This window comes from Actinokineospora baliensis (assembly GCF_016907695.1).
Lineage (GTDB): Bacteria > Actinomycetota > Actinomycetes > Mycobacteriales > Pseudonocardiaceae > Actinokineospora > Actinokineospora baliensis.
Window position 1 is genome coordinate 801599 of sequence record NZ_JAFBCK010000001.1, and the last position, 454603, is coordinate 1256201.

Sequence of the window (454603 nt, forward strand, 5' to 3'; positions counted from 1 at the left end):
AGGCGCGAGCTGAGTTCGCAGTGACCGGTCGACGTGCTCAGGCGCGAACCTGCGGATGTCGACTCCCCGAGCCCACCGGTGCACCCGCGGGATGCCGTGTCTGGTCAGGTCGGCGACAGCGGCCGTAGAGGGCGCCAGGGTTCGGTCCGCGCCGGAGTGCACCCGGCGGATCCAACGCCAGGCGGCACGCGCGCCTCTACTAAGGCCGTAAGAGGCAGCGAACCCGGCCACGTCGGTTTGGTAGACCGCCACAGTCGGCACGCCGAGCCTCTTGGCCGCCCACAACCCGCCCGCGCCCAACACGAACGGTGACGCCAGGTGGATGACGTCCGGGTCGAACTCGGCGAGGTCGGTCAGCATCTTCGGCGACGGCAGCCCGATGGGCAGGGAGGTGATGACGGGCAGGTCCACCGCGCGGACCCGGACGACGTCCACGCCGAGGTGGCGGTCCGGTCCGGCGCCCGGGGCGACCACCATCGCCCGGTGCCCGCGCTGGTCGAGGTGCTCCAGCACTCTGAGCACGGAGTTGGTGACGCCGTTCACCTGGGGGAGGAAGCTCTCGGTCACGATGGCGACGCGCACGGGTGCGACCGTCGCACCCCGCGCCGTCGTCGGGGTGGTCGACCGCGTGACGGCGCGGCGAACGACACCGGAACAGCCGGTGGGTACCGCCGGAACGACCAACCTTGGCCTGGCGCTACCCGGCTTTTCATGTTCCGGACGCACGGCGGTCACACGGTGTGGTCACTCTAGGTTGGCATGACGCTCTTGTCCTCCCGCTCGCGCAAGCCGGTGGAGCCTGGGCTGCTGTCACGGGCCTTGGAGATCGCGGGCCGCCTGGCCAACGACGCGACCGACGTGATCACCGCGACCGCGGGTCGAGGCGCCCGTCCGGTGGTCCTCGACACGCCGTTCGACTGGGTGACCGACACCGACCGGACGCTCGAGCGGCACACCCGCCGGGTGCTGACCGCCGAGTTCCCGGGCATCCCGGTGGTGGGTGAGGAGTTCGGTGCCGACGTCGGCTCGGACGAGTCCGAGTACCGCTGGGTGGTCGACCCGGTCGACGGCACCGCGAACTACATCGCCGGTGTCCCCTGGTGCGCCTACAGCCTGGCCCTGGTCGACGCCGAGGGCCCGGTGGTGGGCGTGGTCGCCGACCCGTACCGCGGGCAGATCTACGCCGCCGCGCGCGGCCGCGGGATGCGGGCGAACGGGGTGCGCGTGCAACTGCTGGACCGGGCGTCGGCGGCGGGCACGATCGTGTGCACCGAACTGGCCCGCACCGGTCCGTGGCCGGGGATGGGCGGCTTCATCGAGCGGGCTTCCGCCGCGCACGCCGGGGTCCGGGTGCTCGGTTCTGCGGCGCTGGCGGTCGCGCAGGTCGCCCTTGGTCACGCCGCCGCTGCGGTGCTGCACAGCTACCACGAGTGGGATGTCGCGGGCGCGGTCGCGTTGGCCTTGGAGTCCGGGGCCGTGGTGCTGGACCGGCGTGGTGACGATGCCCCGCTGCCTGTGGACGGACTGTTGGTCGCGGCCCCTGGTGTCGCCGAGGCAGTGCTGTCGTGGTGGCAAGACGCAGTGTGACTCCGTAGGCGGGGACTGCCGACTAGTAGGAGGATGCTGGCTGTCCTAACGCGTGGGGAGACCTAAGATGCAGACAGCTCGCTCATTGGACGGCACGGCCATCGCATACGAGGCTGTCGGTAGTGGAACGCCGGTGGTGTTGGTGGGCGGGGCTTCAACGACCGCAACTCCACCGCGGGCTTGGGTGCCTTGCTGGCGGAAGCCGGTTTGACTGCGGTCTCTTACGACCGTCGCGGCCGCGGCGACAGCGGAGACACAGCGCCTTACGCCGTCGAGCGTGAGACCGAAGACTTGTCAGCCGTACTCACAGCCACCGCCAGCACCGCCGTCTACGGCATGTCCTCTGGCGGCATCTTGGCTCTACTGGCCGCACACCACGGCCTCCCCATCACGCGAGTGGCTGTCTACGAGCCACCGTTCAATGAGGACTCCTCCGAGGCCTTCGCCGACGCCCAAGCCGACCGGGCCGCCACCGGCCGCCGAGAGCAGGCCGTCGAAGCGTTCCTCACCACCACCGGTATGCCACCCGAGGCCATTGACGCCATGCGCTCAGGCCCGGCTTGGCCCTACCTGGTCGGGCTGGCCCACACCCTCTCTTATGACGCTCGCGTCGTAGCCCGCGGTTCGATCCCCGCCCTCGTGGCTCTGCAAACGCCAACGCTGGTGGTGGACGGCGACGCCAGCCCCCCGTTCTTGCGAGGCGCGGCCGCTTCCCTCGCGGCGACCTTGCCCCACGCGACCGCGGTGTCGCTGCCCGACCAGACCCACAACGTGGACATCGCCGTGCTGGCACCGGAATTGGTCAGGTTCTTCTCTTAGTCCAAGACAAGGCGACGGGCGGCGGCTCGGGCTTCGGTGGGCGTGGTCGCTCGGCGGACGGCAGCGGCCAACTCTTGGCACTGCGCGAGGGTGTGCGCGGCGAGGATCGTGCGGACCGCGGGCAGGCTGGCGGGCGGCATCGAAAGCGAGTCGACCCCCAAGCCGGTGAGGACCAGAGCCAGCAACGGGTCCGCGGCGGCTTCACCGCAGACACCCACGTGGGTGGGAACGGCGGCGACGTGCGCGACGAGGTCCAAGAGGGCGGGCTGCCAGGGATCGAGCAGGTCAGCCAACTCGGCCCGGTGCCGGTCGGCGGCGAAGGTGTACTGGGCCAGGTCGTTGGTGCCGACGCTGAGGAAGTCCACTTCGGACGCGATGTCAGCCGCCCGGAGAGCGGCGGCCGGGAGCTCGACCATGGCGCCCGCGGTGGTGAGGCCGTGCTCGCGAACCGCGGTGGCGAAAGCGGCGGCCTCCGCGGGCGTGGCGATCATGGGCGCCATGACCCACGGCACGGCACCGGTGTCAGCCGCCGCCCTGGCGATGGCTTCGAGCTGGTCGCGGAGCAGATCGGGCCGGGCACGGGCGATCCGGATGCCCCGAACCCCCAACGCGGACCCGGTCGCGGCATACGGAATCGGCTCGTCCGCCCCGGCGTCGAGGGTGCGCACCACGACCTTGCGGCCCGTCAGCGGAGCCAAGACCTCGCGATAGGCGACGCGCTGCTCCTCGACGGTGGGCGGACGGGAGCGGCCGAGGAAGAGGAACTCGGTGCGCAACAACCCGACCCCCTCCACGCCGTGCACCGGATCAGGACCACCGATGGTGGCCAGCAACTCCACCCGATACCCATCGGCGGTCCGACCGGGCCCCACATCAAGCACGGGCCGGACGGCAGCGTGGCGAGCGGCTCCGCCCCGGGAGTTCCGGGCGGAGCCCACAACGGACGCAGAACCGGCAGCGAGGCGATGGCCGCCACCTTGGGGCAGGCCGGTCGGATGCCGCACCGAATGAGCGGTGGGCTCCGAGCCACCTGCGCCCGGCGCGGGGCGGGCTACTGGGCGGGCGCCAGGAACAGCACCGGCACTGCGGTCCGGTTCACTGTCCTCAGCGGGCCGCTCCACTCCGTCACCCAGTCGCCCGGTCCGCAGCCCGTGCGGTGGGCTGGACAGCGGCGTGGGCTTGGACAAGTTCGTCCAGGCCTGCCCCGATCCCGCGCAGCGTGCTCACCCGCCCAACCTACGCGTCGAAAACCACCCGGGACGACCCGCAGGCGGGCGATCTTTGACGGTCAGGCGTCGAAGTCGACGGTGACCGAGTCGGTGGCGGGCAGGCCCTGGCAGGTCAGCACGAACCCGGCGTCGATCTCGTGCTGCTCGAGCGCGTAGTTCCGGCGCATCCGCACATCCCCGGTGACCACCTTCGCCCGGCACGTCCCGCACACCCCGCCCCGGCAGGCGAACGGCAGGTCGGACCGGACCCGTTGCGCGGCGTCGAGGATGGGCTCGTCGAACGGCAGTGCCAGGGTGGTTTCCCGGCCGTCGAGGATCACGGTCACCGACGATGTCGGTCCGTCCACACCTTCCTCGACCCGCTTGGGCTCCGGCGGCGGCTCGTCGACGTAGAAGAGTTCACGGTGGAGGCGGTCCGAAGGGACACCGCGCGCGGTCAGCACCGCGTGCGCGTCTTGGACCAGACCGAACGGCCCGCACAACCACCAGTGGTCGATGTCGTCCGCGGGCACGACCCGGCTGAACAACTCCTCCAGCCGCGCGGTGTCGAGCCTGCCGGAGAACAGCTCTACGTCTCCCGGTTCGCGCGACAGGATGTGCACGAGTTGAAGCCGGTTCGGGTAGCGGTCTTTAAGGTCCGCGAGGTCCTCCGCGAACATGACCGTGTCACTTCGGCGGTTGCCATAGAGGAGCGTGACCCGCGTAGTGGGATCGGCGAGCACAGTGGCCGCGATCGAGAGAACCGGCGTAATGCCCGAACCGGCGGCGATGAAGCCGTGGTGACTACCCGGCTCGACCACGGGTGTAAAGCCACCTTGTGGCGGTAGGACTTCCAGCACGTCTCCCGGCTTCAGTGAATCCACCAGGTGTGAAGAGAACAGCCCGCCTTCAACCCGCCTAACGCCAATGCGCGGTGCGGCGCCGGCAGGGGCGCAGATCGAGTAAGAGCGTCGCTCCTCCCGGCCTTCGACGTCCTGCCTAAGAGTCAGGTATTGGCCCGCTTTGAAGACGAAGTGCTCGCCCAACTCGGCGGGCACGGCGAAGGTGATCGCGACCGCGTCGTCGCAGAGGCGGTCTACCCCGGCTACCGGGAGGGAGTGGAAGGCGCGCACGGTCACAGTTCCTTGATCTGCTCGAACGGTTCCCGGCAGTCCTCGCAGCGCCGCAGCGCCTTGCACGCGGTCGACCCGAACCGGGACAGCTCGGTGGTCCGCGCCGACCCGCACAGCGGGCACAGCACCCGGCGGCTCGGTGGTTCCAGGTTCAGCGGCACCGGACCGACGGCGCGCGGGCCGATCCGCTGGGGCGGGGCGATGCCGTGGTCGGCGAGCTTGCGCAGGCCGTCCTCGCTGATCCAGTCGGTCGTCCACGCCGGGTGCAGGACGGTCCGCACCTCGACCTCGGCGTACCCGGCCTCGGTCAGGCTGGCGACCAGGTCGGCGCGCATCTCGTCCACCGCGGGGCAGCCGGAGTAGGTGGGGGTGATCGTCACGGTCACCCGGCCGCCGTCCTCGTCGACCGCGCGCAGCACCCCGAGGTCGGCGAGGGTCAGCACCGGCAACTCGGGGTCGAGCACCTGCTCGGCGACCTGCCGCGCGGTCACCAGCGCGCCCCTGGCGTCGACCGGGCGATGTGCTGCAACTCGGCGAGCAGGAACCCCATCGCGGCGGTGTGCACGCCGTCGCGGCCCGCTTGGCCCGCCACTGCCGCGACCTGCTTGACCTGCGGCCGGTCCAGCCCGGCCGCGGTCAGCACGGTGTCGATGACCTGGTCGAACTCCTCGCGCGCGGCAGCCGGGTCGACGGCGATGCCGGGCAGCGCGGCCTCCACCGGGTGCGTGGCGAACAGTTCGTCGGTGAACGCCCACACACGGTCGAAGCCTGCCACGATGCGTTCGCGGGAGTACTCGGTGCCGCCCGCGAGCCGCAGTACCCACTGGGCGGCGTGGTCGCGGTGGTAGGCCAGTTCCTTGACGCCCTTGGCGGCGACGGCGGCCAGCACCGGGTCTGCCGAGGTGATCAGCCGCTGGAACACGGCGAGGCGCCAGGTCGCGAACACCAGCAGGCGGGCGATGGTGGTGCCGAAGTCGCCGCCAGGTCCGGGGCCGCAGTCGATCTCGGCGAGCCGGACGTTGCGGAACTCGCGCTCGTCGCGCAGGTAGGCCAGGGCGTCCTCGTCGCGGCCGAGCCCCTCGACCTCAGCCGCGCGCGAGAGCAGAAGCCGGGCTTGGCCGAGGAGGTCGAGCGCGATGTTGGCCAGCGCGACGTCTTCTTCCAGCTCCGGCGCGCGCGAGCACCACTCGGCCAGGCGCTGCGAGTAGATGAGCGCGTCGTCGCCGAGCATGAGGCAGTACGCGACGAGGCTCTCGCGGTCGACGTCCGGTACCGCGCGGTCGACCCCGGCGAGAGCAGCGGTGAAGCCGGTGCCGAACGCCCAGTGCTTCTCCTCACCCGCGTCGGTAAGGCCGTCGTAGGCGTTATCCATGGCGGGTTCCTTACAGGTGCGGGACGTCCTCGGGGATCGCGTAGAACGTGGGGTGCCGGTAGACCTTGTCGCCACTAGGCGCGAAGAACGGGTCCTTCTCGTCCGGGCTGGACGCTGTGATCGCCTCCGCCTTGACGACCCAAATGCTGACGCCTTCGTTGCGGCGCGTGTAGAGGTCTCGCGCGTTGCGTAGGGCCATTTCGTCGTCAGGGGCGTGCAGGGAACCGACGTGCACGTGGTTCAGACCGCGCTTGCCCCGGACGAACACCTCGTAGAGGGGCCAAGAGGACTTGGTCATGCCGCCTGCTCCTTCTTGCGCGCGTACGCCGCAGCAGCCTCGCGGACCCAGGCACCGTCGTCGTGGGCCTTGCGCCGGTGGGCGATGCGCTCAGCGTTGCACGGTCCTTCGCCCTTCACGACCTGCCAGAACTCGGTCCAGTCGATGTCGCCGAAGTCGTGGTGGTTGCGCTCGGCGTTCCACGCGAGAGCCGGATCGGGCAGCGTCACGCCGAGCTTCTCCGCCTGCGGCACGCTCATGTCGACGAAGCGCTGCCGCAGCTCGTCGTTGGTGTGCCGCTTGATCCGCCACACCATCGACTGCTCGGTGTTCGAGCTCTCCGCGTCCGACGGGCCGAACATCATCAGCGACGGCCACCACCAGCGGTTGACGGAGTCCTGCACCATGTCCCGCTGCTGCTGCGTGCCGCTCATCATGGTCATCAGCAGCTCGTAGCCCTGCCGCTGGTGGAACGACTCCTCCTTGCAGACCCGGATCATCGCGCGCGCGTACGGGCCGTAGGAGGTGCGGCACAGCGGCACCTGGTTGCAGATCGCGGCACCGTCGACGAGCCAGCCGATGACGCCGACGTCGGCGTAGGTCAGCGTGGGGTAGTTGAAGATCGAGGAGTACTTCTGCCGCCCCTCGATGAGCTTCTCGGTCAGCTCGGCCCGGTCGGCGCCGAGGGTCTCCGCGGCGGCGTAGAGGTAGAGGCCGTGCCCGGCCTCGTCCTGCACCTTGGCCAGCAGGATCGCCTTGCGGCGCAGCGAGGGCGCGCGGCTGATCCAGTTGCCCTCCGGCTGCATCCCGATGATCTCGGAGTGCGCGTGCTGGGCGATCTGGCGGATCAGCGTCGCCCGGTACCCGTCCGGCATCCAGTCCCGCGGCTCGACCCGGTGGTCGGCGGCGACGGTCTGCTCAAACTGGCGTTCCAGGTCCACCCCACCGATGTTACACCTGAAGGCCAGAATCGCGGAGAAGTGTCATAGCCGGATCCGCCGCCGGGGGCGCAGCCGCCGCACGTTCAGGGGACCCCGCCGTCGCAACCAGTAGAGGACCCCGCCCGCGACCACCCACACGGCCAACACCGCCGTGCTCACCGGCAGGATCGTCAGCGCCGCACCGCGGCCCGCGACCCGCACCAGGTCCGGGTTGCGCAGGTCGTACTCCACCCGCACCACCTGCCCCTCCTCCAGCGCCTCCGGGTAGAGCACGCCCACCGTCGGCAGGTGCTCGGCGCCGTCCGGGGTCTGGAAGCGGACCAGGGTCCTGGTGAACGAGACGCTGACCACCTCGGCGTTGGCGTTGCCGGTGTACTCCTCGATCGCGGCGTCCTCGGTGACCGCGGCCACCACCAGCAGCACGCCGAGCGCGGCGATCAACCCGGCCACGACGATGGCCACCAGCGCCGCGATCGCCCGCTGCCGCTCGGGGCGGGTGAGTTGCTCCTGCACGGGGTGGAGGGTATCCGGGCCGGTCACGGCCGTCAGGCGATCACGGCGGTGACCGAGGCGCGCAGCCTGGCGTGCAGGTCGCGCAGGCCCGCCCGGCTGGTCTGCACCTCGACCACGCGCAGGCCCGGTCCGGCGGCCAGCGCGGCGCGCAGGTCGGCGGAACTGGTGACCAGGGTGTGCGCGACGCCGTGAGCGCGGCACAGGTCGGCCAGGTCGACGCCGTGCGGGGTGCCGAAGACCCGCTCGAAGCTGGCCCTGTGCTCGGCGGCGCCCTGTTCGAGCAGCGAGAAGATGCCGCCGCCGTTGTCGTTGAGCACCACGGCGGTCAGGTCCGGCCTCGCCTCGTCCGGTCCGATCAGCAGGCCGTTCGCGTCGTGCAGGAAGGTCAGGTCGCCCATGAGCGCGTACGTCGGCGCGCCACCGCCGAGCGACACCCCGGCCGCGGTAGACAGGTTGCCGTCGATGCCCGCGACGCCCCGGTTGGCGTGCACGGTGACGTCGGCGCGGTGCGCGGCGATCAGGTCGACGTCGCGGACGGTGTTGGACGAGCCGAGGAACAGCGTCGCGGCGATCGGCAGGCCCGCGACCACCTCCTGGGCCACGTGCAGGCCCGTCGGCCACGGCTCGGCGGCCAGCAGGGTGGTCACCGCGTCCGCGGCGAGGTCCTCGGCGTCCTGCCAGCCCGCCAGCCATGCCTGGTCGTGCCCGGTGACGTGCGCCAGGTCGTCCTGGTCGAGCCAGCCGCGCACGTGCGTCGCGACGAACTGCGGATCGGTCCACTGTGGATGGTCGCCGATGCCGTACACCGGCACCCGGTCCATCAGCCCGCGCACCCCGCGCGAGAGCGTTGGCCGCCCCACCACGACCACCGCGTCCGGGCGCAGCGGATCGGGCAGCGCCCCCGTGCCCAGCAGCAGCGGCCCCCCGCGCACCACGTGCGCGCCGCCCGCGATCGCCGCGGCGGCCCCCACCGGCTCGGCGACCACGGGCCAGCCCGCCTTCGCCGCGACCCCGGCCGCCGAGGTGGCCCTGGCCGGGTCGCCGCTGCCGACGACCATCAGGGTGCGCGCGGGCAGCGGGAAGTCGACCCGGTTGCCCGGCACCGAGCGGGCGGCCGAGGACGTGGTCCAGCGCAGGCCGTCCGGGCGGCCGGTGAGCCGATCGGGCCAGTCGTCGCAGAAGGTCGGGACCAGGGGCTCGCGGAACGGGATGTTCAGCTGCACCGGGCGCCCGGTCTCCGCCCGCGCGACGCCGCGGCAGACCAGGCCGCGCCACACGGGGTTGAGCCCGGCGCGCCGCTCGGCGACCGGGAAGTCGACGGTCACCGCGGCGCTGCCGAAGATGCCGCGCTGGTCGATGGTCTGGTTCGCCCCGGTCCCGTGCAGCTCGGGCGGCCGGTCGGCGGTGATCAGCAGCAGCCCGACCCCCGAGTGGTGCGCCTCCAGCACCGCGGGGTGCAGGTTCGCCACGGCCGTACCGGAGGTGCAGACCACCGCGGCGGGCCGCCCGGACGCCCGGCCGAGCCCCAGCGCGAAGTACCCGGCCGAGCGCTCGTCGACCCGCACGTGCAGGGTCAGCTCACCCCGTTGCGCGGCCTCGAACAGCGCGAACGCCACCGGGGCGTTGCGCGACCCAGGGCACAGCACGACCTGCCGGACATCGTTGCGGACCAACTCGTCGACCACGACGGTGGCCATCGCGGTGGACGGATTCACAGCACCCCACTCCGCACGGTGACTTCCCCCTCGGTTCCCGGACCCGACCCCCGACCCTGCTCCTGGGGCGGCCCAACCGGCAACCGGCCCCCGGCATCTGGGCGAAGATCGGCCGGAACCCGTTGCGCCCGCAAGGGAACTGGGAGCGTACCCAGTCCCGCTGTAGACGCACCGGTGGCGTGATCGGACAGACGGCGCGTCAGGGCTTTCTGGACGGTGGCGGCCGAGCCCCGGGAAGGCGGTGCGCTCATGTGAGGGTCAGGTCCTCGGGGTGGCGGCGGAACAGGACGCGGGCGCGCAGGCTCCAGCGGGCTATGGCGCGGCCCGCGGGCGTTAGGCCGACCCGCCGCGCGGTCCAGTCGGCGTCCACGGCGTCCAACACGCGCAGGCGGCGCAGGAACCAGGCGCCCACCTCGGCGGCCCTGGTGGGGCCGAAGTCGGAGCCGGTGTCGCCGGACCAGCCCTCCTCGGCGAGCACGTAGGCGACTTTCTCGAAGACCCGGCTGGGGGCCATCCGGTCTTCCAGCAGCAGCGCGGCGAACACGACCTCTTGCACCGTGCCCAGCGCGGTGCGCTCGAGGGACACCATGCGCTCGCCGACGGTCATCAGCAGGGAGTCCGAATCGTCGACCAGGGCGGTGCCCGGTTCGGTGAGCCGCAGGCGGCTGCCGTCGCGGGTGGTGAGGCCGAAGTCGGTGGACAACTCGCGCAGCAGCTTCACCGGGGGCCACTGGGACTCGCTGCGACCGGCCGCGGTGACCTCCGCGCAGGTCGGCATCAGGTCGATCAGCTCACCGACCAGCGTGGTGGGCAAGTAGCCGCTGGTGGTCAACCGGGCGCCTTGGCCGCGGCACTGAGCGAGCAGGTACGTCAGCGCGGGCAGTTGGGCACCGTCGCTGTCGGGGGCGCGGCGGACCTCGGGTCTGAGCCGGACCATCAGCTCGCGGCGGGTCTGGCTGCCGTGGCCGAGGGTCCACTCGTCGAGGCGCTCGTCGAGCAGCCGGACGAACCAGGTCTCCTCGCCCTCGTTCTCCGGGCTGGTCAGCAGCCGCATCACCAGCCCGACCCGCATCGCGTCGCCGCCGTCGGCGGGCAGGGTGCCCGCCTCGACGGCCTCCTCCAGCAGCCTGCCCGCGGCGGCGTGCAGCGCCGTCTCGATCGGGCCGCCCTGCTCGGACCAGGTCATCAGCGGGGTGTCCGGCGGCCACACCCCCGACGCGCGCCACGCCGCGGCGACCAGCCGCCGGTAGGACTCCTCGTCCTCGGCCGCGTCGAGGATGGCGTGCGTGGTGGCACCCCGGCAGAGCCCGGCGTAGTCCGCGTGGCCGAGCAGCTCCAGCAGCTCGGCGAACGAGTCGCAGGTCTCGTGCAGGTCTTCGAACGCGCCGTGCCCGCCGGGGCTGCGGTGCGCCTGCGGCAGCGTGCCCCACACCATCTGCTGCACGTCGTAGCGGGTGACCTTGGTCGGGTGCGCCGCTGTGGCGCGCATGACGTGCCACAGCGCGTGCGCGTGCTTCGCCGCGGTGTCGTCCCGCGCGCGAATGACCTCCAGGGCCGAGTCCAGGTCGTGCACGTCCCCAGCTTGACACGGCGACGGGCAACCCCGCGAACGACTGTCCACAGCCGCGCCGGCATCCTCGACCGCGTGGCTGAGCGCGAGGTTTCCGAACTGTTCAACCCGGCGCGGTGGCGCGAGGTCGACGGGTTCGACTTCACCGACATCACCTACCACCGCGCGGTGGACACCGGGGCGGTCCGGATCGCCTTCGACCGCCCGGAGGTGCGCAACGCGTTCCGGCCGCACACCGTCGACGAGCTGTACCGGGCGCTCGACCACGCCAGGATGAGCTCGGACGTCGGGTGCGTGCTGCTGACCGGCAACGGCCCGTCCCCGCGTGACGGCGGATGGGCGTTCTGCTCCGGCGGTGACCAGCGCATCCGCGGCCGCACGGGCTACCAGTACGCGTCGGGCGAGACCGCGGCGACGGTGGACCCCGCGCGCGCGGGCAGGCTGCACATCCTGGAGGTGCAGCGGCTGATCCGGTTCATGCCGAAGGTGGTCATCGCGGTCGTGCCGGGGTGGGCCGCCGGTGGCGGGCACAGCCTGCACGTGACCTGCGACTTGACGCTGGCGAGCCTGGAGCACGCGCGGTTCAAGCAGACTGATGCCGATGTCGGCAGTTTCGACGGCGGTTTCGGGTCGGCGTACCTGGCCAGGCAGGTGGGGCAGAAGTTCGCGCGGGAGATCTTCTTCCTCGGGCGCTCTTACACCGCCGAGGACATGGTGCGGATGGGCGCGGTGAATCAGGCGGTGCCGCACGCCGAGTTGGAAGAGACCGCGCTGCAGTGGGCGCGCGAGATCAATGGCAAGTCGCCGACGGCGCAGCGGATGCTCAAGTTCGCCTTCAACGCCATTGACGACGGTCTTATCGGCCAGCAGGTGTTCGCCGGTGAGACGACCCGCTTGGCCTACATGACCGATGAAGCCGTCGAGGGTAGGGACTCCTTCCTCGAGAAGCGGGATCCTGACTGGTCCCGCTTCCCGTACTACTACTGAGACTTCAAGAACTGTTCGTGATCCGCGACGACCTTGCTATAGAGGGCCTGTTTGCGGCTCTTGTCCACATCGGACAACGGTAGGTGGAAGACGTCTGCCAGCGTGGCGAAGTACTCGGCTTCGCTGGCGATGTCCCGCTCGAATCCGCTGTCCACCCCGTGGTGGACGAGCCGCAGCCCGCGCAGGGTCGTCGCGCTGTCTCCGTCGCGGCGACACAAGGCTGCCACCCGGACGAACCCGGACTCGGGGCTGGTGGACTGCTCGTGGTGCTTGGCGGTGAAGTCTTCGACCGTCGCCTCGTAAGGCGCGAAATCCATGCCGGGGCACCGCGCCCACTTGTCGTGGTCAAACCGCCATCCACCGGGCACGACATCTGAGGGTCGTAGTGTGAAATCCATCGGCGCCTGGCTGTAGTCGCCTTCGCTAAGAGGCAGCGGCGCGTGCAAGGCGTCACCCATGCCGGTGTCGACGAGCCAGGTGCCCGAGGGTGAATCTTCGCTCGGCAGACCGTGCACCTCGATGGTGAGGTGGTTCGCGTTGGCGCCTACGGGCCCGTCGACCTGGGGCCCTTGTACTCCGCCGACTCGCCAATGGACGTCGAACCCGAGCCAGTCGAGCAAGCACGCCAAAGCGCCGTTCAGGTGGTAGCAGTACCCACCACGTCCCGCGACGATGTAGCGCACGGCGTCGAGAGGCTCGACTGTGCGCTCCTCGCCCAAGGCGATCCACACGACCTCGTAAGGCACCAGGGCTGTCTGCGCTTGGTGCAGCGCGATGAGCGTGTCCAACGTCGGCTCGGGAGGCGTAGTCCAGCCCAACCGGCGTAGGTAGCCGTCACGCAGCCCTACGTCCAGCGGTCTGCGCCAGAGCCGTTCCTCGCGGCGCGGGTCGGTCACATCGAGGAGATCAGACAAGGTTGAGCTGCCAAGAGACGCCGAACCGGTCGTTGACCCACCCGAACTTGGTGCTGAACCCGTAGTTGCCCAATGGCATCAGCGGTTGCCCGCCTTCGGACAGGGACGCGTAAAGGCGGTCGATCTCGGCCTCGGAGTCGCAGGTGACGTAGAGCGACATCGACGGGGTGAAGGTGAAGTCGTGCACGGGCGCGCTGTCGATGGCCCGGATGACCTGCCCACCCGCGTAGAAGCTGGCCAGGTGCACCGTCCCCTCGGCCTCGGGGCCACCAGGGCCGTCGGGTCCCGCGTGCTTGAGGTCCAGCACCTCGCCGTCGTCGAACAGCGAGACGTAGAACGTGATGGCCGCTTCGGCCTGCTTGCCCTGGAACATCAGGAAGGGCGTCACCTTCGGTTGCGCTGTGGACACAGTCGGCCACTCCTCTCGTCGACGTTGGTGTCGAGAGTAGGCACAAGTACCGACGGAACTGGGAGGATGGCCGCGTGCACCCTGTCGACCTCGATGGCACTGCGGCGGCGGTTCAGGCTCTAGCACGTGCCTTGCGCCCCCACTTGGACGGCGACACAGGGCCAGCAGTGGTGCCGTTGGGCCCTGGAGAGGCGCTAGACGTTCTTCGTCCCGAACTGCCGGTAGAGGCGGATACGGCGTTGATCGTGCGGACCTCGGGCTCCACAGGTTCAGCCAAAGGTGTGCTGCTGTCCGCAGCGGCGCTAAGAGCCTCCGCAACGGCGACCCATGCTCGGCTCGGCGGACCGGGCACGTGGCTCTTGACCATGCCCGCCCACCACATCGCGGGCGTGCAAGTTGTCGTGCGGTCCCTCCTGGTCGGTACCGCGTTGGCGGTCCTACCGGCAGGCGGTTTCCAAGGGCGGCGTTTCGTCGAGGCAGCCTCTGATGTGTTGATGGCCGAAGGACCGCGCTACACGGCTCTAGTCCCCACGCAGCTGACCCGGCTGCTGGCTGAAGGCGGAGACGCCTTGGCGGCAGTGCGCTCTTTCGACGCTGTGCTGGTCGGTGGCGCAGCGACAAGCCCGAGCACTCTTAGGCAAGCGCGCGAAGCGGGCATCAACGCCGTCACCACCTACGGCATGTCTGAAACCGCAGGCGGGTGTGTGTACGACGGTTCCCCACTCGATGGGACACGAGTGCGCCTAGTGGACGACGTGATCCACCTCAGCGGTCCGTCGCTCGCGCACGGCTACCGCCTCGACCCCGACAACCCGGCTTTCACCGACGGCTGGTTCCACACATCGGACCTGGGGCGCCTGGTCGACGGCCGGCTACAGGTGCTCGGCCGCACAGACGACCTCATCAACACCGGCGGCAAGAAGGTGGCCCCCACGGCGGTGGAGCGGGTGCTGACCGCGCAGCCGGGCGTGGTGGAAGCGTGCGTAGTGGGCCTGCCAGACCCTGAATGGGGTGAACGGGTCGCCGCCGCGATCGTCTCCAGCGGCGGGGTGGACACCGAGGAGCTGACGAGCGCCGTCAAGCGGGAACTCGGCCCGCACGCGGCCCCGAAGCAGATCCACATTGTCCCCGAGCTCCCGCTGCGCGGCCCCGGGAAGGTGGACCGCGCGGCGGTCGCCCGGCTCTTGTCGGCGGCGCGAATCTCGGTGGAGCAGAGCCCTGAGCACGGGTAACGTCCCCGGACTGTGGACCTCGTCATCACCTCCCTCGCACAACGACCCGACCTCGACGCGGTGCTCGACGACTTCCCGAACTCCTGGCCGGTGTTCATGCAGAAGGACCCCATGAGCGGGGTCTACTACGGGGTCTCGAGCCTGCACTACCCCGAGCACGTGCTGGTCGCCTACGACCGCGACCACCCGGAGCGGTTGGTCGCCAAGGCGCACAGCGTGCCGTTCCGGTGGACCGAGGAAGTGCTGCCTCCCGGCGGGTGGGACCGGGTGATCCAGCGCGCCTCGGTCGGCCACGCCAACGGCGAGGAACCGAACCTGGTGTCCGCGCTGGAGATCAACGTCCAGACCGACATGCGCGGCACCGGGCTCTCCGCCGTCATGCTCGGCGCCATGCGCGACAACACGCGCGCCCTGGGGTTCGACACGTTGGTGGCGCCCGTGCGCCCCAACGGCAAACCCGAGCACCCGGAGGTCCCGCTGGGCCAGTACGCGGGGTGGACCAGGGAGGACGGCCTCCCGGTCGACCCGTGGCTGCGGGTGCACGTCCGCGCGGGCGGGGTCATCGAGGCCATCGCCGTGCGGTCGATGACGATCACCGGGACGCTGGCGGAGTGGCGGTCGTGGACGGGGTTGCCGTTCGAGCGGTCCGGCGAGGTGCTGGTGCCGGGTGCGCTGGTCCCGGTGCACTGCGACGTTGACCACGACTACGCGGTGTACGTGGAGCCCAACGTGTGGGTGCGCCACAAGACGTGACGAGTCACTCACCGCCCGGCAAGCCCCGATCAGTGAAGATGGACCGATGGCGACAGTCGCGGAGTGGATCGAGGGTGCGCGCGTGCGCACACTGCCGAACTCGGTGGCCCCGGTCCTGGTCGGCTCAGGGGCCGCCGCCGCAGTAGGCACTTTCTCGTTGATCCGCGCGGCGTTGGCGCTCTTGGTGTCTTTGGCGTTGCAGGTCGGGGTGAACTACGCCAACGACTACTCGGACGGGGTAAGAGGCACCGACAGCGAGCGGGTCGGCCCGTTGCGATTGGTTGGCTCTGGAGTCGCCGCGCCGGGCACCGTGAAGGCTGCCGCGTTCTCTTGCTTCGCGCTGGGCGCTATCGCCGGTCTCGTGTTGGTGTCCATGTCGGGCCATTGGTGGTTGCTGGCGGTGGGTGCCGCGAGCATCGCGGGCGCGTGGTTCTACACCGGTGGCGAGAAACCCTACGGCTACTCGGGTTTGGGCGAGGTCGCCGTCTTCCTCTTCTTCGGTCTCATCGCCGTGTTGGGCACCGAGTACGTGCAGGCGGACCGGGTGAGCTGGTTCGGCGCCGCGGGCGCTGCGGCGATGGGGTCCTTCTCGGCGGCGGTACTGGTCGCGAACAACCTGCGCGACGTCCCCACAGACCGGGTAGCCGGTAAGAACACCCTCGCGGTGCGGCTGGGCGAGCCGCGCACCCGCGTGCTCTACCAGGTTCTCGTGGCCATCCCGTTCATCGTGACCGTGGCCGCAGCGTTCACGGCGCCTATAGCGCTCGTGGGCCTCGTTGCCGCTGCCTTTGTCGTGCCTTCTGTTCGCGTTGTCGCGCGGGGGGAGACAGGCATGAAGCTGATCCCCGTGTTGAAGCAGACCGGGCTAGCGATGTTGAGCTGGGCCATTGTCACGGCGACCGCGGTCGGGCTCTCTTAGCCGTTCCACTCGCCAGTCGCGAAGAACGTCTCCAGCACCTCGTCGTAAGGGGCGAGATCAATGCCCTGCGCGGTGAGCCAAGCGTCGTCGTAGTAGGTGTGCGAGTACCTTTCCCCGCCATCGCACAGGAGCGTGACGACGCTCCCGGTCACGCCCGCCGCCTTGAGCTCGGCGAGGATCTCGAACGCACCCCACAGGTTCGTCCCGGTGGACCCGCCGACCCGGCGGCCCAGCACCCGCTCCACCCGCCGGATCACCGCGACCGACGCGGCGTCCGGGACCTTGATCATGCGGTCGACCACCTGGCCGAGGAACGACGGTTCCACCCTCGGCCGCCCGATCCCCTCGATCCGCGACCCCCGGCAGCCGGTCAGCCCCGGCACCGCGTCCCGCCAGGCCTCGAAGAACACCGAGTTCTCCGGGTCGACCACGGCCAGCCGGGTGCTCAGCTTGCGGTAGCGGACGTAGCGGCCGATCGTCGCGCTGGTGCCGCCGGTCCCGGCGCCCACCACGATCCACGCGGGCTCGGCGTGCGGCTCCAGCGCCATCTGCTCGAACACCGACTCGGCGATGTTGTTGTTGCCGCGCCAGTCGGTGGCCCGCTCGGCGTGGGTGAACTGGTCCATGAAGTGCCCGCCGAGTTCGGCGGCCAGCCGGTTGGACTCGGTGTAGATCTGGCCCGGCTCGTCGACGAAGTGACATCGGCCACCCTGCCGCTCGATCAGGTGCACCTTCTCCGGGCTGGTCGTGCGCGGCATCACGGCGATGAACGGCAGGCCGAGCATGCGGGCGAAGTACGCCTCGGACACGGCGGTCGACCCCGAGGACGCCTCGATCACCGGGGTGCCCTCGACGATCCAGCCGTTGCACAACGCGTACAGGAACAGCGACCGGGCCAACCGGTGCTTGAGCGAACCAGTGGGATGGGTTGACTCGTCCTTGAGGTAGAGCCGCACGCCCCACTGCTCGGGCAGCGGGTACGGCAGCAGGTGGGTGTCGGCGCTGCGGTTGGCGTCGGCCTCGATCAGCCGCACCGCCTCGCACACCCACGCCCGGGTCTTGTCGCTGCACCTGTCCACCGCGGTCATGTACCAACATTAGCGCCTAGCAGCGGTTTTCCCAGCGCCCCAACGAGTGGCGGAGGCGTAGCGCAGAGTTAGGCGCCGTCGCGCAGCTGCGCACGAAGGCGCGCGCGCTCGGCGTTGCGACCCGCGTGGCGGGCGGCGAGCCCGGCGGTGACGCGCGTGTTGAGGCCGCGGAAGAGCAGGAGCCCGAGCGGGAAGCCGACGACGACGCCGACGGCCACCGCGACCAGCAGCGGGATGTCGAACAACACCAGCAGAGCCGCCACCGCCGCGACCAGGAGCACGCGCACGGCGGTGTAGAGGGCCAGGTCACGACCCAGGTTGCTGTCGGGCTTGTCCACGCCCCGAGGCTACCCCTCGGTCTCCTCGACGGTGTTCGGCCTGCCCTCGAAGCGGGTGGACAGCACCACCGTCGACCGGGTGCGGGCCACGCCCTTGATCCGCCGCAGCCTGCTCAGCGCGCGCTCCAGGTCGTCGACCGTGGCCACCCTGACCTTGACCACGAACGCCTCGTCACCGGCCACCCGGTAGCAGCTCTCGACCTCCACCAGCTCCGCGAGCGCGTCGGCGACCTCCTCGTCGTCGGCGGTATCGGTCGGGTGAATTCCCACGAGGGCGGTGACCCCGAGACCGACCGCGCGCGGGTCGACCTGCGCGTGGTAGCCGGTGATCACGCCGGACGACTCCAGCTTGGCCACCCGCTCGTGCACGGCCGAGGCGGAGAGCCCGACCTGTCGTCCCAGGTCGGCGTAGGTGACCCGGCCGTTGGTGCGCAGCGCGGCGATGATGCGGCGATCAACTGTGTCCACGGGGCGCAAGCGTACGGCGTGCGCACCCGGTGTCCGAACCGGTCGATTTGTCCCTTACTACCTCTTTACCATCAGCCAACCGTTCGAGTACCCAATGGTCGAAGTGCCACGATGCTCCTGGTTTACCCCGATCGACGGGTCCCCCCGATCGACTGAGCCAAGGAGACGGCGATGACTGTGGCGCACGTCGGAGAACGGCTGCTGACCCCGGGAGAGGTCGCCACGCTGTTCCGAGTCGACCCCAAGACGGTGACCAGGTGGGCGACCGCGGGTCGCATCGGCTCGATCCGCACCCCCGGTGGTCACCGGCGGTTCCGCGAGTCCGAGGTCAAGACCCTGCTGGCGGAGCTCACCACCGAGGCCTCCGAGCAGACCGGCTGACCGAGCAGCGCGCGGTGGGCCCGCCAACCCGCGGGCCCACCCCCGGCCCTTCCCCGCCAGGTTGCCCCCGGCGGGGCCCACGACCCGACAAAACCGGCTAACCTCGAACACCTGACCCGTTCGAAAGGTGGCCCCGCATGCTGTACCTGCTCGCCGCGGTCGGCGCTATCACCGTCGGCGTGCTGCTGTGGCGGGCCTTCGGGGCGCGCCCGGCCGAGGTGGCCCCCCGGCCGGGTCGGGTGGTCGCACCCGACGACGACCCGGAGTTCCTGCGCGGGCTCGACAAGTTCCGCAAGTCCGACGGCGAGGACCAGCCCCCGGCCTGAGCCTCAGGCCATCCGGGGGCGGGGCCCGCTGGCGAAGTCGTCGGCCACGGTCGCGGCCAGCTCCAGCAGCGCCAGCCGGGTTTCCGGCGCCAGCCGCTCCAACTCGATCTCCGCGCCCTCTTCCAGGTGCGGGTCGAACGGGATCCGGCAGACCGCCCTGCACCGGGCGCCGAAGTGCTGCGCCAGCTTGTCCAGGTCGACCGAACCGGACTTGGGCCGCACCGAGTTGATCACCGCGACCGACCGGGCGACCAGCGTCCGGTAGCCGTGCGCGTCCAACCAGTCCAGCGTCGCCGACGCGCTGCGGGCACCGTCGACCGAGCCGGACGACACGATCACCAGCGAATCGGCCAGGTCCAGCACGCCCTTCATCGCCGAGTGCATCAGACCGGTGCCGCAGTCGGTGAGCACGATGTTGTAGAAGTGCTCCAACAGCGCCACCGTGCGCCGGTAGTCGTCCTCGCTGAACGCCTCCGACACCGCCGGGTCCTGCTCGCTGGCCAACACCTCCAGCCGCGACGGCCCCTGCGAGGTGTACGCCCGGATGTCGCTGTAGCGGCGGATCCGGCCCGCGTCGCGCAGCAGGTGCCGCACCGTGGCCGTGGTCTCCAGCGGGATCTTCTGGCTCAGCGTGCCCCGGTCGGGGTTGGCGTCGACCGCGATCACCCGGTCACCGCGCAGCGACGAGAACGTCGAACCGAGCGTGGTGGTGGTCGTCGTCTTGCCCACCCCGCCCTTGAGGCTGAGCATCGCGATCTTGTAGCAGCCGCGCAGCGGCTGGTTCACCCGGCCGATGAGCTCGCGCCTGCGCACCTCCGCCGGGCTCTCCCCGACGTTGACGAGCCTGCCGGTGGCCACGTAGACCGCCCGGCGCCACCCGGATTGCGGCGCCCGCTTGGTCTGCTTGAGCAACCGCGCCGAGGACAGCTCCTCACCGTGCCCCGGCTGCGGGTCGCTGTAGTAGCCCTGGCCGACCTGGTGCGGGCCGGTGATGGCCGCGTTCTGCGCGTACGGGTTCTGCGGGCCGGGCGGCGGCTGCCCCGGACCGGGGAAGTGCTGCATGGGCGGCGGGAACTGCTGCATCGGCTGCGGCGGGCGCTGCTGCTGGACCGGCGGCCGCGGCGGCTGCGGGGGCTGGTGCTGCACCGGCGGCTGCTGGTGGACCGGCGCCTGCTGGACGGGCGGCTGCACCACCGGCGGCGGCTGCACGGGTGGCTGCGGCGCGGTCTGGTGGGCCGGGTTCGGGTGGCCGGGGTTGGCCACGATCTGGGTCTCGTTGGGGTTGGGCTGGGTCGGGATGGCCTGCGGCTGCTGGGCGGGGCCGCGCTGGGTCATCGGCTGCGTGCCCGCCTGCTGGGGGTCATGACCGGCGTTCGGCGGCGCGTAGAGCGCGGCTTGGTCGGCGGGCTCCGGCTGCGCGGCCGGGTCCGGCCCGGCCAGGTGCGCCTCGGCGAGCTCGGGATCCGGGCCGAAGTCTGGCGTCCCGGTGTCGGTTCCCCCGGTCACCACCGGCGGCCGCCACGCCGCCTCGGACTCGTCATGGCGTCCAGTCACCCCTGAGACCCCTCCCGCGAACCTCGACCCTGTGGGGGCGACGGTAGTCGCTCACCGCGCCACCCACCGAAGGGGGTAACGCGGTGTGCACAAGCAACCGCAGGTGGGAGGGGGTCAGGCAGCCGGGGTGGGCGGGCGGGGGTCAGGCATACGAGTGGAGACCGGCGATGACCAGGTTGATGAAGAACAGGTTGAACACGACCAGCGCGAAGGCGACCGAGTTGATCACAGCGGCCCTGGTGCCGCGCCAGCCCGCCGTCGCCCGCGAGTGCAGGTACCCGGCGTAGACGACCCAGGCGACGAACGCGACGGTCTCCTTGGGATCCCAGCCCCAGAACCGGCCCCAGGCCGCCTCGGCCCAGATGGCGCCGCAGATGATGCCGAAGGTGTAGATCGGGAAGGCGAAGATCGTGGTGCGGTAGGCGAGCCGGTCGAGGGACGCGGCCTCCGGCAGCTTCGGGCCGATCCGCGTGAAGCGGGTGGGGTCCGCGTCGTGCCGGACCTTGACCAGGTACAGCAGGCTGAACACCCCGGGCACCAGGAACAGGCCGCTGGACAGGATGGCCGCGGAGACGTGGATGACCAGCCAGTACGACTGCAGCGCGGGCATCACCGGTCCGGCGGCGGTGTAGAGCGCGGTGCCGCCGAGGAACATCAGGATGACGACCGGGGTGAGCACGAACGCGCCGAGCCTGCGCACGTCGAACTTGCGCAGCAGCACCAGCCAGGTGACCACGGCGACCAGCATCGTGGCGGCGCCGTACTCGTACATGTTGCCCCAGGGGGCGCGGCCGGTGGCGATCCCGCGCAGCACGATCGAGCTCAGGTGCAGCAGGGCGCCGAGCACGGTCAGCGCGACGGCCATCCGGCCGAACCGCTCGGGCTTGCCGACCGAGGTGGGTTCCTCGATGCGGCCGATGGCGGGGGCGGCCGGGGCGCCCGCGCCGACCAGTTCGCGGGCCCGCTCGGACTTCTTCGCCTTGCGCGTGAAGGCCTGCTCGGTGGTATAGAACACCATCGCGAACACGTAGACCAGGGCGGCGGCGCGGTAGAGCCAGTCGCTGTAGGTGGCCAGCGTCTCGTTGACCGGCATCCTTAGGTATCCCTCCTGGGAAGCAGCTGGGCTGCAAGCCTGTGGAACTCCTCGCCATAACCCGCCTGGTCGGTTCGCGCGAGGCCGCCGACGCGCACCACCGTACTTCCCGACTCCCCGGGGGTCGCGCGAACCCACAGCCTGCGCCTTCGCACGGTCAGCGACACCCCGAGCCCGAGGATCATCGCGACCGCGGCCACCAGCACCCACACCTGCGTCGGGTCGTGCGAGATCTGCAGCGACACCCACGGCACAACGCCGTCGAAGCTGACCTTCGTGCCGTCGTCGAGGGTGATCGCCTCACCGACCTTCAGGTTCTGCCGCGCGACCCTGGTGAGCCTGCCGCTGTCCACCAGGGACTGGTCGATCTGGAAGATGGACTGGCCGCGGCCGGAGTCGATGCCCAGGTCACCGCGCATGACGTCGACGGCGACCGCCGGGTCCGACAGCTGCGGGTGGCTGGAGGTGAGGATCTTGTCCTCGATCAGCGCGGTGGGGGCGAACAGGCCGGTCACCGCGATCTGCCGCGTGCGCCGCTCGGTCGCGTCGGTCACCCCTGGCGGGTCGAACTTGGTGGCGCCCTCCGACAGCAGGGTCAGGTTGTCCACCGGCCGCCACTGGATGGTCTGGGTGCGCCGCTGCCCGTCGGGGAAGGTGACGGTGAAGGTCGGGGCGTAGCCGTGGCCGAGCAGGTAGACGCGGTCGCCGACGACCCGCAGCGGGTCGTTGACGCGCAGGTCGTAGGGCCGCCAGGTGTCGGTCTCCAGGTCGTCGCCCGCCTGGTAGTCGACCTTGGCGGCGAACTGCTCGGCCTGGCCGTTGGGCAGGTAGGTGGCGTCGAAGCCGTTGACCCGCACGCAGAACGGGTTGAGGTCGGTGCCGTCGACCCGCAGTCCTGGCCGGAACGAGTCGTAGCCCAGGGTGCCGGAGTTGCAGAACTGGGAACCGTTGGCCAGCACGATGACCTGGCCCTCGTAGTTGGCCATCTTGCCGATCGCCAGCGCCACGATCAGCGCCAGCATGGCGAAGTGGAACACCAGGTTGCCCGCCTCGCGCAGGTAGCCGCGCTCGGCGCTGATGCTGCGCGCGCCGTCGTCTTCCTCGCGCTCGACCAGCCGCCAGCCCTTGAGCCGCGCCTTCGCGTCCGCCATGACCTGCTCCGGCGTCGCGGTCACGTCGGCGGTCTCGTGGTGCGGCAAGCGGGTCAGGTTGCGCGGGGTCAGGACTGGCTTGGCGCGCAGTGCTTTCGCGTACTCGACTGTGCGCGGGACGAGGCAGCCTACGAGGGAGATGAACAGCAGCAGGTAGATCGCGGAGAACCAGACGCTGGCATAGACGTCAAAGAACTGCAGCCGGTCCAGGAAGGTGCCCCACCAGCCGTGCGCCTCTATGTAGTCCAGCGCGCGCGGCAGGTTGAGCGACCGCTGCGGCAGAAGTGCCCCGGGCATCGCGGCGAGGGCCAACAGGAACAACAGGATCAGGGCCGTGCGCATCGACGTCAGGCCACGCCACGTGTTGCGCACGAACGCGCGAGCCCGGTTCACAGCGGCAACTCGAAGTCGGTCACGAGCGTGTTGCGCAGCCACGACACGACGTCCGCCCAAAGCCCGGTGACCAACAGGATCCCGACACCGAGCAGCAGCGCGCCCCCGAAGAGTTGGATGCCGCGCGTGTGCGCGCGCAGCCACGCCGTGGCCCGCACCGCCCACCGCGCCCCCAGCGCGATCACCAGGAACGGGATGCCGAGCCCCAGGCAGTAGACGACCACCAGCAGGTACCCGCGGACCGCGCTGCCCCCGGTCGAGGCGGCGATGCTCATGACCCCGGACAACGTGGGGCTCAGGCAGGGTGTCCACCCCAGCGCGAAGATCCCGCCGAGCACCGGCGCCCCGGCCAACCCGAACCTCGGCGTCTTGTGGATGCGGATGTCCTTCTGCAGCCCCGGGATCAGCCCGATGAAGACCAGCGCCATCGCGATCGTGACGACCCCGCCCACCCGCTGCAGGACGTCCTCGTTGATCAGCAACGCGTCCGCGAGCCACACCACGCTGCCCACGGTCGCGGCGAACACGACCGTGAAGCCCAGCACGAAGAGCCCCACCGCGCCGACGACCCGGAACCGGCCGCGCTTGCGCTCCTCCTGATCGCTCACCGCGGGCGCCTCGGCCCCCACGAGCGCCGCGAGGTAGGCGAGGTAACCCGGTACCAGGGGCACCACGCACGGTGACGCGAACGACAGGAACCCGGCCAGCAGCGACAGCCCGGCCGCCAGCAAGAGCGGCCCGGAAACGGCAACCTGCGTCGGGTCCACCCGATCAGCGTAGGGAAGCACCCCGCACGGCTGACCGGGGGTGGTCTCTGGGCAGGACCGGGGTCACATCCCCGGGACCGACAGGCCCCGCGTGCTTCCTTTGCGCGGCCCGCAGTGGGGCAGAGGGGGTTGGGGACGGTTCGGGACGCCGCTGGGGACGTGGCGAGCGACTCGTAACACGGGGATGGGCTGGGGCTACTTAACTCCCGTGACCGAGCCGATAGCCGATCCGGACCCGGACAGCAGCCCCGGCAGACCCGCCTCCGTGAGCCTCGCGGTGTGGGGGGCGGTCGTCAGCGCGGCGATGACCGGGGGGTTGTTGGTGTCCGGGGACCGACCACCGGGGTACCTGGGGGTCGGGGCGGCGCTGTCGGCGCTGGCCGCCGTGGTGCTGGCCTGGCCGGTGCGCGCGGGTCGGCCGTGGGCGCGGCTGGGGATGATGTTCACCGCGCTGGTCGGGGCGCTCGGCGCACCCGCGGCGGCCAACGCGCACGCGTCGTCACCGGTGGCGTTCCTGCTGTTCATGGCGATCGTCGGGATCTGGGTCACGGTGGTCACCCTGCTGCTGCGGGTCGACTCGCGGGCGTACTTCGGCGCGCTGCCCTTCGGTGGCTCGTGACCGGTCGCGACGTGAGAGGCTGATCGGGTGAGCACACCGCAGACCTCCGAGCCAGAGGCCGTCGGCCTGGGCTGGCCGGCGCCAACCGAGTCCGGCGGGCTCAACCAGCCGCGGCGCGGGTGGGTCGCCGCCGGTGAGCTCGTGCTGGTGGGGCTGCTGGTGTGGGCCTGCCTGTGGTGCTACGACCGGGGCACGGTGCCGCTGAGCCGGGTCGCCGAGCGGCCGGAACTGGACTTCCAGCACTACGCGGGCAACTGGATCGGCCTCGCCATCGCCGCGGCCACCGCGGCCGCGGTGCTGCTGCTCGACGCCGGTCGGCAGCTGGTGCTGGCGGTGCGCACCCGGGCGTGAGCGCGGCCACCCCGCCGAGTTTGCGAGACTGGTCGGGTGACACCTGAGGTGCAGGCACACGTGCGTGGCTCGGCGGCGTTGTTCGACCGGGCGAAGGCGGTCATCCCGGGCGGGGTCAACTCCCCGGTGCGGGCCTTCAACTCCGTCGGCGGCACACCGCGGTTCATGGTCAGCGGGCTCGGCGCCTACCTGTGGGACGCCGACGACAACCGCTACGTCGACCTGGTGGCGTCCTGGGGGCCGATGATCCTCGGGCACGCGCACCCGGCGGTGGTCGAGGCGGTCCGCTCGGCGGCGACCACCGGGTTGTCCTTCGGCACCCCGACGGCCGGGGAGATCGACCTGGCCGAGGAGATCGTCCGGCGGGTCGAGCCGGTCAGCCGGGTGCGGCTGGTCAACTCCGGCACCGAGGCCACCATGAGCGCGATCCGGTTGGCCCGCGGCTTCACCGGCCGCAAGCGGATCATCAAGTTCGCGGGCTGCTACCACGGCCACGTGGACGCGCTGCTGGCCGAGGCGGGCTCCGGGGTCGCCACGCTCGGCCTGCCCACCACGCCGGGGGTCACCGGGGCGCAGGCCGAGGACACCCTGGTGCTGCCCTACAACGACCTCGACGCGGTGCGCGCCGCCTTCGCCGAGCACGGCCCGTCGATCGCCGCGGTGATCACCGAGGCCGCCGCGGGCAACATGGGCGCGATCGCGCCGGTCGGCGGGTTCAACGCCGGGCTGCGCGAGATCACCGCGGAGCACGGCGCGCTGCTGATCATGGACGAGGTGATGACCGGCTTCCGCGTCTCGGCGTCGGGCTGGTTCGGCGTCGACGGGGTGGCAGGCGACCTGTACACCTTCGGCAAGGTCATGTCCGGCGGGCTGCCCGCCGCGGCCTTCGGCGGTCGCGCCGACATCATGGACCACCTGGCCCCCGCCGGTCCGGTCTACCAGGCGGGCACCCTCTCCGGTAACCCGGTCGCGGTCGCCGCGGGCCTGGCGACGCTGCGCGCGGCCGACGAGTCGGTGTACCGGGCGCTCGACGACAACGCCGCCCGGCTCGGTTCGCTGCTCGGCGGGGCGCTGTCGGCGGCGGGGGTGGCGCACCGGGTGCAGACCGCGGGCAACCTGCTCAGCGTCTTCTTCACCGAGGACCTGGTCACCGACTACGCCGCCGCGAAGGCCGCGCAGACCTGGCGGTTCCCGGCGTTCTTCCACGCGCTGCTCGACCACGGCGTCTACCCGCCGCCCAGCGCGTTCGAGGCGTGGTTCGTCAGCGCCGCGCTCGACGACGCCGCGTTCGAGCAGATCGCCGCCGCACTGCCCAAGGCCGCCGCCGCGGCGGCCGCCGCGAAGGAGCCCGCGTGACCCAGACCATCGTCCACGTGCTGCGCCACGGCGAGGTCCACAACCCCACCGGCATCCTCTACGGCAGGCTCCCCGGCTTCCACCTGTCCGACACCGGCAAGCGCCAGGCCCTCACCGTGGCCGAGCACCTCGCCGACCACGACATCGTGCACGTCGTCGCCTCGCCCCTGCAGCGCGCGCAGGAGACCGCGACGCCCATCGCCGCGTCGCACCGGTTGGAGTTGGCCACCGACGAGCGGCTGATCGAGTCGGCGAACGTCTTCGAGGGCAAGAAGGTCTCGGTCGGCGACGGCGCGCTGCGCTCGCCCGCGAACTGGCCGCACCTGCGCAACCCGTTCACCCCGTCCTGGGGGGAGCCGTACCTGGAGATCGCGCACCGGATGCTCGCCGCCGCGCACCGCGCCCGGGCGGCCGCGGTCGGGCACGAGGCGGTGTGCGTGTCGCACCAGTTGCCGGTGTGGACGCTGCGGCGCTACCTCGAGGGCAAGCGGCTGTGGCACGACCCGCGCAAGCGCCAGTGCTCCCTGGCTTCCCTGACCAGCCTCGTGTTCGACGACGAGCGGCTGGTCGGCATCCGCTACTCGGAGCCCGCGGGCAGCAGCGACCCGAAGAACACGGGCGCCTGATGCGGCCGCTGCTCGGTCTCCTCGGTGTGGCACTGCTCCTGGTGTCCGGCTGCTCCTCGGACAAGAACGCGGTGGCCAGCGGCACCGACTTCGTCTTCGTCTCCCCCGGCGGCAAGACCGACATCACCTACGACGGCGCCGACCGCAAGCTCCTGCCGGACATCACCGGACCGTCCCTGATGGACGAGTCGCGGATCTCGGTGTCGTCCTACCGGGGCAAGGTGGTCGTGCTCAACGTCTGGGGCCAGTGGTGCGGCCCGTGCCGCGCGGAGGCGCCGCAACTGCAGCAGGTGCAGGACAAGTACGCCGACGAGGTCCAGGTGGTCGGCGTCGACGTGCGGGACAACCAGAAGGACGCCGCGCAGGACTTCATCCGGGACCGGGGGCTGACCTACCCGTCGATCTACGACCCGCCCGGCAAGTCGCTGATCGTGCTGAAGGGGTACCCGCGCGCGGTGGTGCCCGCGACCTTCGTGATCGATAAGCAGGGCCGGGTGGCAGCGGCTTTCATGCGGGACCTGTTGGCGGAGGATTTGGTACCCGTGATCGATCGGCTCATCGCTGAAAGCTGATTTCGGCTCGGAAAACCGGTGAGCGGCGGCCGAATGGCCGCCGCTCTCGGGTTTCACGAAGTGGGGACTGGCACTACCGGGTGCGCGTCGTCTCGAAGTAGGCCTTCGAATCGGCGGTGAACATGAAATAGATCGCCGTGCCCACCAGGAGCACCTGGATCACGCCGACGACCAGGTTCGCCGGGGAATTGCCCTCGCTGACCAGGCCGAGCACGTTGACGATCAGGCCGATCGTGCCGAGGACGGCCAGGGTCATCCGGGCCCAGTTGCGGCCCGCGCGCATCTTGAACGCGAACAGCAGGTACAGCCCGAAGGACAGGGCCGCGATGACCCCGGCGAACACCAGACCGGCGGTCACGACGGTGTCGATCTCGCTGGCCGTGGCCGCCTTGCCCTGGCTGCGCAGCGCCGTCGCGGCGTTCTCGCGCAGCGCGTCGGTGCCGATCGCCACGGTGACGATGAAACCGATGACGCCCAGGATCGCGCTGACGACCCAGAGCTGGAAGGAGGTGGTCACGGACTTGGGCCTGACCGCCGCGGGCAGCTGTTCGTTGATCGGCGGCGCGGCGGGCATGGGCTGGTAGGGCTGGTTGGGATCGGGTCCACTTGTCGTCATGGGGAGAAGCTATTGCTTCCTGAGAGTCCGTGCACGCCTGTACCGGGGGTTGTTGCCGTGCTGTTCACCGGGGTGGACCAGCGGCGAGGTCACACGACCGGGGTTTCCGGCCGGAAGTAGGGCCTGGCCTGCTTGCTGTAGAGGCAGACGAGCGTGGTGATGAGCAGCGCGATGTGCAGCAGGAGGACGAACCCGCCGCCGTCGCCCGCGATGAGCTGGTAGACCCGTTCGGCGAGGTGGAGTCCGGCGAAGACGGTGATGACCACCCTGGCCCAGTTGTGGCCCGCGCGGACCGGGAAGCTGAGACCGGCGTAGACGATCCCGGGCAGCAGGGCGAGCAGCAGCGTCACGGTGAACGCCACCGTCGCGCCGAGGCTGATGTCGGTCGACGACGCCTCTTCGCCGTCGAGCGCGGCTTCGACCACGGGCTCGAACCCGGCCGGGCCGATGGCGATGACGATGACCGACAGGGCCAGGTTGAACACGGCGAGCGCGATCAGCAGCCGGAACGCGGTCTGGACCAGCGGCGGCCGTTCGGTCGGCCATTCCTGGTGCGGCAGCAGTTGGCGGACCGGTGGCGCGGCGGGCATCGGCTGCCACGTCTTGTCCGGATCGGGTTCGGGGTCGTTCGAGGTCATTGTGCGGAAATTAGAGCATTTCCCGATCGCGCGCATCCCGGTTGTGCGCAACCTCCGAAATGTTATTCGGCCACCAATCGCCGCACCGCATCGGCAAGCGCCACCGGATCGGCCGCCCACGCGAGAACAACCGTTCCGTCGTCGAGTTCCAGCGGTACTTCGGTGGTTTTCTTCGGCACCGTCCACCCACCGCCGAGCGGTCGGGCACCGGCCGGTGCGCCGACCCCGGTGACCGATTTGATCCTGGCCACCGGCAGCGATTCACGGCCCTGGTGCAGCGCCGCCGGGGTCAGCGCGACCCGGCAGATCTTGCGGCGGGCGCTGACCCACCCGGCGGCCATCGCGAACAGGGCCAGGCCGACCATCGCCCAGGCGAACCCGTGCACCCGCCCGCTGGCCGCCTCGACCCCGGCGCCCGCGGCGGCGAACAGCGGCCCCCACAGCACCGGCCACCACGTCGAGCCCGGTTCGGCGTAGAGGACCGGGCCCTCGTCGGGGTCAACCACGGCCGACGGGGAAGAACCGCCTGGCGCCCCTGGTGTAGAGCAGGCCGACGGCCACGACGATCACCAGCGCGCTGCCGAGGCCGTAGATGGTGACCCGGCCGACGGAGTACTGGAACAGCGCGGCGAACACCGCGAGCACCAGCAGCAGCGTCCGCGCCTTGCGGACGCCCCGGCGCGCTTGGTAGGCCAGCAGCAGGAAGAAGCCGAGGAACATGATCGAGCCGAGCAGCAGCCACCAGGACACCCCGACGGCGGTCTGCGCCACCTCGGCCGCGGTCTGGGTGGCCCGGCCCGCAGCGCGCGCCCGCTCGTACTCCCGCACCGCCCAGTCCTCGCGCAGGGTGAAGAACAGCGCCGCGCCCACCACGCCGAGGGTCCCGGCGAGCACCCACAGCCAGAACGAGACCCGGACCGCGATGGGCGGGTCGGTGCGGACCTCCGCCTCGTCGGCGGTGGGCATGACCGGGGGTTCCTCGGGCACCGTCACCGCGCGAACATACCGGTCAGCTCTGGTCGAGCCAGCCCGCGGCCTCGGTGGCCCAGTAGCTCAGGATCACGTCGGCCCCGGCGCGGCGGATCGCGAGCAGCGATTCCAGCACCGTGCGGCGCCGGTCGAGCCAGCCGTTGGCCGCGGCGGCCTCGACCATCGCGTACTCGCCGGACACCTGGTAGGCGGCGACCGGGACGTCGGCCATGTCCCGCACCGCGCGGATCACGTCCAGGTAGGCCAGCGCGGGCTTGACCATGACCAGGTCCGCGCCCTCGTTGAGGTCGAGCGCGGCCTCCCGCAGCGCCTCGCGGACGTTGGCCGGGTCCTGCTGGTAGCTCATCCGGTCGCCGGTGAGCTGGGACTCCACGGCGTCGCGGAACGGGCCGAAGAAGGCGGAGGCGAACTTCACCGAGTACGCGAGGATGCCGGTGTCGATGTGCCCCGCCGAGTCGAGGGCCTCGCGGATCACCCCGACCTGGCCGTCCATCATGCCGCTGGGACCGACGTACTGGGCGCCCGCGTCGGCCTGCGCCAGCGCCATGTCCGCGTAGAGGGCGAGGGTGGCGTCGTTGTCCACGGCGCCGTTGGCGTCCAGGACGCCGCAGTGGCCGTGGTCGGTGAACTCGTCCAGGCACAGGTCCGACATCAGCACGGTGTCGTCACCGAGCTCGGCCCGCAGGTCGCGCAGCGACACGTTGAGGACGCCGTCCGGGTCGATCCCGCCGGACCCGGTGGCGTCCCTGGTCGTCGGCACGCCGAAGAGCATGATCCCGCCGACCCCGGCCTGCACCGCCTCGACGGCCGCCTTGCGCAGCGTGTCCCGCGTGTGCTGGACGACGCCGGGCATGCTCGCGATCGGGATGGGCTCGGTGGCGCCCTCCTTCACGAACATCGGCAGCACCAACTGCCTCGGGCGCACCTCGGTCTCGCTGACCAGGCGCCGCAGGGCTGGCGTGCGGCGGAGTCGGCGCGGGCGGTGGTTCGGGAACATCCGGGTGGCCTTTCGAAAGCCGGTGTGAAAACAGGCAGGCGGTGTGCTGGTGCACACCGCCTGCTCGAAGTCCTATCGCCGTGCGCGCTTGGTTTTGCGCGGTGGGGGCAGTGCCCCTTCCGCGCGCAACCGGGCCGCGTGCTCGGCGAGCGCGTCCACCAGGGCGGGGACCGTCGCGTGCTCGGGTTGGACGTCGACCCGCAGGCCGAACTCCCGCGCCGTCTCGGCCGTCTTCGGGCCGATGCAGGCGACCAGGGTCCGCGCGTGCGGCTTGCCCGCGATGCCGACCAGGTTGCGCACGGTGGACGACGAGGTGAAGCACACCGCGTCGAACCCGCCGGTCTTGATCATCTCGCGGGTCTCGGCAGGCGGCGGCGCCGCCCGCACGGTCCGGTACGCGGTCACGTCGTCGATCTCCCAGCCGCGGTCGCGCAGACCGGCGGCGAGGGTCTCGGTGGCGATGTCCGCGCGCGGCAGCAGCACCCGCTCGACCGGGTCGAGGATGTCGTCGTAGGGCGGGAAGTCCGCCAGCAGGCCCTCGCTGGACTGCTCGCCGGAGGGCACCAGTTCGGGGTTGATGCCGAACGAGCGCACCTTCGCCGCGGTCGACTCGCCGACGCAGGCGATCTTCACGCCGGAGAACGCGCGCGCGTCGAGGCCGAACTCGGCGAACTTCTCCCAGACCGCGCGGACCGCGTTGGTCGAGGTGAAGATGACCCACTGGTAGCGGCCGTCGACCAGGCCCTTGACCGAGCGCTCCATCTGCGCCGGGCTGCGCGGCGGCTCGACCGAGATGGTCGGCACCTCGCTGGGGATCGCGCCGTGCAGGTGCAGCCGCTCGCTCATCTCGCCTGCCTGGTCCTTGGTGCGCGGCACCAGGACCCGCCAGCCGTAGAGCGCCCGCGACTCCCACCAGGACAGCTTCGAGCGCGCCGCCACCGCCTGGCCGACGGTGACCACCAGGTGCCCGGAGATCTCCCCGGCATCGGCGGCCAGCGAGGCCAGCGTGGTGTCGATGGTGCGCTGGCTGGTGTTGGTGCCGTCCGCGGTCACCGCGACCGGGGTCTGCGGCGCCAGGCCGTGCTCGACCAGCGAGGACGCGGCCTCGGCGAGGTGGCTGGCGCTGGCGTGCAGCACCAGCGGCCCCGGCACGCCTGCCAGGGCGGCCCAGTCGATGTCGCCGCGGACGTCGACCTCGGTGTGCGTGGAGCCGAGCGCGATCCCCGCGTAGGCGGGCACCGCGGTCGCCGCGGACACGCCGGGGATCACGTCGAACACCGCGCTGGTGCGGGCCACGGCCTGAGCCTCGGCCACCACCGCGGAGTGGGTCAGCGGGTCACCGGCGACGAGGCGGACCACGACCCGGCCCGCCTTGGCCTCGCCTGCCAGGTCTTTGGCCACGTCGGCCGGTTCGCCGACGGCTGGCCGGACCTCGGCGCCCGGCCTGGCGAGCGCGAGCACGCCAGAGGGGACGTCGGGGTCGGTCACCACGAGCTCCGCGCGTTCGAGCAGCTCTTTCGCGCGGACGGTGAGCAGTCCCGCGTCGCCGGGGCCGGAGCCGACGAAGGCGACGCGTCCGGGGGACTTTCGTGCACGGGTGGTCATGTCAGGCCACTTCCCATCAACTACGCCTCGGGACCGGAGAGCACCCCGGCCCCGAGTTCCAGCAGCTCGGCGGCCAGCGCACGACCGAGCTGCTCTCCTGCGGTCAGGTCACCGGTTGCCGATGCGCGCATGATGTCGACGGCCCCGGCCGGGTCGTCGGCGTCGTACGCGGCGGCGACCCCGCGCAACGACAGGCGGTACACGACCCTGTCGTCGGCGTCGAGATCCTCCACTACCTCGGCCAAAGCGCCAACCGGCGCGCTGCAGCCCGCTTCGAGCGCGGCGAGCATCGCCCGCTCGGCGGCCACCGCGGCGCGGGTGGCCTCGTCGTCCACTGTGGACTGGAGTAGGTGTTCGACGTCGACGTCGTCGACGCGGCACTCGACCGCCAGCGCGCCCTGCGCGGGGGCGGGCAGCATCTGGATCGGGTCGAGGGTCTCGGTGATCTCGGCGAGCCTGCCCAGCCGGGCCAGGCCCGCGCGGGCCAGCACGACCCCGTCGAGCTCGCCGTTGGTGACCATGGCGATGCGGGTGTCGACGTTGCCCCGGATCGGCACGATCACGTGGCCGAAGCCGAGCGCGCGCAGCTGCGCGGCGCGCCGGGGGGAGCCGGTGCCCAGGCGGGAGCCGGGGGGCAGCTCGCCGAGGGTGAGGCCGTCGCGGGCGATCAGCGCGTCGCGCGGGTCCTCGCGGGGCGGCACCGCGGCCAGCGACAGGCGCGGGTCGGGGGCGGTCGGCAGGTCCTTGTACGAGTGCACCGCGACGTCGACGGTGCCCTCGGCGAGCGCGTCGCGCAGCGCGGAGGTGAACACGCCGACGCCGATCTCGGCGATCGGGGCCGACGAGCGGTCACCGGGGGTGGAGATGGTGATGAGCTCGACCGTGGCCCCGGCGCGCTCGAGCACGTCGGCCACGATCCTGGTCTGGGTCAGCGCGAGCGCGCTACCGCGCGTCCCGATCCTGATCACTCGGTCCATGCCGAACCACCGTCCACAGCGGGCTCAAGGGGGGATGTCACGGCCGCGGGCCGCTGCGGGTCGAGCGCGAACAGCTCGCGCAGCGCCTCGGCGTAGCCGGTTCCGCTCGGTCCGGAGGCCAGTTCCTTGACCCGGACCGTCGGGGTGTGCAGCAGCTTGTCGACCACCCGGCGCACCGTGCGGGCGAGTTCTTCGCGCACCGGGGAGTCCAGGTCGGGCAACCGCGCGTCCAGCCGCAGCAGCTCCGCGTCGACCACCTCGGCGGCGCGGCGGCGCAGCGCGGTGACCGTGGGGGTCACCTCGGCCGAGCGCTGCGCGGCGAGGTAGCCGCGCACCTCCTCGGCGACGATCTCGACGGCCCGCTGGGTGTCGGTGCCGCTCGGCGACTCGGCCAGCCGCCGCTGCAGGCTGGCCAGGTCGACCACGCGCACGTCGTCGACCTCGGCGACGCCCTCGGCGACGTCGCGCGGCAGGCCGAGGTCGCAGATGACCAGCGGCCTGCCCGCGCGGGGGAGCACGGTGTCCTCGGTGATCACCGCGCCGACCGCGCCGGTGCAGGAGACCACCAGGTCCGCCTCGGCGACCCGCTCGGCCAGCTCGCCGAGGCCGGTGGCCGTCGCGGGCACGCCCTGCTCGACCAGCGACGCGGCCAGCCGCGCCCCGTTGGCCTCGGACCGGTTGGCGACGACGACCTCACCGATGCCCGCGCGGCGCAGCGCGGCGGCGGTGAGACCACCCATCGACCCGGCGCCCACGATCAGTGCGCGCCGCCCGGCGAGCCCCCCGAGCGCGGCGTCCGCGTCGGCCAGGGCTTCGGAGACGACCGAGCCGCCGACCTGGTCGAGGCCGGTGTCGGTGTGTACGCGCTTGCCGATGCGCAGCGCCTGCTGGACCAGCTCGTGCAGGGTGCGCCCGACGGTGCCCGCCGCACGGGCCGAGCTATAGGCCGCCCGCACCTGACCGAGGATCTGCGACTCGCCGACGACCATGGAGTCGAGACCCGCAGTGACGGTGAACAGGTGCTGGGCCGCTGCGGCGGCGTAGTGCACGTAGAGGTGGTCATAGAGGGCGGCGACATCGGTGCCGGAGTGCCGCGACAGCACGCCCGCGATGTCGGCCAGTCCCGCGTGGAACGCCTCGACGACGGCGTAGACCTCGACCCGGTTGCAGGTGGAGACCAGCACCGCCTCGGCGACGTTGTCGCAGGCCAGCAGGTCGGCGAGGACCTTGGGGACGTCGACGGCGGACACGGTGACCCGCTCCAGCAGCCGCACATCGGCGCTGCGGTGCGACATCCCGACCGCGATGACGCTCATGAGACGACCAACCCGTCCACGGCCCGCCCGTTGGCCTCGGCGAGCACGGCGGCGTTGTCGGCCCGGCGGGCCACGTGGAAGGACAGGACCTGCAGCTCGACGGCCAGGTCGACCTTGCGGACCTCGACGTGGTCGGGGACCTGCAGCACGACCGGGGCGAAGTTGAGGATGCACTGCACGCCCGCGGCGACCAACCGGTCGCACACGGCCTGCGCGGCTGGCGGCGGCGTGGCGATCACGCCGATGGAAACCTCCCGCTCGGCGCACACGCGCGGGATGTCGTCGATGTGCTCCACCGGCAACCCGCCGACGGGCACGCCGACCAGATCGGGATCGACGTCGAAGAGAGCGGTCACAGGAAACCCCCGTCCTGGGAACCCGCCGTAGTTGGCAAGGGCGTGTCCCAGGTTACCGATTCCGATGACCGCGACGCTGTGCTTGCGGGTCAGGCCGAGGATCCGCTCGATCTCCTCGATCAGCACCGCGACCTCGTAGCCGACACCCCTGGTGCCGTACGAGCCGATGTAGGAGAGGTCCTTGCGCAGCTTCGCCGAGTTCACCCCGGCGGCGACGGCGAGTTCCTCGCTGGAGACGGTGCCCGCGCCGTGCTCCTGCATCCCGGAGAGCACCCGCAGGTAGACGGCCAACCTGGCGACGGCGGCCTCGGGGATCGCCCGCGCCCGCTCCCGAGCGGCGGGCACCTCGGTGACCCTCGGGATCGGGGTGGTGATCTCGGCGGCGGTGGGGGCGGGCGGGGTGGCGCCGACCCCGTTCCGCTGGCCTCGCTGTGCCGCCACGCTGTAGCTCCTCGAGGGGTTTTCGTCTCCGGGTCGCCATTACGGTACCGCTTGTGAACGTGTGCACAAAGTCAGTGGCCAGCGGCTTGACCAAGCCCACAACGTGACCCGGACGACTCCCCCTCCCCGCGGCGGGTGGGCGGGCCGCACACCCGCCCACCTGCGCGCTTGGTCCGCTTAGGCCTTCGGCATCAGCACCGAGTCGATGACGAAGACCGTCGCGTTCTTCGTCGGGATGTTCCCGCAGAGCACCTTCGCGCCATTGATCGTGACGTCGTCGCCCGACCCCGCGATCGTGATGTCCCCGCCCGCCGCGTTGAGCGACTTCACCGTCTTGGCGGCGAGCAGCCCGTCCTTGTTGTAGCGCTTGGCGACCACGTGGAACTGCAGGATGGGGGCCAGCGCCGTCGGGTTCTGCGCCAACTCCTGGAACTTGGCCTCACCCAGCGCCGCGAAAGCCGGATCAGCCGGGGCGAACACGGTCAGGTTGTCGGTGGTGTTGAGGGTGTCCGCGAGCCCGGGAATCGCCTGGACCGCGGCCACCAACTTCGTCAACAGGGGATTGGTCCCGGCCGCGGTGGCGACCGGCTGAACCCCCATGGAGGTGAGCCCACCAGAGGCGTCCCCCTGCGGCAGGTCCTTGCAACTGGGCCCGAAGACATCGGCCGCCGTGGTCACCCCATCACCGGCGGCCGCGGCGGCACCCATCTTGGAGGCAGCGGTAGTGGTCGCCACAGGGGCGGCAGAGGAAGAGCTGCTCCCCGTCTCGCTGCTCCCGCACGCGGCCAGGGACAACGCGACCAGTGCGACACCGAGGACCGGCTTGAGTTTGCCCACCAGGATCTCCTTAGAACGTAGACAGTCCTAAGAGTTCGCCACGGCCGGACGTCCTGGTTGGCGCGCCGAGCCCGTGTCCCCGGAAGGGGTGAATCGCGCGATGCCCGAAAAGATCACTCCACAGTGAACAGTGAAGAGTGCCACCCCGTTGCCCCGTCGGGGATCGGCGGCACCCGCACATCCGTCTGCACCACCCCGTTGCGATCCGTCGCCCGTACCTCGGCCCGGTGACTCCCGGAGGTCAGCGAGAAGGTCGTCCGCCAGTGCCGCCAGGTCTGGTCGTTGACCTCGGCGGCCAGGTCCGCCGCCTGCCACGGTCCGCCGTCGACGCGGACCTCCACCTTGTCGACCCCCACGTTCTGCGCCCAGGCGATGCCCGCCACGGTCACCGGTCCGGCTGGCACGGTCGCGAACCCGCGCGGTACGTCGATCCGGGACTGGGTCTTGATCGGCGCCCGGGCAGCCCAGCCGCGGTCCTCCCAGTAGAACGTCTTCGTGCCGGAGCGGATCAGCTCCAAGTCCACGACCCACTTGGTGGCGGAGACGTACCCGTAGAGGCCGGGCACCACGAGGCGCGCGGGGAAGCCGTGCTCGACCGGCAGGGGCTCGCCGTTCATGCCGATCGCCAGCATGGCACCGCGGCGGGGGTCCATCACGTCGGCCAGCGGTGTTCCGGCAGTCCAGCCGTCCGTGCTGGTGGAGAAGAGCAGGTCCGCGTCGGCTCCAACGCCCGCTTCGAGCAAGAGGTCGCGCAGGAGCACGCCGGTGAAGTTGGTGGTGGAGATGTAGGGGCCGCCGACCTCGTTGGAAACGCAGGTCATGGTGATGGTGCGCTCGACGAGGGGACGGTCGCGGATGTCACCGAAGTCGAGGTTGAGCTCCGTGTCGACCATGCCGTGGATGCGCAGGTGCCAGTCCTCGGCGCGGAGGCGGGGCACGGTAAGAGCCGTGTCGATGCGGTAGAAATCCTTGTTGGGCGTGATGAACGTGGGCGTGCCGATGCTGGCGAAGTCCGCGCCGTTGGGGATGGCGGGGGCCGGAGTGGCCGGCTTGAGAGAGCCGACAGCGGCGCGAGAACCCTCTACGTCAACGCGACCGGCCAGGAACTGACCGAACCCGCCGAAGACGCCTGCGCCGACGGCAAGACCGCCAGACAGGCGCAAGAAGGTGCGGCGGGATTCGTCATCGGTGCGTCCCAGGGCGGTTCGGTGCAAGAAGCGGAAAGCGAGCACACCGGCCAAGAGCGCCGCTATAGGCGCAAGTACGGCGACAGCACCTAGGTCTGGCCGGTTGAGCACAGCGATGATCCCGAGCAGACCAAGGACCCCGGCCAACACCAACCCAGGCAGCGGCGACCGGCGCGACAGGAGTCCAGCCACCACGGCGAACCCGAGGATCGTTAGGCCCATCCCGCTGAGCAGGACGAGCTTGTCGTAGGTGCCGAAGGTGCGGACCGCGAAGTCCTTGAGCCAAGTCGGCGTGAGGTCGATCGCGGTGTTGCCCACGGCGAGGAACGGCGAGGCGTTGGGGCCCACGAAACCGGCGACGAGGTGACCAGCAGCCAGAGCGGCTGCCACGGCGAGTACGCCAATGAGTGCGGCAACCCTCTTGCGCAAAGTGTCCACAAGAACACTTCGTAGCCGAAAGCTCCGAGGTTCGCCGCCGAAGGCGCCGGGGTTCGCTCAGGCCAACGCCGCGCGCAGCCGGTCTTCCTCGACCTGCCAGTACCCGTGCTCGGCGTCGTCGACCAGGATCACCGGCACCCGGTCCCCGTACTCGGCGCGCAACTCCGGATCGCTGTCCACGTCGACCGCCGACCAGCGCACGTCCAGGTCCGCGCAGATGCGGGACACATCGGCCTCGGCCACCTCGCACGCGTGGCAGCCCTGCCTGGTCATGACGGTCACCCTGCTCATGGCTCGACGCTACCGCGCAGGCCCGCCCGCCGGATCTTGCCGGTGACCGAGTGCGGCAGGGACTCGGCGAACTCGACGACCGCGGGCACCTTGAACCGCGCGAGGTTCGCCCGGCAGTGCTCCAGCAACCGCTCCTTGGTCAGCTCGACGCCTTCCCTGGGCACGACGACCAGCCGGACGCGCTCCCCGGCGCGTTCGTCCGGCACCCCCACCGCGGCCACCTCGGCGACCTCCGGGAGCTCGCCGACGACCTGCTCGACCTCGTGCGGGTAGACGTTGAAGCCGTTGACGATGATCAGGTCGGTCGCCCGGTCGACCAGCCGCAGGTCCCCGTCGCCGTCGAAGTAGCCGACGTCGCCGGTGCGGAACCAGCCGTCGGCGTCGGGGCCACCGGCACCGTCGGGCCAGTACCCGCTGAACAGGTTCGCCCCGCGCGCGGCGACCAGGCCGGTGTCGGAGTCCTCGCCGAAGTCCGACGCGAGCGACTCGTCCGGGTCCGCGGACGCGGCCACGGGCCTGCCCTCGGCGTCGACCAGGCGCAACTCGACCCCGGGGATCGCCCCGCCGACGAACCCCGGCTTGGCCACGCCGCCGACCAGGGTGGACGTGAGCACCGGGCCGGTCTCGGTCAGCCCGTACCCCTCGAAGATCGATAGACCCGTCTCCTGGCGGAACAGGGCGAGCGTGCGCGGCTCGAGCGGCGCGGCGCCGGAGGTGAGCACGCGCGCGGTCGCCAGCGCCTCGCCGAGCCGGTCGCGGCCCGCGGTGGCCAGCGCCTGGTAGATCGCGGGCACCCCGACGAGCGTGGTCACCCGGTGCTCGCGGCACGCCTCCAGCGCGGTGTCGATGTCGAACTTGCCGGTCAGGACTCCGGTGGCCCCGGTCAGCGCGACCTGCCACAGGCCGGACAGGCCATAGGCGTGCGACAGCGGCACCGCGAGCAGGACGCGGTCGGCCTGGGTCACGGGGGCGGGTCGCAGCGCGGCGCACTGCGCGGCGTTGGCCAGCAGCGCGCGGTGCGACAGCATCACGCCGCGCGGGGTGCCCGCGGTGCCGGAGGTGTAGCAGAGCAGCGCGATGTCCTCGCCGCCCGCACGGCGCGGACCTGCGACTTCCGACTCCGAGGAGTCATCGAGCACCGGATCGGGGAGGGCGGTGACGACTCCCCCGGTGCGATCGGTAACCCTGGGTACGCCGAAAGCGAAACACACACCGCTGTGGTCGAGAACCCGCTCGACTTCACGGGCCACCGCGTCGGTACCGATCGGCACCGCCACCGCACCGGCCCGCAGCACCGCGAACAGCACGACACCCGCCTGGAGGCTGTTGGACATCACCACCGCGACCCGGTCACCGGGGGCGACCCCCAGCCCGGCCAGCGCGTTCGCGTAGCGGCCGACCACCGCGTCGAGCCGCTGCCAGCTCAGTGAGCGCGCGTTGGGCACGTCGACCAGCCCGGGGTGGGCGGGTACCTTCTCGCTCGCCGCGGTCAGCAGGTCGGCGACATTGCCGGTGGACTCTTCCGCCATCACCACGGCCCTCTCCTGACGTATCCAGCAGTTCGAACCCCGACCAGGAAGCGACGGGCGCCGCAGTGTGGCACGCATCACCCACGTCACGGTTAACTACCTACTCCGACCCCATCCTGGCCCACCCGCCGTTACCTACCGAAAAGTAACCACAGTCAGCTGCGATGCCCCGGCGGAGGCGCGACCGCCGGGTCCGAGGGAGTGTGCGGCCGTCCGATGACCCGCCAGACGCGATCCGACCCGACCCGACCTGGTGTGCCGTCGGCCCGGTCGGCCACCGACGGCGCCGGGCAGCCGGGCGCGGCGGTGCCGGAGGAGGCGCACAGCGAGTCGTGGGCGCTGGTGCACGCCGCCCAGCAGGGCGACACGGTGGCCTTCGGGCAGCTCTACGACCGGTACGTCGACGTGGTCTACCGGTACGTCCTGTTCCGCGTCGGCGACCGCGAACTGGCCGAGGACGTCACCAGCGAGACCTTCTTACGGGCCTTACGCCGGATCACCTCGGTCACCTACCAGGGCCGCGACGTGGGTGCCTGGTTCGTCACCATCGCCAGGAACCTGGTGCTCGACCACGTGAAGTCCAGCCGCTTCCGGCTCGAGGTCACCACCCCGGAGATCCGCGACTCCGAGCGGCTCGAAGCGGGCCCCGAGCAGCAGGTGATGTCCAAGGTCACCCGCGAGGCGCTGCTCGGCTGCGTCGACCAGCTCGGCGACGACCAGCGCGAGTGCATCGTGCTGCGCTTCCTGCAGGGCTTGTCCGTCGCCGAGACGGCGGAGATCATGAACCGGAACGAGGGGGCGGTCAAGGCGCTGCAGCACCGCGCGGTGCGCCGACTGGCCCAGTTGCTGCCCCCCGAACTGCGATGAACCGGCCCGTCAGCGCGGCCCCGGGTCGTCCGGCTGCCAGAGTGTGCGTTGCCCCTTTGGGGTCAATCGATATGTGCCACGTGGCCGGGCCGTAACCCGGGGACAGACGAGTCGTTTCATCCACAGCGAGACCCACAGGAGTCGGAGCGGGATGGTGGACAGCGGAGCCGGGTCGACCGGACCCCAGGGCGAGCGGTCGGACAGACCGCGCGCGGGCCGCGCGCACCCCGGTCTGGTCGACGAACTGGGTCCCGAGTTCACCGACGACGACCACGCCGTGGTCGAGCTGCTCGCCACCCTCAGCCGCGACACCGCCCCCAGCGCCGGGGCGCGGGAGCGGATGCGCGCCAAGATCACCGCCAGCCTGGTCGCCGACCCCCTGCACCCGGCCGAACCGGCCGCCCCGCCGGATCCCGCTGTGTCGGACCCCGCTGTGTCGTCGGATCCCACCCGCCCGGCCCAGGACGAGCAGCCGCGTGTCGAGCGCCCCTCGCCGTCCCCGCGCCGCCCAGGGGAGGCCCGCCAGGGTCGGCCGCAGCGGGCCGGGCGCGCCCCGCGCGGCCGCCGCGATCCGGACTCGGCGCCAGCGACGAGCCCCTCGCTCCGCGGTTCCACCCGGGCCAGGTTCACCGTGGCCGCCGTGGCCGTGTTGGCGCTGGTGTTCTCCCTCGCGGGCATGAGCCTGCTGCTCGCGCGCGACGCGCTGCCCGGTGATCCCCTCTACGGGGTGAAGCGGACCGGTGAGGCCGCCGCGCTCGGGCTGACCTTCGGCGAGGAGGAGAAGGCGTTCAAGCACTTGGAGTTCGCCACCGCCCGCGTCACCGAGATCGAGACGCTGGCCCTGCGCTACGCGAACCCCGACGACGCCCCGACCTCCGGTTACCTCGCCGCGCTCGGCGACTTCGACAACGACGCGATCTCGGGCAGCCGCGCGCTGACCGCCGTCGCGACCGGCGGCGACGGCAGCCAGCTGGCCACCCTCCGCGCCTGGGCCGACCAGCAGGGCGCCCGGCTAGCCGCCCTGCGGCCCAAGCTGCCGTCGGAGACCGACAGCAGGCTCTCGGCGTCGTTGGCGGTCCTGGACCGGGTCGAGGGCCGCGCGGCGGCGCTGCTCGCGCGGATGGTCTGCTACCAGGTGACCTCCGGCGACCTGGACGAGATCGGCGCGCTCCCGGCCACCGCGGCCTGCGAGGTGCGCCCCGACGCGCCCAGGATCCTGTCGACGCCGAGCTCGCAGGCGGGCAACACGCCGAGCCCGGGCAGCACCGGCACACCGCAACCGACCAGCCCGCAACCCGGCCAACCGAGCGTCACCACAACCCCCTCGGCACCCCGGTCCAGTTCGCCACCACCCCTGGTGGACCTGCCGCCGATCATCGGGTCCCCCAGTCCCGGCCCCGGCACCAGCACCCCGGTCGTCCCCGGCGTGTCGGTGCCGCTGCCGTTGCCGCTGCCCCCGATCGAGGTGCCGCAGCTGCTGCCGGGCATCGGGCCCATCCGGATCGGCTGAGGTCGCCACCGCGGTGTGCGCGGGATCGCTACCCTGGTGGGCACAGCGAAGAACCAGCGGGGAGGCGTGCGGTGTCCGTGCGGCGTGGGGGTAGGAAGAACCCCGAACTCGAACGCCTCGCCGCGCTCGCGGGGGAGGCGAGCGCCGAGGCGGCTTCCGTCGCGATCGAACAGTCCGACAGCCCGGCCCCCATCGACCTGACCGCCGCGGCGTTCTTCGACGTGGACAACACGATCATGATGGGCGCGTCGATCTTCCACTTCGCCAGGGGGCTGGCCGCGCGCAAGTTCTTCTCCAACTCCGACCTGGTCAAGTTCGCGCTGCAGCAGGTGATGTTCCGGGTCGGCGGCAAGGAGAGCGCCGAGGGGATCCGCAGCAGCAGGGAACAGGCGCTGTCCTTTGTGGCCGGTCACACGGTGGCCGAGCTGAGCGCGCTCGGCGAGGAGATCTACGACGAGCTGATGGCCGACAAGATCTGGCCGGGCACCAGGGCGCTGGCGCAGATGCACCTCGACGCAGGGCAGCGGGTCTGGCTGGTCACCGCGACCCCGGTGGAACTCGCCGCGATCATCGCCCGCAGACTCGGCCTGACCGGCGCCCTGGGCACGGTCGCCGAGAGCACCCCCGACGGCGTGTTCACCGGCAAACTCGTCGGCGAAATGCTCCACGGCCCGGCAAAGGCACACGCGGTCCGGTCCCTGGCCGCACGAGAGGGCCTGGACCTGCGCCGCTGCACCGCGTACTCCGACTCCTCCAACGACATCCCCATGCTGTCGGTGGCCGGGACGGCGGTGGCGGTCAACCCGGATTCCGGCCTGCGCGAGGTAGCCCGCAAACGCGGCTGGGAAATCCGCGACTTCCGCACCGGCCGCAAAGCCGCCAAAATCGGCGTCCCCTCCGTCATCGGCGCCGGAGCCCTCGCAGGCGCCGTCGCCGCAGGCCTCGCCTACCGCAAGCGCGCCATCTAGACACCCGCGCGACACCACTCAGCCAGCAGCCGCCAGTTCAGCCCGCCCACCGGCACCAGAGACCGCAGGCTTGCCCACCGCGCACGCGCCGTCCAACACCAGGCACCCCGCCGGTGGGCGGTGGCCGTCACAAGCGCCGCCCACACCTGCAGACTGCGGCCAACCCGACTGTGACACCCATCAGGGCCTGCGAGAGGTAGCCCGCAACGCGACCGGAAGATCAGCAACCCCCGCACTGGCGGCAAAGCCGCCAATCGGCGCCCCTCCGTCATCGACGCCGGAGTCCCAGCAAACGCCGTTGCCGCAGGCCTTCGTCTACCGCAAACGCGCCATCTAGACCCCGCACCGCCGACGGGGACATGCGCCTTGGACTGCGAGCGAACACGGCCGAGCCAGCCAGCAGCCACCGATTCAGCGCCTCCACCACCGGCGCCCCAGCGCGAGCGCCGTCCAGCCCGCGGCATCGCAGGCTGATCCACGTCCTCGACGTCGGGCGCACCCTTCTGTACCGTTGTGAACATGAGTGTTCCGCCGCGAACATCCAAGTCCGTCCTGGAGATCGCCGCTGAGGTGTTGGTGCGGGATGCGACGGCGTCGTTGGCGCAGGTTGCCGCGGCGGCGGGGATTGGGCGGACGACGCTGCACAAGCGGTATCCGACGAGGCAGCACTTGCTGGTCGCGGTGGCCGAGGAGTCCCTGGACATCCTCGACCGGGCCATCGAGGGGGCCATGAAGGACGACCTCGGCCAGGCCCTGCGCGACCTGGTCGACGTGCTCGTGCCGCTGGGGCCTCGGCTGGAGTTCTTGTTGCGGCAGCCTTCGCTCGACGCGGAGCCGGAACTGCAGGCGCGGTGGGTGCAGGTCGACCGGCCGTTGACGGAGTTCATGGGGCGGGTTGCCGAGGCAGGGCTACTGCGCCGTGGGGTCGCGCCGTGGTGGGCGGTGTCGTCGCTGTACGCGGTGGCCTACACCGCGTGGGAGGGCGTGGCACTGGGGAAGTTGGCGCCGTTGGATGCGCCGGGGTTGGCGTACGGCACGTTGATGGGGGGAATCGGGGCATGAGTTCGGTACTGGCGCTCGGTGCGCGGTTGGGTGTGCAGCGCGCGGCGTTGTGGGCGATGGCGGCGCGCGGCGATGACGTGGCGCGGTTGTTGTCGGCGCCGTGGCGGGGCAACCCGTATCCCGTCTACGGGCGGCTGCGCAACGGCCCGGGGGTGCACCGGAGCAAGACCGGTGTGACGGTGGTGGCCTCGCACGAGCTGTGCTCGAAGGTGTTGCGGGACCGGACCTTCGGCGTGCGCACCGCCGACGGGCTCCAGCCGCCGCCGTTCGTGGCGTCCGGGTTGTCCGGCGAGGTGCCGGTGATCCCGTCCTTCCTCGAGTTGGACCCGCCCGACCACACCCGGCTGCGCGCGCTGGCCAGGCCAGCGTTCAGCCCGGCCAAGATCGAGGGTTACCGCGGCTCTGTGGCGGTGACCGCCTCGAAGTTGCTGCTCCCGCTGGCGTTCGACGACCAGTTCGACCTCATGGCGGAGTTCGCCGGGCCGCTGCCGATCACGGTGATCAGCGCGCTGCTGGACATCCCGGACGTCGACGCGCAGGTGTTCGCCCGCTACGGCCGGGTGCTCGGCGCGTCGCTGGACGGGGTGCGGTCGGTGCGGCACGCGCTGGCCGTGCGCCGGGCGAACCGGGAGTTGCGGGCGCTGTTCACCCGGCTCATCACCGAGCGCAGGGCGGACCCGGGCGACGACGTGATCAGCGTGCTGGCCGCTTCCGACGAGCTCACCGACTTGGAACTGGCGACGACCTGCGAGTTGCTGCTGGTCGCGGGCTACGAGACGACGACCAACCTGATCGGCAACGCCGTGTGGGCCTTCGCCCGCCACCCGGACCAGTGGGAGCGGCTGCGCGCGGACGAGGCGCTGATCGGCCCCGCCGTCGACGAGGTGCTGCGGTACGAGGCGCCGGTGCAGGCGACCGCGCGGATCGCGCACGAGGACACCGAGATCGGCGGGGTGCCGGTCGCCAAGGACGGCATGGTCGTCGTGCTGATCGGGGCCGCGGGCCGGGACCCGGCGGCGTTCGACCGGCCGGACGAGTTCGACATCGGCCGCGGGCGCACCGACCACCTGGCCTTCTCCAGCGGCGCGCACTACTGCCTCGGTGCCCCGCTGGCCCGGTTGGAGGCCGAGGTCGCCCTGCGGAAGTTGGTCGAGTGGCTGCCCGAGCTCGTCGTCTCCGGGACGCCGCGGTGGCGGCCGACCACGGTGATCAGGGGGCTGCGGTCGCTGCGGCTCTACCAGTAGCCGCTAGCCGAGGAACGGGTTCCCGCGCTGGTTGAGCAGCTTGTAGAGGGTCTGCTGGATGGTCTCGCGGATCTGGTCGGTGAGGGTGAACAGCAGCATCGGGTCGTCGTCGGCGCCGTACTCGGCGGTGGGCACCGGTGGTCCGAAGTGGATGTGCCACTTGGACGGCAGCGGGATCGCCCCGAGTGGACCCAGCAGCGGGAACAGCGGTGTGATCGGGAAGTACGGCAGCCCGAGCAGGCGCGCGAGCGGCTTGAGGTCGCCGATCTTGGGGTAGATCTCCTCGGCGCCGACGATCGAGCACGGCACGATCGGGGCACCGGTGCGCAGCGCGGCGGAGACGAACCCGCCGCGGCCGAAGCGCTGGAGCTTGTACCGGTCGGCGAACGGTTTGCCGATCCCCTTGAAGCCCTCCGGCCAGACGCCGACGAGTTCGCCAGAGCGCAGCAGCTGCTCGGCGTCGGGGTTGCACGCCAGGGTCTGCCCGGACTTGCGGGCCAACGCGCCCAGCAGCGGCACCTGGAAGACCAGGTCGGCGCCCAGCATCCGCAGGTACCGGTCGCGGTTGTCCTTGACCGCGACGGCGGTCATCAACGCGTCCCACGGCAGCGTGCCCGAGTGGTTGGACACGACGAGGGCCCCGCCGGACGCGGGGAGGTTCTCGGCGCCGGTCACCTCCACCCGGAACCACGTGCGGTAGACGGCCCGCAGCGGGGGCAGCAGGAGGGTTTCGGTGAGGTCGGGGTCGAACCCGAACCGGTCGACGGTGTAGTCGCCGGTGAGCCGCCGCCGCGCGAACCCCAGGGCGTCCGCCACGGCCCCCCGCAGGCCCGTGGCGGGCTCGGCGGGCGGTGCCGGTCGCAACGGGGTGGGCTCGACCGGTGGGCCCTCCTGGGTGGGCTTGCGCTGCCGGTCGCCGCGATCCAGGGGGATGACCTGAGCCTGCTGCACGCGTGTCACCTTCACCGGGTACCCCCGACGGTGCGTTCGAGACGCTCGATCACCGAGGTGTCAACCACGGGGCGTAGGCCGCTGCCGTGGACGTAGTCGTCGAACGCCTGACGGGTAGTCCACCTCGGGGTGAACCCGAAGACTGTTCGCAGTCGGGTCGTGTCCACGACCCGGCCGTGGTTGAGGTAGCGGACGTGGTCGGCGGAGAAGTCGACCACCCGCGCCCCGCGCAGCAACCTGCCTGCGGTGGGCATCGCCGCGCGCGGCACCGGGAACGGGATCCGGCCGGCGCGGCGGATGGCCTGCGAGAGCAGCAGCACCCCGTCGCCGCCCGCGTTGAAGACACCGGGGACCGGGTTGGTCACGGCCCGCTCCAGGATCGCCAGGGCGTCCTCGGAGTGCAGCAGCTGCAGCCGCGGGTCGAAGCCGAGCACCGTCGGCACCACCGGCAGCGCGAAGTAGCGGGTGAGCACGGTGTCGACCTGGGGGCCGATGAGGTTGGTCAGCCGGATCACGGTCACGTCGACGTCGGGTCGGCGGCGGGCGAACCCGCGGACGTACCCCTCGACTTCGACGGCGTCCTTGGCGTACCCGCTGGAGGACAGCTCGCGCGGCGGGTCGTCCTCGGTGAGCACCGCGGGCAGCCGGGCGCCCGCGCCGTAGACGGCGGCGGTGGACTTGACGACGAGCCTGCGCACCGACGGCGCCCGCTGGCAGGCGGCGAGCAGCTGCATCGCGCCGATGACGTTCATCTCCTTGACCGCGCTGCGCCGGGCGGGCCCTGGCGGGATGGCGGTCAGCGAGGCGTGCACCACGGTGTCGACCTCGGCCGAGGTGATGACCTTGGCGATCAGCGGGTTGCGGATGTCGGCGCGGACGAACTCGGCGCGTCCGGCTCCCGCCGCGGCCTCGATGGAGCTGTGCGGGCCGACGGTGTCGACGCCGAGCACGCGTTCGACGGTCGGGTCGGCTGCCAGCCGGGCGGCCAGGTGGCCACCCAGGTGAGAGCCGACACCGGTGACCAGGACGATCCTGGGCGGCATGGGGACCCCCTGGGGGTGGGCGTTCAGCTGCCGAGCCTACTCGCGCCGAACGCGGTCCCCAGGATGGGCAACGCAGTGTTAACGCAGGTCACACGGGGTGTTACCCGGCGGCGTCCGCGCGCGCGGACGCCGCGGGTCGACACTACTTCTTGAGCTTGCGACGCTGGACGCGAGTCTTGCGGAGCAGCTTGCGGTGCTTCTTCTTCGACATGCGCTTGCGACGCTTCTTGATGACCGAGCCCATGTGTGTCCTTACGTGTTTCTAGGTCGTTCCAGGTGTCCGGCGCTCCGGTGCGGCGGTCACGTCACGGACGCGCGCCAAGACACCAGGCACAACGGCTGGCCAGCCTACCGGGCCCGGTCAGCGCGCTCGCGGGCGGGCGGCTCAGCCCGCGTCGAAGTAGGCGTTCTGCAGGTAGTCGTGCACCGCCTTCTCCGGAACCCGGAACGACTTGCCCACCCGCACCGCGGGCAGCTCACCGCTGTGCACCAGCCGGTACACCGTCATCTTCGAGACCCGCATCAGGGCCGCCACCTCGGCCACCGTCAGGAATTGCACCTGCGGGAGGCCGGGCGGATCGGAGTCGCGCTTGCTCGCAGGCATGATCCACCGCGTCCTTAACCACGCGCCGCGCCGCCGGCTTCCCCACCGACGGATTCGACACGCACGTGTACCGATCGAGAGTAGCGGGACACGTGTGACAAGTGCGACGTCACTTCGGGTTCAATCTGCCTCGTGCGCCCGACCGAGCTCGCGGGAGCGGTCGCGGGCCGCCTCGATGGCGGCCAACAACGCGGCGCGCACGCCGTGCCGCTCCAGTTCCCGGATGGCCATGATGGTGGTCCCCGCGGGCGAGGTGACGGCCTCACGCAGGGTCACCGGGTGCTCACCGGTCTCCGCCAGCATGGCCGCGGCGCCGACCGCGGACTGGATGATCAGCTTCTCGGCCACCGCGCGCGGCAGCCCGAGCAGGATGCCCGCGTCGATCATGGCCTCGACCAGGAAGAAGAAGTACGCCGGGCCGGAGCCCGACAGCGCGGTCACCGCGTCCTGCTGCGACTCGGGCACCCGCACGACCTTGCCGACGACCGAGAGCAGCTCCTCGACCACGGCCAGGTGCAGCGAGCTGGCGTGCTTGCCGGGCGAGATGGCGCTCATGGCCTCGCCGACGAGCATCGGGGTGTTGGGCATGACCCGCACGACCGGGACGCCTGCGGGCAGCCTGCGCTCGAACAGGGCCGTCGGCAGGCCCGCGCACAGCGAGACGATCAGCGTGTCCGGGCTGACCGAGGCGGCGAGGTCGTCGAGCAGCGGGTCGATGTCCTGCGGCTTGACCGCCACGACGAGCACGTCGGCGGTCTTGGCCGCGGTCGGCACGTCCACCGCGTCGATGCCGTAGGTGTCGGTCAGCTGCGCGCAGCGGCCCGCCGAGCGCTCGGTGAACAACAGCTCGTCGGCCTGCCTGCCGCCGTGCAGCAGCCCGGACAGCAGGGCCTCGCCGATCTTGCCTGCGCCGAGCACCGCGATCACCGGCCGTGCGTTCGCCTCAGTCATGGCGAACAGGCTAACGACTCGTTCCCGGTTTTCCCGGTCGCGGTCCCCGATCGGGTAGTCGGGATTTGCCGCACCCGGCGAAACTATGGTCTAGACCATCGCTCGCACATTGTGGAAAACAGTGAAAAAGTCCCCGACAACGGTGATGCACTAACCGATCGCCGATAGCGCCAACTGTCGCGCTTGGCAGACCAGCCTGCCGGTGGAATCTACCACGGTGGCGTCGGAGTCGAACCAGACCCCGTGCACCGCTTTGGACTCCACCTGGATCCGCAGCCACCCCGGCGCGGGCCGCGACCGCAGGTGCGCGGTGAGCTGCACCGTCGGCGACCACCCCAACCGGCCGAGGTTGAACGTCACCGGCATGGAGATGTCCCCGGCCACTAAGGCAAACAGCGGGTCGGCGTGCTCGCCCCTCGGCCTGGCCCACAACCGCAGCCGCAGCGGATCGCCGATGTGCCCGTGCAGGAACCCGGCCCCGTTGGGGTCGAGCCGCACGTCGCACACCTCGCTGAGCTTGAACACCGACGCCGAGGGCACGGTGGACAGGTCGATGGCGTTGCCGGGCGGTTCCGCGGCCTGGTTGGGCAGATCCGTCCAGGCCGCGCGCTCCCTGGGCAACCTGCCGGTGGTGACCACGCCCTCGACGCAGCTGTGCCCGCTCTGCTCCAGGTGCACCGCGACGACCGTGGTGCGGCGCCCGGACTTGCGGACGTCGGTGCGCAGCAGGACCGGGCCGACCCCGGGTGGGCGCAGGAATTGCGCGCTCACCGCGAGCGGGTCGACCAGCGGCGCGCCTGCCCCGCTGTGCGTGGCCACCGCCGCTTTGGCCAGCAACGCCATCAGGAATCCCCCGTGCGGGCGCCCGCCGACCGTCCAAGGGGCCGGGAGGTCGGCGGTGAACGTCCCGTCCCCCAGCGGGCGCACCCGGATGGCCGCGGCGAACGCCCCACCAGCCTGCGCGGGCCCGCCCGCCCGGACGTCGCCGTGCCCTGCAGCACTACTCATGGGCGATAGCCTGCCACGCCCGCGTCCGCGATTTTGCGCTGTGCCACGGATCGGGGTTCTGCTCAGCTCCGGGTGGCGAGTGCGCGGAGGAAGAAAGCGGTGTTCGCGGGTCGCTCGGCCATCCTGCGCATCAAGTAGCCATACCACTCCCCGCCGTAGGGTACGTACACCCGCACGGTGTGGCCCAACTGCGCCAACCGGAGCTGCTCATCGGGTCGGATACCGAAGAGCATCTGGTGCTCGAAGCTGCCCGGTTTGCGGCCGAGCGCCTCGGCGCGCTCGCCGATGATCCGCACCAGCCGCGGGTCGTGGGTGGCGAACTTGGGGTAGCCGTCGCCAGCGAGGAGCGCGTTCGCACAGCGGACGTAGCTCTTGTCGACCTCGATCGGGTCCTGGAAGGCGACCGTCTCCGGTTCCTTGTAGGCGCCCTTGCACAGCCGGACCCGCGAACCGGAGGTGGCCAGCGCGGTGACGTCGTCGAGCGTGCGGTGCAGGTAGGACTGCAGCACGGCGCCGACCCACGGCCAGGTGCGGCGCAGCTCGGCGAGGATGCGCAGCGTGGAGTCCGTGGTGGTGTGGTCCTCCATGTCCAGCGTCACCGTTGTGCCCGCCGCCTCGGCGGCCGCGCAGATCCGCTTGGCGTTGGCCAGCGCGAGGTCCTCGTCGAACATCTGCCCGACCGCGGAGAGCTTGACGCTGACCTCGGCCCGGTCCGCCAGGCCCTCGGCGTGCAGCTTGTCCAGCAGCTCCAGGTACGCCTGCACGGTGCCCTCGGCGAGGGTGGCGTCGGTGGTGTCCTCACCGAGGTGGTCGAGGGTGACGGTGAGACCGGAGTCGACCAGTCGCCGGGTGACGGCGACGGCGTCTGCTGTGGTCTCACCCGCCACGAAGCGGCGCACGACGTCCCGGCTCACGGGAGCGGTCGCCACCAGACGGCGGATGGTGCCGTTTCGCGCGGCAGCCAGAATCAACGAACGCAACGGGTTCACGCTGGGAACTGTACGGCCCGGTGTCCCGTCGAGCCATACAGCCATCCGGTCGTCCTACGTTTGCGCCGAACTGTCTACTATCCACCCAGGTGGGCTCTGGCGAACCGCAGCGCCTCGGCCAGATCCGCCTCCCGCTCGCCCGAGGTCTTGGCCCGCCGGGTGCTCACCTCGACCACCACCTGACCGGTGAATCCACTTCCGACCAAGCGCTCGCACAGCGCCGCGCACGGCTGGTCACCACGCCCGGGAACGAGGTGCTCGTCCTTGGGCAGCCCGGTCCCGTCGGCCAGGTGGACGTGCCGCAGCCCAGCGCCCATCCGGTCGGCCAGCGCCATCGCGTCCACATGCGCCGCCGACGTGTGCGACAGGTCCAACGTGTAGTTGCGGTGCCCCACGTCGGTCGGGTCGATCGATGGGCGGAACGCGCTGACCTCCACCCCGCCCTTGCGCACCGGGAACATGTTCTCCACGGCGACCGCGATCCCGCTGCCGTCCTCCAGTTCGGCCACCAGGTCGGCGAAGCCGTCGGCGTAGCGTCGCTGCCAGCGGAACGGCGGGTGCACCACCACAGTCGGGGCACCGAGGTCTTGGGCCGCCTCGACCGCGCGGCGCAGGCGGACGTCCGGGTCCGGCGACCAGATCCGCTGGGAGACCAGCAGGCACGGGGCGTGCACGGCGAGCACTGGCGCACGGCGGTGCGACTGGCGGGCGAGCGCGGGCACGTCCTGGCTCAGCGGGTCGGCCCAGACCATCACCTCGACGCCGTCGTAGCCCAGATCGGCGGCCAGGGTGAACGCCGTCGACGCGGTCCTCGGCCACACCGACGCGGTCGACAGACCGACCCGGATCACCGCCCGAGCAGCAGCAGCGCCGCGGGTGAGACGGTGACCAGCAGCCCGACCAGTACCGCGAGCACCGTGGTCTGCAGGTCCTCGGCCCGGCGCACCTTCCGCACGATCAGCACCAGCCCGACGATCACCGCGAGCGCGCCGACCAGCGCGGCGGCGGGCAGCACCCGCCACAGCCAGTTGAAGATCAGCCACACCACGGCACCGCCGACGACGCCGAGCGCGAGCTGACCGACCATGATCAGCCACTCGCGGCCCGCCGAGCGCGGCTCCTCGTCCGCCTCCGGCTCGTCGTCGTCCTCGAGCGCCCGGTCGTCGTCCTCGTCGAACTGGTCCTCGTCCTCGTCGAAGCGGTCGTCGAGGTCGTCCTCGTCCAGGTCCACCCCGCCGCGCTCGGGGCGGCGGGCGAACTCGTCGTGCGCGGAGTAGTCGGTGAACCTGGTCGCGGCCTTGTCGTCGAACCCGGCGAACTCGTCGCGGAACTCCGGCGGCGGCCCGTTCTGGTCCACCGCGGTCTGCGCCGAGTCACCGGGGAAGTCACCGCGGTAACCGGGCGGTCGAGGCGGCACCGGCAACGGCTGCGACACCTGCGGGACCGGCAGCGGCTGGGAAACCTGAGGCGGGACGGGCAGCGGCTGCGACACCTGGGGCGGCGGCACCGGGGTCTGCTGGGTCGGTTGCGGCCTGCGGCCACCCCCGGCGACCCGCCTGGGCAATGGGGCCCGGTTGGGCGCCAGACCGGCGGGCGGCTCGGCGGGGTCGGGCAACGGGTCGTCCGCTGGGACCCGGGGCAGCTGCTCGGTGTGCGGCTCACCCACGTCCGGCCTGCGCGCGGCCACCGGCTGGTGCTGCTCGCGGGGGTCGACCGGGCGGGGCGGCTCCGGGCGGGGCGGCTCGTGCCGCACGGGCTCCTGGCGGACCGGCGGCCTCGGGTCCTCACCGCGCACCGGCGGGCGCTGCTCGTCAGGCCTGGGCTGCTGCCTCGGGTCGACCGCGGGGCGGGCGAGCTGGCGCGGATCGGCCTGCGGCCCCGGCGGCGGCGCCACCGGGGGGTGCTGCTGGGTCGGCGGCTGCTGGTCGACGCGCGGCCGGGCCCTCGGGTCGACCGGGGGCGGCTCCGGACGGGCGCGCCTGGTCGGCAGCGGGAGCTGCTGCGAGACCTGCGAGCGGTCCTGCCGGTGCGAGACCCGCTCGTGCGGCGGCTGGTCCTCGCGGATCGGCAGCAGCTTGCCGCTGTCGGACATGACCCGGTCGATGATCGCCTGCGGCGCGGTCTCCGAGGCGTCGTCCGGTTTGCGGCGCCGCCTGCGGGGCGCGCCGTCGCCGGAGTTGCCGCCGTACTTGGCCAGCAACTCGGCCACGGTGCGCTGGGTGCGCTCCGAACCACCTTCTTGACTCATCCACTCCACCGTGCCCCGTGCGGGCTGATCCGTCCAGTGCCCGCGCGCGCCGCGGGCGGCGCCACCCCGTCTGGGGTGGCGGCCACCCGGATCTTGTCAATCCGCGAGAACAGTGTGGTCCTCACCATTCGTCTGGTCCAGCCGCCGCAGGATGACCCCTTCGCGCAGCGCCCACGGCCCGATCTCCACCTCGGGTAGTGACAACGCTCGCATAGTGGCCTGGGCCACCAGTGCACCGGCCACCAGTTGGTGCGCCCGGCTGGGGCTGACCCCCTCGAGTTGGGCCAGGTCGGCGGCCGACATGCGGGAGATGAACGCGATCAACTGGCTCAGCCCGGTGTCGGTCAGCACCCTGCGGACCCGCGGCCCGGCCGAGGACGGGGCGGCACCGGTCAGCCTGGCCAGCGTGCGGAAGGTCTTCGAGGTGGCCACCGCCCGGTCCGGGGTGCCGTACTTGGCGACCCGCTTGGCGATCGGGGCCAACTGCTCGTCGAGCCAGCCGACCGTGCGCTCGACCTGCTCGCGGGTCGGCGGGTCGCTGGTGAACCGGGTGCGGGTCAGCCGACCGGCGCCCAGCGGCAGCGACCAGGCGAAGTCCGGGTCCTCGTCGATGCCAGCGGCGATCTCCAGCGAGCCGCCGCCGATGTCGAGCACCAGCAGGTTGCCCGCCGACCAGCCGTACCAGCGGCGGGCGGCCAGGAAGGTCAGCCGGGCCTCGTCCTCGCCGGAGAGGACCCGCAGCTCCACCCCGGTCTCCTTGTGCACCCGGCGCAGCACCGCCGCCGAGTTGCCCGCCTCGCGCACCGCGGAGGTGGCGAAGGCCATCAGGTCGGCGCAGCCGAGCCGGACCGAGGACTCCCTGGCCGCGGCCACGGTGCGGACCAGTTCGTCCGCGCCCACCTTGGACAGTTGACCGGACGAGGTGATCCGCTCCGCCAGCCGCAGCACGGTCTTCTCCGACCGCGCGGGCGTGGGGTGGGCACCCCGACGAGCGTCCACCACGAGCAGGTGGACGGTGTTGGACCCGACGTCGAGCACACCTAGACGCACTGGGGCACCGTACCGGGGCCGGGGATCAGGACTCGAACTTGTAACCCAGACCACGCACCGTGACCAGGTGCCGCGGCGAGGCGGGGTCCGGCTCGATCTTCGAGCGCAGCCGCTTGACGTGCACGTCCAGGGTCTTGGTGTCGCCGACGTAGTCCGCGCCCCACACCCGGTCGATCAGCTGGCCGCGGGTGAGCACCCGGCCGACGTTGCGCAGCAGGTACTCGAGCAGGTCGAACTCCTTGAGCGGCAACGGGATGTCGGTACCGTCCACAGTGACCACGTGCCGCTCGACGTCCATCCGGACCGGTCCGGCCGCGAGCACCTGGGGCAGCAGCTCGCCGTCGCCACCGGCCTCGCCGCCGCGGCGCAGCACCGCGCGGACCCTGGCGATCAGCTCGCGCGCGGAGTACGGCTTGGTGACGTAGTCGTCCGCGCCCAGCTCGAGGCCGACCACCTTGTCGATCTCGCTGTCGCGGGCGGTGACCATGATCACGGGGACCGCGGAGCGCTGGCGCAGCGCCTTGCACACGTCGGTGCCGCTCATCCCGGGCAGCATCAGGTCCAGCAGCACGATGTCGGCACCGTTGCGGTCGAACTCCTCGAGCGCCTGCTGACCGGTCACGGCGACCGCGGCGGTGAAGCCCTCCTTGCGCAGCAGGAAGGCAAGCGGGTCGGCGAAGGACTCCTCGTCCTCCACGATCAGCACTCTCGTCATGCCATTCCTCCGTGATCGGTTGCGGTGCCGTCGGATTTCGACGGAAGCGTCGCGCGGCCGCCCACCAGGGTGGGCTCCGCACCGTTGGTGCCGTTCTCGCCCGCGGTGAGCGCGCGCTGCTCGTGCGCGGGGACCCGCAGGGTGAACGTCGAGCCGAGGCCGGGTTTGCTCCACAGCCGGACCTCGCCGCCGTGGTTGGCGGCGACGTGCTTGACGATGGCCAGGCCGAGGCCGGTGCCGCCGGTGGCCCGGGAGCGGGCCCGGTCGACCCGGTAGAACCGCTCGAACACCCGCTGCTGCTCGTCCTCGGGGATGCCGACGCCGCGGTCGGTGACGGCGATCTCCACGAACCCGTCGGCGACGCTGCGGCTGACCGACACCGGGCTACCGGCCGAGGAGTAGGCCAGCGCGTTCTGCAGGAGGTTGGACAGGGCGGTGACCAGCAGCGTGCGGTCGCCCTGGACCAGCAGGCCGCTGTCGTCGTCGGTGGTGACGTCGATGCCGGTGGACTCCATCACCAGCCGGGCGCGGCCCATGGCCTCGCGCAGCACCGCGTCGACCTCCACGGTGTGCATCTCGGGCAGCCGCTCGGCGCCCTGCAGCCGCGAGAGCGCGATCAGCTCGGTGACCAGCGTGCCGAGCCGGTTGCCCTCGTTGAGGATCTTGGTGGTGAACCGGCGCACCTCGACCGGGTCGTCCGCGGCGTCGAGCACGGCCTCGGCCAGCAGCGCCATCGCCCCGACCGGGGTCTTGAGCTCGTGGCTGACGTTGGCCACGAAGTCGCGCCTGGTGGCCTCCAGCCGGACCGCCTCGGACTGGTCGTCGGCGTCGACGGCGGTGAACCCGTCGCCGAGCGGGCGGACCTCGCCGAGCACCGCCTCGGGCGTGCGGCCCACCCGCGACTCCAGCGGGGACAGGTCGACCTCCATCGGGTCGCCGGTCTCCACCACGACCTCGGCCGCCTTGCGGGCGCGGTCGTCGACGCGGTTGTTGCGCACCAGGCCGAGCTCCTCGGCGCGCGGGTTGTGGATCACCACATCACCGAACCGGTTGAGCACGACCACACCGGTGTGGGTGGACTGGATGATCCGTTGGACCAGGTCGGCGACCGTGGGGCCGTCCGGGGCTCCGCCGGTGCCGCGCGAGCGGGCGCGACCGAGCAGGAAGCCGACGAACAGGCCGATCAGCAGGGTGCCGAACGACAGCGCGAGATAGACCGGGGCGGCCACACCGAGGATCGTAAGCAGGGGTCACAGGGGTTTGACCAGCCCGGGAACGGCATTGGTGACCGTGCCGACACCGTTGTGCCTGCTTGTTCCCCACTAGGCCAGACCCCGTTCACCCGATCGTGTCCTACTGGCCGGTAACCATCGAGCACTGTGCGCCGGGGCGACCCCACCACCCGACGGAAACCAGCCGTTAGGGGGATCACACCCGGCTCGATGATTCCGCGCCGTGTCGCGCCGTGCCGGACACAGCGGATGTCCACTGTGTCCGGTCCGTCAGTCCACTCGGGCCTAGCGGCCCTGGTTGGCCACGGCGCTGATCGCGGCGGCCGCGGCGGCCGGGTCCAGGTAGGTCCCGCCAGGGTTGGTCGGCGCGAGCGCGTCGTCGAGGTCGTAGCGCAGCGGGATGCCGGTGGGGATGTTCAGGCCTGCGATATCGCCGTCGGAGATCCCGTCGAGGTGCTTGACCAGCGCGCGCAGCGAGTTGCCGTGCGCGGCGACCAGGACGGTCTTGCCCGCCCGCAGGTCGGGGACGATCTCGGTCTCCCAGTAGGGGATCAGCCGGGTCACCACGTCCTTGAGGCACTCGGTGCGCGGCGCGGCGGTGCCGAGGTGGGCGTAGCGCGGGTCGCCGTCCTGGCTGTATTCGTCCCCGTCCTCGATCGGCGGCGGCGGGACGTCGTAGGAGCGGCGCCAGAGCATGAACTGCTCCTCGCCGAACTCCTCGAGGGTCTGCTTCTTGTTCTTGCCCTGCAGCGCGCCGTAGTGCCGCTCGTTGAGCCGCCAGTCGCGCTTGACCGGGATCCACACCCGGTCGGCGGAGTCGAGGGCGAGGTGCGCGGTGTTGATCGCCCGCCGCTGCAACGAGGTGTGCACGACGTCGGGGAGGATCCCCGCCTCGCGCAGCAGCTCGCCGCCCCGAGCCGCCTCGGCCACCCCCTTCTCCGACAGGGCGACGTCGACCCAGCCGGTGAACAGGTTCAGCGCGTTCCAGACGCTCTCGCCGTGGCGGAGCAACACCAGGGTTCCGATGGCCATGGCGAAAGCCTGCCAGACCCGGGCGGGTGGTCCCGGTGTGCCGGTGCTCACGAACGCCCCCAACACCCGCCCTGGCCCAGTTGATGGCGTCGACTACCCCATACGGCGATCTTCACGATCGAGGGACACCAATTTGGGCCAGCTTGTACCCCCAAATGCCCCCAAAGACACGGGTAGTTGCAGAATCACAGAGTTCCGTGATCGAATAGTTACTAACGGTCTGCGACATCCCCTAATGGCGTAGTGGTCGGCCTTGTGCTGGTGTCCGGCATCTGACAAGTTGACCTATAGGCGCCCCGGATCAGCTCCCACGCACTCCCTGACCCGGGCAGCGTCCCGCGCGGCTCGACTCCCCTGCCGAGCCGCCGCCCCGCGAGCTCCCGGGTGCCCCCCGCCACGGGACGCAGCGGGCAGGCGCGGGGCGGTTCGGGAACGCGACTCCCCCTCGCTCGAACCGCCCCGCGACTCACACCCAAGCCCCGCAAGCTCGGCTCCGCCGCCCACGCGCGCCACACAGCCCCCACCCTCACCGGGGGGCGGCCCCGAGGCCAGTCTACTGGGCCTGGCCTGGGGAAACCGGGGTCGGCGGGAATCTGTGGACAACTTGGGCGTTGTGGACAACTCAGCCGTTGTGGATGGCTCAGGCGTCCGCGGGTGCCGGTTGGGGGACCGCGGCGGGACGGCGGTTGCGGCGGCGGTGCCGCCAGATCAGGTAGGCCGGGATTCCGAGGATCACGGCGAACGGCAGCAGGGTTCCCACTACGCGCAGCACGAACGAACCAGCGTCCAGGAACGCGTGCCAGCCCGTCGCCAGCGCGGCCAGGAACGAGTCGTCTTCCGCGGCGGGGGCGGGCGGGGCGCCGTCCTGGCTGATGCGGATGGTCACGGCCGACAGGGCGACGCTGCCCGCGAGGGCTTCGCGGCGCTTGAGCAGCGACTCCAGTTCGGCCTCGCGCCGGGTGACCTCACCCTCCAGTTGCACGATCTCGGTGATCGACGTGGCCCGGTCGAGCAGGGCGCGGACGCGGGCGAGGCTGGTGCGCTGGGTCTGGATGCGGCTCTCCACGTCCACGACCTGCTCGGTGACGTCTTGTGCGGTCTGGCTGCGGCTGGTCACCGTGCCCGCCTCGGCGATGCGCGTGAGCGCCGCGTCGAGCTTGTCCGAGGGGACGTGCACGGTCAGCAGCGCGAACCGGTCGGTCACCTGTTCCTGCCCGGAGAACCCGCCCACCGCCACGGCTTCCGCGCGCACCCGGTCGGCCGCCTCGGGCACCTTCGCCGCGGACAGTTCGACCGTGGCGGTGCGGACGAGCTTGCGGTCCACCCCCGGCTGATCGATCCTGGCCTGCTCCGGTGTCTGCGGCGCCTCAGCCTTGGCGCCGGAACCGGAGTCGGGCTCCGACCCGGTGAGATCGCCCGCCGCCTGCCGGTCCAACGCCGGAGCCGGGGCGGCTGCTGCGCCCGACGAGCTCTCCGACGCCGTGCACCCCGCGGTGAAAGCCCCCGCCACCACCAGCACCAGCCCGGCCAACCGGACTCTGTTGAGCACCATCCCGCTCTCCCCTCACCCGCACGTCCTTCTGGCATGCAGACGGGTCGGGCGGGTCAGGTCGTTGCGGCGCGGGTGATCACGAGTCGGCCTCGTCTGCGACACGGCCCTGTTGCCCGGCGGGTTCGAGCAGGTGCGCGAAGGCCCGCAGGTTGGCAAGCGACTCGCCGCGCGAGGTCCGCCAGTCCCACTCGCGGCGGATGGCGGTGGCGAACCCGAGTTCGAGCAGGGTGTTGAAGTCGCCGTCGGCGGCCTCGAGGACCTGGCCGAGGAGGCGGTCGAGCTCGTCGGCGCTCACCGCGGCGTGGCTGACCCGACCCACCAGGTAGATGTCACCCAACCGGTCGATCGTGTAGTGCACCCCGTAGAGCCGGGCGTTGCGGCGCAGCAGGAAGCGGTAGACCTCCTCGTGCGCTTCGTCCGGTTTGCGGCAGACGAACGCCTCGATGGTCAGGGCGTGGTTGCCCAGGATGAGCCAGCAATTGGTGCGCTGCTTCTTGATGCCGGGGAGCGCGACGTGGAAGCGCCCCGGCTGGGGCCGCTCGTAGGTCAGCTCCCGTTCGGCGAGCGCGTCCGCGATGACCTGGTCGAGTGAATGCGCATCCGTCACACCGCAACCTCAGCACGCGCGGGGGCGTACCGCAGCGCGTGGTCGGCCTCGGCGTAGGCGGCGATGAGGGCGTCGGTGGTGCGGTCCCAGGAGAACGCCCTGGCGTGCAGGACGGCGCCTACGCCGAGTTCGGCGCGCAGTGCGGGCGAGGTGAGCAGACGACCGAGCGAGTCGGCCCAGTCGGTGGTGGCGTGACCGTCGACGAGCAGGCCGGAGACGCGGTCGGCGACGGCGACCGGCAGCCCGCCGACCGCGGCGGCGACCACCGGGGTGCCGCAGGCCTGGGCCTCCAGGGCGACCAGGCCGAAGCTCTCGTTGTGGCTGGGTACGGCGACGACGTCGGCGGCCAGGTAGACGGTGGCCAGCGCGGCGCCCGACTGCGGCGGCAGGAACCGCACCACGTCGGCGATCCCCAGCGCCACGGCGAGGTCCTGCAGCGCGGCCGGTTGGTCCAGCCCGCTGCCCGACGGGCCGCCCGCGACGAGGACGACCAGCTTGTCCCTGGCCACGGTGCCCCGGTCGACCAGCTCGGCGGCGGCGCGCAGCAGCACGTCCGGTGCCTTCAACGGCTGGATGCGACCAACGAAGGCCACCACGACGGCGTCCTGGGGCACCCGCAACCGGGCGCGCGCGGCGGCGCGGTCGCCGGGGCGGAACCGGTCGAGGTCCACCCCGGGCGCGATGGTCCTGACCTTCTCCGGCGCCGCGTCGTAGAGGTCGACCAGCTGCGCGGCCTCCACGGCGGTGTTGGCGATCAGCTGGTCCGCCTCGTCGACGACCTGCTGCTCGCCGAGCACCCGCACCAGCGGTTCAGGGGCGTCGCCGTCGGCGAGCGCGGCGTTCTTGACCTTGGCCAGGGTGTGCGCGGTGTGCACCAGCGGCACCCCCCAGCGCTCGCGGGCCAGCCAGCCGACCTGCCCGGACAGCCAGTAGTGCGAGTGCACCAGCTCGTAGTGCCCCGGCTCGTGCCTGGCTTCCGCGCGCAGCACACCCGCGGTGAACGGGCACAGCTGGTTGGGCAGCTCCGCGCGCTGCAGCCCTTCGAACGGCCCCGCGGACACGTGCCTGACCAGCACGCCGGGGGCGAGCTCGACGACCGGCGGCAGGTCCGAGGCGGTGGCCCTGGTGAACACCTCGACCGCGATGCCGCGCTGGGCCATCCGCGTAGTGGTCTCGGTGATGTAGACGTTCATGCCGCCCGCGTCCCCGGTCCCGGGTTGCTCCAACGGGGAGGTGTGCACCGACAGGACCGCGATCCGCCGAGGTCTGCGCAGCTGCGTGGGAGTCACCCCGGAATCACCCCTTCCGGTCCTCCGCGACACTCGCCGCTTCGCGGAGCACACCGTTGAACTCGTCGACCCGTTCGGAGAAGGGCGCGTGCCCGACCCCTGGGAACCAACGCGGCGTGGCACCGGGAATCTTCCCGGCCGCGTACTCGGATCCGGCAGGATCCACGACCACGTCCGCGTCGCCGTGCACCACCGTGGTCGGCACGGTGATCGAGGCCAGCACGTCCGCGCTGCCCACATCCCGCCTGAACAGGGCCGTGCGGACCGCGGGCGGCACCCGCAGCGTGTCCCCCACCCAGGCTTGGGTGAGCGTGCCCGCAACGGGCGCCGCGGTCATCGCGACTGTGAGGGACGTGACAGCGGGGATGGCCACCGCGGGGTCCTCGGCGAGCGCGGCGGGCAGTGCCGCGCGCATCGCGGGCCCTATCCGCCCGCCGGGGCGGCCCTTGCCGATCTCGGTGATCGCGCCGACGAGGACGATGCCCGCCAGGTCGGCGCAGCCGCGCTCACGCACGTGGTCGGTGATCACGAGGCCGCCGTAGGACCAGCCGACGACCAGGGCGGGGGCACCGGCGAAGGCCAGCACGGCGGCGAGGTCGGCCGCCCAGGTCGCCGCTTGGTCGTAGCCGTCGGCGGGGATGTCCGAGTCGCCGTGACCGCGCAGGTCGACGGCGATCAGGTGGTGGGCGGCCCGCAGCCCGGGATCGGCGAACTGGGCGGCCCAGCACCGGCTGGACTGGGCCCAGCCGTGCACGAACACGATCGGCGGCCGCGCCGGGTCCCCCGCGGTGCGGACGGCCAACGAGGTGCCGCCCGCTCCCGCGACGGTGTGGATCAACGCAGCGCCGACATCTTCTGCCACTGGCTCCACGGGATGAGCCAGTCGAACACGTCGGAGCTGGTGGGCATGTTCGCCTTGGAGCCGGTGATCTCCACCGGGTCGCCGATGAGCGCCGAGTCGAAGTAGGCCTTGGCGTCCGGTTCGAGCAGGTTCACGCACCCGTGCGAGGTGTTCGCCTTGCCGATGTTGGCCCGGTTCTCCTCGTTCTCGTGGATGAACTCGCCGTGGTTGGAGATCCGCACGGCCCACTTCTTCTTGACGTTGGTGTAGCCGTAGCGCGGGTTGGAGAAGTCGCCGATCGGGTCCTTCTGCATCACGATCAAGGTGCCGTTGGGGGTGTTGAGGTCCGGGTCGGCGTCCTTGCCGTTGCTCGACGGGTAGCTGGCGACGAGTTGGCCGTCGCGGTAGACGTTCATCTTGTGGTCGGGGGTGTTGACCTTGACCACCTGGTTGCGGCCGATGGTGAACGCGGTGCTCAGGTCGGCCTTGCCGTAGGCGCCGCCGCCGTAGGCCAGGCCGTAGAGCTTGGCGGTCACGGTGACCTTGGTGCCCGCGGGCCAGTACTCCTTGGGTCGCCAGTCCACCTGCTGGTCGTTGAGCCACGCCCAGGCGCCCTCGACCGGCTTGGAGGTCTCGACGCTGAGCGCCTTCTCCACGGCCGCCTTGTCGGTGACCTTGCCCTCGGGGAACTTCACGCTGATCGGCATGCCGACGCCGACGGTCGCGTTGTCGGCCGGGTTGATCGTCGCGCGCGGGGTCTTGGCGGGCTTGAGCGTGGTGAAACCGCCCTTGAGCTCGACCTTCTTGCCGTCGGACCCGGTCGCGGCCGCGGTGTAGGTGTACTTCTTGGCGTACCCGAACACCTCGGACGAGGCCCAGGACAGCTTGTCGGCGGCGAGCGCGCCCTTGACGGCCTTGCCGTCGGGGCTGAGCACCTCGACCGAGTCGATGGTCCCGTCGGTCACGCTGATCTTGAGCGGATCGCCCGGCGGCACCTCGGCGGCGTCGTTGGCCGGGCTCGCGGCCAGTTTCGCCTTGGGCGCCGCCTCCTGCTGGCCGCTGTCACCGCCGCCCCCGCCGCTGCCGCCCGGGGTGCCGGATTGCTCCGAGGTGCAGCCGGCGAGCAGCGCGAGAACCAGGACGAGGGCTCCCACGATCCCGCTGGTCCTGGTCGTCGAAGCCGGTCGTCTCACCGTGGAACCTCCCACTGTCGAGTCTCTCCCCACCGATGTAGGACGCCCGGGTGGCAACGGGGTGCGCCACCCGGGATGTGACTGTGCTCATACTCCCGCGCCCGGTTGGCCGCCTGGTCCCGGGGCAGGATCGACAACCGTGAACAAGCCAATCGCAGTAGTCACCGGGGCGAGCGCGGGCATCGGGGCGGCAACCGCCCGGCACCTGGCCGCGGCCGGTTTCCACGTCGTGCTCGGCGCCCGGCGGCTGGACCGGCTGGCCGAGGTGGCCGGGTCGGTCGGCGGCGAAGCGGTCGAACTGGATGTAACGGACCCGGCGTCGGTCGAGGCGTTCGCCGACCGGGTTCCAGGGTGCCACGTGCTGGTGAACAACGCCGGTGGCGCCAAGGGTCTTGACCGGGTCGACGCCGCGGACGAGGAGCGCTGGCGGTGGATGTTCGAGGCGAATGTGCTCGGCACGCTGCGCACCACCAAGGCCCTGCTGCCGAAGCTGCTCGCCTCGGGCAACGGCCACGTGGTGACCGTCACGTCCATCGCCGCCATCGAGATCTACGACGGCGGCGCCGGGTACACCGCCGCCAAGCACGCCCAGTCGGCGCTGCACCGGACGCTGCGCGGGGAGTTCCTCGGCGAGCCGCTGCGGTTCACCGAGATCCTGCCCGGCATGGTCGAGACCGAGTTCTCCGCCGTCCGCTTCGACGGCGACACCGACCGCGCCGAGAAGGTCTACCAGGGCATCGACCCGCTGACCGCCGACGACGTCGCCGAGGTGATCGCCTTCGCCGTCACCCGCCCACCGCACGTCAACCTGGACCAGATCGTGCTCAAGCCCCGCGCCCAGGCCTCGGCGACCAGGGCGCACCGGACCAGTTAGTCCAGCGCGCAGTTGACCAGGACCGGCTCGGCGTGCAGTTCGACGCCGAACGCGTCGCGGACCCCGTCGCGGACCTGCTTGGCCAGCCCGAGCAGGTCCGCCGTGGTCGCCTCGCCCCGGTTGGTGAGCGCGAGGGTGTGCTTGCCGGACAACCCGGCCCGCCCGTGGGTGAAGCCCTTCGAGAACCCCGCCCGCTCGATCAACCAGGCGGCCGATAGCTTCGCGGCCCCGGGCCCCGCCGGGTAGCGCGGCACCGTGACGTCGGCCCCCACCACGGCGACGATCCGCGCCAGCACCTCGTCGACGCCCTCGAGCGGGATGATCGGGTTGGTGAAGAACGACCCCGCACTCCACGTGTCGTGGTCGACCGGGTCGAGCACCATGCCCTTGCCCCGCCGCAGGTCCACCACCGCGACCCGCGCGTCGGCCACCGGCACCCGCTCGTCCTGCCGCACACCAAGCGCCCTGGCCAACTCGGTGTAGCGGATCGGCGCCGAGAGCCCGTCGTCGGACAGTTCGAACCGGGCCCGCAGCACGACGGCCCGGTCGGTGCCCTTGAGGATGCTGGTGCGGTAGTCCAGCCCCAGCTCGTCGGTGCGCAGCGTGCGCACCTCCCCGGTGCCCCGGTCGAGCAGGTCGACCGACACCAGCACCTGCGCGACCTCGACCCCGTAGGCCCCCACGTTCTGCACCGGCGTCGCCCCGACCAGCCCCGGGATCCCAGACAGGCATTCCAGCCCGCCCAGCCCCGCCTCGACCGTGCCCGCGACCACGGTGTCCCAGTCCTCACCGGCCTCGACGGTGAGCTGCACCCGCCCCGGCTCCACGCAGTCGATCTTGCTGCCGTGGTTGGCCACGAGCACGACGGTGCCGTCGAACCCGAGGTCCCCGATGACCAGGTTGGACCCACCACCGAGCACCAGCAGCGGCTCCCCGCTCCGATCGACGGCCTTGACGGCGTCGACCACCTCGGCGGCCGAGGACGCGGTCACGAACCTCGCCGCGGGCCCACCGAGGCGCAGCGTGGTGTAACCGGAGAGCGGGACACCGGAACGGACGTCGGCGCCGAGGGGAAGGCTGGTCACGGGCGCCAACGGTAACCTCCCGCACATGGCCAGCCGTATCGAGCACCGCGCGGGGTTCACCGCGCCAGCCGCGACCGTGCACGCCCGACTGGTGGACCGCGCCTTCCTCGAGGCCCGACTCCGCGCCATCGGCGGCAAGGACGCCACCCTGGTCGAGCACACCACCACCGGCGACACGACCCACTACCGCCTGCGCCAGGCCATCGACTCGGCCCACCTCCCCTCTGCTGTCCGTTCCCTGGTCAAGGGCGATCTGGTCGTCGAACGAACCGAGACCTGGCGCGCCGAGGGCTCCCGGTTCACCGGCACCACCTCAGCCACCGTCTCCGGCATCCCCGGCGACATCAAGGGCCACTACGCCCTCACCGACACCGCGACCGGCAGCGAACTGCGGACCACCGCGGAGGTCAAGGTCCGCATCCCGCTGATCGGCGGCAAGATCGAGTCAGTCATCGCCGACCGGGTCCGCGACCTCCTCACCGCCGAGGCCACCTTCGCCGAGTCCGCGTGACACGCACCCCCCTTCGCTATCCACCCCAAGCCACACCCGCTGGGTTCCCAGCACCGGCGTCCGAGTGGAGCTCCACGAACCCCACCGCCGACGAGCAAGCCCGGTGCACTCACCGCCCCGACCGGCGCCACGTACACCGCCATGCCCCTCCCGGCACCGGCGAACACAAGCCCAACACCCAGGCACGCCAGCCCGGTCGTGACCACCGCGGCCCAACCGGCAGCGGCGATCGCGCCCGTGTGAGCGCGGTGATCGTCCTCGGTGGGACGAGTGCGGCTCGAAGCGGACGCGGGGTGGGGTGATGGCGAAGGTGCCGCGGTTGGCCGCGGGGCGGGCGCGGGCGCTGGGGGTCGCGACCCGGGGGACCACGAACCCGAACCGGCTGCGGCGGATCGACCGCTGGATGTTGGGGACGGCCGCGGTCCAGTCTGTTGTGGACTGTCCGGACCCGCTCGTCGTCGATCTCGGGTACGGCGCGACTCCGGTGACCACGCTGGAGTTGGCGACTCGGTTGCGCGCGGTGTACCCCGGCGTGCGGGTGCTCGGCTTGGAGATCGATCCCGAGCGCGTGGCCGCCGCGAAGCCGATGGCCGACCCGCCGTGGCTCGACTTCCGCCGGGGTGGGTTCGAGTTGGCGGGTGCCCGGCCGGTGCTGTTGCGCGCGTTCAACGTGCTGCGGCAGTACACCGAACCCGAGTCGTGGCGGTCGTGGGAGACGATGCTCGCCAGGCTGGCGCCCGGCGGCTTGCTGGTGGAGGGCACCTGCGACGAGATCGGCAGGCGCTGCAGCTGGGTGCTGCTGGACGCCGACGGTCCGCGGACGTTCACCCTGGCCTGCCTGCCAGCGGATCTCGAACGGCCCTCCGACCTGGCCGAGCGGCTGCCGAAGGCGCTGATCCACCGGAATGTGCCTGGCGAGCCGGTGTTCGACCTGTTGCGGGCCCTGGACGCCTACTGGGCGACCGCGGCCCCGTTCGCCCCGTTCGGCCCGAGGGCCAGGTGGGTGGAGACCGTGCGGCTGCTGGCGGCCGACGGCTGGCCGGTTCTCGACAACCGGCGGCGCTGGCGGCTCGGTGAGGTCACGCTGACGTGGTCGGCGGTGGCGCCGAACTCGGCTTGACATTGACGCGGCGTCAACTCCTACCGTGGGTGTCGGGCCGGAGAGGCCCAGGTAGGAGAGGTTCTGATGGCGTGGTCGACAGCCCAGGTCGCCCGCATGTCGAAGGTGACGTCGCGGACGCTGCGGCACTACGACGAGATCGGTCTGCTGCCGCCCGCGTGGGTGGGTGACAACGGGTACCGGTACTACGAGCAGGAGCAGCTGCTGCGGTTGCAGCAGATCCTCGTGTTGCGCGAGTTGGGCCTCGGGCTCGAGGCCATCGGCGAGATCGTGCGCGACGGCGGGGACCGGGTGGCCGCGCTGCGGATGCACCACCGTTGGCTGCTCGCCGAACGCGACCGGTTCGACCGCCTGGCCAGAACCGTCTCCAGGACCATCACCGATGTCGAGGAGGGAACCACCATGACGAAGACCGACCACTGGTTCGACGGGTTCGACGCCGCGACCCAGGAGCAGCTGCGCCAGGAGGCGCGCGAGCGCTGGGGCCCGGAGGTCGTCGACGCGTCCGCGGAGTCGACCTGGCAGCAGGGCCACGGCAAGGAGTGGACGGCGATGCTGACCACCCTCGTCGCGCACCTCGACGCCGACCGCACCCCGCAGGACCCGGCCGTCCAGGCCACGATCGACGGCCACTACCGCTGGATCCAGGCGTTCTGGCAGCCCAACCGGCAGTCCTACGCGGGCCTGGCCGACGTCTACGCCGACGACCCGAGGTTCCGGGCCAACTTCGACAAGACCGACCCCCGCCTCGCCGACTACCTCCGCGCGGCGATGAAGGAATACGCCCAGACCGAGCTGTCCTAGCCAACCCTTGAGGCGGCTGGTGGCCGAACTCCCGGCCACCAGCCCGCCAGGGCGGCACCAGTCCCGTGCCGTTGGCGAGGCATCTGGGTGCCGCGGGCGACCTGGGTGACCTGACCGGTCGGAAAGGGCCACGCCACCAAGCACGCGCACCGCCCGGCCGAACCAGGCAGACCCCAGATCCGCACATCCGGCCGGGCCGGTTCTCTTCGCGTGGCCTGCCCCTCGCGCTCTCTGCGCACACGCAAGCGACCACAGGCGTTGACCAACAGGCCGGGCGAAGGATCGGCGGACGAAGCACCACAGGCCGTGCGCGAGTGACCACGCTGCGCGCAGCGGCCGTGTCGCCGCCAAGTGGACATGGGCTGCGAGGATTGGCCCGTGCCGAATGAGCGTCGCTATGTGATCAGGTTGGGGTGCCCGGACCGAACGGGCATCGTCGCGCGGATCGCCGGGTTCCTCGCGGACGCGGGTGGGTGGATCGTCGAGGCGTCGTACCACACCGATCCGGAGACCAACTGGTTCTTCACCCGCCAGGAAGTGCGGGCCGATTCCCTCCCGTTCGAGGTGGACGAGCTGCGGGAGCGGTTCGCCGCCGTGGCCGGGGAGCTGAGCCCGGCCGCGGACTGGAGCGTGGTGGACACCGGGGTGCGCCGCCGGGTGGTGATCCTGGTGTCGAAGGAGGGGCACTGCCTCTACGACCTGCTCGGCCGGGTGCACAGCGGCGAGTTGGACGTCGACGTGCGGGCGGTCGTCGGCAACCACGCCGACCTCGCGCCGATCACCCGGGCGCACGGCATCCCGTTCCACCACGTGCCGTTCCCCGCCGCGGACGCCGAGGGCAAGGCCGCCGCGTTCGCGCAGTTGCGGCAACTGGTGGACGCCAACTCCCCGGACGCGATCGTGCTGGCGCGGTTCATGCAGGTGGTCCCGCCGGAGCTGTGCGTGGACTGGGCCGGGCGGGCGCTCAACATCCACCACAGCTTCCTGCCGTCCTTCGTCGGCGCGCGCCCCTACCACCAGGCCCACAAGCGGGGGGTCAAGCTCATCGGCGCGACCTGCCACTACGTCACGGCCGAACTGGACCAGGGTCCGATCGTCGAGCAGAACGTGATCAGGGTCGACCACAAGGACTCGGTCGCGGACATGGTCCGCAAGGGGCGCGACATCGAGAAGGTCGTGCTGGCCCGTGGGCTGCGCGCGCACCTGGAGGGCCGAATCCTGCTGCACGGCAACAAGACGGTGGTGTTCTGATCGGTCTTGGACGGGGACGCTGCGGGGAAGGTACTGGCGCACAACGGTTTCCTCGGTGAGCTGGATTCGTTTCTCCTTCCAAGGTAGGCCGCGGTCACCGGGCTGTCATTGACACGATCCGGTGGGGATAGCCGTTTGACGAACGACCCAGGTTGCCGCTATGCGCGCTAATTCGGTTGCGACACAAGGCAAACACGCGGCACGATCTTCGTGTGACCACTGGGGAGGTTCGCACCATGCATGTCCGAGAGTTGTCCACCACCGACCTGAGACCCTGCCTCGCGCTCGCCGCCGACCGCGAGTGGCCTCACGAAGACCGCAAGTGGGAGTTCCTGCTCGACGTCGGGCAGGGCTACGGGATCGTCGACCAGTCAGGGGACCTGGTCGCGTCCACCATCCTGACCACGTCCGGGGACTTGGCCGCGATCAGCATGGTGCTGGTCGCGTCCAAGTACGCGCGACAGGGGCTCGGCACGCGCGTGGTTCGCCACGCGATGGCCCAGGCCGAAGGGACGACAGTGCACCTGCACGCGACCCCGACCGGCCGCCCCCTCTATGAACGACTCGGCTTCCGCTCACTGGCGAAAGTCGATGCCTGTACCGGCGCGTTGAACGCGGAACCCAGCGAGCGCACCAAGGTGGCGGCCCAGGACGACCTGGCCGCCATCTTGGCGTTCGACAAGGTGGTGTTCGGCGCGGACCGGTCCAATGTCCTGTCGGGACTGTTCACCTTCGCCAGCCGCGTTCGCCTAGTGGAACGGGGAGGCGAGCTGGTCGGCTACGCGGCCAGTTGGCGGCCCGGCACTACGATGGAATCGACCATCATCGGCCCTGTGGTCGCGGCTGACCCCGCAGACGCCCGTGCGCTCATCGCCGACTTGGCCATAGATGCCGCCGGGCCTGTCAGGGTCGACATCGATGACAAGCACCCGGAGTTGGGCCAATGGCTGACCGAGCGCGGCCTAACGCCGGTCTTCCGGTGCGATCTGATGACCCTTGGCGGCCGCCCACTACCGGGCGACCGCCATGCCATTCATGCGCCGTTCATGCAAGCGCTGGGCTAGAGGGCCGCAGCGAGGTTGGCCAGCAACTCGTCGTGGATGCGCTTGAGGCCCGCGGGCGCGAAGGTGCGCTCGAAGAACCCCTTGACCCCGTTGGCGCCCTCCCAGGTGGTGGCGATCCGCACGGTCGAGGTGGTGTCGTTGCCCTCGACCGTCCACGTGGTGACCAAGGTGGAGTTACGGTCCGCTTCGACCAGTGCACCGGGTGTGGGCTCACTGACCTCGAAGAGGCAGTCCCGCACCCGCTTCTTGGTGGCCTGCAGTCGCCAACGCACGACGGTTCCCGCGCCCGTGCCCCCGGACTGGACCTCGTAGTCGCTGAAGTGTCCGGTGAGGATCCGCGACCGGGTTCCCCGGTAGTCGGCCACGGCCGCGCGGACTCGGTCGACGGGGGCGGCGATCGTGCGTTCAGCGAGCGCCTGGACCTGGTTCATCATTCTCCGTACGTCGGCTTCCTGGCGTACGTAGGCTACCGCCGTGCGCACTGAGATCGTTGATTTGCCATGCCTGCGCGAGCACCGTGAGAACGGGTTGGACCTGCGCAATGCCGTCCTTGTCCGGTTGGACCTCACGGACCCGGGCGCCGATGCCCTGCTCCGTACCCCGCTCGACGGCGCCTTGTTCCTGGGCTGCACGTTGCGCCCAGAGACGCAGCGGCGAGCTCATGCCGCGGGCGCCCTCCTGTTCCCCGCAGTGCCAGGGCTGCCCTACGAGGTGTACCGAGCCAACCTCTATACGCCAGCGGAGCTCTTCGACGGCTTCGACCCAGACCGCCCTGAGACATACGCGAACACGCCTGACGCACGGATCTACCAGCACACCCGCGAGCAGGGCCACCCGCCAGACCCCCTGCATGCCTTAGCCGAGCGTCTTCACGACCACGGCATCACCGAGGCTCTAAGCGACATCCTCACCGGCATGCCTATCGCGGTGATGGGTGGTCACGCGCTCACCCGTGACTCTGACGGCTACCGCAACGCAGTAGAGCTCGGCGTGCTGTTGGGCAAAGCCGGGTTCACTGTGCTGACCGGCGGCGGCCCAGGTGCGATGGAGGCCGTGCCTCTTGGCGTTCGCCTAGCAGATATGTCCGGTGTGGACGACGTGCTGAAGGTCCTGTCCACCGCACCGAAGTTCGGTAGTGGCGCGACGGTGGACGCGGCGGAAATCGGCCGCTGGTTGGCCGCCGGACTAGCGGTTGAGCTACCGACCGGCAACAACCCCCGAACCATCGGGTTGCCGACTTGGTTTTACGGACATGAACCGCCCAACCCGTTCTGCGAGTTGCACGCGAAGTACTTCGAGAACTCGGTACGCGAAGAGGGTCTGCTGACCGTGGCTACGGGCGGCATCATCTACACCCCGGGTAGCGCGGGCACCGTGCAAGAGGTGTTCCAGGATTACACCCAGAACCACTACGGCTCGGTTGGCCCCGCCGCGCCCATGGTGTTCCTCGGCGAGCGGTTCTGGACCGAGGAGGTCCCCGCAGCGCCGTTGGTGCGCAAACTCGCCAAGGGGCGTCCGGCGGAGCAGTGGATCCTGGTCACCGACGACGCTGCCGAGGCTGTTGCGTTCCTTGAGTCCTACGCGTCAGTCCAATAGACCGGCGCGCTGGGCTAGAACGGCTGCTGTGACCCGGTTGGCGCAACCTGTGGCGGCGAGGATCTCAGAGACGTAGCCGCGCACGGTGGAGTCCGAGAGGCGTAGTTCCTCGGCGATCTCACCGTTGCTGCGGCCCATGCCGACCAGCCGCAGCACGTCGCGCAGCCGCGCGGAGAGCCGGGCGACCTCGGCAGCGGCGCCGATGCGGTCGAGGTGGTGGGTCGCCAGGTGGCCCATCAGGTCGTTCGTCAGCGTGGGGTCGAGCACGGCACCACCGTTGGCAGCGACCCGCACGGCGCGGACGAGCTCGGCGGGCTCTATGTGCTTGAGCAAGAACCCCTTGGCGCCGAGCCGCAGCGCAGTGGCGACGGCCTGGTCCGCGTGGAAGGTGGTCAGGACCACGACCGCGGGCACTCTGGGCTGTCTGCGCAGTTCGCGCAGGGCGTCCAGCCCGTCCATCCGCGGCATGCGGAGGTCGAGCAGCAGGACGTCCAGCTCGGTGGTCCGCACCAGCTCCAGCGCGTCGGCGCCGTCGGCCCCCTCGGCGACGACCGCCACGTCCGCGGCGGCACCCAGGATCTTGCTGACGAAGGCGCGCGCCATCGGTTCGTCGTCGACGATCCCCACCCGAATGGTGGCGCGTTCAACAACCGTGCCGTCGACTTCGGTCTGCGTAGTCACGTGATAGCCCCTCTCGACCCGCTCACGGGCCGTATGCAAGCACACCGAAAGCGTGGGCGAACAGGGAATGTGGCGTCATCCCGACGATCGTCGGGGCCAACGCCGCTCGTTCGGTCTATCGCGCGAGGTCGTCGACCACCTCTGCGCCGGGTAGCGCGGCCATGAAGTCGCCGGTCACGAACAGCTTGCTCCCACGGATACCGCTGCCTATGACGAGTTCCGGAGCAGCGGCGACAGCGGCGTCTATGTACAACGGCCACTCTTGCGGCAGTCCGACCGGCGTAATGCCGCCGTAGGCCATTCCGCTCTGCTCGACAGCGAGGTCCATCGGCGCGAAGGACGCCTTGCGGACGTTCAGCCGCCTACGCAGGACACCGTTGACGTCGGCGCGGGTCGTGGCCAGCACCAGGCACGCCGCCATGCGCTCCTCGCTGCCGCGCTTGCCGAGCACAACCACGCAGTTCGCCGAGGCGCTCAGCGGAGACCCGTAGTGCTCGCAGAACGCGGCGGTGTCGGCGAGCTCGGCATCGATCTCGGCGACACCGACCCGGTCGGCGGCGAGCGTGGCGAGGGCCTTGGCGACGGGGTCAGCGAGCAATTCGGGGTGCTCGGCGGCGGGGCGGACGGTGAGCGTCCCGGCGATGGTCCAGTTCACCCGGCAGAGGGTACGCCGAGGAAGTCCGACAACAGCGAACGCAACTCCCGGCGGTGGGTGGCCAGGGGTGCGGGCGAATCGAACTGGACCATGGTCGACTTCGGGAACGCGGACGCGGCCTCGCGCGCCACCTCCACGGGATGCAACAAATCACCCGTAGCCGCAACTATGAGCACTTCTGCGCTGACATGAGTAAGCGCCAGCGGATCAGGCACCGGAATCTGGGTCGCCACGGCGGCAAGAGCGGGGCCCAAGCGCAGCAATGCGTCAGTGCGCTCGTTGACGTAGTCGGTTAGATCGCCGGGAGCGTCAGCAGCGACAAGAGCATGAAGCCGGGCTCGATCACCCTGCAGCGCTGCCGTGGACATCTCGAGCACGTGCTGGGCTGAGGCCGTAGGACGAGGCTGGCTAAGAGCAGCGGGCAGCATCAACACCAACCGGTCGAGTACACCCGGTTCAGTAGACACAAGGTTGCTTAGAGCCGCGGCACCCAGGGATACGCCAATGGCCTGTCTGGTGCCGTCTAGGGCAGCGCGAACGTCGGCAGCGATCGTCGAGTAGTGCCAGTAGTCCAGCGGGGCGTCAGGCGCGTCAGCGTGCGAAGGAAGCGTCAACACGATCCGGGTGCCCGACAACCCTGATGCCGGGATGCGGGCCTCACCCGCCGTGGCACCCAGCCCCGGGACGATGAGCGTGCGCGGGTCTCCCGAGCCGTAGGCCCGGGCGATCACCACCGCTGGCCGCGCTGCACCTCGATCAGCCTCGGCCGCACGTCGACGATGTAGACGAGGGCCGCGACCAGGCCTGCCATCCAGAAGATCCAGCCGGTGCCCGCGAAGCTGAACAGCAGCAGGGCGGCGGTGGCGCCCGCGGTGATGCCGACCCAGGCGGGCTTGGTGAGGCGCTCGGCGGCCGAGTACGCGTCCGGCCGCTGCAACAGCGCGTGGATGAGCGCGAAGGCCGCGACCGGCACAGCAGCCCAGTCGATGACCTTCAGGATCAAGAGCGCGGAATCGGGCACCCCGTCAGCCTACGTGCGATCCGCCCGGGGACACCACAAGACCCCGCGCGCTCCCCCTTGGGGTGACGCACGAGGTCAAGGGCAGGACCGCCGTCAGTCGGTGGCGGGCTTGGCAGCGGGCTTGCGAGCGGCGGGCTTGCGGGCGGGCGGGGTGCGGTCGGCGACCCGGCGGGACGCGCTGCGGGCCTCCTCGGCCACCTCGTCACCGGCGTCCAGCACGGCCTCGGCGACATCGGCGGCGACCGTCTCAGCGGCCTCGGCCGCCTTCTCGCCCGCCTCGCGGGTCTTGCCGGTCACCTTGGCCAGCACGTCCTCGGCCAGCGTGCGCGCGTCGCCCGCGGCAACACCGACCCGGGTCTGGGCGGCCTCGATGGCCTCTTCGAGCTTCTTGACCTGCGGCTGCGAGCGCAGCTTGCCGAGGGCGTCCTCGCCGTGCTCGGCAAGGCCCTGGTAGAGCCGCAGCGCCGCGGCGGTGTACTCCTCGACGAGCTTGCGCAGCTCAGCCGGGTCGAACTTGCCCAGCAGGTCGTTCGGGGTGGCCTCCGCGCGCGCCTTGGCCTTGTTGACCGCCTCGACCACAGCCTTCGCGGCGAGGTCGCCTGCGCCGAGCGCGGCCAGGAGCGGGGTGCGGGCCTGCTCGATCGCGGTGTTCACGGCGGCCACGGCCTGCCCACCCGCCTTGCGCACGTCGTCAGTCTTGGGCAGCGTCATCTTCACTCCTCGGTTGGGCTTCCACAGTGGACTTGGCGGCGCGGTCGGCGTTCTCCCCGCGGAAGGACTCGTAGACGTCCAACAACACTTGCTTCTGCCGCTCTGTCAGGTCACGGTCGGCGCGCACTGCGTCGGTGACCGGGCCCCCGGCCGGGAGGTCGAGGATCCCGGCCTGCACGTACAGCGCCTCGGCGGAGATCCGCAGCCCCTTGGCGATCTGCTGCAGGATCTCGGCACTGGGTTTGCGCAGGCCACGTTCGATCTGGCTGAGGTAGGGGTTGGAGACGCCCGCCAGCCTCGAGAGCTGGCGCAGCGAGATCTTGGCGGTGTTGCGCTGGTGCTTGATGTACTCGCCGATCCCCCGCCCGAGGTCGGCGACCCGATCGATCGCACTGGCCTCGTTGTCGTCCACCAGAACCTCCTCCTCGTGCCGCCTTCGACGGTACGCCGCGGCGCTAACTCCTGCAAGCGGACTGCTTGCGCAGGTCGGTGCGGTCGATCACAGTCCCGCGTACGGTGACCAGGCGACCGGGGACATACCCGATCGGTGCGCCGATCACTGCTGGAAGCTTGGGGGCATGACTGACCGGATTGGCCCGCCACTGACAGGTGGCGAGCGGGAGACCCTTCGGGCGTACCTCGACTTCCACCGCGCGACGTTGGCGATGAAGTGTGCGGGGGTGTCGGAGGAGGACATGCGCCGCAGGGCGTCTCCGCCGTCGGAGTTGACGTTGTTGGGGTTGGTGCGGCACATGGCTGAGGTGGAGCGGACCTGGTTCGCCAGGGTCATCAACCACGAGGATGTGCCGTTCGTGTGGTCCGAGAGCGGCAACTACCAGCAGGCGTTCGACCTGGAGGGCGCCACGGTCGCCGAGGCGTTGGCCGCGTGGCGGCGGGAGGTCGCGCGGTCGCGCGAGATCGAGGAAGCAGCGGAGTCGCTCGACGTGACCGGGTACTTCCCGCGGTGGGAGGCGGATGTGTCGCTCAGGCTCGTGATCCTGCACCTCATCCACGAGTACGCCAGGCACAACGGTCACGCGGACTTCTTGCGTGAAGCGATCGACGGCACTACTGGGGCTTGAGGTGGCCTAGTACCCACTCGGCCGCGGCCTTGGTCGTCTCCTCCACAGTGGCATCCGTGGTGTCCAGCAGCCGCATGGGCGGGTCGGTCACGGTTGTCTTCATCCACGTGTTGAACGCGAGCATGTCCGCGATGCGCTGCTCGTCATCCCATCCGCGCCAGGCGGGGCGCGCGCGCAGCCGACTGGCCAAGACGTCGTCGTCGGCCACTAGGGCGAGGTAGTGGATTTCCGAGAAGAGGGCGCGTTCGGGCCTATGTTCGAGCTGGGGCGGCGCCACGGTGCCGCACAGCACCGTCGGGCGTCCGTTCTGGTTGACCATGGCGGCCATCCGCAGCCAGGTTTGCCGGAATGCCCCGAAGTCGTCCTCGGGGTCGCGCAAGGCACCGATCCACAGGACGTCTTGCTCTAAGACGACGGCTTGACCGCCTAGGAGCGCACCGAGCCCACGGCACACGGTGGACTTACCTGTGCCGCTGGGGCCGGTCAGGGCGAACATCGGGAGCCGCGTGAACGGCTCCCGATGTCCGCAGAACCCGCAGACCAGGACGTCGCCGTCGACCCGAGGCGCGTCGGCCCACTCACCGCAGGCCGCGCAGATCATCGGGTTCAACGGCGATCAGTCGAAGAGGTCTTCGAGGAAGCTCTTACGCCGCTTCTTGTGCCCGTAGTGGCCGCCGTGACCACCGTGGTGGCCGTATCCGGGAGGCGAGTCCCGGTACCCGGGGGGCGAGTCCCGGTAGCCGTGCCCGTAGTTCTGGGGCGGGTACTGCGCGGGGGCGGGGTAAGCGGCAGGAGGCGGCGGGGCGCCCTGGTACGGGGGCGGTGGTGCCGCCGCCGTGTAGTGGCGCTGCTCAGCTGCGGCAATCTGCTCGAGCTCACCACGGTCGAGGAAGATGCCCCGACACCCATCGCACTGGTCGATGTGCACGCCGAGGCGGTCGACGGTGCGCATCACGTTTTGGCACTTCGGACAAATCACTACGTCAGACTACGCAGATACTGGTGCGCATGTCGGCATGGCCACGATCAACATCCTCCGATGCCGGGTTGTAGGCGCCGCGCACATAGCTGATCGAGAGCGGGCTACCTACCGTCATCAACCATGACTAGTGGTCCGGATCACATCGGCGACCTCGCCGGACGCACCGCGCTGGTGACCGGTGGCGCGAGCGGGATCGGCCGGGCGTGCGTGCTCGCGTTGGCGGCGGCGGGGGCGAAGGTGCACGTCGTCGATCGCGCGGGCCCGGCGGCCGAGGCGGTCGCCACCGAGGTGGGCGGGGTCGCGCACGTCGTCGACCTCGCCGACGCCACCTCGGTCGAGGAGTTGCCCACCGAGGTCGATGTCCTGATCAACAACGCCGGGTTGCAGCACGTGGCGCCTCTGCACGAGTTCCCACCTGAACGGTTCGACCTGATCCAGCGGGTGATGGTCAGTGCGCCGTTCCTACTGGTGCGACGGTTCCTGCCACATATGTACGCGGGTGGCTGGGGGCGAGTCGTCAACATCTCCAGCGTCCATGGCCTGCGGGCAAGCGCCTATAAGTCCGCGTACGTCACCGCGAAGCACGCACTGGAGGGCCTGTCGAAGGTCGTTGCGGTAGAAGGCGCCCCGCACGGGGTGACGAGCAACTGCGTCAGCCCTGGCTACGTGCGCACGCCCCTGGTGACCGGCCAGATAGAGGCCCAGTCCCGAGCGCATGGGGTCGGTGCTGACGAGGTCGTTGAGCAGGTGCTCTTGGACCGGTCGCCGATCAAGCGGCTGGTCGAACCGGAAGACGTCGCCGCCACCGTCGTGTGGCTGTGCGGCCCGCACACCGCCAATGTCACCGGCGCCTCGATCCCGGTCGACGGCGGCTGGACAGCCAACTGATCCGATAGGAAGGAATCACCATGTCCAAGTCGTTTGTGCGGATCGTCGGCGCGAGCCTGATCGGCACCACCATCGAGTGGTACGACTTCTTCCTCTACACGTCCGCAGCGGCTCTTGTCTTCAACAAGCTGTTCTTCCCCACCGCGGACCCCCTTACCGGCACGTTGCTGGCGTTCTTGACCTACGCCGTCGGCTTCATAGCCAGGCCGATCGGGGGGCTCATCTTCGGGCACTACGGCGACAAGATAGGTCGCAAACGTTTGCTCGTCTTTAGCCTGTTACTGATGGGCGGCTCGACCTTCGCGATGGGCCTACTGCCTACTTACGCCGCTATAGGCGTCGCCGCGCCGGTCCTGCTCACAGTGCTGCGCTTGGTCCAGGGGTTCGCCTTGGGCGGCGAGTGGGGTGGAGCGGTGCTGATCGTGTCCGAACACGGGTCCGCGGAGCGCCGTGGCTTCTGGGCGTCGTGGCCGCAGTGCGGCGCACCGGGCGGGAACCTGCTGGCCACGGGCGTGTTGGCGCTGCTGGCGACGGTGCAGTCAGACGCGGCGTTCCTGGCGTGGGGGTGGCGGGTGCCGTTCCTGCTGTCCGGGGTCCTGGTGCTCATCGGGTTGTGGATCCGGCTGACGGTGACCGAGTCGCCGGTGTTCCTCGACGCCCAGGCCAAGGCGGCCGAGCACGCCGAGCCGCACGTGCCGGTGGTGGAGGTCTTCCGCAACAGTTGGCAGCGGGTCCTGGTCACGATCGGCGCGCGCATGGCGGAGAACGTCTCCTACTACATCATCACCGCGTTCATCCTGGTCTACGTCACGACCGGGCTGGGCATGGCGAAGACGGTGGGGCTCAACGCGGTGATGATCGGTTCCGCCGTGCACTTCATCAGCATCCCGCTGTGGGGCGCGCTGTCGGACCGGATCGGACGGCGGCCGGTCTACCTGTTCGGCGCGGTGACCATGGCTGTGTGGGCGTTCATCTTCTTCGCGCTCCTCAACACCCGCTCGCCCGGCATCATCATCGTGGCGGCCATGGTGGGCCTAACGCTCCACGGCGCGATGTATGGCCCGCAAGCGGCCTTCTTCTCCGAGCAGTTCCCCACGCGGGTCCGCTACACGGGTCTATCTGTGGGCGGCCAACTGTCTTCGATCGCCGCTGGGGCGCTAGCGCCGCTCATCGCGACGGCGCTGTTCCAGCGGTACGGCAGCACTCTGCCGGTGTCGCTCTACCTGGTCGGGATGTGCACGATCACCGTCATCGCGGTGCTGGCCGCACGTGAGACCCGTGGCCGCTCGCTGGCCGAGCCAGAGCCCGCGGCGGCTCGCGTGGCGGCGTGACCCGGCGCGAGGCCGCCCGCGATCCGGGCGGCCTCGTGCCGTACACGCGGTTGGTGCGCATTGGTGCGACCATGTCGTCCGTGAGGGCCCACGACGCCGTGCGTGAACTGCTCGGACTGCTCGCCACCGGGGCGAGTGGCGAGCAGTTGGCCCAGGTCGCGGTGGCTGCCCGAGCAGCGGGGCTGGCGGCCGACGAGTTGCTCGCGGTCGACCAGGCCGCCGAGTACGCCCTCCAGGTACGGCAAACACTGGTAGCTCACCGTAGGCGCGAGGTGGAGCTAACTGCCCTGTTCGACACAGCCAGCGACCTGGCTCGCCTACGCGATACGGACGCGGTGCTGCGGTCGATCGTGCGGCGAACCAGGACACTGCTGCGGGTCAACGTCTCGTACCTGACGCTCAACGATGAGCAGTCCGGTCGGACTTACATGCGAGTGACAGACGGATCCGCGTCCGCCCTGTTCCAGCAGGTGACGCTAGGCATGGGTGAGGGGCTAGGCGGCCTTGTAGCGCAGACAGCGAGGCCTTACGCCACTCGCGACTACTTCGCCGATCCGCGCTTCCGTCACACAACGCCCATCGACTCGTCTGTGCACGACGAAGGCATTACGGCGATCCTGGGTGTTCCCCTGGCCGTGGGCGGCAAGGTCATCGGGGTCCTGTTCGCCGCCGACCGCTCCGCCAGGGACTTCTCGCCGGATGAGGTGGCGTTGGCATCCTCCTTGGCCGACCACGCCGCCATAGCGATCGACAACGCGCGGCTGCTCGACGAAACCCACTTGGCGTTGGACGAACTCAACACGGCCAACAGCACGATCAGCGCCCACAACGAGGCCATGCGGCGCGCAGAGGACGCCCACGACAAGCTCACCGACCTGATCCTGCGCGGGGGCGACCTCCCGGACATCGCGGCTGCCGTCGCCGAGGTCCTGCACGGCGACATCGCGGTGTTCGACGCGACCGGAGTGGAGCTCGCGCACGTTGGGGACACCCCGACGACCGTGGCCGATGCGGCCGTCACCGCCGCTCGGGCCTCCGGGCGAGCTGTGTCCACCGAGGACGGCTGGGTCTGCGCGGTGCAGGCCGGGCAGGAGCTCCTGGGCAGTCTTCTGCTCACCGGTAGGCCTGCCCTGGCGGACGCGGACCGCAGGCTGTTCGAACGCGCGGGCGTCGTCACAGCACTGCTGCTCATGTTGCGCCGATCGGTCGCACAAGCCGAGGACGAGGTTCGCGGCGAGCTGTTGACGGACTTGCTCACCGCACCGGACCGCAATCCCGCCGCGCTCGTAGCACGTGCCCACCGCCTAGGGGTGGACCTCGCCGACGCCTACGCGGTTCTTGTGGTCACAGCGGACCAGGTATCCCGGCGGCGCCTTCTCTCTGCAGCCAACCGGTTCGCGGTTCTGATCGGAGTACACGCCGATCAGGTAGTGCTTCTCGCTCGCACCGACGACCCGAGCGCTCTTGCAGCAAGAGTCGCTGAATCCCTCACATCCGCTATGGCCTCACCGGTAACCGTTGGCGCTTCCGGACCTGCCTGCGGCGTTGAGGGGCTCGTGGCCGCACACACCGAAGCAACGCGTTGTGTCCGGTCGTTGCTGGCGTTGGGCCGCACAGGCGAAGGCGCCACCATGCGCGATCTGGGGTTCGTCGGCGTCCTACTCGGAGATGCCGACTTGGAAGGCTACGTGCACAACACCATTGGCCCTGTCCTGGAGTACGACGACCGCAGGGGAACTGAGCTCCTACGCACCATAGAGGCGTACTTCACCGCGGGGGCCAACCTGACCCGGGCCAAGGAGAACCTCCACGTGCACGTGAACACCGTCGTCCAACGGCTGGAGCGGATCGGCTCCCTGCTCGGCGCGGACTGGCAGGCTCCTGAGCGGGCGTTGGAGATCCAGCTCGCGCTGCGGTTGTTCCGCCTCACCTCCCGCGGCGAGCCGTCATGACGCACGCCAGAGGCCGACCCCCAGTGACGGCCTCTGGCGCTGACTCACTCCGTGCGCAGCGAGTCCAAACGGGTCGCGGAACGCAGGAACGGGAGGGTGAGCAGCGAGACGATGAGGACCAGAGCCGCCGCCGCACCCGCCATGGTCGTCACGCCTGCCCAGTCCATGAACAGGGGGTTGTGCATGACCAGCATCATCTGCGCCGCCAGAAGCGAGCCGAGCGACACCGCGACCACAACGCCAATGGCGATCGGTATCGCGATCTGCCACAGCAGCGACCGGGCAAGGACAGCGGTCGGCACGCCACCCGCCGCTAGGACGGCCAAGGGCCGCTTGCGCTCCCGGATGTGCTCTACCGCCAGCACGAGCAAGCTGAGCCCCGCCAGCAGCAGCGTGAAGATCGCACCGATCAGCAGGCCGCGGCGGATCGTCAGGAAGGTCTCTTGCTGGCTGTTGTAGGTCCTGTTCTCGGATGTCGAAACGCTCACCTGCCACGACAACAGGCCTATAGCGTCCCGAAGCCGGTCACTCGCATCTGGCACGGATCCGTCGAGCTGGACGGTGTAGCTCGCGGCGGCCTTGACGGGGGGAAGCTGCGGAATGGCGCCAGGCGTCACCAAGAGCATGGCCGAGACGTACGCGTCCGGCCCATCTCGGTAGGGCATGGCGACGATGCCGCCCGGCACCACCCACTCACCCGAGGCCACCATCCCGCTGGACGAGTCGAATGAGGGGACGTAGAGGGTGGTCTTGGCCCCGGTGGGGAACCCAGACAGGTCGATGTTGTCCTCGCGGTAGACCTTGCCGTCGACGCAGTCGGGAACCTTGCGCATCGTGGTGGCGAGCTCGCAGCTCATCACCTCGGCGATCATCGTGCGCTCACCGATGCGCATCTCCACGCTGCGGGTGAGACTCCACGCCGCCACAGCGGGCAGGGAGTCCAGCACGCGCTCGGTCTCGGCCATCGCGGGTTGCAGGGCGTAGACGTTGGCCCGCGCGGTGCTGGTCGCGTCCAGGTAGGTCAGTTCGAGGTCGTCGGCCTGGGAGGCGAAGGTCGCCTGCATGGCGATGGCACCGGCGAGCACCACCGCGACGCCGCTGACCACGCGCGACGACGTGCCGCTGTCGAGCTGCAGCCTGCGGACCGCCATCTGCCACGACGTCGGACCGCCGCGCAACCGGCTGACCGACCGCTCGACCAGCCACGGCAGCAGGGCGGGCACACCGAGCAGCACCAGCGCCACCCCGACCGCGATGCTGATCGCCCAGAAGCTGGTGTCGGGCGGACCGGTCGTCGCGTCCTGGTTGACCCGCCAGCCGAGGACCAACACCCCCGACACGACCACGGCCAGGCGCCACAGCACGCGCCTGCTGGTCGGCTTGCTGTGCCGGACCACCCCCAGCGGCTCGATGATCGTCCGGCGCAGCGCGAACTGCGCGGCGAACACCGCGAGCACGGGCGCGGCGAGCACCACGAGCGCGGCCATCCACCACACCGGGACGATGTCCTCGGGGTACACGCTCGCGCCGAACAGGGTGACCTGCGCCGCCAACTGCCGCCCGACCAAGAACAGGCCCGCGCCGAGCACCAGCCCGGACACCGAGCTGACCAGCGCCTCGGCTGCCGCGATCCGGCGGATCTGCCGGTTGTCGCTGCCGACCAGCCGCAGCGCCGAGAGCCTGCGGTCGCGCTCGACACCGGCGATGCGGGTGCTGGACACGAGGAAGATGAAGACCGGGATCAGCACCGCGATGGTGCCCAGCAGCAGCAACAGCAGCGCGTCTGGCTCCAGCGGCCTGCCGTCCCGCGGCGGGAAGCCGAACTTGTAGACCGAGTACACCCGCAGCGCCTGCGAGTCCCGCAGGTCGGCGCTGCCCAGGTAGGCGGTGAGTTGCTGCGGATCGCGCACGGTGTCGGGGGAGATCGTGCCGACGGTCCGCTGGGGGAAGCGCTCGCCGAGCGCGGACCCGGCCATCACCTCCGCCAAAGCCCCGGACACGAACATCTCGCCCGGCCCGGGCAACCGGGGGATCCCCGCGGGCACGGGCGAGTTGGGGCCCGTACCCCGCAGGTAGACCAGCTCGATCCGGCGCCCTTCGGACACCGACGACAGGCTCACCTGCAACGTCGGCGCGACACCGGCGATCGGGGCCATGTCCGGCGCGGTCGCCAGCTCGCGCGCCGCCCGCGCGTCCAGGATCGGCCCGACGGAGGCGGCCAGCAGCAGCACCGCCACCGCGAGACCGACCCCGATCGTGCTGAGCACGAACCGCGCCAGCGACGTCCGCCCACCCGAGACGGCCAACCGCACGCCGACCCCGAAGTCGTTCAACCAGGCCCTCACCGCAGACCGCCTCTCCCCTCAACACCTGCGCGGACCTAGTGGGCTAACGCGACCTGTCGGGTCTTGCCGTCGCGGACGACCACCTCGCGGTCGGAGTAGGCCGCGACCCTGGGTTCGTGGGTGACCAGCACGATCGACGCCCCGGTGTCGCGGGCGGTGTCCACCAGCAGCCGCATCACCTGCTCGCCGTTGAACGAGTCCAGCGCGCCGGTCGGCTCGTCCGCGAAGATCACCTTCGGGCCGGTGACCAGTGCCCTGGCGACCGCGACCCGCTGGCTCTGCCCGCCGGACACCTCACCGGGGCGCTTGTCGCGCAGGTTCCCGACCTCGATCCGGTCCATCCACTCGCTGGCCTTCGCCTCGGCCTCCTTGCGGCGCATGCCCCCGAGCCGCAACGGCAGCGCCACATTCTCCAGGCAGGACAGCTCGGGGACGAGCTGGCCGAACTGGAAGACGAAGCCGAACTCGGTGCGCCGCAGGGCACTGCGCTCCTTGTCGGTCAGCTGCCCGAGTTCCCGACCGCGGAAGGCGACCACGCCCGAGTCCGGCACCACGATCCCGGCCAGGCAGTGCAGCAGGGTCGACTTGCCCGACCCGGACGGGCCGAGGATGGCGACGATCTCGTTGTCGTGCACCAGCATCGACGCGCCGTCGAGGGCGGCGGTGGGGCCGAAGGCCTTGACCAGGTTCGTACCGCTGAGCAGGACCTCGCTCACCCGGCCACCTGCTTGGCCAGGTCGGCCAGGCGCGCCGCGGTCAGTTCGAGCCAGCGCAGGTCGGCCTCCAGGTGGAACAGCGCGTGATCGCAGATCAGCTGGTCGGTGAGGTCACCGGCGCGCTTGCGGGCGGTCAGCTCGCGCATCGAGGTCAGGTGCGCCGACCGCTGCGCGTCGAGCACCTCCTCGGCGTCGCGGTTGGACATCAGCGCTAAGACGACCTTGGTGTAGAGCGCGCTCTGCAGGTAGATCTGCGGGTTCTCCGGGGTCACGAGCCACTCCGAGACATCGGTGACCCCGGCGTCGGTGATCGCGTAGCGCTTGCGCTCGGGTCCCCCACCTGCTTCAACACCGCGCTCCTCCACGAGTCCGTTGCGGAGCAACCGGGACAGCGTCGAGTAGACCTGGCCGTAGGCGAGCGGCCGGTCGTGCCCGAACCGCTCGTCGTAGACCCGCTTGAGGTCGTACCCGTGCCGAGGTCCGGTCTCCAGCAGGCCGAGCAGCGCGTGTCCGATTGACATGGCGGACACTGTACCCCACATGTATACACGCGGGGAATAGCGCGATGATCAGCGAGAACGCGGCGGATCAGCAGGCGCAGAGGCAGAACGGGTGCCCGGCGGGGTCGGCGTAGACCCAGAACGAGGTGCTCGAGGAGTCCAGCAGCCGGGCACCGAGCGCGACGGCCCGCTCGTGCCCGGCGGCGAGGTCGCTCACCTCCAGGTCCAGGTGCAGCATCTGCTGCCGCTCGGGGTTCGGCCAGGTCGGCGGCTCGTAGCCGTCGATGCGCTGGAAGTCGATCCGGCCGTCCTCGCCCCGGATGGTGGACCAGGCGTTGTCCGGGTCGGGCTTGGCGTCCTTCGGCCAGTCCAGCAGTTCGGCGTAGAAGCCGGAGAGCGCGAGCGGGTCGGGGCAGTCGAGCACGACGGTGGACAGGCGCGGAACAGCGGTAGTCATGGATCCTCCCGGGGTGGACGTAACCAGCTAAGCGAGTATGAGAGTTAGCGTCCGCGGGAGCAACCAGTATTCGGCCTACAGTGGTGTCGTGAGTAGCGCTGAGGACAGCGGCGATGTGGGACTGGTCCTCGACTTCCTGAACACCGTCGACTTCGAGCGGCACACCGACGTGCTCGCCGATCCCGCGGCCTGGCGGGCCTGGCTGGTCGACCACGCCCTGGCCGATGACGCGGCGGCCCTGGTGAGCAGGGACGGTCTGCGCGCGGCGATCGGCGGCCACCCGGCCGCACCCCCACCGCCGGTCGCGGTCCGGGTCGAACTGGTCGACCGGACACCGACCCTGGTCGCGACCACCGTCACCGGCGCCGTGCTGGCCGCGGCCACCCGGCTCGCCGTGCTCGGCGAGTGGCACCGGATCAAGATCTGCCCGGCCGACGACTGCCGGTGGGCGTTCTTCGACCGCTCCCGCAACCGGTCCCGCACCTGGTGCTCGATGCGGGTGTGCGGCAACCGGGAGAAGGCCAGGGCTTGGCGCGAGCGGGCCAAGCTCGGCTGACCCCGGCGACCGGCTAGCCGATCAGCTGGGCGACCGCGTAGATCAGCAGACCGGCCAGCGCACCGACGACGGTGCCGTTGATCCGGATGAACTGCAGGTCGCGACCGACCTGCAGTTCGACCTTGCGCGCCGTCTCGTCGGCGTCCCAGCGCTGCACGGTGTCGGTGATCAGGGTGGTGATCTCGTCGCGGTAGTTGAGCACGATGTACGCGGCCGCGCCCTCCAGCCAGCCGTCGGCCTTGGTGCGCAGGCCGTCGTCGTCGGCCAGCCTGGTCCCGAGCGTGATCAGGCCCGCGCGGACCCGGGTGCGCAGTTCGCTCGACGGGTCCTCGGCGGCGTCGAGCAGCATCTTCTTGGCGGTGGACCAGGTGGAGCCGATGAGGTTCTGCACCTGGGGGTGCTCGAGCACCTGCTGCTTGACGGTTTCCGCCCTGGCCATCGCCTTGGGGTCGTGCTGCAGGTCGGCGGCGAACTCGCCGAGGAAGGTGTCCAGGGCGACCCGCATCGGGTGGTTGACGTCGGTCTTCACCGCCCAGGCGAAGTTCAGCACCTCGCCGTAGACCTTGTCGGCCACCAGCGAGTCGAAGAACTTCGGCGACCAGGACGGCGCCCGGTCCGACACCACGGTCATGACCTGGTCGTGGTTGCCCTTGACCCACTCGTAGGCGCGGTCGCACATCAGGTCGACCAGCTTGTGGTGCGATCCGTCGGCGAACACCCGCTCGAGCAGCGTGCCCAGCGGCGGCCCCCACGGCACCCCCACGATGCGGGACACGACGGCCTGCTCGACCACGGCCTGCACGTCGTCGTCGCGCAGCACCGTGACCGCCCCGCGCATCACCGTGGCCAGCTCCGAGGTCACCCGCTCGGCGTTGGCGGGCTTGGCCAGCCACTGCCCGAACCGGGCGGCGACCCCGACCCGGCGCAACCGCTCCCGCACGACCTGCTCGGACAGGAAGTTCGTGCCGACGAACTCACCGAGGCTGTCGCCGAGCGCGTCCTTGCGGGTCGGGATGATCGCCGTGTGCGGGATCGGCAACCCGAGCGGCCTGCGGAACAGCGCCGTGACGGCGAACCAGTCGGCCAGCGCACCGACCATCCCCGCCTCGGCGGCCGCCTTCAGGTACCCCACCCAGCCAGGTGCGCCAGCCGCCTGCCAGAGCGTCGCGACCAGGAAGATGACCGTCGCCGCGCCGAGGAAGGCCAGGGCCACGAGTTTCATCCGACGCAGCGCGAGCCGCTTCTCGACCTCGCCGGGGACCGGTGCCAGTTGCTCCACGCCCCCATTCTCCGTGAGGATTGGCTACCGTGCCCCGAACCAGCCTCGTGCCCCGCCTGCAGCCGTTCACCTCGACGATCTTCGCGGAGATGACCGCGTTGGCCGTGCGCGCGGGCGCGGTCAACCTCGGCCAGGGCTTCCCCGACACGGACGGCCCCGCGGGCATGCTCACAGCGGCCCAGGACGCCATCGCCTCCGGTGTCAACCAGTACCCGCCCGGCCCCGGTCGCCCGGAGCTGCGCGCGGCCATCGCCGAGCAGCGGGCCCGCTACGGCACCCAGTTCGACCCGGAGACCGAGATCCTGGTCACCGTCGGCGCCACCGAGGCCATCGCCGCCGCCTTGCTCGCCCTGGTCGACGCGGGCGACGAGGTGGTGCTGTTCGAGCCCTACTACGACTCGTACGCCGCCTCGGTCGCCCTCGCGGGCGGACAGCGCCGGGTCGTCTCACTGGTCGAGGAACCGTCCGGCCGGTTCGGCCTCGACGTGGACGCCCTGCGCGCCGCCGTCACCCCGCGGACCAAGGTGATCCTGGTCAACACCCCGCACAACCCGACCGGCACCGTGCTCACCCGGGCCGAGCTGACCGCGATCGCCGAGGTCTGCCAGGAGCACGACCTGCTGGCGATCACCGACGAGGTCTACGAGGACCTGATCTTCGACGGCCGCGAGCACGTCCCACTCGGGTCGCTGCCCGGGATGGCCGAGCGGACCCTGACGATCTCCAGCGCGGGCAAGAGCTTCAACTGCACCGGCTGGAAGATCGGGTGGGTGTGCGGCCCCGCCGAGGTGGTGGCGGCGGTGCGCGCGGCCAAGCAGTTCCTCACGTTCGTCGGTGGCGCGCCGTTCCAGCCCGCCGTGGCGCACGCCCTGCGGTCCGAATCGGCCTGGGTGGCCGACCTGCGGGCCGGGCTGGCGGACAAGCGGACCCGACTGTCGGCCGGGCTGGCCGAGGCCGGGTTCGGCGTCCGCACCGCCGAGGGCACCTACTTCGTGTGCGCCGATGTCCGCCCGCTGGGCTTCACCGACGGCCTGGAGTTCTGCCGAGCGCTGCCGGACAAGATCGGCGTCGCCGCCGTCCCCGTTCAGGTCTTCACCGACAACCCGGACCGCTGGCGCCACATCGTCCGGTTCGCCTTCTGCAAGCGCGACGAGGTACTCGACGAGGCCATCTCCCGATTGCACCGCCTTCGCTGAATGCGCATCACCTTCCTTTCTGCCGCTGTGTCCAGGAAGCCACAGCGGCAACCGGGCTGTCATCACTCGAAATGGTGATTGCCGGTTATCCACAACGGCCAAATTAATCCACAGGCTGAGAACCAGGAGCATTTCACACCTTCGAGGGGCAGCGGGAGCGGCGACCCGAGGGGTCCCGTCTGAAGCGGCATCGAGTCCACTTCAGAAGGGAGAGCAGCGTGAACGCACCGTCCACTCCAGACCTGCTGCACGCCGCGCTCGACGGGGACCAGACCGCGTGGCGGGCTCTGGTTACCCGCTACGCCCCGCTCGTATGGCAAGTGGCGCGGGCACATCGACTCACCCTCGCCGACGCGGCGGACGTCAGCCAGCACACCTGGATCACCCTCGCCGAGAAGGCTGGGTCCATCCGCGCCCCGGAGCGCTTGGCCGCCTGGCTGACCACTACCGCACGGCGCGAATGCCTAAGAGTGATCAGCGCACGCCCGCGTGAAATCTCGACAGACCGAATCGACTGGATAGTTACACGCGAAGACCACGGCCCAGAGGCATCCGTTCTGCGATCCGATCGAGATGACCTCTTGTGGCGCGCCTTCGAACAACTCACCCAGCGCTGCCGTCAACTGCTGGGCCTAATGGCGTTCGCGCCGGAGCTTAGTTACGCACAATTGGCTAGGGCGGCTGGTGTGGCCAACGCCAGCGTGAGCACTACTCGATCCCGGTGCCTAGATGTCATGCGTCGCAAGCTGGCCATCTTGGGCCTACCGGAGGGGGCGACGGGATGACCCCCGACGACGAACTGCTCACTGAGCTGCGCGCGGTGCTGGACCGCCTAGACCCGATGCCTGGCCGAGTTCGGGACGCGGCTATAGCCGCTGGCGCGCTCCTAGGCATCAACTGGGCGGAGCTGGACCTCATCGCGGCACCGTGCGTCCCCGTCCGCGGCGTGCGCGAGGCGTGGCGGGGCGATGGCCTAGTGGTCGAGCTAAGCAACCGGATCACCGGGCTCGTGACCCGCGACATGGGCATCACCCACGTCGAACTGCACTCCAGGGATGGCGCGGCGATCTTGCGCCTAGACGCGTTCGGGACGTTCTCCGCGGACCTGCCCGACGGCCGAGTCCGGCTTGTGTTGCACCGCAGCAACGCCGTACCGCTCGTATCGCCATGGCTGCGTTGACGTGGAAAGCCCTACAGGCATCTGCCGTAGCGCTGCACGAAACAGGTAAGACCCGCCAGGCAAGGGCTGTAGCCGAAGCCGCCCTAGCGGCGACCTCCTCCGAAGATGAGCGCACAGAGTCGCAGCTGGCCCTAGCCTGGATCTACCACCAGCTAGGGAGCAGCGAGTCGAGCGCGCGAGTCATCGAGCAAGTTCGCGATCCACGCGCAGACTGCCTAAGAGGACTCCTCTTGTGCCAAGACGGTCGCCACGCTGCGGCACTACCTGCTCTTGAAGCGTCCTCGATCAACTCGTCCCTAGAGCCACGATGGAGAGCCAACGCACTTGTTGGCCTTGGTGTCTCTGCGGCCTACCTGCAAAGGTTCACCCAGGCGAACCAGGCGCTCGAAGATGCCTACGCGCTCTACATCGGACTAGGCGAGCTTGAACGCGCTGCGACCTGCAGGCACAACCAGGGCTTCGTCGCGGCAGAAGCCGGAGACCTTCCGAAGGCGTTGGCGCTGTACGAATCAGCAGACATAGACCCCGCCAAGCGGCCAGAAGTGCTTGTCGACCGTGCAAGGGCCCTGATGGGTAGCGGCCTACTGCAGGAAGCCGAGGTAGCCCTGTCGCGAGCAGGCAGGCTGCTGGGAGCAGCGGGACGCGGACCTGCCTACAACGACGCCATGCTCACCTACAGCTGGTGTTGCCTACGCGCGGGTAGGCCAGCCGCTGCTCGAACCGCTGCCGAGTCGGTCGATACACGCGAGGGGCGGGCTCTAGCCGCCTACGCGCGCATGGCGGCAGGCGAGCAAGTCGACATCAGCCGAATCGTCGCCGATTGCGATCCGATCATGGCGGCCCGGTTGCGGTTGGCAGCCAATCAACCCGCACTGGTCGCCGGTGGGTGTTCCTCTCCAGTCCCTGCTCTCCGAGCCCTTGGCTGGCTGGCGCGAGCACAGTTGGCCACTACGGGCGCTGCTGCGCTCACTGCCTGCCGAAACGGCCTACGCGCCGACCCACGCTCGATCGAACTCGCGGCTGCAGGGCTGGCAGCTGCTACTCGCCCGCAGGCAGTCTTCACCTGGGTAGAGCGAGAACGCGCAGCTCTCGACGGACTTGAGAAGGTTCTTACCCCAGCTGAGATCGTCAACGCTCTTAGCGACAAGACCCTGCTGAACTTCTACAACCACAACGGATCAACGTCTGCAGTTTCCGTTGTCGATGGCCGGTTCCGGACACACACCCTCGGCCGGGTAGACCCCTCGGCTGTCCGAGCTGCGCTGACTCTCCTCGCCACTACCGGTCAAGGCGAAGATGCCGCCAATCGCGCTCTTAGCGAGTTGGACGAACAGATCTTCTCGACAGTCGACATACCTAGGCGACCGCTGGTGATCCTGACGAGGGAACTGCACCAGATCCCGTGGGGCGCGCTCCCGACGCTGCGCGGGTTGCCAGTCGTGACCGCCCCATCAGCTCATCACTGGCTACGAGCCGCAGGGCCTATCCCACCTGGCCACCTCTGGGTTGCAGGGCCACGGCTAAAGCACGCCGAATCCGAAGCTAGGCAGTTACACGAGGAGCACGGGGGCACGTTGCTCGTAGGTACTGATGCGACCGTAGACGCTGTGCTCGCCGCTATGGGCGACGTAGGCACTGCGCACATCGCCGCGCATTGTGCGCACCGCCCGGGCGCGCCTCTCTTCTCGTCGCTAGAACTGGCAGACGGACACCTATACGGCCACCACGTGGCGCGGGTCCCGCGACTACCCGCGCGGGTAGTGCTGTCCGCGTGTGAATCCGCCCTTGACCTGCCGAGGGTGTTCCTCGACCACGGCAGTCGCTCGGTCATAGCCAGCACGCTGCCCGTGGTGGACGCCAGTGCATCCGAACTAGTGGGCCGCTTGCACCGACGTCTAGCCGAAGGCGCTGATGCCGGGGTCGCGCTGGCTGGGCAGGCCACCCTCGGGTTTGTCGTGGTCGGCCGCTGAGCGGGCCAGCACGGCGGCCACCTGTGGGGCGGCGAACGAGGTCCCGCTCCACCGTGCGGCCCCGTAGACGCGTTGGCCACCGACCAGCCGCACATGTGCACTCACGACGTCGACACCGGGGGCGGTGTGGTCTACCCACTCACCGCGGTTGGAGAACGGCGCCAAGGTGCCATCTGGTCCTGATGCGGCCACCGCGGTCACAGCAGGCAAGGCAGCGGGCCAGAACGGCCGCGTAGTGCCGGTGTTGCCCGCGGCCGCGACCACCGTCGGCCAGAAGGCCAACTCGTCGGCGAGAACCGGCGGGCAGCGGTTGTCGGTCGTATGGCACCCCGCGCTGATCAGGAGGACGTCGATGCGCTCACCACGAGCGGCAGCCAGGTATCGCGCTCTACGTAGCGTTGACGCAACAGCCCGGTCATCTGCCAGCCCTTGCGCCGACAGAACCGGGTACTGGCGGATCGTCACACCCGGTGCATGTCGCAGGAGGACGCCCGCGACGAAGGTTCCGTGGCCCGCCTGCGGGTCAGCGGCGCCATCACCGTCACCGTCCAAGACCTCTAGGCCCCAGTCACCGAACCAAGGCCGGTCGACGAACCACGGGTGTGGATCGATGCCGGTGTCGAGGACGAGCACTGTCGCCTGTTTCGCCCACGTCTCCCGTGGGGGTTCCGGCGGTAGGTCGGCCGCGACGGGCTCTGCCCCGGTGCCATGCAGCACGGGCGCGCCCGTCAGGACCGTGTGGACATGGTTGACCGAGATCGGTACGCGATCCGCCATGTCAGCGGCGACCTGGACGCAGTCAACACCCGCGCGTAGGCGCACCACCGCGTGCTCGGCGGGGTCGACCGATTCGATCCAGCGGTCCAGAGCGCGCACGGTCTTCGGCAGCGCGGCGCGCGGCACGACCAGTTGTCCCGGGCGCAGCAGGCACTCGCCCGGCCCATCGGGATCGTGCAAGACCAAATCACGTTCGTGTTCGGCCAGTCGGGACAGTGCCGTCGCGGAGGCCGCGCTGCGGTCGGTGTGCACAACGGACACCGTGACGTCGCAACCACGCACTCGCTCGGAAGAGGCGGCACATTCACCCGGTCCGGTGGATTCCACGGTGGGTGATCAAGGCGATGGTGGGTTCCGCGCACCCGGCGCCCCGCACCGTCTTTCCGGGTGGAACACACGCGGTTAGGGTGCAGAAGGATGGCCCGGTGCTGGATAGTGACCTGGTCACACCGGTCTGTGGCGGATCGAAGAGGGAACCGGGATGGCGGTGATGCGCGTGGCACGGTCAGTCGTCGGGTCGCGACTGCTGTTCCGGCTCGCGGTCACCGGTGGGTTGGTGGTGGTCGCGTGGGTGATGGCGCTGCTCTTCGCGAGCACCGCGTCCGCGGACACCGGGATGGGCTTGCACGCGCCGCCGAACAACGGCGAGTCCGCCTACTCGGGGACCGTCGCCAGCACCAACCACGCCACGGGTCGCCCTAGCGCGCAGACCGCACAGACCGCCGTCTCCGGTGCCGTCACGAACGCTCCGTCAGAGACGACCGGCGGGACCGTGGTGAACAAGGTCCCCCCACCGCCACCCATCGTGGTCACGGTGCCCGCCGCTCCAGTCAGTGCCCCCACCCCCGTAGCCGCAGCAGCCCCTGCCGAGCCGCAGGCCGTGCCCGCGCGCAAGAGCGTCAAGGCGCACAAGCACACCTCTAAGGCTCATCGGGTCGCTACTACGAGCCACAGACCCAGCGCGGTGCCGCCGCCTCAGGCGGCGCCGCCCGCCAAGCCCAAGCCCTCGGCTGACGGGCCCCAGGCCGAGTCTGACAAGACACCACTGCTCCCCATGCCCCCCGCTCCGGTCTGCCCTGCGGCACCGGGCTCAGCAGCGGCACCGACCTGCGACAACAGCGGTCATGCCCGGGGCCAGCTCGGCGATCTCGGCGACCGCGCGCGGGTAGTGCCGCCGTACGCGACAGGCGTAACGTCGAGCAACGCGATGCAGCCACCGGGCGACGTCACCGGTCTGCTCAGCTCCTCGCCCGACTGACCCGGGCCGATCCAACAGGACCGGTCTGCCCACGACCGGTCGCTCCCCGCGGCACCACCCGCGCGGAGCCTTCTCCGAGCCATCCCCCTACCCGATCTGCCGACCGCGCCCGGTCAGATCGGGACCTGGCCCCGGCGCCGCGATGCCCCCGCGGCGCCGGGGCTCCCCCCTCGGCCACCCCTGGTGGTCGGCACAACGCGGGGCTGTGCCGACCACCGGGGTCCTGCCGAGGTCGAAGCGCACTGGTTGGCGAAAGGTCCAAACAACTACGCCATCCAGCGCACTGGTTTTGTACCGCTTCGGCCGCGCCAGGGCCAGCTAGGCGACCGGGATTAGACCGTCGGAACCGAGCGTTCCAGGCGATCCGGTGACGCCTGCGGCCACTGCGGCCAGCCTGCGCACCGCCTCGACCAGCGAGTGAGCCGGTAGGGTGTACGGTAGTCGCAGCCTGCGCTCCAAGCCACCGTGGACGCTGAACCGCGAGGCCGGGGCGACCCGGACCCCCACCGATTGCGCAGCCACAGCGACACGCGTGCCTATAGGGGCGGGCAGCTCACACCAGAGGCTCAGGCCGCCGCGCGGCACGACGAACGACCAGTCCGGGCAGTGCTCGGCAAGGGCGTTGACCAACACAGCCCGGTTCGCGGCCATCTCCGCCCGACGCTCTCGCAATAGGGGCTCCGGATCCGCGTAGAGGTGAGCCAGGACCAGCTGCTCGAAGACCGGTGACCCCAGGTCGAAGGCCCGCCTAGAGGACGCCAGCCTGCCGATCACCTCTTCGGATGCCCGGATCCACCCCAGCCGCAACCCACCCCAGTGCGACTTGCTCGCCGAACCGACGGTGATGACCAGGTCCTGCTCGAAACTGGCCATCGGAGGCGGCCCGTCGAGCGGATCCCCGTCCAGGTCCAACTCGACGAGGGTTTCGTCGACCACGGCAGGCGTGCGAGCACGGCGCAAGATCGCGGCCAGTTGCTCCCGCCCCTCGGCGTCCAACCGCCGACCGGTGGGGTTCTGGAAGTCGACGATCAAGTAGGCCAGACGTGGAGCGGCCTGGCGTAGGACGACCTCAACGCCCTCTAGGTCCCACCCCGCCTCAGGCATGGGTACGGGGACTGGCATCGCATAGCCGGAACGGATGGCCTCTAGCGCGTTGTTGTAGGTGGGCTGCTCTACAAGGACCCGATCACCTGGGCTCGTCATGGCGCGTAGGACCAACGCAAGGGCGTGATGGGCGCCGTTGGTGACCAGGATCTGGTCGGGGGTGGTCGGCAGCCCCCTAGCGGTGAAACGGTCGGCCAAACGTTCGCGCAAGGTGTCGATGCCATAGCCGAGGTAGCCGTGTTGGGACAGCTCGACCGCGAAGGCGCCGCGCACCGCGTCTACTGCCAACCCGATGCCAGGTAGGGCGCCGGGGGCGGCAGTGGCGAGATCCAGCGGTTGGAGGCGTTCAGGGAAGGGCGCGTTGGCAGTCGCTGCGGGCAGGGTTGTCCGTGAGCCAGAACCGCGCCTGCTGACGATGAGCCCCTCCTCGCGGAGTTGGTCCCACGCAGAGGCGACCAGAGTCCGGCTGACGCCCAAGGCGGCGGCCAGCTCGCGTTCTGCGGGCAGAGCCGTGCCGGGTGCGAGCTGGCCGTCGAACAGCAGCAGGCGGATCCCGGCGGCCAATCCGGTGGATCCCGATCTGTTGCCTTGGTCACGCCACTCACCCAGCATGCGAACCAATCGTGCAGCTGAGACCCGTCCTCCAGGGGGAAGCATGGGCCAATTATCGCAGATTGGCCCTCGATATGGAGCCAATCTTGAGCAACCATGAGCCCATGGCCCCCACCAACGTGTCTCCCGTCCCGCTGCGGATCAGCCCGGGAAGGCGGCTGCCCCAACTGTTCGCGGGCCTCGCGCTCTACGGCATCAGCACCGGCATGCAGATCGAGGCCGCGCTCGGCCTCGCGCCGTGGGACGTGCTGCACGAGGCACTGCACAAGATCACCGGGTTGAGCTTCGGCACCGTCACCGCGATGACAAGTGTCGTGGTGCTGCTGTGCTGGATCCCGATCAAGCAGCGACCGGGCGTTGGCACCATCGCGAACGTCCTACTCGTGTCGACCTCGATCGACCTCACGCTGTGGGTGATGCCGACGCCTGACGACATGGTCACGCGCGTAGTGCTCATGGTCTTGGCAGTAGCGCTCAACGGTCTTGCCACCGCGGCGTACATCGGCGTGCGACTCGGCCCAGGGCCGCGCGATGGTCTTATGACGGGGGTCTCGGCTCGGTCCGGCTACGCGATCCGCTGGGTGCGCACCGGGATCGAGGTGGTGGTTCTTGCATCGGGGTGGCTGCTTGGCGGAACCGTAGGGATCGGCACCCTGCTCTACGCGCTCGCGATCGGGCCATTGGCGCAAGCCTTCCTCCCTATCGTGACCTGGCGTCCGCAGGCCGAGGCCAAAATCGGACACTAGGGTCGGTGGCATGACCACTGCCCCGACGCTGCCCCGCTGGAGCTTGGCCGTCCCCCCGTCTGCTCTGCTCATCCTCCTCGTGTCTTACGGCCGCGACCTCGGCGCGGTTCTTATCGTGCTCGTGTGCATAGGCCTCGCGGCGGCGGTCACCGCCGCCGTGCACCACGCCGAGGTGGTGGCGCACCGCGTCGGGGAACCGTTCGGCACGCTCATCCTGGCCGTCGCGGTGACGGTGATCGAGGTCGCGCTGATCGTGACCCTGATGATCTCCGGCGGGGAGAAGGCAGCGGCCCTGGCCAGGGACACCGTGTTCGCGGCGATCATGATCACCACGAACGGCATCGTCGGGCTGGCGCTGCTGGTCGGCTCGCTGCGACACCGGGTGCAGGAGTTCCGCGCACACGCCTCTGGGGGCGCACTCGCGGTGCTCACAGCGATGGTGACGCTGAGCCTTGTACTGCCAACGTTCACGTTGAGCACGGCTGGGCCTACGTACTCCGGCTCACAGTTGGCGTTCGCGGGTGTCGCATCGCTGGTGCTATACGGGGTGTTCGTGTTCGTCCAGACCGTTCGGCACAGGGACTACTTCCTCCCTAAGACGAGCGTTTCCGAGGACGACCACGCCGAAGCGCCTACGAGCCGGACTGCGCTCTCTAGCCTCGTGCTGCTCTTGGCGTGCCTTGTAGCTGTGGTCGGTTTGGCTAAGACGGTTTCTCCGACGCTAGAGAAGGCAGTTGAGTCCGCAGGGGCACCTGTGTCATTTGTCGGCGTTGTTATCGCCCTGCTGGTACTGCTACCGGAAACTGTTGCCGCCGTCCGCGCCTCTTTGCGGAACCGACTTCAGGTAAGCCTCAACCTGGCTTTGGGGTCGGCCTTGGCGAGCATCGGCCTTACGATCCCGGCGATCGCCCTAGCGTCGATCTGGCTGGCCGGCCCGCTGACGCTTGGCTTGGGCCCCAAGGAGTTGGTGCTTCTGGTGCTCACACTGTTCGTGAGCATGTTGACCCTGGTGACCGGGCGGGCGACCCTGCTCCAGGGAACGGTGCACCTGACCCTGTTCAGCGCTTTCCTGTTCCTCGCGGTAACACCGTAATGGGGGAATCCGGAGAAAGTGGTGGCCGAATCCGGGAAAAGTGTGGAAACTCGGTGATGACCACCGATGAGGACATCGACGCGCACCCCGCCGCGGGGGCACCAGCGCGATCGGGTCAGGTGGTAGCGAGGTAGCTGCTGACCTTGTCGTGGGTGACCCCCAGCGAGGTCAACGCTTCCGCGGCGACACCGCCCACCTTGAGCAAGGCGAGGAGGAGGTGTTCGTCGCCGATGGACTTGTCGCCGCGGGCCAGGGCTTCGCGGAGGCTGAGTTCCAGGACGCGCTTGGCGTCACGGGAGAACGGGACCCGCCAGCGGGGGCCGGTCGAGCGTGGTCGCCGGGTCGCACCGGAGAGCGCACCCGCACCGTGGGTCTGCTCGACGGCGGCGACGACAGCGTCGACGTCGATGCCGAACTCGCCGAGTGCGGCCGCGTCGGCCTCGGACAGACCGCCCCGCCTGCGAATGGCGGCGACGGCCGTCCTGGCCGAGGCGGTGGTGACGGCGTGCTGGGCGAGGACGGCGGTGCCGCGCGTGCCGTCCTGCTTGAGGAGTCCGAAGAGCAGGTGCTCGGGTTCGATCAGGGCCACCTCGTCCTGTTCAGCGATGTGGACCCCGTCCCGGACGACGAGACGGGCCGACTTCGTGAAGCGCTCGAACATCTAGTTCCTCCCGTACTTCTTGTGCACGGCCTGCTTGCTCACACCGAGTTCGGCCGCGATCTCCTGCCATGACCACCCATTGAGCCGCGCGCTGCGCACCTGCACCGCTTCCAACTGCTCCAGCAGCTTCCGCAGTGCGGCAACGGCCCGGAGCCCCACTCGGGGATCCCGGTCACCCGCCGCGCTGGCCAACTGTGTTGCTTCTGCCATGCCGTCAACTTACGTTGACGACCGGCGGCTGTCAACCCAAGTTGACGATCCTCGTGGCCTAGACCAGTGCGCACGCAGTGGGCGGCATGATCGAGGTTCTGGGAGCATCGGGGCATGCCGAAGATCGCGGTGGCGGAAGCGGCTGGGGTGGGCTTGGGCGGCGAGGAACGGCCGAGCGAGGACGTTGTCCTCGTCGTGCCCGAGGCCGTGCTCCTGCTGGACGGGGCCACGTCCATGCGGGATGACCTGCCCAGCGGGGGTCACTACGCGGGTGAGCTGGCCGCCCAGTTGGCGGCGCGGCTGACAGCGGCGCCGGAGCTGGACCTGGCGGACCTGCTCGCCGGGGCCATCCGCTCGGTGGCGCGGGGCAACGGGTACACGCCGGGGGACAGTCCGAGTAGCACTGTGGCGATAGTGCGGTGGGACGCGGACGTCGTCGAGGCGTTGGTGTTGGCCGACAGTCCGATCGTGGCCTTCGTGCCAGAACCGGACGTCGTGGAAGACCGGCGGTTGCGCCATGTGCCGCGGGGCAGTTACCGGGATCGATTACGGGGAGGAGGTGGGTATTCAGCGGATCACGTGGCAGCGGTGCGGGCATCGGCGCGCAAGACCTCCGCGCTGCGCAACCAGGAGGGCGGGTACTGGGTGGCGGAAGCCGTCCCGGCCGCGGCACGCCAGGCGATCCGCCGGTCGTGGCCACGGGAAGCCGTCCGATCCGTCGTGATGGCCAGCGACGGGGTGTCGTGCGGGGTGGACGACTACGGCCTGTTCGGGTGGCCGGAGGTGCTCGACCTGATCAACGAAGCCGGGCCGATGTCGGTGCTGGACGCGGTGCGGGACGCGGAACTGGGAGACCCCCAGGGGACCCGCTGGCCCCGCCCCAAACTCCACGACGACCAAGCCCTGGTCGCGATCACCTTCTAGGGCCTGGCCGCAGCTTCCGGGTCGGGAAAAGCCGAACCGCCGAGGGGGGAGGTCTCGGCGGTTCGGGGGATCCGGGTGATCAGGGGGCTGGGGTGAGAGGCTTGCCCAGGCCGATCCACTCGAAGCCTGCGCGGCGGGCCACGGCCGGGTCGAGGAGGTTGCGGGTGTCCACGACGATCGGGCTGCGGACGCTTTCAGCCAGGCGTTGCCAGTCGAGGGAGCGGAACTCGGGCCACTCGGTGAGGACGATGACCGCTTCGGCGTCCTTGGCGGCCTGGTACGGGTCGTCGGAGACGGTGACGTGGGACAGGTCGGGGTGCTGGCTGTCGGGGCGCAGGGCCGGGTCGTAGCCGACCAGGTCGGCGCCCGCCTGGCGCAGCAGGGCGGCCACGGCCAGGGCCGGGGAGTCGCGGAGGTCGTCGGTCCCGGCCTTGAAGGTCAGGCCGAACAGGGCCAGGCGGCGGCGGGAGAGCGAGCCGTTGCGCTTGCCGGTGACGGCGAGGCGGACCTTCTCCACCATGCGCTGGCGCTGGCGGGTGTTGGTGTCGATGGTGGCGCGGATCAGCCGGAACTCGAAGTCGGCCGCGTCCGCCAGCTGCAGCATCGCCGAGGTGTCCTTCGGCAGGCAGGAACCGCCCCAGCCGGGGCCGGGCTGCAGGAACGCCTGGCCGATGCGCTTGTCGTAGCCCATGCCCTCGGTGACGTCCGAGATGTTCGCGCCGAGGCGGTCGCACAGCTCGGCGACGGCGTTGACGTAGGACAGCTTCATCGCCAGGAAGCAGTTGGCGGCGTACTTCACCAACTCGGCGCTGGGGGCGTCGGTCAGCACCGTCGGGGCGCCGAGCTTGGCGTACAGGGCGGCCACGCGCTCGGCCGCGTCCTGCTGGCGGCCGCCGACCACGATGCGGTCCGGGTTGAGGAAGTCGAACACGGCGCTGCCCTCGCGGAGGAACTCCGGGTTGGACACCACCGCGACGTCCTCGCGGTCGAGCAGCTCCTCGGTGCGGTCCGCGGTGCCGACCGGCACGGTGGACTTGTTGACCACCACGCAGCCCGGGGGCAGCAGGGCGCGGACCTCCTCGACCACCGACTCGACGATGCTCAGGTCGGCCACGCCGCCGACGCCCATCGGGGTCGGGACGCAGAGGAACATGACCTCCGGCTCGTGCCGCACGGCCGAGGCCGCGCCGAGCACGAAGGTGAGCCGACCGGCGGCGATGCCCTCGGCGACCAGGTCGGCAAGACCCGGCTCCAGGATGTCGACCTCGCCGCGGCCGAGCCGGGCGACCTTGTCGGCGTCCACGTCGGCGCAGATCACGTCGTGGCCGAGGGAGGCCAGGCAGGCCCCGGTGGTCAGCCCCACATACCCGGTGCCGATCACGGCGATCCGTCGTACGAACATCAGGTACCCCTGCTTCAGCTCTGGCCGCGGACCGGCTCGGACGGCGTCATGATGCGAGTCGCGGCGAACGCGCGCAACGCGGTCTCATCACGAAGATCGACAAGTTGGTTGCCCCACTGGTCGCGCAGCTCGTCGGTGGACCCGCCGGACCTGCGGTCCACGCTCGGGTAGCCGTCGGGGAACGGGCCCGCCGACGGGAAGCCGAGAAGTTCGTCATACACCCCGATGTAGGCCTGCGCCTGCGGGCGCCAGTCCAGCACCTGCTCGGCGCGGCGGCGACCGGCGTACCCGCGCTCGGAGCGCTCGATCGGGTCGTCGGCCAGCTCCAGCACCGCGTCGGCCAGGCCGTCGCTGTCGCCGGGTTCCACGTAGACCGCGCAGTCACCGCCGGAGACGACCGTCTCGGTGAGGCGGTAGGCGACGACCGGTAGGGCGTACGCCATGTACTCCATGGTCTTGTTCATCGTGGACACGTCGTTGAGCGGGCTGCGCGGGTCGGGCGAGAGCCCGATCGAGGCGGCCGACAGGTACGCGGCGATCTTGTCGGGGCCGACCCGGCCGGTGAACTCGACGTAGTCGTCGAGGCCGAGGTCGGAGCTCTGCTGCTTGAGCTCCTCGAGGCAGTCGCCGAACCCGAGCAGCACGAACCGGAAGTCGCGGCGGCCGTGGTGGTTGACGATCCGGTCGGCGGCCAGCAGCACACCGTCCACACCGTCCTGCGGGCCCATGATGCCCAGGTAGGCCACCAGGTGCTTGCCGCCGCGGCGCAGCGCCTGGTCGGCGTAGGCCGGGCGCATGACCGAGGTGTCCGGGCCGGAGCGCACCACGGTGGTGTGCTCGCGCTTGACACCGCCGCGGTGGACGGCAATGTCCTGGTAGGACGTGTTGGTGGAGATGACCCGGTCCGCGGTGCGGAAGGTGCGGCGCTCCAGCCACTTGAGGATGGCGAGCTGGACCTTCCCGGCGAGCTTCTTGGGCTCACCGAACCGGGAGCGGAACACCTCGGGATTGAGGTCGTGGTGGTCGAAGACGAACTTCACGCCGTCGAGCAGCTTCCACGGCAGCGCCAGCGCCCAGTAGGTGTCCGGCGGGTTGCACGCCTGCATCACGTGGAACCGGGCGCGGCGGCGGACCTTGAGGCTCAGCGCCGCGGTGCGCAGCCAGCAGTAGACGAACTCCCACGCGTAGCCGAGCACGCCGTCGGCCTGCTTGGGCGGTGCGTACTTGTAGAGGTGGACGCCGTCGAGCACGGCGTACGCGGGGTCACCTGGGCCCTTCGGGCAGATGACCGACACCTCGTATCCCGCCGCCCTGAGCGCCTTGCACTCCAGCCACACCCGCCGGTCGAGCGGGACGGGCAGGTTCTGCACGATGATCAGGACGTGCGGGGCCCTCTGACGGCTCACGGGGACCTCTTCCTGGGGTGGGCACTGCTGTGGTGTTCGCTCGATCGGGCACATCGGTTACCGGGGGTATGAGTTTCTCCGGCGAGTACCCACCAAAGATTCGGTCCAGTTCGGCACCTTGTTACACACCGTGGTCGTTTTCCGATACGCGGTTCGAGGCGCCGCGGCGATGCGGTCTAGCTGCGGAGGTGTTCGGGTGTACGTTGCGTCGACCAGGCGAACCAAGGGTTCGCCGACGGACGGGGGAATCCGCCCGAGCCGGGTGCCGACCACCGTTGTGCTCTTGGGCACGGTGAGCCTGCTCACAGACATCTCCTCCGAGATGGTCACCGCGTTCCTGCCGATCTACGTGATCTTCAACCTGCAGATGAGCTACCTGCAGCTCGGTCTGCTCGACGGCATCTACACCGGCGCGACCGCGGTGCTGCGCCTGGTCGGCGGGCACATCTCGGACAAGGTGCACCGGCACAAGGCGGTCGCGGTCGCCGGATACGGCCTGTCGGCGGCCACCAAGCTGATCTTCCCGGCGGTCGGCGCGTCCTCGGTCGGCCTCGGCGGCGTGCTCGCGGTCGACCGAGCGGGCAAGGGGTTGCGCACTGCCCCGCGCGACGCGCTGATCTCGCTGGTGACGCCGAAGGACAAGCTGGGCGAATCCTTCGGGGTACACCGCACGATGGACACCATCGGCGCGCTGCTCGGTCCACTCGCGACCTTCGCGCTGCTGACCTGGCTGACCACCCGCCCCGGCCCGATCTTCATGATCAGCTTCTGCTTCGCCGCGCTCGGCGTGATCGTGCTGGTCTTCTTCGTCCGCCAGCCCAGGCTGGAGCGGGTCCCCGGCAAGGTGGTCACGCTGCGCGCCACCGCCGACCTGCTGCGCAACAAGGGCATGCGCCGGACCACCATCGCCGCCGGTCTGCTCGGCCTGGCCACGATCTCCGACGCGTTCGTGTTCGTCCTGCTCCAGCAGGTCTCCGGGGTGTCGCCGACCTGGCTGGCGCTGATGCCGGTCGGCACCGCGCTGACCTTCCTGCTCGCCGCGACCCCGCTGGGCAAGCTCGCCGACCGCGCGGGCCGGTGGCGGATCTTCTTCGCCGGGCACGTCGCGCTGCTCGGGGTGTACCTGCTGCTGCTCGGCCCGTTCACCGGCATCGCCCTGGTGATCGTTACCGTCGCACTGCACGGGTTGTTCTACGCCGCGACCGACGGCGTGCTGATGGCGCACGGGGCGACCCTGGTGCCGGAGCACCTGCGCGCCAGCGGCCTGTCGATCGTGCAGACCGGCCAGGCCCTGGCGCGGTTCGCGTCCTCGGTGGCGGTCGGCCTGCTGCTGCAGAACCTGGCTTTCGGCACCTCGGTGCTCATCTCGATCAGCGCGATGACGATCGCCCTGGTCGGCGTGTTCCTGCTCATCCGCCCGGAGGTCTCGCGGTGAAGGACTGGTTCGTACGGAACCGGATCGTGGTCGGGGTGACCGCGATGGTCGTGGTGATCGCGCTGGCGGTCGTCTACGTGGTGGCGACGGTGCGCGACCAGCAGGCGGCGGCGACGCAACCCGGAGCGGCTGTGGCCAGCGGGCTGACCTTCGTCGACAACGGCGGCGGCCAGAACCTCGTGTCGACATTGGACGCTTCGGGTAAGAGGACGCCCGGGTCGCTGAAGTGTCTACGCGTGTACACGGCAGCCGGTACGACGGTCTGCCTGCGCATGAGCCTGCCGGGCGCCTACGAGGCCGCCGTGTTCGTAGACGGCAAGGAGGTCCGGTCGGTCCCCCTGCCCGGTACGCCGTCCCGGGCCCGCGTGTCGGCGTCCGGGAAGATCGTTTCCTGGACCGTGTTCGTCACCGGCGACTCCTACCTGGCGCCGGGCGGGTTCTCCACTCGCACCGGGATCCTGGACCTGCGCAGCGGCGAACTGGTGGAGTCGCTGGAGTCCTTCGCGATGACCATCGAGGGCGTGCCGGACAAGCGCGTCAACGAGAACTACTGGGGCGTGACGGTCGCCGAGGACGACAACGCGTTCTACGCGACGCTGGGCTCGGGCAACACCACCTGGCTGATCAAGGGCGACCTGAAGGCCCGCACGATGGCGACCGTCCGCCAGTCCGCCGAGTGCCCGTCCCTGTCCCCCGACCAGACCCGCGTCGCCTACAAGAAGCGCGGCGGCCGCCTCGGCACCTGGCAGCTCTACGTCCTGGACCTCGCCTCCGGCAAGGAAACCGAAATGCCCGGCTCCGACGGCGTCGACGACCAGGCGGCCTGGCTGAACAACACCACCCTCGCCTACGCCAAGGTCCAACAGGGCGGCGCCCCCACCATCTTCGAATCCGCCGCCGACGGCTCCGGCCAACCCCGAGAACTGGTCGCCGCCGCCTCCTCCCCCGGCCCCGTCGCCTGAGCTGCGGGCCCCGAGCCGCGCGCCTCCAGGTCGGGAGTGACGGAGATCCAGCAGCTCGTGCGGCAGCGAGATCACGAGCGTGCCCAGCGGCAGGCTGAACTCGACCACTGGTGGTCGATGCTCAACGCCAATGACGAGGATGTCGTGCTCGGTGTGGTCGGCAGCGCCTTCGACGACAACGAGGCCGCTGCCGCCCCGGTTGGGGTGGCGGGCGCCAAGCTCATCCTCGTGGTGCTTGTCCCCGATGCCGGGGCGGTGCCGGAGAAGTAGCCCTCGACGACAGCGGCGGGCAACCTCACGCTCAAGAAGCTGACGAAGTCGGAGCGCGGAAGCTTCCACACTCCTGGTGTCGTCCCACGTGCTGCTCACGGTTCGCGAGGCCCTCGCCGTAGCGCCGGGGATCGCAGCTGTCAGGGTGGTCGCCCTGCAGCACGCAGGCGAGCGCCATCGTCAGCGACGCCTCGTCGGAGCTCGTGATCAACCTCAAGCGCACTACCAACGAGCTGCTGCCCGTCGACCTGGCCAAGGAAGCCGACATCGCCGACCTGTTGTCCAAGGTCGAGGTGGATGAGCTCGTCGACCGCTAGGCCACACCGACATAGCAGAAGGCCGCCGTCACCCGGGGGAAAGTGACGGCGGCCTTCTGGGGTGCCCGGGGCTAGCTGGGCTTGTTGATCTGCTTGTTCGACGAGCTCACGTTGTTGGACCAGGCGGCTATGGTGGCGCCCTTGTCGATCAGGGCTTCACCCCAGCCGCCTGCTGTGGTGCCGAACTTGTTGTCGGTGATGATCGCGCCCCTGGCCGAGGCGCCGACCCGCATGATGTAGCCGCCGCCTGCGAGGTAGTTGCCGACGATCTGCAGGCCGGTGGTTTGGCCGGCGTCACCCTCCATGATGAACACCGCGGCGTTCTGGTGGGTGCCGTCGTAGGACTTGCCGTCGGCGCTGATGTCGATGCGGTTGTAGCGGATGACCGTGTTCGGGCCGCCGTACGACTGGATGCCGTCGTTGTGGGTGTTGTTGGGGTAGGTCCCGGCGCGGAGCAGGTCGTGGATGTAGTTCTGCTCGATGGTGCTGTTGCCGGGGCCGTTCTGGATGCCGTCGGGCGTGCCGGAGATGTCGCAGCGCACGACCGTGACGGTGGCGTCGCCGTGGATGGCGCCGTTGCCCCACTTGTCGCCGGGCCACTGGTCGTCCTTGTACGTGATCGTGGTGTCGCTCACGTTGATGTGGCCGCTGTTGCCCAGCAACGGGGACCAGCTGTTGTGGTTGCCCTCGATGACCGAGTTCTTGATGGTCAGCGTGCCGCCGCCGTTGTACTCGATGCCGCCCTTGACGTAGACGCCGTCGAGGGTGACGTTGCCGCGGAAGCGCAGGGCGCCGGAGTTCCACGTGGTGCCGGGCGGGGCGGAGCCGGGGCCGTCGACGACCTTGAGCTTGGCGCGGTCGCCGCGGTAGCCGACGGTGCCGGGGGCTGGCGCGGTGCCGTTGCCCGGTGGCGGGCCGCCCGGCTGGGTGGCCGTGGGCTTGGCGGTGGTGGGCTTGATGGTCGACGAGGCGGTGGGGGAAGCGCTCGACGCCGTCGTGGACGGTGGAGCACTGGTCGTCGTCGTCTCGGTCGACGTGGGCGCGGAGGTCGGCGCCGGGATGGTGGAGCTTGTCGGGAGGGTGGGAACGGGCGGAGCGGGCTTGCCGGCCACGGGTTTGCAGCCGGACGCCAGGACCAGCGCCCCCAGAGCGAGACCGGCCGTGAGTGCGATGTCGCGCACCCGTCTGAGCCTGCCGTGCCGCTTGCCTAACTCCGCAGACGTGTGATGTCGAGCGGACATGAGATCCTTCCGGTTGGCAACAAGTCGCCCCCGTTACAGGACAAGGGTTTCCGACTCGGGACATCGGGGCGTCCCGGAGCCGGAGGCACTTTAAGCACAGCGGCCGCCAGATCACAATGCAGTCACGAAGCGGCCGGCAATCTGGTCACTGAGCGTGGGATCCATCACTCGACCGAGCGAAACGACGCTGCGTAACAATTCCGCCCGCGACGCGATGCCTGCACCGAGCACATTCGCTCACCCATCACCAGGCAGCCGGGAGCTGGGATGCGCACGAGCGCCCGACCGACACCCGCCCCGGACCGGCCGCAGGCCGACCAGGGCCCACGCACGCGACCGCCCGTGTGGCTCACCGCCACGGCGGTGGCCTGCGTACTCGCCGTCATCCGGATCGCGGTGGTCGCGTTCTCGCCGTACTCGACGGCGGTCGGCCTGTTCGACGACGACGCTTTCTACTACTTCGGCGTAGCCGGACATATCGCCGCGGGTGACGGTTCGACGTTCAACGGACTCGACCCGACCAACGGTTATCACCCTCTGTGGCTATTGATCCTCGTTCCGGTGTTTTCGATCACGAACGGTAAGGCCGCGTTGGTTGCTGTGACGCTGGTCTCATCGGTGCTGGCGATTGCCTCCGGACGGCAGATTGACCGGATCGGCGTGCTCACCGGACGTCCGGTCGTCGTCACGCTCTGTGCTGCCCCCCTTCTGGTGGTCGGCGCCGCGGGTCCCTCGTTCTGGTACTCGGGCATGGAGACGGGCCTGCTGCTCTTCGCCCTCCTCTGGCTCGCCGCGACCTACCTGCGCACCGACGGGTTCACCGCCCCGACCTTCGGCACCACCGCGGCGCGCAACGCGGGCGTGCTGATGGCGGTCGCCGTGCTCGCCCGGCTCGACACCGTCTTCCCGATGGCCGTCCTCGGCGTGGTGACCGTGGTCACCTGGGTGCGGCTGGGCAGGCCGTGGCTGAAGCTGACCCTGTGGCTGGCCGCCCCGCCCGCGATCGCGCTGGCGGCGTACCTGGCGATCAACCAGGCGCTGTTCCACACGCCGCTGCCGGTGTCCGGCCAGGCGAAGGCGCTCGGCGGTGGCGGGTTCAACGCCGACACCATCGGCCAGTTCCTCACCTCGCCGGTCCTGTTCGGCCAGTCGACCTACCTCGGCGCGATCGGCATCGTGGTGGTGATCGGCGCGCTCGCGGCCAGGGCGACCGGCAGCTTGGGCCTCGCCGCGCGGTTCGGCACCATCGTGCTGACCGGCGGCGCGCTCACCGTCGGTTACTACGCGTTCACCTCTTCTTGGCAGTTGTGGCCCTGGTACTTCTCCTCCGCGCCACTGGCCATCGTGCTCGCCGGTCCGGCCCTTGTGGACAAATGGGCGAATTGGGTGCCGGTGCGCCGAATCGCCGCGCTCGGGCTGGTGCTGCTGGTCGTGGCCGCGGTGGGCGCCAACGCGGTCCGCTCCGGGAAGGGCGGTGTGGCGCGCAGCGCGTTCATCGAGGCGGGCCCGGCGGTCGCCGCGCAGATCGACGCCCTCGCCCCCGCGGGCGAGCCGATCGCGATGGGCGACCGGGCGGGCAGCGTGGGCTACCACCTGCACCGACCGGTGGTCCACTTGGAAGGGTTGGTCAACTCGGCCGACTACCTCGACGCGCTCAAGAACGGCACCGTGCACCAGTTCCTCGCCAGTCGAGGGGTCGCCCTCTACGCGCGCGGGGACAACGACCCCGGCACCCCGGACCCGGACAACCCCGGCTGCGTGCGGTTCACCGAGCCGCAGCAGGGCGGTGGCACGAAGGTGTTCATCGTGGTGTGCGATAAAGACCTGCTGCTTACAACCCCGGTGGCGGACGGTACGTCCTACCGGGTGTGGGCATACCGGGCGAACTTGAACCGCTAGACCGTTCAGCGCAGAGGGTCGCGCGTAGCATCACATGGAGTAACGACTTTCATCGCACCGCGATGAACCTACAAGTAGGCGACCGGACCGGTAGCTCGGTGTCACGTCGTGTGTTGGGGCGCAGATGATGGACTTCTTCAAAACACTGCTTCTGATGTTGAAGCGGTGGTACGTCGCGCTCCCCGTGTTCGCGGTCACCGTGGGCGCGGCCGGAGCGGCGTACGTGGCGTTGCCGCTGCACTACGAGTCGGTGGGCACCATGGTGCTGACGTCACCGGCCGGTGGCGCGACCCAGATCACCGACAAGGTCTCCGGGCAGACCAACCCGCTGCTCGCGTTCGACACCAGCCTCACCATCTCGGCCGCCATCGTGATCCAGAGCATCAACACCCCCGAGGTGGTCAAGTCCCTCGGCGGCGACTCGGCCGACCACAAGTTCGTGCTCACCGGCGGCGGTGACGGCGGTCCGTTCATCACGGTGAAGACCGAGAGCGCGTCCGAGCCGGGTGCGCGCGAGCTGGCCGTGAAGGTGCTCGACCGGGTGAAGCAGGAGCTGGCGAAGCGACAGCAGGCGCTCAACGCCCCGCCGACCACGTTCATCGGTGTCGACGACGTCGTCCCCCCGACCAAGCCGGAACCGCTGCGCGGCGGCAAGCTGCGCGGCGCCGCCGTGGCCTTGGTGCTCGGACTGGTCGCCAGCCTCGCGGCCGTGTACTTCCTCGAGACGTACAAGGAGCGCAAGCGCAAGAAGGACAACCCGGACGAGGACGAGGATTACGACGAGCTGGACGAGGAAGAGGAAGTCCGCCAGCCCGCCCGTCGTGAGCCCGAGGCCCCCCGGCAGGCGTTGCCGCCCGTGACCCGCACCCCGCAGACCCTCGGCCAGGGCACCGCCGAGCGCACCCAGCTCATGCGGCCCGCTCAGGTCGAGCCCGGGAACAAGAGCACGCCGAACGGCAGGCCCGCCACCACCACGAGCGCCCCGAGCGCCAAGAGCGGCCAGCTGCCCGCGGCGCCCGCGCCCGGTAGCGCCGCCAACCGCCGTCAGGGCCAGGGCAACCGCTCGCCCGAGGAGTACCGCGAGCCCCCGACCGTCCGCGTCAAGCCCGCCCAGGCGCCGCAAGAACCGCGTGGGTGACCGTGGCGGCCCCGCAGGTGCTGCCTGACTTCACCAAGACCGGCGGCAAGACCAGGTTCGACGGCGCCACGCTCGCCTGCGTCTACGCGCTGGCAATGACGGTCATCCCGGCGGCGCTGGTCATCAAGGGCCTGCCCATGTCGCTCACCCCCGGGGTGGCGATCGGTCTGGTCATGGGCGTCGTGTGGTTCCTGGCGCAGATGGTCACCACGCTCGGGGTGGCCAAGGGCCGCAACGCCGCGCGGACCGCGCTGTTCATCTTCACCTGCTCGCAGCTGGCCACCTACGGCTACGCCACCTACGGCTACCTGCCCGGTGACGAGCTCGCCGCCGCGGACCGGACCCTGATCACGGTGATGGCCGTGGTCGCGGTCGGCATCGCCGTCACCGATGGCGTGCGGGGCATGGCCAGGATCGACCGGCTGCTCAAGACCATGATCGTCGGCGCGACCTTCATGGCGTTCGTCGGCGTGCTGCAGTTCATGTTCGCCCTCGACCTGACCCAGTACCTGATGCTGCCCGGCCTGCGGGCCAACGGCGAGCTCTCGCACGTGCTGGAGCGGTCGAACTTCCGCAGGCCCGCTGGCACCTCCGGCCACCCGATCGAGTTCGGCGTGGTCTGCGCGATGACGGTGCCGCTGGCCCTGCACTACGCGCTGCGCGGGGTCGACCACGGCGGTCAGACGAAGCGGTGGTGGCTGTGCCTGGCGATCCTGGCGGTCGCCTCGATGCAGTCGCTGTCGCGCTCGGCGATCCTGGGCCTGGCTATCGCGGCGATCTTCATCATCCCGGCCATGGCGCCCAAGCGCCGGGTCAAGGCCCTGTGGGGGATGCTCGGCTTCCTGGTGGCCATGCGGTTGATGGTCCCCGGCCTGGTCGGCACCCTGCTCAGCCTGTTCACCAGCATCAGCGTCGACCCGAGCGCGGAGAGCCGCCGCCGGGCGGTGGAGCGGGCGGGCAAGGAGATCCCCGAGCACCTGTGGCTCGGCCGGGGGCTGGGGACCTACCTGCCGGAGAAGTACGGCTGGCTGGACAACCAGTACTTGGGCACGCTGGTGCAGAACGGCGTCATCGGCCTGACCCTGTTGATCTTCCTGTACCTGGCCGGGATGTACTGCGCCTTCCGCGCCAGGCTGGCCAGCAAGGACCCGCGGATCAAGGACCTGGGCGTCACGCTCGCGGCCTGCATCGCGGTGCCCGGCATCTCCTCGGCGACCTTCGACCTGATCGGGTTCGCCGTCGCCACCGGGTACACCTTCCTGCTCATCGGGGTCGCGGGCGCGCTGTGGCGGACCGTGCAGGAGCAGCCGGGCGGGATCCCGCCGCTGTTGCCCACACCGGCGCAACGCCCGAGGCGGTTGCAGCGAAGACAACACCGGGACGGACCGTCGGCGAAGGCCGAGCCGGACCGCCAACGCACCCGACGACCAGACAAGAGACCTGAGGTGTCCGCGTGAGCGCAGACGAGCCCCCACCCGCGGCACGGGCGGTGGCCACCGAGTTGGGGCCTGCCGCGCCACCGCTCAACAGCGAACCCGCGATGGAGGAGCCCAGCGTCGGCCGCAAGGTCGGCAGGGGCTTGGTGTGGAGCCTGCTCAACACGGTCGTGCTGCGGCTGGGCATCTTCATGGCGGGCATCGTCATGGCCCGGCTGCTCACCACCGCCGACTACGGCGTGTTCGCCATCGCGGTGACCGCACTGACCGTGCTGCAGGCGTTCAACGAGCTCGGAGTCAGCCTGGCCGTGGTGCGCTGGGAGCGCGACGTGCGCGAGTTCGCGCCGACCGCGATGACCATCGCCGTGCTCAACTCGCTGCTCATCTACGGGCTGCTGGTCGTGCTGGCGCCCTGGTACTGCGGGCTCATGGGCAACCCCGAGGCCGTGCCGGTGGTCACCGTGCTCTGCCTGGCGGTGGTGATCGACGGCATCGCGATCGTGCCCGCGACCATCCTCAACCGCGAGTTCCTGCAGCGCACCCGGTTCTTCTGCGACGCGGCGTCATTCGTCGTGGTCACCACGCTGACCATCACCCTGGGTGCCTCCGGCGCCGGTCCGATGAGCTTCTCGATCGGGCAGGTGGCGGGCGCGCTGGTGTCGATGACCTGCTACCTGGTGCTGTGCCCGGTGCGGGTGCGCCCGGGCTGGAACCCGGTGGTGGCCAAGGACCTCATCGCGTTCGGCCTGCCGCTGGCCGCGGCCAGTCTGCTGACGCTGTCGGTGACCCAGGTCGACAAGCTGGTGGTCGGCGGGATCATGGACGCGGCCGCGCTCGGGCTGTACCTGATGGTGTTCAACCAGTCGAGCCTGCCGCTGCAGATCTTCTCCGAGGCGGCGCGGCGGGTGTCGCTGGCCGGGTTCTCCCGGATGGCCGACGACAAGAAGCAGCTGGAACAGGCGCTGGCGCGCGGGGTCGGGCTGATGATGGCCGCCGCGATGCCGGTGTGCGCGCTGCTGGCCTGCTACGCGGCGCCGATGCTGAACGTGATCTACGGCGCCAAGTGGGTGCCCGGCTCAGTCGCGCTGCAGTTCCTGGCGATCCTCGGCCTGGCGCGGATCCTGCTGTTCATCGGCTACGACCTGATGGTGGCGCTGGACGGCAACCGGGTGCTGATCGGGCTGCAGGGCTTGTGGTTGGGCACGGTCATCCCGGCGTTGGTCATCGGCACCCTGGTCGACGGCATCCGCGGCGCGGCGATCGCCCAAGCGGCGGTGGCGGTGCTGATCGTGCTGCCCGCGTTCGCCATGATGGTGGCACGGCGCGGGATCCGGATCACCCCGTCGGTGCTGGCCTGCACGCGCCCGCTGATCGGCGGGGTGCTGGTGGTCGGCTCCGCGGTGCTGGTGCGGGAAGTCTTCGCCGGTTCCTTGGCCCAGTTGTTGATCGGCGGTCTGGTGGCCGCCGTCGTCTACTTCCCGGTGGTGTACCCGATGCGCAACCTGCTCCCCGGCCGTTCGGGGGTGGCGGCGTGACCGCCCCCCTCAAGGACCGCAACGGCGTCTCCGCCACGGTCCGCCGCGCCCTGCGGGATACGTTCGGGCTGTGGCCGATGCACGAGGCCAAGACGAAGGCGCAACTGGGGCGGCGGGTGCCCGCGCTGCGCCGGTTCGAGGACGAGAACGTCGCCAGGCTGCGCTCGGTGGTCGGTTCCCGGCCGGAAACCCTGGTGGCGACGGTGATGCCGACCTACAAGCGGCCGAAGCTGTTGCCGCTGGCGGTGGAATCGGCGTTGGCGCAGACGGTCGAGGACCAGGTCGTGATCGTCGTCGACGACGGCGCTGGCCTGCCGACGCTGCCGTCGGACCCCCGGCTGGTCGCGGTGTCGCTGTCGCGCAACTCCGCGGTGCTCGGGCTCGTCCGCAACGTCGGCATCCGGCTGACGTCCTCGAAGTACCTGGCCTTCCTCGACGACGACAACACCTGGCGCGAGGACCACCTGGAGAAGACGCTCGCCGCGCTGGGCCGCGGCGCGGACCTGGTGTACTCGGCGGTGGAGCGCCGCAAGGCCGACGGGACCGTCCTCGACGTGCTGTCCGAGGAGTTCAACCGCCGCACGATGGTCGACGACTCGCCGTACGTGGACTCGAACTCGATCGTGCTGCGCCGCGCGGACGACGTGCTGTTCAGCCGGATCCCGCGGGTGAAGGCCACGCTCCCCAAGGAGGACTGGGAGTTCGTGCACCGGATGTCGCGCACCCGCGTGGTGCAGCACGTGCCGGAGCCGACGGTTCGGTACCTGGTCAACGAGGACAGCTACTACACGGCCTGGAAGCCGGAGACCCCTGCCTAAGCGGGGAGCGTGATCCGCAACGCGTACACCCTGGTGGTCTGCTTCTCCCTGGTGTTGTTGTCGGAGACCAGGTACAGCAGGCGGCCATCCGGTCCCTCTGGCAGCACCGCCATGCCTTCGACGTTCTCCAGCAACGGGTTGGGTTGCCGCTGTTTGGCGGCGACCTGACCGGGGCTGCCCGCCGGGCAGTTGCCGAGGTCGAACAGCAGCGTGCGGCGGACGAAGGTGTCGGCGGGCAGATCGGCCAACGTGGGCTTGTCGGAGACGTTCGGCGCACCCCCGAGCTGGACGTCGTAAACGCGGACGGTGTTGCCGAGGCCGTCCACGTACTGGCGTTCGAGGGCGAGCAGCCGGTCCACGCCGACGACCACGAGTTCCACCAGGTACAGGCCCGAGTCGGTCTCGTAGGCGTACTGGTGGTCCGGCGTGTACGGACTACCCGAGTAGCGCTGGATGCGGACCCGGTTGCGCCCCTGGACATCCCCGTCGGCCCCGAGCGGCGCTTCCCACCCCGCGTAGAGGTACTCGCCCCCGGGTGTCGCAGCGAGGGCCTCGATGGTGCGACCGTGCTGCGCGTCACCCGCGGTCGGGTCCTGCAGCGTCTTGGGTATGGGCAGCTCCGGTTTGATCTCGCGGCCGGAGGCGATGTCGAAGCGGCGGATCGCGGTGGGCCGCTCCGTGCTCACCAGCATCGTCCGACCGTTGGGCTCGATCACCAGGCCTTCGCCGTCGAGCCCGGGGATCGGGTCGTCCGCTTGGTCGGTCAGGGTGTCGCCGACGTCGGCGGAGACGTTGAGCTGCGTGGGATTGTCCAGGGTCAGCGGGAAGACCCGCCCCGTGTTGTCCGCGAGCGCGAGCCCCTTGGTGTCCCCAGTCATCGCCAAGGCCGACAGCCCGGTCACCGGCTCGCCGCTGACATCGGTCCCGTTGAGCTGGTCCGAGTAGCTGAGCAGGGTGGCGTTGGGCGAGCACGGGCCGCCCGGGGGTACCGGGTTCTGCGCGCGGACCCAGTCGATGGTGGGCTGGACGGCGTACCCGGCGCCGAACGCCACCAGGGCCACTGCGGTGACCGCCAGCGCGCGCCTTCCCTTCCGCCTGGGGACAGCGGGTGCCGCGACCTCGACGGGCTTCGGCTTCTTGGCCACGTTGCGCACGAACGGCAGGTCACCGACCTGGTTCTGGTCCTGTTCCTGCGGTTCCGGCCGCCGGTCGCGGCGCAGCCTGGACCGGACCTCCCGGAAGACGACGCCGAGGCTGAGCACCGGGTCCGGTGTGTCGGGGATGCCCTCGCGCAGGACGTCCACCAATTCGCCGGTGAAGACCGTGCACTTGTCGGGACTCGGCGCGAGCGCCTTGCGGTTGGGCGCCGCGGAGCACATCAGGTACGAACCGCGGACGTCGTCGACACCCGCGTCGGCCCGGATGTCCTCGACCGCCTGGGCCATCGCACCGTCCATCGCGACACCGCTGTAGCAGCAGTCGAGGACGACGACCACGCGCTGCGCGTGGCGGCTCTGCGCAATCGCTTGCTTGAGCGCCTTGTAGCGCACCGAGGTCTCCGGCTGACCGGGCACCGAACCCGGTAACGCCAGGTAGAGCTCGTTCTCCTCGAGGTCTTTGAGGCCGTGACCGGCGTAGTAGACGATCAGCGTGTCGGTGGCCAGCTCCGACATCTCCCGGATCGGGCGGATGAGTTCCGCGGCCGAACGCGGGTTGTGCACCTTGCGGATGCGGCCGGGTTCGATGCCCCAGACGTCGTCGTCGGTCAGGACTTCGTGCAGCTGCTCGATGTTGTTGTACACCGCGCGCAGCGACGGCAGCTCGCCGTCGAGGTAGCTGTCCACGCCGATCAGCACGCAGGCGGAGTTCGCCGCCGAGATCCGGCCGTTCGGCTTGTCGACCTGTTCCTTGGCCGAGCCGCGCAACGCGTCGGTCACCGCCTTGGCCCGCTCGCGGTGTTCTTCCGGCACAACGAGTGTGACGGTGGTCGACCGGTTCAGGTCGTCCCGCCACGCGCGGACGGCGACGGCCAGTTGGCTCAGCCCGACCCCGGCGGACACCGCGGCGAGCACGACCTCCGCCGCACCCATCTCGCCCGGCCGCGCCGGTTCGCTCTGGACGAGCACCCTGGCGTGCGCGCGGAGCTGAAGGTCCCCGGTCAGGTGCAGGGCCAGTGTCCGCAGGTCCTGGGAACCGCCTTCGCCCGCTTCGAACCTGAACTCGATGACGTCCAAGCTTCACCCCAGAAAGGCCGCAGCGACACCGGTCACGCCCGCGCACTATGGCATGGACCAATCGAGCGGCAGCGGCGTTTCGCGGCCCGTTCACCTGCGCTACAACGCCACGACACCAACCGGCCCCGCACCCGGGGTGGGTGCGGGGCCGGTTGGGGCAATCGGGTCAGCGCAGGGTGAACCTGGGGTCGATCGCCAGCGCGGCCAACTGCTCGGGGGTGAACGGGTAGTCGGTCAGTGGCTTGAGCCCCGGGAAGGCCTGCTCCTGGGTGACGGTCACGACGATGCCGTCGGGGTGCAGGTAGGTGGCCCACTGGGTGTTGCCGCTGTCCGCGGTGTAAACGGTGACGCGCTTGCCGTCGACCTCCACGGTCGTGCACTCCTTGGCCCGCGAGTCGTCCTGCACGCGGACTCCGCAGCCGTACGCGCCCTGTCCGAAGTGGAGGGACGCCGCGGTCAACCGCCCCAAGTTGCCGCCCTTGCCGACCGCGACGGAGGCCATGTACTCCCACACCTTGGCCTCGTTGTCGGCCACCTGGGCCTGGTGGTCCTGCGCCGGGATGCCACCGGAGCCGCTGACCTTCTCCGGCGCGGTGTAGCCCTTGGGGATCGCGGTGAGCAGCTGCTTGAGCAACTGCTGGCCGCGGTCGGCCTCGGGGCCGCTGGTCTGGGTGCGGTCGGTCTGCCCGGGCGGCAAGACCGGCTTGGTGTCGGTCGGCTGACGGGTACCGGTCGGCCTGGTCACCGAGGTGTTCGTCGAGGTGCCCGTCGGGGCGGTGCCGACGGCGACGGAGTCGGCCACGCCGCCGCCGAGGACCGGGAGGGTGAAGGCACCCGCCGCGACGATGACCACGGCGACGGCCGACCCGACACCGGCCACCCTGGCCCGGTGCGCCCGCTTGGAGTGGCGCGCGGCCAGCAGCACCCGGTCACCGTCCATCGCGGGCGGCGTCGGGGTCGAGTGCATGACGTCGGTGAGCGCGGTGCGCAAGGAGTGCTCGTCCATGTGGTCCTTCTTCAGCGGGTCAGGGTGGGGACGAGGCCGCGCAGGTTGTCCAGGCCCCGGGCGGCTTGGCTCTTGACCGTGCCCTCCGAGCAGCCCATGACCCGCGCGGTCTCCTCCAGCGAGAGGTCTTCCCAGTACCGCAGGACCAGTGCGGCACGTTGCCGGGCGGGCACTCTGGCCAGTGCCCGCAACAGGACCATCCGGTCTTCCACGCTCCCGTGGTGCGGGGAGGCGTGGTCGCCCGGGTCCTCCGTCACCGTTTCCCGTTTGAAGAACCCGCGGCGGGTCTCGTCGAGAAACGTCCTGACCAGGATCTGCCTGGTGTAGCCGTCGAGCTTGCCCCGCTCGGCGACCCTGTCCCAGACCCGGTAGAGCTTGACGAACGCCGTCTGCACCAGGTCCTCCGCCCGGTGCCAGTCGCCGCACAACAGGTACGCCGTGCCGCGCATGCTCGTCGACCGCGCCGCGAAGTAGTCGGCGAAGTCGCGATCTCGATCGCTCATCGAACCCCCTGGCCAGCTGTAGCTACGCCAGTACTCACGCCAGCACCCGCCGGGATGGTTGCACCTAGTTCTCGATGTCCTGGACGTCCTGGTCCGGCGGGAGGTTGAGCAGGACGTGCACATCGCTGGTGGCGTTGACGGCCATCATCGCGACCCGGGAGATGTCGTCGACCCGAACGGAGAGGGTGGGCGTCTCCCCCGGCTTGCCGAATGTGAGCTCGATGTCGTGCGGGTTCCTCACGACGTAGTCCATCGAGTACGCGCCGGTGAAGGCGAACTTCGCGGTCTTCGTGATGTCCACGGGCAGCTCCTGGGTTGGTGGATGCCCCGCCTACAAAGGGTGACGACGCGGGGTGTAGACACAAGCATGCATCAGCGATACTGGTAACGCAACCCTGCATAGTTGAGGAGTGCGTTTGCTGGGTGAGGGAGGAGTGCGGAAAGATTGGACCCCGTGGCACAGCGCAAGACGACCCCCACGGTCCGACTCCGCCGCCTGGCCGCCGAACTCCGGCGACTGCGCGGCGAAGCCGGGATGACCCGCGAGGAGGTGTCGGAGCGGACCGGGATCAACAGCGTGACCCTGTACCGGATCGAGTCGGCCAAGGCCCGACCGCAGGGACGGACGCTGGCGGCGATGCTGAGCCTGTACGAGGTGGACGCGGACCTGCGGGCACAACTGGTGGCTCTGTCGAAGGACGCCTCCAAGCAGGGCTGGCACCAGCCGTTCTACTCGGAGCTGCCGGACGAGTACACGGCCTACATCAGCTTCGAAGCCGAAGCGCGATCCACGCGCAACTACGAGTCACTGTTCATTCCCGGCATGTTGCAGACCGAGGACTACGCGCGCGGAGTTGTTCGGGGCGTGCTTCCTCAGCACAGCCCGGAGGATCACGAGACCCGTGTCCGAGCGCGGATTGCCCGCCAGACACGGCTCACCGGGGACAAGCCGCTGAACTTCTGGGCGATCATCGATGAAGCGGCTCTCCACCGCGTGGTCGGCAGCCCGGAGGTGATGGCTGCCCAGTGCAAGCACCTTGCGGAGGTGGCCGTCCTGCCACACGTCACCTTGCAGGTGCTCCCCTACTCGATCGGGGCGCACCCAGGCATGCCGGGTTCGTTCGTGCTGCTGGACTTCCCCGATCCGATGGACACAGACCTGATCTACATCGAGACCATGGGTGGCGATCTCTTCCTGGAGAGCGATGAGGATGTCCACCGATTCAGCTACTTCTTCGACAACCTGCGGGCCCTTGCCCTGGGGCCAACCGATTCATTGGCGCTTGTCGCCGAACTGACCAGGAGGAACGCATGAACGACCACGGCTTCTCGGCAGCTGAATGGCGGAAGAGCTCCGCCAGCGGCGGCAACGGCCAGTGTGTTGAAGTTGCCTTCGGGGGCGACTTGGCTGCCCTGCGCGACTCCAAGAACTCCACCGGTCCGGCGGTCGTCGTGCCCGCCCACAGCCTGGCAGCGTTGGTGGCCTCCCTCTCCGACTAGGAGGCCCTCATGCACAACCTCATCTGGCGGAAGTCCTCCGCCAGCAGCGCCAACGGCGAGTGCGTGGAAGTCGCCCACATCTGGCGCAAGAGCTCCTACAGCGGCGGCAACGGCGAGTGTGTCGAGGTGGCCCATGCGTGGCGGAAGTCTTCGGCCAGCAGCGCCAACGGCCAGTGTGTCGAGGTTGCCGTCGCCGCTGGGCGGGTGGCGGTGCGGGATTCCAAGAATCCTCACGGGCCCGTTGTGCTGCTGCCTGTCGAGGGGCTGGCCGCTCTGGTGGCGTCCTTCAGCTGACGGCCTGCCTTTCTCGGTCTGATGAGCGAGGCGCCGTAGATCACCAGGGTCAGGGCCAGGGCGAGGAGCAGGGCCACCAGGCTGAGGTCGGTGGTCAGGGCGGCGCCCGGGAACGGGCTGTTGGGGGAGCGCACGGTGCAGGACCACGTCTTGCCGTCGGGGGTGCACTCGAGGACGTGCAGGTAGCCCGCGCGCGGGACCCAGGTGGGGTCTTTGAGGATGAGCTTGGTGCCGAACCAGAAGCCGACGAGGGGTGCTACCAGCAGGATCGCGGCCGCTGCGTATCTGAGGAGCAGGCGCACGGTCAGTGGGCCAAGATCGAACCGGCGTGAGCTGCCCCCGAATCAAGCCTACCGGGGTGGGGGCGCGGGGCGGGGTGGGCGAGGAATGGGGTGTGGACAACTTCGCCGACCAACGGACGCGTCCCAGTCCTAACGGGACGGTTGTCCACAGCCCCCACCGTCGAGCCCCCCACCTTGTCGCCCCCCACCACTAGGCTGGATTCGGGGGCTGCAAAATCCGACTAAATGCCCTCGCGCTGCCACTTCAGCACTCGGGCGTGCTGGCGGATCCGACGCGCCGGGGCGGTCAGCACCAACGGCGACAGGGCGCGGGCCCGGCGGGCTCCTAGGCGCTTGCGCAGCTGCAGGGTGTGCCACTCGGGCAACCCCTCAACCTCCCCAAACGCCTCGCGGGCGAAGTCGACGAGCTCCTCGACCGGGTCGATCTCGCTGCGGCCCTTGTCGAAGGCCCGCCCTGCCCGGCGGAGGGCATCTCGGGCCAGGACCCGGCGGACCTGGCGGTCCATGTCCAGGCGGTCCGGGAGTTGGTTGTCCGAGCGTTCGGTGATCGCCGTGTACGCGGCCAGCCGCTGGCGTAGGTCGTTGACGACCGAGGCGTAGTACGCGGCTGACATGTTCTGGCCGTGGACCCGGTAGTACGCCTGGTCCACGCCCTTCAGGTACCCCACATCGGCGTGCAGGGCGAAGCGCATCCACATCTCGATGTCGCCGGTGTGGCGCAGTTCCGGGTTGTACGCGCCCAGGCGGCGCTGCAACGAGGTCCTGACCACGACCTCCGGCGACGTAATGCACCCCTCGCCGAGGGCGAACCTGCGGCGCAACCAGGAGAGTCCGTTGTAGACGGTCCAGCCCTGGTCTTCGGTGCGGGCGGGCGGCAGCGGTGTGCTGCCGTCCCAGTGCAGGGGGCGGCCGTAGACGAAGCCGACCTCCGGGTGCGCGTCCAGCAGGCGCGTGGCCCGCTGGAGCGCACCCGGGGTCAGGGCATCGTCTGCGGACAGGAGAGCGCAGTAGTCCGCGCTCGCCCAGTCCATCAGGCCCTCGTTGTAGGTGGCGATGTGACCCTTGTTCTGCTCGTGCTCCAGAACAGTCACCCGGCTGTCCGCGGCGGACAGCGAGCGGGCCACATCGGCACTGCCGTCACCGGAGCAGTCGTCGATCACGAGCACCCGGACGTCGACGCCCGGCTGGTCGAGCACGCTGTTCACGGCGGTCGGCAGGACCTTCCCGTACTTGTAGCACGGAATCACCACATCAACGCTGGCCACTTGGCTAGCCCCCTCGTACTAGGACGGAGTAGTCGCGAACACTGCGTCGACCCAGTAGTTGGTTCCGTTACCGGAGCCGTTGGGGAACAGGCCTCCACTGCCGTAACGGTAGACGCCGTTGGGCGCCGCCTCCGTGCTCGCGGGCCCGGTGAGCGGCCCGTTCGTCCGGTCGGTGGTGAAGTACTGCGTGGTGTAGCCGTAGTTGCCAGCCGAACCCCAGTAGGAGACCACGTACGTGGTACCCGCCGTCACCTGGACCGGGGTGCTGAACAACAGGGTCTGCCAGCCGCTGCTGGTCTCACCGGTGAACGTGCCGGTGGCCAACTGCGCGCCCGCGTTCGTCCACAGGGTGCCGGTGTGCGTACCCGGGTCACCAGCGGGCTTGTAGAACCGGACACCGCGGATGTAGCCGTTCTGGCTCGGCGTGATCCGCATACCCAGCTCCACCGTCGAGTCCACCGCGGTGTTGGCCGGGGCGTCGGTCGGCCGGAACAGGCTGCACGGGCACTGGCCCGCCGCTCCGGTGGTGAACGACCAGGTGTACGGGGCCGCCATCTGGTTGCCCCACGCGTCGGTGGCCTGGACGCTGACCGTGTACTGCGTGTTGCCGGTCAGCACGTCGGTGCTGGCGAAGGTGACGCTGCGGTTGTCCGCGGCGATCTGCGTGACACCGGGGACGGCCGAACCGTTGCGGGTCACCGAGAACTGCAGGGTGGCCGGGTTGATCGGCTCCGAGAAGTTCGCCGTGACACCGGTTCCGGTGGACACCGAGGTGGCACCCGAGGTCGGGGTGGTCGAGCTGACCGACGGCGGGGTGTTGTCCGCGCCGAAGGTGTCCACGACCGGGTCGACCCAGTAGTTGTTGGCGTTGAAGGTGCTGTGCGGGAATCCACCGCCGTAGACGTACACGCCGTTGCCGCCCGAGGCCGGGGAGCTGGGGGCGGTGAGCACACCGCGTCCCGCGCCCTGCGCCGCGAAGTAGCCGGAGTCGACCGAGTAGTGCCCGCTTGGCGCCCGGTACGAGGCGATGTAGGTCTGCCCGGCCTGGATCTGCACCGGTTCGGCGAAGGTCAGCGTCTGCCAGCCGGTCGCGGTCTCGTTGGTGAACGTGCCGGTGGCCAGGCGCTGGCCGCTGGTCGTCCAGACCGAGCCGGTGTGCGTGCCGGTGTTGTTGAAGTTCTTGTAGAACCGGACGCCGGTGACCTTGGCGCTGGCACCCACGGTGAACTTCACGCCGAGCTCGACGTCGCTGGCGTCACCCGCGTCGGCAACCGCCGGGGTCCGCGACCCGAACAGGTTGCACGGGCACGGCTGAAGCGTGGTGCCGGTGGTGAAGCTCCACGTCTTGACCGCGGCGAGCGCGTTGCCGTAGCCGTCGGTGGCGTTGAGCGTCACGTTGTGCACCGTGCTGGCGGGCAGCAGGTCGGTCGGGCTGAAGGTGACCTTCTTGTCGTCCACGCTGACGGTGCCCGGGACCGGGTTGCCGTTGGCCTGGACGGTGAACTGCACGCTGCTCGGGTCGACGGCCTCGTTGAAGGTCGCCGAGACGCTGCCGTCGCGGTAGGCGCCGGTGGCACCCGAGGTCGGCGAGGTGGAGCTGACCACGGGCGGGGTGTTGTCCGCCGCGTCGGTCGTGATGACCACGTCGACCCAGTAGTTGCCGCCGTTGTACGAGCTGTTCGGGAAGCCGGAGCCGTACTTGAAGACGCCGTTGCCGCCGGGGGTGTTGCCGGTGGCGGGCGCCGTCAGCGGGACGATGCCCGCGCCCTTGGTGTTGAAGAAGCCCGGGTCGACCGAGTAGTGGCCGTTGGGCGCGCTGTAGGACACGACGTAGGTCTGCCCGGAGCGGATCTGCTGCGGGTTGGCGAAGGTCAGGGTCTGCCAGCCGGAGGCGGACTCACCGGTGAACGTGCCCGTGGCCAGCGGCTGGCCCGCGGAGGTCCACAGGGTGCCGGTGTGGGTGCCGGTGTTGGTGGTCGCCTTGTAGAAGCGGACACCGGTGACCGTGGCGTTGACCGAGGTCGTGAACTTGGTGCCGACCTCGATGGCCGCGGCGTCGCCGCCGTCGACGGTGGCCGGGGTCTGCGTGCCGAAGATGGTGCACGGGCACTGCTGGGCGCCGACGGTCACGTTGCGGGTGACCGTGGAGCCGAGGGTGGCACCGTCGTCGGAGGCGCGGACCTTGATCACCGCGGCGCCGAGGTTGCTCGGGGTCCAGGCGTAGGTCCAGTTGTCCAGACCGGTGGCGCGGTGATACGTGGCGCCGCCGTCGACGGAGACCTCGACCACGCCGACCTTGCCGCCGCCGGAGTCGACCGCGGTGCCGGAGATGGTCTTCGGGGTGCCCGCCGGGACGGTGGAACCCTCGGTGAGCGAGGTGATGGTGACGGTCGGGCCGACGGTGTCGGTCGACTTGGTCGCCAGGGCCAGGCCAGCCATCAGCGTCTTGGGCTGGGCGCCCATGTCGGCGAGCAGGTTGACCGTGGCCTGCTGCATCGGCAGGCTGACCGGCGCCGTGGGCGGCGCGCCAGCCGGGAAGGTGTGGTCGGCGTCGAGGCCCCACGACCACTGCACGGTGGCCGCGGAGAACACCAGGGCCTTGCTGACCTGGTCCCGGTAGAGGGTCATCTTGTGGTTGGCGGGGCCGCCGCCGTAGATGTGCCCGTAGTCGAGCAGCAACTGGCCGTTGTCGACGGTGACCGTGGTGTCCGACAGCGGGACCAGGCCTGCGGGCCGGTAGCCGTTGTCCGGGTCGCCGTCCCACTCGTAGCCGAGGGTGCCCTGCGGCAGCACGGTGGTGGTCGTCGCCGAGGCGATCGAGGTGCCGCGCCAGAAGCGGTTGCGGCCGTAGGAGGCCGGGACCTCGATCGAGTCGGCGCGGTAGCCGTTGACGTTGAACAGGGTGCCGATGAGCTCGTTCTCCGGGCGACCGGCGTCACTGGGCGGCGACTGGCGCGGGTCGCGCCAGGTGCCGGTCCACTGCGGGCTCGGGTCGATCTTCGCGCCGCCGGGAGCCTTGGTCTCCTTGTAGCAGACCATCGTGCGCAGCGCGGTGTTCGACGAGTCGATCGAGTTCTCGAACCGGGTCTTCCAGAACATGGTGTTGCCGGTGGAGAAGAACAGGTTCACGCCAGCGGCCTTGGCCGCCTCGATGCCCGCGCGCTGGGTCGCGTTGACGTACTCGTCGTGGCCCGAGGAGATGTAGACCTTGTGGTTCTTGAGCAGGTTCGGGTTGCGCGTGATGTCGACGCCGGTGAGGTAGCTGACGTCGTAGCCGTTGCGCTCGAGGAACCTGATCATCGGGTACTCGGCGTTGAGGTAGTTCGAGGTGCCCGCGTTGCGGTAGGGGCGGTTGTAGCTCACCTTGAACGCACGACCGTCCGGCGAACCGGAGAAGCCGCCCTCGTACAGGTTGTACTCGTTGATCCCCTCCTTGTCGCCGTACTTGTTGTAGGCCTGCCACGTCTGGTCGGAGGTCTGCACGACGATGTCGGAGGTCGAGGAGTCGTTGCGCACGACGAACGGGTACTGGCCTGCGCCAGCGCCGTCGTTGCGGATGAAGTTGGCGACGTAGAAGCCGGGCACGGCCGTGGTGGGCACGTACCAGGACGTCGACACGGCCCAGTTGCCGCAGTCGACCATGCCGGTGGTCGACTGGTAGAGGCAGGCGGGCTGGTTCTGCGGGAGCTGCGCGGTCGGGGCCAGCGTCTGCTGCAGGCGACCACCGGTACCGCCGTAGTACCCCAGGCGCACGATGTCGACCTGGTAGTTCGTGCTGGGCGTCTTGATCTTGAAGTCGAGCCGCTCGCCCGGCTGGATGCTCGGCGCGGTGGCGTAGCCCTCGATGTCGCCGTAGTGGCTCTCGATGAACCAGTCGGCGCGCGGGGTTCCCGGCTTCGAGTTCTCGCAGACGATGGGGTTGACCGGTGCGTCGCACGGACCGGCGGCTGCCGGTGACGCGACGAGCACGGGGAGTCCGACAATGACGACTGAAGCTGCTAGGACAGCGCGCAGGCCGCGCCCCGTCCGCCCCCGAGCGCGTGCGGCGAACATCGCACGGTCCATCCGAGCCTCCACGGTGAGTAACCGTTGATAAGGGAAATCTGAAGTTGGCACCGAATAGGTGACGCCTGACGGGCAGAGCGGTTCCTATTTCCCTGCACATCGTTACATACGTTGGCCCCGTTACCCCCAACAGGTGTAACGATGGGCAATCCACCCGGGGGAGCCGGACACTCACCGTCCCGAGTGGATCGGTGGCATTGGGTGAACACAGCCCGCTCCCAGCGGACTCCCAGTGTCCAATGGGGATCACTTGACCAAGTTCGGTGCGCTGTGCGGTCGATCACCAACCGGCGGCGCCCGACCGGTAATCACCTGATCGGCGCACAGCCGGGCGCTGGGCAACAACCCCGGGAAACCCGAATGGCCGCCGATCAACATCGGCGGCCATTGGGTCAAACGTGAAAACTCAGGCTCGGGTCAGCCCTTTGCCCTCCCCTGCCGTGACGAAGTCGAGTCCGCACTCGGCGCAATGCAGATCGTCATCGAGCCGGGCTGCGCATTCGCAAACCCAGCCTTTGCGCACCGCGGGGTTGCCCACCATGAACGCGTGCGGCTCGACGTCCTTGGTCACCACGGAGCCCGCGCCCGCGAAAGCGAAGGCGCCGATCTCGATCCCGCAGACCACCACGGTGCCCGCGCCCAGGGTCGCGTTGTGCCGCACCAGGGTGTCGACCAGCGCCTCAGGGCCCTTCTTGATGTGCGCGCGGGGGCGGAAGTCGTTGGTGAACAGCACGTTGGGGCCGAGGAAGACCTCGTCCTCGCAGGTGACCCCGCCGAAGACCAGCGTGCCGTTCTTGACCGTCACCCGGTCGCCGAGCACCGCGCCGGTCTCCACGAACGCCCCGTCGCAGATGTTGCAGTCGCGGCCGACCCTGGCCCCGGGCAGCACGTGCGCGAAGGCCCACACCCGGGTGCCGTCGCCGACCTCGGTGCTCTCGCACAGTCCACGCTCGTGGACGAACACGCCGGTCACCGCACGGCTTCGGCGAGCACCGACACGACCCGCTGCTGCTGGGCCTCGGTGATCTCCGGGAACAGCGGCAGGGACAGGATCTCGCCGCCGAGCAGCTCGCTGTTGGGGAACGCGCCCGCGCCCAGGCCCAGGTCGGCGAACGCGCCGGTGAGGTGGACCGGGGTGGGGTAGTGGATGCCCGCGCCGATGCCCTCGGCGTGCAGCTTGCCCAGCACGGCGTCGCGGTTGGCGACCCGGATCACGTACAGGTGCCAGACCGGCACGTTGCCCTCGGCCACGACCGGGGTGGTCACGGCGTCCAGTTCGGACAGCAACGCGGTGTAGCGGTCGGCGGCGACCCGGCGCGCGGCGTTCCAGTCGGCGAGGCGGCGCAGCTTGGCCGAGAGCACCACGGCCTGCAGCGTGTCGAGCCGGGAGTTGAAGCCCAGCACCGGGTGCTCGTACTTGCGCGGCGAACCGTGCGCGCCGAGCAGGCGGACCCGCTCGGCCAGGTCGGCGCGCGAGGTGGTGACCGCGCCCGCGTCGCCGTAGGCGCCCAGGTTCTTGCCCGGGTAGAAGCTGGTGGCCGCGATGTCACCGAAGGAGCCGGCGGTCTGCCCGCCCCGGGTGGCGCCCTGCGACTGGGCGGCGTCCTCGACGATGGCGACGTTGGTCGGCAGCACCGAGCGCAGCTTGTCGATCGGGGCGACCTGGCCGTAGAGGTCGACCGGCAGGACCGCGCGGGTGCGGGTGGTCACCGCGGCCGCGGCGGCGTCGACGTCGATCAGCGCGGTGTCGAGGTCGCAGTCGACCAGGACCGGGGTCGCGCCGGTGCGGGCGACGGCCTCCGCGGTGGCGATGAAGGTGTTGGCAGGCACGATGCACTCGTCGCCCGCGCCGATCGAGAGCGCGCGCAGGGCCAGCTCCAGCGCGTCGGTGCCGTTGCCGAGGCCCACGCAGTGCTCGACGCCCGCGAACGCGGCGTACTCGGCCTCGAACGCGGTGACCTGCGGGCCGCCGACGAACGCGGTCTTGGCCAGGACGGCGGCCCAGCCTTCCGCCACCTCGTCCGCCACGGCGGCGTGCTGGGCGGCCAGGTCGACCAGGGGAATGGGGCCGGTCATGGGTGGGCTCTCCTCAGGACTTGTTGAGCGGCTTGGCCGGTACCCCGACCCAGGTTTGGTCGTCCGGCACGTCGGACAGCACCACGGCGCCCATGCCGAGCACGGCGCGGGCCCCGATGCGGATGCCCTGGCGGACGAGCGAACCCGCCCCCAGGTAGGCCGACTCGGCGACGGTCACCGCGCCCGCGAGCGTGGCCCGCCCGGCGCAGGTGACGAAGTCGGCGACCGAGTCGTCGTGGGTGAACAGCACGTGCGGCATGGCCAGCACGTGCGCGCCGACCCGTTGCGGCGCGGTGATCACGGTCCCGGCCAGCAGCACGGTCCCCTCGCCGAGCTCGACGCCGGGGGCGACCGAGGCGGCGGGGTGCACGAGCGTGGCGTACCGCTCGGCGGGCAGGTCCAGCCTGCGGACCACGTTCGCCCGCCCGGCGGGCTTGCCGGGGGAGGCGACGCAGACCAGCACGAGCGCGTCGGTGTGCTCGTGCACCAGGTCCGAGGGCCCGAGCACCGGCACACCGTCCACATCGGAACCGTGCTGGGCCGGGTTGTCGTCGAGCATGCCGATGGTCTTGAACTCGCTGGGCAGCGCGCGCGCCGCGGCCAGAACCTCCCTGGCCAACCCACCCGCGCCGACGAGCAGCAGCGGCTGGGTCATGCCCCCACCCGCAGCGACTTCGCGAACTCGCGGTGCCAGACCTCCAGCGACAGCAGCGTCCACAGCCGGGGCTGCTCGTTGCGGGTACCGGCGTGGTGCTCGGCGAGCAGCTTGCGCACCGCGGCCGGGTCGAGCACCTCGGCGACGAACGACGAGGGGCCGGTCAGCAGGTCGTTGGCCATCTCGCGCAGGCCGTCGCGGAACCAGGCGTCCAGCGGCACCTTGAACCCGGACTTGGCCCGGTCGACCACGTCGTTGGGCAGGTGCGTGCGGGCCACCTCCTTGACGACCCACTTGGTCACGCCGTTGCGGACCTTGACCGAGCTGGGCAGCGAGAAGGCCAGCTCGACCAGGCGGTGGTCGAGGAACGGCGGGCGCAGCTCCAGCGAGGCGGCCATGGACATCCGGTCGCCGCGCTCCAGCAGGTTGTCGGCCAGCCAGGCGTGCGCGTCGGCGTAGAGCATCCGGCTCAGCGCGTCGCCACGGCCGCGCTGGTACGGGCCGATGGCGCTGCGCACCGCGGGACCGCCGAGCAGGCCGTCGCGCTCGCGCTCGGTGAACGGGGCGAACCAGCCGCGCATGCGCTCGGCGGAGCTGCCCTCGCCCATCGCCCGCACGGCGACACCCAGCCGCGACCGGGACGCGGGCAGCGCCCGCTCCAGCCGGGGCAGGATCCGACCGCGCAGCGGCGCGGGGATCAGGCCGGCCCAGCGGGTGGCCTGGGCGAAGCGGTACTTGGGGTACCCGCCGAAGAGCTCGTCGCTGCCCTCGCCGGAGAGCACCACCTTCACCTGCTGGCGGGCCAGCTCGGCCAGCTTGAACACGGCCACGTCGGCGGGCTCGGACAGCGGCGCGTCCCGGTGCCAGCTGAGCTTGTGCCAGTTCGCCTTGAAGTCCTCGGCGGTGACGATCACCTCGTGGTGCTCGCTGCCGACGATGCCCGCCACCTTGCGCGCCCAGTTCAGCTCGTCGACCCGGGGGTCGCCGAACCCGGCGGAGAAGGTGTGCAGGCCCTCGCCCTGCTTCGCCCTGGCGGTCAGCGCCGAGATGAGGCTGGAGTCGATGCCGCCGGACAGGTACGCCCCGACCGGCACGTCGGCCACCAGGGCGTCGGCGATGGAGGCGTCGAGGGCGTCGGCCACCAGGCGGACGGCCTCCTCCGGGGAGACGTCGCGGTGCGCGGCGTCGGCCGGGATCTGCCAGTAGGCGCGCAGCCGGACCTGCCCGTCGCGGCCCAGGGTCAACCGGTGGCCCTGCGGGACCTTCCGGACGCCCTCGACCAGCGTGTACGGGGCGGGCACCGAGCGGTGCGCCAGGTAGTCGTGCAGGCTCGCCACGTCGACGCGGCGGTCGGGGATCGCGGGCAGCAGCGCCTTGATCTCCGAGGCGAACGCGAAGACCTCGTTGTCGACGTAGTAGTACAGCGGCAGGATGCCGAGCCGGTCGCGCACCAGGTGCAGCTCACCGGTCTCGTCGTCGTTGAGCGCGTAGGCGAACTGGCCGCGCAGCTTGGTGACGCTCTCGACGCCGTGCTTGTCGTAGAGCGCCAGCAGGGTCTCGGTGTCGCCGCTGGTGCGGAACGGGTAGTCCAGCTGGTCGCGCAGCTGCCGGTAGTTGAGGATCTCGCCGTTGAAGGCGATCACCTTGCGGCCGTCCTGGGTGGCCATCGGCTGGACCGAGGCACCGAGGTCGATGATGGACAGCCGGGTGTGCGCGAAGCCGGTGGACCCCCCGATCCAGGTCCCCGCGTCGTCCGGGCCGCGGTGGTGCAGTCGTCTGGCCATCTCGACCAGCACGGCCGGGTCCACCGGCGCCCCGTCCAGCCTGCGCACTCCGGCGATTCCGCACATCGCTATCGCTGCCCTTCGGCCAGGTCGACCAGCTGGCGCGCCCGCGAGTCCCACGATGCGGGCAGCACAGCTTCTCTGCGGCCCTCCACTGTGGACAGGCCGCCGTCCTGCAGAGTCTGCCTGATCGCGTCGATGAACGCGTCGTGGCCCTTGGCGATCCTGATCAGCTCCGGGTACTGGTGCACCTCGGGGAAGTCGGTGCTGACCACAGCGAGGCCCAGCGCCAGGTACTCCTTCATCTTGATCGGGTTCGCGTGCTTGATCCAGTCGTTGTCCAGCCACGGCATGAGCGCCACGTCGAAGCCGGTGCCGTAGCCCGGGATCTCCGCGTAGGGCCGGAAGTCGAGCCAGTGCACGTTCGGGTACTTCTCGAACCGCTCCATCGACAGGGTCGCGTCGCCGATCAGCACCAGGGACGCCTCGGGGAACTCCTTGGCGACCCGCTCGAGCAGGTCGAAGTCGACCAGGTAGTCGTCGAGGCTGCCGAAGAAGCCGATCCGGGGGCCGGGGATCTTCGCCAGGTCCTCGGGCAGCTGCGCGCGGCGGCGGAAGTGCTGCAGGTCGACGCCGTGGTCGAGGAAGTGCGCCCGGTCCTGGGTGAGCGCGGACTCCTCGCCCTGGAGCTGGCGGCTGACGTAGAGGACGTGGTCGCTGCCGCTGAGCAGCTTGTCCTCCAGCGCGGCGATGGTGCCCTGGTCGGCCTCGGGGAACGCCGAGTGCCGGTCGGAGCGGTTGAACACCAGCTTGCGGTGCGGCATGCCCTGCACCACGTCCCACGCGGTCGGGATGGTGGCCACCACGATCGGGTTGGGCATCCGCAGCACCGCGCACACGGCCCGCACCTGCGCGCGGACCAGCTTGGCGCCCAGCGCGCGCACCCGCTCGCTGCCGTAGAAGGGCAGCGGCAACGGGGTCATCACGTAGTAGCCGGGCACGTCCGGCAGCGGGCGGCGGACCAGCTTGGCGACGCTGCCCGCCTTGCGCAGGATGCGGCGCAGGAACTGGGTGCTCTTGCCCGGGGTCGGCATGCGCAGGCCGATGCTGTTGACCAGCAGGACCTTGCGGTGCTCGGCGACCCGGCGCATCAGCTGGAAGTCCGAGTGCGCCTGGTTGTGGTACCACCAGTCCTGCGCGGAGAAGCAGACGTACGGCGGGGCGTCTTTCGGGGGCGCGGCCGGAGTGGACAGAGGCGCGGGCCAGGCGCGCTGGGTCAGCAGCGCCTTGACCGCGGCCTTGTGCGTGGCCGAACCGCGCGCGGCCCGGGGCAGGCTGTTGACCATCGTCGCGGCCCACATGCCCGCGGCGGCCACCTTGCCGTGGCGCTCGCGGTGCAACCGGACCTTGTTGGTGACCACCAGCGACCACAGCCGCGGCGAGGTGCCGGACTCGCCGCCGAGGTGCACGGCCTGCGCGGCGGGCTCGTAGTAGGTCTTGAAGCCCTTGGCGCCCGCGCGGAGCATGAACTCGGTCTCCTCCGAGTAGAGCAGGTAGCGCTCCTCGATCGGACCGATGGCCTCGATGCACTCGCGGGTGACCAACCAGGCCGCACCGGTCGCCCAGTCGACGAAGCCCGCGCGCTCGTAAGCGGCGGGCTTGGTGACGGTCTCGCCGAGCGGGCCGAACCTGCCCGCCCTGCGGCCGCCGAGCACGGCTTCACCCAGGGTCCGCAGGACGGTCGGGGTGCGCCGCAGCGAGTGCTGGATGCTGCCGTCGGGCTCGGTGAGCTTCGGCGCGACCACGCCGACGCCCGGCTTCACCGCGGCGCGCATGGCCTTGACCGCGCCGGGCGCCAACCGGATGTCGGCGTTGAGGACCAGCACGTCGCAGCCGTCGGCGTGGGCGAACCCGGTGTTGACGCCCGCGGCGAAACCGTCGTTGCCGGTCCGGTGCACGACCTTGACCTCGGAGTCGGTCAACGCGACCACGTCGGCGGTGCCGTCGTGCGAGGCGTTGTCGACCACGATCACCCGCGACTCCCCAGCGCCCTCGAGGGCGGCGGGCAGAGCGCGCAGGCAGTCCGCGATGACCTCGGCACTGTTGTAGGTGACGATGACGATCGCGACCGGGCGGGTGGTCATGACGCCACCAGGCCCAGGGCGTCGGCGAGGGCGCCGACGATGTGCTTCTGGTCGGCGTCGGTGATCTCGTGGTGCAGCGGCAGGATCAGCGACCGGGTCGCCAGCTCCTCGGTGCCGGGCAGCGGCGCGTGCGGGTGGCCCTCGTAGGCGGGCTCCATGTGCGCGGCCATGATGCCCCGGCGCGCGGACACGCCTGCCGCGGCGAGCTTGCCGAGCACGTCGAGCAGGCCGGGGGCGCCATCGGGCAGCGCCACCCAGAACGACTGGTAGTTGGTCGTGCCGTTGGCCGGGTCGGTCACCGCGCGCAGGCCGAGCGGGGTGAGCAGCTCGTGGTAGCGGGCGGCCAGCGCCCGGCGCTGGTCCACGATGCCGTCCAGCCGGTTGAGCTGCACCAGGCCCATGGCGGCCTGGATGTCGGTCATCCGGTAGTTGAACGCGGTCTCCACATAGGACTCGACGACCGCGCCGCCAGCGGCGTGCCGGTCGGCGGCCGACATGCTCATGCCGTGCTCGCGCAGCCTGCGCAGCCGGGTGGCCCACTCGGCGTCGTCGGTGGTGACCATGCCGCCCTCACCGGTGGTGAGCAGCTTGCGCGGGTGGAACGACCAGGCGGCCAGCAGCGCGCCGGTACCGACCGGGGCACCGTCGAGGGTGGACCCGGCGGCGCACGCGGCGTCCTCGACCACCGGCACGTCACCGGCGACCGCGCGGATCGCCTTGACGTCGGCGGGGACACCGCCCTGGTGCACCACCATGACCGCCTTGGTCGCCGGGGTGATGGCCGCGGCCACCGTCTCGGCGGTCAGGTTGCCGGTCAGCGGGTCGATGTCGGCGAACACCGGGGTCGCGCCGCAGTAGCGCACCGCGTTGGCGGTGGCGATGAACGACAGCGACGGCACCACGACCTCGTCACCGGGGCCGACACCGAGCAGGTGCAGGCACAGGTGCAGGCCGGTCGTGCAGTTGGACACCGCGATGCCGTGCGCGGCGCCGACCCGCTCGGCGAACGCCTTCTCGAAGGCGGCCACCCGAGGACCCTGGGCCACCCAGCCGGAGCGGACGGTCTCCGCGACGGCGAGCGCCTCCTCCTCGCCGAGCAGCGGCTTCATCACGGGGATGGCCATCAGGCAGCGCCCCCGGAAAGGGTCTTCTCGGCGCGCCACCACTGCACGAGCCCGCGCAGGCCGTCGTCCAGCTTGATCTCCGGGCGCCAGCCGAGCTCGCGCTCCGCGGCGCTGATGTCGGCCAGCCGCCGGGTCACGCCGTTGACCTTGCGCTCGGGGCCGTGCTCGACGCCGAGCTCGGAGTCCATCGCGCCGAGCAGCGCCTCGGCCAGGCCGAGCAGGCTGGTCTCCGAGGAGCTGGCGATGTTGTACACCGTGTCGGTGACGTCGGCGCGGGCGGCCAGCAGGTTGGCCCTGGCGATGTCGTGCACGTGCACGAAGTCCATCGTCTGCGCGCCGTCACCGAAGATCAGCGGCGGCTTGCCCTCGACGATGCGCTCCATCCAGCGGATGAGGACCTCGGTGTAGAGGCCGTGCACGTCCATACGCGGACCGTATACGTTGAAGTAACGCAGCGCGACATAGTCCAGGTCCTGCATGGCCTTGAAGCTGCGCAGCATGCCCTCGTTGAACGCCTTCGCGGCGCCGTAGAAGGTGTCGTTGTTGTACGGGTGGTGCCGCTCGTCGGTCGGGAACGACTCGGCCAGCCCGTAGATCGACGCCGAGCTGGACGCGATGACCTTCTTCACGCCCTCGGCCGCGGCCGCCTCGATGATGGTGAAGGTGCCGTCGACCAGGCTCTCCAGCGCCAGCCGGGGCTCCTCGGCGCACTGGGTGATGCGGATGGCGGCCAGGTGGAACACCAGGTCGGTGCCCTTGGTCAGCTCGCCGACCACCTTGCGGTCGTTGATGTCGCCGTCGACGACCTTGAGCCGGTCACCGCCAGCCGCGGCGGCGTCGGCCAGGTTCTCCCGGCGGCCGCGCACGAAGTTGTCCAGCACGGTCACCTGGGCGGCACCGGCGGCGATCAGCTGGTCGACCACCGAAGACCCGATGGTGCCCGCCCCGCCGGTGACCAGGATGCGCTGGCCCTCGATCGGCTGCGCGCTCATGCGTTGACTCCCTCTGTGCTGGCGTTGTCGGTCGAGCGGATGGGCAGGAAGACCCCGCCCTTGGCGAGGCTCGCGGACGCGGCCTCCAGGATCGAGAGCACGCGCAGGCCGGAGCGGCCGTCGGTCAGCGGCGGGCGGCTGTCGGTGATGGAGTCGCGGAACTCGGCCATCACCGCGCGCAGCGCCTCCTTCTCCGGCAGCGCGGGGGCGACCATGTCGCCGGTGCGGTAGGACACCATCGTCTGCGCGCGGGTCTGCGCGCCGACCTCGGTGGCGTCCTTGCGGTCGACGCCGCGGTCGTAGATGGCCAGCCGCTGCGCCGGGTTCAGGTCGTCCCACACCACGGTGCGCGACGAGCCGCCGATGATCATCGTGCGGACCTTGGTCGGCGACAACCAGTTCACGTGCACGTGGGCCATGGCCCCGCCGGTCAGCTCGATGGTCAGGTGCGCGACGCACGCGCGGCCCGCACCGATCGGGTCCGACCCGTGCGCGGCCACCGCGATCGGCTGCACGCCGTCGGGCAGGATCGACAGGAAGATCGACAGGTCGTGCGGGGCCAGGTCCCACAGCACGTCGACGTCCGGCTGCACCAGGCCCAGGTTGATGCGCACCGAGTCCAGGTACTGCACCGAGCCGATGCCGCCGCCGCGGACCAGGCCGCGCAGGTGCTCGACGACCGGGGTGTAGCAGTAGGTGTGGTCGAGCATGAGGGTCAGACCGCGCTTGTCGGCGGCCTCCACCAGCAGGCGGCCCTCGTCGTAGGTGGCCGCGAGCGGCTTCTCGACCAGGACGTGCTTGCCAGCCTCGAGCGCCTTCATCGCCACCGGCAGGTGCGTGGCGGCCGGGGTGGCGATGGCGACCGCGTCCACCGCGGGGTCGGCCAGCACCTCGTCGAGCGAGTCGGACACCGCGACGGTGGAGTACTCGCCGAGGACCTTGCGCGCCCGGTCGGCGTCGAGGTCGCACAGGTACTGCAGCCGCAGGCCGGGGGTGGCCTGCGCGTTGCGCACCAGGTTCGGCCCCCAGTAACCAGCGCCGATGACGGCTAGCCCGATGGTTCCCACGCTGAATCCCCTTAACAGTGCTGATGTGCTGCGGTGGCCAGCTCAGAGCTGATCACCACCCGGTCCGGCCCCTGCGCCGAACGGGTGTTTCTCGACTATCGCCCCAAGTGGGGTGGGGTGTTTCAGTAAGCGCCCTGGCCGGTGAACACGGCGCGGAACGTCTTCCACAGGATGACCGCGTCCAGCGCCAAGGACCAATCCTCGACGTAGCGCAGGTCCAGGCGCACGGCCTCTTCCCACGGCAGGTCGCTGCGGCCGCTGACCTGCCACAGGCCGGTGAGACCGGGCTTGACCAGCAGGCGGCGGCGCACGTCGGGGGCGTAGCGGGCGCTCTCCTCGGGCAGCGGCGGGCGCGGGCCGACCAGCGACATCGGGCCTGCGAGCACGTTGAACAGCTGCGGGAGCTCGTCGATGGAGTAGCGGCGCAGAATCGCACCCACCCGGGTGACGCGCGGGTCCTTGCGCATCTTGAACAGCAGGCCGTGGCCCTCGTTCTGGTCGGCCAGCTTGGCGACCAGCTTGTGCGCGTTGACCACCATGGTGCGGAACTTGATGATGGTGAACTCGCGGCCGTCCTTGCCGACCCGGCGCTGCTTGTAGAACACCGGCCCGCGGGTGTCGACCGCGATCGCGATGGACACGGCGATCATGACCGGGGCCAGCAGGGTCAGCAGGATCGCGGCGCCGACCTTGTCGAAGACGTCCTTGACCACGCGGCGCACGCCGGTGAACGAGGGCGAGGAGACGCGCAGCAGGGGCATGCCCAGCACGGCGTCGACGTGCAGCCGGGGACCGGCGACCTCCATCAGCACGGGGGCCACGACCATCTCGGCGCCGGAGCCCTCGAGCTTCCAGGCCAGCTGCTGCAGCCGCTTGGGGGTCCAGTAGGCGTCCGGGGTGACCGCCACGATGCGGTAGCCGCCGCGGCGGGCGTGGGTGGCGAGGTCGCGCAGCTGGCCGACCACGGGGACACCGTCGATCTCGGTGACGTCCTCACCCATGCCGTCGGTGGTGCACACCGCGGCGACCCGCCAGCCAAGGTGGGTGGCGCCGCGGGTGCGGTTGATGAGGTCGCGGATGGTCTCCACGTTGCCCGCGGCCATCACCGGCAGCAGGCAGCGGCCCTCGCGGCGGGCGCGGTGCAGGAACTGGCGCAGCACGTAGCGCATCGGGAACACCAGCAGCGCGGTCGCCGGGACCACGATGAACACCCACGGGCGGATCCGGGTGACGTCGAAGAGCAGCCCACCGAGGGCCAGCACCACGGAGGCGACCACGAAGGCGCGGCCGAGGCGGCGGAACTCCTCGGCACCCTGGCCCAGGATTGCGAGATTCCACACGCGGTTCACCATCAGGGACGCCACCAGGACGCCGAAGGTAACGATGCCGGTGGGGGTGAGCAGCGCGCTGGTGGGGTCCACCCGGTAGGTGACGAACCCACCGACGACCAGGACCCCGAACAGCACGGAGAAGAGGTCGGCCAGCAGCACTCCCGTGCGGTAGCGGGGCTCCCAGCCCGCCACCGGCGGGTAGGACGGCTCGCCCGCGGGCAGGTCGCGGCGCTGGTCGCGTCGAGCACCTGCCGGGGCGGGCCACAGGGAGGCCCTCCGGCGTGGGAGGCCAACTTGGTCACGCATCGTGTATCCCCCGTTGTGGGTGGACCGGGCATGCACGGGTGAGGGGCGTCCCGAAGCCCCTTGACCATGCTGGAAGTGGGTCGAGCCAACTCCCCGAGCTGCGACGATCGGGACCTGGCTGCGATAGCTCATTCGTTTGGTTACCCGGGGCCGTTACACGGAGGGTTAGTTCTTATGTAACCCGTTCGGCGTGCCCTTGCGTTTGTAGGCAACTGACTACACAGCGGGTAGCAATCGACGATGCACAGCCGTGACCTGTCCGACGGCTCCGCCGCAGGTCCGCTCACGTCCCGTGAGCACATGCGACAGTCCATCCCGGACAGCCAGGCAGGTGACAGAGCGTATATCCCACCCCGCCCAAGATCCGTGAATTCCCACCACCGTGGAAGATCACAGCCGTCCAGCGTGACACAGCGGAGACCCCCCAACCGCCGCCGTCCAGCCCCACCCGTACTGCACCAATCGCGAACGCGGATAACCCTCAATCGGCGATTTACCGCGTTTGACCAGGCCAACCCAGGTGCCGGGCGTTCCCAGTTAAAGATCACGCAACGTGCACGCGGGGAAGTGGTATGACCCACGTTCCATATCACTTCCCTTATGCCCATCAGCTATCTGTGTCCCGCCTCACACATCATCTTCGGCCGACCTGCGCAACCCCCATTGCCACATCCGGCCCGATCCCCCACCCATCAAGCCGACCCACCCCCAACGACCCGCCCCGCTCCCCGGTGACGCCACCTCACCCGGACGCCGCAGCCGCGCCCGGCGGTCGAACGGTGGAGAGGAGGAAGGTGCCGGTGCGAGACTGGACCCATGAGCGAGCAGTGGACCTTCACGGCCGCGGTGCACCAGGAGGAGGACTGGTACATCGCCCAGTGCCTCGAGGTGGACGTGGCGAGCCAAGGGCCGACCATCCCAGAGGCACTGGCCAACCTCCGCGAAGCCGTCGAGCTGTACCTGGCGGAGGTACCGGAAGCCGAGATCACCCCCACGCCCCTGGTGACGTCCTTCCAGGTCCCAGGAACAGCCGCGTGAGCCCAGCCCTGTCGGACCTCCCGGTCCGCAAGGTCACCCGCGTCCTGGAGTCGATCGGCTTCGAACACACCCGCACCAAGGCCAGCCACGCCGTCTACCGACACCCCGACGGCCGCACCGTGATCATCCCCATGCACGGCACGCTCAAGCGCGGAACCCTGGCATCCGTAGTCCGCCAAGCAGGCCTAACCGCCCCCGAGTTCCAAGCCCTCCTATAACAGAGCCCCCGAGGCCACGGGCCGAGCAACCGCACCGCAGGCGCAGCCCGCTTGCCACCCACCCCGATGCGACGGCCAGAAGGCCAAGCGAGCCACCCCGGTCCCGCCACCCGCCGCACCGTGGGGTCTGGGGGTCGCCCCCAGAAACGAAAAACGACCGACCCCGTTCGCGCTCTCCGCGAACATGGATCGGCCGTCGGCCGTGGCCAGGGGCGGGGTCGAACCGCCGACCTACCGCTTTTCAGGCGGTCGCTCGTACCAACTGAGCTACCTGGCCAAGAACACAACACCCCCACCAGCACAGGTACCGACCGAACCACGCTGGTTCCGCCGCATACCGCACCGTGGGGGCCTGGGGGGTCGCCCCCCAGAAGCTATGGCGAGCGCTCATGTCCACGCACTCCGTGGACATGAGCATGCCAAAGCTCGCGACCCTGACGGGACTCGAACCCGCGACCTTCGCCGTGACAGGGCGACGCGCTAACCAACTGCGCCACAGGGCCTTGCACTACTACCGTACTACGTGCTCCCAACGGGATTCGAACCCGCGCTGCCGCCTTGAAAGGGCGGAGTCCTAGGCCGCTAGACGATGGGAGCCCGACCAATTCCGGGCGAACCGATCGACCGCGCTTCCAGGTTCCCCGGGCCCGGCCCGGTTTCTCTGGGAGCACGCATAGCTTAGGGCACGCCTCCCGGTTGACCAAAACGGCCCCCCAAAACCAGCCCTGACCTGCATGAACACCGGACTGGACCTGCCGCGCGGACGATCAGCGGCGGGGGGGTACTCGACCCCCGGCCGCGGCACCGGTCGGGGGTCACGTTGGGTTACCTGGGTGGTCGAATGTCGCCGGTCTCGGGAATCGCGTGGAGCGGCGAGGTGGAAAATGATCTTCGGCGGCACCCGGAGGTCATTTCCCGACGGTCGGATCCGATCTTGAAAGGGTCTCGGGGTGATCAGCGGCGGACGGCGGGCACGCCGTCGTCGCCGTCGATCAGGCCGAGCATTTCCAGCAGCTCACGGCAGTCCTCGGCCGACTGGGCGCCCATCGCGACGGCCAGACGGGCGCGGCGGACCTGGTCCTCCGAGACGCGGGCGGATTCGCCTGAACGGGGGACGGGGACGCCGGTCGAGAACTGGGTGGACCCGCCGATGCTGTCTTGCTGGAGAAGGAAACTGCGCACTTCGAGTGACCCGCTCATGGTGCCTCCCCGGCTTTTGTTTGGCGTGAGGCTATGAGACAACTCGCCGCGTCCACAGCCCCCCGCAGAGTGAACCGCGATGCACCCTCGGTAGCCGTCCGTGACATGTTTTCGGACCGTGACGACGCCTGCGCCAGGAGTTGACCAGGGCGGACCACCCGGCCGGGGAGATCAACGCCACAGCCGCCCGCTCACCCCTACCCCCTATGGGTATCGTGGCGGCATGGAGCACGAGCACACGCACCGCCCCAGCGCCAAGAAGGACGCGCACCTGCGCAGGCTGCGCCGGGTGGAGGGGCAGGTACGCGGCCTGCAGCGGATGGTCGACGAGGACGCCTACTGCATAGATGTGCTCACCCAGGTCTCCGCCGCGACCAAGGCGCTGCAGGCCTTCGCCCTCGAACTGCTCGAGGAGCACATGGCCGGCTGCGTCGTCGACGCGGCGAGACAGGGCGACGAGGCGGCGGCCGCCAAGGTCAGGGAAGCCGCCGACGCCATCGCCCGGCTGGTCAAGTCCTGAGGGATCCAGGGAGGAACACCGAAGTGTCCGAGCAGACCGTCTACACCGTCGCCGGGATGACCTGCGGCCACTGCGCCGCGTCGGTCACCGAGGAGCTCACCGCCATCGGCGGGGTCTCCGGTGTCGAGGTGGACCTGGCCTCCGGCGCGGTCACCGTGACCAGCGCCGCCGAACTCGACCGCGGCACCGTCGCGGCCGCGGTGACCGAGGCCGGGTACCGGCTGACATGACCACCGTCGAGCGGCCGCCCCAGCGGGTCGAGCTCGCCATCGGCGGGATGACCTGCGCCGCGTGCGCGGGCCGGATCGAACGCAAGCTCAACAAGCTCGACGGGGTGCGCGCCTCGGTCAACTTCGCGACCGAGCGCGCCACCGTCGAGGTGCCGCCGGGTTTCCCGACCACGACGCTGGTCGACACCGTGACCGGCGCCGGCTACCAGGCCAGCCCGGTGCGCGACGAGCCGGACACCGACACCTCCGTCGACGACGCCAGGACCAGGTTCTGGCTCTCGGCCGCGTTGAGCGCGCCGGTGATCGCGGTGTCGATGGTCCCGGCGTGGCAGTTCCCGACCTGGCAGTGGTCCGCGCTCGCCCTGTCCTACGTCGTTGTGCTGGTCTGCGCGTGGCCGTTCCACCGGTCCGCGGCGGTCAACCTGCGCCACGGCGGGGCGACGATGGACACGCTGGTGTCGATGGGCGTGGGCGTGGCCTTCCTGTGGTCGGTGTACGCGCTGCTGTTCGGCGGCGCGGGCGCGGTGGGCATGCGGCACGAGTTCAGCCTGCTGCCCGCGGCCGACCACGGCCGGGCCGACATCTACTTCGAGGTGGCCGTCGGCGTCACCACCTTCTTGTTGCTCGGCCGCTGGCTCGAGGCCCGGTCGAAGCGGCGGGCGGGCGCGGCGTTGCGCGCGCTGCTGGCGCTGGGCGCCAAGGACGTGGCCGTGCTGCGCGACGGCGTCGAGGTGCGGGTGCCGATCGGGGCGCTGGGCGTCGGCGAGCTGTTCGTGGTCAGACCCGGCGAGAAGATCGCGACCGACGGCGTCGTCGAGGAGGGCTCGTCCGCGGTCGACCGGGCGCTGGTCACCGGTGAGTCCGTCCCCGAGGAGGTCGGCCCCGGCGCGACCGTGGTCGGCGGGACGGTCAACACCAGCGGCCGGTTAGTGGTGCGGGCAAGCCGGGTCGGTGCGGACACGCAGCTCGCGCAGATGGCCCGGCTGGTCGAGCGGGCGCAGACCGGCAAGGCCCAGGTGCAGCGGCTCGCCGACCGGATCTCCGCGGTGTTCGTGCCGGTGGTCCTGGTGATCTCGGCGATCACGTTGGCGGGCTGGCTGGTCTCGGGCGCCTCCGGGGACGCGGCGGTGACGGCGGCGGTCGCGGTGCTGGTGATCGCCTGCCCGTGCGCGTTGGGGTTGGCGACGCCGACCGCGCTGCTGGTCGGCACCGGGCGCGGCGCGCAGCTGGGGATCCTGGTGAAGGGCCCGGAGGTGCTGGAGTCGACCCGCCGGGTGACGACGGTGGTGCTGGACAAGACCGGCACGATCACCACCGGCCGGATGTCGGTGGTGGACGTGGTGCCCGCGCCGGGGGTCGACGCCGAGCACCTGCTGCGGTTGGCGGGGGCCGTCGAGTCGGCTTCGGAGCACCCGGTGGCGAAGGCGATCGCGGCGCGAGCGGCGAGCCCGGCCCAGGTGGCGGACTTTCGCAACGCCGAGGGGCTCGGGGTGACCGGGGTCGTCGACGGCGTGGCAGTGGTCGTCGGGCGGCCACGGTTGTTGGCACAGCACGGGATCGAGCTGCCCGCCGAGCTGTCGGCGGCGTTGGCCGAGTCCGAGGCGCTCGGCCGCACGGTGGTCGCGGCGGCGGCGGGCGGTGCCGCGCTGGGGGTGATCTCGGTGGCGGACACGGTGAAGCCGACCAGCGCCGAGGCGATCTCCCGGCTGCGCGCGCTCGGTCTGCGGCCGGTGCTGCTGACCGGCGACAACGAGCGGGTGGCGACCGCGATCGCGGCGCAGGTCGGGATCACCGACGTCATCGCCGAGGTGCTGCCGGAGGAGAAGGTGGCCGCGGTCGAGCGGTTGCGCGCCGCCGGTGCCGTGGTCGCGATGGTCGGCGACGGGGTGAACGACGCGCCCGCGCTGGCCGCCGCCGACCTCGGCCTGGCCATGGGGACCGGGGCGGACGCGGCGATCGAGGCCAGCGACCTGACGATCGTGCGCGGTGACCCCCGGCTGGCCGCCGACGCCATCGCGCTGTCCCGGCGGACCCTGGGGACGATCAAGGGGAACCTGTTCTGGGCCTTCGCCTACAACGTCGCTGGCATCCCGCTGGCGGCGTTCGGCCTGCTCAACCCCATGATCGCCGGGGCGGCGATGGCGCTGTCGAGCGTGTTCGTGGTGGCCAACAGCCTGCGGTTGCGCGGGTTCAGCCCTACGGGCGGGTAACCCGGGTGCGGCGTACGGCCGGGCGGCGGCGTTCGCGCAGGTCACCAGCGGTGAGAAGGCCACGAGGCAAGGCGAACACCAGGTGAACATTGACGGCAATTTTTCCCGGTCGAGCCCTCCCGCCCAAGCCGGTGCACGTGCAACAATCGAATCGCTGACACACCCCCGGTCAGCACCTGTGGAGATCCCCTCCGGCCCCCGCGTTCCTCCCCCTGGCGCGGGGGCCTCTCCATACCCGCAGGTGAACGCGCCGCACCGGCAGAGGTTGCTGTGTCACCGGTCACAGCGGCTGCGGGCTCGCAACCGGACCGTTATCGTGTCCCGGTGCCTTTTCCCTCTTTCGGACGCAGCCGCACCGATCTCAAGGCGGTCGGCACCAGCACTGGTCGCCACCGCACCGTCGGGCAGCAGCAGGCCGAGGAAACCCTCCCCGACCACGAGCTCGAGTCGTACCTCGCGGCGCTCTCGCCCGACACCGACGCCGAGACCACCGGTTCCGGCCGCCGCTTCGGCTCGGCCGAGGTCTACCAACTGCGCCTGTCGCTGATGGCGACCGAGCAGCTGCGCGAACTCGCCGCCTACCGGCAGACCTCGCCGATGGCGCTGGCCCAGGAGTGGGTCATGCAGCGGTTGGAGTGGGAAGCCCAGCAACTGCAGCGCCGCTGACCGCCCCACCACACACCGCCCCCGACTGTCGATGGGCCCCGAACCTCGCGGTTCGGGGCCCATCTGTTCACATCCGGAGCGGAAGAACTACAGCGGGATGACGTTGGTGGCCTGCGGACCCTTGGTGCCCTGTCCGACTTCGAACTCGACCCGCTGGTTCTCCTCGAGGGTGCGGAAGCCCTTGCTCTGGATCTCCGAGTAGTGCACGAAGACATCGGCGCCGCCGTTGTCCTGCGCGATGAAGCCGAAGCCCTTCTCGGAGTTGAACCACTTGACAGTGCCCTGTGCCATAAACCTGCCTCCATCGCAGGAGCATGGGGCTGCACCGTGCAACCCCGGGCCGCCCTCGGGCGATGCTCCCGCCCACTGCAGCGGAGAAGCAGCGCGCCCGCGTCGTCGTTCCGCGAGCGTGTATCGCACGAACACAGAAACCCACGGCCTGCAAGCGAAAGCGTATCGGCTCACCCCTGGCCGCACTACTGCCTGACGGGCGCTCAGCTAGCCCAAGCGGGTGATCTCCACCGGTACGCTCCGCAATGGCGAAATCGCTCTCCGAATTGCCCGCCAGCGCCAGAAAAAGTGATGCGGGTCACAAATAACGTGGCCAACTATCCCGGCCGCCACGGCGTCGTTAGTGGTGTCGGATGGCTTGTGGGGGAAGGGAAGTCGCGATGGGCGCGTGGAGCGGTCGGCGGGGGCTGGTGGTGGGTCTGGCCGGTACGGCGTTGGTCGCCGTGCTTGGGCTGAGCGGGTGCACCTCGGGGGAATCCATCGCGGCGACCGGGACGGGCGGCGAGCGGCAGAGCACCGAGGCCCCGGCGAAGCCGCCCGCCAAGGTGACCGCCACGCCTGCCGCCAACACCAAGGACGCGAGCCCGGCCGGTCCGATCACGGTGGTCGTCGCCGACGGCACACTGGACACCGTCTCGCTGACCAACGCCGAAGGCAAGCAGGTCAAGGGAGAACTGGCGGCGGACAAGAAGACGTGGACGGTCGCCGAGCACCTCGGGTACGGCAAGACCTACACCTGGGCGGGCAGCGCGCTGGGCACCGACGGCAAGACCGTGCCGGTGTCCGGGACGTTCACCACCGTCAAGCCCAAGCGGACCGCCAAGGCGAGCCTCAACACCGGTGACGGGCAGACCTACGGGATCGCCATGCCGGTCGCGGTCGTGTTCGACGCGCCGGTGAAGGACAAGGCGGCCGTGCAGAAGGCCATGACGGTCACCACCACCCCGGAGAACGTCGGCGAGTGGGCGTGGCTGGACGACAACACCGCGCACTGGCGGCCCAAGGAGTACTGGCAGCCCGGCACCAAGGTCGAGGTGAAGGTCGGCATCTACGGCGTCGACCTCGGCGGCGGCACCTACGGCCGCGACGACGTGACCTCCTCCTTCAGCATCGGCCGCGCCCAGGTCGTCAAGGCCGACACCCAGACCCACCGCATGGTCGTCTACCGCGACGGCGCCGTCATCCACGACTTCCCGGCCTCGATGGGCCTGGAGTCCGACCCGGGCCGGGTCACCAAGAGCGGCACGCACGTGGTGATGAGCAAGCACGCCAGCTACGGCATGACCAACCCCAAGTACGGCTACACCAACGTCGTCGTCCCCTGGGCGGTCCGCGTCTCCAACAACGGCGAGTTCGTCCACGGCTACGCCCCCTCCATCCCGGACCAGGGCAAGCGCAACGTCTCCCACGGTTGCGTGAACCTCGCCCCCGCCAACGCCAAGCTCTACTACGACTCGGCCCTGGTCGGCGACCCGGTCGAGATCACCGGCTCCAACCAGCAACTGAGCAGGGCCGACGGCGACTACTACGACTGGGCCCTGACCTGGGACAAGTGGACCGCCATGTCCGCCATCGCGAACTGATCCGGCTCCGCGGAGGGGGTGGTCACCACGGTGACCACCCCCTCTGCGCGTTCCAGACTAGGTTGTCCGCCATGGACGACCCGGTTGCCGCTGGCCAACTGGTGGTCCGCGCCTCCGGAGCCGCGGCCGCCCTCATGGCGATCGAAGGACGATCCCGCCCGGACCCGCCGCAGATCCAGATCCTCCTGCGCGCCAACGTCCCCCGGATCCCGGAACAAGGCGTCGCCCTCTCCTTCGGCGAGTGCTCGATCCGCGTCCGCGGCGGCGTGGTCCTGGTAGCGGTGGCGACGGGCAAGCTGTCGGTGGGGATCGCGGAACTGCGGCCGCTGCTGTTCCAACCGGTGCCGTTGGACCGCGGCCTGCAGGCGCTGGTCGGGTCGTCCGTGGCGCACCTGATCGGCCTGCCCGAGGTGGACCCGCACGGGGCACGCTCGTACGTGCTGGGGCTCGCGGAACTGGTGCTGCGCGGCGCTTTGCGGACGGAGCTCGACCGGGCGGACGCTCTCGCGACGCGACGGCGGGCCGCTGTGGAGTACATCCGGGAGCACTTGGCTGATCCGGAGTTGGGGGCTGACCGGATCGCGGAGGCGCTGTTCGTGTCGCGGCGGCGGTTGTACCAGTTGTTTGATGATGGGGAGGGGGTTTCGGGGCGGATTCGGGCTATGCGGATCGAGCGGGCGCGGGAGCTGTTGGGGGATCCGGCGTTGGGGGTGCGGGGGATCGGGGAGATTTCTCGGCAGTGCGGGTTCGCGAATGCGGCGCACTTTTCGCGGACGTTTCGGAAGGTGGTGGGGGAGGCGCCTTCGGATTATCGGGAGCGGGTGTTGGGGTGACTAGCGGTTGTCCACAACGTGCTTGGTTGTCCACAGGCTCGTCTTGCTGCTCCCGGTTTGTCGGCGCGCCTCGGTAGGATGGGAATCGGGGGCTGCTGGGGTAGATGATCTTCGGCTCGCCTTCGGCATTGCGACACGGACCCGTCGTGGAGCGGAGTGCTCGATGGGGCCAGTCGGCTCGCGACCTGGACCCGTGGTGGAGCGGTGTGCTTGATGGGGCGCGGTCGGCTCGCCTTCGGCATCGCGCTGGATCTGCGGTGGTGCGGTGTGCTCGATGGGGCGAACTTGGTTTGCGCGGGGCCCCTGCGCCACCCGTGGCAGGACCGCAAAAGCCGGGGCCGAAAAGCATGGCCCTGCAGCGAGGCAAGGCTACGGGCACCGCCACCCCACACAAACCAAGTCCGCCCCATCGAGCATTTAGGTGGGCGGCTTCCGAGTGTCCAGTGGCCGGGTTGGGTGGTCGGAGTCGGGTGGTTGGGGTGGCACCGGAAGTTCCGAGTGTCCAGCCAGCGAAACCGAGGGCTAGTCGAACTCTATTGTGGTGATCAATTGGCCTAGGAGGCTGGCCAGTTCCCACCAACCCCTGCCGGTTGGGGAGTGGAGGGTGAAGATGGCGGCTCGGCGGGTGGTGGGGTTGAGGACCACGGCTTGGAGTTGGCAGCCGGGGGTGGTGGTTATTCGTTCGGCTATTACTACGGGGTAGCCGGTTTCGGTGCGGGAGTGGGTGATGTCGGTGATGTCGCCCTGGGAGAGGTGGGTGTGGAGGTCTGCCGGGGTGTGTGGGGTGGTTGTCACCACGGCGGTGAGGAGGGCCGGGTCTGCCGAGGGGTGGGTTACGGCTGCCACCAGACCTGCGCCGCTGGCGTGGGCCAGGTCGGCGGCTTCTTGGGCGGAGTGGGCGAGGCCGGGGTCGTGGTGGGCGTCGGGGCCTCGGGTGGCTGTGATGAGCGCGAGCAGGTCGGCCGCGGTGTGGGTGGGGGAGTCGAGATTTACCGGGGTGATTCCCTCGACGGCCGCTAGCTTCACCGGGGGAGCTCGGGGATGGTGATCGTGGCGCCCGTTCTCGGCGGTGCGGCCAGGGCTGCGGTGAACGCGGCCATGGCCGACGGGCGGGGGGTGGGGGTGGTGGGGGCTGTGACCAGGGTGGCCATCGCCGCGGTGGTGGTGGACATGCGGTGGAGCAGGTCGGCGATGGTCTTCATGGGCACCGGGGCCTCGTTCGGGTTGCCACGCAGGGAATCCAGCTCGTCGGCGACGGTGTTGGCGGCGTGTTCGTGGTCGGTCGCCAGGGTGCGGGCCTCGCGCAGCACCGCCTCCAGCCTGTCCCGCAGGTCGGTCAGCGCCGCCTCCGCCGCCGCGTGTTGGGCTGCGGCGTGCGGTGAGCGGGTGAAGTCGACTTCGTCGCGCCAGCGGTCGACGTCGTCGGTGGTGTCGGCGATGCGGCGGCGCAGGGCGGTGGCGTCGCGGTCGAGGCGGTCGGCGGTGGACCGGTTGACGGCGATGGTGCGGGCCCATCCACTGAGGACAGTCGCGGCCCGGCGCAGCTCGACTTCTCGGCCGGGCGCCAAGCGCCGCAGGTGATCCGCGAACCCCTCGGCCGCTTCCCCAGTCCACCCGGAGACCAGTTCACGACTGCGCGACACCGCGAAGTCCGCTTCCACCAAGGCATCCGCGGCAGCGGTGTACCCACGCGCGAGGTCCGCCACGGCGTCCGCGTCCCCCGACGCCGGGTCGAACCCGAGCCCCGGGTAACTCACCCGAGCCGCCGGGCAGCGTCGGAATCCGCGTCCAGGTATCCGTCCCGAGCAGCCGTGACAGCAGCAGCCGCGCCCTCCAGACCAGCGTTGAGCGAGGTCAGCACCGCACGCGTGTCCGCGGTGAAAGCGGCCACAGCCGAGTTCACCCTGCCCGGACCCGCGTCGACCTCGGCCAACCCGAACTCTGCAACGGCTGATCGGAGAACCGTTGCCGCAGCGGCCAAATCGGCCGGGTCGACGGTGTAACCGGTCATGCGCCGAAGACGGGTGGGTACGCGGGTGGGAGGTCGTCGAACAGGTCCAGACCCTCGATGTACCGGCTCTTGTGCTCGGTGTCGTCCTCGCCGGGAGCGCCCGCACCACCCATGCCCGGGTACATGCCCCCGGCACCACCCGAGGCACCGGCGCGACCAGCGGCACCCTCGGCGAACCCGCCGCCCGCACGTCCAGCGATCCCGCCCGCCCCGGACAACGCTCCACCACGCGGCGTTGCCTCACTGCCGGTACGAGCCCCGAAGCCGGGACCGAAAGCACCGCCACCGCTCTGACCAGCCCCATAAGAACCGTGAGGACCGGAAGGGCCGTAGGTGGATGTCCCCCCAGCAGGCGGGTTCGTGACCCCGGTGGGATACGAGGCGACCTCGGTGCCGTTCTTGTTGCCCGGCGCAGGAGGCTCGGGCTCCGGCGTGGTCTTGGGCGGCACAGGCACAGGCACAGGCGGCTGAGCGGGCGGCCAGGTCTTGTGCTCCGGCATCGGTGTGTAGGTCACCGTCGGCACCTGGTCTGGACCTGCGGGCCGAGGCGCGGGCGCGGTGGCCGTGTAGTCGGGCAGCGCGGCGCGGACGTCGTGGCTCTCGGTGGCGAAGGTCTTCATCACCTGGACGGCTTTGGCCCGCGCCTCGGCGTGCGCCGCCGCGTTGGGCTGGTGGTCGTCGGTGAGGTTCTTGAGCAGGACGGCGTCGCTGGGGTCGCGGTCGACGCGGACGTCGTAGCCCGCCTCGAAATGCCGCTCGGCGTAGTAGAACACCGGCTCCGGCATGTGCTTCTGGGCGCCGACAACGGCTTCGGCGAAGTTGGACAGACCCTCACCGATGCGGTCGGTGGTGTGCGCGGCCTCGCCCGCCCACTGGGTGAGCCGCGTGTTGGACTCCCCCGCGCTCTTCGCGGCCGGACCGCGCCAGGTGCTCAGCAGCCCCTGCAGGATGTTCTGGACCTGCCCGGTGGTGCCCGCGATCTCCTTCGACAGCTCCGACCACTGCCGCGCCCGCTCGGCGAGCTTGCCGGGCTGCGCCTTCATGACCATGTCGTAGAGCGTCGCGTGGTCGTAGTGCTCCCAGTTGATCTGGCGCAGGTCGTCGAGTTCCTTGTTGTGCTTGCGGCCCCGCTTGTGCTCGGCCGCCTCGCGGCGCTGGGCCGCGGTCGGCTTGTGCACGTCGGAGTACGCGCGGTGACCGGACATCAGTGAGCACCCCCGGCGTGGCGGATCGCGGTTTCGGCGTGTTCGTCGACGCTGCGGTAGGCGACCAGGCTCGCCCGGATGGTGGCCCGCACCTCGGCCAACTCCTCGATGTAGTGCGACAGCACCGCGCGCACGCCGTCGGTGGTGTCGGCGCGGCCGAGGAACGAGCGCGACATCGCGGCGGCGACCGGACCGGCGCCCGCGGCGAGCGGGTCGCCCAACTCGTGTGCGGCGTCGCGCTGGCGGATCAGGTCGTCGTGCAGTTCGGCGAGCTCGCGCTCGGCCCGCTCGAGCGCGGCGTAGTCGACCTCGACCACGTCGCCACCGCCGGTGACGGTGAAGTCACCGCGCGGACCGGCGACCACGTCCGGCACCGACTCGACCAGCCCCACCAGCTTGCGCTCGGCGCGCAGCGCCTCGGCCTCGCGCGCGTTGTGCACCCACGTCATCTTCTCCACCCGCCCTTTCCCGAGCCCAGCGTGACCGATCGCGTTCCCGCGTTCCACCCCCACCCCTCCCGAGTGCACAACTGGGCACGTCCAGCGCGCACACGGGCAACCAGCGCAGGTGGAAAAGCGACGCTACCCTCCCCGGGTGAGTGAATTAGACACGAAACCGGTCCGGCGGGCGGTGGCCGCTTCGGCGATGGGCAACTGCATCGAGTGGTACGACTTCGGCGTCTTCGGGTTCATGCCCGCCGTGCTCGGCGCGGTGTTCTTCGACGCGGCGACGCCGACGGAGAACGTGCTGGGGACCTTCGCGGTGCTGGCGGTGGCCTTCGTGGCCCGGCCGTTCGGCGGGTTCGTGTTCGGTCCGCTCGGTGACCGCATCGGCCGCCAGCGGGTGCTGGCCACGACGATCGTGCTGATGTCCGGGTCGACGTTCGCGATCGGACTGTTCCCCTCGTACCAGAGCGCCGGTGTGCTGACCCCCATCCTGGTCTTGCTCGCCCGGCTCGTCCAGGGCTTCTCGGCGGGCGGTGAGTACGGCGGCGCGGCCACGTTCATCGCCGAATACGCCCCTGACCGGCGGCGGGGCTTCCTGGGCAGCTGGCTGGAGTTCGGCTCGCTCGGCGGATACCTGCTCGGCGCGGGCGTGGTCACCACGACCACGGTCGTCCTCGGCGAGGCCGCGATGGCGGACTGGGGCTGGCGCGTGCCGTTCCTGATCGCCGGTCCACTCGGGCTGGTCGGGCTGTACCTGCGCACCCGCCTGGAGGACACGCCGCTGTTCACCGAACTGGCCGCGGAGCAGAAGGTGGAGGCGTCCCCGCTCAAGACCGTCCTGCGCACCCAGTGGCGGCCGATCCTGCACCTCATCGGCTACATCGTCCTGCTCAACATCGCCGACTACACCGTGCTGACCTACATGGAGAGCCACCTGACGAACACCCTGGGGCTCACCGGCAGCACCCCGCTGCTGGTGATCATCGCGGTGATCGTCGGGATGATGGCGCTGGTGGGCCCGGTGGGCGCGCTGACCGACCGGGTCGGCCGCAAACCGTTCCTCTACGCGGCCTGCGCGGGTTTCCTCGTGCTGCCGATCCCGGCGTTCACGTTGATGGACCAGGGCAGCACGGTCGCACTGGTCTTCGGCCTGGCACTGGTCGCGCTGCCCCTGACGTTCCTGCTGGCCACCATCCCCTCGGTCCTGCCCGCGATGTTCCCCACCGAGGTCCGCTACGGCGCGTTCGCCATCGGCTACAACCTGTCGACCGCCCTGTTCGCCGGAACCGCGCCCTACATCGTCACGAAACTGGTCGACACCACCGGCGACGACCTGGTCCCGGCCTACTACCTGATGGGCGCCGCGCTCATCGCGGCCATCCCGATCCACCTCCTCCCGGAGACAGCGGGCAAGTCGTTGCGCGAGGTCAAAGCCCCAGTCGGCTGAGCGGGGGCGTGTGCGCGACCACAGTGGTGCCGGTGCTTACTCTTCGGTAATGAGCCGTACCGCTGAGGCCTGGCCGCCGGTTGAGACCGAGTTGCCGGGGCGCCACGAGGACACGCCCGCGCCGGGGACCGAGCTGCCGCCGCACTACGCGTACTGCTTCGGCTGCGGCGACCGGCAGGAGGACGGGCTGCACCTGCGGGCGCAGGTCGGGGAGGGGCACCACATCCGCTCCCGGTTCACCGTGACCGAGGCGCACCAGGGCGCGCCGGGGTTGGCGCACGGGGGCCTGCTGGCGTGCGCGTTCGACGAGGCGTTGGGCACGACGGTGGGGCACCTGTTGCGCAGGCCCGCGGTGACGGGACGGTTGGAGACCGACTTCGTGCGGCCGGTGCCGATCGGGACGACGCTGGTGATCGACGCGCACTTGGACGGCGTGGCCGGGCGGAAGGTGTACGTCAGCGCTGAGGGGCGCATCGACGCGGAGGACGGGCCGGTGGCGGTTCGGGCGCGGGCGCTGTTCGTGCTGGTGGAGATCAAGCACTTCATCGACAACGGGCGGGCGGAGGACCTGCGCGCGGTCGCGGCCGACCCCAGCCTCCTCGGCTCCCGCCCGGTGGAGCTCAATCCGTAGGCTTGGCCCATGTTCATGGCAGTGGTGGGTCTCGGCGTGCTCGCCCTGCACCTGTACCTGTGGAAGCGGCTGGTCCGGGACACGACGAGATCCCCGCGGGTCAGGCGGGTCGGCACGGTCGTGCTGGCGGTGTTGGCGGTGCTCGCGGTCGCGGCCCTGGTCTTACCCCGGTTCGTGGGGGTGCGGATCGCCGAGTGGTTCGCCTGGCCCGGGTACCTGTGGCTGGCGGTGTTCTTCTACCTGCTGCTGACCCTGGCCGTGCTGGAACTGCCCCGGATGGCGCTGCGGTACTGGACCCGCCCGTCCGGTGAGACCGACGAGAGCAGGCGGCTCTTCTTGGCGCGCGCGGCAGGCGTGGTCGCGGGGGCGACGGCGGCCAGCGTGGTCGGTGCCGGTGCGGTGTCGGCGCTCGGGCCCCCCGCGGTGAAGCGGGTGGCGGTGCCGATCGGCGGGTTGCCGTCGGGTCTGCGCGGTCTGCGGATCGCGGTGGTCAGCGACATCCACCTCGGACCGCTGCTCGGCCGCGCGCACACCGAGCGGATCGTGCGGATGCTCAACGAGACCCAGCCGGACCTGGTCGCCATGGTCGGCGACCTCGCGGACGGGACGGTCGCCGAACTCGGCCACGCCGCCGCGCCGCTGGGCGACCTGGTGGCGCCAACCTACTTCGTCACGACCAATTTACAGATGTCCATACCTTCTCACAACCGGCTTGACCTGCGGATACTCAATGGCAGCGGCCACATCCGCCCTCCGGCGCGCAGTCGGCAGGTGCACGTGCACACGCACGGGATCGCCGTAGCCACACGGCGCTACCCTGGTGGGGGAACGTCCACATCAAAGGTGGTGCAGCGCCATGACGACCGACCCCACCATGCACACAGGTGCCCGGATCAAGTACTTCCGCGAACGCGTAGGCATGAGCCGCGCGGTTCTCGGGGGCCTGGTCGACAAATCGGCCGAGTGGGTCAAGGCCGTGGAGACCGGACGTCTACACACGCCCAAAGTCTCACTGCTCTTTGACATCGCGCGCGCCCTGGGCGTCGAGGATCTAGCGGACCTAACGGGCAACGTCAATATCCCGATCGCGTCGTTTGGTGGCCCGGCGCATACAGCGCTCAGTGAGGTACGCACGGCGCTTACTAGCTACCACCTTCCCCTCTCTGGGACTGCCGCCGCCGACGTCGATCACCTCGCTATGCGGCTCCACCATGCTTGGCACGTTAGGCACACGTCGCCCGACCATCGGACCCAGCTCGGGGTGCTGCTGCCGGGCCTGATCCGGGATGCTCAACAGGCGGTCCGGCAAGCACAACCTGATCGTCGCCGTGGTGTACGGCGTGTCCTTGCCGAGGTGTATCAACTCGCCGACTTCTACGTGGCCTACCAGCCTGCGCCCGAGCTGCTTTGGATGGTCGCGGACCGCGCACTGAGTGAAGGCCAGGAAGCGGACGACCCGTACACCTTTGGAGGCGGAGCTTGGGCGATGGTCCAAGCTCTCCGAGATGGTGCCCGCTGGGATGAGGCCGTGGACGTGGCAACCACTGCTATCGAGCAGCTCACGCCACATCTTGAACACGGCCCCGCGGACTGGACAGGAATGGTCGGCGCGCTGGAGGCAGAGCTTGCCTACGTCTATGCCAGGCGCGGGCGCGCCGGGCTCGCCTTGAGGCATCTGGACCGAGCCCAAGAGGTCGCTCAACGGCTCGGAGGGGGTTATCGGCACACGCAGTCCTCGTTCTCGCAGCCTGTGATGGCTGCTCACGCCACTACTGTCGCCGTGGAGCTGCGCCGCGCAGGGGAAGCCATCCAGGCAGCCCGTCAAGTAGATCCTGACATGATCATCAGTGTTCCCCGCCGCGCACGGCACTTGATCGAGATCGCGAGGGCTCATCATCACACTGGCGATCTACACGCCGTGTACGCCTTGCTGGACAAGAGCTTCCGCACAGCACCGGAGACACTCCGCTACAACGGCTTCGGCCGGAGCATGTTGGTAGACCTGTTGAGTGGCCCTCCGGCGGGACTCAGGAGCGATGTTCAGCGTCTGGCGAGCGAGGTCGGGCTCGTAGCCGCTTAGCCCAATCGGGTGAGGGTACATTTTGTACCCCTTGCCTCGTGATCGGTACCTAGCGTCGGACCTGACCCGACCCGGAGGTACCGAGTGCAGGACCGATCACGAAAATCAGACACGACCAGCGACTGTCAACAGGGGACAATTGGTCACGCCGAGACGTTTCTAGGGCGCCCGTCGGCCCGCTGCCGCAACTGGCGAGCCTTGCCGAGTTCAACCCGGGAGCACTCGTGACCCCGGGCGTGACGCACTGGTGGGACTACCTAGGGGACAACCTCGGTTTTCTACTGGTCATCGGCGGTCTACCCGCGCTTTGCTTCGTAGTACGCCCTGCGCGTCGGTTTGAGCCAAAGATCAAGGGCGCGGAGACGCCCACCGTGGTTTTGCCTGCGGTCACGACTCGCCCGAAATCGACGGAGCAGGTCCCACCACGCGGAGGGTCGTACGGTGCGGCAGCTTGACCCCCAGTTTGCTTTCGACCGTGACGAGATCGAGGAAGTCGACTACCTACTCCGTTGGGCGTGGCTCTCGCGGGACTGGTGGTTCTACTTCATGGGGACGGCTCCCGATGCGATCGCATTGGTGCGGCGCTGGCCCATTGGTGTCGCCGATGTGTTGATCCTATGGTCGCACGCCAACGTATCGGCGTACCGAATGATCTATCGCAACGTTAACGGAGGTGAGGTAAACCCACTTCATCCAACCAAGTTGATCTCACGTTGGATATCTAACAAGCCTTGGGAACTGATCAGATTCATGGTCGAGCAGATTCCTCCAATCCAGGTTGAACTTGACTCGATTGAGGCCAGTGAAGGATTTCGATTGCCCAAGGATGCGGAGTTCTTCATCTATCCCCCGGGACAGCGGAAACTTATCCCATTCCCCAGGGCGACCGCCTTCTCCTCCGACCTGTGGACTTCCTCGAATGGATCATGTCAATGAGGGACCTGGGGGTTCGACAAGAGATCGACGTGCTTCTAGACGGACTACTGCAAGGTGAGTTGGACAACGTTCTGCGCTTTGTTCGTGCTCTACACGACACCAAGCCCACAACACCCGAAAGCCCAGCGCGACCTACCCCGCACAGGCCGCGCGAGGACAGCAACGTGGTGCCGTTGCGCGGGCGCCCGATTGACCTGTTCACACCGCAGACAGATACGGATTAGCCACCCTTCTGCCGTCTGCAATCACCAATGAGACCTGCGCAACCCGAACCTCCCCCTTGGGTTGCGGCAACCCCAGGAGAAAGGAGGAAAAACGACTGTCTAACCCTTCCGCTGAACATTCGACCGGGGTGTCGCCAATGCGGCGCCCCGGTCGCCTCGCACGGGGAGCTATTCATTGATTCGGACCCAACCGCCATTGGGAAGTGCGACCGCCGATCTCCAAAGAGAGCTAGAGAAGCGCGGGTGGGAGCACTGCGCCGACGGCGAGGAATGGATTCAGTTCTTATTCGCAGGCTCATTTGGCGGTGTTGACCGCGCCCGACGCATCGAGCTGTCCGAACTTGGTCTAGAGACTCTGGACTGCACTGTTCGCATCGAAGAATCGGCCCTGGTAGCGGACTACCATCTGGCAGGGGTTGAGGGCGGCTGCTACTGGCATCAACGAAAGCAGATAATCAAGCGAACCATACGGAGGGGCATTCCTTCCGATCTGATGTTCTATGAGGAGCAAGCCCGCGCAGCGGCTACGCCCGAACTTGCAATGTGTCTCCTCTTTGGCGCATGCAGTCGGCGGGAAATTGCCCCTGAGTGACAAGTAGTGGAGATAGGCATAAATGATCCCCGATGTCGCCCGTCGGTGGCGCCATATAAGGTGGCGCGGTGTCTATTGAAGATGAGGCGCATAAACTCGATGCCATCGCCGAGAGACTGGAGGCCCTGTCGCGCCAATTCGCCAGTCAGATGAATGCCTGGCTAAGCGAGACGGACGCGGCCCTCTTAGAGATCCTCGGCTACGGTCTACGCTACGCAGGTTTCGGCGGGCTGCTAGGGGCTGCGAGAGGCAGGACTGAGGAGTTATGCGAAGCCCTAAGAGAGTCCGCGGCGGCCACATCGCGCGCAGCCGCCTATCACGGCCGGAGGAACAGTGGCAATGGGGAGTCCTCGGCATCGGCAGGTCGGTCGGTGCCCGACACGCCTTCCTCGGCTCCAGGGTCGGGCTCGACGTCCAGCGAACCAGGCGGGAATCAAAACGGCGACGCTCCAGAGGCGGCGCCTACCAACACGGGACCTGCCACATTCGGTAGTTCAACCTCCACCAATTACCGAAAGACATTCTTTGATGAGCACCCCGGACTAAAGGGCCAGGTATGGGTGCACCATGCCGTTGAACGTCAGTCGGCAGACATCTACCCGAACGCAGGACTCACGGACGCCGAGATCCACTCTTTACAGAACTTGCGAGGCATCCCGAAGGGCGAAACGAACAATACCGTGCATCTCAGCAAGCTTCGGAAGGCGTGGAACCGCTTCTACGACGAGAATCCAAACGCCACCAAGCAAGACTTGCTCGACTTTGCGACGAAGATGGATGACAAGTATGGCGACCAATTCAAACCTCGGGTACGGTGACGACGTGAGCAGCTTCTATCTATTGGACCCCGAGGTCGCGGGTGAACTCGGCCCACACTCTGTGGTGGACCGAAGCGTACGGCCTGCCGTAGCAAGCAAGGTTGAGTACGCCTTTAGCGAGTGGGTGGGCGATGAGCTGATCACCGCCACACCCGCATTCCTGGTCACCGGAGATCTCGCGGATACACTTCTGCGGTCGAATCTGACCGGATTCGAGATCAGGGAAGCGACCATCACACTTTCCGAGGAGGGCGAGGAGATGATCGGCGACCTATCCAGTCTCCCGCCGTTCAAGTGGCTTGCCATCACTGGCGTAGGTGGTCAAGAAGATTTCGGCCTGGTGTATCCCACGCGCCTTGTCGTGTCGTCCGCCGCAATGGATCTTCTAAACACGCGCCAGTTGCCTCGTTGCGACGTTGCACCATATCGACCAGCGGTCGAGTGAGGCGGACCCAAGGTCACTGGATATGACGAAGGGACCCCGCCGTGTGGCGAGGTCCCCCGCGTCAAGGTCGGAACCGGCGTAGTAGTCCGTCCCCGCTCGACTGGGTTGGACGGTAGCACGGGGAACGTGGGCGGGATGATCTCGCGGGAGTGTTCACCTTGTGGTGTGCACTCCAAACGCCGGGGGTCGTAGGGCGGCACGGGCGGTAAACGGAAAAGGCCGGTCACCTGGTGGTGACCGGCCTGTTTGTTGTTGGTGGTTCAGCGGGCGCCGCGTGCGTACAGCTCGATCCAGACTCGGGAGCCCGCGACCATGTGGGGGCGCAGTTGGGCGAGCGCGGCGTTGAGCTCGGGGAGGCGCTCGGAGGCGGGGTGGCTGACGTAGACGTCCCCGATGCGGACGTCCGGGTGGTGCAGCTCGGCGAGGTTGTCGAGGCGGTAGGGGTGGGCGTGTTCCTGCCGGGGCCGGGTGCGGTGGGCGTCCTCGGTGTCGGTGACGAGCACGATCGAGGTGCCGGTGGGGTGCGGTGCGGGGACGGCGGTGTATCCGGCGGCGGTGAGGGTGCGGACGGCGTCGGCGACGGCCTCGACGGTCGGGCCGTGGTCGGTGGGGTGCGGGTGCATGGCGGTGGTTCCTGTCGGTCAGGTGCCGGTGCGGACCCATTCGGCGACGGCGACCAGGTCAACGTCTGGGCGGTCGAGCGCGGCGTGGGTGAGGGCGAGGGCGGTGGCGCGGTCGACCATGGGGGCGTAGGGCGTGGTGGCCGTGTCGGGGTCGTCGCGGGTGGTGTCGGCGGTGTCGGCGGCGGTGTCGAGGTGTTCGGCGAGTCGGCGGACGCCTGCGGTGGTGAACGCGATGGCGTGGCCATTCTCGGTGCCGTCCGTGTCCAAAACCGAGACGACGAAGTCGCCGCGTGCGCGGAGGAACGCCTCGACCCGGTGGCGGCTCTGGTAGTCGCCGTGGTCGGCGGCCTCGGCCTGCACGGTCCGCAGGGCGTTCGCGACGTCGCGGGCCTGCGTGGGGGTGAGGTCGAGTTCGACGCTGGATCGGCCGTTGGGTGAGGTGATGGTGACGACGAGCAGAACGAGGTGGCGGACGGTGCCGACGGCGAGGTGGTCGGTCGGGGTGTCCCGGCAGCGGTGGATGTGCACGCGGCCCCTTTCGGTCAGTGGGTGTGGTCGATGCCCAGCTCTGCGGCGGCGGCGCTGAGCTTGCGCAGTGCCGAGGAGTAGAGGCGGCGGACGTGTCGGGGGGAGATGCCGAGGTCCGCGGCTGCCTCGGCTTGGGTGCGGACGGGGCCGTCCTCGCCGGTCACGGCCGCGAGGACGTCGCGTTCGGGCCGGGTGAGGTCGGCGGCCCCGCGCAGGCGGGTGACGTCCTCGCGGACGGTCACGCGGGTGAGCGCCTCGGCGGCGGCCCGGTCCTCGGTGACCTCGTGCAAGGACACCTCGCCCGGTTCCTCGGCGTGCCACGGCACCGGGACCGCGAACATCGCCGCATGGATCTCCCAGAAGTAGCGCAGGGACCAACCGAAGCGGTTCTGTGCGTAGGTCACTGCGGCGAGGACGTCGTATTCGCTGTCGCGGTTCAAGGTCGCGGTGAGCGCTTCGCGCATCTGCCGTTTGCGTCGGCCGGGAATGCTGGGTGAACCGACTCGGTGGGTGTCGACCAGGTCGAGCAGAAAGCGCCGCACGTCGCGCCCCAGATAGGGACCCACTTCCCCGCCGAATCGGGCCGAGATCGCGCCGGACCGGGCGTCGGTGAGCAGCTTGACCGCGCCTTCCTGGTGGAGGTCGTCGCGCCCGTAGGCCGAGTCCGCGGGGAGTCGACCGGCGACCCGGTCCAGGTCTGCGGCCACCCGCACGTAGAGGGGTTCCTCGGCGCTGGGGTCGGCAACCTCGACGTCTTCGACCAGTTCCCGCGTGGTGCGCCGGTCGGCGAACGCCAGCGCGGCGGCGGAGCTGCCCGCCAGCCGGGCCAGGTGACCGGGCAGTGAGGTCGAGCGCAGATGAGGCGGACGACCCTCACCCACTCGGCCGCGCAGAACGTCCGCGAATGCTCCCGCGGACAGGTCGACAGACACGTGGAACCCCCAGGTTTCAGGCCGGGACCCCGAGAAGGGGAACCGGTCGGATGGCGACCCTAAGTGATGCTCAAGCTCGTGCAAATGCCGTTCTGCAGAACGGTCGCTGATCATGAAACGGCAGGTCAGAGACGTTCCGTAGCGGCGACGTGATCGGATTTCACGTCTGACCAGCCCGGTTGTTTACCGATCAACGAACGACGGACCGTGATCATCTGTGCGCTCGGTGACCGTTAGGGGGTCGGCGCGGCCGATGTTGTGACCACTCACACCATCGAACACGTGTTCGATCGCGATTGGTCTAGTCCTAGGGCCGGTTCGGGGTGGCGTCGAGGGTGTCGAGCGCGCCGTTGGCGGAGCGGACGGCGGTCTCGGCGTGCAGGGTGGCTTGGATGATCGCGGCCCGGGTGGTGGCGATGCCGGGGGTGACGCCGAGGTCCTCGCGGGCGAGGGCGATGTCCTCCACGGGGCGGCGGACCCCGCCCACGAGGAGGGGCGGGACACGCGTGGGGGTGGTGTCGGCGAGTTCGTCGACCATCGGGGCCAGCGCGGTCAACCGGTCCACGGCGGCGAGCAGCCGTCCCACGTTGTCGGTGCAGGATGCGGTGCGCATACTCATTCCCAGGGGTTCCTTTCGGAATCGGCTAATGCGATCAGCTCGTAAGAGCGCTGTAGGTAGGCAATGGCGGTATGGAACAGGTCGATGGACTCACGGAATTGCCCCAATCCGGAATTGCATTCGTTGCAGAGCAGCCCACGGACGATGTCTGCGGAGTGGCAGTGGTCGACCATCAGGCCGAGGGGGAGCCGGTCCTCGTGGCGGTTGCAGATCGCGCACCGGTAGCGCTGTTCGGCGCGCATCCGGTCGACCTGGTCGGCGGTGATGCCGTACCGGTGCAGGTAGCGGCGGTCCCGGGTGCGGTCGCGGTTGGCGCGGTGGCGGGCGGTGGAGGCCGCTCGGCAGCAGCTGCTGCACGCGGAGCGCCGACCGTCCCGGCTGTCGGGGCGGTGGTAGTACTCGGCGAGGGGCTTCTCCTCGGCGCACCGGGTGCAGGTCTTCACCTCCACGCTGCCCACCGTTCCCGCTGGCCGGTCCGCGTCTCGGTGTCGAGTTGCGCCAGGCGGGCGGGCAGCCAGCCGCCGAGGGTGCGTTTGCCCTTGGTCAGGTTGCACGTGCGGCAGGCCGGGGCGAGGTTCCACGGCGCGTCGTCGCCCCCGGCAGCCAGCGGCCACACGTGGTCGATGTGGTCGGCGCGGGCTCCGCAGTAGGCGCACCGGTCGCGGTAGAGCCTGCGCAGGAACGGCACGTCGTAGGCGAGCATGTACGCCCCGCGCGCGGCGGCCCGCACGGTGTTGCCCCGGCCGCGCTGCCGATCCCGGGCCGAGGGGAACGCCCGGTGCGCCTGGTCGAACTCGGCGAAGTAGCGCCCGGCCTGTCCGGCCAGCGCGGCGAGGCAGGCGAGCACGTCGGCCACGGTGTCGGTGTCGGTCGTCGGCGCGTCCGGGTCGGGTTGTGGTGTGCACCCCAACTCCAGTTCGGTGACCGCGCGCAGGGCGATGTGGTGCGCCTCGGCCCGCTGGGCCACCGGCCCGGTCGCGTCGTACTCGGCGGCCAGGCGGGCGAGTTCGTCGCGGCGGCGGCCCTTGAACGTCTCGGTGGCGTGGCGGCGGCACAGCCACGTCTTGCGTGGCCACGCCAGCAGGTACGGGCGGGCGCCACCCTCGCCACAGCGCACACAGGTTCTAGTCGGCATGGGCGTGCTCCGATTCCGTGAGGAAGGCGGCCACGGCGAGGACGGCGTCCACCCGGTCGCGCAGGGACGGGCCGGACTCGAACGCGCCCCGGCCGGTGCCGGTGGGGGTGGGTGAGAGGCGGGTGACGGTCTCCTCGGCGACCGCCAACGCATCTTGGCGGGTCATTGGGGCTCCACCGACCCGGCCGCGGATTCCGGCACCGGGCGGCGGTCGGCGGGCTCGGCCGGGAAGCGGTCGCGCAGGTGCGCGCACCAGTCGGCGAGGGCGTCCCAGTCGATGCGGGCGCGCGGCGGCGGCCCGGCCGGGACCCGGGAGCCCGGTGGGGTGAAGTGGCGTACGGCCATGGGAGGGCCTCCTCGGTGGGGTCAGGCGGCGCGGACGGCGGTTGAGGCGACGGTGCGGTGTTCGCCGTCGCGGTAGAGCGAGCCCCAGGACCGGCCCCCGAGGGTCAGTTCGGTGGCGAGCGGGACCCCGAAGAAGTCCGGGACGTGCATGGCGCGGGCGATGGCCCGGCCGATCTCCTCGGCGTCGGTCTCGGGCGCGACGAACACCACCTCGTCGTGCACGGGCAACCGGAGCCAGTCGGTGAGCCCGGCCTCGTCCAGCCGGAGCAGCGCCTCGGCGAGCACGTCGCGCGCGGACGACTGGACCACGTAGTTGGTCGCGGCGTAGAGCCTTCGGCGGTCCAGTGGCAGCCGCCGCCCGGCCGGGGTGATGACCTGGGTGGGTCCCCACTCCGCGCGCCGAATCAGTCGGGAGGAGTAGCGGCGAATCCCGGTGTACACGCGGTCGTACTCGCGGATCGCGTGTACCACTTGGGACAGTGGTGCGCCGGTGGTCCTCGACAGCGTGTCCGGTCCTCCTCCGTAGACCTTCCCGAACCCGATTCCCTTGCACACCTTGCGATGCGTCGCGGTGTAGCCGTCCCCGTAGATCAGTCGGGCGGTAAACCCGTGCAGGTCCTCACCCGCGTGGATCGCCTCCACCATCCGGTGGTCCTGGGCCAGTGCGGCCAGTACGCGCAGCTCCACCGCCTGGTAGTCCACGGCTCCGACCACGTGACCGGGTTCGGCGATGAGCGCTTCACGGATGGTCGAGTCCCCGGAGGGAAGCTGTTGCAGGGGCGGGGCGGAGATGGACATGCGCGCGGTGCGGGCCTTCAACGACGCGATGACCGGGTGGATGCGGTCGGTGCCGTCGCGGTGGGCGAGCATGGACTCCGCGTAGGTGGTGAACCACTTCCCGGCCCGTTTCGCTCGCAACACCGCGTCCGCCAACGGGTTCGGCGTGCGCGCGCCGATGCGTTCCCACTCCCTGTCCAAGTCCGCCAACGGTTTCAGGACTTCCTTGTCCACCTTGTAGGCGCCGCTGTCGGTGGTCTCCGTCAGCCGCTCCCCCATGCCCACGAGCGCGTCCGCCACCTGCGCGGTCGAGTTCACCGACCGGACCCCGTAGCGCGCGGCCACCCCGGACCACCGGTGGGCCTCGGTCCCCAACCGGTCGGCGAGGCGCTCGGTGTAGTCGACGTCAAGGAGGAATCCGCGGGCCTGCATTCGCGCGCACACCAGTGCCACCGCGTGCTCGAACTCGACCAACTGTTCCCAGCCGCCCGCCGCCACCGCAGGGGTGAGGACCTCCTCCAGGCGCGCGGTCAGGATCACGTCCATACCGGCGTAGAGCCGGTACTCCTCGTCCCACAGGTCGACCGTGCGGAAGACCTCGGCCTTGGTGACCCCGAGCCGGGCCGCCATCGCGGCCATGGACCCCTTGATCGTCGCGGCCACCTCGACGTCGATGTGCCGGGCGGTCAGCGCCTCCAGGCCGTGGCCGATGCCGCCCGGGTCGTCGGGGCCGCGAGGGTCGACCAGGTGGGCCAGGATTCGGGTGTCGGTCAGCCGTGGCCACAGCCGATCGAGGGCGATCCCGGGGACGTGGGTGGCGGCCACGGTCGCGTCGAACGTGGCCGAGTGCGCCACCAGCCGGGGAAGGTGCGTCAGCGCGCGGGCGCACGCGTCCAACGCCCCGCGGATTCCGCCCTGGGGATCGACCGGCAGCACCCACGCCTGCGAGCGGGTGCCGAACTGTGCCAGTCGCAGACGCGCGGTTGTGGTGTGCACATCAAGACCGGTGGTCTCGGTGTCGAACGCCACCGGCCCGGCCGCGTGGTCGCGACACCACCCGAGGAACTCGCCGATGTCGGCGCCGGTCTCGACGGTACGGATGTGCACGGGCTCCCCCGCGACGGTGTGGCGCTGGTGGCGCATCGCCTGTCCCCCTTCGGTGTTCGAGTACGCGAAAGGGCCGGACCCCGTGGTGGGGTCCGGCCGGTGACGCGGTGGTGGGCTACTCGCCCGGTCGGGCGCGGCGGATACCGAGCAACGTCTTGCCCTGCTTGGTGCGAGTGGCAGCGACGCGGCGGGATTCCAGGTGCCGCAACAAGGTCCGGTTCCCCCACTTGGCGACCTGCTCGACCTGCTCGGCGTCGCGCCAGTCCTCGAACGCGGCGAACGCGTCCTTGAGCAGGATGGACCCGGACGGGTCGGGAACCAGGACACCCGGGAGGTAGCCGTCCAACAGATCCGACTGTTGCCGGTACTCGGCGACCGCGCTCGACACCGTGTCCGGATCGGCCAGGCCCCCCGTGTACCACTCGGTCGCGCCGCGCACCGCCCACGCGGCGATGCCCGTTGCCTCCTCGGCGAGCTTGCGCGAGAGCAGCGGGTCCCGTTCCCCCGGACCGAACGAACGCCGGAACGGGATCAACCGAGTGCGGCGCCAGAACCCGTCATCCTGGCCACGAACGTCGGGCCGGTGGTTGGTGGCCATGAGGATCAACGCGGACGGGGAGAACGTGACGTGTCCTTTGTAGAGTTCCCGGGCGGTCACCGGGTCCCCGGCGGTCAACTGCTTGAGTAACGCCTCGTTGAGCCGCATACCCTCCGGCAGCTCCGAGAGCATCGCCAACCGCAGACCGCGCAGACCGGCGAGAGCGGGGTTCGCCGCGCCCGGGTCGAAACTACGTTGGTAGGCCACGGCCGACTGCGCGATGTGCCCGGTGATGCCCTCGAACACCTCGGCGATGGTGTTGACGAACACGCTCTTTCCGTTGGCGCCGTGGCCATGCAGCAGCCCGAAAGCGTGCTCCGCGGTTTCGCCCGTGATCCCGTAGCCGATCAGGCGCCGCAGGTAGGCGGGCATGTCCGGGTCGTCGGCGAACACCTCACCGAGGAACCGCTCCCAGCGGGGGGCGGGCGCGTCCGGCAGGTAGTCCAGGTCCACCAACTTGGTCAACCTCTGCTCCCGGTCGTGCGGGGTGAGCGCCCCGGTACGCAGGTCCACCGTGCCGTTGCGGAAGGTCAGCAGGTGTCGGTGCCGGTCGAACTCGCCGATCCGGCGGTGGGTGATGGTGCGCAGGTGATCCAGGGCGGCCCGGATGCCGTTGTCCATGTGCATCCGTGTCGCCGTGCGTTTGGCGGTGGTGTACTCCTGCGCCTGCCGTTGTTCGACCCGTGAGCCTTGCTTGTCGCCGCGCGGCATCGCTTCCAGTTCACGTTCCAGGACGATGGCGACCCGGTGCCCGATCGAGTTCTCCAGGGACCTGGGCATGGCCTCCCACACCTTGCCGGTCCAGCACAGAAAGCCGACTCCCTCAACGAAAGCGGTGTCCGCGCCGACGATCAGCAACGCCATCCGCGCGTTCTCCAGGTCGGTTCCCTGCATCGGCTTCACCGGGCCGCGCGCTCGTGGGCCGCTCGTGCCCTCCTCGGGCTCCCGCGGTTTCCACAGCTGCGCGTTGCCGACCGCCTCGTGCAGCGCCTGCGGGAACCCGGCCGGGTCGACACCGCGCCACACGGTCAAGTCCTTGTGCTCGGCCGGGAACCCGAGCACGCGGGGGGCACGACCGAGGGCGACCAGCTCCGCGCCGAGACCGTCGGTGAACTCGACCCCACCTCGGTCGTTGTCACCAGCGAGGATGATCTCCGCCGAATCCCCGGCCGCCTCGGCGATCTCCCGCGCCGTCCGGGCACTGCGCGCCAGCCCGGCGCCCCGCACGAACATCGCGGTGTACCCGGTCGACGCGGCGGACAGACCATCCCCGGGTCCCTCGGTGACGATCACCGTCTCGAAGCTGCTCGACGTGCGCAGCACCCCAACCGTGGCCCAGCGGGCGCCCGGCGGGTTGCCGAGGTTCACCCACCGTGACGGACACCGGTCGGTGACGTCCCGACCCTGCAACCCCCGCGCTACGCCATCCCGACCAAGGAAGGGGACGACCAGACGGGGGAACGACTTGAAGCCATTCGGGCGGAAGTCGCGCGCGGCGAACTCCAGCTGCCCCGCGTCGAACCCCAGGTGCAGGTCCCGCGCGAGGTCCTCGGTGACGCCGAAGCGTCGGTACGCGTAGTCAGCGGCCAGAGAGCCGGGGAAGCGCGCTGCGGCGGCCTCGACGTACACGGTCAGTGCCGCGATGGCGCCGGGGCCGAGGTCGGCGGCCGGGTCGGGGGCGGTCGCGGTGGGGGTGCCGGTGACCCGGTAGAGCTGGGCCTCGGTGAGCCCGGAGGCGGCCAGTACGGCGGCGGTCTTGCACCCGGCGCGGCAGTGCACCAGGGCCATGCCGTCAGCCTTGAGCGACACCAGGAGGGATGGGCGAGAGTCGGTGTGCGCGGGACAGCGCACGAGCGTGCCCCCGGTGGTCGGTTCGGTCGGGCCGCCGTTGCCGAGAGCGGCCAGCAGTGCATCAATGTGCATGACGCTCCCTTGTGGTCTTGTGGTGTGCACGCCAAGTGCGGTCAGGGGAACAAGGCGGTCATCAGTGCGACGAACGCGTGGGTGGCTTGCTGGGGAACAACTCCGTTGCCCAGCAGGGAAACCAGGTCCGGCCGCGAGAACCCGTCGAGGTCGCAGGCGAAGCCAGCGGGAAGGCCCATGAGCCATTCCATGAACGCGGGCGCGAGGACGTTGGTGTTGCGGGGGCCGGGGATCGTCGGCGGCGGAGCGGGGCGACCGGTCAGGTGTTCCCAGTGCCGCACGGCGGGGGTGAACTCGGCCCACTCGTCGTCTGGTGCTCGAACAGGTATCGTGCGGCGGCGGTCAGGCTCTTGCCGCTCTGCCTGCCGTTGCCCCACCGCCCGCCGCGCACGGCGTGCCCATTCGGCGACGTCCCGGTGTCCGGGGTCGGCAGCAAGGATGAAGACCCGTTCGCGTCGGTGGGGAGCGCCAGCGGCGGACGCTCGAACGCTTTCCCATCCGACACGCAGCCGCATCGCGGCCAGGTCCGCGAGAACGGCGCCGAGTCCGCGGGACCGGTGCCCGGAGACGTTCTCCAGGAACACGACTCCGGGTCGAAGTACGCGAACGGCTTGCGCGATGTGGGGCCACAGGTGACGGTCGTCTGACTCCCCTTTCATCAACCCTGCGGTGGAGAACGGTTGGCAGGGATACCCAGCCGTGAGGATCGAGACCGGCTCGACCGTGTCCCACCGCACGGTGCGGATGTCGCCGAGGTTCGGCAGGCCGGGCCAGTGACGGGCGTGCGCGGCGACGGCAGCCGGGGCGATGTCGGCGAACCAGCGCGGTGACAGGTCGAGCACGGCCGCGACACCGAGATCCAGACCGCCGTACCCGGAGCACAACGACCCCGACGCCACCGGGCCGGTCAGGGAGTCGACCACGTGAGACCTCCAGGGGAACGCGAGAACGCCCCCGGGTTCGACGTCCACAAGGGAGCGTCGCCCGGGGGCGTGGGGTGGTCGGCCGCGTCTAGCGGACGGTGATCTTGGGGCGGTGGTAGTCGACGTCCCGACCGCCCTTGGTGGTGTACTGCACGTGCTCCAGTTCGAGCACCGCGCGGAACGGCGGTTCGCCCTGCTCCAGCACGCGTTCGAGGGTCTCCAGGTCGTTGACCAGCGACCAGGAACCGGTCCGCATCAGGAACACGCCGAGGTCGGGAGCGTCCGCGAGTCGGAACCGCAGGGCGATGTCCGGGCTGGGGCCGGTGCGCGCCTTGCTCTTGTCCTTGCGGGACTGGAGATCGCGCGGGCAGCCGCAGGGCTGGCCGATCGCGTTGTCCTCCGGGTGCCCGGTGATGTGGTACGCCCCATCGCAGACGTGGATGGGGCCACCCTGTCCGAACAGCGCCATGCGGGAGCGGAGATCCTCGGCGCGTTCGATGACGATCTCCACCTGCTTGGTGGTGGTGAGGACCTCGAACGAGTCGGCCTTGTCGGTGTCCCAGGTGGACACCTCACCGCCGAACGTGGCGGCGATGCGGTCGGCTACGTCCTCGTCGTCGGTGGTGACGCGCCACTCGGCGAGTGCCTGCGGGCGGCGGCCGACGAGCATCCCGGACCGGAACCGGCCCACGAGATCATCGGCGAAGGTGTTGCGGGGCTTGGGCTTGGCGTCCGGGTCGGTCTCGAAGACGCGTAGCGCCATGGATCTCCTAGGCTCAGAGGAACCCCAAGGGCCGAGAGGCACTCAGGGGGAAGATCCCCGGTTCGAGCGCACGCGCCAGCCGCGCGGCGGCGGCGTTGACACCGGCGCGGGTGAGCTGTCGTTCGCGTTCGGCCCGCTCGGTCTTGGCGTCGTCGGCGGCCTTGACGAGCGCCTCGCCCAGTTCGCGGGCGGCCTTCTCGTCGAGACCGACCGTGCGGACCTCTCCGCGGGACGCCGAGTCGCGTGTCGGGGCGAGGCGCAGCTCCACCAGCGCAGGACGGCCCGCGTAGGAGGTCCGGCGGCGGGCGGTGAGCGTGCTACCGGGGGTGCTGATCTTCACCGGGAAGGCGTCGAGCAGCTCGACCGAAGCGCCTGCGGGCAGGCCCGTCGGGGGTTCGGTGGTGGTGTAGGTGATCTTGTGCGTGGCCATGTGGCCGTCTCCTCTCTCAGGGGGTGGAACTCAGGCCGGGCGGGAGGCGCGACGTTCGGCGCCGGTGGTCTCGCCCGACCGGTAGAGCGGTGCGCCCAGGACGGTCCCGGACACGTCGCGGACCCAGTCGAACACTTGGCGCAGGATCAGGAAGTAGGCGAAGACGTCGTCATCGACGCGCGCGGGGACCAGCTGCCACGCCTCGGGCCGCAGGTGCAGCACCGCGCCCGCGTCCACCGTCGGCAGCTCGGCGTGCGCGCCGTCCTGGGTGACGATGCGGTCCGCGTGGCTGTAGGCGGACAGCTGGAGAGCGACCTCGGGGTGCACGCCGGACCGGGTCGACTTCGCGTCGAGCATGACCGTCTCGCCCTCGATCCGGACGAGCGCGTCGAATGAACCGGCGTACTTGTGCTGGTCGGACCACACCGATTCCTCGATGAACAGGAACTCGGGCTGATACCGATCAAGGAACTCATTGATGTGCCGGACGTACGGCTCCATCTCGGGGTGCTGGCGCCCGACCCGCTGCCCTCGGGCGAGCTTCTCGAATAGGACGTGCACCTCGGTTCCGGTTTCCGCCGCCGCCCCGGTGGTGCGCCGGTGAGCGGCCTTCATCGTGTCCACCGCCGCCTGTCTCTGCCCGTTGAGCAGCAGCGACACCACCGCGCCGAGGTTGTCGGCCGCCCACTCGGCGGTCTCTTTCGCGGCCCAGAAGGTCAGGAAGTTCTTGGGAACCATGTCGATCACGGACGTGACTCCCGGGACCTTCTCCCGCGTTTCCGGGTCGACATAGAAACGGCTCTCACCGCGTTTGATCGTCTTGAGTGCTGCGCCCATGCATCCCCTGTCGCCGTGCTGATTGGCGTCTCGGGGGGATCAGTGGCAAATCGGCACGAATACCGGACACACATCAAACGTGATGCCCGTCACGGCACAGTTCAGGCATGGAAAAGCCCCTCCGGTTCGGTGACGCGGAGGGGCCAGGCGGGTGCGTGGAGTCAGGAGGTGGTGCAGCGTGCGGCGCGGGTGCACACCACAGAGGACAGTCGGTCAGGCGGTGTCGTCGGTGTCCGAAGTGGACTCGCTGGCGTAGTCCCACCGGACGTCGACCGGCCGCAGACCGCGCGCGTCGGTGGGGACGGGGACCACGCGGCGGTGGATCTCGGCGCCGACGATGAGCGACAGCACGGCCGCGAGGACGTCCTCCGCCGCGCCGAGGTCGAGGCCGGGGACCAGGCGCACCACGAGGGTGAGCACGGCGGAGAGCGCGGAGAGGGTCAGGGCCGGGTACCGGCGGATGTGGTCGAGCACGTGAGCTGCTCCTCCGTGAGGGTCTCGACGGCGGCGGACAAGTCCGCAAGGGTGCCGCCGTTGATCAGGTGGTGGTCGGTGGCGATGAGGTCCGATCCGGTCTCGGACACGTGGGTGTCGGTGCTGGGCAGGCCGGGCCTGCTCACCCGGATGAGGACGAACCCGAGGGAGCGCAGGTGTTCTGCCTCGTTGGGGAACCGGACGTCGGGCACCACGAGTGGGCCGGGGACGGTCTCGGCGTGCCGTGCCCACGCGTCGATCCACGCGTGCGGGTCGATCAGGTCCCGCACGCCGGTCCCCAGGGTTTGCAGCAGGTCCCGGGCACGGGGAAGGTCTTCCTTCACCTGGTCCCAGCCGTGGCGGTCGAGCACGGCACGCAGCCGCTCCCCGGGACGGCCGAGGAGATCCGCGGGGCCGACGATGATCGGGTTGACGGCCTCGGCGAGTGCCTTGACCGGGTCCCCGAACGCGACCCGGGTGTACCCGTGCGCGGCGACCAGCTGCGCGGCGACGGTGTCCTTCCCGGAGCGCTTGCGGCCGACGATGCCCACCGGCCGCATCGCGTGTCCCGCCGCCGGTTCTGCGGGGTTGGTGTGCACACCACAAGGGCGGACGTGGTTGTGGTGTGCACACCAGGAGGCGGTCACAGGTGCATCGCTGCCCATGTGCGCGGCCCCACGATGCCGTCGGCGGTCAGCGCGTGGGCCGCCTGGTAGCGGCGGACCTTCGCCTCTGTGGCCGGTCCGAAGACGCCGTCAACCGGCAGACCCAGCCAGCGTTGCAGGACGCGGACGTGGTCGCCGGTGGCTCCGCGTCGCAGGGTCGGACGCGGCGTGACCGGAGCCGGAGCAGTCCCGCCGCCACCAGCAGCGCCACCGCCCACACCAAGCCCGGCGAGGATTCGGCCCCAGGTCCCCGGTCCCACGATCCCGTCGGCCGTGAGGCCCTGGGATCGCTGGTAGGACAACACCTTCGCGCGGGTCGCGGGTCCGAAGACGCCGTCTGCGGGGAGTCCGAGGTAACGCTGTACCAACCGGACGTCCTCGCCGGTCGACCCCTGTCGGAGGGTGGCCCGCCCGCCGGGGTTTGCGGGGACGGGCTGGGGCTGTGGGGCCGGGTTCGTCCCGCCGAGGTTCCACGGGGTCGTGTCGTCGGCGGCCGGGCCTGCGACCACCGACAGGTGCAGGTGGTGGGTGTGGGCGTTAGCGCCGGTGTAGGCGCTCCACCCGCCCTTGGGGTACCAGATGTGGCCCGACCAGATCACGTACTTGATCCGGGGGTCCGCGTGGCCGGTCAGCGCCCCGGCGAGCCACCCGCAGTCCAGGCCCCCGTCCGGGTCGTGGGTGAAGTCGCGGGCGGTGACCACGGGTACGCCATCGAGGATGACCCACGGGTTGTGGTCACTGTCCCTTGTGGAGTGACTGGTGTCGCCGATGGCGCCGTCCGATGCCCGGTTGCGGCGGGGGGCGAGGGAATCGAGCTGGCCGAGGAGCGCGTCCAGGGATCGCGCGACACGCCATGACAAAAGGGCATCTCCTGTTCGAGGGCATGAGGAAGCCCCCGGGGCCGGTGCCGTCCGGGGGCCGTGGTGTTCAGTGGCAGAACGAGGACTTAGCCGCGTAGGGCGGTCCCGTCGCGGCGTTCGCGGGTCTCGGAGCGCAGCGCCCACGCGGGTGCGGGCAGGGTGGCGAGTCGGCCGCGTAGTTCGGCGACGTCCTCGCGGACCCGCACCAGCGCGGTTTCCACGGTGTCGAGGCGGTCGGCGAGGCGTTCGGTGGCGGCGGCGCTGGCGGTCAGCGCCGATTGCGTCGCGGCGCCCGCGTCGGCCACGGCGTCGGCGGCCTTGCGGCGGGAGCGGCGCGCGGTGAGGTAGGCCGGTCCCGCGGACACGATCACCCCGAGCAGAGTCCACATCTCCGGCGGAAGCCTCACCAACCGTCCCCTACCGGTTCGGTGGGGTAGCCGAACTCCCGGGGCGGCAGCGGCCACAAACCGGGCTGTATCTCGATCTCGGGAGGGTGAGGTGCGGACGCAATCTGCGGCCGGTCGGGGGTCGGAGGAGGAGGCACCTTTGGCGGCAGTTCTATAGTGGCAACTCCTAGCGGTCGCAGGAATACGAGTCGAGATGTCCGAAAACCTCTATGTAACAACTCGTGCGAAGTTTCCGATTCCTATAGGACGATTCGACCGAGTCAGGGGAGAGAGCATTGCTTAGCCGGTTGCTCGTTTCGGCATTCCGCGGATTGACATCGGCCTGGAAAGGCCTGCTGTCCCACCCGGTGGGTCAAGGGGTTGTGGCTCACGAAGCAGGACAGCTTCTCGACGCGGGCGTGGCCTATTTCCGTCACACCGACGAAGCGAAGCGACAGGGGACTCTCCTGCCAGCAGGGCGGGATGGTCACGCCCACATGCAGTCAGCGCTTCTGACCCCCCACCGCGAACATGTCGGAGCCCATCTCAACAATGCGTACACCGCTTACTCGGCACATGCGACGACGGCGGGTACGCTGAATTCATTCTACGCGCACAAATGGTGCGCATTCGTCATGGTTCACGACGGCCAATATGATCGCGCGCTCGACCACTTGCGTTCGGCATATGAGTGTGGCGCGCAATACCTCACCAATAGCCCTCAGTATCAGGAAGGTTCGCTGGAGCATCTTGTCAAGTACGAGGTTGCGGTCTTCCTCGACACTGTCCGTCCGTTTGTCGGCTACTAGAGGTCACACGTCGATACGCGAACCCGCCATGAGGGTGCCCTCGGTGGTCGCGGTGGGGAACACGTTCTGCGGGGCGAGGAACGCGTACTCCGGTTCGCGGATATAGGACTCGTAGACGTTGCGGGACTTGACGGTCCACGCGTCGAGGACGGCGGCCTGGTCCCCGCTGAACCCGTGCGCGGTGAGGTCGTCGCGGAAGGACGCGGCGCGGGTGTACCAGGGGTGGGAGTTGGTGACTTCCCAGCGGAGTTGGATGTTGCCGCGTCGGGTGGTCGAGAGGGTCTCGGTGTCGGCCCACTCGTCCACCGGCATCCCGTGCAACCACGCGATTTCGAGGGTGTGGAAGGTCCACGCGGGGCCGGGTTTGCCGGTGAGGGACCAGGTTTGGGAGGTGCGGACGGTGCCGTTCATGTCCGCGCGCAGCAGCACCCGCGCGGCCGAGTCGCCGAACAGTTGCACGTGGGTCCGCATGACCAGCACGGGATAGCGGGGGTTGACCAGGGCGGCGGAGTAGACATCGCGTTCGCCGTCCCCGGCGTACCCGCCCCGGCCCACTCCCGCGTCGTTGGTCGGGAGCCGGTCTCGGTAGGTCACCGACCGTTCGCCGCGTTCCAGGATGGCGAGCCGGTCGCGGATCTCCCGGAACTCGGCTGCCAGTGACGGGGGCAGGGTGGGGTCACTCATCGGTACCGAAGACCTCTCGTGGCGCGGCGGTCAGGGAAATGGACTCGGCGGAGTTCTCGTCCACCGACACGGCCACGTCGGTGATGCGGAACCGCCCGTCGATGGGCACCAGGCCGTAGCCGCCGATCACGGTGAGCGCGTCGCCGAGGTCGAACTCATCCAGGCCCACGCCACCGGGGTGCAGGTCGATCGTCGGCAGCAGGATCGGGGCACGGCCGAGTCGTACCCGCTGCTCGGCTTTCGCCAGCAGGGTCGGGAACTCCTTGACGTCGCCGTAGGTGTCCACGGCCTCCAGGCGCGGGAAGATCGGCGAGGGCGTCCCCGCGGACGCGGCCACTTGGTCCGCGCCGTCACCCGACCCGATGGCGTAGGCGTGGGTCACCACCGAGGTGCCCCCGACGGTGGCGGTGGGGATGTCGCAGCTGCGGCCCTGCTCCAGGGTGATGTCCCGTTCGCGGCCGGTGGCGGGGTAGTGGGTGCGAAACCACGTCCACAGCTCGCGACCGTCCCATTCGGACGTGAACGAGAAGTCGAAACCGTTGCTGACGGCCGCTAGTTGCTCGACCGCTTCCCCGATCGGCTTGCGCTCGGACTGCTTGTAGGTCCGATCCCTCGGGACGTCGTGGGTCTCGTCGCCGAACCGGATCATGCCCAGGTTCGACCCGGTGCCGTAGTTCGCGGCGTGGCGCAGCAACGACCGGGCGATCTCGGCCTGATCAACCCCGGAGAACCTTGTGGTGGCGTGGTAGTGGCGGCTGCGGTAGTAGGAAAGCCAGCCCTCGCAAGCGAGTTCGAGCGTTCCGGCCGCGTAGTCGGGCCGGGTGTTCCACAGCAGGCCCGACCACACCACCCGGTCGTCACGCTCGACGTAGAGCGCGGTGGCGCCCCCGGCGACCACGGTGTACGGGGTGACGTGGCGCAGGGTGGGCGACAGGTCGATGGTGAACGAGGCGGAGCCGGGGGCGTTCAAGGTGGTGGTGTAGGAGAACTTCTCAGCAGGCAGCTCACCGTGGATGACCCCGGAGAGCACGTCCCGGAAAAGCACGCGATACGTTGCTATTGCGGCCTTCTCGTGTCGTCAGAGCGGGGTCACGCCGGAGGGGAGCGACCGGACGAACTCCACGAGGAACCGGCAGCCGGCGAACTCCGTGATGCCCCACGCGCACGTCGACGCTGTCGTGGGGATCGCGCTCCCGTGCATCCGGACCTCGTCACCGCCCTTGAGCGGGACCTCGTCACTGGCGGTGGTGGTGTAGTCGTTGGAACCGCTCTTGTAGGTGGAGGTCCACAGCAGCTCCACATCGGCCACCCCGGCGCGGATGCGGTTGAGCCCGAACGCGGCACGCCAGCCCAGTTCGCCGGTCGCGTACCCGTGCACTGTGACCTTGTAGAGCCCGTCTCGCGGGAGCACGAGCCCGTTCGCGGTGGTCGTCATGCCGCCCTGTACGCGGGCGCCGGTGGTGCCGATGACCGTCGAGTTGTTGCCCAGGGTCTGAAACGCCCCCGTCCTCCACCGCTTGCCCTTGGGGACGGTGGCGGACAGTTCCTCCCACCCGGAGGAAGCTCCGGCGTAGCGCTTGAGCATCCCGGCGGAGCGGTCGTAGACGACCTGGTCTGTGTAGGGGGCGATGACCTCGCTTGTGGTGCTCACCACGGGAGTGCCGGTGAGCCGGACCCATCCGGCTCCGTTGTAGACCCAGCTTTCGCGGGTGGCGCGGTTGGTCCACACCTGTCCCGGCCGGTTGAACGCCGGTAGCTCGTTGCCGTACAGCGCCGGGCCGGAGATGTACTGCTGCCCTTGGGCGTAGCGGCGGTCCTCGCCGGTCGGGAGGGTTCCCGCGGACGCGGCCGGGATCAGGAACTCACGCAGCAGCAACGCGTTCGCCACGGCCGGGGCCGTGGGTGTTGCGGCGGGGTCGCCCTTGCGGATCTCCAGGAACCACCGGCCGGTGTCGGTCTCGGTGGCCGGGGGCGCCACGTAGGCCACGAGCACGTCGCGGCGCGCGCGGGTGGCGTCGGCCGGGTCGAGGGTCAGCGTGACGGCGGCGACGGACTCCACCAGGTACGTACCGGACTCGGTGGCCGGGGCCGGGACCGACGCGCGGCCGGGGGCGACGGTGACGGTGGAGCCGGACACGGTGACGTCGAAGTCGCCCGTGCCGAAGATGCCGTACGCGCCACCCGCGAGGCGTCCGAGCATCCGGCGCAGGAGCCCGGCCGGGTACTCGGTGTTGTCACAGAAGATCGGCGGACTGTCCATCTGCTGAACCAGCGCCAAGGGGAAACGTCCTCCAGTCGGGAGTCACACCCACGCGGAACGCCATTCGCATGTCAGCTCCGATCCGTCCCCGGCCGCGCCGGGATCGAGCCGGTAACCGGCGAACGCCAACCGGGTCAGACCCGGACCGCATTCCGGCCACGCGTTGTCGCGGCCGTGGACCACAAACCGCGGGGCAACGGAGTTGAGCAGGACCTCGTGGGTGTCGGTGTCGATGTCGAGCCACTCGCCCAGCAGGAGCGTGGTGGCGAAGGTGATCCGCTGCCCGGTGTCGAGGTTGGTCACCTGCGGGTCGGCGACCGGGCCGCGCACGCGCAGCAGGGGCCGCACGGGAAAGGTGCCCCCGTTGGCGACGGTGAACGTCCCGCGCGGCCCGGGGCGGCCGAACAGCAGCGGTGGGCGCAGCGGCGTGTGGATGCCGCCCCCGGGGGCGTCGGGGTCGGGGAGGGGCACCGACAACCGCGACACCGTGGTGTCGGTGATCCGGGGGTCGGCGGCGTAGAGCTGGACCGTCACCCGCGCCAGGTACCGGGAGAACGGCACGTCGACCGGCGCGGCCAGCCCGCGCACCCGGGCGGTGAGCATCCGGGTGCCGCCCCCGGCGACCCCGGGGAACCGGAAGGTCATCGGAGCGTCGGGGGCGGTGAGAGCGAACGCTCGGGTCAGGTCGTCGAGGGCGGCGGAGAACTCCGTGCCCGTCTCGCCGAGGACCTCCACGGTCAGCGTGACCACCCGGGCGGTGAGGGTGTCGGTGCCGGGGGTCTCGCCGTGCCGGGCGCGGGTGGCGCGGTCGGCGGTACGCACCCCCACGCCCCCGATGAGCCCGTCAACGGCGGCCAGGGAGTACGGGGACCCGGGGCCGCCGATGAGCAGGCCCCGGTACTGCATGGTCCAGTCGTCCAGGGGGACGGGTGTGGACACGGTGGCTACCTCCCGCCGGTGCGCAGGGACCAGGCGACGGCCGCGCCGATGGCGTGCGGGTCGGCGTCGGTCGAGACGTTGACAGTGACCGTCGGGGCCGCTCCCGGCGCTCCGTCACCTGGTGGTCCGGGTGGCCGCGTACCGCTGCCCCATCCGGCGGGGTCGGTGGGTGCGCGGTGCGGCAGCTGCTGGTGCGCGTCGGTCTGGTCTGTGGCCAGCGACAGCGACACGTCGGGCACGGCGTAGGCGGCCGACTCGGCGAGCGCGTCGGCGGCGCCCGCGACGGTGCCGGTCATGGCGAGGATGCCGCGCGCGAGGCCGAGACCGATCATGCGACCGGCCCAGATTCCTTGCTTCGCGGGACTTGCGATACCGAAGAAATCGAGCACCGCGTTCCACGCGTTGCGCGCCAGCTCCAACAGTTTGTCCTTGATCCACGATGCGGCGTTACCGAGTCCGCGCACGATCCCGCGCACGATGTCCATACCGACCGAGACCAGGTTCGAGCCGATATCGCCGATCGCCGATACCACGCGACCCGGCAACCCTTTCGCCCAGTCGATCAGTTCGACCAGCTTGCCCACCGCCGCGTCCTTCGCGTTCCGGAAGAACGCCCCGATTTTGCCCGGGAGTTCTCCGAGCCAATCGAACACGGCGATCACCTTGTGCAGGGCGGCCTGAAAGACGGCGACGATCGTGTCCCAATGTTTAATGATCAGACCGGGGAGGGTCCAGTTTAGGAACAGGTTCCAAATGAACTCGGCCGCGTTTTTGACGAACCCCCAGACCGCGTTCCAGGCATCGGCCGTCCACTGTTTCACCGTCTCCCAGTTGGCGACGATGAGCGCGACCAATCCGACAACGGCGGTGATGATCCACCCCACCGGGCCCATCGCGAGAACCCAGGCGGCGGCGACCTTCGCGGCCTGAATCAGCGACTGCGCGCCCATCCAAGTCATCTTGGCCACGAAAAGAACGATCTGCGCCGACTGCGCCAAGAGTGAACCAAGCGCGCTGGCCTTGGTGGTGGTCCAGAGGATGAGCGACTTCACGGCCGTGACCGTGGACTGAACACCCATGCTGACCAGGGCCGGGAGCAACATTGCGACGATGGCGCCCGCGACAAACTCGATCGGCCCGCGATTCGCCGAGATCCATTGCGCGGCCTTCTGAAACGCGGGGATGATCGCGGAGTTCAGCACGTTCCCCACGGCCGTGCACGCTGGTCCGAGAACGGTCGCGGCAACCGATGCCACGCGTTCGACAATGGGGATGACCTTGCCGCCGATAACGTTGATCGCACCGTCCTGCAGCGACCTCCAAAACGAGTCCAGACGCGTTTGCGCGTTGTCCCGGAACGTGGTCGCGGCTTCGTCTGCGGCTCCGGCGACAGTGCCTAGCGCGGACGCGGCGGTGGAGGGATCGAGCGCGTACAGGGCCTGTTGTAGGTCCTCGGCCTGCGTGCCGAACAATGCCACCGCGGTTTGGGACCGCCGAACCGGGTCGGGCATTGCCCGGAGGCGGTCCAGGGTGAGGTCCAGTGCGGCGGCGGCTTCCGGTCCGCCCTTGGCGAACTTCGCGGCCATGTCTGCTGCGGACAGTCCGATCGCGCGGAATCCGTCTGCGGTGACGGCCGATCCGTCTTTCGCGCGGATCGCGAACTCTTTGAGCGCGTCGGCGACCTTGTCCGCGTCGCGCGCACCGGCGGTGAGCCCTTGGGAAAGGAGACCGGTTGCGGTGGTCGCGTCCAATCCGAGGTCCCGGAACTGCGTTCCGTACTCATTCAGGGTGTCGAGGAAATCGCCGGACTTGTCCGCTCCGCGTTGGAATCCTCGGGTGATGACGTCGAACGCCTCGTCAGCGCTGGACACGAGTCCGACGCGCAGCAGCTGCCCCACGGCGCGGGTGACCCCGCCGAGGTCCTGATCCCAAATCTGGGCGGTGGTGGTGGCCTTGGCTGCGATCCGGTCGAGGTCCGCGGGAGCGGCAGAAGCGAGTCCGTCGATGTTCTGGACCACCGCGCGTACGGCCTCAGTGACCTGGTCCAGGCCGGTGCCGTAGCCCTTGGCGTAGAGGCGTCCGGCGGTGTCGCCGAGACGTTCGGCGTCGGGGCCGACGGCGCCGAGCTGGGCGGCGAGCTTGTCGCCGAGTGCCTCACTGTCGAGTGCGGCGGTGACCTGGTCGGCCACGCCCCCGGCGGCGGCACCGAGCGCGGCGAGCTTGCCGACCGCACCGGCCACGTTGGTGCCGATGCCGCCGAGTTCGACCCCGAAGCTCGCTATGCCCTTCTCGCCCTTGGCGAGTTGGTCGGTCAGGCCGGTGACGTCACCGAGGACGGTGACCTTGATGGGCTGGGCTATCGGGGGTCTCTCCTCACGTCATGACCGGAACCCGTTGTGTCCCAAGGGATGTGCCGCGCCGGTGCGCCCGGTTGCGGTCCTTGTGGTCGGCGTTCATCCGCTCGACCAGGGCGTTGAAGTCGCGCAGCTGTAGGGCGGCGGTGTCGGCCCAGGTCAGGCCGGGGAAGTGGCCGCAGAGTCGGGCGCGGGTGACGACGCGGCGGGCACGAAAGGGTCCGGTGCCCCCTGGCCGATCGCGGAGATCCGGACGTGGCCCGCGTCCTCGATCGTGAACCCGGGGTCGTTGCGGCGACCGGCTACGAAAGCGATGGCGCGCAACAGCTTTCCCTTGAGGGCGCCGGGCTTGCCGAGGGTGTCGATCGGGCCGCCGATGATCTCCTCCACCGCCTCGACCTCGGCGATGGTCAGGGAGTTGACGTCGATGGTCAACGCGTCCACAGGGCTCTCCTAGCGGGAATCGAGGTGGCGGCGGATCAGCGCGGTGATGCGCTCGCGGAACACGGCCGCGTAGCGGGGGTGTTCGCGTCCGGCCGCGCGGAAGAGGAAGGGGTTGGGTGGGATGCGTCGGCGGCGCCACCCGAAGTGGATGGCTCCGGCGTAGGGCACCGATCCCCGGCGCCCGGCCCGCACCACGGCGGCCGTGGTCGAGGGGGCCGGGGTCACCGAGCGGGCCAGGCGGCCGGAGCGGCGGGGGGCGTCGGCCTGTGCGGGGGTGGCGACGATGGCGGCGGTGTCGCGGTACACGCCCTTGAGCTCACGGGTCAGTTCCTTGTCGCGCACGGCCCTGATCTCGCGGCGCAGCTCCCGCAGGCCGGTGACCTCGACCCGGACGTGGTCGCCCACCTAGGCGGGCTCGGTGATGGTGACGGTGATCGCGTCGGCGCTACCGGGGTCGAGGACCTTGAACGGCAGCGCAATCGTGGTCACCTCGTCCACAGAGGACTCCGGGGACTCGCCGGTGAACTGGATCGCGGGCGCCGTGATCGTCAGGGCGGAGCGGGTGCCGTCGGTGTCGGCGGTGCGGCCGGTGTAGGTGATGCGCAACGACAGCAGGTTCCCGGCCGTGAACGCCTCGTACAGGGCCAGGGTGGCGCCGGTGAACTCGGCCTCGAACCCGCCCTCGTAGGTGGGGACCTCGGCGCGGACAGGCTTGTCCTTGAGCTGGTTGGCGCGGACGAACCGGCGGTCTGTCTTGAGGCCGAGTTCGGCGGACAGCTCCCACTTGGTGACCGGAAGCGTGGTCCAAGGACCGGCCGCGGATTTGACCTCGACCATGCCCACGGTCCAGTCGTAGGGGAACGACTCCTTCGGGTACTCGGCGACCGCAGGGGTGCCGCCGTGCTCGACGGTGCGGAAGTCGAACGACACCGTTAGGGCGAGCGGGGAGTCCACTTCCTGTGTCAGCTCGAACCCGGTCGCCACGCATCCCTTGTGCCGGAACGCGACCACGCCCCCGTCGGTCTTGGGGCGAACCATCTCGGCGGTGAAGCTGCGGCCGTTGGCGACGCTGGCGGTGTGGAAGTTGTGGACGGTCGACCCGGCATCGGTGCTTGTGGTGTGCACGTCAAACGCAGCGGCGAACAGCTCGCCCATGCCCGCGTCGAGCACGTCGCATTCGAGTTCGCCCTCACCGCCCATGTCCACGATGCGGCGCCGGTCCGCGCGGGCGGTCTGGAGACCGGCCCGGAATCCCACGGATTCGAGGAACTCCCGGGAGGTCTTCCAGGAGTCCGCTTTGCCCTCATAGCCGCGATACTCGGTGGCCGGTGTGCCGTAAGCGGATTCGGCGCCAAGTGCGATGGTGGCGTCAAGCGCCAAGCTGGTGTCTCCCTAGATGAGGGCGTGCGCACGCACGCGCAAGACGAGATCGGCGAGGGCGGCGGTGGCCCCGTCACCGGTTTCGCCGTGGGCAACGGAACTGCGGATCGGCCGCACGTCGATCAGGCCGGGGACGGTGCGCGGGTCGAACTCGGCCACGGCATCGGCTGCGGTGCCCATGAGTGCGTAGACGGCCGCCTCGGCGCGTTGCGGGTCGCCGCTGACGGTGGTAGCGACCAGGCGGAGCGTGACCTCGGCGGTGACCCGGGACGGCTTGCGTCGGCCGGGCGCCAGGGCCACCGGCTCGATATCCGGTTCGACCGTGTCCCCGAACCACACCGCCTGAGCGCGGGCGAGCTTGCCGGGATCGGCGTACGCGACTTGGGTCCCGGTGGTGTCGAACGCGGCCTTGAGGACGTCGAACAGAGCGGTTTTCGTGGTGTGCACGACAAGCACGGCGGGATCTCTCAGCCGAAGGGGGCGCGGGAGCGCCAGCGGTTGAGTACGGCGTTGACCTCGGGCAGGCTCGTCGGCCGCCAGGGGCCGCCCGCCTGCGCCAAGGTGGTCTGTCCGAACTCGGTGGTGACGGCGGTGGCGCGGTCAGGGATGCGGGAGTGCAGGTCCACGCACCACTGCCGGGCGATAGTCCTTACCGCCCAACGGATCGCTACCGGCGGCGGGGCCTGCGTGGTCCACGCGCCACCGGTGTAGTCCTCGACCGCCTCGACCGCGAACGCGCGCGCCTCGGCGAGGGTCTCGTCCGGGAAGAGATCCAGCTCGCCGAGTCCGTCCAGCCTGCGCAGCTCCGCCACGGTGGCGTACTGCTCCACTGTGGAGTCTCCTGTCTCAGGGCATGGCGAACACCCCGGCCCCGCCACCCACACGGGGACGGGGCCGGAAGGGTGCTCGGGACGGCTAGAGGACCTCGGGCAGCTTCAGCAGCGCGGTGCCGGTCGGGTCGACCAGTCCGCCGCCCTCGCGCAGCGCGAACTTGAAACCGATCTCGTCGCTAGTGAACTTCGCGTCGGTGGTCTTCTCGACCCGAAGCGTCCCGGCGCGGCGGACGACGTAACCGGTCAGGTCCGAGAACAGCAGGTCCGACCTGCTGTCCATGGCGACCTCGCGGACCAGCGGGCGACCGGCGAGGGTCAGACTCGACCCCTCGTCCAGCGAGCGCAGCAGGTAGCGGCCCTCACGGTCCTTGAGCTTGCGCAGCTTGCGGACCACCTTGCGGCCGGTCACCCACCGCGCGTTCGCCTCGGCGGAGGAGGGGATCGCCAGCGACAGGTCAATGACCCAGTCGGCGACCACGTCGTCCGGGGGCGCGGTCGCCGCCGACTCGTCCTCGACCAGCGTCGGGTCCACTTGGGACAGCAGGTTCGCCACGTGCACCCGGTTGTACATGTACGCAAGGTTCGGGCCTGCGGTGCGCACGAGGTAGCCGACCAGGTCGACCACGTCGTCATTGACCAGTTCCCAGCTGAGCCAGGAGATGTAGCCCCGCTTCGCGGCGCCGACCTCGACCTTGTCGGTGCTCGGGTAGGACTCGGTGAACGCGCCCGCCTCGGGTACCGGAGCCTCGGGGGCGTCGGCGGGCTTGACCCTCGGGAAGTCGATCGCCTCCGCGCCGGTCGTGGTCAGGGTCTCGGCGCCACCGGAGACGACGAACGAGCGCTCGCCCATGAGGTCGGTCAGTCGCCGGTACAGGGTCCTAGCGGGAGTCGCCTTGCCGGTCTGCTTGTTCGTCGCGTCCACGTTCACACCGAGCGTGGCGCGCAGCTCCAGCGGGCCACGCTCGCCCAGGCCCAGCGCGCGGAGTTCGGCGATCTCGTCCACGGCGGCGTCGGCGCGGTCGGGGGTGGCGCGGTGCTGGTCGAGCAGCGAGAGCAGCAGGTCCCGGGACTCGGTCTCGGCCTGCGCGGCGAGCTGCTCCGCGGAGCGACGCTCCACGAGGATGTCGAGCTTGTCGAGCGCGGCCAGAAGCCGGGCCTCGGCGTCCGGGCGCCCCTCATCGGCGGCGGACTGGAGCTGGTGCTCGACGCGGGCGCGGTCCTCGGCGGGCTCGACCACGGGGGCGGTGACAGTCAGGGCAGGGCCTCTTTCACTGGGCAGGGCGGGGGAGGGGAGAAGGGCCTCGGCACGCTCGCGGGCGCGCAGCGCGACGGTGGTGTCCGGGTAGGCCGGGGTCAGCACGGGGCCAAGCTCGGGGATGGCGCCGAAGCGGGTCACGGTGCGGATCAGGTCCCCGGTGGCCTCGTCGCGGGTCCACGTCTGGTCGGCCTGGTGGTCGGCGACGGTGAACACGAACGACGATCCGGACAGCACGCCGCGCCGGACAAGTTCGGCGACATCGCGGCCGGTGCTGGTGTCCGGGAGATCGACCTCGTACCAGCCACCGCGTTCGTCCTCGCCCACGCGCAGCCCGGCGCCGATGCGGCCGAGGGGCGCGTTGGGGTTGTGGTTGAACGTAGCGATCTGGTCCCCACTAGCCAACGCGTCACGGCCCGCGCCAGGGGCGATGCGCTCACGGAAACCGCCGAGGTCGAGGGACAGAGAATCAAATACATAAGCGTAACCGCGAATTGCGAGGGCGCCGCTGGGAGCCGACCGCAGTTCAACCGGGTGTGCGTAGTCGCGGCGCTCGGCGGAGGACGCCGGTTCTTGTTGGACGGGCAATGAAGCTGCCGCCGATCGTATGAGGGCACCTAAGACGACTCGCTGCGTCATATTTCGACCACAAAGAGCTACCCGCAGTGTCAGTGACGACTATCACATGGACGCGAACTCTTTGACTGACGGTAACAATCTGGCGTGAGCGCGGTCTCTCGATGTACCGAGGGTTAGCAACTAGGGTGGCTTGTCAACCAAAACGGGCAGGTCGAGCGCGGATGGCTACAGAAAGTTAAGCCTGACGAACAAGTGACGGATCCAACGCAGCGCAATCAATACCGGCGGACGGAGTTTCCGGCTTTGCGTCTGCGTCTGACTCTTTGGCAAGCTGACGGCGTGCAAACTTTCGCGGCCGTTGCTCCCTGGGCTTTCCTGGCACTGACGTTAATGACGATGTTGCTGTTAACGTATGGCATTCTCAAGCGTAAGAAGTCCGGTGAGACGTTCACCGTTATCGCCACCTTCATCCCACCAAGAATTGAGATCCGAGGTGGCAACTCGGCGCATTGCGCAGAAGAAGGCGGTCACGCTGAGACCGGGCTTGCGGCCAGCGACGTCACCCCGTCCGCACCTACCAACGCCAGACTCGACGGCAACAAGAAGTGATCTCCGTAGCCGGTCGTGTCCGGTGAGAGGTCTTCCAGGGCGCGGACCTCGTTGCGGGTCAACATGCCGTTGTTGAGCGCGACGCGGTACGCCTCGTACCGGTCCTTCACCGACGCGCGGGCCATCGCGTCCAGGCCGAACTTGACGAACGCGTTCGGCTGGCCGAGGTCTGCGGCGAGCAGCTCGGAGAGCGCTTCCTCGATCCGCTCGACCCACGGCCGGACGCTGTGCTTGGCGAACGCGAGGTCCTGTTCGGCCAGGCCGGAACCCCACGAGGTGGAGCCGGACGCGTCGGCGATCAGGTGCGGTGGGACGCCGAACAATCGCGCGATCTCGGGGACCTGAAAGGCCCTGGTCTCAAGGAATTGCGCCTCGTCCGGGGAGATGGAGATCTTGTTGAACGTGGCGCCCTCGGTCAACACCGCGAGACCGTGCCGGTTGCCGCGTCCACCGTGGATGGTGCGCCACGTCGCCCGTGCGGCCTTGAGTCCGGCGGCGGTCATGGTGCCGGGAACCGACACCACCGCGCCCGGAAGCGCCCCACCGCCGAAAAACTCGTAGCCGTAGTCCTGCGCGTTGAGGGCCAGGCCCACGGTCACGGCAGCGGCCCGGATCGGGGACACCCCGGTCAGCGACCCCGCCAACGGCAGGCCGCGCAGGTGCAGCACGTCTCGGGAACCCAGCACCCCCAACACCTGTGGGATGCCGTCCTCGTCGGTGGTCGACAGCTCGTAGACGATCACCCGTCGACCGGCCACCCGGGCGTAGCGGGGGTGGACCAGGTGCGTGGGGATGACGTCGAGCGCCACCACCCGCCCGGCGCGGTCGCGGCTCACGAGGATGTAGGCGTTGCCGGTCAACAGAAGGGAGGTCATGACCATGCCGAGGAAAGCGATCCGCCCCATGTCCGGGTTGGGCTTGCGCACCCACGCCGGTGGAGCGGCGATCTCCCTGCGGCGGGTCCCGACGCGGAGGAACGCGTCCAGGGGCAACGTGGCGATGGTGTCGGACAGCAGACGCACGCAGGCGTAGACCGCGCTGACCGCGAGGGCGTCCTCCGGGGTGAGGACCGGCTCCGGGTCGGCGTCGGTGCCGAACACCTCAGCCGCGCTGGTGGCCTCCCGCATCGGAGGAGGAGCAGCGGGTGCGGTGCGGCGTTCGGCCGCTCGGGACAACAGGCCCGTCACCGGCCACCGCCTGCCCGCGCTCGGTCCGTGGCGATGAGCCACGCGGCGCCCATGGCGAACAGTCCGCCCACACCCCATCCCGCGGACGGCGCCAGCAGCGCGGCCCCGGTGGTGACCGCCCCGGCCCCGCCAGCTGCGAGCAGCTCCGGTGCGGCGGTCACAGCCCTGGTTCGCCAAGTGCGCAGTCGCGCGGGGATTCCGTTGTCAGGCAAGGGCCTCCAGTCACCACGATTCGTCTTCCTCGTCGCCCCACGGGTCCGCGTTCACCAGGAACCCGTCCGAGGACGAGAGAACGTCCTCGCGCCAGAGCCGGGCGCGGTGCAGCGCCATCACGGCCGCCACCGCCAAGTCGATGTGTCGGCGGCTGGTGGGGGATTCCTTGGTGATCCGCTCGCCGCGCCCGTCGGCCTTGATCACGCAGTTGCCCAGGTGCCGGGCGAGCGCCGTGTCCGCGGGGGTGGCGTTGCCGTTGTGGGAGATCAGACCGTCCACGATCGCGGCGTACGCCTGCTGCGTCGCAGGCACCATGCGGGCAACGCTGTTGGGGAACTCCACCATCGGGAGGCCCTCATCGGTGAGGGTCTGGAGTTGCACGGAGAACCACGCGGGGTCGCACGCGACCTCACGCACGTGGTAGGTGCGGCAGACTTCTCGGATGCGGTCCATGACGGCGTGAACCGGCGTGCGCCAATGGGTATCGCCGTCGGGGGCCTCCCAGTGGGCGAGCACTTCCACGTGCAGGTCGGCCAGGCGCACGCCGAGGATCGCGGTGGAGTCGTTGCGCCACGCGGCATCCACGGCCACCACGATGTCGTCCCCGGGCCGGAACCTGCGCTCGGGGCGGGCGAGCGCGTCCCACGCGCCGTAGGGCAACCACGAGGTGCCGCCGCGCACGAACGCGTTCAACCGGTACATGCGGAACGCGGCCTCGGGGGTGCGCTTGCACGCGTCGGCGAAGTCGCCGTGTCGCATCAGCTCCCACGAGGGGTTGCAGCGCTGCCACACGGCCGGGTCGGTGTGATCCACCTGTTCGCCCGGCTGGACCCCGTACCACGCCAGGTACAGCGACGGGTCGTCGGTCTCGCCGGACATCACGCGGTGGCCGTGCTCGACCAGCCGCGCGAACGGCCCGTCCGGCAGCGGACCGGCCGTGCTGATCACCAGGAACAGCGGCTCGTTGCGTTGCGCCGACCCGAGGGTGAGCGCGTCGAACAGGTCACTGGACTTGGCCTGCGCGTACTCGTCCACGATCACGCACGACGGGTTGAGTCCCTGTTGGACTCCCGCGTCGGCGGACACCGCGATGAACCGGCCGCCGGTGGTGTGGCAGATGATCTGATCACGTTGGACGGTGCAGATGTCCGCCAGCAGCGGCGACGCGCGAACCATGCGCGCGGCCTCGCGGAACAGCAACTTCGCTTGCTCCCGAGTGTTCGCGGCACACACCACTTCCGGTGCGGCGTCTCGGGTGTCGGCGCACAGGTGATACAGGCCGATCGCGGCCGAGATCTGCGTCTTGCCGTTCTTCCGTGCCACACCGAGGATCACGGTCCGGTGCTTTCGGCGCCCGTCGGGCAGCAGCACGTACGCGGCGAGCAGGAACGACAGCTGCCAGGCGAGAAGCCGGAACGGACGGCCGAGGTAGGAACCGCCGAGGGTCAAGTGTCCGATGAACCGGGCGACCCGGTGTCCCTCGGTTGCGGGCGCGCGAGTACGCGAGCCGATCACCTCCCCGCGATAGTGCTTGCGGGGTAAGGGATCTGGCTAGATCACCCCGATATGACCGAGTTCGTCGATAACGGTCTCCACGGCGTTGGTCGCCTTCACCCACACCGACGTGGCCCCGGTCGGCAGGGCCACGGCCCCGGCGCCGACCAGCAGTCGGGCGGTGCGGGTGGACGGGTTCCACTCGGCCGCGTGCCACGTCGAGCCCGGCGCGGGCTCGGCGCGCGGGGTGAACCCGAACGACACGGTGAGGTCATCCAATGGAACCGCGGTTGTGGTGCGCACCACGAGGAACACGCACTCGCCTGCGGATTGGTACAGGTTCACCAGGGCACCACCTCGAATCGCCAGCCGGTCATCAGTCGTCCCCAGGTCAGGTTCAGGTCCTCGGCGCCCACGGTGTCCGCCAGGACCAGCGCGTTGTCCGCGCGCGCCCGGTTGTCCCGGGCCAGCGTCGGCGCGGTCGCCAACGTCACCGGCCCGTAGTGCCCGTCCGGCCCCCACCGGTTGCCGGTCAGCACGTAGTCGCCGGACACCGCGCCGGACACGAGCGTGTAGCCGCCGCCGTTGAGCCAGCAGCCCGTCACACGGACATCGCTGTTGCCGCCGTTGGCGTCCTCGAAGAACAGGGCCGCGTTGAGCACGTCCGCGCCCTCCACCAGGACCCACGGCCCCATGTCCACCGCGCACCGCCGGATCGTCAGACCGCGCACGCCGCGCACCTGCACACCATCGGCGTGTGCTCCCGCGATCGGACGCGGGTCCCGCAAGCACGAGTCGGTGACCGTGATGTTCGCGCACTGGCCGGTGTCGCTGGTGACGTGCAGCAGGTCCGTGCCGGACTCGTGCAGGTCGACCCGCGAGAGCACCGCGCCGGAGACCCCCGAGAGCGACAGGCCCCCGGCTACCCGGGTGCGCTCCACGGTGAGCCCGTCGCCACGCAGCACCACGCCGGTCTCGAACACGCAGTCCCGGAACACCAGCCCGGCCGCGCTCGACTCGTAGGCACCCTGCCCCAGAGCGGGGAAGCGCACCCCGGTGTAGACCCCGGGCGGCAGCGTCGTGGGACCGGTGTAGTCGGTCAGCACCGTCCCGGCCTGCGGCCCGGTGGTCGCGGGCGTCGGGTAGCCGGGCGGGATCGGCGACGTACCGCCGCCGGTCTCCGGCTGCCACACCACGTCCACCCCGAACCACGTGCCGGTCGAGTTGGTCGGATGGTTGGGCGCCACATCCGAGTAGTCATAGGTCGCGGTCGACGCGGTCAACTGCCCCACGGTCCGCGGGGACGCCAGCGCCCCGGCCGTGAACGCGTAGTCGGCCCCGGCCGTGCGACGCGGCAGCCAGACAGCGGCGGTGACCTCGGCCCCGGCCTCCACCGGCACCGGGTCGGCGAACGTGATCGTGACGAACGCCCCCGGCGTCGGCCCGGTCACCGTGGTCCGCGCCAGCAGCACACCGGCCGCCGAGTACAGCGACGCGTACACCGGAGACGCCGAACCGTCCCACCCGACCGGGCAGAACCACAGCACCCCGGCAGCCCGACCCGCGACAGCGGCGGTAAGCCTCGTCCCGAGACTGATCCCGCCCCGGTCGTTGCTCGCCACCGACACAGGCCCGGCAGGCGCGAACACGCTCACCTCAGCACCCCACGCCACCCTCGCCCCACCTAACTACTCGTCGTCAAGGAACTCGCTCAAGGACTGCTTACGCACCGCAGACGCGGCCAAGCCCAACCGCAACCGGGCCTCCAGATTCAGACCGAGGGTCGCCTCGATCGCCCGGAGCTCCCGCTCCGTCGACTCGACGTAGCGCAGCGCCCAGTGCGCCACCGGCTGCCCCTGCGACCCCTCCACCGACAACCCGTCCCGGTCGATCTCGGCAACCAACGCGGCCCGGCGCTCGTGCAGATCGCAGTACCTGGTGATCACCCACCGATCCGTCACCGGGTGATAGGCGCCGTCCCCGGCCGCCCAGACCTCACGCCACACCTCACGGCCGACACGCCCTAGCCCGGCCGGGACACGAGGAGCACGCCCCGTGTGCACAGTGGGGGCACCTGCCACCGCAGCCGGTTCACGTGCGTTTCCAGAGGGGATACCACTAATGCGGGACATGCGATACCTACACTCGGTAGATGTGAAGAACTGGCCACTATGCCATATGGGTGATTAAACCGGCACTTAGGGCGGCCCGATTGCCCCGATCTCACAACCGGCGAGGCCAACCGCAAGAAGGTTGGTCCGTACGGGTCGGCCATCGGCTGGCACTTGGGTACTTAATCGTTCTCGGAATCGATTCCGAGAACTTGCCAATGTTCAGTAGGAGTCAGAACGGCTATCCGACCGGTCTAATTGACGACATGCTCCTGCTCGTCCTGGAAGGCGTCACACGGTGCGCCACTCTTGCAATGGCCACCTACCAGATCACGATGGTCGTCATCACGAGACTCGTGCTGTGCCGCACTCAGAAGTCTGATCGTGTAAAGATTAATCTACGTCGGGGTGAGATCGAGATTGTGCCGACTGTTCAGTACGTATGCGTGAAGATCACTTGCGCAGAAAGGGGCTGCGACTGCACCCTGCCTAACGAGAATACCGACGACGTGCCCCTGACGCGTCCTGTGAAGCTGCTGCAACCCCCGACGTTTGCTGGTCGAGATTAGAGTTCAGCTCGCTAACCCGTTCCAAGTAGGTCAACAGGCGGCATTTCCCGCTTGTTGCACCACTGAACTATGAAACTGGGTCGCCTACTTTTCGGTTAAGCGCTCAAGCCGCCTCCATGCCGAGTAGGTCACGGAACGTTCCTCAATCTGATACGTGGGCCACTCCGCACGACCGCGTGCTACCGCCTCTCGGAACCGGCGCCGGTCGTGTGCCGCCCCGGACCGCGCGTGAGCCATCCGGGCGTAGTCGTCCCGGACAATGTACTCGCGCCCGTCCGCCAGCACGGCGACGACGCGGTACTCGGTGCGGACCTCGGCGGGTTCCGGGATCGGGGCGGGGTCCTCGACAGGCTCGGCGGTCGGGATCTCGGCAGCCGGGGATGCGGGCTCGGTCTTGCGGGTGCGCGGGGGCAACAACGCTCCGATCAGGTTGTGGTGTGCACGACAACTCCCAGCGCGAACGCTGGAACCCGGTCCGGACGGGGAGCACTCCGCGGGAGAGGAGGACCACGGGCTCAACCCGCCCGGACCGGGCAGCTTCGGGGTGCCCTACAGGGCGTTTACAGGGTCTTTCGGCTCCCGTTCGAAGGGCGGCAGCAGAAGGGGGCGGCGGTATCACCGCACGTCAGCGGCTACATACGCGCGAGTCGATCAAGGAAAAACGGCGCCGCACTCAGGAGGTGTACAGAAAGAGACCGGGGTGCTCCTGCGGGTCTACCCGGCCGAACTTTCCGACCGCCCTCCCTGGTACCACCTGGTGCACGATCGGGTGCATTCCCTCTCGATCACTCCACCCGCAAGCGCGCCACGGATAGGGTCGTGCGCGGTTGCGCCGGACAGCCAGGGACAGAGGCATCCCCGGCCGCAGATGCGGATTCGTTGAAGCCCTGCATAGGGTTTTTGCTTTCTCTCCGCGCGGTCGGACACGCCTCGACGTCCCAAGCGCAAGCATCCGGCACCCACCCCTCAACAGCCCGACGCGAGGACGCGCACCGCGTTCTCCTCGGCCGTCTTCACCGCGTGGCAGGGCCGACACAGCGCCCGCACGTTGTCGGGCACGTCCAGGCCCCCGTCACGCAGCGGCACGACGTGGTCGACGTCCACGGCAGCAGCTCCGCGCCAACGACCACAGAGCGCACACGCAGCACCCCCTGCCCGGTCCACCCACCGCCGCAGTGCACGGTGCGCACCGTCGCCAGCGCGGCGCCGGTAGTCCCCTCCACAGCGCGAGCACCGAGCAAGGCCGGGCTGGTCAACCACGCGGGGACAGGTCATGCACGCACGCGGCACCGACACCTCCACCGCTCACACCGCCTCCACCTAGTGCAGTGGCAAGAGGAGGACATCCCGCCCGAGGGACGAGTCTGCGAGCCCACTCACCTCATGCAGTGGCAAGAGGAGGACATACCCGGGAACCAGACGCCCGAGCAGAGCACCCGCAGGGTTCCGTCACCCGCACCGTGCCACGCGTTCACCCAGGTCAAGGCGCGGCTAGGGCGGCCTGCGGCACAACCTCGGGTGACGGACTAGAGCAGATCAGCCTTTCTCTATAGAGCCAAGCCAAAGAAGCTAAAGAAGTATCCGGAATCTCGACCGCTACGCCAACCCACGCACGCCAGAGGGCGCCCGCCCCGCGCCCACCTGCGTGAGCTGAGCTGCGGAAACGGGCGCCCTCAAGATCTACTCAAACCGGTGTCGGAACACCTTGGCGATCATCCGACCAGGTCAGGGGTACATACTGCGCATCCGGCATGTCCTCGGGGCGAGGCTCTCCCACGTACCACGGCACGAGCCGGTCGACCGTGGGCCTTGCTCCCTTGGTCGGGGACTTGTGGACCCAGATCTTGGTGACGGAGAGGTCCAGGAAGGACCGGCGCTCCGCCAAGCCCCAGGTTGCCCACGCGTCCAGCAGCAAGGGCAGGTGATCAATGAAGCCGACGTTTAGACGTTCAGACTCCGCGATCGCGCTCAACTCCGCTTCGTACCTGTCCAGCTTTGTTTGCGCTCGCCCATACTGGTTGTCGAATCTGCGCTCGCCACGAGCACCGGAGAACATGGTGCCTCTCAGCTTCTCCTCTTCCAGTCGCTCTAAGAAAGTCTCTTCCTCGGCAATGAGCTTGCGCAGACTCGCGCGCCGCATACCCCGGTCCGGATCTTGCTGCTCCAACCAGCGCGCACCGATCGAGACGACAGTAGGATCATTGGGCTCCAGCGCCGTGATACGCCCTAGAACCATGTCGGTCACCAACGCGTCAGCGCGAACGCCGTCAATGGTGACTCCCACGCATCGCCCGCCGCGCCTGCGCCGATCACACTGATACCGGGCGATCATCTTGATATCTCCCGAGGCCATCTTTTTCTTGACCTCATCCCAGATCATCCGACTGCCGCAGCCTGCACAGAACAGCTTGTCCATGAGCAGTGAGCGCACGGGACGCGAGGTGATCGTCGATAGATTCATCGCCGTTAGGGGGCTCCGGTCAACTTCGCGATACTTGCGAGCAAACCTTGCTTTCATGATCGCGTAGTCCTCGTCCGAGAGCAGTCTCTCACCGACGATAACCACTTCTCCGGTCACAGAGTGCCGGTAGGACTCACCCTTGTGCGGCAGATGGCCCACCATCAACGGTGTACTAACCACTTGAGCGATGCTCGGCCCTTGCCACGAGTTGCGAGAGGGCATCGGCTTGGCTGCCAACTTGGCCGCACGAAGCGGCTCTTGCTTGGCTTCGAGCTGGGCGATTCGTTGTTTGCGGGACGCCCAACTCGGGCAATCCCAGTCGCGCCTGTTGGCATAGAAGGCAACTTCCTCGCGAGACACCCCCAGTTTGAGCATCCGAACGAAGACCCGAACCCGGAAGCTTTCGACCGGGTGGAGCACTAGGTGCCGTTCAGGAGTAACCAGGAAGCCGTATGGCCGTTTCGCCATCCACCTTCCCTCGTCTCGCTCCTCAACACGACCGTCAAGCGTTCGCGTCGAGGTGTTCTCACTTTCCTTGCGCGCCTGGTATGCGGCGATCGCGAGTTGAAGCTCCCAACCCTCTTGAATCGAGTCGATGCCGTCCGCTATGGAGATGAATCGTCGCCCGTACTTGTTGACGATCGTGATGATCTCGCCAGCCGAGGGGATTCCCTGCCGTGTCGCGCGGTCGACCTTGTAAACGATCAGACAGTTGATAAACCCCGACCGGAGATCTCTTAGCGCTCGTTCCCAGTCCGGGCGCACGACACGCGGGTTGTACGCAGACTTGTCCTCGTCGCAGTAGACGTGACGGACATGGGCGTTGAGCAGGTCGGCCCGCGCCCGACCAGCCTTCTCTTGTCGAGGGATGGACGTCGATGTGTCAGTCAGATCCGAGATTCGCAGATACAAGCCCGCGAGTAAGTCAACATCAACAATGGTGCTCTGCACTTGACGCCTTCCCTTACCAACGATTGGAGTGTACGCAACAACCGCCGATAGGGGCTGCTTTTTGTGAGGCTCGCATCATTAGTCTTATGGGCGTCCGCATTGAGAAATCCGAGGAAACGATCACTGCCTTGACCGCTACTGGCCCGCGTTCTTTATCGCCAACCATGCAACCGGCCCCTGAGAAGGACAGGGTCAACAAGACCGCCACACAGGGGCCTAGACCAACCGACCCAACATCAACATGCACACCGCGCATCCGGCACCCTCCCCCCGCAACCAGCCGCAGAGGAGCGCAAGTACGCGTCCGCCTAGCCCGCCACGAGGTCTTCTAGCCCTCCTAGCCGCTCTGACCTGCGGAATTGCCGGTAGTGGACACAGGAGGTTCGTGACCGGCAACCACGAGTACTACTCCGGTTACCAGCCCTGGGTGACCGAACTGGAGCGGCTCGGCCTGCACTACCTGCACAACGAGAACACCAGGATCGCGCACGGCTCGGACACGTTCACCCTGGCGGGCGTCACCGACATCGCGGGCAAGGCCTTCGACGACGGACCGGACATGGAACGCGCGCTCTCCGGTCGTGTTGGCCCGACGGTTCTGCTTGCCCACCAACCGGTCCAGGCCGAGAAGGCCGCCACCCTCGGCGTGGACCTCCAGCTCTCCGGCCACACCCACGGCGGCCAGCTCTGGCCGTTCCACTACATGGTCCGCGCCGCCCAGCCCGCCGTCTCCGGACTGTCCAAGGTGGACAATACCTGGCTCTACGTCACCAACGGCGCCGGCACGTGGGGGCCGCCGGTGCGGGTGGGCGCCGCGCCCGACATCTCCGTGGTGGAACTGACCACCGGCTAGTGGCTCGACCCAGAGGGTTGGTGGGGTATCGGCCTGTCCACGGCGTTCCTGGCAAGGCGCCGGAACGGCCTCGTACTGGGCGTACTCGGTCGTTTCGGCAACGCAGCCAGGGACGTCGTGGGCAGGTCGAGATCCCGTCAACCTTCTGGGTCGGGCCACTAACCCCGGCAGTCGGTCGGCGGGGTTTTACCTGCCTTGAGCACGATCGAGCTCAGCTTGGCGTCCGTGCCGTCCTTGGCCGGGATGACGATGGTCGCCTTCTGCGTCCAGGACTGGCCGCCGATGTCCAACGTCCAGGTGCCGGTGACCTTCTTGACCAGGGCGGCGCGGGTGACCCAGCCGTACTCGCCCGGCTTGAGGGTGATCGTGACCGTGTCGGTGACCGCCTCCGAGCCGATCCAGCTGTGCGAGTAGTTGGCCTGGACCTGGGTGGTCACCTGGGCCTTGATGCCGAGGTCGACCCCGACCTGGACCGAGACGGTGACGCTGCCGCCGACGGTGTTCTGCCAGCCGACGGTCTGGTTCCAGGCGCGGGCGTAGGTGGCGTTGTTCGGGGTGCCGTTCTTGACCAGCTGGCTGACGCACTCGGCCGGGGCGAGGTAGGCCGGGTACTTGGTCTTGTCCTCCTTCCAGCCGCAGCTCTGCGGGTTCTTGTCGCACAGGGCCATGGCGTACTTGATCGCCAATGTCTTCGTCCCCGGCAGGGAGCTGTTGACGCCGAGCTTGAACGACTGCCGCGCGTTGCCCGCCTCGCAGTCGTCGACGTAGACGTACCCGTCGCCGTCGAGGGTCCAGCAGTAGCCGGTGTCCTCCTGCTTGAGGTAGAAGCTGGAGAAGTCGCCTGCGAAGGGCACCAGGTGCCAGCGCTGGCTGGACTGGCCGACGCACTCCCACTGGTCGAGGTAGCTGTTGGTGCGCCACACGTCCACGCAGTTGCCGCTGGCCAGGTTGCGGATCCGGAAGGTGAAGTCCGGGTTCTGCTCCAGCTTCCAGAACGCGCGGTCGCCGAGCGCGGAGGAGAACTGCAGGTACGCGTGCGGGTCGCCGGGGTCCTCGATGTCGAGTGCGCCGGGGAAGGCCGCGCTGGTGATCTGCAGGCAGTTGACCGAACCGGGGGACGCGCACCCCGCCGGGAGCGCCTGCGCGGCGCTGACCGACGTGGCCGCCGCTACCAGGGAAAGCACCGCTGTGATCGCCAGCTTCCGCATTACCGCCCGCTCTCGGTCGTCCGATGTGGAGACTCCCGATCCTCGAACGGGCGGCGGTGCGGCGACAATCCCCGGGACGGGTCGCTAAACCACCTCTTCTAGCGACACGCCCCGCCTTGCCGGGTGAATCAGGTGAGGGTTCGCGGCCGGATCGCGTTTGCCTTGTCCACCAAGGCATGCCGCTGCTCCGGCGAACTCGCCAGCCGCGCCAGGGCCCGGTAGCAGCGCTCCAGGCCGAACCGCAGCTCCCGTTCGGACAGTTCGCAGCCCAGGACCGTGCGCTGCGCGTTGGACGGGCTCGCCCCCGGCTTGCCCGCCTTCACCCAGCCGTACGCGGCCTCCAGGACCTCGGCGGAGAGCCGGGTGCGGCGCTCGGCGTCGAGCGCCAACCGCTCCAACCGCTTGGCCGCGTCGTGCAACTCGTGCTCGACCACGCGCTCCACCTCGTGGCCGCGCGCCTTCACCTTGATCGCGGCGACCTGGGCGGCGACGTGGTGGCTGGAGGTGTCCGGGACGGCTTCGAGCACCTCGATCGCCCCGGCCCGGCCGCCCTGCGCCAGGTACACCCTGGCCAGGCCGAACGCGGCGCTCACGAAGGAGTGGTCGGTGCGCCACACCAGCTCGTAGAACCGCGACGCACCGAAGTTGTCGCCCGCCAGTTCCGCGCTGACCGCCAGGGCCAACTTCGGCGCGATCTCGCCGGGCACCGCGTCGTACACCCGGCTGAACGCCTCGCGCGCCGCCTTCGGGGCGTTGTTGGCCAGAGCCAGCAGGCCATGGAACCAGTCCGGCCGCCAGTCGGCGGGATTGGTCGACATGCGCCGCGCGGTGTCGAGCTCGGCGGCCGCCGCGCGCAGATCGCCCTGGTCGAGGCGGGCCTTCACCATGCGCAGGCGGACCTCGATGGAATCGCGCGGGGCGCTGGCGAGCGCGGCGACCAGCTCGGCGGGCTCGGTCGCGGTGATGCTCGCCAACGCGGCGGCAGCGGGGTCGTCGGTGTCGACCAGCGGCAACGGCAGCACAGTGGCCACCTCGACCGGGTCCGGCACCGGCAGCGCGTCCGACGCGCCGAAGGTCCTGGTCTCCAGACCGAACACAGTGGACAGTCCAGGCCGCGGTTTCCCGCTGCCCAGCGCCATGACCTCGCGCAGCACCCCGGTCAACTGGTCGGCCATCTCCTCGGCGGAGGTGAACCGGCGGGCCGGGTCGGTGTGGGTGGCCCGCCGCAGGACCCGGTAGTAGCTGCCGAACAGCTTGAACAGCGGCTCGACGTCCGGGCCGGGCAGGGTGTGCTTGTAGCGGGTGGTGTAGCCGGCGAACTCGATGGACAGCACGGCCAACGTGCGGCCGACGGTGTAGATGTCGGAGGCGACCGTGGCGCCCTCCGAGGCCAGCTCCGGCGCGGAGTACCCGGCGGTGAAGAACAGCGGGCTCTCGTAGTCGTCGGTCTTGCGGACCGCGCCGAGGTCGATCAGCTTGAGCTGCTCACCAGCCTGGATCACGTTGTCCGGCTTGAGGTCGCAGTAGAGCATGTCGATGCTGTGCAGGTAACCGATGGCGGGCAGGATCTCCAGGCCGTAGGCGATCACCTGCCCGATCGGCAGCGGCTCCGCCCGCCCGGTCTGCCGGTGGTGCTCCAGGGCGAGCTGGCGCAGCGACTGGCCGCCGACGTACTCCATGACGATGTAGCCGACCATCGAGCCGGTCTTGGGGTCCGGGTGCTCGACGAAGTTGTAGATCTTGACGACGTTCGGGTGCTCGACCTCGGCCAGGAACCGGCGCTCGGCCACCACCGAGGCCATCGAGGTCTCGTCACCGGTGTCGATCATGCCCTTGAGCACGACCCAGCGGTCGCTGACGTTGTGGTCCTTGGCCAGGTAGATCCAGCCGAGACCGCCGTAGGCGATGCTGCCGAGCACCTCGTACTGGCCGCCGACCAGGTCACCGCGGAAGAGCCGGGGCCGGAAGTTGAAGTCTTGGCCACAGGTCGGGCAGGTGCCCTCAGCCTCCCCGGCCACCCCGTCGACACCCCGGCCGACCTCGGCGCCGCAGTTGGAGCAGAACCGCTTGTTCTCCGCGACGACCGGGTTCTCCAGCACCGCGCTCGCCGGGTCCTTCACCGGCACGACCGGCACCTCGACCAGCCCGGCACCCAGCCTGCCGCGCCCGGAGGCCCGCGACCCGGTCCGCCGACCGGTGCCGGGGAACGGGTGCGAGCCGCTGTCGGTGCGGGTGAGCAGCTCGGTCTTGGGCTGCTCGTCCTCGTCCTCCGGCTTCGGCGGCACGATGCTCTGCGTGAGCGTCGTCTCCGCCAACACACTGGTCAACGGCGTCTCATCCGGCGGCGCGAACGGACTCGGCTCACCCTCCGCCGGGATCGAGTGCCGATCGGTCACGTCGGCGGCACTGGTGTCGGGCACCGGCCGCCGGGGGAACTGTCCGGTGTGGACACCCGGGGGCACGGGGTGCGGACCGGAGCGCAGACCGGGCGGCACCGGGAGCGGGCCCGACCGCACACCGGGCTGCGGCGGGAAGGGGTGCGGCCCACTGGACTGGCGACCGTTGGGGGCGAACGGGTGCGGCCCGCTGGACTGCCCGGGAGCAGCGTGCCGCCCGGCCGGACGGCGCTGCGGCCCGGTGCCGGACTGAGCCGGGTACGGGCCGGGTTGAGGTGGCTGAGACCTCTGCGGCCCACGAGGCCGGGGAGCGGGCTGCGGACGCCACGGCTGCGAGTTCTCCGGCGGCGGCGCCCCTCTCCCCACCCGGCCACGCTCCAGAGGCGGCACCTGATCGGCGGGGCGTGCGAAACGCTGCGAAACCGACCCGCGCTGCTCCAGGGCGGGCGGCGGAACCTGCGGCGGGGTTTCCGGCTGGGCGTCGGGCTCGAGCCGCTGCGCCACGGAGTCATGCGGCTGTGGCGTGAACTGAGACCGCGGACTGGGCTCGGCCGGGCTCGGCGCGGCGGGCGGCACGGGATCTGGGTTCTGCGGCCCAGACTCGTGGCGCTGCGATGTGGACTCCAACTGGGGCGGCACGAGCGGTTGCAGTTGCATGGGCCCGTCGTGCGGCGGGGCAGCGGACTGCCCCTCAGCGGAGTGCGACCCGGCACCAGACTGCTGCGCCCCAGCCACCGGCCGCGACACCTCAGCCAATGGCGCAGGCTCGCCATGCTGCCGCTCGCCAGACTGCGAGCCCGGCTCCGACCGCTGCCCCACCGCCTCCGACGGGACAGGCTCGCGGTGCCCCCCAGCCAGCGGCGAAGGCTCACCATGCCGCGACACACCAAACTGCGAGCCCGGCTCCGACGGCACGGACTCGTGGTGCGCTGGGGCCAGCTGCTGCGACACCCCAGCCAACGGCGACGGCTCACCGTGCCGCCACTCGCCAGACTCCGACTCAGCCTCTTGCCGCGCCGCCGCCGACGGCACAGACGCGTGATGCGCCGACGGCTCGCCATGCCACCGGTCGCCAGGCTGCGAACTCGACTCCGACCGCTGCCGCGCAGGCGGGACAGGATCATCGTGCGCCCCAGCAGCCGGCGACGGCTCGCCATGCTCCGACTCACCAACCTGCGATCCGGGCTCCGCCCCTTGCTGCGCTGCCTCCGGGGGCGCGGGCTCATGGTGCTGCGGCACGTCGGTCTGCGAGCCGGGCTCCGGGTCCTGCGGCGCAGGCTCGTGATCCTCTGCAGGCGGGACGTCGGCGGACTGGGGGTCGGGTGTCTGTTGTTCAGGCAACGCCGGTGCCGCAGGCGACTCGGATCGAGCGGGCTCGGGGTCCTGCGGCACCACGGGCTGCTGCGGTTCAGCAGGTGTCGACTCGGTCAGCGGCACCGGGTCGCCGGTGGCGACCTGCTCCGCGGGTACCTGCCACACCGCGGTGGGCGGCGGCGACGGCCGCAGGACCTGGGTCGGGGGTGCGGGGTCGTCCAGGGGGGTGGGGTCGCTCGGGGGGTCGAAGTTCCAGCGGGCCGGTTTCGGGGTCGGCTCACCCGGCGGTGTCCTGTGCGTCATCGGGGGCACTCCCGCTCAGTCCCGGTACTTGACCACTGGCGGCGCGGCGCGCTCGCCTGCCTGCGCCAGCCACTTGTTGTAGCTGGCCACCCAGGAGCCGTTGGTGATCGAGCGCTCCAGCACGCCGTTCACGAACCGCACCATGTCCTCGTACTGCTTGGGGATGCCGATGCCGTAGGGCTCCTCGGTGAACCGGGGGCCGACCATCTTCACGTTCGGGTCCTGGGCGACCATCCCGGCCAGGATGGTGTCGTCCGTGGACACCGCGGCGACCTGGGCCTGCTGCAGCATCACCAGGCAGTCCGACCAGTTGTCGACCGCGACGATCTCCGGCGGTGCGGGCGATTCGCGCAGCCGGGCGATCGAGGTGGAGCCCTTGGTCGCGCAGACCCGTTTGCCGCCCAGCTGGTCGATGCCGGTGATCTGCGAGGCCCGGTCGACCAGCACCCGCTGCCCGGCCACGTAGTAGGTGGCGGAGAAGTTGATGTCGACCCAGCGCCCGCAGGTGGCGGTCATGGTCCGGACCACGATGTCGACCTCGCCGTTCTTGAGCGCGTCGATGCGCTCGGCCGAGGTGATCACCTTGTACTGCACCTTGTTCGGGTCGCCGAAGATGGCGGCGGCGACGTCGCGGACCCGGTCGATGTCGAAGCCCTCCAGCGCGTTGCTGGTGGGGTTGCGGAACCCGAACAGGAACGTGTTCTGGTCGACGCCCGCGATCAGCCGCCCGCGGTCGAGGATGGCGCGCATGGTCGACCCGGTGGGCATGTTGCCCGGCTGCGGCAGGTTGTTCGCCGGCCGCAGGCTCGCGGTCGGGTCGCACGGCGGGACCTGGGTGGCCGCACCGGTCGTGGTGGTCGGGTTCACCTCGACACCGACAGGTTGTGGACGGTCCACACTGGACACGATGGCCAGGTCGACTGGCCTGCCTGCCGACGAGCAGGCGGTGGCTGCGACGGCGAGCACCAGGGTGAGCAGCACACCCCGCACGGCAGGGCGTCTCATCGGTACTCCCGCAAGCGTTCCCGGATGCCGAGGGTGATCCCGGCCGCCGCGATGATCGCGAGCACGGCGATCCCGGGCACCAGGCCGGTCAGCGCGTTGCCCGCCTTGGTCGTCTGGGTGAAGAACTCGTCGCGCCCGGCGTTGAGCGCGGTGATCAGGTTCTTGTCGAGCTTGCCGAACGCGGCGGCGGCGCTGTCGGGCGCGTCGCCGATGGCCACCTTCACCGCCTCCTCGTACTGCCCGCCGTCGTCGAGCTCGCGGATCTTGCGGTGCGCGGCCGCCCACTCCTCGGCGTTCTGCACGGCGAGCTGCACCTCCCCGGCCATCGCGTCGCTCGAGGCGAGGTCCTTGGCCTGGCGCAGCAGGTTCGTGCCGCCGTCGCCGGTGATGGTGGCGGCCAACTGCTGCCACTCCTGCTCGTAGCCGGGGCCGTCGCCGCGCGCGACCAGGGTCAGCGTCTCGTCCGCACGGCACTTGAGCGAGTTGATCCTGGCCTGGACCAGCACGTCGACCTGCTGCGCGCCGTTGCGCTCGGCGTCGCCGACGTGGCTGGCGAGCACCAGCATCGCCACCACGCCCCAGATGAGCGCGACCACCACCGCGGCCGTCGCGGCGACCAGTCCGACGTTGAGCAGCCGGTTGGTCTTGCGGGTGAGGTAGCGCTGGGTGGCGACCAGGGCCACCAGCAGCAGCACGAGCAGCGCGACGGGCTCCCACGGCACCGACCTGGCCGACTCCTGCTCGCGCTGGAGCCGGTCGTAGTTGATCTCGTACAGCTTCTCCGCGGCGGGCAGCAGCTTCGAGCGCATCAGCCCGGACGCCTCGCGCAGGTACGCCGCGCCAGCCGGGTAGCCCTGGCGGTTGTTGGCGCGCGCGGTCTCGATCAGCCCCGCGTACACCGGCAACTGCTGCGAGAGCACCTCGACCTGCGCCGCGGCCAACGGGTCACCGCCGACGTCGGAGGACGCCTTGCCCAGCGCGGTCCCGGCCTGTGAGATGTCGAACTCGTAACGGGTGCGCAAGGACGCGGGCTCGACGCCGCCGGAGAGGAACGCGCTCGCCGCGGTCGCGTCGGCGTCCGAGAGGGACCGGAAGATCTGCTGCGCCGCGGTGGCCAGCGGCTCGCGGTGGGCGACGAGGTCGTCGAGGGTGTCGCGCTTGGCCTGGGCGGTCAGCGCGGCCACGATGCCGGTGATCGCCGTGAGCAGCAACAACGCCACCGCCACGACCGACAACCGGCCGGGCGTGGTGGTCGCCGACCGGGTCACCCGCCCGAGGGGGGACGGACCGGCAGGCCGCTGTGGCGCGGCCGTCACCACGGGGTACCACCCAACCGCACGTCCCGCCGCCTTCCGCTCCGGTCGTCGCTCGGACCTGAACTTAGTGGAGTGGTTTGCCCGCAGCCACCAAGTCCGCCGATGTCGGCGACCGGGGGCGCCGGGCCCGCGGACACAGCCGGTCACCGACGGGTCCCACTTGTGCGCGGCGTAGTCGCTCGGTTGCTGTCTGGATAGCCGCCCGCCCCGGTGGGACCGTGGCTGGTATGAACGGCGACACTGAGCACAGCATGAAGCACATCGCGACGTTCTGCGGGCAGTGCAACTGCGGCTGCCCCGAACTGTGGATCGACCCGGACGCGCCGGAGGAACGCCGCGTGGTGATCACCGACGACTTCGGCCAGCGCATCCAGATGAGCCTCGGCCAACTCAGCGACCTCGTCGACGACGTCAAGAACGGCGTGCTCGACCAGGTGCTGGTGGGCGGGTAGGCAGTCGGGCACGGTGGCGGCATGGGTCGGCTGGGTGCTCACCGCGGCGTTCCTCGCGATCGCCGGGTACAGCGTCGCCCGCCTCTGCGCCGCCGCGCGCTCGGGTTCGCCCGATTACACCGGCGGGCACCGCGCGGTGGACCTCGCGCACGCGGCCACCGCGACGGGTATGGCGGTGATGTGCTCGCCGGTCGGCGGGCCGCTGCCAGCCGCGGGGTGGGTGGCAGTGTTCACCCTGGTGACCGGGTGGTTCCTCGGTGCGGCGCTCGTGCGGGGTGGACGCCAGGCGATCGGGTGGCACGGCCCTGACTGGCAGCACGCGGCCGCCGGGCTGGGCATGCTCTACATGCTGTTGGCGGTCCCCCACACGGCGCACTCCATGTCGACGCCGTGGACCGGTCCGCACACCGGGGAGGCCGTGCTGCCCGTGCTGGGGTGGGCGTTCGTCGCCTTCTTCGCGCTCCAGACAGTCCGTTTCGGACCCCAGGTCGTGCGCGGCGCCCGGGGTTCGGGCCTACTCGCGGACAGCCGCCTCGCCGCCGCCTGCCAACTGGTCATGGCGGCCGGGACCGGGTACCTGATCTTCGTGATGCTGTAGCCGGGCCAGCCAGGCAGCAGCCAGGCCGAGCACCGCGAGGAGTCCGAAGGCGAGCAGGGGCGCCCCCAGCAACCACCCGACGGCGAGCGACACGACCAGCCCACCCGCGTTGCCCGCCAACCACACCAGCGACGTGACCGGCCCCGCCTTGTCCGGGTCCCGCCGCTCCACCATCGCCAGCGCGACGGGGAGCGCGGACAGCAACATGAACCCCAGCAGCGGACTGACCACGAACCCGGTCGCCGAGGGGAACAAGCCCAGCGCCAGGCACACGACCGCGATGACCAGCCCCGTCGACTGCAGCACGCGCGGCTCGACCCGCCTCCGCGCGGCCCACGGCGGCACGACCACACAACCACCCACCCCGGCGACCAGCATCGCCAGCAACAGCAACCCCGACGTGTCCGCGCCGATCCCCCGCGGTGCCAGCAGCGGCTCAAGCCACGTGGCGAGCGCGACGAAGATCCCCATCCCGAGGAAGACCACCGCCGAAAGCCTTACCACCCCCGGCTCCCGCCACACTCCCAACGGCGACACCGCCACCCCCCGCCCGTACCCCGGCGCCACCCCCACCGCGACCACCCCCGCAACGGCCGTCACCACCGAGATCCCCGCCCCGATCCCCACCACCACCGGCACATCCCCCGGCACAGCCGTCCCAATCCCAATAGCCAAAATCATCCCGACGTACGTACCCCCCGCCCCCACCGCAATCCCCAACGGCCGCTCCTCCGGCGCGAGATAAGCAGCCGCCACCCGCGTAATAGCCCCCGCAAGAACCGGCTGCGCCACCGCCGCCAACCCCTGCCCCGTGAACGCCCCCCAATACGAATCGGCCAATACCCGAACAATCCCACCAGCCGCGATCAACAACGCCCCCACCGCGAGCGTTGGCCGCAGAAACCGATCAAGCGCAACCCCAGCGGGCACAGCCAAGGCGACGAACAACAACGGGAACACATTGGCCAACCACCCAACAGCCCCCTCCCCCACCCCGAAATACCGGGCCGACTCGGTGGTGATCGCCGCATACCCCAACCAACTCACCTGGGTGGCAACCCCCAACCCCGCAAACGCCCCCACCACCCACCACCGAGACCTCATCCCCTCATCCTCATTCCCCTCCCTCCCTTCGTCAACGCCCCCCTTGACCAGCCAAAACCAGCAGCACCGCCGTCCGGGAGACCCCGAGCCGACCCACCCAACCCAGCCACCGCTCCCAGAAGCTCCGGTGCCACCCCACCGAGCTTCCCAACCCAGCCCCCCGAGTCAGCCCCGCCAACTCGACCACCGCTCCCAGAAGCAGGCGCGCCAACCCAACACCCCTACCCCGACCACCCAACCCAGCCACTGGACACTCGGAAGTCGCTGGCGCCAACCCAGCCCCCGAGCCAGCCCGCCCAACCCAACCCGCCGGGCCAGCCCACCCAGCCCGACCACCGCTCCCCGAAACCGCTGGTGCCACCCCAACCCACCGAGCCAACCCACCCAGCCCGACCACCGCTCCCGGAATCCGCTGGTGCCAACCCGGCCACCCGAGACAGCCCCGCCAACCCAGCCACCCCTCCCAGAAACCGCTGGTGCCAACCCGGCCACCCGAGACAGCCCCGCCAACCCAGCCACCCCTCCCAGAAACCGCTGGTGCCAACCCGGCCACCCGAGACAGCCCCGCCAACCCAGCCACCCCTCCCAGAAACCGCTGGTGCCAACCCGGCCACCCGAGACAGCCCCGCCAACCCAGCCACCCCTCCCAGAAACCGCTGGTGCCAACCCGGCCACCCGAGACAGCCCCGCCAACCCAGCCACCCCTCCCAGAAGCCACCGGTGCCAGCCCACTCAAACTCGGCCCGCCGAGCCAGCCCCGCCAGCCTGACCACCGCTCCCCGGAAGCCGCCGGTGCCACCTCAACCCACCGAGCCAGTCCACCCAAACCCAGCCCACCGAGTCAGCCCCGCCAACTCGACCACTGGACACTCGGAAGTCGCTGGTGCCAGGTCAGCCCCGCCGGGTCAGCCCCGCCAACTCAGCCACCCGACTCCGACGGCATTGCCGACCACTGGACACTCGGAAGCCGCTGGTGCCAACTGCTCGATGGGGTGGACCTGTTTTGTGTGGGGGAGCGGCAGTCGTAGCGTTCCTGCGCGGACAGGGCCACGCTTTTCGGCCCCAGCTTTGCGGTCCTGCCACGGCTGTCGTAGGGGCCCCACGCAAAACAGGTCCACCACATCGAGCAAAGCTCGAAAATCGCGGATCCAGCGCAATGCCGAAGGCGAGCCGAAGACCCGATGCAAGGCGCGAAGCGACGAGCCGAAGATCATCTAACCCAGCAGCCCCCGTCTTCCACCCTACCGAGGCGCGCAGACAGAGCGAGAGCGAAAGACGGCCCTGTGGACAACCGAGCACCTTGTGGACAACCCCCTTACACAACCCGAACCTCCCACCCCCACCCCCCTTTACCCACCCCCACCACACTCCTCCACATCACCCAAGGAGGACCAGTGCGAAAGATCATCACCGCCCTCACCATCACCCTCGCCGCAGCAACAGCAGGCGTAGCGACCGCAGGCGCAGCAGCCGCCCAGCCCAGTACGCCCGTCACCATCACCCTCTCCCCCGAACAAGTCACCAACATCTGCACCAAACGCATCCCCCGCATCGAGCAGCGCACCACCAAGCTCATCGACCGCATCAACGGCTCCGCCGACGTCAAGGGATCCGCTGCCTGGCTGCGGGCACGCGCCGACAAGGAGCAAGCAGCGGGTCGCGAGACCTCCGCCAACCTCCTGCGCGAGCGCGCCGACCGCCGCGCGGGCAAGATCGATCAGCTGACCAAGGCCAAGCAGCGGGCCGAGGACTTCAAGTCCAAGTACTGCGGTACCAAGTGATGCGCCGCGCCCTCGCGGCCGTCGCCCTCCTGCTCGCTTGTGCGGCGTGCCAGGACACCGGTAGTACGCCCGCTCCGAGCAACGGCGGTTCTGTCGAGCAGGAGCTGGGCAGCATCGAGTCCACACTGGACAACGTCGAGTCCGAGTTGGCCGGGGACTAGTACGGTGCGCCCATGACTCCCGATCCCGGCCGCGGGCTGGTGCTGGTCGTCGAGGACGACCGGGCCATCGCCGAGCTGGTCAGCCTGTACCTGCGCCGCGACGGGTTCGGGGTGCACGTGGAGACCGAGGGGGCGGGGGCGCTGGCGGCCACCCGGCGGCTCAAGCCGGTGGCCGTGGTGCTCGACATCGGGTTGCCGGGGATCGACGGGGTCGAGGTGTGCCGCCGGATGCGGGCGGGCGACGACTGGACGCCCGTGTTGTTCGTGACGGCTCGCGACGACGAGGTGGACCGGGTGCTCGGGCTGGAGTTGGGGGCCGACGACTACATCACCAAGCCGTTCAGCCCGCGCGAGCTGGTGGCGCGGGTGCGGACCGTGCTGCGGCGGGCGAACGGACCCGGCGGGGGCGAGGTGCTGCGGGCGGGCGGGACCCGGCTCGACACCGGGCAGCGGCGGGTGTGGAGCGGGGACGTGGAGGTCGTGCTGACCACCACCGAGTTCGACCTGCTCGCCCACCTCATGCGCAGGCCGGGGCAGGTGTTCGAGCGGGCGCAGCTGCTCAGCGCGGTGTGGGGGTACGCGGCCGCCGCCGGGACGCGGACGGTGGACGTGCACATCGCGCAGCTGCGGGCGAAGCTCGGGTCGGAGAGTCCGATCCGGACGGTGCGCGGGGTCGGCTACGCGGCGGACCGCGGGTGAGGGGCACGCTCGCGGTCCGCGTCACCGCGCTGTGCCTCGCGGTGGCGGGCGTGGTGGCGGTGGTCGGCGGCCTGATCTCGGCGCGGCTGGTGGTCTCCACGGCCACCGGGGTGACCCAGCAGACCCTGTCCGACCAGGCCGATGTGTTCGTCAGCCAGTTCGCCGACAACCGCATCGGCCTGCGCCGGATGGTCGAGGTGCTCAACGGCCAGGGCGTGGCCGTGGTGCAGGCGCGGCCGAACGGGACGGTCGTGACCGGGGACGCGACCGCCGAGAAGGCGGCGCGCGAGGCCGGGCTGCTCGGGGTGACCGAGCCGCAGCACAAGACCGTCGAGGTGGGCAGCAGGACACTGCTGGTGGAGTTGCGGCCCGCCGACGCGCGCGGGGCGATCGCGCTGGTGCGGGAGGCGGAGACGGCCAAGGGCACCGGGCGCAAGCTGATCCGCAACATCGTCGTCGCGCTCGGGATCGGTCTGCTGGTCGCCGCGGTCGCCGGGTTGTTCCTGGCCCGGCTGCTGGCCCGCCCGCTGACCAGGACCGCGGCCGTCGCCTACTCGATGACCCACGGCCGCCGTGACCTGCGGGCACCGGTCGAGGGGCCGCGCGAGGTCGCCGAGGTGGCGGCGGCGGTGAACGACCTGTCCGACGCCCTGCAGCGCAGCGAGTCGCGGCAGCGGGAGTTCCTGCTGTCGGTGTCGCACGAGCTGCGCACGCCGCTGACCGCGGTGAAGGGGTTCGCCGAGTCCCTGGCCGACGGGGTGGTGACCGGGGACGCGGTGGTGGGCGCGGGCCGCACCATCGAGCAGGAGGCCGACCGGCTGGACCGGCTGGTCAGCGACCTGCTCGACCTGGCCCGCCTCGGCGCCGACGACTTCCGGCTGGACCTGGTCCAGGTGGACCTGACCGCGCTGGTCGCCGAGTCCGCCCGGGTCTGGTTGGCGCGCTGCGCCGCGGCCGGGGTCCGCTTCACCGTCGAGTCCCCGCCCGGCCCGGTGCTGACCGCCGCCGACCCGCGGCGGCTACGGCAGGTGGTCGACGGGCTGGCCGAGAACGCGCTGCGGGTGACCCCGGCGGGGCGCCCGATCGTGCTGTCGCTCGGCGTCCTCCCAGGTCAGGCTGTGCTCCAGGTGCGCGACGGCGGTCCGGGGCTGGCGCAGGAGGAGTACGCGGTGGCCTTCGAGCGGGGGGTGCTCAACGCGCGCTACGCGGGCAGCCGCCCGGTCGGCACGGGGATCGGTCTCGCCCTGGTCCACGGGCTGGTGACCAGGATGAACGGCACGATCTCGGCGGGTCCGGCGGCTGAGGGCGGCGCCGCGTTCACCGTCCGGCTGCCGACGGGGTAGGTCAGCCGGCGATCCAGAAGAAGCCGCCGCGGCGGTCGTACTCCTGGATGCGGGCGCGGGCGCCGGTGCGCAGCGGGCGCTCGCCCGCCTGGCGGACCTGGACGATCACCGTGCGGCCGTCGGAGGTGGTCGCCTCGGCCGCGCCGAAATGGTCGTCGACCCGGCCGGTGCGCACCACGCAATCCGTTCCGACGAGGTCCAACCGCGCCGGTAGCAGTTTGTTCAGCAGCGGAATCGTGAATCGAGTTCCGATAAGCGAGATGACCACCGCGAAAACGAGCACGAGCGCACCCGGAACCAACCGCGACGGCGCCGTGGAACCGAGCAGCAAATCGCCCGCCATGCTCGCCGCCCACGCCAGGCAGGTCACCAGCGACAGCGCCAGGCTCAGCGGAACCCGCCCCAGGCCGAAGGCTTCCGGGTCGGCGGCCCCCACAGACTCCACAGTGGACACCCCGAGCGCGACGAGCACCCAGTACCCCGCGACGACGACCAACAGGAACGTGAAAACGACAGCAGGAAAACTGAAGGCCGCAAGCAGGAGTCGGTCCACAGGCGGATTCCCTTCGCCGAGCTTGGCACGGGAACCTACTGCAACCGCTCGGTGAACGGCGCCGTTGTCGAACAACCCGATACCCGGATGTGACCAAACGCGACACAGGCGCAACGCGAACTCACTCGGCGAGCGAGGTTTCCACCGCGTCCAGCAGCGGGGCGACCCGGAACGGGATCTGCTCGGTCATCGCGACCGCGGTGGTGCTGCGGATGACCCCCCGGCAGGACAGCACCGCGTTGATCACCTCGTGCAGGTGCCTGGTGTTGCGCGCGACCACCCGCACCAGCAGGTCACCGTCACCAGCGATGCCGTGCGCCTCCAGCACGTAGGGCACCGCCGTCAGGTCCTCGATCGCGGTGACGAGCCTGCCCTGGGCGACCTGGACGGTGACGAACGCGGTCACCTCGACGCCGAGCTGTGTGTAGTCCACCGCCCGGCCGCGCGGGCCGACCACGCCCTGGCGCTCCAGCCGACCCACCCTGGCGTGCGCGGTGTTGCGCGCGATGCCCAGCCGCTCGGCCAGCTCGGTGATGCCCACCCGCGGGTTCGCGACGAGCTCGCGGATGACCCGCAGGTCGAGCCGGTTGACCATGCCCACGATGCGCAACCTTCCACGGTCGAGGGAGTCGATTTTGAGCGATCCGCGCAATCCTGAACACTGAGTCTTGCACAGCGCTCATAGAGAGCCGTCTTCTAGTCAGAAGGCGCGCAGGGCGCACGGAAGAGGTGTGGACGCGATGACGGCTGTGGTACCGGAGCTGGCAGCCAACTACCGACCGGCTGACGTGGTCAGCCGCGACAGCGGCCGCGGCGCCCTCACCGGGGTCCAGGCGCTGGGCAAGCTGCTGCTCGACCAGCACCGGGCCGACCAGGCCCGCGGCTGGAAGACCGCCGGGCTGGTGTCGGGCTACCGCGGGTCACCGCTGGCCGGGCTGGACCTGGTGCTCGAGCGCAACGCCAAGCTGCTCGCCGCGCACGACATCGAGTTCATCCCCGGGGTCAACGAGGAGCTGGGCGCGACGGTCGTCTACGGCTCCCAACTGGCGCCGCAGCTGCCCGGGTCGCGCTTCGAGGGCGTCTTCGGCCTCTGGTACGGCAAGGCGCCCGGGGTGGACCGGTCGGTCGACGCGTTCAAGCACGGCACCTGGATGGGCACCACCCCCAAGGGCGGGGTGCTGGTGGTGGCCGGGGACGACCCGGCCAGCAAGTCGTCGTCGCTGCCGTCGAACTCGACCATGGCGCTGGCCGAGTCGTACATGCCGGTGCTGGCGCCGGTCGACGTGGCCGACGTGCTGCGGCTGGGCCGCTTCGGCATCGAGATGTCCCGGTTCAGCGGCGCCTGGACGGCGTTCACCGTGGTCACGGCCATCGGCGACGCCTACGAGGTGGTCGACCTCGGTGTGGTGCCCGAGATCGTCGTACCGGAGTTCGAGTGGGACGGGCGGCCGTGGAAGCCGACCTTCAAGGCGGGCGTCGGCATCCCGGAGGCGCTGGCGCTCGAGCGCGAGGTGCTGGAGGGCAGGCTCGCCGCCGCGGTCGCCTTCGGCACCGCGAACGGGCTGAACCGGATCGAGGGCGCGACCCGCGAGGCGCGGCTGGGGATCATCGCGTCCGGGCACACCTACGCCTGCCTGCGCGACGCGCTCGGCCGGATGGGGCTGACCGAGTCCGAACTGGACCGCCGCGGCGTCCGGCTGCTGCGGCTGGGCATGGCCTACCCGCTCGACCAGGAGCTGATCGGCCGGTTCGCCGACGGCCTCGACGAGGTCGTCGTGGTCGAGGACAAGCGCGCGTTCATCGAGACCCTGGTCAAGGAGGCCCTGTTCGACCGGGCCGTGCGGCCGCGGGTCTACGGCAAGCTCGGACCGGACGGGAAGTCACTCGTCCCGGTGACGGGCGCGCTGGAGGCCGACCGGCTGGTGACCGTCCTCGGGCCGCTGCTCGCCGAGCGGCTCGGCCGTGAACACGTCCGGCTGCCGGAGCGCCCCAGCAGGCCGCGGATCGCGTTGCCGATGGTCAACCGCACCCCGTTCTTCTGCTCGGGGTGCCCGCACAACCGGTCGACGGAGATCCCGGACGGCTCGCTGGCCGGGGCGGGCATCGGCTGCCACGCGCTGACCACGTTCATGGACCGCAGCGTCGGCTTCACCCAGATGGGCGGCGAGGGCGTCAGCTGGGTGGGGGCCGCGCGGTTCACCGACACCCCGCACTTCTTCCAGAACCTGGGCGACGGGACCTTCTTCCACTCCGGCAGCCTCGCCGTGCGCCAGGCGGTGGCCGCGGGCACCAACATCACGTTCAAGCTGCTCTACAACGCGGCCGTGGCGATGACCGGCGGCCAGCACGCGGACGGGTCGGTCGACCCGGCCTCGGTGACCCGGATGCTGCACGCCGAGGGCGTCGCCAAGGTCGTCGTGGTCACCGACCAGCCGGGCAAGTACCCGCGCGGCACCACCTGGGCGCCCGGCGTGCGGATCCGCCACCGCGACGACCTCGACGACGTCCAGCGGGAGCTGCGCGACACCGAGGGCGTGACGGTGATCCTCTACGACCAGGAGTGCGCGGCGGAGAAGCGGCGCAAGCGCAAGCGCGGCAAGGCGGTCGACCCGGTGACCCGGGTGCACATCAACGAGGCCGTCTGCGAGGGCTGCGGCGACTGCGGCCGCAAGTCCAACTGCCTCAGCGTCGAGCCGGTGGAGACCGAGTTCGGCCGCAAGACCCAGATCGACCAGACCTCGTGCAACAAGGACTACTCCTGCCTGCTCGGCGACTGCCCGTCGTTCATGACGGTCGTGCCCGGCTCCGGGAAGACGAAGAAGATCGACCGCACCGAGCTGCCCGCGGACCTGCCCGAGCCCGCCGCGAAGCCCACCGCGGCCGCACTGGTGATGGTCGGCATCGGCGGGACCGGCGTGGTCACCGCGAACCAGGTCCTCGCCACGGCCGCGCTGATCAGCGGGCTCGACGCACGGGCGCTGGACCAGACCGGGCTGAGCCAGAAGGCGGGCGCGGTCGTGTCGCACCTGCGGATCTCCCCGGAGCGCGACGAGCTCCCGGGCCTGGTGCCCGCCGGTGCCGCCGACGGGTACCTGGTGTTCGACCCGCTGGCCGCCACGACCGAGCCCAACCTGTCCCGCTGCGGCGAGGGCCGGACGGTGGCGGTGGTGTCGACCGCGCAGGTGCCGACCGGCCGGATGGTCGTCGACCACACGGTGGCCTTCCCCGGCGACCTCGTGCCCAAGATCGCCGCACGGACCAAGGAGCTGCGCGCGTTCGACGCCCTAGACCTGGCCGAGCGCCTGTTCGGCAGCACGGCGGCGACGAACTTCCTGGTGATCGGCGCGGCCTACCAGCTCGGCGTGCTGCCGCTGTCGGCCGAGGCGATCGAGAAGGCCATCGAGCTCAACGGCGTCGGCGTGGCGACCACGGTGCAGGCGTTCCGCGCGGGCCGCAAGGCGGTGCTCGACCCGACCTGGATCGACGGGACGACCGCCCCGGAGGTGGTGCCGTCGCCGCTGGCGGAGGGCTTCACCGGTGAGCTGCGCAGGCTCCTGGACATCCGGCTGCCGGAGCTCGTGGCCTACCAGAACGAGACCTACGCCCGCCGCTACCTCGCCGTCGTGCGGCAGGTCGCCGACGCGGAGCGGGCGGCGGGGCTGCCGGGCACGCTGTCGGAGGCGGTCGCGCGGAACCTGTTCAAGCTGATGGCCTACAAGGACGAGTACGAGGTCGCCCGGCTGCACCTGGCCGCGCGCGCCGAGGTCGAGGCCGAGTTCGGCGAGGGCACCCAGATCGGCTACGCCCTGCACCCGCCGGTGCTGCGGGCCATGGGCATGCGCCGCAAGATCACCTTGAAGCGCACGGCCGGTCCGGCGTTCGCGGTGCTGCGCGCGATGCGCGGCCTGCGCGGCACGGCGCTCGACCCGTTCGGCCGGGCGCACCTGCGCAAGGTCGAGCGGGACCTGGTCACCGAGTACGAGTCGCTCGTGCCCCGGCTGGTGTCCGCTGTGGACCAGTACGAGGTGGCGGTGCGGATCGCCGAACTGCCCGACGTGGTGCGCGGGTACGAGGAGATCAAATTGGCGAACGTGGAGCTTTATCGCGAAAAGCTCGCCGAATTGCTCCCCCGCCTGGGCGACGCGGTGTCAACCGGACGGCCCGCCGTCTCATAGCGCGGTAGCTGTTGCGCCGGGATTTCCACCGCCGGAATCTGGAGCCCCTCAACCACGGGAGCGAAGATGACGGTGGAAACCCGGCTCAACGACGTCAACATCGAAGCGGTCGGCGCCCTGGTCGCCGCGATCGGCCAGGACCGGGCGAAGGCCAAGACCACCTGGTCCGCCCACGTCCGCTGGCAGGGCGGCTTCCAGTCCACCGCCCGCATCCGCGCCTTCCCCGAAACCCACTCCGACGAACCCCCCGCCCTCGGCGGCACCGACACCGCCCCCAACCCGGTGGAACAACTCCTTGCCGCCCTGGGCAATTGCCTGGCCGTCGGCTACGCCGCCAACGCCACCGTCGCCGGAATCCCCCTCACCTCCCTGTCCATAGACCTCCGCGGCGACATCGACCTGCACGTGTTCCTAGGCCTCGCCGAGGGCCACGCGGGCTTCGACTCCATCACGGCCAAAGTCCACATCACCTCCCCCGCCCCGGCCGCCGACCTGGAGGCCCTGCACCACAAGGTCACCGCCTCCTCCCCGGTCGGCCACACCCTCGGCGCCGCCATCCCAGTGACCGTCGAACTCGCCTGACAAACGCAGTGGTGCGGCCGCCCCGGCAGTTCGGGGCGGCTGTATCATTGATCACCTTCCGCGCGAACCGAACCGAGCGTGTGCGCGCGTGCGCGCAGGCGACCCGGATGGGGGCTGAATGGCCCAAAGGAAGCAGGCACTCACCTGAGTGAATTTCGGCCAGTCAGTTCATACCGGGCGCCCTTCGTCACATTCTCAGCGCTAGGGTGAACATCACCTTGAATCCCCACCCGCTGTGATCAGCTGCAGTACGCTCGGGTGAAAGACCTGACAGCCGGCGGGGGGCTCGATGGGGCGGACGGGACCAGAGCAGCACCAGCCCACGGCGGCGGTGAACGAGAACACCATCGCAGGCCCGGTGAGCGGCCCCACCGTCCAAGCGGGACACATCCACGGCAATGTGTACTTCGGTGCCGCGCCCCCGGCACATCCGATCATTCCTCGGCAATTGCACCCACCGCCCCCGCACTTTGTCGAACGCCCCCGAGAATTGTCAGAACTCGACAACGCTGTGGATACCCACCCGCCGACAGCCCCGAAAGTCGTGGTGCTGCGCGGAGTCGGCGGTGTCGGCAAGACGGCGCTGGCGCTGTTCTGGCTGGCGAAGATCAGCGCCAGCCACCCGGACGGGCAACTGTTCGCCGAACTGACCCTCCCCACCGGCAAACCGGTGCCCGCGGAGGACGTGCTCGGCCGGTTCCTGCGCGCGCTGGGCGTGGCCAAGGAAGCGATCCCGACGAGCCTCGCCGAGCGCACCACGCTCTACCGCTCGCTGACCGCGAAAGCGCGACTGGCGGTACTGCTCGACAACGTGGCCTCCGCCGCTCAGGCCAAGGTGCTGATCCCGGCCTCGCCCGGCAGCGTCGTGGTGGCCACCAGCAGACGACAACTGCTCGGGCTGGTCGCCACCGGGGCGGTTCCTGTGCGGGTGGACCCCTTGCCGAAGGCGGGCGGGCTGCGACTGCTCGCGTCCTACACGGGCCAGGCACGGGTCGACGCCGAGCCGGAGAACGCGGCCCTGCTGACCCGCATGTGCGGCGGCCTGCCACTGGCGCTGTGCGTGGTGGCCGCCCTGGTGACAGCCCGACCACGGCGGTCCCTCGGTTGGTTGGTGGAGCGGCTGCGCGACGAGCACCGCAGGCTCGACGTGCTCTCTGTGGAGGAGGACTACTCGGTGCGCGCGACCTTCGACCTCGCTTATGAGGACCTGGCCGACGAGAGCAAGACCGCCTATCGCGCGATCGGCCTGAGCCCGGGGGCCCTCGTGGTGCCCGAACTGCTGGCGACAGGTCTGTCCGCCGATGTCGAAGACGCGGCCGAGGCCCTGGAGTCACTCGTCGACGCCGGTCTGGTCGAGGAGTTCGACGAGGGGTGGTACCGGGCGCACAGCCTCGTCCACGTGCACGCCAAGGCCCTGGCAACCCAGCACAACGGCGACGCGACCGCGGTGTTGCGGCGCATCGTCGACTGGTACGTGGCAACGATCCGCGAGGTGAGCCACACGCTGATGCCCGCGCGGCCGGTGCAGCCGTGGTCGAGCGAGGTCAGTGTCGAACTCCCGCCGCGGTTGGCGGGTGCGGCGGAGGCGCTCGACTGGCTGGAACGGGTGCACGGTGACGTCGTGCAGGTGATCCGGACGAGCCTCGACCAGGGCTGGCACGAACCGGCGTACCTGCTCGCGCACGCCCTGCAGCCGCTGTTCGTGCTGAACAAGCAGTTCATGGCCGCCATCGAGGTGTGCGAGCTCGGCAAACGCGCGGCGGCGGTGTCGGATCAGCCCGGTCGTGAAGCCTCGATGCGCAAGCACCTGGCGCGGCTGTTCATCGAGATCGGGCAGTACGAGAGCGCCGAGCGTGAGATCCGGGCAACCCTCGCGGACGCCGTCGAACGGCAGATCCCGGCCCAAGTCGCCAGCGCGCACAAGAGCCTTGGGCTGCTGCACCAAACCCGTGGCGCGCACGACGTGGCAGTCGCCGATTTCCGCACCGCGCTGGAACTACTGCCCGGCACCGCGCGACCATGGACTAGAGCGCTGCTGTTGCTCAGCCTTGGCACCAACGAGGTCGACGCCGGGAACGCGCAAGACGCGACGGAGCACATCGAGGCAGCTCGGGAGATCTTCCGGGAACAGCCCGACGAGTACAACATCGCACGCGCCGACCGCGAGCTCGGCAGAGCCCGGCTGGCGCTGGGGTCGCCCGCAGAAGCCGAGAATCTGATGCGAAAGGCACTCGCGGTGTTCGAACGACACAAGGCACACCACGAAGTGGCCAGAACCCATCGCGCACTGGCCGACTGGGCTCGGCACGGCGGTGATCAGGTGGTGGCGCAACGGCACGTCGACCGCGCGGCGGAGATCCTCGGTGGCCCGGGTCTGGCCCCGTCCTGATCAGAACGGGGCCAGACCTCATCACCGGAGTCTGCGCACCGCGGGTAGGCCGACCATCGCGACGAGCTCTTCCTGGACCACGGCATCCGGTGCCTGAACCGAACCCGGCTCAGCACCGACGGCCCACCCCGCGCTGAGCACCGCGGCGCGCACAGCGGCCACCGCGTCACCGGAGCTCGAGTAGTGGTGGGCGAAGGAACCGACGAGGGTGTCACCCGCGCCGCTCTGGTAGCGGACCCCGCGCGGGGTCACCGGTGCCACCTGCCAGACCCGCCGCTGCTCGCGGACACCGACCACAGCCCCGTCCGCGCCGCACCCGACGATGACGACCGGGGTGCGGTGCGCCTTCCACATCTCCTCGACCCAGGCCAGCGGCTCGACCGGCAGGGACTCGTGCGAGCACACCAGCACGTGCGCCGCGGCCATCCACTCCCGGTTGTACCGACTGTCCACAGTGTCCACCACGTGGAGGTCGGTGATGAACGGCACGCGCCGTTCGACCGCGATCGGGACCAGCGGCTTGGTGAAGGCGATGTTGCACAGCACCGCCAGGTCGCAGCGCGCGCCGAGCAGACCGGCGAACACCTCGGCCGGGTAGCTCAACCGCGGCGTGTCCTGCAGGTCGCTGGTGCTCGAGCGGGTGCCCGCCTCGTCGAACAGGACCATCGCCATCGGCTGCTCGGCGCACACCTGGACCCCGGGGCCGTAGAGGCCCTGGTCGCGCAGCCCCTGTGCGACGGCGAGACCGAGCAGGTCGGTGCCGACGTAGGTGGCGAACTCGACCTCGGAGCCGAGCGACGCCGCGGTCGTGGCGACGTTGTACCCGCTGCCGGAGACCTGGACGTGCAGCCCGTTGGGCAACCGCCTGCTGGAGATCAGCGGCACCGGGAAGGCCGGGACCAGGCAGGACGCGGCGATGTTGACCACGCCCGCGACGACTATTCGGGGTTTCACCCGCCCACCTCCGCGGCCAAGGAGCACAGCAACCGGACGGCGCCCGCGGCCGTGGCCTTGTCGACCGACCCGCGCAGGAACATCCACAAAGGGCGTCCGTTGTGGAGTTTCAGCGTCGACACGAGCCAACGCCCACCCGGGTCCCTGGTCGCCGCCACGGTGCACCCCGGGAACTCGCCGAGGGTCCGCGACACCCACCGCAGTCCCTCGGCCTGGTCGTCGTGCTCGGCGAGCAGGGCATCGGCGCTCTGCCGAGCACCCCGGTCCGCGTCCGCCCAGTGCACGAGCACGACGTCGTCGCAGCAGCTAGGCATGGCGCCTCCACTCGGCGGGGCGGTCTGGGACCTCGATCGGTTCCGGCTTGCGGTGCCTGCCCTCGATCCGCAGCTCGAGCAACTCGTAGAGCCGCTCACGCAGCACCCGGTGCGCGCCGCGCGGTCGGGAGGTGAGCCGCTCGGCGACCGCCGCTCCCAACTGCGGGTCCGCCTGGTGGAACTGGCTTTCCGCGCTTCGCGCGGCGTCCCACCGTGGCGCCGACCCGGCCAGCAGCGCCTGCGGAGAAGCCGGGTCGAGGCGCTCGGCGGGCGAACCGGTGGTGAGCACCGGTATGCCTGTCGCCGCCGCGTACACCCCGGTCGAGCCGTGGTCGGCGATCACCTGGTCCGCGGCGATCACCAGCGGACGCCAATCCCGTTCGGGTTCGACCAGCAGCAAACCGCGCGCGACCGAATGCCCAAGCCACGACCGCACTTGGCGCAGCCCGTGCCCGGACCACACGGCCGGGTGCACCGTCGCGGCGACCCGGTACCGCCTCGGGTCGAGTTCGCGCAGCAACCTGGCGTACAGCGAGAACTCCTTCTCCACCAACGACCCGGCGCCCCAGGTGGAGGCGACCAGGACCAACCGGCGGTCCCGGCGCACGCCCAGGGCCCGGCGGTACCGCTCGCGCAGGTGCGCGCTGGCGAGCATCCGGTCGTAGCACGGGTCTCCAGCGACCAACGCGGCCGACAGCGCCTCCGGGCACTGGTCGGCCAGCACTTCCCGTTGCCGCTCGTGCGACAACACCAACACCGACGGCAGAACCCGCCCGTCCTTGACCAACCGCGCCGCGTCGAGCCCGTAGACCGGCCCGCCCGCCGCCGACCGCTTCCCGTACGCGGCCCCGTGCGGCAACACGACCAGCGGTCCGTGCAGCCGCTCGAGACCGCCATGAGCAGCGGCAACAACTAGGTCGAACCGCTCGCGAACCGCCCGCACCCAAGGGATCTCGAACGCCCCCGCCTCGGCGAGCACCCGCTGGACCCCGGCACCGAACACGTCCGGCGCGCACGTGTAGAGCACCTGCACCCTCGGGTCGGATTCGACCAACCCCACCACGTCGAGCAACCGCTGCGCCGAGACCACGGTGTGCACCACGACCAACACCGTGCGACTGGTGCACACGGTCCGCCAGCGCTGCGCATCGATCCCCACCGGCACAGCAGCCCATTCAGCTGCGTCCATCCTTCCCCCCACCCCTTCGCGGACAAGGAACCTGCCCGACCACGGTGGAGCAGGCCGCGAACAGTTCACTTGCAGTCCGCCTGCAAACCACGGAACAGGCAGAGTAACGATTAGATAACGCCGCCACGGGGCGGTGCGACGCCGATCACATCCACGTCACACTCGACGTTCACCAGCCCTCCGACCGCCCAGGGGGAAACGCCGGTGGAAATCCGCATCCTCGGCCCCATCCGGCTGCACGGCCGACTCTGGACCGGCACCCACCGCAAGCCGCGCGGACTGCTCGAACTGTTGCTGGTCAACGCCAACAGGGTGGTCAGCCGCGAGGTCATGATCGAGTACCTGTGGGACGACGGCGGGCCGCCGAAACCGCACAAGACGCTGCAGGTATACCTCTCCCGCGTGAAGGGGATCGTCGAGCGGACCTTCGAAGATGTCAAACTAAGGACATCCCAGAACGGCTGCTCAATCGAGCTCGACCCCAACCGCGTCGACTACCACAGATTCCGCGCACTGGTCGAGAAAGGCAACCGGTCGACCGCTAAAGGCGATCACGCCCAGGCGGCCGAGCACCTCGAACAAGCGGTGACGCTGTGGCGCGACGGCCACCCCCTCGGCAGCGCGAACACCTCGTGCGCGCGGCGGATGCGCGACCAGTTGATCACCCGCGACCTCGTCCCCGCCTACCGCGCGCTGTTCGAGGCGAAGCTGCTCTCCGGCGGGCACGAGTACGTCCTGCGCGAACTGCGCGACGTCCTGGCGGACTACCCGCACGACGACACGCTTGCCGGGCAGTGGATGCGGGCCTTGCACGCGGGCGGTCTGCAGCGCGACATCCCGGACTTCCACCGCACCTTCACCCGTCGGCTGCGCACGGAGCTGAACACCGCGCCGAGCCCGGGCTTCGGGCAGCTCTACGAGGAGTTGGCGGCCAACGAAGAACCAGCGGCGGACGCCGGTCCGCCGCCCGCACCGGCTCTCGCCGAACTGCCCAGGGACACCCCGTACTACACCGGCCGCGCGGACCTGCTCCGGTTGCTGGACGAGGCCACCGGCCGCGACGACGCGCTCGTGGCGGTCGACGGCCCCCCGGCGATCGGCAAGACCGGGCTCCTGGTGCACTGGGTGCGCACCAGGATGGACCGGTTCCCCGACGGCGTGCTGTTCAAGGACCTCCAGGGCTTCTCGCGGCACTCGGCTCCGATGGACGCCGCCGCGGTGATGGCCGACTTCCTGCTCAGCCTCGGCGTGCCCAAGGAGGACATCCCCGGCGACCGGGGCGAGCTGACGGGCAGGCTCCGCAGCGAGGTCACCGGCAAGCGCTTGCTCCTGGTGCTGGACAACGTCGGCGACGCGGAGCACGCCCGACCGCTGCTCGAAGCGACGACCCGGTGCCGGGTCGTCATCTCCAGCAGACGCGCGCTCACCAGCCTCGCGCTGTCGGACAACGCCTACCTGATCACGGTCGGACCGCTGTCCGGACAACACCAGCTCGACCTGCTCGAGGCCCGGATCGGCACCCGGGTGCGGGAAGACCCCGCTGCCGCCCGACGGCTGGCCACGCTGACCGGCGGACTACCGCTGGCCCTGATGATCGTCGCCCACCTCGTCGCGATCCGGCCGTCGATCCCGTTGCGCGACTTGGCCGACCAGCTCGGCGAAGCGCGCCGGATCCTCGACGCCGATGGACACGGATCGGCCAACGGGACCACGTTGCGGTCGGCGTTCACCTGGTCGGTCGCCGAACTCAGCGAGCGGGAACGGGAGCTGTTCGACCTCCTCGGCGCGCACCCGCTACCCGAGTTCAGCGGCGGGGCGGCGGCGGCGATGGCAGCCATCGGGCCCGCGACCGAGCAGGCGTTGGACGGTCTGCTCGGCGCGCACCTGGTGGACCCGGCGGGAACCGACCGGTACCGGATGCACGACCTGCTGCACGCGTTCGCCGCCGAGCGGGCCGCCCACCTGGGTGCGCGGGTGGCACGGGCCGAGCGGCGGGTGGTCGACTGGTACCTGCTCTCCGCGTTGGCCGCGCGCGACAAGGCCGTCCCCGGCGGCAACGACATCCCGGTCCCACCCGTCGACGAACCCGTCGAAGCGGCGGAGTTCGCCAGCGCGGAGTCCGCCCTGCACTGGTTCGCGACGGAGCGGGCCAACCTGATGGAGGCGATCCGCCTCGCCAAGCGGTTGGGACTCAACTCCCGGCTGTGGCGGCTATCGGCAGCGGTCTACGAACCGATCCGCAGACTGGGGTACCCGCGCGACGCCTTGGAGGCGGCCGAACTCGGTGCCGTGGCGGCAGAAGCGGTGGGCGATGTGGAGGGGCAGGCAGGCAGCCTCAACAACGTCGGGCGGGTGCACGAGATCCTGCACAACGACCTTGAAGCTGCCAGGTGGTACCAGCGGGCGTTGGCGCTGTTCAGCTCGATCGGGCACGTGTACGGCCAAGCGGTGTGCCTGCACAACTTGGCGACCGTTCAGATGAAGAACGAGCAGTACGCCGCCGCGGTCCAGCTGTACCAGCGCAGCCTCGCGCTGTTGGAGCCCGGGGACGGCAACCAGTGGGCGATCGCCAACGTCCACCGCCGCCTCGGCGACCTGCACACGAGGATGTCGAACCACCGCGCGGCGCTGTCGCACTATCACCAGGCGATAGTGCTGGCCAGGGAGATCAACGACACCGGCGGCGCGGCGGTCGCGTTGACCGCACTGGCCGCGCTGCACGTGGCGACCGACGAGTTCACCACGGCGATCACCTACGGGGAAGCGGCGCTGGGCATGCATCAACAGGTGATGGACCGGGCAGGCACCGCAGCCGCGTTTCGCGTGCTCGCCGAAGCGCGGCTGGAGCTCGACGGCGAGGGCGCGATCGAGGCGGAGGCCGCCGCCGGGATCTACTTCGACCTCGGCGACGACCTGGGTCGTGCGGACGCTTTGGAGATCCTCGGCAGGGCGCACAGCGCCGCCGGGGCGCATGCCCGCGCCGCAGCGGCGTGGCGGGAGTGCGCGGGTCTGCTCGTCGCCGCCGATCCCAAGCGGGCGGAGAAAGTCGGCGGATGGGTCCGGGCGGCCAGGGCCCGAGCGGGACTACCGGTTCCGAACCAGCGCTCGGCCGAGCCGCTGGAGGACACGGCCGAGCCGACCCGCCCCCTGCGGCAGGGGGACTAGCGCACGTAGCTCATGTCGACCCAGCCACTCCGCACGAACTCACAGATCTGCTGGAGACCAGCGAACAGGTCGTGCTCGGCGAGGAGTTGGCCGTAGGAGACAAACGCGATCATCGTTCTCCGCTCGTGACGGGCTTCTCAACCCGTTGCCACCGTGGACGCAAATACGCCCTGATGCGGAGATAGCGTAGGACTGGCGACTGCGCGCTCAGCTACCGGGTACCTCGTCCGATGAACACAGCCCAGCCGGATCGGTCACAGAACGCGCAAACAACTCCGCACCACTGCGGAAGTAGCTGCTGGCAAGGCAAATTTGCCACCCGATCGATGCAGGCGATCCCTCGGCTACCTGGTTTCGCCGCTACAGCCAGACGTCGGCGGACCAGCGGGGGAGTTCGGTGTTGTCGGCGCGCCAGCCGGGGAGCCAGATCCAGGCTCGGGGGGTTGTGGGGTTGTCGCGGAGCAGGACCTCGCGGAACTCCGGGGCGGCGATCGGGAGGCGGTCGGAGAGCAGGACGGCGAGGTTGACGTCCGGGGCCTCGTCGAGGGAGTCGGTGAGGGGGCGGGCGGTGAGCAGGTCGTGCGCCTCCTCAGGGGTGCCGCGGTGCAGGGCGACCCGCAGGCGCAGGCGGTCCTGGGTGGCGTTGTGGGCGCACAGCTCGGTGTCGATCGCCAGGAGGAACCGGTCGACGGTGATCGGGGTGGGGGCCAGGGTGGCGGTGAGGGTGCCCGGTTCCCACAGCAGGGCCAAGCCCGCGACGTCGGCGGCGGTGGCGAGGACCTTCTCGGCGGCACGGGTGCTGGACCCGGCGGCGGCGACGCACAGTCGCCGTGGCTTTAGCCCGATCGGTGCCATTGATTGAGCCTTTCGTGTCGCCTTGGGGGCGATCGACACTCTCCGGCACTTCAGGCTAGGGCACTACGCACGGCGGCGGATTGTCGCCCCAGCCCGCGATCTCCCGCAGGCGGGGCAGGTTGGTGATCCGGATGCGGCGGTAGGCCTTGCTGATCACCTGGTCCTGCTCCAGGTCGGCGAGGGCCTTCTCCACCGTGCGGTTGGCCAGGCCCGCCATGTAGCCGAGCTCGTGCTGGGTGAGCTGGATGCGCAGGTCCCAGTGCTCGCCGACCTGCTCGCCGTAGAAGCTGGCCAGTTCGACCAGCAGCCTGCCCAGCTTGACCCGGCCGTCCTTGATGGTGGCGTCCACCCGGCGGCGGTTGGCCCAGCGCAGCCTGGAGCTGATCATCCGGCTGATCTCGATGGCCAGGTCCGGGTACTCCGACATCAGCGCGCGCAAGCGGTTGCGGTGCACCGAGCGGACCACCACCGCGGTCGCGGCCTGCACCGTCGCCGAGCGGCGGGCCTCCGGGTCGATCGCGCCCATCTCGCCGACCATGTCGCCCGCGACGCGGATGCCCAGGAGGCTCTTGGTGCCGTTCGCGGTCTCCACGAACACCTTCACCGCGCCTTCCATGATGATGTAGGCGATGTCGCCTTCCTCATCTTGGCGCAAGAGGTAGTGGTTGCGCGGGTAGCGAATCTCGGATCCCGCCGCCAGCAAAGCCGATCGAGTGCGCTCGGTAAGTGAACCGAGCAAGGTTGTCGACGGCCAGTCGGAATCTGCACCCACGTCGCCTCCCGTCTGTCGTACGGTCGACGGTAGGAAGGAACGGGCGCGGACCGCCGAGATGATCGGGTTCAATCACCCCGTTGCCGATCAGATATCCCGGATCAGCCCACGATGAACGGCGAAGCGCTCTACTACGAGTAGTCCTCTGTCCTACCGCGATTGTGGGAGCTTCGCGGTCTTACCGCGCACCGAGGGCGGCGGGACTACCGGACCGATGTCGCCGTCCGGCGCATCGTCAAGATCAACTATAACGGGTGCGTGGTCACTAGGCCCAGTCCCCTTACGCGCCTGCCGATCCACCCACGCGGCGGCGGCCCTGCCCGCGACCGGCGTGCTCGCCAGGATGAGGTCGATCCGCATCCCCAGGTCCTTGTGGAACATGCCCGCGCGGTAGTCCCAGTAGGAGAAGACGCGTTCGTTAGGCCACCTGTCCCGCACTACGTCGCGCAATCCAACGCCCATAAGATCGGCGAGAGCAGCGCGCTCTGGCGGAGTCACGTGCGTGTGGCCCACATACGCCGCCGGATCGAAGACATCCGCGTCGGTAGGCGCAATGTTGACATCGCCGCACACCATGACATCTTCTGGCCCGGCAGCAACGTTGTCCCGTAGTGCGGCCAACCACGCGAGCTTGTAGTGGTAATGGTCCGAATCCGGCTCGCGCCCATTGGGAACATAAACAGAATGCACCCGGATACCCCCGCACGTAGCGGACACCGCGCGCGCTTCAGGGTCGGGGAACCCGGGACCACCGGGGATGCCGCGCACGACGTCCTCCAGGCCCACCCGGGAGAGGATGGCAACGCCGTTCCACTGGACCTCACCGTTGAGCGCGACCTCGTACCCGCGCTCGGCGAGCGGAGCGGCCAGCAGCGCGGTGAACGCGTTGTCAGCGAGCTTGGTCTCTTGTAGGCACACCACGTCCGGCGCCCGCTCGTCCAACCAGGCCAGCAGCCGGGGCAGCCGCTGCTTCACCGAGTTCACATTCCAGGTAGCCACGCGCACGCGGCCCACGCTAGCCGTAGTCAGACGGCCGTGCGCGAGTACGTTGGCTCCTATGGAGTTCTCCGAGGTGGTCCGGCGCCGTCGGATGGTGCGCCACTACACAGACCAACCCCTTACACCCGAGGTCATCGAGCGCGTCCTGGCCAACGCGCTAAGAGCCCCGTCCGCAGGCTTCTCCCAAGGTTGGGCGTTCCTGGCTCTTACCGCCCCCGAAGACCGAGCCCGCTTCTGGCCGTTCATACCGACCAGAGTGGAGCAGACCCCGACGATGCAGGACGCACCACTCGTGGTGATCCCCTTGGCGCACAAGATGGCCTACCTGGAGCGCTACGCCGAAGCCGGCAAGGGCTGGGTGGACCGCGCCGAGGCACGGTGGCCAGCCCCTTACTGGCACATCGACACCGGCATGGCCGCCCTGCTGATGCTTCTTACGGCCGTCGACGAGGGCCTGGGGGCGTGCTTCTTCGGCGTAATGCCCGAGAACATCGACGCCTTGCGCGCCGAGTTCGGCATCCCCGAGGAGTACCACCCCATCGGCGCTCTTACCGTCGGCTACCGCGCGCCCGACCTACCGCCCCCACCTGCCCGGATCGCTGAGCGCCGCCGAGCCGTCGAGGACGTAGTGCACCGCGGGCGGTGGGGTCACCACTAGTACGAGAACGTGCCGATGATGTCGTTGACCTGACGGGCGGTCGCGGTAAGAGTCGCGGCCGACCGTTGGGTCGCCGCAGCGCCCTCGGCGGTAAGAGCGGCGCTGCTGGAGATCCCGTCGAGGGACTCGCGGATCTGCCCGGTGGTCTGGCTGACCTCGCCGACGCTGGCCGCGATGCCCTGGGTCGTGCGGGTCTGCTCGTCCACCGCGGTGCCGATGCCCTGCTGGCCGTCGTTGATCTGCGTGATCACGCTGCGGATGCCGTCGATCGAGTCGACCGCCTCACCGGTCATGGTCTGGATGACGCTGATCTTGGCCTTCACGTTCTCGGTCGCCCGCGCCGTCTCCTGCGCCAGGTCCTTCACCTCGCTGGCGACCACGGCGAAGCCCTTGCCCGCGGCACCGGCCCTGGCCGCCTCGATGGTGGCGTTGAGCGCGAGCAGGTTGGTCTGCTCGGCGATGGAGGTGATCGCTCGGACGATCTCGTCGATCTCCCGGCTCGCCGCGCGCAGCCGCTGCACCCCGGTCGCGGTGTCCTCGGCGGCCTGCACGGCCTGGGCGGACACCGACTGGGCGTCGGAGCTGGCCCGGGCGACGCTGTCCACCGACGACCCGATCTGCGCCGAGGCGGCGGCGATCTCGGTGATCGTGCTCGTCACCCGTCCGGCGGACTCGGCGACCTCGTTCGTGCGGGCCAGCGTCTCCTCAGCGGCGGTGCCGAGGCGGCCGGACACCCGGTCGAGATCAGCCCCGGCGGTCAGCAGGGTGGCGGTGCCCTCACCCATCGAAGTCAGCACCGCGCTCATCGAGCTGGCGGTCGCGTTGATCGCCTCGGCCATCTCGCCGAGCTCGTCGCCGCGGACCAGCTCGACGCGGGTGGTCAGGTCGCGGGCGGCGATCGCCTTCAACCCGCGGACCATGGTCAGCAGCGGACCACGGATGGTCCGGATCGTCCACGCCGAGCTGACCGCGAAGGCCAGGGCAGCGGCGATCGCGCAGAGCAGGATCAGGGTCAGGTTGGTGGAACCGGTGTCGTCGGCGTCGACCCGCTGCTGCTCCACGGCGGCGGAGAGCTCGTCGTCCAGGCCGCCGAGCTTGTCCTCCAGCTGGCTGAACAGGTCCAGGAAGGCGGCGACCTCGGCCCTGGCCGCCGCCGGGTCGGTCCCGGCGGTGGTGATGATCTGCTGGGCCTTGGTGGTGTACTCGACCACCGCAGCCCGGGTGTTGGCGAACCCGGCCCGCAGCGCCTCGGGAGCCCCCGCGGTGGCGGTGTCGTACTTCGCCAGCATCGTCGAGGTGTGCTCACTGACCTCAGCCGCTCCGAATTCCTCCAGCTCAGCGGGGGTCTGGGCGCCGATAGCGGCCATCACGTCACCCCGGATGGCGTCGTGCATCATGTCCGCGTTCCACTGGGCGCTCATCGCGGCACTCACACCCGCCAGCGACCCCGTCGCGTCGGACTGGGCGCCGGTCGCGTACGCCGCGACCCCCGCCATCGCACCGAGGGCGACAACGCCGACGCCTGCCATCAGCAGCAGGCGGAACCGAATGCTCAACCCCATGACACTCCCTCGTGGTGCTTGTGCCGGGGGAATTGGCACCGGGACCAGGCAGCTGAGAGATTCACCCCACATGCCCCCCGGATGGGTCAGCCGCGCACCCGGTCAGCCCGCCGCCACCACCTCGATCTCAACCAACCACCCACTGTCCAGCGTCTCGACGACGACAGCCGTAGTCGGCACCGGACGGCCCTTGAGAGCGGCGATCCGCGCCCGCGCGTTCTCCTCGGCGTAAGAGGCGTCGCGCAGGTAGCTGGTAAGGCGGACGATGTTGTCCACGGTCATGCCCGCCGAGGCGAGGATGGCGCGCAGGTTCGACCACACCAGGTCCAACTGCTCCGCGAGGGTCGCACCGGGAACGCCGTTGGGATCCAGGCCCATCGTGCCCGCGACGAAGAGGAAGCGGGCGGGGTCGCGCACCTCCATGGCGTGGACGTAGTCGCCGGTCGCGGGGTACACGCCGTCAGTCGGGTTGCGCGGGACGATCTCGGTCATCGCTCTCCTCATCCGGTGCCAACCGCCCCGGGCACGCGTGCGCACGCACAGGTACGGGGATTGGGAAGAGTTATAGCTCCCTGTTGGGTGCCCGCACCGGCGGGACCGGCTTTACGTTCGGAGAACCCGCGTTTACGCGGAAACGTCCCACAGAGGAGTTCTCCCCAATGTCCCGCACAAGGTTGTTCGCCGCGGTACTCGGCGCCCTGGCGGTCTTCACCCTGGCCGCGCCCCCAGCCGCCACCGCCGCCGCACCCCAAGCCCTCGTCCGCACCATCTACTACGACCCGAGCCGCGCCGCCGAGCTCGCCACCACCGTCGAGGACGCCGTCAAGATCTGGAACGCGGGCGTCACCAGCGTCAAACTCGTCCGCGGCACCGGCGGCATCACCATCACCACCGCCCAGAACGGCTCAGCCCCCGGCACAGCCAGCTGCGTCGGCTGCACCCGCGGCCAGATCTACTTCTACCGCAACCAGATCACCAGCTCCGGCGCCAGCTCCCTGCGCGTGGTGGTCCACGAGTTCGGCCACATCCTCAGCCTCAACCACCCCTCCGACATCGGCAACTGCGCCAAGGTCATGGCGGGCGGCCGCTGCCAGAACGCCCAACCCAGCACCGCCGAACTGGCCGCCGTCCAACGCTTCTGGACCAGCCGGGTCGCCGCCCCCGGCCCCGCACCGCACGAGCACGTGCTGCTCGCGGGCTGACGTTCCCCCGCACAGGAGCGGGCCTTCCGTGAGACCCGCTCCTGTGCCGCCCGCAACCCCGAGGTGGGCGCCCCCTCAAACCCAACCACCGGGCGCCCCTCGTTTCCACCGCATTCCCACCCCCGCAACCGGCCCCATTCCCCTTCCCCCAATGCGGCTACACCACAGCCAGCAGGACAGCGTCGGAAGCCCCGGAAAGTGCGGGTTGACCAGCCAAAAGAGTGGGCCGCCTGGGGCTCGAACCCAGAACCTACGGATTAAAAGTCCGCAGCTCTACCAATTGAGCTAACGGCCCAGGGGGCCGAGTGTAGCGGCTGGGGTGGGGGTGGTTGAGGGGTGCCGGAGGGGTGGGATGGGGGTGGTGTGGGTCACAGGGGCGAGTACGGGGCGGGGTCGGGTGGGTGGGGAGGGTGAGGGGAGCAGGTGGGTGGGCGGGAGGGGAGTGGTGGAAAACGGTCAGGGAGGGGTTGTTTTCGGCCATTTCCGGCGGGCCGGGAGAAGGTGGTTGACCTCGGCGGAAGGCGGGTGAAAGGCTCCCGGCGAAAAGGGAGGTCTGGGGTGGATCGTCGGACAATGGCGGCTGCGGTTACTACTGCGATCTTGTGGGCTTCGGCCTTCGTGGTGATTCGGGACGCTGCTCCGCATTTCTCGGCTGGGGCGTTGGCCGAGGGGCGGTTGCTCAGCGGTGCCGCCGCGTTGCTGCTGCTCCTGGGCTTGCGACGGGAGGGGCTGCCGGGGCGGGGGGCTTGGCCGGGGATCATCGGGTCGGGGGTGTTGTGGTTCGGCGGCTATATGGTCGTTTTGAACTGGGGCGAGAAGTTGGTTGACGCCGGGACCGCGGCGATGTTGGTGAACATCGGGCCCATTCTCATCGCGCTTCTCGGCGGGTGGCTCCTCCAGGAAGGATTCCCGCCCCGGCTGATGCTGGGGTTGGGGGTTTCGTTCGCGGGCGCCATTGTGGTGGGGGTGTCCACGTCCGGATCCGGCAGCTCTTCGGTCCTGGGTATCGGCCTATGCGTACTCGCGGCGATCACCTACGCCGCCGGGGTGGTGCTGCAGAAGCCCGCGTTGAAGCACGGGTCCGCGCTGCAGGTGACGACCTTCGGGTGCGTCATCGGGGCGGTCGCCACCCTGCCGTTCTCCGGGCAACTGGTCGCGGACCTGCAGACGGCCCCGCTCAGCTCCACCATCGGCATGGTCTACCTGGGCCTGTTCCCGACCGCGCTGGCCTTCTACACCTGGGCTTACGCGCTTTCCCGGACGACAGCGGGCCGCATGGGGGCGACCACCTACGTCGTGCCCGCGTTGGTGCTGCTCATGTCGTGGCTGTTCCTCGGCGAGGTGCCCGCGGCGCTCACGCTGGTCGGCGGCGCGTTGTGCCTGCTCGGGGTCGCTGTGGCGCGCAGCAAGAACAGCAGCAAGAACAGCAGCGGGAGCACCAGCCCCGCCTCACCCGTTCGGCTCACGCGAACGCGCACGGATGGCGATGTGATCTAGCTTGAGCACCCACCCAGTGATCTAGAGAGGGGCCAGCGATGTCCAACCAGCGCGAGCGGGCCGAGGCGTTCGCCGAGTTGCACCGCGGCCCGGGGGCGTTCGTCCTGGCCAACGCGTGGGACGCGGGGACGGCGCGGGTGCTGTCCGGGTTGGGGTTCCGGGCGCTGGCCACGACGAGCGCTGGGCTGGCTTTCGCGCTGGGTCGCGCGGACGGCGCCGGGCTGGTCAGCCGCGCGGAGACGCTGACCAACGCCCAGGCCGTCATCGCGGCGACCGACCTCCCGGTGTCGGCCGACCTGGAGAACGGGTTCGGCGACCGGCCGGAGGACGCTGCGGAGACCATCCGGCTCGCCGCGGAGGCGGGCCTGGTCGGCGGGTCGATCGAGGACGTCAGCGGCGGTGAGGTCTACGACTTCGGCCTGGCCGTCGAGCGGATCGCGGCCGCGGTGGAGGCGGCGAAGGCGCTGCCCTTCCCGTTCACCCTCACCGCCCGCGCGGAGAACTTCCTGCACGGCAGACCCGACCTCGACGACACGATCCGCAGGCTCCAGGCCTTCGCCGACGCCGGTGCCGACGTGCTCTACGCCCCCGGCCTGCCGGACCTCGACTCGGTCAAGGCCGTCTGCGCCGCCGTGGACAAGCCGGTCAACGTGCTGGCGGCGGGCCCGGCGGCGCGCTGCTCGGTCAGCAAGCTCGGTGCGCTCGGCGCCCGCCGGATCAGCCTCGGGTCCGCGCTGCCCAGGGCCGCGCTCACCGCCGCCGTGCTGGCCGCCCAGGAGATCGCCGAGTCCGGCACCTTCACGCTGACCACCGGTGCCATGAGCTACGCACAAGCCGACGCCCTGATCGACTGACGGAGGCCTGATGACCCACCTGTGGATGCGGCACGAGGTGCGAACCACCGAACGCCGCGCCCCGATCACGCCCGACGACGCGCGGACCCTGGTGGACGCCGGGTTCGCCGTGACCGTCGAGCGCTCACCCCAGCGCGTGTTCCCCCTCGAGGACTACGCCGCGGCCGGGTGCGCCACAGCGGAGGCCGGGTCGTGGGTGGACGCCCCGGACGACGCTTACGTCATCGGGCTCAAGGAACTGCCGGACGGCCCGAGCGAGTTGCGCCACCGGCACATCTACTTCGGGCACGCCTACAAGGCACAGCACGGAGCGGCGACCCTGCTCGACCGCTTCACCGCGGGCGGCGGCGCACTCCTGGACATGGAGTACCTGACCGACGACAGCGGCCGCAGGCTCGCCGCGTTCGGCTACTGGGCAGGCTACGTCGGCGCCGCGCTGGCGGTCCTGCACCTGCGCGGGCAGCTCACCACGCCCCTGGTCCCGACCACCCGCGAAGACCTCGACGCGGCCCTGCGCGGCGGCGGTGACACGCGCGCGATCGTCGTCGGCGCCTTGGGCCGCAGCGGTCGAGGCGCCTGCGACGCGCTGGCCGTCGCCGGGATCGAAGCGACGGCGTGGGACCTCGAGGAGACCCGGAACCTGGACAAGCCCGCCCTCCTCGGGCACGACCTGCTGGTCAACACGGTCCTCACCACCACGCCGGTCCCGCCGTTCGTCACCGAAGCCGACCTCGACGCCCCCGGCCGCAGGCTCGCGGTGATCTCCGATGTGACCTGCGACGTCACCTCCGACTGCAACGTCCTGCCGGTCTACGACCGGATCACCGACTGGGACCAGCCCGCCCGGCGGCTGCGCGCGGACAACCCGGTCGACATCATCGCCATTGACAACCTGCCGTCGCTGCTGCCGAAGGAGGCGAGCACGGCGTTCTCCGCCGATCTCCTCCCGCTGCTGCAAAACCTCGACGGCGGCGCCGAGTGGGTGCGCGCGTTGGAGCACTTCCGCACCGCCGTGGCGAAGGAGGCCGTCAATGGCTGACACCGTGCACTGGGTCGGCACCGGCCTGTCCACCGGCAGCGGCGTCCGGGTCCTAGCCGACACCACCGACGTAGTCCTCTATGGACGGACGGAGGCAAAGGCGGCCGCGTGCGTCGAACGCCTCGGCCTCACCGGCAAGGTCACCCCCCGCGCGCTCGACTCCCTGGAGCCCGACCGGGGTGACGTCGTCGTCTCCATGCTGCCTGCGACCGAGCACGTCCGGCTGCTGAAACTGTGCCTGGCCAACGGTTCGCACTACGCCAACACCAGCTACGTCTCCGACGAGATCGCCGGGTACGCCGAAGCCGCCCGCGACGCGGGCATCGTGGTGCTGACCGAGGCCGGGCTCGACCCGGGCATCGACCACCTGCTCGCCCACGACCTGGTGGCCCGCGCGGACGTGGCGGGCCCGGCGACGGCGACCTTCACCTCCTACTGCGGCGGCATCCCCGCTGTGCCGAACGAGTTCCGCTACCGGTTCAGCTGGGCGCCGCGCGGCGTGCTGACCGCCCTGCTCTCCCCCGCCCGCTACATCGACGGCGGCGAGACCACCGTGGCCGAGCGCCCGTGGGAAGCGACCACCGGCTACGAGCTGCGCGGCGAGCGGTTCGAGGCGTACCCGAACCGCGACAGCCTGCCGTTCGTCGAGCAGTACCACCTGCCGAGCCGGTGGCGGCTGGACCGGTTCGTGCGCGGCACGCTGCGGCTCGACGGCTGGCTGGACGCGTGGGCACCGGTGTTCGCCGAGCTGCGCGACCCCGACGCCGACCGGATCACCGCCCTCGCCGCCGACCTGGCCGCCCGCTACCCGACGACCGAGTCCGACCGGGATCGGGTCGTGCTCGCCGTGGCGTTGTGGGTCGACGGCGACGACGGGACGCGGTGGTCGGGCGAGTACGTGCTGGACGTGGTCGGCGACGAGCACGACAGCGCGATGGCCCGCCTGGTGTCGACCCCGCTCGCGATCGGGATCGGCGAGGTCCTCTCCGGCGCCATGACCCCGGGGTTGCACCGCGCGGCCGAGAGCGCGGAAGCGTCACGGCGCTGGCTAACCGCGTTGCGCGGCCACGGGATCGTCGCCGAGTATCGGTGAATGCTGGCATGGCTGGATGAGCGGTTGGCCGAGTCCGGGATCACCCGGACCGGCCCGCTCACGGAGTTCAAGGCGCGGTCGTGGGCAACGGTCCTGACCGCCGCGACCACCGCGGGACCGGTGTGGCTCAAGGCGACCACACCGGGCACCGCGGCCGAGGTGCGGCTGTACGAGGTCCTGCACGCCGTGGTCCCAGACCGGGTCTTGGCTCCCATCGCGACCGACCCGATGCGCGGCTGGGTCCTGTTGCCCGACGGCGGGCCGCCCCTCGCCGACGAGCCTGAAATCATCGAATTCCTGCCCCTGTACGGGCAGTTGCAGCGCGACCTCGCCCCGCACACGGACGCGATGTTGGCCGCGGGGGTCACCGACATGCGGCCCGCTCGGATGCCCCAGCGGTTCGCCGAAGCCCTCGCGGTGGTCGACGACGTGCCACCGGAGATCGCCGCGATGGGTCCGCAGGTCGCCGGGTGGTGCGCCCGGTTGGCCGAGTCGGTGGTGCCGGTGAGCATTGACCACAACGACCTGCACGCGGGGAACTTCTTGCGCAGCGGCCGGTTCTACGACTGGGGCGACAGCGTGATCGCCCACTCGTTCGCCTCCATGCTGGTCCCGCTGTCGCTGCTCGGCGCCGACCACGAGCGCGGCCGCGACGCCTACCTGGAGGCCTTCACCGATCTCGCACCACGCGCCGAACTGGTCGCCGACCTCGAACTGGCCTGCCGGGTCGGCAAGATCGCCCGCGCGCTCACCTGGCACCGGGCGATCAACGGCGAGCCCGGCCCGTACGCCGACGCGCCGAGGGCCCACCTGGTTGCTCTGGCGAAACCGTCCTTTTTCGACTAGTTCGCCACTACCATCCCCGGAACCACGTCGGGGTGATGGCCGTCTATCCCGATGACTTCAAGCCACGGAGGGGCAGACATGGCCGACATCGAGTACCGCTTCGGCACCGGGGACAGCGCCCCGAACGTGCACCACGGCGAGGCCAACGTGGACGTCGACGGCGACGGCACCAACGACGCCATCGCGGTCGACTTCGACGGCGACGGCCGTTACGACGACAGCATGTGGGACTCCGACGGTGACGGTGTCGCCGACACCGCGCTGCTGGACTACAACGACGACGGCGTCGCCGAGTCCGCCTACAACGACCCGACCGGCCTGGGCACCTGGAACGAGAAGGGCATCGGCGGGGACGAGTCCGGCGACCTCCCGCCCGCCCACCCCACCACGTCGGACCAAACCCAAGACGTCCCGTCCGACACCACGCCCGCCACCGACACCCCCGCGGACGACCAGACCCAGGACGTCCCCTCCGACGTCCCCGAGGACGACGGCGCGGATCTCCCGCCCGCCCACCCGACCGGGGACGAGCAGATCGAGGACGGCGGCTTCGAGAACCAGCCCGGCGACGACGACACCGCCATCGACCACGAGCCCCACGACGACGGCACCCTCGACGAGTCCGGCATGGACGACAGCTACGACTCGTGCTCCCCGGACTCCTCCTCCGAGGCGACCCTCTCGGACTGGTACTCCGAACTCTCCTGACCCAGTGGCCCCGTCCCTCCCCGGGATGGGGCCACGGCCTTCTCAGCCCACGGCGAACCAACCACCCGACCCGGCCACGAGCCGGGCACCCTGGGACGCATGGCAACGATCGAGGTCGTCCTCGGCGACATCACCGAACAACGCGTCGACGCGATCGTGACCGCGGCGAACGAATCCCTGTTGGGCGGCGGCGGGGTCGACGGCGCCATCCACCGCGCCGCCGGACCGGGGCTGGCCGAGGCGGGGGCCGCCATCGCGCCGTGCGACCCGGGTGACGCCAAAGCCACCCCCGCGTTCGACCTGGCCCCCGTCCAGCACGTGATCCACACCGTCGGCCCGGTGTGGACGGGCGACGACGGCGAGGCCGACACGCTGGCCTCCTGCTACCGCCGCTGCCTCCAGGTCGCCGACGAGCTGCGGGCGAGCAGCATCGCGTTCCCCGCGATCGCGACCGGTGTCTACGGCTTCCCCACCGACCAAGCCGCCAGGATCGCCGTCGCCACGATCCGCGCGACCCCGACCAACGCCACTCGGATCACCTTCGTCGCTTTCGACGAAGCGACCCACCACGCGCTCATCACAGCACTGGCGGGTTAGTCCGGCCCCGACGTCCACCGACTAGCCTGGGGCGGTGGTCCCACCGACTCCCGCACTCGCGATCGGCCAGTACCGGGTCGACCCCGCGGTGGTCCTCGCGCCGATGGCGGGGATCACCAACGTGGCCTTCCGGACGTTGTGCCGGGAGTTCGGCAGCGCCACCTCCCTCTACGTGTGCGAGATGGTCACCGCTCGGGCCATCGTCGAGCGTGACTCCAAGACGCTGGAGATGATGACTTTCGGGGCCGATGAGCACCCCAGGTCGTTGCAGCTCTACAGCGTGGACCCGCGCAACGTGACCGACGCGGTCAAGATGATCGCCGCCGAGGGGATGGCCGATCACCTGGACATGAACTTCGGCTGCCCGGTGCCCAAGGTGACCCGGAAGGGCGGTGGCGCGGCGCTGCCCTACAAGCGGCGGTTGTTCGCCCAAATCGTCCGGGCGGCGGTGGAGGCGGCGGCGCCCGCGGGGATCCCCGTGACGGTCAAGTTCCGGGTTGGGATCGACGACGAGCACCTCACTTACCTGGACGCGGGCCGCATCGCCGAGGCCGAGGGGGCCGTCGCGGTCGCGCTGCACGCCAGGACGGCGGCGCAGCGGTATTCGGGGCAAGCCGACTGGTCGCGGATCGCGCGGCTCAAAGAAGCGGTCACGACCATCCCCGTCCTGGGCAACGGCGACATCTTCAGCGCGGACGACGCGTTGCGGATGGTGCGGGAGACGGGCTGCGACGGTGTCGTGATCGGGCGGGGGTGCCTGGGGCGGCCGTGGCTGTTCCGCGAGCTCCACGCCGCGATGACCGGCCAGCCCATCCCGGCGGGTCCGTCGCTGGGTGAGGTCGGGGCGATCCTGCACCGGCACGCCATCCTGATGGCCGACCACATCGGCGAGGACAAGGGCGTGCGCGACCTGCGCAAACACATGGCCTGGTACCTGCGCGGCTTCCCTATAGGCGCGGATCTGCGCAAGGCGTTCGGCCTGGTGTCGACGCTCGCGGAACTAGAGGACCTGATCGGCAAGCTCGACCACGACGCCCCTTATCCCGCCGAGGCCGAGGGCCCGCGCGGGCGCCAGGGCTCACCGGGACGCGTAGTGCTCCCGGAGGGCTGGCTGGACGACCCCGAGGATGCCGCCGTGCCGGACGGGGCCGAGCTGATGCACTCGGGGGGCTGATGCGGGCACTACCGGGCGCCCTGCTCGTGCTGCTCGCCGCAGCTGGGTGCGCCACCGCCATCCAGGGCACGCCCGTGCCAGCCGCTGAGGCCGCACCCAACCGCGACCTGGTCAACCGCTACTTCACCGACCTGAACGAGGCAGGCAAAGAGGGGTACAGCGCGCAACGGGACTTCTTGCGCCGCACCCAGCACCCCGACTTCACCTCCGACTGCGACCTCGGCGGCCTAACGCTGCGGATCGAACCCGCGCTGTCCACCCTGCGCGCGGACCCGAAGTGGAAGCCGGAGAAGTCGACCAAACGCCCGCGCGGGGACATCTACGTTGTCGGCGTGTCGGTGCGGATCCGGCGCGACAGCGCGACCCTGGCCGAGCAGATCGGCTCCCAGCGGGTCGTGGTGCTCGACGGCAAGGCCTACGGCTTCACTCCCTGCCCGACCAGGTGAGTCCGATCGGGTGACATCGGCCGTGCGCGGATCGCGACCGACCAGGGGATCAGTCACTTGTTTGGAGCAGTGTGCCGTCCACCAGTAGGGGGAATTCCTGCGTCCATGCGTCCCGGTCGCTCAAGCACGGCGTCATTCCGGACGACACACACGTACGTAGGGAGGTGACCGCGGTGGCCGTTCTGGGACGAGGCGTCGCGAAACCCGACCCCGACCAGCGGGACAACCCGTGGCGGGACCACCGGGTCAGCGAACCGACCGTTCCGCTGCGCCACCCCGCGATCACCGAGCGCGGCGAGAACCCCGACGACCCGCCCGCGGACACGGCCAACCTGGTGAGCCTGCACGAGTCCATCGCCGCCCTGCTGGCCTCCCGGGGCCAGTACCGCCAGGCCTACCAGCACCTGCGCTCGGCGCTGGACCTGATGTCGGAGATGAGCTCGCCGCCGCAGATCCCCGAGCAGTTCCGCCGCGAGGTGGACCGGCTGCGCCGCGAGCACGCCGAGGCGCACGAGCAGAGCATCCGCGACAGCCTCACCGCCAGCTACAACCGCCGCTACCTCGACCAGCGGCTGGTCGACCTGGTCGCCGAGCAGGGCACCGCGGACGGCCTCGGTGTGGCGCTGGTGGACCTGGACTGGTTCAAGCAAGTCAACGACACCTTCGGGCACCTGGTCGGCGACCGGGTGCTGCAGCGGGTGGTGGAGCTGCTGCAGGACGACCTGCCCGAGGGCGGGTTCTGCGCGCGCTACGGCGGCGAGGAGTTCGTGCTCGTGCTGCCCGGTGTCGACCGGGCCACCGCGGTGGACATCGCCGAGGCGGCGCGGGGCCGCGTGGAGCGGTACCCGTGGTCGAGCCTGGTGCTGGGGCTGCGGGTCACGGTGAGCATCGGGTTGGCGCACGAACCGGCCATCCGAGTGGCGGACAACACACCGGCGGCTCCGGAGCGTCAGCTGCGGGAGGCGGACGCGCTGCTCTACACCGCCAAGCAGTCCGGCCGCAACGCCGTCGCATACCTGCTGGACGGGACCGCTCACCTGGCCGGAGCGGCGGCCGGTCGGCGCGCGATCGCGACCCCGAGGGCCTCTGCTCGATAAGTACCTCGCCCGACCGGGGTTACCCTGATCGGGCTAGAGCCGTGCGCGGAACTCCGTACTGATAGTGAACGAAACCCGGTCTGCCATCGTCATGAGGGACAGCCATCCGTACTATCGCTCCCGCAGCGTGACACGATCGGGTAAGCAACCGAACGCGGCACAGCAACGTGTTGATAACCAACCGACAACGGTTCGCGCACTGCGGAGCCTCTCGAAGGGAAGGAGCACGGGTGTCCGACGACCACGACCGCGCCCCCGGCTCCTCGACCGGCGGCAAGCGCCGGGCCCCGGAACCGGCCGAGCAGCCCCGACGCAGGCGCCGGTCGATGGAGGGCGCGGGCGGGGTCAGCGTGTCCGACCTGGTCGAGCGGCACAGCGGCTCCCGGTCGAACCTGGTGCCGATACCCGAGGCGGACGAGCCGGACGAGGTACCGAGACACCAGGGCGGCCGCCGCGCCGCCCAGGAGCCGCCCTCCCGGCACGCCGCCGAACCAGCGCCGGACGTGCACCGCAACGTGATCAGCACCGGCGGCCGCCGCAGCGCCCCCGAGCTCCCGCCGGAGCCACCCAGGCAGCCGGAACCGGTACGCCGGCCGGAACCGCCCAAGCCGCAGTCGCGCCGCAACCGGACCGCCACGCACGCGGTCCCCGCCGACGTCCTCGCCCAGTCCACCGGCCAGCCCGTCGACCGCCCCCAGCGCGCGGTCCGGGAGGACGACGACCGCCCCAGGTCCGTGGTCGACCTGCTCGGGCCCGAGGCGAGCGCGGGCAAGCGCGCCAAGAAGGAAACCTTCGCCGAGTCGGCCAGTCGAGGCCGCGCGGACGCCAAGCGCTCGCTGCCCGGCAACCCGCCGCCGCCCCCGGCCAGGCACACCGACGAACCGCCCGCGGGCCGCCGCGCCCGCCAGGAGCCGGAGCCGACCGGCAGGCGCGCCCTGCCCGAGCCGCCCGCCCTGAGCGAACCGACCCGGTCTGACCGGATCGACAACCGCCGCCCCGCGCTCAGCGAACCGACCCGCTCGGAGCCGCAGCGACGCCCGGCGGCGTTGAGCGAACCGACGCGGTCAGAACCCCGGCGCGGCCCGGCTCGCCCGACCGGCACCCCCGACTTCCCGCTCGACGACCGCTCCGGCCGCCGCCAGCCGGAGCCGTTCTCGGAGAACCGCCCGCCGTCCCCCGGTCGACGCGGACCGCAGGACCGCCCGTTCCCACCCGCCGGTGAGGCAGGCCGCCCCCGGCGCCAGGGTGAGGTGGACGAGAACCCGCTGGAAGCTCCGCGTGGCACGGGCTCGCAGCCCGCTCCCGGCCGCCCGCTCCCAACCGGGCAGCACCCCGTCCCCGGCCGCCGCCCCGAACCGGGCCGCACCGGCGCGCACCCGCTGCCCAACCGCCGCCCCGACGGTCAGCACCCCGAGCCGCACAGCAACGGGAACCGGCGCCCCGACCACACCGGCGCACACCCGGCTCCCCTCGATCACCCCAACGGGCCCGTCAACGGCAACCGCCCAGCGGACCAGGACAGGCGCCCCGACCACACGGGCGCGCACCCGGTACCCGAGCACCGCAACGGCCCCATCGAGCCGCACGCCAACGGCAACCGGCGCTCGGACCGCACCGGCGCCCCGGAGCACCTCAATGGGCGCGGACCTGCCGGGCACGCCAACGGGAACCGCCGCCCCGACACCGGCGCGCACCCAGTTCCCGAGCACCGCAACGGCCCCGCCGAGCCCAACGGCAACCGACGCCCGGACCACACCGGCGCCCACCCGATCCCGGGCCATCGCAACGGCCACGGCCCCGCCGAACCGCACGGCAACGAGAACCGCCGCCCCGACACCGGCGCGCACCCGGTTCCGGAGCACCTGACCGGCCGCGGCCCGGCCGAACCCCACCGCAACGGCCCCATCGAGCCGCACGCCAACGGCAGCCAGCGGCCCGACCACACCGGCGCCCACCCCGTCCCTGGGCACCGCAACGGCCCCGCCGAGCCCAACGGCAGCCGACGCCCGGACCACACCGGCGCCCACCCGATCCCGGATCACCGCAACGGCCCCGCAGAGCCGCACAGCAACGGGAACCGGCGCCCAGACACCGGCTCACACCCGGTGCCCGAGCACCTCAACGGCAACCAGCGGCCCGACCACACCGGCGCCCACCCGGCCCCAGGGCACCGCAACGGCCCCATCGAGCCGCACCTGCGCCCGGACCACACCGGTGCGCACCCGGCCCCGGAGCACCTCAACGGGCGCGGCCCCGCCGAGCACCCCAACGGCCGCCGCACCGGCGCGCACCCCGTCCCGGCGCCAGAGGCCAACCGGCAGGGCCCGCTGCACGCGCCCCAGGGCACCGGCGGCCACCCGCACCCGGGTCCGCCGCGCCGCCCGGAGTTGGACGGTCCGCAGGGCACCGGCGCGCACCCGATCCCCGGTGGGCCTGGCAACAGCACCGGGAGCCACCCGATCCCGCAGCGGACCGGCGCGCACCCCGTTCCCGGCCGCGGCGAGACCAGCGGCGCGCACCCGGTCGTCGACCAGGGGCGCGAGAAGCCGAGGATCCCCAGCCAGCAGCCGCCGGGGCAGTCGTCGATGCCGCCCGTGCCCGAGGGCAAGCTGACCCCGCCGCCGAACGTGTCCCCGCAGGAGCTCGTGGGGCTCACCACGGAGATGGAGCCGATCGGCGAGGCCGTGCAGAAGCGGCGGCGGGTCGACCAGACGCTGGCGCGGTTCTCCAAGGTGCACGACGAGATGCGCGCCGAGGAAAAGGCCAAGAAGTCCAAGCGGCTCAAGACCCCTTGGGGCTCCGATGCCGCCGAGCTCGACGAGAAGCTCGACGAGTTGGCGGCAGCGCCCGCTGAGCCGACCGTCGTCGTGGAGCCGTTGGCGCGCGACGAGAGCGCGGACACCGACGAGCGCGACAGCGGTGGCGACGACGAGGACCCGAAGCCCAAGCGCCGGTGGTCGTTGCTGGCCAAGGTGTTCTCCGGGTCGGCCGCGGTGCTGGTGTTCACCGCGACCGGTGTCGGCTGGGGCATCAAGGAGTGGGCCAACAACAACATCGAGCAGGTGCGCGCGCTCGACCCGGGTTCGGCGGCCATCCAGAACGCCGAGGGCCAGCGCGGCGACGAGAACTTCCTGCTGGTCGGCTCGGACACCCGCGACGGCGCGGAGGCCGAGGAGGGGGTCGGCGACGCGAACTCGGTGCCCGGCGCCCGCTCGGACACCGTGATGATCGCCCACATCCCGGCCGACCGCAGCCGCGTGGTGATCGTGTCCTTCCCGCGCGACCTGGAGATCAACCGGCCGGACTGCGAGCGGTTCGACGCCAAGGCGGCCAAGTACACCGGCGAGCACTCGCAGCCGCAGAAGAACGCCAAGATGAACACCGCCTACGAGGTCGGCGGGCCGCTGTGCGTGACCAAGGTGGTGCAGGAGATCTCCGGACTGCAGATCACCCGGTTCGTCGGCATCGACTTCAGCGGTTTCCGCGGCATGGTCGACGCGGTGGACGGGGTGAACGTCTGCGTCGAGAAGCCGATGTTCGACACCACGCTCAACAAGTGGATCGTCAAGGACGCGGGCACCGAGGTGCTGCTGCGCGGCGAGCAGGCGCTGGACTTCGTGCGCGCCAGGCACGTGCGCGGCGACCCGACCTCGGACTACGGCCGGATCAAGCGCCAGCAGCGGTTCCTGTCGTCGTTGCTGCGCAAGGCGATGTCCGGGCAGGTGCTGCTCGACCCGGCGAAGCTGACCTCCTTCACCGGCGAGGTCGCCAAGTCCACCTTCGGCGACAACATCGAGGTCGACTCGCTGATGCGGCTGGGCCAGTCGCTGCAGAGCCTCGAAGCGGGCCGGGTCACCTTCATCACCGTCCCGACCGTCGGCATGCCGAACTCGCGCAACAACGAGGTGCTGCGCAAGGACGACGCCGACCGGCTGTTCCGGGCGATCATCAACAAAGAGCCGCTGCCCGGCGAGGCACCGCCCCCGCCAGCGGGCACCGGGACCCAGCAGCAGGCCGCGCCGATCCGCGAGGCGGTCGACCCGAAGACGCTCAAGATCCAGGTGCTCAACGGCGGCAACGCGACCGGCGGCATCGCCAGGCGCACCGCCGACAAGCTGGCCGAGTTCGGTTTCACCGTGGTGCAGGTCAACCCGACCGCCGCGGTGCCCAGAACCGTTGTCCGCTACGGCAAGGGCCACGAGGCCGCCGCGCAGGCGCTGGCCTCCGCTGTCCCCGGCGCCCAGCTGCAGGAAGACCCGTCGATGTCGGCGGCGCTGGTGCTGGTGCTCGGCCCCGAGTTCACCGGCCAGGTCGTGGCCCCCGGCACGCCGGGCGCGGCGGTGCCGACACCGGAGAACAAGCCGCTGCCGAGCCTGTCCACGGTCAACGGCTCGGATGTGACCTGCGCCTAGTCGCGCCCCGTTCACCTCGGATTCACCTGACGATGGCGCATCCCCGCCACGCGGCATCTAGGCTGTGCGCATGCGTGAGGCCTACCATCTCGAACTCGGTCAGCTCGCCGACAAGCTCGCGAGCATGTGCTCCAAGGTCGCCGAGGCGATGGAGCTCGCGACCACCGCCCTGCTCGAGGCGAACCTGAGCATCGCGGAGCAGGTGATCAGCGGCGACGAGGCGATCGACGACGCCCGCTCGGCGTGCGAGGAGCAGGCGTACGCGCTGCTCGCGCTCCAGGCACCGGTCGCCACCGACCTGCGCACCGTGCTCGCCGCCATCCACGCCGCGGAGAGCCTGGAGCGGATGGGCGATCTCGCCCTGCACGTCGCCAAGGCCGCCAGGCGGCGCCACCCGGCCCCCGTGCTGCCCGAGCAGGTGCACGGCTACTTCGCCGAGATGGGCCGCATCGCGGTCGCCTTGGCGCGCAAGGCCGAGGAGGTCATCCGCAGCCGCGACGTCGACGCCGCCCGCGCCATCGAGGACGCCGACGACGAGATGGACGACCTGCACCGGCACCTGTTCACCCTCATCATGAACAAGGAGTGGGAGCACGGCGTCGCCTCTGCGGTCGACGTGACGCTGCTCGGCCGCTTCTACGAGCGCTACGCCGACCACGCCGTCTCGGTCGCCAAGCGCGTCGTGTTCGTGGTCACCGGCCGGATGCCGGGCACCACCAGCGGCGACGACCTCTAAGAGCCCGAACCGATTGCGGCCGCTCCACCCCTCGCGGTGGGGCGGCCGTTCACTACCGTCTCGGCGTCGCCGCGGTGATGAGCTCCTCCAGCTGGCGGGTGAGCCTGCCCGCGTCGGCCGGGGAGTACGTGGCCCGGATCGCGCCGTCTGGCTGCGGTCGGCTCACCGACAGGTAGCGGCCGGATTCCGTGTCGACCCAACCAACCGTGCCCGCGTCGACCTCGCGGCCGTGCCTGCCCTTGCCGCTGATGGAGAAGAACCCGTAGCCGGTGCGCGGCCGCTCCAACATGGTCGCCGCCAACCGCAACTGTGTGTCCGAAGTGGACCTGGGCGCGCGAACCGGCTGCACGTAACCGTCTTGGCGCACCGGCGGCGCCTCGGTCACCATCACCGACTGACCTGGACCCGCAGCCGACTTGGGCAGCAGGGCCACCAGGGCGCGGCCAACCGAGCCGGGCGACACCAGCTCGAACCGGATCATCTGTCCTTCTTGGACAACCAGAACCGCTGTCGTACCAGCGATCGCCGCTCGTGCCCTGATCGGACGGTCTTTGTCGACAGTGCCCATCACGCCGACACCGACGTCGTACTCGCAGACCGCCCGCAACGCCGACTCGACATCCGGGTCGACCTGGTCGCGGCCGATGAGTCCACGGCCGTAGAGGTCGGCGAACACCGCCTTCGCGATGCGGTCGCGGTCCTCGGCGAGCCTGCCGAAGCTGGGCACCTCGAGCGGGAACAGCCTCGGGTTGACGCCGAGGACCTGGCTGAGCGCGTCGACCGCGGCCAGCGACAGGGTGAACGAGGGTGGCATCGAGCGCTATCCGCCGATCACCGGTGGCGCGGTCATCTCGTCGGTGCCGAACACCTCGTCGGGGTCGGCCTCGACCAGGTACGACGGGCGCGTGTGCTCCTCGTCCTCGCCGCCCTGCCCGCGTCCGCCGCCGCCCATCCCGCCCATGCCCATCCCCGCACCACCGCGACCAGCGCCCGCAGCACCACCACGGCCGAGCGCGGCCTGCTCCGCAGCGAGCGCACCCGCACCCGCTCCCATACCGGGGCCGAACGCACCGGTCTTGGCGCCGAAACCGCCTGCCCCAGCGCCACCACCACCGCCTCCGCCACCGAACCCGCCGCCACCGCCGATCCCGCGCCCACCAGCGCCTCCGGGCCCGCGGCGCGCGATGTCGTCACCGCCGCCGAAAGACCCGCCACCGGGCAACGGGGCGAACCCGCCCGGCAGACCGGGGTTCGGGTTGGGGTTGGGGTTCGGGTTGGTGATCGGCGGCCGAGTGCCCGGCCCGCCGGGACCACCCGGGTCGCCGGGGTTCCACCCGCCCGGGGTGGTGCCACCACCAGGCGTCGTGCCGCCCGGGTTCGTGCCGCCGGGGTTGTTGCTGCCCCCGCCGCCTGGCTGGAACGTGCCGCCGCCCGTGGGGGAGGTGTAGCCGCCGGTACCGTTCCCGCCGCCGGGCCCGCCGAACGAACTGGTCCCGGTCCGGCCGTCACCGCCGCCGACGTTCACGTCCTCACCGGACGGGTCGTCGACCCCCTTGCCGTCGTCACCGGTCTTGCCGTCGTCCTCGCTGAGCCCGCCCATCGTCGGCGGCGCGGCGAAGGCGGGCATGGTCGACGAGCCGCCCAGCGAACTGTCGTACGAGGTGACCACCCTGGCCGCCTCGGCCTGCGCGTTCTGGCTCTCCCGGTAGTCGTTCATGTACATCGCCGACTTGCGCACCAGGTCGACCGGGTTCGTGGTCGTCATCAGGTCCCTGCTCGCCGCGCTCGCGTCGAACGGCACCTCATCGGGCATCGAGTTCTTCGCGTCCGCCAACGCCGCCGACTGCATCCCGGCCTGCGTCCCCGCCAACTGCGCGCTCTGCCCCGCGGTCCCGACCCAGTTCCCCACCTCGGCCATGAACCCCCGCGCCGAGTCCCCCGCCTCGCCCTGCCAGTCCGCCGCGCTGTCGTTGATCGCCGCCGCGACCTCCGACTGGAACCGGGTCATCGCGTTGCCCGCGTTCAGGTACAGCTCCCCCATCTCACCGACCTGGTCCGGATCAACACTGTCCGTGACCATCGGCTTGAGCTCGCTGTGCGCCACACTCGCGTAGTTCGAACACACCATCCCCGGCGGCTGCCGGGTCTCCAACCCGGCCGCCAACTCCCGAGCCTGCGCCGACATGTCCTGGTTGTACTGCTGCTCCACCTCGCTGTTGCGCGTGAACCGCCGCCACACCTGCCACCACGGCGCGTCATCGATGTCCTGGTCGACCTGCTGCTCAGCCCGGTCGTGCACATCGGAACTGCTGTCGGAAGTCCCCTTCCGATCGATGTACACCCCACTACTGGAGTCATAGGTCGCGTCATACCCAGCCGCGCTCGGGTCATAGCTCGGACTACTCGGATCCGAGACAGCCACCGTCCCCGCATCCCCCCGATGCGGCGTATACGCCGTGCGCGCCTGACCAGGCATGTCCTACCTCCCAGCTACATCAGGGCAATACAGGTCTTGCAAGCATCCGCGGCACCGGAGCATCCTTCGCTCCCCACCACATCAAGGCAACTCAGGTTCTACGAGCTTCGCGGCCTCCAGCGCGGGCGCGCACAGCTTCGACCCGTCACCGCCCGTGGCCTGAACGTCCACCCGGGACTTCGCGGACAGCTCCAGGGAGATCGCGCAAACGCCGCCGCCACCACTGATTGATTGCGCCGCGTCGCGGGAACCCACCTTGATCCGCTGTACAGCTCCTTCAGCCACGATGTCGTCGAGGCCCTTGTTGTCGAGCACCAGAACACCGAAGGTGAAGCTGTCCGCGATGCTCCCCTTGTCGACGCGCCACTCGCAGAACGGGAGCTTGCCCAGGTCGACTTCTTCCGGACCACTGGTTACCCCGAGTGACTTGGCCGCCGCTGGTGTCAGCAGGTCACACGGCTTCAACGCCTGCGCGGGCGACGTCGAACCGGTTGTCTTCGGCGGCCGTGTGGTGGGCCCGGCTGTTGTAGTGGTGTCCGCCGGTGTGCCGCCGCTGGGAGTAGGACTCCCAGCCTCCTTGCTCGTACAGCCGCTCGCCGCCAACGCCGCGGCAAGCACGAGCAACCCGATCCGCCTCACAGAGCCCCCAACTCGCATTCCACCCGCATCCCGTCAGTACCGGACGGCTTCCGACTCGTCTGTTTGCCGGTAGTTCGCCATGGCCTGCTTGATGCCCTCCTCCGCCTTGACCAGCGATTCCCGGAAGTGCACCAGTTGGGTCAGGAACCCCTGGTTATCCACCGCCACCTTCTGCATGAAGGGCTTCATCGCCTGGGCGTTGTTCGAACTGCCGAGCAGCGGCTCCTGCTCAAGCGCGCGCAGCCGACCCCGCTGGCTGTCCACCCAGGTGGCCATGTTGCGGATGGCGGACAGGAGGGCTTCGCCGCCGCGTTCGTTGACGGCGAAGCGGCCGGAGGCGGCGCCGCCCGCGAAGTCGTTCATGGCTCGGCCGATGGCGCTCAGCGGGGCGCTCGGCCCTTCGTCGATGTACACAGGATGCCCCCGAACCGTCTGGACTGGCGTGGGCACGGTACCAACTACCCACGAGACGTGTCCTGGTTGTGACGCATCCGGGGTGGGGGGCGGTTCCCGTCAGGGGAGGGCGGGTTCGACCTGCTTGGCGGCTTCGAGGGCGGGGCCGCAGAGGTCTTCGGGGGATTCGCCGGTGGCTTGGACGTCCACGCGGGAGGTGGGGGTGATCTCCAGGCTCAGCGCGCAGCCCGCGGCGGCCCTGGTGAAGTAGCGGGCGGCGTCGTGGTCGCCGACGGTGAGGTATTCGATCTCCTTGTCGGTCTTGATGTCGGAGATGCCGGTGGATTCGTAGATGACCACGGCGATGGTGTAGCTCTCGGCGGTGGTGGACTTGTCGACCCGCCACTCGCACTGGCGGGACTTGGAGGTGCTGCTGGGTTTGGCGGCGCCGGTGATGCCGAGGGGTTTGAGGGCGGCGGCGGGCAGCAGGTCGCACGGCTGGGCGGCCTGCAGGACGCGGGGGTCGGGGACGGGCCTGCGGTTGGAGGAGGTGGGGCCGGTCGGCGCGCCCTCGGCGGGCAGCGGGGTGCCACCGGTCTGCGTCGAGCAGGCGGCGCACAGCGCCACCAGCAGAGCGGCCGGGACATGCCAAGGACGGCTCACTGATCTCCCCAACATCGACGGTGAGCGGACCCCGGCGAGCACGGTATCAATGCCACCGGCGGCTCGGCCCGGAGTCCCGGCAAGTCCCCCAACCGGAGCAAGGCCGGGGCAAGGCCGCAGAACGCGGCAAGGGCCGGGCACCCGAGGCGCCCGGCCCTTGCCGACGAGCGCCCCGATCAGCCGAAGCGGCCCGAGATGTAGTCCTCGGTCGCCTTCTGCGTCGGGTTGGAGAAGATGCGCTCGGTGTCGTCGAGCTCGATCAGCCTGCCCGGCTGGCCGACGCCCGCGAGGTTGAAGAACGCGGTCTGGTCGCTGACCCGGGCGGCCTGCTGCATGTTGTGGGTGACGATGACGATGGTGAAGTCCTTCTTCAGCTCCTGGATCAGGTCCTCGATCGCCAGCGTGGAGATGGGGTCGAGGGCCGAGCAGGGCTCGTCCATCAGCAGCACGTCCGGCTGCACGGCGATGGCGCGGGCGATGCACAGCCGCTGCTGCTGACCGCCGGAGAGGCCGCCGCCGGGCCGGTTGAGCCGGTCCTTGACCTCGGCCCACAGGTTGGCGCCGCGCAGGGCCTGCTCGGCGACCTCGTCGAGCTTCTTGCCGTTGCGCTCACCGGCGAGCTTGAGCCCGGCCACCACGTTGTCGCGGATGGACATGGTGGGGAACGGGTTGGGGCGCTGGAACACCATGCCGATGGTGCGCCGCACGGACACCGGGTCGACGGTGGAGGCGTAGATGTCCTCGCCGTCGAGCAGCACCTTGCCCTCGGCGCGGGCGCCGGGGATCACCTCGTGCATCCGGTTGAGCGAGCGCAGCACGGTCGACTTGCCGCAGCCCGACGGGCCGATGAACGCGGTCACGTTGCGCGGCGGAACCGCCAGCGACACCCCGTCGACGGCGTGGAACTTGCCGTAGAAGAGGTTGAGGTCCTTGACATCGATGCGCTTGGCCATTGTCCCGCCTACTTCGTCTTCAGAGAGGTCAGCCGCGAGATCAGCGATCCCAGCAGGTTGAACACGGTGATGATGAGGATCAGCGTGACCGCCGCGCCCCAGACCCTGGCCTCGCCGACCTCGTTGGTGGTCAGCCGCTCCGAGGTCATCAGCAGCGGCAGCGACGCCATCGAGCCGCCGAACGGGTCGTAGTTGATGAAGGTGGTGTAGCCGACCAGCACCAGCACCGGGGCGGTCTCGCCCATCACGCGGGCGATGGCCAGCGAGATGCCGGTGATGATGCCCGACATCGCGGTCGGGATGACGATCTTGACGATGGTCTTCCACTTGGGCACGCCCAGCGCGTAGGCGGCCTCGCGCAGCTCATCGGGGACGATCTTGAGCAGTTCCTCTGTGGTGCGCACGACGACCGGGATCATCAGCAGCACCAGGGCGAGCGAGACGGCGAACGCGCTGCGCGGCATGCCGAAGGTGGTGATGCACAGCGCGTAGATGAACAGCGCGGCCACGATCGAGGGGACGCCGGAGAGGATGTCGACGGTGAAGGTCACCGCCTTGGCCAGCCGGGAGCGCTTGCCGTACTCGACCAGGTACACCGCGACCAGGACGGCGATCGGCACGGCGATGACCGCGCAGATCAGGCCCTGGAACAGGGTGCCGATGATCGCGTGGTAGACGCCGCCGCCGAACTGCCGCGAGGTCAGGCCCGCCAGCGACTTCTGCCACCAGTCGGCGTTGAGCACGTACTGGAAGCCCTTGGCCAGCACCGTGATCAGCAGCCACACCAGCGGCGCGAGGGCGAGCACGAAGGTACCCGCGACCAGGATGGTGGCCAGCCGGTTCTTGAACCGGCGGGCGGAGTTGATCTCCTGGAACGCCGGTGGCGCCGCAGGCCGGTTCAGGTCGGTCGCGGTGCTCATTCGTACTCCTTGTGGCCTGCGACGATCGAGCGGGCGAACGCGTTGACCACGAAGGTCAGCACGAACAGCACCAGACCGGCCGCGATGTAGGCACCGGCCCCGCGCGGGTCGTTGAACTCCTGCGCGGCGCGGGCGATCTTGGACGCGATGGTGTCGCCGCCGTCGAACAGGGTGAAGCTGAAGTGCGAGGTGGTCGAGCTGAGGATGATCAGCACGGCGATGGTCTCACCGAGCGCGCGGCCGAGGCCGAGCATCGAGGCGCTGATGTAGCCCGCGCGGCCGAAGGGCAGGACCGTGGTGCGCACGACCTCCCACTTGGTGGCGCCGAGCGCGAGCGCGCCCTCGATCTGCATCGGCGGGGTGCGGTCGAACACCTCGCGGCTGATCGCGGTGATGATCGGCAGCAGCATCACGGCGAGCACGATGCCCGCGGTGAAGATGGTCTGGCCGATCGCCAGGTTGGAGCTGCCCTCGGCGAACAGCGGGATGAACCCGAGGTTCTCGTTGAGCCAGGTGCTGATCGGCGCGAGCGCGGGGGCCAGCACGTAGGCGCCCCACAGGCCGTAGATGATCGAGGGGACCGCGGCGAGCAGGTCGACCAGGTAGGCGAACGGCCTGGCCAGCCTGCGCGGGGCGTACTGGGTGAGGAACAGCGCGATGCCCAGCGAGATCGGCATCGCGATGACCAGCGCGAACACCGCGCTGAACACGGTGACCAGGAGCAGGTCGAGCACGCCGAAGGCGAGGCCGCCCTCGGGGTCGGCGTCCCAGTCGCGGCCGAACAGGAAGTTGGCCTGGTTGTCCGCGAGCGAGGGGATCGCCTGGATGAGCAGGAAGATCCCGATGAGCGCGATCATGGCGACGACGAAGACGCCGGAACCGACGGTCAACGCCTTGAAGATCTTGTCACCCGGACGGGTGATCACCTTGGGGGGTTGGGTGGGTGTCCCACCAGAACCCTGCGGAGTGGAAATCGGTGCCTCCGGTGCGGTGTCGGGCGCCGCGCCGCCCCGGGGGCCCCTGGCTAAACCAGGGGTCCCGGGGCGTCCGACCGTGTCGGATTCGCTCATGTCGTTCTCGGCTCGCAGTGTGCCAGGTGGACTTACGCGATGGCCTTGATGGCGTCGAGCAGCTTGGCCTGGAACTCGTTGGGCAGCGGGACGTAGCCCGCGGCGGCCAGCGCGCTCTGGCCGTCGGTGGCCGCGACGTTCAGGAACGCCTTGACGGCCTTGGCGGTGTCGGCGTCGTAGCCCTTGGAGCAGACGATCTCGTAGGTCGCGAGCACCAGCGGGTAGGCACCGGAGGTGTTGCTGGCGTAGAGGGCGTCGAGGTCGAGGACCAGGTCGTTGCCGGTGCCCTTCACCTTGGCGGACTTGATGGCCGCCGCAGCGCCCTCGGCGCCGAGCTCGACGGCGCCGGAGCCGCTGTCGATCTTGGCGGCGTTCAGCTTCTTGTCCTGGACGTAGGACCACTCGATGTAGCCGATGGTGCCGTCACCGGCGGCGATGGCGTCCGCGACACCCGCGGAGCCCTGGGCGCCCTGGCCGACGCCGCCGTTGAACTTCTTGCCCGCGTCCTTGGTCCACGCGCCCTTGCCCGCGGCCTTCAGGTACTTCTGGAAGTTGTCGGTGGTGCCCGACTCGTCGCCGCGGTAGATCACGGTGATCGCCTTGTCCGGCAGGGTGGCGCCGGAGTTGATGCCCGCGATGGCCGGGTCGTTCCACTTGGTGACCGCGCCGCTGAAGATCTTGGCGGCGACCTCGCCGGTCAGGGTCAGGCCGGTGACGCCGTCGACCTTGTAGGCGACGCCGACCGGGCCGAAGACCAGCGGCAGGTTCCACGCCGGGTTGCCCTTGCAGCGCTCGGCGGCCTTGTCCACCTCGCCCTTGTCCTTGTTCAGGGGCGAGTCCGAGCCGCCGATGTCGACGATGCCCGCGTTGAACTGCTTGACGCCCGCGCCGGAGCCCGACGGGGTGTAGGCCAGCTGCTGGCCGGAGCACTTGGCGCCGTAGGCGGCGACGAACGCCTCGATGGCGCCCTTCTGCGCGCTGGAACCCTCCGCGACGAGGTCCTTCTTGCCACCGCACTCGACCTGGGTCGTGGCGGTCGGCGCGGGAGCGGCGGAGTTGTTGGCACCGGGGGTGGTGTTGTTGTCGCTGCCGCACGCGGTGAGGGCGAGGGCGCCCGCCGCGACGAGGCCGAGCACGGACACTGGCCGCTTGCTGATCACGGTCTATTCCTCCAGGCAGGAGTTCACAGGTCGCGACGTGACCCTACGTCCGCCGCCTCGCCGCGACGCTAGGCAGCACTAGTGGACGGCTGCCCTTGACGGAGTGAACAACGGGTGAACAAGCCCGTTTTTGTAACCGTTGCGATATGCCCGTCGCCTGGTCGTGGCTTTACCGTGACCTGTACGTATGCGCTGCGTAACCGGTTAGACGCTCCCAGCTTCTGCACGTGCATATTGAACGTCGGCGGCCGAACGGGTGAACCCCAATCGGCTGTAAATACCAACCGCCGGGGTGTTGTCGGCCTCCACGTACAAGATGATCTCCGGTACCCCGAGCGCCGCCAGGTGCCGCAGACCGACCAGCGTCAGCGCCTTCCCCAGCCCGCCGCCCTGCGCGTCGGGGTCCACACCGACGACGTAGACCTCGCCCACCTGTCCGGAGTGGACCTTGGTCCAGTGGAAGCCGAGCACCCGGTCCCGCGCGTCGACTGCCAGGAAGAACCCGGCCGGGTCGAACCACGGCTCCGCCTCGGTCGCCTCGACGTCGGCGACCGTCAACGACCCCTGCTCGGGGTGCCAGTCGAAGGCCCGCGCGTTCACCTCGACCACGGCGGCCTCGTCGCGCCCCGGCTCGAACGCGCGCACCCGGACGCCCTCCCGCCACACCGGCTCGGCCAACCCCGCGTCGGACAGGTCCAGCCGCATCGTCAGCAGCTCGCGAACCCGTGACAGGCCGTGCTTGTCGGCGATCTTGACGGCCGCCGGGTGGTCGCCGTGCGCCCAGAGCCGCACCCCGTCGGCGGCACGGGCCAGAACGGCGTCGACGAGCGCCGAGCCGACCCCACGACCGCGGGCGTCCGGCCGGACGAGGACCTCGGCGACCTGACGGCCGAACGAGTCGCCCCCGGTGTCGAGGTGGGCGTACCCGACCAGCTCGACGCCGTCGGTGGCCAGCAGGTGCTCACCGCCGCGGAACTCGCGCGGCAACGGCCCCTCCTCGGCCACCTCGGGGCGGCCGTCCACCGCGGCGACCGCGCGCAGCAGCGGGCGGAGCTCGGCAACGGCTTCGGGGCTGTCAGGGCGCCAGGTCAGGTCGGTCACCCCACCGAACCTACCCAGCGCGGACCTTCAGGCGTCGACGCGCCAGGCCCGGTCCGCTTCCTGGGACGGCTCGCGCCTGGCCCCGGCCTTGGGCGGCTGGACGAACTTGTAGCCGACGTTGCGCACGGTTCCGATGAGCTGCTCGTGCTCGACGCCGAGCTTGGCGCGCAGTCGCCGGACGTGCACGTCGACGGTCCGGGTGCCGCCGAAGAAGTCGTAGCCCCAGACCTCCTGCAGCAGCTGCGCGCGGGTGAACACCCGGCCCGCGTGCTGCGCGAGGTACTTGAGCAGCTCGAACTCCTTGTAGGTGAGGTCGAGCGGGCGGCCGCGCAGCCGCGCCATGTACGTGGCCTCGTCGATGACGAGCTCGCCGAGCCGCAGGGCGCCGTCGACGGCCGCACCGGCGGGTCCGCGGGTGGTGAGCAGCCGCAGCCGGGCGTCGACCTCGGCCGGGCCCGCGGTGGGCAGCAGGATCTCGTCGATGCGCCAGTCGCTGGTGATGGCGACGAGACCGCCCTCGGTGACCACGGCCAGCACCGGGCAGCTGTCGCCGCCGCTGGTCAGCAGCCTGCAGAGGCCCTTGGCGGCGGCGAGGTCGGTGCGCGCGTCGACGATCACGGCGTCGCGCGAGCCCGCCTCCAGCAGGGCGGTCACCTCGGGTGCTTGGGTGCGCACGGTGTGCGGCAGGAGCATCAGCGACGGCACCACGGTCGCGGGCTCCGGGTCGGCGGTCAGCAGCAGCAGGTCGAGGCTCATCACGAGTCCGCCTCTCTTGCGTGATTCCGCTCCGCGACGTTGGGGTGCGGCCCCGGGTACCGGGGTGGCGTTTTTCGGCTGGTCAGGACCATAACCCGTCGTTCACGCAAATGTCGTGCCCGTGCCGCCGGTGTCACACGCACGCGGGCACCGAGCAACGCGACGTCGCCCGTGGACGTCCAACGCACTGCGGGATCATGGGGGCCAGTGGTGCCGAACCGCCGTCGAGCGGGTAGGTACCCGGGGGACGCGACACACGGACAGGTGATGGGATGACGACCATGACGAACTCAGGCACGCCCGCGGGTGGGCAGGCGCCGCCACGCCGCCGGTCGAAGGCGGTGCGCAGGCTCGTCATCTCGGTGCTGGTGCTGCTCGTGCTGCTGGTCGCGGCCGACTTCGGCGCGGCGGCGGTGTTCGAGCACGAGGTGTCCAAGCGCGCGCAGCAGCAGTTCGACCTGCGCGACCACCCCTCGGTGCGGGTGGGCGGCTTCTCCTTCCTGGCCCAGGCGGTGTCCGGGGAGTACGACCTGGTGACCATCGACGCCAAGGGCGTCCCGGTGAAGGACACCCTGCGCGACGTGGACGTGCACGCCGACCTGCGCGGGGTCCAGGCGCCGCTGTCGGAGCTGGTCGGCGGGTCGCTGACCCAGGTGCCGATCCGCGAGGTGGAGGGCCAGGTGCGGATCAAGGCGGCCGACGTCAACCGGGCCATCCAGGGCAACGCCAACGAGGTCGTGTCCGCCATCACCAACCTGACCATCGACCCGGTCAGCGAGAAGGCGGTCAACACCAAGCCCGCCGAGGGCGAGGAGACCGAGGAGGACGCCACGGAGATCGCCGACCAGGAGGGCACCACCGCTGGCGTGAAGCTGTGCGGGACGGTCGGCATCGCCGGTCAGGACACCGAGCTGTGCGTGTTCTCCATCGTGTCGCTGGTCGACGGCGGGGTCGACATCGCGCCCAAGCGGCTGGAGCTGCGCAACGGCGGCTCGGACGTGAAGCTGCCGCAGCAGATCCAGGCCAAGGTGCTGTCGCTGTTCGCCCGCCGCCTCGACCCGGGCAGCCTGCCGTTCAAGGTGACCCCCACCGCGGTCACCGTCGAGCCCGGCGTGCTGTCGGTCAAGGGCAAGGCCGAGAACCTGGTGCTGGGCCGCTGATGACCGGGCTCTACGTCGCGTTGGGCACGGTGGCCATCGCCATGGGCATCGGTTTCCTGGTGCGGTCGCTCGGCGGCCGCACCAGGCCGTCCACGGCGGGCGAGGTGCCCGACGAGGTGCGCGCGGTGCTCGACCCGGCGGCCGCGGTGACCCTGGTGCAGCTGTCGACCGAGTTCTGCGGCACCTGCAGGCAGGCCCGTGCCGTGCTGACCGACATCGCGGGCGGCACGCCCGGTCTCGCGCACGCCGACCTCGATCTGACCGACCGGCCCGAGTTGGCGAAGCGGCTCGCGGTGCTGCGCACCCCCACGACCATCGCGGTCGACGCGGCGGGCACCGAGCTGCTGCGCGTCGGCGGCGTGCCGAAACGTGAAGAACTGCTCACCTCGCTGCGCCCGCACCTGCCCGGCTGAGACGGCCCCCACCTGCGCTTTCGACGAGCGCAATGCCGAGATCGGGCATCCCACCCTGTGGACGGGCCCTCTCACGACGGTGCGGGCGCCAGGTAGTCTCGCCGCCGTGTCCAGCTTCCTGACCAGGCGCCGCGCGGTGGACTTCTGCCGCGTGCGCAGCAGCCTGTGTCGGGGCTCCTGACCGGGCGGCCCGCCCGAGGCGTTCACCCGCCCCTGGCCGCTCACACCCACCCGTGTGCAGGTCAGGAGGCCATGTGTCCACCCAGGTCGACCCCAGGGGGCCGCGTTTCGCCGCTGGTGTGACCAGCGCCGTGCTCGTCGCGGTGCTCGTCACCGGCTGGTGGCCGCTGCTGGCGGCCCAAGCGGTCGTGTTCGCGCTCGGCGGTTTCGCCGGGCTCCGCTTGTCCCCGTACTCGGCGCTCTACCGCGCGGTCGTCGCGCCCCGGCTCGCCCCGACCGCGGAGCGCGAGGACGCCGCCCCGGTCCGGTTCGCGCAGACCGTCGGCTTCGGCTTCGCTGTCGTCGGTGTGCTCGGCTACGTGTTCGAGGTCACCGCGCTCGGCGCGGTGGCCACCGCGCTGGCACTGGTCGCCGCGCTGCTCAACGCCGTGTTCGGGTTCTGCCTCGGCTGCGAGGCCTACCTGCTGATCAACCGTCTGTCCATCAAGCAAAGGAAAGTGGGAACCGCCCGATGAGCCGCGAAGACGTGCTGGTTACGGCCGCCTGGGCCGAGGAGAACCTCAACGCCGACGGGGTGGTGTTCGTCGAGGTCGACGAGGACGCGAGCGCCTACGACACCGGGCACATCCCGGGTGCGGTGAAGGTCGACTGGCGGCAGGACCTGCAGGACCCGGTGCGCCGGGACTTCGTCGACCGCGCGGGCTTCGAGAAGCTGCTCTCCGCCCGCGGCATCGGCAACGACGACCTCGTGGTCCTCTACGGCGGCAACAACAACTGGTTCGCCGCGTACGCGTACTGGTACTTCAAGCTCTACGGCCACCAGTCGGTCAAGCTGCTCGACGGCGGCCGCAAGAAGTGGGAGCTCGACGGCCGCCCGCTGTCCACCGACTCGGTGAGCCGCGACGAGACCACCTACACCGCCCAGGAGCAGGACCTCTCGCTGCGCGCGTTCCGCCAGGAGGCGGTCGACGCGATCAACACCAAGAACCTGGTCGACGTGCGCTCGCCGGACGAGTTCTCCGGCAAGCTGTCCGCCCCCGCGCACCTGCCGCAGGAGCAGGCGCAGGTCAAGGGGCACATCCCGACCGCGATCAACGTGCCGTGGAGCAAGGCGGCCAACGAGGACGGCACCTTCAAGTCCAACGACGAGCTGCGCGAGCTCTACAAGGAGGCCGGTCTCGACGAGGGCAAGGCAACCATCGCCTACTGCCGCATCGGCGAGCGCTCCTCGCACACCTGGTTCGCCCTGCACGAGCTGCTCGGCTACTCGGACGTGAAGAACTACGACGGGTCGTGGACCGAGTACGGCTCCCTGGTCGGCGTGCCGGTCGAGGTCGGCGCCTAAGCAACCCCCAGGCAGGCCACCCCTGCCGACGAAAGGACAGTCATGAGCTCTTGTGGAGCACCGGAGCAGGGAACCGCACTGCCCGCGAACATCGACGCGGGCAAGGAGGTCGTGCTCAACGGCAAGGTGACCAGCGGCGGCACCCCGGTCGGCGGCGCGTTCGTGCGGCTGCTCGACGCCGGCGGCGAGTTCACCGCCGAGGTCGTGTCCTCGTCCGAAGGCGACTTCAGGTTCTTCGCCGCACCCGGCGACTGGACCGTGCGCGCGCTGCACCGCAGCGGCAACGGCGAGGCCACGGTCAGCGCCGAGGGCCCCGGGCTGCACGAGGTGGCCGTCTCGGTCGGCTAGGCGTGAGGCGTTGACCAGGGGCCCCGGGTGATCTTCCCGGGGCCCCTGGTCGTGCGAGCAGCGCCACGCGTGCGCGGCGGGCCCGGGCGGTATCCTCCAGCTGTGGAAATCTTCTTCACCTCGCTGCTGGTCCTCGTGGGCCTGTTGACCACCTGGTTCGCCGGGTACGTCGTCTACCGCCTCTACGCCGACCAGCGCTGATGCCCGCGGACGCCACCGGTCCGGTCCCCGGCAGCGGCGACGCGGCGATCCAGGCCGCGGAGAAGCGGGCCGAGGTCACCGGGCACCGCAACCTGCCGCAGTTCGACGACCTGCCGATCCCGGCCGACACGGCGAACCTGCGCGAGGGTCCCGCGCTGCACGACGACCTGCTGTCGCTGCTCCCGCTGGTCGGGGTGTGGCGCGGCGAGGGCGAGGTGGTCTACCCGACCATCGGGGGTCCGTTCAAGTACGGCCAGCAGCTGACCTTCGCCCACGACGGCCGCCCGTTCCTGCACTACGAGGCCAGGGCCTGGCTGCTCGACGACGAGGGCAAGGTCATCCGGCCCGCCGCGCGGGAGACCGGTTTCTGGCGCCCGCAGGCCGATGACACGATCGAGGTGCTGCTGGTGCACGCCACCGGCATCTCGGAGATCTACTACGGCTCGCCGCGCACCCAGACGTCCTGGGAGCTCGACACCGACATCGTTGTGCGCACCTCTTCGGCGAAGGAGGTCACGCAGGCGAAGCGGCTCTACGGCCTGGTCAACGGCGGCGACCTGGCCTACGTGGAGGAGCGCGCGATGGTCGGGCAGGAGCTGCAGCCGCACACCTCGGCATACCTACGCCGCGTCGTCGGCTAACCCCCGCATGCGACTGCGGCGGTGTGGCGTCGACGCTGTGCTGGTCGAGGTCGAGTCTCTTGGCGAGGTCGCCGCAGCGCGGGCAGCGCTGGCGGGATTGCCTGGACTCATAGAGCTGGTACCCGCCGCCCGCACGGTTCTCGCGTCGTTCGAACCCGGGTCGGCGGGGCTGCGGCAGGTCCAAGAGGTACTGGACCGAGCTGATCTGTCCTCGCCGCCCGCGGCTGGTTCCGCCGAGGTAGTGCTACCTGTGGTCTATGAGGGCTTGGACATAGAGCTGGTTGCCGAGACCGCGGGCTTGAGCGTCGAAGAGGCGGTCGCCCTGCACTCCGGTGCTGTCTACACGGTCGCGTTCTGCGGCTTTGCCCCCGGCTTCGCGTACCTGACGGGGCTACCCGAGCCGTTGTGCCAACCGCGGCTGGAGACCCCCCGCACGCGGGTGCCAGCCGGGTCGGTTGGCGTCGCTGGCGAGTTCACCGGCATCTACCCGCGGGCGTCCCCTGGCGGATGGCGCTTGGTGGCGCGGCTCGCCGATGACGCAGCCGCGCTGTTCGACGCTACTCGCGAACCTGCCGCGTTGCTCTCACCTGGCGACCGGGTCAGGTTCGAGGTGGCTTCATGACCCGGACTCTTACCGTGGTCGCTACAGGACCTCTCGCGCTCATAGAAGACCTTGGCCGCCCCGGCAACGCGCACTTGGGGGTCCCGCCCTCGGGCGCATTGGACCGACCGTCCTTGCGGCTGGCCAACAGGCTCGTAGGCAATCCAGAAGACGCTGCGGGCATCGAGTGTGTCCTAGGTGGACTTGCCGTCCGCGCTAGCGCCTCTTGCACCATCGCGGTGACAGGGCCGAGCGTGCCGGTAGAGGTTGCTGACCGGGTTGTCGACTCGCACGCCCCGATTCATGTGCGCGCGGACGAGGTTGTCCGGCTGGGCTCGCCGCACGCGGGTGTACGCAACTACTTGGCTGTGTCCGGTGGGATCGTGGCTGCGCCACAGCTGGGCTCGCGTTCAACGGATGTGTTGTCAGGCATAGGCCCCGCGCCTCTGGCCGTCGGGAATGTGCTGCCTATAGGCGATCCGGTAGGGCTACCAACCGGAGAAGACGCAGTACCGCCGCCGAGCCCTAGGGACTACCTGACGATCCCCGTGATCTTGGGCCCACGCGACGAGTGGTTCGCCAACGCGGGATCCCAGTTGGCAGCAGCAGTGTGGTCGGTATCCCCGGAGAGCAACCGCGTCGGTCTGCGCCTCCTGGGTGACCCTCTGCGCCGCGCCCCGGAGTTCGAAGGCCAGGAACTGACCAGCGAAGGTGTGCTGACCGGCGCGGTGCAGGTACCCGCCAACGGCCGCCCGGTGATCTTCCTGGCCGACCATCCCACAACCGGCGGCTACCCGGTCATCGGCGTCGTGCCCGCCGCGCACCTCGCGGAGTTGGCGCAGGCCCGCCCGGGGACGCGGGTCAGGCTGCGCGGCTGACGTCAGATCTTGGCGAGCAGGTACTTGGTGGTGGACCCACCCATCGCGCACGAAGTGTCGTACTTGGTGGCCGTGTAGGTGAACCCGGCCGGGACCGTACAGGCCCACAGACCGGTCACCGGGGTCGCGATGTAAAACAGCGGCTCGCACCCCTGGTCGGCCCGGGCCATCGTGTAGGTGGTCCCCGCGGGCACCCGCCTGCACGACCAGTACTGACCATCCGCTTGCGCCGCGGGCGCCAGCGTGGCCACCGCCGCTGCCGCGAGCACCGCCGCAGCAGCACCGCCGCCGAGTCGTCCCAGCTTCATGTGTCCGCCTTCCACTGTGGTGAGTGGACCCCTGACCAGGGCCCGGTACAGCACAGCAGTTCGGCCCGGCCCGATCATCTACCAATTGGTTGAACCAATTTGGCGTTCGGTGGGACCCCCGGCCAACCGGACGAGCCCACTCGTCGCGGACCATCGGCCGATCAGGGCAAGGATCAGTACTCCGCCTCGTAGAGGGCGGTGAGCTCGGCGGCGATCTCCGCCGAGTGCTCCAGAGCGACCCCGTTGAGCGTGTGCACCCTGGTGACCTTGCGGACGCTGGAGACGACGAACAGCCCGTCCGCCGCCGCCAGCTCGTCGGCGCCGATCGGTTCGACCTTGGTGGACCAGCCCGCCCGTTCGGCCGCCCGGAACAGCGCGCCCTGGGTGGTGCCGGGCAGCACTCCGCTCGTCGGTGGCGGCGTGCGCAGCGTGCGGCCCGCGCGCAGGACCACAGTCGAGGTGGGGCCCTCCAAGACCGATCCGTCCGCCGCCGTGAAGATGACCTCGTCCACGCCCAGTGCCTCGGCGTGGCGCATGGCGGCCATGTTGGTCGCGTATGACAGCGTCTTCGCGCCGAGCAGCAGCCACGGCGCCCGCTCGACGAGCGCCGGGTCGAACCCGCGCTCCAGGGTGATCGCGGTGACCCCGGTCGCGCGGTTGCGGACCGAACGACCGCCGATCGCGAGCCCGATGGCGTAGCCCGTCGGGCCGCTGTCGCCGTACTCGGGGCCCCGGGTGTAGACGAGTTTGACGGCCATCTCGCCCGGGTCGGGCCAGGCGCCGATGACCGTCCAGGTGAGCCGCTCCCAGGCGTCGAGGTCGGGTCGGGGCAGGTCGAGCATGGCAGCCGACCTGGCCAGCCGCTCCAGGTGCGGGCCGAGCTCGCGGGGTTTCCCGTCGACCACCAGCACGGTCTCGAACACCCCGTCGCCCCTGGTCAGCCCGAGGTCGTCGACCCTGATGTGCGGGGTGTCCGGGTCGGCAAGGGTTCCGTCGAGCATCGCGAGCACGCGCATGCGCCGAACCCTACGCGCGGGCAGGCCCTACCATCGAACGAGTGGAGACCGCCCACCCGCTCGAGGAGCGCCGCGCGCAGCTGCGGGCAACCCTGCACGAGCGCGGCATGCGGATGACCCCGCAGCGCCAGCTAGTGCTCGACGCGCTGCTGGTGCTCGAGCACGCGACCCCCGAGCAGGTCTGCCACCACGTGCAGCGCACCACCCCCACGGTCAACATCACGACCATCTACCGCACGCTGGAGCTGCTGGAGGGCCTCGCGCTGGTCCGGCACACCCACCTCGGGCACGGCGCGCCGACCTACTCGGTGCACGAGCACCAGCACGTCCACCTGGTCTGCCACCGCTGCGGCCAGGTCGTGGAGTCGCCGAAAGCGGTCATGGACGAGCTGTGCGGAACACTGCGCGCCGCCCACGGGTTCGAGTTGGATGCCAGCCACCTCGCGCTGTCCGGAACGTGCCAGACCTGCTCCCAGGAGACCCCGTGACCGACCGCTCCCCGCTCCTCGACCAGCCGGGCGCCGTGCCCGCCCCCGACGGCGAGCGCTCGGCGGTGGCCTGGCACTTCGGCGACCCGTTCGCCGAGCAGCGCAGCGCGGCCCGCAAGGTGGCCGTGGTGGACCGCTCGGACCGGGAGGTGATCGCCGTCCCCGGCGCCGAGCGGCTGTCGTGGCTGCACCTGGTGATCTCCCAGCACGTCACCGACCTGGCCGAGGGCGCGGGCACCGAGGCGCTGGTGCTCGACGGCCAGGGCCGGGTCGACGCGCACATGCTGCTCGCGCACCTCGACGGCACGGTCTGGCTCGACACCGAGCCGGGCGCGCAGGCGACCGGGGTGCGCGGCGGGTCCATGCCGCTGCTGGAGTACCTGCAGCAGATGGTCTTCTGGTCCAAAGCAGAGCCCAGGGACGCGACCGGCGAGCGCGCGGTGCTGAGCCTGGTCGGTCCGGAGACGCCGGAGCTGCTGGCCAAAGTGGACCTTCCGGTTCCCGCGGGCGGCTACGGCGTCGCCTCGGCCAAGGACGTGATCGTCCGCCGGATGCCCTGGCCCGGCCACGACGCCGCAGATCTGCTGGTGCCGCGCTCCGAGCTGACCGCGTGGTGGACCCGGTTGACCGAGGCGGGCGCGCGGCCGATGGGCAGCCTGGCGTTTGACGCGCTGCGGGTGGAGGCGCTGCGGCCCCGGCTCGGCGTGGACACCGACGAGAAGACCATCCCGCACGAGGTGAACTGGATCCACGTCGCCGCGCACGTCGCCAAGGGCTGCTACCGGGGCCAGGAGACGGTCGCGAAGGTGCACAACGTGGGTCGGCCGCCGCGCCGGATGCTGCTGCTGCACCTCGACGGCGCGACGGACGTGCTGCCCGACACCGGTGCGCAGGTGTTCGCCGGGGACCGCGCGGTCGGCAGGCTCGGCTCCGTCGTGCAGCACCACGAGCTCGGCCCGATCGCGCTGGCGCTGGTGAAGCGGTCGGTCGACCCGGGGACCGAGCTGGTCGTCGGGTCCGGCGAGGAGCGCACCCAGGCCTCCATCGACCCGGACTCGGTGCCCGACGACACCCCGGCGCTCGGCCGGATCGCGGCCCAGGGCCTGCGCGGCTGAGCGGGCGGGTTCGATCCAGACCCGGCGAGGGTGAAGCGGGCGCGGGCGGCTGTGCCAGTATCGCGCCATGTCACCGTCGACGCCCCGCCCCGGCAGCTCAGGCACGTTGATCACGGTCGCGCCGACCGGGGCCGAGCACAGCAAGGCCGACGTGCCCAACCTCCCGGTCACCCTCGACGAGCTGGTGCGCACCGCGCGCGACTGCGAGCGGGTCGGCGCCGCGATGATCCACATCCACATCCGCGACGACGACGCGAAACCCACGCTGGACCTGGGGCGGCTGCGGGAGACCGTGGCCGCGGTGCGGGAGAACACCCGGCTGGTCGTGCAGCTGTCCACCGGCGGCGCGGTCACCGACCCGGAGTCCGACCGGCTCGCCGTGCTCGACGCACTGCCCGACTCGGCCTCGTGCACCATGGGGACGGTGAACTTCGGCGACGACGTGTTCCTCAACCGCTGGGAGTTCATCGTCGCGCTGCACAAGGGGATGCAGGAGCGCGGGATCGTGCCGGAGTACGAGATCTTCGACCTCGGCCAGCTGACCACGCTGCGCAGACTGCTCGACCAGCACGGCCTGCCCGCAGGCGGGCACGTCCACCTCGACCTGGTGATGGGGGTGCCCGGCGGCATGCCCGGCGACACCGAGACACTGGCCGCGGCGCTGCGGCTGATCCCGCAGGGCGCCACCTTCTCGGCGACCGGCGTGGGCAGGACCAGCCTGCCGGTGCTGCTGGCGAGCCTGTCCGCAGGCGGCCACGTCCGGGTGGGGATGGAGGACACCGTTTCCTACGCCAAGGGCGAGCGGGTGCGCGACAACGCCCAGCTCGTGGCCAGGGCGGCGGGCCTGGCCAAGATCGCCCAGCGGCCGCCGATTGGTCCAGAAGAGTCGAGGGTACTTCTGGGGGTGGCGAGCTGAGCGCCGTTGTCGTCAAGATATGGCGATCGAGCACCGAGTGGCGGAGGATGTGCCCGTGATCGAAGTCCGCCCAGGAGGGCGCAGGCGCATCGACCGGGTGTTGGCACCCGACTACGTCGAGGGCCTGGCCGAGCTGGACCTGGCCGAGGTCCGCGCCCGCCGCGACGACGCGGCGCAGGAGGAGACCGACCTGTCCTACCTGCGCAGGCTGCTGCACGGCCGGATCGACATCGTGCGCGCCGAGCAGCGCCGCCGCGCCAGCGGCGAGTCCACCTCGGTCGTCGACCAGCTCGCGGTGATCCTGGCCGACAACGCCGTCGGTCCCGCGATGGGGTCCGGCCGGTACCAGACCATGGAGCCCTCCCGCGCCGAAGCGCACCGAAGGCACGTCGAGGCCCTGGTCAGCGACGCCGACCTGTCCGACGTCGGTTCGCTGCCCGAGGAGCGGCTGGCGCTCGCGCTGCTGACCTACCAGCAGGAGGAGGCCTCGGTCTCCCAACGAAGGCGCGAGGTGCAGCGGGTGATGGACCTGCTCAACGACGAGATCGGCGGTCGCTACCGGGCGGGCAGCGCGTCGGTGGACGACCTGCTCGCCGCTGAGCGCGGTAAGGGGGAGCAGCGCTGAACCCCGTCCTGGTCGAGGTGTTGCGGTCCGGCTTCGTCGAGTCGATCCACCGGGGTTCGGTGGTGGTGCTCGACCCAGACGGGCGGGTCCGGCTCGCCCTCGGCGAGGTCAACGAACCGGTCTTCACCCGCTCCTGCAACAAGCCGTTACAGGCGCTCGGTCTCCTGCGCGCCGGTCTCGACCTGCCAGACGACGCCGATCTGGCGGTCGGCTGCGCGTCGCACAGCGGGGAGGCCGAGCACGTCGAGCAGGTGCTGGGGATCCTGAGCAAGAACGGGCTGGCCGAGACCGACCTCGGCTGCCCACCGGACTGGCCGATGAACCAGGCCGCCCGCAACCGGGTGATCGCGGGCGGCGGCGGCAAGCGCGCGGCCGCGATGAACTGCTCCGGCAAGCACGCCGCCATGGTCGCCACCGCCGCCCAGCAGCTGTGGGACGTCCGGGGCTACCTCGACCCCGACCACCCGGCCCAATCCGCCATCGCCGACGCCGTCGAGGACATGACCGGCGAAAAGATCACCACCATCGGCGTCGACGGCTGCGGCGCCCCGCTGTTCGCCCTCACCCTCACCGGCCTGGCCACCGGCTACACCCGCCTGGTCACCGCCGACCAAGGCACCCGCCGCCGCCGCGTGGCCGACGCCATGCGAGCCCACCCCCACCTAGTCGGCGGCACAGACCGCGACGACACAGAGCTCATGCAGGCCATCCCCGGCCTATTGGTAAAAGGCGGCGCCGAAGGCGTCCACGCCATGGTCCTCTCCGACGGAACCGCCATGGCCATGAAAATAGACGACGGCGCCCCCCGCCCCAGAACCCCAATACTGGTAGGCGTCCTAAGAGCCCTAGGCTACGACGCCCCAGAACTAGAAGAAAAAGCCGAACGAGACGTCCTAGGCGGCGGAGTCCCCGTAGGCGCAGCCCGCCTAACCGACGGCCTCTTAGACTCCCTGACCTAGTTCCGATGTGTTGAGCACCTGGGCGATCACTGGCTGGCCCCAGCCACTGGACACTCGGAAGCCGCTGGTGCCACCCCAGCCCGCCGAGTCAGCCCCGCCAGCCCGACCACTGGACACTAGGAAGTCGCTGGTGCCAGAACAACCCACCGAGCCAGCCCACCCAAACCCAACCCACCGAGCCGACCCCGCCAGCCCGACCACCGCCCCCGGAAGTCGCCGGTGCCACCCCAGCCCGCCGAGTCAGCCCCGCCAGCCTGACCACTGGCCACTCGGAGTCGCTGGCGCCAACCCAACCCACCGAGTCAGCCCCGCCAGCCCAACCACCGCCCCCGGAAGTCGCTGGTGCCAACTGCTCGATGGGGTGGACCTGTTTTGTGTGGGGGGACGGCAGCCGTAGCGTCGCCTCGCTGCAGGGCCATGCTTTTCGGCCCCTGCTTTGCGGTCCTGCCACGGCTGTCGTAGGGGCCCCACGCAAAACAGGTCCACCGCATCGAGCCTGCAGTTAAATCGCGGATCGAGCCGATGGCGCAGCCGAGGCGAGGATCCGATGCAAGGCGCGAAGCGACGAGCCGAAGATCATCTACCCCGGGATCCCCCGATTTCCATCCTATCGAGGCGAACCGGCAATCCGACCACAAAGACCATCCCCTGTGGACAGTTATCCCCATTGTGGACAACCACCCCAGACAACCGCCCCCGAGACACCCGCGCGTCAGTTCAACCGCTCCCGCTGCGCAAGCCCAGCCCAGAACTCCCGCAACCTCTCAAACCGCTCCCCCACCGCCCCCGGATCCGCTCCCTCGATCGCCTCCAAGATCGCGTGCACGTCCTCAGCCGACGTGTCCCCCACCATCTCCTCGTCGTCAAGCAGCTGCACCAACCCCCCGTAGTCCAGCTCCACCGCCGACCCCTCGTCGAAGTTCGCCAGCCACCGGGCCGTATCGGCGAGCACCTTGGTCGGCCCGCCCTCCCCGAAGGTCTGCGCCGCGAGGTCGTGCGCGCGCTCCACCCGCCGCATCGCGTCGCCGTGGCTTGAGCGCCAGTACAGCTGTCTCCGGGGGTCGGAGCGGGGCGCCAGGATCACGTGGCGGTGGGCCGGGTCGAAGAGGGTGAACCAGGGGAGGGGGACTGTCCAGGTGGTGGAGACGACGTGGACGGCGCCGCCGGGGAGGTCGGCCAGGACGCGGGTCGCCTTTTGCCGGACCTGGTCGGCGGAGGTGGTCAGTACGGCGTCGCGCAGGGCGGGGCCCGCGGTGGCCAGGAAGCCGACCATGGCGGCGGCGGAGCGGGCGCGCAGGTCCAGGGGGCACACGAGCGGGCCGAGACCGCAAGGCGACTCGCCGGTGGGGACCTCGGCCGGGTCGATCACGAGGACGTCGCGGACCGCACTCGGGGACGGGCGGCCGTCACTGAGTTCACCCGGTAGAGCGGCCCCGATCAGCTGTGACTTGAGCCACACCTCGCGTTCTCGGGTCGCCACCTGCTCGCGCGTGAGGCGTTCAAGGGTGATCCTGGCCAACAGCAGGTCAGCGAGGGTTTCGTCGAACGCGGACAACGGTTCGTACACCCGCAGGTAGGCGACGAACGGACGGGACACGGCTCCATCGTTTCACGGACCGCAACCACCGCGGCGTCCAGGAAGGTGAACGGCGGGCGATCCGGGCGGTGTTCGCGGCGATGTCAGGTTCTCCACACCGTGCCGCGTCGCATCGAACCCCTTCGGCACGGTACGGTAGTTAGCAGGAATCAACTGTCGACATCTACGGGGCCGCCGTTCCCCCGGCCGCCCCGTCACTGTGCGAGGGGGTCGAGCCATGGGGCGCGGCCGAGCTAAGGCCAAGCAGACGAAGGTGGCCCGGGAGCTCAAGTACAGCTCACACCACACGGACTTCGATGCCCTGCAGCGTGAGCTGTCGGGCAACTCCGACGACGGTCACGACAGCGGTGATCGCTTCGACGACTCGTCCGACGACGAGTACGACGACTACCGGCGGTGAATCCGGGGTCCAGTACTCCCGGTGCTGGACCCCTACCCCGCCCAACCCCCTCACCTGCCCCGTGCGGCCGTCCCGGATTGCGGGACGGCCGCTCGGCGCGGCTCAGAACGCCCGCGCGTACTGGGCTGGCGGGATGACCTCGGCACCGAGTGCGGCTGCCGCGCGCAACGGCCAGTTCGGGTCGCGCAGCAGCTCACGCGCCAGGAGCACCAGGTCGGCAGCCTCGTCCGCGAGGACCTGCTCGGCCTGGTGCGGGTCGGTGATCATGCCGACCGCTGCGGTGGGCACCTCCGCCTTGCGCCGCACCGCGTCGGCGAACCGCACCTGGTAGCCGGGCCCGGTCTCGACCTTCGCGCCGGCGACGTTGCCGCCGCTGGACACGTCGACCAGGTCGGCACCCGCGCGCGCCAGGTCGCGGGCGATCTCCACGGTGTCGTCCACGGTCAGTCCGCCGTCGGTCCAGTCGGTGGCCGAGACGCGCACGAACACCGGTACGTCGTCGCCGACTGCCTGGCGGACCGCCCGGACCACGGCCAGCGGGAAGCGAGCGCGCCCCGCGGCGTCCCCGCCGTAGTCGTCGGTGCGGGTGTTGCTCAGCGGCGACAGGAACTGGTGCAGCAGGTAGCCGTGCGCGGCGTGCACCTCGACGACCTCGAACCCGGCCGCGACGGCGTTGCGCGCCGCCTGGGCGTAGGTCTCGACGAGCCGTTCGAGGGCCGCTGGGGCAAGCGCTTGCGGCACCGGGTAGCCCGCGCTGAACGGCTGGTCGGTCGGGCCGACGGTCTGCCAGCCGCCTTCGACGACCTCGCCCTCCCCCTCGTCCCACGGCCGGTAGACCGAGGCCTTGCGCCCGGCGTGCCCGAGTTGCACCCCGGGCACCGCACCCTGGGCCTTGATGAACCCGGCGATCGGCCGCCAGGCGTCGACGTGCGCGGTCGACCAGATGCCGGTGTCCTGCGGGGTGATCCGCCCGACCGGCTCGACCGCGGTGGACTCGGCGAGCACGAGGCCCGCGCCGCCGACCGCGCGGGCGCCGAGGTGGACCAGGTGCCAGGCGTCCGGCAGGCCGTCGGTGGCGCTGTACTGGCACATCGGGCTGACCACGATCCGGTTGCGCAGGGTGACCGATCTGATCGTCAGTGGGGTGAACAGCAGGCTCACGGGATTCCTCCGGCATTAAGTTCGCATTCTCACGAACCATCTGCCCCGACCCTAATCCGCTCCGCGCGCCGCTTGCGGGCCGAGGCGACCACCGGCCAGAGCAGCACCGCGGCCACGATCGCGTAGACCACGATCGAGAACGACGTGTTCACCAGCCCGGTCAGCGACCCGTCCGACAGCTGCAGCGCCCGCCGCATCTGCTGCTCGGCGGCGGGCCCGAGGATCACCCCGAGCACGGCGGGCAGCACCGGCAGCCCGTAGCGGCGCATGGCGAGCCCGATCAGCCCGATCACGAACAGGACCAGCAGGTCGGCGACCTGCCCGCTGACCGCGTAGGCCCCGACGGCGGCGAAGAACAGGATGCCCGCGTACAGGTACGGCCGGGGGATCTTCAGCAGCTTCGCCCACACCGGCGCCAGCGGCAGGTTCAGCACCAGCAGCAGCACGGTGCCGACGAACAGGCTGGCGATCAGCCCCCACACCAGGGTTGGTTCCCGCTCGAACAGCAGCGGCCCCGGCTGGATCCCGTACTGCTGGAACGCGGCGAGCATGACCGCGGCGACGGCGGTGGTCGGCAGCCCGAGGGTCAGCATCGACACCAGGGTGCCCGCCGCGGACGCGCTGGCCGTGGCCTCCGGACCGGCGACGCCCTCGATCGCGCCGTGGCCGAACTCGGCCTTGTTCCGGGACAGCCGCTTCTCCACCGCGTAGGACAGGAAGGTCGGGATCTCGGCACCGCCCGCGGGCAGCGCCCCGAACGGGAACCCGATCAGCGGTCCGCGCAGCCACGGCTTCCACGCGCGGCGCAGGTCGTCGCGGCCGAGCCAGGCCCGGCCGACCGGGATCGGCTGGGCCGGGCGGCGGCGCAGGTGCAGCGCGACCCACAGCGACTCACCGACGGCGAACAGGCCCACGGCGACGATGACGACGTCGATGCCGTCGGCCAGTTGCAGGGAGCCGAAGGTGAGCCGCTGCTGCCCGGTCATCTCGTCGAGCCCGACGAGGCCGATGACCAGGCCGATCAGCAGGGCCGCGAAGCCGCGCACCCGGGACTTGCCCAGCACCGAGGTGACCGCGATGAAGGCGAGCACCATGATCGCGAAGTAGTCCGGCGCGCCGATGTCGACGGCCAGCGCGGCGACGGTCGGGGCGAGCAGCACCAGCAGGGTGGTGCCGATCAGCCCGCCAGCGAAGTGCCCGATCGCGGCGGCGGCGAGGGCTTGGGAACCGCGTCCCTTGCGGGCCATGGGGTTGCCCTCGATCGCCGCGACCACCGCCGCGCTCTCACCGGGGGTGTTGAGCAGGATCGAGGTGGTGGAGCCGCCGAACATGCCGCCGTAGTAGATGCCCGCGAACATGATGAACGCGCCGGTCGGCTCGAGGCCGTAGGTGACGGGTAACAGCAGCGCGACGGCCATCGCCGGGCCGATCCCCGGCAGGACACCGATGAAGGTGCCCAGCAGCACCCCGATGGCGGCGAGCAGCAGGTGGTTGGGGGTCAGCGCGGTGCCGAACCCGGACATGAGCTGGGTGAACGAGTCCATCTAGAGCACCCCGATCAGCGGACCGCCGGGGAGCGGCACCCCGAGCAGGTTGTTGAACACGACGTAGGTGACCAGCGACATCCCCGCGGCGATCAGCGGGTCGCGCACCAGGTCGCGGCTGCCGAGCGCGTAGGCGGCACCCCAGAACAGGACCGTGCCCGAGATCGGGAACCCGAGGAACCCGATCAGCGCCGCGTTGGCCAGGAAGGCCCCGGACAGCAGCAGGACCGTCTTCCAGTCACCCGGTTCGGACAGGTCGATGTCCTCGCCCGCTTCGGCTTCGCCCTTGCCGCCGCGCAGCACGTCGCGGGCCAGCAGCGCGGCGACCAGCAGCAGGAGGCCGCCGACCAGCACCGGGACGGCCTTCGGGCCGACCGGACCGCGCTGGGCGAAGTCGGTCGGGATCCTCAGCGCGTCGGTGAGGACCAGGACGCCGAGCGCGGCGAGCACCACGCACACGCCCAACTCGGAGTGTTCGCGCAGCCAGCGGCGGTCGAAGCGCCGCTCGGTCAGCGTGCTCATGCCAGCCCCAACTCCTTCAGCACATCGGCGACCCTGGCGTTCTCGGCGGCGAGGAAGCGGCCGAAGTCGGGGCCGGTCTGGAACGCGTCGGTCCAGCTGTTGCGCTCGAGCGCGCCCTGCCACGCGCCGGAGGCGTGCAGGTCGGTGAGCAGCTTGACCAGTCGGTCGCGGGCGGTGTCGGTGATGCCCGGCGGGGCGACGATCCCGCGCCAGTTGGTGAAGTCGACGTCCACACCGGACTCCTGCAGCGTCGGCGCGTCGACACCGGGGATGCGCTTGCCGCTGGTGACCGCGAGGACGCGCAGCTCACCGGCCTGGATCTGGTCGCGGTACTCGCCGATACCGGAGACGCCGAAGGCGACCTTGCCGCCGAGCACCGAGGCGAGCAGTTCACCGCCGCCGTCGAAGGGGACGTAGTTGACGTCCTTGGGCGCGAGCCCGACGGCCTTGGCCATGAGCATCGGCGCGAGGTGGTCGGGTCCGCCCGGGGACGAGCCGCCGCCGACCGGGACCGCACCGGGGTCGGCCTTCCACGCGGCGATCAACCCGGCCAGGTCGGTGTAGGGGGAGTCCTTGGCGACCACGACGATGTCCGGCTCTTCGATGAGCTTGGCGATCGGCGTGGTGTCGGCCAGCGACGACGGCGACTTGTTGGTGTAGACGCTGCCGACGACACCCAGGCCCATCGACATGATGAGCATGTCGTTGCCCCGCTCGTTGACCAGCCGCCCGAGCCCGACCGTGCCGCCTGCGCCGGGCAGGTTGAACACCTCGACGCCGCTGGACAGACCGCTGTCCTCGATCGCCTTGACCGCGGTGCGGGCCGTGATGTCGTAACCGCCGCCCGGGGAGTTGGGCACCAGGACGCGCAGACCGCGCAGACCGGCGCTGTCGGAGTCGCCCGAGCTCAGCAGCGGCGGCACCAGCAAGACCGCCGCGAGGGCGACGAGCGCGGCCAGCAACGGGGGTACGCGCACTGTGACCTGCCTCTCAGTCGTTGTGGACAGCAATGTTGCCCCCGGATTACCGGCGTTGTCGCGTTGCGGCCACAGGGTTCGTTGTGGTCTTTGTGTTCACGGGCCGAGCGGGGGTTGTCGGGGCACACTGGTGCGATGGCTGGACGGGGCTCGCTGGCGCGCCAACTGCTCGGCTGGCAGGTGGTGGTCGTGGTGACCCTGCTCGCCGCCGTCGCGGTGTTCTCGGCGGTCCAGTCCCGGTCGGCGTTCCAGGCCACCGAGGGGCGGCGGATGCTCTCGGTCGCCGAGGACGTGGCCGCCACGGCGGGGGTGCGGGCCGCCCTGGCAGACCCGCTGCGCTACCACCAGCTGCCGCCGTTCGCCGAGAGCGCGCGCAGCCTCTCCGGCGCCGACGGGGTGCTCGTCGCGCTGCCGGACCTGCGGGTGCTGACCTCGCCGGACCCGTCCCAGGTCGGCGCGGCGCTGCCGATCGGCACCAGCACTGTCCGATCAGGACGGTCGTGGGTCGGCGAGGTGGACGGCGACCTGGTCGCGCACGTCCCGGTGATCGGCGACGACGGCCGGGTGATCGGGATCGTCGCCGCGAGCGAGGACCTGCCGTCGTTCGTGGCCGGGGTGGTGCACTCCCCCGGCGAGGCGCTGCTGGTCCTCGGCGTCGCCACGGTGCTCGGCGTCGGCGGCTCGTTGCTGGTGGCGCGCCGGGTGAAGCGGCAGACGCTGGGGCTGGAGCCGACGGAGATCGCCGGTCTCGTCGAGCACCGGGAGGCGATGCTGCACGGGATCAAGGAGGGCGTGGTCGGCCTGGACCCGCACGGCAGGCTCACCCTGGTCAACGACCACGCCAAGACCCTGCTGTCGCTGCCGGACGACGCCGTCGGCCACCCGCTGACCGACTTCGAGTTCAACGACCGCGCCCTCGACGTGCTCACCGGCCGCACCGGGGGCGCCGACCAGATCGTCCTGCGCCGCGGCCGCGTCCTGATCATGAACCGGATGCCGATCGGCCCGCGCGGCGGCGCGACCGGCTCCGTGGTCACCTTGCGCGACCGCACCGAGATCGTGGCGCTGCGGCACGAACTGGACGCCAACCGGGCCACCACGGACACCCTGCGCGCCCAGGCGCACGAGTTCTCCAACCGGCTGCACACCATCGCCGGGCTGATCGAACTCGGCGAGTACGACGAGGTCCGGCGCTACGTCGACCTGGTCAGCCACACGCGCTCGGCGTGGCAGTCGGAGGTCAGCGCGCACGTTGCGGACCCGGCGGTGGCCGCGCTGCTGGTGGCGAAGGCGAGCCTGGCCGCCGAGCAGGCGGTGGGGCTGCGGCTGGCGCCGTCGAGCCGGGTGGGCCGGGTGGACGAGCGGCTGTCGGCTGATCTGGTGACGGTGGTGGGGAACCTGGTGGACAACGCGCTGGACGCGGTGCGCGGCGGTGGCGGGTGGATCGAGGTGTCACTGTCGCATGAGGACGGTGTGGTGCGGGTGGTGGTGCGCGACTCCGGGCCGGGGGTGGCCCCGGACATCGCCTCCGAGGTGTTCCGGCACGGGTTCACCACCAAGGCGGCGGAGGAGGGCGGGCAGCGCGGTCTCGGTCTCGCCCTGATCCGCCAGGCCTGCCTGCGCCGCGGCGGTTCGGTTGATGTCGACGGCGCGGTGTTCACCGCTCGACTGCCGGAGGTGCCCGGATGATCAGCGTTCTCGTGGTGGACGACGACTTCATGGTCGCGAAGGTCCACAGTGGATACATCGAGCGCACCCCCGGCTTCACCGTCGCGGGCGTGGCCCACACCGGCGCCCAGGCCCTGGCGCTGGCCGCCCGCCTACAGCCAGACCTGGTCCTGCTCGACATCTACCTGCCCGACACCGGCGGCCTCGAAGTGCTCCGAGAACTCCGCAACGGCCCGACCGACCCCGACGTGATCGTGATCAGCGCGGCGACCGACATAGACACCCTCCGCACCGCCCAACGCGGCGGCGCCCTGCACTACCTGATCAAACCGTTCGCCTACGCGGCGCTGCACGACCAATTGCGCCACTTCGCCGCACTGCACACCCGCCTCAACGAACTGACCACCGCCACCCAGGCCGCCGCCGACGAGGTGTTCGGCGCGCGCCCCCGCTCCGCCCTCCCCAAGGGCCTGACCCCCCAGACCGCCACCCTCGTGACCACCGTCCTCAACTCCACCACCCCCGACATCTCCGCCGCGGAATGCGCCGCCGCCACCCACCTGTCCCGGGTCAGCGCCCGCCGCTACCTGGAGCACTTCGTGGCCACCGGCCAAGCCCAGGTCCACCTCCGCTACGGCACCACCGGCCGCCCCGAACGCCGCTACCGCCCCAGCTAGCGCGACCGGTTGACCTGGGGTCAGTCGTCGTGGGGGCGCTGGCGGGCCTGCTTGGTCTGACCTCGGCGCTTCTTGTCGGTCAGCCTGCGTTCGCGGGAGCCGCGGGAGGGTTTGGTGTCGCGTCGGGAGGGCGGCGGCGGGGCGGCGGCTTGGCGCAGGAGGGCGGCGAGGCGGTCGCGGGCGGCGGCGCGGTTGGCGAGCTGGGCGCGGTACTCGCTGGCCGCGACGGTGATGACGCCGTCGACGAGGCGGTTGGCGAGGCGGGCGAGCATCCTGGCGCGCAAGTGGTCCGGAATGGACGGTGACCGGAGCACGTCGAACGAGAGCTCGACCCGGCTGTCGGCGGTGTTGACGCCCTGGCCGCCGGGGCCGGATGAGCGGGAGAAGCGCTCATGCAGTTCGGCCGCCGGTACGACCAGCGTCGGGGACACCACCAATTCCTCAGGCACGCCCAACAGGATGCCCGAGGGGGCAAGCGGGTTTCCTCACGGGAACAGGCCCGCACCGGTCTCCAGCAGGGTCTTCAGGTCGCTGAGCACCTCCGGCCAGCCGCCGCCCGCGTCCGCCATCTCGCCCGCGACCTGCTTGCCGGTCAGCGGCGCGTCCTCGACGTCGTGGGTGAGGGTGAGGATGGACACGCCGTTCTCGCTGTCGGTGATCTCGTAGGTCAGCCGGGTGGCGGGCTCGTCGAGCCAGGTCGCGCGCCAGGTCTGCACCAGCCGCCTGGGCGGGTCGAGTTCGATGACCTCGCCCTCGACCACCGGCGTTTCCGGGTCGGCGCCGACCATGTACTCGCCGGGGAAGTACTTGAACGCGCCGCCGGGGCGCAGGTCGTAGTCGGCGATGTGCCGGTAGCCGTAGCGGCGGGTCCACTGCGGGTCGACGATCGCGGTCCAGATGGTCTCCGGGGTCGCCTTGATGTAGACGCGGTGGACCTGGACGGTGCGGGTCGTTGTGCTCACGGGGTTCTCCAAGGTGTGTTTCAAGTGGACGAGGGCGGCCAGGCCGGACTCGGTGTACTTGTCGATCCAGCGGTCGTGGATCAGCCGGATCGGCACCGCGTTGAGGAAGTGCAGCTTCTCCCGGCCGGACCGCTGCGTGGTGATCAACCCGGCGTCCTCGAGCAGGCGCAGGTGCTTCATCACGCCGAACCGCGTCATGTCCACATCGGACTCAAGGTCGGACAGGGTGCGGCCGTCGCTGACGAAGAGCCGGTCGAGCAGCTGCCGCCTGGTGCGGTCGGCCAGCGCCTTGAACACGGGGTCGTCGTCTTCGGTCACCACACCAAGATAGGTGACCAAAAGGTCACATGTCAATGCCGCGCGACCCCACGGGTGTGCCGGGGTCGATCAGGGGGTGAGTCCGGGCAGGGTGGCGATCCGGGTGAGGGTCGAGTCCGGGATGACCTGGTCGAGCCGCCCGCCCAGATCGGCGGTCTCCATCACCTCGACGGTCCCGCCGTCGGGGCGGTCGGCGGTGACCAGCACGACCGCGGGTCCGTCCGGCGGGTAGTCCCTGTTGATCCGCACCTGCGCACCGTTGACGACCGAGCGCGAGCAGTTGGGCAGCGGCTTGCGGGTCTGGGCGTTGAGGCACTCGATCATGTGCTCTTGCGCGGTGGTGAAGTAGACCCTGATGACGAGTACCCGGGGCCCCTTCGGGGTGCCCAAGATGATGTTCGCTTCGCCGTCGTCGTTGAACTCGTACCACTGGCGACCGGCCCGCTGCGAGCGCAGCGACACCTCAGCAGGCCAGACCAGCCCCGCCTTGCGCAGCAGGTCTGCCTGCCGGGGGGCGAAGGTCGTCGGCAACTTCGTCGTGGTCGTCACCTGCGCGGACACCGGGGGCTTGATCGGCTGCGGCTCCGGTACCGATGTCGCCCCGGCCGACGACGGCGGCGCGGCCGGTATGACCTCCGGCTGGCCGATGCCCAGCGCACCGCCGGACAATGCGGCCGCCCCGAACACCGCCACCGCGACAGCCGCGGCGACCCCACCGCTCGCCGCCGCCCTGCGCCTACGCAACCGTCGCCGCCCCTCCGCGAAGACGGCCTCGCGGTCGACCCCCAGCGGCGGCTCGTCGCCGAACGCCTTGCCGAGCAGGTCGCGCACGTTGTCGGTCACAGTTGCCCCTCCACCAGGACCCGCCCACCGGCCAGCAGCTTGCGCAGCGAGGCCAACCCCTTGGCGGCCTGGCTCTTGATCGTCCCCTCGCTCTTGCCCAACGCCTGCGCGGTCTCCGAGACCGACAGGTCCTCCCAGTACCTGAGCACCACCACGGCGCGCTGACCAGCCGGGAGCTGCGCCAACGCCCGCCGAACGTCCACGGCGTCGTCCACCCCGCCCGCCTCGACGCCGACCTCGGGCAGGTGCTCGACCACGCTCTCCCGCCGCCGGAACGCCCGCCGCGACTCGTCGATCGCCGACCGCACCATGACCTTGCGCGAATACGCGTCGACCCCGCCCTCGCGGTTGAGCCGGGGCCACGCCACGTAGATCTTCGCGAGCGTCGTCTGCACCAGGTCCTCCGCGCGGTGCCAGTCACCACCACTGAGCAGGAAGGCGGTCCGGCGCATGACTGTGGCCCGGCTCTCGAGGAACTCCCCGAACTCCGCGTCCCGGTCGGGCACTGACACCTCCCTAGGTCACCAGGTAGTACGGGGCGGCACCGCCGCCGGTTGCCTCCGCCTCCCCAGTCCACTATCGACCACGCAAAACGCCCGCGGCAGATTTCTGCCGCGGGCGTGAGCAAACCGACGAGACTAGAAGCGCGGGTGGTCTCCGTGGAGTTCGGCGCGGGGGGCGGTGGGGTCTTCGGCGGGGCGGACCTCGCCGAGGATCCAGGAGGGGACGTGGCGGGCGGTGAGGATGGCCAGGGCCCGGTCCACGTCTTCGGGGGCCACGACCGCGACCATTCCGACGCCCATGTTGAAGGTGCGTTCCATCTCCTCGCGGGCGACGCGGCCGCGCTGGGCGATCAGGGAGAAGACCGGCTGCGGGGTCCAGGTGCCGCGGTCGAGCAGGGCGTGCAGGCCCTTCGGGATGACGCGGGCGAGGTTGGCGGCCAGGCCGCCGCCGGTGATGTGGGCGAAGGTGCGGACCTCGGTCTCGGCGGCGAGGGCCAGGCAGTCCTTGGCGTAGATGCGGGTCGGCTCGAGCATCTCCTCGCCGAGGGTGCGGCCGAACTCCTCGACGTGGCCCGACAGCGGGATGCGGCCGATCTGCAGCAGCACGTGCCGGGCCAGCGAGTAGCCGTTGGAGTGCAGGCCGGAGGAGGCCATGCCGATGAGCACGTCGCCGGGGCGGACGCGGTCGGGGCCCAGGATCTGGTCGGCCTCGACGATGCCGACACCGGTGGCCGACAGGTCGTAGGCGCCGTCGGACATCAGGCCGGGGTGCTCGGCGGTCTCGCCGCCGAGCAGGGCGCAGCCCGCTTGGACGCAGCCCTCGGAGATGCCCTTGACCAGCGCCGCGATCCGGTCGGGCAGCACCTTGCCGACCGCGATGTAGTCCTGCAGGAACAGCGGCTCCGCCCCGCACACGACCAGGTCGTCGACCACCATGGCCACCAGGTCGACACCCACCGTGTCGTGGATGTCCAGCGCCTGGGCGATGGCGATCTTGGTGCCGACGCCGTCGGTCGACGACGCCAGCACCGGTTCCTTCCAGCGGTCGAGCTTGAGCTTGAACAGCCCGGCGAACCCGCCGATGCCGCCGAGCACCTCGGGCCTGCTGGCTTTGTCCGCCCAGGGCTTGAGCTTCTCGACCGCCTCGTCACCTGCCTCGATGCTCACGCCCGCGGCGGCGTAGGTGGCGTTGGACTCGGGTGAGCTGGTCTCAGTCATGGCTCGAATCGGGTAGGAGGGGCAGGGGCGGTCACGGACGCCGGAGGGCGTCCTCGGCACCGTACCCGGCTGGCTGCAGCGGCGCGGCGGAGCCCGCCACGCCCTTCTCGATGCCTTCCAGCAGGTGCTTGCCGATCAGCGCGTCGTCGGGCAGTTCGATCGGGTACTCGCCGGTGAAGCAGGCCGCGCACAGCCGCGACTTGGGCTGCTCGCTGGCGGCGATCAGCGCGTCCAGCGAGACGTACCCCAGCGAGTCGGCGCCGATGGAGCGGCGGATGCCGTCGAGGTCGAGGCCGTTGGCGACCAGCTCGGCGCGGGAGGCGAAGTCGATGCCGTAGAAGCAGGGCCACTGCACCGGCGGCGATGCGATCCGCACGTGCACCTCCAGCGCACCGGCCTCCCGCAGCATCCTGACCAGGGCGCGCTGGGTGTTGCCGCGCACCACCGAGTCGTCGACCACGATCAGCCGCTTGCCCCGGATGACCTCGCGCAGCGGGTTGAGCTTGAGCCGGATGCCGAGCTGGCGGATGGTCTGCGACGGCTGGATGAAGGTGCGGCCGACGTAGGCGTTCTTCACCAGGGCCGTGCCGAACGGGATGCCGCTGCCCTGGGCGTAGCCGATGGCCGCTGGCGTGCCCGACTCCGGGACCGGGACCACCAGGTCGGCCTCGACGGGGTGCTCGTCGGCCAGGCGGCGGCCGATCTCCACCCGGGTCGCGTGCACCGACCGGCCGGAGATGGAGGTGTCCGGGCGGGCGAGGTAGACGTACTCGAACAGGCAGCCCTTGGGTTCCGGGCTGGCGAACCGGGACGAGCGCAGGCCGCCGGTGTCGATGGCGATCAGCTCGCCGGGCTCGACCTCGCGCACGAAGGACGCGCCGACGATGTCGAGCGCCGCGGTCTCGCTGGCCACGACCCAGCCGCGCTCGAGGCGGCCGAGGACCAGCGGGCGGACGCCGTGCGGGTCGCGGGCGGCGTAGAGGGTCGACTCGTCGGAGAAGACCAGGCAGTACGCGCCGCGGATGGTCGGCAGGACCTCCAGCGCGGCCTGCTCAAGGCCCTTGTCCGCGGCGCTGGCGGCGAGCAGGGCGGTCATGATGTCGGAGTCGGTGGTCGCGCCGTTGCGCGAGCTCACCCCGAGTTCGGCGGCCCGGTCGCGCAGCTCGGCGGTGTTGACCAGGTTGCCGTTGTGGCCCAGCGACAGGCCGCTGCCGGTGGCGGTGGTGCGGAAGGTGGGCTGGGCGTTCTCCCAGGTGGTCGACCCGGTGGTCGAGTACCGGCAGTGGCCGACAGCGACGTGCCCGCGCAGCGACGACAGCACCTGCTCGTCGAAGACCTGGCTCACCAGGCCGAGGTCCTTGAACACGACGATCTGGTGGCCGTCGGCGACCGAGATGCCCGCGGCTTCTTGCCCGCGGTGTTGCAGTGCGTACAGTCCGTAATAGGTGAGTTTCGCCACTTCTTCGCCGGGGGCCCAGACCCCGAACACCCCGCACTCTTCGCGGGGCTCTGGCTCGGGCTGGTCGGAAGAGGGGATAGGGCCAGTCGTGAACTGGTCGGCCACCAAGCGCTCCCTGTGGACGGAGTGAGGGCTGCACCCCAGTGTAAGCGCTGCTCCGCGCGCCCAAGACCACCGGAAGGTGGGGCACGTCACCCCTCCTGCCTTGCCATTACCGTGTTGGGGTGCCCGGTCGTCGCGCTCTGCTCATCCTGCTTGCCGCTGTCTTAGCGCTCGTCGTGATCGGGTCGTTGATCCCCGTTCCCAACCCCGTGCAGGTGCGGACTTGGGCCGAGGGGCTCGGCTGGGCGACCCCGGTGGTCTTCCTCGTCGGTTACGCGCTGCTCACGGTCGCGCCCATCCCCCGCACGGTGTTCAACCTCTCCGCGGGTCTGCTGCTGGGTGGCGCCGCCGGGCTCGCGGTGGCGATGGTGGCCACGGTGATCGCGTCGGGTCTGGCGTTCTGGCTGGCCAGGGGCTTGGGCAGGCGCTGGGTGGAACGGCACATGGAGCGCGGCGCGGTGCGCGCGGTCAACGCGCGGCTCGCCGGTGGCGGCCTCGGCGCGATCGTCTCGCTGCGGCTGGTGCCGATGATCCCGTTCGCGCCGATGAACTACTGCTGCGGTCTCGCCGCGGTCGAGGTCCGGCCGTTCCTGCTCGGCACCTTCCTCGGCAGCCTGCCCGGCACCGCCGCGGCGGTCTTCCTCGGCGACGCCCTCACCGGCACGACCCCGCCCGCGCTGCTGGTGGTCTACGGGGCGTTGGCCGTGGTCGGGGCCATCGGGTTCGTCGTGGTCATGCGCCGCACGCGCCAACCCGCTGGGGCCGAGAACGCGGCCGCCTAGAACCGCAGCAACGGCAGCAGGCCGGACAGGTCCGCGCGCGCACCCGAAGCGGCGACGCGACCCCCGGTGACGGCGTCGTCCCACCCCGTGCGGCCGGTGGCGAGTTCGAGCCAGGTCCGCGGATCCATCTCGACGACGTTGGGCGGTGTACCCCGGGTGTGCCGGGGACCCTCCACGCACTGCACGGCGGCGAACGGCGGCACCCGCACCTCGACGCTGTGCCCCGGTGCGTCCTGCTCCAGGGTGCGCAGGCTCAACCGCACGGCGGCGGCGAGGACGGGCCGCGCGGGCTGGTCGCCGCCGTCGAGCCACTCGAGGGTGGCCGCGACGGCGGTGCGCAGCTCAGCGGGGTCGATGGTCTTGCGGGGCATCCGGCGCGGCTAGTCCTCGACGTCGCGGACGACCTCGTCGAGGACTTCCTCGACCAGGTGCACCAGCTTGCGGTTGTCCGCGGGCGAGATCGTCGTCCACAGCGACCTGTCCGGCGCGGCCCTGCGGACCTGGACGTAGCGACCGGCTTCGGTGTCGAAGAACGACACGACCCGGTCCGCGCGCACGCGCCTGCCGAGCCGGTCGCGGGCGGCCGCACCGAAGTTCCCGGTGCCCTGGACGTCGCCGATCATCTCGGTCAGCGCCGTCGCGTCCGCGTCGCGCACCCCCCTGGCGAGCAGGGCGAGCTCGAAGCTCTTCTGCGTGCCGTCGGTGCTCTTGGCCGCGGCCTCGAAGTCCTCGGTGCGCAACGTGATCGACGTGCCGGGACCGGCCTGCCACGCGGGCAGCACGGCGACCGCCGCCGCGGCGAGGCCGACCGGCGAGGTGCGGCTGAGCGTGATCCGGTCGCCGCTGAGCACCGCGAGCGCGGCCTCGTCGCGACCCGTCGCACAGGCCAGCAGCCGGACCCCGGTGCCGACCCAGGTCCGGCCGTCGACCTCGCGGTCCGGGCGGGCCAGCAGCCGGAACAGGTGCTCGACCTCGGGGTGCACGTCGACCTTGCGGCCGAGGCCGCGCTGGTCGAGGTCGGCCCAGACGCGCTCCTCGATCTGGGCGCGCTCCTCGTGGGTCTTGCCGGGGGAGGGCACCTTGACCACCAGGGGCATGGTCCCCGGGGTCAGGTGCTCCCACAGCACGTCGAACTCCAGCGCGGACAGCGACAGGGGCGTGCTCGTCACCTCGGCCACGACACCGAACGTCGTCACTCGTCGGCGCCGAGGACGGCCTGCGAGACCGCGCGCTCGTCGCCGAAGACGTCGTCGGTCTCCACGAGGTAGCTCGCGGTCTCGAACTCCTCCTCGTCGTCCTCGCCGTTGGCGCGGTTCGCGCCGCCGGGGGCTCCGAGGCCGCCCTTGCCGACCGCGCCCGCGGCGGTTGAGCGGGTGCCCATCACGTTCTCGCCGCCGAACCCACCGGCACCGGCCATACCGCCGCGACCGAGCTGACCGCCCTGCCGCGCGCTCTCACCGGTCGCGCCGGGGCTGCCGATGCCGGAGCCGAGGCCGCCCTTGCCGTTGAGGCCGCCACCGGACCTCGTGCCCTCGGCGCCGTTGACGCCGCCGGTGAGGTTCAGGGTGCCGTTGAAGTTGCCGGTGCCGCCGTTCTGGGTGAACGGGCCGCCACCACCGGTGTTCGGGTTGCCGGTGAACTGGTTGTTGTTCAGCTTCAGGCCGTCGCCACCGGTCACCGGCGCCCAGCCGGACGGGGTGGTTGAACCATTCGGCCGCACGTACCCGGTCGGCGTGGTGGGCGTGGGGAAGGCGCCGGGACCGTGGTACGAACCGACGTTGCCGCCGCCGTTGGACGGCACGTAGTTGCCGCCGCCGATGTGGCCCACGTTGCTCGGGTGGTAGCCGGCGGTGCTGGTGCCGGAACCGCCGTTGGTGCCGGAGAAGTTCGACACGAAGTGGCCCGCCTCGTACCCGGTGCCACCGGAGGGCTCCGGGGTGGAGACGACCACGTCCGGCGGCGGCACGAACTCGCCGAGGGTGTTGGTGTTGAAGTTGCTGCTGGACTGGTAGTTGTCCATGGTGTCCACGGCCTTCTGGGACGCGGCGTCCTGGGCCGCTTCCTGGGCTTCGTGGTCCTGCGACTGGTTGACGACCGCGGCGGCGGGGCCGGGGTTGCCGGTCAGCAGCGCCGCGCCAGCGGCGAGCTTCGACCACCCGGACGGCGCCGGGGTGGTCACCTCGACCGGCTCGGGCATCTCCGCGCGCGCCTTGGCGACGATGTCGGCCTGGTACTCGGTGGAGGCGCGCATGCCGGAGGCGCCGGTCTGCGCGTCGGTGGCCCACGCCTGCAGCGGGGTCAGCCCGGCGTGCGCCTGGTCGGCCGCGCCGCCCTCCCAGCTGGCCTGCAGGGTGCCCAGCTTGGCGTTGAGGTCGGCGTCGATCTCGGCCAGCTCCGACTGCAGCGACTCCCAGTACTCGGTCTGCGGGGTCGACGCCGCCGGGCCGGGCCCGCCGTTGATCATCGTGTGCAGGGTGGGGTGGTCGTACCCGCGCCACCGGTGCATTGCCATGTTCGGATCACCCTCGGTAGGACAGCTGTGCGGTCAGGGGAGGCGGGTCACGCCTGGTGGGTCTTGCCCCACATGGCGGAGTTGGTGCCCTCGGTGCGCAGGTAGCCCTGCTCGGCCTGTTCGAGCGCGGTGATCGCGCGCTGCAGCTGCTCCTGGTAGCCGCGCAGGCACTTGCTGGCGGAGTCGTCGCCGCCGCCGTTGGTGCGCTGGGTGAACTCGGTCGCCGTCTCGCCGCTGACCGGGTCGTTGGCCCACTCGGGCACGCGCAGCGCGTCGAGGGCGGTGACCTTCTCCGACACCCTGGCGTGCGCCTCGCGGAACGCGGTGAGGGCGCCGGGGATGGCCGAAGGCTCGACCCGCAGGGTTTGGGTACCGGCGAACGCTGGTTCCACTGGTGCGGAACCACCACCGCCATCGGCTAGAAACACCGTACTGACCCCCTGGTCCTGTGCATTTGCGACGACTCTATCTCTGATGAGCGCTCGCGTGGAACGGTTCCCGCGTTATTGGTCGACTTCGTGGGGAATTCCTCGCGCGGTGGCGGTAAGCGCCTCTGCGGTTACCGGACGTGAGCACCGGCTCTAGGATGACCGGACCCACCCCGCGCCCGGGAGGCGACGATGGACCAGCCGGAGATCACCCTTGAGATGCGGGCCAGCGCCCGGTCCAACCCCAACAGCTGGCTTTATGTGATCGACCCCGAGTTCGGCAGGCACGAGGAGGTGCCGCCGTGGGGGGTGGTCGGCGCCTACCCGGTGGACGACCGGGGCGAGATCGGCGAGCGGTTCCGCGCCAACCGCGACTACCGCCCGTCACCCACGGCGCTGCGGATGCCGGTTCCGTCGAACCGGTTGGAGAAGGTGCTGCAGCTGATCCACGCCAGATACCGCCCCCAGGCGGATTTGCTGCCGGAGCTGCGCGACGCGACATTGTTGATCTTCGCTAGGTCGTCGCGGGACCGCGCGGTGACCGGGTTCCCCAACCACGACGGAACGGTGATGGTGCCCGCGTGCACCTCTCCCGCGCACGTGCCGCCCGCGTGGCCGGGGTGGCGGGCGGTGCGCGGGCACGAGGTGGCCGCGCTGCTGCACGGCCACCCGCTGGTGGTCAACCCGCAGGGCCCGATCACCGCTGTCGTGCCCGCCGCGCACCTGGGCGCTACTCGGTCCGCTCCCGCGCGAGCGCGGCGAGAAAGGCACGCGATTCACCAGGGCTGAGCGCCCGGTCGGCGAGCGAGGCCAGCACCGCCCGGTAGGCCTCGACCTCCTCCCCCTCCACGAACTGGCACGACGTCTCGCTCTCCACGCAGACGACCGGCTTGAAGTCGGCGAACTCCAACAACCGGAACGACCCGGCCGCCACCGCGCCCACCCCGCGCTCGCCGGGCACCACGCGGATGGTGACGTTGGGCCGGTCGCAGGTGCGCACCAGGTCGCGCGCCTGGTCGGCCAGCACCTCCGGACCGCACACCGGCAACCGCAGCGCGCTCTCGTGGATGAGGAACACGCACTCCGGCGCCCCGTCCCGCTTCACGAACTGCCGCCGGGTCAGCTTCGCCACCACCCGCGCGTCCCGCTCCCCCGGCGACGCGGTCACGTCGACGGCCACCAGCGCCCGCGCGTAGTCGTCGGTCTGCAGCGGCGCCGGGACGACGAGCACGTCGAGGCCGCGGATGGTGACGGCCTGGGCCTCGTGGTCGATGAGCGCGTGCAGGTGGCGCGGCAGCCGGTCGCTGTTGACCCTGCTCCAGGTGGGGGCGCGCAGTTCGTCGCAGGTGGCCATCATCCGGTCCCGCTCGTCGCCGGTGACCCCGCAGACCTGCAGGAAAGCGGCGAGGTCGGAGCTGGAGACACCGCGGGTGCCCAGGAACATCCGCGACAGCTTGCTCTTGGACCAGCCCAGCCGCTGGCAGGTCCGCACCCCGTTGAGGTTCGCCCGCACCATGGCCAGCCGCATGCTCTCGCCGAGTTCCCTGGCCCGGATTGTGGGCTCTGGTTTGTTCACGGCACATGATGTGCACATGCCACCAGGGCAACGGAAGATTCTCCACCCGAACCGGGCGGCGTTGAGCCGGTGGCAATCGCGCACGGTAGGTGGATAGTTGCCGCTGACCTCGGCGATGTCGGTACCACGACTTATAGTCGGGCGGTGACCGATCCCCTGCGCCGCACGGATTCCTGGACCCGCTCAGACCCGATCGCGGTGTCCGACCCCGGCCTGACCCAGGACGCGGGCTGGCAGATCGGCGTGTCCCGCACCCTGCCGCACCCGCTGGCGAAGGTGTGGGACCTGATCAGCGGCACAACCGGCATCTCGATGTGGCTCGGCGCGGGCGCCACCCTGTCCCCCACCCGAGGCACCCGCTACCAAACCCGCGACGGCGCGGTAGGCGACGTCCGCGGCTACCGAGAACGCGACCGGATCCGGATCACCTGCAAACCCCCCGGCTGGGACCACTTCACCACCATCCAGGTCACCGTCTCGGCCAAAGCCCCCGACAAGACCCTCCTCCGCTTCCACCAAGAATGGCTCGCCGACGCGGGCGAACGCCTCCGCCAACGCGACCACTGGACCACCGTGATGGACCGGGTCGCCGGAGCCCTGGACTCCACGCCGTAACAAGATCTTCCACCGCTATGGTCGCGGACGTGGTGGACCAGAAGAGCGGGCTGTACGCGGGGTTCGAGGGATACCGGAGCCCAACCCAGCAACAACTGCGCCAAGTGCTGACGACCGGCATCGTCGTGCCAGACACCAACCTGCTGCTCAACCTCTACCGCTACACCGCGACCGCGCGGGACGCGCTGCTGAAGACGTTGGAGAAGCTGCCGACGTTGTGGGTGCCGCACCAGGTCTTGGCAGAGTTCTGGCGCAACCGGGAGACCGTGCTACGCGACCCGGGCGACGCCACCAAAATCACAAAAAGTCTGGAGAAGCACCAGGAGGACCTCCGCGAAGAACTGCGAGCGTGGTCGAACCGGGTGAACCTCACGCCGGAGGAACGAGACGCCCTCATCGCAGTGCTGGACAAGGGGTTCACCAGCGCAGTCGCCACGGTCTCGGAGTTGGCTTCCTCATCCATGCACAAGTTCCACCACGACACGAATCAAGACAGCGTGCTGGCAGCAATGGAACCGATCCTCGACGGACGGGTTGGCCCACGGCTGGCGAAGAAGGCACATGACGCGGCCGTGGCAGAAGGTCGGCGCCGTACACAGGCGTCGGAACCGCCCGGGTACAAAGACAAGAAGAAGGATGACGCCAAGGCGGTTGGCGACTACCTCGTCTGGGAGCAGACTCTGGTGGAGGCCACGGACCGCGGCGTCGACGTTCTGTTCGTCACCGGTGACACGAAGGAAGACTGGTGGCGCGAGGAGGGTGGCCAACGACGCGGTCCCCGTGTTGAGTTGGTTGACGAGATGCAGGCGAGGTGCGGGACGAACCTCTACATGATCCGGCCCGCCCAACTGCTCGAACTAGCCAAGGCCGAACTCGACATTGACGTCAGCTTCGCGTCTATGCAAGAGATCGAGCGGGTAAACCGCTACCTCAGCGCACTCGGAGCCAGCAAGGACCCGCAGGAGACACACCGAAACATAGAGAAGATAGTCGGCATATTTGCCGCCAACCCAGAACTGACCGACAGATTCGTCAGGCGCATGCGAGCAGGTCGCGCAAGTGACAGACCTAGTTAGCCCGTAGCCGACTTCAGGCGAGTGGTGCGCAGGTGGGGGTGGTGGCGGTGATGCCGAGTTCCGCGTTCCCGTTGGCGCCCTTGGCGAGGGACACCGTGAGGTTGGTGTCGTCCATGGTGGCGGTGAAGTAGTCGGGTTGGGTGGGGCGGGGGTCCACCTTCCAGGACTTCAGGGTGGCTATGGCTTCCCGTTTGATGCGGACCACGTCGGCGTCGGCACCGAGGTCGGTCCTGCTCGAGACGGACCACTGGGCGCCTCTACCGTCCGCCGTGTCGCATGTGGACAGAGAAGCGTTGTCGATCGAGTCGTTGGTGGGGAACAAGGGTTCCGCAACCCCTGCGGCGGTGGCGATCTTGTTGGCGGCGCGGGAGGCTCGGCCGAAGCTGATGCCCAGGGCGGACCGCTGGGGGGCGGTGAGGTCGGGGCGCAGGGGCATGGCCAGCTCTTGGTGGCGGCCGCCGATCGAGCACTTCGCCTTTTCTGCTCGGATCTTGCCGTCGCGCAGGCCCAGGCGGATGTTGGACGGGCCGATGAGGATGACCGACCAGTTGTCGACCGGGAGTTGGGGTTGCCAGCCCGCAGCGATGCCATGCTGGCGCAGGTCTTCCGGCGTGACCGAGGTCGGGGCGTCGGCCCACATGGCGACGCTGTTGTCGGGGTTGCCGTCGAAGACGCTGCCGCAGGTCAAAGCTTCGAACTTGGGGTCGGGGGCGATCTCGCGCAGGAACTCGGTCACGGCGCCCTGGAACTCCTGGGGCACCGGGACCGGTTCGGCCGTGGAACACCCGGCCAGCAACACGAGTACCGCGAGCGCGGCCAACCTCACGGCTGTCGCTCCACTTTGTACTGATGGGTCTCCACCGACGTGCCGCCGAAGAACACCCCCGCGCTGTCGCGGAAGCGGACCACCGACGGGTCGGTGCTGGTGTCCAGTTGCCTGGCCGCGTCGGTGTAGTTGCCGTTGATGGCGTGGTTGCCGCCGATGGTGCCGGTCTGGTGGTCGAACTTCACCGTCGTCCGGTTGTCGCTGGCCGGGTTCTCCGCCGCGTCGAGGTGCGGGACGATGTCGCCGTTGTTCTCCAGGGACAGCATCTGCACCCGCTCGTCCACGGTGATCCCGCCGACGGGCGAGCCCGCGGTCACCACGTGCGTGACGTTGTACCCGTCGGCCAGCAACGGGTCCACCGACCGAGCGGCCACGATCCCGCCCTGGCTGTGGCCGACCAGCATCAGCGGCGCGTCCTTGGGCACACCGGCCGCGCGCAGCGCCTCCTGGATGCCCTCCTGCAGCACGGTCGGGTTGCCCGCGATGGCGTCGACGTTGGTGCCGAAGTCGTTGGCGCTGCCGCCGTCGCCGCCGGGCAGGTTCCACACCTTGGTGCCCGGGACGTCCACGATGTAGGCGACGGTGCCGTCGGGCTGCACGACCCGGCGGATGTCGATGTTGGCGTCGGTGCCGTTGCGGTGGTCGAGGCCGTTGAACAGCTCGCCCAGGTTCGACGGCGGGTCGACGGCGATCGGGTCGCGGTCGATGCCGAGGTCGGTCAGCTTGGGGTCGCCGTCGGGGTAGGCGGCGGCGACGAGGTCGGTGAGGGTGGCCAGGTCGGTCGGCAGGCCGAGCGCGGACAGGGCACCCGGGGTCATGCCGAGCACGTCGTCGATCATGCCGGGGTGTTCGACGAGCCAGCGCTGCCAGTCGCCGTCGTAGTTGAGCAGGATGTCGGCGGCGATGAACGCGCCAGCACCGGCGGCGAGGCCCGGCGAGGTGGCCACGGCGGCACCGGCGAGCCAGCGGCCCGCCTCCAGCGCTTTGGCGTTGAGGTCGTCGACCATGTGGTACGCCTGGTTGGTGGCCTGGAAGGTGATCCCGCGCAGGCCGATTCCCGCCGACGTCGCGGTCAGCCCGCTCGGGCCGTCCAGCGCGCCGAGCATCGCGAACTCGAACCGCGCCGCGCCAGCCGGGTTGAGCACGGCGGAGGCCAGCAGGTCCGGGTCGGCCAGGTACTTGTGGCTGGTCACCGCGATGGCGAGGGTCTCGCCCGCGATGTCGTCGGTGAGGTCGCCCATCGCGGCGAGGTCCTCGTAGAACGCCTCGGTGCCGCCCGCGCCGCCGCCGACGGTCAGGTTGGTCACGGGGTTGCTCATGCCAGCGCCTCCGCCAGGTAGGGGGCCACCCAGACCCCGAGGTCTTCGCGGTCGACCGGCACCAGCTCGACCAGCTTGCGGGCCGCCCCGTGCGCGGCGGGCCGGATGCCGACCCAGCCGGTGTCGCTGTGCAGCCAGTGCACCTGCGCGCTGTGCACCGAACCGTCGACGAGCGCGGTGACCAGGCAGCGCAGCACCCCGTCGGTGCGGCGCACGACCTGCAGCGCGAACTCAGCTTCGTCCTTGGGCAGCTTCAACTCGGCCAGCACGTACCCCGGAGCGTCCGGGTCTGCCTCGCGCAGCAGGTCCGCGACGCCGAGCTCGTGCAGGGCGGCCAGCGGCACGACACCGGTCAACGGCTCGGCGTCGTCACCGCCGTCCAGCGCGGCGCCGATCCCCGCTTCCTCACCCGGCACGGCGCGCACCAGCTCACGCCCCAGGTCAGTCGCGGTGAACAGCGAGATCTCCACGCCCGCGTCCGGCAACAGGAACAGCGAAGCGCCCAGCTCACCGGCGATCGCGTGCAGGCTGCGCGACCCCCGCGCACCCACGGTCGCCGTGGTCTCCAGGAACAGCTTGGGCGAGGCGATGACCCGCACGTTGGCCGCGACCGACGGGTGGATCTCGCCGTCGCGCAGGACGCCCTTCTCGGCGAGGTCGCCGACGGCGGCGATGTCGGGGGCGGGCTTCCAGTCCGGCGGCATGTCCGCGCCGAGCTGGGCCACGAGGTAGGCGTACTCGGCCGCGGTCAGCGTCAGCCGGTGCGCTGCGGGGGTGCTCACGCGACCCCCCTGGCCCGCATGAAGTCACCGACGTCGAGCCACTGCTTGTCACCGGCGGGCGGCAGGCTGTGCGGCTGGTACCGCCACCCCTCCCACGGCGGCCGGGGCGGGCTCGGCGGCGACCCGCTGATCCCCAGCCCGGAGGCGATGGCGTTGCCGATGTCCTTCATGACCTGGTTGAACCGGTCAACGGCCTGGTTGAACCGGTCGATGGCGCCGTTGAACCAGTTGACCACGGCCTCGCCGATCCGCTTGATCGCCGCGATCAGCTCGCGCACCTGCTGGGCGTGCCCGCGCAGCACCGCGGCCGCCTCGTCGAGCTTGGTGGCGACCGCGTCGAGCGCCTTGCGGTCACCGGCGACGGCCTCGCGGCAGCGGTCGGCAGCGATGGACTTCCAGCGCATGGCCGCGGCTTGGCGGTCCATCGTCGCCCCGTGCGTGCGGACCTCGTCGGCGCGCTGCTCGATGCGCGCGGCGAGCCGGTCGAGCTCGTCGGGATCGCCGTAGAACGCCATGTCCACCCCCGGTGTCGGCCAACCTCTCGGGGGGTTCAGACGTCGCGCTGGTCGGCCCGGTTCCCGCGCCGCGCGGACTTGGTCAACTGTTCACCGGACCCACTCCAGGAACCGCGCGCCGTCGAAGGTCGTCCGGCCGAGGAACTCGGTGCGCTCGATGCGCAGCGGACCCTCGAACCGCATCCCGCTGAACCAGGCCCGCTGGTGGAAGACCATGTCGTGGGCGTGCAGGATGCCGTGGCTGACGGCCAGGGTGAACCAGGCGTCGCCGTGGACCTGCGAGCCCCACATCGCGTTCGACCGGTGCAGCCGGGCGCCGCGCATGGTGAGGCTGCCGATCGCCCGGTTGGAGAGGTCGAAGTACTCCAGGTCGGCGTCGGTCAGGTCCAGGTCGTAGTGCGGACCGGGGTGGTCGGCCTGCGGGAGCAGGGCGGCGATGAGCCGCTGCGCGGTCTTGCGGACCTGCTGCTCGGACTGGTCGGTCCGGTCGAAGGGGATGCGCAGGTAGGAGCAGAAGACGTCGAGGACGGTCTGGGTGTAGACGGGCCTGGCGCGGGCGAGGCCGTGCAGCACGTGCATGGCGCCGATGCGGACCTGGTCGGCGCTGTTGCCCAGCAGTTCGACCGCACGGGCGAACCGCTCGTCGGCGACCCGTTCCCGGTCGAACTCGGTGCGGTCGCTCTCCAGGTCGTGCCGCTGCCGCTCGATCTCCTGCCTGCGTTCGTCGACCCGGCGCCTGCGGTCGTTGAGCCAGAGCGCGTAGAGCGCCACGACGGCGCCACCGGCGAGGCCGCCAGTCTTGAGCGCCTCGCCGCGGTTGGCGTTGGGTTCGGTGAGCAGCCAGCCCGCCACCACGCCGAGCAGCCCGACCGAGACCAGGATGACCGCCACCAGCCACCACCGCTCGCGCGGCGCGCCCCGCCCGATCACCGAACCCAGGCCGATGGCCGCACCAGCGGCGAACACGACGAGTCCGGTGATCAGGAAGGCCAGTCCCACGATCGTGGAACCTACCCGGTGGCCAGCACCCGCAGGCGGTCAACGGCGCCGTTGAAGTGGTTCTGGTCGATCGGCGTGGAGCTGTGCTGCCAGAACGTCCAGTACGGCCAGTTGTACGGCAGGGTGCCGACGGTGCTGGAGTAGCGGGCCACCCACAGCGGGTTCGTCGAGGCGAACGAGGCGTTGCCGACGCACTGCGCCCACCAGCTGGTGGACGTGTAGATGACCGCGTCGCGGCCGGTGCGGGAGCGGTAGGTGGTGGTGAACTCGCGGATCCAGCTGGCCATGGCGGCCTGGGTCTTGCCGTAGCAGGTGGCGCCGTACGGGTTGTACTCCAGGTCGACCACGCCGGGCAGGGTCTTGCCGTCGCGGGACCAGCCGCCGCCGTTGGTGGCGAAGTACGTGGCCTGGGCGACGCCGGTCGAGCGGTCGGGCAGGGCGAAGTGGTACGCGCCGCGGACCATGCCGACGCTGTAGGAGCCGTTGTACTGCTGGGCGAAGTAGGGGTTCTTGTACCCCGTGCCCTCGGTGGCCTTGACGTAGGCGAAGCGCTTGCCCTGGGCCCACCAGTACTTCCAGTCGACGTTGCCCTGGTAGCTGGCCACGTCGATGCCCGCCACGGTGGGCAGCCCGGCGGGCGGCGGCGCGGCTGCTCGCGAGACCGGCTCGTGCAGGCGGATCTGCGAGCCGAGCGGGTGGTCGGTCACGGGTGGTGCCGCCGTGGCCGGTGTGGCGGTGACCGCGATCGCCGCGGTGCCGAGCAGGGTCGCGAGGAAGGATCTCGCGCCGAGGACAATGGACATCTTGATCGCCCTTTCCCAGTGGCCGGACAATGACCAAGCGGGGCGGTCGGGTACGCGCGGTAGCCGCCCGTGCGTCGATTGTGATCGGATAACCATCCACTTGTCACGCTTAGGCGTGAGGGATTCACCAAGGTAGGGGTGATCTGGGGTGACGCCGCTCGCGGTGGTGAATAACCCCCGCCCGGTCCACACGGTACGGACGCTTTGGGTAGCCGGCCGAACGCGCTATGTCAACTCAGGACTTCTGCCGCACCAACCACGCATCCGGGCTGGCTACCTGGCGTTGAACAGGTGAGACTTTGCGTTGACTAGCGTGAGCACAGCCGGGGGCGGGGAAGGGAGAGCGGTGGGCGGAGCCGACGCGTTCGCGCGCATGTGGGCTGCCGTGCTCACCGAGACGGGCTACGTCGCCATGGACCGCCGCAGCCTGGTCGACCAGGTGCGCGAGTACACCGAGGTGCTGCTGGCGGGCCTGCGGGCGGACCGGTTCAGCCCGGAACCGGTGGAGCGCCTGGGCGCCGGGCTGGTGGCGATGCGGCTGGCCGGACCGGAGACCCTCCGAGCGTCACTGCAGCTCATCGGATCCGACCTGTTGCGTGTCACCGGTTCGGGCGACCTGAAGGCAGAGTTGTTGCCCGCTGTGCAGGGCGCGTTCGCCGCGGGGTTCGCCACCGCGATGCAGGAGAAGATCTTCCGCGACCAGGAGACCATCCGCCGCGCGGCGCTCGACGCCAGGCGCGGCGCGGAGGCGGCGCTGCTGGCCAGCGAGACCCGGTTCCGGGCGATGTTCAACCAGGCCGCCGTCGGCATCGTGATCGGCGACGCGCAGGGCACCCTGCTGGAGATCAACACCGCGCTGGCCGAGATGCTCGGCTACCGGGTCGACCAGCTGCGCGGGATGAACGTCGACGACCTGCGCTACCCGGACGAGCCAGCGGCGCTGCGGCGACCGTTCGACGAGGTCAGCTCCGGGGCGCGCGACCACTACCGGATGGAGCGCATGCTGCGCCGCAGCGACGGGACTCCGCTGTGGACCGACGTGACGGTGTCGCTGGTGCGCGACGAGCTCGGCCAGCCGCAGTACCTGGTCGGCATGCTCGAGGACATCACCGACCGGCACCTGCTCGAGGAGCGGCTGCGCCACCAGGCCAACCACGACCCGCTCACCGGCCTGGGCAACCGGGCCCTGTTCACCGAGCGGCTCAACGCCGCGTTCACCAGGGGCGGCGACACCCGGGTCGGCGTCTGCTACCTCGACCTCGACGGCTTCAAGGTCATCAACGACAGCCTCGGCCACGACATCGGCGACGACCTGCTGGTCGCGGTGGCCGCCAGGCTGGACGCCATGATCACCGGCCCCGGCCGGATGGTGGCCCGCATGGGCGGCGACGAGTTCGTGGTGCTGGTGGAGAACAGCTCCGGCCGCGCCGAGCTGATCGACCTCGCCGACCAGGTCCTGACCGCACTGGCCGAACCGGTCCCGATCGGCGGCCACCGCCTCGCCGTGTCCGCCAGCATCGGCCTCGTCGAGCGGGCCGTGCACGGCGCCACCCCCGCGGAAACCATGCGCGACGCCGACGTCACCCTGTACTGGGCGAAGGCAGACGGCAAGAACCGCTGGGCCAGCTACGACCCCGACCGCAACGCCCGCGAGGTCGCCAGGTTCACGCTCTCGGCGCGGATGCCCGCCGCCGTGGAGAGCGAAGAGTTCTATGTGGACTACCAGCCCATCGTCCGGCTCAGCGACGGCCAGCTGATCGGCGTGGAGGCACTGGTCCGCTGGGCCCACCCCGAGTTCGGCCGCCTCGGCCCCGACCAGTTCATCGGCCTGGCCGAGGAAACCGGCCTGATCGTCCCGCTCGGCCGCTGGGTCCTGCGCGAGGCCACCCGCCAAGCCCGCCGCTGGCACGACACCTACGGCGACCGGGCCCCCATGGTCAGCGTGAACCTGGCCGCCCGCCAGACCGAGGAACCCACCCTGGTCGCCGACGTGGCCACGATCATCAAGGCCGCCAACCTACCCCCGTCGACGATCCAGTTGGAGCTGACCGAAAGCGCGATCATGAACACCACCGGCGGCCCGCTGCGCACCCTGCGCGACCTGGCCGACCTGGGCATCAGGATCGCCATCGACGACTTCGGCACCGGCTACTCGAACCTGGCCTACCTGCGGCACCTACCGGTGCACGCGATCAAACTCGCGGGCTCCTTCATGGAAGGCCTCCGCGACTCCCCCACAGCCGACCCCGCCGACGCCCAGATCGTCACCACCCTGGTCGCCCTCTCCCACGCCCTAGGCCACGTAGTCATCGCCGAAGGCGTCGAAGACCCAGAACAAGCCGACCGCCTCCGAGAGTTCGGCTGCGACAACGCCCAAGGCTGGCTCTTCGCCAAACCCGGCCGCCCCGAAGAGATCGAACGCTGGCTGGAAAGGCGCGCCTGACAGAAAGGCGGCCCCGGTGGTGACACCGGGACCGCCCTTCGAGCATCAGCCGAACAGAGCGGGCAGGGTGCCTTCCCAGGCTTCGCGCAGCTCGGTGAGCGGCAGGTCGCCGACGCCCTGGATTTCGAGGGACTGGGACTCCGGGTCGACGACACCGGTGCGGCGCCAGGGGAGGCCTCGGGCGGTGCACATCTCGGTGAAACGCAGTTCCTCCGAGCGGGGCACGGCGACCAGGACCCGGCCTGCGGACTCGCTGAACAGCTGGACGAACGGGTCCTGGTCGGGGTCGAGGAAGACGCGGGCGCCGACCTCGCCGATCAGGCAGGCTTCGACCAGGGTCTGGGCCAGGCCGCCGTCGGACAGGTCGTGGGCGGCGGAGATCATGCCGTCGCGGGAGCCTGCCACGAGGACCTCGCCGAGCAGGCGCTCGCGGGCCAGGTCGACCTTGGGCGGGAGGCCGCCGAGGTGGTCGTGGACCTCGTGCGCCCACTCGGATCCGCCGAACTCGTCGCGGGTTTCACCCAGCAGCAGCAGGGTTTCGCCCGCTTCGGCGCCGATGCCGGTGGGGATGCGGCGGCGGACGTCGTCGATCACGCCGAGGACGCCGACGACCGGGGTCGGGTGGATGGCGGTGGTCCCGGTCTGGTTGTAGAAGCTGACGTTGCCGCCGGTGACCGGGATGCCCAGTTCCTTGCAGCCCTCGGCCAGACCGCGCACGGCCTGCTCGAACTGCCACATGACCGCCGGGTCCTCGGGGGAGCCGAAGTTGAGGCAGTTGGTGACCGCCAGCGGCGTCGCGCCGGAGACGGCCACGTTGCGGTACGCCTCGGCCAGCGCGAGCTGGGTGCCGGTGTAGGGGTCCAGCTTGACGAAGCGGCCGTTGCAGTCGGTGGCCAGCGCCACGCCGCGGCCGGTCTCCTCGTCGACGCGGATCATGCCGGAGTCCGACGGCTGCGCCAGAACCGTGCCGCCGCGCACGTACCGGTCGTACTGCTCGGTGACCCAGCGGCGCGACGCCAGGTTGGGGCTGGCGGCCATGCGCAGCACCTCGGCCCGCAGTTCGTCCGGAGTGGACGGACGGGCGAGCTGCTCGGGACCGTTGGCCTGCAACGCGTCCTGGTAGTCCGGGCGCTGGATCGGGCGCTCGTACATCGGGCCCTCGTGGGCCACGGTGCGCGGCGGGACGTCCACAACGGTCTCACCGTGCCAGGTGATGACCAGCCGGTCGCCCTCGGTGACCTCGCCGATCTCGGTGGCGATGACGTCCCACTTGGCGCACACCCGCATGAAAGCGTCCACATCGGACGGCTTGACCACCGCGCACATCCGCTCCTGCGACTCGCTGGAGAGGATCTCGGCGGGGGTCATCCCGGTGGCGCGCAACGGAACCCGGTCCAGCTCGACGCGCATGCCGCCGTCGCCCGCGCTGGCCAGCTCACTGGTCGCGCAGGACAGGCCCGCACCGCCGAGGTCCTGGATGCCGACGACGATGCCCTCGGCGAACAGCTCCAGGCAGCACTCGATGAGCACCTTCTCGGTGAACGGGTCGCCGACCTGGACCGCGGGCAGCTTCTTGCGACCGGTGCCACCTTCATCACCGGAGAAGGTCTCGCTGGCCAGCACGGACACGCCGCCGATGCCGTCGAGGCCGGTGCGCGCGCCGAACAGGATGACCTTGTTGCCGGTGCCCGACGCGTGCGCCAGGTGCAGGTCCTCGGTGCGCATCGCGCCGACGCACAGGGCGTTGACCAGCGGGTTGCCCTGGTAGGACGAGTCGAAGACGACCTCGCCGCCGATGTTGGGCAGGCCGAGGCAGTTGCCGTAGCCGCCGACGCCCGCGACGACACCGGGCAGCACGCGCTTGGTGTCGGGGTGGTCGGGGGCGCCGAAGCGCAGCGGGTCCATCACCGCGAGCGGCCGGGCACCCATGGCCATGATGTCGCGGACGATGCCGCCGACACCGGTCGCCGCGCCCTGGTAGGGCTCCACATAGGACGGGTGGTTGTGCGACTCCAGCTTGAAGGTGACCGCCCAGCCGTCACCGATGTCGACCACACCGGCGTTCTCGCCGATGCCCGCCAGCATCTTCGCCTTCATCTCCGGCGTCGTGTTGGCCGACCAGTGCTTCCAGTGCACCTTGGACGACTTGTACGAGCAGTGCTCGCTCCACATCACCGAGTACATGGCCAGCTCGGCGTCGGTGGGGCGGCGGCCGAGGATCTCGCGGATGCGGGCGTACTCGTCGTCCTTGAGGCCCAGTTCGCGGAACGGCTGCTCCTGCTCGGGCGTCGCAGCGGCGTTGTCAACGGTGTCGATCACGCGGCCACCACCGAGTCGAGGACGGACAGGAACATGCCGAGGCCGTCGTCGGACGGGCCGGTGAGCGCGTCGATGGCGTGCTCGGGGTGCGGCATCAGGCCGACGATGCGGCCGGTCGGGTCGCTGATGCCCGCGATGTCGTCGGTGGACCCGTTGGGGTTGAGCCCGGCGTAGCGGAACACCACCCTGCCCTCGCCCTCCAGTTCGTCCACAACGGACTTCGGCGCGGCGAAGCGGCCGTCCATGTTCTTGATCGGGATGATGATCTCGGCGCCCGCCTCGTAGCGGCTGGACCAGACCGTGCTGTTGTTCTCCACCTTGAGCCACTGGTCGCGGCAGACGAAGTGCAGACCCGCGTTGCGCAGCAGCGCGCCGGGCAGCAACCCGGCCTCGCACAGCACCTGGAAGCCGTTGCAGATGCCCAGCACCGGCATGCCCCCGCGCGCGGCGGCGATGATCTCGCCCATCACCGGGGCGAACCGGGCGATGGCACCAGCGCGCAGGTAGTCGCCGTAGGAGAACCCGCCGGGCAGGATGACCGCGTCGACCCCCTTGAGGTCGGCGTCACCGTGCCAGAGGGCGACCGCCTCGGCACCGGATGCCGTGATCGCCCGGATCGTGTCGCTGTCGTCGAGGGTGCCGGGGAAGGTGACCGCGCCGATCCTCACGCCTGCACCCGCCGCACCACGAAGTCCTCGACCACCGGGTTGGACAGGAACCCCTCGGCGATCTTGGCCAGGGTCGCGTCGTCGACGGAGTCGTCGACCTCCAACTCGAAGTGCTTGCCCTGGCGGACATCAGACACCCCGTCGAACCCGAGGCGGGGCAGCGCGCGGGCCACCGCCTGCCCCTGCGGGTCCAGGATCTCCGGCTTCGGCATGACATCGACGACAACTCGGGCCACGGCGGGCTACTCCTCGAGTTCGACCGGCCAATACCCCGGAAGCCTACCTGACCTGGGGGTTCACCCCGCCGCCCCGGGTGACCTGCGATCCCACCCGCCAACCACACGATCGTGTGACACGAGCGAGCTGGGCTTGCGAGCGGCGACAGGCAGGCCAATTTTGACCCGTCCCAGCCGCAGCCGGGGGAGTGAGCCCAGCCCACGTCCGGACGGTCGGCGGCTGGGCTTCGCGCTGTCCGGAGAGATGATCATCCGCAGACCAGCTGCCCACAACGCCCCGCCCACCGCCGTTCCTCGGGTACACGATCGCGTGAACCAGCGGGAACAACCTTGGCGCACCACGCGCCTGCGGTTACTCTTGGCGTCGTAGCTCCGGCCCGTAGTCGGAGAAGTGAGCCCGGTTCCCGTCCGGACGGTCGGCAGCCGGGCTTCGCGCTGTCTAGGGCACGTCCCTCAGGTCGATGACCTTGCCCACCAACGGCGTGACCCGGCGCTGCCAATCACCGCCTGCCCCGTAACACCAGGCCACGGCGTCGGCGACCCACAGCAGCGGCTCCCAGCAGCTGTCCTGGTGCTCGTACACGAGGTCGTGGTGCCGGTGCGCCCCGAGGGTCCGCTGGAACAACTGGATGTCGGCGTCGTCGCGGACTTCACGGCTGTCGAGCACGAGCCTGCCCACGCCGAAGTCGACCAGGTCCTCCACCAGTTGGACGAGACACCGCCTGCGCGCCACTTCCTCGCCGCGCACACACGAGGCCACATAGATCTGCACGGCGGCGCCCGAGCCGACGAGCCGCGACACGATCTCCTTCCGCCGTGTCTTGTCCTCCTTCTTGAAGTGCAGCTCGCGCTGCCCGGGTTTGCGCATTCCTTTGAGCAGTTTGCGTAGTGGGCTCAGGTCGCGGGGGCCCACCAGGGCCGCCGCGATGAAGTAGTTGTCGCCGCGACGAGACTCGTCGGCGAAGGCGTGCAAGGTCACCTTGGTCGAATCGGCGAACACCGGCCGGGACTGGATCACTAGAACGGGTGTTCGCCTTGTGCGGAATCGTCGCAGGCCAGGGCAATTGTCCGGCAGAGTGGGGACATGCGGATTCTGGTGCTGGGCGGTACGCGGTTCCTCGGGTACACGGTCGCCGGTGAGGCGGTGCGGCGGGGGCACGAGGTGGTGTGCGCCGCTCGGGGGGCGGCGGGGGAGGTGCCGGTTGGGGCTCGGTTGGTGAAGGTCGACCGCGACCGGGAGGACGGGTTGGCGGGGCTGGTGGGGGAGCGGTTCGACGCGGTGGTGGACGTGGCGACGATCTCCTACGAGTGGGTTCGGCGGGCTTTGGACGCGTTCGGTGAGCAGGTGGGGCACTGGACGTTCGTGTCGTCGATCAGTGCGTACGCCGATCCGGGGCGGCCGCCGGGTGGGGTGGGGGATCCGTTGTTGCCGCCGAAGGCGGTGCACGGGACTCGGGAGGCGATGCGGGAGGACCCCGACCTGTACGGGTCGGTCAAGGTCGCCAGCGAGCAGGCGGTGACGGCCGCGGTCGGGCCGAAGGCCCTGGTCGTGCGGGCCGGGTTGATCACCGGGCCCGGTGACGAGTTCGACCGGTTCGGCTACTGGCCGCAGCGGCTGGTGCGCGGCGGCCGGGTGCTGGTCCCCGATGTCGACCACCAGGTCCAGTACGTCGACGTGCGCGATCTGGCCGCGTGGATCGTCGACGCCGCCGAGCAGGGGACCACGGGGATCTTCGACGGCGTCGGGCCGTCGCTGCCGCTGCTGGACCTGCTGGCCTCGATCGCCGACACCCTGGGCGCCGACGTCGAGTTCGTGAAGGTCGCTCCGCAGGAGCTCCTCGACCGCGGTGTCCAGCCGTGGGCCGGGCCGCGGTCTCTGCCGCTGTGGCTGCCCGAGAGCCACAGCTACATGGCGGCGCGGGACGCCACGCCCGCGTTGGATGCGGGACTGACGCCGCGTTCGCTGGCCGACGCCGTGGCGGGGGCCCTCGACCACGAGCGCACCCTCGGCATCGACCGCGAGCGCAAGGCGGGCTTGACCCCGGACGAGGAAGCGGAGTTGCTCGCTCACCCGTAGGCGGGGTCTATAGGTACCGAACAGGTGCTGGCGCTCAAGCTGGTCTGACCTATAGGCCGATGACGATGCCGGGTTTGTCTGGTCATCGGTCCGAGGGAGAGCCATGCTCCGCGGAAAGCCTGTGCGCGTCTTGGTCGTGGTGCTCCTCGCGCTCGTGGCGGTCCCGGGGCTCGTTGGTCCGGCTGAGGCTGCCCCACCTCGGTGCGGCAACCCGGGGACACCCTCGGTGGTCGCGCTGCACAGCGGCCACTTCTATGTCGACACCAACGCACAGCTGCTGTCGGGGTACGCGGGTTACCGCGTTGGGTCGTTGACGATGCGTAAGGGGCTGTGGCTTGACGTCAGCGGTTTCACCGGTGGGGTTGTTGCGCCTGCCGCGGGTCAGCCCGCTGCGGTTCCGCTGCCTGACCTAACAGAAGCCGGGGTGGTGCGGTACCTGATGCTGAGTGCGTCGACCACGACCACGGTCCCGCAGTCCCACACGGTCACCGTCTACACCGGCCCGCCTGGTGTGGGCGTTGTGGTCTGCAAGCGCACCTTCACCTACGCCGATGTCGTGGACACGATCAAGCTGGTGGCCAACAAGGTCGACAACGTCACCTCGACGGCGTCCGGGCAGGCCCAGCTAGGCGATGTGGTGACGTTGACCGTCAATGGCCACACCGGCACTCTGGGCGCCGGGCCGCCCAACAACCCTGGCGTGTTGTCTTACACCCCTAGCGCGCTGTCGACATTTCCCGCTGCCGCGTGGCGGTTGGAGCGCACGGAGCTCGTGGTCTCCCCTGACGGCGTGGGTCCGGCGGTGACCTACGTGGACGGTTTGGCGCTCACCGGTGCGACTGGCCCGAACCGGCCCTTCACCGCGCGATACACCTACCGAGCGATCGGCACGACCTCGGTATCGACGCCAGTGCGGCCGATCCAGTACATCGCGAACGGCACCCAGGTGAAGCACACGAACGTGGGGGCTTCATCGGCCGGTTCGCTCCCGGCGGTGTCGGCGACAGCCCCGGTGACGGTCGTGGCGAAGGTGACCTCACCAGCGGACGGTGTTCTGCCCGATACCGGTGGCACCGCGGACTATTCGGTCCGCCTGGTCAACTCCAGCGCAACCGCTCGGACGGTCGACACGGTGTCGGACGTTCTTCCGGCAGGCGCTCTCTACTCCTCCGGCACCCTCGCACTCGACGGGCGGCCGATACTCGACCCCACGGTGAACAGCGGCGTGTTGACCGTCGTCGGGCCCATTACGGTGCCTGCGGCCGGGTCGACGGAACTCACGTACTCGGCGCAGTTCGGCGCTACACCCGGGCCGCACATCAACTCGGCAACGGCCCGGTTCGGGCAGGCGACCCTCGACACGACTGCCGACGTAACGGATTCCGCGCCCGCGAGCACCACAGTCACCGTGCTCGGTCCGCTCAACCTGGTAGACGACGCAGCACCGACGGGCACCTCTATAGGCGTCTCGGTGCTGAGCAATGACTCCACGCCGTCCGGCCTGCCGCTGAAGGTCACTTCACTCAGCGCACCTACCAGGGGCAACACGATTCTCGGCGCGGACGGCTCGGTCACCTACATGCCGTCATCCGGTACTTCAGGCACGGACAGCTTCACCTACACGGCCACCGACGGCTACACGTCTGACAGCGCAACAGTAGTGCTCACGGTGACGCCTGTGTTGGTCCAAGACGTGTACAGCACAGGAGAGAACACCACGCTCGTCGCAAGCTCGGTGCTACCCAACGATGCTTGCGGCGGCTGCACAGCCAGCACCACCCTCACGAGCCCACCCGCGACCGGATCAGCCTCTATGGCAGCCGACGGCACCTTCACCTACACCCCCGCGAGCAACACAACGGGTCCAGTCACCTTTACCTACAGCGCGACGGACAACGCAGGTAGCAGCAGCGACGGGCTCGTCACCATCTACGTCGGCGACCTGGCACCGGACTTCGCAACGACCTCTTACGGTGATCCGGTCGTAGTGCCAGTGAAAAACAACGACGCTGGCTGTGCGGGTGGCTGCGAGCCGCAGGCCGACACAGACGGCAGCCGGGGGACTGTGGCGTACACCGGCAGCAGCCCGGTGACCGTCACCTACACACCCACGGCAGGCCTATGGGGGCTCGACAGCTTCACCTACGGAACTACGACAGGCAGCACTTCCACTCCGGTCACGGTCATGGTCGAGCCGCCCACAACCGTTCTCCAAACCACCTACGGCGTAACGGCCACAGCGCAACTCCCGGCCGATGGAGCTTGCAGCGGGTGCGTGTACTCGATGGATTCTCCCGCCACTCACGGCGCGGTCACGGTAGACGCAGCGACCGGTACATCGACCTACACACCGGAAGCGGGCTTCGTAGGCGTCGATGCCTACACCTACGTGGCCGAGGATCCCGTTAGTGGCCTCCGAGTTCTTGGACTCGTCGACACCACCGTTGGGCCATTGGCCGTCGACGACGCGGTGGATGTCCTCCTGGGCGGCACCGCCAATGGAGATGTGTCCACCAACGACTCCTGCCCGTCGACGTGCACCCTGACCAAACTGACCGACCCCGCCTCCGGCACCGTGCTCTTCAACAACGACGGCACTTACGCCTACACGCCTGGGTCGGCCATTGGCCAGTTCACCTTCACCTACCGCGCCACCAGCTCGGTTTCCGGGGCCACAAGCGACGACGCAACAGTGACGGTGACTGTGCGAGGGGCGGTCGATGACACCGACAACACAGTCCCGAACACGCCTATAGACATCGCGGTGCGCGGGAACGACCCTTGTGCAGCCTGCACGCTGTCTGTCGGCAACCCAAGCGCCGGGACCACCGCGATCGTCGGCCAGCTCGTCCGGTACACACCGGCACCAGGCTTCTCAGGGCCAGCGACCTTCCCCTACACACTCACCTTGGGAGCAGCGACCACCACAGCGACCGTGACGGTCAACGTCACCCCGCTCGCCGTCGCCGACACTGCTATCGCGGTCGTCGGTAAGACCGTCGACTTGCAGCCATTGGCCAACGACCTCTGCGCCAACTGCGCCATCACCTCGCTGGGCACACCCACCTCGGGTTCACTGCAGCAGGACGGCGGCGTAGTCAGGTTCACCCCCGCCAGCGCCGGTACAGCAACGTTCACCTACGACGCGGTCGACGGAACGGGCAACCCCTTCACCGGCACCGCCACGGTGACCGTCGTGGACGCGCCGGTCCTGGCTTCAGACACGATCACCGTCGCATCCGGTCAACTCGGCTCGGTCTCGGTCCTGGCCAACGACTCCTGCGCGGGCTGCGCGGCGACCGTGGCGATCGACCCGCTGAACGGCTCGATCACGATGGGCGTGTCGGGCCAGATCGGGTACACAACCGCGCCGGGGTTCAGCGGGCTCGATTCCTTCACCTACACCGCCACGGACCCGGGTACCGGGGCGCACGCGAACGAGACGGTCGCGGTGACCGTGTCCCCGGTCGCCCGCGACGACACGGCGGCCACACCGGTCGAGGTGCCGATCAGCGTCGACGTGCTGGCCAACGACGCCTGCAAGGCCTGCACGCTCGCCGTGGGCACGACCACCGGTGACGTGGTCGCGAACGTCGTCTCCGGGCAGGTGGAGGTCACGCCGAACACGCAGTGGACCGGCACAGCGACCGTCGAGTACACCGCGACCGACCCCGCGACGGCGCTCACCACCACAGCGACGCTGACGCTCGAGGTCAGCAACGCCCTGCCGGACGCGATCACCGTCGCGGCGGGCGCGGGCGTCACCGGGCTGGACGTCCTCGCCAACGACCTGTGCCCGACCTGCGCCATCACCACCGTCACCACGGCCACCCACGGCACCGCGGTCAACGAGGGCAGCACCGTCGGCTGGACCCCGCCCGCCACCTTCGCCGGGCTGGCCGCCTTCGGCTACACGGCCGACGACGGGTCGCAGACGGTGTCCTCGACCGTGCGGATCCTGGTGACCCCGGCGCCGCTGCCGGTCAGCACCACCGCCGACCAGGACGTCGCCGTCCAACCCCCGGCCACCGGTTCGTGCCCCGGCTGCGAGCTGCGCATCCGCACGTCCGCGGACGAGGGCGACATCGACTACGACGGCAGCGGGTTCCGGTACACGCCGCCGCCCGGTTACACCGGCCCGGACAGCTTCACCTACCGGCTCACCGACCCCGTGTCGCAGTTGTGGGTGGAGGCCAACGTGGTGATCACGGTCGCGGCGGCACCGGCGAACCCCGCGTTGAGCATCGCGGCGACCCCACCGACCCCGGGCAGCCAACCGCACACCGGCGATGTCCTGCCATGGGCCTGGACAGTCACGAACACCGGCGACGTCCCCCTCACAGCGGTCACCCCAACCGGTGCCAGCTGCCCGGCAACGACACTCGCAGTGGGTGCGAACACGGTCTGCACGACCAGTCACACCCTCACCCAAGGCGAGATCGACGCCGGTCAACTGATCAAGCGCATCGACGTCACCGCGAGCAGCTCAGGAGGCGCGGCCTCAGGGTTCGACGAGACCACCGTGACGCTCGCACGAGTACCCGGCCTGACCGTCGACGCCGCGGCCGTACTCGGCACCGGCGTCATCACGGTGACCTACACCGTCGCGAACACCGGCAACACCACGCTGTCCGCGCTCGGGGTGACGCTCACCGACAGCTCCGTCCTGAGCTGCACGGCCACCTCGGTCCTCCCAGGCGGACAGGTGCCCTGCACCGGCACGCACACCGTCACCCCGACCGACGTCCAGGCGGGGTCGTGGTCCAGCAACGGAACGGGGACCGCCACCGCGCCCGGCACGGCACTCCCCCTGACCGCCACCGACTCCACGACCACCCCGTTGTCGTCACCGCCGGACACGACCGTCAGCGGCCGGGTGTGGTTCGACCGCAACCTCGACGGCCAGTTCCAGGCCGGGGAGTGGCCGCTACCCGGCGTCCAAGTGGCCCTCGACGGCGGCTCGACCCGGTCGACCGTTTCCGCCACTTCGGGACCCGACGGCCAGTACACGTTCGACGACGTCGAGGCCGGCTCGTACACGATCGCCGCGGTGTTCCCCGACGGCGGTTTCACCTACACCTCGGACTTCGACGGCGCCGCGGACTGGTCCGCCATCGTGATAGCCAACGGCACCCCGGTCACGGCGGTCGACTTCGCGGGCACGGGCCAGGGCACCATCACGGGGACCGCCTTCACCCGCGCGACCCGGGCACCCGTACGCGAGGCGCCAGTCGTCTGCGTGTGGTCAGGCCTCGACCACACCCTCCACACCCCCGACGACGTCACCATGTCGTCCACCGGGGACGCGGCAGGCGCGTTCACGCTCGACCAACTCCCCTTCGGCACCTTCTCGTGCGATGCCCTCGACCCTGTGAGCGGGGTGCGCTCCGCGGCGGTGCTGGTCACCGTGCAGTCGACAGCGCCGGTGGGCATCGAACTGCTGGTGGGCGGGGAACCGGTTCAGGTCGCCCCGGCCCCCACTGTGCCGACGCCGGTGGAAGAACCGCTCGCCGACACCGGGCCGTGGTCACCCCAGATGGTGCGGCTCGGCCTCGCACTCGTGGTCGTGGGCTCGTTCGCGGTCGCTCGCGGGAGGTCAGACAGCCGATAGCGCCGTGGTGCGCGATATGTCAGAGCGGTCGCGCGAACGCCATGTCGACAGCGTCGAGGTAGGGCGCGCGGTGGCTCGGTCGCGACAGGTCCGCCGCGTCGGTGGCCAGGCGGGAGGTCAGGCAGTCGATAGGGCGGTGCTGGCGCGGTAGGTCATGGCGGTCGCGCCGTTGTCGAGGGCCATGTCGACGGCGTCGAGGTAGGCGGCACGGTGAGCAAGCGCAGCGCGCCCATGCGCCGGGTGGTGCGGCTGGGTCTCGCGCTCGTGAGTCGTGGAGTCGCTGGCGATCTCTCGCGGGAGGCGGCGCGCTGGGCCAGCCACGACAGGTCAGCCGCGTCGATGGCTAGGCAGAGCGTGCCCGAGGTGGTGCCGGCTCGCCCTGCGCTCGTGGGAGGTCAGGCAGTCGATAGGGCGGTGCTGGCGCGGTAGGTCAAGGCGGTCGCGCCGTTGTCGAGGGCCATGTCGACGGCGTCGAGGTAGGCGGCGTGGTGGGCTGGTCGCGCGAGGTCAGCTGCGTCGATGGCTAGGCGGAGGGTGCCGGAGCGCCGGGTGGTGCGGCTCGCGGCGAGGACCAGGGCGAAGCACCGCCAGGTCTCGGCCCGCTCGTGGCTGCTGAGGGTCTGCACCCGCGACCGCGACGCGGTTCCTGTTCGTAGGTCGTGGATGGCCGCTAGGTCGGCGCACAGGGTGAAGTCCTTGCGCCGCAGGGCGACGAGCGTGCCGCGGGATGCCTGCCACCGGGGCGGGGCGAAGCCGGTGGTGTGCAGGCCGGCCCGCTCCATGGCGGACATGGCCGCGGTCAGCCGCAGGCCCGCCTCGTGCGCGGGCAGCGCGGCGAACTCCGGTCTGCGCATCGACACGGTCCGCCCGCGGGGTTCCCGGGAGTGGTCGAAGCCGTGCAGCAGGATGTCGTCGCCCGCGGCGCGGCGGGTTCGGGCCCAGTCCACGGCCGCACCGGCGAGTCGGGGGGCTACCAACAGGGACAGCGGCACACCGCGCCTGCCCAGGTGCTCGGCGAGATCGGCGCAGTGGTGCAGGGTCCGGGTGTCGATCCCGGACAGCGAGACCAGCAGTCGAGCCGTCACCCCACCAGCACAGCGCCACCGGATGACTACCAGGTGTCGCCGGTGGTCCCTCAGCCGATCCAGTCGGCGAACTTCCGGCCGGTGACCTGCTCGTATGCCTGCACGTACCGGTCGCGGGTGGCCTCGACGATCTCGGTCGGCAGGGGTGGCGGCGGGGTGTTCGAGGCCCGGTCCCAGCCCGACTCCGGCGACGTGAGCCAGTCGCGGACGAACTGCTTGTCGTAAGAGGGCTGCGGCTTGCCGGGCGCGTATGTCTCCAGCGGCCAGTACCGCGAAGAGTCCGGCGTGAGGACCTCGTCGCCTAGGACGACCTGGCCGTCCAAGAGGCCGAACTCGAACTTGGTGTCGGCGAGGATGACCCCCCGCTCAGCGGCGTAAGAGGCAGCGCGCTCGTACACCGCGAGAGTCAGGTCCCGCACTACCTCGCTGTGCTCGACCCCGATGACCTCGGCCATCTCTTCGAAGGTGACGTTCTCGTCGTGCTCGCCGATCGGCGCCTTGGTGGCCGGGGTGTAGATCGGCCGGGGCAGCTTGGAGCCCTCGACCAGGCCCGGGGGCAGCTCGATCCCGCAGACCGAGCCGCTGCGGTCGTAGTCCTTGGTGCCCGATCCGGCCAGGTAACCGCGGGCGACGGCCTCCACGGCCAGCATCTCCAGCCTGCGCACCACCAGCGCCCGGCCGCGCACCTCGGCCGGGATCCGCTCGTCGTCCCAGGCCACCAGGTGGTTGGGCACGATGTCGCCGACCAGGTCGAACCAGAACACGCTCATCGCGGTGAGGATGCGGCCCTTGTCCGGGATGGGGGACTCGAGGACGAAGTCGTACGCCGAGATCCGGTCCGAGGCGACCAGCAGCAGGTGGTCGTCGTCGATGGCGTGCAGCTCGCGGACCTTGCCTGCCGCGATCTTCGGGTAATCCTCAAGGGTGGCCACGTTTGTGCAGCCTAAGGCCCGTGTCCGACACTGCTGGGGTGGGGTACGACTGGGTCAGCTTCACCACCGACTACGGCCGGGCGGACGGCTTCGCCGCGGTCTGCGAGGGCGTCGTCGCCCGCACCGCGCCGCACGCGCGTGTCCTGCACATCAGCCACGAAATCCCCCGCCAGGACGTCCGCTCCGGCGCGGCGCTGCTGGCCGGATCGGTGCCGTACCTGCCGCGCGCGGTGCACCTTGCCGTCGTCGACCCCGGGGTGGGGACCAGCAGGCGGCCGATCGCGATCGTGTCACCCGAAGGGGTACTCATCGGGCCGGACAACGGCCTGCTCCCCCCGGCCGCCGAGGTGCTGGGCGGGGCCATCGCGGCCTACGAGATCACCGAGTTCCACCTGGAACCCGTGTCGGCCACCTTCCACGGCCGGGACGTCTTCGCCCCCGCCGCCGCTCAGGTCGCCACCGGGGTCACCCCCAACGAGCTCGGACCGGCCGTCGACCTGGAAACCCTGGTGCGCCTGCCGGAACCCGTCACGCACACCGAGCCGGGCCGGGTCACCACCGAGGTCCTGGGGTCCGACACCTTCGGCAACGTGCGACTGGCCGCCAAAGACCTGGTCGCCGACCCGGGCACGGTGGTCCATGCCCAGGTCGGCGACCGGTCGTTGGAAGCGGTCGTCGGGCGCACGTTCGCCGACGCCCGCTGGGGCGACGCCGTCGTGCTGCTCGACTCGGCTGGCCAGGTCGCGATCGCGGTCAACGGGGGTTCCGCCGCCGAGATCCTGTTGCCGCGACCCGGTGACCGGGCGGTGCTGTTGCTGGCAGCCGCTCCAGCACCGCCCGCCTCGGCCTAGAAGGAGACCTTCCAGGAGTTGATGTAGCCGGTGTCGTAGTTGGCGGTGTCGCGGACCGAGAGCTTCCAGCCGCCGTTGGCGACCTCGCTGGAGAGGTCCACGGTGAACTGGGTGCTCAGGTTCGCCGAACCGTCACCCGGGTTGGCCCGGCGCAGGCTGTAGCTGGTGCCGTCCGGCGCGATCAGGCTGATCTCCAGGTCGCCGACGTAGGTGTGCACGATGTTGACGTCGATCTTGGTCGCGGCAGGCGCGTTGCCGGTGCGGCCGTCGATGGTGACCGTCGAGGTGGCGGCGGCACCGTTGTCGGCGATCTGCACGTCGTCGGTGTTCTCCCACGGGCCGTTGGGCTGCGGGGGAGTCCCGCCCTGCACCGCGGCGAGCGCGTCGACGCGGCCCTCGCCGTAGAAGGTGTTCTTGGCGGTGGTGCCCTTGCAGCGGCTGTCGCTGCCGCAGGACAGGTCGTCGGCCTGCTCGGCGATCTTGGCCTTGATCTGGTCGACCGTCGCGCTGGGGGTGACGCTCTTGATCAGCGCGGCGACACCGGCCACGTGCGGGGTGGCCATCGAGGTACCCGACATCTGGCCGTAGTTGCCGCCGGGCATGGTCGAGTACACGTTGTCGCCGGGGGCGGCCACGTTGACCTTGTTGGCGAAGTTGGAGAACGAGGACTTGGCGTTGCTGCTGGTGATCGAGCCGACGGTCAGCGAGGACTCGAGCTCACCCGGGACGATCTTGCAGGACGCGGTGACCGGGCGGCTCGACGGCGTGGAGTCGTCCGGGCTCAGCGTGTCGGTCGACTTGTTGTCCAGGTCGGTGTTCTCGTTGCCCGCGGCCACGACGTTGAGCACGCCCTTGCCGGTGGCGTAGTCGGCCGCGCGCTTGACGGCCTCCATGATCGCGGCCTGGTCGACGTTGTTGGGGCAGTTGGCCCACCACGGGTCGGTCCAGTAGCTGTTGTTGGTCACCGCGAAGCCGTTGTCACCCGCGTACATGAAGCCGCAGACCACGTTCTCCGGGAAGAACAGCTGGGTGCTCGGCTCGGCCACGCGGATCGAGGCGATCTTCACGCTGGGCGCGACGCCGACCATGCCCTTGCCGTTCTTGGCCGCGGCGATGGTGCCAGCGACGTGCGTGCCGTGGTCGCCGACCGGGCGCCACGCACCGGTGCGGGCGTCGACCTTGCCGTAGGCGCAGGACACCGACTTCGAGGCCTCGAAGTTCGCCTTGAGGTCGTAGTGCTGGTCGTCGACGCCGGTGTCGATGACGCCAACGAGCACGTTGGAGCTGCCGGTGGTCACCTCCCACGCCTTGTCGGCGCCGATCTGGGTCATGTCGACCCGGCTGGTCTCGTTGGCCGTCGGCGTGGTCTGCGACGGCGAGGTGGGGATCGCCGGGTTGGACGAGGCGGCGGGCACGTCGGAGGTGCGGGAGGCACCGACCTGCTGCACACCGGACACCGAGCGCATCTTCGAGGCGAAGTCGGCGGCCGTCGAGTGCGCCACGATGACGCCGATCGCGTCGTAGGAGGCGTAGACGGTGCCGCCGTTGCTGCTCACCGCGGACTTGGCGCCGCTGGTGTTGTTCGGGGCGGTGATCACCAAGTACGAGCGCAGACCGGCCGCGGCGGCCACGGACTTGCCGGTACCCGGCTTGCCGGGGCCCGCGGCGGCGACACCCGCCATGGGGGTGAGCGCGGCGACGCTGAGCGCGGCGACGAGCGCCGTCCGCTTCAGCCCGGCGCGGGAACGCAGGAACACGATGTCCTCCGGGGGTGTTTCAGGGGGCAGGGATCCCTTTCCGCGCCATGATGACCAAAAACACCCAGCAGCAGAATCCTTGGCGAAAAGTGGGTTCAAATGGCCCAGAGAAATCGTAAAAGACTGAAGGCCGTCCCGGGATAAACAGGACGGCCTTCAGGGTATTACCAGGTAGTTCCTTTTGCCTAGAAGGTCAGCTTCCAGGAATTCAGGTAACCGACGTCGGAGCGGTAGAGGTCCTGCACCTTGAGGTTCCAGGTGCCGTTCGCGACCTCCGTCGAGGCGTTCACCGTGTAGGTGGCCACGATGTTGTCGGCCGAGTCGTTGGTGGAGGCGCCCTTCAAGCGGTAGGTGGAACCGTCCGGGGCGACCAGGTCGACCACGACGTCACCCCGGTAGGTGTGCACCACGTTCACGTCCACCTTGAGCGTGGCGGGGGCGTTGCCGGGGATGCCGGTGACCGTGATCGGGCTGCTGACCGCGGCGCCCGCGTCCGGGATCTGCACGTCGGTCGGGTTCTCGAAGGTGGTGCCGGGGGTGGTGCCGCCGACGGCGTCCTTGGCGTCGACCCGGCCCTCGCCGTAGAAGTTGTTCTTGGCGGTGGTGCCGGCGCAGCGGCTGTCGGAGCAGGCGAGGTCGTCGGCCTCGGCGGCGAGCCTGGCGCGGACCTGGGCCGGGGTCAGCGACGGGTTGACGCTGAGCATGAGCGCGGCGACGCCCGCGACGTGCGGGGTGGCCATCGAGGTGCCGGAGGAGTTGCCGTAGGTGCCGCCGGGCAGCGTGGAGTACACGTTGTCGCCCGGGGCGGTCACGGCGATCTTGTCGGTGCCGAAGTTGGAGAACGACGACTTGACGTTGGAGGAGTTGATCGACGACACGGTGACCATGCCGGGCAGCTCGTTCGGCACGGCGAGGCAGGCGGTGGTGACCGGCCTGCTCGCGGGCGTCGAGTCGTTGGGGCTGGAGGTGTCGGTGGTCTTGTTCGCCAGGTTGATGTTCTCGTTGCCCGCGGCGACGACGTTGAGCACGCCCTTGCCCTCGGCGTAGGCGGTCGCCCGCTTCACGCCCTCCAGGATCGCGGCCTGGTCGACGTTGTTGGGGCAGTTGAACAGCCACGGGTCGGTGTAGTAGCTGTTGTTGGTGATCTTGAAGCCCTGGTCGCCGGAGAACACGAAGGCGCAAATGGTGTTCTCGGCGAAGAACAGGCCGCTCGGGGTCTCCGCGATGCGGACCGAAGCGATCTTCACGCTCGGCGCGACACCGACCATTCCCTTGCCGTTCTTGGCCGCGGCGATGGTGCCCGCCACGTGGGTGCCGTGCGTGCCTTCAGGCCGCCACGAGCCGACTCGGGTGTCGAGCTTGCCGTAGGCGCACGAAGCCGACTTCGAGGCGTCGAAGTTCGCCTTGAGGTCGTAGTGCTGGTCGTCGACACCGGTGTCCAGGACGCCGACGGTGACCGACGGCGAGCCGGTGGTGATCGCCCACGCCTGGTCGGCCTTGATCTGGGTCATGTCGACCCGGCTCGTCTCGGCGGCGGTCGGCGTGGTCTGGGTGGGCGACGCGGGGATCGGCGGGTTGCTGACCTGGGCGGGCAGGTCGCTGGTCCTGGTCGCGCCGACCTGCTGGACGCCGCTGACCGCGCGCATCTTGGTGGCGAAGTCGGTGGCCGTGGAGTGCGCGACGACGACGCCGATCACGTCGTAGGAGGCGTAGACGGTACCGCCGTTGGTGGCGACGGCCGACTTGGCGCCCGCGGTGTTGTTCGGCGCGGTGATCACGAGGTACGAGCGCAGACCGGCCTGAGCGGTCGCTGGCGTGGCGGGGGCGGCGGTGGCCGGGGCGGTCAACCCGACCACGGCACAGGCCCCGACCGCGGCGGTGATGACCGCCCGGCGGAGCTGGGAACGCAGGAACACGGCTGTCCTCCAGGGTGAAGGCCCCGGCCGCTGTGACCGGGGTGCAGGGTGAGCCCTTCACCCACACAGGAGGAGATTGTCATGCGAACGGGACGTTCTACCGCAAAAAATACACGGATGAGCGCTAATTGACCTCGATCGTGGTACCGACCGGCGGGACCTCGAACCGGGCACCCTCGGGCCCCAGCGAGCGGAAGCGGTAGTGCGCGATGTCGATGCCCTTCTGGCTGGCGGTCTGCTCGTGGATCGGCAGGGCGACCTTCGGGTTGACGGCGCGGTAGAAGTCGACCGCCTCGCCGAGCCGGAGCCAGGGGGCGTCGAGGGGCAGGCCGAGGATGGCGATGTCCTGCTCGGGGACGTGCAGGGAGTCGCCGGGGTGGTAGAAGGCGCCGTCGTCGACCACGTAACCGAGGTTGGGCGGGACCTCTATGTCGGCGTGGATAAGAGCGTGCACACCACCGACTGCGGTGACCTTGGCGCCAGCGAGCTCGATGACGTCGCCGACGTTGGCTACGCGCGCGGGGAGGCCGAGCTTCTCGACCTCCGCGGTGGTGCCGGGGTCGATGACGAGTTCCGCGTGCTGGTTCGCAGCCATGAGAGAGGGCAGCCGCACGGGGTCGATGTGGTCGAGGTGCTGGTGGGTGATGAGGACGCCGTCGAGGTCGCGCAGGTCCTCGAAGTCGAGCGACCAGACGCCCGGGTCGATGAGCAGGCGGGCGGAACCGGTCTCCAGCAGCACGCACGCGTGCCCGAGGTGTGTCACCTTCACGTCGGCAGGGTATCGCCAGGACGCCCTACCGGCGGGTAGCTTCGCGGTCATGACGTTCGAGTCGCGCAACCCGGCCACCGACGAGGTCGTCGGCACGTACCCGGTGCATTCAGCCACCGAAGTGGCCTCGGCGGTCGCCGGTGCCCGAGCGGCCGCGGCGTGGTGGGCCGGGCTGGGGTTCGCCGGTCGAGCGGAGCGATTGAACCGGTGGAAAGTGGCGTTGACCAGACGATCGGCCGAGTTGGCCGAGGTCGTGCGCGCCGAGACGGGCAAGCCGCGCGCGGACGCGATGCTGGAGATCGTCCTGGCCATCGACCACACGGCGTGGGCGGCACGCAACGCGCCACGGGTGCTCGGCCGCAAGCGCCGGTCACCGGGGCTGCTGATGGCGAACCAGGCAGCCACCGTCGAGTACCACCCGCTGGGCGTGGTCGGCGTGATCGGGCCGTGGAACTACCCGGTGTTCACGCCGATGGGGTCGATCGCGTACGCCCTGGCCGCGGGGAACGCGGTGGTGTTCAAGCCGAGCGAGTACACGCCGGGGGTGGGGCGGTGGCTGGTGGACTCGTTCGCCTCGGTCGTGCCGGAACAGCCGGTGCTCCAGTTGCTGACCGGGTTCGGGGAGACCGGGGCCGCGCTGTGCCGGTCCGGAGTGGACAAGATCGCGTTCACCGGGTCGCCCGGCACCGGCAAGAAGATCATGGCGACCTGCGCGGAAACGCTGACCCCGGTGCTGATCGAGGCGGGCGGGAAGGACGCGCTGCTGGTCGACGCGGACGCCGACATCGCTGCTGCTGCGGACGCCGCAGTGTGGGGCGGAATCTCCAACGCCGGGCAGACGTGCGTAGGCATCGAGCGGGTCTATGTGCACACGCAGGTCTATGACGAGTTCGTAGCTGCTGTGGTGACGAAAGCTCGTAGTGTCGAGGTGGGATCACAGATCGGGCCGATCACCATGCCCGCGCAGGTGGACATCATCCGCGGCCACATCGCCGACGCCCTGTCCCGAGGGGGCCGAGCGCTGGTAGGCGGCGAAGGGTCGGGCCGGTTCGTAGAGCCAACTGTCCTAGTGGACGTACCCGACGATTCCACCGCGATACGCGAAGAGACGTTCGGACCGACTCTTACGGTCACTCGAGTCGAGTCGATGGACGAGGCCATCGCTAAGGCCAACGACACCCGCTATGGCCTCGGTGGCGCTGTCTTCTCTCGTGCCAACGGAACCGCGCTAGCCCGCCGCCTGCGCTCCGGCATGGTGTCGATCAACTCGGTCATCAGCTTCGCGGGCATCCCCTCCCTGCCCTTCGGCGGCGTAGGCGACTCGGGCTTCGGCCGGATCCACGGGCCAGAGGGTCTTCGTGAGTTCGCCCGCCCTCAAGCCGTGACCCGGCAGCGCTTCCGCGCGCCCCTGGTACTCACGACCTTCGCGCGGTCCAAGAAGGTCGATGACCGTGTCGCCAAGCTGATCAGCCTCCTACACGGACGCCGGTAACCAAATCGGCTCACAGTCCGTGATCATCCCAGTGGTAACGCGACGCCCGCACAGCCGATGCACAGGGGCGTATGTCGTACAGCCGCTGGGAGCACACCATGAACGTCCCTCCGAGAACCCAGGTGGCGGCCCGCCACTGGGGATTGCTCGCCGGAGCACTCTTACTGACTCTTACCGCCTGTGGCTCCCCGGCCGCTGCGCCGCCAACGGTCTCTAGTGCCGCTGAAAGCACTACGACCACCAGGAGCACCACTACTACGACGACAACCACTACGACCACTCCTGTGCCGACTACGACGACCACCGTGGTCCCGGTACCCGCACCGCCGCCCGTCGCTGCGCCGACTACCGCCGCCAAGAAGCCTGCGGTGACAACGACTACGAAGCCTCCGGCTCCTAAGCCCGCGGCCCCGAAGCCCACGACGACGGTGGCCAAGCCCGCGTCCAACTGCAACCCGAACTACTCGCCGTGCGTGCCTAACGCGAGCGATGTCGACTGCGCGGGCGGCTCGGGTAACGGTCCCGCTTACGTTAAGGGCCCCATCCGCGTCATCGGCTCCGACCCGTACGGGCTCGACAACGACGGTGACGGTATCGCCTGCGAGAAGTAGGGCCTCTTAGAGCCCGAACGCCCTCTCCACCAACCCATCGACGGCGGTGGGGTCACCTCTACCCTCCACCAGCTCCCGCACGGCCTGCACAAGCTCTTGCGCTGCGGCCGTTTCCGGGTACGGCAGGGGGAAGCGCTCCACGTACTGGGTGATCCACCGCCGCCGCCCCGAATAGAGCCGGTTCCCGCACACCTCGTCGTAGAACCGGAGACCCAACGCGGAGTTGGCCACCCCCAGCATGAGGTAGGCCAACCGCTCGTCCTCTATGTCCGCCAACGAGATCCAGTAGCAGTCACCGTTCACAACAGCACCCGAGCGGTCCAACGCGAACCGGCCCCGCTCACTGATGTCCGGGAACACGACCTTAGGCGTCGCCCACAACGCGGGCCGCTGCGGAACCCAGATCTCCCACCACTCCCGGCCAGCGTCTGTGACGTACTTGCGCCTCTTAAGCCGCTCGGCGTGCGACGCCAGGTACGCCGCTGCTCCGGGGTACGCGCCTAGGTCCACGGGCGTCCGCTTGTCCCTCTTAAGGTCATAGGGGTAGAGCACGCTCGTCTGCGGCTCAGCGATGTGCCATGCAGTGACGTTCTCGTGCGTCAATAGAGGCTGCAGCAGCTCCGGCTCAACCCCAGCCCACTCTGACCGGATGAACACCGCGTCGGCAGTCGTCTTGATCCCCACCCGGATCTTCCCGGCCTGCCCGAACGTCTTCCACGTGGCCGCCTCGACGCGCTCGAGCCACCCCCGCCCCCGCAACCGCCACGGCTCAGCCGAATCCGCGCGGTCGGCCAACTCCCCGACCCGCACCGCCACCGGCTTGCCGCCGTGCTCGACCACGCTGTCCTCATCACCCCGCACCGCCTCGAACAGCGTCGCCCCACTGGTGCACGCGGCCCCCTCGTCCCGGTACGCCGCCACGAACCGACACGGCCCACCCCCCGCCGTCGCGATCACCACCGCCGGGAGCACGGCCGCGCTGAACAACCGCGTGTCCCCCAGGTCGTAGATCTCCACCGGCCGCAACGCCCCCACCAGCGCGTCCCGCACATTGGCCCCCGCCTTGGTGCTCAGGAACCGGTTCGAACACACCATCCCCATCACACCCCCCGGCCGCAACAACCGCGGGAAGATCTTCACAAACGGGTGCGTGAGATCAATCCTCCCCGCAAGGTCGAACTCCTTCGCCAACCCCCGAGCCACCTCAGCCCCCAACTGCTGCGTCCGCACATAGGGGGGATTGGTCACGATCACATCAAACTCCCCGTCGGCCATCTCCCGAGCCGCCGAAATGAAGTCCCCCTCCCGCCAGGACCCCACCACCCCCCGCTCAGCGGCCCGCTTCCCAGCAACCCCCAACCCCACCCCATCAACGTCGTACCCGACCAACTCCACCTCAACCCCCACCCCCGCCAAAACCCCAGCGATGGCGAACAACAACTCCCCGTCCCCGCAAGCCGGATCCAGCACCCGCGCCGTGGTCACCCGCCCACCCAGGTGCCGAACCACCCCCTCAGCCAAAAACCCGGCCAACCCCCCAGGCGTGTAGTGCCGCCCGTACCGCTTGACCACCCCAGCCCGGTCCCGCCCCATCAACCACTCCCCACACCCGACTGTCGCCCAGATTGTGCACCGCAGGCACAGCTGTCCCGCAGTGGTGAACGGCACCCTGGTAAGCCGAGCGGGATCTCGACCTCGATCTTCACACTTTAGGATGTCACCCGATCGGTGGGATGACTCGCTGGGAGCGTCGCACCGCCAGGGGGACATATGACGCAGCGCTGCCTAGTGCGCCGAACCGCGGCACTTCTCGACGCGGCGGACCGAAACGGACTGCTCGGCGCCACGCTCGCCGCGGCGTACTCGGAACGCTATGGAAAGCCCCCGACCGCGAACGAGCGCGCTTCCTGGGAAGAGTGCATTCCGACGATCATCGGTCCGCTGCTGCAGGCAGGTCTTGGCGACATCGAGGTCCTGCTCGAACTCAAGCACCCGTTGTCCTCCAGTCGGATGGACATGGTGTTGGTCGGTTCCCGGCCCGGAAAACCGGAACAGCTCGCCGCCGTGGTGGTCGTGAACAAGCGGTGGCCCGAAGCCGAGGCCGTTCCCGATTCGAACATGGTTCGGCTGCCCACACTGCGGCACGTGCCCGACCAGGTGCACCCCAGCAACCAGGTCTGGTCGTACTGCCTCGCACTCACCAGCTACGTCTCGGTACTCGCCGAGGCGGACGTCTACGGCCTGGTCAACCTGCCTTCCGCGCCGACCGCCGACATCAAGGGCATCCTCGCCATGGATGACGAGCTGGACCGGGACGCGGTGAGCCGGGTCCGCGTGTTCCCCCAAGACGACCGAGCAGGTCTGCGGGGTTTCCTCACCGGGGTGCTGGCTACGGCGGAGGCCGCACGCCACGCCGACGAACTCATCCGCTCACCCCGGCGCCCGACCCGGCACCTGATGTCCGCCGTCGCCGAATGCGTGCGCGAACGCGCGGTCTTCCCGCTGCTGGACGAACAGCGCAAGGTGTGCGACGAGGTGCACCGCCTGGTGCGGGCCAGCATGAGCGGGAACCGCAAGAAGGTCATCATCGTCAAGGGCAGCGCGGGGACCGGCAAGAGCGTCATCGCCCTCGAACTCCTCGGCAGCCTGAACAGGCAGGGCGTCTCCGCTGTGCACGCGACGGGCAGCGATGCGTTCACCGGCACGCTGCGCGCCAACCTCGGGACCACGAAGAAGCGGGCGGCACTCGCCTTCACCTACTACTTCCACCACGCCCGCAGCGATCCCAACGACATCGACGTCCTCATCGCCGATGAAGCCCACCGGATCAGGGCGACGAGCAACTCGCGGTGGACCAAACGCACCATGCGGTCCACCGCACCGCAGATCGAGGAGCTCATCAACGTCGCCAGGGTGCCCGTGTTCCTGCTGGACGACAACCAGGTCATCTGCACCGGCGAGGTCGGTTCGATCGAGATGATCTCAGACGCGGCCGCGCGACTCGGCTGCGAGGTCGAGGTGTTCACCCTGGACCACCAGTTCCGCTGCGGCGGCAGCGACGAGTACCTCCGCTGGGTCGACCGGCTGTTCGGGATCACCGCGGGCGGGCCGCTCCCGTGGCGACCGCTGGAGGACTACACCCTCTACCTGGCCCCGGACCCGGCCGCGATGGAGCGGTACCTGCGCGACCGCACGACCGACGAGGAAACCGGCCGCATCACCGCGGGCTACTGCTGGAAGTGGAGCAAGGAGCTCGCGCCGAACGGTCGCCTCCACGACGACGTGACGATCGGGGGCTGGGCGCGCCCGTGGAACGCCAGGCAAGCGGTCGGCACCGACCGGTCCAGCCCGGACTACATCCCCCCGTCCACGCTGTGGGCGACCCACCGCAACGGGTTCGGTCAGGTCGGGTGCATCTACACCGCGCAGGGCTTCGAGTACGACCACTCCGGCGTGATCATCGGGCCGGACCTCATCGCGGGGAGCAACGGGTCCTTCCAGGTCAACCCCAAGGCCAACGTCGATTTCAAACTGCGCGGTGCGCCGGACAAGGGGCGGCTGATCCGCAACACCTACCGGGTCCTGGCTACCAGGGGGATCCAGTCCACGGTGCTCTACTCCACCGACCGGGCCACCAGGGAAATGCTCCACGAACTGGGCATCCCGCCGCTACCCGAGCACCGACTCGTCCACGCCAACACGGCTGTGCCGATCAGCGTGAGCGGCGAAGAAAGGGGCAGACCCCTCGCCGTAGCCCACCACACCCAGACCGTCAAACCGCGTCAACGCCCCGTCTAGGTCCGCGGTCAGGTCGGGGATCTTCGAGTTCCGACGGATCATCCCCTGGCCGTCGACCACGATGTACCCGCGCTCGAACAGCTCGTCGCAGCCCAACGTGCACGCGGGCATCGTGTTCGCCACCTGCAACCGCTCCCGGGAGGTCGCCTCGGCGCGCCGCTTGATGTGCGCCAAGCGCAGGAGCGGTACAGGGAACTCGCGGTGGCAGAGACTGCAGCGCAAGGTCTTGGCCTTCCCGAAGACCACCTTCCGGAGCATCTCCTGCTCGCGCCGAACACGGACAACGGTCTTCCGGTCCAAGTCCTCCATTCCGCTGAGGTCGTCCGGCTCGTCGTCAACGATCTCGTCGAGGCTGAAAACGTCCGGGGGTACCGGCGGGGGACCGAGCACGGGCAATCCACTGCGGAAGACCGCGTTCCGGATGACAGCGACCACCCCGGGATCGAGATCACCAGGCGCGAAGACCGGCAACTCCACGACCTCGCCCAGCGAAATCCGGTAGGGGTAGAGCGCATCGGGCCACAACTGTTCGCTCTCCTCCCGCAGCGGCGCCGTCACCCGTGCGAGGGTGATCCCTTCCAACCAGGCTTTCGTCCAGGCGGGATCGTCGCCCGGGGTTCGCGGCCATCCGGCTGGTTGCTCAGGTGCCCGCAACTCCTGTGCGAAGACGACGCGGCTGTCGGGCGCGGGATCTCGGAGTACGGCCATGGCGGCGTCCACGTCCGGACCGTGTGAGTCCTTCTTCCAGCCCCAGGTCAGGTTGCTCATGCCGATGTCGAAGTTCAGGCGCGCTGCTTTGCCGACGTACACGTAGACGTAGCTGGGCATGGCTCCTGCTTACCAGGTGCAGCTGAACATCGCGCCCAAGCCGCTGGACTCCTTCACACCAGTGCCGGGCCTTTGAACACTTCCCTGATGTGCCAATCCAGGTGGGCGTGTGCCGGAGAGGTTGTGCCTGGGCGGAGTTGGAGTTGGCGGCCGTGCAGGTCGTAGGTGGTTCTGCCTGCGGTGGTTCGGCTGGTGAAGCTGCTGGAGACGGTGATCCGCAGGTCGGTGTCCAGGCCGAGGGCGCCTCGGTCGAAGAGGCGGTGGTGCAGGGAGCAGAGGGCCAGGCCGTTGTCGGGGTCGTCCGGGCCGTCGAAGGTGAACCAGCGGATGTGGGCGGCGTCCAGGCCTACGGTGGCCGCGCCGAGTTGGCCGTCGAAGCCGCAGAAGGCGCATTGGCGGTCCCAGGCGAGCAGGATCGCCGCGGCCCAGGTTGGGCTCCGGCGGCGGGAAGCGGGTGGTGGGGCGGCCGCGAGGATCGTGTCGGGGTCGAGCCCGACCGCCAGCAGGACGTCCGGAGCGACACTGGGTGGGAACTCGGCGTCGACGAGTTGGCGGGCTGCCGCTGCCGCGATGTGGGGGTGGCGGAGGGCGTTCTCCAAGGGCCCGCTGAGTCGGCCCACCACCGAATTGGCCGTCAAGGGGCTGACGCGATCCATAGGCACGTCGTGGTCGAGGGTCCAGATCGCGTCCGACCGCAGGCGGGTGAACGGGTACGCAGCCCGTTGTTGGGGTGCCGCGGTGGAGGGTGGCCCGTAGTCGCGGATCAGGTCGGCCAACCGCTGCCAGTCTGCGGTCCAGGAGACGGCACTGGATCCGGTGGCGATCAGCTGGCCAAGTGCGAACAGCACCAGCAGCGGCTTGTGCGGTGAACGCCTGCCCGCGTGCCGGTGCTGCCGTAACGACGCGAGGAGCCGCACCACGTCCGCTTCGGACATCGTTCCGTTCGCCACGCAACCATCATGGCCGACCCTCGCGCCCGATGAACCGACACATGCGCCAGACGAAGGCGTCCACCGAACCCGCGTCCAGCACATCCGCCCGCCCGACCTCGATCGACCGGCTCTCCGGGACGCACCTCAGCTGCTCGGACGCGTTCGCCCAGTACAGGAGGTCCGTACCCGGGTCGTACACCACGCACACCACCGGCGCGTTGGCCTCGCGCCAGGACCGGCCGTGCTGCCGCACCTTCACCCGGTACCCCCGCGCGCTCCGGTACGACACCCCGCCCTTCACCTGCACCGCGATGGTGTACCCGGTCGGACGGCGCGCCTCGTTGAAGCTGACGTACAGGTCCTCCCCGAAGTCGTTGTGCCCATCGATCTTCTGCACGACGTGCCCGCACTCCTGGAACAACGCCGTGACCCGGTTGATCGCCCTATCCTCCAGGACCCTCCTGCGATCGATCTGGCCCATCAACAGCCCTGGCAGAGCTGATAACAGCCCACACGCTCTAGTTCGACAACGATTCTGATGTGGGCAGTCAGCTCTGAACAGGAGCCGGGGAGGATCAACATGACTACCAGCGAAACAGAGCGGGCTGATATTGAAAAGTTGATTGACGTAGGAGCATCGGCGTTGACTGGACAGCCTGACTAGTGGTTGTCGTTGCGTCGAGCCAGGTCGAAGAGGTGGCGGTGCATCTCGTCCAGTCGGGCGAGGATCTCGTTGAGCCGGGTCTCCACCACGTTGAGTTGCGACCGAACCGGGTCCTCTTCGGTGGCCACCTCCCCCAACTCCAGTGGCCTCCGCCCCTGTAGCACAGCACTCAAGTGCTCGGGGTGCAACTCCATAGCCACCGACAACGCCTCAAGCGTTCGAGAACTACGACGGCGCACCACCGTTTGGTACTGCAGTTCTCGGATGATCGCTTGTGACACCTGCGATCGCAGGGCCAACTCCCGCTGCCGCCAGCCGAGCTCGGCCAGCCGCGCGGTGATGACCCGCGCGACCGCCGCCCAGTCCTCCGCCACCTACTCCTCCGCGCCTCGCCGTGCCGCCGATATTAGCCGCAAAATCGGCTATCTTTAGCACCACTTCGGCGTGTCAAGCTGCTGGCGGGAAAAAAGCTGGTATCGGCGTGACCGAAAGCCGAAATTTCAAAAGGATCTATTCGAAATGCTCTAAGAGGCCACGCGCGCCGGTAGCGGCACAGACAGCTAAGACACGCGGAAACCGCCTCTTAGCGACTTAGGGCTCTTAAGTGAACCGGCTCAGCGGCCTACTGGTTCGATGTGGACGGTTGAGGTGGCGGTGTTGTTGGTGGTGTTGGCCTCGGCGCCCGCGACCGACAGCGAGGTGATGGACTCGGCGTCGCCCGTTACGTGCCTGCCGACCCGGACTGCGACCGTGACCGGCGGGTAGGACTCCCCGGGTGCGACGGTTCGGCTGGATTGGCAGCTGACCTTGTGGCCGGAGATCGCACAACTCCAGCCGTCGCCCTCGGCGGCGGTGGGGGTGAGGCCCATGGGCAGGTGGTGGGTCAGGGTCACGAGCTTGTCCGACTGCTCGTGGGCCTGATCGGCGGTGACCGACAGGGTGAAGGTCCCGGCGCCGCCCGCCACCCACGGCCCATCGTCATCCGCCCGCACCGTCAGGTCGGCCACAGCCATCTCTCTGCCCCTTCGCACCAGGGGCACGACACCCGCGCCCACCGCCCAATGATCACCGATCCCGACCAACACACCCGGGACGGGGTCACCCACACAGTGGACGCCTCAGGGGACCAACCGTTGCAGTCCACCGCCACGACCAACGAAGGTCACAGGCGGTGCCGTGTCGACAGCTTCTCGGTCTTGGCTGTCGGTGTTCTCTGTCATTCTGTCGGACGTGAGCGGACAGGCAGCGGCGCTTGGGTTTGAGTACCAATTCCTCCAGACGCTCGACCACGCCTTGGCGGCGTTGATCGACGATCGTGGAGACCTCACCGGGGTAGTTGTCGACGCGCCGCCGGAAGGCGATCCAATAGCCGATCTGGAGATCGTCGACTTCGCGCTGATGGCGGGGGACCGGTGCCGCCTTGCCGCGCAGGTCAAGGGTGGTGCCCCGGGCAGCGTGATGAGTGCGGTGGATGCCGTCAGGGTCCTACTCCGTCTGCGGAGCGGTACCTCCTCATCACAAGCAGGCGCGATCACCATGAACGAGGTTGTGCAACTGGTGCTCTTCCAAGAACTGCGCGACACTGATCTATTCGGCGGCACCCTCGGCCTGGCCGCATTCCACGCACAACATTGGCTGGCGCGCTTCATTGACCAAGAAGACTACCCAGTCGCACCTCTCTTGCGGGCGCACATCATTTTCTTGGCCGAACACGCGCTGTCGGCGGACTCAACGGAGTACGCCGTAGCGCTCCTCTACGGCAACGCGTCCAAGCTGCTGAACCTTACCGACTCGCATGAACTGGCGGTGCGCTACTTGAGAGCCGAAATGACGGTGCTCGACCAGTGCACCAGGGACAGTCGGTATTGCGTATGCAGACCGCTGCCAGCCTGACATCCGCCACCTACCTGGCGGTAACACGACCCACAGATGTCGTCGAAGACATCATTGGCGCTCTGGAGCCCGGGTGGCCTGCAGTACGACGTAGTGCCTTTATGGCAGTCCAGCCAACGGTGGACAGAGTATATGCGTTCGGAGTCGCGTTCGGCATACCAGTGGATGCCCGGCCCACTCTCGCTGTCGCCATCGGGCAGGCACTTTTCGGCGTGGCCGACGAGGCTGGCGGCTCACTCGCCGCATCGGTCGACCTCGCCTGCGCGTTCGACCTGCTCGGCGTCGAGGCACAGGTCATACACACAACACGCGGCCTACTCCGCTCCTTGGACGACCAGGTACCTGCGAAAGTCGCCGACGGTCACCACGTTGTCTACGTCCCGCTGGCCCACCGGATGATCGATCCAGGCCTGTCGCACGCGATCGCATCGACCAATGGGCTCCCACAACCCGAAGAACTCCTGCCCGGGATCACGAAGGTCGCCAGCCTGGACCAACTAAGGCAAGCCACCAACGCCGTTGTGACATCCAATGGAGTGGTGGCGACTTACGACGGCGCGACCATCGTCACTCTGCCGAGGAACGGGGGAGTACCAGGCGAGACCATCTTCGACCGCGCGAGCCCGCTTCTAGCCGCCCTCCGCGCCATCCACAGCCTGTGCATGGCTGGCGACTTCGCTGAAATCAGCCTGCGCCACCCCGATCTAGCCGACTTGCTGGTCAGAGTGGACCTACCGGCCGCAGAGGACACGGCGACGAGGTCGACGTGACCGACCGCCGCAATCAGGTACTTCAACGACAAAGCGGCCGTCGAGATGACGGCCGCTCCACGGGTGAATAGTGTGCGTGTCCGAGGAGCCATCCCCGTGCTACCCCTACAGTGACGCTACGGCACCGGGTGACGGGAGCCAAGAGACAGCACTGCGGTCATCTCCCAACGATGGCACCGTTGGCCGGAACGGTCTTCCACATCGACTTGTGAGTAATTTACCGGCAGAATGATTCGATGTGGCGCCGTGACTCGGCGAGGTTTACGCACTAACCTGGAGAGGTGACCGGCTGGAAGTTTCCTCCACTTGACCCTATCGACTACATGTCCGCCATCCAGGCGCTAGCTTCGGAAGAAGCACGCCCAGTAAAAGACCAGCATGTCGTGTCGAGGGCAATACTCAAAAGATTCGGGCGAGTGAAAGGGAGTTCCGGGCATCAGATCGGCCGGTTTGACAAGAAGGCTGTTCGCGAGCTAGATCCCAAGGGGCCCAACGCCTGCGGTTTCGTGCGAAACTTCGTGCAGTACGCGTCCGGATCCGCGGAGGCGCTCTGGCACACGATCGAAAACCGGCTCAGCTACAGCATCTCGGCGGCGGAGTCGAGTGCGCTGCACAACGATGCTGAGCTGGAAACCGTGATGAAACACGCGATCGCACTACATTTCGTTCGGTCGCCCGTCTATCGCAGAGTCCATGAAAGGTCATTCAACGATTCGGTTCGGACATTGAGGGCCGAATTGCTCGAAGGTCGCCATGGTGACCTTCGAACCGTGTTTCGAAGGCGCTATGGACTTGAGCCTGCTGGCATAGAAGCGCTTGAGATTCTGATAGATGAACCCTTTGCATTCTGGCAAAGAATCGAAGAAGATGGCTCTCTGTTTCGAATCAGTCTGGAGCAGAACTTCTACCGCCTCCGGTCTGCCCTGGATAACCTCTCGGTTCAGGTCCTGCATACACCTGGAGGTAAGGAGCTGGTCTTATCCGATTCGCCAGCATTCACGTTCATCAATCGGCAGGGCGGCGGGTATTCTGTACGCATGGCGGTCGGCGACTCTCACGGCATAGCTATGCCGATCACGCCGAACTGCTTGGTTGCGATTAGTCCCCGCCCTTCAGACGAGATGATGGACCAAGAAATGGTGGACAATCTTAACATTGTCCAGATTGGCATCGCGGAAAGGCAGATCTACTTCCGGCCGGGAAGTGGCCTGGAACACTTTGTTCGGTCGAAGTTGGAGAATTCCGGGGATTTCTAAGGAAAGATTGCTGGAGTACGCGCGAACGCGGGGACGGATAGGAGAGTACAGCTTTCTTACGTCTCGGTAGTGGATGCGCGCAAGTTGATTTCTTCTAGGTGCCGATCCGGCGGATAGGCTGTGGTTTTTGCCTCGACCGGAGGCGTCGCAGCGGTAAGCGTACCTATGTGCTGTTGGCTAGCCTAGGATCTATCCTCGGGTGAAACGTGATTTTGTTCTCGGCGAGAAGGGGTGGAGTTGGAACTATCCACAGTAACCGGAGTTGGATCACTGATCGTCTCAGTGGGTGCGGCCACGGCGACGTTCCTGCAATGGCGGCGTAGTGGGCACCAGGTGCGGGTATCACTGACTACGGCAATCGTGGTCGGCTTTTCCGATGGGGCGAGTAGGTCATGTGCGACCATCTCGGTCTATAACGATGGTAGACTTCCAGTTCAGGTTCTACGTTGGTCTCTCGTGTCTGCCAGTAGCATATTCTCCTTCAGTGGGGCAGCAGAGGTTTGGACCTATGGGCCTGAACGACCCGCCGCGTTGGAGCCTGGCGGGACTCCGCTCATCTGGCACGTAGACTATTTCGCCTTGCGTAATCTCGCCAACCGGAAACATCCCGATGAGAAACACAAGATTCGCGCGCTGGTGAATTACGGCAGCAAGTCTTGTCGTTCGAAAGGCTTCATATATCTCGACCTTCCTCGAGAAGATGGGAAATTGCCCGATCGGCGATCTTTGCCGGCTCGTCTGCGTTCCCGGATGGACGCTTCAGTGTTTGCGTATTTCGCAGTTGACGAGGCAACCTCCGAGAAGCGCTGGCATGTAAGGGTTACCAGCGGATGTCTGGGTGCGCGCAACGTGTGCATCGATATCGTCCCCGAGGACGGACTTAACAAAGAGGCCAAGCGCGCGGCTATGGATATCTTCCCGCCGATGAAATACCGCTACTTCTGGTGGAAGCGCGCCATCTCCATTCCCGCGACCGCCCTGGATAAGCTACCTGGCAATCAACAATGGGAAGCTCGCGTGCGCTACAGATCCCTATTGGGTGGGGGTATGGAGTATCGAATTAGGATATCATGAACCGTGATGCGCAGCAATGCTAGTCAGTTCTATCGCAATGCTCCAGTTGCTTGTATGTGCAGCCATACAACGGTTTGTTCGTGGGGCAATGTCCGGTTGTCTAATTCGTCAGCGCATGAAGTCGGATGGGCGGTGACGATTATGTTGATCTGACCTTTCAGTCTACCGTGGAGTCGAACTTCGGCGGCGTGGTTGGTGGTTTCGCCGGTTAGGCGGGCTTGAGGGGTGAGGAGGGTGTTGGCCCAGTGGAGCATCGTGGCGGCGGTGATGCTGAAGTTGTCGGATTCGAGGGTGAGGGTGATGTGGTCGCTGGGTTTGGCTTGGACGGAGAGTTCGACGCGGGTGGGGGTGGGGAGTGAGTAGGTGGTGAGGTGGGTGTCTAGGGCGTTGGCGAGGTTGGTTATGGCTTCGCCGATGCGGGTGCGGGTCATGCTTGCTTGGGTTCCGGTGGGGTGGAATGGGGCGTTGGGGTCGGCAGTGGGCTGGGGTGAAGGAATGGGGGGTGCTGCGGTGGGTGATGTGGAGGTGGGGGAGGTTGCGCGGATGGCGGTGAGGTGACCGGCGGGCCATTCGAGGGCGGTGGAGAGGGCTTCGAGGGTTCGGTGGCTGCGGCGGCGCTCGACGGTGTTGTATTCGAGTTCTCGGATGATGGCTTGGGAGACGCCGGAGCGTTTGGCGACGTCGCGTTGTTTGAGGCGTAGTTCTTCGCGGCGTTGGGTGATGGCTTGGCCGACTGCTTGCCAGTTGTCGGGCATCAGGAGGCAGCCTTGTGGTGTGTGGGGAGCATGTCGCGGAGTTCGGCGGTGAGGGTCGCTAGGGCTGCGGCGGTGGAGTGGCGGTAGGTGAGGGTGAGTTGTTGGTGGCGGGCGGTGCTGGTCATGGTGATGCCATCTGGGGTGTGGGCGGCGGTGAGGGTGACGCCGGGGTTGGTGAAGGTGGCGGTCTGGCTGGGCTTGCGGTAGAGGTCGGCGAGGCGGTGGGTGTCGCTGGTGGTGAGGGCGATGCTGTAGGTGGGGATGGCCGCGGGGTGGATGAGGGCGGTTCGGAGGTCGGGGGCTAGGTCGAAGATCGTGGTGGCGGGGGTGCCGTCGGGGAGTTGGGCTTTGAGGCACCAGCGGTGGGCGAAGTGGTTGTAGATCGGGCCGTGGCGGACGATGAGGGAGTCGGCTGGGGAGCGTCCGCGTGGTGGCATGGGTCGGCCCTTGATAGGGGGTAGCGCCGGGTACGGGCTGGCCGCAGGCTGTCCTGGGTGGGACAGGTTGACTGCGGCGGCGGGACAGCCCGATTAGATAGCTGACCTGTGGGTTCTCGTGTGGGACGGGTGCCGTGAGCCGTCCCGTATGGGCTCAAGTCAGCCTTGAGCGGCGTTGGATAGGGCGGGGGTCTGGCCCGCGTCGAGCTTGGCCAGGGAGGACTGGGCCAGGGCGATGAAACGGCGGAGGCTGGAGCGGTCGAAGCCGAACTCGAAGGCGTCGGTGGTGGGGCCGATGATGAAGTCGATCTGCTCTTCGGTGGGGTGGAGGGTGGCGGTCATCTCGCAGTTGTCGCGGATGGCGACCCAGGTGATGACTTTGAGCGGCGCGGTCATGGCTCAGCTTTCGTCGGGCAGGGCGGAGTGGAGGACGTGGCGTTCGTGGGTGTGTTCGATGAGGCGGTAGACGGCGGTGCAGGCGGTTCGGACTAGCTCCTTCTGGGCGTCGAGGGTGGGGGCCGGGGCGGTGCCTTCGTGGGCGTCGATGGAGGCCAGGACGTAGCGGTCGATGGCGGCGGCGGTGTTGCTGAGGTCGGTGACCATGGGGCCGTCGAAGCGCCAGGTGGGGTCAGTGGTCATGAGCTGGGGTGCTGGGCTAGCCAGCGGAGCGAGGTGATGACCGTGGTGGCGGTGTCGTCGAGGTTGTCGATCTCGGGGCCGCTGCCCAGCCGGCCCTGTTCGAGCGCGGTAGCGACGGCCTTGACGCAGCGGGTGAGTTCGTCGAGGTCCTTGGAGAGGTAGGGGACGCCGGGTGGACGGGGCTGATTTCGCGATCGGAAGGCTGATATCAGCCTGTTGACGATGGTGTTCACCGGCGGTACCTCCTGGGGTGGTCGGCCGGTGCGGTGAGGGCATTGGCCTGGGGTGAAGCGGTGTAGTACCTAGTCAAGGGCCTGCACGCGGCCGGGAACAGAGAACCCGGGTCAGAGGCGCGTGGGAGGTCTGTTGGAACCAGCCGTGGAGTTGGTTTCGGCTGTACGGTTGCCCTGATACCGGAGGTGGTCCGCATGGCGACTGGGCGTCGTCGGGTGGAGTTGGCGGCTGTGCGGCGTGGGGCGGGGTTCACGCAGGAGTCGTTGGCTGAGGCGCTGGGGGTTGATCGGACGACGGTGATCACGTGGGAGGCCGGGAGTCATGCGCCGATGCCGCACGTGAGGCCGCGGTTGGCGCGGCTGCTGGAGCGATCGTCGGACGAGTTGGATTCGCTGCTGGACGGTCGCCCGAAAGCGGTGGAGTTCGGGCGTCCGGACCTCGACGCGGTGTTCTCCTGGTTGGACCGGCTCGCGGGCTGGGATCGTGGGACCAGTCGACGGCGGGTAGGTGAGGAGCTTGAGGACGTCGTGCCACGGTCAGTGGTGGGGCGTGCCGAGGTCGCGGACAGGCTGACGCGCTACTACGGCGGAGACAGCCAGTTCCGAGCGCGAGTCGGGTCGGTCGACGTCCTGACCAGCGTGGTGACGCGGCCGGAGTGGCTGGATCTGCGATGTGAGCTGTCCCCGCAGGGGGACCGCTTGGAGCTCAGCATGGGCGCGGCCGCTCGGTGGGCGATGGACAAGCGGGCGGCGGACACTGCCGCGCGCAGGCTCGCGCACGCGGTCGCGGAGGGCACGCGGTTGACGGATGCGCCGGTGTACCGGCTAGTGGAGGCGACGCCAACCGCGGGCGTCGTGCGTGGTCAGGTCGAGGTGGCGTCGTTCCTGGACTACGCGTTGACGGCGGATTTGCTGGAGCGGGAGCTAGGCGAATCGGGCGACGGGTTGCCGCTGCGGGACGCGTGGATGCCGGACCTGGAAGCGGTGTTCGACCTACGGGGGCGGCTGTGCGCCGGTGGGGCGCTGGCGTTGTTCGCGGCGGCGCGACCGGCGGACCCGTTCCGCGGCGAGGCTGACTATGTGCTGCTAGTGCAGGAGCGTTCCAGCCAGGTGGTGAACGCGGCCGGGCGATTGGCGGTGATCCCCAAGGGGTTTCATGGGCCGCTGAACGATGTGCGGGGTGACAGCCGGATCGGGGCGACGTTGCGGCGAGAGCTGGAGGAGGAGCTGTTCGGGCGCGGGGATGTTGACGTCACTGGTGGGCCGGTGCGGGCGGCGGACCCGATGCACCGGGAGCGGTTGTCGGCGCCGATGCGGTGGTTGAGTGAGGATCCGGCGCGGTGGCGGATGGAGTGCACGGGGTTCGGGTTGAATCTGGTAAGCGGGAACTATGAGTTCGCGTGCTTGGTGGTTGTTGAGGATGAGGAGTTCTGGACGCGGTTCGGCGGGCAGATCGAGGCGAATTGGGAATCTGCCGGGTTGAGGCAGTATTCATCGCTGGATGGGGAATCGCTGGAGGAACTGATCGCGGACGATTCGTGGAGCAATGAAGGGCTGTTCGCGATGGTGCAGGGACTCCGGCGGTTGCGGGAGATCGGCGGTGACCGGGTGCGGGTGCCGCCGGTGGAGTGGCGGCTAGGCGGCTGAGGGCCAGCGGACGGTCATGACCACGGAGTCCGCGAGGGCTTCCCAGGAGTGGTCGACACCGGCGCCCCACATGACGTAGTCACCGGGGCGAGTCATGGTGTGGTGCCCGCCGGTGAGGTCAACGCGGAAGTGGCCGCTGACCAGGACGACCAGGGTGGTGCGCTGGTCGTCGGAGGTCCACTCGGGGCGCTTGTCGCCTGCCGGGTGGGTGCCCCACTTGACCTCGACGTCCTTCGAGGAGCGGACACCCTCGGACGGGTCGATGAAGTGGCCGACGAGCCAGCCGCGGGTGTTGGTGGTGTCGTCGGCGGCGTTGCCGCTGGACCAGGCGGTGGTCACTCGGTGATCTCCCAGTCGAGGGGTGGCAGGGTGACCCGGGCGGGGTCGAGTTCGGCGAGGCGTCGCAAGCCTTGCAGCATGGCGAACAGTGCTTCGTTGCTCCACGCTACATCACCGAGGAGTTCGCCAATGATGTCCGGGTCCTGTGTGGAATAGCGGCGAAGAGATGTCGATTCCCAGTTTGCTTCGACCATTCCGCCGAATTGTGGCCAGAAGTCTTCGTCGTGGATGACGATGAGGCTGGCGAACTCGTAGTTTCCGCTGACGAGGTTGAGGCCGAAGCCGGTGCATTCCATGCGGAGGCGGCTGGGGTCGGCGAGGAGCCAGCGCAGCGGTTCGGACAGGCGGCTGGGGTGCATGGGGTCGGCGCTGCGTTGGTCACCGGTGGTGCTGTCGATGTCGGCGCGGCCGAACAGTTCTTCTTCCATCTCGCGGCGGAGGGTGGCGCCGATCTGGGCGTCCGCACGGATGTCGGTGACGGGCTGGTGGAAGCCCTTGGGGATGACAGCCAGGCGGCGGGCGGCGTTGACGACGTGGCCGGAGCGTTCCTGAATCAACAGGAGATAGTCGGCTGGGCCGCGGAACGGGTCTGCGGGGCGGGCGATGGCAGTGAGGGCGAGCGCGCCGCCCGCGCAGAGTCGGCTGCTGATGTCGAGGACGGCGGGCAAGTCAGGCAAGTAGCGGTCACGCAGTGGCAGGGCAGTCCGGCCCGCGGTGATCGCGTCGATCAGCTCGGCTTCGAGGAGGTCCAGGGTCAGGGCGTACTCGACGAACGACGCGATCCCGACCGTGCCCTCGATGCGTTGGAGGCCGATGTCGATGCTGGCCAAGCTATACAAGGGCGCATTGACCAGGCGAGTTTCCAGGGTGAGGGTTTCCGCTAGGCGGTTGATCGCAGCAGTGTCGACAAGGTCGGCGGTCGGGGGCGAGGCCGTCACGGCTCGGAGGCGGTCGTTGCTGGAGATCAGGGGAACGGCGATGGCGAACCAGTTCGCGCGGGTCACGATGCTGGTGTTGAGGAGCTGGCTACCGAGGGTGGCTCGATAGAGGGGCGTTGGGCCGTAGTAGGCGGTGAGGGCGTTGGTGATGTCGCGTTGGCTGACTCGGGCGCGGTGGTGGCTGCGGTCGTGGAGCTGCTGCGCGTCGAGCTGAGCGGCGCGGGCGGCTACGCGGGTGCGCGCGGTGCCTGGAGTCCATCCCGTCTGTGCGTCGAGCCAGTCGAGGGCAGCGACGATGTGCGGGTCGAGTTGGAGGCGGTCGCCGGTGGGTGGGGTGGTGAGGTCGGCGAAGCGGGCCTGAGCGTCCGGGGCCGCTTGGGCGAGGGCCGTGTCGAGGAGCTGTTGCATCTCGGACTGCGGCTTGACCGTGGGCTTCTGGTGCCAGGCTGCGACGGTGCGTGGCGAGATGCCGAGGTGGGCGGCGAAGGCTTCCTGACTGAGGCGTAGCGCGCTCTGGAGGGCTGCGGCAGTGCGGCCGGTCCACGGGCTACGCATCGCTCTGCCCGGGTTCTGCGGTGCTTGTGCAGTGTTTATGCGGCGCTTGTTCATGGGAGCAGGCGCCGTTTCGGCCTTGAATCAGAGGTATGGAAAGCACCTCACTCGCCACCGGTATTGCGCAGTACCGCGCGCAGATCGGCTTGGATGCCGTCGAGCACGGTGGCGATCTCGGCGACGCGCCTTTCCAGACTGTCCAGTCTGGACACTACTGGATCGGGCAAGGGCGGGGTGCGGCCGTTCAGCACGGCGTCGAGGTGCTGCGGGTGCAGGCCCAGCGTCACGGACAGGGCTTCGAGCGTTCGGGCGCTGCGGCGGCGTTCGACGGTGTGGAGCTGCAACTCCCGCACGATGGCTTGGGAGACCTGCGAGCGTTCGGCGAGTTCACGTTGGCGCAGGCCGAGTATGTCGGCGCGCTCGTTGATGACCCTCGCGACTGCCGCCCAGTCTTCCGCCACGCATTCCTCCGTGCTCCGCCTCGCGGCCGACATTAGCGCCTTGACCTCTTAGCGCGCCGGTCAAACGACGCGGCGGACGAACGCGCCCACGCGGCGCTCTATTTACCGCTTTCGAGCGGTTCTAAATCATTCTCGAACTGATGGGTGCGTTGTGAGCGACGAGCGATGGTTGATCGGGATCGCGTGGAGTCTGGACCGGCTGCGGTGGGTGCCGACGTCGGTGTTGGACGAGGTGGTTCGCCAGGACGGCGACATGGTGGAGCCGGACTGGTCGGGGACGGATCGCGAGGTCGCGGCCCGGATGTGCGCAGGGTGCCCGGTGCGGGACGAGTGCCTGGAGTTGGAGTTGCGCACATCCGGTGAGGCGACGGTAGGTGTGTTCGGCGGGCTGGGGGATGAGGACCGGCGGGCGCTGTATCCGCACTGGTTGCGCCGGGGCGAGCGGTTCGAGAGGGGGCCGCTGTCGTGATCGAACTGACGACGGTTCAGGTGCTCGGTGGGGTAGGTGGGCTGCTAGTGCTGCTCGGCGTGTGGCGTTCTGGTGTGCGGCGGGCTCGTGCTGCGGCGGAGGCGACCAGGAGCGGGGCGCGGTTGGTGTCGCTGGTCGGCCGGGTGCTGTTCAACGCCGGGTTGATCGTGGCGGTTCAGTGGGTGGTGATCACGCACCCGGGGAGTCCGTGGTTGCTGCTGGCGGTGCTCGGGTTGCCCGCGTTGTTCGCGGCGTACGCGCTGACCAGGGCGTTGACGGTGACCACGGTCGATACGTCGAGGCGGCGGCGATGAGCGGCGAGTTGGAGCGCGCCGTGCAGGACGGAGAGTTGCTGCAGGTCCGCCGGGTGTCGTGGTGGCGGCGGTCGACCTGGGTGCCGGTGTGGCTCAAGAGCTGGCGGGGCTTCCTGGCGGTGGTGCTGGTCGCGCCGTGGCGGTTCGTGGGTGCCGTGGTGCGGGGGCTGGTCGCGGTGGCCCGGTGGTGGCGTCGATGGGTGACGGTGCGGGACTACCGGGAGGCTGCCGAGTCGTCGGAGAAGTTGGCGGACAAGTTCGAGCCGATCCGGACGTTGACGTTGTTCCGGTGGAAGGTCACTGCGGGTGTGGTCGTCGCCAGCGTGGTCTTGGTGGCGGTGCTGGATCTGGTCTATGGGGTGTTGTGGGAGATGGTCGCCGTGGCGGCTGTGGGGTTGGCGGTGCTGGGGCGGCGTCGTGAGGGGAGTCCGGGGCGGCGGGCGGTGTTGGCGGGGCCGCGGGCGTTGACGTGGACGATGGATCCGCAGGTGCTGATCGATGCGTTCCGGGACGCGAAGCTCATCGGCAAGGACGAGTCGTTGCGGCTGGTCGAGCGGGCGCGGCGCGATGGGGCCGGGTGGGCGGTGACGGTCGACCTACCCGCGACGCGCAAGGCGGCGGACGTGATCCGGAACCGAGACGCGTTGGCGTCGGCGCTGGCGGTGGATGAGGTCCAGTTGAGTGTGGAGCGGGTGCGCGGCAACGGTGGCCATGCCGGGCGGGTGGCGATGTGGGTAGCCGACGCCGATCCCTACGCGACTCCGCCGGTGCGCACGCCGTTGCTGGAGGCGGAGCGGTGGGACGCGTGGCGGCCGGTGCCGTTCGGTCGGGATGCGCGGGACCGGCGGGTGGACTTGCCTCTGGTGTGGACGTCGCTTCTGGTGGGTGCGATCCCGCGTCAGGGCAAGACGTTCGCTGCTCGGCTGGCGGCGGCGGGGTTGATCCTGGACCCGCGTACGCGGCTGTACGTGGCGGACTTCAAGGCAGGCAAGGACTGGGACGCCGCCGGACAGGTCGCGCACCGGTTCATGTCCGGCGATGAAGCTGAGCACGTGGTGGCGCTGGTTGGGTGGCTGATCGAGTTGGTCGGCGAGGTGCAGGCCCGCTATCGGCGGATGCGCACGCTGGACGACGTGACATGTCCCGAGTCGAAGGTGACTCCGGCGATGTCGCGCGACCCGGGGTTCGCGGTTACCGCGCTGTTCGTGGATGAGGTCCAGGTGCCGCTGGAGGACCGGACGCTGATCAAGGTGCAGGACCGGCGGGTCACGGCGGGCGAGTACATCGGCGAGCTGCTGACCTGGTTGGCGAAGAAGGGGCCAGCGGCGGGGCTCGTGCTGGTGCTGGCCACGCAACGCCCGGACTCCAAGACCATCCCGTCCGGGCTGCGGGCAGTTCTGGGCTCACGGTTCGCACTACGAGTGATGGACTGGCGGGACTCGAACATCGTGCTCGGGGAACAGATGAACACCCGTGGGTACGACAGCAGCCGCCTACTCGCCGCGCACAAGGGCGTGGGCATCCTCCGGCCGGACGGCGAGACGCAAACCGATGGGCTCGCGGTGACCGTGCGGACCTACTACATGCCCAACGAGGACTGGAGAGCCATCTGCGCGCGCGGCCGGGAGCTACGGGAGGCCGAAGGCACGCTGACCGGTCATGCCGCCGGGCAAGACGCCACGCTGGTCTTGGACCACGCGGCAGCGGCCAAGGCCATCGGCTCGGGTGTCGGTCCGGTATGGCGGCCGGACGGGCTGCCGGAACCGCTGGACGCGGTCGTGGGCTACCTCGGGGACGACCTGGAATCGCGCGAGTTCGTCCCCACGTCGGAGCTGGCGGACGCACTCGCCGTCGAACCCACCGCGCTCGCCCGACAGATGGCGACTCTGGGCTGTCGCCCAGTGCGCAACCGCACGCCGATGGAGGACGGCGAGGTCAGGCGGGTCCGCGGCTACCTCACCGCAGATATCCGCGCCGCCGCCCTGTCTGGTGATTTCAGCTCATCAGGCGACGAGTCATGAACGGCGCAGATGACCTGGTCGTGCGCTTCCCGGCTGACCTACCTGCGCTGAACCAGCGCGCTTGTCGAGCGCTTCTTGTCATACTGGTCGAGCTGACCGCCATGGAACCGCCGAGTGAGGTCGACGATGACTCTTGAAATCAGCCGTGACCCGTGGTCGACCCTGGACGACCTGATGGGCATCGAGGTCACCGACCTGGTCGACGACGGCATCGGCGACCTGGCGTTCTATGGCCGCTGCTCCACCGAGGACAACCAAGACCCCGATACCTCCCACGGCTGGCAGCACGGCAACGCCAACAAGTTCATCGGCCCACTCGGCGGGCGGATCGTGGCCGACTTCTTCGACATCGGCCAGTCCCGATCCGTGCCCTGGGAGCGCCGCGAGGAAGGTTCCCGTCTACTGGCTGCGCTCAAGGACCCCGGCCGCACCTGGACAGGTGTGGTGGTCGGCGAAGGCACCCGCTGCTGGTTCGGCAACCAGTTCTCCCTGATCGCGCCCCGGTTCGAGGCGTACGGGGTGGACCTGTGGGTTCCGGAGTTGGGCGGCAAGTACGACTCGCGCAACCCGTCGCACAAGATGCTGATGAGCGTGCTGGGTGGCATGAGCGAGTCCGAGCGCCAGCACGTCCAGGCCCGGGTCCGAGCGGCGATGGACGCCCAAGTGGTCAACGAGGGCCGCCACCAGGGCGGCAGGGCTCCCTACGGCTATGTAACCGTCAACGGTGGTGTCCACCCGAACCCACGCAAGGCCGCCGAGGGCTTCCACCTGCGGGTCCTGGTGATCGACGAGCCAGCCGCCGAGGTCGTCCGCCGGATCTTCGCCGCCTACCTCGACGGCAACGGTGACCGCGCCATTGCCAACGCTCTCAACCGCGACGGCGTCCCTTGTCCCTCAGCGGCCCGCCCTGAGCAGAACCGGCACCGGCTCGCCGATGGCTGGCAGGCCAGCGCGGTCCGGTCGATCCTGGAGAACCCCCGCTACACCGGCTACGCCGTATTCGGCCGCTGGGTGAAGCAAGAGGTCCTAGCCGACCCGGACGACGTCGCCGCCGGACACGTCACCAAGTTCCGCCGCGCATCGCCCGACCGCATCGTCCGATCCCGCACACAGGCCCACCCGGCGATCGTGTCCGTCGAAACCTTCACTGAGGTCCAACTACTCCGCCGATCCAAGGGCGCTGGCGGGCTGGAATCACGCGCCAAGCTCGAACGCGGCCCGAAGGCCACCAAGCGTGTCTATGCGCTGCGCGGTCGGGTCCGTTGTGGTCACTGCGAGCGCCGCATGGAAGGAACTCCGCGAGAGAACCGCATCTACTACCGCTGCGCCGCGCGTTCGATCGTGCCAGGCTCGCCGATCCTTGCTACCCATCCCAAGAACATCTATCTCCCCGAGAACGCGGTACTCCCGCACCTCAACGACTGGATCAGCGGCCTACTAGCCCCCAAGAACCGAGACACCACCGTCGCCGCTTTGGTCGGTGCACAACCCGGCACCACGACCAACACCCGCACCGAACCCCTCCGCCACCGCATCAAGGACGCCGAGACGCGCCTGCGCAGGCTCCAAGCAGCGATCGAGGCGGGCGCCAACCCGACCGCCCTGGTCGACGCACTAAACCGCGCAGAGGCCGAACGGGACGCGGCCCGTATCGAACTCGACGCCCTGCCCGCCGGGCGGGCAGCCAGCGCCGCCGAGGTCGACTCCATGATCGACTACCTCGACACCATCGGCCGCCAAGTCAACGACGCCAGCCCGGCACGGCTGCAAGAGCTGTACACCGCCCTTGACCTGGAACTCTTCTACAACGCAGAAGACCGGATGCTCGACGTCAGCATCCGGTCTGGTAGGGGTAGTAAGCGTGTCCGAGGGGGGACTTGAACCCCCACGCCCGTTAAGGGCACTAGCACCTCAAGCTAGCGCGTCTGCCATTCCGCCACCCGGACTTGGTGTGCGGGCAGTCTACCCCTCCACCACTTGGACCTCGTCGCCGAGGGCGAGGGTGCCGGGGGTGAGGACGGCGTACTTGGCGCCGAAGCTGACGCCGGGGCGGTCTGGGTCTCGGCGGTAGGTGGCTAGGGTTCGGGTGGGTTCCGGGCCCTTCTTCTCTCCTGTTACCTGGTCGACGGTGGGGACGGCGCAGCGGATGGCTCTGGTGGAGAAGCCCAGGTCGACGGTACCGATTCGCAGGCGGATGAGGCGGTCCTCGGTGTGCGGGTCCGGCCAGCCGGTGACGACGATGTTGGGGCGGAAGCGGTCCATGGGGACCGGGTCGGCACCGGCGGCTTCGATCCTGGTGTTCAGATCTGCCAGCGAGGACTCCGAGGTCAGCAGGATGGCGTGGGCGTCGCCGAAGCCGACCTTGCCGGGGTGCAGGCCCCAGCCGTCGCGGTCGTGGGTGGTGGGGGTGCGGACCAGGCGGACGCTGCGGTTGAGGACCTCGCTGCACCACTTGGCGGCCAGGTCGCCCTGGTCGACGGCGGGGCCGAACCACTTGTTGAACAGGCTGACCTCGCGGACCGGGCCGTCGAGCGCGACCTCCACCAGCAGGTCGGTGCCGGGAGCGGACAGCCGCAGCCCGCCCTCGACCAGCTCGGCGCCGACGGCGGCCATCGCGGGGAGCTTGCGCTGGCTGACGAAGGTGCCGTCCTCGGCGTCGACCAGCATGAACAGGCGGTCGTCGCGCAGACCGGTCTCGACGACGTCGGCCGAAGTCACCGGGACGCCGCGCAGGCCCTTGACCGGGTAGCGCACCAGCTCAGACACAGTTGCCACGCCGCCAACGCTACCCAATCACAGCACCTGGTCCAGGAACTTCCGCAGCCGCGGGCTCGACGGCGACCCGAACACCGCAGACGGCTCGCCGACCTCCACCACCCGGCCGTGGTCCATGAACGCGACCTGGTCGGCGACCGAGCAGGCGAACCCCATCTCGTGCGTGACCACCACCATGGTCATCCCACTGGCCGACAGCCGCGCCATCAACCCCAGCACCCCCTTGACCAGCTCCGGGTCCAGCGCGCTGGTGGCCTCGTCGAACAGCACCACCTCCGGCTCCATCGCCAGCGCCCGCGCGATCGCGACCCGCTGCCGCTGCCCGCCGGAGAGCGCCGACGGCCGGTACGGCGCCTTCGCCGCGAGCCCGACGTCGTCGAGGTACCGCAGCGCCCGCTCCCGTGCGTCCTCTTTGGACAGGCGGAGCACCGAGCGCAGCGGCAGCACCAGGTTGTCGAGCACGGTGCGGTGCGCGAACAGGTTGAAGTGCTGGAACACCATGCCGATCCGGCGCCGCAGCCGGTCCGGGTCGCCGCCGATCACGCTCACGCCGTCGAGCAGGACGTCGCCGCGCGCGGGTCGCTCCAGCTGGTTGATCGCCCGCAGCAGGGTCGACTTGCCCGAGCCGGAGGGCCCGATCACGCAGGTGGTCGACCCGCTCGGCACTTCGAGGTCCACCCCGCGCAGCACCTCCAGGGTGCCGAACGAGACGTGCAGGTCAGCCACGCGCAGGCTCGAGCTCGTCAAGGGTGTCACCTCCCCGCACGGGTCGACCGTCGCGCAGGCGGCGGTCGACGAAGTTCACCAGGTGCGTCAGCGGCACCGTGATCGCCAGGTACACCAGCCCGGCGGCGACCAGCGGCGACAGGTTGCCGGTGTTGGCCGCGAGGTCCTGCCCGATGCGGAACAGCTCCCGCTGCGAAGCCAGCAGCCCCAGGAAGTACACCAGGCTGGAGTCCTTGACCAGCGAGATGAACTGGTTCACCAGCGCGGGCAGCACCCGGCGGATCCCCTGCGGCACAACGACCCTGGCCATCGTGGCGGTGTGCGTCATGCCCAGGGCGCGCGCGGCCTCCGACTGTCCCTTGTCGACGCTCTGGATGCCCGCGCGGAAGATCTCGCCGATGTAAGCCGACGCGATCAGGCTCAGCGCCAGGATGCCGAGCGGGTACGGGTTCGTGCCGAACAGCGGCCTGGCCACGACCGCGAGCCCCTGCCCGACCAGCAGGATCGTCACGATCGCGGGCAGGCCGCGGAAGATGTCGGTGTACACCCGGGCTGGCCAGCGCAGCCACCGCCGGTGCGACAGGCCGAGCAGCGCCAACCCCAGCCCCAACAGCGTCCCGAGCACCGCCGAGAACCCTGCCAGAACCAGCGTGTTGACCAAGCCGGTGGTGAGCAGGTCGGGCAGGACCTCGGCGATGTAGTCCCAGTTGAGGAACGTGTCGAGCAGGTCGGACATCAGGACTTCGGCTTGAACTTGTCCGGCACCGGCACGCTCGGGATGAACTTGTCGTGCAGCTTCTGCCAGGTGCCGTCGGCGATGACCGCGCGCAAACCGTCGTTGAGCTTGCCGCGCAGTTCGTCGTTGCCCTTGCGCACCGCGAAACCGTGCGGCAGGTCGTTGGCCTCGATGGTCGCGGTGACCGCGAGGGACGGGTCTTCCTTGGCGTACTTCTCCGCGATGGTCAGGTCGACCACCCAGGCGTCGGCGGAACCGTTGCGCAGGCCCGCGATCGCGGTGTCGTAGCTGGGGAAGCGGACGACCTGCGCGCCGGGCACGTTGGCGCCCAGGTACTTGTCGCCGACGGTGGCCTGGATCACCGCGACGCGCTTGCCGTCGAGCAGCTTCGCGTCGGTGATCGCCTTGTCCTTGCTCAGGATGGAGATGTATTCGTAGTTGTACGCATCGGTGAAGTCGACGGTCTTGCGCCGCTCCTCAGTCTGCGCGATGGCCGACGAGCCCGCGTCGTAGGTCTTGTTGGCGACCTGGCCCAGCAGCGCGGAGAAGTCGGTGCCGACGAACTCGACCTTGTACCCGGCCTTGTCGGCGACGGCCTTGAACAGCTCGTTGTCGAAGCCGGTGTAGACGCCGTTCTCCTGGTAGACGTTGGGCGGGGCGTCGCCGAGGGTGCCGACCCGCAGCGTCTGCGGCCCGGGGCCCGCGGCGGCGCCCTGGTCGGAGGACGAGCCGCACGCGGTCAGCGCGGTCGTGACGGCGATACCGGCAACGGCGAGCGCGGCTACGCGCAGCAATGAGGTTCTCATCGGTCTTTCCGTCGGTCATGTGCTTGTCGCACAACGGGATCACGCGGGCGGGGAGGTCCGATCCCCGCCCGCGTTCGTCACCGACGGTATGCAGGTGCCCCGGTGGTCCGCCAACAACGGGCGAACCTCTCACATGCCGGGACCGCTACTGGGTGATGCCCGCTACAGGATGGCGCCGGGCGCGTAGGCCGCCGCCTCGGGGAACCGGCCGAGCACGACCTCGACCCGCTTGGCGACCTCGGCGACCTGCGCGCCCGCCACCCCGGTGAACGGCAGCCGGTCGGCCAGCAGCGCGTCGAGGGCGGCGCGGTCGAGCGGGATCCTGGCGTCGGCGGCGAGCCGGTCGAGCAGGTCGTTGTCCGCGGCGCCCCGCTCGCGCATGGCCAGCGCGACCGCGACCGCGTGCTCCTTGATCGCCTCGTGCGCGGTCTCGCGGCCGACCCCGGCCTGCACCGAGGCCATCAACACCTTGGTGGTGGCCAGGAACGGCAGGTACCGGTCGAGCTCGCGGGCGATCACCGCGGGGTAGGCGCCGAACTCGTCGAGCACGGTGAGCAACGTCTCAAGTAGACCGTCGATGGCGAAGAAGGCGTCCGGCAGCGCGACCCGGCGCACGACCGAGCAGGACACGTCGCCCTCGTTCCACTGGTCGCCCGCGAGTTCGCCGGTCATCGAGGCGTACCCGCGCAGGATGACCGCCAGGCCGTTGACCCGCTCGCACGAGCGCGTGTTCATCTTGTGCGGCATGGCCGACGAACCGACCTGGCCCGCCTTGAACCCCTCGGTCACCAGCTCGTGCCCGGCCATCAGCCGGATCGTCTTGGCCAGGCTCGATGGGCCCGCGGCCAGCTGGACGAGGGCGGTGACGACGTCGAAGTCGAGTGAGCGCGGGTAGACCTGCCCGACGCTGACGAAGTGCTCGTCGAAGCCGAGGTGCCCGGCGACGCCGCGCTCCAGCCGCGCCAGCTTGTCCTGGTCGCCGCCGAGCAGGTCCAGCATGTCCTGCGCGGTGCCGACCGGGCCCTTGATGCCGCGCAACGGGTACCGCGCGATCAGCTCGTCGAGGCGGGTGAAGGCGACCAGCAGCTCATCGGCCGCGGTGGCGAAGCGCTTGCCGAGGGTGGTCGCCTGCGCGGCGACGTTGTGCGAGCGGCCGGTCATCACCAGGTCGCCGTGTTCGGCCGCGAGCCGGGCCAGGCGGGCCAGCACGGCCACGACGCGGACCCGCACCAGCTCCAGCGACCGGCGGACCTGCAGCTGCTCCACGTTCTCGGTGAGGTCGCGCGAGGTCATGCCCTTGTGCACGTGCTCGTGCCCGGCCAGCGCGTTGAACTCCTCGATCCGCGCCTTCACGTCGTGGCGGGTGACCCGTTCCCGCTCCGCGATGCTGCCCAGGTCGACGGTGTCGAGCACGCGCCGGTAGTCCTCGACGACCCCGGCGGGGACCTCGATGCCCAACTCGGCCTGCGCGGCCAACACCGCCAGCCACAGCTCGCGCTCCAACCGGACCTTCGCCTCCGGCGACCACAGCGCGGCCAGCTCGGGGGAGGCGTAGCGTCCGGCGAGGACGTTGGGGATGCTGGGCTTCTGCTGGGCTCCGGTCACGTTTGCCCAGCTTACGCGAGGGCTTCGCGCAGCATTCGCCTCGCCGCCGCCCTCGGGTCCGGGTTGACCTCGATGAGCGCGTTGACCACCGCGCCGTCGACCAGGGCGATCAACTGCTCCAGCCGGGCGGCGTCGATCTCGGCCCCGGCGCGGGCGGCGGTGTCCAGCAACAACGCGCGCAGCTCGGCGCCGAGGTCGAGCATCAGCGGCCGCAGGTGGGGACGGCGGCCGGTGGCGACGAGGCGTTCGTAGCGCAGCAGAACGGCTTCGGCGTCGTTGCCGACGACCGGACCGAGGAGCTGGTCGAGCATCAGCTCGACGAGGTGCTCACCACCGCGCGGCGGCTCGGTCAGCGCCTCCAGCCGGGCGCGGCCCCTGGCCAGCTCGGCGCTGCCGTGGTGCTCGATGGCGGCGGCGATCAGCTCGTCGAGCGACTCGAAGTAGTACGTGGTGGACGCCAGCGGCAGCCCCGCCCGCTCGGCGACGGCGCGGTGGCGCACCGCGTCGAAGCCGCCCTCGATGAGCAGCTCCACGGCGGCCACGACGAGCGCGTGCCTGCGGCGCTCGCCCTTGGGCGTGCTGGCGGTGGTCATGGGGGGATTGTGCCGCCGAGGGGGCGTCAGTACTTGCCCGCCAGGTCGTCGCCGATGCCGCGCAGGTCGTCGCCGACGACCGGTGGGGCGGCCGAGCCCGCGGCGGGTTCGACGCTGAGCACGAGCGTCGCGCCGGAAGCCGTCTTGATCACGGCGCCCTGCGCGCCGGAGCGGTCGGCCCACGGCGGCGCCAGCATCTGATCGACACCGCTGGGGGTCAGCATGATCGACACGAGGCCCTTGCGCGGGCCGTCGGCGATCTCGAAGGCGGCCGAACGCCCACCGGCCGGGCAGCCGAGCGGGGAGGGCTTGGCGTCGCTGGTGGAAACGGCGGACGGAAGCTCGCCCGCGAGGGCAGCAGCGAGCTCCCGGTCCGCCGCTCCGCACCCACCGGGGGTGCCGCTGGCCCTAGGGCCAGCATCTCCGTCCGTCGCGCCCCCCTGCTTGGGCGGCGACAGTGGAGAGTTCGATTCCAGCGATCGCGGGCTGTCACCCGGTACCTCGTTCAGAGGCCGATTCGTGTTACCCCCGGCGACCGTGGCGGGCGCAGGCGCGGCCGAATCGTTACCGGATTCGCCCGTTGGTCCAGACCACAATGCGACACCGGTGGCGATACCGCCCACCAGCACCGCCAAACCCAGCGCCGAACCGGCGATCAGGCCGTTGCGCTTGCGGGTCAACCTCGCCGACCGGGCGAGGACGTCACCGCGCTCGAACGACGGCGGCGGCACGTCGCCGACCGCGGCGTTGAACACCTCGGAGATCTTGCGCTCGTCCACCTACACCCACCTCCCCGTCACGAAGTCGACCGCAGGTCGTCCACGGCGTCGCCGAGCACGTCGCGCAGCGTCGCCAGGCCGCGAGCGGTCTGGCTCTTCACGGTCCCCTCCGAGCACTTCAGCGCCTGGGCCGTCCCGGCGACGTCGAGCCCTTCGAGGAACCGCAGGACGAGCACGGCCCGCTGCCGCGGTGGCACCTTGGCCAGCCCGTCCACCAGCGCCGAGCGGGTCGCCACCGACTCACCGACGTCGGTGTCGGTGGTGGCCTGCTCGGGGACCGCGTCGACGTGGCGCTCCCGCCGCCACGGCCGCCTGGTCTCGTCGATCATCGCGCGCAGCACCGACCGGCGGACGTAGGCGTCCAGGGCCCCGCGGTCCCGGATCTTGCGCCACCTGCGGTGCAACGCGACGAACGCCGTCTGGGTGAGGTCGTCCGCCCGGTGCCAGTCACCGCAGAGCAGGTACGCGGTTCTGCGCACGGCGTCGCGCCGTGCCGTGAAGTACTCCGCGAACTCCTGCTCCTCGCGCTGGTCCACGCGGACGCTCTCCGCTCGTCTTGTCTACGGGTAGGGGACGGACGTGCCCCGGCTAACGGTTGCACGCGGTACCGCAGAGACATACGCCACCCCCGCTTTCAGCCGAACGGACGACGCTGTGGTGTGATCGGATCGTGACTTACACGCGTCGAATCGACCTCCGCTCCGACACCGTGACCCAGCCGGACGAGACCATGCGGGTGGCCATGTCGGCCGCGGTCGTCGGCGACGACGTGCTCGACCACGACCCGACCATGCGCAGGCTCGAGGAGGAGACCGCGGCCAGGCTGGGGATGGCGGCGGCGCTGTGGGTGCCGAGCGGGACGATGGGCAACGTCATCGCGATGGTGATCCACCTGCGCCGCGGCGACCGGTTCCTCGCACCGCGCGCGGCGCACGTGCTGGAGGCGGAGCTGGGCAGTTCGGCGTGGTTGGCCGGGGGGATGCCGCAGCCGCTGGAGTGGACGGCAGGGCCCGGGCGGATCAGCCCTGAAGACGTGCGTGCCTACGCTACGCAGTCCTCGCCGTACTACGCGCTGACGACGCGGCTGCTCTGCCTGGAGAACACTCACAACTTCGCGGGCGGCTCGGTGACACCGCCTGACGAACACGCGCGCCTGGTGTCCGCAGCGCGCGAGGCCGGGTTGTTGGTGCACCTGGACGGGGCGCGGCTGTGGAACGCGTCGGTCGCTCTAGGCGTCCCGCCCGCGGCATTGACCGTCGGTGTGGACACGGTGCAGGTGTGTCTTAGCAAGGGGCTCGGCGCGCCGGTCGGGTCGATCGTGGCCGGGTCGCGGTCCTTCGTCACAGAGGCTCGACGCGTGCGCAAGATGCTCGGCGGCGGGGTCCGTCAGGGTGGGGTCCTCGCCGCAGCCGGGTTGCTGGCTCTAGAGCGCATCGACGACCTGGCCCTGGACCACGCGAACGCGGCCCGGTTGGCCGAAGGTCTCGCGGAGCTGGGCTGGGAGGTCGGCAAGCCGGAGACGAACATCGTCATCGCGGCCGTCCCGGACACGGCGGCGGCCCTGGCCGGGCTGGACCGGGTCGGGGTGCAGGCGACAGCGGTGCCCGGCGGGGTCCGGTTCGTGACCCACCGCGACGTGCCGGAGGCGGACATCACCGAGGCCCTGCGCCGGATCACCGCGGCTCAGACTCCCGCACCTGCGGCTTGAGGTCGGCCCTGAGCAGGGCGATCTCCTCGCGGAGGGCTTCCACCTCGGCCTTGGTGCTCGCCTCGATGGACGCCTCGGCACCCGCGATCTTCTCCACGAACCACGACGCGATCACACCCGTCACCACACCGAGCAGGGCGATCCCGCCGACCATCAGCGCCCCGGCGACCAGCCGCCCCTCGGTGGTGACCGGGTACCGGTCGCCGTAGCCGACGGTGGAGATGGTGGTCAACGTCCACCACAGGGCGTCCCCGAAGGTCGTGATGGTCGCGTTCGGGTCGTCACGCTCAGCGTCCAAAACCGCGAGCGCGGCCCCGAACGCCACCATCAGCGTCGTGCCGCCGACGTAGATCCCCACCTGCCCGCGCAGGCTGGTGCCGACCCTGCGGTTGATCACCTTGAACACGGTGACCAGCCGCAACGCCCGCAACTGCCGCACCATCGGCAGCGCCACGACGACCAGGTCGAACAGGTGCCGCCAGACGAACCGCCACTTCCGCCTGGCCAGCGCGAGCCGGATCAGGTAGTCCACGGCGAACACCGCCCAGACCACCCACAGCCACACCTCCAGCCACCAGTGCACCGTGGGCGAACCGGCGGTGCCCAGCACCTGCCAGGCATAGGCCACCAGGAAGGCGACCGCGAGACCGGTCAACGGCCACTCGGTCCGCGCCTCCCACCCAGCCAACCGCCCCTCGTCGGGGATCTCAGACACCCCGACATCCTCACCCGAACGGGCTAGTTCTGGCTAGCGGATCTGCCGCCGGGACTTCCCCTTGATCGCCCCGTACGCCGCCACCCCCACCGTCGCCACCGCGGCGACGATGAGCAGGGCACCGATGGCCTTGAACACGAAGCCGATCACGGTGAACGCCAGCCAGATGACGATGATCGCGCCGATGATCCTGATGAGCATGTTGTCCGCCGCCTTCCGGGGGTTGTGCCTGGTCAACGCGGGGTGGGGGGTGTGCGTTCCCAACGGACCGGGGTTCGGGTGGTGGTTGCGGTGGGTGGGGCGGGGGTTACTGCTCGTGGCTTGTCCACAACGGGTGCGTGCGTCCACAGGGTACGGGCGAGGTGGTCGATTTGTCGGTTCGCCTCGGTATCGTGGAAATCGGGGGATCCCGGGCTAGATGATCTTCGGCTCGCCTGCGGCATTGCGCTGGATCGCGGGGTGTGGGTGTGCTCGATGGGGCGGACTCGCGCCCTGGCCCCGTGGTGGTGCGGTGTGCTCGATGAGGCGGACTTGTTTTGCGCGGGGCCCCTGCACCAGCCGTGGCAGGACCGCAAAGCAGGGGCCGAAAAGCATGGCCCTGTCCGCGCACAACGCTACGACTGCCGCCACCCCACGCAAAACAAGTCCGCCCCATCGAGCATTGGGGTGGGCGGCTTCCGAGTGTCCAGTGGTTGGGTTGGCGGGGCTGGCTCGGTGGGCCGAGTTGGGTGGGCTGACTCGGTGGGTTGGTTTGGCACGCCTGCTTCTGGGAGCGGTGGGCGGACTGGTGGGGTCGGCCCGGTGAATTGAGCTGGCGGGGGTGGCCCGGGGGGTGTTCAGGTGGCTAGAGCCAGGTGGCTAGGCGGTTGAGGGCTTCTTTGATGTCGTGGGTGGCACCGGCGAAGGAGAGGCGGATGGCGTGGGTGCCGTTTTCCGGGTCGAAGTCGATGCCGGGGACTAGGGCTACGCCGGTTTCGGCTAGGAGGCGTTGGCAGAAGCTCATCGAGTCGTGCGTTAGGTGCGATACGTCGGCGTAGGCGTAGAAGGCGCCGTCGGCGGGGGCTACTTGGGTTATGCCGGAGGAGGTGAGGGCATCCAAGAGCAGAGTGCGGTTGGCGGCGTAGTGGGCCACGTGCGCGTCCAGCTCCGCGTAGACCTCTGGGTCGAATGCGGCTACCGCTGCGTGTTGGGACATGGCTGGGGGACAGATGGTGAAGTTGCCGGTGAGGCAATCGACTGCCCGGTGGAGGCGTTGGGGGACGAGCATCCACCCGAGGCGCCAGCCGGTCATGGCGAAGTACTTCGAGAACGAGTTGATGACCACGGCTTCGCGCGAGAATTGCCAGGCCGACGCGGTTTCGGCGCCGTAGGAGATGCCGTGGTAGATCTCGTCGCTGATGAGTTGGACGCCGCGTTCGGCGCACCAGCCCGCGATGGCGGCCAGCTCTGCCGGGGGCAGGACGGTGCCGGTGGGGTTGGCGGGGCTGGCGACGATCAGGCCGTCGATGGGGCCGAGTTCGTCGAGCATCTCGACGGTGGGCTGGAAACGGGTCTGCTCGTCGCAGGGGAGCTCGACGACCTCGCAGCCGAGGGCGGCGAGGATGTTCCGGTACGCCGGGTAGCCGGGGCGAGCTAGGGCAACGCGGTCGCCTGCGTCGAAGGCCGCCAAAAACGCCAAGAGGAAGCCGCCGGAGGAGCCCGTTGTGATCACGACGTCTTGGGGCGAGATGTCGAGGTTGTACCTGTTCGCGTAGTGGCCAGCGATGGCCTCGCGCAGCTCGGGGATGCCCAACTGCTCGGTGTAGCCCAGCGGTTGCGACCCAAGAGCCTCCGCAGCGGCGATCTTCACAGCCTGCGGGGCGCCACTAGAGGGCTGACCTGCGGCGAGGGACAGCATGTCGCCGTGGGTGCGTTGGCGGGCGTTGGCGGCGGACACGACATCCATCACGTGGAACGGTGGGACGGCGGCCCGGGCGGCGACCTTGAGCAGGGCGTGCATGGGGTTCAGCGTAGTGACGGACGCCAATCGCGACGAGCCGTGACGGTCAGTAGCCGACGTAGCCGCCGCCGGTGTGGGTGGCCTTGATGCCGGGGACGTTCGACAGCGAGCCGTAGCGGGAGACCGCGTAGTTCACGCCCGCGCAGATGTTGTCGACCGGGTTCCAGATGTCCTTGTGGCCGGGTAGCGCGTAAGAGTTGAACGTCGGGTCGATCGTCTGCATCAGCCCCTTGGACGGGGTGCCCTTCGCGGCGTTCGAGTCCCAGTTGTTGATCGCGTTCGGGTTGCCGCCGGACTCGTGCTGGATGATCTCCCAGATGAGCTGGGCGTCGGCCTCGGTGACGTTGATGCCCTGAGCGCGCAACAGCTCTATGGCCTGCCGGATCCACTCTTGGACGTTGCCGGGAGGTGGGCTGCTAGGCGGGCCGCCACTGGAGCCGAGACCACCTATAGATCCACCGCCGCCGTGGCTGGAGCCTTCAGGGCTGGCGCTCTTACTCGCCCACTCGACCTTCTTACTGGCCGCCGGGGCGAAGGCCTGACCATCTGGTTCGGGGATGCTGGAGAACCTGGGGTTGGGTGTGCGCCCTTTCAACGCGGACGCAGCAGCGGCCATAGCGTGCTCTGCATTGTCGATCTGCGTAGTGACGCGACCTCGGTAGCCGCTAGCAAGGCTGTCTATGTGGCCGCGCTTCTCTTCGTCTGTCGCGTCCGGGTTGGAGTTGATCCACGCGGTCGCGTTGTCGTACAGCTCGCCGAAAACGCCCTCTAGAGCGTCTCGGGCAGCCTGGACACCAGTGGCGGCTGCGCGTAAGTCGGCGGCAGCACCGGTAAGAGCCTCGTTGAGCGATTGGCCCGCTTTGGTGAAGTTGGCCATGTAGGCGACAAACGAGTCGGCAGAGGTGCCTTGCCAAGCGCCGTCCAACTGCTTCACCGCACCGTCGACCTTGCCTACGGCGTCCGAGCTCCCTGTGGCGGCTTGGGTGAACTTGGCGGCCAGGTCGTTGATGGCACCCGACTGTGCCAAGTAGACCTTGTTGGCGACCCCGGCCAACTCGGCAGCGGTGCCCCCGAGACCGGCGGCGGCGTCTTTCGCGGTCACTGCGCGCCCCTCAGACGGTCAACGACCGCGTCGCGGCCTGCTCGTTGTTGGCCACCGACGTCCCGATCGCGTCCAGGGCGCGGTCGACCGAACCCAACAGCGTGCCCGCCCGGTCAAGGTCGTCGCCTGCGGTGCTCGCGAGCGCACGAACAGCCCCAGCCAGGGCCTCTGAACTGGGCAAACCGCCGAAGGTCGCGCCACTCGCGTCACGCGGGAGGGCGTCGCCGGTGGCGGCGATCGGTCCGGTTTGTCCCGCGATGGCCGCTCGGCACTGCTCGATGGCCTGCAGGTTGTAGTCAGCCCCTGCCACAGCTCCCCCTCGCCAGATCGGTGCCCGACTCAGACGGACGCGGCGGGAGCCCGGTTCCAGTCGATCACGCGTCGTCGAGGAGATCCCACACCGCGGCGGCGAGCCTGGCGTTGTCCGCGGGGGCGATGGTGCTCCACACCTGGCCGTCGTTGTTCGTCTTGGCCACGTGCACGTACCGCCCCTGGGCCGTGTCGTGGAACGCGACCACCCGGTCGACCCGCTGCCTGCGCTGGTCGCGCACGACACGCTCCACACCGAACTGGCCGCGTACGCCGATACCGGAGAACATCAGCGCCACCGACTGCGCTTCATAGAGGGGCAAACCGGCGCGTTGGAGCGGGGTCACCAGATTCTGCGGTTCGCCGCCTGCACGCCTATCGGCATCAGCCAGGACTTCGCGCGGGAGGCTGACCGAACGGCCAGGGCCCGCGGGGGCGTCACCGGCGATCGACACAGCCGCCTCAGCCAACCCCGTCTTACGCGCGGGGATGAGCCACACCTGATCGCTATCGACCACCGCTAGGCCTGCCTGGTCTCCTGACACCACAGCGAGCGCCTTGATCTCGCGGTCGGTCCACACCCAAGCGTCGACACTGACCTGAGCATGCGCCAGCAGACTGAGCCGGTCTGCCAACTCCGGCACAGCGCGGCCCCGATCGGCCAAGCCACGGCGCTCCAGATCGGCCAAGGCCGTTCGCACCAACTCTGCGCGCTCGGTGTGCGTAATGCCGGGGCTCGGGACATCTATGGCGACATGCCGCAGCGGGAGCCGTTCAGACTCCCAGAGGACGTCGAACTCGAGGGCGGACAGAACAACGCTGCTGGACAAGTCAGTCGTCTTCGCCGAGCACGGGTGCGATCACCAAGCGATCGTCGCCGAACAGGTCATCGGAGTCGATGCCGTACTTGCGCACGTGCTCGGCGTCGTCCTCCCCGTTAGCGGCCGCGCCCGCAGCGGGCTGCATCAACGAAGAGGCCGGTTTGCCGCTCTTACCCCCACCGAGCTTCTCGGCGTTCTTGGCGGCTCGAGCCTCTTCCTCCGGTACACCCGCGACAGGGCCAACAGGACGCTGGGAACCCGGGGCGCTCTTACCGGGTGCGCCCCCGCGTACGACCCTGTCCCTCTCCACCGTCGCACCAGCCGCGGCGCCAGCGCCCCCCGCGCCCGCAATGCCTGCCGCGGTGGCGATCTCGCCTACTAGCTGACCGGGGAAGCCTGGGCGGAAAGCGTTGAGGCCACTAGAGGTGACCGGAAGCCCCCCTAGGCCTGGCGTCACCGGACCAACGCCGGAGACGCGGCCAACGCCAAGCTGCGTGGGGTTGCCGCCGGGGCCGAGAGTCGGCGCGGGGCCGCCGGTGGGCGTAAGGCCGGGGTTGTTGCCCGTGTAGCTACCGGGGAGGGGGGCGCCTACCTGAGGCCGGTTGACGCCTTGGCCACCACTCGGGTTGAACGCCTCTTGGCCGGTGTGGAAGCCCTGGACCGCAGTGGTCCCCTTGCTACCCGGCGCCTGAGTACCCACACCCACCGAAGGCGGAACCGGGAGATCACGGAAGTTGCCGAGCGCGCCCTGACTGCCCTGGGCGTAATCGTTCATCGCGGCCACAGCCTGCTGGCGCGCGGCCTGGGTCCGCTGCACCTCAGCGGCGTGCGGAGTGGTGTGACCGACCAAGCCCATACCCCGGTCCCACAGGTTCACCTGGTTCGCCCCGCGCAACTGCTGCCCATCCGGCGCACTGTTGCGGGTCGTGGAGAACGCATCCCCCTGCTTGCTCACACCCCCCGCCGACTGCGCGACCGTCGGCACCGCATCCTCCGCGTACACAGAAGACCGCTGCGTCGCCTCAACCCCACCCTCAGCCGCGGCGCCCTGCCACTCCACCCCGATCTTCGCCAACTCCGCCCGCAACGCCCGATCGGTATCGGCCAACCCGTCCGCGATCTGCATCAACGCCCGAACGGCCTTGAACAAGCTCTCCGACCCAGGCCCCTGCCGCAACCGATCCACCTGATCAGCCAGCGCGTCGTAGCCGTACCCCTCGAACCGCAGGTCAGCCAGCCCGTTCTCCGCCATCCCTACCCCTCACACCAACGTCTTCAACGTGGTCAACGCCAGACCAGCCGCCTTCTCGCTCATCCGGCACACCTCGTCCTGGGTGAAATCCTTGCCGCTGGTCGTCGTCCGGATCTGCAACTGCTGACCTTGCGCGACATCGATCGCGACGGTGCACGGAGCGGCGCTGGCGCCCTGCCCGGCGAGGTCGTAGCGAACAGCGGCGAAGTCTCCGACCGAAATGAGGTCCGCGTCCACATTCCGATCACCTGCCAACCAGACCTCAACACCCTCAGTCGTGACCACCGTCGCGTAGTAGCGGTAGTAGGGCGCCTGCGCTGAAATCTCGAAGGCGCATTCCTTGGCCCCGCGGTACTGCTCAGTGTTGTTTGTCTGCGGACGAAATGTGTCGACCTTCAACCCACCCCGCTGGTCCGCGGTCAACAGAGCGCAGGGGTCGATCGAGTCGAGCTTGAGCGACTTGGGTCGCGGCGGGATCGACGTGCTGGTTTTGGTCGGCGACTCGCCGGAAGTCGGCGCCGTCGTCTCACCCTCACCCGGGGTCGGCGTTGGGGTCCCTGCTTGCGTCGCCGTGCATCCCGCGACAGCGAATGTCACGACCAACGCGAGGGCCCGCTTACGCACCCGCTGCCCCCAAGGCCGCCCTGATCTCGTCGTCGCTATAGCCATAAGCCCGCGCGCTGTCCTTCAGCTGATTCACCAGGTTCCGCAATCCCGTTATGTACTCGGCCACCCGCACGCTGTAGGAACCGCTCTGGTGCACCAACCGGTCATTCCACTCCTGCGCGACGCGGAGGCTGACCTCGTCCTCACCCGGGGCAGCGATCTCGAGATCGGCGATTGCCGTGTCGATCTGCGGCTGCAAGGTGTCGATCTGGGTTTGGATGACCTTGGCGGCGGCGAGGACGTTGTCGTGGTTGATGAGGAATTGGCCTGCTGAGGTGGCGGTGGTGCGGTGGAGGGACTCGGCGGCCATGTGGGCGGTCGCGAGGACTGCCGCTATCGCGCCGGTTTGGGTGGCGTCGGTCATGGCGGGTACCCCCGGGGGCCTGCGGTGGTGGTTGTCTCCCGTTCGAGGCTACCAATGCGGGTGGGGTGGTCACCGTGAGTTCGCGAGAACGGCCTAGTTGGTGACCGGGATGCCGATCTCGCCGTTGAGGGCGCGCAGGGCGATGTCGGTGCGGTGGTGGGATCCGGGCAGGTGGACGGCGGTGACCTTGCGGTAGGCCTCGTCGCGGGCGGCGGTGAGGGTGTCGCCGGTGCCGACCACGGCCAGGACTCGGCCGCCCGCGGAGATGAGGGCGCCGTCGTCGCGGCGGCGGGTGCCTGCGTGGAGGATGCCGTCGGCTTCGGCGCCGGTGATGGGGTCGCCGGTGCGGGGGCGGTCGGGGTAGCCGTCGGCGGCGATGACGACGGTGACGGCGGAGCCGTCGGCCCACTCGAGCGGGGGGTGCGCGGCGAGGGTGCCCTTGGCGGCGGCGAGGAGCAGCTGCGAGAGGGGACTGCGCAGGAGGGCGAGGACGGACTGGGTTTCCGGGTCGCCGAAGCGGCAGTTGAACTCGATGACCTCGGGGCCGTTGGAGGTCAGGGCGAGGCCCGCGTAGAGGAGGCCGGAGAAGGCGCTGCCGCGGCGGGCCATCTCCTGGACGACCGGCTCGATGATGCGGGTGACGACGTCGGCGACCAGGCCGGGCGGGGTCCACGGGAGCGGGGCGTAGGCGCCCATGCCGCCGGTGTTGGGGCCCGCGTCGCCGTTGCCGACGCGCTTGAAGTCCTGGGCGGGCAGCAGGGGGACGACGGTGCCGTTGGCGTCGACCACGCAGAACAGCGACACCTCGGGGCCGTCGAGGAAGGACTCGAGCAGGACCGGGTGGCCGCCGTCGAGCAGCGTCATGGCGTGGGCGCGGGCGGTGGGCAGGTCGGTGGTGACCACGACGCCCTTGCCCGCGGCGAGGCCGTCGTCCTTGACCACCCAGGTGGGGCCGAAGCGGGCGAGGGCGGCGTCGAGCCGGGCGGGGTTGTCGACGATCTCGCTGTGCGCGGTCGGCACCCCGGCGGCGGTCATGACGTCCTTGGCGAACGCCTTGGAGCCCTCGATGCGGGCGGCGTCGGCGCCGGGGCCGAAGCAGGCGGTGCCGGAGGCGCGCACCGCGTCGGCGACCCCGGCGACCAGCGGGCCCTCCGGTCCGATGACCACCAGGTCGGCCTTCCAGCCGGACGCGAGCTCGACGACGGACCCGGCGTCGAGCGCGTCGACGCCGTAGGTCTCGGCGAGGGCGGCGGTGCCTGCGTTGCCCGGGGCGCACGCCAGCGCGACCACCTCCGGGTCCTTCGACAACGCCAGGACCAGGGCATGTTCGCGGGCACCAGACCCAATCACCAGGACTCGCACGGTCAGCCAGAGTAGATGCCCGCCCGCGGGCCACCGCCGCCGCCCCGGGGCAACGGCGGTGCCGGGCTGAGCAGCCCCCGAATCGATCCTTCCAGGTGCGAGGCGGGGTGCGGGGGTGGTGAAGGAGGCTGTGGATGGGTGGTGGGGTTGTGGAGCGCCGGGGGTTCATCTGTGCGTGGGGCAGGTTTCGCTGGGTCGTGGCCGGGACGTCGTGGTGCGCGGCGAGGGTTGCCCGGTCAGCTCGCGGGCTACGAGGAGGAACCATGCCTGCTACCCGGACCATCGGCGTTGCCCTGGCCGCGGTGACCCTGCTAGGGGTTGCGACCATGAGCACCGCCAGCGCCACCCCCGACGGCGACCGGCACGGCGATCGGGCCGTCCCGCTCGTCCTCGGTCACCGGGGCGCGTCGGGTTACCGGCCGGAGCACACGCTCGCCAGCTACGAACTCGCCGCCCGGATGGGGGCCGACTACATCGAGCCAGACCTCGTCTCGACCAAGGACGGCGTGCTCGTCGCCAGGCACGAGCCGGAGATCGGCGGCACCACCGATGTCGCGAAGCGGCCGGAGTTCGCCGCGCGCAAGGCGACGAAGGTGCTCGACGGGGTGTCGGTGACCGGGTGGTGGACCGAGGACTTCACCTTGGCCGAGCTCAAGACGCTGCGGGCCGTGGAGCGGATCCCGGACGTGCGGCAGCGGAACACGGTCTACAACGGCCGCTACCAGGTGCCGACGTTCCAGGAGGTCATCGACCTGAGCAAGCGCTTGTCGCGCGAGCTGGGCCGCGACATCGGGATCTACCCCGAGACCAAGCACCCGACGTACTTCCGCGGGCTGGGTCTTGACCTGAACCCGAAGGTCGTCGAGGCCCTCGACCGCAACGGCTTGAACCGGCGCGGCGCGAAGGTCTTCGTGCAGTCTTTCGAGGTGGGCAACCTCGTCGAGTTCAGCCGCAAGCTGCGGGTGCCGCTGATCCAGCTGACCTCGGCTTCCGGTGCTCCTTACGACTTCGTGGCCAGCGGCGACAAGCGCACCTACGCGGACCTGCTCACCCCGGCGGGTCTGCGCGATGTGGCGCGGTACGCCTACGGCATCGGCCCGGCCAAGGACCAGGTGATCCCGCGGGACGCGTCGGGCAACCTGGCGCAGCCGACGGCTCTTGTGGCCAACGCGCACAAGGCGGGCCTGAAGGTGCACCCGTACACCTTCCGCGCGGAGAACGCGTTCCTCCCCGTGAACCTGCGTTCGTCCGCGGTCGCGTCGGAGTACGGCGACCTCTTCGGTGAGCTGTCCGCGTTCTGGGCGGCCGGGGTGGACGGTGTGTTCACCGACAACACCGACATCGCGGTGGCCTCGCGCGCGGAGACCTTCCCCCGGCGCTGACCGGAGCCAGCTCGGCGGGCCGCCACCGGCAGGGGGTGGCGGCCCGCCGTCTTTTCACACGATCCGGTTGTCCACGTAGCACCAGCGCCAGTTCTCACCCGGTTCGTGCGACTGGATGACCGGGTGGTCGGTCGCCTTGTGGTGGGCGGTGGCGTGCTTGAGCGGGCTGGAGTCGCAGCAGCCGACGTGGCCGCAGCTGAGGCAGAGCCGCAGGTGGACCCAGTGCCGGTTGCCCTCGGCGACGCAGTCCTGGCAGACGTCGGCCTCGGCGGTGACGCCCGCGGGCAGGGTGTCGGTGTGTTCGCAGGTCATGACCCGCTCCTTTCATGCGGCTACTCGCATGGGCGATCCTTGCGCACGAGGACGAGGAGGCGGGTGTGGAACTTCTGCTGCTGTTCGCCGGGTCGCTGGCGGTCGCGGCCGTCGCGCGGCGGGTTGACTGGCCAGCGCCGTTGTTGCTGGTCGCCGTCGGCCTCGCTGTGTCGTTCGTCCCAGGGGTACCCGATTTCCGGTTGAACCCCGAGCTGGTGCTGGTCCTGGTGTTGGCGCCGCTGCTGTACTCGGCCGCTCTGGACAGCTCCTACCTGGACATCAAGGCCAACATCCGGCCGATCGGGCTGTTGGCGGTGGGGCTGGTCCTGGTGTCGACGGCTGTTGTCGGTGTCGTGGCTCACATGGTCGTCCCCGACCTGCCACTGGCGTCGGCGCTGGTGTTGGGGGCTGTGGTGGCCCCGCCTGACGCGGTCGCCGCTGTCTCTATAGGCCGCAAGCTGGGCCTGCCACGACGGTCGATGACCCTGCTGACCGGTGAAAGCCTCGGCAACGACGCGACAGCGCTGACGGCGTTCAAGGTCGCGGTGGCCGCCGCAACCGGCGTGGCCGCCTTCTCGTGGACTGACGGCATTGTGACGTTGCTGGTCACGTCCATCGGCGGGGTCTTGGTCGGCCTGGTCCTGGGTGTGGTTGTCCACAAGATCCGGCTGCGCCTCGGTGACGGTGTCCTTGAGAGCGCGCTGGGCATGCTCGTGCCGTTCGGGGCTTACCTCTTGGCGGAAGAGCTGCACACGTCCGGTGTGCTCGCTGTCGTCGCGGCGGGCCTCTATCTGGGCCACAACGCCACTGCGGCGGGCTACGCGACCAGGCTGCAGGAGACGGCTGTCTGGAAGTCGGTCGATGTGCTGTTGGAGTCCCTGGTGTTCGCCCTGATCGGCCTCCAGGTGCGGTCGATCGTCTCTGCGGTGCGGTTGGACACGGCGTTGTGGGTGGCTTCCGCCGCTGTGCTGGTGGCGGTGATCGTGGTCCGGTTCGTCTGGGTCTTCCCCGCCGCGCACGTGCCGCGGTGGCTGTTCCCGCACATCCGCAGGCGCGAACCCCGGCCGGACGCGCGGTCGTTGACGGTGATCTCGTGGGCGGGGATGCGCGGGGTGGTGTCGTTGGCGGCCGCCGCGGCGATCCCGCTGGACATGCCGGGCCGCGACGTGGTGCTCCTGCTGACGTTCGTCGTCACGGTCGGGACGTTGCTGCTGCAGGGGATGACGCTGCCGGTGGTGATCCGGAAGTTGGGGGTGCGCGCCGAGGACGGCCAGGACCGGGTCTTGGCGGAAGCTCAGGTGCAGAGCACGGCGGCGCGGGCGGCGGTGGACCGGCTGGACGAGTTGGTCGACGACGGCGTGCCCGAGCACATGGCGCGGAAGCTGCGCGCGCTGGCCGAGCACCGGGGCAACGCGGTGTGGGAGCGGCTGGGCAGGCAGGAGCAGGAGAACCCGGCGGCCGCGTTCCGCAGGCTGCGCCGGGGGATGCTCGACGCCGAGCGCGAGGTGTTCATCGCCGCGCGGGACCGGGGTGAGATCGACGACGAGATCCTGCGCCGGGTGCAGCGGGAGCTGGACTTCGAGGAAGCGGCGCTGGACCGCGAGTAGGGCAGGCCGTGGCCTGCCCTACTCGCCTCAAGAGGCCGCGATCCTGAGCGTCGACGGCGGTGCGGTTTCCTGCCCTGCCAGGAGTCCGCGCCGCGCCAACTCGGGACGCACGCCCTCGCCGAACCAGTACGCCTCCTCCAGGTGCGGGTACCCGGAGAGGACGAACTCGGTGATGCCGATGCTGTGGTACTCCTCGATGAGGTCGGCGACCTCGGTGTGGCTACCGACCAGCGCTGTGCCCGCCCCACCCCGGACGAGGCCGATGCCCGCCCACAGGTTCGGGTGTACCTCCAGGCCGCGCACACCCTTGTCCAGCGCGCCCTTGTGCAACTCCAGCATCCGCTGCTGCCCGACCGACTGACTACGCCCCAACTGCGCCTGGGCCTCCGCGACCTGCGCGGGGTCGAGCGCGTCGAGCAGCCGCTGCGCCTCGGCCCACGCGGCCTCCGAGGTGTCGCGGGAGATGGTGTGCAGCCGGACGCCGAAGCGCGGTGTGCGGCCCTCCGCCTCGGCGAGCGCCCGAACCTTGGCGATCTTGTCTGCGACCTGGGACGGCGGTTCGCCCCAGGTCAGGTACACGTCGGCGTGCCGCGCGGCGACCGGGAGCGCGGCGTCGGACGACCCGCCGAAGTAGATGGCGGGGGTCGGTTCCGGCTGGGCGAGGGTGGTGGCGCCGATGACCTTGAGGTGCTCTCCCTCGAACGAGTACGGCTGGCCGGACCAGGCGCCGCGCACGATGCTGAGGAACTCGTCGGTGCGGGCGTAGCGGGCGTCGTGGTCGTGGAAGTCGCCGAAGCGCTCCTGCTCGACGGCGTCGCCGCCGGTGACGATGTTGAGCAGCAGCCTGCCGCCGGAGATGCGCTGGTAGGTGGCGGCCATCTGGGCGGCCAGGGTCGGCGAGATCACCCCCGGGCGGAACGCGACCAGGTACTTCAGGGTCTTGGTCTCGCGGATGAGCGCGGCGGTGACCAGCCAGGCGTCCTCGCAGAAGGTGCCGGTGGGGGTGAGCACGCCGGTGAAGCCCAACTGCTCCGCGGCGCGGGCGACCTGCGCGAGGTAGTCGATGTCGGGGGCGCGGCGGGCGGAGTTCTCGGCGCGGTTGGCGTGGAACCGCTCCACCACGTTGCGGCCGTCGCCGGAGGTGGGGAGGAACCAGTGCAGGGTGATGCTCATTTCTGGGCTCCAGACTCGGCGACCGCGGCGACGTCGGCGGCGAACCGGCTGTCGACGAAGTCGGCGAAGGTGAACTTGGTCGGCAGCACCTTCGCCGCCACGAACGCGTCCGCGAGCTTCTGCTCGTCCGCGATCACTGTGTCGTCGAGCTTGATGGGTCGGTCAAGACCTCGTTGTGTGGCCTCTAGTGCCACCTCTGGCTTAAGACCGGTTTCCTTCGCCCACACAGCAGCGCGCTCATCGCCGTGGGTCTTGGCGTAGTTGAGTGCCTTGGCGTAGCGGACGACGTAATCGCGTAGGGCAGCGTTCTTGCCGGGGTCAGCTAGAGCGGCCTTACCAGCGACGAGGAAGCCATAGCCACTGGCGAGGGAGTCAGGGCCTGCTTCGGTGTTGGGCTTACCCCCGCCGGGTGTACCGGTGCCGTCGATGAGGACGCGCGCCTTGGTGTCCCTAAGAGCCTGGGTTGTGTAGGGATCCCAGATCGACCATGCGTCGAGCTTCTTCTGTGTGAACGCGACGAAGGCGTCTGAGGGCTGCAGGAAGCTGAGCGTCACGTCCGCCGGGGTCAGCTTGGCCTTGTTCAGCACCGTGAGGACCAAGCCGTGCGCGGAGCTGCCCTTGGCGACGCCGATGGTCTTACCGCGCAGGTCTTCGATGGTGCGCAGCGGCGAGTCCTCCGGCACGAGCAGCGCGTCGCTCGAGACATCGCCCTTCTGCGCGGAGACCACTGCGATCTTGGCGTTGGCCGCGCCCGCGAAGATCGGCGGGGTGTTGCCGACCGAGCCGATGTCGATCGCGCCCGCCGACGCGGCCTCCAACAGGGGAGGCCCGCTGGTGAATGTCGACCACTCGATCTTGTAGGGGAGGTCCTTGAGCAGACCCGCTGCTTCGAGGTAGGACTTCTGACCGCCCTTCTGGTCGCCGACCTTGAGGGTGACCTTGGCGAGGTCGGCGGCGCTGACGGACTCCGGCACCGGCGCGGGGGCAGCGGGGGTGGTGCCGCCGCCGCACGCCGTCAGGGCTAAGGCGGCCGCGGTGAAGGGGATCAGGTTACGCAGTCGCACGTTCGGTCACTCCCAGGTCTGCCAGCACCTTCGCGCGGACATCGATGTGGTCGGACAGCTCTCTCGGCCGCGGGTGGCCCAGGACGTATTCGCTGGCGATGCGGCCCTCGTCGAGGACAAGGACGCGGTCGGCGAGCAGCAGTGCCTCGTCGACGTCGTGGGTGACCAGCAGCACAGCCGGTCTGTGCTGCTGCCACAGGGCTTCGACGAGCCGGTGCATGGCCAGCCGGGTCAACGCGTCGAGCGCGCCGAAGGGTTCGTCGAGCAGCAGCAGGTTCGGTTCGCGGACCAGGGCGCGGGCCAGGGACACGCGCTGCGCCTCGCCGCCGGAGAGGGTGCGCGGCCAGGCGTCGGCGTGATCGGCCAGCCGGACCTCGGACAGCGCCTTGACCGCGACATCGCGGCCCACCACCGGGTGCAGCCCGAGCACGACGTTGCGCCACACCCGCCGCCACGGCAGCAACCGGGGCTGCTGGAACGCGACGGACACCTGTCCGTCCACAGTGGCCGTACCGGTGACGTCGGTGTCCAGCCCGGCCAACACCTTCAGCAGCGTCGACTTGCCGGAGCCGCTGCGCCCCAGCAGTGCGACGAACTCGCCGGGCGCGATGCCCAGGTCCAGGTCCCGCAGTACCGCCCGATCCCCGAAGGTCTTGCTCAGACCCCGCACCTCGACTGTCAGGCCGCTCGCCACCGCAGTGCCCTCCTCTCCACCAGGCGCACGATCGCGTCGGTCGCCAGGCCGAGCGCGGCGTAGACGACGAGGCCGACGACGATGACGTCGGTGCGCAGGAACTCCCGGGCGTTGTTGATCAGGTAGCCGAGCCCGCTGCTGGCGTTGACCTGCTCGCCGACGATCAGCGACAGCCAGGCGACGCCCAGGGACTGGCGCAGGCCGACCAGCGTGTTGGGCAGCGCGGAGGGCAGCACGACGTGCACCAGGCGCTCGGTCCGGGTGTAGCCCAGCGCCGTGGTGGCCTCGACCAGGTGGCTGTCGACGTTGCGGATGCCCGAGTGCACGTTGAGGTACAGCGGGAACGCCACGCCCAGCGCGACCAGGGCGATCTTGGGTTCCTCGCCGATGCCGAACCAGAGGATGAACAGCGGGATCAGACCGAGGAACGGCAGCGTGCGCAGCATCTGCACCGGCGGGTCGACCAGGTAGTTGCCCCAGCGCGACAGACCGGCGACGATGCCGAGCGCGACGCCGATCGCCGCGCCGATGGCGAAGCCGATGCCGACCCGGGTGGTGGAGACGACGAACGCGTCGCCGAGCTCACCGGTCCCGGCGAGTTCGACCCCGGCGCGCAGCACGGTCCACGGCGAGCTCAGCTTGTCCGGCGGCAGCAGCCCGGTCTCGCAGGCGATCTGCCACAGCGCCACGATCGCCAGCGGGCTGATCCAGCGCCTCAGGTCGGGGAGTCTTCTGCGGCGTTTTCGCTCTGGTGGGGAAATCGGGGCCGATTCCGCGCGTGCGGGGGCGCCCAGGGTCGAGATGGACACGGGTGTCTCCCGGTGGGGGTGGGGACGTGCTCGGCGGCGAAGGGGTCGTCAGGCCGAACAGATCGCGCTCGCCTGCCGCCGCAGGTCGACGTGCAGGCGGTGCACCAGGGATTCGCCGCCGTCCATGGCTACTGAGTCTTGGAGCAGCCGGGGGCGAAGTCAACGCCAGGACACCCCGTCCCGGATCATGGAAAGTCGCACGGGAATGGGGCGGATATGCGAGGCGGGTTTATTTCAGCGTGAAACGAAAAGACCCCCGGAACACCATTGGTCCGGGGGTCTGGCACCGAATGTCAGGCCATTTCGTGGCGCACGATCGTCTGGTCGCGGCCGGGGCCGACGCCGACGGCGGAGACGCGGGCGCCGGAGAGCTCCTCCAGGCGTTCGACGTAGGCGCGCGCGTTGGCCGGGAGCTCCTCGAAGGTGCGGCAGTGGGTGATGTCCTCCCACCAGCCGGGCAGCTCCTCGTAGACCGGGACGGCGTGGTGGACGTCGGTCTGGGTCATCGGCATGTCGTCGACCCGGCGGCCGTCGACCTCGTAGCCGACGCAGACCGGGACGGTGTCCAGGCCGGAGAGCACGTCGAGCTTGGTGAGGAAGTAGTCGGTGATGCCGTTGACCCTGGCCGCGTAGCGGGCGATCACCGCGTCGAACCAGCCGGTGCGGCGCAGCCGCTTGGTGGTGACGCCGATCTCGCCGCCGACCTTGCGCAGCCGCTCGCCCATGTCGTCGTCGAGCTCGGTCGGGAACGGGCCGGAGCCGACCCGGGTGGTGTAGGCCTTGAGGATGCCGATCACCGTGGTGATCCGGGTCGGGCCGATGCCCGAGCCAGCGCAGGCCCCGCCCGAGGTCGGGTTGGACGAGGTGACGAACGGGTAGGTGCCGTGGTCGACGTCGAGCAGGGTGCCCTGGGAGCCCTCCAGCAGCACCGTCTCGCCGCGCTCGAGGGCCTGGTTGAGCAGCAGCCGGGTGTCGGCGATGCGGTGGCCGAACCGCTCGGCCGAGGCCAGCACCTCGTCGACGACCTGGTTGGCGTCGAGCGCCTTGCGGTTGTAGATCTTGACCAGCATCTGGTTCTTGACGTCGAGCGCCGCCTCGACCTTCTGCCGGAGGATCTTCTCGTCCAGCAGGTCCTGCACCCGGACCCCGACCCTGGCGACCTTGTCCTGGTAGGCCGGGCCGATGCCGCGACCGGTGGTGCCGATCTTGGCCTTGCCCAGGTAGCGCTCGGTGACCTTATCGATGGCCACGTGGTAGGGCATGATCAGGTGCGCGTCGGCGGAGATGAGCAGGCGGGAGGTGTCGACGCCGCGCTCCTCGAGGCCCGCGAGCTCGGTGAGCAGCACACCGGGGTCGACGACAACGCCGTTGCCGATGACGTTGGTGACCGCCGGGCTCAGGATGCCGGAGGGGATCAGGTGCAGCGCGAACTTCTGACCGTCGGGCAGCACCACGGTGTGGCCCGCGTTGTTCCCGCCCTGGTACCGCACGATCCACTGAACGCGGTCGCCGAGCAGGTCGGTCGCCTTGCCCTTGCCCTCGTCGCCCCACTGGGCGCCGATCAGCACGATTGCCGGCATGTGAAACTCCAGGTGTTGGCAGTGTGGAGAAACTGTGGACACCCGTACCCGTGCTGCCTCGGGCGAATGCCGGTGACTGAGACTAGACCAGGAGACAGCAGTGAGCGCACTCGTGCTGGCCTGCGGAAACGCGGCCGACACCGCCCGGACGCCCACGCTCACCGAGCGTGACGGCATCGCCTGGCGGCCGGTGCCCGCGACCCCCGGCCGTGCGGACCTGGACGCGCTGCTCAAGGCCACCGGCGGCGAGCGGGTGGTGGTGCTGGGCACCGACGCTGACCTGGCCGCTGTGGTGCTGCGCGTGATGCGCCTCGACCGCCTCGCCACCACCCCGATCGGCTACGTCCCGGTCGACCCGCGCGCCTCCGCGGTGCCCGCCCTGTGGGGCCTCCCGCGCGATCACGCCGCTCTGGTCGAGGTGGCGCTCTCCGGCGAGATCGACCCCTTCCCGCTGATCCGCGACGACTCCGGGGGCGTCCTGGTGGGTCAGGCCGCGATCGACCAGCCGCAGGGTGTCGCCTACTGCGACGACACCACCGCACTGCGCGGCCGCGCCAAGCGCATCGAGGCGACCCCCGACCCCACCGGCGGCCCCGGCCTGCTGGTCCGGGTCACCACCGGGCTCTTCGGCAAGAAGGTCGCCACCCACGCCTGCCGCGCGTTCCAGATCGGCTGCGTCCGCACCCTGCTGACCCACGACGGCGTGCCGAAGGACGTGGCGAAGTGGACGTGGTACCGGCACACGGAGGACCTCCGCGTCGCCAGGGGTGTGGTGTGACGGCCGCGAACCCCAGCGCGACCCCAGTTCCGCGGCCGCGTTCGCACAGCGTCTTTCACAGTCCGTCGCGAGTCCGTCACCCATAGGGGTGGCGCGCGCCATCTCCTCCGAGAACGGTGAGGGGCGGTCCTCTTCCCTGCCGACCGGAGGAAACGATGGTGACCAAGACTCGCGCGGGAGCTGTGCTCGCCGCGCTGATCGCTGTGTTCGCCCTGGCCACGCCCGCCGCGGCGACGCCGCCGGGGATCCCGAGCGAGGCCACGGCCCGTGCTGAGCTGGGCGGGCTGGCGGTGCGCGCCGACGGGTCCATGACCGGGTACTCGCGGGACAAGTTCCCGCACTGGGTGATCATCTCGGGCGCGTGCGACACCCGCGAGACCGTGCTCAAGCGCGACGGCAGCGGGGTGGGCACGAACTCGTCGTGCCAGGCGACCTCGGGCAGCTGGTACAGCCCCTACGACGGCGCCACCTGGTCCGCGGCGTCCGATGTGGACATCGACCACGTGGTGCCGCTGGCCGCCGCGTGGCGGTCGGGGGCTTCGGGGTGGACGACCACGAAGCGGCAGCAGTTCGCCAACGACCTGAGCCACCCGCAGCTGATCGCGGTGACCGACAACGTGAACCAGTCCAAGGGGGACAAGGGTCCCGAGAGCTGGAAGCCGCCCGCCTCCGGTTACTGGTGCACCTACGCGAAGATGTGGACGCGGGTGAAGTACACCTACGGCCTCAGCGTCAACTCCTCGGAGAAGTCCGCGCTGCTGGGCATGCTCGACCGCTGCTGAGGCACCGCGCGGGCGCCGGGTGCGACGACCGCCCCGGCACCTGCGCGGACCAGACCGACTACCCGGACCGACTAGATCAGGCCGAGGTGGGCCGGGGCAGCCGGGTCGGAGTCGGCGAGGAACTTCGAGCAGCGCTCGTACTCCTCGGTGTCGTCGATCGCCTTCGCCGCCGTGGCGAGCGCGGCCAGCGCGCGCAGGAAACCCTGGTTGGGCCGGTGCGACCACGGCACCGGGCCGAAGCCCTTCCAGCCGGACCGGCGGAGCTGGTCGAGACCGCGGTGGTAGCCGGTGCGCGCGTAGGCGTACGCGGCGATGGGCTCACCGGCGGCCAGCGAGCGCTCGGCCAGCGCGGCCCACGCCTCGCTGAAGTCCGGCCAGCGGGTGGCGACCTCGACCGGGTCGCCGCCCTCCAGCGCGGCCTGGGGTTCGGCGCGGTCGGGCAGCAGGGTCGGCTCGGGGCCGAGGAGGTTTCCGTGCATTCCCCCATCCTGCCGTACCGGACGGTGCGTGATCGGGCGACTACCGCGGGGGCGAATCGGACACCCGGGGTTCCTGCGCGCGGGTGACCGGGGTCATCATGGCCCGGTGAGACAGGGTGTGGAGATCGGCGGGCCGGTCGCGCAGTTCAAGGCGTTCTTCCGGCTGCACTGGACCAGGGGTGCCGCTGGTCGGGAAACCCCGGAGTGGGTGTGGCGCTTCGCCTACCGCACCTGGCTGCTGGCGCTGCTGTTCAAGCTGCTCGGGTCCTCTTGGGACGAGTCGTGGCACTTCAAGTTCCTGCGCGACGACCTGGCGCCGCCGCACCTGATCAACACGCTGGGCACCGGGATCGCGGTCGTGCTGGTGGCCATCCACACCTTCACCGGGATGGCGGCGACCCGCCGCTCGCAGCGGGTGGTGCAATCCGGCTTGGCCGTGTTCCTCATCGCGGCGCCGCTCGACGTGATCAACCACCGGGTGAACGGGCTGGACCTGACCGCGTGGAGCCCGTCGCACGCGCTGCTGTACCTGGGGACGGCGTTGATGATCGCGGGCCTGATCGACGGCTGGTTCGCGGCCGGGCCGAAGGGCCCGGGGTGGACGCTGGTGCTCGGCGCGCTGTGGGTGTTCTTCCTGGAGAACACGTTGTTCCCCAACGGTCAGCAGGAGTACGGGACGCTGGAGATGACTTCCTGCATGCCCAACGGCGTGCTGGACGCCAACAGCTGCTACGCCGAGCGCGAATTGCTGGAGTTCGCGGCGAACCAGCTCGGTCGACCGGTGGACTACACGGCGATCGAGCATTTCGCGCTGCCGATCCCTTCGTGGGTCTACCCGTTGTGGGGCATCGGTGTGGCGGCCCTGGTGTTGGCCGTCGCGGCCAAGACGATCGGCAAGACGTGGGCGGCCACCGCGGTCGCGGGCATCTATGTGCTCTACCGCGCGGCGATCTGGCCGATGCTCGTCGCAGCTGACTTCCCGCCGTCGACGGTGCCGTTCTACCTGGTGTTCGTCGGCCTCGCCGTTGACCTCGTCCGCCGGGCGAAGCTGCCGCATCTTGGTGAAGCTGCCGCAGGGGCGATCGCTGTAACAGCCCTCGGCTACGGCGCCCTCTATGTGCAAGAGCAGCTGCTGGACGCGCCTCCGACCGCCTGGTGGTCGGCGCCTATAGCGCTCGTCGGCGTAGCAGTGCTGTGGGCGGCAGGGCGGCCTATAGCGCAGCGATTTACCCAAGACAGCCAAAGAGTGGCCTAGGACAGCAAGAAGGCCCTCTCCCAGGACGAGGAGAGGGCCTTCGCTGTGTCCGGACTAGCCCGCGATCATGCGACCCGCGGACTTCAGGTGCTCGCACGCCTGCGTGATGCGCGCGGCCATGGCCTGCTCTGCCGCCTTGAGGTAGCTGCGCGGGTCGTAGACCTTCTTGTTGCCCACCTCGCCGTCGATCTTGAGCACGCCGTCGTAGTTGGCGAACATGTGCGCGGCGATAGGGCGGGTGAACGCGTACTGGGTGTCGGTGTCGATGTTCATCTTGATGACGCCGTAGGACACCGCCTCGTGGATCTCCTCCAGCAGCGAGCCGGAGCCGCCGTGGAAGACCAGGTCGAACGGCTTGGCGCCGTCGCCGAGGCCGAGCTTCTGCGCGACGACGTCCTGACCCTGCTTGAGGATCTCCGGGCGCAGCTTGACGTTGCCCGGCTTGTAGACGCCGTGCACGTTGCCGAAGGTGGCCGCCAGCAGGTAGCGCCCCTTCTCGCCGGTGCCGAGCGCGTCGACGGTCTTGAGGTAGTCCTCGGCGGAGGTGTAGAGCTTGTCGTTGATCTCGTTGGCGACGCCGTCCTCCTCACCGCCGACGACACCCACCTCGATCTCCAGCACGATCCGCGCCGCGGCCGCCTTCTCCAGCAGCTCGGCGGCGATCTGCAGGTTCTCGTCGAGCGGCACCGCGGAGCCGTCCCACATGTGCGACTGGAACAGCGGGTTGCCGCCGCCGGAGACCCGCTCCTGGCTGATCGCGATCAGCGGGCGGACGAACCCGTCGAGCTTGTCCTTGGGGCAGTGGTCGGTGTGCAGCGCGACGTTCACCGGGTACTTGGCGGCGACGACGTGGGCGAACTCGGCGAGCGAGACCGCGCCGGTGACCATGTCCTTGACCTTGGTGCCGGAGGCGAACTCCGCGCCGCCGGTCGAGACCTGGATGATCCCGTCGCTCTCGGCCTCGGCGAACCCGCGCAGCGCGGCGTTCAGGGTCTCCGACGAGGTCACGTTGATGGCGGGGTAAGCGAACTCGTTCGCCTTGGCCCGGTCCAGCATTTCCGCGTAGACCTCGGGTGTGGCGATGGGCATCGTGCTCCTCCTCGGGGTGGCCTGCGCCGTTCTGGCGCATCCTACGAGCAGCGCTCGATCCCCGTGCCGGGCGCGGTGGTGCCAGACTGGTCACATGGCAACGGCTACCTGGAACGGCGAGGTCATCGCCGAGAGCGATGACACCGTCGTGGTCGAGGACAACCACTACTTCCCCTACGAGTCGGTGCACCAGCACCTGCTGCGCCCGTCGGAGACCACCACCGAGTGCGGCTGGAAGGGCACCGCGAACTACTACACGCTGCACGTCGGCGGCGAGGAGAACGTCGACGCGGTCTGGTACTACGCCGAACCCAAGCCGGAGGCCGAGCAGATCAAGGGCCGCGTCGCGTTCTGGAAGGGCGTCGAGGTCACCGCGTAATCGAAGTTCGACGTCCGTCGAACCGGAGTAGGTTCGCCGCATGACGCGAATCGGCTCGACGGAACTAGACGTCTTCCCGCTCAACCTCGGCGCGAACGTGTTCGGCTGGACAGCGGACTCGGCGGCGTCATTCGCCGTATTGGACGCCTACGCCGCGGCGGGCGGGAACTTCGTCGACACGGCGGACATGTACTCGCAGTGGGCGCCGGGCAACTCCGGCGGCGAGTCGGAGACGATCATCGGCCAGTGGCTGGCCGCGCGGGGCAAGCGCGACGAGTTCGTCGTGGCGACGAAGTTGTCCGCGCTGGAGGGCTTCAAGGGGCTTTCCGCGGCGAACGTCAAGGCCGCCGCGGAAGGCTCCCTCAAGCGCCTGGGGACCGACCGGATCGACCTGTACTACGCGCACTACGACGACGAGAACACGCCTATCGAGGAGACCCTCACCGCCTTCGACGCGCTCGTGCGCGAGGGCAAGGTCCGCTACATCGCCGCGTCGAACCTGTCCGCGAAGCGGATCGAGGAGTCGTTGGCGATCTCCGACCGCGAGGGGCTGGCCCGGTACGTGGCGATTCAGCCGCACTACAGCCTCGTCGAGCGCGCGGGCTACGAGAACGAGTACGCCGCTTTGGCCGCCAAGGAGAACTTGGGCGTGCTGCCGTACTGGTCGCTCGCAAGGGGTTTCCTCACGGGGAAGTACCGCGACGACAGTGCTGCCGTGGACAGTCCGCGCGCTGGCGCCGCTTCGGCTTACCTCGACGACCGAGGCAGGCGTGTCTTGGCCGCCTTGGACGAGGTCGCGGCGACGCACGCGACCACGGTGGCGGCTGTGGCCCTGGCATGGCTGACCGCGCAGCCCAACGTTGTTGCGCCTATTGCGAGCGCGCGCACGCCTGAGCAGTTGGCGGATCTACTGCCCTCTGTGGACCTCAAGCTCAGCGACGACGAGGTGACGGAGCTGACGAACGCGGCGGCCTAGTCAACGGGCTCCAAGGCCGAGCGGTACCCCAGCACGACCAGCAGGTGGCGGGCGTGGGCGAGGACTTCCGGGTCATCGCCCGCGCCCGCTGCCACGAGCGTGTCCGTAAGAGCGGCGCGTTGCTCTGGCACGTGCACGTCCTCGGCGACCTCGGCGTCGACCACCTCGTCCTCGTCGCGGCGGTGCAGCACCCGCCGGATCTGGGCGGTCAGCGCGGCGTAGGCGTCCGCGGCCGCGGTGGTGGTCGTCGTGGTGGTAGCCGCGGCTCCGGCGAGCAGCGCGGTCACGACCAGGTGCACCGACAACGGTCCTCCGATCACGTCATGGGTCAACCACGCAGCGTGGCTGGCGCCCATCACATCGACGGACCCCGGTCGTGGGTTACCGGCCTGACCGAAATACGTGTTACTCGCGGTAGCTTACTCGCGGTAAGGTGAGGTACCGTCCGGTAACCACCGTTGCTTGGAGGCACCCATGGGCGTGACGAACCTGCTGGCCCGCGACCACGACGTCGCCGGGAAGGTCATCCTGATCACCGGCGCCGCCCGCGGTTTCGGTGCGGGCCTTGCCCGCCGGTTCGCCGCCCGCGGCGCCAAAGTCGCCCTGGTCGGGCTGGAGCCGCAGGAGCTGGCCGCGGTCGCCGCGGAGTGCGGGCCCAACGCGGCGGTCTTCGAAGCCGACGTGACCGACTGGGACGCCCTGCGCGCCGCCGCCGAGGGCACCGTCGAGCGCTTCGGCGGGATCGACGTCGTGATCGCCAACGCGGGCATCGCGGCGGCCGGGTTCGTCCGCTCGATCGACCCGGCGGCCTTCGAGCGCACGATCGAGGTCGACCTGCTGGGGGTCTGGCGGACCGTCCGGGTCACCCTGCCGCACGTCATCGAGCGCAAGGGCTACGTGCTGGTCGTGTCGTCCATGGCCGCGATCGCGCACGCCCCGGCGATGGCCGCCTACGCCGCCGCCAAGGCCGGGGTGGAGGCGTTCACCAACAGCCTGCGCGCCGAGGTCAGGCACCTGGGCGTCAAGGTCGGTGTCGCGCACCCGACCTGGATCGCGACCGACCTGGTCAACGGTGCCGACGCGCACCCGGTCTTCGGGCCGCTGCGGTCGGCGATGCCCGGCCCGATCGGCAAGACCTACCCGGTGGCGGTGGCGCTCGACGCGCTGGAGGCCGGGGTGCTGCGCCGCGACCGGACCGTGCACGTGCCGGGCTGGGTCGGGCTGCTCAAGCTCGTGCGCGCGTTCCTGCCGCCGATCATCGAGATCGGCGGGCGGCTGCGCGGCAACATGGTCGCCAAGGCCGACCGGGCCGCGCTGGCCGACATCGCCGAACGCGGGGCCGAGGTGTCCTCGCGGCCGGTCGGTGCTGGCGGAGCGGCGGCCGTGCGGGCAAGGTAGCTGCCGTGTCCAGGCGCGAGCAGATCAAGATGACCCCGACCGAGGTGCGCGAGTTCCTCGGCGAGCAGCGGACCGCGGTCGTGGCGTCGATCGGGCGCGACAACCGGCCGCACATGGTGCCGCTGTGGTACGTCCCCGAGGGCGACGGGCTCGTCTCGTGGACCTACGAGAGCTCGCAGAAGGTCGTCAACCTGCGCCGACTGCCGCAGGCGACGGTGCTCGTCGAGGCCGGTGAGTCCTATGAGGAGCTGCGCGGCGTGCTCAGCGAGTGCGACGTCGAGGTCGTGACCGATGTCGAGGAGATCGTCCGGATCGGCAGCGCGATCACCGAGCGGTACACCGGCAGCGCCGACGTCGCGGTGGCGGCCACCCAGTTCGTCCGGGCCCAAGCGGCCAAGCGGGTGGGCCTGCGGTTCACGCCCACCCACACGACCTCGTGGGACCACCGGAAGCTGGGCGGCACCTACTAGTCGAGCGCTGCCGGGGTTCCCATCACGACGTTCCACTCGCGGATGACGCGCGAGGCGGCGACGTCCTGCAGCGTGTACGGGTCGACGGCGAGCAGGTCGTCGAGCTCGGCGCGGTCGGCGGCGCGCAGGATGACGAACCCGCCGCTGCCGTCGGCCCACGGGCCCGCGGCGAGGACCTGACCCGACTCGACCATGGGCCGCAGGTACTCGCGGTGGGCCGGGCGGGCGGCGGTGAGCCGGTCGAGGTCGTCGACGTAGCGGGTGTCCACGGTGAACCAGGTCATGGCGCCATCATCGCAAGCGCAGGTCGGACGGTGTGCCCGCGGGTCCCGGCCCGGTAAGGTCAGCCCGTGGCAGGGGAAGACATCCAGGCAGGAGCCCCGCGGGCGGCGGGGCAGGGCAACGCCGAGCAGACGGTCGAACAGACCCTGACTCGGCTGCGGGCGATCGACACCAAGAGCGCGCCGCCGCCGAAGCCGGACGCGCCGCTCACCCTCGAGGACCTCTACCGGACGCACCGGATGCGGTTGATCCGGCTGGCGTTGTTGCTGGTGGACGAGCCCGCGACGGCCGAGGACGTGGTGCAGGAGGCCTTCACCGGCCTGCACCGCAACTGGGGCGGTCTGCGTGATTCGGCCGCCGCGGTGGGGTACCTGCGGACGGCGGTGGTCAACGGTTCGCGCAGCGTGCTCCGGCGGCGCAAGACCGCGCGGGAGTACACCCCGCCGCACGCGGTCAACGCGCGGTCGGCCGAGAGCCTTGCCATGCTGACCGCGGAGCACCAGAGCGTGGTCCGGGCTCTTTCGCAGTTGCCGCCGCGCCAGCGCGAGGTGCTGGTGCTGCGCTACTACGGCAACCTCACCGAAGCCGAGATCGCGGAGGCGGCCGGTATCTCCAAGGGCACGGTCAAATCGACCGCCAGCCGGGCGTTGGAGGCGCTGCAGAAGATCATGAACACGCCGTAGGCGTACTCCTACTGGGCGAAGTTGGTTTAGACCATTGCGGTATAGACCAATACACTGCCACTGTGCACTGTCGCGTGCACGGACGCTCGGAGGACCATCAAATGGCAGGACGGCTCATCGCAGGAGGCAGACTCGTCACCGCGGAAGGCGTGGTGGACGACGGCTGGCTGCTGGTCGAAGACGGCTACATCTCGGCCCTCGGCAGCGGTGAGCGTCCGCGCGCCGACGAGACGGTCGACGCCGGTGGCGCCTGGGTGGTCCCCGGGTTCGTCGACATCCACTGCCACGGCGGCGGCGGCGAGCCGTTCATGAGCACCGACCCGGCCAGGGCCAGGGTCGCGGTCGACACGCACGCCAAGCACGGCACGACCACGCTGCTGGCCAGCCTGGTCTCCCGCCCGGTAGACGAGCTGGTCAACCAGATCTCGGCGCTGCGCGAGCTGGTGGAGGACGGACTGCTCGCGGGTGTGCACCTGGAGGGCCCATTCCTCTCCGCCGCCCGCTGCGGCGCGCACGACCCGAACATCCTGCGCCCCCCGGCCACCGACGCGGTCGAGCGGCTGCTGCGCGCGGGCGGCGGCGCGGTCCGGATGGTGACGCTGGCCCCCGAGCTGGAGAACTCGGTCAACGCCGTGCGCCAGCTGGTCGACGGCGGCTCGATCGCCGCGATCGGGCACACCGACGCCACCGAGGCCCAGGTCATGCCCGCGGTGGACGCCGGGGCGACCGTGGCCACCCACCTGTTCAACGGCATGCGCCCGCTGCACCACCGCGAACCCGGCCCGATCGGGGCACTGCTCGACGACGAGCGGGTGACCGTGGAGCTGATCTGCGACCTGGTGCACCTGAGCCCGACCATCGTCCGGCTGGCCGCCAAGCACGCGGGCCTCGGCAGGACCGTGCTGGTCACCGACGCCATCGCCGCGGCGGGGGTCGGCGACGGGTCCTACGACATCGGCGGCCTGGAGGTCGTGGTCAAGGACGGCGTGCCGACCCTGGCAGGCGGCACGTCACTGGCGGGCAGCACGCTCACGATGGACGTCGCGTTCCGCAACCTCGTGCAGGGCTGCGGGCTGTCGGTCCCCGAGGCCGTCGCCGCAACCTCGACCCGCCCCGCCGCGCTGCTGGGCCTGGCCGACACGACCGGCAAGCTCGCCAAGGGCCTGCACGCGGACGTGGTGCTGCTCAACCAGGGTCTGCAGGTCGGCTCGGTCATGCGCCGGGGCTCCTGGGTGGGTTAACGTCGCGGCATGACCGCGGCCGACCCAGAGCGCCTGCTCACCGACGCCCTGCGCGCGCAGGCCGCGCGCACCCCGGTCGCCGAACCGACCGAACCGGTCGACCTGGGCACCACCACCGCCCGGGCGGAGCACGACCTGCCGCCCAGGGTGTGGTGGGTGCTGGCGCTCGCGCTGTTGCTCGGACTGGCCGCCGGTTCACTCGTCGGGTTCCTCACCCTGCTCCGCTGAACCCCGCCGCTGACACGCTGTGTGACCAGGCAAACCCGGCGCTGAACCCGCACAGCCCAGCCCTGTACCTTGACCGGGTGCGCGCCGACCTTCCCGTGAACCAGGCCCTGCTCCCAGACTGGCTGGACCCCGAGGTCATCCTCAGCAGCCTGGGGCCGTACCTGCTGCCGGTGCTCTGCCTGATCATCTTCGCGGAGTGCGGCCTGCTGCTCGGCTTCTTCCTGCCGGGCGACTCGCTGCTGTTCACGGCGGGCCTGTTCGTGGCCAAGGGCTACATCTCCACGCCGCTGTGGGTCATCTGCGTCCTGCTCACGGTCTGCGCGTTCATCGGCAACGTGGTCGGCTACTTCATCGGCTACAAGGCCGGTCCCGCGCTGTTCAACAAGCCGAACTCCAAGCTGTTCAAGCAGGAGCACGTCGCCAAGACGCACGGCTTCTTCGAGAAGTACGGTCCCCGCGCGATCGTGCTCGCCCGGTTCGTGCCGATCGTGCGCACCTTCATCACCGCCGTCGCCGGTGTCGGCCGGATGGACCGCCAGAAGTTCTTCACCTACTCGGCCATCGGCGGCGTGCTGTGGGCGACCGGGGTGACCGTGCTGGGCTACTTCCTCGGCCAGATCGACTTCATCCACAAGAACCTCGAGGCGATGATCCTGCTCATCGTGCTCATCTCGGTGCTGCCGATCATCTTCGAGGTCCTCAAGGCCCGCCGCGAGAAGAAGAAGGCAGCGGGCCTCTAGTAACACTCTCTCCCGCCACCCGCCCCCTCATCCCCGCCCGGCATCGTGCCCGGCTTGGTGAGAGGGCGGATCGGTTTTCGGGGCACTACGCCGCTGCCCAGATCTGGTGCGCGGCGGTGGCGGCGGCGGCTTGGTAAGCGGGTAGGAGCCTGCCCTCCACCACGACCTCGATCGGCCACTTCTCCTGGCGGGTCACCCACAGCCGCGAGCTGATGGCGCTATAGGTCCGCAGCTCGTCCGCGCCTTGCGGCACCTGCACCAGGTACACCCAGGTCGCCGGGTTCGTCGCGTCGGGCAACGGTTCCCGCCACACCCGGCGCACCCGCCGACCACCCGCGGTGGCGGCTTCGGCGGCGATGACCCGGTCGGCCGCGGCCGGGTCGGGGGCGTCGGCAGGGCCGGTGGGGCTGAACCGGTAGGCGGGGGTCGGCGCGGCGTCGACCACGGCCACCTCGGCCAATTCCGGGTCGTGCGGGTCGTCGAGCAGGGCGCGGATCAGCTCCGCCTCCTCCTCGGTGATGCCGATCCCCTCGTACTGCAGGTTCAGCAGCAGCGAGGACAGCGCCATCTCCTCCTCACCGGCGAAGAACTGCGATTGGACGACGCTGACGACGTCGTCGGGGAGCCTGCCCGCGAGTCGCCTGCAGACCTCGGTGGCGGTGGCGTACTGCAGTTGGTCCATGGTCACTTCCCCTGGTGCGGGCCGTGGTCAGTCCTGCTCGGGCGCGTCGATGATCTTGTCATCGCCCGGGGCGAACATGGAGCCGGGGTTGAACAGGTCGCCGGGGTCGAGCGCGGCCTTGACCGCCCGGTGCACCCGCAGCCCGACCGGGCCGATCTCGCGGGCCAGCCACTCGCGCTTGATCTTGCCGACGCCGTGTTCGCCGGTGATCGTGCCGCCGAGCCGCAGGCCGAGGTCGAGGATGTCGTCGAAGGCGCGCTGGGCGCGGGCGAACTCGTCGGCCGAGGTGGGGTCGTAGACGATCGTCGGGTGCATGTTGCCGTCGCCCGCGTGCCCGACGACGGCGACCCGCAGACCGACCTCGGCGCTGATCCGCTCGCAGCCCGCGATCAGGTCGGTGATCTTGGTGCGCGGCACGCAGACGTCGTCGGTCAGCCAGGCGCCGTAGGTCTCCAGCGCGGTCAGCACGGCGCGGCGGGCGGTCAGCAGCAGCGCGCCCTCGGCGAGGTCGAAGGTGGTGTGGGCGAGGGTGGCGCCCGCGTCCTGGCAGATCCGTTCGACCGCCGCCAGCTCCCGGCGGGCCGCGTCACCTCCGGCGTCGGATTGGCAGATCAGCAGTGCCGCGCTGCCGCTCCCGGCCCCGACCTCGGTCTTCAGGTGCGCCTCGACGGCCGCGATGGCGGTGGCGTCCATGATCTCCATCAGCGACGGCACGATCCCCTCGCGCACCACCCGGCTGACCGCCGCCCCCGCCGCGGCCGTGGAGTCGAACGCGGCGGCGAGGGTGCCGGGGGCTTGGGGCAGCGGCCGCAGCGCCAGGGTCGCCCGGGTGATCACGCCGAGGGTGCCCTCGCTGCCGATGAACAGCTTGGTCAGGTCGTAGCCCGCGACGCCCTTGACCGTGCGGCGACCGGTGTCGAGCACCTCGCCGTCGGCGAGCACCACCCGCAGGCCGATCACCGAGTCCGTGGTCACGCCGTACTTCACGCAGCACAGGCCGCCCGCGTTGGTGGCGACGTTGCCGCCGATGGTGCACCAGTCGTAGCTGGAGGGGTCCGGTGGGTAGAACAGGCCGTGCTTCTCCACCGCACCGCGCAGGTCGAGGTTGATGACCCCGGGTTCGACGACGGCGAGCCGGTTGTCCGGGTCGATCTCCAGGATCGCGTTCATCCTGGTCGTCACCAGCACGACGCAGCCGTCGATCGCGTTGGCCGCGCCGGACAGGCCGCTGCCCGCGCCGCGCGGCACGATCGGCACCCCGTGCTGGGCGCACGCCCGCACCACGGCCTGGACCTGCTCAGTCGTCCTCGGCAGCACGACGGCCAGCGGGGTGCCGTAAGGGGCAAGCGGCATCATGTCCCGCTCGTAGCTGGGCAGGACCTCGGGATCGGTGATCACCCCGTCCGGGTCGAGCGAGGTCTTGAGCCGGGCCAGCAACTCTGCGGATGTCACCGAGGCGTGCACGGATGTCACCGTAGGCGATCGTCATACCCCTGACCTACAGTTGATGTGGTCGGTGTCACTGCGACGGCGGACGGGGGGTGTGTGGTGCGGGAGAGCGAACTGCCGGGGCCGAGCGTCCAGGCCAGGGCCCTCGCGCGGTACCTGCGCACCTGCGCGCGCCCGGTGGCGGACCGGCTGCGCTTGCGGGGCGGGCAACTGCGCTTGGTCCGCGAGGCGTTCGACACCGTCGGACTCACCCCGCTGCCGCGCGGCACCCGGGTCCGGGCGGTGTCCGAGCCGCACGGGTACGGCGACGTCACCGGCCTGTGGTTGACCGCGCGCGGCGCCGATGAGCGCGCCGGGGTGGTGCTGTACCTGCACGGCGGCGGGTTCGCGCTCGGCTCGCTGCGCAGCCACCGGCACATCGCGGCGGCGTTGTCGCAGGCCAGCGGCCTGCCGGTGCTGCTGCTGGACTACCGGCGCGCCCCCGAGCACCCGTACCCGGCCGCGGCGGACGACTCGCTGGCCGCGTTCCACTGGCTGCTCGACCAGGGCTACCCCGCCGACCGGGTCGTGGTCGCGGGCGACTCGGCGGGCGGTCACCTGGTCGCGGGCCTGCTGGCGACCCTGACCAGGGAGCGCGCGGCCATGCCGGGTGCGGTGGTGCTGTTCTCGCCGTTCCTGGACCTGACCTGCGCCGGGCTCGACGAGCGCGACGCGGTGTGCCGCGACCCGTACATCCCGCCGGACCGGGTCCGCGAGGTCGCCGCGCTCTACGCGGGCGACCTGGGTGTCGATCACCCGACCCTCGACGTGTTCCGCGGTTCGAAGCGGCGCTGGCCCGCGACCCTGGTGCAGGTGGGGGACACGGAGTGCCTCTTAGCCGACTCGCGGCGGCTTGCCGCCGCGATGGCCTCGGCGGGCGCGCACTGCGAACTGCAGGTGTGGCCCGGTCAGGTGCACGTGTTCCCGGCGTTCTACCCGATCGTCCCGGAAGGGCGGTTGGCGCTGCGGTACGCGGGCGAGTTCCTGCGCGAGGCCCTGGTCCACCCACTGGCCGCCTGAGTTGCACACCAGCACCGAGCAGGAACATGCTTGGTTTAGGCAACCAATTGGCCCGGCCCACACCCATGTAGACCAGCTAGGGGAATGAGCATGACCGCAGCGACGGCCGACCAGGCGTCCGCGAAGCACGCAGCACCGCCGGGAGCCGGGCTGACCCACCGGCAGATCCTGGTGATCATGTCGGGGCTGATGCTCGGCATGTTCCTCGCCGCGCTCGACCAGACGATCGTCGGCACCTCGATCAGGACCATCGCCGACGACCTCAACGGGCTGAGCCTGCAGGCGTGGGCGACCACCGCCTACCTGATCACCTCGACCGTCTCCACCCCGCTCTACGGCAAGCTCTCCGACATCTACGGCCGCAAGCCGTTCTTCGTCACCGCGATCTCGCTGTTCATCATCGGCTCGCTGGCCTGCACCTTCGCCACCACGATGTACGAGCTCGCCGCGTACCGGGCGTTCCAGGGCCTGGGCGCCGGTGGTCTGATGTCGCTGGCGCTGACGATCATCGCCGACATCGTGCCGCCGCGGGAGCGGGCCAAGTACCAGGGCTTCTTCCTCGCGGTGTTCGGCACCTCGAGCGTGCTCGGCCCGGTCATCGGCGGGTTCTTCGCCGGGCAGGGCGAGATCCTGGGCATCACCGGCTGGCGCTGGGTGTTCCTGGTGAACGTGCCGATCGGGATCATCGCGCTGTTCGTGGTGACGAAGGTGCTCAACGTCCCGCACGAGCGCCACGACCACCGCATCGACTACTTCGGCGCGATCTTCCTGTCGGTCACCGTGGTGCCGCTGCTGATCGTCGCCGAGCAGGGCAGGGAGTGGGGCTGGGACTCCCAGCGCTCGATCACCTGCTACGCCATCGGCTTCGTCGGCCTGGTCGCGTTCCTGCTGGTGGAGCGGGCGATGAAGGACGAGGCGCTGATCCCGCTGCGGCTGTTCCGCACCTCCACCTTCGCCATGACGATCATCGCGGGCACCATCCTCGGTGTCGGCATGTTCGGCGGCATCACGATGGTGCCGCAGTACCTGCAGATCGTGCGCGGGTTCACCCCGACAGAGGCCGGTCTGATGATGGTGCCGCTGATGCTGGGCATCATGTTCGCCTCGGTGGTCTCCGGGCAGCTGACCTCCAAGACCGGCCGCTACAAGGTCTTCCCGATCATCGGGTCGCTGCTGCTGATCGCCGGCCTGCTGCTGTTCCACCTTGTCGACGTGGAAACCCCGATGTGGCAGCCGATCGTCTACATGGTGGTGTTCGGCCTCGGCCTCGGTTTCTGCATGCAGACGCTGACGGTGGCCGCGCAGAACGCGGTCGAGATGCGCGACATGGGCGTGGCGACCGCGGCGATCACCTTCTTCCGCCAGCTCGGTGGCACGCTCGGCGTCGCGGTGTTCCTGTCGCTGCTGTTCAGCACGGTGGCCGACAACATCGCCTCGGCGATGCGCTCCGCGATGAGCAGCCCGCAGTTCCAGGCCGCGCTCAGCGACCCCGACGTCCGGTCCAACCCGGTCAACCAGCCGGTGTTCGACGCGCTGCGCGGTGGCAGCGGTGGCGGCGTGCTGCAGGACTCGTCGTTCCTGCAGCAGGTCGACCCGCGGCTGGCGCGGCCGTTCCAGGACGGGTTCGTCGAGTCGATCCAGCTGGTGTTCCTGGTCGGCGCGGGCGTGATGGTCCTGGCGTTCCTGGTGTCGCTGTTCATCAAGGAGATCCCGCTGCGCAGCGGCGCGTCGCCCGCGGCGATCATGGAGGGCGGCGAGGCGCTGCTGCCGGACGAGGCGAAGGAGAGCCTGGAGGGTCCGGTGCACACCGAGCCGGAGACAGACACCAAGCCGGAGGCAGCCCTCGATCCGGAGGCGAACGGCAAGCCGGAGTCCAACGGGCACAACGGCTACCACCCGACCGAGCCGACCGCGCTGCGCGGCGAGCTGACCGGGCTGCGCGGTCAGGTGCGGCACTCGGACGGGTCCGCGGTGCCAGGGGCGGCGTTGACGCTGCTGGACACCGGAGGAAAGCAGGTCAGCCGGGTCGGCTCCGACGGCACCGGCGAGTACCTGCTCGACGCGCCGACCCCGGGGGCGTACGTGCTGCTGGCGTCCGCGCCGGAGCACCAGCCGAAGGCGACCACCGTCCAGGTCCGATCCGGACAGTCCACTGTGGATGTCATCCTGGCCGGGGCGACCGTGGTGCACGGGTTCGTGATGTCGGCCGACGGGCACGCCGCGCTCGGCCTGGCCCAGGTGGCGCTGACCGACCAGTTCGGCGAGGTGGTGCACAACCAGACCACCGCCTCCGACGGCAGCTACCGGTTCGTCGGGGTGCGCGAGGGCGAGCTGACCCTGGTGGTCGCGGCCGAGGAGTACCAGCCGGTGGCCGTCCAGCTCGCCGTGCCCGGCTCCGGCCCGCTGCGCCAGGACGTCGAACTCTTCGGCGCCGCCGCGCTGGAGGGCACCGCCCGCACCGCGGACGGCGCGATCGTGGCCGACGCGCGGATCACCGTGCTCGACGCCGACGGCGAGGTGGTCCTGGTGACCAACACCGACGAGGAGGGCAGGTACGCGATCGACGCGCTCGCCGAGGGCGAGTACACGGTGATCGCCAGCGGGTACTCGCCGTCCGCGCACGTGGTGAACCTGCGGCGCGGCGAGGCAGGCATCAGGGACGTGGTGCTCGGCTACGACGAGTGGAAGTAGCTGAGCACCAGCACCCCGAGCAGCAGCAGGTCCGGCCCGCGCAGTAGTTGCGCGACCAGGCCGACCGGGGTGTAGAGACCACCGACGTCGACCGCGGTGCCCGCGCCGTAGTCGAGGTCGGGACGGGTCACGGTCCGCACGACTGCCCACGCCGCCAGCGGGACGACGAGGGGCACGAACGGCAGACCGAGCAGGGCGGTGGCCGCCGTCCACAGTGCGGCGGCCACCCCCAGCACGGCGAACGCGGCGAGCTTGAGCGACCTCGTGGTGGCGGGGACCCACCGGCGCAGGCCAGCGATCCGTACCACTTCAGCGAGGCCTCCGGCGAACGGCAGCACGGCGAGGTAAGCCCCCAGGCCCGCCCACCAGGCAGAGCTCACGACCGGGAAGACGTGCCGCAGCACGGGTACCGCCATCGCGAGCAGAACCGCCAATGGCAGAGCTGAGCGCCTAGCGAGTACGCCAGCGACCGCGAAGCGAAACGGGTCGGTGAGTCGCATGTGGACCGGGCGCCCTTGCGGCAAGAGGGAAAGCACGTCGCCGAAGGCAACAGAGACCGACCGCAGGATGTGGGCGTTCCAACCCCGCACAAGGTCGCCGCGCTTGACCGGTTTGCCTCTAGGGAACGAGGCTGCGGCTAGGGCCGCAGCCAACACCCATAGGACTTCGGGGCCGACAAAGAGGACCCCGCTCAAGGCCAACACGAACGGTGCGGCCAACTCGAACCAGACGCTTGGCCGATTGGCCCACCTATAGGCGAAGAGTGCCGACGACACCGTTAGCGCCACCGCGAGCGGTAGTGAGCAGCAGCAACGCCATCGTCGCACCGGGCTCTATGGCGTGTGCACCGACGAACTTCTCGCGCAGCGGTCCGCCTTGTAGAACGGCAGGCTCAACAGACCCAAGACCATGAGAACGGCCAGGCCGGAATCGCTCAGCCGGGACAGCCACCGCCTCACAGGTGGATGACCTGGTCCGCAACAGCGTCTACGAGCGGTGGAAAGTGGCTGGCCAGTACGACCGCGGCCCCGGCGGCCTTGGCCTCTTTGATCATCCCGGCCAGCCAGGTGCGCCCCGCGGCGTCGACCGCGCGCTCCGGCTCGTCGAGCAGCAGGACCCGGTGCGGCTTGGTGAACGCGCCGAGCAGCAGCAGTCGCCTGCGCTGACCGGCCGAGAGGCCGCGCGCGGGCACATCGGGCAGGCCGTGGTCCGGTTCGGCGACACCGAGCAGGTCGAAGTGCTGCGCTGGGGTGAACTCGTCGAACAGCGCGGAGTCGTCGAGCAGCACCGACACCTCTCGGCGGAACCCGGTGTCGCTCTCGTCCGGGGCGCGGCCCGCGACCGTGACGGCGCCCTCGGTCGGGTCCTGCAGGCCGTAGAGGCAGCGCAGCAGCGTCGACTTGCCGGAGCCGTTGTCGCCGGTCAGCGCGAGGCAGCCGCCCCCGGGCACGGCCAGGTCGAGGTCGCGGAAGAGCCACCGCTGCTCGCCGACCAGCACCCCGACCCCCGCGGCGGAGATGATCTCGTCAGGCACATCCGGCCAACGTGGCGACCGGTCTCCTGGTTCCCACACGATCGGGTGGTCGCGGGGGCGTTTCACGGTGGCCAAAGCTCGGTGAATACGCCGTGGATCGCCTGCGCCGCGGTCGGGGGCGCACGTACCCTACGGCGGTGAACACCGCTCTTGGCGTGCTCGAATCGGCGGGCCCACTGCTGGTGTGGGTGATCGTGCTCGGGTTCGTCTTCGTCGAGTGCGCCTTCATCGTCGGCCTGTTCCTGCCCGGCGACGCGCTGCTGTTCGCCGCGGGCGTCGTCCTGGCCCAGCACGGGCACGAGCACCAGGCGTGGTGGCTGTCGCTGGCGGCGACGGTCGTGGCCGTCGCTGGCAACCAGCTCGGCTACTACATCGGCGCCAAGACCGGCCACGCCATCGTGACCAGGGTCGGCGGCAAGGTGCTCACCCAGCACAACCTCGACCGCGCCCGCGACTTCCTCAACCGGCGCGGCTTCTTCGCCATCGTGATCGCCCGCTGGCTGCCCTGGATCCGCACCCTGGCCCCGCTGGTCGCCGGTGCGGCCAAGATGGACCCGCGCCGGTTCGCGCTGGCCACCACGGTCGGCGGCGTGGCCTGGGTGCCGACGCTGGTGCTGCTCGGCTACTACGCCTCCGGGCTGCTCGACGAGGTGCCGTGGCTGCAGACGGCCGCGGTGGTCGGCAGCATCGTGTTCTTCATCGGCGGGACGGGCTGGGGGATCTGGCGCTACCGGCAGGAGATGCGCAAGCCGGTGGACACGGTGTCCGTCACGGAGTGACCGCCAGGACCAGGCGGATGCCGTCCGGGTCGCGCAGTGCGACGCCGTCGGGGGTGTCGGTGTGCGGGACCCCGTACTCGGCGAGGCGGTCCGGCCAGGTGCGGTCGGCCACGGAGAAGACCAGGTGGTCCAGGCCGGGGCGGCACTCGTCGAACGGGGCGTGGCTGCCGTCGGGGTACTGGACCAGGGTGAGGGTGACGCCGAGGCCGCGCAGCCGGACGGTGCTCGGGCCGTCCGCGCGGTCGGTCCTGCTCTCGGTGGTGAACCCCAGGACGCGCTCGTACCAGGGCACGCTGCGGTCAACGTCGGTGACGGTCAGGGCGATGTGCTCGACGCCGGGCATCGACGATCCGTCCTTCCTTGACCCGTTCGGGGGCGGGCCGTCCGCCATAGTGCCCCAGCCGGGTGACAGGCCGGGTACGGGTTAGTGGAGCTTGCGGACCAGCAGGTCCGCCGCGGGTGCGGTGGCCGCCACGAGCCGCGCGTTGCGCTCGTCGGACCCGTCGGTGCGTTCGAGGGCCTCTGCCCGGGTCCGACCGAAGGCCATATGGCGAGCTAGCAGCCGGTCCCGGCGGACGGCTTCTCCAGGATCGAGGTACCAGGACTGGGCCAGCAGCGGCCGCACCTCGGGCCAGAGCAGCAGGTAGTTGCCCTCGGTGATCACGAGGGGAACATCACACCGCACCGGCACGGAGTTGGCGATCGGCTCCTCGATCTCCCTGCGGAACTCGGGCGCGTAGACGACCGGGTCGGTGTTGGCGTGCAGCCGGCGCAGGAGGTGGACGTACCCGTCGGCGTCGAAGGTGTCGGGGGCGCCCTTGCGCTCGGCGCGGCCCAGGCGCTCCAGCTCGGCCTGGGCCAGGTGGAAACCGTCCATACCGACCAGGGCGGCGCGGTCGCCCAGCGCCTCGACCAGCCGCCGCGCGAGGGTCGACTTGCCCGCGCCCGGTCCGCCCGCGATCCCCAGGATCCGGCGCTGACCGGGCACCGCCAGGGCCGCGGCCCTGGCGACGAGCGCATCCCAGTTCACAGGGGCTACCTCCCGGTATGCAGTGCTCACGCACGATGTAGTGTGCCCGCAAGCGTTTGCCAGTCGAGCTGGAGCGGGTACGCAGTGGCCACTATGGAGGACGTCGCCAAACTGGCGGGAGTCTCGATCAGCACCGTGTCCCACGTCGTCAACGAGACGAGACCGGTGGCGGCCGCGACCAGGGACCGGGTCGCCGCGGCGATCGAGGAGACCGGCTACACCGGCAACGCCATCGCCCGCTCGCTGGTCACCGGCGGCACCAAGTCCATCGGCGTGGCCATGTCGCTGCTGGCCAACCCGCACCTGCCGCAGCTGCTGCACGCCATCGAGGCCGAGGCCACCGCGGCGGGCTACACCGTGCTGCTCGGCGACACCCTCGACGCCGAGGACGGCGAGCGCACCGCGGTCCGCAAGCTGCAGGCCCGCCGGGTGGACGGCATGCTGCTCACCCCGGCGCCGGGGGACACGTCCACTTTGGAGCAACTGGCCCGCACCGGGGTGCCCGCGGTGCTGGTGGACCGGGTGTCGCACAAGATCAAACTGGATCAGGTCGGCCCGGAGAACATCCAGTCGACCTCGGCGCTGGTGCAGCACCTGGCCACCGCGGGCCACCGCAGGATCGCCTTCATCAGCGGCGTGGAGTGGATGAGCGCCAGCGAGGAGCGCACCCTCGGCTACCGCCTCGGCCTCGGCCGCGCGGGCCTGCGCTGGGACTCCAACCTCGTAGCGGGCGGCGGCGCCACCCACGAGGACGGCATCCTCGCCATGCGCCGCCTCCTCACCGTCCCCGACCGCCCCACCGCGGTGATCACCGGCAACGGAGCCATGACCGCAGGCGCGTATCGAGAAGCCCGCGCCCACGGCCTCACCATCGGCACCGACCTGGCCATAACCGGCCACGACGAAGTCGACTGGGCAGAACTCGTCACCCCCGCCATAACCACCATGACCCACCCCGTCGACGACATCGGCCGAACCGCCGTCCGCCTCCTCCTGGCCCGCCTAGCCGACCCCACCCGCCCCCCAGAGACCACCCTCCTCCCCCCCACCCTCAACCACAGAACCTCCTGCGGCTGCCCACAAGACCCCAGCTAGAACGCTCCGCCCCCCACCGCATTTGCTGGCCACTGGACACTCGAAGTTCGCTGGTGCCAGAACAACCCACCGAGCCAGCCACCCAAAGCAACCACTGGACACTCGGAGCTTCCGGTGCCATCTGCTCGATGGGGCGGACTTGTTTTGTGTGGGGTGGCGGCAGTCGTAGCCTTGCCTCGCTGCAGGGCCATGCTCTTCGGCCCCGGCTTTTGCGGTCCTGCCACGGCTGGCGCAGGGGCCCCGCGCAAAACAAGTTCGCCCCATCGAGCACACCGCACCACCACAGACCCAGCGCAATGCCGAAGGCGAGCCGACCCCGAAGCCGCAGGTGCCACCCCAACCCGCCGAGTCAGCCCCGCCAGCCCAACCACCGCTCCCAGGAAGCCACCCAACCAAATGCTCGATGGGGCGGACTTGTTTTGCGTGGGGGAGCGGCAGTCGTAGCGTTCTGCGCGGACAGGGCCATGCTTTTCGGCCCCAGCTTTGCGGTCCTGCCACGGCTGGCGCAGGGGCCCCGCGCAAAACAAGTCCGCCCCATCGAGCACACCCACACCCCACGGACCGGGTCGCAATGCCGAAGGCGAGCCGACCCCGAAGCCGCCGGTGCCAGCCCAACCCACCGAGCCAGCCCCACCACCGCTCCCAGAAGCCGCTGGTGCCAACTGAGGAGCCGCGCGGTTTCCGGACAGGGGATCAACTGTCTATTCAAGCGGCGATTTGTTGGTTCTTGTGTTCGATGTATACCTCGTGCGGTGGGCGGTAGCCTATCGCTGAGTGAAGTCGTCGGCGATTATACCAGAACTCGATGTAGCGAGTGATGTGCTGCCGGGCTTCGTCTCGGGTGGAGTAAGCCATCCGGTTGACGCATTCGTTTTTGAGTGTGCCGAAGAACGATTCGGCCATCGCGTTGTCGAAACAGATTCCGGTTCGCCCTGCTGATTGCTTCAACCGGAGGCTGGTGAGGACGTTGTGGTACTCGGTGGACATGTAATTGCTGCCGCGGTCGCTGTGAAATATCGCACCGTCGGCGAGTGGGCGGTTTCGGGCCGCGTTGCGGATAGCGCGGCTGATGAGCGGTGTCTGGTAGTTGTCGTCCATCGCGTAGCCGATCACTTCTTTCGTGCAGCAATCCAGCACGGTGGCCAGGTAAAGCCAGCCTTCCATCGTGGGAACGTAGGTGATGTCGCCGACCAGCTTGCGTCCCGGCGCGGGCGCGGTGAAGTCACGGCCGACCAGGTCGCCCACCGGCGCGGCCGCCGCGGTGGTCAGCCCGAACCGCCGGGGCCTTGGCTGGCAGGGAACCAGCCCCAGTTCACGCATGAGGTGCCGGACCAGTTCAACACCCACGCACACGCCTGCCCGCCGCAACTGGGCATGGACCCGCCGGTGGCCGTAAGTCGAGTCCGAGGCCTCGAACGCGTCCCGGATAAACGCTTTCAGCTCCTCTCGCCGTCGCGCGGTGGCCGATTCCGCCCGGCCGCGCCATTCGTAGTAGCCGGACCTGGAAACGTCGAGCAGTCGGCACATGAACAGGACGGGATACGCGTACTTCGCAGGTTCAAGTCGCATCGTTTCGATGAACTCGTACTTGCTGACTACTCGGCATCCTTCGCGAAGTACGCTGCGGCTTTTTTCAGGAAAGACACTTCCATCTCGAGTTCGCGGTTACGGCGTTCCAACTCTCGTAGTCGCGCTCGTTCGTCCGTTGCCAACGGCTCCGACACGGCGACGGCCGAGTCCGCACCTTGTTCCCGCTCATAGCTCCGCACCCATACACGCAGTGTCTCCGAGTTCATATTCAACTCTCGCGCCGTCTCGGCGATCGGCCGTTTCGACCGCAACGCCATCTGAACTGCTTCCTCACGAAACTCCGGCGAGTACGGACTCCGATGGGCCACGTGCACTCCCTCAACTTCCCGACAGGACAATCTTACTGGGTTCCTGTCCGGAAACCTCGAGGCCCCTCACAACTGCTCGATGTGGTGGACCTGTTTTGCGTGGGGGAGCGCCGTCCGTAGCGTTGTGCGCTGCAGGGCCATGCTTTTCGGCCCCAGCTTTGCGGTCCTGCCACGGGCGGCGCAGGGGCCCCGCGCAAAACAGGCCCACCACATCGAGCAAAGCTCGAAAATCGCGGATCCACGCCGATGGCGCAGCCGAGGCGACGATCCGATGCAAGGCGCGAAGCGACGAGCCGAAGATCATCTACCCCAGCAGCCCCCGATTTCCATCCTACCGAGGCGCACCGACAAAGCAGGAGCAAAAGACGAGCCTGTGGATAGACGCGCACGTTGTGGACAAAGCACACGCGGACCCCCGGGCACACATCACCCGGAGGTCCGCGTCCTCACACGCTATCTCCCCCCAAAAGCCCCCGGCCCCGGCTTAGGCGCAGGAGGAACCTGCCCCGCCGCGTCCACTTCCCCCCGCCAGGCACCACCCTCCCGCCCCCGGTCCTCGATGAACTCCTTGAACCGCCGCATATCCGACTTCACCCGCCGATCGATCACCCCGAGCTTGTCCGCGACGTTCTCCACGAACCCCTCCGGGTCGATGTCCATCTGCGCGGTGACCCGCGTTTCCCGCTCGTTGAGCCGGTGAAAAGTGATGACACCAGCGTGTTCGGGCCCGTCGGTGGATTTCCAGGCGACCCGTTCGTCCGGGATCTGCTCGGTGATGGTGGCGTCGAACTCCCTGGTCACGCCGCCGATCTTGGTTACCCAGTGGGTGCGCCGGTCGTCCACCTGGCGGATGTTCTCCACGCCTTCCATGAACGCGGGGAACGATTCGAATTGGGTCCACTGGTTGTACGCAGTAGACACGGGGACGGCGACGTCAACTGTTTCGACGATCGTGCTCAAAGCCGATCAGCCTCCTCGTGTGTTGTCGGGTTCGATTGGTGCTTACCCGGCAACACGGCGGCTTACACATCAGGCCGCGCGGTGCACCGATCGTGTGCCGCCGATTTCCGGGCTGAGGCCGAGCATCTCCAGCAACATGGCGCATTCGGCCGCGTCGGTGGCGGTGGCGGCGACGACCCGGGTGGCGCGGTCGCGGCGCTGCTGGGACACCTCCGTGTCCAGGTCACCGGTGAGGCCGAGCTCGTCGGACATCGTGATCATCTCCTCTGCGTGGCTGCGAGTGGCCCCGACGTACCCACGATCGTGGGGTGTCACACACGATCAGGGGTAGATCCGCCCGCCCGGGTCAACAGGGCCGCCGCCTCCAGGGTCATCCAGGCCGACAGCTGCACCGACAGGTCCCGGCCGGGGTCGCACCCGGCCTCCCACCGCATGCCGAACAACGGCCCGTCCGGGGTGATGACGCGGTGCCGCCACGCGGCCTCCGCCGAGGCGAGGACGAGCCGCCTGGCGGTGGCACCCTCCGCTTCGGGCAGGCGGAGCGCGGCCTGGGCCAGGTACCGGGCGAGGATCCCCGCGAACAACCCACCGTCACCGCCACCTTGCCCCGGCAGGACGCCCGCGACCGCGACGTGCCGCTCGACCGCCTTGATCGTGCGCGCGACGAGGTCCGATGTGGACAGTTCGACCGCCGCGCCGACGAACACCCCCTGGCAGTACGTGTAGATCGTCTTGACCACGTCGCCGCCGAGGTAGATCCCGTCCCACAGCAGCCCGGTACCGGGGTCGACCAGGGTCCGGTCCATCCAGTCGACCGCGGCACCAGCCCAGGCGTGATCACCCCGGCGCGCCAGGAAGATCGCGGCGGGCCCGTTCGCGGGCACGTTCTTGAACGTGTCCCCGCGCCGCCACCAGATCCCCCCACCGAGATCGTCGGTCCACCCGCTGCGCAACCGGGACTCGATGGCACCAAGCGCTCGTTCAGCACCCCCGGCCCGCTGCAGCGCCAACCCCAACCACGCGATGTCGTCGTAGTAGGAGTTGGTCCACACCCCGAAGTTGCGGACCTGGATCCCCCGCACCAGCGCCCGAACAACCCCGTCCCGCTCCGCCGACGGCTCCCGCAGCCCCGCGTCGACGAGGCAGTCCAGCAGGTGCGCCTGCCACCAGTAGTTCCACCGCACGTGCACCCGCCCACCCGCCCGCGCCACCCCCAACCGGGTCCCGGGCAACCCGAACACCCGACGGAGGAACCGCCCCCGCACCGCCTCCTCGGCAATTGCCGCGCGCGCCGCCCACTGCCCAGCCATACTCCATCCTGCGACGGGACTGGGCCTGATCGCCACAAGCCGGGGGCACGATGATCAGTGGGCTCGACCTGTCCGCGCACTTCTACCGCGAGGCGGTCGCCCCGCTGCTGGACGTGCCGCACTCGGCCGGTCGGCTGGACACGGGGTCCGAGGTGCTCGGGTTCGACACCGCCATCTCCGCTGATCACGAGTGGGGACCGCGGTGCCAGATCTTCATCGCCGACCAAGGGGACGCCGCGCGGATCAAGGAGCGGCTGTCGCACGAACTGCCCAAGTCCTTCCTCGGCTACCCGACCCACTTCGACGGCGACCCCATCGGCTCGATGGCGCTGGTCGACAGCCCGGTGAACCACCGCGTCGACGTGAGCACGGTGGGCGAATGGGCACGATCCGCGCTGGGTTTCGACCCGCTGGCGGGCACGACCACCCTCGACTGGCTCGCCACGCCGACCCAGGTGCTCGCTCAAGCCACCGCGGGCGCGGTCTTCCACGACGGGCTCGCGGTCCTCGGTCCGCTGCGTTCGGCGATCGCTTGGTACCCGGACGAGATCTGGCGCTACGTGCTGGCGTGCCAGTGGCAGAAGTTGGCGCAGGAAGAGGCGTTCATCGGCCGCGCGGGCGAGGTTGGCGACGAGTTGGGCTCGGCTGTGGTCGCCGCCCGGCAGGTCCGCGAGGTGGTGCGGCTGTGCCTGTTGCTGGCCAAGGTGTACCCGCCCTACAGCAAGTGGCTCGGTAGCGCCTTCGCCCGCCTGCCGCACCACGCGCTCCAAGCGAAATTGGTGGAAGTCCTCGCTGCCAGGGATTTCCGCACGCGGGGCGACCTGCTCGCCGTCGCCTACGAGAGCGTCGCCGCACTGCACAACGCTTCTGGTCTCACCGAGCCGCTGGACCCCACCCGGCGGGACTACTTCGAGCGGCCCTACCCCGTCCTCCGAGCGGACCGCTTCGTCGACGCGCTCCGCGAGACCCTGCCGGACGAGCTGAGGCGGCTGCCGCTGATCGGTGCCGTAGACCAGTGGAGTGACAGCACTGACTTCGCCGGTGGCGCAAGGGAAAGGCGGGACGCGGTCCGGATGGCTACCAGGCTTGGGTGAGGTCCGCGTGTTCGCGGATCCAGGCGTGCATGACGATGCCCGCCGCGACACCTGCGTTGATTGAGCGGGTTGAGCCGAACTGGGCTATAGACACGAGTTGATCCGCCGCGGCACGGGCCTCGTGGGTGAGTCCCGGGCCTTCCTGGCCGAAGAGCAGGACGCATTCGCGGGGGAGGGTCGCGGTTTCCACGGGAACGGACCCGGGTGTGTTGTCGACGCCGACCACCGCGAGGCCCGAGGCGGTCGCGTAGTCCACAAGGGACTGGACGTCCGGGTGGTGGTGGATGTGCTGGTAGCGGTCGGTGACCATGGCACCGCGGCGGTTCCAGCGCTTGCGGCCGACGATGTGCACGGCGCGGGCGGTGAAGGCGTTGGCGGTGCGGACCACGGTCCCGATGTTGTGGTCGTGCTGGAAGTTCTCGATCGCCACGTGGAAGCCGTGCCTGCGCCGGTCGAGGTCGGCGACCACGGCGTCGCGCCGCCAGTAGCGGTAGGCGTCGACCACGTTGCGGCGGTCGCCGCCGGCGAGCAGGTCGGGGTCGTAGTACTCACCCTCCGGCCAGTCACCCGGCCACGGGCCGACCCCGACCGGCTCGCCGAACACCCACTCGGTGGGGCCTACTTCACCGGCACCATCACGTTCTTCCGATTCCGCCACAGCTGATACGCACCCACATACGAGAAGACCAGCACCGACAAGGCACCCACGGCGACGAGGTCGACCAGCCCGTCGGGCACCAGGGTGCCGTAGATGTAGTACTCGTTGAAGCCACCGGGAAGCGGACCGAGCCCCTGTTCGGCGCGGAAGTGGTTCTCCAGCGCCGTCAGCGGGCACGGGACCGGCGTGAGGTTGACCAGCACACCCCAGATCGCGAAGAACACGTGCACGAAGACCGACTTGGGCCACTTCCAGGCCAGGAAGCCGCCCAGGCCGATGTAGAGCAACGCCGCGAAGTGCACGACGACCGTCGCGGCGGCGAGCAGTCCGAACACCGGGCCACCTCCCCAACCACCGAGAACTCGGCGAGCACGACCCACGGTACCCGGAGTCGGGGAACTGCCACCGGGATCAAGCCTGGTCAGTCACCGTCGACCAGTCCGAGGTCGGCGAGGCCCAGCAACGACCGGTACGGCAGGCCCCTGGCCTCGATCGCCTCCCTGGCACCGGTGTCGCGGTCGACCACGGTCGCCACGCCGACCACCACGGCACCGGCCTCGACCAGCGCGTCGACGGCGGTGAGCACGCTGCCGCCGGTGGTGGAGGTGTCCTCGACGGCCAGCACCCGCTGCCCGGTGACCTCGATGCCCTCGATCCGGCGCTGCAGGCCGTGCGCCTTGGTGCCCTTGCGGACGACGAACGCGTCGAGCACCTCACAGGCAGCGGCGGCGGCGTGCATCATCGACACCGCGACCGGGTCGGCACCGAGGGTGAGGCCCCCGGCGGCGACGTAGTCCCAGTCGGCGGTGAGTTGCCGCAGCAGGCGCCCGATGAGCGGGGCCGCGGCGTGGTGCAGGGTCGCCCGGCGGAGGTCGACGTAGTAGTCGGCCTCCTTGCCGGACGCGAGCGTGACCTTGCCGTGCACCACGGCTAGTTCGGTCACCAATCGGGCCAGTTCGCCCTTGGCAGCGGAGTCGACAGACGGAGCGGTTCGCACGGGGAGCAAGCCTCTCATGCCGCCCCGCCGCCTCACAGCGCTACCTGGCCAGGTCAGCCGAAGCCGCGGTTGTCCTGCTTGAGCGCGGTGTCGACGGTGAGCGCGGAGGCCACGACCATGCTCAGCAGCGGGTCCTGCAGCTGCCGGTGGATCTGCAGCACGTAGTTGTCCGCGCTGGTGAACAGGGTCTTGGCGATGCCCTCGAAGGTCTTGGTGATGCGGGCCACCTCGGCGCCGGTGTGGTCGAGGATGGCGAAGTTCCAGGCCCGCCAGTTCTCCGCCTGGATGCCGCCGATCTCCTGGCCGCCGACCACGAAGCCGAAGCGGATCTTGCCGAAGACGTTCTGCTGGACGATCTCGCCGATCGGCGCGCCGTCGCCGCGCTCGACGATCATCCGGGACTTCACGAACTTGGCCGGGCGGGTCAGCCGCAGCACGGTCAGCCCGGTGAGGTCGCGGACCTCGAGCTTGTGGGTGAAGAACTGGTCGTAGCTGCCGAGGAAGCGGACCGCCTTCTTCAGCGCGCTCTGCCCGACCTGCACCACCGCGCCGAGCTGGCGGCCGTGCTGGTCGAACACCGAGTACTCGTTGCTCATCTCGATGAGCTTGACCTTCTGGTTGACCACCAGCACCGGCTCGCTGAACAGCGTCCCGCCGCCCTGGCCGACCTGGCCGACGCCTGCGCGGCGCTGCTGCTCGCGGATCTTGTTGGGGTCGGCGGGGCCCTGGCCGAGCGGGATCTCCCAGTCGCTGGCGTCACTGCGCTGCGGTGCCTGCTGGGTGTGGTTGGTCCACTGGGTCCCGTCCCACCAGCGCACGGTGGGCGACCCCGGGCTCTCGGGGTACCACCCGGGCTGCGGATTCGTCATGGCGCGGAGCCTAACCCCGGTCGCGGCCCGCGGCGGCCCGCTTGCTCAGGAACCGCAGCAGACCCCTGGGCAGGAGTTTCGTCACACCCAGCAGCGTTTTGTACTGGATGCCCGGAACCGACCGGTCCTGGTTGCGCCGCAGGTCCGCCAGGGCGTCGGCGACGACCCGGTCGGCGTCGAGCCATAAGAAGTCCGGCAGCGAGTCGATGTCGTCGCCCGCCCGCTCGTGGAACTCGGTGCGGGTGAAGCCCGGGCACAGCGCGACCACCCGCACGCCGGTGCCCGCGAGGTTGGCGGCCAGCCCTTCGGACAGGGCGGTGACGTAGGCCTTGGTCGCGCCGTAGGAGGGTCCGGTGGTCGGGAAGAACCCGGCGATGCTGGACACGTTGATCACGCCGCCGTGCTTGCGCGCGAGCATCCCGGGCAGCGCGGCCCTGGTGAGCCGCATGACGGTCGTGACATTGACGTCGAGTTGGTTCTGCAGCCAGTCGGGGTCGGCCTCGGCGAAGGCACCCCTGGTGCCGAACCCGGCGTTGTTGACCAGCAGGTCGACCGGCCGCTCCGCGTCGGCGAGCCTGGTCTCGACCCGCTTGCGCGCCCGGGTGGTGGACAGGTCGGCGGTGAGGGTCTGCGCGGTGACCCCGTGCGCGGCGGAGAGCTCGGCGGCCACCTGCTTGAGCCGCTCGGTCGTCCTGGCCACCAGCACCAGGTCGTACCCGTCGGCGGCCAGCCTCCTGGCGAAGGCGGCCCCGATACCAGCGGTGGCCCCGGTGATGAGCGCGGTCGGCATGGCGCCAACCTACCGAGTGGTAACCGGTGTCGGGAACCGCTACTGGTCAGTCGCCTTGGCGCTGGGCTCCGGCGCGTCGACCGGCCGGTCGGCCACCGGGGCGTCGAACGGGTCGACCACGTCGGCGATCTCGCCGACCCCGCGCAGCAGCCGCTCCAACCGCGACGGGCTCGACCCCGGCGCGGCCGCGGCCAGCACCCACCCCGCCTCGATCCAGGCGACGGCGATGTCCTGGCCGATGTCCTCGGTCGCGTCCACCAGGTCGGGGGTGATCAGCGCCCGCGCGGCGGCGATGTCGGAGACGAAGGCGTAGCGCTGGCCGACCGGGCCGAGCAGCTCTGGCATGTGCTCGCGCTGGAACGGCGTGCTCGGCACCCACAGCTCCAGCACCACCGGGTGCGTCCTGCGGCACTGCACCGCGGCGATGACCACGTTGACCCGGCCACCAGCCTCCAGGTCGAACACGTAGACCTTGCGCCGACCGTCCGAGGTGAACGTGGTGCCCGCCACGACGTCCCTGGCCACGCCATCGCCGTAGTAGGCGATCGCGCCGCCCGCCCACTGCTTGGGCAGCACCGGGTCGACCTCGGCGAACTGCCACCCGCGCAGTGCCGCCCAGCGCCGCCGCTCCCGGTTCCGGGAGGTCAACACCGCCCGGTCGCGCAGCAGGAACAGGCCGCCCGCGACACCCGCGACGACCGCGACAAAGAACCAGACCCACGCGGGAACACCCACGTAGGGCAGCGTAGTCGCCACAGCCGCGTCTTCAAGATCACGGGCCAACTTCGCCCCGGGTGTCGCGTCAGCGGTGCCAGTGCACCCGGGTCACCCTGGGCGCGACCAGCAGCTGTTCGAACAGCCGCTCCTGCTCGACGAGCCTGCGCCGGTACTCGAAGACCACGCTGTTGACGCTCGTCCCTGGCGCCGACCGGTGCTGGTAGGGCGGGTCGGGGTCGTGCGCGGGCCACTCGGGCACCAACTCGATCGACGACGCCGCCACCTCGGCGTACGGGGTCACCACCTGCTCGCGCCACACGTCCTGGTCGGGCGCGATCGCGTCGAGCGCGGCGGCGGCGCGCAGCAACATCTCGCGGACGTCGCCAGCGGCACCCCGCCAGAGACTCTCGTACCGGCGCCGCTCCGGCGGGTCCGCCGGGTTCCACAGGTGCGGCAGCTGGTGAACGAACGAGTTGTGCCCGTCGGCCCGCCTGACCACCCCGTCGTGGATCTCCAGCACCGCCCGCCACGCGGCCGCGTCCTCGCCGACCCGGTCGCCGAAGCGCCGCGCGGAGTCGCCGGTCCAAAAGTTGGCGACGAGCTTGCCGACCCGGTCGGAGCCCTCGGCGAGCGGCTCGCGCTGGGCGACCAGGGTTTCCAGCAGGTTGCGCACCCAGTTCGGGTTGCCGGGTGACCGGGCGGCGTCCTCAGTGGTCAATGTCGCGCACCGCCCGCCACACGCGCTCGTCGGCCTCGCGGTAGGCCTCGGCGGTGTCCGACAGCGTCGCCGAGATCTCGTCCAACCCGCCGCACAACCTGTCCTTGGCCGCGCGCAGGCTGCGCAGGTAGACCACGACGGCGTCGCCGATGGGGTCGGCCGTCGGCCACTGCTCGGCGTCCACCCCGTACTTCCAGGCGATGTCGCCGCGCACCTCGTCGGCCAGCGCGGCGGTCGAGCCGGCCAGCCGGGCGATCTCGTCGAGGTCGGCCTCGAACTCCTCAGGCACCGCGCACCTCCCGAAGGGCGGCCAACTCGGCCGCGGTCCAGAACTCGCCCGCCCCGACCGGGGCACCCGGCCCGGCGGGCGGGTTCAGCGCCAACCCGATGCCGTGCTCCACCAGCACCTCGACCACCCGGTACCCGGGCTCGGCCATGTCCCGGTTGCCGATGGGCGACCCGACCGCCTCGCGGTACTCGCGCAGCTGCGCGGCGCCGGTGAAGGCGCAGAGGTACTCGCCCAGGTCGGTGTGGACGGTGACCAGGTCATCGCCCTTGGTCGCCTCGAAGTGCAACTGCCCGCGCAGCGCCAGAGCGGCGAACTCCCGCCTGCCGCCCCCGGCGAGCAGCCGGGTGAGGTCGGTGCTGTGCACGACCACCAGCGCCGGGGGCGCCCCGGCGCGCTCGTCGCGGGCGTACTCGGCCTCCAGCGCCGCCTGTTCCCGGATGACCCCCTGGTCGGGGACCGGGAACGGCTGGTCGAGCGCGAACCGCATGCGCTTGCTGGTGAGCTCGGACAGCTTGCTGTTGAGCGTGCTGACCGCGAGCCGGTGCCGCTCCCCGAACACGGCGATGCGGTTGGTGAGCGCCAGCGGCGTCAGCGTCGGGTCGCGCTCGATGTTGTAGGCGGCCGAGAGCAGCACCTGGTCACGCGCCTGGCTGAAGGTGCGCTTGATCAACCGGTCCAGTTGCCAGGCGGCGGTGGCGAGCACGACGTGGTGACCACCGCCCAGGTCGACGTGCATCCGCCTGGCGAGGTCGGCGTCGATCACCTCGGCCAGGTCGTCGCGGCGCACCCCGCGCTTGCGCCGCAGGCAGGACTCGACAGCAGGCAAGACCATCGGGTTCCCCTTCCGGAACAACGCACGCGAAGAACGTCCAAGTGAATGCCCAGACAGCACTGTAGCGGATCTTCCGAATCCGCGAAGAAGACGTTTGATACGGCGTACGTAGTTCGCCGAACTTGCCGCGAACTTGCCATCCGGATATCAGCCAGTCAGCCGACTTGCCGAGGACTTGCCGCCCCCTAGCAGACTTGCCGACGACCTGCCACACGACAAATCCATGACACGTTCGGCACGTCAGGGGCAAGTTCTCCACATCGCCCACACATGCCGCTCACAAGCGGATCGACTAGCCGAGGATATGCCGCGTGTTGCCCCGGGCTAGCCGAATCAATGCTTGTCGAAAATGCGATCGGCGCGGTTGAGTTAATGCACCGACCAACCCCGATGGAAAGCGGTGCGAAGTGCTGCTGATATTCCTCACCAGTTACCTGTTCGCGGGTTTGACGACCTATCGGCTCGTCGGCGTCGTCGTGCGCTCGACCAGCACCAACCACCGCAAGGACGCGATCCGGCTGATCGGGTTGATCTGGAGCGGCAGTTCGCTCGGGCCGGGGGTCGTGCTCGCGGTGCAGCGGGCGCACGAACTCGTCGCGCTGTTCTGAAAGGACAACAGCCGCCCTCCTGGGAGGGCGGCTGTCGCGTTCTCGGGTGATCTTTTAGGCGTTGACCACCGTCAGCCCGGAGCTGTCGTCGTTGACGTCGACGACGACGGTGTCGCCGTCGCGGATGGTGCCTGCCAGCAGGGCCTTGGCCAGCTGGTCGCCGATGGCCGAGGAGACCAGGCGGCGCAGGGGGCGGGCGCCGTAGACGGGGTCGAAGCCGTTGAGGGCCAGCCAGTCCCTGGCGGCGTGCGAGACGTCGAGGGTGAGCCTGCGGTGGGTGAGCCTGCGGGCGAGCTTGCCGACCTGGATGTCGACGATGGCGGTCAGCTCCTCGGTGGCCAGGGCGTGGAACACGACCACGTCGTCGAGGCGGTTGAGGAACTCGGGCTTGAAGTGCCGCTGCACCACGGCCATCACCGCGTCGTGGCGGCCGCGGTCGTCGAGGTTCGGGTCGGTGATCGACTGCGAGCCCAGGTTCGAGGTGAGCACCAGGATCGTGTTGCGGAAGTCGACCGTGCGGCCCTGCCCGTCGGTGAGCCTGCCGTCGTCGAGCACCTGCAGCAGCACGTCGAACACGTCCGGGTGCGCCTTCTCGACCTCGTCGAGCAGCACCACCGTGTACGGCCGCCTGCGGACCGACTCGGTCAGCTGGCCGCCCTGGTCGTACCCGACGTACCCGGGCGGGGCGCCGACCAGGCGGGCCACCGAGTGCTTCTCCGAGTACTCGCTCATGTCGACGCGGACCATCGCGCGCTCGTCGTCGAACAGGTACTCCGCCAGCGCCTTCGCCAGCTCCGTCTTGCCGACGCCGGTCGGCCCGAGGAACAGGAACGACCCGGTGGGCCGGTCCGGGTCCGACACCCCGGCCCGCGCCCGCCGCACCGCGTCGGACACCACCCGCACCGCCTCGGCCTGGCCGATGACCCGCGCGCCGAGCTCGTCCTCCATCCGCAGCAGCTTCTGCGTCTCGCCCTCCAGCAGCCGCCCGGCCGGGATCCCGGTCCACGCCGACACCACCTCGGCGACGTCGTCGGCGCCGACCTCCTCCTTGAGCATCACCGCCTGGTCGGCCGCCGCGGTCGCGGCCGTGGCCGCCTCGAGGTCCTTCTCCAGCGCGGGGATCCGCCCGTACCGCAGCTCGGCGGCCTTGCCGAGGTCGCCGTCGCGCTCGGCCCGCTCCGACTCGCCGCGCAGGCCCTCCAGCTGCTCCTTGAGCTGCCGGACCCGGTCGATGGAGCCCTTCTCGTTCTGCCAGCGGGCGGTCAGCGCGGAGAGCACCTCCCGCTTCTCGGCGAGCTCGGCGCGCAGCGCGGACAGCCGCTCCTTGGAGGCGAGGTCGTCCTCCTTGGCCAGCGCCATCTCCTCGATCTCCAGCCTGCGCACCGACCGCTCGACCCCGTCGATCTCCACCGGCCGCGAGTCGATCTCCATCCGCAGCCGGGACGCGGCCTCGTCGACCAGGTCGATCGCCTTGTCCGGCAGGAACCGGGCGGTGATGTAGCGGTCGGACAGGGTGGCCGCGGCGACCAGGGCGGTGTCGGTGATCCGCACGCCGTGGTGCACCTCGTAGCGCTCCTTGAGGCCGCGCAGGATGCCGATGGTGTCCTCCACCGACGGTTCGCCGACCAGCACCTGCTGGAAGCGCCGCTCCAGCGCGGCGTCCTTCTCGATGTGCTGGCGGTACTCGTCGAGCGTGGTGGCGCCGACCATCCGCAGCTCGCCGCGGGCCAGCATCGGCTTGATCATGTTGCCCGCGTCCATCGCGCCCTCGCCGGTGGCGCCCGCGCCGACGATGGTGTGCAGCTCGTCGATGAAGGTGACCACCTGACCGGCGGAGTCGGTGATCTCCTTGAGCACCGCCTTGAGCCGCTCCTCGAACTCGCCGCGGAACTTGGCGCCGGCCACCATCGAGCCCAGGTCGAGGGAGACGACCCGCTTGCCGCGCAGCGACTCCGGCACGTCACCGGCGACGATCCGCTGCGCGAGCCCCTCCACGATCGCGGTCTTGCCGACACCGGGCTCACCGATGAGCACCGGGTTGTTCTTCGTGCGCCGCGACAGCACCTGCACCACCCGGCGGATCTCGGTGTCGCGGCCGATCACCGGGTCCAGCTCGCCCTTGCGCGCCCGCGCGGTCAGGTCGACGCCGTACTTCTCCAGCGCCTGGTAGGTGCCCTCCGGGTCGGGGCTCGACACCCTGGCCGAGCCGCGGACCTTCGCGAACGCCTCGCGCAGCGCGTCCGGGGTGGCCCCGTGCCTGCTCAGCAGCTGGGACACGTCACCGCCCTCGGCGGCCAGGCCGACGAGCAGGTGCTCGGTGGAGACGTACTCGTCGCCCATCTCGGTGGCCAGCTTCTGGGCGTGCGTGATCGCGCGCAACGCCTGCTGGGACAGCCCGGGGGAGGAGACGGTGGCTCCCGTCGCCGACGGGAGCGCCCTGACCAGCGGTTCCAACTCCTTGCGGATCTGGTTCGGGTCGACGCCGACCGCGGTCAGCAGCGGCGCGGTGAGGCCGTCTGCCTGGTCGAGCAGGGCGGTGAGCAGGTGCACCGGGCGGATGTCGGGGTTGCCCGCCGCCGATGCCGCCTGCGCGGCCGTCGAGATCGCCTGCTGGGTCTTCGTCGTCGGGTTGAACGCGTCCATCTCCCACCTCGGGTCGCACCTGCTCGGAACCTGCCACCACGGACAACGTCAGGAAAGTTGAGTCAGTTCCGCTCAAGTGCATCGTGGCGCAGAACTCACCCGGCGGGTGAACGCCAGACGTACGACTACCCGAACGCGCGGCGCTGTCGCCCGGTCGAGCGGTCACCCACATGTCGCAACCGGTCTATCCACATCAGTAATCCACTTGTCCACAATCCCCAGGTGGTTGTCCACAGGCGGTGGACAGATCGGCCCGGTACCGGGGTCACCCCATTGTGGTTGCGCCGCGCGGGTGGTGACCAGGGCGTATCCGATCACCGCGCGCGGTCGGTCAACCCGGGTTAACAACGGGCTACGAGACGCCGGTCACAGGTCGCTGTTGAGCCTGCCGAGCAGCCGGGAGAACTCCTCGATGTCCTCGGTCGGCCAGTCCGACAGCGTCGCCCGCAGCCGCACCCGGCGGTCGGCCCGCACCTCGGCCAGCCGGGCCGCGCCGGTGTCGGTCAGCTGGACCAGCCGGGCCCTGCCGTCCGACGGGTCCGCGACCCGCTCGATCAGCGCCAGCTCCTCCAGCCGGGCGATCTGCCTGCTCACGGTCGACTTGTCGAGCCCGGTCAGCTCCACCACGTCCGCCGCCCGCACCGGGGCGATCCCGCTCAGGTGGACCAGCAGCGCGTACGAGGCGCTGTCGAGACCGGGGTGCACCTGCGAGGCGAAGGTCAGCGAGAGACTGCGCGCCCGGCCGAACAGCTTCGACAGCTCCCGTTCCAGGTCCTGCGCCGCGGTCTCCCGGCCATCGGTGCCCGTCCGTCCCTCCGCCACCAGCGTCCCTTCGTCGAACCAGCCAGCGGAACGCTAACCGGACATCCCCGGCACCCGGGGCAGCTGGCACAAGGGTCTCATCAAGCGGGCACCCTGGCGTGCAGGTAGGTCTCGTCGACCAGGACGACGACCCAGCCGCAGCCGGTGAACCGGGACGGCAGGAACGGGTGCGCCGAGCGCAGCCACTCGTCGCCGACGACCGCAGCGTGCCCGTTGACGTGGACCGCGCGGCGACCGTCGACGAGCACCACGCTGATCCGGGGGTTCACCGCGAGGTTGGCCAACCCCGGCATCGGCTCCACCTGGGCGCACGCGAGCCTGCGGTCGTCGAGCACGTGCACGAACCCTGGCGGCCCGCAGAACAGCGCGAAGTCGCACTCGCCGTCGGCGTCGGCGGTGGCGAGGAAGACCCGGTCCATCCGGGTGATCAGTTCGACCATCGGGGCGGTGAGCCGGTCGAGGACCGGTTGTCTCGGCGGCAGCGGCTCGCGCGGACCCGGTGTCGGCGGGGTGGCGGGCGGTGCCTCGGCGAACCCGAGCCGCAGCAGGTCGGTGGGGTGGGAGTCGGTCGTCACGGGCGTCCACGGTGGCACGCCGGCGCCGCGTTGCGTAGCCCACGCGGACGATGTACCCCATTGGGAGGAGAACCCTGTACGCGGAGTCAGCGAGAATGACACAAAGGTGTGAGAAACGCCGTCAACCAGCCAAATCAGGTCTACTGTCGACACCGTCGGGGGATGAATGCGTGAGTACCGTCGAGCGCACGGTGAGAGCACGAGAGGTGGAGTCGACTCCCCGATCATGACAGCCAACGCAGTGGTGAGCCCGATCCCGGCCTCGCAGCACCGAACCGAGTCGCCCACCGCCGTCTCCACCATGGTGCGGCTGGTGCGCGACAGCTTCGCGGCCGTGGAACCGCAGGCCGACCAGGTCGCCCAGTACTTCTACGGGATGCTGTTCAGCATCGAACCGAGCGCCAGGGAGATGTTCCCGGCGAACATGCAGGTGCAGCGGTCCCGGTTGCTGCGCGCGCTGGTGCACTTCGTGCAGATGGTCGACCGCCCCGACGACCTCGCGCCGTTCCTGCACCAGCTCGGCCGCGACCACCGCAAGTTCGGCGTGATCAGCTCGCACTACGAAGCCGTCGGCACGGCGCTGATCGGCGCGGTCAAGCGCTACGCGGGCCCGGCGTGGACCGACGAGGTCGAGCGGGCCTGGGCCGAGGCGTACACGATCATGGCGCGGACCATGCTCGACGCCGCGGCCGCCGACGAAGGCCCGGCGTCTTGGCCCGCCCGCGTCGTCGACCACGAGCGCCTCGGCTGGGACCTCGCGGTGGTCCGCGTCCAGCCCGACCACCCCGTCCCCTACCAACCGGGCCAGTACGTCAGCGTCGAGGTACCGCAACGCCCCCGCCTGTGGCGCTACCTGTCCCCGGCCAACGCCCCCCGCTCCGACGGCATCATCGAGTTCCACGTCCGCAGCGTCGACAACGGCTGGGTAAGCCGAGCCGTCGTCGCCCACACCAACATCGGCGACACCTGGCGCATCGGCCCCCCCATGGGCAGAATCGGCGTCAACCGCAAGAAGGACCGCGATGTCTTGATGATCGCAGGCGGCACCGGCGTCGCCCCGATGCGCGCGATCATCGAGCACATGGCCCAATGGGGCCACAACCCCCGCGTCCACCTCTTCAACGGCGGCCGCAAACGCGAAGACCTCTACGACCTGCCGCACCTGCAGAACATCGCCGCCTCAAACCCCTGGCTCACGGTGACCCCGGTGGTGGAAACCGAACAAGGCCCCGGCTACGAACACGGCACCCTCGCCGACATAGTCACCCGCAACGGCCCCTGGCCCGACCGCGAAGTCCTCGTAGCAGGCTCCCCCGCCATGATCCGCTCCACCGTCTCCCGCATGCTGGTGGCCGGAACCCCCCTCGACCACATCACCTACGACCCCTTCACCCTGGACTAGCGCAAGGGGCAAGGGAAAAAGGGGATCGACCACCCAACCCGACCACTGGACACTCGGAACCCGAGGTGCCAACTGCTCGATGGGGCGGACTTGTTTGCGTGGGGTGGCGGCAGTCGTAGCGTTCTGCGCGGACAGGGCCACGCTTTTCGGCCCCCGCCCCATCGAGCACCCCGCACCACAACGGGCCGTGTCGCAATGCCGAAGGCGAGCCGACCCCGAAGCCGCCGGTGCCAACCAACCCACCGAGCCGACCCCGCCAGCTCAACCACTGGACACTCGGAAGCCGTCCACCCCAAATGCTCGATGGGGCGGACTTGTTTTGCGTGGGGGAGCGGCAGTCGTAGCCTTGCCTCGCTGCAGGGCCATGCTTTTCGGCCCCGGCTTTTGCGGTCCTGCCACGGCTGGTGCAGGGGCCCCGCGCAAAACAAGTTCGCCCCATCGAGCACACCGCACCACCCACGGATCCAGCGCAATGCCGCAGGCGAGCCGAAGATCCGATGCAATGCCGAAGGCGAGCCGACCGCATTGGCCCGCTGCCGAGCTACCGCTTCTGCGGCCGCCACACCACCAACGCCGTCTGCTGCCGCACCGGCACCAAGTCCCGCCGATACGACTGGTGCACCGCAGCCGCAGCCTGCTCCGCCGCCGCATAAGCCGCTGCCAGCTCCTCCGACAGCTCCACCACCCGCGACCGCAGCGCGTCGACCTCGTTCTCCAGCTCGATGATCCGCTTGATCCCCGCGAGGTTGACCCCCGCCTCCTGCGACAGCCGCTGCACCTCCCGCAGCAGTGCGATGTCGCGCATCGAGTACCGCCGCCCCCCGCCGGAGGTCCGCCCCGGCGACACGAGCCCTTGGCGGTCGTAGCTGCGCAGGGTTTGGGCGTGCAGGCCGGACAGTTGCGCTGCCACGGAGATGACGAAGACGGGGGTGTCTTCGTCGGTGCCGGGGGGGAAGGGGTTCACGACTGCCTCGCCTTCTGGACCAGGGCGGTGAGGTCCGGCCTGGGGTCGAAGTCGGTTGTGGCCTCGGTGTAGGCCGCCAGGGCGGCTTTGGCCTCGTCGTTGAGGTCGGTGGGGACGGCCACCTGGAGGGTGACCAGCAGGTGGCCGGATTGGCCGTCGCGGCGTTGGACGCCCTTGCCGCGCACGCGCAGGACGCGGCCCGAGGTGGTGCCGGGGGCGACCTGCAGCGAGACCGAACCGTCCAATGTGGGCACTGTGAGGGTGGTGCCCAGCGCCAGTTCCGGGTAGGTGACCGGGACCTTGAGGGTCAGGTCGTTGCCCGCGCGGCCGAACACCGGGTGCGGGGTGACGTGCACGCGGACGTACAGGTCGCCGGAGGCGGCGCCGTTGCGGCCGGGTTCGCCCTGGCCCGCGAGGCGGATCCGCTGGTCGTCCTCGACCCCGGCGGGGATGCGGACGGTCAGCTTGCGGGTCTTGGTGTTGACGCCCTCGCCGCCGCAGTCGGGGCAGGGGTCGTCGACGATGCGGCCGGTGCCGCGGCAGTCGCGACAGGGCTCGCTGAAGGCGAAAGCGCCCTGGCTGCGGCTGACCAGGCCGACACCGCCGCAGTTCTGGCAGGTCTTCGGGCTGGTGCCCGGGCGAGCGCCCGACCCGTGGCAGGTGTCGCATGTGGACGGACTGGACAGCCGCAGCGGGACCGTCGCGCCCTGGACCGCTTCGACGAAGTCGAGGCGGACGTCGGTTTCCACGTCGGCGCCGCGCCGGGGGCGGGCGGTGGTACCGCCACCGCCGCCCCTGGCGCGGTTGAACAGGTTGCCGAACAGGTCGCCGAGGCCACCGCCGCCGCCCGCGAAGCCGCCGCCCTGCTGGCCGAACGCGTCACCGAAGTCGAACCCGGACCCGCCGCCGAAGCCGCCCCTGCCGAACATCGAGCGGGCCTCGTCGTACTGCTTGCGCTTCTCCGGGTCGCCGACCACCCCGTACGCCTCGGACACCGACTTGAACCTGGCCTCGGCGTCGGCGTTGCCGGGGTTGGCGTCGGGGTGCAGCTCGCGGGCGAGCTTGCGGTAGGCCTTCTTGACCTCCGCGTCCGGGGCGTCGGAGGAGACGCCCAACTCGCGATAGAAGTCCTTCTCGATCCAGTCCCTGGCGCTCACGGACGTCCCCTCCTCCCTCAGTTCTCTTCCGCTGCCGCCGGGGCGGCCTCCGCGTCGGTGACCGCGACCAGCGCGGCCCGCACGACCCGGTCGCCGAACCGGTAGCCGCGGCGCAGCACCCCGGTCACGGTCGGACCGGACACCTCGGGCGAGGTGTTGTGCTGCACGGCCTCGTGCACCGACGGGTCGAACGGCTCGCCCTCGTGGCCGAACGGTTCCAGCCCGGTCTTCTGCAGCGAGTTGGTCAGCTTCTCCGCGACCGCCTTGAACGCCCCGGTCAGGTCGCCGTGCGCGGCGGCCCGCTCGACGTCGTCGAGCACCGAGAGCAGGTCGGTGACCACCGCGGCCTTCGCCGAGGTGACCACCTGCTCCCGGTCGCGGTCGACCCGCTTGCGGTAGTTGGCGTACTCGGCCTGCAGCCGCTGCAGGTCCGCGGTGCGCTCGTCGAGCTGGACCTTCAGCGCCGCGGCCGGGTCGAGCTCCGGCTCGACGATCCCGGTGACGACCACCTCCGGGTCGACCTCCGGGGTGGACGGGGCGTGGGTGCCCGCGGGCACCTCGGCGTCGGGGCGGACCTGCCCGGTGTCCGGGTCGATCCGCCGCCGGTCCCGCACCACGACCTGGGGCTCCTCAGCGGGGTCGCCCGTGTGCTGCTCGCTCACTCGGTCACCTCACCCGTGTTGGCGGTCCAGGTCACTTCTTGTCCTCGTCGACGATCTCGGCGTCCACCACGTCGTCGGCGCCGTCGGCCTTGGCCTGCTGGCCCTGGCCCGCGCCGGGGGCACCCTCGGCGCCGTCGGCGGGCGCGCCGGTGTTGGCGTAGAGCGCGGAGCCCATGGTCTGCGACTCGGCGGCCAGCTTCTCCATCGCGGACTTGATCGCGGCGATGTCGGTGCCCTTGAGCGCCTCGTTGGCCTCGGCCAGCGCGGCGTTGACCTTCTCCTTGGCCTCGGCCGGGATCTTCTCGTCGTTGTCCTTGACGAACTTCTCCGTCTGGTACACCAGCGACTCGGCCTGGTTGCGGACCTCGGCCTCCTCGCGGCGCTTGCGGTCCTCCTCGGCGTGCGCCTCGGCGTCGCGGACCATCCGGTCGATGTCGTCCTTGGGCAGCGCGGAGCCGCCGGTGATCGTCATCGACTGCTCCTTGCCCGTGCCCAGGTCCTTCGCGTTGACGTGCACGATGCCGTTGGCGTCGATGTCGAAGGTGACCTCGACCTGCGGCACACCGCGGGGGGCCGGGGGCAGGCCGGTCAGGTCGAAGGTGCCCAGCTTCTTGTTGTCCGCGGCGAAGTCGCGCTCGCCCTGGAACACCTGGATGCCGACGGTGGTCTGGTTGTCGTCGGCGGTGGAGAAGATCTCCGAGCGCTTGGTGGGGATGGTGGTGTTGCGCTCGATGAGCTTGGTGAACACCCCGCCCTTGGTCTCGATGCCCAGCGACAGCGGCGTGACGTCGAGCAGCAGGACGTCCTTGACCTCGCCCTTGAGCACACCGGCCTGCAGCGCGGCGCCGACCGCGACGACCTCGTCGGGGTTGACGCCCTTGTTCGGCTCGCGGCCGCCGGTGAGCTCCTTGACCAGCTCGGCGACGGCGGGCATCCGGGTGGAGCCGCCGACGAGCACCACGTGGTCGATCTCGCCGACCGAGACCCCGGCGTCCTTCACCACGTTGTTGAACGGGGCGCGGGTGCGGTCGAGCAGGTCGGCGGTGATCCGCTGGAACTCGGCGCGGGTCAGCGTCTCGTCGAGGAACAGCGGGTTCTTGTCGCTGTCGACGGTGATGTAGGGCAGGTTGATGGTGGCGCTGTTGGAGCTCGAGAGCTCGATCTTCGCCTTCTCGGCCGCCTCGCGGATGCGCTGCAGGGCCATCTTGTCCTTGGTCAGGTCGATGCCCGAGGACGCGCGGAACTTCTCCACCAGCCAGTCGACGATGCGCTGGTCCCAGTCGTCGCCGCCGAGGTGGTTGTCACCGGAGGTCGCGCGGACCTCGACGACGCCGTCGCCGATCTCCAGCAGCGACACGTCGAAGGTGCCGCCGCCGAGGTCGAAGACCAGGATGGTCTGCTCCTTGGCGCCCTTGTCCAGGCCGTAGGCCAGCGCGGCCGCGGTGGGCTCGTTGACGATCCGCAGCACGTTGAGGCCCGCGATCTGCCCGGCCTCCTTGGTGGCCTGGCGCTGGGCGTCCTCGAAGTACGCCGGGACGGTGATGACCGCGTCGGTGATCGTCTCACCGAGGTAGGCCTCGGCGTCGCGCTTGAGCTTCATCAGCACCCGGGCGCTGATCTCCTGCGAGGTGTAGGCCTTATCGTCGATCGGCTCGGTCTTCCAGCCGGTGCCGATGTGCCGCTTGGCCGACCGGACCGTCCTGTCCACGTTGGTGACGGCCTGGTTCTTGGCGGGCTGCCCGACCAGGACCTCGCCGTTCTTGGCGAACGCCACGATGGACGGGGTGGTCCGCGAGCCCTCCGAGTTGGCGATAACCGTCGGTTCACCGCCTTCGAGGACGGCGACGACGGAGTTGGTCGTCCCCAGGTCGATGCCGACCGCTCGCGCCATGTTTTCCTCCTGATAGTGCTGTGCCTGTGGGTGTCGACCCGCCTGGGTCGTGCGAAGTTGAGCCTACCGGACTGAACTCTGGAACTTGAGCCCGACCCGCTCAACCTTCTTGCACCCACAACGAAGCACCCTGGGCGCTTGTTCCCGGTGTGAGCGCGACCACCGAACCGGGCGACGGCCGGACCGGCTCGACCTGGGCCTCGGCCGCCCGCACCACCGGAACGGGGGTGCTGAGCTGGGCGTTCACCGCCGCGTCGACGACGTGCAGCACCGAGGCGCGCATGCCCTCCGCTGTCACCTCGGCGCGCACAGCGCGCTGCAGGTCGGCAGCGACCCCCGCCAGCAGCACGTGCGCGAGCGACTCCCGGTCGCCCGCCGCCCCCGCCGCTGTGAGCAGCTGGGTGACATGGGCGTGCCAGTACCTATAGGCGGCGATCCGGTACCGAGTGCCCGGCCGCGCTGTCTCCGCCAGGTGCACCAGGTCGAGGTGGTCGGTGAGGAAGGTCAGGTAGGCGTCGAAGAAGGCGACCAACCGCGCCGCCGGATCCACCCCCGGACCCAGCGGCGCGTCCCCCTCGGCCACCCGGCCGCGCAGCTCGCGCTCCCCGTCGTCGAGCAGTGCGGCGGCCAACCCGGACTTGTCGCCGAAGCGCCGGAACAGGGTCCCCTTGCCCACCCCGGCCGCCGCGGCGATCTGGTCCATCGTGACCCTGTCCACCCCGCGCTGGCTGAACAGCGCCCGCGCGGCGACCAGGATCCGCCTCCGGTTGCGCGCCGCGTCCGCCCGCTCGTGGACCACCCCGCCACCCGCGATCACGTACTCCGCCATCAGCCGAACCTCACCGTCACGTCGCCGCTGTCGGCGGACAACTCGAGGTGGTTGGGCGAATCGCGGTAGTCGCCGATGCCGTTGTCCACCTCCCCGCTTCCGGTGTGCGCGCTCACCCGGTACTCCCCCCTCGGCACGGTGACGTCCACCGAACCGCTGTCGGCCACGGCCTTCACCGCGGCTGCCTTGGCCAACCGGACCGTGATGTTGCCCGATTGCGCGGCCAGGTCCGCGGTGCCGTTGACCCCCTGGACCTCGACCGAACCGGAGTCGGCGCGCAGGGTGGCGGCACCGACGTCGTGGGCCGTGACGTCCCCCGACTCGGCCTCGACGGCGACCTTCCCCTTGACGTCGACGAGGTCGACCGATCCCGAACTGGCCTTGACGTTCACCGCGCCGGACACCCTGCGCACCTTCACCTCCCCCGAGCTGACCCGCAGGTTCACCGTCGACGCCCCCTCGACGTCGACGGACCCCGAATCCAGGTCGCCCGAGACGGTGACCCCCTCCGGTACCACCACCTCGTAGTCGACCCAGCAGTTGCGCACCTCGCACTCCCGCAGGACCAACACATCCCCCTCGACCCGGTGGGTCGCCCCCGGCTTCGCGTCGAGGTGCGAGACGGTCCGGTGCACGCTGGCCGCCGTCCCCGCCCGCACCCGCACCGACCCGGAGCCGCTCTCGATCCGGACCGCCCGGATCGTCGAGCCGATCGCCGAGTCGTCGGAGTACCGCTTGGTCGCGACCGAGCACGCGCCCACCGCGCAGAGCAGGACCGCCACCCCCGCGGCGGTCACCCCCAACAGCGCTCCCCGCCGTACCGCCGTACCTGCCCCGCTCACCATCGACACCCCCACCAACCAGGAGAACTTGCTACCGGCGACGCTAGGACCGCAGACCGCTTGCCGGAATCGGGGACGCCCCCGAGCCTGCCCTGAAGTTGTCCCTACCCCCAGGAGGGACAACGGGGTCTTTCCCCAGCTCAGCGCCCCCCGATGACCCCCACCCGAGACTAGGGTCCCCGGTGTGCGCTGACATCGGACCCGGGTCTTGGTTCGGGTAAGCCTTTGGTCCTAGGCCGGTCCCAGGAAGGGCCTAGTGGCCCGCCCCGGAGCCACTAGCGCAGCGGGGCGAGCAGGTGCTCCACGACGGGCAGCAGCTCGGCGGCCGTCGGGGGTTCGTCGTCGACCAGGCCCTGGGTGAGCATGCCGTCGATGGCGGCGAGGAACGCGCGGAAGCCGACCTCGTCGGGTTGGCGGCCGAGGCTGGTCAGCACGTCGATCCACAGCCGGGCGGCCGGGCGGAGCACGGGGCGGCGGGCGGCGAGCAGGTAGAGCTCGTGCAGCGCGACCGTGCGCCCCCGGCTGGGCCCGAGCGCGTCGGCCAGCATCGCCGCGACCGCGCCCGCCGGGCCGCTGCCCTTGATCCGGCTGGACTCGATCACCTCGCCGGTGCGCGCGGCCAACTCCTCCGCCGCGCTCACCAGGGTGGCCACCAGCAGGTCGTCGAGCGCGGGGAAGTGGTAGGTGATCGACGCGGGCGGGACGTCGGCCTCCCGCGCGACCGACCGGTGCGACACGCCTGCGACCCCGTCGCGCTCGATGACGCGCAGGGTCGCCCCGACGATCTCGCGCCTGCGCCGCTCACCCCTGGTCTTGCGACCGTCGACCCGGCGGTAGGTCCTCACGGCGCGCCGCCGCGGGTGATCGCGGGGAGGATGGGCGGGTGCACACCGACAAACTATCTGAACAAGTGTCCAGGAATGTACCGAGGTGTGCGCCACACTTGACCGACTTAGGCTTCTCAAAGTCGGTTACCGGCCAGTAAGAACGCGTAGGGTCCACCGGGGTCCACCGACCCCGAACCGAGTGGAAGGGCACCACCACATGGGCGCCGTGCAGCTGGCACTGGGGGTGGCCGCGGTCGCGGTCAGCCTCGTCGCGTGGGGCATGTTCGTGCGGACCGTCGCGCGGATGGTCGCCGTCGTCCGCCTCGGCCAGCCGGACGCCACCCGCAACGGGCCGGTCGTGCCGCGGCTGAAGACCCTGGTCGAGGAGTTCGCCGCGCACACCAGGATGAACAAGTTCCGACACGTCGGCGTGTGGCACTGGCTGGTGATGTGGGGCTTCCTGATCGGCTCGGCCGCGCTGTTCGAGGCCTACGGCGAGGTGTTCGTCCCCACCTGGGGCTGGCCGGTCCTCGACCACTGGAACCTGTGGCACCTGCTGATGGAACTGCTCGGCGTCGCCACCGTCGTCGGTGGCGTGGCGCTGGTGGTCATCCGCCAGCTCAACCACCCCCGGCGCGCCGACCGGCTCTCCCGGTTCCAGGGCTCCAACCTCCGGCAGGCGTACTTCGTCGAGGCCGTGGTGATCTTCGAGGGCATCGGCATCCTCGGTGTCCGGGCGAGCAAGGCCGCGCTGGGCGCGCACGAGGTGCCGACCTGGGCCGCGTTCGTCACCAACCCGATCGGCGACCTGCTGCCCGCCAGTCCCGACCTGGTGTCGGCCCTGGCGTTCATCAAGCTCATGGGCGCCATGGTGTGGGTGTACGTGGTCGCCAAGAACATGACCATGGGCGTGGCCTGGCACCGGTTCAGCGCGTTCTTCAACATCTACTTCAAGCGCGAGGACGACGGCGGGGTCGCGCTCGGCGCGCTGCGGCCGATGATGTCCGGCGGCAAGCCGCTGGACTTCGAGGAGGCCGACCCGGAGAAGGACGTCTTCGGCGCGGGCAAGGTCGAGGACTTCAGCTGGAAGGGCTGGCTGGACTTCACCACCTGCACCGAGTGCGGCCGCTGCCAGTCGCAGTGCCCCGCGTGGAACACCGGCAAGCCGCTGTCGCCGAAGCTGCTGATCACGCAGCTGCGCGACCACGCCTACGCCAAGGCGCCGTACCTGCTGGCAGGCGGCAGCCGGGACATGGCGGGCGACGAGGTCGGCCTGACCGGCGACAACCCGTACGCGGGCATCGACGTGCTGGCCATCGCCGAGTCCGAGCGCGCCCTGATCGGCGACGACGGCGGCGTGATCGACCCGGAGGTGCTGTGGTCGTGCACCACCTGCGGCGCCTGCGTCGAGCAGTGCCCGGTGGACATCGAGCACGTGGACCACATCGTCGACATGCGCCGCTACCAGGTGCTGATCGAGTCGAACTTCCCGTCCGAGCTGGGCGGCATGTTCAAGAACCTGGAGAACAAGGGCAACCCGTGGGGCCAGAACGCCAAGGACCGGCTGGCCTGGACCGCCGACCTGGGCTTCGAGGTGCCGGTGTTCGACGGGGAGCTGACCGACGACACCGAGTACCTGTTCTGGGTCGGCTGCGCTGGCGCGTTCGAGGACAGGGCGAAGAAGACCACCCAGGCGGTCGCGGAGCTGCTGCACACCGCCGAGGTGAAGTACGTGGTGCTCGGCCCCGAGGAGACCTGCACCGGCGACCCGGCGCGGCGGGCGGGCAACGAGTTCCTGTTCCAGATGCTGGCGCAGCAGAACGTCGAGGTCATCAACGCGGTGTTCGAGGGCCGCGAGGCAGGCAAGCGCAAGATCGTGGTGACCTGTGCGCACTGCTTCAACACGATCGCGAACGAGTACCCGCAGCTGGGCGGCAAGTACGAGGTCCTGCACCACACCCAGCTGCTGAACAAGTTGGTGCGCGAGCGCCGTCTGGTGCCGGTAGCGCCGGTCGCCGAGGACGTCACCTACCACGACCCCTGCTACTTGGGTCGGCACAACAAGGTCTACGAAGCGCCGCGCGAACTCGTTGGCGCTGCTGGTGCTCGGTTGCGCGAGATGCCGCGTCACGCCGATCGGTCCATGTGCTGCGGCGCGGGGGGTGCGCGGATGTGGATGGAGGAGCGGATCGGCAAGCGCATCAACGTCGACCGGGTCGACGAGGCCCTCGGCACCGCGCCCTCGAAGATCGCGACGGGCTGCCCGTTCTGCCGCGTGATGCTGACCGACGGCGTGACCGCGCGGAAGGCGGACGGGGTGGCGGGGGAGCACGTGGAGGTGGTGGACGTGGCGCAGCTGCTGCTGTCCGCCGTGCGGCGCGGCAAGGAGCCAGCGGGCGAGTAACTGCCTGTCGATGGCGCCCCTGACCTGCGCGGGTCAGGGGCGCTTCTCGTATCGCGGGAAAGTTGTTCCGCTATCCAGGAACACTTAGCTACGTTAACTACATGAGACGCTGGTGGATCCTCGCGATCGCGGTCGTCGCCCAGGCCGCGGTGACCAGCCTGACCTACGGGCTGCCGTTCATGCTGCCGCAGCTGCGGGACGAGCTGGGGCTGTCGCTGACCGGGGGCGGCACGCTCGTCGTGGTGCCGGTGCTCGGCGTGCTGCTCGCCCTGATCGCGTGGGGTGCCGCGGCGGACAGGTTCGGCGAGCGGACCGTGATGGCGATCGGCATGGCGGGCACCGGCCTGGCGGGCCTGGCGGCGGCCGCCGTGTCGGGCGTCGTCGCCTTGGGCGCGATGCTGGTGGTCGCGGGGATCTTCTCGGCGTCGATCACATCCGCGAGCGGCCGGGCGGTGCTGGGCTGGTTCGAAGCCTCGGAACGCGGGCTGGCCATGGGGATCCGGCAGACGTGCACACCGATCGGCGTCGGCTTCGCCGCGTTAGTCCTACCGCCGGCGGCGCAGGCTTGGGGCTACCGCTGGGCGTTGGTCGTACCTGCGGCTCTATGTCTGGTGCTGGCCGTAGTGGTCGCCCTGTGGCTCTTGGATCCGCCGCGCGTTGCAGCCAAGCATGTCGAGGAAACCCGTTCGCCCTATAGGACTCCGACTCTGTGGCGGGTGCACACGGCCAGCGCGCTGCTAGTGGCACCGCAGTTCATTTCAAGCACGTTCGCCTTGACCTACTTGATGTCCGAACACGGCTGGAACCCGGTCACCGCCGGGGCCGTCCTGGCCGTAGTGCAACTCTTCGGCGCAGCGGGCCGAATCGGCGCAGGGGTGTGGTCGGACCGCGTGGGCAGTCGGATGCGGCCCATGCGGATCATCGCTGTAGCCGTGGCAGCGGCACTGGTCGTGTGGGCACTCGGCGGCTCGACCTGGGTGGCGGTGGTGGGCCTCATCGCGGTGCTGATCATCTCGGTGACCGACAACGGACTGGCCTTCACCGCGACCGCCGAACTCGCGGGCCCGTTCTGGGCGGGCAGGGCGCTCGGCATCCAGAACACCGGCCAGAACCTGATGGCCCTGGCGATCGCACCCGCGTTCGCCGCCGTTGTCACCGCGGTCGACTGGCCCCTGGCCATCGGCCTGGCAGCGGCGGCGCCACTCGTCGCCGCCGTGGTGACGCCGGTTCAGCGCTTGGTGTCGACCCGGTGAAAGTTCAGGTACGCCCTGGAAGGCGTCGGCCCCCGCTGCCCCTGGTACCGCGACCCGGCCTCCTTGGAGCCGTACGGGAACTCCGCGGCCGACGACAACCGGAACAGGCACAACTGCCCGATCTTCATCCCCGGCCACAGCGTGATCGGCAGGTTCGCCACGTTCGACAACTCCAACGTGATGTGCCCGGTGAACCCCGGATCGATGAACCCGGCCGTCGAGTGCGTCAACAACCCCAGCCGCCCCAACGACGACTTCCCCTCCAACCGCCCCGCCAGGTCGTCCGGCAACGTCACCGCCTCGAACGTCGACCCCAGCACGAACTCCCCGGGGTGCAACACGAACGGCACGTCGTCCTCGGCCTCCACCAGCGAGGTCAGGTCGTCCTGCTGCTGCCGCGGATCGATGTGGGTGTACCGCGTGTTGTTGAACACCCGGAAGAACCGGTCCAACCGCACATCAATACTCGACGGCTGCACCATGAGCGGCTCGAACGGCTCCACCCCCAGCCGCCCCGCCGCCAACTCTCCCCGCAGGTCACGATCGCTCAGCAACACCCCCACACCCTAACCGCGCCCCCTGGCGGTGACGCGCCCGCCCGGGCCGTGTAGGCTGTGGTCGATCTTCGGATCACTGCGGATGTAGTTCAATGGTAGAACATCAGCTTCCCAAGCTGAATACGCGGGTTCGATTCCCGTCATCCGCTCAACCAGGGCTACCCATGTCCAAGGAATGCTTGGACCTTGTGGTTTCGCCATTGCACTGGGGGGCGACCCCCCAGACCCCCACGGTGCGGTAGACAGTTGGCGGCGGCCCCGCGGCGCGGTTGGCGGTTGCGGGCGAAGGGGGAACTGGGTGTTGTTGCGGTTGGCGTTGGGGGTCGTGGGACTTGTTGTTGTCGCTGGTTGTTCTTCTGGTGGGGAATCACGGCCTACTAGAACGGCGACTGAGTCGACGGTGCGAACCACGAGTCGTCCAATTCCCAGTGTTGACGTGACCGTTTTTGAGGGCTTGCCCAAGCCTCCGCAGGGGAGTGTGGTGTTGGCGCCTGGGCGGGTGGTGGGGGTTGTTCAGGGTGGGGGCAAGGCGATGTATTCGTTTGCGGTGGAGAGTGTTGTGGTTGATCCGAAGTGCACTGCGACTTACGCGGCAGCGGCTGAGCGGGGGCATTACGTGGCGTTGGCGGTGGTGGTTAGGACCACGGCCGACGTCAGTCCGGCGGAGGGAACTGCGCCGATCACGGCATATGACTTTGCGGTGACTGGCGTGGATGGGGTGACTGAGACGCAGGTCTCCAGCACTTTTATGTGTTTGCCGGAAGCGGAGTACCACACGACCGAGCCCTACTTGCCTTCGGCGCAGTATGGCGGTGTGGTCATGTTGGACACCAAGAGCGCGCATGGTGTCATCGAGTTCCGGCCGGATGTGACGGCGGCGGGCTGGGAGTGGGCGTTCTAGGTCGGGGTGAACTCGCAGGACTTGTCGACCAGGTATAGGTGTTCGGTTACGTGTAGTTGGCGGGAGTGGAGGTTGCGGCTGCCGCGGAAGGCGTTGTACTGGGTGGTGAACTCGGTGACGGTGCCTGCGGCGCGCAGGAGGCAGTGCATGGCGGGTGGGGGGATGAAGCCCTCGTTGTTGGCGGAGACCAGGATGAAGCGGGCGGGGATTCGCTCGAGCAGGTCGGCCAAGAGGTCCGGGGCGCGTTTGCGGATGTTGTAGGCCGAGCGGCGCCAGTCTGTGGGGATGCCGGAGATGGGGCTGATCTCGCACGGCTCGGTGTAGTTGACCAGCAGGTTGAGCATGAAGTAGTTGGAGCCGTACGGGTGCTGGTTGTAAGGCGGGTCCAGGTAAGCCAGGTCTAGCTCGTCCAGCACATCGGGGAGTGTGTTGGCGTCTTGCTGTAAGACCGTGACGGCGCAGGAGAAGTTGCTCAGGGTGGGGGCGTTGAGTCTGATCTCGCCCTTGATGCGCGATAACGCATCCTTACCGCTGCCGCCGAAGTGGCCAACGCCGGTAAATCTGTCCTTGTAGAAGCCTTTGAAGACGCCTGCGGTGTTGGTGTGGATAGAGGCCTCAGACAGCAGGGGGCCGAGTAAGAGGGAGCGCAGCTCGACAGGGGCCTCGTGGATCAGGCTCGCGTAGGTGTCGAGTCTTCGAGCGTTGGACGTTGTGTAGAAGACCCGTTCGCCCGGCTGGATGTGGTCGTCGTTGGCCGGGGCGTAGAGCTTGCGGATGAAGCCCTCGGTCGGCGACAGGTCGGCCCGGCGGTTGAGGTCGGCGACGACCGTGTTCAGCAGGGCGAGGTCCACCTCGCAGGCGTTCGTCAGGTAGCACTGGCTGACTACGCTGGCGTAGTCCTCGATGTCGTTCGCGACCAGGGACGTGGCGTGTTGCTTAAGAGCCCGGGAGACGACACCGGAGCCGGAGAACGCGTCCAGGATCCGTAGCCTGCGGCCCAGGTGCTCCCGGACGGCACGGACCGCCTGGTCTATAGGCGCTAAGAGGCCGCGCTTGTTGCCCAGGTACGTGATCAGTTGGGTCCGCGGGTACGCCGGGTTCTCTTCGGCCACATCAGTGCACGCGGGCGCGGATCTGGTCGCGGATGGCGGGGAGACCGAACTCCCGCACCGCCGTCAGCACCTCGGCCGACAGGTTCGCGAACGGCTTGCCCGCTTCGATCTTCCACCAGAGGTCGCCGATCGGGACCCCGGCGCCGACCAGCATGAGGTTGCCGATGCGCTCCTGCCAGCCGCCGCCGGTGTGGCCCGCCGCCCGGGTGTACGGGCGGATGCGCAGCTGCGAGGCCCACTCGTCGGTGGCGGTGACGCTCAGCGACAGGGTGAACCGGGTGGAGTACGTGCTGGACTTGGCCGACTGCAGGATCGAGATCTGGCCGACGTGGGCGCTGTCGATCACGCGGAAGTGCCGACCGGTGCCGGACAGGCCCAACGCGCGCAGGCCGGGCGCCAGCCCGGTCTCCACCATCAGCCGGAACCACTCGTCCGCATTGCGCACCGCGCCCGCTTCCACGTAGCCCCCTGTATCGGGTCAGGCCGCCCACGCTCGGCATCCGACTGGTCACTCCGGAGTACTCAGCTGACCCTATCCGCCAGTGACCCCTGGTTCCTACCCATTCACCGATCTCAGGTCGGTTCGTGACCTCACGGGTGATCCCGTCCGGTCAACAGCGACACACCGCGCAACAATCCGACGATACATGTAACACAGATCACATCGACTCTCTCACCCGTGTGGGTGAGCTTGTCGCGGAGATGGCCGGAAATATCGAAATCGCACGTCACGTGCGGCGGAAGGTGGCGTCGCACCTACACGGACGGGTGAACAGCTGGAGGAGCCACGCATGCCGCGCAGCACCCACCGGACCGCCTTCGCGAGCAGACCCGGGGAGGTCGGCCCGACGGTCGCGCTCGTCGACGGCGTGCCGTTGTTCCGGGAGGGGCTCTCCGCCCTCGTCCTCCGCACCCCAGGACTGCGCTGGCTCGGCGCGACCGACACCCCGCAGGGCGCGCTCCGCTTCGCCGAGCGCTTCCACCCCGCCGTCGTCCTCATCGACTCCGGCCTCGACCCGCGCGGCCACCTGTCCACCGCGCTGTGCGCCGCCCACGCCGACCTGGCCGTGCTGATCCTGGTCCGCGACGCGCACCGCACCACCCAGTACGTCGCGACCAGCATCACCGCGGGTGTGCACGGCGTCATCCAGCGCTCCGCCGAGCCGCCGCAGGTGGTCGAGGCGATCAGGACCGTGCACGAGACCCGCCGCTACCTCGACCCCGGCCTGGCCCGCACGGTCGCCGCCCCCAGTTCGCGGCTGGCCGGGGTGGCCGACGGGCAGCAGCCGCTGTCGCGCCGGGAGTTCCAGGTGCTGCAGCTGATCGCCGACGGGCTGGAGAACCAGGAGATCGCGCGGGTGCTGTTCGTGTCCGTGGAGACCGTGCGGACCCACGTCAAGAGCATCCTGCGCAAGCTCGGCGCCAGGGACCGCACGCACGCGGTCGCCGTGGCGTTCAAGTCGGGTGTGCTCATCGCTCCGGTCCGCAGGCCGCGCACCGGCACGTGATCCCCGGCACCAACCGGGTGACACCCACCCCCTGCCTTGCCGCGCCTACCGACCGGTAATAGACTCATGTTACCGATGAGTAGCAGCTGCTCACGAGCGTGAGACACGGAGCGACGAGATGGGCCACTACAAGAGCAACGTCCGCGACCTCGAGTTCAACCTCTTCGAGGTGTTCACCGTCCAGGACCGGCTTGGCAAGGGGGTCCTCGCGGAGTCGGACGAGGAGACCGCCCGCGGCGTGCTCACCGAGCTGAACAAGCTCGCCGTCGGCCCGCTGGCCGAGTCCTTCGCCGACGCCGACCGCAACCCGCCGGAGTACGACCCGAAGACCTTCAGCGCCACCCTGCCCGAGTCGTTCAAGAAGTCCTACCGGCAGCTGTGGGACGGCGAGTGGTGGCGGCTGGGCCTGACCGACGAGCTGGGCGGCTTCGGCCTCCCGCCGACGGTCCAGTGGGCGGCCTCGGAGCTGATCCTCGGCGCGAACCCGGCGCTGTTCATCTACCTGGCGGGCCCGAACTTCGCCATGGTCGTGCACAACAACGGGACCGAGGAGCAGAAGCGCTGGGCCCAGATCATGATCGACCGCGGCTGGGGCGCCACCATGGTGCTCACCGAACCGGACGCGGGCTCCGACGTCGGCGCGGGCCGGACCAAGGCGGTCCAGCAGGCGGACGGGTCGTGGCACATCGACGGGGTGAAGCGGTTCATCACCTCGGGTGACCAGGACCTGACCGAGAACATCATGCACCTGGTGCTGGCCCGCCCCGAGGGCCACGGGCCGGGCACCAAGGGCCTGAGCCTGTTCCTGGTCCCCAAGTTCCACTTCGACACCGGGACCGGCGAGCTGGGCGAGCGCAACGGCGCGTACGTGACCAACGTCGAGCACAAGATGGGCCTCAAGGTGTCCACGACCTGCGAGGTCACCTTCGGCCAGCACGGCACCCCGGCCAAGGGCTGGCTGCTCGGCGAGGTGCACGACGGCATCGCGCAGATGTTCCAGGTCATCGAGTACGCCAGGATGATGGTCGGCACCAAGGCCATCGCGACCCTGTCCACCGGCTACCTCAACGCCCTCGAGTACGCCAAGGAGCGCGTCCAGGGCGCCGACCTGCCGAACATGCTCGACAAGACGGCCCCCCGCGTCACCATCACCCACCACCCGGACGTCCGCCGCAGCCTCATGCTGCAGAAGGCCTACGCGGAGGGCCTGCGCGCGCTGTACCTCTACAACGCGACGTTCCAGGACCAGGTGTGGACCAAGGAAGGCGACCTCAAGCTCGCCGAACGCGTCAACGACCTCCTCCTCCCCATCGTCAAGGGCGTCGGCTCCGAACGGGCCACCGAGCAACTGGTCCAGTCCCTGCAAACCCTCGGCGGCTCCGGCTTCCTGCAGGACTACCCGCTGGAGCAGTACATCCGCGACGCCAAGATCGACTCGCTCTACGAGGGCACCACCGCCATCCAGTCCCTCGACTTCTTCTTCCGCAAGATCATCCGCGACAAGGGCCAAGCGCTGGCGTTCGTAGCCGGCGAGATCAGCGCCTTCCTGGAGTCGGAGAGCGGCAACGGTCGGCTCAAGCGCGAACGCGAACTCCTCAAGCAGGCCCTGGAAGACGTCCAAGGAATCCTCGGCGCCATGGTCGGCCACCTGACCGCCTCGCAAGAGGAACCCCGCAGCATCTACCGAGTCGGGCTGCATTCGGTCCGACTGCTGATGGCCACCGGCGACCTCTTGGTGGGCTGGCTGCTGCAGCGGCAGGCGGAGATCGCACTCGCTCGGCTGGATGCTGGGGTTGCTGGGCGGGACAAGGCGTTCTACGAGGGGAAGGTGGCGGTGGCATCGTTCTTCGCGAAGAACGTCCTGCCGGAGCTGTCGGCTTCCCGCAAGATCGTTGAGGCAGCGGATCTCGACCTGATGGACGTGGACGAAGCCGCGTTCTGACCTGCTCTTTCTCCAGACGGCCCACCACCTCTTCGGTGGTGGGCCGTCTGGGTACCGTGCTTCTGTACGTACAGAAGCAGTGGGATGGAGGGCGCGTCATGGCTGGCCGCATGGGCTATCGGGCTATCGCGGACGCTCTGCGCGGCCAGATCGACTCCGGTGAACTGGGCCCGGGTGACCGCGTACCCAGTGAGAACGAGCTGATGGCGACCCACGCTGTGGAGCAGCCAACCGCTCGGCGAGCACTGGACGTGCTGAAGAACGAAGGCCTGATCGTCGCCCGCCGCGGAGCAGGCACGTTCGTCCGCGAGTTCAACCCGTACCGCCGGGTCTCACCGAAGCGGCTGCAAGGCGGACCGGTCTGGGAATCCGACGATGAGCGCCAGCCCGCGGTGGAAGACCTGGCGATCTCCGAGGAGGCCCCGCCACCGCACGTCGCACGCATACTGCCGGTCGACCGGGTATTGGTGCGGCGGCGGAAGTACGTGGTGGAGGGCAGGCCCATCCAGCTCGCGGAGACGTACTACCCCGCGGCCCTGGTCCGAAGTACCGCGATCGCCGAGCTGAACACAGGCCCAGGCGGCGCCTACGCCCGACTGGCCGAGTTGGGCCACAAACCCGTGCGGTTCCGGGAGGAATTGCGCTCGCGGATGCCACGCGCGGAGGAGTCGGAGGCGCTGCGGCTCGATCAGGGAACCCCGGTCATCTGCATCACCCGCACCGCCTACACAGCAGATGACCGCGCAGTCGAGGTCAACGAGATGACCCTCGACGCAGGCGCCTACATCTTGGAGTACCACCTCACCGATGGGTGAGTTCTGTACAGAATTCTTGCCCTTTTCTTCCGGCCCGTGGTCGAATGGCCGGGTTCTGTACAGATGAAAGGCGGAGCGATGTGGGCTGAGCTGCCCCGGCTGATCAAGTCAGCCAGACAACACGTCGATCAGCACCCCGACCTGCACATCGCCAGCCTCGACGTCTCGGCGACCGACGTCGGCCCGGGCCGGGTCGAGGTGCATGTCTCCGGGCCGCGAGCGCAAAGCTGCGCCCGCCTACTCCACTGGCGCGACACCCTCAGCCGCTCGTCAACTTACCTGCAGGTCGAAGCCGATCCTCAGCAGCCCAAGGCAATGGTGTTCGGGCGCCTGCTCGGCGGCACTGCTGTCACCGTCGTCGCCCCGCTGTCCGAAGAGGACACGATCGGCATCCCGCGGGATCGCATCGGCGAATGGGTCCTGCACTGGCTCCGCATGCAGGCCGTCGAGACATTGGTGGCCTAGCACGGGATCAGGTCCTGTGGGCCTTGGCGGCGGCGATGGCGTAGATGCCGAAGGCGGCGAAGCCTGCGGCTACCACTACCAGCAGTACCGTGCCGAACGGCTGGCCCGCGAGGGTGCGCAGGGCTGAGTCGAGGCCGCCTGCTTCGGAGGCGTTGGCGTCCAGGGCGGCGATTCCCAACAGGACGCCGACGATTGCTATGCCTAGGCCTTTGGCGATGTAGCCGACCTGGCCCAGGCGTTCGACCCAGTGGGATTTGGGGAGTTGGCTGGTTTCGAGGTCCTTCATGAAGGACTTGCGGAAGCCGGAGACGATGCTGGCGATGCCCGCGCCGATCACGATGAGGGCCAGCAGGCCGACGATGATGCGGCCTGCGGGCAGCGACATCAGCTCCGCAGTCATCTGCTTCTGCTTCTGGTCGCCGCTTTGGGTTCCGCTGCCGGTGGCGGTGCGGATGGCGGCGATGCCGAGGGAGATGCCCACGAACCCGCGGACCGCTGCGCCTATGCGCTTGAAGGTGCGCTTGCGGCCTTCCTCGTGCCACTTGTAGCTGAACGCGGCCATCAGCAGCTGCCACACGCCGAAGGCGAGCAGGCCGACAGCCAGTACCCAGAGGACGACCGCGCCGAAGGACGTGCTCGCGATCTCTTGCAGTGCCCCCGTCTGGTCGGCCTCTTGCCCGCCGCCACCGAAGGCGACCTGGAGGGCGAGGTAGGCGACGATCACGTAGACCACGCCGTAGCAGGCCATGCCAGCTCGGCCCAAGCCCTTGACCGCGTCGTTGTGGTGCGCGGTGTGCACTGCGGTGCTCATGTGCCCTCCTAGGTCTGGGGAGGACGTGTCACCTGATCGTGTGGGTCAAACGTGAAAGGCCCGGTGACCACCAGGTCACCGGGCCGGCACGGGGCTCAGCCCGCGGGTGGTGGGACCACCGGGGCCGGGGCGCAGACGATCTTGGGTTGGGGGTTGTACCTGACCGTGCGGGTGTCGCGGCGGACTTCGGCGCCGGTTCCCGCGTCGCGCAGGATGCGGGTGTCGGAGGTGGTGAAGCCGGGGGCGCCGTTGCTCGGTGAGCACTTGCCGGTGGTCGGGCCGGGCTTCTCCTGCGGCGGGGTCTCCGCGGAGCGGCCGCCGGTGACCGACTCGACCGTGTAGCGCTTGGTGCCCCAGATCTTCACCGTGATCGACGACGGCGTCCAGATCGTCTGGATGGCGATGCCGGTCTGCGCGTCGTTGGTGAACTTGAGGTCGATGACGCTGCTGCCGTCGTGGTTCTGGAAGACGGTGGCCTCGCGGGCGGCCGGGTAGCGGCTGATGTAGTAGCTGTGCTCCTTGTGCCCGGCGTCCTTGAGGCCCGAGAAGTACGACGCGTTGTACAGCGTGGTCGCGAACTGGGAGATGCCGCCGCCGACCTCGCGGCCGGGGGCGCCGTCCTTGATCACGCCCGCCTCGACGTAGCCCTGCGCCGCGGTGCGCGGGCCGGTGTAGCCGTTGAGGCTGAAGGTCTCGCCCGGCTTGACGATGGCGCCGTTGACCTTCGTGGCGACCGTGCGGATGTTGATGCCGGAGTCGGTGGCGAAGCCCTTGGTGGTGAACTCGCCGATGACCTCCTTGATGCCGAGCTGGTTGGCCTGCTCGGTGGTCACCTTCGCCGGGGTCTTGGTGTACTCGACCTTGATCTCGCGGCCGTCGGGCTTCTTGAGCACGTCGAGCAGGGTCGCGAACGCGGTGTCGTACTTGACCCCGGTGCCGTCGACCGAGGGGGTGACCGCTGGCGCGCCGCCCTCGAACACGACCTGCGCGTCCTTGCCCTCCTTCTCCGTGGAGGCCAGTTGCGGCTTCACCGCGTCGGTGATCTTCACCAGGTCCAGCTTCGGGGCCAGCCCGCCACCGTCGACCGGCTCGAACGCCAGCGCGGTCGCGATGACGGCGGGCTCGATCTTGGCGTCCTTGCCGTCGCCCTTGACCGTCACCGGACCGGACACGGCGACCTTCGCCAGGTCGAGCGCGGTCCGCACCCCGTCGGACGTGGTCTTCACCGGCGTGCTGGTGACCGGCAGTTCCAGCGCGGTCCCGCCGACCCAGCCCGCCACGATGATCGTGCGCGCCTTGCCGCCGTCCAATTCCTGGCCCGGGACCGGCTCAACGCCTGCCGGGGTAGCGCCGTCGAACCGGATGGCGCCCTCGACCGGCGGGCGCGCGCCCGCGGCCTTGAGCCGGTCGATCTCGGAGGCGAGCGCGCTCTCGTTGGTCGCGGTGACCACGCCGACCTCGCGAGTGCCGCCGAACAGCGACGACAGCCGGGTGAACGGGTTGAGCGGCTGGTCGCCCGCCTGCTCCAGGGTCGCGCCCCAGTTCAGCGTCAGCCCGGCCTTGGTCGGGTCGACCTTCTCCTCGACCACGCCGATCTTGACCGCCACCGGCTGGGTCAGCCGCGGCTCGATCTTCTCCCGCAGCTCCCGCTCGGCCTCGACCTGCGACATCCCGCCGACGTCCACCCCGGCCACGGTCGTCCCGCGCGGCACGTCGCCGCTGCTGACAGCCAGGTCGACGCCGTAGAGCACGGCGAGCGCACCCAGCACGGCACCGGCGATGATCGCGGGCTTGCGCCAGCCGGGCTTACCCGGCTCCTGCGGTTCCCCCTGGGACAGGGTGAGCTTCTCGGTCGGCCCGTCCAGCGGCGACCCGACCGGCGGCGGCTGCGCCACCACAGCGGGCACCCGGGGCAGCAGATCGGTCTGCTCGGTGTGCGACTCCGGCCATCTAGCCCCGCCCGGCCAGTCCTGGTCCTCCGGCACGGCTCACCTTTCCCCTCAGAGGTACAACCCGGTCCCGTGTTCGGTGCGCTCGCTGGCGATGGCGTGCACGTCCCGCTCGCGCATCACCATGTACGCCTGCCCGTGGACCTCGACTTCGAACTGGTCCTCGGGGTTGAACAACACCCGGTCGCCCACCTTCACCGTGCGTGCGCTCGTGCCCACCCCGAGCACGTCCCCCCAGGCGAGCCGCTTGGCGACCTGCGCGGTGGCCGGGATGACGATGCCGCCGGTGCTGCGCCGCTCCCCCTCCTCGGGGGTCAGCCGCACGAGGACCCGGTCGTGCAGCATCTGGATCTCGAGCTTCAGTTCCGGCACCGAGGAATGGTAACCGCCTGCGCGGGGTGGGCTTCCGACGTGGTCAGTGCTGGTCGTCGAGGCCACCCATGACCAGTGCGAGCCGGTGCGCACCGGTGTCCAGGACCCGGACGGGCACCCCCCAGTCCTGCCTGGTCAAGTGGCACGCGGCGTGCTCGGTGCCGTCGTCGTCGCAACTGGCCGCCTGCGCCACGACGTGCAGCACGCCCTCGGTCACACCGGCGGCGACGGTCACCTTGCGGCTGAGCTCCGTGCTCACCCCGGCACCCTCGGCGAGCAATCCCGGCGGCGACGAGGTGATCTCCAGCCGGGTCGACGGGCCGTAGCGCTCGTCGAGCTTCTGCCCCGGCGGCGGCGTGAACACGACGACGAGGTCGAGCACACCGGCGGCGATGTCGGTCGGCGGCCTGCGGACCTGGTGCGCGTCGCCGTCGACCAGGTGGGCCTTGGCGACGGGGCGGGAGAGGCGGTGCGCTGCGGACTCGACGACGACCAGGTCGCCGTCGAGCAGGACGGCGCCGGAGGGCTCGGCGAGGCCGGTGGCCAGGGTGCTGACCTCACCGGTCGCCGGGTCGTAGCGGCGGATGGCGCCGTTGTAGGTGTCGGCGATGGCAACGGAGTGGTCGGCCAGGACGGTCACGCCGAGCGGGTGCTGCAGCAGGGCCTGCTCCGCCGGGCCGTCGCGGTGGCCGAAGTCGAACAGGCCCTTGCCGATCGCGGTGTGGACCGTGCGGTCGGCGTCGATCCAGCGCAGCGCGGAAGTCTCGGAGTCGACCAGCCACAGCCGGTCGCCGTCGACAGCGAGCCCTGAGGTCTGCGCGAAGAAGGCCTGATCGGCCGGGCCGTCGTGCAGGCCCTCGACGGTGGTGCCCGCGAAGCGGCTGACGAGACCGGTGCGGGGGTCGAACAGGCCGAGGGTGTGGTTGCCCGCCATCGCGATGACCAGACCACCGGCGGGTTCCCACCACACGAGGTCCCACGGGCTGGTCAGGTCGATCTCGGTGCCGGGCCCGTCGGTGGGACCGTTGCGCCACTGCAGGCCGGTGCCCGCGATGGTGGTGACCTCGCCGGTGTCGGTGTTGACGCCGCGCAGCAGGTGGTTGACCGTGTCGGCGACGACCAGGTGGTAGCCGACGTCCACGTGGTCGGGCAGCACGGCCACGGCGGACGGCTCGGAGAAGGTCGCCTCGACCCCGTCCTGCCTGCCCCTGGCGCCGGTGCCGTAGGTGGCGACGACGGCGTCGTCCTTGAGCTCGACGACCCGGTGGTGCGCGGTGTCGGCGACGAGGACAGTGCCTCGGCCGGTCGCCGTGGCCTTGGCCGGGAACCGCAACTCGGTCGCCGCGGGCGGCGGCGGGACGTACGGCCCATCCCCCCGGTGCAGCGTCCCCTTCGCGTCGTGCTCGGCCACCACCTCGGCGATCACCCGCCGCAACGCCTCCGCATGCCCCTCACCAGCGGCGACGTGCACCACATACCCCTCAGGATCCACCAACACCAACGTCGGCCACGCCCGCACCGCGTACGCCTGCCACGTCGTCAACCCCGGGTCGTCGAGCACCGGGTGGTGCACCTCGTACCGCTCAACCGCCGCCCTCAACGCCTGCTCATCCGCCTCGTGCACGAACTTCGGCGAATGCACCCCCACGGTGACCAGGACGTCCTTGAACTCCTCCTCGACGGGGCGGAGCTCGTCGAGGACGTGCAGGCAGTTGATGCAGCAGAAGGTGAAGAAATCCAAAAGTACGATCCGGCCCCGGAAGTCGCTGAGCTGGTACGACTTGCCGCCGGTGTTCAGCCAGCCGCGGCCGACCAGTTCGGGGGCACGGGACAGGCGACGGGGTTGCACTGGGGTCACAGGGAGAGTCAACAGGGTCCCGGTTGCTGGCGTTCGCTGGCCCAGGATGTGGGCAGAGACACCTAGGTCCCCCGTGGTAGCCGCGGGGGACCTAGGACGGTCCTGCTCACGAGTTGTGCGCAGGGACCCCGCTCATGAACGCGCTCCATGCGGAGCCTGTGAAAGACAGAGTGCCTTGCCTGGGCGCCTTGCTGTCCCGCACCGCCCGTTCAGTGGCGCTGGTGCACGCGACTTCGACGCACTGTTGGTTCCCCCCAGAGCGCGAGGACTTCCGCCATGTACCGGTGTGCAGGTTAGAGGTCTTCAATTCTTCTCTCCAGTAGCGTCTGGGTGTCTGTCTCCGACAGCGCCCATTCCTGTGCATCCTCGAAGGAGGCGGTGAACGCGCCGGTCTTCTTGTTCCAGGCTGTGCCGCTGATGTTCTCGGTGTACGCAGCCTTGAAATCTGCCGCTGCTACCCAGAGCAGGGTGAAGGGGTTGCTCAAGCCGGGCGAGTCTCCGGCTGTCAACGGGTGGATGCGGATGCTCACGTGGTTGAGCTGCGAGAACATCAACAACCGTTCGAGTTGCCGCTTCATTACGTCCGGCGAGCCATTTATGCGAATGGTCGCTTCCTCGCCAATGATCGCCCACACCTGACTTCCAGTGCGGTGGACAAGCCTGTCTCCCCTCGCTTGTCGTTGGAGTGCGAAAGATTCGGCGTCGGCACCCGCAACCGTGGGGGCGCGGCGCAACTGGACAAGGGCGTACTCCGCCGTCTGAAACAAGCCAGGAACGTATGGATAGACGAGGCGGGTTTCATCTGCCGCTTGTTCGATCACCAGGAACCGGCGTGCTCGCCCAGCCGATCCCGTCGGCCCTGCCTTCTGGCGGGCAGACTCGCCCAGCGTCCGGAGGTCACTGGCCTCCGCAGGGGCGATGCCGTAGGTGGCGATCTGGGCTTCGGTGTCGCTCTGATCGGCCGACAAGACGCCGTTCTCGATCTTGCTCAGCTTGTCGTAGTTGATGCCGGTGCCTTGCGCCGCCGCGTCCAGGTCAAGTCCGGCGGCTTGTCGGTACGCACGCACACGCTTGCCGTAGATCGTCCGCAGCAGCAGTGGATCAAGATCGGCACTCGTCACACCCAAGATTCTGCCCCATCCATGGAGGTGCGTTCGGTCGCACTGTTGATGTTGCGTCGCAATGTGCGACGCAATGTCACCCATTTGGACGCGTCTCGCTTTGCGTCGCTGACGTAGTCTCCATGATGTCAACAAAACGTCCATCGCCTACGGCCTTGACCAGGGGATCGGGACCGTGTTGACCACGAGCTGCCAGCGGCGTGGGCGGACCCGACCGTCCACGTTGCTGGCGTCCACCTGCAACGGAGGTTGAGCGATGGCGACGCGCGAACTGCAACCGCGGACCTACAGGGCGGGGCCGTGACTACCGTCCTGCCAGCTTTGGGAGTGATGGCTACTGCGGCGCTCGTGGTCGGAGTCTGTGTCATGGCACGCCTGTCCCGTACGGACCGCCCCGCCGACAGGGGCTCCCGTGACGATCGACCTTGATACTCCGTACGCCGACGGTCGCGATATGGATAGCGAACGGCAGTACCTAACGCGGCTACTGTGGCGATCAGGTAGGACGTTCTATTTTCTTGGCGACAGCCATGAGTATCACCGGCTAGTCGCGATCGTAAAGTGGTGGCCGATCGGTCTCGCAGACGTGGCGATCCTCCGTAGTCCACTGGACGGCGTCTGCTATCGGATGGTCTATCGCAGCGCAGATGGCACTGAAGCAGACCCTTTACGGCCGCCGTGGCTCCAGTGGATGTTCAAAGCAACCGACGACAGCAACAGGTCACTTCGCCTGGTCCTTGGCGAGGAAGAGCCGACCACCCTTGAGGAAACCGAGGATTCTCCAATCCATGAGGTGCCCTTAGAGTGTGGAGTGCCGGACGGATTGGCGCTCCGTATCAGGATTGGCAACACGAAAGAACCTCCACCGCACATCCGTTGGGTCCGAAATCGCGATGTGCCTGCAATAGATCGACTGCTAAGGCAGCCGTAACGTCGGGGGATTTCTACAAGGCGACTCAACCCGGGGGAAGACGATGTACAACGGTCGGCATGTCAACCTGGACGTCTGGATCACAGTACCCGCAAAGACGGAAATGCGGGTCGAAGTCGACATTGACCACGCGGCGATCGTAATCGACTCTGCGCCGACACAGGTTCGGCTCTGCATCGACCTAGAGGGGATACAAGCCTTGTCGGCGATGCTCGACAAAGCGAGCGCGCAACTTTCAGGACGCACAGAGCAGGAATTGAAGGAGAAATAGCAGCAGGAAGCGCATCAGGGCGGACGATGGGGAGTGGGCGATGGTATCAACAGGGTTCGATTGGGGAATAACGAATCCGACAGAACGCTACCGGGGTCGCGTCCACCTCGCGGCAGTTGGCTCAAACTTGGCACTGTGCGGACTGCCGTTCGATGTGCGCTATCGCTATCGCCCGCCGAGTGAAGGGCGAGTGCTGTGCCCTGAGTGCTGCCAATCGGCAATCGGATCGTTGTTTCCGGCCGTCCCAGTATCGAGCGACCTTGGTCCCGGCAGGAATGAAGCATGACCCATCTGTGCCAACTATCGTTCTACTAGAGATGTAGTATGCGATGACGCGATTTCTTTCGGTTCACGACTTTACGCGAGACGCTATGACGAGACACCGCCCATTCTATCTGGAAGCTGTGGCGCTGGAGTTTATCAGGAGTGCTCTGACGCTCACTATTCCCAGACTTGCCGACAAGCTTGAAATGCGCCCACACGCGCTGCGCCTACTGCTTGAAGAAGCCGATATCGAGTATCCGGCGTGGCCGCATTTTCTTGGCTTAGGCGCCGGTCTCGCACAGGCGTTGAGCAGCCGCTATGAGATGGGCTTCTCCGTGAGTGAGATCCACAGGATGACAGGGCTGCCGTATCTGACGGTGCGCGAGCACTTGAGAACTGAAGGCGTTTACCCCAAGTAGTGAAAGACTCTGACGGTAGGCATAGAAGATGGCCGCTAACCTAAAATCGCGGACCCGGACCCTCTACTTGGCCGTAGAGAAGGCACAACAAACGGGCGACCACAAGCCTGTTGTTGCGATGGCGACCGCGTTCGCCAACGACGGCCTATCTGCGGGAATGTCGGTTGCGGAGACCTTGGCATGGGCGATGTTCCGTATAGAGATTGACCATGGTGAAGATGGATTGAGCCCGGGTCGATTCGATGACCTTCGCGAGTCGCTAGTTGTCGCTGGCGTTTGTGTCGATAACCACTTCCGACAGGCCCGCACTGCGGGGTTGTGGGCCATCGGTTCGTACTATGGTTTCCTGGACAATCGCCAGTTCTCCTATCTGCGGGCACACTCCCAGACTCTTCCCCAGTGGATGCGGGCTCACCTCCGAACGATCAAGTGTCTTGCTCTGGCCCCGCCATCCAACAGGAGAAGCAAGTCGGGGGATTGTCGATCCAAGAAGCGGCGAAAGTGATCATCGAATCGAAGGAATGCGGTAGGTTTCTGAAGTGGCGATCTCGGATGAGGTTCGGCGATTACGTCAGGTGCGTAACGTTCTGGTCGCGCATCGGGGTTGGACGCGCGGGGTTGAGCTGAAGGTCGGTGAGGTCGAAGCGGAGGTGCACGGTCTCCTGGGTGGTGCGTTCGGGCAGCAGGAGATCGCCGCGGCGATCGCTGGGGTGCGGGCGAAGCTCGACGATCTGCGGGATGCGCTGGTTCAGGTCGTCGAGCAGTTGGACCAAGCGATCGCCCACCACTCTCGACGGCCCGGCTCAGCATCGACCAGCGGATCAGCGTCCGTACCGCCTGCTCCGGCAAAGCCGCCCGCGCCGGATCGCGGTCAGAAACGGCCTGAGGTGGAGAACCAGCACGGTGATCGCTACCCCGAGGAAGCGAATCCCTACCATGACATGCTTCAGCGTCGGGTGATCCGGGGTTCGGGGATGCCCATCAGCGGCTGGGTGCAGCTCGATGGAAAGCAGACCGGCGAGATCACCGCGACCCGGTCCGATCCGTGGGCTGAAGAGTCGCTGTCGCGGATGGAGGAGTTGGATCCCCGGCGGGCGGCTGGCTTGGCCCATCACGTGGAGATGAAGGTGATCGTCATGATGGTTGCCAGCGGTTCCCGCCACGGCCAGGTGATCATCAATCACGCGCCGTGTGGGTCGGAAGTCGGGGACCTTCCGGGCTGCCATACGTCGATCCCCCGGTGCCTGCCGGAGGGTCGTACGCTCACGGTGCTGGGGACTGACCGGAACGGTGATCCGTTCAAGCACACGTACCACGGGAAGGCGAAGTGGTGACCGACCAGACGCCCATCACCCATACCGGCTTCATCGCGCGGGACGAACTCTCCGACGACGTCGACGTGGTCGGAGAGGTGATGGGGCTCAACGCGGGTGGAGTGAATGTCGGGTGGAGCTGGGAACTCGGTGAGACCCGGCCGAACCCCGATGCGGAGGATGAGGAAGAGGGGCCGACGCTGGCGTTCGGCGTGAACAACGCCGTCGGCTTCCTCCAGTGGCACGACGGTCGCGAAGTGCTTGTTCCGGTGCTCGGGACCAACGACGAGTGGGTGGAGTACTTCGTGGCGGGGTTGCACTCGACGAACGTCCGGCCGCACGCCGAACTCCCGGTTGAACTGGTGCTGGCCGCGGTAGTCGAGTACCTGGACACCGGTGAACGACCGACGTGTGTGGAGTGGAAGGCCGGTGCATCGCTGAGGTCGTTGTTCAGCTAGACCGATCCTGGTGCGGACATGGCTAGAGCCCCCCGGCATGACGATGCGCCGGGGGGCTCTGTACTCATGCCGTGGCGGACTTGCGTCGCCGTGATGTGGACTGGCTCGCGCTGAACGTGGGCGCGGTTGTCACCTTCCGCTCAGCAGCGGCCCGACCCCTGGGCTTGCGGGCGACGGGCTCTTCCGCCGGGGGCGTGGCGTGGTGTTCCTCGAACTTCTGGACCACCGAGCGGGGCAGCCGACCCCGGTCGGAGACCTCCAAACCGTTCGTACGTGCCCACTCGCGGATGGCCCGGAGCTGTTCACGATCGACGCGGGCGGGAGCGCCGCCGACGCGCGCGGCCACGGTGGCCCTTCGTCCGCCCGTGCGGCGACCGGCGGAGACGTACCGCTCCAGCTCTGTGCGGAGACCGTCGGCGTTGTCTTGGGACAGGTCGATCTCGTAGCTCACACCGTCCAAGGCGAAGCGGACCGTCTCGTTTGCCTGGCCTCCATCAAGGTCGTCGACCAGTTCTTGGATGACTCGCTGAGCCATGCCTTCTTCTCCCCAGTGTCGAAAAACAGGACAGGTGATCAGGCTAGCGTTTCCGTCGCCGTGATCAAGTGGGACACACTCGCAGGGAGAACGCCCACAGCACAAGCGGTATCCCGTGCCGTGACTCGTCAAACATCGTCAAGCTTCGTTCCGGAACGCGTGCTTTTACTGTAATGAAAGGAAAGCGTGGTTCGCGGACGCGCGGAGACCATCCCGGACCACTCCATGTTCGTATGCGGTACGGGATTCTGTTCGGCTCACATCGGGGGGTTGTAACTTCCGGTCAGTCCACCTCTCCGGCGATCCACCGTGCGGCGGTCATCACACGGGAGCAGTCGGCATCGCGGCCAACGATCTCCAGGGCCAGCAACAGGGCCATGGCGCGTGAACCGGGCTGGGGTGTCGTTGGTGGACTAGCCCGGTCGGGGTCGGATGGTTGGGCTTCGACGTCTGCGGCGACGGTCGCCAATACCGCCGCGAAGGCGTGGGTGTCGTCGGTGTCGAGTACGACAGAACGCCACTGGTCGCCGCGGTCGGCCGTCAGCAGGACGCGATCGTCGTCGACGGAGGGGCCGACGTGAATCGGGCCGACGCGTCGGTGTCGTCGCTGGTGGAGTGCCTGCGTGCAGGCGTCGGCGAGCGCTCGAGCCTGGTTGGTGGTCAGCAGCAGTTCGACGGTGCTCGCGCTGCCGTCGGTCTCGCGGAGGACCACCAAGACCCGGTTGGGGTGTACTGCCACGCCGATGTGGTCGTTGGGTTCCTCAGCGCACCGGAAAACGTGCATTGTCGGGTCCTGGTCAATCCGTGAGGCCGGACAGGGCGCGGAGCGTCTGGAGTGCCTTCGTCTTCGTCTTGGACACTGTGGACTGGGCGATACCCAGCACGCGACCTGTCTCGACCTCCGAGAGAGCGGGACCGCTGAAGCCGAACAGGCACCCCAGGACTTCGCGTTCACGGCGGCTCAGGTGCGTCGACTCGAGCAGAGCGCGCGCTGTCGCGATGATCTCCACTCGCGCCAAGTCGTCGGGACCACCCGGATCGGACATCGTGTCGGCGAGGCTGTGGCGGTCCCCGGCCGCCGACTCCCACGTCTCTGTGGGGGCGAACATGCTCCGGTGCACTGCCCAGAAGGTCTCCAGGCGCCAAGCGAACCGCTGCTGGGCGTAGGTCACTGCCGCCATGACGTCGTACTCCCCGTCCGAGTCGGCGGTGTTGCGCAGCGCTTCGCGCAACTTCTGGGCCATCCGACCGGTATCGGTGGGGCGGCCGGGCCGTTGCGTGCTGGCCACGTTGAGGAGGTGACGCGCGATCACCCGTCCGATGTAGGTCCCGACGGTGCCCCCGTCGCCGTTGCGGATGACTCCGGCCCGCGCGTCCCGAATCAGCCGTTCGGCGCCTTCCTGGTGCAGGTCTTCACGGTCGAAGGCGGAGCTGCCGACGGCCCCGGCGGCGACGCGGTCCAGCTCGCCCGCCACCCGCAGGTACAGCGCGGTCTCGGCGGCGCGCTCACCGCGTTCGACCGCGGCGACCAACGCGTTTGTCTCGCGCGCGTCAGCGAACGCGTGTACCGCGACACCGTTCCCACTCAAGGCTCGGAGCATCGCGGGCATTGCGGCGGACTGATAGGCGCCGGGGCGGTGGCGGCTGAGCCCGCCCCGAAGACTGTCACCGAACGTGATCGTTCGTGTGCACATGACCTGATCTGTCATCCCCAGCTCCCCTTGACTGCCAGGGGCGCCCCCTGACCTCCGCCGACCCCCGACGCTACACAAAGATCCTTGCGTGGGGTCGAGTAGTTGACGCGCCGGTACAGCGCTATGACCTGCAAAGACATATGTCGTTGTAACGCTCCGATCCGATCGTTGATCGCCATCGCGGCCGGTCACGCTCGCCCGACGCGAAGCGCGCGCCAGACCTGCCGGTGCCTACCGGCAAGTAGACGGCCGCTCTTCAGGTGATCTATGTCTCACAAGATCGGTTGGGTTGCGGGTGCCGGTGCACGTGCGACCCCGCTACGTGATCAACGGTCGTGGTGTCCCGCCCCGTGTGGGCGCGCTCCGCGGCGACGGCATGATGCAAGGCGAGCTGGAGATGAAGCGCGGCCTGGATCGCCGCGACCCGCATACTCTCCAGGTGCGCGGAACTGTCCTGTTCGGCGCGCGCCAGCACGTGAGCCTCCACGGGCCGCGATACCCCGGTCACCACGACCGCCGGAACGGCCTGGGGGGTCTGGTCGGCCACGGCTTGAGCGATCTGCGCCCACCCGGCGAAGCGCTTTGCGCTGATGAGCAGCCGGGTCGCGATCTCGGGGAACGCGGCACTGCGCAGGGACGTCGTCATAGGGCCTCACGTTTCGTTGTGCACGCTGGCGGCCAGTTCCTCGGCTCGCAGCAGGTAGTGAATGGCGGCGCGGAGCACGTCCGCGTTCTCCTCGAGCAGCCCGATCGCGGTGTTGCAGGTCAGGCAAAGCAGGGCACGCACGTAGCCGGTGGCGTGGTCGTGGTCGACCGCCAGACCGCGCGGAAGTTGGGACTCGTGGCGGTCGCAGATGGCGCACCGGTAGCCCTGCCGCGCGCGGAGTTGGTCGACGGTGCCCGCGGTGATGCCGTAGCGCGATCGGTAACGCTTGTCACGCTCGTGGTCGCGGTTGATCAGCCCACGGGCAACTGCATCGACCCGCAACGCGGCTCGATAGGCGCGGCGGCATGGGACGCAGTAGGGATGGCGTCCGTCCGGGCGACTGGGGTCCTTGTGGAACTCGGCGGGATCGCGTGGGGTACCGCACCTGACGCATGTCTTCATGTCGCCGCCAGTTCCGCCCACAGGGCGGCCGTGGCCTCCGCTTCCCCAGCGGTTCGAGCCGACAGCCGCCCCGGCAACCACACTCGCAGTGGCGTTGCCGACTTGCTCAGGTTGCAGGGAGAGCACGCCGGGACGACGTTCCACGGTGCGTCGTCGCCGCGGTCGGCAAGCGGCCACAAGTGGTCGATGTGTTGGCTCCGTCCTGCGCAGTACAGGCATCGGTCGCGGTAGAGGCGACGCAGCCACGGAAGGTCGACGACCAGGGCGTGCGCCTGGTTGTCGCATGCGCGTGCCTTGTGCCCGCGGGCGCGCTGTCGATCGCGGTAGTTCGGGAAGACGCGCCATGCCTGGGCGGCGAACTCGACGAAGTACCGCACGGCTGTCGTACTCGCGGCGTTCAGCACGGCTTCGACCTCACACGTGAGTGCGGCGGTCGACTCGGGTAAACCGTGGAGGGTGTCGGCGCGTAACGCGGCGTGGTGTGCTCGACTGGCCTCGATCAACAAGCTGAGATCGCCGTAGCTCTGAAGGGTGGCGGCGCACTCGGCACGGCGACGTCGTTTGTAGAACTCACTCGAATGGTTGCCGCACAGCCAGAATCGCCTTCCCCGCTCTCCCACTACCGACCGGACCCGCTCCAGAGATCCACATTGGACGCACTGCAACCCGGCACCTCCCCTTCGTCTCCGCTCATGCGGGGGCGCCGTAGAGCGATCCCCAGGACGTGCCCCCGACCTGTAGATCGGTGTCGAGTGGCACGCCCCGGAAGTCGGCCACGCGCATGGTGCGTTGGATCTGTTGCCCGACCTCCGCCGCGACCTCGCGCGGGGCGGTGAACAGCACTTCGTCGTGGATCGGCAACCGCATGTAGCCCGTTAAGCCCTGGGCGTCCAGCTCCACCAGGGCCTGGGCCAGTACGTCGCGTGCTGCGCTCTGGATGAGGTAGTTCACCGCGGCGTAGGTCCGCCGTCGGTCCAGAGGGATGACCCGCCCGGAGGGTGTGACGACCTGACGGCGGCCGTAGTCGGCTCGCTCGATCAACCGGCGGGAGAACCGACGAACTCCCCGGTAGAGCTGGTCGTACTGGCGAACGGCGCCGGTCACCTCAGCGAGCGGTGCACCTGTTTGGCGTGCCAACGACACGGCCCCGCCGCCGTAGACCTTTCCAAAGTTGATGCTCTTCGCCACCTTGCGGTGGAACGGGGTGAAGTCTGTGCCGTAGAGGAGTCGCGCTGTGACGTCGTGAAGGTCCTGACCTTCGATGATCGCCTGCATCATCGTCTCGTCCTGCGACAGCGCGGCGAGAACGCGCATCTCCACGGCCGCGTAGTCGACCGCCCCCACGACCGCGCCGTCTTCCGCGATCACCGCCTGCCGGATCGTCCAGTCACTCGACGGGAGTTGCTGGAACGGCGGGCGGCTGATGCTCATCCTCGCCGTGCGTGCCTTCAGGCTCGCGATCTTGGGGTGGATGCGGTCGTGGGCATCACGACGCGACAGCATCGCGTCCACATAGGATGCTTGCCATTTGCTGGCGCGCTTGGCCCGCAACACGGCGTGCGCCAACGGGTTGGGTTCGCGCGCGCCGATCCTGGACCACGTCCGGTCAAGGTCGGCCAGTGGAAGCAGGACCTCTTTCCCGACCTTGAGGGCACCTTTCTCGGTGGTCTCGGTCAGCACCTCGCCCATGCCGGTCAGGGCGGAGGCGACCTGTGACGGTGAGTTGACCGACGTCACCCCGAACTCGCGCGCCGCGGTCGACCAGCGGTCCGACTCGCTCGCCAACCGTGTCCGCAGAGAGCGCAGATACTCCGGATCCACTCGGAGACCGGCCGATTCCATCTTCGCGCACACCAACGACACCGCGTGCTCGAACCTGCTCAGGCGCTGAAAGCCGCGTTCAGTGACCTCCCGGTGGAGCGAGGTGAACAGCCGGGACGTCAAGATCACGTCGAGACCGGCGTACAGGGTGTATGTCGGGTTGTCGATGGGGATCCGTGCCCACCCCGTGTCGGCCGTGTAGCCGAGTCGCCGGAACTCGGCGTTGAGGCCATCGGCGGTGTCGGGCGCCTGCGGGTCCACCCGGCGCGCACACAGCGACTTGAGCCCCAGTCCGGGGCCTCCGTCCTCGGGGCCTCGCGGATCGCACAGGTGGGCGAGTGTGGCTGTGTCGGTCACCCTCGCCCAGAGGTCGGACAGTTCGACGCCGGTCATGTGCCGGTCGGCGATCAACGCATCGAAGGTGGCGTTGTGGATGACGACGTGTGGAAGGGTCCGCAGAATCCCGGAGGCGACGTGTAGAGCCCGCCGTCCGTAGCCAGAAGGCACTGATGCGGTGTCGACGGGGATCACGTACGCGGTGGTCTCGTGTCCGAACTGGACTGTCCGGAGACGGAAGTCGGGAACGAACGCGTCCAACCCTGTGGTCTCGGTGTCGAACGCGATCGGCCGGTGGTGCTGTTCTGCCGCCCATCGCGAGACCGCAGTAAGGTCGTCATCGGTTTCGGTGATCCAGACGGTCACCTCTTCACTCGCGACTCGGTAGAGCTGACGCCGCACAGGCACCCCCAGGTTTGTGCGCATGGCAAACAGGCCGAACCGGTGTTGTTGCCGGTTCGGCCTGTGCCGCTTGTTCAGTCGGATTCGTCGGGGCGGGCGCGTCGAGCGCCCAGGATCACCACGCCTTTGTTGCGCCGCGTCACCCGGAGCTTTCGTCCTTCGAGCTGCTGGCGGAAACGGATCTTCCCCCAGCGGCGGACTTGTTCGACTTGTTCGCTCTCCACCCAGTCCTGGAAGGCGTTGAACGCGTCAGACAAGGTGATCTCGCCGCTCTCGTCCCGGACGAGCACCCCGGGCAGGAACCCGTCCAAGAGGTCCACGCTGCGTCGGTACTCGCGCACCGCGGCCATCACCGATTCCGGCTCGCGAAGCCCACCCCGGTACCACTCAGTGGCACCCCGCACGGCCCACGCGGCGATCCCCTGGGACTCGGTGAGCAAGTGCGCGGGCAGACCTGGGTCCTTGTCCGCCCCGAACTCACGAGTGAACGGGATCAGCCTGGTTCGGCGCCATACGCCTTCGTCCTGCCCCTTGATCTCGGGCTTGAAGTTGGTGGCCATCAGCAGCAGTGCTGTCGGGGTGAAGGTGAACTGGTTGCGGTACAGCTCTCGAGCGGTGACCGGGTCGCCTGCTGTGATCTGCTTCATCAGAGGCTCGTTCAGCCGCAGTCCGTCGCTCAGTTCCGACAAGATCCCCAGCCGAACGCCGCGTAACGCCGCTAGCGCGGGATTGGGCGCTCCCGAGTCGAAGTTTCGGGTGTAGGCGATCGCGGCTTGGCTCATGTGTCCGGTGATCCCGGCGAATACCCGCGACAAGGTGTTGGTGAAGACGCTCTTGCCGTTGCTCCCATGCCCATAGAGCAGGCCAAAAATGTGTTCCTGACTTTCGCCGGTGATTCCATAGCCGATCAAGCGTGCCATGAAGTCGGGCAGCTCATCGTCGCCGGGAAAGATCTCCGTGAGAAAGCGGTCCCAACGCGGGCACGTCGCGTCGGGGTCGTAGTCCAGATCGACCCACCGGGTTAGGCGGTCTTCGCGCCGATGTTCGCGAAGTTTCCCGGTCCGCAAGTCGACGGTCCCATTGCGAAAGGTCAGCAAGTGGTGACGGCTGTCGAAGTCATCCAGTTGGCTCGTGGTGAAAGTGCGTAGGTTATCCAGCGCCGCGCGGGTGCCGTTGTCCATGTGCATACGGCGGACCGAGCGGTACGCGGTGACGTAGTCCTCCGCTTGCTGCCGTTCCTCGCGGGTGCCGTTCTTGTCACCGCGCGGTAGCGACGCCAGTTCGTTGAAGAGCGCGTCGGCGACACGGTGGCCGATCGCGCGCTCTTGTGAGGGCACCATCGGTTGCCAGACGCGGCCGGTCCAGTACAGGAAGCCGACACCTTCGATGTGGACCGTGTCGCGCCCGACGACTTCGAGAGCCCTGCGCGCGTGGTCGATATCAGTCCCGTGCACCGGCCCCAGCCGTTTACGGCTTTGCCGGGCACCTGCGGCTCTGTCGCCAGCCTGCCACGGAGCGGCGTCACCGACAGCCTTGTGGAAGGCGCCGACGAACCGCGCCGGGTCAGCCTCCCGCCAGGCGGTGAGGTCGTCGGCACCGTCCGGAAGGCGTAGCACCCGTGCCGTGATGTTCAGCGCGGCGAGATTCGCTCCCAGCGCCCGCGTGAACTCCGCGCCCGCGTTGTCGTTGTCCCCGGCCATGATCACGTCGGCCCCGTCGGCGATGTTGGCAATTTCCCGGGCGGTCTGCGGTGATCGAGCAACCCCGGCCCCGCGAACCCACACGACGGTGTACCCGGTCGCGGCGGCTGCCAGTCCATCGCCTGGTCCTTCGCTGACGACGACGGTCGGATAGCTGTCGGGGGTGCGGAACACCCCCACGGCCGACCAGCGGCCTTGCTCGGGGCTGGCCAGGTTCAACCAGCGCCCTGGACAGTGTCCACTGAGGTCGCGTCCTTGCAGGCCGCGCGGCATCCCGGCCGCGTCCAGGGCTGGAACCACGAGCCGGGGAAAGCTGCGATAGCTGCGGCTTCGATAGTCCTGCGCGGGACCGACGCTCACCGACCCGTCGTCATGGCCCAGGCGCAGCGTGTGGGCCAGCTCCGCGTTCACCCCGAAACGCGTCATCGCGTAGTCGGCGCTGGGTGAGTCGTCGAACCGCGCCTGTGCCGCGCGCACATACTGAGCGAGCGCCGCGATCGCCGACGGCGGCAACTCGATGGAGGCCACGGAGGGAGCCGTGGGTGTGCCTTCGACGTCGAACAGGTCGGACTCGGAGAGGAAGGCGACGTCGAGAACGCGGTTCGTGGGGCAGCCCGCGCGGCAGTACACCAGCGCGCGGCCGTCGGCGGTCAGGCTGATGAACAGGCTCGGGTTGCTGTCGGTGTGGGCTGGGCAGGGAACCAGGAGACCGCCCTTCTCCGCAACCGCGGTCCCGGTTGTCCCGCCCAGCCGTTCCACCAGTCGGTCAATATGCACGCTGTTCCCCCATTCTCGCCTTACCGGGGGAACGTGGAATCACACGGCCTGCCCCCGGGCAGCGGACAAGACGCCTAATAGCTCGCGGATAGCCGTCTCGGCTTGCTGTGGCACCACGCCATTGCCGAGAAGCTGAATTACTTGGGCTCTGCTCAACCCGGGTACTGCGGTCACGAAACCGCTCGGGAGGCCCATCATCCATTCGTGGAAAGCTGGATTTGCCAAACCGTTGGGCGCGACAGGAGGCGGGGCAGAACGTGCGGCACCGCGCTCCCAGCTCGCTATGGCGTCAGACCACCTTCCCCAGTCCACACGCTCACCACGAACTCGCTCAGGTTCGCTCGCCCCTCCGCCGTGCGGCGTCGAGTTCCCGGAGTTCGATACCCGGCGCGCGTACCTTCCGACGCCCGTGGGGTCGGCAACCGCGGTGGCGGCGACGGCGACCACGAACAGCCGATCCCGAGTGTGCGGAGCGCCGACGTCGCTAGCTCGTACGCTTCCCCACGCAGCGTCAAACCCCAGCGCGGCCAGGTCTGACTGAACATCGCCGAACCCCTGCGATCGGTGCCCTGAGACGTTCTCCAAGATGACGAACCGGGGTCCAATAACGCGAATGGCTTCAGCGACAGCGGGCCACAAGTGGCGCTCATCATCAACTCCCCTGCGTTTCCCTGCGAGCGAGAAAGGCTGACACGGATAGCCCGCGACCAACACGTCCACGGGGTCGACCGATCGCCAGTCGACGTGTCGGATATCGCCTAGGTTCCGGGTGTTCGGCCAGTGATGGAGATAGGCCATCACGGCGGGCGCGGAAATGTCAGAGAACCATGACACGTCTCCGTCGAATACTGCCAGCGCAGCGAGATCAAGTCCGCCATAGCCCGAACACAACGACCCGATCCGCATCGCGCTCACAGCCACACCGCATAGACGATCAACCCCCAGACCGTCAGCGATACAGCGCACGCACCCAATAGATGGCGAAGCCTCACGTCACCAATCCCCCTATGTCGACGACAAAAGCCCCGGCGAGTGTCTGGTCAGACACTCGCCGGGGCGGCAGGGCAGCGTTTCAGTCGGTGTGGGACTCGAACCGGGTGAACTCCGGGCGGTGGTAGGACACGTCCCGGCCTGACTTGGTGGTGTACTCGACCAGCCGGAGCCCAAGATCCGCAGTCACGGCGCAGTCGGCCGCGAGCAGGGCGCGGGTGATGACGTCCAGGTCTTCCACCAGCGACCACGAGCCGGTGGAGAAGAGGAAGACGCCCAGGTGCGGCGCGTCCGCGAGGCGGAAGCGAAGTCGGATGTCGGGCTTGGGACCGACGCCCGCCCGCGCCTTCTCCTTGCGCTTGGTCAGCGCCCGCTGGCAGCCGCACGGCTGGCCGACCTGGTCCAACTCCGGGTGCCCGTCGACGTGGTAGACGCCGTCGCAGACGTGGATGGGACCGGTGATGCCGTAGAGGACCATCCGTGCGGTGAGGTCGGTCGGCTTGTCGATGATGACGCGAACCGACTTCGCCGCGGTCATCACCTCCAAGTCGTCGCTCTTGTCGGTCTCCCACACCCGGGGCTCGCCGCCGTAGAGCTGGGCGATCTCGGCTGCAATCGCGGGGTCGTCGGTGGTCACACGCCACTCCGACAACGCTTGCGGAAGCTTGCCAACGATCATCCCGGCCCGGAATCGGCCGACCACGTCGTCCATCGTCTTGTCGCGGGGGCGCGGCTTGGCGTCCGGGTCGGTCTCGTAGATCCGCAGCAAGGGCGGGTCCTTTCAGTCGTGGGGTCGGCGCGCGGGGACGAGCGGCCGGGCGGGGTCAGGAGGCGCGGCGCTGGCTTCCAGTGCTCTCGGTGCGGGTGTCGATGAGGGGGTGACCGACAGCGGTCACGCTGGCTTCCTTCTCCCACGCGAAGATCCGGCGGAGGTGAAGGAAGTAGTCGAACACCTCGCCGTCGGCGTTCACGGGGACCAGTTGCCACCCCTCCGGCCGGACGTGGAAGACCGCCGCGTGGGAGGTGACGGGAACGCCGATGTGCTCACCGGTACGAGTCACGATGCGATCGGCGTGCCGGTAGGCGGCCAGTTGCAGCGCGACACTGCTCTTGACCCCGGAGCGCGTCGTCTTGGTGTCGCCCATGACCACGTCGCCGCCGATCTCGGCGATCCAGTCGAAGCTGCCCGCGTACAGGTGGGAATCACTCCACACGGTGTCCTCGATGTGCAGGAAACGAGGCTGACACCGGTCCAGGAAGTCCTGGATGTGGTCGGCGTAGGGTTGGACGTCGGGGTGCAGCCGCGGGACCTGTTCACCGCGCGCCATGCGCTCGAACAGGTCGTGTACCTCCGTGCCCACCGACGCCGCTTCAGTGGTGTAGCGCCGGGCCGCGCCCTTGATCATGTCGATGGCGGCGGCGCGCTGGCCGTTGACGAGCAACTGGACCACGGCACCGACGTTGTCCACTGCGGACTCGGCAGCCATCTTGGCGTACCAGAACGTCAAGGCGGACTTGGGAAGCATGTCGATGATCGACGTCACGCCCGGCACGCGTTCGTGGGTCTCGGGGTCTAGGTAGTACCGCGAACCCGCGCGTCGGATCGTTCTGAGTGCTGACATGCCACCCCTGCCTCGTTGGTGTCGTGGTCGACACCGGGCACTCCCCCCGTGGGGGACCGGGCTATGCCAAACGTGACCCGAGTCACGCAAGGATCCTTGCGTGACGACCATGAGGGCTGCCCGCTGGGACGCACCTGACCCTCAGTGTGGGGGCGACAAATCAGACATGAACCCGGCAAGCTACACCGGGTCAATACGTCACGGTGACGGGTGCCGCGAACGGCCTCAGTGGGCGGTGCGGTCAGCCAGTCCGTCATAGCGGGCGTCGACGCGGGCCAGTGCCTCCGGGAGACGGTCGATCAAGTCCGCCAAGGCGGTCCGCAGGCAACGAAGTTCCTCGCCATCGAGTTCGTCCAGGCCGTCGAGTGTCAGCACGAAGTGCTGAGTGGATTCGGCCGCCACCACCGGACCGATCGGTGTCGACGTGAGAGCACCCTCGGCTGCCGCGCGCAATCGAGCTTGCGCGGTCTTGCGAAGTACATCGGGGTTCTCCGGCTTGATGCCGTATAGACGGCACTGCTCCAGGTATTCCTGTTCCGAGCGGCCTTCACGAAGACGGTTCCGAACCATCTTGGTAATGTGATACCGCACTCCGCTCATGAGTGCCGTGTTGCTTTCGTCGAATCCGACTTCTTCGTAGATCCCTTGAAGGGTGGTTCGATACCCTGTGGACCGGCCGTTGTAGTCTTTCTTCCCGGACTCGATGGAATATTGCTCGCGGAGGTCGACAAGTGCCGCCGCGAACTCCTTACGTGTCACGGCGTTGTCTGCGTCGAGCAAGGCTTGACCGGCCCGCGCGGCGCGATCACGCGCGGTTTGCAGCCCACTGTCCGTAGACACACGCACGTCCCCTCGACGACTCCGTTGCGATGGTGACGATACCAGCACGAGCTTTCCGGAGACCTCGACTTCGTAACGCCCTGGGTGATATCCCCAGGTCAGAGCCCGTCGATACCACGCAAAGATCTTGTCGTGGTATCGACGGGCACCCGGTTGACGGTCAGTCGCGGTCCGGGCCGTCGTCGCCGTCGGACGACACAGGCCGGACACGACGGTGGATCTCGGCGCCGGTGGCGACGACGATCGCGTACGTGATCCAGTCGGCCAGGTCGTCGACGTCGACACCCGCCAGCGCGGGCACGTAGCGCACCGCAGCGGCGGCCATAACACCGATCAGAGTCAGGGTGAGAGCGGGGAACCGTTCGAGCAACGCGCGCATAGCGGCCCTTCATGTCGATTATGAGTGCGTCGACCGCGTGAGTGAGGTCAGGAGTAATGCGGATCAGCCGGGCGGACAATGCCTCTCGGAGTCGAGCGGGCTTCGTTGGGAAAACGAAACGTCGGGCACCCACACCAGGCCCAGGTTCGGCAATGTCACAGCCCCATCGCCGACCAGGTACGAGCCCCGATCACCCCGTCCGGCACAAGTCCCTTCATGCGCTGGTAGGCGACTACCTTGGCCTCGGTGTCGGGACCGAACACCCCGTCCTGGTTCAGCCCGAACCACCGTTGTGCGAGCTTGACCGCCTCGCCGGTCGACCCCTTTCGGAGCGTCGGACGTCCCGGGCTCGAGTCCGGAGCCGGAGCAGTGCCGCCAGCGCCAGGAACACCAGGCTGCCCACCCAGTCCGGAGAGGATTCGAGTCCAGGTCGCCGGGCCGACGACGCCGTCCGCGGTGAGCCGCTGGGCGAGCTGGTAGCGCTTGACCGCGGTTTCAGTGGCGGGTCCGTAGATCCCGTCGACGGGCCGGAGGCCCAGAAACCGCTGGACGAGCTGGACGTCCGCGCCGGTCGAGCCGCGCTTGAGGGTGGGGCGACCTCCGGGGATGGGCGATGGCGAGCCCCCCAGGTTCCACGCAGCGGGGTCGTCGCACGCGGGCGAGGCGACCACCGACAGATGCACGTGGCGCGTGTGGGGGTTCGTGCCGGTGTAGGCACGCCAACCGACGCCGGGCGTCCAGATGCGCCGCGACCAGATGATGTACTTGATCCGTCGATCGCCGGACGCGATCAGGCGATCGGCGAGCCACTGGCCGTCGAGACCGCCCGCCACGTCATGGGTGAAGTCGCGCGCCGTCACCAGAGCTTGTCTATTGAGGACATACCAGGGGTTGTGGTCGCTGCTCCGGGACGCGTGCGCCGCGTCGCCGATCGAACCGTCGCTGATCTTGCTTCTGTGCGGAGCACGGGAGTTGAGTTGTGCCAGGAGAGCCTCAAGGGAACGCGCGACGCGCCAGGACATGGGCACCTTTCGGGCATGAAAAAGCCCCGGGGGACTCCCGGGGCACTGTGTGGAATGCGGCTATTCGGCGGTGTCTTCGCCGACTTCCTGATATCCGAAATCGCGTGGGGGAAGGGGCCAGCGGCCGGTTCCGGTCGATAGGTCGGGGAGCGGTGTGACCGGCGACGGTTCTTCGATCCAGTCCAGGGTCGTAGGCGGGCGTGGCATCTCCGGTGGAACGGAGGCGGTCATGTCGGTCTCACGTCGATCCGGGATCCGGCGAGCAGGGTCCCCTCCGCGCTTGCGCTCGGAAACGCGTTCATCGGGGCCAGGAAGGCGTATTCCGGCTCGCGAAAGTAGTTGGATATCTGAGCTGGGAATGTCTGGAACCACAGGGCCAAGGTGTTTGCCTGAGCGGCTGTGAACCCCTGATTCTGGAGGTCCGTGCGAAGGTCGGGATTGCGGGCGAACCATTCTTGATTCTGTGTGACCTTCCAATGGAACTCGATGTTCCCTCGCCGGGTGGCCGACACGACTTCCGTGTCTCGCCACTCGTCCAGGGGCATTCCGTGCAGCCAGGCGACTTCCAGTATGTGCCAGGCCCATTCGTTGGGCGCTGTCTTGCCGCTCAGAATCCAGCGGCGAGACTCACGCGATGTACCTCCCATGGAGGCGCGTAGGTAGACCTCACATTGAGCGGCGCCGAACAACTGGACATGGAATCTGGCGACTGCGACCGGATATCGCGGATTGACCAGTGCGGCGGAGTAGACGTCACGGTCTCCATCGGCCACGTAGCCCACGCGGGCTATCTGGGCGTCGTTGACGGGGAGTCGGTCGCGGTAGGTCACGCTACGCTCGCCCAGTTCGAGTTTAGCTATCCGCTCTCGGAGATCGTTGAACTCCGATGCGAGGGAAGGCGGCAACGTTGGATTAGCCATCTTCGCCGAATACCTCTCTTGGGGCGGCGGTGATCTGGATATCCTCCGAACCTGATTCGCCAACGGTCACCGCGAGTTCGGTGACCCGCCATAGTCCGGAAATGGGGACCAGGCCGGAGCCTCCTGCTACTGCGACTGCGTCGCCCAGTTCGATTTCGTCCAAGCCGATCGAGTCCGGATATAGACTGATGGTCGGGAGCACGATCGGAGCGCGTCCCAGGCGGACCCGCCGGTCGGCCTTCGATTTCAGCGTGTCGTATTCCTTGATATCTGAGTACGAGTCGACGGATTCAAGTCGCGGATGAATGGGTGATGGCGACCCTGAGCTTGCCCAGACCTGTTCCGGGCCGTCCCCGGCGCCGGTCGCGAAAGCGTGGGTGACGACGGACTTGCCACTGATGGTCGCGGATGTGATATCGCAGTTCAGGCCCTGCGCAAGCGTGATTTCTCGCGTTCTTCCCACGGCGGGGTACGCGATCTTGAACGTGGTGGTCAAGTCGTCGCCGCGCCACTCGGTGGTGAAGCTGAAGTCGAACCCGCCGTTCACGGCCGCCAGTTGCTCGACCGCACCGCCGATGGAGCTGTGCTCGCTCTGCTTGTATGTGCGGTCTCGTAGAACGCCCGTCTTCTCCGAGCCGAACGCGATCATCCCCAGCCGCGAGCCGTCGCCGTACTCGCCAGCGTGGCGCAGCAGCTCCCGCGCGATATCGGCTTGATCGACCTGGTCGAACCGGCGCGTGGCGTGGAAGCCGCGGAGGCGGAAGTACGACAGCCACCCTTCGCATTCCAACGTCAGCGTCCCGGCGGCGAAGTCCGCACTCGCGTCCCAGAGCAAGCCCGCCCAGACCACGCGCTTGTCCCGCTCCACGTAGAGGGCGGTCGCCGCCCCCGTGACGACGGTCAGCGCGTTGACGTGTCGTGAGCGGGTGTCGAGCGCGATGACGACGCTCGCCGACCCGGGGGCGTTGAGGGTGTTCGTGAAGGTGATCTTCTCGGCGGGGAGTTCGCCGTGAATGATTCCGGAGAGAACGTCTCGAAAGAGGACGCGATAGCCGCGTAGGGGCAAGCCCGGCCCCCTTTCGCGATCAAATCGGGTTTTGCCCCGCAGGAAGTGAGTGCAGGAACTCGACGCTGAATCGAGTGCCGCTGTACTCGCCAACACCCCACGTTGCCGTGGTGGAGTCGGCGGGTTGGGCGGCGCAGGACAGTCGGATTTCGTCGCCTGCTTTCAGCGGTACATCCTCGTTGGCCGTGATGCTGTAATCGGCAGCTCCGGATTTCCACATGGATGCCCACAGAACTTCCGCGTCGGGTGTTCCGCCGCTGCGGATGCGGTGAACCGCGAAACCAATACGCCATGCCGGTCCACCGGTGGCGTAGCCCAACAGCCAGATTCGATAGAGGCCATCGCGTGGCACGATTAGCCCGTTGGCGGAGGTCGTCATTCCGCCCTGCACTCGACTGCCCTGCATGGGGACGACCGCGTTCGTCGTCGTCAGCGTGTGGAACGCCGCCGTGCGCCACCGCCTCCCCTTGGGGACGGTGGTGCCCAGTTCGTCATAGCCGGTCCCGGTGTAGCGCTTGAGGGTGCCGGTCGTCTTGTCGTAGACGATGTGACCGACGAAGGGGGCGATCACCTCCGACGTCTGCGAGACGACCGGGACACCGCCCAAGCGTGCCCAGGCTCCTCCGACGTAGATCCAGGTCTCACGGGTGGCGGAGTCGGTCCACAGCTGTCCGGGCCGTTGGATGCCGGGTCGCTCCGCACCGTAGAGCGTGGGACCGGAGATGTACTGTTGCCCGCTGCTGTATCGGCGATCGAAGACGCTCGGGGCGGTGCCCTTGGACGCCGCGGGGATCGAGAACTCCGCGATCAGGTAGCAGTTGTCGACGTTTGGTCCTGTGGGGACAGCGGCCGGTGCGCCCTTGCGCACCTCCAGGAACCAGCGACCCGACTCCGACGCTGTGGCGGGTGGAACCACGTAGGCAACCAGGCGGTCGATACGGTCGCGGGTGTTGTCCGCCGGGTCGAGCGTGAGCGACGTGACCTGTGTGGACTCGACGAAGTAGACGCCGCTTTCCTGCGGTGGTGCCGGAATCGCCGCGCGCCCACTGGCAACGGTCAGGTCGGAGCCGGTGAGTGTCACGACGAAGTCGCTTACCCCGAACATCCCGGTGACGCTGCCGACCATGCGACTCAGGATTCGCCTTACCAGACCTGCGGAATACTCTGTCGCGTCGACAAAGACCGGCGGACTGTCCATCTGTTTGACGAGCACCACGAATAATCCCCCAAAGACGATCAAACCCAGGCGGAAGCCCACGAACATGACAGTTCGGCGCCGTCGCCCGCTGGCCCAGCGTCGAGCCGAAACCCACGAAAGGCGAACTCGGTGGTCCCGGGAAGACATTCGGGCCACGCGTCTTCCAACCCCGGTGTGAGGAACCGGGGAGCAACGCTGTTCAGCAGGACTTGATGGGTGAAGCAGTCGATATCGAGCCACGCCCCCGCGAGCAGAACGCACCGGAAGGTGATCTGACTCCCGTCGCTCAGGTTGATGATCTGCGGGTCGACTACCGGGCCGGAGATCCGGAACCGCGGGTAGGTGGCGAAGTTGCCCGCGTTGTCCACTCGGATCACGCCCAGGTTGGCGGGCGTACCGAACCGGACCGGGAACCTCCACGGCATGGCGACTCCCCCCGCCGGGGCGTCGGCGTTCGGCAGCGTGACCGCCGCCGTCAACGTCACCGGATCGAAGATCATCGGTTGCGCGCAATACAGCTCGACCGTCACGTGCGCGAGGCGGTGGGCGTAGGCGACGTCGATCGGTGCACTACGTCTCCGCACTCGCGCCGTGACGAACCGCACGCCGCCTCCGGCCACACCGGGAAACCGGAAGGTGAACGGCGCGTCCGGCAGCGTGGGCGAGAAGGCTCCCGCCACGCTGTCGAGCGCCTGGGCGAACTGGTGATCCGTGTCGGCCTGGATCTCGATGGTCAGCGTCACCGTGCGCGGCCCCAGGTAGTCGCGGCCCGGGACTTCCCCATGGCGGTGAAGGACGGTGCGGTCGGCCGTGCGCAGGGGCGGCAGGTCCAACAGACCGGAGATCTCGGCGAACGACAACATGGAGTCGGCGCCGATGAGCAGACCGCGGTACTCCGCCGTCCAGTCGACCAGCTCCGTCGCGGGGGTGGTCAGTGGATCACCTCCCGGGGTTGCGGATGGCCCAGGCCACTTCGCGGGCGATGCGGTGGGGGTCGGCTGGAGACTCGACGTTCACCGTGACCGCCTGCGTGACCGGCGTCGGCACGCGCGTTTCCGTTCGCTCCGGGACGCGGCTGACGGGCGCCGTCGCCACGGACCGGGGGCGGCTGAGCACCCCCATCTCCACGCCAGGAGTCGGCAAGTCCGTTCGCTCCACAGCGGAGGCGACGTCTCGAGCCAGGTTCGTGGCAGCGCCTACCGCTACCGCCGCCGTCCGCTCGATACCGACCGCGAGTCCCGGCGGGATCCAGCGGCCGATGGAGGCCATCACGCGCGACGGCGAGTGGATCCCTAACGCGTCCTTGATCCAGTCCGGGATCAGCGACTTGAAGAACGCGATGATCTTGTCCTTCAGCCAGCCTGCGGCGTTCTGGATGCCGCGCCACAAGCCCGACAGCAGGTCACCGCCCGCTCTGAGCAGCATGGATCCGAAATCGCCCAGCGCTCCGAGCAGGTCGCCCGGTACGCCGCGCGCCCACGCCACGAGCTGGCCCAGCTTGGCCTGGGCGCCTTCCTTTGCACGCCCGAACCAGGCGCTGACCTTGTCCGGGATATCGGCGATCCAGCCGATGACGTTCAGTACGCCCTGTACCGCTGATCGCACGGCTCCCGTGATCGCGGACCAGACCTCAGCCGTCCGCGCCTTCACCCAGTCCCAGTTCGCGATGATCAACGCCACCAGGGCGATCACGGCCGCGATGACCCATGCGACGGGTCCCATCGCCATGACCCAGGCCGCGGCCATCTGACCAGCTCTGATCAGGGCTTGGGTGCCCATCAGCACCCATCCGGCCGCGACTGATGCCGCAGTGGTGGCCATGCTGGCGACCATCACCGCCGCTGACGCCAGCGAGCCCGCGCGGGCGAGCGTCCACGCGCCGACGACCCGTGCGGCTTGCACCGTGGAGGTGGTACCGAGTAGCACCCACCGCCCGGCAGTCGTCAGCGCGGCGGCCGACTGTGCCAGTGCTGACTGGACAGCCGCGATCTTGCTCAGCCCCCACGCGGCGGCGCTCTTCGCGCCGGACACCGTGGAGGTGACGCCCCACGCCACAAGGGCGGGCAGAAACACCGCGGTGATCACACCGGCGATCACCATCACGAGTGTCTGGTTCTGCCCGATCCAACCCGCTAAACCCGACAGGACCGGAATCAGTCCCTGGCCGATCACCACGTCCACGAGCGCGACAGCGGGCGCCAGGTGGTCGGACAGCCAAGTCGCAGCGCGCTCGACAAGGGGGAGAACTCGCCCGCCCACAATGTCCACGAACGCCGTCGACACCGACCGTTGAAAGGACTCCAGCTTCGCGGCAGCGTTGTCGTGAAGCGACCTGCCTAAGTCTTCTGCCGCGCCCGCCACGTCCTTGAGGGCATTGGACGCTGGCGACAACGCGCGTAGGGCATCCAGGTTGGCAAGATCCTCGAACTGTGTACCGAACAAGGCCACGGCAGTATTGCTTTGCGCGATCGGGTCCTTCATCGCGCCGATCCCGTCCACGATTTGCTGGAACGCGATCTTCGCGCCTTCGCCGCCGCCGTGGATCTTGCGCGCCATATCCTCTGCGTTGAATCCCAGCGCCTTGTACGCGGCGATGGAACTCGCGGACATGTCGGTAGAGCGGATGTGGAACTCCTTGATCGCGTCCCCGCTCTTGTCTAGCGCGATCTTGCCGCCCTTCGCGGCATTGCTGAGCACTCCGAACGCCTCTTCCCCGGAGAATCCCAGTTCGGAGAAAAAGACGCTGTATTCGTCGCTGGCGTCCAACAGGTCTTCCCGCACTGCGGCGGGAACACCCTGAAGCCCCTTGGTGATGAGGTCGAACGCCTGGTTGGCGTCAGCGGCCAAACCGGTCTTGAGTAGCACACCGGACGACGCGACGGCGCGCGAGACCTCCAGGTCGAAAGCGGTCGCGAGATCCACAGCCTTCGCGGTGACAGCCTCCAGGTCCTTCTGGCTGCCGAAACGCCCGAGGGTCGACACCACCGCGCCGATGGCGTCGTTGACCTGTGCGAAGGACTCCCCGTAGCCGCGAGAGAACAAGGCACCGGCGGCGGCTCCGTAGCGCTGGGACTCCTCCGCGGTCGCACCGAGCTGGGCCGCGAGCTTCGACCCCAGTTCGGCGCGCTCAAGTGAGTCCCCGATTACGGCGCCGATGCCACCTGCGGCGAGCCCTGCGGCGGCGAACTTGGTCGCCGTTTTCGCGACGTCACCGGCGGCTGCTCCGAGCTTCTGGGCGAATCCGGCGATTCCGGCTTCGCCTTCCTTGACGTTCTGCAGGAGGTCTTGGACGTCACCGAGAATCGTGACCTTGATCGGCTTCGCCATCGCACCCCCTAACGCATCACTGGTGTCCTGGACTGAGTGGCGATAGGGCGCCTATCCCGGCGGGAATGCGCTTTAAGGTCGGCGTTCATCGCGTCGATGAGCGCGCGAAACTCGAAGACCTTCAACGCGGTGACGTCGCGCCAAGACAAACCCTGAAAGTGATCTATTAGGCGCGCTTTGGCGACGGTGCGCGCCGCGCGGCTCGATTCCCGGCGACGGGTACCGCGCCGCCGATCCGGGTAGGGTTTGCCGCATCCGCCGAATCGTCCAGGGTGATGCGAAGCCCGCGCGCTTGCTCGATCGTGTAGGTCGGGTCGTCGCGCCGCTTCATCACCAAGGCCAATGCCAGGAGGAACTTCCCCTTGCGGGCGCCCGGTGCGCCGATGGAGTCGATGGACGCTCCGATGACCTCTTCGATATCGTCGATCTCGCCCACGGTCAGGTCGTCGACCCGAACGCGCAAATGCTCAGTCATGGATTTCTCCTACTTGTCTGATCCGATCGCGCGATCAATGAGCGCAGTCATTCGCGCGCGGAAGAGATCTCGGTACTCGGTGGACTTCTCGGCGGCGGCGGTGAACAGGAAGCGCCGGGGCCGGATACCGCGCTTGGGCCAACCAAAATGGATGACAGCGGCGTACAGCGCCGAACGGCCGCGCCCGGCCCGGACGATCGCGGCCTTCTGGTTGGTACTGGGGGCGACGCTGGCGGACAGCGCTCCAGAGCGGCGGGGGGCGTCGGAGCGCGCCGCCGGGACGACCACCGCGGCGGTGTCCTTGTGGACTGCCTTCAGTTCCTTGGTGATCGTGCTGTCCCGCAGGCGCCGGAACGCGGCGATCAACTGCTTGTGGCCCTGTACCCCGACCTGGAACCTCAGCGGCGGCGGCATGGGTCGCTCAGTCCAGGTCGAGACCCGGTGTCGTGGGGTCATCCCCGGATGGCTCGACGTAGGTCATCGTGAGCGCGTCGGTCCCGGCGGTGAGCGGGTGCAGCACCACGAAGGGCAAGGACATGGTCGTCAGTTCGTCCAGGCTGGCTTCCGGGCTCTCGCCGCTGAACTGGATCGCGTTAGCACGCAACTCCAAGCGGGAGACGGTGCCGTCAGCCGCCTGGGTCACACCGGAGTAGGCGATGCGCAGTCCGAGCGTGCTCCCCGCGATGAACGCTTCGTAGAGCGCGAGCGTGTTGCTGTCGAACTCGACTTCCAGTTCGCCTTCGTACTCCGGGAACTCCGACCGCTTTGGCTCGCGTTTGAGCGCGGAAGCCCGGACGGCTCGCCGGTCGGTCTTCAGGCCGCGGCTGGCCTTCACCGACCACTTGGACACAGCCACTGGTGCCTCCGGGCTGCCCGGGAGGGTCAGGTACACCGCTCCGCGGGTCCAGTCGTAGGGCACGGACGCCGCCGGATACCGGACGGGCAGCGCCGCCGCCGGATCGCTGGAGTGGGTCACGGTCTGGAAGTCGAACGACGCGTTCAGCGTCAGCGGCGCTTCGAGTTCCTGGGTCAGCTCCCACTCGGTGACGACCGCGCCCAGGTGCCGGTAGGCGACGCTTCCGCCGTCGACCTTGGGGCGGATCATCTGCGCCGTCACCGACGGACTGGCGGGTGTGGTCGCCGTCCGGAATGTCAGTGTGGTTGGTGCGTCTCCGGCGCCGCCGGACACGGTCATCGCGTCCCAGCACGCCCGGAGTAGAGGTCCCGCACCGGAGTCGAGCATGTCCACTTCAAGTTCGCCTTCGCCGCCCATATCGACCACGCGGCGGCGGTCGGCGGCGAGCGTCTGGCGGCCCGCGCGGAATCCTTGAGACTCGATAGGTTCGCGGCTGGCCTTCCAGGAATCGGCCTTGCCTTCGTAACCATCAGTGGTTCCGGCCGCGGATACACCATATGCAGACTCCGCGCCGATCGAGATTGCGGCATCGAGTGCCACGAATTGTCCTCCAACGCCATTCGGCTTTGATGCGATTAATCAGGATCGGCTGGTCGCGCGGATCTTCAGCACGACGTCGCACTGTGCGGCCGGGCGGCCGTCGCCGGTCTCGCCGCTTGCGACCGTCGATCGAATCGGCCGGAGGTCGATCAGACCTGGTATGGACGCGGGGTCTAGGTCGTCGAGCGCTGCGGCTTCCACGAGTGCACGGAGGGCGTACACCACGTGTTCTGCGGCAACCGGGTCGCCGGGAGCTACTGCCACGACGCGCACGTTCAGCTCAGCTTCCACCGACGTCGGCTTGCGACGCCCCGGGACCATGCCAGTGGAGGTCATCTCCGACTCGATGGTGTCGACGAACCAGATTCCGGTGCTGCGTGCGAGCTTGCCCGGGTCGGCCCAGGTCACGTGTGTCTGCGTGCCGCTCGCGCGGGCGGTGAGAGCAGCGAAGAGGGCTTCCTTCGTGGCGAGCACCACCGACACGTCGCACCTCCGGTCAGAATGGGGGACGGGCGCGGTAGCTGTTGAGCACCACGTTCACTTCCGGTAGCGACGTCGGTCGCCACGCGCCCCCGGCCTGGGCCAGGTTTGTCTGGCCGTACTCGGTGGTCACGCTGGTGGCGCGGTCCGGGATCCGGGAGTGCAGGTCCACCAGCCATTGCCGGGCGATGGTGCGGACGGCCCACCGGATTGCGACCGGCGGTGGAGCCTGCGGTGTCCAGGACGTGCCGGTGTACTCCTCGACCCGTTCGACCGCGAACGCCCGTGCGGTGGCAAGGTCGTCGTCCGGGAAGAGAGTCGAGTCCCCCAGGCCGTCCAAGCGCCGGAGTTCGGCAGTGGTGGCGTACAGGTCCACGGAATCACCTCTTCTCGGTTGTGCGGGGCTCGACACCACCCGGCGATGGGTGGTGTCGAGCAGGGGCACGTCAGGCAGCGGCGACGGCAGGGAGGGTCAGCAGCACCGAACCGGTGGTGTTCAGCAGGGCGCCACCGCCGCGGTGGATGAAGCGGAAGCCCACCTGGTCCTCCGAGAACTTCGCGTCAACCGACCGTGCGACGCGAAGCGAACCGACGTAGCGGACGAGGAAGCCGCTCAGGTCGGACAGAACGATCTTGTTCTTGTTCGCGCCGGACAGCGCCGGATCGACCTCGACCGGGCGGGAGAACATCGTCAGGGCGCTTCCGTCCGAAATGGACTTCAGCATGTAGTTGCCGTCAGCGTCCTTGATCTTGCGCAGGCGCGAGACGGTCTCCCGGCCGGTGAGCCACGTCGCCCGGTTCGCCAGCGGAGTGGGGATCGCGTAGAAGGCGTCGGTCACGTGGTCCAGCGCGGCAGACTCGCTGCCCAGGGTGGTCGGCGCGAACCGCAGACTCGGGTGCACGCCCCGGTCGGTCGACAGCAGCGCGGCCATGAAGTCCCGGTTCATCTGGTCGGCGATGTTCGGCCCGGCATCCTCAGCCAGGAAGCCGATCAGGTCGACCGCGTCTTCCTCGATCAGCTCAGTGGGGACCCAGCTCAGGTGTCCGTACTTGGCCACCGCAACCGGTGCCTTGTCGGTCGTCGGGTAGTTCTCCGGGATCTGCGAACCCTCGGTGGGACGGCCGGTGGACGGCGTGGGGTAGACCCGGGGGAACTCGATCGGCTCACCGCTGCGGGTGGTGATGGTGCGCGCCCCGTTGGTGATCACCGAGGAACGCTCCCCGATGACCTCCATGAGCTGGGTGAACAGCGTCTTCTCGGGAGTGGCCTTGCCGACCTGCTTGTTCGTCGCGTCGACTGTTACACCGAGCATCCCGCGGAACTCGGTCGCCTCGCCGGGCGCCAACGCGCGGAGCTGACGGGCTTCCTGCTCCGCCTTGGGCACGGTGGGCACGGTGGGCACGCCGTGTTCGGTGACCAGCTCGAGCACCCGCGCGCGGAACTCTGCGGTCGGGTCGGACTGCTGCGTCGGCCGGGCGGGGATCCCATGTTCGTCAAGCAGCGCGGAGACGCGGTCCCGGAACTCGTCCACCGCGCTGGTGGTGCGTTCCTCCGTGGTCAGCGCGGACAGCCGGGCGTCGAGACGGTCCAGGACGTCGAGTAGGCGTGCCTCTGCGTCAGGCCGGTTGTCGTCGGCGGCGCGCTGAAGAGCGTTCTCGACGTGGGCGCGCTCGTGACCGGTTGAAGTGGCGTCGGACGTCAAAGGGGTGTTCCCCTCCTTTACCTGAGCGGGAGACACCCGAGCGGGCTTCCCGGAGACGTGGTGCCGGAGCGCGGCAGGGATGGAGCGCCGGGCGGCCGTGGTGTCGGGGTAGGCGGGTGAGGTGACAGGGCCTAGTTCGGCGACGTGGAAGTCCCGGACAGTGCGGATCAGGAACCCGGTCGCGTCGTCGCGAGTCCACTCCTGGTCGGCTTCGTCGTCCTTCAGGCGGAAGGTGAACGAGGACCCCCGGATGACGCGCCGCTTGACCAGCTCCGCGACGTCCCGGCCCGCAGTGGTGTCGGGAAGATCCACTTCGTACCAGCCGCCGACGTCGTCCACACCGGTCCGGAGCCCGTAGCCGGTGCGGCCCAGGGGAGCAGACGGGTCGTGGTTGAAGGTCGCGATCAGGTGCCCGGATTCCATGTCCGCGCGACCCGCGCCGCGTTCGATGCGCTCCCTGAACCCGCCCAGGTCATGGGAGAGCTTGTCGAACACGTAGGCGTAGCCCCTGAGCTTGAAGGTCTCACCGACCGCGCGGACCTCTACGTCGTGGGTGAGGTCGCGGCGCTCGACGGTCATGCAGCCCCCAGTTCCTCCCCCGTCGTCGCGGGGGGTGTGTCGTCGGTGACCGCGTCCGGCTCGCCGTCGTGTTCGGGTGCCGTGGCCGCGGTGCCGGACAGGACCAGAGGTCCGTCCGGAGTGAGAACCGCCAGGGAGGTCTGGGCACGGAGGAACCCGCCCAGGCCCGAGGGGTCCGGCGGCAGGTCTTCCCAGGCCCTGACCTCGTCGGGGGTGTAGATCGAGTTCGCGATACCGACGCGGTAGGACTCCAGGCGCTCCCGCAGGCTGCCGCGCATGAGCGCGTCGAGCTGGAACCGGATGAACGCCCCAGCTCGACGTTCGGCATCGGTGAACAGCGTGGTGAACGCCTCTTCGAGCCGTTCCGCCCAGGCACGCACCGCGAACTGGACAAAACCCGTGTTCTGTTCGGCCAAGCCGCTGCCCCACGACGTGGAGCCGGACGCGTCAGCCAACAGGTGGGGCGGAACCCCGAATATGCGCGCCACGTCGGCGATCTGGAACGCACGGGTCTGGAGGAACTGCGCTTCCTCCGGGCTGATCGTGACGCGCTGGAAGCGGGCATCCTCGGTGAGTACGGCCAACCCGAACCGGTTGCCGCGGCCACCGTGGATCGTGCGCCACGTCTCCCGTGCCGCTCGCAGACCGGCGGCCGTCATGGTCCCGGGAACCGAGATAACCGCCCCGGGGATCGCGCCGCGCTCGAAGAAGTCCGCGCCGAACGCCTGTGCAGCGAGCCCCAGGCGAAGCGTCTCCCGGGCCGCGCGCAACGGCGAGACCCCGGTGAGCTGACCGGCGAGGGTGATCCCCTGGATGTGCAGGACGTCCCGCTGCTCCAGGGCGCCGACCACCTGGAGTCGGCCGTCTTCGTCGAGCGCCGACAGTTCGTAGACCAGACGTCGTGTCCGCCCGCGACCGGTGTACCTCGGTGTGACGGCAGAGGTCGGGATGACGTCGAGCGCGACGACCCGCCCCATCGAGCGGGTGATGAGGATGTACGCGTTGCCTTGCAACAGAAGCGACGTCATCACCGACACCAGGAACGCGATCCATCGGGTGTCCGGGTTCGGAGCGTCGAGCCAGCCGGGTCGGGGCATCGGCAGTCGGCGGCCACCGTCGCGGCGGAAGGCGTCCACGGGGGTGGTGCCGAGTGTGTCCGACAGGATGCGCACCGACCCGTACACGGCCGACAGCGCGAGAGCGGCGTCCGGGGTCAGGTCGGCGGTGGCGTCGGTGTCGGTCGTCCACCCCATCAAGCCGGACGTGTCGGTGGCCTCTGCGGCGTCGACGTTGTCCGATCGGGATTCGGTGCGCGGCAGCGAGGGAGCGAGAAACGACAGGAAGCCCAACTAGCGGCCTCCCATGCGGGTCTTGGCCGCGCACAGCGCGAGCACGATCAGCGCCAGCCCGGCGACGATCCGCCCGGCGGGCGAGTAGATCGCGCCGACGCCGTGGGCGACCAGCGCCGCACCGGCCAACGCGACCAGCTCCGGCGCGTTGCGCGCGACGAAGTCAGCCGTGGTCGCTCGTGCGATCGACAGCCAGTGGCGGGCGGTCGGCTTGTCGGTGTCACTCATCGGCCGTGCCCTCCCTTCACCATGGGTCCTCCGGCTCCGTCCAGGGGTCGCCATCGACCAGGAAGCCATCCGACATTCGGGGGCGCGCATCGCGATACAGGCGCGCGCGGTGCAACGCGATGACGAATGCCACGGCCAGGTCGATATGGCGGCGCGATGTCGGGGACTCTTTTGTAATGCGCTCTCCGCGCGAATCCGTTTTCACCACACAGTTGTTCACGTGGCGGGTCAGCTCCGGCTGTCCGGCATGGGTAATCTCGCCGTCAACGATCGCGCTATAGGCGCCCTGGGTCGCTGGAACCATGCGAGCCACCGAGTTCGGGAACTCGACCATGGGCAAACCGTCATCCTCAAGCATCTGCGCCTGAACGGAGAACCACGCCGGATCGAACGCGACTTCGCGAACCGCGTACGTGCGGCAGACCTCCCGAACGCGCTCCACGACGTCATGGATCGGGGTTCGCCAGTGCGGGTCGTCAGGCTTTGCTTCCCAGTGCCCCAAGGCTTGGACGTGGAGATCCGACAGTCTGACCCCGACCAACGCTGTGGAGTCGTTTCGCCACGCAGAGTCGACCGCGACCACCAACGCGTCGCCCGGAACGAAGGTGCTGTCCGCCCGGGACAGGCGCGACCAGGCTCCGTGAGGGAGCCAAACAGCGCCGCCGCGGACGAACTCGTTCAAGCGGTACATTCGGAAGTTGGATTCCGGAGTTCGCTTGACGCTCGACACAAAGTCGGCCTGGTTCATAATCGACCACGACGGGTTGCAACGCTCCCATACCGCCGGGTCCGTGTGGTCGACCGTCTCTCCAGGCTGAACCCCGAACCATGCCGACCAGAACGTAGGGTCCTCTTCCTCGCCGGAGGCCACACGGAAGCCGTAGTCCACCAGCGAAGCGAAAGGGCCATCCGGATATGGACCTGCGGTCGAGATCACAAGCACAAGGGGCTGTCGCCGCTGTGCGGACCCGAGAGTCAGCGCGTCAAAGAGATCGCTGTTCTTCGCCTGTGCGTACTCGTCCATCACGACAAAGGAGGGGTTTAGTCCCTGCTGTAGACCCGCGTCGGCGGACACCGCGAAGAAGCTCCCGCCGGTGGCATGGCACACGATCCGATCCCGGAGAACCGTGCACATCTCGGACAGGATCGGCGACATGCGAACCATCCGCGCCGCCTCCCTGAAAAGAAGCCTCGCCTGTTCGCGCGTATTCGCTGCGCACACCACTTCAGGTGCTTTATCGCGCGTGTCCGCGCAAAGATGATAAAGAGCGAGTGCAGCCGCAAGAGCTGTCTTGCCATTTTTTCGCGCCACACCGAGAACGGCGGTCCGATGCTTTCGCGACCCGTCCGCGTCGAGCCGGTAGATCGCGTCGATGACGATCTTCTGCCACGCTAGTAGTCGGAATCGACTCCCCAGATACGAGCCCCCCAGCGTGAGGTGTTGAACGAACCGGCGAACCCGCTTCCCTTCAGTGGTGAACCCCAGGAAGAGAACCACCCCCGCCCGGTCACTCGTCCTCGAAATCCCCCAGAAGGTCGGCAAGGGTCGCTTGCTTGATTGCGTTCGCCGCGAGGCCCAGACGAAGGCGCGATTCGAGATTTAGTCCCAGAACCGTTTCAATCGCGCGCATCTCGCGCTCCGTGCTTTCCACGAACCGCAACAGTGGATGCGCGACCGGCTGTCCCGTACTGCCCTCGGTGACCACGCCGTCAGCCGCGATCCGGCGAAGGAAGGCGTCCCGCCGGTCATGCAACTCGCAGTACCGCGCCACCACGTATCGGTCCGTGACCGGGTGGTACGCCCCACTAGCCGCCGACCACACAGCCCGCCACACCTCACGCCCCACCACGCCCAGCGATGTCGGTACCCGTGGCGACCGGCCGCTGTGCACGGTCGGTGCCGCTCGCGCATCGGTGGGACCGCGGGCGTTTCCGCTCGGTTGTGCATTGGCGCGCGACACCCCGCCCCCTTTCGACGATCTCCCATGTCGACCGGAAGACACCCTTCAAGGAGTGGTGGGCTTGTTACACGCTGCGACGCTATTCACTCGAAAGTGTGAAAGATCGCGAGAATGAGACTCTTCGATCTTTAAACCCGCGCCCCCGGTCTGACAATTTTTGCAGGCGCCTGGGGAATAGCCACCCCCCAGGTCGGCCAACTCGACAGCCCCACTGAGGAAGGATCTAAGGTATGCCCATGTCTGCGCTCACCAGCTTGGCACCATGGAGCGTCGTGCTCGTGCTGGCACTCATTTGCGGGGCTGTCGTGACATTGGTCGTGGTCGCGCTTGGACGGAGGCAACCGGGTGACGAAATCGAAATTAGGTTGTTCCTGGCAAAGATCAAGATCACCTCCGCCGAACGTCAGAAGCTTGGCCCCGGTGCCACTGCTGACGTCGCGGAGATCGCTACGGAGGCGGTCACTAGCTCCGGGCAACCACCGGGGGGCTGACACGCCGGACCGATCAACCACCGGTTGCGGGAAGGGTGAGGCGCTACGCGGACCGGCTTGGCGTCCGTCCCGGGCTCACCCATGATCATGTCGCTCCCACCTGCGAAGCCGTTCCAGGTTGGCGTCCGGCGCGAAGGCCAGGAAGGTCCCGTCGGCGGAGTCGCAGTCGAGTTCTTTTGCGTAGCGCCAACGTTTTCCGGAGTTGACGCGTCCCATGTGGAGCCAGAGGCCCCGCCTCTTCGCGTGCTGAGCGAGCTGTGCGGCGTCTGGCGACAGCTTCCAGTCGGTGGTACCGCCGATGAACAGAACGTCGATCGACGCCCACGGGATCGCGCGCTCCACCAGGCCGTCCTGGGCAACCAGGGCGGCGCGATAGCCGCGGGCGCGGATCGCGTCGAACCACGGCGCCGACCGGGCCAGCGTGGCGCGGGCGTCGCCGACGACGTCCGGGGCGGTGGCGAACAGACAGCGGTAGTGCCCGTGGAGGCGGTCGAGCCAACGTAACCACGCTTCATCACCTGGGTAGCCGCTGCCAAAGCATCCCGTGTCCGCTGCCCAACGTGTCCCGGGGGTCGGCACACGGCCTTCCGCTGGAGTGCACATCTGTCCCAGCTCCCCGGTGGTCATCGCCGCCCGGATGGCGGCGGAACTCGCGTTGGCCAGGTAGAGCACGCCGCACCCCCTTCGCAGCGAGCACGAGCGCGGCGCTACACCACACGCTCTTGACCAGGAGGAAGCCGCATACCGTCGCGGCGGTGATGGGGAGTCCGGCCAGGGGCAGGAACACGAAGGTGTCCACCACGGCGCCGACGACGTTGGAGATCACGGCGGCGACAACCCAGCCGTGGCGGCGGAGTCGGGTGAACACCGTGTAGTCCGCCAACTCCGACAGCGCGAACGCCGCGCCGCTGGCGATGGCGACCGCAGGTGCGATAGCCGCGGAGATGACGGTGCCGACGGCGATCACGAAGAGCACTGGCCGTCGGCCGCCGACGTGGTGGAGCGCGTCGCGAAGGGTGAGAACGGCTCCGGCGGCGTAGGTCCCCGCTGTGACGGTCAGGCCGAAACCTGCGGGAACGAGTCCGAGAGTGGTCGTCAGCATGTTCGCGCCGACGACCGCAGCGAGAAAGGCCAGCGCGAGCGCGCACGTGAACAGCCGTGGCACGAAGCCTCCAGGGCTAGGACGGGGAGCGGGTCGAACACGACTGGCACAGCGGCCCGGACCGCGGAGCACCACGGGAACCGCGACTGCGGTAGGCACCCCAGCCCCATTCGCAGCGTTCGGGCGTGATGCCGCGCGCAAGCGCTTCTGCGGAGAGGCGGTCGAGCCATCGGACGACGTCCGGGTACCACTGGCGGATCTCGTCCAGCTCTCCCGACGCGGCGAAGGCGCCGCACAGGCACTCGCCGCTCATGTGTAGGTGATCGGCGACCGGATTGCGGGGTACGGCGAAGCGAGCGCGGTAGGTGTTCAGGTCGAGCTTGGTCCACAGCGCGAGCGGACTCACCCAGACCACCGAGCCTTCGCGCTCGTGCAGCGGCACCTGGATCCGGCGGGCGGATTCCTCGCGACGGCGACCGGCAATGAAGATCACCCGTTCGCGGCGCGGGTGCGTCACCAGCTCGCGCCGCGCTTGCCGCAAGCCTCGTTCCTTCAGGCGTTGGTACATCTTGAAGTGGTGTGCGGGGCCGGGGAAGCCTTGGGCAAGCACCAGGTCCCGATAGGTCGAGCCTTCCGGGGGGAAGCGCTCGAGCAGCGGCAGGCCCCACGCCCGGCAGGTCTCCCGGACGAAGACGCGGGTCGCCTCGATGCCGATGGTGGTGTTCGCGTGGATCGCGTGGGTGGCACGTTCACGCATCAAGTGCGTGAGCGCGGTTGAGTCGTTCCCGCCGCTGAACAACACGCACGTCGCGACCACCGACTTGCCTGCGGCGTGTTCGGCGATCGCCTCATCCACGATGCGGTGCGCCTGGTCGATCAACGTCGACAGTCGCTCTTCACGCTGGGTGGCACTCAGCGCCGCGACGTCGGCCGACGTCCAAACATGGTCCTTCAGGTCTAGCTGCCTCTCGATGCCAGCGCGGCCCGGCCGGAGAGCACACCGCGGTCTCGCGCGGGGCTCGATCCAGCCGGACCGGGCTTCCGGGTCGCCAACCAGCGGGTTGACCGACGTTCGGAAGGGCGCCAAGCGGGACAACCGGGGCTTATCGCGCCCGATAGGCACTGCCCAGAACAGCATCACCGCAGGTCATAAGGCTGCGCGGCCGAAAAATCGGGCACGCACTCAGGCGGTGTCCAGAAAGGGGCCGGGGTGTCCTTGAGCCCCCGCGCCGGTGAACTTTCAGCCCACCCCGCCCACCGCGTCGGTGGTTGTCTTGTCCTGGTGACACCGCACGCACAGCGCTTGCAGGTTCCCGGGCTCATCACGCCCGCCGCGGAACAGCGGTCGCACATGGTCGACCCTGATGAGCGCGGCGGGGAACACCACACCGCAGCTCGCGCACAACGCTGAACCCGTCTGGTTGATCGCGCGCCGTAGAGCGCGGCGAGCGCGTTCGGTCCCCGGCCGCCGGGTGGCACCGCCACAGCGAGCGCACAGCGACGATCCGGCTACCGCGCGACCCGGGCACAGACGACACGCCTTCGCGACCATCCGCACCCCCAAGCAGCAGCGCCCTTCATCCCTCTCTCCCCCCGCGCTATTCCCGCTGACCTGGGGTTTTGCTAGCAGCGCTGGTGGCGTTACGCATCTGTAACCGACCAGGTGTCAGGGTTTGGGTGTCAAGGTGACGTGTTGGCGATCCGTCTGGGAACTCTTGTGCAAGGAAGGAAGCCACTAGCGAAGGGCAGTGTCGAAGGAGGCATCGAGATGACACGTCGGCACCCCTTGGGGGCTCACGCCCCATCCCCCGAGACCGACCCGTGCCCGGTGCCGGGGTCGCTTGCGGGCGTCGCCCTGACGATGACCTCCACCCGCGGCCACGGGAGCATCCTCGCTCGCACCGTGACGTCGGTGCCGCCGCTCCCGTTGACGGCTCTGCGCAGGATCAGGCCGACCAACCACCGTGACCAGATACCGGCCGTCGCCAACGCGGCCACCAGCACCCACGGACCCGTTCCGGTCACCAGTCCGTAGATCTGCGTCCACACGGTGCACCTCCGTCCAGCGCACCCCGGTGAGGTGCCTCTAGAACGGGAAACGCCCCCCACAGTCCGCGCGGGCGGCCGTGGGGGGCTTCGTCTCGTACAACGACCGGGGGCGGTCGCGGGTTCCCGGGGGCTCTACACGTCGTCTTCGTCGAGAGTGAGCAGGGCGGCGGCACGGTCGTGGTTCTGGGCCAGCATGTGGGCGCAGAACTCCGCGAGATCAGCCCGCTGAAGCTCGCCACAGCACGTGCCGGTGGCAGCGACCACCACCGGGTCGTCCCACCGCCCGACACCGTGGATCGACGACGTGCCCCGAGCATCGGCAGCGGCGAAGGCGGCATCGAGCCGATCGGACGGTCCGTAGAGTTCGATGCGGTCGCGGGTCACCTCCGCGCGGCTGCCCACGGCAACGGGGCCATCGACGACCAGCGACCACAGGGCGTAGGCATCGGTTTCAGGGGCGAACTTGACGATGAAGCGGCTCACGATCAGTCCTTCAGCGGTGGCAAGCGGGTGCGGTTGGGGGATCAGGGTCGTGCGGCGGGACGGGCTCATCAGGCCCAGTGCTCCAGTGCCATCGGTTCGTCTGAGCCGGTCGCGGCCGGTTTGCGGTGGTCGAAGCGGATGCGGTCGAGCATGGGAACGCCGTCGGAGATCTTGCCGGAGATCTCGATGCGGACGCCGTTCTCCCGTAGCCGCTCCCGGCGGGTCGTCCAGCTTGTTGACTGCCATTCCTGTCGATAGGTGACGCCGGTCGACACCCACTTGACCCCCGCTGGGCGGCGCGGCGCGGCGTGTAGCGACGTCAAGCGCGTCTCAAGGTTGGTCATCATCGTGCGGTAGCGCGTCTCGCCCTTCTCACCCTTGAATAGACCTCCTTCGTACCGGTCGCGGGTCAGGTCGTCGATCGCGGCTTCTACTTCCACGATCTCGCCGGAGTGGTCCTCACCCGGGTCCACCGTGCGCAGCAACAACGGAAGGTCTCCCGTCAGCGCCAGGAACTCCCTTTCCACGTACTCTTCAACTTCCGCCGCGTGCACCGACGCCCCGGGACAGACGCCCCGACCTTCGTATCCGGCCTTGCAACGGTAGGCAACGTGATCCTTGCTTGGCGTGCGGTACATCCGATCGCCGCAAACGCACCAAAGGATGCCCAGCAAGGCAGCCTGCGGCGGACGCCCGGCACGGTCAGGGTCTGCCCGCTTCGCGATCGCGGCCTGGAGGTCTCGAAACTCCTGGTCCGTGACGATCGACTCCCCGTACCGCAAGGGCATGCCGTCTTCGTCGCGTTCAATAACCTCCCCGGAGTGCACCACGTTGCGGAGCGATTCGGACCGGAGTATCCGACGCAGCGCCGGGACGGCCCATCCCGCGCGCCGCCGGTCGTCGTCGCTCCGCAGTTCTTCTGCGCTCTTCTTCTTCCCACCCCGCTTCTTGTTAGCCTTCTCCGCCCTCCGGTTGCGTGCCACTTCCTGGCCGGTGGGGATGCAACGATCATTGAAAAGGCGCACAACCGACAGCATCGGTTCCCCGGCGATCACGCGTAACACGGCTTCCCTGATGATCGGGGCGGTCTCCGGATCGGGCTCCAGTGCATACCCAACACCGTCCGGGTGCGGGCAAGTCCGGTACCCGTAGGAAACGCGCCCGGCACCCCATCGCGCCACCTTCCGCATATGCGTTCGGGCGCCCCGAACCCGATCACCGATCGCCTTGCCCTCCATCTCCGCGAACGCCGCCAGGATGAAGGCGATGACCTTGCCGATCATGGAAGAGAAGTCAATGTCGGGATTCAAGCAGATGAGCTGCTTGCCGTTCTCCTCTGCCCATTCGAGCAGGGTTACGAAGTCTTTTAGGTTCCGGCAAAGCCGGTCGATCGATCGGAACACCAGCGCGTCGAACAGGTGCGGGTTCCGGAGCCATGCGCCCAACTGGGGCCGGTCGAAGGGGGACACCTTCGAGCCGGACACGTCCAGGTCCATCGCCTCGCCGACCTGGATCATCCCGCGACGGGTGATCTCCGCTTCGTTGTTGCCGCTCTGGGTGGTCGGCGACGTCGTCACATCCGTGTAGGAGGACAGCCGAACCACGCTCACCGCTCGCTTGACCTGCGCATCTGCCACGCAAGGATCCTTGCATGGCCTCTAGTTTCCGCGCAAGGATCCTTGCGCGACTGCCTGTAGAAGCTTCACTTCTG

Annotated in this window: 466 protein-coding genes, 6 tRNA genes and 1 pseudogene (2 of these 473 cut by a window edge); 159 read left to right on the forward strand and 314 right to left on the reverse strand. The window is 69.7% G+C overall.

Annotation, left to right across the window (positions count from 1 at the left end; genetic code table 11):
• Positions 1-582 carry the 5' portion of a glycosyltransferase family 4 protein gene (locus JOD54_RS03445; protein WP_204449139.1) on the reverse strand. The gene continues 534 nt to the left of window position 1, outside the view, so the window shows 582 of its 1116 coding nt (coding positions 1-582); the start codon lies at positions 580-582; its stop codon lies beyond the left edge, outside the window.
• Positions 583-759: 177 nt separating this feature from the next.
• On the opposite strand from JOD54_RS03445, the gene JOD54_RS03450 reads away from it, so the two are divergent.
• Complete coding sequence (locus tag JOD54_RS03450; RefSeq protein WP_204449140.1) at positions 760-1587, forward strand: inositol monophosphatase family protein; 828 nt, start codon at positions 760-762, stop codon at positions 1585-1587.
• A gap of 153 nt (positions 1588-1740) precedes the next feature.
• Positions 1741-2406: pseudogene (locus JOD54_RS03455) on the forward strand (alpha/beta fold hydrolase); the annotation flags it as partial.
• Here JOD54_RS03455 and JOD54_RS03460 read toward each other — a convergent pair.
• The 9 genes from JOD54_RS03460 to JOD54_RS03500 all read right to left on the reverse strand — a co-directional run bounded on the left by JOD54_RS03460 (position 2403) and on the right by JOD54_RS03500 (position 11138).
• Complete coding sequence (locus JOD54_RS03460; protein WP_307859814.1) at positions 2403-3287, reverse strand: putative PEP-binding protein; 885 nt, start codon at positions 3285-3287, stop codon at positions 2403-2405. The pseudogene JOD54_RS03455 and the gene JOD54_RS03460 overlap by 4 nt on opposite strands.
• A gap of 407 nt (positions 3288-3694) precedes the next feature.
• Positions 3695-4747 (reverse strand): 1,2-phenylacetyl-CoA epoxidase subunit PaaE, encoded by a 1053-nt coding sequence (gene paaE / locus JOD54_RS03465; protein ID WP_204456054.1) that lies wholly within the window; start codon positions 4745-4747, stop codon positions 3695-3697.
• 2 nt (positions 4748-4749) lie between these two features.
• Positions 4750-5241, reverse strand: coding sequence for a 1,2-phenylacetyl-CoA epoxidase subunit PaaD (gene paaD, locus JOD54_RS03470; protein ID WP_204456055.1), 492 nt, complete (start codon positions 5239-5241; stop codon positions 4750-4752).
• Complete coding sequence (gene paaC / locus JOD54_RS03475) at positions 5235-6119, reverse strand: 1,2-phenylacetyl-CoA epoxidase subunit PaaC (RefSeq protein ID WP_204449142.1); 885 nt, start codon at positions 6117-6119, stop codon at positions 5235-5237. Before paaC ends, paaD begins: the two co-directional genes overlap by 7 nt.
• A 10-nt stretch (positions 6120-6129) precedes the next feature.
• The gene (gene paaB, locus JOD54_RS03480; RefSeq protein WP_204449143.1) at positions 6130-6417 is read right to left on the reverse strand and encodes a 1,2-phenylacetyl-CoA epoxidase subunit PaaB; all 288 of its coding nucleotides are present in this window, start codon (positions 6415-6417) and stop codon (positions 6130-6132) included.
• The gene (gene paaA / locus JOD54_RS03485) at positions 6414-7337 is read right to left on the reverse strand and encodes a 1,2-phenylacetyl-CoA epoxidase subunit PaaA (RefSeq protein WP_204449144.1); all 924 of its coding nucleotides are present in this window, start codon (positions 7335-7337) and stop codon (positions 6414-6416) included. Before paaA ends, paaB begins: the two co-directional genes overlap by 4 nt.
• Before the next feature lie 42 nt (positions 7338-7379).
• Positions 7380-7850, reverse strand: coding sequence for a DUF3592 domain-containing protein (locus JOD54_RS03490; protein ID WP_204449145.1), 471 nt, complete (start codon positions 7848-7850; stop codon positions 7380-7382).
• 32 nt (positions 7851-7882) lie between these two features.
• Positions 7883-9565 (reverse strand): 2-succinyl-5-enolpyruvyl-6-hydroxy-3-cyclohexene-1-carboxylic-acid synthase, encoded by a 1683-nt coding sequence (gene menD / locus JOD54_RS03495; protein ID WP_204449146.1) that lies wholly within the window; start codon positions 9563-9565, stop codon positions 7883-7885.
• Positions 9566-9812: 247 nt separating this feature from the next.
• On the reverse strand, positions 9813-11138 hold the full coding sequence (locus tag JOD54_RS03500; protein ID WP_204449147.1) for a hypothetical protein: 1326 nt from the start codon (positions 11136-11138) through the stop codon (positions 9813-9815).
• A gap of 72 nt (positions 11139-11210) precedes the next feature.
• On the opposite strand from JOD54_RS03500, the gene JOD54_RS03505 reads away from it, so the two are divergent.
• The gene (locus JOD54_RS03505) at positions 11211-12122 is read left to right on the forward strand and encodes a 1,4-dihydroxy-2-naphthoyl-CoA synthase (RefSeq protein ID WP_204449148.1); all 912 of its coding nucleotides are present in this window, start codon (positions 11211-11213) and stop codon (positions 12120-12122) included.
• Here the strand turns inward: JOD54_RS03505 and JOD54_RS03510 are convergent.
• Both JOD54_RS03510 and JOD54_RS03515 read right to left on the reverse strand, forming a co-directional pair.
• Entirely contained in the window at positions 12116-13036 is a 921-nt protein-coding gene (locus tag JOD54_RS03510; protein WP_204449149.1) for an arylamine N-acetyltransferase family protein, read from the reverse strand. The genes JOD54_RS03505 and JOD54_RS03510 overlap by 7 nt on opposite strands.
• Positions 13029-13445 carry a VOC family protein gene (locus tag JOD54_RS03515; RefSeq protein ID WP_204449150.1) on the reverse strand — a complete coding sequence of 139 codons (417 nt, stop codon included), beginning with the start codon at positions 13443-13445 and terminating at the stop codon, positions 13029-13031. Before JOD54_RS03515 ends, JOD54_RS03510 begins: the two co-directional genes overlap by 8 nt.
• Before the next feature lie 74 nt (positions 13446-13519).
• Here JOD54_RS03515 and menE point away from each other — a divergent pair, with 74 nt between their 5' ends.
• Genes menE through JOD54_RS03530 form a run of 3 tightly spaced genes read left to right on the forward strand, consistent with a single transcriptional unit; the run spans position 13520 to position 16349 of the window.
• Positions 13520-14677 (forward strand): o-succinylbenzoate--CoA ligase, encoded by a 1158-nt coding sequence (menE, locus tag JOD54_RS03520; RefSeq protein WP_204449151.1) that lies wholly within the window; start codon positions 13520-13522, stop codon positions 14675-14677.
• Positions 14678-14689: 12 nt separating this feature from the next.
• The gene (locus JOD54_RS03525) at positions 14690-15430 is read left to right on the forward strand and encodes an N-acetyltransferase (protein WP_204449152.1); all 741 of its coding nucleotides are present in this window, start codon (positions 14690-14692) and stop codon (positions 15428-15430) included.
• Positions 15431-15476: 46 nt separating this feature from the next.
• The gene (locus JOD54_RS03530) at positions 15477-16349 is read left to right on the forward strand and encodes a 1,4-dihydroxy-2-naphthoate polyprenyltransferase (RefSeq protein WP_204449153.1); all 873 of its coding nucleotides are present in this window, start codon (positions 15477-15479) and stop codon (positions 16347-16349) included.
• Here JOD54_RS03530 and cds1 read toward each other — a convergent pair.
• From cds1 to JOD54_RS03545, 3 genes are all read right to left on the reverse strand, one after another.
• Positions 16346-17437, reverse strand: a complete 1092-nt coding sequence (cds1, locus tag JOD54_RS03535; protein ID WP_204449154.1) for an L-cysteine desulfhydrase Cds1 — start codon at positions 17435-17437, stop codon at positions 16346-16348. The two genes, JOD54_RS03530 and cds1, sit on opposite strands and share 4 nt — an antisense overlap.
• Before the next feature lie 68 nt (positions 17438-17505).
• Positions 17506-17775: a DUF4229 domain-containing protein gene (locus JOD54_RS03540; protein ID WP_204449155.1), complete on the reverse strand. Its 270-nt coding sequence runs from the start codon at positions 17773-17775 to the stop codon at positions 17506-17508.
• Between the two features lie 9 nt (positions 17776-17784).
• Positions 17785-18243 carry an Lrp/AsnC family transcriptional regulator gene (locus tag JOD54_RS03545; protein ID WP_204449156.1) on the reverse strand — a complete coding sequence of 153 codons (459 nt, stop codon included), beginning with the start codon at positions 18241-18243 and terminating at the stop codon, positions 17785-17787.
• 171 nt (positions 18244-18414) lie between these two features.
• Between JOD54_RS03545 and JOD54_RS03550 the strand changes: the two genes are divergently transcribed.
• Entirely contained in the window at positions 18415-18624 is a 210-nt protein-coding gene (locus JOD54_RS03550) for a BldC family transcriptional regulator (RefSeq protein WP_204449157.1), read from the forward strand.
• Between the two features lie 137 nt (positions 18625-18761).
• Positions 18762-18950: a hypothetical protein gene (locus tag JOD54_RS03555; RefSeq protein ID WP_204449158.1), complete on the forward strand. Its 189-nt coding sequence runs from the start codon at positions 18762-18764 to the stop codon at positions 18948-18950.
• Between the two features lie 3 nt (positions 18951-18953).
• Here the strand turns inward: JOD54_RS03555 and JOD54_RS03560 are convergent, their stop codons facing one another.
• The 4 genes from JOD54_RS03560 to JOD54_RS03575 form a co-directional block, all read right to left on the reverse strand.
• Positions 18954-20285, reverse strand: coding sequence for a MinD/ParA family ATP-binding protein (locus JOD54_RS03560; protein WP_239573786.1), 1332 nt, complete (start codon positions 20283-20285; stop codon positions 18954-18956).
• A gap of 361 nt (positions 20286-20646) precedes the next feature.
• Positions 20647-21597, reverse strand: coding sequence for a c-type cytochrome biogenesis protein CcsB (gene ccsB, locus JOD54_RS03565; RefSeq protein ID WP_204449160.1), 951 nt, complete (start codon positions 21595-21597; stop codon positions 20647-20649).
• Between the two features lie 2 nt (positions 21598-21599).
• Positions 21600-23090, reverse strand: coding sequence for a cytochrome c biogenesis protein ResB (gene resB, locus JOD54_RS03570; RefSeq protein ID WP_204456056.1), 1491 nt, complete (start codon positions 23088-23090; stop codon positions 21600-21602).
• A gap of 47 nt (positions 23091-23137) precedes the next feature.
• Entirely contained in the window at positions 23138-23908 is a 771-nt protein-coding gene (locus JOD54_RS03575) for a cytochrome c biogenesis CcdA family protein (protein WP_204449161.1), read from the reverse strand.
• Between the two features lie 208 nt (positions 23909-24116).
• Between JOD54_RS03575 and JOD54_RS03580 the strand changes: the two genes are divergently transcribed.
• From JOD54_RS03580 to JOD54_RS03600, 5 genes are read left to right on the forward strand one after another with little or no spacing between them, the layout of a single operon-like run.
• Positions 24117-24527, forward strand: coding sequence for a hypothetical protein (locus JOD54_RS03580; RefSeq protein ID WP_204449162.1), 411 nt, complete (start codon positions 24117-24119; stop codon positions 24525-24527).
• Positions 24528-24554: 27 nt separating this feature from the next.
• Positions 24555-24878, forward strand: coding sequence for a hypothetical protein (locus tag JOD54_RS03585; RefSeq protein ID WP_307859815.1), 324 nt, complete (start codon positions 24555-24557; stop codon positions 24876-24878).
• 36 nt (positions 24879-24914) lie between these two features.
• Complete coding sequence (gene hemL, locus JOD54_RS03590) at positions 24915-26234, forward strand: glutamate-1-semialdehyde 2,1-aminomutase (protein ID WP_307859816.1); 1320 nt, start codon at positions 24915-24917, stop codon at positions 26232-26234.
• A complete protein-coding gene (locus JOD54_RS03595; protein ID WP_204449163.1) occupies positions 26231-26860 on the forward strand; it encodes a histidine phosphatase family protein in 630 nt (209 codons plus the stop codon). Before hemL ends, JOD54_RS03595 begins: the two co-directional genes overlap by 4 nt.
• Positions 26860-27432, forward strand: coding sequence for a TlpA family protein disulfide reductase (locus JOD54_RS03600; protein ID WP_204449164.1), 573 nt, complete (start codon positions 26860-26862; stop codon positions 27430-27432). Before JOD54_RS03595 ends, JOD54_RS03600 begins: the two co-directional genes overlap by 1 nt.
• A 73-nt stretch (positions 27433-27505) precedes the next feature.
• Here the strand turns inward: JOD54_RS03600 and JOD54_RS03605 are convergent, their stop codons facing one another.
• The 13 genes from JOD54_RS03605 to JOD54_RS03665 form a co-directional block, all read right to left on the reverse strand.
• Positions 27506-28048: a hypothetical protein gene (locus JOD54_RS03605; RefSeq protein WP_204449165.1), complete on the reverse strand. Its 543-nt coding sequence runs from the start codon at positions 28046-28048 to the stop codon at positions 27506-27508.
• Positions 28049-28137: 89 nt separating this feature from the next.
• Positions 28138-28686, reverse strand: a complete 549-nt coding sequence (locus JOD54_RS03610; RefSeq protein WP_204449166.1) for a hypothetical protein — start codon at positions 28684-28686, stop codon at positions 28138-28140.
• Between the two features lie 62 nt (positions 28687-28748).
• Positions 28749-29192: a transport-regulating membrane protein Mce1N gene (mce1N, locus tag JOD54_RS03615; RefSeq protein ID WP_204449167.1), complete on the reverse strand. Its 444-nt coding sequence runs from the start codon at positions 29190-29192 to the stop codon at positions 28749-28751.
• Positions 29185-29679, reverse strand: a complete 495-nt coding sequence (locus JOD54_RS03620) for a hypothetical protein (RefSeq protein WP_204449168.1) — start codon at positions 29677-29679, stop codon at positions 29185-29187. The genes mce1N and JOD54_RS03620 overlap by 8 nt, the downstream gene beginning before the upstream one ends.
• A 16-nt stretch (positions 29680-29695) precedes the next feature.
• Positions 29696-30673 carry a porphobilinogen synthase gene (hemB, locus tag JOD54_RS03625; RefSeq protein WP_204449169.1) on the reverse strand — a complete coding sequence of 326 codons (978 nt, stop codon included), beginning with the start codon at positions 30671-30673 and terminating at the stop codon, positions 29696-29698.
• A gap of 72 nt (positions 30674-30745) precedes the next feature.
• Positions 30746-32278: a bifunctional uroporphyrinogen-III C-methyltransferase/uroporphyrinogen-III synthase gene (locus JOD54_RS03630; protein WP_204449170.1), complete on the reverse strand. Its 1533-nt coding sequence runs from the start codon at positions 32276-32278 to the stop codon at positions 30746-30748.
• A gap of 20 nt (positions 32279-32298) precedes the next feature.
• Entirely contained in the window at positions 32299-33255 is a 957-nt protein-coding gene (gene hemC, locus JOD54_RS03635) for a hydroxymethylbilane synthase (RefSeq protein ID WP_204449171.1), read from the reverse strand.
• Positions 33243-34571 (reverse strand): glutamyl-tRNA reductase, encoded by a 1329-nt coding sequence (locus tag JOD54_RS03640; RefSeq protein WP_204449172.1) that lies wholly within the window; start codon positions 34569-34571, stop codon positions 33243-33245. The genes hemC and JOD54_RS03640 overlap by 13 nt, the downstream gene beginning before the upstream one ends.
• A complete protein-coding gene (locus tag JOD54_RS03645) occupies positions 34568-35368 on the reverse strand; it encodes a redox-sensing transcriptional repressor Rex (protein WP_204449173.1) in 801 nt (266 codons plus the stop codon). The genes JOD54_RS03640 and JOD54_RS03645 overlap by 4 nt, the downstream gene beginning before the upstream one ends.
• Positions 35369-35545: 177 nt before the next feature.
• Positions 35546-36205 carry a fasciclin domain-containing protein gene (locus JOD54_RS03650; protein WP_204449174.1) on the reverse strand — a complete coding sequence of 220 codons (660 nt, stop codon included), beginning with the start codon at positions 36203-36205 and terminating at the stop codon, positions 35546-35548.
• Positions 36206-36318: 113 nt separating this feature from the next.
• On the reverse strand, positions 36319-37782 hold the full coding sequence (locus tag JOD54_RS03655) for a molybdopterin-dependent oxidoreductase (protein ID WP_307859817.1): 1464 nt from the start codon (positions 37780-37782) through the stop codon (positions 36319-36321).
• A 105-nt stretch (positions 37783-37887) separates the two neighbouring features.
• Positions 37888-38121 carry a glutaredoxin family protein gene (locus JOD54_RS03660; RefSeq protein WP_204449176.1) on the reverse strand — a complete coding sequence of 78 codons (234 nt, stop codon included), beginning with the start codon at positions 38119-38121 and terminating at the stop codon, positions 37888-37890.
• Positions 38118-39650, reverse strand: coding sequence for an AMP-binding protein (locus JOD54_RS03665; protein WP_204456059.1), 1533 nt, complete (start codon positions 39648-39650; stop codon positions 38118-38120). Before JOD54_RS03665 ends, JOD54_RS03660 begins: the two co-directional genes overlap by 4 nt.
• Positions 39651-39866: 216 nt before the next feature.
• Between JOD54_RS03665 and JOD54_RS03670 the strand changes: the two genes are divergently transcribed.
• The 5 genes from JOD54_RS03670 to JOD54_RS03690 all read left to right on the forward strand — a co-directional run bounded on the left by JOD54_RS03670 (position 39867) and on the right by JOD54_RS03690 (position 45301).
• On the forward strand, positions 39867-40517 hold the full coding sequence (locus JOD54_RS03670; protein WP_239573269.1) for a sigma-70 family RNA polymerase sigma factor: 651 nt from the start codon (positions 39867-39869) through the stop codon (positions 40515-40517).
• 151 nt (positions 40518-40668) lie between these two features.
• Entirely contained in the window at positions 40669-42027 is a 1359-nt protein-coding gene (locus JOD54_RS03675; protein ID WP_204449177.1) for a DUF5667 domain-containing protein, read from the forward strand.
• A gap of 71 nt (positions 42028-42098) precedes the next feature.
• Positions 42099-42995 carry an HAD family hydrolase gene (locus JOD54_RS03680; RefSeq protein ID WP_307859818.1) on the forward strand — a complete coding sequence of 299 codons (897 nt, stop codon included), beginning with the start codon at positions 42099-42101 and terminating at the stop codon, positions 42993-42995.
• 519 nt (positions 42996-43514) lie between these two features.
• Positions 43515-44057, forward strand: a complete 543-nt coding sequence (locus JOD54_RS03685) for a TetR/AcrR family transcriptional regulator (RefSeq protein ID WP_204449178.1) — start codon at positions 43515-43517, stop codon at positions 44055-44057.
• Positions 44054-45301, forward strand: coding sequence for a cytochrome P450 (locus tag JOD54_RS03690; protein ID WP_204449179.1), 1248 nt, complete (start codon positions 44054-44056; stop codon positions 45299-45301). The genes JOD54_RS03685 and JOD54_RS03690 overlap by 4 nt, the downstream gene beginning before the upstream one ends.
• A 3-nt stretch (positions 45302-45304) precedes the next feature.
• On the opposite strand, the gene JOD54_RS03695 is transcribed toward JOD54_RS03690, so the two are convergent.
• From JOD54_RS03695 to JOD54_RS03780, 18 genes are all read right to left on the reverse strand, one after another.
• Positions 45305-46261, reverse strand: coding sequence for a lysophospholipid acyltransferase family protein (locus tag JOD54_RS03695; RefSeq protein ID WP_372440254.1), 957 nt, complete (start codon positions 46259-46261; stop codon positions 45305-45307).
• A gap of 2 nt (positions 46262-46263) precedes the next feature.
• The gene (locus JOD54_RS03700) at positions 46264-47295 is read right to left on the reverse strand and encodes an NAD-dependent epimerase/dehydratase family protein (protein ID WP_204449181.1); all 1032 of its coding nucleotides are present in this window, start codon (positions 47293-47295) and stop codon (positions 46264-46266) included.
• A gap of 142 nt (positions 47296-47437) precedes the next feature.
• Positions 47438-47539, reverse strand: a complete 102-nt coding sequence (locus tag JOD54_RS03705; RefSeq protein WP_018684825.1) for a 30S ribosomal protein bS22 — start codon at positions 47537-47539, stop codon at positions 47438-47440.
• 141 nt (positions 47540-47680) lie between these two features.
• Positions 47681-47899: a helix-turn-helix domain-containing protein gene (locus JOD54_RS03710; protein ID WP_204449182.1), complete on the reverse strand. Its 219-nt coding sequence runs from the start codon at positions 47897-47899 to the stop codon at positions 47681-47683.
• A gap of 120 nt (positions 47900-48019) precedes the next feature.
• Positions 48020-48850 (reverse strand): pyrroline-5-carboxylate reductase, encoded by an 831-nt coding sequence (proC, locus tag JOD54_RS03715; RefSeq protein ID WP_204449183.1) that lies wholly within the window; start codon positions 48848-48850, stop codon positions 48020-48022.
• Between the two features lie 150 nt (positions 48851-49000).
• Complete coding sequence (locus JOD54_RS03720) at positions 49001-49858, reverse strand: thioesterase family protein (RefSeq protein ID WP_239573270.1); 858 nt, start codon at positions 49856-49858, stop codon at positions 49001-49003.
• 62 nt (positions 49859-49920) lie between these two features.
• Complete coding sequence (locus JOD54_RS03725; RefSeq protein WP_204449184.1) at positions 49921-50847, reverse strand: proline dehydrogenase family protein; 927 nt, start codon at positions 50845-50847, stop codon at positions 49921-49923.
• Between the two features lie 77 nt (positions 50848-50924).
• Positions 50925-51698, reverse strand: a complete 774-nt coding sequence (locus tag JOD54_RS03730; protein ID WP_307859820.1) for a sugar phosphate isomerase/epimerase family protein — start codon at positions 51696-51698, stop codon at positions 50925-50927.
• The gene (locus JOD54_RS03735) at positions 51695-53095 is read right to left on the reverse strand and encodes an Rv0497 family membrane protein (protein WP_204449185.1); all 1401 of its coding nucleotides are present in this window, start codon (positions 53093-53095) and stop codon (positions 51695-51697) included. The genes JOD54_RS03730 and JOD54_RS03735 overlap by 4 nt, the downstream gene beginning before the upstream one ends.
• A 96-nt stretch (positions 53096-53191) precedes the next feature.
• Positions 53192-54145 (reverse strand): Ppx/GppA family phosphatase, encoded by a 954-nt coding sequence (locus tag JOD54_RS03740; RefSeq protein WP_204449186.1) that lies wholly within the window; start codon positions 54143-54145, stop codon positions 53192-53194.
• A 25-nt stretch (positions 54146-54170) separates the two neighbouring features.
• Positions 54171-54860, reverse strand: coding sequence for a response regulator (locus JOD54_RS03745; RefSeq protein WP_026316650.1), 690 nt, complete (start codon positions 54858-54860; stop codon positions 54171-54173).
• Entirely contained in the window at positions 54857-56089 is a 1233-nt protein-coding gene (locus JOD54_RS03750; RefSeq protein ID WP_307859821.1) for a sensor histidine kinase, read from the reverse strand. The genes JOD54_RS03745 and JOD54_RS03750 overlap by 4 nt, the downstream gene beginning before the upstream one ends.
• A gap of 288 nt (positions 56090-56377) precedes the next feature.
• Entirely contained in the window at positions 56378-57124 is a 747-nt protein-coding gene (locus JOD54_RS03755; protein ID WP_204449187.1) for a phosphoglyceromutase, read from the reverse strand.
• Between the two features lie 640 nt (positions 57125-57764).
• The gene (locus JOD54_RS03760) at positions 57765-58676 is read right to left on the reverse strand and encodes a DUF4349 domain-containing protein (protein ID WP_204449188.1); all 912 of its coding nucleotides are present in this window, start codon (positions 58674-58676) and stop codon (positions 57765-57767) included.
• A 76-nt stretch (positions 58677-58752) separates the two neighbouring features.
• Positions 58753-59283, reverse strand: coding sequence for a type III secretion system chaperone family protein (locus tag JOD54_RS03765; RefSeq protein WP_204449189.1), 531 nt, complete (start codon positions 59281-59283; stop codon positions 58753-58755).
• Entirely contained in the window at positions 59280-60572 is a 1293-nt protein-coding gene (gene mshA / locus JOD54_RS03770; protein ID WP_204449190.1) for a D-inositol-3-phosphate glycosyltransferase, read from the reverse strand. Before mshA ends, JOD54_RS03765 begins: the two co-directional genes overlap by 4 nt.
• Before the next feature lie 7 nt (positions 60573-60579).
• Complete coding sequence (locus tag JOD54_RS03775) at positions 60580-61434, reverse strand: alpha/beta fold hydrolase (RefSeq protein WP_372440255.1); 855 nt, start codon at positions 61432-61434, stop codon at positions 60580-60582.
• On the reverse strand, positions 61407-62570 hold the full coding sequence (locus JOD54_RS03780; protein WP_204456065.1) for a L,D-transpeptidase: 1164 nt from the start codon (positions 62568-62570) through the stop codon (positions 61407-61409). The genes JOD54_RS03775 and JOD54_RS03780 overlap by 28 nt, the downstream gene beginning before the upstream one ends.
• Before the next feature lie 175 nt (positions 62571-62745).
• Between JOD54_RS03780 and JOD54_RS03785 the strand changes: the two genes are divergently transcribed.
• Positions 62746-63480 (forward strand): SDR family NAD(P)-dependent oxidoreductase, encoded by a 735-nt coding sequence (locus JOD54_RS03785; RefSeq protein ID WP_204449191.1) that lies wholly within the window; start codon positions 62746-62748, stop codon positions 63478-63480.
• On the opposite strand, the gene JOD54_RS03790 is transcribed toward JOD54_RS03785, so the two are convergent.
• Entirely contained in the window at positions 63477-64565 is a 1089-nt protein-coding gene (locus JOD54_RS03790) for a UDP-N-acetylmuramate dehydrogenase (RefSeq protein ID WP_307859822.1), read from the reverse strand. The two genes, JOD54_RS03785 and JOD54_RS03790, sit on opposite strands and share 4 nt — an antisense overlap.
• A gap of 25 nt (positions 64566-64590) precedes the next feature.
• Between JOD54_RS03790 and JOD54_RS03795 the strand changes: the two genes are divergently transcribed.
• The 5 genes from JOD54_RS03795 (at position 64591) to JOD54_RS03815 (ending at position 69315) form a co-directional block, all read left to right on the forward strand.
• The gene (locus JOD54_RS03795) at positions 64591-65076 is read left to right on the forward strand and encodes a DUF2505 domain-containing protein (RefSeq protein WP_204449193.1); all 486 of its coding nucleotides are present in this window, start codon (positions 64591-64593) and stop codon (positions 65074-65076) included.
• A gap of 301 nt (positions 65077-65377) precedes the next feature.
• Positions 65378-66196 carry a class I SAM-dependent methyltransferase gene (locus JOD54_RS03800; protein WP_204449194.1) on the forward strand — a complete coding sequence of 273 codons (819 nt, stop codon included), beginning with the start codon at positions 65378-65380 and terminating at the stop codon, positions 66194-66196.
• Between the two features lie 66 nt (positions 66197-66262).
• On the forward strand, positions 66263-67000 hold the full coding sequence (locus tag JOD54_RS03805; protein WP_204449195.1) for a MerR family transcriptional regulator: 738 nt from the start codon (positions 66263-66265) through the stop codon (positions 66998-67000).
• Between the two features lie 357 nt (positions 67001-67357).
• Positions 67358-68251 (forward strand): formyltetrahydrofolate deformylase, encoded by an 894-nt coding sequence (gene purU, locus JOD54_RS03810; RefSeq protein WP_239573271.1) that lies wholly within the window; start codon positions 67358-67360, stop codon positions 68249-68251.
• Positions 68252-68487: 236 nt separating this feature from the next.
• On the forward strand, positions 68488-69315 hold the full coding sequence (locus JOD54_RS03815; RefSeq protein WP_204449196.1) for a GNAT family N-acetyltransferase: 828 nt from the start codon (positions 68488-68490) through the stop codon (positions 69313-69315).
• On the opposite strand, the gene JOD54_RS03820 is transcribed toward JOD54_RS03815, so the two are convergent.
• The gene (locus JOD54_RS03820; RefSeq protein ID WP_204449197.1) at positions 69312-69746 is read right to left on the reverse strand and encodes an SRPBCC family protein; all 435 of its coding nucleotides are present in this window, start codon (positions 69744-69746) and stop codon (positions 69312-69314) included. The two genes, JOD54_RS03815 and JOD54_RS03820, sit on opposite strands and share 4 nt — an antisense overlap.
• 43 nt (positions 69747-69789) lie before the next feature.
• On the opposite strand from JOD54_RS03820, the gene JOD54_RS03825 reads away from it, so the two are divergent.
• Complete coding sequence (locus JOD54_RS03825) at positions 69790-70911, forward strand: LOG family protein (protein ID WP_204449198.1); 1122 nt, start codon at positions 69790-69792, stop codon at positions 70909-70911.
• Here JOD54_RS03825 and JOD54_RS03830 read toward each other — a convergent pair.
• The 6 genes from JOD54_RS03830 to JOD54_RS03855 form a co-directional block, all read right to left on the reverse strand.
• On the reverse strand, positions 70900-71592 hold the full coding sequence (locus tag JOD54_RS03830) for a response regulator (RefSeq protein WP_307859823.1): 693 nt from the start codon (positions 71590-71592) through the stop codon (positions 70900-70902). The two genes, JOD54_RS03825 and JOD54_RS03830, sit on opposite strands and share 12 nt — an antisense overlap.
• Positions 71593-71707: 115 nt before the next feature.
• Positions 71708-72247 (reverse strand): YbaK/EbsC family protein, encoded by a 540-nt coding sequence (locus tag JOD54_RS03835; RefSeq protein ID WP_204449199.1) that lies wholly within the window; start codon positions 72245-72247, stop codon positions 71708-71710.
• Entirely contained in the window at positions 72244-72981 is a 738-nt protein-coding gene (locus tag JOD54_RS03840) for an alpha/beta fold hydrolase (RefSeq protein ID WP_307859824.1), read from the reverse strand. The genes JOD54_RS03835 and JOD54_RS03840 overlap by 4 nt, the downstream gene beginning before the upstream one ends.
• Positions 72975-73268: a DUF2516 family protein gene (locus JOD54_RS03845; RefSeq protein WP_204449200.1), complete on the reverse strand. Its 294-nt coding sequence runs from the start codon at positions 73266-73268 to the stop codon at positions 72975-72977. The genes JOD54_RS03840 and JOD54_RS03845 overlap by 7 nt, the downstream gene beginning before the upstream one ends.
• 93 nt (positions 73269-73361) lie before the next feature.
• Positions 73362-73979, reverse strand: coding sequence for a hypothetical protein (locus JOD54_RS03850; RefSeq protein WP_204449201.1), 618 nt, complete (start codon positions 73977-73979; stop codon positions 73362-73364).
• Positions 73960-74391, reverse strand: coding sequence for a helix-turn-helix domain-containing protein (locus JOD54_RS03855; protein WP_372440256.1), 432 nt, complete (start codon positions 74389-74391; stop codon positions 73960-73962). Before JOD54_RS03855 ends, JOD54_RS03850 begins: the two co-directional genes overlap by 20 nt.
• A gap of 166 nt (positions 74392-74557) precedes the next feature.
• Between JOD54_RS03855 and JOD54_RS03860 the strand changes: the two genes are divergently transcribed.
• Positions 74558-75061, forward strand: a complete 504-nt coding sequence (locus tag JOD54_RS03860; protein ID WP_204449202.1) for a DinB family protein — start codon at positions 74558-74560, stop codon at positions 75059-75061.
• Here the strand turns inward: JOD54_RS03860 and JOD54_RS03865 are convergent.
• Both JOD54_RS03865 and JOD54_RS03870 read right to left on the reverse strand, forming a co-directional pair.
• Positions 75048-75662: a P-loop nucleotide/nucleoside kinase family protein gene (locus tag JOD54_RS03865; protein ID WP_204456070.1), complete on the reverse strand. Its 615-nt coding sequence runs from the start codon at positions 75660-75662 to the stop codon at positions 75048-75050. The two genes, JOD54_RS03860 and JOD54_RS03865, sit on opposite strands and share 14 nt — an antisense overlap.
• 15 nt (positions 75663-75677) lie before the next feature.
• Positions 75678-76040, reverse strand: a complete 363-nt coding sequence (locus tag JOD54_RS03870; protein ID WP_204449203.1) for a TFIIB-type zinc ribbon-containing protein — start codon at positions 76038-76040, stop codon at positions 75678-75680.
• 123 nt (positions 76041-76163) lie between these two features.
• Here JOD54_RS03870 and JOD54_RS03875 point away from each other — a divergent pair, with 123 nt between their 5' ends.
• The 3 genes from JOD54_RS03875 (at position 76164) to JOD54_RS03885 (ending at position 80214) form a co-directional block, all read left to right on the forward strand.
• Positions 76164-76931, forward strand: coding sequence for a 3-hydroxybutyrate dehydrogenase (locus JOD54_RS03875; RefSeq protein WP_204449204.1), 768 nt, complete (start codon positions 76164-76166; stop codon positions 76929-76931).
• A 20-nt stretch (positions 76932-76951) separates the two neighbouring features.
• Entirely contained in the window at positions 76952-78262 is a 1311-nt protein-coding gene (locus JOD54_RS03880) for an MFS transporter (protein WP_204449205.1), read from the forward strand.
• A 71-nt stretch (positions 78263-78333) separates the two neighbouring features.
• A complete protein-coding gene (locus tag JOD54_RS03885) occupies positions 78334-80214 on the forward strand; it encodes a helix-turn-helix domain-containing protein (RefSeq protein ID WP_204449206.1) in 1881 nt (626 codons plus the stop codon).
• A gap of 44 nt (positions 80215-80258) precedes the next feature.
• Here the strand turns inward: JOD54_RS03885 and JOD54_RS03890 are convergent, their stop codons facing one another.
• The 4 genes from JOD54_RS03890 to JOD54_RS03905 all read right to left on the reverse strand — a co-directional run bounded on the left by JOD54_RS03890 (position 80259) and on the right by JOD54_RS03905 (position 84232).
• Positions 80259-82559, reverse strand: coding sequence for an FtsX-like permease family protein (locus tag JOD54_RS03890; RefSeq protein WP_204449207.1), 2301 nt, complete (start codon positions 82557-82559; stop codon positions 80259-80261).
• 35 nt (positions 82560-82594) lie between these two features.
• On the reverse strand, positions 82595-83275 hold the full coding sequence (locus JOD54_RS03895) for an ABC transporter ATP-binding protein (RefSeq protein ID WP_307859825.1): 681 nt from the start codon (positions 83273-83275) through the stop codon (positions 82595-82597).
• Positions 83272-83796: a PadR family transcriptional regulator gene (locus JOD54_RS03900; RefSeq protein ID WP_204449208.1), complete on the reverse strand. Its 525-nt coding sequence runs from the start codon at positions 83794-83796 to the stop codon at positions 83272-83274. Before JOD54_RS03900 ends, JOD54_RS03895 begins: the two co-directional genes overlap by 4 nt.
• Positions 83797-83863: 67 nt before the next feature.
• Positions 83864-84232: a VOC family protein gene (locus tag JOD54_RS03905; RefSeq protein ID WP_204449209.1), complete on the reverse strand. Its 369-nt coding sequence runs from the start codon at positions 84230-84232 to the stop codon at positions 83864-83866.
• A gap of 88 nt (positions 84233-84320) precedes the next feature.
• On the opposite strand from JOD54_RS03905, the gene JOD54_RS03910 reads away from it, so the two are divergent.
• Positions 84321-84788, forward strand: coding sequence for a CGNR zinc finger domain-containing protein (locus JOD54_RS03910; protein WP_307859826.1), 468 nt, complete (start codon positions 84321-84323; stop codon positions 84786-84788).
• A 13-nt stretch (positions 84789-84801) separates the two neighbouring features.
• Here JOD54_RS03910 and JOD54_RS03915 read toward each other — a convergent pair whose 3' ends face one another.
• A complete protein-coding gene (locus JOD54_RS03915) occupies positions 84802-86010 on the reverse strand; it encodes a DUF445 domain-containing protein (protein ID WP_204456072.1) in 1209 nt (402 codons plus the stop codon).
• An 86-nt stretch (positions 86011-86096) separates the two neighbouring features.
• Between JOD54_RS03915 and JOD54_RS03920 the strand changes: the two genes are divergently transcribed.
• The 4 genes from JOD54_RS03920 (at position 86097) to JOD54_RS35920 (ending at position 90413) form a co-directional block, all read left to right on the forward strand.
• Positions 86097-87263: a pyridoxal phosphate-dependent aminotransferase gene (locus tag JOD54_RS03920; RefSeq protein ID WP_204449211.1), complete on the forward strand. Its 1167-nt coding sequence runs from the start codon at positions 86097-86099 to the stop codon at positions 87261-87263.
• Between the two features lie 218 nt (positions 87264-87481).
• A complete protein-coding gene (locus JOD54_RS03925; RefSeq protein ID WP_204449212.1) occupies positions 87482-88048 on the forward strand; it encodes an RNA polymerase sigma factor in 567 nt (188 codons plus the stop codon).
• Positions 88045-88443, forward strand: coding sequence for a hypothetical protein (locus JOD54_RS03930; protein WP_204449213.1), 399 nt, complete (start codon positions 88045-88047; stop codon positions 88441-88443). The genes JOD54_RS03925 and JOD54_RS03930 overlap by 4 nt, the downstream gene beginning before the upstream one ends.
• A gap of 833 nt (positions 88444-89276) precedes the next feature.
• Positions 89277-90413, forward strand: a complete 1137-nt coding sequence (locus JOD54_RS35920) for a CHAT domain-containing protein (RefSeq protein WP_372440386.1) — start codon at positions 89277-89279, stop codon at positions 90411-90413.
• On the opposite strand, the gene JOD54_RS03940 is transcribed toward JOD54_RS35920, so the two are convergent.
• Positions 90339-91451: a S8 family peptidase gene (locus JOD54_RS03940; protein WP_307859827.1), complete on the reverse strand. Its 1113-nt coding sequence runs from the start codon at positions 91449-91451 to the stop codon at positions 90339-90341. The two genes, JOD54_RS35920 and JOD54_RS03940, sit on opposite strands and share 75 nt — an antisense overlap.
• A gap of 235 nt (positions 91452-91686) precedes the next feature.
• Here JOD54_RS03940 and JOD54_RS03945 point away from each other — a divergent pair, with 235 nt between their 5' ends.
• Positions 91687-92448 carry a hypothetical protein gene (locus JOD54_RS03945; RefSeq protein ID WP_204449216.1) on the forward strand — a complete coding sequence of 254 codons (762 nt, stop codon included), beginning with the start codon at positions 91687-91689 and terminating at the stop codon, positions 92446-92448.
• A gap of 318 nt (positions 92449-92766) precedes the next feature.
• On the opposite strand, the gene yczR is transcribed toward JOD54_RS03945, so the two are convergent.
• A complete protein-coding gene (gene yczR, locus JOD54_RS03950) occupies positions 92767-94209 on the reverse strand; it encodes a MocR-like transcription factor YczR (protein WP_204449217.1) in 1443 nt (480 codons plus the stop codon).
• A gap of 59 nt (positions 94210-94268) precedes the next feature.
• Between yczR and yczE the strand changes: the two genes are divergently transcribed.
• On the forward strand, positions 94269-94910 hold the full coding sequence (gene yczE / locus JOD54_RS03955) for a membrane protein YczE (protein WP_204456073.1): 642 nt from the start codon (positions 94269-94271) through the stop codon (positions 94908-94910).
• 10 nt (positions 94911-94920) lie between these two features.
• Entirely contained in the window at positions 94921-96003 is a 1083-nt protein-coding gene (locus JOD54_RS03960) for a calcium:cation antiporter (protein ID WP_204449218.1), read from the forward strand.
• A gap of 115 nt (positions 96004-96118) precedes the next feature.
• On the opposite strand, the gene JOD54_RS03965 is transcribed toward JOD54_RS03960, so the two are convergent.
• Both JOD54_RS03965 and JOD54_RS03970 read right to left on the reverse strand, forming a co-directional pair.
• Positions 96119-96664, reverse strand: a complete 546-nt coding sequence (locus tag JOD54_RS03965) for a Clp protease N-terminal domain-containing protein (protein ID WP_204449219.1) — start codon at positions 96662-96664, stop codon at positions 96119-96121.
• Positions 96665-96874 (reverse strand): sigma factor-like helix-turn-helix DNA-binding protein, encoded by a 210-nt coding sequence (locus JOD54_RS03970; RefSeq protein WP_092781370.1) that lies wholly within the window; start codon positions 96872-96874, stop codon positions 96665-96667.
• A 114-nt stretch (positions 96875-96988) separates the two neighbouring features.
• On the opposite strand from JOD54_RS03970, the gene JOD54_RS03975 reads away from it, so the two are divergent.
• Positions 96989-97798 carry a hypothetical protein gene (locus JOD54_RS03975; protein ID WP_204449220.1) on the forward strand — a complete coding sequence of 270 codons (810 nt, stop codon included), beginning with the start codon at positions 96989-96991 and terminating at the stop codon, positions 97796-97798.
• 79 nt (positions 97799-97877) lie between these two features.
• On the opposite strand, the gene JOD54_RS03980 is transcribed toward JOD54_RS03975, so the two are convergent.
• Together JOD54_RS03980 and JOD54_RS03985 are read right to left on the reverse strand one after the other, a co-directional pair.
• On the reverse strand, positions 97878-99200 hold the full coding sequence (locus tag JOD54_RS03980) for a UDP-glucose dehydrogenase family protein (RefSeq protein WP_204449221.1): 1323 nt from the start codon (positions 99198-99200) through the stop codon (positions 97878-97880).
• Between the two features lie 14 nt (positions 99201-99214).
• The gene (locus JOD54_RS03985; protein ID WP_204449222.1) at positions 99215-100606 is read right to left on the reverse strand and encodes a glycosyltransferase family 4 protein; all 1392 of its coding nucleotides are present in this window, start codon (positions 100604-100606) and stop codon (positions 99215-99217) included.
• A 196-nt stretch (positions 100607-100802) separates the two neighbouring features.
• Between JOD54_RS03985 and JOD54_RS03990 the strand changes: the two genes are divergently transcribed.
• From JOD54_RS03990 to JOD54_RS04000, 3 genes are read left to right on the forward strand one after another with little or no spacing between them, the layout of a single operon-like run.
• Positions 100803-102041: an MFS transporter gene (locus JOD54_RS03990; protein ID WP_307859828.1), complete on the forward strand. Its 1239-nt coding sequence runs from the start codon at positions 100803-100805 to the stop codon at positions 102039-102041.
• Positions 102038-103003: a TolB family protein gene (locus JOD54_RS03995; protein ID WP_204449224.1), complete on the forward strand. Its 966-nt coding sequence runs from the start codon at positions 102038-102040 to the stop codon at positions 103001-103003. Before JOD54_RS03990 ends, JOD54_RS03995 begins: the two co-directional genes overlap by 4 nt.
• Positions 103004-103039: 36 nt before the next feature.
• Positions 103040-103273, forward strand: a complete 234-nt coding sequence (locus tag JOD54_RS04000) for a hypothetical protein (protein WP_204449225.1) — start codon at positions 103040-103042, stop codon at positions 103271-103273.
• A gap of 388 nt (positions 103274-103661) precedes the next feature.
• On the opposite strand, the gene JOD54_RS04005 is transcribed toward JOD54_RS04000, so the two are convergent.
• On the reverse strand, positions 103662-104771 hold the full coding sequence (locus tag JOD54_RS04005) for a right-handed parallel beta-helix repeat-containing protein (protein ID WP_204449226.1): 1110 nt from the start codon (positions 104769-104771) through the stop codon (positions 103662-103664).
• 327 nt (positions 104772-105098) lie between these two features.
• On the opposite strand from JOD54_RS04005, the gene JOD54_RS04010 reads away from it, so the two are divergent.
• The 5 genes from JOD54_RS04010 (at position 105099) to JOD54_RS04030 (ending at position 111657) form a co-directional block, all read left to right on the forward strand.
• Positions 105099-106730, forward strand: a complete 1632-nt coding sequence (locus tag JOD54_RS04010) for a hypothetical protein (protein WP_204449227.1) — start codon at positions 105099-105101, stop codon at positions 106728-106730.
• Between the two features lie 154 nt (positions 106731-106884).
• Positions 106885-107868: a GumC domain-containing protein gene (locus tag JOD54_RS04015; protein WP_204449228.1), complete on the forward strand. Its 984-nt coding sequence runs from the start codon at positions 106885-106887 to the stop codon at positions 107866-107868.
• Positions 107865-109325, forward strand: coding sequence for an O-antigen ligase family protein (locus JOD54_RS04020; RefSeq protein WP_307859829.1), 1461 nt, complete (start codon positions 107865-107867; stop codon positions 109323-109325). The genes JOD54_RS04015 and JOD54_RS04020 overlap by 4 nt, the downstream gene beginning before the upstream one ends.
• Complete coding sequence (locus JOD54_RS04025) at positions 109322-110839, forward strand: oligosaccharide flippase family protein (protein WP_204449229.1); 1518 nt, start codon at positions 109322-109324, stop codon at positions 110837-110839. Before JOD54_RS04020 ends, JOD54_RS04025 begins: the two co-directional genes overlap by 4 nt.
• Positions 110836-111657, forward strand: coding sequence for a glycosyltransferase family 2 protein (locus JOD54_RS04030; protein WP_204449230.1), 822 nt, complete (start codon positions 110836-110838; stop codon positions 111655-111657). Before JOD54_RS04025 ends, JOD54_RS04030 begins: the two co-directional genes overlap by 4 nt.
• Here the strand turns inward: JOD54_RS04030 and JOD54_RS04035 are convergent.
• The 4 genes from JOD54_RS04035 to JOD54_RS04050 form a co-directional block, all read right to left on the reverse strand.
• A complete protein-coding gene (locus JOD54_RS04035) occupies positions 111654-113891 on the reverse strand; it encodes an effector-associated constant component EACC1 (RefSeq protein ID WP_204449231.1) in 2238 nt (745 codons plus the stop codon). The genes JOD54_RS04030 and JOD54_RS04035 overlap by 4 nt on opposite strands.
• Positions 113892-114057: 166 nt before the next feature.
• Positions 114058-114897 carry a hypothetical protein gene (locus JOD54_RS04040; protein WP_204449232.1) on the reverse strand — a complete coding sequence of 280 codons (840 nt, stop codon included), beginning with the start codon at positions 114895-114897 and terminating at the stop codon, positions 114058-114060.
• An 11-nt stretch (positions 114898-114908) separates the two neighbouring features.
• Positions 114909-115400 (reverse strand): SigE family RNA polymerase sigma factor, encoded by a 492-nt coding sequence (locus JOD54_RS04045; RefSeq protein WP_204449233.1) that lies wholly within the window; start codon positions 115398-115400, stop codon positions 114909-114911.
• Between the two features lie 64 nt (positions 115401-115464).
• On the reverse strand, positions 115465-115701 hold the full coding sequence (locus JOD54_RS04050) for a hypothetical protein (protein WP_204449234.1): 237 nt from the start codon (positions 115699-115701) through the stop codon (positions 115465-115467).
• A gap of 153 nt (positions 115702-115854) precedes the next feature.
• Here JOD54_RS04050 and JOD54_RS04055 point away from each other — a divergent pair, with 153 nt between their 5' ends.
• From JOD54_RS04055 to JOD54_RS04065, 3 genes are read left to right on the forward strand one after another with little or no spacing between them, the layout of a single operon-like run.
• Positions 115855-116715, forward strand: a complete 861-nt coding sequence (locus tag JOD54_RS04055) for a helix-turn-helix domain-containing protein (protein WP_204449235.1) — start codon at positions 115855-115857, stop codon at positions 116713-116715.
• On the forward strand, positions 116712-116900 hold the full coding sequence (locus JOD54_RS04060; RefSeq protein ID WP_204449236.1) for a DUF397 domain-containing protein: 189 nt from the start codon (positions 116712-116714) through the stop codon (positions 116898-116900). Before JOD54_RS04055 ends, JOD54_RS04060 begins: the two co-directional genes overlap by 4 nt.
• A gap of 9 nt (positions 116901-116909) precedes the next feature.
• On the forward strand, positions 116910-117194 hold the full coding sequence (locus JOD54_RS04065) for a DUF397 domain-containing protein (RefSeq protein WP_204449237.1): 285 nt from the start codon (positions 116910-116912) through the stop codon (positions 117192-117194).
• On the opposite strand, the gene JOD54_RS04070 is transcribed toward JOD54_RS04065, so the two are convergent.
• The 12 genes from JOD54_RS04070 to JOD54_RS04125 all read right to left on the reverse strand — a co-directional run bounded on the left by JOD54_RS04070 (position 117131) and on the right by JOD54_RS04125 (position 134305).
• Positions 117131-117496 (reverse strand): hypothetical protein, encoded by a 366-nt coding sequence (locus tag JOD54_RS04070; protein ID WP_204449238.1) that lies wholly within the window; start codon positions 117494-117496, stop codon positions 117131-117133. The two genes, JOD54_RS04065 and JOD54_RS04070, sit on opposite strands and share 64 nt — an antisense overlap.
• Before the next feature lie 221 nt (positions 117497-117717).
• Positions 117718-118743 carry a glycosyltransferase family 2 protein gene (locus JOD54_RS04075; protein ID WP_307859830.1) on the reverse strand — a complete coding sequence of 342 codons (1026 nt, stop codon included), beginning with the start codon at positions 118741-118743 and terminating at the stop codon, positions 117718-117720.
• 36 nt (positions 118744-118779) lie between these two features.
• On the reverse strand, positions 118780-122826 hold the full coding sequence (locus tag JOD54_RS04080) for a DUF4082 domain-containing protein (protein WP_204449240.1): 4047 nt from the start codon (positions 122824-122826) through the stop codon (positions 118780-118782).
• 406 nt (positions 122827-123232) lie between these two features.
• On the reverse strand, positions 123233-123790 hold the full coding sequence (locus JOD54_RS04085) for an acyltransferase (RefSeq protein WP_307859831.1): 558 nt from the start codon (positions 123788-123790) through the stop codon (positions 123233-123235).
• A 5-nt stretch (positions 123791-123795) separates the two neighbouring features.
• A complete protein-coding gene (locus tag JOD54_RS04090) occupies positions 123796-124902 on the reverse strand; it encodes a DegT/DnrJ/EryC1/StrS family aminotransferase (protein ID WP_204449242.1) in 1107 nt (368 codons plus the stop codon).
• A 13-nt stretch (positions 124903-124915) separates the two neighbouring features.
• On the reverse strand, positions 124916-125557 hold the full coding sequence (locus tag JOD54_RS04095) for an acetyltransferase (RefSeq protein ID WP_204449243.1): 642 nt from the start codon (positions 125555-125557) through the stop codon (positions 124916-124918).
• Positions 125554-127407, reverse strand: coding sequence for an asparagine synthase (glutamine-hydrolyzing) (gene asnB / locus JOD54_RS04100; protein ID WP_275592642.1), 1854 nt, complete (start codon positions 127405-127407; stop codon positions 125554-125556). The genes JOD54_RS04095 and asnB overlap by 4 nt, the downstream gene beginning before the upstream one ends.
• A gap of 2 nt (positions 127408-127409) precedes the next feature.
• Positions 127410-129485 carry a glycosyltransferase gene (locus tag JOD54_RS04105; protein ID WP_204449245.1) on the reverse strand — a complete coding sequence of 692 codons (2076 nt, stop codon included), beginning with the start codon at positions 129483-129485 and terminating at the stop codon, positions 127410-127412.
• Entirely contained in the window at positions 129482-130609 is a 1128-nt protein-coding gene (locus tag JOD54_RS04110) for a DegT/DnrJ/EryC1/StrS family aminotransferase (protein ID WP_239573276.1), read from the reverse strand. Before JOD54_RS04110 ends, JOD54_RS04105 begins: the two co-directional genes overlap by 4 nt.
• Positions 130609-131601 (reverse strand): NAD-dependent epimerase/dehydratase family protein, encoded by a 993-nt coding sequence (locus JOD54_RS04115; RefSeq protein ID WP_204449246.1) that lies wholly within the window; start codon positions 131599-131601, stop codon positions 130609-130611. The genes JOD54_RS04110 and JOD54_RS04115 overlap by 1 nt, the downstream gene beginning before the upstream one ends.
• Positions 131598-132668 carry a Gfo/Idh/MocA family protein gene (locus JOD54_RS04120; protein WP_204449247.1) on the reverse strand — a complete coding sequence of 357 codons (1071 nt, stop codon included), beginning with the start codon at positions 132666-132668 and terminating at the stop codon, positions 131598-131600. Before JOD54_RS04120 ends, JOD54_RS04115 begins: the two co-directional genes overlap by 4 nt.
• Before the next feature lie 122 nt (positions 132669-132790).
• Positions 132791-134305, reverse strand: coding sequence for a sugar transferase (locus tag JOD54_RS04125; protein ID WP_239573277.1), 1515 nt, complete (start codon positions 134303-134305; stop codon positions 132791-132793).
• A gap of 816 nt (positions 134306-135121) precedes the next feature.
• Between JOD54_RS04125 and JOD54_RS04130 the strand changes: the two genes are divergently transcribed.
• A complete protein-coding gene (locus JOD54_RS04130) occupies positions 135122-135343 on the forward strand; it encodes a type II toxin-antitoxin system HicB family antitoxin (RefSeq protein ID WP_204449248.1) in 222 nt (73 codons plus the stop codon).
• Positions 135340-135561, forward strand: a complete 222-nt coding sequence (locus JOD54_RS04135; protein WP_204449249.1) for a type II toxin-antitoxin system HicA family toxin — start codon at positions 135340-135342, stop codon at positions 135559-135561. The genes JOD54_RS04130 and JOD54_RS04135 overlap by 4 nt, the downstream gene beginning before the upstream one ends.
• A 203-nt stretch (positions 135562-135764) precedes the next feature.
• Here JOD54_RS04135 and JOD54_RS04140 read toward each other — a convergent pair.
• From JOD54_RS04140 to JOD54_RS04155, 4 genes are all read right to left on the reverse strand, one after another.
• A tRNA-Phe gene (locus JOD54_RS04140) sits at positions 135765-135838 on the reverse strand.
• Positions 135839-135990: 152 nt separating this feature from the next.
• Positions 135991-136064: transfer RNA gene (locus tag JOD54_RS04145), tRNA-Asp, on the reverse strand.
• 21 nt (positions 136065-136085) lie between these two features.
• Positions 136086-136158, reverse strand: a tRNA-Glu gene (locus JOD54_RS04150).
• Between the two features lie 357 nt (positions 136159-136515).
• Positions 136516-136761, reverse strand: a complete 246-nt coding sequence (locus JOD54_RS04155; protein WP_204449250.1) for a hypothetical protein — start codon at positions 136759-136761, stop codon at positions 136516-136518.
• A gap of 223 nt (positions 136762-136984) precedes the next feature.
• Here JOD54_RS04155 and JOD54_RS04160 point away from each other — a divergent pair, with 223 nt between their 5' ends.
• The 4 genes from JOD54_RS04160 to JOD54_RS04175 all read left to right on the forward strand — a co-directional run bounded on the left by JOD54_RS04160 (position 136985) and on the right by JOD54_RS04175 (position 140387).
• Positions 136985-137281, forward strand: a complete 297-nt coding sequence (locus tag JOD54_RS04160; protein ID WP_092782234.1) for a metal-sensitive transcriptional regulator — start codon at positions 136985-136987, stop codon at positions 137279-137281.
• Positions 137282-137337: 56 nt separating this feature from the next.
• Entirely contained in the window at positions 137338-137511 is a 174-nt protein-coding gene (locus JOD54_RS04165) for a heavy-metal-associated domain-containing protein (protein ID WP_204456077.1), read from the forward strand.
• Positions 137508-139721, forward strand: coding sequence for a heavy metal translocating P-type ATPase (locus tag JOD54_RS04170; RefSeq protein WP_204449251.1), 2214 nt, complete (start codon positions 137508-137510; stop codon positions 139719-139721). The genes JOD54_RS04165 and JOD54_RS04170 overlap by 4 nt, the downstream gene beginning before the upstream one ends.
• 324 nt (positions 139722-140045) lie before the next feature.
• Entirely contained in the window at positions 140046-140387 is a 342-nt protein-coding gene (locus JOD54_RS04175; RefSeq protein ID WP_204449252.1) for a hypothetical protein, read from the forward strand.
• 87 nt (positions 140388-140474) lie between these two features.
• Here JOD54_RS04175 and JOD54_RS04180 read toward each other — a convergent pair whose 3' ends face one another.
• Entirely contained in the window at positions 140475-140678 is a 204-nt protein-coding gene (locus tag JOD54_RS04180; RefSeq protein ID WP_018686567.1) for a cold-shock protein, read from the reverse strand.
• 380 nt (positions 140679-141058) lie between these two features.
• On the opposite strand from JOD54_RS04180, the gene JOD54_RS04185 reads away from it, so the two are divergent.
• Complete coding sequence (locus JOD54_RS04185; protein WP_204449253.1) at positions 141059-142261, forward strand: L,D-transpeptidase; 1203 nt, start codon at positions 141059-141061, stop codon at positions 142259-142261.
• 71 nt (positions 142262-142332) lie between these two features.
• The gene (locus JOD54_RS04190) at positions 142333-143094 is read left to right on the forward strand and encodes a helix-turn-helix transcriptional regulator (RefSeq protein WP_204449254.1); all 762 of its coding nucleotides are present in this window, start codon (positions 142333-142335) and stop codon (positions 143092-143094) included.
• Positions 143095-143616: 522 nt separating this feature from the next.
• Here the strand turns inward: JOD54_RS04190 and JOD54_RS04195 are convergent.
• From JOD54_RS04195 to JOD54_RS04215, 5 genes are read right to left on the reverse strand one after another with little or no spacing between them, the layout of a single operon-like run.
• Positions 143617-144120 (reverse strand): hypothetical protein, encoded by a 504-nt coding sequence (locus JOD54_RS04195; RefSeq protein WP_204449255.1) that lies wholly within the window; start codon positions 144118-144120, stop codon positions 143617-143619.
• Complete coding sequence (locus JOD54_RS04200) at positions 144117-144851, reverse strand: hypothetical protein (protein WP_204449256.1); 735 nt, start codon at positions 144849-144851, stop codon at positions 144117-144119. Before JOD54_RS04200 ends, JOD54_RS04195 begins: the two co-directional genes overlap by 4 nt.
• Entirely contained in the window at positions 144848-145105 is a 258-nt protein-coding gene (locus JOD54_RS04205; RefSeq protein WP_204449257.1) for a hypothetical protein, read from the reverse strand. The genes JOD54_RS04200 and JOD54_RS04205 overlap by 4 nt, the downstream gene beginning before the upstream one ends.
• On the reverse strand, positions 145102-146310 hold the full coding sequence (locus JOD54_RS04210) for a WXG100 family type VII secretion target (protein WP_204449258.1): 1209 nt from the start codon (positions 146308-146310) through the stop codon (positions 145102-145104). The genes JOD54_RS04205 and JOD54_RS04210 overlap by 4 nt, the downstream gene beginning before the upstream one ends.
• Entirely contained in the window at positions 146310-146759 is a 450-nt protein-coding gene (locus JOD54_RS04215; protein WP_204449259.1) for a hypothetical protein, read from the reverse strand. The genes JOD54_RS04210 and JOD54_RS04215 overlap by 1 nt, the downstream gene beginning before the upstream one ends.
• 196 nt (positions 146760-146955) lie before the next feature.
• Here JOD54_RS04215 and JOD54_RS04220 point away from each other — a divergent pair, with 196 nt between their 5' ends.
• The 7 genes from JOD54_RS04220 (at position 146956) to JOD54_RS04245 (ending at position 153929) form a co-directional block, all read left to right on the forward strand.
• A complete protein-coding gene (locus JOD54_RS04220; protein ID WP_204456078.1) occupies positions 146956-148203 on the forward strand; it encodes an MFS transporter in 1248 nt (415 codons plus the stop codon).
• Positions 148204-148252: 49 nt separating this feature from the next.
• A complete protein-coding gene (locus JOD54_RS04225) occupies positions 148253-148834 on the forward strand; it encodes a PaaI family thioesterase (protein ID WP_204449260.1) in 582 nt (193 codons plus the stop codon).
• A 9-nt stretch (positions 148835-148843) separates the two neighbouring features.
• Entirely contained in the window at positions 148844-149857 is a 1014-nt protein-coding gene (locus tag JOD54_RS33915; protein ID WP_239573278.1) for a metallophosphoesterase, read from the forward strand.
• Positions 149754-150914 carry an XRE family transcriptional regulator gene (locus JOD54_RS04230; RefSeq protein ID WP_239573819.1) on the forward strand — a complete coding sequence of 387 codons (1161 nt, stop codon included), beginning with the start codon at positions 149754-149756 and terminating at the stop codon, positions 150912-150914. The genes JOD54_RS33915 and JOD54_RS04230 overlap by 104 nt, the downstream gene beginning before the upstream one ends.
• A 441-nt stretch (positions 150915-151355) precedes the next feature.
• Positions 151356-151850 (forward strand): hypothetical protein, encoded by a 495-nt coding sequence (locus JOD54_RS04235; RefSeq protein WP_204449262.1) that lies wholly within the window; start codon positions 151356-151358, stop codon positions 151848-151850.
• Between the two features lie 884 nt (positions 151851-152734).
• Entirely contained in the window at positions 152735-153484 is a 750-nt protein-coding gene (locus JOD54_RS04240; protein WP_204449263.1) for a hypothetical protein, read from the forward strand.
• A 4-nt stretch (positions 153485-153488) separates the two neighbouring features.
• Positions 153489-153929, forward strand: coding sequence for a hypothetical protein (locus JOD54_RS04245; RefSeq protein WP_204449264.1), 441 nt, complete (start codon positions 153489-153491; stop codon positions 153927-153929).
• Positions 153930-154189: 260 nt separating this feature from the next.
• Here JOD54_RS04245 and JOD54_RS04250 read toward each other — a convergent pair whose 3' ends face one another.
• The 18 genes from JOD54_RS04250 to JOD54_RS04335 all read right to left on the reverse strand — a co-directional run bounded on the left by JOD54_RS04250 (position 154190) and on the right by JOD54_RS04335 (position 167875).
• Complete coding sequence (locus JOD54_RS04250) at positions 154190-154552, reverse strand: hypothetical protein (protein ID WP_204449265.1); 363 nt, start codon at positions 154550-154552, stop codon at positions 154190-154192.
• 18 nt (positions 154553-154570) lie between these two features.
• A complete protein-coding gene (locus tag JOD54_RS04255; RefSeq protein ID WP_204449266.1) occupies positions 154571-155080 on the reverse strand; it encodes a hypothetical protein in 510 nt (169 codons plus the stop codon).
• 14 nt (positions 155081-155094) lie between these two features.
• Positions 155095-156012 carry a sigma factor-like helix-turn-helix DNA-binding protein gene (locus JOD54_RS35445; protein WP_204449267.1) on the reverse strand — a complete coding sequence of 306 codons (918 nt, stop codon included), beginning with the start codon at positions 156010-156012 and terminating at the stop codon, positions 155095-155097.
• Between the two features lie 307 nt (positions 156013-156319).
• Positions 156320-156625: a hypothetical protein gene (locus tag JOD54_RS04265; protein ID WP_204449268.1), complete on the reverse strand. Its 306-nt coding sequence runs from the start codon at positions 156623-156625 to the stop codon at positions 156320-156322.
• Positions 156626-156627: 2 nt separating this feature from the next.
• A complete protein-coding gene (locus JOD54_RS35450) occupies positions 156628-157080 on the reverse strand; it encodes an endonuclease VII domain-containing protein (RefSeq protein ID WP_204449269.1) in 453 nt (150 codons plus the stop codon).
• Positions 157071-157766: an HNH endonuclease gene (locus JOD54_RS33930; protein WP_239573279.1), complete on the reverse strand. Its 696-nt coding sequence runs from the start codon at positions 157764-157766 to the stop codon at positions 157071-157073. Before JOD54_RS33930 ends, JOD54_RS35450 begins: the two co-directional genes overlap by 10 nt.
• Complete coding sequence (locus JOD54_RS04280) at positions 157756-157932, reverse strand: hypothetical protein (protein WP_204449270.1); 177 nt, start codon at positions 157930-157932, stop codon at positions 157756-157758. Before JOD54_RS04280 ends, JOD54_RS33930 begins: the two co-directional genes overlap by 11 nt.
• Positions 157929-158111, reverse strand: coding sequence for a hypothetical protein (locus tag JOD54_RS04285; RefSeq protein ID WP_204449271.1), 183 nt, complete (start codon positions 158109-158111; stop codon positions 157929-157931). Before JOD54_RS04285 ends, JOD54_RS04280 begins: the two co-directional genes overlap by 4 nt.
• A 21-nt stretch (positions 158112-158132) precedes the next feature.
• Complete coding sequence (locus JOD54_RS04290) at positions 158133-160031, reverse strand: DNA polymerase (RefSeq protein WP_204449272.1); 1899 nt, start codon at positions 160029-160031, stop codon at positions 158133-158135.
• A gap of 79 nt (positions 160032-160110) precedes the next feature.
• On the reverse strand, positions 160111-162516 hold the full coding sequence (locus JOD54_RS04295) for a phage/plasmid primase, P4 family (RefSeq protein ID WP_204449273.1): 2406 nt from the start codon (positions 162514-162516) through the stop codon (positions 160111-160113).
• A 41-nt stretch (positions 162517-162557) separates the two neighbouring features.
• Positions 162558-163439 carry a DNA cytosine methyltransferase gene (locus tag JOD54_RS04300; RefSeq protein ID WP_204449274.1) on the reverse strand — a complete coding sequence of 294 codons (882 nt, stop codon included), beginning with the start codon at positions 163437-163439 and terminating at the stop codon, positions 162558-162560.
• An 88-nt stretch (positions 163440-163527) separates the two neighbouring features.
• Positions 163528-164202: a recombination directionality factor gene (locus JOD54_RS04305; protein WP_204449275.1), complete on the reverse strand. Its 675-nt coding sequence runs from the start codon at positions 164200-164202 to the stop codon at positions 163528-163530.
• 13 nt (positions 164203-164215) lie between these two features.
• The gene (locus JOD54_RS04310; protein WP_204449276.1) at positions 164216-164632 is read right to left on the reverse strand and encodes a hypothetical protein; all 417 of its coding nucleotides are present in this window, start codon (positions 164630-164632) and stop codon (positions 164216-164218) included.
• 30 nt (positions 164633-164662) lie between these two features.
• Positions 164663-165469: a PD-(D/E)XK nuclease family protein gene (locus JOD54_RS04315; protein WP_204449277.1), complete on the reverse strand. Its 807-nt coding sequence runs from the start codon at positions 165467-165469 to the stop codon at positions 164663-164665.
• Between the two features lie 213 nt (positions 165470-165682).
• A complete protein-coding gene (locus tag JOD54_RS04320; protein ID WP_204449278.1) occupies positions 165683-165943 on the reverse strand; it encodes a hypothetical protein in 261 nt (86 codons plus the stop codon).
• A complete protein-coding gene (locus tag JOD54_RS04325; RefSeq protein WP_204449279.1) occupies positions 165910-166542 on the reverse strand; it encodes a deoxynucleotide monophosphate kinase family protein in 633 nt (210 codons plus the stop codon). Before JOD54_RS04325 ends, JOD54_RS04320 begins: the two co-directional genes overlap by 34 nt.
• A 44-nt stretch (positions 166543-166586) precedes the next feature.
• A complete protein-coding gene (locus tag JOD54_RS04330) occupies positions 166587-167468 on the reverse strand; it encodes a peptidoglycan-binding domain-containing protein (protein WP_204449280.1) in 882 nt (293 codons plus the stop codon).
• 86 nt (positions 167469-167554) lie between these two features.
• Complete coding sequence (locus tag JOD54_RS04335; protein WP_204449281.1) at positions 167555-167875, reverse strand: hypothetical protein; 321 nt, start codon at positions 167873-167875, stop codon at positions 167555-167557.
• A 362-nt stretch (positions 167876-168237) separates the two neighbouring features.
• On the opposite strand from JOD54_RS04335, the gene JOD54_RS04340 reads away from it, so the two are divergent.
• Positions 168238-168663: a hypothetical protein gene (locus JOD54_RS04340; protein ID WP_204449282.1), complete on the forward strand. Its 426-nt coding sequence runs from the start codon at positions 168238-168240 to the stop codon at positions 168661-168663.
• A 3-nt stretch (positions 168664-168666) separates the two neighbouring features.
• Here JOD54_RS04340 and JOD54_RS04345 read toward each other — a convergent pair whose 3' ends face one another.
• The 19 genes from JOD54_RS04345 to JOD54_RS04435 all read right to left on the reverse strand — a co-directional run bounded on the left by JOD54_RS04345 (position 168667) and on the right by JOD54_RS04435 (position 188986).
• A complete protein-coding gene (locus tag JOD54_RS04345) occupies positions 168667-169347 on the reverse strand; it encodes a hypothetical protein (RefSeq protein ID WP_204449283.1) in 681 nt (226 codons plus the stop codon).
• The gene (locus JOD54_RS04350) at positions 169340-170392 is read right to left on the reverse strand and encodes a hypothetical protein (RefSeq protein ID WP_204449284.1); all 1053 of its coding nucleotides are present in this window, start codon (positions 170390-170392) and stop codon (positions 169340-169342) included. Before JOD54_RS04350 ends, JOD54_RS04345 begins: the two co-directional genes overlap by 8 nt.
• Before the next feature lie 33 nt (positions 170393-170425).
• Positions 170426-171607, reverse strand: coding sequence for a hypothetical protein (locus tag JOD54_RS04355; RefSeq protein ID WP_204449285.1), 1182 nt, complete (start codon positions 171605-171607; stop codon positions 170426-170428).
• A gap of 42 nt (positions 171608-171649) precedes the next feature.
• On the reverse strand, positions 171650-172546 hold the full coding sequence (locus JOD54_RS04360) for a phage tail family protein (protein ID WP_204449286.1): 897 nt from the start codon (positions 172544-172546) through the stop codon (positions 171650-171652).
• Between the two features lie 5 nt (positions 172547-172551).
• Positions 172552-174786 (reverse strand): phage tail tape measure protein, encoded by a 2235-nt coding sequence (locus tag JOD54_RS04365; RefSeq protein ID WP_204449287.1) that lies wholly within the window; start codon positions 174784-174786, stop codon positions 172552-172554.
• Positions 174787-175059: 273 nt separating this feature from the next.
• Entirely contained in the window at positions 175060-175344 is a 285-nt protein-coding gene (locus JOD54_RS04370; protein WP_204449288.1) for a hypothetical protein, read from the reverse strand.
• A gap of 9 nt (positions 175345-175353) precedes the next feature.
• Positions 175354-175749 carry a hypothetical protein gene (locus JOD54_RS04375; protein ID WP_204449289.1) on the reverse strand — a complete coding sequence of 132 codons (396 nt, stop codon included), beginning with the start codon at positions 175747-175749 and terminating at the stop codon, positions 175354-175356.
• The gene (locus JOD54_RS04380) at positions 175750-176724 is read right to left on the reverse strand and encodes a phage tail tube protein (RefSeq protein WP_204449290.1); all 975 of its coding nucleotides are present in this window, start codon (positions 176722-176724) and stop codon (positions 175750-175752) included.
• Positions 176725-176736: 12 nt separating this feature from the next.
• Positions 176737-177171, reverse strand: a complete 435-nt coding sequence (locus tag JOD54_RS04385; protein WP_204449291.1) for a hypothetical protein — start codon at positions 177169-177171, stop codon at positions 176737-176739.
• A gap of 20 nt (positions 177172-177191) precedes the next feature.
• The gene (locus JOD54_RS04390; RefSeq protein WP_204449292.1) at positions 177192-177554 is read right to left on the reverse strand and encodes a hypothetical protein; all 363 of its coding nucleotides are present in this window, start codon (positions 177552-177554) and stop codon (positions 177192-177194) included.
• A gap of 85 nt (positions 177555-177639) precedes the next feature.
• Entirely contained in the window at positions 177640-179400 is a 1761-nt protein-coding gene (locus tag JOD54_RS04395; RefSeq protein ID WP_204449293.1) for a phage major capsid protein, read from the reverse strand.
• 518 nt (positions 179401-179918) lie between these two features.
• Positions 179919-181187, reverse strand: coding sequence for a phage portal protein (locus JOD54_RS04400; RefSeq protein WP_204449294.1), 1269 nt, complete (start codon positions 181185-181187; stop codon positions 179919-179921).
• Entirely contained in the window at positions 181184-181399 is a 216-nt protein-coding gene (locus JOD54_RS04405; RefSeq protein ID WP_204449295.1) for a hypothetical protein, read from the reverse strand. Before JOD54_RS04405 ends, JOD54_RS04400 begins: the two co-directional genes overlap by 4 nt.
• Positions 181400-181409: 10 nt before the next feature.
• A complete protein-coding gene (locus JOD54_RS04410; RefSeq protein ID WP_204449296.1) occupies positions 181410-182915 on the reverse strand; it encodes a terminase large subunit domain-containing protein in 1506 nt (501 codons plus the stop codon).
• Between the two features lie 36 nt (positions 182916-182951).
• Complete coding sequence (locus JOD54_RS04415) at positions 182952-183239, reverse strand: hypothetical protein (RefSeq protein WP_204449297.1); 288 nt, start codon at positions 183237-183239, stop codon at positions 182952-182954.
• On the reverse strand, positions 183236-184549 hold the full coding sequence (locus tag JOD54_RS04420) for a DUF4082 domain-containing protein (protein WP_204449298.1): 1314 nt from the start codon (positions 184547-184549) through the stop codon (positions 183236-183238). The genes JOD54_RS04415 and JOD54_RS04420 overlap by 4 nt, the downstream gene beginning before the upstream one ends.
• 33 nt (positions 184550-184582) lie before the next feature.
• A complete protein-coding gene (locus JOD54_RS04425; RefSeq protein WP_239573280.1) occupies positions 184583-185026 on the reverse strand; it encodes a phage terminase small subunit P27 family in 444 nt (147 codons plus the stop codon).
• Between the two features lie 1514 nt (positions 185027-186540).
• Entirely contained in the window at positions 186541-186849 is a 309-nt protein-coding gene (locus JOD54_RS33935) for an HNH endonuclease (protein WP_239573281.1), read from the reverse strand.
• 409 nt (positions 186850-187258) lie between these two features.
• Entirely contained in the window at positions 187259-188986 is a 1728-nt protein-coding gene (locus JOD54_RS04435; protein ID WP_204449301.1) for a recombinase family protein, read from the reverse strand.
• 385 nt (positions 188987-189371) lie between these two features.
• Here JOD54_RS04435 and JOD54_RS04440 point away from each other — a divergent pair, with 385 nt between their 5' ends.
• Positions 189372-189839 carry a metallophosphoesterase gene (locus tag JOD54_RS04440; protein ID WP_204449302.1) on the forward strand — a complete coding sequence of 156 codons (468 nt, stop codon included), beginning with the start codon at positions 189372-189374 and terminating at the stop codon, positions 189837-189839.
• A gap of 158 nt (positions 189840-189997) precedes the next feature.
• Here the strand turns inward: JOD54_RS04440 and JOD54_RS04445 are convergent, their stop codons facing one another.
• From JOD54_RS04445 to JOD54_RS04460, 4 genes are all read right to left on the reverse strand, one after another.
• Positions 189998-191047: an RICIN domain-containing protein gene (locus JOD54_RS04445; protein WP_204449303.1), complete on the reverse strand. Its 1050-nt coding sequence runs from the start codon at positions 191045-191047 to the stop codon at positions 189998-190000.
• A 128-nt stretch (positions 191048-191175) separates the two neighbouring features.
• Positions 191176-193467 carry a serine/threonine-protein kinase gene (locus JOD54_RS04450; protein ID WP_372440257.1) on the reverse strand — a complete coding sequence of 764 codons (2292 nt, stop codon included), beginning with the start codon at positions 193465-193467 and terminating at the stop codon, positions 191176-191178.
• Between the two features lie 1608 nt (positions 193468-195075).
• The gene (locus JOD54_RS04455) at positions 195076-196065 is read right to left on the reverse strand and encodes a glutamate ABC transporter substrate-binding protein (RefSeq protein ID WP_204449304.1); all 990 of its coding nucleotides are present in this window, start codon (positions 196063-196065) and stop codon (positions 195076-195078) included.
• A complete protein-coding gene (locus JOD54_RS04460; RefSeq protein WP_307859832.1) occupies positions 196062-197333 on the reverse strand; it encodes a GlnX family signal transduction membrane protein in 1272 nt (423 codons plus the stop codon). The genes JOD54_RS04455 and JOD54_RS04460 overlap by 4 nt, the downstream gene beginning before the upstream one ends.
• Positions 197334-197608: 275 nt before the next feature.
• Here JOD54_RS04460 and JOD54_RS04465 point away from each other — a divergent pair, with 275 nt between their 5' ends.
• Together JOD54_RS04465 and JOD54_RS04470 are read left to right on the forward strand one after the other, a co-directional pair.
• Entirely contained in the window at positions 197609-197833 is a 225-nt protein-coding gene (locus tag JOD54_RS04465) for a hypothetical protein (protein WP_204449306.1), read from the forward strand.
• Between the two features lie 13 nt (positions 197834-197846).
• Entirely contained in the window at positions 197847-198431 is a 585-nt protein-coding gene (locus JOD54_RS04470) for a DUF5134 domain-containing protein (protein WP_204449307.1), read from the forward strand.
• Here the strand turns inward: JOD54_RS04470 and JOD54_RS04475 are convergent.
• Positions 198348-199535 carry an MFS transporter gene (locus JOD54_RS04475; RefSeq protein WP_204449308.1) on the reverse strand — a complete coding sequence of 396 codons (1188 nt, stop codon included), beginning with the start codon at positions 199533-199535 and terminating at the stop codon, positions 198348-198350. The genes JOD54_RS04470 and JOD54_RS04475 overlap by 84 nt on opposite strands.
• A 1394-nt stretch (positions 199536-200929) precedes the next feature.
• On the opposite strand from JOD54_RS04475, the gene JOD54_RS04480 reads away from it, so the two are divergent.
• From JOD54_RS04480 to JOD54_RS04495, 4 genes are read left to right on the forward strand one after another with little or no spacing between them, the layout of a single operon-like run.
• Positions 200930-201316 carry a hypothetical protein gene (locus tag JOD54_RS04480; RefSeq protein WP_204449309.1) on the forward strand — a complete coding sequence of 129 codons (387 nt, stop codon included), beginning with the start codon at positions 200930-200932 and terminating at the stop codon, positions 201314-201316.
• Complete coding sequence (locus tag JOD54_RS04485) at positions 201316-201477, forward strand: hypothetical protein (RefSeq protein ID WP_204449310.1); 162 nt, start codon at positions 201316-201318, stop codon at positions 201475-201477. Before JOD54_RS04480 ends, JOD54_RS04485 begins: the two co-directional genes overlap by 1 nt.
• Before the next feature lie 12 nt (positions 201478-201489).
• Positions 201490-202176 carry a response regulator transcription factor gene (locus JOD54_RS04490; protein ID WP_204449311.1) on the forward strand — a complete coding sequence of 229 codons (687 nt, stop codon included), beginning with the start codon at positions 201490-201492 and terminating at the stop codon, positions 202174-202176.
• The gene (locus JOD54_RS04495) at positions 202173-203519 is read left to right on the forward strand and encodes a HAMP domain-containing sensor histidine kinase (protein WP_204449312.1); all 1347 of its coding nucleotides are present in this window, start codon (positions 202173-202175) and stop codon (positions 203517-203519) included. Before JOD54_RS04490 ends, JOD54_RS04495 begins: the two co-directional genes overlap by 4 nt.
• A gap of 1 nt (position 203520) precedes the next feature.
• Here JOD54_RS04495 and JOD54_RS04500 read toward each other — a convergent pair whose 3' ends face one another.
• The gene (locus JOD54_RS04500; RefSeq protein ID WP_204449313.1) at positions 203521-204147 is read right to left on the reverse strand and encodes a hypothetical protein; all 627 of its coding nucleotides are present in this window, start codon (positions 204145-204147) and stop codon (positions 203521-203523) included.
• 46 nt (positions 204148-204193) lie between these two features.
• Positions 204194-204673, reverse strand: a complete 480-nt coding sequence (locus tag JOD54_RS04505) for an Lrp/AsnC family transcriptional regulator (protein ID WP_307860510.1) — start codon at positions 204671-204673, stop codon at positions 204194-204196.
• A gap of 139 nt (positions 204674-204812) precedes the next feature.
• Between JOD54_RS04505 and JOD54_RS04510 the strand changes: the two genes are divergently transcribed.
• The 3 genes from JOD54_RS04510 to JOD54_RS04520 all read left to right on the forward strand — a co-directional run bounded on the left by JOD54_RS04510 (position 204813) and on the right by JOD54_RS04520 (position 211218).
• Positions 204813-208247 carry an indolepyruvate ferredoxin oxidoreductase family protein gene (locus JOD54_RS04510; RefSeq protein WP_204449315.1) on the forward strand — a complete coding sequence of 1145 codons (3435 nt, stop codon included), beginning with the start codon at positions 204813-204815 and terminating at the stop codon, positions 208245-208247.
• Between the two features lie 66 nt (positions 208248-208313).
• A complete protein-coding gene (locus JOD54_RS04515; protein ID WP_204449316.1) occupies positions 208314-208829 on the forward strand; it encodes an OsmC family protein in 516 nt (171 codons plus the stop codon).
• 544 nt (positions 208830-209373) lie between these two features.
• A complete protein-coding gene (locus JOD54_RS04520) occupies positions 209374-211218 on the forward strand; it encodes a tetratricopeptide repeat protein (protein WP_204449317.1) in 1845 nt (614 codons plus the stop codon).
• A 21-nt stretch (positions 211219-211239) separates the two neighbouring features.
• Here JOD54_RS04520 and JOD54_RS35455 read toward each other — a convergent pair whose 3' ends face one another.
• The 3 genes from JOD54_RS35455 to JOD54_RS04535 are packed head-to-tail and all read right to left on the reverse strand — an operon-like array spanning position 211240 to position 213675.
• Positions 211240-212172 (reverse strand): carbohydrate kinase family protein, encoded by a 933-nt coding sequence (locus JOD54_RS35455; protein WP_204449318.1) that lies wholly within the window; start codon positions 212170-212172, stop codon positions 211240-211242.
• Positions 212169-212486, reverse strand: coding sequence for a hypothetical protein (locus tag JOD54_RS04530; protein WP_204449319.1), 318 nt, complete (start codon positions 212484-212486; stop codon positions 212169-212171). Before JOD54_RS04530 ends, JOD54_RS35455 begins: the two co-directional genes overlap by 4 nt.
• The gene (locus JOD54_RS04535) at positions 212479-213675 is read right to left on the reverse strand and encodes a hypothetical protein (RefSeq protein ID WP_204449320.1); all 1197 of its coding nucleotides are present in this window, start codon (positions 213673-213675) and stop codon (positions 212479-212481) included. Before JOD54_RS04535 ends, JOD54_RS04530 begins: the two co-directional genes overlap by 8 nt.
• 204 nt (positions 213676-213879) lie before the next feature.
• On the opposite strand from JOD54_RS04535, the gene JOD54_RS04540 reads away from it, so the two are divergent.
• Positions 213880-216840: an AfsR/SARP family transcriptional regulator gene (locus tag JOD54_RS04540; protein WP_204449321.1), complete on the forward strand. Its 2961-nt coding sequence runs from the start codon at positions 213880-213882 to the stop codon at positions 216838-216840.
• Positions 216841-217200: 360 nt separating this feature from the next.
• Here the strand turns inward: JOD54_RS04540 and JOD54_RS04545 are convergent, their stop codons facing one another.
• From JOD54_RS04545 to JOD54_RS04555, 3 genes are all read right to left on the reverse strand, one after another.
• Positions 217201-217695, reverse strand: a complete 495-nt coding sequence (locus JOD54_RS04545) for a hypothetical protein (RefSeq protein ID WP_204449322.1) — start codon at positions 217693-217695, stop codon at positions 217201-217203.
• Between the two features lie 55 nt (positions 217696-217750).
• On the reverse strand, positions 217751-218467 hold the full coding sequence (locus tag JOD54_RS04550) for a Crp/Fnr family transcriptional regulator (RefSeq protein WP_307859833.1): 717 nt from the start codon (positions 218465-218467) through the stop codon (positions 217751-217753).
• 150 nt (positions 218468-218617) lie between these two features.
• Positions 218618-219472, reverse strand: coding sequence for an exodeoxyribonuclease III (locus tag JOD54_RS04555; RefSeq protein WP_372440258.1), 855 nt, complete (start codon positions 219470-219472; stop codon positions 218618-218620).
• 52 nt (positions 219473-219524) lie between these two features.
• Between JOD54_RS04555 and JOD54_RS04560 the strand changes: the two genes are divergently transcribed.
• Positions 219525-220124, forward strand: coding sequence for a nitroreductase family protein (locus JOD54_RS04560; RefSeq protein WP_204449325.1), 600 nt, complete (start codon positions 219525-219527; stop codon positions 220122-220124).
• Here the strand turns inward: JOD54_RS04560 and JOD54_RS04565 are convergent.
• Together JOD54_RS04565 and JOD54_RS04570 are read right to left on the reverse strand one after the other, a co-directional pair.
• Positions 220121-221686, reverse strand: a complete 1566-nt coding sequence (locus JOD54_RS04565) for a methyl-accepting chemotaxis protein (protein ID WP_204449326.1) — start codon at positions 221684-221686, stop codon at positions 220121-220123. The two genes, JOD54_RS04560 and JOD54_RS04565, sit on opposite strands and share 4 nt — an antisense overlap.
• A 102-nt stretch (positions 221687-221788) precedes the next feature.
• Complete coding sequence (locus JOD54_RS04570) at positions 221789-222178, reverse strand: RidA family protein (protein ID WP_204449327.1); 390 nt, start codon at positions 222176-222178, stop codon at positions 221789-221791.
• A 167-nt stretch (positions 222179-222345) separates the two neighbouring features.
• Between JOD54_RS04570 and JOD54_RS04575 the strand changes: the two genes are divergently transcribed.
• Positions 222346-222888: a snapalysin family zinc-dependent metalloprotease gene (locus tag JOD54_RS04575; RefSeq protein WP_204449328.1), complete on the forward strand. Its 543-nt coding sequence runs from the start codon at positions 222346-222348 to the stop codon at positions 222886-222888.
• A 222-nt stretch (positions 222889-223110) separates the two neighbouring features.
• Here JOD54_RS04575 and JOD54_RS04580 read toward each other — a convergent pair.
• A tRNA-Lys gene (locus JOD54_RS04580) sits at positions 223111-223183 on the reverse strand.
• 278 nt (positions 223184-223461) lie between these two features.
• On the opposite strand from JOD54_RS04580, the gene JOD54_RS04585 reads away from it, so the two are divergent.
• The 12 genes from JOD54_RS04585 (at position 223462) to phoU (ending at position 237387) form a co-directional block, all read left to right on the forward strand.
• A complete protein-coding gene (locus tag JOD54_RS04585; RefSeq protein ID WP_204449329.1) occupies positions 223462-224385 on the forward strand; it encodes a DMT family transporter in 924 nt (307 codons plus the stop codon).
• Positions 224386-224423: 38 nt separating this feature from the next.
• On the forward strand, positions 224424-225239 hold the full coding sequence (locus JOD54_RS04590) for an isocitrate lyase/PEP mutase family protein (RefSeq protein WP_204449330.1): 816 nt from the start codon (positions 224424-224426) through the stop codon (positions 225237-225239).
• A gap of 10 nt (positions 225240-225249) precedes the next feature.
• Positions 225250-226278, forward strand: a complete 1029-nt coding sequence (locus JOD54_RS04595) for a saccharopine dehydrogenase (protein WP_204449331.1) — start codon at positions 225250-225252, stop codon at positions 226276-226278.
• Positions 226271-227371: a saccharopine dehydrogenase family protein gene (locus JOD54_RS04600; protein WP_204449332.1), complete on the forward strand. Its 1101-nt coding sequence runs from the start codon at positions 226271-226273 to the stop codon at positions 227369-227371. Before JOD54_RS04595 ends, JOD54_RS04600 begins: the two co-directional genes overlap by 8 nt.
• Entirely contained in the window at positions 227372-228217 is an 846-nt protein-coding gene (locus JOD54_RS04605; RefSeq protein WP_204449333.1) for a phosphotransferase, read from the forward strand. It abuts the gene before it with no gap.
• A 78-nt stretch (positions 228218-228295) separates the two neighbouring features.
• On the forward strand, positions 228296-228925 hold the full coding sequence (locus tag JOD54_RS04610; RefSeq protein ID WP_204449334.1) for a hypothetical protein: 630 nt from the start codon (positions 228296-228298) through the stop codon (positions 228923-228925).
• 99 nt (positions 228926-229024) lie between these two features.
• Entirely contained in the window at positions 229025-229522 is a 498-nt protein-coding gene (locus tag JOD54_RS04615; RefSeq protein WP_204449335.1) for an O-acetyl-ADP-ribose deacetylase, read from the forward strand.
• A 34-nt stretch (positions 229523-229556) separates the two neighbouring features.
• A complete protein-coding gene (gene dusB, locus JOD54_RS04620; RefSeq protein ID WP_307859834.1) occupies positions 229557-230696 on the forward strand; it encodes a tRNA dihydrouridine synthase DusB in 1140 nt (379 codons plus the stop codon).
• The gene (locus tag JOD54_RS04625; RefSeq protein ID WP_204449336.1) at positions 230696-231142 is read left to right on the forward strand and encodes a hypothetical protein; all 447 of its coding nucleotides are present in this window, start codon (positions 230696-230698) and stop codon (positions 231140-231142) included. Before dusB ends, JOD54_RS04625 begins: the two co-directional genes overlap by 1 nt.
• 164 nt (positions 231143-231306) lie before the next feature.
• Complete coding sequence (locus JOD54_RS04630) at positions 231307-232239, forward strand: GGDEF domain-containing protein (RefSeq protein ID WP_204449337.1); 933 nt, start codon at positions 231307-231309, stop codon at positions 232237-232239.
• A gap of 230 nt (positions 232240-232469) precedes the next feature.
• The gene (locus JOD54_RS35460) at positions 232470-236651 is read left to right on the forward strand and encodes an LCP family protein (RefSeq protein ID WP_204449338.1); all 4182 of its coding nucleotides are present in this window, start codon (positions 232470-232472) and stop codon (positions 236649-236651) included.
• Positions 236652-236721: 70 nt separating this feature from the next.
• Entirely contained in the window at positions 236722-237387 is a 666-nt protein-coding gene (phoU, locus tag JOD54_RS04640) for a phosphate signaling complex protein PhoU (RefSeq protein WP_204449339.1), read from the forward strand.
• Between the two features lie 52 nt (positions 237388-237439).
• On the opposite strand, the gene JOD54_RS04645 is transcribed toward phoU, so the two are convergent.
• The 11 genes from JOD54_RS04645 to JOD54_RS04695 all read right to left on the reverse strand — a co-directional run bounded on the left by JOD54_RS04645 (position 237440) and on the right by JOD54_RS04695 (position 247518).
• Positions 237440-238201 (reverse strand): ESX secretion-associated protein EspG, encoded by a 762-nt coding sequence (locus JOD54_RS04645; protein WP_204449340.1) that lies wholly within the window; start codon positions 238199-238201, stop codon positions 237440-237442.
• A gap of 6 nt (positions 238202-238207) precedes the next feature.
• Complete coding sequence (locus JOD54_RS04650; protein ID WP_204449341.1) at positions 238208-239728, reverse strand: hypothetical protein; 1521 nt, start codon at positions 239726-239728, stop codon at positions 238208-238210.
• Between the two features lie 216 nt (positions 239729-239944).
• Positions 239945-240502, reverse strand: coding sequence for a DUF3558 family protein (locus JOD54_RS04655; RefSeq protein ID WP_204449342.1), 558 nt, complete (start codon positions 240500-240502; stop codon positions 239945-239947).
• A gap of 33 nt (positions 240503-240535) precedes the next feature.
• Positions 240536-240916, reverse strand: a complete 381-nt coding sequence (locus JOD54_RS04660; protein ID WP_307859835.1) for a hypothetical protein — start codon at positions 240914-240916, stop codon at positions 240536-240538.
• A 99-nt stretch (positions 240917-241015) separates the two neighbouring features.
• Positions 241016-241558 (reverse strand): DUF3558 family protein, encoded by a 543-nt coding sequence (locus tag JOD54_RS04665; protein ID WP_204449343.1) that lies wholly within the window; start codon positions 241556-241558, stop codon positions 241016-241018.
• 176 nt (positions 241559-241734) lie between these two features.
• Positions 241735-242511 carry a phosphate ABC transporter ATP-binding protein PstB gene (gene pstB / locus JOD54_RS04670; RefSeq protein ID WP_204449344.1) on the reverse strand — a complete coding sequence of 259 codons (777 nt, stop codon included), beginning with the start codon at positions 242509-242511 and terminating at the stop codon, positions 241735-241737.
• 8 nt (positions 242512-242519) lie between these two features.
• A complete protein-coding gene (gene pstA / locus JOD54_RS04675) occupies positions 242520-243431 on the reverse strand; it encodes a phosphate ABC transporter permease PstA (protein ID WP_204449345.1) in 912 nt (303 codons plus the stop codon).
• On the reverse strand, positions 243428-244357 hold the full coding sequence (pstC, locus tag JOD54_RS04680) for a phosphate ABC transporter permease subunit PstC (protein WP_204449346.1): 930 nt from the start codon (positions 244355-244357) through the stop codon (positions 243428-243430). The genes pstA and pstC overlap by 4 nt, the downstream gene beginning before the upstream one ends.
• Positions 244358-244533: 176 nt before the next feature.
• Positions 244534-245661 (reverse strand): phosphate ABC transporter substrate-binding protein PstS, encoded by a 1128-nt coding sequence (gene pstS / locus JOD54_RS04685; protein WP_204449347.1) that lies wholly within the window; start codon positions 245659-245661, stop codon positions 244534-244536.
• Between the two features lie 204 nt (positions 245662-245865).
• Positions 245866-246762: a mycothiol synthase gene (gene mshD / locus JOD54_RS04690; protein ID WP_204449348.1), complete on the reverse strand. Its 897-nt coding sequence runs from the start codon at positions 246760-246762 to the stop codon at positions 245866-245868.
• A gap of 27 nt (positions 246763-246789) precedes the next feature.
• A complete protein-coding gene (locus JOD54_RS04695; RefSeq protein ID WP_204449349.1) occupies positions 246790-247518 on the reverse strand; it encodes a winged helix-turn-helix transcriptional regulator in 729 nt (242 codons plus the stop codon).
• A gap of 281 nt (positions 247519-247799) precedes the next feature.
• On the opposite strand from JOD54_RS04695, the gene JOD54_RS04700 reads away from it, so the two are divergent.
• From JOD54_RS04700 to JOD54_RS04735, 8 genes are all read left to right on the forward strand, one after another.
• Positions 247800-248678 (forward strand): LmeA family phospholipid-binding protein, encoded by an 879-nt coding sequence (locus JOD54_RS04700; RefSeq protein WP_204449350.1) that lies wholly within the window; start codon positions 247800-247802, stop codon positions 248676-248678.
• Positions 248678-249091 (forward strand): thioredoxin family protein, encoded by a 414-nt coding sequence (locus JOD54_RS04705; RefSeq protein ID WP_204449351.1) that lies wholly within the window; start codon positions 248678-248680, stop codon positions 249089-249091. Before JOD54_RS04700 ends, JOD54_RS04705 begins: the two co-directional genes overlap by 1 nt.
• 254 nt (positions 249092-249345) lie before the next feature.
• Positions 249346-249786 (forward strand): DUF4395 domain-containing protein, encoded by a 441-nt coding sequence (locus tag JOD54_RS04710; RefSeq protein ID WP_204449352.1) that lies wholly within the window; start codon positions 249346-249348, stop codon positions 249784-249786.
• The gene (locus JOD54_RS04715; RefSeq protein ID WP_204449353.1) at positions 249783-250616 is read left to right on the forward strand and encodes a sulfurtransferase; all 834 of its coding nucleotides are present in this window, start codon (positions 249783-249785) and stop codon (positions 250614-250616) included. Before JOD54_RS04710 ends, JOD54_RS04715 begins: the two co-directional genes overlap by 4 nt.
• A gap of 42 nt (positions 250617-250658) precedes the next feature.
• Complete coding sequence (locus JOD54_RS04720; RefSeq protein ID WP_204449354.1) at positions 250659-250964, forward strand: DUF1416 domain-containing protein; 306 nt, start codon at positions 250659-250661, stop codon at positions 250962-250964.
• 200 nt (positions 250965-251164) lie between these two features.
• Positions 251165-251806 (forward strand): heme-binding beta-barrel domain-containing protein, encoded by a 642-nt coding sequence (locus tag JOD54_RS04725; protein ID WP_204449355.1) that lies wholly within the window; start codon positions 251165-251167, stop codon positions 251804-251806.
• Between the two features lie 7 nt (positions 251807-251813).
• Positions 251814-252428 carry a 5-oxoprolinase subunit B family protein gene (locus JOD54_RS04730; protein WP_204449356.1) on the forward strand — a complete coding sequence of 205 codons (615 nt, stop codon included), beginning with the start codon at positions 251814-251816 and terminating at the stop codon, positions 252426-252428.
• Positions 252425-253285, forward strand: coding sequence for a 5-oxoprolinase subunit C family protein (locus JOD54_RS04735; RefSeq protein WP_204449357.1), 861 nt, complete (start codon positions 252425-252427; stop codon positions 253283-253285). Before JOD54_RS04730 ends, JOD54_RS04735 begins: the two co-directional genes overlap by 4 nt.
• A gap of 2 nt (positions 253286-253287) precedes the next feature.
• Here the strand turns inward: JOD54_RS04735 and JOD54_RS04740 are convergent, their stop codons facing one another.
• Together JOD54_RS04740 and JOD54_RS04745 are read right to left on the reverse strand one after the other, a co-directional pair.
• Positions 253288-253593 carry a hypothetical protein gene (locus JOD54_RS04740; protein ID WP_204449358.1) on the reverse strand — a complete coding sequence of 102 codons (306 nt, stop codon included), beginning with the start codon at positions 253591-253593 and terminating at the stop codon, positions 253288-253290.
• Positions 253594-253766: 173 nt separating this feature from the next.
• Entirely contained in the window at positions 253767-254609 is an 843-nt protein-coding gene (locus JOD54_RS04745; protein ID WP_204449359.1) for an aminodeoxychorismate lyase, read from the reverse strand.
• Positions 254610-254650: 41 nt separating this feature from the next.
• On the opposite strand from JOD54_RS04745, the gene JOD54_RS04750 reads away from it, so the two are divergent.
• The 5 genes from JOD54_RS04750 (at position 254651) to JOD54_RS04770 (ending at position 258712) form a co-directional block, all read left to right on the forward strand.
• Positions 254651-255097, forward strand: coding sequence for a Fur family transcriptional regulator (locus JOD54_RS04750; RefSeq protein ID WP_307859836.1), 447 nt, complete (start codon positions 254651-254653; stop codon positions 255095-255097).
• The gene (gene ygfZ / locus JOD54_RS04755; RefSeq protein ID WP_204449360.1) at positions 255094-256212 is read left to right on the forward strand and encodes a CAF17-like 4Fe-4S cluster assembly/insertion protein YgfZ; all 1119 of its coding nucleotides are present in this window, start codon (positions 255094-255096) and stop codon (positions 256210-256212) included. The genes JOD54_RS04750 and ygfZ overlap by 4 nt, the downstream gene beginning before the upstream one ends.
• A 67-nt stretch (positions 256213-256279) precedes the next feature.
• On the forward strand, positions 256280-257128 hold the full coding sequence (locus JOD54_RS04760) for a beta-keto acid cleavage family enzyme (RefSeq protein WP_204449361.1): 849 nt from the start codon (positions 256280-256282) through the stop codon (positions 257126-257128).
• Between the two features lie 55 nt (positions 257129-257183).
• Positions 257184-257753, forward strand: coding sequence for an RsiG family protein (locus JOD54_RS04765; RefSeq protein WP_204449362.1), 570 nt, complete (start codon positions 257184-257186; stop codon positions 257751-257753).
• A 17-nt stretch (positions 257754-257770) separates the two neighbouring features.
• Positions 257771-258712, forward strand: a complete 942-nt coding sequence (locus JOD54_RS04770; RefSeq protein WP_307859837.1) for an asparaginase — start codon at positions 257771-257773, stop codon at positions 258710-258712.
• Positions 258713-259424: 712 nt separating this feature from the next.
• On the opposite strand, the gene JOD54_RS04775 is transcribed toward JOD54_RS04770, so the two are convergent.
• On the reverse strand, positions 259425-260309 hold the full coding sequence (locus JOD54_RS04775; RefSeq protein ID WP_204449363.1) for a DUF8083 family protein: 885 nt from the start codon (positions 260307-260309) through the stop codon (positions 259425-259427).
• A gap of 217 nt (positions 260310-260526) precedes the next feature.
• On the opposite strand from JOD54_RS04775, the gene JOD54_RS04780 reads away from it, so the two are divergent.
• Positions 260527-260709 (forward strand): DUF3073 domain-containing protein, encoded by a 183-nt coding sequence (locus tag JOD54_RS04780; protein WP_204449364.1) that lies wholly within the window; start codon positions 260527-260529, stop codon positions 260707-260709.
• A gap of 102 nt (positions 260710-260811) precedes the next feature.
• Here JOD54_RS04780 and JOD54_RS04785 read toward each other — a convergent pair whose 3' ends face one another.
• From JOD54_RS04785 to JOD54_RS04800, 4 genes are read right to left on the reverse strand one after another with little or no spacing between them, the layout of a single operon-like run.
• Entirely contained in the window at positions 260812-261870 is a 1059-nt protein-coding gene (locus JOD54_RS04785; protein WP_204449365.1) for an NADH:flavin oxidoreductase/NADH oxidase, read from the reverse strand.
• A 29-nt stretch (positions 261871-261899) separates the two neighbouring features.
• On the reverse strand, positions 261900-263414 hold the full coding sequence (locus tag JOD54_RS04790; protein ID WP_204449366.1) for a tripartite tricarboxylate transporter permease: 1515 nt from the start codon (positions 263412-263414) through the stop codon (positions 261900-261902).
• Positions 263415-263936: a tripartite tricarboxylate transporter TctB family protein gene (locus JOD54_RS04795; protein ID WP_204449367.1), complete on the reverse strand. Its 522-nt coding sequence runs from the start codon at positions 263934-263936 to the stop codon at positions 263415-263417. It abuts the gene before it with no gap.
• Complete coding sequence (locus JOD54_RS04800; protein WP_204456085.1) at positions 263933-264895, reverse strand: Bug family tripartite tricarboxylate transporter substrate binding protein; 963 nt, start codon at positions 264893-264895, stop codon at positions 263933-263935. Before JOD54_RS04800 ends, JOD54_RS04795 begins: the two co-directional genes overlap by 4 nt.
• Before the next feature lie 153 nt (positions 264896-265048).
• Here JOD54_RS04800 and JOD54_RS04805 point away from each other — a divergent pair, with 153 nt between their 5' ends.
• Together JOD54_RS04805 and JOD54_RS04810 are read left to right on the forward strand one after the other, a co-directional pair.
• Positions 265049-266602 (forward strand): sensor histidine kinase, encoded by a 1554-nt coding sequence (locus JOD54_RS04805; RefSeq protein ID WP_204449368.1) that lies wholly within the window; start codon positions 265049-265051, stop codon positions 266600-266602.
• The gene (locus JOD54_RS04810) at positions 266599-267258 is read left to right on the forward strand and encodes a response regulator (RefSeq protein WP_204449369.1); all 660 of its coding nucleotides are present in this window, start codon (positions 266599-266601) and stop codon (positions 267256-267258) included. Before JOD54_RS04805 ends, JOD54_RS04810 begins: the two co-directional genes overlap by 4 nt.
• A gap of 20 nt (positions 267259-267278) precedes the next feature.
• Here JOD54_RS04810 and arfB read toward each other — a convergent pair whose 3' ends face one another.
• The 6 genes from arfB to purF form a co-directional block, all read right to left on the reverse strand.
• Complete coding sequence (gene arfB, locus JOD54_RS04815; RefSeq protein ID WP_204449370.1) at positions 267279-267707, reverse strand: alternative ribosome rescue aminoacyl-tRNA hydrolase ArfB; 429 nt, start codon at positions 267705-267707, stop codon at positions 267279-267281.
• 36 nt (positions 267708-267743) lie between these two features.
• The gene (locus JOD54_RS04820) at positions 267744-268538 is read right to left on the reverse strand and encodes an ArsR/SmtB family transcription factor (RefSeq protein WP_204449371.1); all 795 of its coding nucleotides are present in this window, start codon (positions 268536-268538) and stop codon (positions 267744-267746) included.
• Positions 268539-268607: 69 nt separating this feature from the next.
• On the reverse strand, positions 268608-269381 hold the full coding sequence (locus JOD54_RS04825; protein WP_204449372.1) for a hypothetical protein: 774 nt from the start codon (positions 269379-269381) through the stop codon (positions 268608-268610).
• Positions 269378-269887: a SigE family RNA polymerase sigma factor gene (locus JOD54_RS04830; protein ID WP_204449373.1), complete on the reverse strand. Its 510-nt coding sequence runs from the start codon at positions 269885-269887 to the stop codon at positions 269378-269380. Before JOD54_RS04830 ends, JOD54_RS04825 begins: the two co-directional genes overlap by 4 nt.
• Before the next feature lie 132 nt (positions 269888-270019).
• Positions 270020-271102, reverse strand: coding sequence for a phosphoribosylformylglycinamidine cyclo-ligase (gene purM, locus JOD54_RS04835; protein WP_204449374.1), 1083 nt, complete (start codon positions 271100-271102; stop codon positions 270020-270022).
• A 31-nt stretch (positions 271103-271133) separates the two neighbouring features.
• The gene (purF, locus tag JOD54_RS04840) at positions 271134-272666 is read right to left on the reverse strand and encodes an amidophosphoribosyltransferase (protein ID WP_204449375.1); all 1533 of its coding nucleotides are present in this window, start codon (positions 272664-272666) and stop codon (positions 271134-271136) included.
• 119 nt (positions 272667-272785) lie between these two features.
• Here purF and JOD54_RS04845 point away from each other — a divergent pair, with 119 nt between their 5' ends.
• Positions 272786-273445 (forward strand): TVP38/TMEM64 family protein, encoded by a 660-nt coding sequence (locus JOD54_RS04845; RefSeq protein WP_204449376.1) that lies wholly within the window; start codon positions 272786-272788, stop codon positions 273443-273445.
• Here the strand turns inward: JOD54_RS04845 and JOD54_RS04850 are convergent.
• Genes JOD54_RS04850 through JOD54_RS04865 form a run of 4 tightly spaced genes read right to left on the reverse strand, consistent with a single transcriptional unit; the run spans position 273442 to position 276349 of the window.
• The gene (locus tag JOD54_RS04850) at positions 273442-273816 is read right to left on the reverse strand and encodes a sterol carrier family protein (RefSeq protein WP_204449377.1); all 375 of its coding nucleotides are present in this window, start codon (positions 273814-273816) and stop codon (positions 273442-273444) included. The two genes, JOD54_RS04845 and JOD54_RS04850, sit on opposite strands and share 4 nt — an antisense overlap.
• Positions 273817-273825: 9 nt before the next feature.
• Positions 273826-274614 (reverse strand): ESX secretion-associated protein EspG, encoded by a 789-nt coding sequence (locus JOD54_RS04855; RefSeq protein ID WP_307859839.1) that lies wholly within the window; start codon positions 274612-274614, stop codon positions 273826-273828.
• 23 nt (positions 274615-274637) lie between these two features.
• Entirely contained in the window at positions 274638-275957 is a 1320-nt protein-coding gene (locus tag JOD54_RS04860) for a PPE domain-containing protein (RefSeq protein ID WP_204449379.1), read from the reverse strand.
• A gap of 47 nt (positions 275958-276004) precedes the next feature.
• Complete coding sequence (locus tag JOD54_RS04865; protein ID WP_204449380.1) at positions 276005-276349, reverse strand: hypothetical protein; 345 nt, start codon at positions 276347-276349, stop codon at positions 276005-276007.
• A 228-nt stretch (positions 276350-276577) separates the two neighbouring features.
• Here JOD54_RS04865 and JOD54_RS04870 point away from each other — a divergent pair, with 228 nt between their 5' ends.
• The gene (locus JOD54_RS04870; RefSeq protein WP_204449381.1) at positions 276578-277174 is read left to right on the forward strand and encodes a type VII secretion system-associated protein; all 597 of its coding nucleotides are present in this window, start codon (positions 276578-276580) and stop codon (positions 277172-277174) included.
• On the opposite strand, the gene JOD54_RS04875 is transcribed toward JOD54_RS04870, so the two are convergent.
• Complete coding sequence (locus JOD54_RS04875) at positions 277116-277961, reverse strand: helix-turn-helix domain-containing protein (RefSeq protein WP_204449382.1); 846 nt, start codon at positions 277959-277961, stop codon at positions 277116-277118. The two genes, JOD54_RS04870 and JOD54_RS04875, sit on opposite strands and share 59 nt — an antisense overlap.
• Before the next feature lie 144 nt (positions 277962-278105).
• Here JOD54_RS04875 and JOD54_RS04880 point away from each other — a divergent pair, with 144 nt between their 5' ends.
• The gene (locus tag JOD54_RS04880) at positions 278106-278576 is read left to right on the forward strand and encodes an SRPBCC family protein (RefSeq protein WP_307859840.1); all 471 of its coding nucleotides are present in this window, start codon (positions 278106-278108) and stop codon (positions 278574-278576) included.
• 29 nt (positions 278577-278605) lie between these two features.
• Positions 278606-279652: a PIN-like domain-containing protein gene (locus JOD54_RS04885; protein ID WP_204449383.1), complete on the forward strand. Its 1047-nt coding sequence runs from the start codon at positions 278606-278608 to the stop codon at positions 279650-279652.
• Between the two features lie 13 nt (positions 279653-279665).
• Here JOD54_RS04885 and JOD54_RS04890 read toward each other — a convergent pair whose 3' ends face one another.
• From JOD54_RS04890 to JOD54_RS04915, 6 genes are all read right to left on the reverse strand, one after another.
• Positions 279666-280478 carry a hypothetical protein gene (locus JOD54_RS04890; RefSeq protein WP_204449384.1) on the reverse strand — a complete coding sequence of 271 codons (813 nt, stop codon included), beginning with the start codon at positions 280476-280478 and terminating at the stop codon, positions 279666-279668.
• Positions 280475-281797, reverse strand: a complete 1323-nt coding sequence (locus JOD54_RS04895) for an alpha/beta hydrolase family protein (protein ID WP_204449385.1) — start codon at positions 281795-281797, stop codon at positions 280475-280477. Before JOD54_RS04895 ends, JOD54_RS04890 begins: the two co-directional genes overlap by 4 nt.
• A complete protein-coding gene (locus tag JOD54_RS04900) occupies positions 281794-282579 on the reverse strand; it encodes an ESX secretion-associated protein EspG (protein ID WP_204449386.1) in 786 nt (261 codons plus the stop codon). Before JOD54_RS04900 ends, JOD54_RS04895 begins: the two co-directional genes overlap by 4 nt.
• A complete protein-coding gene (locus JOD54_RS04905; protein WP_204449387.1) occupies positions 282576-283094 on the reverse strand; it encodes a WXG100 family type VII secretion target in 519 nt (172 codons plus the stop codon). The genes JOD54_RS04900 and JOD54_RS04905 overlap by 4 nt, the downstream gene beginning before the upstream one ends.
• Before the next feature lie 90 nt (positions 283095-283184).
• Positions 283185-284093 (reverse strand): pentapeptide repeat-containing protein, encoded by a 909-nt coding sequence (locus JOD54_RS04910; RefSeq protein ID WP_204449388.1) that lies wholly within the window; start codon positions 284091-284093, stop codon positions 283185-283187.
• Positions 284094-284104: 11 nt separating this feature from the next.
• Positions 284105-284896, reverse strand: a complete 792-nt coding sequence (locus JOD54_RS04915; protein ID WP_204449389.1) for a lysozyme — start codon at positions 284894-284896, stop codon at positions 284105-284107.
• A gap of 346 nt (positions 284897-285242) precedes the next feature.
• Between JOD54_RS04915 and JOD54_RS04920 the strand changes: the two genes are divergently transcribed.
• Positions 285243-287339 (forward strand): putative bifunctional diguanylate cyclase/phosphodiesterase, encoded by a 2097-nt coding sequence (locus JOD54_RS04920; RefSeq protein WP_307859841.1) that lies wholly within the window; start codon positions 285243-285245, stop codon positions 287337-287339.
• Positions 287340-287384: 45 nt separating this feature from the next.
• Here JOD54_RS04920 and purL read toward each other — a convergent pair whose 3' ends face one another.
• The 4 genes from purL to JOD54_RS04940 form a co-directional block, all read right to left on the reverse strand.
• Positions 287385-289658 carry a phosphoribosylformylglycinamidine synthase subunit PurL gene (gene purL, locus JOD54_RS04925; RefSeq protein ID WP_204449390.1) on the reverse strand — a complete coding sequence of 758 codons (2274 nt, stop codon included), beginning with the start codon at positions 289656-289658 and terminating at the stop codon, positions 287385-287387.
• Positions 289655-290326, reverse strand: coding sequence for a phosphoribosylformylglycinamidine synthase subunit PurQ (gene purQ, locus JOD54_RS04930; protein WP_204449391.1), 672 nt, complete (start codon positions 290324-290326; stop codon positions 289655-289657). Before purQ ends, purL begins: the two co-directional genes overlap by 4 nt.
• Complete coding sequence (gene purS / locus JOD54_RS04935; RefSeq protein ID WP_204449392.1) at positions 290323-290562, reverse strand: phosphoribosylformylglycinamidine synthase subunit PurS; 240 nt, start codon at positions 290560-290562, stop codon at positions 290323-290325. The genes purQ and purS overlap by 4 nt, the downstream gene beginning before the upstream one ends.
• Before the next feature lie 439 nt (positions 290563-291001).
• Positions 291002-291580 carry a hypothetical protein gene (locus JOD54_RS04940; RefSeq protein ID WP_307859842.1) on the reverse strand — a complete coding sequence of 193 codons (579 nt, stop codon included), beginning with the start codon at positions 291578-291580 and terminating at the stop codon, positions 291002-291004.
• A gap of 66 nt (positions 291581-291646) precedes the next feature.
• Between JOD54_RS04940 and JOD54_RS04945 the strand changes: the two genes are divergently transcribed.
• Both JOD54_RS04945 and JOD54_RS04950 read left to right on the forward strand, forming a co-directional pair.
• On the forward strand, positions 291647-292639 hold the full coding sequence (locus JOD54_RS04945; RefSeq protein WP_204449393.1) for an NAD-dependent epimerase/dehydratase family protein: 993 nt from the start codon (positions 291647-291649) through the stop codon (positions 292637-292639).
• Positions 292640-292865: 226 nt separating this feature from the next.
• Positions 292866-298250, forward strand: a complete 5385-nt coding sequence (locus JOD54_RS04950; protein WP_204449394.1) for a beta strand repeat-containing protein — start codon at positions 292866-292868, stop codon at positions 298248-298250.
• A gap of 395 nt (positions 298251-298645) precedes the next feature.
• On the opposite strand, the gene JOD54_RS04955 is transcribed toward JOD54_RS04950, so the two are convergent.
• Positions 298646-299335, reverse strand: coding sequence for a DUF2334 domain-containing protein (locus JOD54_RS04955; protein ID WP_204449395.1), 690 nt, complete (start codon positions 299333-299335; stop codon positions 298646-298648).
• 50 nt (positions 299336-299385) lie between these two features.
• Positions 299386-300267 (reverse strand): phosphoribosylaminoimidazolesuccinocarboxamide synthase, encoded by an 882-nt coding sequence (locus tag JOD54_RS04960; RefSeq protein WP_204449396.1) that lies wholly within the window; start codon positions 300265-300267, stop codon positions 299386-299388.
• 20 nt (positions 300268-300287) lie between these two features.
• On the opposite strand from JOD54_RS04960, the gene JOD54_RS04965 reads away from it, so the two are divergent.
• Entirely contained in the window at positions 300288-301118 is an 831-nt protein-coding gene (locus JOD54_RS04965) for an SAM hydrolase/SAM-dependent halogenase family protein (protein ID WP_307859843.1), read from the forward strand.
• On the opposite strand, the gene JOD54_RS04970 is transcribed toward JOD54_RS04965, so the two are convergent.
• The 3 genes from JOD54_RS04970 to JOD54_RS04980 form a co-directional block, all read right to left on the reverse strand.
• Complete coding sequence (locus JOD54_RS04970; protein WP_307859844.1) at positions 301115-302875, reverse strand: S8 family serine peptidase; 1761 nt, start codon at positions 302873-302875, stop codon at positions 301115-301117. The genes JOD54_RS04965 and JOD54_RS04970 overlap by 4 nt on opposite strands.
• A gap of 185 nt (positions 302876-303060) precedes the next feature.
• Positions 303061-304791, reverse strand: a complete 1731-nt coding sequence (locus tag JOD54_RS04975; RefSeq protein ID WP_204449397.1) for a S8 family peptidase — start codon at positions 304789-304791, stop codon at positions 303061-303063.
• Positions 304792-304915: 124 nt separating this feature from the next.
• Positions 304916-305560: an MBL fold metallo-hydrolase gene (locus tag JOD54_RS04980; protein ID WP_204449398.1), complete on the reverse strand. Its 645-nt coding sequence runs from the start codon at positions 305558-305560 to the stop codon at positions 304916-304918.
• A gap of 49 nt (positions 305561-305609) precedes the next feature.
• On the opposite strand from JOD54_RS04980, the gene JOD54_RS04985 reads away from it, so the two are divergent.
• Positions 305610-307052, forward strand: coding sequence for an aldehyde dehydrogenase family protein (locus tag JOD54_RS04985; protein ID WP_204449399.1), 1443 nt, complete (start codon positions 305610-305612; stop codon positions 307050-307052).
• Between the two features lie 368 nt (positions 307053-307420).
• Positions 307421-307663 (forward strand): hypothetical protein, encoded by a 243-nt coding sequence (locus tag JOD54_RS04990; RefSeq protein ID WP_204449400.1) that lies wholly within the window; start codon positions 307421-307423, stop codon positions 307661-307663.
• A gap of 6 nt (positions 307664-307669) precedes the next feature.
• Here the strand turns inward: JOD54_RS04990 and JOD54_RS04995 are convergent, their stop codons facing one another.
• Complete coding sequence (locus tag JOD54_RS04995) at positions 307670-309256, reverse strand: Eco57I restriction-modification methylase domain-containing protein (RefSeq protein ID WP_204449401.1); 1587 nt, start codon at positions 309254-309256, stop codon at positions 307670-307672.
• A 177-nt stretch (positions 309257-309433) separates the two neighbouring features.
• On the opposite strand from JOD54_RS04995, the gene JOD54_RS05000 reads away from it, so the two are divergent.
• Positions 309434-311461 carry a DUF2075 domain-containing protein gene (locus JOD54_RS05000; protein ID WP_204449402.1) on the forward strand — a complete coding sequence of 676 codons (2028 nt, stop codon included), beginning with the start codon at positions 309434-309436 and terminating at the stop codon, positions 311459-311461.
• 881 nt (positions 311462-312342) lie between these two features.
• On the opposite strand, the gene JOD54_RS05005 is transcribed toward JOD54_RS05000, so the two are convergent.
• The 4 genes from JOD54_RS05005 to JOD54_RS05020 all read right to left on the reverse strand — a co-directional run bounded on the left by JOD54_RS05005 (position 312343) and on the right by JOD54_RS05020 (position 314898).
• Positions 312343-313224 (reverse strand): phosphorothioated DNA-binding restriction endonuclease, encoded by an 882-nt coding sequence (locus JOD54_RS05005; protein ID WP_372440387.1) that lies wholly within the window; start codon positions 313222-313224, stop codon positions 312343-312345.
• Positions 313225-313246: 22 nt separating this feature from the next.
• Positions 313247-313702, reverse strand: a complete 456-nt coding sequence (locus tag JOD54_RS05010; protein ID WP_204449404.1) for a DUF4365 domain-containing protein — start codon at positions 313700-313702, stop codon at positions 313247-313249.
• A gap of 179 nt (positions 313703-313881) precedes the next feature.
• A complete protein-coding gene (locus JOD54_RS05015) occupies positions 313882-314259 on the reverse strand; it encodes an XRE family transcriptional regulator (protein ID WP_204449405.1) in 378 nt (125 codons plus the stop codon).
• Between the two features lie 240 nt (positions 314260-314499).
• A complete protein-coding gene (locus JOD54_RS05020; protein ID WP_204449406.1) occupies positions 314500-314898 on the reverse strand; it encodes a DUF11 domain-containing protein in 399 nt (132 codons plus the stop codon).
• A 217-nt stretch (positions 314899-315115) separates the two neighbouring features.
• On the opposite strand from JOD54_RS05020, the gene JOD54_RS05025 reads away from it, so the two are divergent.
• From JOD54_RS05025 to JOD54_RS05040, 4 genes are all read left to right on the forward strand, one after another.
• A complete protein-coding gene (locus JOD54_RS05025) occupies positions 315116-315778 on the forward strand; it encodes a hypothetical protein (protein WP_204449407.1) in 663 nt (220 codons plus the stop codon).
• Positions 315779-315879: 101 nt separating this feature from the next.
• A complete protein-coding gene (locus JOD54_RS05030) occupies positions 315880-316548 on the forward strand; it encodes a hypothetical protein (RefSeq protein ID WP_204449408.1) in 669 nt (222 codons plus the stop codon).
• Positions 316549-316829: 281 nt separating this feature from the next.
• Positions 316830-317804: a DUF4238 domain-containing protein gene (locus tag JOD54_RS05035; RefSeq protein WP_204449409.1), complete on the forward strand. Its 975-nt coding sequence runs from the start codon at positions 316830-316832 to the stop codon at positions 317802-317804.
• A 579-nt stretch (positions 317805-318383) separates the two neighbouring features.
• Positions 318384-318878: a hypothetical protein gene (locus JOD54_RS05040; protein WP_204449410.1), complete on the forward strand. Its 495-nt coding sequence runs from the start codon at positions 318384-318386 to the stop codon at positions 318876-318878.
• Positions 318879-318907: 29 nt separating this feature from the next.
• Here JOD54_RS05040 and JOD54_RS05045 read toward each other — a convergent pair whose 3' ends face one another.
• From JOD54_RS05045 to JOD54_RS05065, 5 genes are all read right to left on the reverse strand, one after another.
• Positions 318908-319633 carry a helix-turn-helix domain-containing protein gene (locus JOD54_RS05045; protein ID WP_204449411.1) on the reverse strand — a complete coding sequence of 242 codons (726 nt, stop codon included), beginning with the start codon at positions 319631-319633 and terminating at the stop codon, positions 318908-318910.
• Complete coding sequence (locus JOD54_RS05050) at positions 319633-320070, reverse strand: hypothetical protein (RefSeq protein WP_204449412.1); 438 nt, start codon at positions 320068-320070, stop codon at positions 319633-319635. Before JOD54_RS05050 ends, JOD54_RS05045 begins: the two co-directional genes overlap by 1 nt.
• A gap of 159 nt (positions 320071-320229) precedes the next feature.
• Positions 320230-320466 carry a hypothetical protein gene (locus JOD54_RS05055; protein WP_204449413.1) on the reverse strand — a complete coding sequence of 79 codons (237 nt, stop codon included), beginning with the start codon at positions 320464-320466 and terminating at the stop codon, positions 320230-320232.
• A 3-nt stretch (positions 320467-320469) separates the two neighbouring features.
• Positions 320470-320709 carry a hypothetical protein gene (locus JOD54_RS05060; RefSeq protein WP_204449414.1) on the reverse strand — a complete coding sequence of 80 codons (240 nt, stop codon included), beginning with the start codon at positions 320707-320709 and terminating at the stop codon, positions 320470-320472.
• Positions 320706-320942 (reverse strand): hypothetical protein, encoded by a 237-nt coding sequence (locus tag JOD54_RS05065; protein ID WP_204449415.1) that lies wholly within the window; start codon positions 320940-320942, stop codon positions 320706-320708. The genes JOD54_RS05060 and JOD54_RS05065 overlap by 4 nt, the downstream gene beginning before the upstream one ends.
• A 195-nt stretch (positions 320943-321137) precedes the next feature.
• On the opposite strand from JOD54_RS05065, the gene JOD54_RS05070 reads away from it, so the two are divergent.
• Entirely contained in the window at positions 321138-322589 is a 1452-nt protein-coding gene (locus JOD54_RS05070; protein ID WP_204449416.1) for a helix-turn-helix transcriptional regulator, read from the forward strand.
• On the opposite strand, the gene JOD54_RS05075 is transcribed toward JOD54_RS05070, so the two are convergent.
• From JOD54_RS05075 to JOD54_RS05085, 3 genes are read right to left on the reverse strand one after another with little or no spacing between them, the layout of a single operon-like run.
• On the reverse strand, positions 322578-322928 hold the full coding sequence (locus JOD54_RS05075; RefSeq protein WP_204449417.1) for a signal peptidase I: 351 nt from the start codon (positions 322926-322928) through the stop codon (positions 322578-322580). The two genes, JOD54_RS05070 and JOD54_RS05075, sit on opposite strands and share 12 nt — an antisense overlap.
• Positions 322925-324475, reverse strand: coding sequence for a helix-turn-helix domain-containing protein (locus tag JOD54_RS05080; RefSeq protein ID WP_307859845.1), 1551 nt, complete (start codon positions 324473-324475; stop codon positions 322925-322927). The genes JOD54_RS05075 and JOD54_RS05080 overlap by 4 nt, the downstream gene beginning before the upstream one ends.
• Before the next feature lie 47 nt (positions 324476-324522).
• On the reverse strand, positions 324523-324879 hold the full coding sequence (locus JOD54_RS05085) for an XRE family transcriptional regulator (RefSeq protein WP_204449418.1): 357 nt from the start codon (positions 324877-324879) through the stop codon (positions 324523-324525).
• Positions 324880-325030: 151 nt separating this feature from the next.
• On the opposite strand from JOD54_RS05085, the gene JOD54_RS05090 reads away from it, so the two are divergent.
• From JOD54_RS05090 to JOD54_RS05105, 4 genes are all read left to right on the forward strand, one after another.
• The gene (locus tag JOD54_RS05090) at positions 325031-325348 is read left to right on the forward strand and encodes a WhiB family transcriptional regulator (protein WP_307859846.1); all 318 of its coding nucleotides are present in this window, start codon (positions 325031-325033) and stop codon (positions 325346-325348) included.
• The gene (locus tag JOD54_RS05095) at positions 325345-325662 is read left to right on the forward strand and encodes a hypothetical protein (protein WP_204449419.1); all 318 of its coding nucleotides are present in this window, start codon (positions 325345-325347) and stop codon (positions 325660-325662) included. Before JOD54_RS05090 ends, JOD54_RS05095 begins: the two co-directional genes overlap by 4 nt.
• Positions 325659-327683: a cell division protein FtsK gene (locus tag JOD54_RS05100; protein ID WP_204449420.1), complete on the forward strand. Its 2025-nt coding sequence runs from the start codon at positions 325659-325661 to the stop codon at positions 327681-327683. The genes JOD54_RS05095 and JOD54_RS05100 overlap by 4 nt, the downstream gene beginning before the upstream one ends.
• Before the next feature lie 126 nt (positions 327684-327809).
• A complete protein-coding gene (locus tag JOD54_RS05105; protein WP_204449421.1) occupies positions 327810-329564 on the forward strand; it encodes a recombinase family protein in 1755 nt (584 codons plus the stop codon).
• Here JOD54_RS05105 and JOD54_RS05110 read toward each other — a convergent pair.
• From JOD54_RS05110 to JOD54_RS05150, 9 genes are all read right to left on the reverse strand, one after another.
• A tRNA-Leu gene (locus JOD54_RS05110) sits at positions 329546-329629 on the reverse strand. The two genes, JOD54_RS05105 and JOD54_RS05110, sit on opposite strands and share 19 nt — an antisense overlap.
• 16 nt (positions 329630-329645) lie before the next feature.
• A complete protein-coding gene (locus JOD54_RS05115; protein ID WP_204449422.1) occupies positions 329646-330458 on the reverse strand; it encodes an MOSC domain-containing protein in 813 nt (270 codons plus the stop codon).
• An 18-nt stretch (positions 330459-330476) separates the two neighbouring features.
• Entirely contained in the window at positions 330477-331205 is a 729-nt protein-coding gene (locus tag JOD54_RS05120) for an amino acid ABC transporter ATP-binding protein (protein WP_204449423.1), read from the reverse strand.
• A complete protein-coding gene (locus tag JOD54_RS05125) occupies positions 331177-331920 on the reverse strand; it encodes an amino acid ABC transporter permease (protein WP_204449424.1) in 744 nt (247 codons plus the stop codon). The genes JOD54_RS05120 and JOD54_RS05125 overlap by 29 nt, the downstream gene beginning before the upstream one ends.
• Positions 331920-332726 (reverse strand): ABC transporter substrate-binding protein, encoded by an 807-nt coding sequence (locus JOD54_RS05130; RefSeq protein WP_204449425.1) that lies wholly within the window; start codon positions 332724-332726, stop codon positions 331920-331922. The genes JOD54_RS05125 and JOD54_RS05130 overlap by 1 nt, the downstream gene beginning before the upstream one ends.
• 162 nt (positions 332727-332888) lie before the next feature.
• A complete protein-coding gene (gene purB / locus JOD54_RS05135; RefSeq protein ID WP_204449426.1) occupies positions 332889-334331 on the reverse strand; it encodes an adenylosuccinate lyase in 1443 nt (480 codons plus the stop codon).
• 11 nt (positions 334332-334342) lie between these two features.
• On the reverse strand, positions 334343-334924 hold the full coding sequence (locus JOD54_RS05140) for a TetR/AcrR family transcriptional regulator (RefSeq protein ID WP_204449427.1): 582 nt from the start codon (positions 334922-334924) through the stop codon (positions 334343-334345).
• A gap of 26 nt (positions 334925-334950) precedes the next feature.
• Entirely contained in the window at positions 334951-335703 is a 753-nt protein-coding gene (locus JOD54_RS05145; protein WP_204449428.1) for a hypothetical protein, read from the reverse strand.
• A 17-nt stretch (positions 335704-335720) separates the two neighbouring features.
• Positions 335721-336239, reverse strand: coding sequence for a SigE family RNA polymerase sigma factor (locus JOD54_RS05150; protein ID WP_204449429.1), 519 nt, complete (start codon positions 336237-336239; stop codon positions 335721-335723).
• 134 nt (positions 336240-336373) lie between these two features.
• On the opposite strand from JOD54_RS05150, the gene JOD54_RS05155 reads away from it, so the two are divergent.
• Positions 336374-337411, forward strand: coding sequence for a threonine aldolase family protein (locus tag JOD54_RS05155; protein ID WP_204449430.1), 1038 nt, complete (start codon positions 336374-336376; stop codon positions 337409-337411).
• Here the strand turns inward: JOD54_RS05155 and JOD54_RS05160 are convergent.
• The 10 genes from JOD54_RS05160 to purD form a co-directional block, all read right to left on the reverse strand.
• Positions 337377-338126, reverse strand: coding sequence for a potassium channel family protein (locus JOD54_RS05160; protein ID WP_307859847.1), 750 nt, complete (start codon positions 338124-338126; stop codon positions 337377-337379). The two genes, JOD54_RS05155 and JOD54_RS05160, sit on opposite strands and share 35 nt — an antisense overlap.
• Positions 338127-338159: 33 nt before the next feature.
• Positions 338160-338327, reverse strand: coding sequence for a hypothetical protein (locus JOD54_RS05165; protein WP_204449431.1), 168 nt, complete (start codon positions 338325-338327; stop codon positions 338160-338162).
• Between the two features lie 643 nt (positions 338328-338970).
• Complete coding sequence (locus tag JOD54_RS05170) at positions 338971-340125, reverse strand: pyridoxal phosphate-dependent aminotransferase (protein ID WP_204449432.1); 1155 nt, start codon at positions 340123-340125, stop codon at positions 338971-338973.
• 46 nt (positions 340126-340171) lie between these two features.
• Complete coding sequence (locus JOD54_RS05175) at positions 340172-341227, reverse strand: transglycosylase SLT domain-containing protein (RefSeq protein WP_307859848.1); 1056 nt, start codon at positions 341225-341227, stop codon at positions 340172-340174.
• A gap of 10 nt (positions 341228-341237) precedes the next feature.
• Positions 341238-341537, reverse strand: coding sequence for a hypothetical protein (locus JOD54_RS05180; RefSeq protein ID WP_204449433.1), 300 nt, complete (start codon positions 341535-341537; stop codon positions 341238-341240).
• Between the two features lie 64 nt (positions 341538-341601).
• Positions 341602-342366 (reverse strand): ESX secretion-associated protein EspG, encoded by a 765-nt coding sequence (locus tag JOD54_RS05185; protein ID WP_204449434.1) that lies wholly within the window; start codon positions 342364-342366, stop codon positions 341602-341604.
• Position 342367: 1 nt separating this feature from the next.
• Complete coding sequence (locus JOD54_RS05190; RefSeq protein ID WP_204449435.1) at positions 342368-343609, reverse strand: PPE domain-containing protein; 1242 nt, start codon at positions 343607-343609, stop codon at positions 342368-342370.
• A 9-nt stretch (positions 343610-343618) separates the two neighbouring features.
• Positions 343619-344278 (reverse strand): DUF3558 domain-containing protein, encoded by a 660-nt coding sequence (locus tag JOD54_RS05195; RefSeq protein ID WP_239573290.1) that lies wholly within the window; start codon positions 344276-344278, stop codon positions 343619-343621.
• A complete protein-coding gene (locus JOD54_RS05200; RefSeq protein WP_204449437.1) occupies positions 344226-344639 on the reverse strand; it encodes a PE domain-containing protein in 414 nt (137 codons plus the stop codon). The genes JOD54_RS05195 and JOD54_RS05200 overlap by 53 nt, the downstream gene beginning before the upstream one ends.
• 93 nt (positions 344640-344732) lie before the next feature.
• Entirely contained in the window at positions 344733-346001 is a 1269-nt protein-coding gene (gene purD / locus JOD54_RS05205) for a phosphoribosylamine--glycine ligase (protein ID WP_204449438.1), read from the reverse strand.
• A 263-nt stretch (positions 346002-346264) separates the two neighbouring features.
• On the opposite strand from purD, the gene JOD54_RS05210 reads away from it, so the two are divergent.
• A complete protein-coding gene (locus JOD54_RS05210) occupies positions 346265-347383 on the forward strand; it encodes a glycerophosphodiester phosphodiesterase (RefSeq protein ID WP_204449439.1) in 1119 nt (372 codons plus the stop codon).
• A gap of 54 nt (positions 347384-347437) precedes the next feature.
• On the opposite strand, the gene JOD54_RS05215 is transcribed toward JOD54_RS05210, so the two are convergent.
• Positions 347438-347695: a UBP-type zinc finger domain-containing protein gene (locus JOD54_RS05215; RefSeq protein WP_204449440.1), complete on the reverse strand. Its 258-nt coding sequence runs from the start codon at positions 347693-347695 to the stop codon at positions 347438-347440.
• A 14-nt stretch (positions 347696-347709) separates the two neighbouring features.
• Between JOD54_RS05215 and JOD54_RS05220 the strand changes: the two genes are divergently transcribed.
• Positions 347710-349302 carry a Na+/H+ antiporter gene (locus JOD54_RS05220; RefSeq protein ID WP_204449441.1) on the forward strand — a complete coding sequence of 531 codons (1593 nt, stop codon included), beginning with the start codon at positions 347710-347712 and terminating at the stop codon, positions 349300-349302.
• 27 nt (positions 349303-349329) lie between these two features.
• Here the strand turns inward: JOD54_RS05220 and JOD54_RS05225 are convergent, their stop codons facing one another.
• The 6 genes from JOD54_RS05225 to JOD54_RS05245 all read right to left on the reverse strand — a co-directional run bounded on the left by JOD54_RS05225 (position 349330) and on the right by JOD54_RS05245 (position 354622).
• Entirely contained in the window at positions 349330-350475 is a 1146-nt protein-coding gene (locus JOD54_RS05225; protein ID WP_204449442.1) for an LLM class flavin-dependent oxidoreductase, read from the reverse strand.
• The gene (locus tag JOD54_RS05230) at positions 350472-351539 is read right to left on the reverse strand and encodes an ABC transporter substrate-binding protein (RefSeq protein WP_204449443.1); all 1068 of its coding nucleotides are present in this window, start codon (positions 351537-351539) and stop codon (positions 350472-350474) included. Before JOD54_RS05230 ends, JOD54_RS05225 begins: the two co-directional genes overlap by 4 nt.
• A complete protein-coding gene (locus tag JOD54_RS05235) occupies positions 351526-352233 on the reverse strand; it encodes an ABC transporter ATP-binding protein (protein ID WP_307859849.1) in 708 nt (235 codons plus the stop codon). Before JOD54_RS05235 ends, JOD54_RS05230 begins: the two co-directional genes overlap by 14 nt.
• Positions 352218-353042 (reverse strand): ABC transporter permease, encoded by an 825-nt coding sequence (locus JOD54_RS05240; RefSeq protein WP_204449444.1) that lies wholly within the window; start codon positions 353040-353042, stop codon positions 352218-352220. The genes JOD54_RS05235 and JOD54_RS05240 overlap by 16 nt, the downstream gene beginning before the upstream one ends.
• 48 nt (positions 353043-353090) lie before the next feature.
• Entirely contained in the window at positions 353091-353168 is a 78-nt protein-coding gene (locus JOD54_RS35925; protein WP_372440388.1) for a putative leader peptide, read from the reverse strand.
• 167 nt (positions 353169-353335) lie between these two features.
• Positions 353336-354622: an adenylosuccinate synthase gene (locus JOD54_RS05245; protein WP_204449445.1), complete on the reverse strand. Its 1287-nt coding sequence runs from the start codon at positions 354620-354622 to the stop codon at positions 353336-353338.
• Positions 354623-354722: 100 nt separating this feature from the next.
• Between JOD54_RS05245 and JOD54_RS05250 the strand changes: the two genes are divergently transcribed.
• Positions 354723-355400: a hypothetical protein gene (locus JOD54_RS05250; protein ID WP_204449446.1), complete on the forward strand. Its 678-nt coding sequence runs from the start codon at positions 354723-354725 to the stop codon at positions 355398-355400.
• Between the two features lie 155 nt (positions 355401-355555).
• The gene (locus tag JOD54_RS05255; RefSeq protein WP_204449447.1) at positions 355556-356182 is read left to right on the forward strand and encodes an HNH endonuclease family protein; all 627 of its coding nucleotides are present in this window, start codon (positions 355556-355558) and stop codon (positions 356180-356182) included.
• Positions 356183-356253: 71 nt separating this feature from the next.
• Here the strand turns inward: JOD54_RS05255 and JOD54_RS05260 are convergent, their stop codons facing one another.
• On the reverse strand, positions 356254-356661 hold the full coding sequence (locus JOD54_RS05260; protein WP_204449448.1) for a DUF3151 domain-containing protein: 408 nt from the start codon (positions 356659-356661) through the stop codon (positions 356254-356256).
• 106 nt (positions 356662-356767) lie between these two features.
• On the opposite strand from JOD54_RS05260, the gene JOD54_RS05265 reads away from it, so the two are divergent.
• Positions 356768-357916: a hypothetical protein gene (locus JOD54_RS05265; protein WP_204449449.1), complete on the forward strand. Its 1149-nt coding sequence runs from the start codon at positions 356768-356770 to the stop codon at positions 357914-357916.
• Positions 357917-357970: 54 nt separating this feature from the next.
• On the opposite strand, the gene fbaA is transcribed toward JOD54_RS05265, so the two are convergent.
• On the reverse strand, positions 357971-359005 hold the full coding sequence (gene fbaA, locus JOD54_RS05270) for a class II fructose-bisphosphate aldolase (protein ID WP_204449450.1): 1035 nt from the start codon (positions 359003-359005) through the stop codon (positions 357971-357973).
• A 94-nt stretch (positions 359006-359099) separates the two neighbouring features.
• Here fbaA and JOD54_RS05275 point away from each other — a divergent pair, with 94 nt between their 5' ends.
• Together JOD54_RS05275 and JOD54_RS05280 are read left to right on the forward strand one after the other, a co-directional pair.
• Entirely contained in the window at positions 359100-359384 is a 285-nt protein-coding gene (locus tag JOD54_RS05275; protein ID WP_204449451.1) for a DUF427 domain-containing protein, read from the forward strand.
• Between the two features lie 40 nt (positions 359385-359424).
• Positions 359425-360360, forward strand: coding sequence for an aldo/keto reductase (locus JOD54_RS05280; protein WP_204449452.1), 936 nt, complete (start codon positions 359425-359427; stop codon positions 360358-360360).
• On the opposite strand, the gene JOD54_RS05285 is transcribed toward JOD54_RS05280, so the two are convergent.
• Complete coding sequence (locus JOD54_RS05285) at positions 360357-360692, reverse strand: hypothetical protein (RefSeq protein ID WP_204449453.1); 336 nt, start codon at positions 360690-360692, stop codon at positions 360357-360359. The genes JOD54_RS05280 and JOD54_RS05285 overlap by 4 nt on opposite strands.
• Positions 360693-360834: 142 nt before the next feature.
• Between JOD54_RS05285 and JOD54_RS05290 the strand changes: the two genes are divergently transcribed.
• Together JOD54_RS05290 and JOD54_RS05295 are read left to right on the forward strand one after the other, a co-directional pair.
• Positions 360835-361758, forward strand: a complete 924-nt coding sequence (locus tag JOD54_RS05290; protein WP_204449454.1) for a short-chain dehydrogenase/reductase — start codon at positions 360835-360837, stop codon at positions 361756-361758.
• Between the two features lie 5 nt (positions 361759-361763).
• Positions 361764-362228 carry a pyridoxamine 5'-phosphate oxidase family protein gene (locus JOD54_RS05295; RefSeq protein WP_204449455.1) on the forward strand — a complete coding sequence of 155 codons (465 nt, stop codon included), beginning with the start codon at positions 361764-361766 and terminating at the stop codon, positions 362226-362228.
• Here the strand turns inward: JOD54_RS05295 and JOD54_RS05300 are convergent.
• Complete coding sequence (locus tag JOD54_RS05300; RefSeq protein ID WP_204449456.1) at positions 362225-362512, reverse strand: YciI family protein; 288 nt, start codon at positions 362510-362512, stop codon at positions 362225-362227. The genes JOD54_RS05295 and JOD54_RS05300 overlap by 4 nt on opposite strands.
• 66 nt (positions 362513-362578) lie before the next feature.
• Here JOD54_RS05300 and JOD54_RS05305 point away from each other — a divergent pair, with 66 nt between their 5' ends.
• The 4 genes from JOD54_RS05305 (at position 362579) to JOD54_RS05320 (ending at position 365402) form a co-directional block, all read left to right on the forward strand.
• Entirely contained in the window at positions 362579-363193 is a 615-nt protein-coding gene (locus tag JOD54_RS05305) for a SigE family RNA polymerase sigma factor (protein WP_307859850.1), read from the forward strand.
• A gap of 101 nt (positions 363194-363294) precedes the next feature.
• Positions 363295-364434, forward strand: a complete 1140-nt coding sequence (gene nagA / locus JOD54_RS05310; RefSeq protein ID WP_204449457.1) for an N-acetylglucosamine-6-phosphate deacetylase — start codon at positions 363295-363297, stop codon at positions 364432-364434.
• Between the two features lie 9 nt (positions 364435-364443).
• Entirely contained in the window at positions 364444-364662 is a 219-nt protein-coding gene (locus JOD54_RS05315) for a hypothetical protein (protein WP_204449458.1), read from the forward strand.
• 77 nt (positions 364663-364739) lie between these two features.
• The gene (locus tag JOD54_RS05320; RefSeq protein ID WP_204449459.1) at positions 364740-365402 is read left to right on the forward strand and encodes a DedA family protein; all 663 of its coding nucleotides are present in this window, start codon (positions 364740-364742) and stop codon (positions 365400-365402) included.
• A gap of 85 nt (positions 365403-365487) precedes the next feature.
• Here JOD54_RS05320 and JOD54_RS05325 read toward each other — a convergent pair whose 3' ends face one another.
• Both JOD54_RS05325 and JOD54_RS05330 read right to left on the reverse strand, forming a co-directional pair.
• The gene (locus JOD54_RS05325) at positions 365488-366084 is read right to left on the reverse strand and encodes a hypothetical protein (protein ID WP_204449460.1); all 597 of its coding nucleotides are present in this window, start codon (positions 366082-366084) and stop codon (positions 365488-365490) included.
• Positions 366085-366111: 27 nt separating this feature from the next.
• The gene (locus JOD54_RS05330; protein WP_204456097.1) at positions 366112-367536 is read right to left on the reverse strand and encodes an FAD-binding oxidoreductase; all 1425 of its coding nucleotides are present in this window, start codon (positions 367534-367536) and stop codon (positions 366112-366114) included.
• Positions 367537-367632: 96 nt separating this feature from the next.
• Between JOD54_RS05330 and JOD54_RS05335 the strand changes: the two genes are divergently transcribed.
• Positions 367633-368592 carry an alpha/beta hydrolase gene (locus JOD54_RS05335; RefSeq protein WP_204449461.1) on the forward strand — a complete coding sequence of 320 codons (960 nt, stop codon included), beginning with the start codon at positions 367633-367635 and terminating at the stop codon, positions 368590-368592.
• Positions 368593-368682: 90 nt separating this feature from the next.
• Positions 368683-371283: an MFS transporter gene (locus JOD54_RS05340; protein ID WP_204449462.1), complete on the forward strand. Its 2601-nt coding sequence runs from the start codon at positions 368683-368685 to the stop codon at positions 371281-371283.
• Here the strand turns inward: JOD54_RS05340 and JOD54_RS05345 are convergent.
• Both JOD54_RS05345 and JOD54_RS05350 read right to left on the reverse strand, forming a co-directional pair.
• Entirely contained in the window at positions 371265-372059 is a 795-nt protein-coding gene (locus tag JOD54_RS05345) for a hypothetical protein (protein ID WP_204449463.1), read from the reverse strand. The two genes, JOD54_RS05340 and JOD54_RS05345, sit on opposite strands and share 19 nt — an antisense overlap.
• Positions 372060-372238: 179 nt before the next feature.
• Complete coding sequence (locus JOD54_RS05350; RefSeq protein ID WP_307859851.1) at positions 372239-372817, reverse strand: ABC transporter ATP-binding protein; 579 nt, start codon at positions 372815-372817, stop codon at positions 372239-372241.
• 137 nt (positions 372818-372954) lie between these two features.
• Between JOD54_RS05350 and JOD54_RS05355 the strand changes: the two genes are divergently transcribed.
• Complete coding sequence (locus tag JOD54_RS05355; RefSeq protein WP_204449464.1) at positions 372955-373596, forward strand: DedA family protein; 642 nt, start codon at positions 372955-372957, stop codon at positions 373594-373596.
• On the opposite strand, the gene JOD54_RS05360 is transcribed toward JOD54_RS05355, so the two are convergent.
• Both JOD54_RS05360 and JOD54_RS05365 read right to left on the reverse strand, forming a co-directional pair.
• Positions 373586-373939 carry a VOC family protein gene (locus JOD54_RS05360; RefSeq protein WP_204449465.1) on the reverse strand — a complete coding sequence of 118 codons (354 nt, stop codon included), beginning with the start codon at positions 373937-373939 and terminating at the stop codon, positions 373586-373588. The genes JOD54_RS05355 and JOD54_RS05360 overlap by 11 nt on opposite strands.
• A gap of 81 nt (positions 373940-374020) precedes the next feature.
• Positions 374021-374626 (reverse strand): nucleoside/nucleotide kinase family protein, encoded by a 606-nt coding sequence (locus JOD54_RS05365; protein WP_204449466.1) that lies wholly within the window; start codon positions 374624-374626, stop codon positions 374021-374023.
• Between the two features lie 93 nt (positions 374627-374719).
• On the opposite strand from JOD54_RS05365, the gene JOD54_RS05370 reads away from it, so the two are divergent.
• Positions 374720-375721 carry a LacI family DNA-binding transcriptional regulator gene (locus JOD54_RS05370; RefSeq protein ID WP_204456099.1) on the forward strand — a complete coding sequence of 334 codons (1002 nt, stop codon included), beginning with the start codon at positions 374720-374722 and terminating at the stop codon, positions 375719-375721.
• A 705-nt stretch (positions 375722-376426) separates the two neighbouring features.
• On the opposite strand, the gene JOD54_RS05375 is transcribed toward JOD54_RS05370, so the two are convergent.
• The 5 genes from JOD54_RS05375 to JOD54_RS05390 all read right to left on the reverse strand — a co-directional run bounded on the left by JOD54_RS05375 (position 376427) and on the right by JOD54_RS05390 (position 379889).
• Positions 376427-377290 carry an IS3 family transposase gene (locus JOD54_RS05375; protein ID WP_372440260.1) on the reverse strand — a complete coding sequence of 288 codons (864 nt, stop codon included), beginning with the start codon at positions 377288-377290 and terminating at the stop codon, positions 376427-376429.
• A 26-nt stretch (positions 377291-377316) separates the two neighbouring features.
• Positions 377317-377625 carry a transposase gene (locus JOD54_RS35930; RefSeq protein WP_372440261.1) on the reverse strand — a complete coding sequence of 103 codons (309 nt, stop codon included), beginning with the start codon at positions 377623-377625 and terminating at the stop codon, positions 377317-377319.
• A gap of 447 nt (positions 377626-378072) precedes the next feature.
• A complete protein-coding gene (locus JOD54_RS05380) occupies positions 378073-378579 on the reverse strand; it encodes an SRPBCC family protein (RefSeq protein ID WP_204449468.1) in 507 nt (168 codons plus the stop codon).
• Positions 378580-378648: 69 nt separating this feature from the next.
• Positions 378649-378840, reverse strand: coding sequence for a hypothetical protein (locus tag JOD54_RS05385; protein ID WP_307859852.1), 192 nt, complete (start codon positions 378838-378840; stop codon positions 378649-378651).
• A 50-nt stretch (positions 378841-378890) separates the two neighbouring features.
• Complete coding sequence (locus tag JOD54_RS05390; protein ID WP_204449469.1) at positions 378891-379889, reverse strand: glycoside hydrolase family 76 protein; 999 nt, start codon at positions 379887-379889, stop codon at positions 378891-378893.
• A gap of 50 nt (positions 379890-379939) precedes the next feature.
• Here JOD54_RS05390 and JOD54_RS05395 point away from each other — a divergent pair, with 50 nt between their 5' ends.
• On the forward strand, positions 379940-380983 hold the full coding sequence (locus tag JOD54_RS05395) for a DUF4037 domain-containing protein (RefSeq protein WP_204449470.1): 1044 nt from the start codon (positions 379940-379942) through the stop codon (positions 380981-380983).
• Here JOD54_RS05395 and JOD54_RS05400 read toward each other — a convergent pair.
• The 9 genes from JOD54_RS05400 to JOD54_RS05440 form a co-directional block, all read right to left on the reverse strand.
• Complete coding sequence (locus tag JOD54_RS05400) at positions 380967-381641, reverse strand: TrmH family RNA methyltransferase (protein ID WP_204449471.1); 675 nt, start codon at positions 381639-381641, stop codon at positions 380967-380969. The two genes, JOD54_RS05395 and JOD54_RS05400, sit on opposite strands and share 17 nt — an antisense overlap.
• Positions 381602-381976: a DUF2784 domain-containing protein gene (locus JOD54_RS05405; protein ID WP_204449472.1), complete on the reverse strand. Its 375-nt coding sequence runs from the start codon at positions 381974-381976 to the stop codon at positions 381602-381604. Before JOD54_RS05405 ends, JOD54_RS05400 begins: the two co-directional genes overlap by 40 nt.
• 86 nt (positions 381977-382062) lie before the next feature.
• The gene (pyrE, locus tag JOD54_RS05410; protein WP_307859853.1) at positions 382063-382638 is read right to left on the reverse strand and encodes an orotate phosphoribosyltransferase; all 576 of its coding nucleotides are present in this window, start codon (positions 382636-382638) and stop codon (positions 382063-382065) included.
• 53 nt (positions 382639-382691) lie between these two features.
• Positions 382692-383507 carry an LURP-one-related family protein gene (locus tag JOD54_RS05415; RefSeq protein ID WP_204449474.1) on the reverse strand — a complete coding sequence of 272 codons (816 nt, stop codon included), beginning with the start codon at positions 383505-383507 and terminating at the stop codon, positions 382692-382694.
• 10 nt (positions 383508-383517) lie between these two features.
• Positions 383518-384297 (reverse strand): SDR family NAD(P)-dependent oxidoreductase, encoded by a 780-nt coding sequence (locus tag JOD54_RS05420; RefSeq protein ID WP_204449475.1) that lies wholly within the window; start codon positions 384295-384297, stop codon positions 383518-383520.
• A 39-nt stretch (positions 384298-384336) separates the two neighbouring features.
• Positions 384337-385032 (reverse strand): TtfA family protein, encoded by a 696-nt coding sequence (locus tag JOD54_RS05425; protein WP_204449476.1) that lies wholly within the window; start codon positions 385030-385032, stop codon positions 384337-384339.
• 67 nt (positions 385033-385099) lie between these two features.
• Complete coding sequence (locus JOD54_RS05430; protein ID WP_204449477.1) at positions 385100-385732, reverse strand: hypothetical protein; 633 nt, start codon at positions 385730-385732, stop codon at positions 385100-385102.
• On the reverse strand, positions 385722-386021 hold the full coding sequence (locus JOD54_RS05435) for a hypothetical protein (protein WP_204449478.1): 300 nt from the start codon (positions 386019-386021) through the stop codon (positions 385722-385724). Before JOD54_RS05435 ends, JOD54_RS05430 begins: the two co-directional genes overlap by 11 nt.
• Positions 386014-386853 carry a hypothetical protein gene (locus JOD54_RS05440; protein WP_204449479.1) on the reverse strand — a complete coding sequence of 280 codons (840 nt, stop codon included), beginning with the start codon at positions 386851-386853 and terminating at the stop codon, positions 386014-386016. The genes JOD54_RS05435 and JOD54_RS05440 overlap by 8 nt, the downstream gene beginning before the upstream one ends.
• 407 nt (positions 386854-387260) lie before the next feature.
• Here JOD54_RS05440 and JOD54_RS05445 point away from each other — a divergent pair, with 407 nt between their 5' ends.
• Positions 387261-387461: a hypothetical protein gene (locus JOD54_RS05445; RefSeq protein ID WP_204449480.1), complete on the forward strand. Its 201-nt coding sequence runs from the start codon at positions 387261-387263 to the stop codon at positions 387459-387461.
• 54 nt (positions 387462-387515) lie between these two features.
• Here the strand turns inward: JOD54_RS05445 and clpB are convergent, their stop codons facing one another.
• The 3 genes from clpB to JOD54_RS05460 form a co-directional block, all read right to left on the reverse strand.
• Positions 387516-390104, reverse strand: coding sequence for an ATP-dependent chaperone ClpB (gene clpB, locus JOD54_RS05450; RefSeq protein ID WP_204449481.1), 2589 nt, complete (start codon positions 390102-390104; stop codon positions 387516-387518).
• 366 nt (positions 390105-390470) lie between these two features.
• Positions 390471-390926, reverse strand: coding sequence for a MarR family winged helix-turn-helix transcriptional regulator (locus JOD54_RS05455; protein ID WP_204449482.1), 456 nt, complete (start codon positions 390924-390926; stop codon positions 390471-390473).
• An 80-nt stretch (positions 390927-391006) separates the two neighbouring features.
• Complete coding sequence (locus JOD54_RS05460; RefSeq protein WP_204449483.1) at positions 391007-391501, reverse strand: pyridoxamine 5'-phosphate oxidase family protein; 495 nt, start codon at positions 391499-391501, stop codon at positions 391007-391009.
• Between the two features lie 226 nt (positions 391502-391727).
• Between JOD54_RS05460 and JOD54_RS05465 the strand changes: the two genes are divergently transcribed.
• A complete protein-coding gene (locus JOD54_RS05465) occupies positions 391728-392903 on the forward strand; it encodes an FAD-binding oxidoreductase (protein ID WP_239573291.1) in 1176 nt (391 codons plus the stop codon).
• A 541-nt stretch (positions 392904-393444) separates the two neighbouring features.
• Here JOD54_RS05465 and JOD54_RS05470 read toward each other — a convergent pair.
• From JOD54_RS05470 to JOD54_RS05500, 7 genes are all read right to left on the reverse strand, one after another.
• A complete protein-coding gene (locus tag JOD54_RS05470) occupies positions 393445-393867 on the reverse strand; it encodes a heat shock protein transcriptional repressor HspR (protein WP_204449484.1) in 423 nt (140 codons plus the stop codon).
• Positions 393864-395024 carry a molecular chaperone DnaJ gene (gene dnaJ, locus JOD54_RS05475; protein WP_204449485.1) on the reverse strand — a complete coding sequence of 387 codons (1161 nt, stop codon included), beginning with the start codon at positions 395022-395024 and terminating at the stop codon, positions 393864-393866. The genes JOD54_RS05470 and dnaJ overlap by 4 nt, the downstream gene beginning before the upstream one ends.
• A 17-nt stretch (positions 395025-395041) precedes the next feature.
• Positions 395042-395686, reverse strand: a complete 645-nt coding sequence (grpE, locus tag JOD54_RS05480) for a nucleotide exchange factor GrpE (protein WP_204449486.1) — start codon at positions 395684-395686, stop codon at positions 395042-395044.
• Between the two features lie 31 nt (positions 395687-395717).
• Positions 395718-397577, reverse strand: coding sequence for a molecular chaperone DnaK (gene dnaK, locus JOD54_RS05485; protein ID WP_204449487.1), 1860 nt, complete (start codon positions 397575-397577; stop codon positions 395718-395720).
• A 100-nt stretch (positions 397578-397677) separates the two neighbouring features.
• A complete protein-coding gene (locus JOD54_RS05490; protein WP_204449488.1) occupies positions 397678-398406 on the reverse strand; it encodes a TetR/AcrR family transcriptional regulator in 729 nt (242 codons plus the stop codon).
• Positions 398406-399203, reverse strand: a complete 798-nt coding sequence (locus JOD54_RS05495) for a DUF4097 family beta strand repeat-containing protein (protein ID WP_204449489.1) — start codon at positions 399201-399203, stop codon at positions 398406-398408. Before JOD54_RS05495 ends, JOD54_RS05490 begins: the two co-directional genes overlap by 1 nt.
• Positions 399204-399523: 320 nt before the next feature.
• On the reverse strand, positions 399524-400093 hold the full coding sequence (locus tag JOD54_RS05500; protein ID WP_204449490.1) for a TetR/AcrR family transcriptional regulator: 570 nt from the start codon (positions 400091-400093) through the stop codon (positions 399524-399526).
• 199 nt (positions 400094-400292) lie between these two features.
• On the opposite strand from JOD54_RS05500, the gene JOD54_RS05505 reads away from it, so the two are divergent.
• Both JOD54_RS05505 and JOD54_RS05510 read left to right on the forward strand, forming a co-directional pair.
• Positions 400293-402479, forward strand: a complete 2187-nt coding sequence (locus JOD54_RS05505; RefSeq protein WP_204449491.1) for a (Fe-S)-binding protein — start codon at positions 400293-400295, stop codon at positions 402477-402479.
• A gap of 101 nt (positions 402480-402580) precedes the next feature.
• The gene (locus JOD54_RS05510; protein ID WP_204449492.1) at positions 402581-403732 is read left to right on the forward strand and encodes an MFS transporter; all 1152 of its coding nucleotides are present in this window, start codon (positions 402581-402583) and stop codon (positions 403730-403732) included.
• Here JOD54_RS05510 and dcd read toward each other — a convergent pair.
• A complete protein-coding gene (dcd, locus tag JOD54_RS05515; RefSeq protein ID WP_204449493.1) occupies positions 403708-404289 on the reverse strand; it encodes a dCTP deaminase in 582 nt (193 codons plus the stop codon). The genes JOD54_RS05510 and dcd overlap by 25 nt on opposite strands.
• 78 nt (positions 404290-404367) lie before the next feature.
• Here dcd and JOD54_RS05520 point away from each other — a divergent pair.
• Positions 404368-404438 (forward strand) — tRNA-Gly (locus JOD54_RS05520).
• A 287-nt stretch (positions 404439-404725) separates the two neighbouring features.
• On the forward strand, positions 404726-405190 hold the full coding sequence (locus tag JOD54_RS05525) for a hypothetical protein (protein WP_204449494.1): 465 nt from the start codon (positions 404726-404728) through the stop codon (positions 405188-405190).
• Here JOD54_RS05525 and JOD54_RS05530 read toward each other — a convergent pair.
• Together JOD54_RS05530 and JOD54_RS05535 are read right to left on the reverse strand one after the other, a co-directional pair.
• Complete coding sequence (locus tag JOD54_RS05530; RefSeq protein WP_204449495.1) at positions 405187-406302, reverse strand: DNA adenine methylase; 1116 nt, start codon at positions 406300-406302, stop codon at positions 405187-405189. The genes JOD54_RS05525 and JOD54_RS05530 overlap by 4 nt on opposite strands.
• 1 nt (position 406303) lies before the next feature.
• Positions 406304-406747 (reverse strand): DUF4304 domain-containing protein, encoded by a 444-nt coding sequence (locus JOD54_RS05535; protein ID WP_204449496.1) that lies wholly within the window; start codon positions 406745-406747, stop codon positions 406304-406306.
• A gap of 346 nt (positions 406748-407093) precedes the next feature.
• Between JOD54_RS05535 and JOD54_RS05540 the strand changes: the two genes are divergently transcribed.
• The 4 genes from JOD54_RS05540 to JOD54_RS05555 all read left to right on the forward strand — a co-directional run bounded on the left by JOD54_RS05540 (position 407094) and on the right by JOD54_RS05555 (position 411032).
• Entirely contained in the window at positions 407094-407810 is a 717-nt protein-coding gene (locus JOD54_RS05540; RefSeq protein WP_204449497.1) for a response regulator transcription factor, read from the forward strand.
• A gap of 118 nt (positions 407811-407928) precedes the next feature.
• Positions 407929-409752 (forward strand): acyl-CoA dehydrogenase, encoded by a 1824-nt coding sequence (locus JOD54_RS05545; protein WP_204449498.1) that lies wholly within the window; start codon positions 407929-407931, stop codon positions 409750-409752.
• Between the two features lie 98 nt (positions 409753-409850).
• Complete coding sequence (locus JOD54_RS05550) at positions 409851-410567, forward strand: GntR family transcriptional regulator (protein ID WP_204449499.1); 717 nt, start codon at positions 409851-409853, stop codon at positions 410565-410567.
• Between the two features lie 78 nt (positions 410568-410645).
• Positions 410646-411032, forward strand: a complete 387-nt coding sequence (locus tag JOD54_RS05555) for a hypothetical protein (protein WP_204449500.1) — start codon at positions 410646-410648, stop codon at positions 411030-411032.
• Between the two features lie 7 nt (positions 411033-411039).
• On the opposite strand, the gene JOD54_RS05560 is transcribed toward JOD54_RS05555, so the two are convergent.
• From JOD54_RS05560 to JOD54_RS05585, 6 genes are all read right to left on the reverse strand, one after another.
• Positions 411040-411843, reverse strand: coding sequence for a DUF1206 domain-containing protein (locus JOD54_RS05560; protein WP_239573293.1), 804 nt, complete (start codon positions 411841-411843; stop codon positions 411040-411042).
• A 95-nt stretch (positions 411844-411938) separates the two neighbouring features.
• Complete coding sequence (locus JOD54_RS05565; protein WP_204449501.1) at positions 411939-413828, reverse strand: VanW family protein; 1890 nt, start codon at positions 413826-413828, stop codon at positions 411939-411941.
• A 15-nt stretch (positions 413829-413843) separates the two neighbouring features.
• Complete coding sequence (locus JOD54_RS05570; protein ID WP_204456103.1) at positions 413844-414137, reverse strand: GroES family chaperonin; 294 nt, start codon at positions 414135-414137, stop codon at positions 413844-413846.
• A gap of 70 nt (positions 414138-414207) precedes the next feature.
• Entirely contained in the window at positions 414208-416022 is a 1815-nt protein-coding gene (locus tag JOD54_RS05575; RefSeq protein WP_204449502.1) for an NHL domain-containing thioredoxin family protein, read from the reverse strand.
• Between the two features lie 106 nt (positions 416023-416128).
• Entirely contained in the window at positions 416129-416386 is a 258-nt protein-coding gene (locus JOD54_RS05580) for a DUF397 domain-containing protein (RefSeq protein ID WP_204449503.1), read from the reverse strand.
• Complete coding sequence (locus JOD54_RS05585; protein WP_204449504.1) at positions 416316-417143, reverse strand: DUF5753 domain-containing protein; 828 nt, start codon at positions 417141-417143, stop codon at positions 416316-416318. The genes JOD54_RS05580 and JOD54_RS05585 overlap by 71 nt, the downstream gene beginning before the upstream one ends.
• 974 nt (positions 417144-418117) lie before the next feature.
• On the opposite strand from JOD54_RS05585, the gene JOD54_RS05590 reads away from it, so the two are divergent.
• The 4 genes from JOD54_RS05590 to JOD54_RS05605 all read left to right on the forward strand — a co-directional run bounded on the left by JOD54_RS05590 (position 418118) and on the right by JOD54_RS05605 (position 420799).
• Positions 418118-418345 (forward strand): hypothetical protein, encoded by a 228-nt coding sequence (locus tag JOD54_RS05590; RefSeq protein WP_204449505.1) that lies wholly within the window; start codon positions 418118-418120, stop codon positions 418343-418345.
• A gap of 371 nt (positions 418346-418716) precedes the next feature.
• The gene (locus JOD54_RS05595) at positions 418717-419028 is read left to right on the forward strand and encodes a hypothetical protein (protein ID WP_204449506.1); all 312 of its coding nucleotides are present in this window, start codon (positions 418717-418719) and stop codon (positions 419026-419028) included.
• A gap of 539 nt (positions 419029-419567) precedes the next feature.
• A complete protein-coding gene (locus JOD54_RS35465; protein ID WP_204449507.1) occupies positions 419568-420362 on the forward strand; it encodes a DddA-like double-stranded DNA deaminase toxin in 795 nt (264 codons plus the stop codon).
• Positions 420359-420799 (forward strand): Imm1 family immunity protein, encoded by a 441-nt coding sequence (locus tag JOD54_RS05605; RefSeq protein WP_204449508.1) that lies wholly within the window; start codon positions 420359-420361, stop codon positions 420797-420799. The genes JOD54_RS35465 and JOD54_RS05605 overlap by 4 nt, the downstream gene beginning before the upstream one ends.
• A 64-nt stretch (positions 420800-420863) precedes the next feature.
• On the opposite strand, the gene JOD54_RS05610 is transcribed toward JOD54_RS05605, so the two are convergent.
• The 37 genes from JOD54_RS05610 to JOD54_RS05790 all read right to left on the reverse strand — a co-directional run.
• Positions 420864-421334, reverse strand: a complete 471-nt coding sequence (locus JOD54_RS05610) for a histone-like nucleoid-structuring protein Lsr2 (protein WP_204449509.1) — start codon at positions 421332-421334, stop codon at positions 420864-420866.
• Between the two features lie 283 nt (positions 421335-421617).
• A complete protein-coding gene (locus tag JOD54_RS05615; protein WP_204449510.1) occupies positions 421618-422118 on the reverse strand; it encodes a hypothetical protein in 501 nt (166 codons plus the stop codon).
• 13 nt (positions 422119-422131) lie between these two features.
• Complete coding sequence (locus tag JOD54_RS05620; protein ID WP_204449511.1) at positions 422132-422923, reverse strand: sigma factor-like helix-turn-helix DNA-binding protein; 792 nt, start codon at positions 422921-422923, stop codon at positions 422132-422134.
• Positions 422924-423293: 370 nt separating this feature from the next.
• Positions 423294-423674: a hypothetical protein gene (locus JOD54_RS05625; protein ID WP_204449512.1), complete on the reverse strand. Its 381-nt coding sequence runs from the start codon at positions 423672-423674 to the stop codon at positions 423294-423296.
• Between the two features lie 6 nt (positions 423675-423680).
• Positions 423681-424016, reverse strand: a complete 336-nt coding sequence (locus JOD54_RS05630) for an endonuclease VII domain-containing protein (RefSeq protein WP_204449513.1) — start codon at positions 424014-424016, stop codon at positions 423681-423683.
• A gap of 116 nt (positions 424017-424132) precedes the next feature.
• Positions 424133-424540: an HNH endonuclease gene (locus JOD54_RS05635; RefSeq protein ID WP_204449514.1), complete on the reverse strand. Its 408-nt coding sequence runs from the start codon at positions 424538-424540 to the stop codon at positions 424133-424135.
• Between the two features lie 286 nt (positions 424541-424826).
• A complete protein-coding gene (locus JOD54_RS05640) occupies positions 424827-426701 on the reverse strand; it encodes a DNA polymerase (RefSeq protein ID WP_204449515.1) in 1875 nt (624 codons plus the stop codon).
• Between the two features lie 68 nt (positions 426702-426769).
• Positions 426770-429154: a phage/plasmid primase, P4 family gene (locus JOD54_RS05645; RefSeq protein ID WP_204449516.1), complete on the reverse strand. Its 2385-nt coding sequence runs from the start codon at positions 429152-429154 to the stop codon at positions 426770-426772.
• 57 nt (positions 429155-429211) lie between these two features.
• Positions 429212-430078, reverse strand: a complete 867-nt coding sequence (locus JOD54_RS35935) for a DNA cytosine methyltransferase (protein WP_372440390.1) — start codon at positions 430076-430078, stop codon at positions 429212-429214.
• 166 nt (positions 430079-430244) lie between these two features.
• Positions 430245-430931, reverse strand: coding sequence for a recombination directionality factor (locus JOD54_RS05655; protein WP_204449518.1), 687 nt, complete (start codon positions 430929-430931; stop codon positions 430245-430247).
• Between the two features lie 55 nt (positions 430932-430986).
• Positions 430987-431784: a hypothetical protein gene (locus tag JOD54_RS05660; protein ID WP_204449519.1), complete on the reverse strand. Its 798-nt coding sequence runs from the start codon at positions 431782-431784 to the stop codon at positions 430987-430989.
• Positions 431785-432009: 225 nt separating this feature from the next.
• Positions 432010-432624, reverse strand: a complete 615-nt coding sequence (locus JOD54_RS05665) for a hypothetical protein (protein ID WP_204449520.1) — start codon at positions 432622-432624, stop codon at positions 432010-432012.
• 160 nt (positions 432625-432784) lie between these two features.
• Complete coding sequence (locus tag JOD54_RS05670; protein ID WP_204449521.1) at positions 432785-433003, reverse strand: hypothetical protein; 219 nt, start codon at positions 433001-433003, stop codon at positions 432785-432787.
• A gap of 155 nt (positions 433004-433158) precedes the next feature.
• On the reverse strand, positions 433159-434025 hold the full coding sequence (locus tag JOD54_RS05675; protein ID WP_204449522.1) for a peptidoglycan-binding domain-containing protein: 867 nt from the start codon (positions 434023-434025) through the stop codon (positions 433159-433161).
• Between the two features lie 227 nt (positions 434026-434252).
• Positions 434253-434855: a hypothetical protein gene (locus JOD54_RS05680; RefSeq protein WP_204449523.1), complete on the reverse strand. Its 603-nt coding sequence runs from the start codon at positions 434853-434855 to the stop codon at positions 434253-434255.
• A gap of 82 nt (positions 434856-434937) precedes the next feature.
• Complete coding sequence (locus JOD54_RS05685; RefSeq protein ID WP_204449524.1) at positions 434938-436011, reverse strand: hypothetical protein; 1074 nt, start codon at positions 436009-436011, stop codon at positions 434938-434940.
• A gap of 19 nt (positions 436012-436030) precedes the next feature.
• Complete coding sequence (locus tag JOD54_RS05690) at positions 436031-437269, reverse strand: hypothetical protein (RefSeq protein WP_204449525.1); 1239 nt, start codon at positions 437267-437269, stop codon at positions 436031-436033.
• Positions 437248-438072 carry a phage tail family protein gene (locus tag JOD54_RS05695; RefSeq protein ID WP_204449526.1) on the reverse strand — a complete coding sequence of 275 codons (825 nt, stop codon included), beginning with the start codon at positions 438070-438072 and terminating at the stop codon, positions 437248-437250. The genes JOD54_RS05690 and JOD54_RS05695 overlap by 22 nt, the downstream gene beginning before the upstream one ends.
• 76 nt (positions 438073-438148) lie before the next feature.
• Entirely contained in the window at positions 438149-440536 is a 2388-nt protein-coding gene (locus tag JOD54_RS05700) for a phage tail tape measure protein (RefSeq protein WP_204449527.1), read from the reverse strand.
• Between the two features lie 166 nt (positions 440537-440702).
• Positions 440703-441011, reverse strand: coding sequence for a hypothetical protein (locus JOD54_RS05705; protein ID WP_204449528.1), 309 nt, complete (start codon positions 441009-441011; stop codon positions 440703-440705).
• A 9-nt stretch (positions 441012-441020) separates the two neighbouring features.
• Positions 441021-441425, reverse strand: coding sequence for a hypothetical protein (locus JOD54_RS05710; protein WP_204449529.1), 405 nt, complete (start codon positions 441423-441425; stop codon positions 441021-441023).
• Positions 441426-441432: 7 nt separating this feature from the next.
• Positions 441433-442467: a phage tail tube protein gene (locus JOD54_RS05715; RefSeq protein ID WP_204449530.1), complete on the reverse strand. Its 1035-nt coding sequence runs from the start codon at positions 442465-442467 to the stop codon at positions 441433-441435.
• 39 nt (positions 442468-442506) lie between these two features.
• Positions 442507-442950: a hypothetical protein gene (locus JOD54_RS05720; RefSeq protein ID WP_204449531.1), complete on the reverse strand. Its 444-nt coding sequence runs from the start codon at positions 442948-442950 to the stop codon at positions 442507-442509.
• A gap of 13 nt (positions 442951-442963) precedes the next feature.
• Complete coding sequence (locus JOD54_RS05725) at positions 442964-443323, reverse strand: hypothetical protein (RefSeq protein WP_204449532.1); 360 nt, start codon at positions 443321-443323, stop codon at positions 442964-442966.
• Between the two features lie 70 nt (positions 443324-443393).
• Positions 443394-445229, reverse strand: coding sequence for a phage major capsid protein (locus JOD54_RS05730; RefSeq protein WP_204449533.1), 1836 nt, complete (start codon positions 445227-445229; stop codon positions 443394-443396).
• Entirely contained in the window at positions 445226-446578 is a 1353-nt protein-coding gene (locus JOD54_RS05735; protein WP_204449534.1) for a phage portal protein, read from the reverse strand. The genes JOD54_RS05730 and JOD54_RS05735 overlap by 4 nt, the downstream gene beginning before the upstream one ends.
• Positions 446579-446806 carry a hypothetical protein gene (locus JOD54_RS05740; RefSeq protein WP_204449535.1) on the reverse strand — a complete coding sequence of 76 codons (228 nt, stop codon included), beginning with the start codon at positions 446804-446806 and terminating at the stop codon, positions 446579-446581.
• A gap of 16 nt (positions 446807-446822) precedes the next feature.
• Entirely contained in the window at positions 446823-448304 is a 1482-nt protein-coding gene (locus JOD54_RS05745) for a terminase large subunit domain-containing protein (protein ID WP_204449536.1), read from the reverse strand.
• 10 nt (positions 448305-448314) lie between these two features.
• Complete coding sequence (locus JOD54_RS05750; protein WP_307859854.1) at positions 448315-448809, reverse strand: phage terminase small subunit P27 family; 495 nt, start codon at positions 448807-448809, stop codon at positions 448315-448317.
• Positions 448810-449333: 524 nt separating this feature from the next.
• Positions 449334-449837, reverse strand: coding sequence for a hypothetical protein (locus JOD54_RS05755; protein WP_204449538.1), 504 nt, complete (start codon positions 449835-449837; stop codon positions 449334-449336).
• A complete protein-coding gene (locus JOD54_RS05760; protein ID WP_204449539.1) occupies positions 449773-450423 on the reverse strand; it encodes a VUT family protein in 651 nt (216 codons plus the stop codon). Before JOD54_RS05760 ends, JOD54_RS05755 begins: the two co-directional genes overlap by 65 nt.
• A gap of 13 nt (positions 450424-450436) precedes the next feature.
• A complete protein-coding gene (locus tag JOD54_RS05765; RefSeq protein ID WP_239573901.1) occupies positions 450437-451498 on the reverse strand; it encodes a phosphoadenosine phosphosulfate reductase family protein in 1062 nt (353 codons plus the stop codon).
• 102 nt (positions 451499-451600) lie between these two features.
• The gene (locus JOD54_RS35940; RefSeq protein ID WP_372440263.1) at positions 451601-451912 is read right to left on the reverse strand and encodes an HNH endonuclease; all 312 of its coding nucleotides are present in this window, start codon (positions 451910-451912) and stop codon (positions 451601-451603) included.
• Between the two features lie 242 nt (positions 451913-452154).
• Positions 452155-452409 (reverse strand): hypothetical protein, encoded by a 255-nt coding sequence (locus tag JOD54_RS05775; protein WP_204449542.1) that lies wholly within the window; start codon positions 452407-452409, stop codon positions 452155-452157.
• Positions 452410-452541: 132 nt separating this feature from the next.
• Positions 452542-452892 (reverse strand): hypothetical protein, encoded by a 351-nt coding sequence (locus tag JOD54_RS05780; protein ID WP_204449543.1) that lies wholly within the window; start codon positions 452890-452892, stop codon positions 452542-452544.
• 68 nt (positions 452893-452960) lie between these two features.
• Positions 452961-454529 (reverse strand): recombinase family protein, encoded by a 1569-nt coding sequence (locus JOD54_RS05785; RefSeq protein WP_204449544.1) that lies wholly within the window; start codon positions 454527-454529, stop codon positions 452961-452963.
• A gap of 65 nt (positions 454530-454594) precedes the next feature.
• Positions 454595-454603 carry the 3' portion of a thioredoxin domain-containing protein gene (locus JOD54_RS05790; protein WP_204457016.1) on the reverse strand. It continues 141 nt past the right edge of the window, so 9 of the gene's 150 nt are visible here — the last part of the coding sequence; the start codon falls outside the window, past its right edge; its stop codon occupies positions 454595-454597.

Coding starts and splice junctions, on each gene's coding strand:
- JOD54_RS03450 (WP_204449140.1), top strand. CDS start 760: ATGACGCTCTTGTCCTCCCGCTCGCGCAAGCCGGTGGAGCCTGGGCTG.
- paaC (WP_204449142.1), bottom strand. CDS start 6,119: ATGGATAACGCCTACGACGGCCTTACCGACGCGGGTGAGGAGAAGCAC.
- paaB (WP_204449143.1), bottom strand. CDS start 6,417: ATGACCAAGTCCTCTTGGCCCCTCTACGAGGTGTTCGTCCGGGGCAAG.
- JOD54_RS03530 (WP_204449153.1), top strand. CDS start 15,477: ATGGCGACAGTCGCGGAGTGGATCGAGGGTGCGCGCGTGCGCACACTG.
- cds1 (WP_204449154.1), bottom strand. CDS start 17,437: ATGACCGCGGTGGACAGGTGCAGCGACAAGACCCGGGCGTGGGTGTGC.
- JOD54_RS03550 (WP_204449157.1), top strand. CDS start 18,415: ATGACTGTGGCGCACGTCGGAGAACGGCTGCTGACCCCGGGAGAGGTC.
- JOD54_RS03555 (WP_204449158.1), top strand. CDS start 18,762: ATGCTGTACCTGCTCGCCGCGGTCGGCGCTATCACCGTCGGCGTGCTG.
- JOD54_RS03560 (WP_239573786.1), bottom strand. CDS start 20,285: ATGACCCAGCGCGGCCCCGCCCAGCAGCCGCAGGCCATCCCGACCCAG.
- ccsB (WP_204449160.1), bottom strand. CDS start 21,597: ATGCCGGTCAACGAGACGCTGGCCACCTACAGCGACTGGCTCTACCGC.
- resB (WP_204456056.1), bottom strand. CDS start 23,090: ATGCGCACGGCCCTGATCCTGTTGTTCCTGTTGGCCCTCGCCGCGATG.
- JOD54_RS03600 (WP_204449164.1), top strand. CDS start 26,860: ATGCGGCCGCTGCTCGGTCTCCTCGGTGTGGCACTGCTCCTGGTGTCC.
- JOD54_RS03605 (WP_204449165.1), bottom strand. CDS start 28,048: ATGACGACAAGTGGACCCGATCCCAACCAGCCCTACCAGCCCATGCCC.
- JOD54_RS03610 (WP_204449166.1), bottom strand. CDS start 28,686: ATGACCTCGAACGACCCCGAACCCGATCCGGACAAGACGTGGCAGCCG.
- hemB (WP_204449169.1), bottom strand. CDS start 30,673: ATGTTCCCGAACCACCGCCCGCGCCGACTCCGCCGCACGCCAGCCCTG.
- JOD54_RS03630 (WP_204449170.1), bottom strand. CDS start 32,278: ATGACCACCCGTGCACGAAAGTCCCCCGGACGCGTCGCCTTCGTCGGC.
- hemC (WP_204449171.1), bottom strand. CDS start 33,255: ATGGACCGAGTGATCAGGATCGGGACGCGCGGTAGCGCGCTCGCGCTG.
- JOD54_RS03640 (WP_204449172.1), bottom strand. CDS start 34,571: ATGAGCGTCATCGCGGTCGGGATGTCGCACCGCAGCGCCGATGTGCGG.
- JOD54_RS03660 (WP_204449176.1), bottom strand. CDS start 38,121: ATGAGCAGGGTGACCGTCATGACCAGGCAGGGCTGCCACGCGTGCGAG.
- JOD54_RS03665 (WP_204456059.1), bottom strand. CDS start 39,650: ATGGCGGAAGAGTCCACCGGCAATGTCGCCGACCTGCTGACCGCGGCG.
- JOD54_RS03670 (WP_239573269.1), top strand. CDS start 39,867: ATGACCCGCCAGACGCGATCCGACCCGACCCGACCTGGTGTGCCGTCG.
- JOD54_RS03675 (WP_204449177.1), top strand. CDS start 40,669: ATGGTGGACAGCGGAGCCGGGTCGACCGGACCCCAGGGCGAGCGGTCG.
- JOD54_RS03685 (WP_204449178.1), top strand. CDS start 43,515: ATGAGTGTTCCGCCGCGAACATCCAAGTCCGTCCTGGAGATCGCCGCT.
- JOD54_RS03690 (WP_204449179.1), top strand. CDS start 44,054: ATGAGTTCGGTACTGGCGCTCGGTGCGCGGTTGGGTGTGCAGCGCGCG.
- JOD54_RS03700 (WP_204449181.1), bottom strand. CDS start 47,295: ATGCCGCCCAGGATCGTCCTGGTCACCGGTGTCGGCTCTCACCTGGGT.
- JOD54_RS03705 (WP_018684825.1), bottom strand. CDS start 47,539: ATGGGCTCGGTCATCAAGAAGCGTCGCAAGCGCATGTCGAAGAAGAAG.
- JOD54_RS03710 (WP_204449182.1), bottom strand. CDS start 47,899: ATGCCTGCGAGCAAGCGCGACTCCGATCCGCCCGGCCTCCCGCAGGTG.
- proC (WP_204449183.1), bottom strand. CDS start 48,850: ATGACTGAGGCGAACGCACGGCCGGTGATCGCGGTGCTCGGCGCAGGC.
- JOD54_RS03720 (WP_239573270.1), bottom strand. CDS start 49,858: ATGAGTAGTGCTGCAGGGCACGGCGACGTCCGGGCGGGCGGGCCCGCG.
- JOD54_RS03735 (WP_204449185.1), bottom strand. CDS start 53,095: ATGAGTCAAGAAGGTGGTTCGGAGCGCACCCAGCGCACCGTGGCCGAG.
- JOD54_RS03745 (WP_026316650.1), bottom strand. CDS start 54,860: ATGACGAGAGTGCTGATCGTGGAGGACGAGGAGTCCTTCGCCGACCCG.
- JOD54_RS03755 (WP_204449187.1), bottom strand. CDS start 57,124: ATGGCCATCGGAACCCTGGTGTTGCTCCGCCACGGCGAGAGCGTCTGG.
- JOD54_RS03760 (WP_204449188.1), bottom strand. CDS start 58,676: ATGGTGCTCAACAGAGTCCGGTTGGCCGGGCTGGTGCTGGTGGTGGCG.
- JOD54_RS03795 (WP_204449193.1), top strand. CDS start 64,591: ATGGCCAGCCGTATCGAGCACCGCGCGGGGTTCACCGCGCCAGCCGCG.
- JOD54_RS03800 (WP_204449194.1), top strand. CDS start 65,378: ATGGCGAAGGTGCCGCGGTTGGCCGCGGGGCGGGCGCGGGCGCTGGGG.
- JOD54_RS03805 (WP_204449195.1), top strand. CDS start 66,263: ATGGCGTGGTCGACAGCCCAGGTCGCCCGCATGTCGAAGGTGACGTCG.
- purU (WP_239573271.1), top strand. CDS start 67,358: ATGGGCTGCGAGGATTGGCCCGTGCCGAATGAGCGTCGCTATGTGATC.
- JOD54_RS03815 (WP_204449196.1), top strand. CDS start 68,488: ATGCATGTCCGAGAGTTGTCCACCACCGACCTGAGACCCTGCCTCGCG.
- JOD54_RS03820 (WP_204449197.1), bottom strand. CDS start 69,746: ATGAACCAGGTCCAGGCGCTCGCTGAACGCACGATCGCCGCCCCCGTC.
- JOD54_RS03850 (WP_204449201.1), bottom strand. CDS start 73,979: ATGACGCTGCCCAAGACTGACGACGTGCGCAAGGCGGGTGGGCAGGCC.
- JOD54_RS03860 (WP_204449202.1), top strand. CDS start 74,558: ATGACTGACCGGATTGGCCCGCCACTGACAGGTGGCGAGCGGGAGACC.
- JOD54_RS03865 (WP_204456070.1), bottom strand. CDS start 75,662: ATGATCTGCGCGGCCTGCGGTGAGTGGGCCGACGCGCCTCGGGTCGAC.
- JOD54_RS03875 (WP_204449204.1), top strand. CDS start 76,164: ATGACTAGTGGTCCGGATCACATCGGCGACCTCGCCGGACGCACCGCG.
- JOD54_RS03880 (WP_204449205.1), top strand. CDS start 76,952: ATGTCCAAGTCGTTTGTGCGGATCGTCGGCGCGAGCCTGATCGGCACC.
- JOD54_RS03885 (WP_204449206.1), top strand. CDS start 78,334: ATGTCGTCCGTGAGGGCCCACGACGCCGTGCGTGAACTGCTCGGACTG.
- JOD54_RS03900 (WP_204449208.1), bottom strand. CDS start 83,796: ATGTCAATCGGACACGCGCTGCTCGGCCTGCTGGAGACCGGACCTCGG.
- JOD54_RS03905 (WP_204449209.1), bottom strand. CDS start 84,232: ATGACTACCGCTGTTCCGCGCCTGTCCACCGTCGTGCTCGACTGCCCC.
- JOD54_RS03915 (WP_204456072.1), bottom strand. CDS start 86,010: ATGAAACTCGTGGCCCTGGCCTTCCTCGGCGCGGCGACGGTCATCTTC.
- JOD54_RS03930 (WP_204449213.1), top strand. CDS start 88,045: ATGACCCCCGACGACGAACTGCTCACTGAGCTGCGCGCGGTGCTGGAC.
- JOD54_RS35920 (WP_372440386.1), top strand. CDS start 89,277: ATGGCGGCCCGGTTGCGGTTGGCAGCCAATCAACCCGCACTGGTCGCC.
- yczR (WP_204449217.1), bottom strand. CDS start 94,209: ATGCTTCCCCCTGGAGGACGGGTCTCAGCTGCACGATTGGTTCGCATG.
- yczE (WP_204456073.1), top strand. CDS start 94,269: ATGGCCCCCACCAACGTGTCTCCCGTCCCGCTGCGGATCAGCCCGGGA.
- JOD54_RS03960 (WP_204449218.1), top strand. CDS start 94,921: ATGACCACTGCCCCGACGCTGCCCCGCTGGAGCTTGGCCGTCCCCCCG.
- JOD54_RS03965 (WP_204449219.1), bottom strand. CDS start 96,664: ATGTTCGAGCGCTTCACGAAGTCGGCCCGTCTCGTCGTCCGGGACGGG.
- JOD54_RS03970 (WP_092781370.1), bottom strand. CDS start 96,874: ATGGCAGAAGCAACACAGTTGGCCAGCGCGGCGGGTGACCGGGATCCC.
- JOD54_RS03975 (WP_204449220.1), top strand. CDS start 96,989: ATGCCGAAGATCGCGGTGGCGGAAGCGGCTGGGGTGGGCTTGGGCGGC.
- JOD54_RS03980 (WP_204449221.1), bottom strand. CDS start 99,200: ATGTTCGTACGACGGATCGCCGTGATCGGCACCGGGTATGTGGGGCTG.
- JOD54_RS04010 (WP_204449227.1), top strand. CDS start 105,099: ATGCGCACGAGCGCCCGACCGACACCCGCCCCGGACCGGCCGCAGGCC.
- JOD54_RS04015 (WP_204449228.1), top strand. CDS start 106,885: ATGTTGAAGCGGTGGTACGTCGCGCTCCCCGTGTTCGCGGTCACCGTG.
- JOD54_RS04040 (WP_204449232.1), bottom strand. CDS start 114,897: ATGGACGAGCACTCCTTGCGCACCGCGCTCACCGACGTCATGCACTCG.
- JOD54_RS04045 (WP_204449233.1), bottom strand. CDS start 115,400: ATGAGCGATCGAGATCGCGACTTCGCCGACTACTTCGCGGCGCGGTCG.
- JOD54_RS04060 (WP_204449236.1), top strand. CDS start 116,712: ATGAACGACCACGGCTTCTCGGCAGCTGAATGGCGGAAGAGCTCCGCC.
- JOD54_RS04065 (WP_204449237.1), top strand. CDS start 116,910: ATGCACAACCTCATCTGGCGGAAGTCCTCCGCCAGCAGCGCCAACGGC.
- JOD54_RS04080 (WP_204449240.1), bottom strand. CDS start 122,826: ATGGACCGTGCGATGTTCGCCGCACGCGCTCGGGGGCGGACGGGGCGC.
- JOD54_RS04090 (WP_204449242.1), bottom strand. CDS start 124,902: ATGACCGGCCCCATTCCCCTGGTCGACCTGGCCGCCCAGCACGCCGCC.
- JOD54_RS04095 (WP_204449243.1), bottom strand. CDS start 125,557: ATGACCCAGCCGCTGCTGCTCGTCGGCGCGGGTGGGTTGGCCAGGGAG.
- asnB (WP_275592642.1), bottom strand. CDS start 127,407: ATGTGCGGAATCGCCGGAGTGCGCAGGCTGGACGGGGCGCCGGTGGAC.
- JOD54_RS04105 (WP_204449245.1), bottom strand. CDS start 129,485: ATGACCACCCGCCCGGTCGCGATCGTCATCGTCACCTACAACAGTGCC.
- JOD54_RS04110 (WP_239573276.1), bottom strand. CDS start 130,609: ATGGCCATCCCCGTGATGAAGCCGCTGCTCGGCGAGGAGGAGGCGCTC.
- JOD54_RS04115 (WP_204449246.1), bottom strand. CDS start 131,601: ATGAGCGCGCAGCCGATCGAGGGCCAGCGCATCCTGGTCACCGGCGGG.
- JOD54_RS04125 (WP_239573277.1), bottom strand. CDS start 134,305: ATGCGTGACCAAGTTGGCCTCCCACGCCGGAGGGCCTCCCTGTGGCCC.
- JOD54_RS04130 (WP_204449248.1), top strand. CDS start 135,122: ATGAGCGAGCAGTGGACCTTCACGGCCGCGGTGCACCAGGAGGAGGAC.
- JOD54_RS04155 (WP_204449250.1), bottom strand. CDS start 136,761: ATGAGCGGGTCACTCGAAGTGCGCAGTTTCCTTCTCCAGCAAGACAGC.
- JOD54_RS04160 (WP_092782234.1), top strand. CDS start 136,985: ATGGAGCACGAGCACACGCACCGCCCCAGCGCCAAGAAGGACGCGCAC.
- JOD54_RS04165 (WP_204456077.1), top strand. CDS start 137,338: ATGACCTGCGGCCACTGCGCCGCGTCGGTCACCGAGGAGCTCACCGCC.
- JOD54_RS04170 (WP_204449251.1), top strand. CDS start 137,508: ATGACCACCGTCGAGCGGCCGCCCCAGCGGGTCGAGCTCGCCATCGGC.
- JOD54_RS04180 (WP_018686567.1), bottom strand. CDS start 140,678: ATGGCACAGGGCACTGTCAAGTGGTTCAACTCCGAGAAGGGCTTCGGC.
- JOD54_RS04185 (WP_204449253.1), top strand. CDS start 141,059: ATGGGCGCGTGGAGCGGTCGGCGGGGGCTGGTGGTGGGTCTGGCCGGT.
- JOD54_RS04190 (WP_204449254.1), top strand. CDS start 142,333: ATGGACGACCCGGTTGCCGCTGGCCAACTGGTGGTCCGCGCCTCCGGA.
- JOD54_RS04205 (WP_204449257.1), bottom strand. CDS start 145,105: ATGACCGGTTACACCGTCGACCCGGCCGATTTGGCCGCTGCGGCAACG.
- JOD54_RS04210 (WP_204449258.1), bottom strand. CDS start 146,310: ATGTCCGGTCACCGCGCGTACTCCGACGTGCACAAGCCGACCGCGGCC.
- JOD54_RS04215 (WP_204449259.1), bottom strand. CDS start 146,759: ATGACGTGGGTGCACAACGCGCGCGAGGCCGAGGCGCTGCGCGCCGAG.
- JOD54_RS04220 (WP_204456078.1), top strand. CDS start 146,956: ATGGGCAACTGCATCGAGTGGTACGACTTCGGCGTCTTCGGGTTCATG.
- JOD54_RS04225 (WP_204449260.1), top strand. CDS start 148,253: ATGAGCCGTACCGCTGAGGCCTGGCCGCCGGTTGAGACCGAGTTGCCG.
- JOD54_RS33915 (WP_239573278.1), top strand. CDS start 148,844: ATGTTCATGGCAGTGGTGGGTCTCGGCGTGCTCGCCCTGCACCTGTAC.
- JOD54_RS04230 (WP_239573819.1), top strand. CDS start 149,754: ATGAGCCGCGCGGTTCTCGGGGGCCTGGTCGACAAATCGGCCGAGTGG.
- JOD54_RS04250 (WP_204449265.1), bottom strand. CDS start 154,552: ATGCACCCGCACCCCACCGACCACGGCCCGACCGTCGAGGCCGTCGCC.
- JOD54_RS04265 (WP_204449268.1), bottom strand. CDS start 156,625: ATGCGCACCGCATCCTGCACCGACAACGTGGGACGGCTGCTCGCCGCC.
- JOD54_RS33930 (WP_239573279.1), bottom strand. CDS start 157,766: ATGCCGACTAGAACCTGTGTGCGCTGTGGCGAGGGTGGCGCCCGCCCG.
- JOD54_RS04280 (WP_204449270.1), bottom strand. CDS start 157,932: ATGACCCGCCAAGATGCGTTGGCGGTCGCCGAGGAGACCGTCACCCGC.
- JOD54_RS04285 (WP_204449271.1), bottom strand. CDS start 158,111: ATGGCCGTACGCCACTTCACCCCACCGGGCTCCCGGGTCCCGGCCGGG.
- JOD54_RS04290 (WP_204449272.1), bottom strand. CDS start 160,031: ATGCGCCACCAGCGCCACACCGTCGCGGGGGAGCCCGTGCACATCCGT.
- JOD54_RS04295 (WP_204449273.1), bottom strand. CDS start 162,516: ATGCACATTGATGCACTGCTGGCCGCTCTCGGCAACGGCGGCCCGACC.
- JOD54_RS04305 (WP_204449275.1), bottom strand. CDS start 164,202: ATGGCGCTACGCGTCTTCGAGACCGACCCGGACGCCAAGCCCAAGCCC.
- JOD54_RS04310 (WP_204449276.1), bottom strand. CDS start 164,632: ATGGCCACGCACAAGATCACCTACACCACCACCGAACCCCCGACGGGC.
- JOD54_RS04315 (WP_204449277.1), bottom strand. CDS start 165,469: ATGGGCGCAGCACTCAAGACGATCAAACGCGGTGAGAGCCGTTTCTAT.
- JOD54_RS04345 (WP_204449283.1), bottom strand. CDS start 169,347: ATGAGTGACCCCACCCTGCCCCCGTCACTGGCAGCCGAGTTCCGGGAG.
- JOD54_RS04355 (WP_204449285.1), bottom strand. CDS start 171,607: ATGGACAGTCCGCCGATCTTCTGTGACAACACCGAGTACCCGGCCGGG.
- JOD54_RS04425 (WP_239573280.1), bottom strand. CDS start 185,026: ATGTCCCGCATTAGTGGTATCCCCTCTGGAAACGCACGTGAACCGGCT.
- JOD54_RS33935 (WP_239573281.1), bottom strand. CDS start 186,849: ATGACCTGTCCCCGCGTGGTTGACCAGCCCGGCCTTGCTCGGTGCTCG.
- JOD54_RS04445 (WP_204449303.1), bottom strand. CDS start 191,047: ATGCGGAAGCTGGCGATCACAGCGGTGCTTTCCCTGGTAGCGGCGGCC.
- JOD54_RS04455 (WP_204449304.1), bottom strand. CDS start 196,065: ATGAGACGCCCTGCCGTGCGGGGTGTGCTGCTCACCCTGGTGCTCGCC.
- JOD54_RS04465 (WP_204449306.1), top strand. CDS start 197,609: ATGAACGGCGACACTGAGCACAGCATGAAGCACATCGCGACGTTCTGC.
- JOD54_RS04475 (WP_204449308.1), bottom strand. CDS start 199,535: ATGAGGTCTCGGTGGTGGGTGGTGGGGGCGTTTGCGGGGTTGGGGGTT.
- JOD54_RS04485 (WP_204449310.1), top strand. CDS start 201,316: ATGCGCCGCGCCCTCGCGGCCGTCGCCCTCCTGCTCGCTTGTGCGGCG.
- JOD54_RS04490 (WP_204449311.1), top strand. CDS start 201,490: ATGACTCCCGATCCCGGCCGCGGGCTGGTGCTGGTCGTCGAGGACGAC.
- JOD54_RS04510 (WP_204449315.1), top strand. CDS start 204,813: ATGACGGCTGTGGTACCGGAGCTGGCAGCCAACTACCGACCGGCTGAC.
- JOD54_RS04515 (WP_204449316.1), top strand. CDS start 208,314: ATGACGGTGGAAACCCGGCTCAACGACGTCAACATCGAAGCGGTCGGC.
- JOD54_RS04530 (WP_204449319.1), bottom strand. CDS start 212,486: ATGCCTAGCTGCTGCGACGACGTCGTGCTCGTGCACTGGGCGGACGCG.
- JOD54_RS04535 (WP_204449320.1), bottom strand. CDS start 213,675: ATGGACGCAGCTGAATGGGCTGCTGTGCCGGTGGGGATCGATGCGCAG.
- JOD54_RS04545 (WP_204449322.1), bottom strand. CDS start 217,695: ATGGCACCGATCGGGCTAAAGCCACGGCGACTGTGCGTCGCCGCCGCC.
- JOD54_RS04560 (WP_204449325.1), top strand. CDS start 219,525: ATGGAGTTCTCCGAGGTGGTCCGGCGCCGTCGGATGGTGCGCCACTAC.
- JOD54_RS04565 (WP_204449326.1), bottom strand. CDS start 221,686: ATGGGGTTGAGCATTCGGTTCCGCCTGCTGCTGATGGCAGGCGTCGGC.
- JOD54_RS04570 (WP_204449327.1), bottom strand. CDS start 222,178: ATGACCGAGATCGTCCCGCGCAACCCGACTGACGGCGTGTACCCCGCG.
- JOD54_RS04575 (WP_204449328.1), top strand. CDS start 222,346: ATGTCCCGCACAAGGTTGTTCGCCGCGGTACTCGGCGCCCTGGCGGTC.
- JOD54_RS04585 (WP_204449329.1), top strand. CDS start 223,462: ATGGCGGCTGCGGTTACTACTGCGATCTTGTGGGCTTCGGCCTTCGTG.
- JOD54_RS04590 (WP_204449330.1), top strand. CDS start 224,424: ATGTCCAACCAGCGCGAGCGGGCCGAGGCGTTCGCCGAGTTGCACCGC.
- JOD54_RS04595 (WP_204449331.1), top strand. CDS start 225,250: ATGACCCACCTGTGGATGCGGCACGAGGTGCGAACCACCGAACGCCGC.
- JOD54_RS04600 (WP_204449332.1), top strand. CDS start 226,271: ATGGCTGACACCGTGCACTGGGTCGGCACCGGCCTGTCCACCGGCAGC.
- JOD54_RS04605 (WP_204449333.1), top strand. CDS start 227,372: ATGCTGGCATGGCTGGATGAGCGGTTGGCCGAGTCCGGGATCACCCGG.
- JOD54_RS04610 (WP_204449334.1), top strand. CDS start 228,296: ATGGCCGACATCGAGTACCGCTTCGGCACCGGGGACAGCGCCCCGAAC.
- JOD54_RS04615 (WP_204449335.1), top strand. CDS start 229,025: ATGGCAACGATCGAGGTCGTCCTCGGCGACATCACCGAACAACGCGTC.
- JOD54_RS04625 (WP_204449336.1), top strand. CDS start 230,696: ATGCGGGCACTACCGGGCGCCCTGCTCGTGCTGCTCGCCGCAGCTGGG.
- phoU (WP_204449339.1), top strand. CDS start 236,722: ATGCGTGAGGCCTACCATCTCGAACTCGGTCAGCTCGCCGACAAGCTC.
- JOD54_RS04645 (WP_204449340.1), bottom strand. CDS start 238,201: ATGCCACCCTCGTTCACCCTGTCGCTGGCCGCGGTCGACGCGCTCAGC.
- pstB (WP_204449344.1), bottom strand. CDS start 242,511: ATGGCCAAGCGCATCGATGTCAAGGACCTCAACCTCTTCTACGGCAAG.
- pstA (WP_204449345.1), bottom strand. CDS start 243,431: ATGAGCACCGCGACCGACCTGAACCGGCCTGCGGCGCCACCGGCGTTC.
- JOD54_RS04695 (WP_204449349.1), bottom strand. CDS start 247,518: ATGAGCCTCGACCTGCTGCTGCTGACCGCCGACCCGGAGCCCGCGACC.
- JOD54_RS04700 (WP_204449350.1), top strand. CDS start 247,800: ATGACGAACTCAGGCACGCCCGCGGGTGGGCAGGCGCCGCCACGCCGC.
- JOD54_RS04705 (WP_204449351.1), top strand. CDS start 248,678: ATGACCGGGCTCTACGTCGCGTTGGGCACGGTGGCCATCGCCATGGGC.
- JOD54_RS04715 (WP_204449353.1), top strand. CDS start 249,783: ATGAGCCGCGAAGACGTGCTGGTTACGGCCGCCTGGGCCGAGGAGAAC.
- JOD54_RS04720 (WP_204449354.1), top strand. CDS start 250,659: ATGAGCTCTTGTGGAGCACCGGAGCAGGGAACCGCACTGCCCGCGAAC.
- JOD54_RS04725 (WP_204449355.1), top strand. CDS start 251,165: ATGCCCGCGGACGCCACCGGTCCGGTCCCCGGCAGCGGCGACGCGGCG.
- JOD54_RS04730 (WP_204449356.1), top strand. CDS start 251,814: ATGCGACTGCGGCGGTGTGGCGTCGACGCTGTGCTGGTCGAGGTCGAG.
- JOD54_RS04735 (WP_204449357.1), top strand. CDS start 252,425: ATGACCCGGACTCTTACCGTGGTCGCTACAGGACCTCTCGCGCTCATA.
- JOD54_RS04740 (WP_204449358.1), bottom strand. CDS start 253,593: ATGAAGCTGGGACGACTCGGCGGCGGTGCTGCTGCGGCGGTGCTCGCG.
- JOD54_RS04745 (WP_204449359.1), bottom strand. CDS start 254,609: ATGCGCGTGCTCGCGATGCTCGACGGAACCCTTGCCGACCCGGACACC.
- JOD54_RS04760 (WP_204449361.1), top strand. CDS start 256,280: ATGTCACCGTCGACGCCCCGCCCCGGCAGCTCAGGCACGTTGATCACG.
- JOD54_RS04780 (WP_204449364.1), top strand. CDS start 260,527: ATGGGGCGCGGCCGAGCTAAGGCCAAGCAGACGAAGGTGGCCCGGGAG.
- JOD54_RS04790 (WP_204449366.1), bottom strand. CDS start 263,414: ATGGACTCGTTCACCCAGCTCATGTCCGGGTTCGGCACCGCGCTGACC.
- JOD54_RS04795 (WP_204449367.1), bottom strand. CDS start 263,936: ATGAGCACGCTGACCGAGCGGCGCTTCGACCGCCGCTGGCTGCGCGAA.
- JOD54_RS04805 (WP_204449368.1), top strand. CDS start 265,049: ATGGCTGGACGGGGCTCGCTGGCGCGCCAACTGCTCGGCTGGCAGGTG.
- JOD54_RS04810 (WP_204449369.1), top strand. CDS start 266,599: ATGATCAGCGTTCTCGTGGTGGACGACGACTTCATGGTCGCGAAGGTC.
- purM (WP_204449374.1), bottom strand. CDS start 271,102: ATGACTGAGACCAGCTCACCCGAGTCCAACGCCACCTACGCCGCCGCG.
- JOD54_RS04850 (WP_204449377.1), bottom strand. CDS start 273,816: ATGCCCCGCAAGACCATCGACCCCGCTGAGCTGCGCACCGCCGTCGCG.
- JOD54_RS04860 (WP_204449379.1), bottom strand. CDS start 275,957: ATGGCAATGCACCGGTGGCGCGGGTACGACCACCCCACCCTGCACACG.
- JOD54_RS04870 (WP_204449381.1), top strand. CDS start 276,578: ATGGACCAGCCGGAGATCACCCTTGAGATGCGGGCCAGCGCCCGGTCC.
- JOD54_RS04895 (WP_204449385.1), bottom strand. CDS start 281,797: ATGAGCAACCCCGTGACCAACCTGACCGTCGGCGGCGGCGCGGGCGGC.
- JOD54_RS04905 (WP_204449387.1), bottom strand. CDS start 283,094: ATGGCGTTCTACGGCGATCCCGACGAGCTCGACCGGCTCGCCGCGCGC.
- JOD54_RS04915 (WP_204449389.1), bottom strand. CDS start 284,896: ATGTCCATTGTCCTCGGCGCGAGATCCTTCCTCGCGACCCTGCTCGGC.
- JOD54_RS04945 (WP_204449393.1), top strand. CDS start 291,647: ATGCGGATTCTGGTGCTGGGCGGTACGCGGTTCCTCGGGTACACGGTC.
- JOD54_RS04985 (WP_204449399.1), top strand. CDS start 305,610: ATGACGTTCGAGTCGCGCAACCCGGCCACCGACGAGGTCGTCGGCACG.
- JOD54_RS04995 (WP_204449401.1), bottom strand. CDS start 309,256: ATGGGGCGGGACCGGGCTGGGGTGGTCAAGCGGTACGGGCGGCACTAC.
- JOD54_RS05000 (WP_204449402.1), top strand. CDS start 309,434: ATGACGCAGCGCTGCCTAGTGCGCCGAACCGCGGCACTTCTCGACGCG.
- JOD54_RS05005 (WP_372440387.1), bottom strand. CDS start 313,224: ATGTCCGAAGCGGACGTGGTGCGGCTCCTCGCGTCGTTACGGCAGCAC.
- JOD54_RS05010 (WP_204449404.1), bottom strand. CDS start 313,702: ATGGGCCAGATCGATCGCAGGAGGGTCCTGGAGGATAGGGCGATCAAC.
- JOD54_RS05020 (WP_204449406.1), bottom strand. CDS start 314,898: ATGGCTGTGGCCGACCTGACGGTGCGGGCGGATGACGATGGGCCGTGG.
- JOD54_RS05030 (WP_204449408.1), top strand. CDS start 315,880: ATGGCAGTCCAGCCAACGGTGGACAGAGTATATGCGTTCGGAGTCGCG.
- JOD54_RS05045 (WP_204449411.1), bottom strand. CDS start 319,633: ATGCCCGACAACTGGCAAGCAGTCGGCCAAGCCATCACCCAACGCCGC.
- JOD54_RS05050 (WP_204449412.1), bottom strand. CDS start 320,070: ATGCCACCACGCGGACGCTCCCCAGCCGACTCCCTCATCGTCCGCCAC.
- JOD54_RS05055 (WP_204449413.1), bottom strand. CDS start 320,466: ATGACCGCGCCGCTCAAAGTCATCACCTGGGTCGCCATCCGCGACAAC.
- JOD54_RS05060 (WP_204449414.1), bottom strand. CDS start 320,709: ATGACCACTGACCCCACCTGGCGCTTCGACGGCCCCATGGTCACCGAC.
- JOD54_RS05070 (WP_204449416.1), top strand. CDS start 321,138: ATGGCGACTGGGCGTCGTCGGGTGGAGTTGGCGGCTGTGCGGCGTGGG.
- JOD54_RS05080 (WP_307859845.1), bottom strand. CDS start 324,475: ATGAACAAGCGCCGCATAAACACTGCACAAGCACCGCAGAACCCGGGC.
- JOD54_RS05100 (WP_204449420.1), top strand. CDS start 325,659: ATGAGCGGCGAGTTGGAGCGCGCCGTGCAGGACGGAGAGTTGCTGCAG.
- JOD54_RS05105 (WP_204449421.1), top strand. CDS start 327,810: ATGACTCTTGAAATCAGCCGTGACCCGTGGTCGACCCTGGACGACCTG.
- JOD54_RS05125 (WP_204449424.1), bottom strand. CDS start 331,920: ATGTCCGACCTGCTCGACACGTTCCTCAACTGGGACTACATCGCCGAG.
- JOD54_RS05130 (WP_204449425.1), bottom strand. CDS start 332,726: ATGAGAACCTCATTGCTGCGCGTAGCCGCGCTCGCCGTTGCCGGTATC.
- JOD54_RS05140 (WP_204449427.1), bottom strand. CDS start 334,924: ATGACCACCGCCAGCACGCCCAAGGGCGAGCGCCGCAGGCACGCGCTC.
- JOD54_RS05165 (WP_204449431.1), bottom strand. CDS start 338,327: ATGCTCATCAGGATCATCGGCGCGATCATCGTCATCTGGCTGGCGTTC.
- JOD54_RS05170 (WP_204449432.1), bottom strand. CDS start 340,125: ATGCACGCCCTGCTCAAGGTCGCCGCCCGGGCCGCCGTCCCACCGTTC.
- JOD54_RS05190 (WP_204449435.1), bottom strand. CDS start 343,609: ATGGCGGAGAACGGGCTGGCTGACCTGCGGTTCGAGGGGTACGGCTAC.
- JOD54_RS05195 (WP_239573290.1), bottom strand. CDS start 344,278: ATGGCTATAGCGACGACGAGATCAGGGCGGCCTTGGGGGCAGCGGGTG.
- JOD54_RS05200 (WP_204449437.1), bottom strand. CDS start 344,639: ATGACCGACGCCACCCAAACCGGCGCGATAGCGGCAGTCCTCGCGACC.
- JOD54_RS05210 (WP_204449439.1), top strand. CDS start 346,265: ATGCCTGCTACCCGGACCATCGGCGTTGCCCTGGCCGCGGTGACCCTG.
- JOD54_RS05215 (WP_204449440.1), bottom strand. CDS start 347,695: ATGACCTGCGAACACACCGACACCCTGCCCGCGGGCGTCACCGCCGAG.
- JOD54_RS05220 (WP_204449441.1), top strand. CDS start 347,710: ATGCGGCTACTCGCATGGGCGATCCTTGCGCACGAGGACGAGGAGGCG.
- JOD54_RS05225 (WP_204449442.1), bottom strand. CDS start 350,475: ATGAGCATCACCCTGCACTGGTTCCTCCCCACCTCCGGCGACGGCCGC.
- JOD54_RS35925 (WP_372440388.1), bottom strand. CDS start 353,168: ATGGACGGCGGCGAATCCCTGGTGCACCGCCTGCACGTCGACCTGCGG.
- JOD54_RS05245 (WP_204449445.1), bottom strand. CDS start 354,622: ATGCCGGCAATCGTGCTGATCGGCGCCCAGTGGGGCGACGAGGGCAAG.
- JOD54_RS05255 (WP_204449447.1), top strand. CDS start 355,556: ATGGTGACCAAGACTCGCGCGGGAGCTGTGCTCGCCGCGCTGATCGCT.
- JOD54_RS05260 (WP_204449448.1), bottom strand. CDS start 356,661: ATGCACGGAAACCTCCTCGGCCCCGAGCCGACCCTGCTGCCCGACCGC.
- fbaA (WP_204449450.1), bottom strand. CDS start 359,005: ATGCCCATCGCCACACCCGAGGTCTACGCGGAAATGCTGGACCGGGCC.
- JOD54_RS05275 (WP_204449451.1), top strand. CDS start 359,100: ATGGCAACGGCTACCTGGAACGGCGAGGTCATCGCCGAGAGCGATGAC.
- JOD54_RS05280 (WP_204449452.1), top strand. CDS start 359,425: ATGACGCGAATCGGCTCGACGGAACTAGACGTCTTCCCGCTCAACCTC.
- JOD54_RS05290 (WP_204449454.1), top strand. CDS start 360,835: ATGGGCGTGACGAACCTGCTGGCCCGCGACCACGACGTCGCCGGGAAG.
- JOD54_RS05300 (WP_204449456.1), bottom strand. CDS start 362,512: ATGACCTGGTTCACCGTGGACACCCGCTACGTCGACGACCTCGACCGG.
- nagA (WP_204449457.1), top strand. CDS start 363,295: ATGGCAGGACGGCTCATCGCAGGAGGCAGACTCGTCACCGCGGAAGGC.
- JOD54_RS05315 (WP_204449458.1), top strand. CDS start 364,444: ATGACCGCGGCCGACCCAGAGCGCCTGCTCACCGACGCCCTGCGCGCG.
- JOD54_RS05325 (WP_204449460.1), bottom strand. CDS start 366,084: ATGGACCAACTGCAGTACGCCACCGCCACCGAGGTCTGCAGGCGACTC.
- JOD54_RS05340 (WP_204449462.1), top strand. CDS start 368,683: ATGACCGCAGCGACGGCCGACCAGGCGTCCGCGAAGCACGCAGCACCG.
- JOD54_RS05360 (WP_204449465.1), bottom strand. CDS start 373,939: ATGCCCGGCGTCGAGCACATCGCCCTGACCGTCACCGACGTTGACCGC.
- JOD54_RS05370 (WP_204456099.1), top strand. CDS start 374,720: ATGGAGGACGTCGCCAAACTGGCGGGAGTCTCGATCAGCACCGTGTCC.
- JOD54_RS05375 (WP_372440260.1), bottom strand. CDS start 377,290: ATGCGACTTGAACCTGCGAAGTACGCGTATCCCGTCCTGTTCATGTGC.
- JOD54_RS05385 (WP_307859852.1), bottom strand. CDS start 378,840: ATGATCACGATGTCCGACGAGCTCGGCCTCACCGGTGACCTGGACACG.
- JOD54_RS05390 (WP_204449469.1), bottom strand. CDS start 379,889: ATGGCTGGGCAGTGGGCGGCGCGCGCGGCAATTGCCGAGGAGGCGGTG.
- JOD54_RS05395 (WP_204449470.1), top strand. CDS start 379,940: ATGATCAGTGGGCTCGACCTGTCCGCGCACTTCTACCGCGAGGCGGTC.
- JOD54_RS05415 (WP_204449474.1), bottom strand. CDS start 383,507: ATGACGAATCCGCAGCCCGGGTGGTACCCCGAGAGCCCGGGGTCGCCC.
- JOD54_RS05420 (WP_204449475.1), bottom strand. CDS start 384,297: ATGCCGACCGCGCTCATCACCGGGGCCACCGCTGGTATCGGGGCCGCC.
- JOD54_RS05440 (WP_204449479.1), bottom strand. CDS start 386,853: ATGGTCTTGCCTGCTGTCGAGTCCTGCCTGCGGCGCAAGCGCGGGGTG.
- clpB (WP_204449481.1), bottom strand. CDS start 390,104: ATGGACGCGTTCAACCCGACGACGAAGACCCAGCAGGCGATCTCGACG.
- JOD54_RS05465 (WP_239573291.1), top strand. CDS start 391,728: ATGACAGCCAACGCAGTGGTGAGCCCGATCCCGGCCTCGCAGCACCGA.
- dnaK (WP_204449487.1), bottom strand. CDS start 397,577: ATGGCGCGAGCGGTCGGCATCGACCTGGGGACGACCAACTCCGTCGTC.
- JOD54_RS05490 (WP_204449488.1), bottom strand. CDS start 398,406: ATGGCGGAGTACGTGATCGCGGGTGGCGGGGTGGTCCACGAGCGGGCG.
- JOD54_RS05505 (WP_204449491.1), top strand. CDS start 400,293: ATGGGCGCCGTGCAGCTGGCACTGGGGGTGGCCGCGGTCGCGGTCAGC.
- JOD54_RS05510 (WP_204449492.1), top strand. CDS start 402,581: ATGAGACGCTGGTGGATCCTCGCGATCGCGGTCGTCGCCCAGGCCGCG.
- JOD54_RS05540 (WP_204449497.1), top strand. CDS start 407,094: ATGCCGCGCAGCACCCACCGGACCGCCTTCGCGAGCAGACCCGGGGAG.
- JOD54_RS05545 (WP_204449498.1), top strand. CDS start 407,929: ATGGGCCACTACAAGAGCAACGTCCGCGACCTCGAGTTCAACCTCTTC.
- JOD54_RS05550 (WP_204449499.1), top strand. CDS start 409,851: ATGGCTGGCCGCATGGGCTATCGGGCTATCGCGGACGCTCTGCGCGGC.
- JOD54_RS05555 (WP_204449500.1), top strand. CDS start 410,646: ATGTGGGCTGAGCTGCCCCGGCTGATCAAGTCAGCCAGACAACACGTC.
- JOD54_RS05560 (WP_239573293.1), bottom strand. CDS start 411,843: ATGAGCACCGCAGTGCACACCGCGCACCACAACGACGCGGTCAAGGGC.
- JOD54_RS05570 (WP_204456103.1), bottom strand. CDS start 414,137: ATGCTGCACGACCGGGTCCTCGTGCGGCTGACCCCCGAGGAGGGGGAG.
- JOD54_RS05580 (WP_204449503.1), bottom strand. CDS start 416,386: ATGCACAGGAATGGGCGCTGTCGGAGACAGACACCCAGACGCTACTGG.
- JOD54_RS05590 (WP_204449505.1), top strand. CDS start 418,118: ATGTACAACGGTCGGCATGTCAACCTGGACGTCTGGATCACAGTACCC.
- JOD54_RS05595 (WP_204449506.1), top strand. CDS start 418,717: ATGACGAGACACCGCCCATTCTATCTGGAAGCTGTGGCGCTGGAGTTT.
- JOD54_RS05610 (WP_204449509.1), bottom strand. CDS start 421,334: ATGGCTCAGCGAGTCATCCAAGAACTGGTCGACGACCTTGATGGAGGC.
- JOD54_RS05615 (WP_204449510.1), bottom strand. CDS start 422,118: ATGCACGTTTTCCGGTGCGCTGAGGAACCCAACGACCACATCGGCGTG.
- JOD54_RS05625 (WP_204449512.1), bottom strand. CDS start 423,674: ATGACGACGTCCCTGCGCAGTGCCGCGTTCCCCGAGATCGCGACCCGG.
- JOD54_RS35935 (WP_372440390.1), bottom strand. CDS start 430,078: ATGCGGATCGGGTCGTTGTGTTCGGGCTATGGCGGACTTGATCTCGCT.
- JOD54_RS05660 (WP_204449519.1), bottom strand. CDS start 431,784: ATGTCAGCACTCAGAACGATCCGACGCGCGGGTTCGCGGTACTACCTA.
- JOD54_RS05670 (WP_204449521.1), bottom strand. CDS start 433,003: ATGCGCGCGTTGCTCGAACGGTTCCCCGCTCTCACCCTGACTCTGATC.
- JOD54_RS05675 (WP_204449522.1), bottom strand. CDS start 434,025: ATGTCCTGGCGCGTCGCGCGTTCCCTTGAGGCTCTCCTGGCACAACTC.
- JOD54_RS05695 (WP_204449526.1), bottom strand. CDS start 438,072: ATGTTGTCGTTCGCCGAGATCTCCGGTCTGTTGGACCTGCCGCCCCTG.
- JOD54_RS05700 (WP_204449527.1), bottom strand. CDS start 440,536: ATGGCGAAGCCGATCAAGGTCACGATTCTCGGTGACGTCCAAGACCTC.
- JOD54_RS05705 (WP_204449528.1), bottom strand. CDS start 441,011: ATGACTGAGCATTTGCGCGTTCGGGTCGACGACCTGACCGTGGGCGAG.
- JOD54_RS05710 (WP_204449529.1), bottom strand. CDS start 441,425: ATGCCGCCGCCGCTGAGGTTCCAGGTCGGGGTACAGGGCCACAAGCAG.
- JOD54_RS05730 (WP_204449533.1), bottom strand. CDS start 445,229: ATGACCGTCGAGCGCCGCGACCTCACCCACGACGTAGAGGTCCGCGCG.
- JOD54_RS05740 (WP_204449535.1), bottom strand. CDS start 446,806: ATGAGTGACACCGACAAGCCGACCGCCCGCCACTGGCTGTCGATCGCA.
- JOD54_RS05765 (WP_239573901.1), bottom strand. CDS start 451,498: ATGCTGTTCTGGGCAGTGCCTATCGGGCGCGATAAGCCCCGGTTGTCC.
- JOD54_RS35940 (WP_372440263.1), bottom strand. CDS start 451,912: ATGGTCGCGAAGGCGTGTCGTCTGTGCCCGGGTCGCGCGGTAGCCGGA.